Raw genomic sequence first — 461,373 nt, forward strand, 5'->3', positions numbered from 1 at the left:
TCACTTAATAAGTTAATGCCATACGAAGGATTATCTTTTATAAATTTATCCTTTGTTAAATTAAAAGTTTTCTCTGGAATGAATTTTGTTTCTCTTTTTATTGATTTATCAATAATTAATCTTGCTTTACTAGTCGACATTATGTAAAATCTCCACTATTTGAAATATTTTATTTAATCTTTCTTTATCGCTCTTGCATGTTGAAAGAGAACATAATATTAAATTTATGATTGGGTTAATCAACACCAATAAAGATTCATCTTTGATACCTTTCTTGAATCCATAAAAGTCTTTGTTAACATGAAGTATTAGTAACTGAACCCCATCTAAAATAGAACTTTCAACCTTAAAAATTCTTAAATTATCATTATCAAATTCAGTGTTATTAATATTATAAGTTAGGTTGTATAAAGTATTAGCAGTCTCTAATTCTCTAACAGAAAACGAACTAATAGTTCTCTCGTCATCATTATCCGGGTCAATCATAGTTAATTCTTTTGGAATAACATCAAATTTTTCTAGTGTTTTATTTTTATTAACAATTTCTGAAAATCTTTCAATTTCTTGTTTTATTTCTTTATCACTTTTAACTTGTTCATCCTTATGAAAAATTAATTCAAGCATTTCTCTAAATATAGGTTCAAGGTTGCTTTTGAATACTGATATAATATTTTTTTCGATATCTTCTTTAACAGTGCCGTGAAAACCCATTTTATTATTATCAACTCTAAATATCTTTTTATCATCCAGTTCAATTTCACCGATAAATCTATTATTTATATAATAACTTTTATTTGATAACGCTTTGTCAAATGATAATCATGTTAGAGTATTAAGTTTTGAATTAGGACCAGCGATAATTGCTCTTCCATCTTGATAAACAGATAACCCATTATATTTTAATAATGCATCATTCTTACCAATAAATCCAAATATAAACGGAATCTTGTAATTTTTATACTCATTTTCAGCTAATGCAATTTTACACTCAAATTTAAATTCTTCTTGCTTTTCAAATTTCTCAAATATATCACCGTATGTAAGACCTACAAAACCAACATTATCTTGTAATTTATTTTCATAAGCTTTTTTTAATATGTTATATCTTTCTTTATATTCTCTTGTTGTATTTATATTTTTTCCAGGAGCATATTCATAATCATTTTTCCCAAAGCTTGATATAAATGAGTTAGGGATCATCGCTTTTGTAATGTCTATACTTTTACCATTAGACATCTCTTCATTACCTTTTTTATTAATAAAACTCAAATTAATAGACAACATTCCTTTTCTCAAGAATCTAGCATATCTACATGCTATTTGTTCTTCTAAGGCTTTTCCTGTATTTTTTTCACCTTTTCTAAACATTTTTGCATCATATCTACCCGCATGAACTGATTTTAAGTGTAATTTATCAATTTTTATAATAGTACCATTTTTATAATCAAACTTATAACCTGATTCCTTTGATATATCAATATTTTTTACATCTGTAAAATAAAAATCCTCATCTTTTAATTCATCAACATCTAGAGTTAATGAGTAGGCAAAATTATCATTTATATGCTTAGTGTATATTCTTAATCTTTTTCCAAATCAAATGGAAGCCATTTTCATCCCAACACCAAACATGTTTAAAGAATCACCTTGTTCATACTCAGACTTACCATTTTTAATTGCAATGTCTCTTTTATCATATGGTATTCCACAAGCATCATCAGCAATTATCATGTATTCATCCTTTAAATTTACTATAACGTTAACGTTAACATGCTGTTGATTATAATCAAGAGCGGATTGAATTGAATTATCGATAAATTCTGAAATCATATATATATGACTTGTTGTTTTATCAATATATCCTAGAAACTCTCTATTAGTTCTAGGTATTTTATTTTTGTTTTCATGCATTTCTTTCACTCTCCATTGTTAAGTTTACTTTATTATATATTTTTTCTATTGAATTTTTATCCTTTTTAAGTGCATTTTTTACAATATCAAATAATTCATTTATTAAACCTATTTCTTCATCTGAAATAACTTCTACTCCAAAGTTTTTCATATTATCATTCAATTCTTGAATTTTACTTAATAATTTAGTTCTATATGAAAGCGTGTACGGTCCTAAACCGACAGTTGTTAATTTATTGTTATTTTTATTCTTATTTAACTTTATTACTATGTTTTCTGGTAATGTAATATCATTTTCGTTATATGGATTTATAACATTATTATTAACAAGTTCTTTATACTTATCCTCAGTTAATACTTTAATAAATTTACCTTCTCATGATAATTGGTCATTTTTATTATCATATTCACCATATATTATTTTATTTCTGCCTTCTTTTTTTGGCAAAAAATATACTCCATCTTTTTCTTTTAAATCCATAAATCTATATTTTATCAAAGAAGCCACTTTTGTTTTTTTATTAATTCTGAATGATGCAAAATATCTATTCTCTAAAAGATCTCTTTCTTTTATTAAATCATTTCTAAAATCCATTAATGGTTGCAACCAATCGTTACCAGAATTAATAAATCCTTGTAAAGATTTATCTTGAGTAACTACAGGGCAAAGTCAGCAACCTCATCTAGAATTTCCACATCCTTTTTGAAGTTTATCATCTAATGAAGAAGGACACTCTTCAACTCCAACTGATGAATCTTCATATAATATAGATAGTTTGTTATTGTTTTTTTTAAAGTATTTTAGGTTTGATTCTCCTAAATATTTTCATATATCAAACAAACTAAAGTTTTCAATCGGTGCAAATACATAACTATTATTTGTATTATTTTTTCTTAATAGTGAGTTTTCAATTTTAGTGTTTATTAATTTTAAATCTCTACTGTTTGATTCTCCAGTTCTAACTCCTAAAACGGTTAAAACATCCTTATTATTCTGATCTAATTTATTTATATACTCATTCATTGGTTTGATTTTTAATCTATCGGTACATCATCTAAAACTTTGATTTGGTAGTGGATATCCCCTTCCAATTAAATTAACTCAAAACGACTCATTATAATCAGGTAAAACCTTATGAACAATAACAGGTAAGTTATTAAGTTTACAGAATGATTTTATAATGTCTAATGATTCATTCAACTGCTTTAATACAATTGGATTTTCAATAAGTGTATCAGAACTTACAATATGAAGATCTTTATTATAAAATTTTTTATCTATTTCCAATAATGATTCAAGTATTATTTGAACTAACACACTTGAATCTTTCCCTCCTGAAAAACCTATCATTCAAGTATAATTACTATTCTTATAGATATTTTTTATATTATTTTTTGTTTCTTTTATTTTTTTAACGTGCAAATCTAGTCTATTTTCCATATACATCCTTACTCATTTTAATAATTATACTATTGTTTTCATTATATTATTTTTAAAATATAATAAGCAATTAATACTAAATAAGGTATTTATAAATAATCTTTTGATTTATTTGCTTGGTTTTATCAAAATACAAGTATTCCATATCACAATCTATAAATATACAATTTTGTAATACCGAATTACTAAATATCATATTATCTAAGTGAGAGTTATTAAATTTTACATTTTCAAACCTACATTCGCTAAAAACTGTATCGCTTAAATCAACATCATTAAAAGTCACATTTAGAAATTTACAATTCCAAAACTCTGATTTAGAAACTTCTGAATCATTAAAAACTATATTATTAAAGTAATTTTTTTCATAATTAGTATTTCTTAAATAAGAATTATATATGTTTAAACCATCTAATCTACAACTATTGAAATTTGAATAACTAAAATCTGAATTATATATATAACTTTTGAATAGAAATACATCAATTAATTCTGTATATTTTAACATGCTATTATATATTCAACAGTTTTCAATACTCCCTTTCTTAAATATATTTAATTTATAATTTATTTGATTAAAACTTGAATTAATTATACTAAAATCATAAAAATTACAATTATCTTTTAAATCTTTATCGAATTCACAGCTATCAAAACTTGTATTTTTATATATATTTGATAAATACTTCGACTCTCTAAACTTAGTGTATTTATAAGTAACTCAATAGCAAGTATTACAACTCTCTAAATTTTTTAAAAAAGTTAGTTTATAAAAATCAGAGTTGTTAAACCTAGAATCTAATAATTGACAAAATTTAAATAATGTATTTTTAAAATTTATATAATGAAAATCTATTGAATCAAACATTATATTCAATAAATAACTATTATATATTTTGCTATGATCAATATAAACATATTCTAAACAAGAGTAGTCCAATTTTACATTATTTATAACACATCTATTAAATAAATTATCCCTTAAAATTGATTCTGAAAAGTCTGCTCTTATTAATTCTGCTAATTTTACTTTATTACTAATAAAAGTTGTTCTACTTAAATTTGTATTTAATAACATTGCTCTTGAAAAGTCACAATTGTTTACAAATGAACTACTATAGTTTGTAAAAGTTAAATCACAATTATTAAAAGATATTAATTCTAAATAATTCCTCATAAACACTGTATATTTTAGAATCGATGAGTTAAAATCGATATTTAATAAAATAGTATCAATAAAACTTGAATTAATCACAAATGAATTACACAAATTAATTTGTTTAATATTCATATTTTTAAGATACGAACTAATTATGTAACTATATTTTAACTTTTCATTTTCAAAAATACCGCCAAATAATTTTAAAAGGCATAGGTTTAATGCATTTTTATATTTTATATTGTAAATTACAATACCTTTTTTGTTTTTTATTAATAATTGATTCATATATTATTTCTCTCTAAAGTTTTATATGTTATTAGTTTACATCAATGCTTATAAATTAAAATAAGTTTAATTAATAAATTAATTAATAAATGACTATAATTTATTAAGCAATATATTTAATATTACACAATAATTAGATTTGATTATATATAATACTACTAATAGAATTTATAATTCCTCCTCATACAATTTAATTTCTGATTTAATGTTAGTAATAAATCTTTTTCTTACAACTTGACTTTTATCTCATCAATCAGTTGATAATATTCTTATAAACTTTCAACCTCTGTTTTCTAAGTACTTTTGTCTATCATAGTCGTTTTGTTTACTAAATACACTACTATGGAAAGTTAAACCATCACATTCAACTGCTAAAACATATTGTTTTTTTAAATAATCATATATTGCTAAATCAATTTTATATCCAGATGCTGGAACTTGAGTATGAAGTACATAATGATCTTTATCTAATAACTTATTTATTTCATCAAATACTTCAACTTCAAAATCACTATCAAATTGTTGGTTATAATCATCTTTATCTATATTAAATAACTTTGTTTCATTATTTAACATTATTTCTAATTCTTTTTCATATTTTGTTGGTTCTTTTAATAACTCACAATATTTTAAAAAATCCTTAAAATCAAGTACCCCTTTTTTATCGGAGTTAATGATTGAAGAATTAATTGATTTAATAACATACATCTTTTCTTTTGCTCTTGAAATTGCAACATTTAACCTTTTTTCACCATTAACTTGTGCTAAAGGACCAAAATAATTTTTAAATACATTTGTTTTATCATATGAAAATCCAACTGAGAATATTATTATATCCCTTTCATCTCCTTGGACATTTTCAATACTCTTAACAAATAACTCTTCACCACTTTCTTTTTGATATAGATTAATATATAAGTCTGCATTAACTGCACTTTCTTTTTCTAATAAATCTAATATAAATGATTGTTGTTCAGAGTTAAATGTAATAATACCGATTGATTTATCTTTAATTTTATCATTGCTTAATATAAATCTAACTAATTCTAATACAGTATTAGCTTCTTCAATATTAATTCTGTTTTCTCTTATTCCATTTACTTCAATTAACTCTATTGGTCACTTTACATATTTTACTTGTTTACTAACAATTAATTTATTTTCATAGTATTTTGCATTAGAAAAATCAATTAATTCTTTATTTTTGCTTCTATAGTGATATTGAAGCATTGAAGTCTTAAATCTACCTTTAGCAAAATCTAATAAACTCTCAAACTTCATTGCTTCTTTAACTTCATAATTAACTTGGTTAATAATATCTTCTTCTATCTCTAAAGATTCTTCTAATATATCACTTTTCATCTTAAAGAAACTTGTTGGAGCGAGTTGCTTATCATCTCCTGATATTACATATTTTTTAGCACGATATAAAATAGGAATACATTTCTCTGTAAATATTTGACTAGCTTCATCAAATATAGCATAGTCAAAATTACTTCTTTTTAAAGGAAGGATTTTACTATCAGAAATAATTTCAGGAGAACCAATTATAACAGGAAAGAATAGTCTTAATAATGGTAAATAATTTTTAAATAGTGTTGATATTCTCATATGAGTTTTTGTATTAGCGATTTTTCTTCCTAAATCATTAAATAAAGTTTTATAACTTTTTTCCAGATTATTTACATCATCTTTATAATTACCTAACTTTACTTTTTTTACTATATATGAGAAATAATTATATATAATAATTTTCTTATTATTATTAATTTTATCTTTTGACAAATTACTTATTTTGTTGAACCAATCATCAGACATGAATAAAAATAAATCTGCAAATTCATTTTTAAAACTACTACAATATGAAGCAATTAAAACATTATTAGTCAGATTACTTATTATATTGTTTGAATTAAATATACCTTTAATAAACTTTAACATTGTAATTACTTCGTTATTTGAATAAGTTGAAGTGAATTTATTAATAAATGATATAAGTTCTAAATATTGCTCTGATTTAATGAATAATTTATATTTTCTTCTATTAAATATATTAATTTTTGTTTTATTTTTATGTTTTTTAATAAAGTTATATAATAACTGTGATAACAAATTATTTTTATATATCTCATTTATTAATTCTTCATTATATAATTGCACTTCTAATAACTTGTGTAAAAAGTTTAATTCTTCAACTAAGTAATTTTTTTTAATCAATAAATCACTAACATTTATAAATAAGTTTAAATTATTGTATCTTATTATTTCAACATCTATTTTATTAATGTTACTTAGGTACTTTAAATAAGATAAATACAACTTACCCATTTCACCTTTAAATAATTCTTTATATTTTTTTACATTATCATAATATTTATCTAATATAATTGATTCTTTATCATTTAAATTACTATTAGTATTGGTATTGTTTAAATAATCAATTACATTATTATACATCTTCTTTATTTTTTCAAAAATTATACTTGCTGAGTCGTTGTTATGAAACATTAAAGTAAAGTTATTTAGATTGTGTAATTTATCATAAACTACTTTTGATGCTACTTTCTTTTCAGTGACAAATAAAGCTGTTTTATTTTGATTTATTATGTTTGCTAATAGATTTACAATTACTTGTGATTTACCAGTACCTGGTGGACCAAATATAAATGTAGAATTTGATAATGATTTAATTACTGCATTTTTTTGAGTAAAATCAAGTGATGATACATTAACAAAATCTGATTCATTATAGTCATTATCAAAATCTTCTAATATATCGTTTGTTTCCTTAAATATATCATCTAAAAAGCTAATGTCTTCATTTTCTAAAATGTTATAAGCTGAAAGTATAGTACTTGATGCTATATCATATATACCAAACGAGCATATATTTAGACAAAAAGCTTGATTAAAGTACTTATTATTATTTTCTTGGAATAATCTTCCTGCTTCATCTCTTTTATATCCTTTAGTATTTTCAAACTCTAAATTAGAAGTATTTATGAAATTTTGTGGATCAGTTAATCTATATCCAATAATGTCAAAATAAGAAACTAATTTTTCTATTATCTGTTCTTTATCATTTAACATTAAATCTCCTAGATCTTTGAACTCTCATTGTTTTTTATTTTTTAATGCTAAAATATTAAATAAAGAATTATTTAATAATAGTTCATCTTCTATTACTACATTATATACAGAACCACCCAAATCATTAATTGCTATTTTTTTTAGTACTAAAGGCGCTCTAAAATAGTCGCTTTCATTAGTTGATGCGCAACCTTCTACAAAATATAAACCCATATATAAGACATTAATATTTTTTTCATTTGATTGGGTTTTGCTCTTTTGAATTATTTTTTTAATGTGTTTAGCATAACTCAATGTACCTTTTGAAGTTAAATTATCTTCACTAAGCTCTACATCATAAAAACTTATATAAAATGAACTATTATTTAGAGCTTCTTTTAGTGTAATTGGAGTTTTATCATTCCTATTTGATCTTAATAAACCTAATTTTTCTAACTGTTTGAAGTCAATTGTTAATGCAGATGGTAAAAAACTGTTATAAAATATACCACTGTTTTTATTACTATTTAATAATCTACTTTTAAAATTCTTTAATAATTCATTACTATTCATAAATATCCTTACTCTTAATATGATATTAACAAATATTTTTTACTCTTATATAAAAATTATTATTTATTATATATGCTATATAAAAGCTAAAATTAGCAAAGAAAACTTATACACATTTATAAGTCTTTTTAAATATGTATAATTTATAAAATATATTAAATGTTAAAGTTAAATAAAATAAGTCAAAAGTTTATAAACTATTTTTTCAATAATTCTAAAAAATTACCATTACCTTTTTTGTATTCGTTTTTTAATATTTTAAAGAAATCTTCCTTCTTACCTATAATTATAATTTTTTCTTTAGCTCTGGTAAAACCAGTATAAAGTGATCTTTTTGTAACAAAGTTATCTATTGAATTAATACCAGATAAAATATATATAACTTTATTAAATTCATTTCCTTGCATTTTATGTAAACTAATTGCAAAGGCACTAGTTAAAAAGAGTTCTTGATCTTTTTCTTTAAAGAATAACTGTTTTGTTTTAGAATACAAGGTATTAATATCACCTTGCTCTAAACTTATTACAATTTCATGCGTATATATACTATTATAATAAGGTTTTATTTCTTTAATATATCCGATTTGACCATTAAATAAGTCAAAATTAGCACCTGTTTTAATACTATATAAATTTTTTGTTATTAATATTTTCTCAAATAAACTATATATAAGGTTATCATTATAATTTTTACAAATTAATGGTTTTAATTTATTATTTAAGTTTTCGCAAGAGAATATTTTATTTTTTTTAAAAGTATTTAGATTAGATATTACTTGTACTTCTTTAGATTTTAAATCTAAAAAATTACAATTCTCATGTTCCTCAACTATTTTGTTTAATACTTCTGACTCTTCTAAATCAAAATGAAATTCTATTCCCTCAACTTCTTCATTAATTATTTTATTAAAGTATTCTTCATCTAATTCATCTTTATTAACTATAATTTTGTTTGCACAAGTAATTATATTATTTGATAGCTTATGTCTTTCATTATCTAGTAATGTCACTGTTGGAATAACTTTGCTATCTATTAAGTCTTCAAATACATTACCAATTCCTATTGGTGGTAGTTGATTTTTATCGCCAACTAATATAATTTTTGTTGTATTTAAATCAATAGCCCTTATTAAAGAGTAAAATAATCATAAATTAATCATTGAACACTCATCAATTATCAGTACGTCTATTTCTAGTTTTGATGATTCATTAAATTCGAAATTACTTAAACCTCTTGATTTTAATAATTTATAAATATTCTTTATCATTACCCCACTATTTAACTTGTCAAACTTTTGTTTGATGTTATTTGTTGCCATTGCTGATAATGAAGTCAAAGCCACTTTAAACTTTGGCCCTTCTATTTCTAATAAATCAATTATTGACTTGATTAATGTTGTTTTACCTGTTCCAGCACCACCATTAATGATTAAAATATTATTTTTTATAAAGGCTTCAAGTGCTTCTTTTTGCTTTAAGTTTAGACTATTTTTATCTGCAATATAATTAATATTTAATTCATTAATTAAACCAAGTTTTTTATTCGATTTCAAATAGTCTGAATTATTATTAATATAAATCAATTCCTTAAAAAAATTTGATAAGTTTAATTCAAATTTATAATATATATTTAAATAAAATTTTTCTTTATCAATAATAATAATATGATTGTTATCAATACAATAAGATAAAACATCTTCTTTAATACTTTCATCAATATTATCCATTAGTTTAATAAAACTTTTTCGACTTAAATACGTTATATTTTTTCTAATATTACTTGATAATATATTTAATATTAGAAATATTGCATTTAATTCTACTGGTTCAAATTGGTAGCTTATTGATCGAATTATGTCATAAAGATCATTAATAAATTCTTCTTTTTCAAAATATATATTTTCATTTTCCAAGAAATTAAATAAATTAACAATCAGTACATCTTTAATAGATTTTATTTTTTTATTTATATTAGATAAATCTTGATTGTTTTTATCCTTAAATAGAAATGTTTTAAAAACATTAAAACTTAAACCATTATTAAAAAAGAATTTTGCTACTTTTGTTGTTGTATTATTTACAAGCATAGAATCCTTAATAAATCAATCAAATATATTAAGATATGTATTAACTTTTTCATACTTTTCTATAACTTGATTTATACTTATTTCATAAAACCCTATATAATATTTCATTTCTTCATAATATGACTGAAATAAAGTTAAATCAAATTCCTTTTTAGGAAACACGTTAACAACTTTTATAATATTTTTTTGTGAATATTGATAATTATCAATTTCAATTACAACATTATCACCAATCTCAATTTTAGATCTATCGATTAAATCAAAATTATCATTACCAAGAAAAAAATGCAATGTTAATTCCTGAACTTTTAACAATATTATTTCCTTTTTGAGTTCTACTAATTCTCCTATGTTATATTTTTTATACATATTTTTTACCTTTACATATCTATTATATATTATTGTTAACTGATAAAAGTATATTTATAACACTTTTATATAGTTTAATATTTTAGTAAATTTTTTTATAATATATTAAAAGTTTGCATATGAAAATAATTATTTATTGTATACTTTAATTAATGAATTCTCATTTTATAAAAGCTATTCTAAATTTCTTCAATTGGGGTGTATTATGATTTTTACTAAAGAATTTAAAAATATAGGTCTGTCCAAAAAAATAATTAAAAGAAAAAATTATTTAGTAAAACAAAAAAATAGTAATTATGAAAATATGTTTAAAATATTAAATATTGCGAAACTTAATAAATTTAGATACATACCTAAAATAAAAGAAATAGATAATTATTATTATAGATACAAATATATAAAAGGATTTACATTATCTAAAATACAAACAATTGATATTAAAATTATATTATTAGTATTATCTATTATTATTAAACTACAATTATTATACAAAGAAAATGGTAAGGTCATTAATCATAATGATATAAGCCCATTAAATGTAGTATTTAACAAAAAAACATAGATCTATTAAAATTATTGATTGAGATAAAGCGGGTTTTGGTAATGAATATCATGACATAGCTTATGTATGTTGATTATGAATTAATTTTGGTGTGATAATAAAGAAAAAGAAAAAAGGAATTTAAGTAGACCATTTGCAAATATAATAAATGGTCTACTTAAATTCCGTTATTCTTATTTAATTATAAATAGAATTAATTCAAATTAATATTGTACTTATTTATTACCAAATTAAAATAAAAAATTATATAGTATTAACTTATTCCAAATATTAAATAGCTTCCTTAAATTTTGAATATTCTCCATCATAATTATAATAATTAGAGTGTTCAAAAATATTCTTTTAAATTTATTTTTATAAATAGATAGTATAGATATTGTTAATGGATATAAATTTTTTTCATTTAATGAATTATAATAATAATTTATATTTGCAAATTTAGTATCAATAAAAACATATTTATCACTAGTTTTTTATTTATGTTTTACTAATTCAATCCTTAGGTATATTGCAGCAAAGTACATTCTAAAAGTTTCTATTTATACATACAATTTATTCACATACATTATAAAATTAAATGTAAATAATTTTTCATTTAACAAATTATAAAAGGACATTTATTCGATAACTCAATTAATTTCTTTATATAAATAACCTCATTTTAGAATACTTTCATAAAACTTATTACTCTTATATATTTGTAATTTTTATAATTAATTATATGACTATTTTATTGTAATTATTGAATAAATTATTCAAGAACATTAAAAATTTCAAATATTGTTGAATCTAAATATCTTAGTTCTTTCATTTTTCATTTCCTATGTTGATATATTATAATATTATCCATAATCTTCTTATTTATGAATAATTTTAACAACGTAAATTGATTCAACTTTTTTTGCCATAAATTAATTCATATCATTATTGCGAATGACTCATGTGTTTATTTTCTGTTTTATAATTAGTTTTTTTTAGTGAACTTTTATATGAAAAACTTAGATTTTATTTTAGACTATTTAATTTTACTCTTCTTAATATATAATTTAAAATTAAAGATTATAAAATGATTTCCACACAATAAATTTCTAATTATTATCTAAAAACTCTAAAATATTGATTTAATATATTTAATTTAATACTTATATTAGTTTCTAATAAAAAATTAGAATCATCTTCATTAATAACTACTTTACATAAATGTATTGGTTACAACTAAATACATCATTAAAACTACATATTTTAGATTTTAGATAATTTCACTGTATAGTACTAATCTAAGTTACTTCATTTAATAAATATTATATATTATAGTTTTAATAATAAATTACACTTCTATGATTTCAATAATTTCTTGATTGATTTCTTCTTCAATAATATTATCAATATTTAGTAATTCAAAATTAATTAATGAGGCATGCATTTTTTCTTTTAACACAATTGCACAACCATAATTAATCTCTTGGTCATTTCTACTAAACAAATCACTACAAGAAACTCTTAAATAAAATTTATCAGTTTTTCTTGCGTAACCTTTAGGATTAATAAAATCTTTATTAATCAGAACCTTATTGGGGTCATACTTTTTAAAATGTTTAATTAAATCAACTTCAGTAGCATTTTTACCACTTGTTTTGGAAGTTCCTTTTGATTTAAAAATATCATCTCACCCTCCTTTTATGTTCATATTTGTTATTTTAAATTCTAGATTAATTGATGAGTATTCATCGCCTAATTTATATGAAGGAACTACAAAATAAGATAATCCTATCCCATAAGTAAAGTCTTGTTTTAATTTTTCATTCTCAAAAGTTGGTAATATAATCTCAATAAATTTATCTTCTTTTGGTTTAATTACACCCTCAACAATCAATAATATACTTTCAGTATTATTATCAAATAAAATATTTGGAATTTTATATTCTGAAATTTCAGACAATAAATTAATAATTGCTTTAACTGATTCTAAACTAAGCTTATATTCATTCATCAAATAACAACATTTTCTAGCCGTTAATGGGGCAGAAAAAGATGTGCCATCTTCCCATGTTAAATAACCTTCGCTATCAATTGTATATTGAAAGTTATTAGAACTTTCTTCATTATATATATCATTTGAGATTTCATAAGTATTGGGTTTTATAAATCTACCAAAAATTTCTTTTGAACCAGAATAACTAGTTTTTCTTAAAATACCATTTTTATCTTCAAATAGAGAACCGACAGTTATAGCAGACAATGAATCCGCTCCTGCTGATAATTCCTTTTCATTATTTCCTGCAGAAACAATAAATAGAACATTATATTTTTTTTGTAATATGTCAAAATATTGACCTAACAATGAAATACCATTTGAATCGTTTTCAGAATTTATTGATAAATTTCAAATTTTAATATCTCTTGAATTATTTTTGATAATATTATCAATTTTTTTCATAAAATAAAACATATTAATAGGATCAAGGGGTAATATACCAAATAATTTTACTTTAAATACTCCTAAATCATCCTTATATTTAGGATTAATAATGTCATGCCCTATAATTAAAGTAGAAACGGAAGTGCCATGACTGTAATTTTTTTGAAAATTAAATCCCTTAATGTTTGGAAATGGTTCTTCCACATAATCAACATAGCTTTCTCAACCATTACTAAATGAACCATATGAATCAATAACTCCAATTACACCATTTGTCTTTAATCCTTTATCAATCGAGATGCGTTTATTTATATTATTATAATTATTTGATACTTCTATTTTTAAATCTCTAGAAGCATTTGAAATTAAAAATGGATACAATTCAACTATTTTGTTTAAAGTGATTTTATCTAAGTTAATAAATTTCTCAAGTACAATTATAGATTCTTCAATTTCGACTTCTTTAATTTTTAATTTTTTTAATATATTTTCAAATGAATCTATATCAAAAAAAGTAATTATTTGGCCTTCTGTAAATGCTCTTTGATTTGTTATTTCTAACTTTAAAATCTTATAAAACTCGTTATAGTAATTAGCAAATTTTTTTAAATTATTTTGTTTGACATATTCATTAATTTTATCATTAATTTTATTTTTATAATTTTTTTCCTCAGGCATTTTATCCTTTTTATTTTTAGAGCTTATAATAATGTATTGATTTTTATAATAAATTATTTTGTTTATTAATCGTTGTGGTCACAAATCAATCAATTCATTTAAATTATTTAGTGTATTTTCAATATCTTCTCTCGAACATGAATATACAATATCAATTTGATCTATTATTTTTTTGTTTTCAAAAATATAATATGACCCAATTTGTTTGGGAGATTTATCATTATTCTTAAATATAAGCTCAATCCTATCTGTCTTAGGTAATAATCTACCAAATCTTATTTTTATCGGCATTAAGTTAAAATCACTTTCAAAGTAAGTGAATTGATTTAACACATTTTTTATCATAACTTGTAATTCAATTAGTTTATTTAAGCTTAAGTCTCATTTTAAATAATCAATACCTCCTCCAGCTGGTTTTTTTGATGGTTGATAAGGACTTTTATATCTTATTAGTTTCATCTTTTATCCTCCTTATTGTCGAATAACTTTTATTTAAAATAATGGACTTATCTTTATCCGAAAATAATTTTGAATTAATTATATCTTCTTCTGCAAAATTTAATATCTTGTATACACTATGTTCAAGATTATATCCGTTAAATAGTGAATCTGTTAATATCTCATCTATTTGAGCGTAGTTTAACTCATCTTTTTTATATGTAATTAATTTATTTATTAAATTTATTTTATGATCTATTTTTTTTTCAAGTGCTTTTTTTATTAGACTATCTTTAAATACTACAATATCGATTGTACTAAAATAAAATTTAACATTAAATCTTCTTAATGTAGCAGAATCAATCATATCGATTCTGTTTGTGATTGCAAATAAAATCGTTTCTGGTAGTAACTTATCTAGCATTAAATTAAAACTTCCTATCATTCTGTGATATTCTTTGTTCATATTTTCATCCCTTGAACCTATAACTGAATCAAATTCATCGATGATAAAAATACTATTTTTATATCTAATTATTATATCTTTAAAAAGTAAATCCATATTTTTTTGTGTTTGACCAATTAATGAAGATATTAATGACGAAGCACTTATACTATAAAGATTTCTATTGGTTAATTTTGCAATGTCTTTAACAAATGTAGTTTTACCTGTACCAGGTTTTCCATAAAATATAGCTTTTATTAATCCTAAATTTCTTAGTTTTGTTTTATCTCTGATTATATTAACAAACTTTTGAAGGTAATCATTATTTTCGTTTAATATTTGATCATTTAAAACACACTCTTCAAGGATTAATAGTTCTTGATCCATATTATTTGATGAGCTAGTAATCATTTTGTTTGAACCTAAAATATTTAAAACATACTCAGCATCATTATACCTTCCATCTGCTCTAAGTGATTTGGCGTAGTTTTTTAATTTTTTTATTGATTCATCTGATTTAATAGTTGCCAGTAAATCTATAATATCTTTAACTGATTTATCCATTTTTTACCTACCTATTGTTGATTTTATCACTTTACAATTTAAATGAGTAATATTATAATAATTATGAGTAAGATTATGCATAATTTGAGTAAGATTATGCATAATTTGAGTAAGATAATGCATAATTTGAGTAAGATAATGCATAATTTGATTAAATTTTTATAATATATAATCAATATTTTAAATATAATAAATAGTTGTTGAAATAAAATTATTTTAAAATGATATCTAAATCTAATAAACACCATTAATTTTAATATTGTAGAAAAATATTCACTATAGTAATATAATAAGTTTATAAAAATATGGAGGATATAAAAATGAATGATGAAAGTAATGATTTTAGCATAAGTTATTAGTATATCGATTGATATAAGAAAATCAAAAAGCCTTCAAAGTCAAATGAGTAGGAAACTTAGTTGACACATCAAAATTATTAAATGATTTTATTAAAAATTTATTTATTAATGTTAATAATTTTGATGAAAATTATATTAATAATAGTATACATTAAGGTGATGGTATAATCTTTATTAAAAAATTATCTCCTGATAGTAAAAATAAAGAACATAATAAAACAATTGAATTACTATTTAGTAAAAGAATTTTATTATAAATTATCGTGATCAATACAAAGATTATAATTTTAGCGCTGGATTAGGTTTTAATTCTGGCGAGTCGTGATTTCAAAAAGTTAAAGATATTTTAGGTAAAATAAATAATGTGCTTTATACTGGTAAACAGGTATCGAGATCTACAAAAGTATGCTCGTTATAACCATTTAAAAATGAAAAATATAAAAAAATGAGATTTATTGGAATTAGTAAAGAATGTTATGATCGATTAAATGATGATAATAAGAAAAAAATACTTTATTCAAATCTAACAAGTGAGATGTCGAAAATGAATAAACGTTCAATACTACTTAAGGAATTAGATTTTGTAAAAATGAACAAAGATATATTGAAAATTAATTAAACATTACCAGGTAACTATATCAACAGCTAATTCATTAATATTAATTGCACTAAATAGTTTTACTAAACTTAGTTTGATGGATAATATTATGATCATAATATGTTTATTATTAACTATAATTTTTTTTCATAGGTATTTTTCCACTAAAAATATTTAAAAGAAGAAAAGTTTTAGATACTAATAACATATTTTCAAGAAATTTTTTTACACTGAGATGAAATTAATTTGTTAGAAAATATAATTTTTTAAATAGAAATACCAATTAAAATATCAAAACATAAGCAATTTTGTATTGTCTTATCAATAATAATTGAATTTGCCTCTATATTAATTATGATTATTATATTGTTTATAAAAATAAATCCATAAGTTATCGATTTATATATTCTTATTCGTCTATTATTAGCGAGTGTTTTCATATAATTTGATTTGGCTGATAGTATATGATATGTAGCTATTATTTAATTAATTAGATATAAATTATTTTAGATGATATGATACTATTTAATAATTAAATAAATATATAAAAACTTTTGGAGTAAATGAAACTAATGAAGGGATAAGTAATATGATTTTAGCTAAAACTAGTAGTTTTTATGAATATCTGTTGATTGCACTTATAATTTTTAGTACATTATTTTTATCTCATACTATGTTTATATTTAAAAAAACTTATATAAACAGAAATATGAAATATATGAATGAATACTTTAATAAAATTATAGACTTGGATAAATTAAATACTATTAATAAATATAGTTTTAAAAAGTATTTTAATTTATCAGGTAAATTTATGATTACCGGGATAATTGTTAATGTAATATTTTCAATTATTTTGTATTTTACTTTGAACGTTGATAATATTTTAATAATATCTATATTAATTTTAATTTTAAGTTCTACTATTCTAATTTTTGTTTTTATTTACAATAATGTTTTAGTTTACATTAAGTATAAAAAAGCTAATGATTTTAGCGAAAACGATGCATTTGATTACTTTAATAACTTAAAAAATAAGTATGGAACAGAATTATCTGAAATAACTTTAAAAACAACAATTAGCATGAATAAAAATCATTTTTCAGTAGAAAAGATACAAATGAAGTTTAAGAGATTATTAAGAAAAATAAGAAAACCAGATATTTATTTGAAAGCATATAATGAATTTAAAAATTATTTATATGTAAATTATATGTGTTTAACTAGATATAGCATGATTGTTAATACCTCTAATATATTAGTAGATGAAAAACATGTTGATATAGAAAAGTATAAATTAGTATTAATAAAAAACTTCCTAAGTTATCTTTATAATAATGATTAAAGTTTTCAAAATAAAAAAGAAGCTGAATTAGTTCATCCTTTAAAAAAGATTAACTGTTTAACTTCTTTAATTCTTAATTAGCTTAATAACTATTACAAAATTATAATAACTTTTTATTAATCATAATCAATATAAAAATAAACTACACTTGGAAAAATAATACTTAATAGTTTATTTAAACTTTGTCAAGTATCTTGGATACTAATAAAAATGTCAACTTCGCATTCAAATGTTGAAACTGGTTCATTTAATTCGCTTATTATTTTATAATCTACCAAAAATATATCTGAAGAAGGTTTTGTTGATTTATCAATAGTAAGATTATAACCACTGTAATTACTTGGAATTAATTCTTTTTTCATTCATTCTTCAAGTTTTGTATTAATATCTTCTTTTTTAATATTATTAAAATCTGTTGAAAGTCTTGCAGATTGTTTTAATTTTTCTATTGATTTATTATAAAAATTATATAAATTATTTTCAACTGTTACAGGATTAGTACAAGATATTGTCATTAATGGAAGTTGAGAAGTTATAAATACACTAGCACAAATAGTAAGTAACTTCTTCATTATTTCTTTTTACTTTCTTTAATAATTGATGCAATATCTCTTGGTTTATTGATATTATTTTCTGCTAGATTATCTTCGATCAATGATGAAATATCTTTATTTTTATGTTTTTTAGTAACTTTAAGATATATTTCTTCTAATGAATCTTTTGATTTATCAAAATAATTTAGATAAACAGTTTCTCCTTCTTCAATAATAACTACCCTACTAATTACTTCTTCTAGTTCATTTATTAAATGACTAGTAATTAATATTCCAATCCCAGATTTAGCAAGTGATCTTATGATATTTAAGAACTCTAGTCTGTTTTTCACATCTAAATTTGCTGTAGGTTCATCGAGAATAATATATTCAGGGGAACTAATCAGACAATTCATTAATAAAGCTTTTTTTTGCATACCTGCACTTAGAGATTTGAAGGTCTTTTTCTTATAATCTTGCAAATCTAATGACTCACATAACTCATCAAATAGTTTTAATGCATCAGCTTTTAATACACCAGATAATTCAGCTTCTAATAAACAATAATCTCTTAAAGTTATATTTTTTGGGTATACACTTTGGTCAGGAAAGAAACTTAACTTATTAATATAACCAGTTTCATATATTGATTCATTATTGTGCAATACTTGTCCACTATTTTTCTTATACTCTTTAAAAATTGATTTAATTAATGTTGTTTTACCTGCACCATTATCTCCAACTAAACCAACTACTTCTCCAGGAGATATTATTAAATTAAAATTTTTAATTCCTTTATTATTTTTAAATAAAGTTGTAAGTTCTACTATATTAATCATTATTTATCACCACTTTTCTTGTAAATTCTAGATACGTATATTCAATAACACATTCCAATAAAACATAAAGAAGTTATTATATAAGCAATATATAATGCACTTAAATTAAAGTAACTGTCAATTGAACTATATTCTGGTTTAATATTTGGATCATCAAATTGTTCTATACTATTTGTTTGATAAACCATTGTATAAATTGGTCCTCTTAAAAAAGAACATTTTTGAACAAATGCGTCATAATAATCACCCGAACCAAAGGAATTGGCCATAATATAGAAGTTATTAAATGGATATAAATTATAAAATAATTTGTTAGTCTCATAGTTAGATTCTTGATTAAAGGCGTATGTTGGCAATATAGCTTCTGGTTCTTTTAATGAATCAATTAGTATATATAGCATTGATAAGTAATTATACGGTATTTGAATATTATTATTTAAAAATAGCCAATTTGATTCAAATTTTATTTTTTCTAAAATTTCAATTTCACTACTGTTACTGGTAAAATAATCGGTATGAAACTTAATATTATAGAAATTATAATAAAAAGCATTTTCTAATATTTTATTAGTTTTGTTTATCTCTTCATTATTAGTGTCAACTATTTTTTTTGCATTATCTAATATAAGCGATTTATTAATTCCATTTTCTCCATAAAATATATATTTATCATTTTTATTAAAATATGAATTATTTCAGTATGTGTTCATATTTATTTTTGGGTCTATCTTATTAGGGCTAAGTAATACTGAATCATTAATAAATAAATCTTTAGTAAATAAATCTTTTAAATCTTGGTTAAAATTATCATCAAAAGTAAAACTGGCCTTATTTTTATAAGAAGTGTTATTCAAATAACCTGTAATAAAATCAACTACTTTATCTTCTTTACTCAATAAATATAATTGTGGTCTTAAAATACTATCTGATAGCATTCAAGAAATAAATTTTTTTATAGCATTTTTATCTAAATAATAAATTGTTTCATCTTCATTTTCACCAACAAAATCTATTTTAAGATTGTTGTTTACAAGACTAACATAATCATTAGATAATTGTTTCGATTGATTATAGTCTTCATAAAGTTTTATTAAAAGCTTATTATTATCTTTACGTTCTTTATAATTTTCATATCTATATAATGAAGAAATGACATTAGAATCATATAAGTCAGTTGAACCAAGTGCAATAAATAATCCTGGTCCTATTACAGGATACATAAAGAATAAAACAGAGAATAATCAAGTAACTGGTAGAGTTTTTTTATAACTTTTAGTACACACAGCTAATAATAATGTAATTCATGTTATTAACAGATCAAATGGAACTAATACAAACATTCCTATAGAATATCTATTGGTTATCAATTCACTTTGAAAAATATTAGTTGTTAAAGAAGAAAAAATATAAAGAATATAAACAAGTAGTATAAAAGTAATACTTATGATTTTGTTTGCTAACAATTTTGACATAAAAATTGTTGTTGGCTTCTTACCTTTTCTTATCATTAATGATTCAATATTTGAAATGTGATCTTGTATAAAAAATTCACTTAGATTTGTAATATTATAAAATGCTATAAATATCATATTAAATAAGATTATAAATATAGAACCAATAGTAACAAACATAAATTCATCAAAACTATTAAAAACTATTAAGGAAGTTAATATATTTAATAATATAACAACCATTAGAGGTATATAAAACATTTTTCTCTTTAAAGTTCTTAATATTGAAAATTTAAAAATAACTGACATATGCTCACTTCCTTCTATTCTTCTACTCTAACTTCAGTTTTACCCAATAATAACTCTGAACTTGAAACAGCAGTTATATATACTTTTGAATTAACAATTGATTTATTATCACTTGTAAATGCATTATCACTATAACTTATTAAATAATCAGTATTTAATTCAGGTATGCTAATAGATAACCTATTAAATAGAGAAGTAATATCTAAATTGATACTTTTTTCTACTTCTGACTTTTCAATCCCGCTTTTAACATTATTTATATTAACCATATCCAGATATACCTTGGTTTGTCTTTCATTTGATATAATCTCACAAGAAACAACTGTAATTGAATAACTAGAAAGAATAATTCAGGAGAATAGCTTTAATAATTTTCTCATTATTTCATACCTCCTTCATCAGTTTTTACTTTTAAAACAATGTACTGATAAATTCCAGAAACTAATAAATTATTAATATTCTTTCAAACACCATCTAAATTAAAGAAAAGATAAATATTAAAATACATTAATTTTTCATTATTATTTGTGTAATCTTCACTGCTATATCTATCAAATTTATAAACTAATAATAAAATATTATCTTTTGGATTCATATTTACATCAAGTGAAATTTCCCAATTATATAATTTAATTTTTTTTACTGTATCATTAATTCATTCAATAACTTTTAAATCATTATTATCAGTATAAGTATTTTCATTATTAACTGATTGTACATATAAATAATTAAATGTAATATTACTATTTGTAATTGCAGGACCATATTTTAAATTATCACCAGAACAAGAAGTAGTTATACATGAACTACTAATTATTAAACTTGTTGATAATAAAGAAATAATAATTTTTTTCATGTTAGCCTCCTCTAATTGTCACTACTTTTTTTATAAATAAGTTTTATATAAGCACTATAAGCTATAACAATTAAACTTATTGATGATAATATCCAAATTAAATATGGTGTATATATATGAAAGTAAGGTTCTGGTTCTTTATATTCATTTGGTATTTTTGGGTCCAGAATTGTTTCTAAATCATTAGACTTTATTATATTGTTTCAATATAATGGTATTTGGAATGCAAACGATTTATAAATAAAAGCTTCATAGTATTTATCTTCAATACCAATATTATTTGCCATGATAAAAAAATGCATAAAAGGATTTAGATTATAATATAAAGTATTTCTTGTCTTATATTTAAGATATGAAAAAAATTTATCAGAAGTTACTGTTTTAGGTTCTTGTTGTAGATTAATCAAAAAATAAATTAAATTAGAAAAATTATAAGGAACAATAAAGTGCTTTTTAATTAATTCAATATTATTTTCTAGAATAAATTTTTTTTGTGTATTAATAATTAATGAATTAATATTTGTATAAAAATATAATTGATAATAATAATAAAATTGATTTCTTAATATTTGATCAATTGAATTAACTTCTGAAACACTACTTTCTATTAGTTTTGAAAAATCAATATTTAGTAGAGTATTTTTTATACCATTATTACCTTTATAAACTTCAAAACTATTATTATTTATAAAATAAACATTATTTAAATATTGATTTGTATTTGAAGTTGTATCAACTGGTTCAGGTGAAATAGCAATTAAATCTTTTAAGAATGGGTCGCTTTCTTGTACCTTCAATAAATCAGAAGAGAAGTCTTCGCCAAATATAACCGTTAATTTATCATCAACTTTTAACGATTCAATATATTCTTTTATAAATGTTGTTAACTTATTTTGTTTATTCTGATAATAAAAATCTAACGTTTGTCAGCTACTGCTACTAATATTTATTAAATAATTTTTAATTTGATTAATATCATTATTATTATGTTGATTATATCCACCATTTATTTGCTTAATATTAAAAAGATTTTCATTATTAAAAACATCGTTATATGCAATTATTCTGGTGGTATCATTATAATCTGCATATAACTTATTTAAAATTCTATTATTATTCTTTCTTTCCAAGTAAGTATCATACAAACCTAAATTGTCACCCATAGTAACACTTGATAATGATAAATCTCCAATATTAATAATATATAAAATCATTGGTCCAATTGTTGGATATAAACTAAATAAAGTAGCCATAATTCATGGTAGTGGTAAAGTTGATTTCATTTTCTTTGTACAAACACTTAATATTAAAGTTATTGATGTAATTAATAAATCATAAGCAATCAAAGCAAAAATACCAAATGAGTATTTATTGGTTATTGGTTCTTGAACTTTAAATGTTGTTATATTAGATAAAGTTATAAATAAAATAAATATTACAAAGCAATAAGTTATTGAACAAAGTTTATTTGATAATATTCTTGATATGAATATATTAGATGGTCTCTTACCCTTTCTTATCATTAACGATTCAATGTTTGAAATATTATCTTGAATAAAAAAATCTGTTATATTAGCTGTATTAAAAAAAGTTAAGAATAATAAATTTAAGACAATCAATACTATAGAAGACGTAGTTATGCTGTCTGCTTCTTTACTAATAATAAAAACTATAGACATTATAATAATGTTTATAGTTAGAATAATTGAAGTTAAAATAATAAATATTTTACTTTTTAATATTCTTAGTAAATAAAACTTAAACAGAAAAACTTTACTCATAGATACCCTTTCAATCAACGTTTTATAATTAGTGATTAGTTATTTTCAATATCATAAAATACAACAATGCTACCAATATATTTTGTAGAACTTTCTTTAGCAATCAACTCAGCTAAACTCTCATCATAAAAACTATCGCCAATCATTATTTCATTTGCATCAAGATTTATTCCTGGATTTGCTAAATTAATATACTTAACAATTTCTTCAAGTGTTGGTAATGAATTATTTGTTGTTATTGTTCCTAATCTATCGTTAGAAACCAACTTTTCTAGATCTTGACATTTATAATAAGTATAATTAACAACAAATTCACCAAAATATCTCATATTACTCTCGTTACATGAAATTGTTGCACTATTAGATGTAATTGATTTAATATAATAATCTCTTTCTGGTAATGAGATTTCATTATTTAATTGTGAAACTTTTGTTAATATGTCTAAAAGAGTTGGTTTATCTTCTGTGCCCTTTATTATATTTAAGTCTTTGTTTTTTACTACGTTGTTAATATTAGAGAACTTAACATACTCAAGAAATACTTGAGTTGAATATGCATATATTTCACAAGTTTTTTTTGAATCTAATGTAACTATATAATTATCTCCATAATTATTATATAAACTGAAAACAAAATCATCTAATTTTAAATTAAGACCAACATTTAATTCATTTATTCTATTAATAATATCTTCTTTAGAATCTTTTATATTATCTCCTTTTATAACCCCTAAATTTTTATTTTTCACTGCACTATCTAATAATCATTTATAAGTATAATTAAACTCTACTGTACCAGTGTAATAACTACTGTTTGTAGAAATAACTATAACAGATTTTCTATTATCAATTTTTGATTGTGTTTTATCTATATCACTATCTTTAAGTTGTATTCCTTTGTATTTATTATTTAATTTATCTAATATATCTTGAAAAGTAGCTAATTCATTCTCTCCATTAAACTCATTTAAATTTAAGCTTGCATTTGAAATATCTTTTTTACTTATATCACTATTAATTATGAACTCTAATTTTCTATCAGCGGCATTTTTATATGAAAGCTCAATAACAGCAGTTTCATCAAACGTAACATTATTAGCTACTTTTAAATTAATTGTAAACGAAGATTTGTCGTCACTACTATTATTAACATCAATACTTTCAAAGTATTTATTATCTTTTTCTTTAGTAAATAATAATTCATCTTTTATCGGTTTATTTATTGTTACATTATAATTAATAACATCATATGTTTTAACTATTATAGGATTATTAAAATTAGTAACTATTTCTGGTCTATTCTCGTTGGATAATACTATTACTTTGAAATTTGATCAATTTGATCCAATTGATAATGATATTTCATCTTCACCTGCTCTTAAACCTTCAATCGTTAATATATATTTTTTATTTCTACTATCATCCGATACATTTTCTCCAAGTTTAACATCCGATACATTTGTATAGTTGTTTCGACTATAAGCACTAAGTGATAAAAGATAAGCGTTTTTTACTTTTACTTCAACTTGTATTGTTTCATTCTCATATACTTTTTGATCACTTACAGTAGAGAATTCAATTTCATTATCTTTATCTTCAGAAATGTTTCAACCGGAATTATCACCAGATTGATATTGTACTCCACAAGAAACCATAAATAAAGAAGGTATAAATATTAAAAAAATAAATGTAAAAAATAGTAATTTACTTTTCATTATAACCTCCTTTTAATTATTATATAACTTATAATGTGAAATATAAAAAAAAATAATAAAAACAGAATCAGCTAAAATAATTAATATTATGATGTGATTATTATTTAATATAAATATAAAAGCGGGTTAAATAATATGATATTATTAGTTAACTATAAATCTATTTTTTAATGTAGGTATGATAAATTATTAATTAACTCAAGTTGTTAATTATTTTTATGTGAAAAATAGATTTTAGGTCCTAAAAATTAATATTTAACTATTTAAATTATATTAATCTAAATTTAGTATCAGCTAATAAAATTTAATTGTAGTTTAATGGGTTAAAAAAATACTTATAATAAAGGTTTTCTATAAATAAAGTATTAACTTTCTTAAATAGGAAAATAATTTATTTCATAGAAAGAACTTTTTTTATAAATATTTAGAAATTTAAGAATGTAGCAACATAATGGATATTGGGCACTTAGCAATTTATCTAGTTTTGACTAAAATATATTAAAAATATTAATGAAATTAAACTAGAATACCTCGATAAAACAATATAATATTTAAACAGTTTGTGTTTAATGATAATATATATATTTCATTTCGTACTTGTTTAGAAATATTTGAAAAATAACTCTGAAAACATTTGTATTAATAAATTTGATAAATTATAAAATTAATTTTCGTATTATTTAAATTAAAAAGAATAACTAAATTTAAGTAGACCATTTGCAAATATAATAAATGGTCTTTTATATATTAAAATTATATTTTATTTGTTGTAAATTATTGTAAAAATTTAAGAACTTCTTAAAATAATAATAAAAATTTTCCTTATTTTTAAATTTATTACCAAAAGTTTTATAAAATTTTTGTTTAATTCATCCACTTAGACTTTCGTTTGGTGCATTATGTTTAAAGCCTTTTTTAGACATAGAATGAACTATAGAATCATTTTGATTTACATAGTTAAAAATAAACTCATTAGCAAAGGTAAAACCTCTATCAAATTGTATTATCTTTTAATTTGCTTTTTCAATGGCATAGTTATTTGTTTATTTAAAAACAGATAATGCACTATTTGAATTTCACTTTTATCAAAACTATAACTAACTATAGTTCTTTTTTCTCAATCATATGATATTAAACAATTAATTCTACTCCTGTTTTTTCCATTATTTAAAAATATCTTAAAGTTTGGTCCATCCATACCGATTATATTTGGTCGACTATAATTCATTTCCACCAAGTCTTCTCTAACATAGATATTATGTTTTTTTGATTCTGATTTTTTAACACTATGTTTCTTTCTACTTGGATTATTTAATATTCATGGATGACCTGCTCTAATTTTTCTAATCATTTTTTCAGATTCTTTTATGCCTTTATTTACATAAATTCACTTACTTATTAAATTTGCGCCGCTTTCAAACTATTATTTTTTAGATTATATCTATTATTAGTTTTTTGGCTATTGTATATCTAGGACTATTAAAATTTGGTAAATCATTAAAATATAGACCATTTTTAAATATAATTATTGGGTTCTCTAAATTATTTTTTAGTTTAAACTTAGAAAATGTATTTTTATGAATTTTAAAATAACTAATTAATCTATTAGTTCCCAAGCCATGCTTTGCAATAAAATAATATATTTGACAGCATGCATAATGTTTATAAGCTTTTGTTGCCATTATCATTATCTTGTCCTTCATGCTCATCTTCAACATGTTCAACATTATAGTTGTTGTTCAAGAAGGTATGGACTTTTCCAAAATTTCTTTACTTGCCATTGCTAATATCTTTTCTTCTTTTTCGAACTTTAATTGTTTTTTTAAAAGTCTAATTTTTTCTTTTAAAACTTTATTTTCTTTTTCTTTTGTTTTTAAATCTTTAGATACAAATTCTTTTTTTAATTTTTTACTCATTATTTCAACTCCTTTGCATGTTTTAATTCTACTATCATAATGAATAAGTTTACTTTTTTTATCTCAAATTCTCATTAATTGAGAACCAACCTTAATATTCATTTCTAAAGCAATTTTATCTAAATTTTCTCCTGATCATCACCTTTTTAAGGCTTTCTTTTTTAAATCTTCACTATACTTTCTAGGCATATTTTCCTTTCTAATATAAAAACCAGTTGTATATACAACTGGTCTACTTAGCTTCCTTTTTCTTAGTTACTATAATCTTATTTTCATATTTTTTAAATATAAATCTAGGTTCACTAGAACTTTCATTTAAGTTTAATAAAATAGATTCATGTATATGAAATTCATCATTCTCTTTAAAAATAATGTTAAATCTTAATATATTCTCAACCATTCTTCTTCTTTGTCAATTATAATATAAATTCTCTTAATTATGCTTTTTTGTAAATACTTAAGTCTGCCTATATCACTTTTTTTAATAATTCTATAACCATATAAAAAACTAGCTAATTATGTCCAGTCATAATCTTTTTTTATGAAATCAATCTTACTGTTTAAATTATCAAATTTAATGTGACTACTTTTATACTCTCATTTATTAATATTGCTTAAGATTTTTAATATTATATTACTAGCTTGATCATTGGCAGAAAACTGTTGAATTACACCATCATTAATTAATTCTTGACAATGCTCTTCGCTAATAACTAATTGTTTTTCATTTTCAGGTTTTATTACATATAAATTACTTCTAAAATAATTTACAATAATATCTCCATATAAATCTTCATTTGATTAATCAATATGTAAAACATACTTCTCAAAATTTTTTATATTATAATAATCACTTGATTTACAAATAGAATACATATGTTTAATTGATTCTTCGATAAATAATATTGTTTTATGATTATCTACACAACTAATGATTACTAACTTATTTATATCTTCAAAATTTTTTATTTTACCTGATGAGTTAATTATTTTAAACAACAACAAATTACTATTTAAAAATTTATTGATACTATAACAATTTTTAAACTGACTTACATTATTAATTTTTTTTTATAAAGATTCTGCTTTGTACAAACCAACATCATGCATTTAAAAAGGTTGTATTACAATATTTTTAAACTCAACTTTATCTCCATCGATTAAAAATAAATTATAATTACTATTTAAGAACTTTGCTAATTAACCTGATAATAAACCACCCGTTCCACCAACACCAATTAAATAAATACTTTTGTTCATGTTATTTTCCTTTCAGTTTTTTCCCTGCGAAAAATTAAAATATTTCCTTATTAAAATTAATAAGTTCTGCTTTTTCACTATCTCTTTTATCATCACCATCTAATCGAATTTCTAAATCAACAATACCTTTTATTCTCGATATTATTTTTTTAGAAGTTTGATTGTCTAAACTTTTTAAATAATATTTTTCTAACTCATCAATGCTATAGATTGAAGTGATGATAGTTATAAAATTATTTTGTAGTCTTGTTGTTTCATATCTTAACTCAAATAATTTATATATGTAGGGTGCTGTTGAAAAATGTATAAATTCAGCTCCTAAATCATCAAAAATTAAAACTTCTTTACTTTTTAAAGTTTCAGATGGTGTTTGATTGATATTTTCAAAACTTCCAAATTTTCACGATAATTGATAATTAGCAATTCATTCTTGTATATTAATTATTTTTTTATTTGCTTTATTTATTTTTAAGTATAAATATTTAACAAGTTCTGTTTTACCTACTCCAAATATTCCATACAAATAAATACCTTTAATTTTCTTATTTTTTCCATTATTAATTAATTCAATATAAGGTTTAAAATTTAAATAACTTAAATCATGATCAATATTAATTTTTGTTTAATCGTATTAATTAATTTTCTTATAAGTTTTTATTTCTTTTACAAAATTTCTATAAGCTTCAGATTTTTCATTATTAAGATATTTAAAATAATTTGCTATATCTTCTCCTTTTATTAGGTTAACTTTTTTACTGCTAAAATCATATATAATCTCTTGATAATAATAATCTTGATTTGTTTTATAATTTTTAATATTTACTTCAATCCCAAATCAACCATCAAATTTACTATTCAAATAATAAGATTTATAAAATCATATTGTTCCATTCAAATTTCATGGTGATTGAATAGCAAACGCTGTTTTATTTGGATTTCAACCTTTAAACCAATGATTTAATAACCATATTTTTTTGTTCATTTTATTTTCTCTTTTCATAATTGTTTAGTTTAATAAGTTTTCAAAGAACAGTAGTTATAATCTTAGATTATAATCTTAGATTAAAAAATAATTATGTAGATAAAAGTGTATTAAAATATAAATAATTAACTAACAAAATAATTAATAATTGAATAAATTCTAGATAACAATCATAGATTATAATCATAGATTAAGTTATCTTTACTCATTTTTACATTATAAAAACAAACTAGAAACTTTAATAATTTATTTATTATGAAGTTTTTAAATTTATGTCATGACTTGATATTAAGAAAATAAAGTGGTTATATATTTATTAATGAAATATTTTATTAATCTAAAATCAATAAATTTATTTATTCGCTATTATTTCGCGATAGTTACTCACCCTCTTAATCTTTAATAACCAAAATAAAAACTGCTTTATTAATAGCAGTTTTTTATATAAATGGTTTTATTTAAATCCCCTAATTATTTCTTTCGCCCAAATTAAAAACGCCGGGTTGTTACGGCGTTAATATTTATTAAACTTAAATTTTATTATATTAGTTTATTATCTTTAATAATTTTTTTTGCGTACTTTTATTAACTTAATGGTAAAAAAATTAATGCTTCTAATGTCGAATTCTTATTATTATAGTAATAAATATATTTGGAATTAGTAGATTCAGTTTTTTGGGACTTAATTTGTAAAGTATCAAGCACAAAGGTTTTATTTAAATTGAAAGTAATATCATTATAGTATGTGGATTTGCGTTCTATATTAAATCTTTTTTTTAAAACTTCATTATCTGAAGCTTTTATTAGTATATTTGAGTAAACTTTTCTAAAATAATCAGACAATTTATCTCATATAGTAGGATGATTAATTTTAAACTTATTAGTTTCATAAATTAAATTGTTATTTTCATCTGATTTTAGGTAAAAATCTGCATCATTGGATCCGTTGAAGTTTTTTATTATATTGTCTAAATCTAAATAAAAAGTTCCAATTATGTAATTAATCTGAAGTATTTTAACAAATACATCAACTTTATTTCCATTTTCATCTATAGCAAAAGTATTATAAGTAAAAAAACTCACATTTTTTTCTCCATTACCATTGTTATTAACAAATAAGTTTGAAGGTACTATTTTCCTTGTATCTTTTTTTAAATTCATTTCATTAATGTAATCATCCAATATTAAACTATCTAATGAAGACTTGTTTAATGATATGGCACTCATTAATTCAATATCATAAGGTTTTTCTTCACTAGGCATTTGAAGTATTGAAGAATCTGTAAAGTAAGAGTTAATTTTATTAACTTCAATATTATTTTTTCACATATTATCTGAAAAACTAAATTTATATTTGTCAGAAACTAAATTCAATTTATTTTCATTTATATTATAAATTTTTAAAGTTCCTAACTGTCCTGAAACGTCCTCATTATTTCAATTTAATTTTGTAACTGGGTTTTTCTCTTCATGCATATCGCTGGGATTATCTGAACAAGATATAGTAACAAAACTTTGAAAAACCAACATAAAAGACACTACATAATATAATATTTTTTTCATTTTTCTCCTTTATTTTTAACAATTCTATTTTACCATTATTATAAATATTCTATTTTTATTATAGCATTGATTGATAAATTTCTTCGGTCAAATCATCGATGTTTGTAGATTCATTTCTAAAGCAATTTTATCTAAATTTTCTCATGACCAATACCTTTTTAAGGCTTTCTTTTTTAAATCTTCACTATACTTTCTAGGCATATTTTCCTTTCTAATATAAAAACCAGTTGTATATACAACTGGTCTACTTAGCTTCCTTTTTTCTAAAATATATTACAGTATATTAATAAAAAATTAATTAATTATACATAAAATAAAAAAACCAAGTACGGCCATGGTATAGAAATGGTCTACTTAGGTTTTTTAAACAGTGTTAATTAGTAACCTTATATTTTAATTTAATATATACAATTATTATAATTAAATTCAAAATTATAATATTGGTGAAAGTAATCTATTTTATAAAAGGTTTATATTATTATATTATGGTTAGATAATTGATTTTTTTTAACTATTTTGTAAAAATAGTTTATTAAAGAAATTGAGTTATCAAATGAGAATTTATTAAATTAAATTTTTAGGTTATTATAAGGATAAGATTTTTATTATCTTATACTCTTTAACTGAGTTTTAAACAATTTGTATTTTTTATTTTATTATGACTAATAACTATTATTATTTTATTTTTTGATAAATCATTTAAAATATCATATGCCACTTCTTTTGATTCCTTGTCAAAAGCACTATCAAATTCATCAAGTAATACCACTTCTCTGTCTTGTAAAATTACTCTAATAAATAATATTTTTTGTAACTCTCCTTTTGATAATCAAATACTTTCATTGTCAATTATAGTATCTAATTTATCATCAAGTTGCATTAACTTGTTATATAAGTTAAATCTTTTTAATAAATTGGTCAACATATCATTATTTAAAATACTTACTCCATATGTCAGGTTATCAAAAATTGATTTATCAAATAAATTTAAATTTTGACCAATATAACTAATGCTCAAGTTATTTTCGATAGTTTTAGAATCCGTTGAATTAAAATTAATTAAACCTTCATAACTCAGTTCTAATCTAGCTATACAATTTAATAAGACTGATTTACCAATACCATTTTTTCCGGTAATATAATTTATTTTGTTTTTTTCAAATGAGTAATTAATATCTTTTAGTACGCATTTCTCATCTATGATAATTGAAAAATTCATTAGACTTATTGAATTAATTAACTCATTAAATGATAATTTATTTAAAAATAGACTAAAATCATCATTATTTAATTTATATAATTTTAAATTTCTAATATTTCGGATTAGTTGCATCAAAGGCATACACATCATACCAATAGATATAAAAAAGACAGGTAAGTATATTGCAATCTTTGAACTATCTGAAGAAAATACAAAACCAATACCTATTATTAATGCACTCATTGCTAAAGGACATAAGAAAGTTAATAAGCTATTAATTAAATTATTAAATATTTCAATAATTGATATTTTTTTATTTTTATTTTTATTATTGGTTATTAATAGATCTTTTTCTCTTTGAATCGATGAGCTTATTTTTATTTCATCTATATTTACACATAGATTTACATAGTCTTTGTCAAGATTCTTAACTATTGATTTATGCTTAAATACATATTTATTCTTTAAAACTCAAATAATCAAACACAGTACTAATACAATTAAAAAGCAAGACATAACTATGAAGTATAACATAAAGTTTTTTAAACATAGCACAATTGATAAACCTACAAAAATAAAAGCAACTTGACCAAGAATTAATGGAATTTTTTTTCAATAATCTTCAACTTGACCAAGTGTATCAATTAATTTATTTTTATAATTATCTTTAGATAGTTTTCCAGTTAATTTATTATCAATATATAGTTTTTTCAAGTATATATATTTATACTCGTTTCTTTTATAAACACCTAACTTTTTTGATAATGAAAATGATAAAAATAAGAATATGAAATTAAATACCATTATAACTATTGTGATTCAAATTCAATCATTTCAATACATTTTATATTTAAATAAATATGTGTAGACACTAAAACCATCAAAATAAACATGAGGATAAAAATCTCATAGATAATATTGTGTGGCTTCATCATTCAACCCAACAGTTTTAGCTAATCTGACATAAAACTTTGAGAGTAAAAGAGAAATTATTTGTTCACTAATTAATACTTGTACAATTATTAATATTGTTGAAAAAAATATAGTTAATTGTAATAAAACTATTAAATAATTACTTTTAAAGATTTTCATATCAAATAACACCCCATGTTTTTTGTAAAAATGATATTTTATTATGTTATATACGTGAATTAAAAAAATACTTTATAAGTATTTTTTATTCTTGAGTTGTGACGTTTAGAATCATCCCACCATTATAAGACAATGATTTATCTGCTTTACCATAATTATAACTTCCTGAATATAGGACATATTGCACTACATTATCAATGGTTTTTTCTTCTACTAAAAATAAATGTTTAAAAATTGAATTTACAAATGGCTCGATTTTATCTTCAGACACTTCATCTATTTTAAATAACTTACTTATAAATGTTTTAGCGTCTACTTTATTAAAGAATAAATTTGCAAATGCATAAACTTGTTGAATAGTTTTGAAATTAAAATCATATCCTTCAAATCCTTCAGTTTTATTTTCTTTAATATAATTTTGAGCAATGGTAGCAACATATTCATAATTAAAACCTAAATAATAGTAATATTTTCCACTAATTACATCATCAACAGGTTCATCCTTATTTTCACTTGGTTTTGAATACTGTTTAATAATTTTTGATATTATAGCTTCTGACGTTTTATCTTCCTGTATTTCAGATTTTTTTAGAGTAATATCTTTACTTATACCATCTAATGAAGTAATATCTTTATCAATCTCACCAACTTCTTTACTTGATGTTCCATCTCCACATGAAATAACACTTGAAGCTGATACTGAACCAATACTAATAGCTCCTAACAATCCTAATATTTTTTTCATTATATACCTCTACTTTCCTAACAAAATTAATTTTACTATAAAATACTATGTTATAACAAAAAAGTTTATAAACTTCTTAAATAGGTACGAATAAAAAAATTTATTTAAGATTATATTTTTATGGAAAATAATCATATAAAAGTAATTATTTTAGACACAATAATAAAATAAATTGAACATAAATATATATCTTTCAATTATATTAAATAATATTAAAACAATATAAAACACTTTTGTCTGTAGAAGACATACAAAATAATAAATTAAAGAATATTAACTATAATCATAAATTATTTATTAATAAAATTATTGGTAAAAAATTAAAGTTAAAAAAGAATAAAGTGCTAAAGATTAAATTATAACTTTTAAAGATAAGTATTTTGGTTTTAGAATGTATGAATTAAAAAAAAAAAAAAAAACTAATATGAGCATCTAAAATAAAATTGACAGTAAAAAAGTACTTTTATTGTTAAAATTTTATTGAAAGGTGTTCTTTTTATATGGCAAAACAATGATCAAAACATGAAAAAATTAACATAGTTAACGAGGTAAAAAGAAGCTGGAATAATTAATACTGCAGTTAAATTTAATTTAAGCACCAGTACTATTAAGAGATGAAAACATGAAATAATAACTAAAGGAGAAAGTGCTTTAGAATGAGGTAATGGAGTTCAAGCTAAAAGTAATATTAAGAAATTCAAATCTCACGATTGGTTATTTAAAGATCCTGATGATATGAGTTTAGAAGAATTGAGAGAGGCATTAAAATTAGAGCGTGCTTTAAAAAAACGTTTGGCGAAGACTGTTGAGGAAAAGTACTTCGCCATTTTTAATACAAAAAAGTCTTTTTCATTAAAAATAGTTTGTAAATACTTAGGAGTATCAAGATATGGTTATTTAAAATGATTAAAAACAGGTAAACCTGAATACAAAAAACTATGAAACAAAAGTTGCTAACAAAATTATTTATATATAATCTTTTTAAAAAACGTTATGGCTACAATATGATTACACTCATGTTAAATAAGTATTTTAAAATAAACTTAAAACCCTGGGTTGTACACAGATATATGAAAATATTAGGCATTAAGGCGGTTAAAATGAAAAGAGTACCCGATTATGATAAATTAGGTCCATTAAGATTTGAAAATATGCTAAACAGAAATTTTAAAGCAAAAAACTTAAATGAAAAATGAGTTACAGATGTTACTTACAATAAAACAAGTTTAGGGATGGTTTATTTATCAGTCATTAAAGACTTATACAATTCAGAAATAGTAGATTGAAAACTTTCTAAAAGACCTGATAATGAACTTTGTCATATAAATTTAAAATTTTCAATCACAAAAAAGGTAAACCAAAACTTATTCATTCTGATAAAGGTTCGCCATACACAAACGAAACTTGAAAATATTTATGTGATTCTAATAATATAAAGATTTTTTATGTCGAGAAGAGGCAATTCTCATGATAACGGCACATGTGAATCGTTTTTTGTAACTTTAAAAAACGAGTGTATTTATAATTATAAAGTAAATGAGCTAAACTATTCTAATATATATAATATAATTTCTGATTATATTGAGTTTTATAATTACGTAAGACCTTCATTAAAGTATAAAAACTCCATACGAAATTCGTATGGAGAAAGTATCTTTTTAATGTCAATTTTAAATGACAAATTCATTATAAAGTATTTTTTATTCTTCAATTATAACGTTTAGAATCATCCCACCATTATAAGACAATGATTTATCTGCTTTACCATAATTAAAACTTCCTGAATATAGGACATATTGCACTACATTATCGACGGTTTTTTCCTCTACTAAAAATAAATGTTTAAAAATTGCATTTGCCAATGGCTCGATTTTATCTTCAGGTACTTCATCTAAACTATTTAACATACCTATAAATATTTTAGCATCTATTTTATTAAAAAATAAGCTTGCAAAAGTATAAACTTGTTGAATACTTTTAAATTCAAAATCATAACCATTAAAACCTTCTGTTTTATTTGATTTAATATAATCTTGGGCCATTCCACCAACTATCTTATAATCAAAACCTGCATATTGGTAATATTTTCCACTGATAATATCATCAATAGATTCTTCCTCATTATTATTTAATTTTGAATATTGTTTAGTGATTTTTGATATTATAGCTTCTGTCACTTTATTTTCCACTATTTCAGATTTTTTTAAAGTAATATCTTTACTTATACCATCTAATGAAGTAACATCTTTATCAATCTCACCAACTTCTTTACTTGATGTTCCATCTCCACATGAAATAACACTTGAAGCTGATACTGAACCAATACTAATAGCTCCTAACAATCCTAATATTTTTTTCATTATATACCTTTACTTTTCTAACATAGTTTATCTTACCATAAAATAAAATCTTTTAACTTAAAAGTTTATAAACTTTTAAATAAGTTGTTAATAATATAAATTATTTCAAAAATATAATTCAAAGATGAATAATTATATAAAAGTAATTATTTTACACATAATAATAAAATAAATTGAACATAAATATATATTTTTCAATTATATTAAATAATATTAAAACAATATAAAACACTTTTGTCTATAGAAGACATACAAAATAATAAATTAAAGAATATTAACTATAATCATAAATTATTTATTAATAAAATTATTGGTAAAAAATTAAAGTTAAAAAAGAATAAAGTGCTAAAGATTAAATTATAACTTTTAAAGATAAGTATTTTGGCATTAGAATGTATGAATAAAAAAAAAAAAAAAATAAAAATTAATTTTTATTAATCAATATGAAAGAAAATAAATAAGTAAATTTTACAATAAATAAAAACAATTAAATTGAGAAATTATTACTTTTATTTACTAATTAAACTTTAAATAATAATTAACTCAATATCCTTATCTTAAAAAATAAGATCCAACTAAAGTTAGAAAATAAAATTTATTTCTACTATTAAAATATTAGATTTTATAAATTAATCTAATTTTTATAAAATGTGTAACTGATGTAAATTATTTAAAATGATATTTAATTGATGAATTGCATTTCATTTTAAAAATATTTTTTTATATATAAATTACTCTGTATTCAAATGAACTAACTAGATCTATTTTCCCTCAATTCAATTATGTTTTAGTTTAATAAGAATTAAAATTACTTAATTTCACCCCTCTTTTTTACTAACTCAAATAACATTTCAACACCGTTAATATCATTATGATTAAAAAACTGTGAAACACCTTTATCCAAAGATTTAATTTGTTCTTTATCTTCATTAGATAGACTAAAATCAAATATAGAAATATTCTCTTTCATTCTTTCAATATTAATACTTTTTGTGATAAATGGAATATCTTTTTCATATAATCATCTTAAAACAACTTGTGCTACAGATTTGTTATGTTTGTTTGCAATTTCTTTTAATATTAAGTTATTAAATATATCATTTTTTCCCTCAGCAAATGGAGCTCATGCCATTGGTTTAACTCCATATTTCATGTTATTTTCTATTGTTTTTTCTCTTTGAAAAAATGGATTTATTTCAATTTGATTAATAGCTGGAATAAAATCACTATCATTAAATAAGCATAAATCAGCCAGTTTATCATCATAAAAATTTGATATACCAATTGATTTTATATAACCTAACTCTTTTAATTTTAAAAGTGCGGACAATGCTTCTCTATAATACCCAAAAGGTTGATGAACTAAAACTAAATCTACATAATTTGTTTTCAATTTTTTTAAAGAATTATAAAATGACTCAGTTGTTTTATTGGAACTATAATTAGTCACTCATATTTTTGTAGTTAAAAAAATTTCCTCTCTTGCAACATTTGTTTTTTCTAGTGCATTACCTATTGCTTCTTCATTGAAATAACTTTGTGCAGTATCAATTGCACGATATCCTACTTCCAATGCATTTAATACAGCTTTTTCACATAATTCTAAATCTGTTATTTGATAAGTACCAAAAGATATAAGTGGCATTTCATTACCATCATTTAATTTTATTTTTTTCATAGTTTTCCTCCTAATTACATAATTGTAATTAATTATATAATAAATCATTAGAGTTACTCTAAGTCAATATATATTAACTAAAAGTTTTATTTTATATGATATATTTTTAATAGGTGATTTTATGAATAAAAAGTATTATATAAACAATTTAGCAAAAATGTATTCTATTTCTGAACATACACTCAGATATTATGATAAAAAAAATATTTTAACTTGTTTCAAGAGAGATACTAATGGATATCGTTATATAGAAGAAAATGATCTTAGATTTATAGAACTTGTGATTTGTCTTAAAAAGACTAATTTAAGTCTAAAAAATATTCAAAGATATTTGCAACTTATAGAGCAAGGTGAAACTACAATGAAAGAGAGATTTCAAATAATAGATAAACAATTAAAATTAGCAATAAAAATGCGAAAAGATATTGATGAACAGATCAATTTTTTGAAAAATAAAATTGAAATTTTTAAAAAACTTTTAATTTAGTACAAAAATGTATTGCATTAGAGTTACTTTAATGTTTTACCATTATATTAAAGTTAAAATATTTTGACTTTAATATAAGGAGGTATCTTTGAAAAAAATTTCAAAATGAGTATTTAGTGTGGCACTAGTTTCTAATTTATCAATTGGTGCTGTCAGCTGTTCAACACCTGATATAAATAACGAAATAAACAATAACACTAACGAAAATACAAAATCAAAAACAATTGTAGTATATTTTTCTTGGTCAAATGGCACTGAGAATATGGCAAATTATATTGCTAACAAACTTGGTGTAAAAACCTTTAAAATAGAAAGAGAATTACCATACTCTTCAAATTATTCAGAATTATCAGAAGACGCAAAAAATGAAGCGGTAAATAATTTAAGACCAAAAATGAAGGAATACCCAGATTATATAAACAATTATGAATATATATTGTTAGGTTTTCCTATATGGTGGCATGTTGCACCTATGATAATTGGTTCTTTTTTGGAGCATTATAACTTAGATAATAAACATATTTTTCCATTTATTAGATCTTCTGCTTATTTAAGCGAACATTTAAATAGAGCATTAAACTATTTAAAAGATAATTCATCAAAAGATGCTATTATAGAAAAAGAAGTTTATTCAAGTAATAGAAACGATGTAGATAAATGACTTGTAAATACATATTTAGATAAACTTAAAACTACAGAATAGTTCCTTACTTTTAATTATCAATTTTAAAAGTTTTTTTTATAAAAAAATATAAAATAAATTTCTTAATTAAATTGAATTTAAAAAATGCTTTCTCCATACAAATTTTTTATGGAGTTTTTTTTATTTCGAATAGATCTATCGCAAATATAAAAACCAGTATAATCAAAATTAATAAAAAGTTATTTGAATGAAATAAATAATTTGATTTAAATTAATAAATGTACTAAATCATTATTGTACCGATAACAAATTTACATGAAACATTATTAGGTAAGTTACTCTTCTTACATATATATACTTTTTATATTTGCACCACATAAACTTTTAAAGTCTATTTATATAAAGTCTGTATTTGTAATATTAAATTATAAAAGGTTAACTTTCTTTTATTGCAAAAATAAGTTCCTATAACATAATTTATCATTAGGTCTATTATAAAGTTTTTTATTAACAGTTTTAGAATAATATTAGTTATTTTAATAAACTAATATATATTTTTTGATTTAATCTTTATAAAATTTACATCAGTAATAAATATTTGATTTATTATATGTGCATTGAATTTTATATTTTATAAATTACTATGTCTTTATGAATCTAATATATAATATTCAATGGTTCTATCTCCTAAATATTTTTAAGTTATTATTTTTCATATAAATGATTATTTAATGGTCTTAAAATATAATTATAATAATTGATCCTTACTTTTATGCTTAGTTCTTCAATTCTTTGAACATTTTAAATGACCAAATTTTGAAAAAAATAAAATATTTACAACTAATTTAAAATTGAATTTTTTTCAATAAAAAATAGTAAAGTCATTTTGTTAAGTCCTCTTTGTAAAAAGTTTATAATCCATTCTAATTTTTAGAAATTTATTAATAGTTTCTTTTGTTTTATACAATTAAATTATACAAATTAGTATTGATTATATTCTTGTTTCTATTTTAAATCTCAATTGTACTTGTGTTAACATCATATATTAATACAGAACTTGCTGTAATTACTTTTGTATTATTAATTATCATAGATTATCTTTTTTAGTCAAAGCTTGATATAAAAATAACAATAATAAATAAGAATCTATATAAAAAAAACACTTTATTAATTTTAAATTTATTTTAGGTATTGTATAAAATATTTTTATTAATAATCTGTTATGATTTAAAATTTATGTCAATATAAGACAATCTTTAATGATAATTACATTAATTATAAAGTACTGAATATAACAAATATTGAGCTACATTATCAATGATATTTTCTTATGCTAAAAATAAATTTACCAAAATATAAATTTGTTAATAGGTTTATTTTAAACCATAGACTACAAATTCTTAATTTTATATAACCTCAAGCAATTATAACAACTGCATCGTAATTAAAACCTAAATATTTTTAATATTTTCATTAATATCATCATCGATGTAATGTGGTTATCTTCGCTTAAATTTAAATACTATTAATAATTTAAAATATAGCTCCTATCCTTTTAATTTCGTAGATTTAAAGTTTTTTATATTAAAATCTTGGCTTATACCATATAATGAAGTTGTATCTTTATAACTTCAGCAAATTCTTACCTTAACTTTAAGTTTCATCTACACATAAATAACATTTGTGACTGATAAAATAATTCTAATAGGTTTTACAATCAAAATATATTCTTCATTTATGTACCTTTACTTTTCTAAGAAGATTTATTTTACTATAAAATTTATTGTTTTAACATTAGTAGATAAAATTTTACATTAATATAGATAATTGAAACTATGTCAAAGGTATAATCAACCTTGAGGAAAATATATGAAAAAATAGTTTACATATTGAAACAAATAAAATTTAAAGTAATTAAATAACTATAAAATATATAAATAATTTTAAAACATCATTCAAACCAAGGTGATCAAGAAAATATATACATCAAAATCATGAGTAATTTAGAAACATTAGCCCTGACTTTTAATTAAATAACAATGATAAAAATTATACAAAAATAAAAGAACTGAATATATAGTTAAAACTATATAAGGATAAAAATTTACTTCAGTATTTTAATTTGTGATAAAATTGTTGGAAAAATAGAGCAAATTTTCATTAAAATATATTACTAATATATCTTTAAAACTTGTATAAAAATAAAGATAGAAATTAAGTTAATATAAATTACTTAGATTTAATGAATAACGTTTTGAATATTAATTTACCTGTTATAACTAAATTAAAATATCTACACATTATTTAAAAAAACAAAATTTAGATGCTTTTTTTAGAGTTATGCTTTAAATAATAAATGAATAAAGTAGTTTATAAAAAAATAACACATTATGATTAACAAATCTGTAAAAAGCAGGTTATTTAGTAAGCAAGAAACTACATAAAATATTATAAAATATGCATTATATTAATTAAAATGTATCAGTCAATTAAATTATATTTAACTATAAACTAATAAAGACTTTTATGGTTATTCACAATCTTATGCTAGATTAAAGTTTAATAAAAATTTTTTAACTATTGAAATAAAAAACTTATATACTGCGAATAAAATAGTAATAAAAAACACCTTGGCAAGCATAAAATAATATTACAAAAGTAATTAAATAAACAAACTAAAATAATTTATTATATAAATATATATATTAAAATTTTGAAAAAAGTAAGTAATAATTAATTTTTATCCTATTAAATTTTATAAATAATATATCAAAAATTTACATTAGATTAATATATTATTTCTTAATACATATCATCAAGAGTTTTAAAAAATTTACAATCATAAATTTTGATAATAAAATTTATTTGTTAGCTTCATATTAAAAAATAAAATTTAAAATCTAAACAAATGTTATAATTACAAAAATTAAATAGCACATATTATTATTAAATTGGTAATTTTTTTATTACATAATGTGAATTAAAATCATAATTTCTAATGATGAAACTGGTATGATTGGTTTTTTTTTTTTTTTTGAACAAGAATAAATATTTGAACTACTAGAAACCAATAAACCCATTAACCCTGAAGCAAGTAATATTTTTTTAACATAATATCCTCCCCTTTGCTTTATAGTGATCTTTTATAAAAAAGTGCGTATGCTGTGTTATCGTTATTTGCATAAACGTATAATTCAAATAAATATAAACCAATCATATCTTTATTATTAAAATCGAGAGTTTCAATATTAATTGTTGATGAATCATTTTAATCAAACTCTTTAACAATTATGCGAGAATCATGATCATATCCCAAAGTTTCAAAGCTAACGTTTTCTAAATCTTTATAATTTAGAATTTTAATTTTAAGTTTAACTTTATATTTTTTAGTTTGCTTGTTATAAATCATATCTTTATCAGAAATATTATACAAATACTTATCTAGTAAAATATCTTGAACAGCTTTGTTTTTTTTTGTATTTTAATAACCTTACTTTCAGTGTTTAATTCATCTATTTTATAATTATCACTGTATTCATCACCATCATCTACTTCTATAATATCTGTTAATGTTACTTTTAGATTTTAAAAGTTTGCGCTATCTTCTAAAAAACTATATTGTACATAATAACCTTTTTGATTAGGAATTAGGTTTTTATCAAATGTATAAACTCTTTTACCAGAATTAAAATTATAGATTTTTTGCTCTATATCTTCATGATTTTTAAATAATGTATATCTTGCTATTAAATAATTTTTAAAACTTGAAATTCTTCTGCTTTACTATAAATACCTTGTTCTGTATTATAAATTATTCCATTTTCCTTACACGAAACTGGCATCATACAAGAAGTTTGTATCATAGCTATAATTGATAAAGATACTAACATTTTTTTCATAAATTAACGACCTATTTTAAACACTTTCATTCATTCTTTTTAATTATTTATTTACTTAAAATAAATATATTGATAATTTATATTAACTATACTTTAAGTATAACATATTAAAAAAACTACACATTTTTTGTGTAGACTTTATTTTTTCAAATTTTAATTATCTTGCTTTTTTGAATTAATATATACATTATATCAGAAGTTTTGAAGCATCATTTTTTTATTTCATCCATATAATTAATAATATTGTAATTCTTATGAACTTCTGTTTTTGTCATTTGATTTAAAACAAATGCATTATTGCGAATGTAATATAAATATAATTTTATTAATTCTTGGTTATTTAAACCTCTATTGATTTTTTTAAGATAATTATTTTGAGCTAGAACTAACATTTTTTTAACAATATTATTTTGAATTATATCCAAGTATTTATCTATTAATATCAAATCATATTCTTTTGCTAATTCTAAATTATTAGTAATTAGACTATCTACTTCTTCATCTTTTGTGTATATGATATTTTTTGTGTAATTATTATTAAATTTTATATATGAAATTATCAATACTATAATTGAAAATATGTATATAACTAAAATTGTTATTAAATAATAAATATAGTCACTTTCATAAAACTGGTAAATAAAAATAAATCCAATAAATGCAAATGTGTTTAACAATGCAAATATATAAAATGAGCAATATATAACTTTATTTTCCTTTTTAAAAAATACAGGTGTAATACCAAAATGTTTTTTAATATTTCAATATCTTTTTTGATATATTAAAAATGCTATTGTATAACATGAAATTCCTGAAAATAAAATAATTGTAAATGGTAATGCAATATATAACCAGAACATGATAACCTCCTAAAAATTTATTTTAATTTTTTTTTACTATACTTTCTAGGCATATTTTCCTTTCTAATATAAAAACTAGTTGTATATACAATTGGTCAACTTAGCTTACTTTTTTCTGTAACATTTATTTTTTATCCTATTAATTATTATAAATAATATATCATAAATTTTCATTAGATAAATATATTATTTATTAATACGAATCATCAAGAGTTATAAAAAATTTACAATCATAAATTTTGATAATAAAATTTATTTGTTAGCTTCATATTAAAAAATAATATTTAAAATCTAAACAAATGTTATAATTACAAAAATTCTTTACTCGTTATTTTAATAACTTTATTTTTTAAAATTTCAGTTTTTTAAAATACTTTATCTAAATTCTCTTCTAAACGATATTTTTTAAGACATAATCTTTTAAATTCTACTATAATTTTTAGACATAGTTTTATTTCTATTATAAAAAACCCTTTTTATATAGAGTCGGAGAACTTAGCCTTCTTTTCCTTATAAGAAGTAAAATTAACCTTATGGACAATATTACTATTATATTTTCATAACCTGTTATTTTAAATTTATATATAGATACCAAAAATAAATATTAAAATAATGACTATTAAATTTGTAATTATATATATTTTTTTTAAGTATGTGTAATATTTTTTATTTTAGATTGTTTAAAAAAATATTTTTGATTTATAAACCTAATTAAAAACTATATTAAATATTTTGATTTTTTAAACCACCTTTTTTTATGTAAAATCCTATATAAACAAAAGCACCAACGAAAGGAATTGCTGATATTATAAATCATTTTTTATATACTAAATTATTAGTTAAAAAACAGTTTGTATTTATCAAAAGAGAAGCACAAATAAAATAACTAATCAATAAAATAAATCCTGCCAATAATGACAATAAAAAATAATAAGTATTATATGTTATAAATCCAGTATTTATAAGATCTAGATTTAAAGTTAAAGCAAATCATATAATGTAACCTATAAATAAAAAGGTATAAATAAAAATTAAAGGTTTAATATTAATTTGCTTTTTACTAATTTTTTTAACTTGTTGGTAATCCTCTTTTTCTTGATTATTGTCAACTTTATTTAAAAGTGTTAAATATTTAATAAATAGAAATATATTTATAAATGTTAAAAATGTTAAAAATGTTAAAAACAAAGTTGCTTTAATATAATAATTTATCTGGTTTATTGAGTACATTTTCTTTCCTTTTAAAGTTGTAAAACCAAATAAAATAACATTTTGCGAAAAGTAAACTATACCTAAAATAATGAAAATAACATATAAATATACAAAGTTACCATTTCAAATACTTGTAATTATTTTATCATCTATTATGTTACTGTAATAACTTACGTAAGTGATCATAGCTAAACCTAAAATCATTAAAAAAGTTGAACATAATTTTATCATTAATTCATATTTTTTTATACTTTTATTATCATTTAACGAACCATTACTTGATTCATTTGATAAACTTTTTTTTTCCATAAAAACACCTCTTTTTTAAAACTGACAATATTATTTTAAAAAAAATTATAAATAAAATTTTTTTATTTTATAAAATGATTTTTAAAAAATAAGAAACTATGTAGATTATATATATAATTGATTTTTGTATTAGAAATTAAAATAATAAAGAAGCATAGTAAAATTTAAAACATTTAAAAAGGTATTGTTAATAGAAAATGTGAATAAAAAGGCTTTAAAAACGAATATTAAGTCTAGATCTAAATATAAGAATTTAAAATAAAAAAATAAACTTAGTCTTATTATATGTCAATAAACTCATTAATATTACAATTTTATACATTTCTTAGTATTAAAAATATAAAAACCTTTTAAAACCTATCGCTAATTAATTAAGCTTATAGGAATTAAAAGGCTTATTTTTAAAAAAATTTAAGTTCTTAATATATAAATTATAGTTTAATTTTAAAAGTTTTAATGTCATTACTATCATTAAATTTATTTATATACTTAATACCAAACTTGAGTTCATCTCCCCTAAATGGGATATTTGGAAAGTAAGCTGCCTTGATTGATGACTCTCCTACTCTATATCATTTATTATCTAAATAATAATATACTTCATAAAAATCAGACATATCATTTTTTGCTTCCCATGATAATCTAACATTAAGATAGTCGTCATTTCTTTTTATGATTGCTTCAGACTTTAATGATAATATTTCATTATTCGGTATATCTATTTTTGCTTTTGATAAATTAAACTCTCCGATATTTAATTTAAAACTTTCTTTTTTAGGGTTTATTCTTAAACCTATCTTTGCTAAAATATTTGATCTGTTAGTAGAAATTTTGTTAAGTGATATTTTATATCAACCATTTTGAAGTTTCACGATTTCATCAGGTTTAATCTCGATTACTTTCTCGTTTTTACCATCAGATGTATAAGTGTTTATAAAACTTAGATCTGCAAAACTATCTAATGTAGAATCTTGATTAGTTGTATTATCGGATGCTTTTAATATAAAACTTAAGCTATAATCATCCTTAGATAAATTTGAACCCATTATATTTCAGTCATATATTTTATTAGTAACTCAAGTAGCATCAGAAATAGAACCATCCATATTTAATTTTGATCCTAGTGCTATTGAGTTTCCTTTTTTATATACATCATAATAATCATAAAAACCATTTAAACCAGCGTTAATTGGTAAATTTTTATATATATCATTTTCTATAAATTTAATATCATAAGTATAAGTTGGTAGTAAATCAGTTAATCTTCTGTTTGTTCATAAATAATTATTTGCTTCACCTATTATTTTGCCATCATTATTTCTATCTATAAATTTAACTCCATTACCTAAAGAGAAGTTTGATTTAATTGATTTTTGCTCATCAAGATTTTCATCATTTAATGTAGTAAACTCCTGTATTATGTTTCCAATTCCAAAACTTTTAGAAATATAACCTTGATTTTTTTCAAAATCATATAGGTTGTTATATACATTATCATCGTCAGGAACTGATTTTCCAGTATCGATTCTAGGGTCAGCCATTATCATTGTTCGAATGTTACTATACCCTAAAGAACTTATTCCATTATCATTTTCAGATAAATCTCCGTTTAAACCAGAAAACATATAACTTTCATATTGATTAGCAACTTGTTGTGCATATACATATGAATTCATTCTTTGTTTATAGTCAGAAAGATCAACATTTTGGTTAGCAATTTGAAAAGCCTGGCTTCCATATTCTCCAGAACCAGAACCAGAAAATGAAGATAATGACTGGTAATTTTCTTTATCGTAATTAGAACCTTCTACATTTTCATCTTTTTTTGCATATACAAAGTTTCTTCAATCAAAACTTCCAATATAACCATAACTTAATGCAAGATCAACAAGACTATGTACTCTATTTTTATTTATATTATGTTTTTGAATATAATTAACATTGTTATTTGGAGTAACTCTAAAGTCAGTTTGTATTATATCAGCATACTCACTATTTTTTGCAAATTCTCCATCACTTGGAACTCCATTAGTTGCATTTAATGTACCACCGTCTTTATAATATAATATCTTTAAATTTTTTATGACATCATTATTGCTAGATTGAGTTTTTTCTTTATATTGTTTCACAACATCATACGCATAGTTAGCTGGTGTAACTGTTCCATTTGGTCATCCACCATTAGCTTCATCATTTAAGAATCAACCATCAAAACCGTAATTAACTGCCATATCAATTAATATGTCAACAATTTTATATGTACCATCATTATTTTTTTCAATCAAATCTTGCATATCATTTCTTGTTAAACCACCATAAGCAGAAAAGAACATTAAACCAAAAACTGGAGTACCATTTATATGACCAGCCTCTATTACATCAGCTGCTGGTGGTGATATATTACCGTGTTGTCCTCAATCAAAAATATAGTCTCTATATTGAAAATTAGAAATAGATTTTTCAAAAATATTTTTTGTTCCCATATTAGTTGCTTGAAATGAACCATTAATTCTTGAATGATCTCTTATATCACCAAAAGATATTCTTTCATCTTGACTACTAACAGCTTTTAGTGCAGTTTTTGTTCGCTTTTGTATTTTTTTTGCTGAAACACCATATTTATAATCAATATCACTTGGGTTTTTTCAATCTAATATTGTATTTGCACGTAAACCTTTTCGAGCTTTTGAAGTTACACCAAAATCAGATCAAAAATTTCCTGATGAATAAATTTTATTAATTGGAGAACCGGTTACGGCTTGTTTAGTTAATGATGCTTTTTCTTTGAAATTAGTATTTAATACATCATAATCAAAATAACTTCCAATAAATTCAGGTTTTACTTCTTGATCACTATCAATAAAATTAATGTTATTAGAATTAGTTAATTGATAGCTATTATCTACAGTTGGAACATCAATGTCATATCCTCTTGAGTCATTTGCTCAATCAAAATCTTTAAGTGATGATAGATAATTTTTAGTTGATGTTTCTCCTATATTACATGACGTAACTGTAATTGTTGTAGAGAATATTGAAATTGAAAGTAGAAAGTTTATTAATTTTTTCATTTTAGTTCTCTCCTAATAAAGTTTTGTACTTTTCAAAAGAAGTATTTGCAAAGTCATTAGACTGTTCACAAAGTCTTAATAATGGGTTACTTATTAACTTTTCTTTTTCATTAATATTAGCATTCGAATATCTTGGGTGGACATAAAAATTAAATGAGAAATAGAAACCATATCCAACTATAACACTTTCTGACTCTGGTCAAATTTCAATATAGTTAATAAACATATTGAAATTTGATGCACAGAATAACATATTTTTCATACTAGTGTCTAATAATGGAACTTTATTTTCTTCTGTTTTATCACTGTTATAAGTGGCGTTATACATTAATTGAGCATAAATTTGAACTAAAAATGTACCTGCTAATAATTGCATTATTTCACCATTACCATATAGATATTTAATATATATAAATGTTCTTCATTGTAAAAATTGATTAGACTTATTTGATTGATTAGAAATTGATATTTTTCTATTTAAAGGTTTTAAATTATTTCCTGTAGCACTTATTACCAGGTTTACATTACTTTCTTCTTCTTTTCCTTTAAAGAAAATAGCACCGTCAAGGTCAATTTGACTATTTAATAACTGAATTGTTTTCTCATTTGATAAGCTAACCTTAAAACTATATCCCAAGTTTTTTAAATACTTAAAATTATATATTTGTATAAATTCAGTTTCACCTAAAGTTGATGAAACTACTGAAGTTCCATTAACCGGTGTATCAGGATCATTAACATATGGAAATTCAAAATCAAAATAAATCATATCCTTATACTCGTCACCTTCTAAATCTAATTGTTCAAGTGGTGTATAATGTCATTCTAAGTCAAGATCATTATTTTGGTATCATTTTTCTGCTTCGGCTAAAACATCATCATTGAAAGATTTAATATACTTAGCTGTTTTTTTTGAATTTTCTAATAATAAATTTTCTCAGTTTCCTAAGAACTTAGAGTTTGTTCCAGGGTCCCTAAAACTAAATAACTTAGATAATTCATTTTGAAAATAACTTTTTGTAGAACATGATACTAAATTAAATGTCATTATAAAAATTAATATAATGGCATTAAAAAATATTAAAGTCTTTTTCATTTTTTCACCTTCACAATCACATTACTGTAATTATAATTAATTGCAGTAATAATAAATATTTGAAATGCAATGATTGGTAATATTAAATTATAATTTTTAAAAAATAAATCTACTGATAAATTTATAATGATTAAGTTAATAAAATCTAAACTTGTTTCTATATCAATATAAAAGAAATACAATAATCAAGTTAAATATTTTTGCGGTACCAAATAACCAAAACCTAAAATACTATTATAGAATTCTGAATTATTTGGGTCTATTAATTGTTCTGATCAAATTAATGTAACAGTTAAAATTAATATATTTAATATTTGAGCTGTTATACCATTTTTTAAATAATTACCAATGGTATAACCTATAATGAAATTCAAGATAAATGAAAGTAATAAAGTAAATGTAATTCCTACAACTCTTCTAAATGTTACAATAGTGCTAATTACATCCTCTTTAACTAATTCGCTATATGAAGAAGCTTTAAGTGCATTTAACATAGACCTATTTATAAAAAACAAATCTAATAAAGATGTAACTACAATAAATAATAATAAAAATATAATGTTTAAAATTATGAATATTGTTATTAATGAAATAATAATATAAGATTTCTTTAATTTAAAAATATTTAAATATTTATTAAACATTGTATTATTTCAATCAAATATTAATGAAGTGGCAAAAAATATTGAAAATATTGAAGGTAAAAATAATTTATTTAACATTATTGCTGGATTAATAATAATTTTGTCAAAATTATTATTATACAAATATGAAAATAAATAATAAATTATAGGTAATAATAACATAAATACATATAACTTAAATGATTTAAATACAGATTTAAAAGTAAATATAATTAATCTAATAAAACTATTTTTTGAAGTTAAACTATTCATTAGTTCTTTGTCCCCCAAATAAATCTATACTTAATTATCAAAATAAATATTCCAACGATTAACAAAGAAATGAGCAATGGAACCAAAATATTATTAAATGATATAAATAAATTACTAATATTATTTGTTGATAATATTTGTTGTATACCATAATTATCAATAAATTGATATGAAGTTATCATGTATATAATTCATACGCAATATTTTATAGGGTTGAAATATTCTATTATTGAAACTGAGGTAATTTTAGATGTTATATGTGGAATAATAACTACATCACTTAAAAAAACAATATATGTTAAAACACCAATGCTTACTGTTATATTAAGTATCTTGCTTCTAAAAAAATTTGTAAATACTATAAACATTAGTAATGCAACTATACTCATCAATAAAGAAGAAAATATAAAGTTAATTCAGATATATCAATCAATGTCTTTAAAAAGTAAATTATAAGAAATAGGAAACGACCTAATTGTACTTGTTATTGATACTGCTAGTATGGTTGAAGCTATAATTGAAATTAACGAAAATATTATATTAATTAATATCATCACAACTGTAAAATTAATTTGATTTAAATTTATACTTTTTATTTTTTTTAAAAAGTTTGTAGACTTCCATTCACAAATTAAAATAGATAAATAAAAAGGGACAATTAAGCAACCAATTGATAAGAATCCAAACATTTGAGGAGAATACACAACATTAAGAATTATAGTTGACCAAACTCAGTATAATAAAAAAGATATTGCACAAGGTATAAGTAATGAAACTATATATATCTTAATATCTTTAAGAATTAATTTGAGTAATAACGGAACTAGATTATATGTTTTTTTCAACTTTATCATTAGCAATTACCTCTTCAATATCTTCTCCAAAATAACTTTCTAAATAATTTTTTATACTTTTTTTAGTTCTAAAAACCTCTTTTAAAGTAATATCATCGCACAACTTACCATCTTTTAAAACAATAATTCTGTCACATAAAACTTCAATCTCATCTGGAATATGAGAAACAATTAATAATGTTTTATCAGTTTTATTTTTTATTTTTTCAAAATATTTTATTAGTTTTAGATGAACTTTTAAATCCAACCCAGTTATTAATTCATCAATAACAATAAATGTTGGATTATCAATAATTGCTATAAAACAATTTAATCTCTGTCTTTGACCTAAAGATAACTTATTAATATCTATCTTTAATATTTCAGATATTTCAAAGATATTAAAAATATCATTTACATATTCATCTTTCTTTCAATTTCTTCCTTTGAAAAATTTTATAAGATCAATTGCTCTAGTTTTTGGCGGTCAATTACCTTCTTGAAATTGAATTCCAACTACTTTAGATATTTCATCAGTATATTCAATACTACCAGAAGATTGTTTTTGAATACCACAAATAATCTCTATTAAAGTTGACTTACCTGAACCATTTGCCCCAATTATTGCAATGTTTTCACCTTTATTAATATTAAATGTAATACCATCTAAAACTGTTTTTTTACCATACTTTTTTCCAATTTCATTTAAACTAATCATTTTATTCCCCTACTATAATAGACATATTTTAATTATATATGACTATCTATGACAAATAATCTAGTAATATGTTTTATAAAATATTTTATTAAATTTATAATTATTTTAAGACTTGTTATTAATTATTTTCTTATTTTTTACTTTTCTTATTAATCCAAAATACATATAATAAATTAATTCATATATATAAAACATTAAAGATATTGAAGTATTAACTTTCATGTATAGAAATGAATTTAAGTAAAAAAATATAAAGAACATAAAGCATAAGAAAAAATATAGGTTAACTATCACTATAATTACATTAAACGTTAGTTGTATCTTACTTATATTTTTATCAATCTTATTAATAATTATTAACTTAGTTAATCAATAAATTGATCAAATTAAAAAAATAATTGATGTTATTAAACCTATAATTTCATATATATTAAAGTAATTCATTAGAATGCTAGATCTCCATAATTCATATAATATTTTTCACTTTTGTTATTAAATGTTGCAAAATTATAGCCTTTATCAATAAGTTTTTCAATTAATTCAGGTAAATATTCTTTAACAAACTCATTTGAATGCATTATCAAGATATTTTTTTTCTCTACATTATTTAAATATCTTTTAATAATTTCATCTTTACCATACTTTGTAAAATCTCAATCACCGCTTAAATAACCACCTATCAATTTATCCTGATTAAGTTTTGTTAATGCATCATCTATCCCAGAATAAAACTGTAAATATGGCATTCTAATTGGAATGGAAGCATTTATAAGTTCACTTGAAGTATTTCTTATTAATTCATTAGTTTTATTTATTTCATCAACTAATTTTTCTGATTTCATAACATACTTACTATGAGAATATGTATGATTTCCAATATATGACCCGTTTGCTAGTATCTTATCAAACAATGGTTTTATATCACTTTTATTATTTTCTATATTACCGCCAACATAAAAAAATGTACCTACAACATTATATTGAATTAATATATTTAAAATATCTGTATCATTTTCTAATGAAGGTCCATCATCAAATGTAAGCATACAAACTTTAGATTGTGATTCCAACTTATTAACAACATATTTTTTATCACTCTTTATTTGAAATAACATAAAAGAAATAAAGAATGTTATTAATATTAAACACATTGAAATATAAGGAATAATTTTGAATAACTTTTTTTTATAACTAAGTTTCATTTATACCTCTTATATCTAGTTTAAAATATTTTATCATACTTTAACAGTATTCAATAAATCAATACTTTTGTTTAGTAATTACTAAAACTACTTTATCAAGAAATATTATTTATAAAAATAAAAAAAGTTTTATTTGAATAAAACTTTTTTGTTTTTTTTGATTATGATATTGTTATTTTTTTACTGAAAATTTTAGTACTAATACTTTTTTTAATAGTTTTATTATTTGAGGTTGTTTGACTTAGATCAAATTTATAGATAAATAAATCAAATGTATTTGCTCCTTTTGTACCTTTAATTGTCACAATATGCCCACTACCAGTAAAATCACTTTTATCATAATTAGATTTAAAATTTTCTGCATCTTTAAAAATTTCATTAAATTTAGTTGTAAATGAATTGAAAGGTTCGATTGATCTTGATTGTGGTTCTGTCATATAAATCATACTTCCCTCAAAACCATCTATTTCATATGTTACATTTTCTTCTTCTGTAGGATTTTCAGTTAGTTTAGCAGTATCTTCATAACTAACTGATAGTTTTTTGTCACTTATTTGAAGTGCTTTTTTTTCATCACTATTATCATTTATTATATTAGTAATTTCAATTTCTTCAGCTGTTTGTAAATAACTGATTATATCAGAATCTGTTTTACCTTCTTTATATTCTAATTGTTTAATAACTGTTATTGAAAAACTAGTATCAACATCACCATACTTTACTTTAACTTGCGTAGTTCCAGCTTCTTTTGTATTAATTGTTAAATTAAATTCCCCTTTTTTCTCAGCATCTTTATCCATACTACTTATTACTGTTGCTATTTCATCGTTTGAGTTTTCAACACTAATAACTGAGTCTACTTTTGGATTATTTACTTTAACTTGCAATATTTTTTCAATGTTTACATCTAATTCTTGATTATCTATTCCGACTATTGTAGTCTTACTTTCTTCTTTTGAACTATTATCATTCCCACAAGAAATAACAGTTGAACTAGTAGTAACAACCATACTTATTGATGTTAAAATTCCTAATAATTTTTTCATATAATCCTCCGTGCATAAATGCAATATAATTATATAATATTAAAAAGTAAATATAAACTTTCTCATATAAGTAAAAATTGAGTTATCTTATAAAAATTATTTAATAATGGGTTTTTAATAAGCTAAAAAATAAATTAATATTTCTAAATAATTTATATTTAATAATAATATTTCTATATACTTATTAATTTTATAAACAATGTCCAATATTAATTAAATATTAATTGTTTTAGAATATATTTTTGAACAATCAGATAAAACTGAACTTTTTTCATTAATTATAGTTACTTTTGAAATAACTTTTGTTATATTAATATCAAAACTTGTATCTCCTTTATAACCAAATATTGATGTAAAATAATATGTATATACTTTTTCTTCTTCGTTCAAATCAACAATTTCTGTTCCATTTAGATCTTTTAATTCTGTAAATAAAGCCTTAAAATCATCTGAAAGATAATTTTCACCTGTATCAAAATTACTTATAAATAACACGCCTTCAATATCTAGTTTTCAAAATAGTATAAACTCATTAAAACTTTCGCTTGGAATAATATATTCTTCACCCAACTTATTATTTTTATTAACATTTAGAGTGCCACTTTCTGAAGCTATTATTATTTTTTCACTATCCTTTAATAACGAAATCAAATCACTATCATTTTTCCCTTCAACATAATTTAATTGATTTACGTCATTGGTTTTATCATCACAAGAAATTACACTTAAAGTTAGACCACCTGATACAGCAATTAAATTGAAACTTGTTAATATAGTTAAAATCTTTTTCATAAATTACCCTTTTATTCTTTCCAATTTAATTATACTAATTTATACAAAGGTTACCTATAAGTTTAATAACTTAAAAACTTTTTATTTTTCTTATTTAATAAATTAAGTTTCTTAGAAATAAAAATAGAGCTTTTATTTATTGGTTTAACAAGTAATAAAGCAAACAAAATTGAAAATAAAAATGTTAACATTGCTAATATAAATATTTGTAATTGAATATCTAAAAAACTAATATATTTTAATAAATATTTATCGTTAATTTCTTGAGCTAAATAATGATATAAATAAACATATAGCATTGAAGAACCTAAATAATTTAATAACTTATTATTAAACGGTTTTAATGAAACTACAATTATAAAAACTAATATTGAAAATATAGCGTTTAATATACCTATTTGTTTATATACAAAATCATAACTAGTATCTAGATTTATGAATACTATTAGTATTCATAATAAACTAACAATTAACAATATTAAAACAAATTGAAAGATATTAGATAACTTAAAGTGCATTTTAATAATGCCGCCAACAATATATAATAAAACCATTGCAACAATATTAGTGATTCCAAAATATTGACCATAAAAATAATTACTTGTAAATTCAAGTATCATATATAGTACCAAAACACATATTAATAAATAGTTTTTATTAAAACTATGTAATATTTTATTTAATATTGGCATTAACAAGTGAATAACTAGTAGTGCTCAAATATACCACCAATCTCTACCACCAAGCAATAAATGAATAAATGGAATTTTATCTCTTGTAAAGGAATATATAATACAAGCTAAAATAAAATTTATGATTCAAGATATTAAAATTGTAATTATGAAACTGCTGTTATTATATCTTTTAGTATCAACTTTTAAATAACCGGTTATTAGAATAAAAAATATTGTCGCACCAGTAACTCATGGGCAGAAATACTTAAAATATCAAACATCACTATATGACATATTATAAATAGGTCCTGCTTGGTGTAATAGAATAACAAATAATGACATTACAATTCTAAGAATTTCAATATTACTATTTTTCATAAACTTACCTTTATCTATATATAATATAATTTTTAATATTATTGATAATTATAATAAAAATTATAAATATTAGATATAAATAACTCAAATTTATTTAAGTTAATTTTGTTTATTGCTAAGTAAACTTATATAATAATTTATAATTAATAAGATAAGAAAGAAAGAGCTTTGTTCTATAAAATGAGGGATAATTATGTCTAATAATATGAAAAGGTATAAATACAACATACTAAGAGTATTACTTACAATATTGTTATTACCCTACATTTTAATAAAATCAAATAAGTATTTTAAGTCTTTTAAGGATTTTTGTTATACATACCCTAAGTTTGGAAGGTATGAAGGTAATAATGAATACTATAAACAAATTCCAACTGATACAAATACATTAGAATACCATTATTGAGATTTAAAAAAAATGAATATAAAAATTAACTCTTTTCAAAAAAATGAATTAGTTGAATTTAGTTTAGAAACAAAAAAAGGAACTATAAGTTGTTTAAAAGCACAAGTTAATAATTCAAATAAATGAGCAATTGGTTTACATGGATGGACTGAAGATAAATATTTAGCACTTAGACTTGTGCGTCATTATTATGAAAATGGATATAATATTTTAACTTTTGATGCTTACGCGCATGGAAAAAGTTATGGTAAATTTACTGATATAGGTTACTCTTCAATCGAAATGATTGATGAGATAATAAACTTTATTTCTAAAGAAAATGAAGTTAAATCAATTGGGTTAATTGGAAATAGTATGGGTGCTTCAACATCAGTTTTTTACTCACAAACTGGTAAGTATAAAAATAAAATTAATTGAGTGATATCAGACTGTGGATTTAGTAATATTAAATTACAATATAGATACTACATACAAAATAACCTATTCAAAAAACCTTGATGATTAATTAGCCTTGGATTTATAAAAAAATTTAGTAAAATAACAAAAACAAATCAAAATAAATATAACTTATTAAAACTTATGAAATTAAATTCTACAACACCTATTTTATTTGTTCACGGTAAAGGAGATAGTTTTATAAGTTATGAAATGAGTTTGGATTTATATAATTATAAAATAAAAAAAGAAACATCAATACTTAGTGATTTATGAACACCAGATGGGTCTAAGCATGTTTATTTGATAAGTGACTACCATAAAGAGTATTTAGAAAGAACTTTAGTGTTTTCTAAATCAAATAATTAAAGTTATTTAATAAAATTTATAATTAAAACTTCCTGTTATATATTTTGATTCTTCTTTTGCAATTAAATCAATTGATTCATAGTACGCTTTATCATTATCACCAATATTATTTTGGCTATTTTGATTATTATTAGGATCTAAATTGTATTTAATTATAAAATCAACATCATTTTTTAAGAAGTTATATTGTTTATAATTGTCAAATGCATCAATTACTCATTTATTTAAATCGTTTCTACTAAATGGGAACTGTGGTCTTTTGGTATTTTGTAATACTGATTGTGCAAACTTATTTATGTTTAAAACACTAAAATCAATATTATAAACATTGCCATTTACTAATTGAGAAGTTGCTTTTGATTTCATATCAATTTTTGCCCCTTTTATAAAGTGACCATCAACAAGATACTTAGCATCATATTCAAAGTAAACATCATTTTTTAGAAAACTCTTTATATCAGTATATTTAATTGGTCTATACCATAAAGCTAATAATTCTTCTGCTTCATCAACTGTTGTTCCAGTTGTTAAATGCGTTGGTTTTCCTTTTTCATTATATAAATGTGAATAATCTGTAATAAAACTTTTTGTCTTACCTTTAACTTTCCTATTATTTTTAGTAGCTTCAAAATAAAACTGTATGTTTGAAAATAACATTTTTGAGTCAAACACATAACCTGGTGTTGTATTACTTTTTAATGTAATATCAAAAACTAAAGTTGGTAAATCGTCAATTATTTTAAGAGTTTCAAAATATTCGACTAATCTTTCATCAAACTTCTTATATATATCATCAAGAGTGTTAACTCCACCTTGAAATTTAAAATCACTTACATCCATATTTGCAAGATCAACTGTATCATAAAGTGGATTACTTTCTTGTGTTTCATTATCATCAATAATAAAACCGCATGATACAGTAGAAATTAAAGATGATGATAGTGCAGGAACTAATAATAATATACTTAATAACTTTTTCATATATACCTCTAATATTGTATTTATTATAAACTTATTTGATTATATTTATTAATATTAGTATTAATCAATTTAAATTATATTAATATTTGTATTCATCAAACTCCGTTTCATCAACTATATATTTTTTATTACTTTTTTTAATTTCTATTATTAGGTAATTCTTAGATCATAACTCTGCTAATGTTCCTTTTTTTAAAGATAATCTAATGATATCAATTATTATAACTACTATTGTTAAATATATAAATAATGATAATATCTTAAATAAAAATAGACTAAACTGATTTTTTGATGAATAGACTATATTGAGACTTCTCATTCCTAAACTTTGTTTAGATTTAGAAAAACAATAAATTAAATATATTATATATATTCCAAAAGAGACTATAAAAAATATTATATCTATTAACTTTGACCCCAGTCTACTTCAAAAACCTGCAATTCTCATATAATATTCTCTTTAAATAACATTGCTTAGTATCTTATATTCTCATATATTGGGAACTTTAAGCAAAGTTCATTTACTTCCTTCTTTAATATTTCGATATCCACACTCTTTTTTAATGCTTTTACTATTATATTTCCAACCTTTATAAATTCTTCTTCTTTAAAACCTCTTGTTGTCATTGCAGCGGTACCTACTCTTAGACCAGATGTATTAACAGATGATTCTTGATCAAATGGTAATAATTCTTTATTACAAATTATACCAATTGATTCTAGTATTGATTCAGCTTGTTTACCTGTCAAGTTAAAAGTAGATTTAACATCGAAGTTAATTAAATGATTATCAGTACCATTTGTTAGTACAAAGAAGTTATTATCTATTAATACTTTAGCAAGAGTTTTTGCGTTTTTAATTACTTGTTTAGCATATTCTTTAAAACTAATGTCTTTAGCTTCTAATAATGCTTGTGTTTTACCTGCTATTAAGTTTTCAAGTGGTCCACCTTGTATACCAGGAAAAACAGCACTATCAACTTTCTTTGCATATTCTTTTTTACAAAGAATCATCCCTCCTCTTGCTCCTCTTAAAGTTTTATGAGTTGTTGTTGTAACAACATCAGCTACAAGACAAGGGTTTTGATGTTCTTTGGCAGCAACTAATCCAGCAATATGTGCCATATCAACCATTAGATATGCACCTACTTGGTCAGCTATTTCTCTAAATTTTTTAAAATCTATTTCTCTTGAATAAGCACTAGCACCAGCTATTATCATTTTAGGCATAAAGCTTAATGCCTTTTCTTTTATTTCATTATAATCAATATAATAATCTTTATCACTAACTCCATAGAATTCAAAATTATAAATTTCACCAGATGAGTTTAAACTAAAACCATGAGATAAATGACCACCAGCTTTTAAACCCATTGCCAATACTTTATCACCAGGTTTTAGAAATGCTTTATATGCTGCTGCATTTGCTTGACTTCCAGAATGTGGTTGAATATTAACATGTTCTGCTTCAAATATCTCTTTAGCTGTTTCAATACCAAGTTGTTCGACTTCATCAATAAAGTTGCATCCTCCATAATATCTTTTGCCAGGGTAACCTTCACAATATTTATTTGTAAATATTGAACCATTTGCGATCAACACTGCTTCTGATACATAGTTTTCACTTGCTATTAATTCAATATGATTTTGTTGTCTCTTTAATTCCCCATTAAGTGAGTCAATTAGTTTTTTATCTAGATTCATATTTCTCCTATTTAATATTAATAATTAAATATATATTATCACTATAAACATATACTATTTTTAAAAGTTTGTTATAATACTAAAAAGGTGACTATGAATAAGTTAAAGAAAACAAAAAAAATATTCATTACTTTATTAATGTTTTTTTTCATAACATATTTTTTAAGTTGCATAACTACTAAATTAGTACTCTTTAAAGAGTTTTATAACTACATATTTAACTTTAGTTTAATATTGTTTTTCTTAATTATTATCTCTTTCTTTGCATTCATTATTTCAGAGTTCTCAATAATTATAAAAAAAATGAATGATATGAGATTCGATATTGAATTTAAAAATATGAATAAAATAATGTATTTTAAAAATAATTTAAGAACTTTTATGACTTTTATTAAAATAGCACTACCAATAATTATTTTAAAAATATATTTCTTTTTTAACTCTTATAATCAAGATTATAAAGTTGAACTTTTTGCAACTATTACCTTTTTAATAGTATTGGTAGTAATATTATCTATAATTATTTTTTCATTATTAGTTAGTATGGAATGTATGATAAGAAATTATAATGTATACAATCTTGATTGATCAATATTTAATCAAAATGATATTTTATATTTTGATAGATATATTGTTTTAATAATTGATTATGATTTTAACTATTCAAACCAAGTTTTTACTGAGAATTTACTTATATTTATTAATAGAACTAAAAAAGAAATTGATATTATCACTAATATAAAACAGTCAATATTTCTAAATGTTGAAAAAAAGGCAACATGCCCACCTATCTCTCTTTAGATATTTAATTTAATAAATAATTTTAAAGGAGAAAAATAAATGAAAAAACTATTAACTTTTTTAGCATACTCAAATTTATCAATAGTTATGCTATGTCAAACAGTAGTTAGTTGTGGAACAACTACACCAAAAACAGAAGAAAACTCAAATGGAAATGAATCATCAGGGGATAAATTTGAGTTAGACAAGCAATCAATAGAAGGTAAGATTGGTGAAAAAATAAATATAAAAATAACAAATTATGATGAATTGAATAGTGATTCAATACCTTCAATATTTAAGTTTTCAGAAGAAGGTTTTGCGACAGCAGAGTTGGATTCTTCTAATAAACAAATTGTGGTAAGTTTAATTAAACAATCAACAACATTAAAGTTGAATATTTCTTCAATTAATAAAAATGAAGTAAGTATTTCAATAAAAATTAGTGCAGAAAAAATTGATTTAACAAAAGATGTCAAAGTAAGACAATTTATCGCTGGGAATAAGTTAGATGATGGTTCGATAGATACTACTCAGACAATTGGTCAAAAAGGTTATATTATAAATAATATTTCTATAATTGATAGTTTAAATAATATAAATGGATTAGCCTTGGATATCAATCAACTTAATATTATAAATGTAAGCCCAGGTGATGATGGGGTTGGAGCTATTTACAACATATCAGCTAAGGATGATGCTCCGTATACGGGAAAAGTTACAATTACTTTAAATCAAAATGTTGATCCTTTATTGTTTTTTGCTAATAAAGACCTTGGTAATATGTATATTTATAAAGGTGCTTTTAATAAAATAAATGATGTAATAAAAGACGAAAAAGATAAAAAAAGTATTGCATCAATCGCATTTGAAAACTTAGGAGCAACAAATAAAGATTTAGAATATTTAAAAAATACACTACTTCAATTTAGTGAAGGTATTACAACATACGCACAAGAATTACTAAATACCGCAGACTTAAAAGAAAGCTCGATATCTTTTAAAGTTCCTACAATGGGAAATATTTTTAAACCAAACAATACTATTAATTTAAACTTTAAATATGTAGAAGATAATAGAGCAACATTATATGACAATTTATTAAGTGAAAATAAGAAGATTAAAGTATCTAAAGATTTATTAGAAAGCAATACCACTGAAAAAGCACTCGAATTAAAAAAATTAACATACAAAAACCTAAATGAAAGTTTTAAAAATAAAGTCAATGAAACCGAATTTATAAACTATACTAAAATTAAATATGCTTCTTTAGATAATAAAGAATCTCGTAAAAAAGTGACTAAAATCGATATTCTTCCAGGGTCAAACTTAATGTATGGTCATGATGGAGGTGCATTTAACTCATACATAGAATCAGATGCTATTGCTGGAAACTTTACACATTCTGGTAAGTTATCAAATTATGAAGAAAATAAAAAGTTAGATATAAAATATACTATAGGAATGGGTTGGTTTGAAATTCCTGCTGCAATGTCAGGAGAGTTTTATCAAGGCTATGATATTTATGAAGCAGAGTAATTAAATACATATAAAAACAATTATTTATAATTGTTTTTATTTTGTTTAAAATAGTAGATAAATAATTTTATAAAAGACTTTAAACATTAATTATTTGATCAATGTTTAAACTTTATTAATAATAAGATAGTTTATATTTGATATAATAAAACAAAGGAAATTATAATAAAAATAAGTTTGTAATATCTTTGAATTATAAAACTAAGTATTTAAATTTTATAATTATAAAAGTTACATTATTACTAAATTATATTCATATATAAGTAATTACTTATATATGATACAAATGTACTTATTTTTAAAATAATTTAAAAGGAGAATAAATGAAAAAACTTTTAACTATATTAGCTTACTCAAATCTATCTATTATGATGGTGTCTCAGGCAGTGGTTAGTTGTGGAACAACTGCTAAAGAACCTGAAGAAGAGAAAAATACAAATATTGATTTATCAAAAGATGTTAAGATAAAGCAATTTATTGCAGGTAATAAGTTAGATGATGGTTCGATAGATACTACTCAGACAATTGGTCAAAAAGGTTATATTATAAATGATAAATCAATTATAGATAGTTTAAACAATATTAATGGCCTATCTCTTGATATTAATCAAGTTGATATTACTAATGCAAAACCAAGCGTTGATGACGGAGTTGGTGCCATTTATAATATAACACCAAAAGAAAATAGTTCATATACAGGGAAAGTTACTATAACTCTAAACCAAAATATTGATCCACAATTGTTTTTTGCTAATAAAGACCTTGGAAATATTTATGTTTATAAAGGTGCTTTTAATAAAATAAATGATGTAATAAAAGACGAAAAAGATAAAAAAAGTATTGCAGGAATTGCATTTGAAAACTTAGGTGCAGTTAATAAGGATTTAGAATATTTAAAAAATACACTACTTCAATTCAGTGAAGGTATTACAACTTATGCGCAAGAATTATTAAATACAGCTGATTTAAAAATTGACTCAATATCTTTTAAAGTTCCCACAATGGGTAATATTTTTAAACCAAATAGTATACTAAATTTAAAATATAATTTTACCGAAGAAAATAGAGCAACATTATATGACAATTTATTGAGTGAAAGTAAAAAAATTAAAGTTTCTAAAGGCTTATTAGAAACAAAAACAGAAGATAAGGCACTTGAATTAAAAAAAGTAACATACAATAACTTAAATGAAAGTTTTAAAAGTAGAGTAAATGAAACTGAATTCATAAACTTTACTAAAATAAAATATAATTCATTAGATAATAAAGAATCTCGTAAAAAAGTGACTAAAATTGATATTCTTCCAGGGTCAAACTTAATATATGGTCATGATGGAGGTTCATTTAACTCATACATAGAATCAGATAGTGTTGCTGAAAAGTTTACACATTCTGGTAAGTTATCAAATTATGAAAATGACAAACAATTAGATATAAAATATACTATAGGGATGGGTTGATTTGAAATCCCAGCTTCAATGTCAGGAGAATTTTATCAAGGATATGATATTTACGAAGTAGAATAAAAATTAATATAAATAAAACGCAGTTAATTTTCTGCGTTTTTTATATTAGAATTTATAAAATATATTCTTTTAAAAAATAACTGTTAGGTTTAAAAATAAAACTCTAAACAAGACTTACAGTTTTATAATATAGCTCTTTTGTAGTTCATGAAGTTTTTACTTTATTACTATCTATTGTATTTTCAATATATAAATTAGTAACATTTATATTAAATTTAGAGTCTCCTTTATTACCCTTTATTGAAAATACATATAAATTTAAGACACTTCCTTCTTTTTCTGACTCTAAACCATTCAAATTAATTGTTTCATCAAATATTTCTTTTAATTCTTTAACAAATGGATTTGTATTCTTTTGATAATCCTTTGGTAAAATTAATGCTCCATCAATAACTAGCCCATCAATTCCAAAAGGATTTATTCCTTGGTTTTCACTATCTTTGTAATCTTCATCTAATTTATTATCACTACTAATACTTAGTTTATTACTTTCTGAATTTATATATAATATTTTTGCATCTGTTAGTATAGAGATTACATCCCTATCACTTTTGCCATTATTATAACTAAGTTCTTTTATAAAACTACTATCCCCACAAGAAACAACATTACTTAATAATGAGTTAGAAGTTACAAGTAACCCAAAACTTAATAAAATACTTAATATTTTTTTCATAAACTTTCCCTTTCATATAATATTGATACTAACTTATCATAAAATTATTTATGAAATAAGTCAACTTTACAAATATTTACTACGTTGACTAATAGTTTCTAAGTAATTTAAAATAAATTAAAAATTTTTATTTCTAAAGTAAATATTAGAACTTACGCAAATGTAACTTTATTGCCTTATTAGTTTAAAAATAATATAAAAATATTAATTTTAATAGAAAAGTTTAATAACTTTATTTCATATATTAATTTAACATAATAAGCAAAAATTTTTCCCAATTATTTAAATCATTATTCTTTAAGTACTTTAACATAGAAAAAGTAGTTTTAATACTTTATAATAAATAAATTTTATTAATAAGTTTTAAGGCAAACATAATATCTTTGTATTAATATCTTATTTATTAGTTATAACAAATCAATTATTAAAGTACTTTTAAGATATTATTGTACATTTTTTTATTAAAAATAATAAAAGTATTAAATTTTGATTTTAAAATTATTTATCTCAACTTTGCAATGAATTAATTATTTTAATATCTTTTTACTCTTTACGTATGGTATTTTTTTTATAATAAATATTACAAAATAAACACAGTTAAATTAATGGTCACTATTTGAAATTATTCAAAAACTTTTTAAAACACTTAATTTATTCTTAATTTTTCTATTCTACTTTACATTTATAATTATTTAATGACTAAGGTCATTCATAAAACTATATCTCTTAAAAATAATAATTTAAAAATTCTATATTTAATGTTCTACTTTTATGAATGTATTAAATAAAAAGTGGTTCGAAAGTGAACCACATTATTACCATAATTAATTAAGATATATCTTTTTTGGTAAATACATAATAAGAATAAATCATCATTAAGAAAGAAGCAACTAATATTAATGAAACTGTATTCATAGGATTATAGTAGTTATTTGTTGAACCACTACTTATTTTGTTTTGATCTAATTTAAATGAATATGTTGTATAAGGTAAAAAAATATTTTCTTGATCCTCAAAATTAATGCTTGAAACACTTTGATTTGAGAATCATACATTATTATATGAATTACCTGAATATAGTGTATATGATGCTCAAACACCATAAAATGGATTTAAATACGAGAATAGGTCAACTTGATTTCTTAATGATTGATAATTTTTATAATTACTATCATTAACTAAGCTATAATTAGAAATATAATAAAATTTACTTGTATAATTAATAAAATAATTTTCTAAAACACTTACAACAAATGATACAGGGAAATAAAAATCATTATAAAAAAAGTTTCTAATTGAATTATCGGTTGCAATATCTGTTAAAGTTAACTTACCATATGGTTCCAATGGATCTGGGTTTACTGCCAAATTATAAATTGAATCTAAATCTGTAGTTGTAAAATCAAGTCTACTACCTTCTTCACTAATTACTTCACTTTTAAATTTATCATCTGATAATAAATGAATAAATGTAGAAAAATAATTAGGATAAGTGCTTTGAAGATCAATAGTTGAAGCAGTTAACTCATTATAAAAATTAATAAAATCATTCAATAATGGTTTCTTGTAATCATCATTAGATAAATTATTATATAGTTCTGTAATTTCATTAATATTCATAAATGAATCTTTAAGTTTAAAATTTATAGTTACATTTTTATCATTTCATAAATTGGGTGCTTTATTCATTTGCTCATTTAAAGTTAACACCTTACCTTTTAAAGTATACAACTTAGATTCACCACTATTTTTATTAATTATATTAAAAACACTATCTCATAAATTATAATATCTTTCGTTAATTGATTCTCCTTGTGAAAAATTATCTTTTAATAAAAGACGATCTTCAAAATTTGTGTAAAAATTATTAATTGTATTAGATAAAGTATTATATTTTGTTTTATTATTTTTAATTTTGTCTTGTAAATTAATGGTATCATAGACATCACTAACCCGAAAAGCTAATTTAGTAAAAGTTAAATTAAGATTTTGATAATTATTTGTAATTAGTTTTAAAGGTATATTTGCAACAAATGATAACGATAATAGTACAGTAGTAGTAATAATTGTAGCTTGAGAACCTGCAACTATTACAAAGAAAACAATGAAAAATAACAGCGAAATATTTGTTAATATATTAAATACTAAAAATGTAGTTGTTTTCCTCATAACAAAACTAGATATTTCAAAACGATTAATGAATAGACACATTATATTAAAATATAAATAAGATAAAAATATTGTAAACAATACTAGCAGGACCAATGATAATAACATTGTAAAAAAATATAAAGTTCTTGAAACAGCATTTGAAATAATGATAAAAGTTGTTTTATCTTCTTCTTTTTTTACATAGAAAAACATTACAAACCTTACTATTAACAAAAATATTAAAACAGATGAATATATTATAGCGTAAAAATCAAATAATTGATTTTTTGTTTTTTCATTAGTTATTAAATTAAATACTAGAGAAACAATAATTGAGAAAATATTTGTAACTATAAAAAATATAGTATATGATTTTTCATTAATAAGGATTTTTAAAAAAAACTTTAACAATCCAAAACATGTTATATTAAAAGATTTATTTACATTTTTTTTCTCAACTGGGGTTTTATTATGATTTTGTTTTTTTATTGAAGTTTTTTTATCTATTACCGCGGCATCATTATGACTTGTTTTTGTTATTGATGTATTTTTACCCATAATTACCTTCCCGATCTATTATTAATTTAAATATATAAAAACGCTATTTATTTAATTTAACATTATAATTTATAATAATATAATACTATATAAAATTATAAAATTCTAACGAAATTAAACTAAGAATGAAATAATCTTAGTAGTTGAATTTTTAAAAAAGTGCTTTTTTTGTCTAATAGATTAGATTTTAATATTTATAAATTATTAATAAATTAATTTAAATATTTACCGAAGGTTTTAATATTATCAAATCTTATACAATATGTTTTATAATTATTCATTTCAATCAAATACACATTCTTAATGTTGGGTCATTATTCTTCAAACTATTTTTTGTCCTTTAATAAGTTATAATTTTAGTTTAATAACATAATTAAGATTAATTAACAAAAAATGCAAATTTGTATCTGACTGAATTATTATATTTTTACTTGATTCTAATGAATAATTATATATATTCTTAAAGATTTTAATTACTAATAGAGTTTTCAATTTATTTAATTCTGTAACTAACAATAATTTAAAATCTAGGTCATATAAAATTATACAACTCATTTTTGTTTTATGCTTTGAATTATGAACCCTAATTTAAAACTGATTCCATTTATTCCAACCTTGTTTAGCGTTTTAAATGATTTTAAATTTTAACTTCTCTTAAAATGAGTTGTGTTATAGTGAGTTTTTATAATATTATTAGTATATTTATAAAGGGATATTTTAATTTTATTGGGTTTTCTTTTTTTTTATAAAAAATAATAAATAATTAAAAAACTCATTATTTATGGTTTTATAAATCTAGTAATTAATTAATATTAAATATCTGGAAAGCTATTAGTTACATTATTATAATTAATTAATTTAATTATTTGTTTACACCTTTTATTTGAAAAATAACCAAAATGTTAGAACTTCAAATTTACTTTTATATTATTGATAAGTTTAATAAAATTAATTTAGTTTTATAATTAGAATATTTTTTTTACATCGAAATAAATAATAGTTTTATTAGACTAATTCAATATTTAGCTAGATAATAAGCTTGCTTCATGCATAATAATTATATAATTTTGTTGTTATTATCATTTTCTTTTACTTCTTACTCAATCTCAATATATTCATCACTAAAGTAGTTTACAAGGAGGAATTGACCTTTCAAATAATTCTTTACTAGCTAATTTAAACTTCTTTTCTAATTATTTATATCTTAATGTATTTCTAACTTATAATTCTTCCTTTTAATTACTATCTTTCCTTTTCTTTGCCTTTAATTCATTAGAAATACATATTCTCTTTAATATTTGACTTACTTTGATATTTATATTTAAAATTATTAACTTACTGTTAATATCGAATTCTTTTAGAGCCTTTATTTTAAATAAGTAATAGTTATGACCCTACCTTAACCTATAAATCTTTTGTAATGTTTTCTCATTTTTCATACATAAATAAAGATTATTTTTTATTTGTTCATTATATCTTATTAAAGTATTTACTTAACAGCATGAAAATCTATGATTTTAACTTTGATCTATTAAGCTTACTTCTACCTAATTTCTATAATGATATACAAGACTAAAAATCAATAGATATAAACTAATAGGATTTAATAATCTAGAAATAAATTCTATCAATTTAAATATAAAATGATTTATTATAAAAAATCTTTGTTTAATATTTTATCATCTGGTCAATTAGCTAATAAATTCAAATAATTTATTAAAGCAACACATTTTTTTAGATCGTTATAACTATGATCAATAACCTTATCAAAATTCAATATATTGCTTGATTTACCGCTTGTTATTTTGTCAAAATGTTTCATTCCATCTTTACCAATTTGTTCATTACTATATTCATCACCGAACTTTTCCATAAAAGATTTTATAATATCACTAGGTTTATACTTATATGATAATACGTTAAATGTTTTTGAATCATAAAAAAAATCATATAGATCATATGTATCAATCAGTAAATATTTATTCAACTCTTTTATACTTGTGAATTTGTCAACGAAAAAATTTAAAACACTAACCTCTAGAAACTTAGACATAAATAAAAATGTATCAATTTTATAAGACTTAATATGATTTGCAATGAAAATAGCCATTTCTTCTAGTTTAAGTAATAATTCTTTCTCATTTCTTCAATCATCTTTAAACTGATATACTACTTCATTACTACTTACAAATTCTTTAATTTGTTCATTATATTCAATTACATTAAGACAGACAGTATACGGAATGTCATTAATATTTATATGTGAATAAAGCGCTTTTTTACTTTTATATAATTGGAATGCTTCAAAATCAATAACACATAATTTCTTTTCTTTAAGATTATTTATTATTTTATTGGCTATTATTTTATTAAAAGCTAAATAATAATAATCATTTTTTATAATATGCATATACAAACTCCTTTTATAAACTATACAAGTATTTTATATTCAAAATAGTATTAAAATATTTTAAATATGAAAAAAACCTTACAAATTTTAAATAATTTCATATTAATTGTAAGATTTTTTTATATAAATTTATAAATAATTTAATTTGTTTATTATAATTTAGCAAACCCATTAATTATAGTTATACTTTGTGCTATTGTGCTAGATCTATAATAATAAATTTTACCTATGGTACAATCCCCTTTTACATCAAGGAAAGCAATAAATACATATTAACTTTCATTTTCGTAATATCTTGTATTAAATATCTTTCATTGTAGATTAACAACTCTATATTAAAAACTAAGTTATTAAAGTAAAAATATTATAGAAGTCTGCTTCTTTAATTAATTTTCTAAACCAAATCTAATAGTTACAGTATAATTATCAAAACACCTTTTACGTTATAATATCATTAGTATTGTTAATCCTTTTAAAGGCAACGTTTATATTTAATTAATTTTTTGGTAATTTAAACAACCTATGAATATAAAAACATATTATCTTTTAGTTTAATTCAATACCAAGTTTAGTTATTCCGTTTTAATAATTAATACTATTTATTAAACTTAAGTCTTCACTTAAAATATAAAAAATAACTTTTAATTTTCTAAATTATGTTTTTAAAGTTACTTGTATGAATTATCTTTTGAGACAGTATATATTATTATAATTTAATCATTTGATAACACTTTATTTATACCAATACTCCTAGAACTTTTTTAACATAATATAAAATTATATAATTATTTTAGATAAATTAGTCCACATCAGTTATCATTAATAAGTCTTTTTTTATTTGAACATCATAATTATCTATTTTATTAATATATTTTTGCTCTCTTAAGATAAAATTAAAAACCAAATCAACTAAATAATTTAAGGTTTGTCATTTTTAGAATATATCCTTTATTCATCTGCTTTTAAAGATGTTTTAAAATATTTAATCTTTGTTATTTTAGTTTAATGGTTTACAAAATACTAAATTCCTATAATTAGTTGTAATACCTTTATCAATGTTTATTATATTAATTTTAAGTACTTGAATCACCATTTAAAATGTTATTCATTACGTTATTTAAATCTACTTTTTAACCCAAATCATATATAACAGCATATTATGAAAACTATCTAATTAACTATTCAACATAGTCTAAATCTTGATCTAACTTTAATTCACAAAATTAAATAAACTAGATAATACTACAATGTATCCATTAGAAAAAATAACTAGCGAGTAAATATAATATTCAAAGAAATAGTTATCAAAAAACTTAATACAAGTAATCAAATTATTTTCATTTTTTTCTAATACTATTCACTAAAATCCTTTAACTATACATTTTCAATATTATAGAAAAAATAGTATAGAAATTGATCTTAAATTCATATTTTATAATGATAAAAAAATATCTATAACAAAGATATTTATAATTATTTCTTATAGATGTTTTTTATTTCTTACTAATAATAATTAAATTATTTGCTTAGTTCTATAAAATATTCTTATGTAACTATATAACCCGTAAATGAATGCAAATACATTTAAAAATAATAATTCTAAAAATATTATAGCAAGTATTAATTTCATATTTGTTTTAGTGTTGTATTCACTACCATATATATCGATTCTACACAATATATATCAAGTATAAATGAGAGAAACTAATAATTGACACACAACAATAGTTATATATAAATACCAATACTCAAATTTTAAATTTAAACTAATATAAATTGCACTTATTATAAACAAAAGAGTAGAAAACAGTGTCACCGCTACACTTGAGTTAATTGTAAATTTGGTTTTATCTCTTTCGTTAGATTTTTTCATTTAGATCCTTTCAAGAACTATTAACTGATATGGTTCAAGTACTTTATTATTAATACTTGAATAATTATTTAATACCACTTTTCATTCATTTAGTTTTAATTTTAGTTTTATATTTTCTTTACAACTAGTTCAATTTGTTAATACTAATATTTCTCTATAATCTAACATTCTTTTATAAGCGAAGTTTTGTTCTTTAAAGAATTCTATTTTACCATCGACAAATATTGGGTCCTTGGTTCTAATATCAATTAATTTCTTATAAAAATATAATACTGATTTAGTATTATTTTTTTGTTTATCAACATTAATATTTATATAGTTTTTATTAATATGAAGGTTAATATTATCAGCTTCGGTAAAACCAGCATACTTATCAGATGATCATTGCATAACACTTCTTGCATTATCTCTAGATTTTGATCTTAGAATATTTAATAAATCATTATTATTAATTGTATTTTTAAGTTCTTCTGCATTCCCGATAGTTTCTACATCTTTAAAATCATCTAAATTATCAAAATGCATATTTGTCATACCTATTTCTTCACCTTGATATATAAAGGGAATACCTCTCATTAATGAGATAAATCCAAAAATAGATGTTGCACTTTCATAATGATAACTTTTATCATTTCCGAACCTAGAAATAGCTCTGGGTTGATCATGATTATTCATAAATAATGCAAGGTTTGAGTCATTTTCTTGAAAATATAATTGCCATTCTTTTTGCATATTTCAAAACTGTAATAAATCAGGTTTCATATATGTTCATTTATAATTATTAAAGTAATCCACTTTTAAATGAAGAAATGTAAATATACAATCAAGCTCATTATTATTGTTTTTAGCATAATTAAATGACTTTTCTTTGGTTGTTGATGATACTTCTCCAACAGTAAATATATTTTTATCTCTACAAAATACTTCATAATTTAAATACTTTAAATAATTTTCCAATTCTTCACCATCGGTATAAAATCGTCTACCATCTCCTATTTCATCATCTTTATAATCTTTTGGTTTGCTATATAAATTACATACATCTAATCTAAACCCATCAACACCCTTGTCTCTTCAAAATTTTAATATATTTATAAGTTCTTTTCTTAAAACTTCATTTTTTCAATTTAAATCTGGTTGTGATTTTTCAAATAAATGTAGATAATATTTATTTAATTTAGGAACATACTCTCAAACTGACCCGCCCATTTTACTTTTTCAATTAGTTGGTTCCTTACCGTTAACTGGGTCTTTGAAAATGTAATAATTTAAATATTTCTTATCTCCTAGTAGTGCTTTTTTAAATCAATTATGTTGATTTGAAGTGTGGTTGAATACGATGTCAATTATAATACTCAATTCTCTTTTTTTTGATTCAATAATTAGTTGTTCGAAATCATCCATATTACCAAACATATTATTTATATTATAATAATCAGAAACATCATAACCACTATCTTTAAATGGTGATTTAGTCAATGGAGAGATTCATATTCTAGTTATACCAAGTGCCTTTAAATAATCTAATTTTGAAATAATTCCTTTTATATTTCCAATACCTCTTTTACTACCAACTTCACAAAAGGTTTGTGGAAATATTTGGTAGATAAATTCATTCTTCATTTAATTACCTTTCTATTTTAATAATTCTGCTGCTTTTAGTTCAATGTTAAATTTTTTAAAGTATTTAAATTTAGAGAATAACATTGTAAGACCGAGTGAAGTACCTGCTGTTATTAACATTGATATCATAAATCATAAATAACCAGTTCCAGGTCATGTAATTACACCATTTATTTTTGACTGAACTTGTACATTTAAGATTCCTAATCAAGCACCATTACCTGAATTAGTTGAACTAACCCCTGAAATAACAGCCATTTCTAAACCTAAACCTGTTGCTATACAAGCTGCAACAAATGGATACATGTATTTTAAATTAATTCCATACATTGCCGGCTCTGTTACACCTAAGTAAGCAGATACAATTGATGGAATACCTACATCTTTAGATCTAGGATTTTTTCTATTAATTAATACCCAACCAAGCACAGCACTACCTTGGGCAATAGCTTGCGCACAAGTTCCTATAAATAAGAAATTACCACCATTTTGAATTGTATCTTGTACAAAAACTGCATTAAATAAGTGATGTATACCAGTTAATACAATTGGTGCATATATTAATCCAATTATAAATCCAAAAAAGTATTTTGCAATTGAATTAGTAAATGATCAAGAGATTCCAAAACTAATAACAGAAGCAAATATGAATCCAATTGGACCAATTATAAACATTGCTAATGTGAATGTTGGAAGTATTGTTACTAGTGGGACAAGTATTTGGCTTAATACTGCTGGTGATTTTCTTTTAATTCATTTATTAATATAAGCTCCGGTAATTCCAATAGCAAATGCTGGTATTACTTGTGCAGTATATTGAATCTTTCATGGATATTTCATAAATCCTCAATCAAAAGAACCATTCTCTAATTTACCCATTACATCTCAAATTCATTCAAATTCTTTATTATTTCCAGCCGCACTTGAAACATCATAAACATTTAATAATGGAGGGACTAATAAACATAGACCAACAACAATTCCTAAAACTTGATCTGCATCTAATTTTCTAAAGATACTTCAACATATATGCACTGGTAATCATCAAAAACACACTTGTGCTGGTATTCATAAAAAATCATCTAAACCTTGCCAAAACTTCCCTGATTTTACAATTACAAAACCATCAAAGTCTGCTTCTAATATATTTCTAAAGCCTAAAATAATACCACCAGCAACCAATACAGGTACAATTGGTATAAAAACTTCTCCTAAAAAATTTAATGCTCTTAAAAACCAGTTTCCATGTTGTTGATTAGCTATTTTTTTATTTTCTTCCTTAGAAACTGCTTCTACACCTGATATTATTACAAATTCTTTAAAGAATTTTTCAACTTGTGTTCCTATAATAATTTGAAATTGCCCAGAGGATCTAAATAAACCCTTTACACCTTTTAAATCCTCAATTTTTTCTTTTTGAACAAATGTTTCATCCTTAAGAACTAATCTTAATCTTGTTAGACAATGTGTAACTGATAATATATTTTCTTTACCACCTAAATATTCAACTAATTCATTAGATCAAGATTTAAAATCAATGTCAATTTTCTCGTCTTTTTTCTTTTTATTACTCATAGAAAATCCTTTCTATTGGAAACGTTTCCAACAATTCAATTATATACTATAAAACAAAAAAATTATACTATTTTGTATAATTTTTCCAAATTACTATCTTTTCCTAATAATTTATTTCCAATTCTATAACCGAGAGAGGCATAATCAATAATTATTGAAATGTCAAAGTTTTTAATATTCTGAGTTTTACCTAATCTAGTTATATCTGTTACTATATATTTATTTCTTATATTATTTTCTAATAAATAATTATGTACCGATAATGCAATAGTATGTGTTGCACAAACAAATATATCAGGTTTATCTTTGTTAATAATATCTTCTATTATTTCATAAACACTTTCATGATTGTTGGCTTTTAACTGATGTTTAAAAACATTATTATTATATACATTATTTATAAATGACTTTGTTCTAATTAAACCACTTGTTAAATCCTCGTCATCCAATCCAATAAAAGCAATATTTTTATTATTATATTTATTATCAATTAATGTAGCTAACTCTTTAAACATTTCTTCGTCATTAATACCTTCAAAATCAACATTATTTAATTTTCTATTATAAACAATTACTTTAGTTGTTTTAATTTTTTCAATTTGTTCATATAATTCTTTAGTAGTAAATTTAGGCAATAAAAGTATTAAACCAAAAGAGTTTCTAAATTGTAAGATTTTTAAATCTTCCTTGTAAATTTCACTAAATTCAGATGAGATAAAGACAAAAAAATTTATTTTTTCTCTTACTAAAGCGTTCTTTACTCCATTAACAATTTCCATATTAGCTTTTTCTTCACTATTAAATGGCACAATTAAATATACGTCCTTGATCGGTTTTTTCAACGTTGAAGCAGCATAATTTGGTACATATTCAACTTCATCAAGAACTTGTTTAATTTTTTGTTTTGCTTCATTAGAAATATTGTAGTTATTAAAGTATCTTGAAACTGTTCCAACACCAACACCAGCTTTTTTTGCAATACTATGATATGTAATTTTTTCTTTGCTCATATAATAATATTACTATTAGAAATAATAAAAAATTTTTTTTATTATTTTTTAATAAAATAAACTTGATTTTATCCAAGTTTATTTTGATATTTTTTTGTATATATTAATTAATTTCTTTGCCATTATAATTATTGTTTGAGTATTAAGCATTTGATCCTCTGCATGTACGAACAACAATTTAAAAGGGTGTTTAATTCCTTGTGCTTCTTGAACAATAACTTCCATATGTTCTTGTTCTGCTAATATCATTAACTCTTCAGATTTTTTAAGTAAAATTTCAGCATCTTTAAAGTTATCATTTTCAGCTTCATCAATAGCAAGAATAGCATTTGATTTGGCCTCTCCAACATTAGATATAATAGTCATACTAATCTTTTCTCAATCAATTTTATTCATTATTCAATTTTTTCCCTTCTTTTTTTATCATAATTTTCTAACCATTCCTTAGAAGGGATGGTAATATCTATTTTACTTAAGTCATCTGAAGGGTTAGCTAAATAAATTTTTACTTCTTGACTATGATTACCAACAGCAAAAGAAAATTCACAATTAGTTCCTACACCTCAATTACCATCTTTATCAAGTGCAACTATTGATATTGCACCACAACTTCCATTATATTTATTTAATGTATCATTAAACTCCTTGATAACTAATTGCGGAGCATCTTTAACACTAACACCACTTCTCATTTTTTCAACTACTTGAAATGATAAACAACCTTTAAATATGTCTTCACCAAGACCAGTAGCAGTTGCTCCACCAATATTTGAAACGCAATAAAATCCACTTCCAGCTATTGGCGAGTCTCCAACCCTACCTCTTTTCTTCATAAATAATCCACTAGTTGAAGTTCCTACAAACATATTATTATCAACATCTAGTGAAACCATTCCAACAGTATCATGACCATCATACGGAGAAAGATTTGGATTTTCCTTCATTTTTTTCAGTTTTAAATCATAATGCTGAATTGCTCTACCACTTAACATATCTTTCATTTCAAAACCGTTATCTCTTGCATATTCTTCTGCACCATTTCCGACTAGAAATGAATTAAATTTTGAGTAAGACAATTCTCTAGCTAATTTAATTGGGTTTTTAACGTTTTTTACACCAGCAATTGCCCCAACTTGATAAGTATTTCCATTCATAAAACCAGCGTCTAGTTCAACTTCACAATTTTCATTCGGAAGTCCACCATATCCCACAGATTTAAAATATGGAAAATCTTCAATATAAGAAATTGCTCTAACAAGAGCATCACCTTTTGGATCACCTTTTTTTAATAAACTAATATTATCTCTAATGGATTCATATGCCATTCTTCAAGTTCCTATAAATGCATATTTCATTTTAATCCTCAACTTTTACTACTTTCAATATCTCACCTTTATTAATTACTTTATATTCATTTATATTATTCGCTTTTGCAATTCTAGTTGTCATATCATCCATTTTTTCTTCATTTAGAGCAGTTGCAACAGTTTTACCATTAATTCTAATTTTATAACCACCATATTCAACTAAATCAACAGTTAAAACTTTATCTGCCTTTGTAATAACTTTAATATTTTCATCTAGTTTTCTTAATGATTTTTCTTGTTTTTTAACCATTTTTAATTCATGTAATATTAATACCTTTTCTTCTGTTGGTAACTTACTAATTCTTTTTCTTTCTGCTATATTAGCTTTTCGTAGTTCTTTTTTAGCAACTTTTCTTGCTAAACTCTCTTCTCTTGCGACTTTATCGTCATTTAATACTGCTTGAATAGCATCTTTTTTAACCATTCCTTGATCAATATATGATTTAACATTTAAGTTAAAATGATATTTATTTGCAATTATTACGAATGGAATATATCAAACAAAGGCTATGACCAGGCAAAACCAAGATAACACCATTGCTCGCCAATCAAGACCAGTTGACAATAAAGCACCAACTCCTGGAGGCAGTGTTCAAGGAACCATTATATATGATTTATTCACTCAACCCAATGGACCTACAAATAACCAAGCAACAAATGTTGTTAACGGCATTGCAAACATTGCTGCAACTCCATAAATAGGGTGTAGCATAATTGGTATACCAAAAGTTACAGGTTCGTTTATTGAGAATATTGCTGGCACTCCCGCCAATTTTGCAACATCCTTTTGTTCACGCACTCTACCAAATATAGCAATAGCAATTAATAAGGCACCAGTGTGTCCTCAACCTGTTGTTTGAGAATAACTTTCTAAAAATTGAATATTTACAACCCCTAATTCTCCTGCTGCATCAGCTGCATCATATCCCATACTTGCAAATGCTTGTGCGTTTTGTACAAACATTTGTAATAAGAATGGTAAGAATGCACCATTCACAACTGAAGATCCATTTAATCCAAAAAATCAAAAGAATCCTACTAAAAATTGATAAAGCATTCCAAAACCAAGTCCTACATTATTTCCAGAAATAATTGCTGTTATTGGTGCAGAAACAGCTTTATAGAATAAACCTACTAAACCATATTCTCCACCAGCTAATATTACACTTCCAGAACTGCTAGTAATATCTCAATTAGTATACTTACCAATTGATCAGGCCGCAGTATTAATCCCTGATACAATTATTAATACCATTGCAACTGGAACTAATAATGAAAAACCTGTCGCAACCATTGGTGGTACTGATTTTGGCATTCTTATTAATAACTTCTTATTGTTTGCAAAGAATTTATACAATTCAATGACCAAGAATGTTTGTATTATTGCTGCAAGCATTCCTTTTGAATCGAAGAAATAGTTAAAATATTTACCAGAACTTGTAAAAGTAGCCGCAGTTATTAAGAATAACACTAAGTTAAAGATAGCAACAAACATTGGGTCTTTTAAACCTCTTTTTTCTGCATATATATAACCTAACATCGAAGCAATCATAATTGAGAAAGTCCCCATACTATAATCGAATATAGTTTGAAAAATCTTTTCACCAATTTCACTTACTACATTTCAAGAACCATTTAATACTCAAGATTCAGCATTAGTACCTGAAGCATATTCGATTGTTACATTACCAGTCGCTTTTGCAAGTAATCCTAGTAGAGAGGTTTGTGTATTACCTCCAGCCCCAAATATAAGTATTCCTAAAAGAAAAGCTATGGACCCACCAATAATTATTGGTGTTAAGATTCCAAATGCATCACGAATGGCTGTTAAATGTTTTTGACTTGCAAACTTTGTCATTGCTGGCATTAGTTTTTCATCAAATCAATATTTGGCACCTTTCCCTTCCGGTTTAATTTTACGATTCTTACCCATTAAAAATCCCCCCTTTATTTTTTTAATAAATAACTAATCAAGCCTCTTACCATTACCCCACTAGATCTATTATCAATAACAGCTGTTCCAGCAATGTCTAAGTGAATAAAATCAGTATTAGGTAATACAAACTCTTGCAAGAACGCTGCTGCTTGTGAAGAACTACCATGTCTTGATTTTATTGGACTATTAGTAATATCTCCTAATTCAGCACCCTGAACTAACTTTCTATTTTCTCGATGAATTGGTAATAACCAAACCTCATCGCCAGTCTTATCAACAATCTCTTTAAAATTATTTGCTAGTTTATAATTATTAGTAAATAAACCGGTCATATATTTTCCTAATGTTATTGTGATTGAACCAGTTAAAGTAGCGATTGTTATTATTTCTTTACATTTATATTTATCTTGTGCATAGCTCATTGAATCAGCCAACACTAATCTTCCCTCAGCATCAGGATTATCTATTTGAACAGTTTTTCCTGAATATGATTTTATAACTTGGCTTGGTAGTATTGAATTTTTACCGAGTATGTTCTCACTTAATGGTATTACACAAACTAAATTAATTTTTGCTTTTGTATAAACTAAGTATTTAAATACCCCAACAACAATAGCTGCTCCACATTTGTCTAATCGCATCGTTCTAATTGACTCACTAGACTTTAATGCGTATCCTCCTGCATCAAAAGTTATTCCTTTTCCAATTAATGAAATATAATCATTATTTGAGTCATTATTATACTTTAGTTCTAATAGGTGAGATTCATTTTTTGAATTTGCACCTACAGCTGCAATTAAATTTAAATTATTTTTAACTATATCATCATTGTTAAGTATGCTAACAGTTACATTTTTATCTTTTAAATCTAATAAGTTTTTTGTTTTATTTATGAATCCAATTGGAGTACCATCATCATATGAATCCGTATCAGCTAAATTTTTAGATTCATAAACAACTTTTACTAAATTATTTATTTGAATAATAGTATCAATGTAATTATCAATGTCATCTGATACAAATATGATATTAATATCTGAATTTTTTTGATTTGTTTTTTTTGTATATAAGTTCCAATAATTTTTATAAATCGTTTCAATTATAAAAATTAGGGAGTCATTGTTTTTATTTCTAACATAATTGAGATCAAATTGTACTACATCTTTTTTATTTAATTTTATTGAACCGATTCTTTCATAAACTTCTGAAATATTTTCTGTGTAATTTAAAGATAGTTCATACATATTTAAATTATCAAAAAATTGTAAGGAATTCGACTCAGTTTGTTTTATTGTTATTAAATTTATATTTTTTTTATTTTGCTTATTAAACTGAATTGATATCAATGTTCTTCACTTCCTCATGTATTCTTAAAACAATTTCTTTAGCTTTCTTATCAAAATTTTTATTAAAGTTCATTTTTGCAATAGTGCCTTTAAAACCATAAATTGCTCTTGGAAACTTTAATGATTCAGAAAAGTTAACTTGTGTTTTATTATTTTTAATTTTTTTAACTTCAAACCTTGTTCAATACTCAATATCATCAATTATTGTTTTTATTTCATATACTTCAAACATTTTCAGTTCAGTAATTGTAAACTTATTTCGGCTAACTTTTGACTTAAATATATCTCCTACATTAATATCCTTTATATTTCTTCAATTACCACTTTTAAAAGTACTAAATGATAATTTAATGATTCCATAAAAGCACCTATCAAATGGATATGATATGTTAAATATGTTTTTTTTAGTGTAATAACTTTTAATATTATCTATTACACCTAAATTTGAATTACCTTTAATAAAAGTATCTTTATCTTTCTTTTTAAATATTGAAAACATTACTTAATTTTATCCTTAATGGCGTTAATAACTGCTTCACCATTCATTGTTCCATATGCTTTCATATCTATTACTTCAACCGGAGTTTCTTTTGATTCTTTTAAAAATCTATTTAGTTCATAGCGAACTTGTGGACCTAAAAGAACATAGTCAACTTCATTAACTTTAGATATAGCAGTAGAAACAGGTTGTGCCCAGATTTCATAATCTAATCCTTGTTTTTTTGCAGCTTCTTTCATTTTTTGCACCATCATTGAAGTACTCAGTCCTGCGGCACATGCTAATAAAACTTTTTTACTCATACTTTATTTTTCTCCTATTTTAATTATTATTTGATGTATTATCTTCTTGTGAGGTAAATATATGACTATAAAATTATTAATTATTTTTATATGTATTTTATTAATATTACCTTTTTTTATTTGAACCTTAGTAAAATTTATTAAATACATTAAAGGTTATCAAATTTGATTTAAAAATTTAATAAAATATAGCTTTATAACATCTTACTTATTTGCGATAATTTTGCTAATAATATTAGTATGCATAACTTAACAAAAATAATACACACTAATATTTTCTAATACTATTAACTGAATTATTTTTCATAATTAGGTTTTTTTTTCATTTTTTGAAATAAATTTAATTTAAAATATATAATTTTAATATTGATAAACTTTCATTTTAATTCTATTGTTACATAAATTAATTTAGTACAGTTTAATTTAAAATTTTATATAAATTAGAGCCAATATAACCATATATAATTTATTAACTTAGAGAATTAACTTATCAACAACTTATAATTAAGTTATTAATTAATAACAATTATTTTTTTGAATGTAATAGTATTTTTTAAAATCCATATTATCAAATAAATCATTATGTTAATAATTATGCATTGTTATTAACAATAGGACTTAAATTAATTATTGAAATGTCTTGCATGTGTTTATAAAAACCTTTATAGTCAGATACCCTACATAACCTTATTAAAGTTGATTGCGGCAACCTTGTTGTTGTAATTTTTTTTATACTTATATTATTATTACTTTATAAACAACTAATAATATAAGTGTCAATTTTTATTATTAACATTTAGTACATTATTCTTTGATTTAATTTTTAAAAGATTTTTTTGGTAATTAATAATACATCCGTTTGGTTAAACTAAACTAATAATTTAACTCTATAATTTATTATACATTTAAATAATAATTAATTTAAGCTGAAAAAAGTTAAAGTTAAATAATTATCACAATTTCTAACTATAGTTAGTTTGTTATATTTGTATAAATAACAAGCTACTATAACACAAGTATAATTTAATGAGTTGTGGTCTTATAAAAAAAACTAATTTATGCATAACTAAACAGACAGAATGAAAGTGGTTAGATAACTATTAAATAAATTAAATAATATTAAAACTTTTGAAAGCTATTTGTATGATTTTTAGGATATACCTATATAAAACTTGATTATATAGAAATTTTTCTCCTAGTGCTTTTATTCATAAAAACAATTGTACAACAAAAAGTAAAAAATAATAATGTACTTATTAATAATTTGTTAACTTTATAGGGATAATTATTTTAACTACAGAATGTTTTTAAAAAGGTATTGTATTAGGAAAATAAAAACTAAAATTTAGTTAATTAAATTTAAAATAAAAGTTTTGCCTATGCACCATTTTACACACATATTTATATTAAGGAATGTGGTAAAACTTTGGTGTTATTTTAGAGTCCTGAGCATAAAATAATTAATTAATAAAATATTTTAAAATGCATATAACAATTTCGTAGGCAAATATGCTAATAATTTTAATCTCTGGTATATGTATAACAAAAGTTTATCAAATATATTAAAAATTTTTATTAAATTCAAGATTAAATGAAATGAAAAAAAGTATAATGTATTTAGAACTAAAATAAATAGAGATTTCAAAGGAAAATAATAGATTTTAATTCATTGTAATTTATTTTTTATTCTTTAAATTTTAAACTATAACAACTTCATTAATAAAAGAAAAAAATTCAATGCGTGTACTTTTTGCACACTACAAAAATATGACCATATATAATTAAAAGAAAAACATTGAAAGAATCAAAGAACACAGTAATATTTTCCAATACTAATTAAATAATATAATGTACTGTTTTCAATCATATCAATTCCGATTAATTATCTGTTAAAAAAATTGCAGAAATGATAATTTTTTTAATATAGATGAATAAAAATTGTTAGTTATGGTTATACATGAGTATTGAAAAGAAATTCATACTTTTTAGATATGAATATTATTTTTAAAACCTAAAACAAAGCATGTATTATAAAAAAATATGATAACAAATATATTATTTGATGTTAATGATATTTTTAACATTATTGAAATTGAGGGTAGTAGTATTTATGAAATAATTTACTATTAAAAGAGAAAACATATTAATTCGCATCCTACAAAAATATATTAAGCACAAAAATATATTAATTAATATTTATTGAAATATAAAAGAAAAATATAATAAGTTGATATTGAATTCTTGTATTTAGTTATATATTATTTACAATTTACAAACATATTTTTATTATATAAGTAACAGAATATTAATAAATATTTATACAATTTTTTATTAATAATCTATTTTAGATTAATAATTATTAAAATGAAAGAAGTATTAAATATTTATATTCCTTAGTTTAATAAGTATCTATAAAAAAATAAAAATAGAAAGACATAATCTTTCTATTAAAAATATATATTAAATTATTTTTCTTCACCTGGTGCAAATATTAAACTTGCATCAACTTCTGTTGCATTTGTGAACTGTTTAGCAGGATTTGTAGCATCCTTTTCTTTTGCATCAATTAATTCAATCGCTTTATCAATGGCTGCTTCAACAATTTTTTTGTATTCTTGTTTTACAGTTATGTATATATGATTTCTTGAAGTGCTTGATCAAGCAGCGACATCTTTTGCAACATCGTTTGAACCATCAAAACCAGCAATAAATCCAGCATCCTTTTCATCTACTTTACTAGTGAATCAAGATTTATATGATTCTGATAAGTCAATTGCTTTTTTCATCCCTAATGCCATTGGATCGTTTCCTGCCCAAATCACATGCGCTTTTGAAGCTGAGTATTCGCCAGCTCATTCATTTGTTAGGACGTCACCAGCAGCATCTCCTGTATTTTCATTACCCTTCGCAATACTTCCTTGATTATATGAACCAGTATTTTTTCTATTTACGATTTCAATTCAATCTTCATTGTTTAAAACAAATCCTTTAAATCTTTTACGTTCAGCATCATTATCTTGATTAGATCACATCGCATAGACTTTAACTTTATTTTTTTTATTAGATTCACTTGGTAATTCACCATATATTTTTTTATAAATTGCTTGAAACATTTTTTGACTTGCTTTTTCTTGCTCTGACACAAATGCAGCAGCACCCCTATCTGATATAGTACTTTCATATTCTGTATCTATATTTATTACAGGTATATCTTCATCTAAAGCAGGTTTAATTGCCTTGTTATTTTTTACATTTGCTGGATTTATTATTATTGCTTTATCACCTTTTGTCATAGATGACTGAACATTTGTTTGGTCTGTAGCACCACTAACATCAGCTTTAGAATCGTATGTATTTAATTGATATCCTTTTTCATTGGCATAACTTTTCCCTGCGTTCATCATATTTTGAAAATAATCATTATTGAAATTTGATATTAATAGTCCTATTGAGTTCTTATTGTCACCACAAGAAACTACTGATGAAGCAGATGTTGCAAATAAACTTACACCTGCTAATACTGCTAATAATTTTTTCATATTTTTTCCTCCATTAAATTGTTTTAAGCAAAGTATATTGCTTAATTATTCAAGTTTTTATTTTATTTGTAATTTTATATTCTGTATTTGATAAAACTGCGACCATTATTATCAATCCTTTTAAAATTGATTGAATATCACTAGATAACCCAATTAAGTTCAAAGCATTTTTTAGTACACTTAATGTAAATCAACCTAATACTGTTAAGAATATTCCTCCTTTACCACCTGTTAATAATGTACCTCCCAAAACTACACAAGCAATAGCATCTAGTTCTCATGCATTACCAGCAGACGGACTAGCTGTTTGTATCCTTGAAGCATAAATTACAGATCCAATACCTATACATAGACCTCCAAAAACATAAACAGATGTTAGTATGGTTTTAGATTTTATTCCTGAAAGTTGAGCACTTCTATAATTTCCACCAATTGCATAAACATGTCTTCCATAAACAGTTAATCTTAAAATTACAAATGAAAGTGCTGCTAGTAAAAACATTATTCAAACTACTGCACTTAAACCTAGAAACTTTGTTTGAATTATACTGGTTAATGTTGAATTATCAAATGATTGAGATGTATTTTCAAGTAAAAATTGCGTTGCACCACGTCATACCATCATTAATATAAGTGTTATTATAAATGATGGAAATTTAAGTACACTTACAAACAAACCTGAAATTAAACCTGAAAATCCACAAAACATTATCACCGCTAATAAAGAAATTCAGATATTAGTCCCACCTAAAATAAGCTTTGCGGCTAATGCTGTTGCAAAAGCCATTGTAGAACCAATGGACAAATCAATACCACCAGTAAGAATTATTACAGTTACTCCTAATGCCATACAACCAATATCAGCATTTAAATAAAGTATATTTTTTCAGTTATTAGGGGTAAAAAATCCGGGTTCAATAATACCTACAACAACTGCAAACGCCATTATTATAAATACCAATTTAATGGCATTTAAACCACCAAGAGTTTTATTAATAGCTTTTTTCTTATTTATAAAGCTAAATGCAAATTTAGTATTTATTTTTCATGAGAATCTTTTTGAAAACTTCGTTTCTACAATTGCATTTGTTTTATCAATAACTAAATCTCTTTTTTCGATACATATATTTTTTTTATCTTGATATTCTAATGGTCCTACTGTTTTATTCTCTAAATCAATCTCAAGTTTTTTTAATTTTGTAGAATATTTATCATTTTCAAATTTATTTACCTTATCTTGATAATATTTTTTATCTAACTCCTGTATTTTTATTTTGTTTTTATCAATATCATCAAGCAAAGACTTAGTCTTTTTATATATTAAATCTAACTGTTTTTGTTTTTTCTCATTATAAATAGTTATTGATTTCTTGTTACTTATAGATCTTTTAGAGATTAACTTATCCCACTTATTTTTTTTCCTATTAATTTTATTATTAAGAGAGTTTATTTTCAAGCTCGTAGATTTAAACTTACCACTCTCTATTTCTTTTATATTTTTTTCATACTCAGTTTTTGTGATATCCAAATTCTTGAATTTATATTCATTTAAATTTAGATAATCTTGTTTCTTATTATTAATACTTGATATTTTATTTTGTAATTTACTAATTACACTATCTCTATAAGAAGATATCAAATATACATAATCAAGTTTTTTTTCACATTTTTTTTGGAAATGTTTTTCAATAGCAATCTCTTCTGAAACTTTTTTTATATCAACATGATTTAAAACTATTTCTTGGCTATCTTTGAATATTATTTTTTTCATACTATCAACTTTCTATATTGAATACTTCATTATTTCATCAGGACTTAAACTATCACCATTAATAATATTTGTGATTTTTCCACTTTTCATTACCATTACCCTGTTACATAAACCTATAACTTCAGGTAAATCACTCGAAATTACTATTACACCTATTCCATTTCTTTTAGCTTCATATATCAAATCATATATCTCTCTTCTACTACCAACATCTACACCTCTTGTAGGCTCATCAAAAATCATTATTTTTGGTTCGGCTGCAAATGCTTTTGCTAATAGTACTTTTTGTTGATTACCTCCACTCATTGTTCCTACGAATGTTTCTGGACTTAATGTTTTAATTGACATTTTTTTTATATAGTTTCTTGCTAACTTTTTTTCTTTACTAAAATCAATAAATCCAAACCTTGATATTTTATCAAGTGAAGATAATGAAATATTTTTTCTTATTGACTCATTTAATAATAAACCATCATTTTTCCTATCTTCAGTTACATAATAAATGCCTTTTTTTATTGAACTACCGACACTTTTTAAATAAACTTGTTTATTATTTAATAAAACTTTGCCTGTTGTTATTGGATAAAATCCTATTAGTGATTTAAATAATTCTGTTCTTTGAGCACCCACTAAACCTGAGAAACCTAAAATCTCATTTTTATATAATTTAAAATTTATATTTTTAACAAAAGAGTTTGATAATTCCTCGACTTCTAAAATAATTTCTTTGTTATCTATATGATCTTTTAGAGGATATTTTTCATTAATTTCTCTTCCTACCATCTTACTAATTATTTCATCTTCATTTAGTTCATTTACTGTATACTCTCCAATAAAATTTCCATCTCTTATAATTGTTATAAAATCGCAGATAATAGGAATTTCCTCTAACTTATGAGAAATATAGCAAATTGCAATATCTTCTTTTTTAAGTTTTTGAATTACTTCAAACAGTACTTCAGCTTCTGACTTACTCAATGATGAAGTAGGTTCATCAAAGATAATCAACTTACTTTTTCTTAAAATAGCTTTGGCAATTTCAACCATCTGTTGTTCTGCAATAGTTAAACTGTTCATCATACTACCTAAATCTATTTCTAATCTTAGTAATTTAAATATCTCTTTAACTTTTTTTCTCTGTTTAGAGTAATTTATAAAACCTAAACAACTAATCTCATGACCAGCGTATATATTATCTAAAACATTCATATCATTAAAACAAGCAATCTCTTGATGTATTATTGATATACCAATACGTTCAGCTTCTTTAACATTCTTAAAGTTATTTAGTGTCTTATTATTTCAAATCAACTCACCTGAACTTTTTTGTATTACACCACTTAATACGTTCATTAAGGTAGATTTTCCAGCACCATTTTCTCCAAGTATTCCCATTACTTTTCCATTAAAAGCTCTTAAATAAACACCCTTTAATGCATTAACATTACCAAAGTTTTTTTTGATATTTTTTAGTATCAACAATGGCTGATTTTTAATTTGATTATTAAATATATTTTCCATATTACATTTATAACTACTATTAAAATATAGTTATATTAATAGTATCCTCCTCTCACCTTAATATTGCCTTTTTTATTTATTTAAGTAAAATAACAATATAACAGTTTTTAATTAATTTTTTAACAATAAACTGTTGTATTAAAAGATTCGAAAGGAAAAATAACATTTTTTTGAAAAAGTATTATTAAATTAATGTTATATTATGGTATTTTATTAAATGAATAAAGAAAGATTAAATATAATATGAAATTTTTTATTAACCAAAAATACTCACACATCAAGATCTATACTAAAGTTTGCAAAAATCAACAATATAAATGAAATGACATTTAGAAGAGATTTACATTTACTTGAAAAAAATAATTTAATAAAATTAAGTTATGGATACCTAGAGGTTATATCAACTTCGAAAAATCCAATAGAAAGTATAAAAAAAATCGATATTAAAAATATAGATTTAAAGGAAAAAGTAGCATTAGATGCTATCAACTATATTGATATTGATGATTGTATTTTTGTTGGGGCAGGTAGTACGTGCGAAATATTTACAACTAAAATTAATAAAAGCATAAATACTTTTGTCACAAACGGAATTAATATACTATGTAAGGCTTCGAAAAATAGTTTCATAAAAAACTCTGTTATGGTCGGTGGTAAGTTACTAGAATCATCAGATATAATATGCGGATCTACATCAATAAAACAAATAGAAAATTTTAGATTCGACAAAACATTTATAACAGCACAAAGTATTGATGATAAAGGAAACGTTTATATAAATAATTATCATGAGTATGAATTTATAATTATGTTAATAAAAAACTCAAAAAAGTGTTTTTTGCTAGTAGATTCAAGTAAACTAAATCATAGCGGATTAATAAAAGTTGGTCAATTAGATTCATTTGAGAAAGTTATTGTTTATTAAAATAATTTTGAATTATACATATTATCTTAAGATTGATTTAATTAATTAATAAAATAATTAAAAATATTTAAATTAGAACTATATTATAACGAAAGAAACTAATAACTCATATTTTAAAAAGATTTTTCTGTTTGTCAAAATTATATTTAAAATTTGTAAATTATTAATAGTTAATTATAATAGCTTATAAGTTTTAATATTGTAAATAAAATACCATAAGTTTTAAAGAACTTTTTCTTAATTAAACAATTTAAGCTTTTGTATGATCAAAAAAATTATAGAAGTTTGCTAGTTTGTCTCTCGTTTCACAACTGTTATATCTAAATTATAATTATTAAACTCTTTTAAAAGAATACTCATTAATAATATTGTAAGTATTTATGAAAGAATTGTTTATATTAGATTTATTATTTTCTAATTTAAAACAACCCACAGGTAATAAAACTAATTATACTTTGACTGAATTTTAGACTAAGTATAGTTATTTTGTTTTTATAATTAATATTATTATTTACGGAACTTAAGTTAGAACTGAATTTATAACAAAGATTAACAATTCTTTAAAGTCTTTTTAAATTTATTTGTTCTGTATAACCATTTAAAGCAGTGTATGTTATTTTAATTTCATCTCTCAGTAGCACTTTATTTAGATCGATACTGATCTAATTTTTTTAAACATAATATAATCACTATTTAGATAATAAAAATAAAACAAGAAATAAAAAGCGTAAAATGAAGAAAAAATTGAATATGATCATTTGAAAAATTAGTATATATTAAAGTTAATTCCAAAAAAAAATAAATCTTAGTAATATGCTAAAAAAAACTTGTCACCCCAAAATATTAATATACTTTATTAATTTATATAATTACCATTCTATTAGCTACTATAATATTTTAAATAATTAATTATAGTCAAAAATAATATACTTTTTTTATATGCAAAAGATAGTTTTTTATATAATAAAAAATTTATACACAATTGGAGATCTAAAATTTATTAGAGATTTTGAACCAACAACTGTATATAGAACATATTCTTTAATGTAAGACTTTAGAATTAATACGGTTCTTTTATTATCTAATAATATAATTGGTGATAAATACAAATTTCATAAAAAGATTATATATAAAACTAATTTTATTAATAAAATTAGTTTTAATAAAGATAAATAAATAATACTTAACTTTTTATTAAATAAGTGTATTAAAGATAAAAAAACTTTATGTCTCTATAAGCATAAAGTTTTTTAATTTAATTTAATTCATACTTAGTAATTGCTTGACAAATATCAAAACTATTACCACTAACTCGATAATAATACCCTTTAAAATTTTTGATATTACCACTAATAGTTACATTGGTATCTAAGTAGATTGTTTTTGTACTAATTGAACTAGTAACCATGTAATTACTTGATACTTTATTATATGTAAAGTATAAAATATTAGAATCTCTATTATATTTAGAGAAGTTTATTTGATAATTAGTTTGTAAACAATAATATTTACTTGAACTATTTTTTATAGCATCTTCTTTAGTAGAAAGAATTAGATTTTCATGTTCATCAATATCAATATAATTTATATCAATACTATATTTAAGATCTAATTGACTACCACTTTTAATTAATACATCTTTATCTAAATCATATTTAAAGATTGTTCACTCTTGTTCTTTAGCGCTATTAACTGTTAATATATATACTTGTCTATTTTTAATTACATATTTTATTTTTTTATCACCCACTGGATAGTTAATATTATTAATGATAGTTTTACTATTATTTGTATCATTTAAATCTTGATATACTAAATCTGAACTTGATGTTGTATATACTAAATCATTATTAACAATATTAAAATCTACGATATATGATTTAAGACTTATTGTTGATAACTTTCCATTAGCAATCTTAAATAATTTTTTATCAATTTTAGAAAAATAATATATTTTATTGTCAAAGCATTTTACATTTACTATATCTAAAGGTTCTTGAGGTAAATCATATGATTTTAAGCTTATTAAACCACTTTCATAACTTATATTTGCTACATGTACTTTTCAATCATTTGTAGTTATTAAGATATTATTATCATTTATTCTGAATACATCTTTAATTGTGCGAACCTGTAAATTATTACTAAAGTCAATTACTTTTGCTGGTTGTACTGTATTTATATAAATTTCTAATGATGAGAATTGATTATTACTATTTTTAAATATTGTTAAATACTCTAATTTATTTGCTGATAATTGTAGTAATTTATAAAGATTTTTGCTTTTATCAAAGTTATAAGTATCATAGTTTTTACTTGATTGAATATTATCTTTAGCTAGTGAAAACTTAAATAGTTTAGTTCCAACAAAATAATCCATATTACGATAAGTATGTTGACCATAAATATAATTAAGAGTAACTGTCATTTGTTTATTATTTATAATATCCGAGTAACTTTCTTTATAATCAACTTCATCTTCTTTAATTTCAGTATTTAAATAAAATGATAATGTATCAGCAATAAATTCATTATCTATTTGACTATTCACAATTAATTTATTATTAGCTAGTACTCCTAAATAATTATCAATATTTAAATCATCAATCTTGATTGCTCCATATACTTTACCTGTATAGCTGTTATAAAATGGATTGAATATTGGGTTTGATGTTTGACTTGATGAAATTAAAAATGTTCTATTACTATCATCAAATGAAATGTCAATATTAGATTCAATAACATCCTTACTTACTTTAGTTTTATTATTTATTTCATTAATTAGTTTTTTTCTTCATTGTTCTTTGTTATCATTTGGGTTTCCATTTGTATTAGTTACAAACTTAATATCAATTGTTGAAAGATTAAATTTATCTTTATCTTTATTATTAAGAGTGAAAGTTCCTTCAAACCCATCACCATATTTAATTGATCTACTATTATTATCAACTAAAAATCCATCTCTTTTAATATCATATTTTTTATAGACATCTTTAAAACTATCTTTGTTAGAATAATAATCATATACTTCAGAACTTGTTAATTCTCCATATGTATTATTAATTTCATCATCTAATAAAATATCAATTCTTTTTTCTAAGTCAAAGCTCAGTTGTATGACACCTTTTACATCAAGAAGATAATAATTAAATCAATTAGTATCGTTATCTTTAAATGATTTATCAAAATTTAATGTTACTTTATCTCTATATTTATATTCTTGATTATTAGAGAACTGAATATTAAACCCATCTTCTTTAATTAAATTTGATATTCCAATATCGTCGATTAATTTATTATACAAAGGTGCATCATTTTGACTTAAGTCTAATTTTCCTAAATTTTTATTTGCTTCTTGATATTTAATATTTGATTCAATTTTAGTATCACAATTAAATGTTAAATCTAAATCACTATCACCGAACTTTAGAACGAATGAATCATTATCATTAGAAATACTCAAAATACTTACTGAATATGATGTTATTTGATTATGACTGGCAATATGATTTATAAAATGATTAATATAACCACGACTTACATTATATAAATAGATTTTTTTATCTACATAATTTTTAAATATATCATATAATTTTAAATCTTCAGGTTTAATTACTTTATCATCACCATTTGGTTCAGTTGGAGTTTCTGGTTCAATTGGAGTTTCTGGTTCAATTGGAGTTTCTGGGTCTGTTGGAGTTTCTGGGTCTGTTGGAGTTTCTGGGTCTGTTGGTTTGGTTGGTTCATTTGTAGACACACTTTGGCCATTGTTTGTACAAGATATAACCATAATCACTGGTGTAATTAACATTATAAACATAATAAAATAACTATAAAATTTTTTCATAATCTTTTTCCCCTACATATAAATAATTATTTTCAACAAATTACTAATATTATAAAGTAATAGTAATATAAAAATAGATTTAATTAGAAAGTTAAAATATTTTTAAAATTATAAAAAAAATCTACTAATAATTAGTAGATAATTTTTACTTATATTTTGTGTTAAGTAATGATACTCCAACGACATGTCCAATCAATCCAATTAATATTAGTGCTGCTGAAGCAATAAAGTTAGTACCTAGTTTTCATTTTTCTGTTGAGTTTGTTGGTAAAGTTTTATTTAAATCATTATTTATCATACCCATACCTGATAGAAAAATAACTGCCATTAAAGCAATCAGTACTGTAAATGCCAAATCTAATATTAATTGAATTTTATTACTTAATAAGTCATCTTTTTTAAAACTTAATGAATACAATACAATATTGTATAAAAAGTATGCTAAAGCAAAGATGAATGCAATAACTGATATTATCACTAAATTCTTTGATAACCCATTAATTGAATTATTAGATTTGTCAAATAAATCACTAATTCCTCCAAATCCAGTAGTAACTGAATTGTTATCTAAGTTACTAGCATCATCTTTCCCTCAACCTTTAAAAACTCGAGTAATAGTTTCTTTACCATCAGTTATAACACTACTTGTACCAATAGCTAATGCTGAAACTATAATAAATATTAAAACAACTGCTGAATAAACTGTTCTAATTAAATATTTCTTATTTAAACTCATAATTTCCATTCCTTCTAGTAAAGCTAAACTTTACGTATAGAAATTATACACATATAAATTTTTATATTATAAATACTAAAATGGTTTTTAATATTAAAAATATTTTACTCTTATAAGTTATTATTAGTTTATTAAATCACCACAATAATATAACTAAGTTGTTAAATTAGATACTTTAATTGCACTATTTAAATACAAAAAATTCTTTTTATATTAAAATATTACCTTAGTTATTAAATTTATAGTTGATTTTTCAAATTATTATTAATGAATTTAGTTGTTGACCCAAGAATTAAAAAACCTAATAATAATATTAGGTTAATGATATTAATTTACTCTATTGCTAAACTCTTTAACATATTTAATGTGCAAATCTATTTTTTTATTTAGGTATTGGTCTTTATAATTTTTTATAATATCATTTTTTTGTTTTTTGAATAACTTATTGATTTCTTTTTTATCTGAACTATTGTAAACAGTAATTTGTGTTAACTCTTTTAATTTATTAGCTTTATTTGTTTTTATATCTAAAAAATATTTTTTTGTATTTGGTTTTTCACTTACTGTATGATTTTTATCATTAACTTTTATTTCATTAAACGCTGTTTTAGCAACTAATAATTTGTTTTTTAATTCAAGTTCTTTGTCAGCAAGTTTTTTATATAATTTATCTCTATTTTTAGCATCATTATTTTTTTTGTCAATCTTGATTTCATTTTTTATTTCTAAGAATAATTCATTATAATCACTTTTTGTTTTTTCAGTATACATTACATATGCTTCTTTTAAAGAACCGATTGTACCTTTTTCAGATAATAATCAGAACCCATATAAGAAACCGGTTAATAAAGTACCACAAGCAATTGCTATTAGGAATATTACTGTTTGTTGTCCGTAAGGAACTGCACCAAGTATTGCTACAATTGGTCCACCATGACCTGCGTTATCTTGGATTCTAAATGAACCAGCTATTCCACCAGCTAATGCTCCACCAAGTACATTACAAGTAATAGCTCTCTTTGGGTCTCTTATTGCAAATGGAATTGCACCTTCTGATATACCAATCATACCCATTATGAAGGCACTTGCTCCCATTGATCTTTCTTGCTCATCAAAGAATCTTCTAAATAATAATGATGTTAATCCCATTCCAAGTGGTGCTACAGGTATTCCTGCTGCTAATGCTCCCATTGGTTCTGCAATAGGATGCTCAGAGTTTGATAGTAAAGCAACGCAAGTAACAAAGGCAATTTTATTAATTGGTCCTCCCATATCAAATGCTGCCATTGTTCCAAGTATAACACCAAGCCCTAAACCAAGCCCTAAACCTATTGTTTCAGAACTATATGCTTTTGAAATAGCGTTTGAGAATTGTTCCATTACTCATCCAATTGGTCCACCAATTACATAAATGAATAATACAGATATTCCAACACCTCCGACAATTGGTATGAAGAATATTGGCATAGCCGCTTTTAATGATTTAGGTACTTTTCAAGTATTTACTCATCTTGTGAAGTAACCTATTAAAAGTCCAGCAACAATTGCTCCAATAAATCCCATTGGAGTTCTAACATCAGGCATACCAGGTAATGGCATAAAGAATGATGAATTATTTCCAATATACCCACCTACTAATGCAGGTGCTATTGCAGCTCTACCACCAATTGAGTTTGCTATAAAAGCTGCTAATATTGGTATCATTAATGCAAATGCTGCTGATCCAATTTTATCCATTACTGCTAATGGGTTTCATGGATATGCATCATTTGGTCCTGATGTTCCAGCCGATGGACCTCATATTGCTTTTGCAATACCTAATGAAGCTGCTAAACATATACCACCCAAAATAATTATTGGAATCATATAACTTATACCTGCTAGGATATGTTTAATTACTCCTTGATTTTGTTTATAAACACCATTTTTATTACTAAATTCTCCACTTGCTTCATTATAGATTTTCGCATTTGCTAATGCTTCATCTAAAAGTTTTAACGGATCTTTAACTGCTTTTGCTATTTTTGATTCAAATAGTTTTTTACCAGCAAATCTTGATTTATCAACGTTTGTATCTGTAGCAATAATTACTAAATCAGCTTCTTCAATTTCTTTTGGGGTAAGTTTTGTACCAATACCTTTAGAACCTTGAGTTTCAACTCTAATTTTGTGTCCTTCATTTGTATATTTTTCTAATAATCTTTCTTCTGCAATATATGTATGGGCTACACCTACAACACAGGCTGTTACTGCTACAATATTTAATTTATGTTTATTTTTTTTAATTACTTTTTTAGCACCCAATCCTTCATAACCTTTAACTAGAACTTTTTTTAATTCATTCGGATCTTTTGCAATAATAAAATCCTTTTTAAAGTCTTCTTTTGTTAGTTTAGTTGCAATTGAACTTAATAAATTTAAATGCTCTTCATTTGCGTTATCTGGAATAATTAATGAAATTATATAACTAGTTGGTTTACCATCTAATGAATCTCATTCAATACCTATTTTGTTTTTTACAATTATAACAGAAGGTTCCTTAATATTTTTAATTTTTGCATGTGGAATTGCAAATCCATCTTCAAAACCAGTTGAAGCCTCTTTTTCTCTACTCAAGAAAGACTCGAATAAAATTTTAGAATCATCAGTTATTTTGTTCTCGAGTGCTTTTTTTGAAATAAAATTTAATAAATCAACTTTATTAATAAATTCAGTTTCAAGAAAAACATATGTATTTTTTATGTTCATATTTTATACCTCCCATTTAGAATATTAACACTTTTTCTAAATAATGAAATAAATATGGAAATATTTTTAAAAATAGTTTTTTCAATAAAATGAAATAAAAATACTAGAGTAAAAAAAAGCAGACCACATTTAAATGTAATCCGCAACTCTAGTTTTTCAACTAATTTTATTTTTGTGTTATACGTAAGTATAACAATTTAATCATACATAACTTACTTTTGATTTTCAATAAGTTTAGCACTTCTTTAAGTTTTATCTTGTTAAAATATTTTATTAGTTTTTCAAAGTTTTCAACAAAAAAATTCGCTAAATCCATGTGATCCTTTATTTTATTATTTATATCTAGTGTAATGTTATAAAGACTATTTAACACATCGCTATTACTTGGGATATTTTTATTCTTATTTTCATCAAATAAATTTGGTAAAAAGCTTTTTAGACATAAATATTTTGATGATTGAACTATTTTTATTTTTGGACCGAAAAAACCTTCATATTTCTTAATATACTTTTACTTTCTTCATCCATTTCAATTAAAAAATTCATTGGTAGATGTTGCTTTATTAATTATGGAACGCAACTAAATAAATCATACCTTCCATTTAAACTAACTAAATAATAATCATTTAGAATCAATGGTTTAAAGATGTTGTATGTACTTTGTCCTTCAACACAAATTATCTTTTTATATTGTTTATATAACTTGTGAAGCTTAATATTATATACCTTCTTCATTATAATTTCATTCATGCTATATTTTTAATTCATAACCTTCTATTCCTTAATAAAAAACACATTTGTTATTTTTATTTTTCTTAATAAAGAAATAATTTTCAGCATTTGACAGTACAAGGTTTTGTGTTTTAAAATAATTTTACAGTTTATCATTAACTAATGATTTAAAAAATTCTACTAATTGGTATCTTAACATTGGGTATAAATAATTACCAGGTTCATCTAATAATATTACTTAATTATAATTATTTGTTTTTATTATCTTCTAAAAACAAAAACAACTTAAGAAACACAATAAAACCAGCAGATTTATATTCATCAACATTGATACCAATTGAATTTTTCACACTTCTATCTCTTAAGTTAATAATAATTCGACTTTTCTCTTTTGATATGTCTAATTCCGTGTTATCAATATTATTATTAAAAATTTTATTGACACTAGAATAAAATTGCTTAAACTTCTTATGTATAAAATCAAGTTTCGTGTTTAGTAAGTTTCTTGCAAGTTCTTTATCGTACCAATCCATTTTCTCAAAGTCTAATATTTAAATTTCTAAAATATTAGTAATTTTAAGGAACATTTTTTGATAGAACTAAGTTTATTGTTTTAATATCATCATATTTTATTTCAGCTAATTTACAATTTTTATAATCAGACATTATATGCAAGTTAATATAATCATTTTCAATTCCAACAAAACTATTTAGAACTTCATAATCACTACAGTATATGAACTTTCTTAAATTAAAACTAATAACTTTTTAATAAATAATCTTTTTGAATATTAGACTTAATTGAATTAAATAACCTTAATATTTCAGGTGATAATAAGAAATCTATAAAGTTCTTTTAAATATACTTTTTTCAACTTTATCTGATTTATAACTCAATAAATTATTAGTTATTGTTTCATAGCGATTAAATATATCATAATTATTCAAAAATTAATTTTATTATTAACATCCCTCTAATATAATTTTTATGATCTATTTCACCATCATAAAAATAAGGTACTATAATCTATTGATTATCCTTATCTTTAAAATTAATAATATCTTTTTTCTAAAAAAACTCTTTTAAACCAGTTATTAATCTATTTATATAGTTAATTTTCTAATAAAATCTTCTCATCAGAATTTTTATTATTATTTAATAAATTAAAATATAATTCATACAATATAATTGCAATGTATTTTATATAAAAATTTGTTACCCTAATCTCACAATCAATAAGTAACAATGATTTATAATTATATAAATCTACGATACAATCAAATTTGTTAGAAAAATTTATTTCTAATTTTTCATAATTTTTATAATTAAATTATCATATATGGCATTTAAAAATGTTGATTTACCATTTCATTTGGCCCCATTATAACAATTAAGTTACTTGAAAAATCAATTATCTAATCTTTTTCAAAGTTTGCTAATTCTTTTATTTTTATAACAAAATTCATTATCTTTTTATTAATATAAACATTAATTATTACTTAATTATCTATATTATATACTTTAATAATTAATTAAAGTTCATTCAAATTAGTATTTTATTCAAAAAGATTAATAATTTCAATAATATAACTCTTATTAATGATATTTTTTAAATTTTCATAATTATTACAAAAATAATCGGTTATTGATTTTCTACAATTTTTATCTACCTGACATGAGTTATATAAATTTGAAATATTAATAATAATTTGTTCTTCTTCATCATTAATATTATTAATGTTAAATCCATTTAATAAATATTTAATTAACTCCTCTACTTTATTTAAGTATTTAAACTTACATAACTTAACATAACTTAATTTATTTACATATTTATCAAAATAAAATTTGTCTTCTTGATTTTCTTTATACAAATAATAAATATCTAAGTTAAATTTTTTTAGCTCCAACGATGTATTGATCAAATCATATCTGCCATTTAAAAAAGTTACGTAATAATGATTAGGTAGTAACTTTTGTAATATTTTGCAATAATTTACACCTTCTAATAAAATGATTTTTTTATATTTTGAATCCAACTTATCTTTATTCAATTTATAGAAATTATTCAATTTATAGTCATAAGAATAATTAAGATTATTTAAATATTTTCTATCTTTATGTATTACATTCTTTCCAAACTTGTTTTTTTTAATATAATAATAATTATTTGTAATTATAAAATTCGTACTAGACGTAGCAAATAATATTTTTAAATTATTGTTCGCAACACTATTGATATACTTAATTAAATTAATTTGTAAGTTTTTGTCTAGCGATGAGCATATATTATCAATTAATATTATTGGTTTTAGATTTTCTTTTTTTATAAATTCTAAAATAATATATACATTAAAAAACTCTAATATTGAAGAAGATAAAATAAAATTTCTTTCTTTATATTCATCATTAAAGTATTTAAAACCAATACTAAGAATCCCATCAAAATCATCAAATACCAATCTTACATTTTTTAAATACTCGTATTCATTATCATTATTAAATCCATCTAATAATATGTTTATGAAACTATCAAAAAACAGTCTTAATTTATTTATTACTTTGTTTTTAGATTCATTATTATCATTATTAAAATTTAGGGACTCATAAAAAAGTTTCTCATTAATATCTATGGCTCTTAAGAACATAAACTCAAAATTATCTTTGCTTCCTTCTGATATTGATTTATGACTAATAAGGCTTCATTCTCTAACAATAAATCTGTTTAAATTTAATATAACTTTGTTATTTATTGTAGATGTAATTAACTTTTCTTGTGTAGTTGAAAATGTATCTATATTTAATTTTTCAACTTTGTTATCTATAAACTTGATTAATTCTTTAGGTGAAATATTTTTCCTTAATGTTCTAAATAATTCTAATACTTCCGTCCTTTGTATAAATTCATTAAAAGACTTTCCATAATATTTAATAAAAACTGAGCTATCTATACTAATATTTTTTTTATTATTATATTTACTAATTAAATAGTCATTAATTCATATGCTATTATTTAAGTAATCTAAATAGTTTAAATAATTATTTTGATACATTCTCTCAATATCTAAATGAAAATTATTATCTATATCATTAGTTATAACTTTATTAATTAAAATATAAAATAAATTATGAAAACCTTTAATCTTTATTAAATAAAATCTATTGTTTAAACTATCCATATACAAAAAACCTTCCTTGTATAAAGATTTAAAGTAATTAATAAATAATAAAAACTGATCATTAACTAGTTTTATTAAATCAATATTTGATACCCTACTTTTCTTAAATGCATTTAAGTATTCGTTTTCACTAGTAACTATGTAATAAAACTCTAATAAATATCTTAATGTTAATTTAATGTAAAAGTCAGATAACTTTTTAGCATCTTTTTCATCTTCGATTTGAAATTTATAAACTTCATTATTTTTAATACTACCTTCAATTTCAATTTCTTTGTTACTAATTTGATTTATATAACAAAACTCAATTTTATTTAATAGCGTTGTCTTTCCTGATCCACTTGGTCCTAATATAATATTAAGATTATCCTTAAAATTTATTATTTGGTTTTTTTTAAATCCTTCTACACTATTTATTTTTATTTTCATAACTACTCCTTCTAGTGTTTTCTTAATATTATATTAAATATCATTTATTTGAAATTAACTTTATTAAGTTTAAAAAAAATTTTTTTGAACTAATATTAGTAAACAAAGTATACTTTAAAACTCAATTCATAATGTAAAATTTTTTTCATAATTAATTTAGAAACGGAAAATTTACTAATTTAGTTTAACAAGGTTTATAATTTTTCTTGGAGTTGACATATATAAATTTGGTTAATTGTTAACCCAATTAAAGTAGGAGGTACTTTATGGCAAAAGAATATTCAATTAATGTCTATTCTGAAATAGGAAATCTTAGAACTGTCTTGTTACATAGACCGGGAAATGAGTTAGAAAACTTATCACCTGATTTATTAGAAAGATTATTATTTGATGACACACCTGACTTAATCGTCGCACAACAAGAACACGATGTATTTGCGGAGGAGTTAACTAAAAACGGAGTTGAAGTTTTATATATTGAGAAACTAGTAGAAGAAGTTATTACTGGGTCTCCAAAACTGAGAACTTCTTTGATTAATACATTTTTATTAGAATCAGATTGTAAAACTGAGTATTTAGAAATAATAAGAAAGTACTTTGAGAAAATGAATAATAAAGAACTGGTAGATAAAATGATTGCTGGTATCACAAAACATGAAGTTGATATTAACGATGATGATAATTACCCATTAGTAATTGATCCCTTACCAAATATTTTATTTCAAAGAGACCCGTTTGCATCAATAGGAAATGGAGCAACAATAAATCACATGTTTACTACTACAAGAAGAAGAGAAACTTTATTTATTGATATGGTTTTAAAAAATCATCCAAGATTTGTTAACAAGGTAAATTTTTGATATGAAAGAAATGAAAATAATAATATTGAGGGCGGAGATATTCTTGTATTAAATAAAAATACTTTAATAATTGGTGCATCACAAAGAACTAACATGGAAGCCATAAAAAGTATTGCAGAAAGAATTATAAAAGATGATTCAATATCATATAAAAAAGTTATAGCATTGGAACTAAAAACAAAAAACAGAGCATTTATGCATTTGGATACAGTCTTTACAAATGTTGATTATGATAAATTTATTGCTCACCCACTTATATTTGAAAATATGGATGAATTCAAAATATTTGAGTTTAGCGATGAAGGTATGAAAAAAATTGAAAAAAGACTTGAAGAATATCTAAGTGAGCAAGTAGGTAAAAAAGTACAATTTATAAAATGTGGTGGTGATGACCCAATTGCTCAAGCAAGAGAACAATGGAATGACGGAACTAATGTTTTAACAATTAAACCAGGTGAAGTTATCGCTTATTCAAGAAATCATATCACTGTTAATAAATTAAAAGAAGCAGGAGTAAAAGTTCATGAAATTGCTTCATCTGAATTATCAAGAGGACGTGGTGGACCAAGATGTATGTCAATGCCAATATGAAGAGAAGATATTTAGAAAAAATGTTAGGAGAAAAATAATGGCAATTAATTTAAAAGGACGTAATTTTTTAAAACTCTTAGATTTTTCACAAAGAGAAATATATTATTTATTAGATCTTTCAAAACAATTAAAAGAAGCGAAATATACAGGAACAGAAAGAAAACAACTTGAGGGTAAAACAGTTGCCCTAATATTTCAAAAAGACTCAACTAGAACAAGATGTGCTTTTGAAGTAGGAGCTGCCGATTTAGGTATGAACTCAGTTTATCTTGGTCCAAGTGGAAGTCAATTTGGTAAAAAAGAATCAGTTGAAGATAGCGCTAAAGTTTTAGGAAGAATGTTTGATGGAATACAATTTCGTGGTTTTAAACAATCAGATGTAGAAAATTTAGCCAAATACTCTGGAGTTCCTGTGTGAAATGGTTTAACAGATGAATGACACCCTACTCAAATGTTAGCAGATATAATGACAATACAAGAGGCAAAAGGTATTAAAAAAGTTCAAGGAATAAAACTTGTTTACTTTGGAGATTGTAGATTTAATATGGCAAACAGTTATATGGTTGTTTGCGCAAAATTAGGTATGAATTTTATAGGATGTGCCCCTAAAAACTTATGACCAAATGATGATTTATTAAAACAATGTAAAGAAATTGCTAAATTAAATGGTGGATCAATTGAAATGACAATCGATCATACTTTAGCTGCTTATGATGCGGATGTAATTGCAACAGACGTGTGGGTATCAATGGGTGAAGATTCAAAAATGTGAGGGTCTAGAATTAAAGAATTAAAGAACTATCAAGTAAATATGGAGAAAATTAAGCAAGCTAAAGATGATGTTATTTTCTTGCATTGTTTACCAAGTTTTCATGATGATAAAACTGAAGTAGCACAAGAAGTTATAAAAAATTTTGGTGGTAATGGTGAATTAGAAGTAACCGATGAAGTATTCAACTCAAAATACTCATATGTTTTTGAAGAAGCGGAAAATCGTCTCCATACTATTAAAGCGGTAATGTTAGCAACAATCCGAGGATAATACTAATTAGATAAAGGAGAAAATAATGGATGATAAAAAAATAAAAAAAAAGTTTAAGTTTAGATTACCAACTGCTTTTACAATCCTATTAATTATTACATTATTAGTTATAATAATTTCTTGAATACCTGGCACTACAAGTGATTGAATTGATGATGACGGAACCCTACACAAGGGAGGTCCCGCTGGAATATTTGACCTTTTTATTGCTCCGATGCACGGTTTTAGTAATAAAGTAGATGTAATTATATTTATATTAGTACTAGGAGGATTTCTAGGAATAATAATCGAATCAAAAGCTTTAGATGCAGGAATTGGTAGGTTAGTAAAAAAAATGAAGGGTCATGAAATATGAATAATACCAATAATAATGATATTGTTTTCAATTGGTGGAACAGTATATGGTATGGGAGAAGAGACAATTGCCTTATATCCAGTAATAATACCTGTATTATTAGCAGCGGGTTTTGATACAATAACCGCTATTTTAACTATATTATTTGGAGCTGGTATTGGAGTTGTAGGTTCAACTTTAAACCCATTTGTTATACAAATTGCAGTTGATAATGCACACATTGATGGATTAGGATCTTCAACAGGAATCATTTGAAGATTTATTTCTTGATTTCTTTTAACTAGTGGAGGAGTTGCGTTTGTAATTTGATATGCAACTAGAGTAAGAAAAGACCCATCTAAATCTCCTATTTTTAGTAATAAGAATATACTTGAAAAAATGTTCTCTATATCGCAAGACCTACCTGCTTATACTAAAAAAAGAAAAGTTATTATTACAATATTCTCATTAACTTTCATTATTATGATATTTTCTTTAATTGCGTGAAGCCAATTTGGGGTATCAATATTCGAAAAAATGACCAAATCAGTAAGTGAGAATGCGCCATATATTGCAAGATTTTATGAATCAATTGGTAATTGATATTTCTTAGAAATATCAGCATTATTTTTTATAGCATCGATTATTATAGGCTTTATTGATTGAAAAGGAGAAGAAAATCTTGTTAATAGCTTTATCAGAGGTTCTGCAGATATACTTTCTGTTTGTATTGTAATTGCCTTTGCTGCTGGTATTGGATTTATAATGAGTGAAACAGGAATGCAACATTCTCTGGTAAATGGTTTATCAAAACCTTTATCAGGATTAGGTAAAACAGGATTTATTATATTAGTATTTATATTCTTCCTGTTAATTTCCATAGTTTTACCATCAACTTCTGGATTTGCAACAGCTGTTTTTCCTATCTTAGGTCCGGTTGCTAATGGTGTAACAATTGGATTAACATCAGGGACTATTACAGCATTCTCATTTGCAAATGGAATTATAAACCTAATTTCTCCAACTAGTGCTATATTAATGGCGGCTTTATCAATATCTAAAGTATCTTATGATAAATTTATAAAAGCAAGTTGACCATTGATAACAGGACTATTATTTACATCTGTATTATTACTTGCTATTGGGACATTATTACCAATCGCTAATAATAGCCCATGATTTTAAAAGAGGTAAAGGTATGAAAAGAATTGTAGTAGCTCTTGGGGGTAATGCACTTGGAAATACTCCTGAAGAACAAGAAGAGATTGTCAAAAAAACTGCTATATCAATGGTTGATATAATTGAACAAGGTTATGAACTTGTTATTGCACATGGTAATGGACCGCAAGTTGGAATGATAAATAATGCATTTGAAGAGGCACATAAAATTAATAATAACATTCCAATCATGCCTTTTCCTGAATGTGGTGCGATGTCACAGTCATATATTGGTTTTCATTTACAAAATGCAATAAAAAATGAGCTTAATAAGAGAAACATAAATAAAAACATTGTTACAATTGTAACTCAAGTAGAAGTAGACAAAAATGATAATGCATTTCTAAATCCAACTAAACCAATTGGACCATTTTATACTGAATTAGAAGCAACAAAATTATCAAAAGAAAATGGTTTTATTATAAAAGAGGATTCAGGAAGAGGATGAAGAAGAGTTATCGCTTCTCCAACACCAATTAACATTATTGAAAAAGATGTTGTAAAAGAACTTATTGAGCTAAATAATATTATAATCACAGTTGGTGGTGGTGGAATTCCAGTAATTAATTTTGAAAATAAGTTAAAAAAAGTATCAGCAGTCATTGATAAAGATTTTGCTAGTGCTAAATTAGCTTTAGATATAGACGCTGATTGTTTACTGATATTAACAGCAGTACCACAAGTTGCAATTAACTTTGGTAAAAGTAATCAAAAAAACTTATCAAGTATGATGATAAGTCAAGCTGAAAAATATATTGAAGAAGGCCAATTTGCACCTGGTAGCATGTTGCCAAAAGTAAAGGCGGCTATAAATTTTGCAAAAAATAATAAGATTTCTATAATAGCAGATCTTAATAATGTATTAGGAGCGTTAAATGGCGACTCAGGCACAAAAATTTATTAAATGTCTTATTCAAAAAAATTCCTAAATCGTTAGGAATTTTTATTTTTAAAATCTTTATAATATCTTTTGCAAACTTTTATAAATTGTATAAAAGTCATTTCCCAGAATTACTATATAATCTTTAAATCTTATATAACCACAGCTTTTAGAGTATTTACTAATTTCATTCTTATTAGGATATCAAAAGTTATTTTTTTTGATTTTAATTTTAAATTGGTTATCATCGTCATTAGATAAATAAATTATATTTGATAATAAAATGGAGTAAAATAATTTCTTAGCTTGTGTATTTAGAATGTTCAATTTAGTAATTAAATTTTTAAATAAGCTATCAATTATATTATTATAATCGAAATTATTATCAAGTAACTCTGAGTACTTAATTTCATAAACTTCTTTTATATCTTTTACTTTTGTTATAATGTCAAATGATAAAAGTACATCTATATATTGTCTAATAGCCGATTTTGAATAACCACTAGTTTGTAATTTTTTTGTCGGTGTAACATCAAAACTTCCATTTCTTAAATAAAATTTATTCTGATTAAATATTTTATTTACTTGTATATATTTTTCCCTTTTATCTTTTGAGATTAATTGTAATTTAAAACAAAAATTTTCAACAATGCCAACAACATCAGTTTTAATCTTTCAGTAACTAAATCCTTCAAGGTTTTCAAATAAATCAATTATTTCTTGAATTGTATTAGATGTTATAGATTTCATTTACTATTATTGAAGCTATTTTAGAACTTCTTTCATCTATGTCATCAAATGTAAATTGATCTATTGTTAATAAGTTAGCATTATTATATCCATATGGAACCTTTGCAAGTCTTGAATCAGTATCTTTATAACTTTTTTGTTTTACTTGGAAAGAGCTGTTTTTAATTTCTGAGTTATTTGGTAAGTCCAATAGGAGTAAATTACCAATTTTATCTAATCTTTCTTTGTATTTATCCTCTAAAACTTTATTTCAAGGTTTACCACCAGATAACATATTTTTTCAATCGCTTGATAAAGTTTGAGGGACAATATGTTCTAAAGAAGTCTTCCCGAAGGAAATATTTTGATTAGCCTTTGTCCTTGAATTCATTCAGAACTGTTCTAATCTAGACAAAAATACATTAGCAAGTGGTACATTTTGTACTTTTTGGTTTTTAAATGAATTTATAATTTCTTCTTTTGTTGGTAAAGTTAGTTCCTGTGATAATGAATAATCTTCATTTAACTTATCGAACTTAGCATCTCCTGAGAATCAATTCTTTATTAAAAGTGGTAAGTTTTTTTTAAATTCATTTGAATGTTCAAATGTTTTTAAGTATTTAATAAGTTTGATGAATGTAGATTCTTTGAAAGATTGCCCTGTACCTCTAGTTTGAACTAATAAAGAAGATCATTTTTCAATTTCAAATAAACAATCTCTTAAGAACTCCTTATTATATAAAGAAATTCTTCTATCGTCTGGATTTCAGGTTTTATCAGAATAAATATCTACTAAATAAAATATTAATAGTGAAAAATCTTTATGAGATAAGTTCTTTAATATATCACCAAATTCATAAAACTCATTTGATGAAGATTCATAAAGATTACCAATCCTTACTACTTTAAATACATGAAAATATCTACCTAAATCAGAACAAAGAGCTAAATATCCCTTTTCACTTAGGTTACTATCTTTATAAAATCTTTTAAAATTCTTTAATAAGCTTTTTTTATTTTTTTGTATTTTAAATTTAATTAAATCTTTATTATCGTTTATTGCATCAAGATAAGTTATTAAGTTAAATAAAAATTCTTCATATTTTTTATTATCTTCATCTAGTGATTTTTTTACTCCGTTTTTTAATATAGGCATTTTAAAATACTTAGTTAATTCTGGAACCAACTCATTAGATTTAATTTTAAACACTTTCTCATCAATACTATTAAATATATAATTTTTTATCATATCAAAAGTATCTAAGTCTTTACCTTTGGAGTTTAAGTTTTCAAAAATTTCCATCTCATTATTATTTTCATTATTGTCAAAAACAATAAAAGATATAATAAATTTATTATAATAATACTCATAAATCTTTTCGAGATTTTCAATGCTTAAGTTTTTTAAACTATTATAAAAATAATAATAATTATCTAATATTTGATTCTTACTTAATTTATGTCTTAACTCTTCTTCAAATTCATTTCTATTACTATAGCCTCTAAGAATTAAATTTATGCTATCTGTTGCATTTCTTTTATCTGAAGCAAAGTTTCTGTACTTTTCGTTAATTCTTTTGGGTGAATAAATTCCATTTTCTTTATAGTTAAATAAATATTCAAGTTCATCCGGAATGCTAAACATATAATCATAATCTTCAGGATCTGCACTTTTCATAATATCATAAATAGCTTTAAATAAAATTAGTGAAGTAGTTACTCTTTGTTGACCATCAATAAGTTTTATATCTAGTTTACTATTATCAATTAACGAAACTTCATATTTACAAGCTATTGTACCAAAATAAATTAGTTCATTAGATTCTGATTTATCAATTACTTGATCTAAAAGTTCTGAACATTCTTCAGGTGTTCATCTATAATCTCTTTGGTATGGTGGTATTGTAAATAACTTATTTTTATCCAATACTAATTTGCCAATTGGAGTTTTGTAAATGTTTATTTGTGGGTCATCAAAAAACTTTTCTTCTTCATCTCTTATATTTTTATGACTTGATTTTACAAAATAAATATTTTCATCAAATGTTTTAACTTCAATATCTTTTCCATCTATTTCTATTACAAAGTAATTAATAATAGATTTAAGATTTTTCAAAATTGTTACACATTGTAAAAATGACGGTTTACTTTGTTCAACATTTATATCATCTTTTGGGGCATGGAACCTTGAGTTTCTTTCAAACATTATATAATCTAAGAAATTTAGTATTCTACCTTCAATTTTTTTTTGTTTTCGATCCATAAACATTGACCTTAGCATATTCTTCATTTCACCAAGTTTTCTTAACTCTTTTAAACTTAACAACTCTTTTAGATACTCTTCTAAAAATGTATATGACTCAATTAATACACCATTATAGTCTTCATCAACAATCAATAGGTCTTCAAGAGTACTCATTCTTTCTATAATTCACTTGTATTCATAATAGTCTTCTAAAAATTTAAAATTATTACTTATCATTATTTTCTCCTTCATTATTTATTTCTAAATCATATATTTTTTTAAAAATTGATATCAATACATTAACTGTTATTGAATTACCAGATTGCCTATATAAAACTGCCTGTTTAATATTATTGGCTTGTGCCTTCTCAAAATCACTTTCATCAAACCCCATTAATAGATAAGTTTCTCTTGGGGTAAGAAAACGGTACTTAGATTTTTTGTTAATATTTGATAAGGAAGACCCTCTTAAATCTATTATTCCAGCATTAGGATGTCTATCCTGTTTTGTTGTGATTGTGCGACAACTCTTCAAATATAGACCTTCACTTGTACTATTATAAAATCCTATATTATTTTTTATAAATATTGGATAGTTTCATATTTCTTGAGTATACAAAACAGGGTTTTCTTCAAACATTTTTACACGACTAGGAGTGTTATTTGGTGTCGCGAATATTGCTTCGTTCTCATACTTCTTTTTTGAATAATCAACTTTCAATACTTCTTCTAAGGTATGTATATTTTTTATAATGTCATTAAAATTATCAATTTTGTTAGATTCTATGATTCTTTTTTTTTCTGTTCAAGTATCACTAAAATTATTAATGCTTTTTAGACAACTAATAGCATAAACTCTTTCTCTTTTTTGTGGAATTCCATGATCATAAGAATTTAATAAATAAGTTTGAGTATTGTAACCTATAGATTTTAAAAAATTTATTCATTCAATATAGTCTGTTTTGTGTTTGCTTGAAATCATATTTTTAACATTTTCTAAAAGTAGGTACTTAGGTAGTTTATTTATAATTTTAAGTTCTTTAAGAATTCTTTCAATCTCCCATAAAAGTCCACTTCTTGTTCCGCTTCCTTTTTTCATTCCATTACAAGAACCATGAAAGCTTCCCGCAACAGATAAATCTTGGCATGGAAAGGAATAAGTTAATATATCGATGTCACCAACATTTTTTACTAACTCTTCTCCTTTTAGTTCCAAAATACTACCTTGATTGTTAGAATTTCTATAAGATGTGTACAATAGTTGTTTAATTTCTAATGGCAAGTTAAGTATAAAGGAACTTTTAACAGGTGTTTTACCATCATTTGAATGAGTAAAATTTAATAAGTATTCATCTAAATCTGATTCATTTATATCCTTTGCACCATTATTGTTATTGTTATGAATAGCATTGTAGCTAATATTTGACCATATATCTCATTCGCTTGTTCCTACAACTTTAAAAAAATTATTAAACTTCTTATTAAGTATTGACAGTGCCTTATTTTGAGCACCAATTCCTGCAAATGCTTCAAATACCTTTAATTTTTTCATAAAAAAAATTACCTCTTAAAGTAATTTTAGTTTTTTTTTTTTTTTTGCAAGAGCTCTAGTACATATTGTTTAAATAATTAATTATAATCATTGTTTTTAATTATTTTATTTACGAACTTAAAATTATTATTATCAATACCATATAAATCAAATAAATTTCGAATTAATATAAGCATTTCATTAGGAGTGTAATTTCTATTATAATAAACTTTAGTATCGTGAATTTCATTAAATCTTTTTATTTTACTCTTGTCAAACGATATATCAACCGTTCCATTATTTTTGAATGAATAATTTTGTAAAGCAAGTGAAATCATTTTTTCAGAATTTTCCTTAAATAATTCTTCTAATGTAAGTTTTAACATTTCTGACCAGTTTTTAGTATAAAATCTATTACCATTTAATTCAAAATAAGAGATATTTGTTCCATTTACATCCTCAAAGTCTTCTAATGTTTGCTCTGGTTGATTAAGCGAATCGTAAATGATTTTAATTCTTGGTTCTTTGTTACAAAAGATATTAATAAAATTTTCTCATAAAAAATTACTTCTATTAATTATTGCATCTTCATTTCAGCATTCGCTTTCGAAAATAAGCTTATTAATATGATTAAACCTACTAGACTTTTCTATAAGTATTGATTTTTTTCTTTTAAAACTATAGTCTTTCAAATTAGAGTTATAACCAGTTAATGATAAATTACCTATAGTATGTAAGAACTGACTGTGTATTAATGAATAATCAGGTCCTAAATATTGTTTTCACTCAGATGAAAGATTTTGTGGCATAATGTGCTCAATAGTAATATTTTCATCATATATAATTTTTTCCTTAGAATTAAAGTGTTCAATTTCATATAAAATATACTTGCATAATTGTCTATTTGAGTACATATTACTAATTTGAAAAGATTTCTTTACATCGATATCACCTGGATATCTATCTGTTGATTTAATTTGAATAAAATAAGATCATATCGCATCATAATAATTTTTTTTGTTTTCAATTTTATCAAATATTTTTACATATAAATCTACAAACAATTTATTTAGATTCTTAGCAACTTTATCAACGATTAATCTTCTAAGTATGTAGTTTCTAATCAATAACAAACAATCATACAAAGTGTCTTGGTCTATTAAATCAATATAGTAGTCATTTAATATATTAATTATAAATGGAAAGCAAGTTCTTTGTTTAAAAACTAGTAAATCCCTTATAACTTTATTAATTTTAGAATTAGGGAATGGCACAACTTGCAATAAAATTGCATATAACTTTGATACTTTCTTAAGGTCTTTGAGCACCTCCTCGTTTGGTATATCATTTACTGTTAAAAACTTTTTAAATTCGCTATAAACTTTTGAATCAGGTATTGATTTATTAGTCTTATACATAATATAATGATGAATGAAGCTATTTAAGTTTTTATTATCAAATAATTTTTCCAATTCATATCAATAATTTTCATATAATTCTTCACTATAATTTGTCATAAGTAGATAGTTTCTAATCAAATCAGATGTTGAAAGCTCAACCCCTGTTGAGTTAATTCTTTCAAAAATTAATTGAGGATTATCGTCTATATTAATTTGAACTCTAACAAATATTAGTTTGGAAATAAGTTTTGAAAATTCATCTATCTTAAATTTTTCTTCTTCGATTAGCTTACTAAATTTATTTTTAAAAAATATATAATTTGAAAAAATTCTTGAGCCAATTTTTATTTTATCAAAGTCATCATTCAATAAATATTTAAAAGTTATATCGTCCTCTTTATTCAATTTTATTTTTTTTGTCTTCTTGTCTTCCATATATAAATATGAACGCAAAGACTCTGAATCATTATGATTAGTGCATAAATCATGTAATGCTTTAATTAAAATGAATATAGTTGTAATTCTCTGTTGACCATCAATGATTATATTTTGACTACTTCTGGTTAAATCATTATTAATTCTTTGTAATATAATAATACCTATAAAGTGTTTATATTCATTATTTGTTAATAACAAATCGCTAAATAATTGTTCACATTCCTTTGTAGTTCATGAGTAATTTCTTTGAAAAACAGGAATAATGTATAATTCATTTAACTCTTTTAACTCTTTTTCTATAAATGTATTTGTTGCTTCTATCATTTTAATTTTATCCTTACATACATTATACAGATAAATAAATTCTAATGCTATAAACTCATAAAAGTTGTCTTAATAAAAGTTATTTAAATTTATAAAGTAAAGTATAATAATCATTAGATAATTAATAATAAGACCAATATAAAAAGAATTTTAATAAGTATTAAACTATTTTATTTTTAATTTTAATTTGACACAATTTTGTTTTGTTAATGATATTAAAAGAATCCTCAATTGATTTAGATAACTTTTCAATGATCGAAACTACAAGTGCATTACCCATACAAAAATATCTCATTCTTTCTGTTTTTATACATTCAGTTCAATTATCATCAAATCCATTTATTCTTTCAGCTTCCAAAGGTGTTATAAATCGGTAAAATTCTCCTTTTTTAATGATATGTGTTGATCTATTTAATGTGCCCTCACTAGTTATTAAAGTTCTAGCTGGTTTTTCAACGCTATCAAACAATGACATACTTCCCTCGGTGTAGTTATATACCTCACCATTTGGTTTATATCTTAAAATTTTTTTACCTGATTTTAAATACTTCATCTTACCTAATTGGTATTCATTAAGATAATATTTTAAATCTACTTTATTTTCTAATATTGTCTTTAAAATACCAAGTTTATTATTACATATTGGCTTAAAATCGTAGCAAAATACTCTACCATTATAGCAAAAACCTTTATTTAAAAATTTTTTAATTTGATAATTATGTGTTATGTCAACCTCATTTGTAAATGAGTTCAAATCAATAAATAGATTAGTTTTTTCATCTTGTAAAGATGGAAACTCTTTATCAAAAAACCCGTTATTAATTCTACTTGTATCTTCATTTATTTTTATATTGTTATCAAAAAATAATCTATTCTTCGCAAATATAAAGACCCTTTTACGTCTTTGAACCATTCCATAATCAGCCGCATTAATTACTTGTCACTCAACATCATATCCTAACTTATCAAAGTTTTTCAACATAATAGCAAAATCTCTACCTCTTTGTTTTGAAGGGGATTTTAATAATCTGTCTACATTTTCTAATAAAACCATTTTTGGTTGTTTATTTTCAAGTATTCAACTTATTTCTCACCAAAGCACACCTTTTTTGCCCTCTATTCCTTTAGCATTAGTTGAAGCTACGGAATAATCTTGACACGGAAATCCACCAACTAATAAATCATGGTTAAATGGTATATCGTATTTACAATCTTTTATATCTAAGTTAACTGCATTTTCTGAACCAAAATTATGAACATAACAATCAAAAGCGTGCTGAACCTTTTTATTAGGTTCTCATTGGTTTGCAAAAACAAAATCAAATAGTTTATCATTATATCTAGTCATTCCAAGCCTAAAACCACCAACACCAGCAAATAATTCTACTACACTAATTTTGTTCATATGCAACCTCTTCTTAAAATACTTTATAATAATATCATATAGGAGTATTTAGATTGAGTAATTATATAAAAAAGGATCTTGAATATATATATAAAATAGGACAAGAAGTTATAGGTAAAACATTCTATGAAATTTTTGGTGACCAATGCTTTAAATTCAACAATAAAGGTGGTATCGGTAACATAGTACAATCATTACTTTATAATGTGCCTATAAACTCAAGAAGTGAATCTGATTTTATCGAAGAAGGTGTAGAACTTAAAGTTATTCCATTTAAAGAGATAAAATCAAATATTTTAGTACCTAAAGAAAGAATGGTTTTAAATCTTATTAATTATGAGAAAGTGGTTAAAGAAAGTAGTTTTGAAACAAGTAGTTTTTTAAATAAAAATAAGGTAATCCAAGTAATAATATATTTACATGAGTATGAAAAAAAATGATATGACTTTAAAATTATTAACTCTTTCATGATTGATATAACAAAGCAAAAAGAAATTGAAACAATAAAAAAAGATTGATTAACAATCATAAATTATATAAAAGACGGGAAAGCCGATCAACTAAGTGAAAGGTTGACACAAATATTAGGTGCTTGTACAAAGGGAAAAAATAAAGAGTCAAAAGTAAAACAACCATTCTCTAATATTAAAGCTATGAGTAGAGCATTCTCATTTAAATCTTCTTTTATAAAATATAAAGTAAATGAAATAAAGAAAAATAGTATTAAGTACTTTAATGAAATTTTTATAGATAATTTAAGAGAAAAAAATTATACTATTAATTACGAGTCAATCATAGGAAATATTAAAAAGCTAATTGGAGTAGATTTAATTAAATTTACACAGGATTCCAAAATAAAAAATTGGAGAAATTTAGCCATTAAAAAATACATAAGCTTTACATATCCAAATTTATTAAAAGATTGTGAAACTTGTAATATCAAAATAATTGTGAAAAAACTAAAATACAACGGTACAATTCAAGAAGAAATTGGCACAAACTATATGCTAGATATAAACGAAATGGTTGAAGAAAAATTTATAGATAGTACATTTTACCAGGAAGTAGTCTTAAAAAAATTTATTATAATTGGCATTGATTGCAATAATATTGTATCAAAAGTTTTTTCTTTTAAGTTTGATGAAAGTAATATTAAAAATGCATTAAAAGTCTATAACGACACTAAGAATAAAATTATAGTTGCATTAAATAAAGAAAATAAAGAAATGCTAAGAATTAATTTTGTAAAAAAAAGCGATAACTTAACATTGCATATTAGACCAAAGGCTATTAATGCAAAAGATACTTATAAAAATGGTAAATATAAATTAGAAAACCAACCCAAGCAATGTTTTTGAATTAACAAGGAAGAGTTGATAGAAGTTTAAGCTTGACTAATTAAATAAATATACTATTATTACTTTCATTATCTTGGTAATCTTAATTAAGGTCAAGGAAAATTTATTTATCTAATGCAGAAATGCAGTTTATTAAATTAATTAAAATGAATAACAATTTTATAATCCTAAATACGTATTAACCTAGCGGTAACTATATTTGCTACTTTATATACTAATGTTTCAATTTCTATTGTTTAGTAATATTAATAATTAACAAAACTATAAATCTTAAATATTACATTAACAATTTCCTATACATAAATATTTATGATTAATAAAATTAAAGTTTCGACAAGTCTTTTTTTTTCTTTTTATATGACAAAACAATGATCAAAACATGAAAAAATTAACATAGTTAATGAGGTAAAAGAAGCTGGAATAATTAATACTGCAGTGAAATTTAATTTAAGCACCAGTACTATTAAGAGATGAAAACATTAAATAGGAACTAAAGGCGAAGGTGCTTTATAATGAGATAATGGAGTTCAAGCTAAAAGTAATATTAAGAAATTCAAATCTCACAATTGGTTATTTAAAGATTTTGATGATATGAGTTTAGAAGAATTGAGAGAAGCATTAAAATTAGAGCGCGCTTTAAAAAATCATTTGACGAAGACTGTTAAGGAAAAGTGCTTTGCCATTTTTAATACAAAAAAGTCTTTTTCATTAAAATAGTTTGTAAATACTTAGGAGTATGAAGATATGGTTATTTAAAATGATTAAAAACATGTAAACCTAAATACAAAAACTATGATACAAAAATTGCTAACAAGATTATTTATATATATAATCTTTTTAAAAAAAGTTATGGCTGCAATATGATTACACTCATGTTAAATAAGTATTTTAAAATAAACTTAAAACCTTTGGTTGTATACAGATATATGAAAATATTAGGCATTAAGGCGATTAAAAAGAAAAGAGTACCCGATTATGATAAATCAGGTCCATTAAGATTTGAAAATATTCTAAACAGAAATTTTAAAGCAAAAAACTTAAGTGAAAAATGAGTTACAGATGTTACTTACATTAAAACAAGTTCAGGGATGGTTTATTTATCAGTCATTAAAGACTTATACAATTCAGAAATAGTAGATTGAAAACTTTCTAAAAGACCTGATAATGAACTTTGTCATACAAATTTAAAATCTGCAATCACAAAAAAAGGTAAACCAAAACTTATTCATTCTGATCAAGGTTCGCCATACACAAACGAAACTTGAAAATATTTATGTGATTCTAATAATATAAAGATTTCTATGTCGAGAAGAGGCAAGTCTCCTGATAACGGCGCATGTGAATCGTTTTTTGGAACTTTAAAAAACGAGTGTATTTATACTTATAAAGTAAATGAACTAAACTATTCTAATATATATAATATAATTTCAGATTATATTGAGTTTTATAATTACGTAAGACCTTCATTAAAGTATAAAAAATCTCCATACGAATTTCGTATGGAGAAAGTATCTTTTTAATGTCAATTTTAATTGACAAATTCATATTAATAAGGTTTTTTTAGTGCAATTAAAAATTGTTACTAATCAAATTATATTATTGAACTTCTATTTTTACAGTTAATTTATAATCTGTTGAATTAGTACAAGTAATATTCTCTCCTGAGACTCCAATAGTTTGCTTTATAAACATTACTTCCAAAGTACTAGAATCTTTTGTTCCTCTTACAGTCATAATATAAGATGACATTGTTGAATCGTTTACATTTACTGTAGGTTGCATATCTTTCACCTCTGTGAAAATTTCCTCAACTTTAATTTGATATTCATTTTTTTCAACCAAGTTAATAAAAGATGTATTTTGAGTTCCCTCAAAATTATTATCAACATTACTAACTCCTGCTTTTCCTTTAGTATCTGGATAATCTATTACCAACTTACTATTATTAACTTGTAATGGTTTTTTGTCAGATCCAAGATTAGTAGAATTATCTGTTAATAAAGTTATCACATCAACATCTCCCTTACCTTGATTGTATGTTAATGTTTTTATATCATTTGAATCACCACAAGACACAACATTTGTTGATATCATTGTACTTGTAGAAACCAAACCTAATGAACCTAATAAAACTATCATTTTTTTAAACATTTATAACCTCCCCTAGTATTAACTAGTAAATAAATACTAACATAGCCTAGACAAAAAAATGATGTTCACTTTTAATTTATATAACTTAAAAATCTTTTTAAATAAATAAAATAATATATTATTACTAAGTAATAAAAAACACCATAAGTGGTGTTTTAATTATTTTTTTGTGTTTCAACCAAAACTAAAGTATCCTGACACTAATAATAATGTTGAATATAGAAACGCTGTAACACAAGGTATTCATAAATTGAATCCGAAACTAATTATTCTCCCAGGTCTCTCAGGATTTTCAAAGGCTCAACTAACTTCCTGAGAAGAGGCTGATATTAGTCCGACTCAAACACTATGTTTATGCGGAACAAAATAACTCATGTATGTTAGTGGTTTTGAAAGAGATAGTAAATCAATTGGTAAAAAACAATCTGAAAATACTATACTAAATAATACAAATATCAAAGTTATACTTTGAGATAATGCTATACTGTTTATTAAACCACTTATAATTACACCAATTGATACGGAAATTGAAATACATAAGAATAGTGAATATAACATACCAACTCAATCATTAAATTCTAGTAAACCTAATAGAGAAAAGAACGTTCCATTAGAAGGCTTAAAATAAATTAGTGATATTATACTCATTACAGTAACTGAAATAAGAAATGACGCAATTCCTAGTAAGAAATTAAATATATACAATGAGACAAAGAAATTAATTCTAGAAATTCCTGCACTATGAATTCTTTTTAAGAATACTGAGTTCTTTCATTCAGATACGGTAGTATTAACCAAGAAAATTATTGCAAATGATGGTATAACCATATATTTAAATAGCTCAGGAGGTTTAAAATCACCTTTGTAGGCATTAGTATATCAAGAATAAATCATAAGGAATGCAATTGGAATTAAAATTACATAGACATATGTTCTAAAGTTTTTTAAGATAGATAAAGAAATAATAATAAAGTTATTTCTAAAATTACTTACACTTTTAGTAAAATAATTTTTTATTTGTTCTTTGCTAATTTCTTTATTCTTTTTTAGATTATTTTTCATGTAGTTCACCCTTATAATATTTGATTAACATATTTCTAACTGAACCAAATGTTTTAACAACTTCCTCAAGTTTTTTATCTAAAAATATCTTTCCTTGATCAATTATCATTACTCTATCACATAATGTTTCTACTTCTTCAGGAATATGTGAAATAATAACTAGTGTTTTCTTTTCTTTTTTTAGTTCTTTAAAAAAATCACTTAATCGTAATTGCATTTTTAAATCAAGGCCAGTAATCATTTCATCAAGGAATATATAATCTGGATTATTAATAATTGCTAATAGTGCATTTAATCTTTGTTTTTGACCACCGCTTAGTTGATTTAAATCTTTAGTCATAATTTTATCTAATTCAAATATTTTAATTAAATCATTTGTTCTATCATCAAATTTTTTAGATCAATTTTTTTTAAAATACTTAATTAACAGTTTTGATGTCATACCTTTTGGTCAAACCCCTTCTTGGAATTGGATACCAACATTTTTATAAACATCTTTTTCGCCATTTAATAAAACTTCACCAGATGTAGCTTTTATTTGACCAACAATTATTTCAATAAGTGTTGACTTACCAGCACCATTAGAACCTAAAATCCCTACAGCTTCCCCAGCTTTTACAACAAAACTAATATTATCTAAAACAACATTTTTACCAAACTTCTTGGTAATGTTTTTTATTTCTAACAAGGTTACCCAACTTTCTAAATATTAATGCTTATTCATTTAACTTCATTGTTTAAATTATTTACAATTTTAACATAAAGTTTTGAAGTATCTCAATTTAAATTTTTTATATAATAATCATTTTTATTAGATTCTGATATACGATACATTTTATCATTATCTTCTGCATAAATTTCATAATATGAATATAGATCATTATCTTCAAAAATATTATTAAAGTTTAAACGATATCCTTTAAATCCACTTTCTCTTTTAATGTCAAGTTCTGAAGAAACTGAATCAATATTATAATTATTTGATTTTGTTTTAAAAGATGAATCAACAACTTTCATTTGTCCAACTTTTAAAGTTCCTTTACCACCATTAAATTGCAATCCAATTTTAGAAATTGCACTATCACTGTTAATTGTAGCACTTACTTTATATCAACCATTATCTAATTCAGTTACTTTTGAATTTACACTTTTACCATTTGAATTATCTGAAGTATCATCATAAATTATTTTTAACTTGTCTTTATTTACATTTCCTGTTGGTTTAACAATCATTTCAACGGTTTTATTTTTTTTACTTTGATAATTTGTACCCATTATTCATCAATTATAAGAACCTGTATCTAAATTAAAATCCTGAATTTCACCCTTATTATTAAAACCATTCCCTAAACTAATTGAGTTTCCTTTTAAATATGGATTGTAATAATCATAATAACCAGAAACTTTATCAGATGTTAATTGTTCAGTTGATGAAGTTCCAACTTTATCAATTTTTCATTTATATGTTGGTTGAACATCTCCAATGTTTGAATTTGATCATGGATAATTATCAATAGATTTAACTTTTCCATTTTCATCTAATGAGTTAAACATTTTACCATTTCCTGTTGAAAAATTTGTAAAGAATACGTCATTAAAATCATTTAATACTGTGTTTTCTTGGATAATATTCCCAACACCATAGCTATAATCTTTTACAACACTTTTATCACTTGTATAAGTGATAACACCTTTGTCTTCTTCTGTTATTGATCTATTATGACCGGTATACATCATATCATCATAATAATTAGAAGCAACTAATTTATAAATATCTTTATATTCTTCGCTTACTCCCTCTAATTTATCTGATAATTGACTTGCTATATCTGCTGAAACATGAGATGCAAAAATTGATATATTATTTTTGTGTTTATCTTTTGTTGTATCATCACTATATTCCATTGTATAAACATCTTGCCCATCATTACCAGTACCACTAACTATAGGTTCATCATTGGTTGGAGTGTATGCCAATAACTTAGTATCATATCTACCTAAGTTATCTTCATCATAATAAATTTTGTTATTAACTCATCCACCCGCATTATACATATTAAAAACTTTTAGTGGATCTTTTTTACCTTTAGTTTTTTCCATATATTCTTCTGAATGAGGAGCAAATTGACCAAAGTCAGTTAAATAATAATCAGAGTTTTCATATAGAGCTGCTGATTCATCATTAGTAGGTTCATTAGTTTTATCATTTCAAAGTAAAGTTCCATTATTTTTATATGTATATAATAATAAGTTTCTTATGTAAGGATCATTTGAATTTTTTACAACATTATTTCATTGTTGCATAATTTCAATAACAGTTTTGTAACTTAAAATTGTTCCTTCAGGTAATGAACCGTTAGGTTCATTATTTCAAAATCAGCCATCAAATTGATAATCCTTAGCCATATTTACTAATTTATTAACTAATAAATAATTTCCATTACTATCTTTTTTAAGAAAATCTCTTAATGTTTCTACTTTTAAACCATGATAACCATCTAAAAAAATATTACCTAATATTTTAGTTCCATTTAGATGAGCTTTTTGGACTTCATTAGCAGCTGGTGGAAGTATTATCCCTTCGTCAATTGCTCCACCTCAAGAAACTGTTACATCATTATATTGATAATTATTAATTGATCGTTCAAATGATTTATTGTATCCAACAATTTGATTTCCCATAGAAGTACTTGGGATAATTGTTGACATATTCATTTCTAATAAATCAGGATCTTGAGAACTAACTCATTTTTCAGCTGTTTTTGTTGTTTTTTGTAATGGAATTCTAGATACATTATATTTTGCATCTTTATCAGAATTAATGTCTCAGTCTAAAATACTATTTGTTTCTTTAAAGTAATCTTTTTTTTCAACAAGCTCCATATCTTTTTTATAGTTACCATTTGGTAAAAAATGTGAGTTCAATGGAACTCCTGTAGTAGTTTGTTTTAATACATCTTTCTCAGTTTTAAATCCTGTACTAAAGTTACTATAATCAATATAGCTCCTTGAGTTTTGTTTATCTAAGTTTAATTCTTTTTCTACACTAGTTGGTATACTCTGAGAAGTTGAATTTTGATAACCTTTAAAATAAGGTTCTTCACTTGACCAATCATAATCATTAACATCTGATAGATCAGTCCCTAGTAGTTTTGATGAATTACCACATGACACTATCAAAGATAATGTTGGTGTAGTTAAAACTACTGCGCTTAATATAGTTAAAAGTTTTTTCATTTTATTCCCCTTTGTTTAGATTGATACAAGTCTATTATATTCCTAATAAACTAATATATCAACCTTAATAAACTCATAAGTAACTTTAAACAATAGTTAGTTAAACTAAATCAAATTATAAAACATTTTATAAAATATAAAAGTATTTTATAAATAAAAAATACTTTTATATAAATAATATATAAGTATTTATAATAATTTTTTTATTGTTGTCGATATTAATATTGAATATAATATTAAATTTTATATTTGCAATCATTTGTATCAATATATTCTTTTAAATTTTCAAAAGATATTTCTACCATATTTTTAACCGCTTCATCAGTGTAACTACCAAGGTGAGGCGTAAAAAGTACTCTTGGTTTAAGATTATATAACTTTTGGTATATATCGATCGGAAGATCCCTTTCGTGTAATTTAAAGAAAATCTGCGCTTCATTTTCAAGAGTATCAAGTGCAACCTGTTTTATTTTATTATTTTCTAAATATTCTAAAAGATCTTCATAATTAATTAATTCGCCTCTTGCAGCATTAACAATAATTGTTTGTTTTTTTATTTTTTTAAATAAGTTTTTGTTAATAAACTTATCGTTTTGCCCTTTTATATATGGACAATGAATTGAAATAACATCACATTCTTCAAATATTTTATCTAAAGATTTATAATCTAATAGATCGTTTAAATCATTTCTTGGATATATATCATAACCAAAAACTCTGGCACCCATACCTTTTCACGCTTTAGCACACTCTACTCCAATTCTTCCTGTACCAATAATACCAATAGTTGAATTTCTAACTTCTTTAGAAAACATTTTATCATCAACTCTAAAATCTTTTTGATTCATCTTATCGAACATATATAATATATTCCTAAACAATGCTAAACCAGTTGCAAAAGCTAATTCACTTACTGCATTTGGAGAATAAAAAGGAACATAACCCATTTTAAAACCTAATTTTTTTGCATATTCAACATCGATATGATTAGTTCCAACAGTTCTTGTTAATAAATACTCTATATTATAACTTTTTAGAACATCTAAATTCCTTTGGTCTGTAACACAATTTGCTCTTAATAATATTGCATTATGTTCTTTTGCTAAACTAACATTATCATAATTTAATAAATCTTTAACTAAAGTTAACTCATAATTAAATGACTCATTAACTTTATTAAATATTTCTACTTCAACATTTCTAACTCCATAACATATTATTTTCATATTATCCTCCATTAGTAAACATTGGTAATGCACCAACTGCTGTAATAACAATAATTCATAGTGGTAATGTAACAATTGATAATAAGGTTGATAAAGTAGTTAGATTACTTGCAATATTAGGGGCTTTATCATATGAAATTGAATAAGCGACAACAACATTTGCTGGTGGAGCTGCTGTCATAATAACCATAGCAGTTAAACTTACAATATTAAATTTAAAGCTTCCTGTATAGTGTCCAATACTTGCAACACCAACTATTAATAACATAATAATTACTGGTGCGACTATTACTTTCAAAAATGATGCATATCATAAAGTCTTATCCTTAAACGCTTCTCTTAAATTTCCTTTATTCATTGTCATACCAATAGCTAGTCAAGCAAGCGGAGTACAAATTGCTTGCAATGTAGTTAATATTTTATTTACTGGTGGAAATAATAAATCAATTCTTAATGGTGAAAAATATTTACTTCCGTAATTAACTACATTAATACCCGGTATGAGTTGAGTTATTCAAATTATAAATCCTATTATTGTTGCTATTAATATTGGGTTTACAAAAATATTTTTAAGAGTTTTTTTCCTAATATTTCTAGACTCTATTTTTTCTTCTACTGTTAACTCATTCTTATCTTTTTTAACTGTTTTTGTAAGTGGTTTTTTGCTCATAATAATAAATGCAAGTGAGTATAAAAATACTCTATAAGGTATATTAAATATATTTGCTGTATTTGTACTATTTTCATAAATCGCTTGCACAATTGGTATTCCAAAAAATGTTGTTGACGCTAGTGCAATGCACATTGCTAAAGTATCTTGAACATCTTTTTCATACTTTAAAAAATAAAGCTTTGAAGTAAAAATCATAATTGTATAAAAAGCAAACCCAACCAATAAAACAACAAGTTCTGTTTTAACTTTTTCTAAATCTGCATCTGATAAGAATCCTTTTAATGCCAAAGCCGGTAAACCAACTACCATTACAATTTTTATCATTACTTTTTCTCATTCTTGTTTAAATACTTTTTTGTTAGCAAGTATGTAACCCAATATAATTACTGCAATGGTTGCAATAATGGCAGATCACATACCTCAAGACTTAAGTACATCAATCAATGCACTTGAGATTGTTGTTAACATAAATACCTCATTTCTCTATTATTTTACACAATATTATTAAAAATAACTAATATGTTGATATCTGATTTTTGTTAAAAAAAACTATTCTCATAGTTTTTTTCCATTACTTAATGAAACTTCATTAAATCATTTGCCAGATTCTTTAATTCTTCTATCACCACTACCTTTTCCAAAGTCGTCAATATCAACATATATTAGTCCATATCTTTTTGACATCTCTTTAGATGACATACTTACTAAATCAATAGCAGTTCAAGTTGTATAACCAATGCAATCGACACCATCAACGTGAATTGCTAATAACATATTTTTGAGATGTTCTTTTAAATAACTTATTCTATAGTCATCGTTTAATATATTATTGTCAAGGTCTCATTTCTCATCAACACCAATCCCATTTTCAACAATCATAAGAGGTTTTTTATATTTGAAAAATAAATCATTCATTACAATTCTTAAACCAACAGGATCAATTTGCCATCCCCAAGCAGTCTCTTTTAAATACTTATTTTTTAAACCGTGTTTTACTCCATAATTCATTTTTGATTCCTTATCAAAAGCATTTACAGAAGAAGCATAATATGAAAAAGTTAGATAATCGACAGTATATTTTTTTAAGATTTCTTTGTCCTCATTTGTAATATCTAAGTCTATATTCATATCTCTAAAGTAATTAAGGATATAATTTGGATATTCTCCATTAGCTATTACATCATAGAAGTATCAATTATGTATTTGCGTGAACTTTAAGTTAGCAAGTGAATCTACTGGATTTGATGTACTTGGATAAGTTTGAGAAGCCGCATTCATTGAACCTAGTTTATTATTAGGGTTAATTTCCTTAGCAAGCTTAACTGTCAATGCTTGTGCTATAAATTGGTTATGAACTGCTGTATAAAGTTTTTCTAATCTTTTTGGATCTTTTTCATCCATTAAAAAACCAGCCCCAGTAAAACCAGCATGTGTTGTTAAGTTTATTTCATTAAAACCTATTCAATAATCTGTAAATTCATCAAACTCTCTTAAAACAACTTCTGCATAATGTACGAACTTTTCAATTGATTTTTTATTTAAAAATCCATTAAATTCTTCTAGCAATCAAATTGGATAATCATAATGACATAGCGTTATTACTAATCTAATGTTATTTTTTTTAGCGCAATTAAATATTTTTTTATAATGCTCAATTGCTACATAATTAACAACACCATCACTTTTAGGAATTATTCTACTTCATGCTATTGAAGTTCTAAATGTATTTAAACCAACTGATTTAAAATACTCTAAATCTTCCTCATATCTATTATAGAAATCTATGCCTCATCTAAAAGGAAATATTTTACCACTACTATTTTTAGCTTCTTCATATTGTTGTTTAGTCATCTCTAATCAATTTACATTTGAGTCTTTACGATTAAGTTTTGGGTTATAAGGTTTATAATCCGCAATACACATTGATTTTCCATCTTGCAAATATGCACCTTCATATTGACTAGCCGCTGCTGCTCCACCTAACATAAAGTTATTTGGGAATTTATATTTTTTCATTATTTATCTCCTTTTATCATTAAACTAGTTAAATCTTTTTTTTCTTTTTTATTAAGACCAAATACTTTAATATCTTCATATCCATATGAAATGTCAACTGTGTGAATAGCATTTCAGTATCCACCTTTAAAATTATTTATATATTTAGTTCTATAATCTTTTTCAAGGTTTGTTAAAAAATTATCGACAGATTTTTCTAGACTTTTAGTTTTAGTATTATAAGAATTTATTACATAACTATTTTCATTAACCAAATCAGTTTTTAATAAACTAAGTTTTAGTTTTTCACTATCTAAAGAATAATTATTATAGATATTTACATACTGATCTTTTTTAGTTTTTGCAAACTCATTCGTTTTATTCTCTAATTGTTTAATTTTCTTATATAATTTTTTCTTTGCATTCTCTTCTTTTTGTTCAACTTTTAATATCTTACTCTCAATATTTGTTAGTTTTTGTAAGTATTTTTCATAGTCTAAAAATTCTTTTTTACTATTTAAAAACTCTTTATTTAAAGTTTCTAATTTTTCTTTATTATCTACTTTTACTTGTGGAAAATATTTAATTAAGAAACTTCTTAACTTAGAAGATATTTTTTTTGAATACTTATATTCATTGAGTCTTTCTTTATAAAGAAATATTGTTAATAATATTCCAGCTATTAAACTAACTAATGAACCAATCAAAAATCATAATTGATCAATTCCATTTAGACCCATTGGATATAAAATACCATCTCCAACTAATCTCTGTAACCTTACTCCAAGTGTTCCCATTACAACGCCACCAACAGCCCCTGCTGCACAACCAATAATAAATGGTCTGCCCTTAGGAATGTTAACTCCATATAAAATGGTTTCTGTTATTCCAAATGCTGCACTTGGTAACGTTCCAATAATTATAGTTTTAAGGTTTTTATTTTTTGTCATTATCAATACACCAATTGCAGCCCCTATTTGTCCTCAAACAGCTGCTTGACCTCCTGGTAGAATCAAGCTTGAACCAGTTTGTGCAATTAAAGGCGCTTGTAAAGTAACATATACTGCAACATGTATTCCACAAAATACTAATGGTTGTATTATGAATGCAAATATTCCTACGCCAATACCTAAAGGTCAATTTTCAATAAATCCAATTAACTTTGCCATACCAATTTCAACCAATGATAACATTGGACCTAATAGAAATAAAGTTGGAGTTATTGTTAATATAATAACCAAAGGATATCTAAAAACTACATCAACTGTTGAAGGCATTCAAGTTTTTATTCATTTATCTATATAAACTGAAATGAATCCTACAAATATAAACGGTAGTATTGAACCTTCATAAGATCGTATTATGATAGGATAATCTCCAATATTAAACATATACCAACCAGAAACTTTATAAGTACTATCTTGTATATATGTACCAAATTTATATAACTCTGGATCAGAAACACCCGTTTGATAATAAAATCTTGATACAAGCAATAATCCTAGTAAAGCTCCTAATAAGATATTTCCTCCAAAATATTTAACTGTATTCATACAAAAGAATATACCTACTAACAAAATACCAGTTTTACTCATGATTTTCATAATTGCTGATAACATATTCATATTTGCAGAGTCTTCTACTAGTCCTAAAGAAGCAAACAATGCATATACAGCAGATAATATCCCAGATGCTAGGATTATAGGTACGTTTGGTGCCATTATTCCTGTTATAATACCTAGAAATATTTTTGACAAAGAAGGTCTTAATTTTTCACTATTAATTTCTGGTGTGCCACTTTGTTTTGCTCTTAAATTTAATATTTCATCTTTTACTTTGTAACATTCACCACCAATAATGATTTGTAGTTCAAATCCATTTCAAACAACACCTTTTACTAATTTATTTTTTTCAATTGATTTAATATTAACTAATTCTTTATCTATAATTGATAATCTAAGTCTTGTCATACAATTATAAGCATCTTTATAATTACCTTGACCTCCAATATCTTTTATAAACTGTTCTGCAGCTAATAAATACTTTGATTTAAATTCAGCTATATTACTTTCTTTATCTTTTACAATATCTTTAATTTCATAATTTATTTCAAATAAGCATTCTCCCTTTTTTACATCACCAATAGTAATGTTTTCTATACTATATTCATAATCACCACTAACTGTAATCGGTGTAGCAATACTGATATTCTCATTTTTAATATAATCAATATCAACCTTAACTATTAAACTATTTTTATTTATTTCTTCTTTTTCCTTAGCAACTATGCTAAAGGGTTTACCCTTTAACTTAACAGTATCTAATCCAATATGCATTAATATACTATTTTCAAATTCTTTATCTTTAAAGAAATAAGCATGTTTTGTTTCAAAAATTTGTAATAAGGTTCCTTCTTGCATAACAGAAAAGAAATCACTACTTTTTGGATAAAATACAATTCCATCTCCAAGTAACTTTTCTGAAAATACACCATCCTTAAGGTCTTGCAGTGAAGTAGCGCTACCATCACAAGGTGCAAAAATTTTTATTTTCATATTAGTTCCTCCTTACTTCTTTATTTAAATATTATCCAGATGTAAATACAATATAAAAAAAGTATTATCATAATGATAATACTAATTAGTTTTACATATAAATTCTATTGATTTTAAGAACAATTCTGGGCCATAGTTAAAACCAAGCTTATTTTTAATTTGTTTAATATATCTTGGTTCTATCGTTCACCATTTGATTAAACATATGAAATATATAATACTATAATTTTCTAATGATGATTTTAAAAAATTATTTAATATTTTGAAATTATCATATAAAGAATCAAAAGAATTTTCTTTAATAAATAATGATAATGAAATATATAAGTTTTTTCTTAATTTCTTGATAAAATGTTTAGTTTCTTCATTCTCATATCATTGTTTTCTTAAATCATATAATTCATACATTATACCTTTGAACAAAGTTTCTGAACTAAAATATCCAAAAGTGTCTCTATTTACTTCTACATAATTATTTAATAAATAATTATGTAGATTATTTTCTAAGTTAGTTAATAGTTTTTTTTCTTTATCAACAAATATAATGAACAAAGAATTTAAAGTATTATCATCTAAATTATCTTTAATAATCTTTAGTTCTTCTAATGTAAAACCCATTTGTTTTAAAAATTTAATTTTATATAATTCAGATAATTCTAAGTCATCCATTTCCAATTTATTATTAATTATTTCTTTACTTAATAAGTTTTTCTCAATATAATTTTTTATTTGCCTTAAGGAACTATTAGTTTTATGTCTTATAAACTTACTATCATATTTCATTTTATCATCATAATTCCTTTAACTGTTTTAGAATATCAAATTATCAATATATTCTCTAATGTTATGTAATGCATTATTTTGCATTTTTTCTCTAGCTATCCTAATATCATCAACTCTTTTAATTATACTTGATTCATTTTCTTTTATTCTTTCAAAACTATCTTCAAATATTTTTAATAGTTTTGGTAGTTGTACTTCTTTTCATTGGTTATATTCTTTAATTTTTTCATCATAGTTTGTTATTGATCTTTGATTTTCAAATTTATTTTCGATCTTAATGATTGATCTTATTATTTGTCCAATAAAAATGAAACTATCAGCATCACATAAATAAATATTTTGATTAATATCTGATTTTTTAAAAGGTATTCCAGGATACTTTTTATTAAATGAAGTTGCTACAATGATTCCATATTTAGAACCTTGTTTAGCCATATCTTCTATTAGTTTTTTTTCTCAAGCATTACTTCATTCAGCATTTTTAACTTCATAAACTATTTTTCCAATAACTTTAGTATCTAAAAAGACTTCTTGTAGGTAATCAGCTTTTTTGTCTTGTGAGGTAATTTTAGTTACTCTATCATCCTCGAATACTTTTAATAACTCCCCATATACATCATGTTCAAAATTTTCACCTTTTGTTTTATTTTGAATTACCTTATTAGTTGCATTTGCAACTTCCAAATCTTTAATTTGGTTTAAGTATGTTTTTATTTTATCTTCATATTCAACTATAACTTGTTCATTTTTTACTAATAATTGTTTCTCTTTTTCTGATAATAAATTTTCTAAATTAGCTTTATTATTACTTATTTCTATGTTTTGTTTATTAATAAGTTCATTTAGTTTATCTAACTCTAATTGTTTAGCTTTATTAAACTCATTTTCTTTTTCGGCAATAACCTTATTTAATTCTAACTTATTACTTTCTATTACATTATTTAATTTAGCTATTGATTCTCTTAATGCATCAATTTCTTTTTGTTTTTCTTGATATATTTCATTTTCTTTTTGAGCTATTATTGATTCTAAATTAGCTTTATTATTACTTATTTCTATGTTTTGTTTATTAATAAGATCATTTAATTGTTTAATTTCTATTTGTTTTGAAATATTAAATTGATTTTCTTTTTCAGCCAAAAGTTTTTCTGATTCAATTTTGTTTTTTTCAACAGTGATATTTAAATTTATTATCGCTTCTTTTAATGCATCAATTTCTTTTTGTTTAATTTTGCTTATCTCAGTTTCTTTTTCTGATAATAATCTTGTAAGCTCTGATTCATTTTTATTCAATTGTAATATTTGTTTATTTATAACATCTTTTAATTTATCAAGTTCTTCTTGCTTTAATTTATTAAATTCATTTTCTTTTAATGCTAATTGTTTTTCTAATTTTTCATTAAAACTTTTTTCAAAATCTGATGTTAGTTCTTTTTTTAATATCTTTATATATGAATCTTTATGTTGGTCAAATATAGTCTTTAATTTAGATAATATTTGTTCTTTATTCTTAAAATCTTGTTCAGTTATATGGTGACCACACTCAGGGCACTCAAAAATAAAACCTTCCATTTAATCCTCCTAATCGGGTTAAATAAAATACAAGTAAGTTATTAAAATAGAGTAATTTACTAAATCAATAATCTTTATATAAATTATATAACCTAATTAGATATTAACACTTATTGTATATTAAAAATAAAATAGTTGTAATATATCTTACTTACTTTTTTTTGAGTCTAATTTTTCTTGTTCTTTACCTTTTCTATTCTTTGCCTTTAATATGTTTAAAATAATGTAAATAATTATTATTAAACTGGCAAGCATAGCACACGAGTTTGCTATGTATAGTTGCATACTATTAGTTAATAAACCATATACAAATCATAATAATGCGTTCAAAAATGTTAATAAAAACATAATTAATGATAAAGACTTTGTGTTTCTAGTTTTAATTACTTTTACTACTTGTGGTAACAACATAGTAAAACTAGTTGTAAAACCAAATCAACCTATTATTTCAATTGCTAATTCCATTGATACACCTTTTCGTTACTTTTATTATACATTAAAATTCATTCAAAATTCATTTAAATTACTTTTTTTGGATTAACTGGTACTTTTACATAATATATATTATGTGTATAATAAATATATGAAGAAAAATGATTTATCTTTAAAACAATTAATCACTGCAAAAGAAATCATTATTCCAGGTTTTTTAATTTTTATTGTATTCAACCTTTTAATCTTCTTATTAGATAATATCTATTTAAGTAAATTAACTACGTATTTAGATTTAATAATATTAATATCATCTTTTGTTATAGCAATTAGAAAAATTAATTTTAAAGAAAGAAAAATTAATTTATTAATAATAAATTTATTAATATTTACAATAATTGTTTTTACAATTTCATTAATCATTGGTATAAAAATTAAAAATATAATCAATTTATCTAATCAATTTAAAGTAACTGAATTAAAAAATTATATTAAAAATAATAAATTATATTTTAAATCAATAAAAAATAACTTTATTCTAAATAATTTTGCACTATCAGTTATTTTTTTAATATTTAATTTTTTTGCCCTTTATATAAATTCTTATAAAATAATTGTTACTTGGCTACATAAAATTTATTTAATAAATTTATTTATATTGAATATAATATGAAAAAAACTTATATTATTACTAACATTATTTTTATTTTCAACAGAAAATATATGTAAAAAAACAATAACAGTAATTTATAAAACTTTATTTAAGACATATAAAATATTATTTAAAAATAAAGTTGCATTTAATCTAATTAGATTAAATACTTATAATAAATGAAGTGTCACTCCATAATTTTTTTATTATACAAATAATAAAAAAATAGGAGGAAAAATAAATGAAAAAATTAATTAAAATTTTAGTATCTTTAACATTTTTAAGTACACCAGTAACTACAGTTGTAAGTTGTGGAAATAAAAATAATGGTCAAGATGAACCAATTAAAGATCTAACAGATTTACAAAATCAGATGAAGTCTGGTGCTGAGATGATGTCTAAACTAATAATTGCTAGTAAGCATGAAAATTTAAACTATAACCTTAATGAAATACTATCAATGTATTTAACACCAACCCCTACTGCATTAAAAATGCCAGTTACGTATAAATATAATGACAATGATATAAACTTTTCTACATCTTTAAATAAATACAAATCTTTATTAGCACCATCACTTGAAAAAATTAATAATGATAACTATTCAGGAGTTTTCGCAAGTTATGTAATGGGTATGTATGATGATAATTTTTATACAAACATTGCACAAAAAGGTAATTTTGAAGATTCATTTAACACAACTGGTGGAACAGGTTTTAATAAATCAAGTGATAATGAACTTGGAATATTAGCTGGTTTTAATAAAAATTATAAATTATCATCAGATGAGAATAGAAGAAATCTAGCCTGAGGAATTCAAGATACTGGTGCATTAACAAATTACTTATTAGATAAAGGTTATGATGGAGCATTCCCTGGTGACACAAACGGTACTTCAAGTCCAAAAAGTGCTTCAAGCGATTCTAAGGGTGGAACAAACGGTTCTGGTTATTTATACTATAATTCAATAGTTTCTAATGGTAAAGGCGCTTACAATGCAAATAAAATCAAAAATAATAAAGTTATAAGTAAACTTCCAGAAGACTTAAACTATAAATCAAGAAATACAAAAGATAGTGAAGATAAATATTCTTCAGAAGTAAATGGTATGAAGTTTAATAAAATTGGATCATTATTATCCAATACAGCTGGTGAGCAAAACATAAATGGGTATATTAATAATATTTCAAGTTTAAAAAGTAGTATAACTGAATCTGACTTTGGTTCTGAGTCATTATTAAATTTTATAAACTTTATGACACCAATTTTAACTAAAAAAGCAAATCAAACCGAATTGATTATGCAATATGTTGCTTATGGATTGATCTATAATGCCATGGATGTAATTAATGGCATACAAAAAAATAGCGATATGAAAGACTATTTGATTAGTAAAGGTTTTGATCAAAATATTTTTGATAAATTAATCAATGTAAGAAAACCCTTAAATGATGCTTTAGATTTGCTTAGTCCCGACACTAATAAAATTTCTATTACAAGTATTTATAACAATAATGATGATGATACAAACAAAGATCAATTAGATAATTTACAAAATGTATCTAGTTTTTTAAAACAACTACAAGTTGTTCAAAATAAATTAAACACCGATGAGGAAAAACTAGAATTTACTAATAAAGTTTTCTTAGATAAAAATAATACTTTTTATAATTCATACAAAATTATTATTGATGGATTAAGTTTCTTTAGTTTTTCAATTAATGGTATGGGATTAGACGCTTGAAAAAATGTTATTGGCAAAAATGGAGATGGTGGAGTTAATTTATTAAGTTTAATAAGCAATGTATATAATAAATTAGCAAATAATGATACAAAAGAATTATTATCTACTTTAAAAAATCAATATAAAGATATTGGTCTTGCTGATTTATCAAGAACTCAAAAATTGAAGTTAATTAAGTCTCTTGGTTATGACTCAACAAATAAAAAATATACTGAAGATTCTTATATGTATAATGCTTACAATTTAATAACAAACCAAAGCATTGACGGTGTTAAAGAACTAGATAATTTATTTTCTGTGTTAAAAGATGCTGTTAATGGTGCAATGAAAGAAGTTCATGAAAACGCACTTCAATATATTTATGATGAAAAATATTGAAAAACATCAAATGTAAAAGTCACATCAACAGATCCATCAGAATTAAATGCAAAAATGGAATTCACACTTGAATATAATGGAGTTGGTGATGCTGACTCAAATGCAGATCAACAAACTAAAAAAGTTGATGTACCAGAGAATTTTAATCCTTATCAGACAATATTAAAATATCAAGAAAGTTATTTAAGTAATGATGACTTAAAAAGTAAAGTAGATACTACAAAAACTTCAGGAGAAGTTCTTGGTAAGAAACAATACAACCTAACTGATGATGATTTAATAAAATATGATGGTAAAGGTGAAAATTATAAGACTGTTAACCATAAATATAACTTAGTATGACAAAATATAAGTAACGATGTTAACAATCCACACTGGGTAGTGGTTGATATTAAATCATACAATAATGAAAATAAAGAATTTTATAACTTATACTAAAAAACAAAAACCTTTTATTACTTTAAAGTAATAAAAGGTTTTTTTATATAAAGATTCACACTACCAAAAGTTTTTAAGAAATAAATACAAATTTATTAAAAATCTAGATTTGGTGTTTCACTATCAATTTTAGAATCAGTGACAAATGCTCCATCAGTTATTGGAGTAACACTATCATCAATTTTATCAGCTTCTTTTCCACACAATATTAGGATACCCCCTACTAAACAAGAAGTAAATAAACCTAATACTCCAGCAAGTATTCTTATTTTTAGTCTTCCTGATAATAATATTGAGCATAAAATAATATTTAATACACATAAAACTAATGCGATTGGTAATACTACACTTAGAAATTTTAACGAAAAAACTACAGCATTATATTCATCTTGATCATAATAGTAGGTATTATTATTTTTTAGACTTTCTAATCTCCCATTTAATGCGATTAAGCTAATTAAATTTGATATTGATACAAGTGCCCCAATACTACTTAATACAATAGTTACGATAGCCCCAGATTTACATAATCCATTTAATTTTTTCATATTAATTCAATCCTCTTTTCAATAATATTATATAATTATTTTACAAAAATAATTTAATAAACACAATCTACATATTGAATAGATCTACTTAATAAATAAAAATCTCTTGTTATTTTTATTACCGCTTTATCTTTAAAGTCTTGATAACTTTTTATACTTGAAAAGTCAATCACTCCTAATGGTGAGTCCATAATATATGAACTTGTAGATTCATGAAATACATAAAAATTTTTTTTAATGCCAAATTCTTTAAAATACTTACTTATTTTAATTTTTGTTAATCTATCAATTAATTTTGGTGTTAAAAACATTGGTGCTCTTATATCATTATCTTTAATATTAATATCATACTTATCATTAAATGTAATAGACTCTGTTTGGTAATTAATATCGTGCTTAGTTCCAGGAATTATTTTAATATTATTATATGCTGAGTCAAATTTTTCATTTTTTAAATAAAACTCCCCTATTGTTGTGTAATAAGTAGTGGAACTTTTGCCGTTACTTATAATTGTTAAATATGGATTATTTGTAAAAAATAATGCTCTTTTTCCTTTGAATTTAAAAACAAGATTATTTACGGAATTCATTTTCTTATTAAATCTAGTTTCATAAAAATTTTCTAGGTTTTTATAATATTCAATTATATGATTATTAACCTTAAATTCTATATCAGTAACAGTAGTGGCTAAATATGAATCTTCGAATAGTTCAACATATATTCGTGACAACTTATCTTCTGATAAATAATATTTGGCTACTTTTTCATAATATTTAAAAATGCCCCTTTTTGATGAACAGATATTTATAAATAGTAAAAACATTACTATTGTTGAAACACCCATAGCAAAAGTTATGAAAATAACCATTTTAAATGCTGTTTCACCAAATAAGAAACCTGAAAGGAAACTTAAAATTGATAATACAATTGTTGAAATAAATAATCCTAATGATGTATAACCAAATTTTGCTTTATATTTGGCAAGTTTCTTAAGTTTAATCATACAATTTATGAAGTTTACATCATTCTTATATTCTCTATCAATTAGTTTTTCTAAATTTTCTCTTGTCATATAAACCTCTTATATAAAATATTATATAAACTTTAATTATTTTAACAACACTTTTATAACTATAAAAAAAGAATATTTTAATCCATAAAGATTTTAAAAAATATTCTTTAAATTTTAATTATTACTTAAACTAATATTACTAGTTTCATCTGAATTATCATCAATTTTTTCTGTTTTAAAATTATATTTTCCACATAACATAACTATTCCACCTACAGCATATCCAAAAATGATACCAAAAATAGCAGGGATTAAATGTGATTTTAATTTACCATTCAAAACGAAAGTAGTTAAGATAATTGTTGGTATTAAAAACAATACTGTTAAAACATTATATACAATAGTAAAAATAATAACAATTTTATAAACTCATTCTACTTCTTTTGTCTTGACAGTCGGAATCGATGAGTTTAAATTCATTATATTAAATACTAAAAGGAATAAATTAAAAATAATAGCAAGTGATGAAAATACTATATTTAATATACAACCAATTCTACAATTTTTATCAGGAATCATAAATACCATCTTTCTTCTTAATAAGGGTATTTTAGCATATTATTAGTATAAAAGAATTGAAATTAATTTAATAATCTAATATCTATCAAGTACAATTAATATCATCATTATCATAATCTGCATTTAATGCAAAATTAACAACACATGTTTTAGCCGTATTATCAAAACTTTTTATAGTAATTTGATTTATATCTATATCTTTATTAGTTTTAACAAACTCTTTAAGAAATAAATCCTTATCAATATTACCTGCATAACTTGATAACGATGATATTTTTTTAATCAACTTATTTGATTCTTTTTGTTTTTTTATATTTATTAATGCACTACCTTCGATTCAATATCCATCAATGCTATTTTCTTTTCCAGATATTACATTTAAATTAAGTTTAGCACTTTGATCATTTACAATAGTATATTTGATATCACAAACACTCGCTAAACCATTAGGGCTCATTTGAATTCCAAAAGTTTCTAATTTATCATTAACAGCATTCATAAAAGTTAATAAGTCTAATAAATTATTTCCATAATTAATATTCTTACCCATAAGGTAGTTTAAATTAAACATGTTAGGTCTTAAGAATTTTCCAATATCAACTCCCTCAAATATTTTTTCTATTATTTTTAAGTTAATATTGGTTATTCTTTTTTTATAATTATAATTAACTACTAATGTACCATTAAACCTACTATTCTCTTTAGCTACTAAAGTAGCTGTTACTAATAAACTTTCCTTTTCATTGTTTATTAAATCAACATCAGTATCAAATAAATATAAATTAGTATTAAACTTATTTATAAAATATATTAACTCCTTTAGTGTTGGAACTGTGCCAGTTCCTACTATATCTCCTAAATCTTTTTGATTCACTTCTGATAAATTTTTAATTTTGTAAGAAGAACAAGAAGTTACCAATAAAGGTGGTATAGTAAATACATTAATACTTGTCAGTAATATAGCTAATTTTTTCATAATTCCTTCTTTTATATATATTATTAATTTTATATATATATTATTCCTTTATATCTAAATAATACATTATAATTAGATTTAATAGGAAAAAAATAAATGAAGGCATTATTAATTGGATCAATATTGTATGAGATGAATTTTAAGGTAGATTATATACCAAGTAGTGGTGGTCAGGTTAGAACTGATAATTATAATAATTACATCGGAGGGTGCGCTTTTAATGTTGCGTTAACATTAAAAAACAATAGTGTTGAGTTTGATCTATTTACTCCAGTTGGAGTTGGCGAGTATGCTGAGAAAATTAACAAAGAAATTAATAAACTCGGTTTAAAATCCATCATAAATGTAAGTGATGGTGATAATGGATTTTGTATAACATTAGTGGAACCAAATGGTGAAAGAACATTTGTAACTAAATCTGGTATCGAAAATACAATTAAGCAAAGTTGATTTAATACAATAATTTCAGAAGAATATAGTTATATATATTTTGATGGTTATAAATTATTATCTGATGATTCGAAATACTTAATAGATTTTTTAGAAGCAAATAATAAAAAACAAATATTTTTTAATGCGACACCAATTTTTAATAAAATAACTAAAAACTATTTAGAAAGATTTAAACTTATTAAACCTATTATTCATATGAATAGAAAAGAAGCAATTGATTATTGTAATACAGATGATTTGGAGAAATGTATTGAATTAATTAAAGAAATAAATAATAATGATATAATAATTACCTTAGGAAAAAATGGATGTTTATTTTATAACTACAAAGAAAGTAAAATTAACTATTATAAAAGTTATGAAAATAATAATTTTACTGATACTACTGGTGCCGGAGATACACACCTTGGAACTGTTATGGCATTAAGTATGAAAAATTCTTCATTAGATAATTTATTTAATATGGCTAATAAAGCTTGTTTAGAATATCTAAAAAATAAATAAGGAGTTAATATGAATAAAATATTAATAATTGGTACAGGACATATGGGTGAGGCTATACTATGTTCACTATCAAAGAATATAAACCGAGAGTTATTTCAAATACATATATTAAATAGAAATTTAAATAAATCTAAAATTCTTGCTGAAAAATATGATTGTAACTTTATTAAAGGCCTAAACGAAATTAATAAACATAATTTCAGTATTATTTTTTTAGGTTTTAAACCAAGTGATGCTGATTTAATATTAAATAATATTAATTTAGAAAATGAAGAAAATAAAATAATTGTATCAATGTTAAATGCATATAGTATTAATAAAATAAAAGAACATTTTACTAAAGATATTAATATACTTAGAATTATGCCAAATATGAATGCTAAAAATAACTGTTCAACAACAGGTTATGCATACTATGGTAATAACAAAAAACTAATAGACATATCAATTAGTCTATTAAATCTATTTGGAACCACTTACAAATTAGAAGAATCTCAGTTTTCAAGTTTTGTTTCTTTAACTGGATCTGCACCTGCATTTATTTATGAATTTATTAAAGCATTTAAAGAATTCGCGCTAGATAATAATTATAAGGAAGAGGTATCTAATGAATTTATTTTAAAAACTATTGTGGCATCTGCTACTGAAGCTTTATCAGGAAATAAAAACTTAGATGATTTGATTAAGCAAATAATCGTTCCAGGAGGCCCGACTCAAGCTGGTCATGATAAATTATTAAATAATAGATTTAAAGATATTTTAATTAGTTGTTTTGAAAGCACAAAAGAAAAGGCATAAATCAAAAAAAATCCTACACATCTTTATAGTGTAGGATTATTTCTTTTAAAATAGTTTTTTTTATACATTAAATTACTAATTAGAATTTTCAATTAACAATAAGATACCTGCAACCAAACCTAATGTTCCACAAAAAAGTATACAGCAGATTCCTAATGATATTGAATCTTTTTTTTCTGTTATTCTAGATTTTGTGGCAATTGTCATTGGTATCATTCATGCTAATGGTATTATAAAAAAACCTAAAAATACTGTACTTATAATCATTAGTTTATAAGCAACATTGTTCATTTCATTTTTATTTGTATTACTCATAATTACTCCTTTTTACAAATATTATTGTACTATTTTTGATTTAAAAAAATTAGATAGTTTTTTATCTGTACAATAAATATATGTTCCTTTTAAACCTCTTGTTAAAAGTACTTTATAGGCATTTTTAATTAAGGTATCTGCAGTTTCTTCAGCCTTAATTTTATCTTCTTTTCACATTTTTTTTAAACCCAGTAATGATTTATCAGATTTTGCTCTAGCAAAAAAATTTGATTTTACAATGTTATCATAATATAAATCATCACCAATAATTACTCCACAATATTCTAACTCTAGACCTTGACACGTGTGAATACATCCTACTTGATTAATAGAATCGGGGTTTATAATCCAATAATTATCATTTTTAAAATTTCATTGCTTTTTAAAATTATCAATAACTATATCATATTTTGTATTATCTTTTTGTGAATTTCACTCTCAACAATAACCAGCGACACATCTTGCGTTATTTTTAGTATTCTTTTTAACTATTGCATCAAACATATCTTGAGGGTCATCAAAAACTTTAAAATCATATCTACTTAGAAAACTATTATCTAAAGATATTTTATCATCATATAAAATGTTATTAATAAAATCAATATACTCATCAGCACCTGATGTTCTAAATTGGCTTTTAAGTTCATCAAGTTGATATATATTATTAATACTTATTCCTTCTTCTAATGCAAACTTTTTTATATTCTCAATACTTCCAATATCTTTTGTGGTTACCGCTTGTCTCTCGTCAACAAAAAAAACTGAAACTAATGACTCGCAAATTATTTCTTTTATTTGGTTATTATAACCATCAGTTATTTTAGAGTATTGAGATTTAAGAATTAGACGGTGGGCTTCATCAACAATGCAAGCATCATAATTATTTTTTTTAAGAGATGTAAATATACCTGTTCCTTTAAAAAGGTTTGTCAGTCTTGCAGTAGCAAATTTATCAATATTTTTATTATCTGATATTTTCTTTGTATATACATTTCTTAAATTTAAATTTTTTGAAACAAAAATTGAATTATAGCCATATTGTAAACATTTTGACAACAATCTCAAAGCAATTAAGGTTTTACCAGTTCCAGGACCACCGGGTATAATCACTACTCTTTTTCTATTATCGCTATAAGATTTTCTTATATAAGAGATTAATGTTTCAAAAACAATTTTTTGATCATCAATTAAGGCAAAATCATCGTTACCATCAATTATTTCCTTAACAAAGTTTTGTATTGACTTACCAGGTTTAATTTTACCATTATCAATTTTTTCAATTAAATTACAATTATCACCTACTAAAATTAATTCTTTTATATAATTTCTTAATTTTATAGTATCTTTTTTAAAAAATAATGGAGCAAGTTCGATAAACTTTGAATAACCTTCTCATAAAATATCTGGGTATTTATCAATATCATAATTATGCAAATAAGCACATGTATTTATTTTTATTTGGTCACTAGATGTGTAAACAACCTCTGAAAAATCCTTTAATAAAAGACCATAACTAAAAGCTTGATATGAAGGATGTGTTGTGTTTCTTTCTCTTTTATTTATGAAAGTATTTACTATCATATCTTGATTTTCTACTTTTGTACACTTTTCTCACTGTTTAAGTTCAATAATAAGCATAACCTCTTCTGAAAAAGAATTCCTTCCAGTTATTATAAAATCAATTCTTTTAGAAGTATTGGGTAAATTATATTCAAGCGCAATGCCAATGTCATCGCTAATTTGATTATCAGATAAAACCATATACATATCTTTCAATGAATTATTTCAACTGTAAATTTCATTACTTGCCGTAGTTCTATTCATTAATGATTTAATTTTTTTATTTAATATATTTGATATCTCTCCGCTTAGTACATCACTTAAAAAATTCTTTTTATTAGCCTTATAAATTATCATAATATTATCAACTTTCTTAATAAATAATACTATCAATTGACATAATTATCAAAAAAATGACATATTTATGTCATCTGAATCTATCTTTTTTTATTATTTATTATTTGTAATGTTATTATATTGTGAATTATTGTAACTCTTATTTACATTATTATTATTGTAGTTGTTTACATATAAACTCATATTAAAACTAATGCCTTAAATAATATTAAAATAAAGTTATTAAAATCTAAATGATAATGAAATTGGTGATAGATAAACAGATATAAACTAAAATGTATCGCAACTGAATCTAGATAATATTTCAAGTTGATTAACAAAACTCGTTTTAACTCATATAAATATTATTATTAATATGAATATTGAATAAATATAGCATTATCAACAAACTTTAAAATTAGTTTTATTGCTTTTGTAATCTTATGTGAACAGCTTTTTTATATACTTTAGTGTTTTGAGTTTTAAACACCTTAATAGAACCTTCATAGTATGATGAAAGATCTACTCTATACACAAACAATGTATACACAGAGTCATTTTTGAATCCTTTTAAACTAATAATGTATGTATACCCGGTATAATTTTCAGAATCAACATTATATTTTAATTGTCTTAGTTCTGCAAATATATTAATTAATTTATTAGAGAATGCATTTTCATCTACTTCAATACTAGATAATATTTGATTACCTTCAAAACCTTGATAGATAAATTTACCCATCTCATTATTTTCAATATAGTTTTCAACATCTAGGTAATCTTTTGATAGTTTTCCATCTTTAGTTATACTTAAAGGCAACTCAAAACTATTATCAACAAAATTTTCAGATAGTACAACATCGTTACTAGTTAGATAATTAGTAACTTCAAATTCACCATCAGAATTATTATAAGTAAGGTCTGGCAAATAAGTTAAATAAGACTGACAAGAAGAAACGTATGATGTAATTATTGTAGGAAATAAAAACGACATGAAAGAACTTATTAGTAAAAGTATTTTTTTCAAAATTAACCCCCTATAATATATATAGATATATTATATAATTTTTTAATATCAAATACTCTTAACATAGCAAATATATTATAACATATAATACTGGCTAATTTTATTTAATTATAATTCTAATTTGATTTTTAGTAATTAAAAAACTCTTTTATAGTAAGAAAATATACTTTAAAAAATAACAATTTTTGATAACATTAGTAAAATAAGGTGGAAATATGAAGAAAATAATTACAATTTTAGCAAATTTGGTTTTAATTACAAATGTATCAATCTCAGTAGTATCATGTGACGGATTTAATCAACCATCAAACAATAATGGTGATGGAAATACTAATGGTGATGGAAATACTAATGGTGATGGAAATACTAATGGTGATAATGATACAAAAGTTGTTCTTGACAAAATTGAAAATTTTTATGTATTAGGTGATAGTTTAAGTGATGCTGGTGGTTATAAAAATATTGCACAATCAATAATCGACAATAAAAATGGCCAAGATAAATTTACATATGATTTTAGCGGAAGTTTTAAATCAGCATATTTTGACAATAAATATCCTTCTTTTAGTAATGGGTTACCAGCTGTTGAATGGATTAATCAATATCTAGGATTAGGTAGTCCAATGAGACCTGCTGGAAAATTAATGAATGACGACAGTTCTGAAAAAGGTCATAATTATGCTGTTGGTGGTGGTAGAGCTTCTAGCGACATTACTCTATCATATGGTTCATCAGGAATAAGAAGTGTTCCTATGAAAGCTGATTTATTATCACAATCAGAAGCTTTAATTAGCCAACATAAATTAACAAATAAAGATTTAGTATTCTTTGAAATTGGAGGAAATGATTTCTTAGATGCGGTATCATATTATTTTACTGATAAATCTAAAATGAAAAAGGTATTAGATGATTTCTCTAACAATCTTAATAAAGTTTTTGTTAATCTAACTAATACAGGTGCTAACATCCTATTTATGAACTCCCCTGATATGAGATACATACCAACAATCAAGGGTGGTGAACTTGATAAAAATGGTAATATTACTGACATGTCAAAAATTGCGCCAATGGTTTCAGAAACTATTCATAAGGATATAGATAATTTATTTTATAATGAAGGTTTAAAACTATATAAAAGTTTTAAATCAAAATATAGCAAATCAGTATTTATGTATGACTTGTATAATAATTTTAATTCAATAATTAAGGATTATAGCAGTTTATACAAAAGTACATTTGATAAAGACTTGAACACATTTAATAATTATGGATATGATACAACAACAGAGCAGAATAATGGTAAATCATTAATACAAGAAAATAAACCAGTTAATGGACATGAAGATGATGATATTGATTCATACTTTTTTATAGATCAAGTACATCCAACAAGATATGTACATCAATATGTAGGTAAACTTCTTTACAATTACATTGACGACTATATGCTTGGCGGAAAACACAATTTAGACTTAAAAATAGATAAATTATAAAAATACCTTTAGGTATTTTTTTATTTAATATTTAAAAAATAAATAATTATACTTATAAATTTTATTAGTATTTTATAATTTATATTCATAATATAAACTACTATATTTTATATATAATAATTTTAAATGGAGAGAATAATAATGACCAAAGAAGAGATTATAACAATTATTAAAAAGGAAAATGTAAGATTTATTAAACTACAATTTACAGATATGCTTGGAATGTTAAAAAGCGTAGAAATACCAGTTACAAATATTGATAAGGCATTAAATAATGAAGTGATATTTGATGGTTCATCTGTTAAAGGATTTGCAAAAATCGAAGATACTGATATGTATCTATACCCAGATCTAAATACTTGATTAATATTAGAGTTAGAAACAACAAATGATTATAAAGTTGGAAGACTTTTGTGTGATGTTTATACTTCAAACAAAGAACATTTTGAATGTGATCCAAGAAGTATACTAAAAAATAGTATTAAAAAAATGAGAGAGCTAAAAATAGGTTATAACTTTAATGTTGGTCTTGAACCTGAGTTCTTTTTATTTAAAATGGATGATGATAATAATCCAATATTAGAACATACTGATAACAGTCAATACTTTGATACACCTTCATTAGATCATTCATATCATGTTAGAAGAGAAATTATGCTCGAACTACAAAAATTAAACTTTAAAATGGAGGTTTCACATCATGAAGTATCTAACTCACAACATGAAGTAAATTTTGAATTCTCCGATGCACTTGATACTTGTGATAAATTACAGACATTTAAAGTATTGGTAAAAAGTATTGGTAAAAAACACAATATGTATGCAACCTTTATGCCAAAACCAATTAAAGGTATAAATGGTAATGGTATGCATGTAAACTGTTCAATATCTGATGATAAAAATAATAACTTATTTTATGATGATAAATCTACTAATAAACTTAGTGAGTTAGCAATTTATTTTATCAATGGAGTATTAAAAAATGCAAAAGAAATATCATTATTAACTAACCCTACCATAAATTCTTTTAAAAGACTTGTCCCAGGGTTTGAGGCTCCTTGTTATATTGCTTGAAGTGATGCAAATAGATCAACAATGATTAGAATACCTACTGCAAATAAAAAAGCTAAAAGGGCTGAGGTTAGGTCTGTAGATTCAAGTTGTAATCCATACTTAGCTATTAGTGCTATATTAATGGCTGGTATAGATGGTATAATAAATAAAGTTAAAAGTTATAAACCATTAAAACTTAATATTTTTAAACTTTCAAAAGAAGAAAGAGAAAGACTAGGAGTTGACAACTTACCAGTTGACCTTAATGAAGCACTGACCTATTTTAAAAATTCTCCATTTATAAAAAGTTTTATAGGAGAGAATTTATTTAATGAATATATTAATTACAACCAAAAGGAATGAGATGACTATAAAACAGAAGTTACTAATTGAGAATTAAAAAAATATTTATTAAATTACTAAATAAAAAAATTGCTTATGCAATTTTTTTTTATTTTAATTACTTTGGAGTTTTGAGATTTGTTTTGCGTTTTGAAATCAATACTGCTGTAACACCTATTATAATAGAGATACCAACTGCAACACCAAGTACAATGAAAATTATTTTATTGCCATCAAAATCATTTTCATAAGTATTACCATCGAATCCAAATACTTTACCCTTATATAGAGGTTTGCTACCTTCTGCAATTGGGTATTGATTAATTAGAGAGTTATAAGCAGAATTCATACTTTTGTATATATTATTGTTTTCTCCTAAAAAAGAATCAACAGCATGACCCATTTCATGGTTAAGTGTTGTAAATATGTTAGCAGAAGATCATCAATTATTTACATACTCTTGTTTTGCAGAATCAATTCCATTTTTTGTATCAAGATTAAATGCTTCTCCGTTATATACAATATATGAAAAATAAACACCTAGCGCATCTTCGTTTGAACTTTCTAAGTTTCCTGCCATACTTGTGTAACCCATTACACCAGTATTTTTACCAGATTGATCAACAATATCTGTATCAGGAGAAAATATAATTGATATTATATTATAAGTAAATGCTTCTTTATTTGTTTCGTTTAAACTATACAGATTTGTAATTGATAAAGTTGCATTAATAAGATCTAAAAATTGTTTTTTAAACTTTTCTTTTCTTGAATCACTTCAACTATAATAATTAGCCATATCATTAATAGAATCTTCTAAAAAGATATTAGCACCTTTTTTAGTTGTTTTACTTGAAGTATGTTCTAGAAAATAACTGTTCATATCACTAAAATCTTGAAACTTTTTTTCATTTGAACTAATTAAATTATTATAATTAGTTATTGATTCGTTTGATGCCTTAGTATATGTATCATTCATAAAAACTGTCAGTTTAGCAAAGTCATCGCTATTTATTGAATTATAATAAAATTTTAAAGATTCTGAACTAGTTATATAACTATTACCATAATTAAAAGACAAGTTACCATTATTAACTGATGATAAATATGCTAAATAAAGTGCATTTGATGCGTATGGATATCTTGTATTTTCTTTGTTGTTTGAAAACCCAACTTGATCATCAGTGTCATAATTAAGATCAGTTGCTTTCATTTCTTTTGTTTGTTTATTAGTTTCATATATAAGAGCTTTACTTGTATCTTTTTCAAAATCTTCGTCTATTACTTTCATCATTTTGTCATTATTAATATAACCACTTATTGTATTTTTTAACACAGGATAAATATTTAAAAAATAATAATTAACTAATTCTCAAGACTTATTTTTAGCTTCATCATTTGTAGAAGTTCATTTTGTATATGACTCTGCAAAGAACTCTTGATATGATGTCATACCATAAATTGATATTGTAATTAATGATGACATTAAAGACATATAATAATATTCTTGTGATAAATTTTGATTACCCTTAAGCTTATTTCATAATACATTTGCTTCATCATTTTTTGTAATATCAGAATGTTTATATAAGAAATATTGTAATGACAATCCTCCTCACAAGTATGAGTTTAAATCATATTTGCTATTTGTTAATTGATTGAGTGAATCTTTATAAGTATACAAATTTTGAAACTCATTTTTATATTGAGTACTTTTTAAGTTTCAAGTAAATATATTTACTATTAATATAATAAACATTGTAAATGTTGCTAATAATTTTTTCATATTTCCCCACTTTTCTTATTTATAATTATATTATAAAAGTTATATTAAGTGTGTAAAATTTAATTAAAAAGAATTTTATATTAGAATGATAAATGATTTTATAACAAACAATCAACAGGAAAAAATAGTACTAATTTTATTTACTGATGTGTAATATAATGAAACAAATAAGTTTATATATAATGAAACAAATAAATTTTAATTAATTTGACACTTATTAAATAAATACAACTTTATTAAAACTTGTTCTTATAAACTTAATAAATAAAAAAAATGATGATTCTAAATAAAAATAATACACTTAATACAAATTATTAAACTTTGTATGTATAATTATTTAACTATAAAATGTTTTTTTAAAAAAAATAAATATATTAACTTGAGTTGTTAATAATTGTTCAATTATTTATATAATAAAATTTAATACGTTTATTTGGAATTTAAACAATTATATTTGAAGTTAATGATTGTTTTATGATTGTAATAACTTAAGATATATAAATGATTCCTTAACCATAATTGTTGTTTATAAACTCATTAGTATTCTAGACTATAAAAATTATTGAAACTATTTTATAATTTATGAAGTTAATTTAATTTAGTTTGGGTCTAATACAAATGAAACTCTTAAAAATTGTAAATATATTTTTTCCATGATAAATAAAAAAATTTAATAATTGGTTATTTTATTTTAATAATTAACGTAACACCCTATGATTTAGTAAAATTTAATACACAATAAAGTTTTTTATATTTATTATTTTAAGTAATTTTACAAAATTAGAATATAAAGTTGGTTATTAGGTTTAAAATATTTTATTAAGTTAATTAGTTTATTTATCAATTTGTTCGAAAAATTTTTTTAGCTCAATAACATTATTTTTATCAAATAATTGGTTTTCTTCGATTAAACTTACTAATGTTTTCTTATTTGATAAAGTAAAAAAATTGTTATTACTAGATAAAAAATTAAAAGTAGCTTTTTTTAAATCATATGAGAATATAGCAGCAACGCCCAGGACATTTAAGTTTTCATTTTTTAATAAGTTGCATACTTTTATTACACTTCCACCAGTAGAAATCAAATCTTCAACAACAACTACATTTTGGTTATCAAAATATCTTCCTTCAATTCGTGATCTTCTTCCATGATCTTTTGGTTCTGGCCTTACATAAATCATTGGTAGATTCATTTTTTGTGCGATCATTGATGCTCAACTTATTCCAGATGTTGCGACCCCTGCAACTAAATTAACACTTGGGTAATTTAATCTTATATTATCAATAAAGTAATTAACAATAATATTTCTATTTTCAACATAACTTATCAAGACTCTGTTGTCACAATATATAGGACTTATTATTCCACTTGCCCATTCAAATTTGTTATTAAAATTTAATTCAATAGCTTTTGTTTCTAAAAGAATTGATGCTACTTTTATTTCTTTATTCATTGTTTCATTCCTTATTCATTTCTACATATTTAAAATACGGATTTTTAGAATTAGTTATTTCTCTTCCAACAACAATATAATCACTTAAATTAATAACAGCATCTTTAATTGTTGCTACTCTTTTCTGATCATTTGCCATATTAGTAATTCTAATGCCTGGTGTTAGAGTTAATAATTTTTTACTAACTTCATCTTTTATTATTCTAGATTCTCATACTGAACAAACAACTCCATCTAAATTTGCATTATAAGTTAATGAAGCTAAATCTTTTATTGAAGTAATTAAATCTTTATTAATTTTTAATTCCTTTGTTAGTACTTGTTCATCTATTGAAGTTAAATATGTGACTGCAAATAACTTAGTTATTGATTTTGTATCTTTTTTTGCTTTAACAATGCTTTTTAGCATTTCCAAACCCCCAGATGCATGAACACTAATGATATCAGGTTCCATATCTAATAAATTTTTTGCTGCTTTATAGGTAGTGTTTGGTATATCGTGTATTTTTAAATCAATAAACAGTTGATGTTTTCTTTTCTTTAAATACTTAATTATTTTATTTTGGTATTTAAAATATAATTCCATTCCTACTTTTAAAAATAGTTTTTCTCTTTTAAAACCTTTTAGAAAGTTCTTAACTTCCTTCAAACTTGAAAAATCAAGAGCTATTATAATTTTGTTTTTCATATTATAACTCACTCGTTCTAAAACTTTGAAATTCCAACACTTCTAAAATTGCATTAACTGTTTCAAGCGATGTGAATAATGGTATTTGAGACTCAGTAGCAGTTCTTCTAATAATTAAATCGTCTTTACTATACTTTTTTTGTTTTTTACTTTTTGTATTCACAACAATGTTAAGTTCATTATTTTTTAATAGGTCTATAATATTATTATTTTTTAATGCTTCTTCAATTTTGGAAACTTCAATGCAGTTTAAATTATTTTCTCTAAAAGTTCTTGAAGTACCTTTTGTTGCGTATATTTTAAAACCTAACTCTTTAAACCTTTTTGCAAGTTTAAGCGCACGCTCTTTTTGTTCTCCTATAGTAAATAATATTTTTCCATTCTTAGGTATTATTTGATGAGATGCAATAAACGCTTTGTATAAAGCTTTATAATAATTATTATCTCAACCCATAGCCTCACCAGTTGATTTCATTTCAGGTCCTAAATCAGTGTCCACTTGTTTTAATTTTATAAATGAAAAGACAGGCGCTTTAACATAAATATTATTTTTTGGTTCAATAAATTCTTTATAATTATTAAGATCTTTTAATTTTATATCAAACATTACTTGTGTTGATAAACCAACGAGATTTATATCAGTTATTTTACTTAAAAAAGGTACAGTTCTACTCGACCTTGGATTTACTTCAATAATATAAAGTTCTTCATCTTTGACAATAAACTGAATATTAATAATTCCTTTTATTTTTAAATTTAAAGCGATACTTTTTGAGGTTTCAATTATTTTATTTGTCATTTCTTTAGTTAAATGTTGTGGTGGATAAACTGCCATTGAATCACCAGAATGGACTCCAGATTTTTCAATATGTTCTATAATTCCTGGAATTAAAACACTCTCAGTATCAGAGATTAGATCCACTTCATATTCATCACCATATATATACCTATCAATTAATAAAGAACTATCTTTACTATCTTTTAATGCGTTATCAATATATAATTCAAGTTCTTCCTGACCGTTTATTATTTGCATTGATTTTCCTCCAAGTACATAACTTGGTCTTAACAAAACTGGATAACCAATTTGATTAGCAATTTTTATTGATTCTTCTTTAGTTTTTGAAGTTTTTCCTAATGGTTGTTTAATGTTCAACATAGTTAAAAGTTTTTCAAATCTATCTCTATCCTCTGCTTCTTCAATTTTATCAACAGATGTACCCAATATTTTTACTCCTCTCTCTGCTAATTTCCTTGCTAAATTTATTGCTGTTTGACCACCAAATTGCACTATTACTCCATAAGGTTTCTCATAATCAACAATGTTCATTACATCTTCTATAGTTAGTGGATCAAAAAATAATTTATCTGAAATAGAAAAATCTGTTGATACTGTTTCTGGGTTAGAGTTAATTACTATTGCTTTATAACCTAATTTTTTAATCTCCTGTATTGATTTTACAGTCGCATAATCAAATTCTATGCCCTGACCAATTCTAATTGGACCTGATCCTAAAACTAATACTGATTTTTCATTAAAAGGAGTGCTCTCATTTTCAAATTCATATGTTGAATAAAAATATGGAGTTTTAGAATAGAACTCTCCTGCACAAGTGTCAATCATTTTAAATATAGGTAATATATTATATTTCATTCTTAACTTATATATTTCTAAGTCTGTTTTATCTCATAAATTAGCTACTTTAATGTCACTGAAACCCACAATTTTAGCATTCTTCAATAAATTAATATTCATTTTATTTTTTTTAACTTCATTTTCAAGATTTATTATTTTTTTTAATTTATTTAAAAAAAATAGATCAATTTTACTAATTGCATTTATTTTTTCTATGCCAATGTTTTTCCTTATAGCTTCCGCTATAATAAAGACTCTGTTATGTGTTGGATATTTTATTTCTTGTAGTAACTCGTTTTCTGTTAATTTTTCGTATTCTTTCGAGTCAATATGATACTTATCAATTTCTAATGATCTAATTGCTTTTAAAAATGACTCTTCTAAACATCTACCAATAGCCATTACCTCTCCAGTTGATTTCATTTGAGTAGTTAAATTAAAATCTGCATTTATAAATTTATCAAAAGGTCACCTTGGAATCTTTGTTACTATATAGTCTAATACAGGTTCAAAAAATGCCATTGTATTTTTAGTAACAGGATTAATAATTTCATCTAATGTGAAGCCAACAGCAATTTTGGCAGAGATTTTAGCAATTGGATAACCTGTTGCTTTGCTAGCTAATGACGAAGACCTGCTAACTCTTGGGTTAACTTCAATTACATAATATTGTAACGAGTTTGGGTCGAGTGCAAATTGTATATTGCACCCCCCTTCTATTTTTAATGCTCTAATTATTTTTAATGATGAGTCTCTTAACATTTGATTTTCTATGTCTGACAAAGTCTGACAAGGAGCAAAAACTATTGAATCACCCGTATGAACACCTACTGGGTCAAAATTTTCCATGTTGCAAACAATTATTGTGTTATCATTTGAATCTCTAATAACTTCATACTCAATTTCTTTATACCCAGCAATACTTTGTTCTAATAAACATTTACTAAGATGGGATTCTTTTATACCTTGTGAAACTATTTTAATTAGTTGATCTCTTGTTTCACAAATTCCACCACCACTACCTCCAAGTGTAAATGCAGGTCTTACAATTAACGGAAAACCAATTTTCTCAGAAAAAGATAAAGCTTCATTTACATCATATACAATAGTACTTGCTGGTATAGGTTCTTTTAACTCTTTCATTAAGTTTTTAAATAATTCTCTATCCTCTGCATTTTCAATCGCTTCAATACTTGTTCCTAATAATTTAATATTTAGTTCATTAAGAATATTATTTTTAGCAAGATCAATAACTAAATTTAGTGCGGTTTGCCCTCCCATAGTTGGGATAATTGCATCTGGTTCTTCTTTTCTTAATATTTTTTCTACAAATTCAACAGTTAATGGTTCGATATAAATTTTATCAGCAATTCCTTTTTCTGTCATAATTGTAGCTGGATTGGAGTTAATTAATATAACGTAGTAACCTTCTTCTTTTAATGACATACATGCCTGAGTTCCAGCATAATCAAATTCTGCTGCTTGGCCAATTACAATTGGACCAGAACCTAGTATAACTACTTTTTTAATTTCATTATTTTTTGGCATTATTAATTTCCTTTCCTTCTTGTATTAATTTAATGAAATAATCAAATAGATAATAATTATCACTTGTACCTGGACAAGAATCAGGATGAAATTGTACCGAGAATGACTTATTATCGATATATTTAATTCCCTCAATTGAATTATCATTAAGACTTTTATGAGTAATTGTAATTTTATGTTTAGAAATATTTATAGACTCTTCATCAACCATATAGCCATGGTTTTGAGAGGTTATGTAACATTTGTTTGTTTCTAAATCTTTAACAGGATGATTAATACCTCTATGACCAAATAACATTTTCTTTGTTTTCATTCCATTTGCTAATGCTAGTAATTGATGACCTAAACAAATTCCAAACATAGGATACTTGCCTTGCAGTTTTTGAATTACTTTTATTTGATCTTGTAGATTTGTTGGGTCACCAGGACCATTACTCAACAATATTCCATCTGGATTTAAATCTACTATTTCTTGATAAGTTGTATTAAATGGAACTACAAATATACCACAACCTCTTTTAAGTAACTCCTTAGTAATTGATATTTTTAATCCATAATCAATTAAGACAATCTTAAATTTATTTCCAGGAATATAATATTTATTTTTTGTAGAAACTTCTTTTACATGTGTAGTCTTACACTTAAACTCTTTTAGTTTATTTTTAAATTCATCAATTAATTTTTCTTCACACACAATCGCTGCAATTAAGGAACCATTATTTCTTAATTTGTTAGTTAGCATTCTAGTATCAATATTTGAAATACCTGTAATTTTTTTTCCTTTTAAAAAATTAGGAAGTGATAATTCATTCCTAAAATTAGATCCTTCTGTTGACACCTCTTTGACAATAACACCTGAACAACTTGGAAAAATACTTTCATTATCTTCACTATTAGTACCATAGTTTCCTACTAGAGGATAAGTGAAAACTAATATTTGACCATTAAAACTTTGATCAGTTATTGATTCTTGATATCCAGTCATTGCAGTAGTAAATACTAATTCATTTATTACTGATTCGTTATCGCCAAATGCTAAACCTTCTAAAACTGTCCCATCCGATAATATTAATCATCTCTTCATTTTATTTTTCCTTCTACTATTGTATAAATATTTTTTCCATATACCTCTTCTCCTAAAAATGGAGTATTCTTAGATTTAGATTCTATTGTTTTTTCTTTTATTACATAAGAATTGTTTAAATCTCAAATTACTATGTTAGCTTTATGTTTTTCTTTTAAATTAGGAGCTTTCATCCTGAATATTTCATTTGGATTTGTATACATTAATTCAACAAGTCTATTAAGGCTTATAATATTATTCATAACTAGTTTTGTGTATAGAATACTGAAACTAAATTCTATACCTATCATTCCAAAACTCGATTCTTTAAAGTCAATAAATTTTTCACTTTTTTTATGAGGTGCATGATCAGTTGCAATACAATCTATTGTCCCATCTTGTAATCCTTTTACTAAAATACTTTGATCTTTTTTTGTTCTTATTGGCGGGTTTATCTTATATAATCCAGAATTTTCTTTAAAATCATTTATACTCATTAATAAATGATTAGGTGTAACTTCACAAGTAATGTTAAGCTTCTTTTTATACTTTTTAATAAGTTTTAATGATTTACCTGTTGTTAGATGTCCGACATGATATCTACAATTATTATTTTTTAAAAGTTTAATATCTCTTTTTAGTTGTAAGTATTCTGACTTATAACTAAAATCTTTAATTAAGTACTTTTTAGAAAATTTAGATTTATGTATCATTCCATCTAACTTTATTTTTTCAGTTTCTAAATGAACAGAAATTAGTAAATCATGTTTTTTAATTTCCCTTAAAATACTTCTCATAGTTTCTGTATTTTGAATACCATGACCATCATTTGAAAAGTATTTTGCACCACTTTTTTTTAGCATTTCAAAATCTACTAACTCATTTGTATTTAAATTTTTAGTAGCAGCGCACATTTGTAAAACATTTATTTCTGATTTTTCTTTTACTAATTTAACTATACTTTCATAACTTTCTACACTATCTGGTACTGGTGATAAATTTGCCATTGAGCAAATTGTGGTTACACCACCTTTTAACGCAGCCTTGCTTACAGTAGTTAGATCTTCTTTATATTCATAACCAGGCTCTCTTGTGTGTACATGTACATCAATTAGTCCTGGAGTTATAAAGTAATTAGAAGCATCAATGACTTCATAATTTTCATCTTCTTTAATAAATTTAGATATTTTTTTAATATACTTATCAACAATTAAAATATCATTAGTAACTAGCTTATCATTTTTATAAAATTGTGCATTTTTAATTAGTAACATTAAAACCTCTCTTTAAACAACTCATATAAAATTGCTATTCTCATATATAATCCATTTTTCATTTGTGCTAACAATTTTGACTTACTAGACTCTATTAAACAAGATTCTATCTCTACATTTCTATTTACTGGACAAGGGTGCATTATAATAGAATTCTTTTTTAGCTTTTTATATCGTGTATTATTTAATCCATACTTAATTAAGTAATTATCCGATTTATCAAATTTTTCAATATGTCTTTCATTTTGAACTCTTAATAACATCATTACATCCACTTCATTAATTAAATCATCTATTTTTTTATACTCTCCATAATCCTTATAATAGTCTTCATACCATATCAATGGTCCTGAAAAATAGATCTTAGCACCAAGTCTTTTTAATATTTTCATATTAGAATGTGCTACCCTAGAGTGTTTTAAGTCACCACATATTGCTACCTTAATATCTTTAAATGTTTTAAAATTTTCATATATTGTCATTAAATCTAATAATGATTGAGTTGGATGTTCTCCTACTCCATCTCCTGCATTTATTAGCTTAGTTCTGAGATTTTTAGAATTAAGTATTTTATTGTAGTATTCTTTTTCTGGATGTCTAATAATAAAAGCTTCAACATTTAAACAATCTAATGAAAGCACTGTATCATATAAAGTCTCACCTTTTTGTATAGAACTTCTACTTACTTCTAAATTAATTGAATTAAATCCTAACATTTTTTGAGCAATTTCAAAACTCTTGTGAGTTCGCGTACTATTTTCAAAAAAAATATTTGCAATAAATGTTTCTCTTTTTAACTTAGGTATTTCATTATTTAACTTAAAATTTAAAGCCTTCTTGATTAAATACATTATTTCTTCATTACTTAAACTTTCAATAGTTAACAAATTATTGAATTTTATCATAATTCCTCCATAAAAAAAGAGCATTAACTATTAATAATCAAAACACAATCCTCATCATCTACTTCAGTTAAATTAACCTTAATTTTTTCATTTATAGATGTTGGGATGTTTTTTCCTACAAAGTCTGCTCTTATTGGTAATTCTCTGTGACCTCTATCAACTAGCACGGCCAACATAATTCTGCTAGGTCTATAAAAATCTAAAATACAATCCATCGCTGCTCGAACTGTTCTACCTGTATACATAACGTCATCAATTAGTATGATGTCTTTATTTTCTAGATTATAATTTATTTTAAACGATGAATTATTTGATTTTTGGATGTCATCTCTATAATTAGTTATATCAACTTCAACTACATCAACTTTTATTTCTTCAATTTCCTCAATTTTTTTTGCTATTCTCAATGCTAAAAAATAGCCTCTAGTCTTTATTCCTGCTAGAACAAGGTTATTAATACTTTTATTTTTTTCAAGTATTTCGTGGCAAATTCTAGTTATTGTTCTTGATAAAGCTATATTATCAAATAGTAATTTAGATGACATATTTACTCCTTTTAGTGAAAGTTACCCCATATAAAAAGCCTATCTTTATTAAGATAGGCAAGCAAATAATGTCTAATAAAGTTATGGACATTACTTATTTGCCTCACTGGACAAATTTAAAGTATTCTTTCATATTCATTATATACTTTTTAATTTAGTTTTTAATTATTTTTTAAATATTTTAGCTTCAATATTTTCAATATTTAATTTATGAACACAATAAGTTATCCCTTCATCATTAAGTGTCTTTTTATTTAGTTTTATAAAGTTATTATTATCCATAAAATGCTCAGAATCTTTATTTTCAATATCGTGTTTTGCATATAAATCCAATGATTTAATCTTACTTCATCAAGACTTTAGCATTGCACTTAATGCTTCTGAACAATAACCATTTTTTTGATACTTTTTATTTATAACTCAACCAAAATTATTGTAGTCTAATGAATCTAATCTTATGTCAATAGTACCAATTAGTTTATTATTAGAATTTAAATATATCCCGTACTTTCCAATAGGGTCTTTTAAGAAATACTCTTTAATTGCATTAATGGTATCATTTATATTTTTATGCCTATCAAAAGTTAGAAATTTTACAACACTTTCGTCACTGCAGTATTCATACATGTCATCAGCGCTCTCTAATGACACATTTTTTAAGTATATTCTTTCCGCTGTAATAATATTTAAATTATTTTTTTCCATTTTTAACCTCTATAAAGATTATAAATTATTTTGTCTTTTTAAAAGACAAAATATTTACTCCCAACTCTATTTAATTTTGGTCATTTAATAAATAATATATATGAAAGGAGTCTTAATATGGATGAAATTATAAAAGAGTTAAATAAAAAAGAGTCTAAGAATAAATTTCAGTTATTCTTTAAAAATAATTTTAATAAAAGAATAGCAATGAGACGTATCCAAAAATTTGGTGGTTGATTAAGTTCAATGATTATGCCAATTATAGGATTAATGATTGCTTGAGGATTACTAACTGCCTTCTTTTTTAGCGGTGGTTGAGTGCCTGTTGAAATTATAGATAAATATATATCACAAAATGTAATTATATATTTAATTCCAACATTAATTGGTTTTAATGCTGGTAGAATCGTGCATAAAGATCGTGGAGGGTTTATTGCATCATTTGTTGTTTTTGCAATAATAGTTGGTAATCAATATAACCCAGGATTCCAAGAAGGAGCAACCTCTTCACCACAATTCTTATCTGCAATGATTGCAGGGCCATTAGCTGCTGCAATATTAAAAGGTATAGATAAATTACTGGATGGAAGAATAAAACAAGGATTTGAAATGTTAGTGAATAACTTTGTTATGGGGTTCCTAGCATTCGGGCTAGGAGTTGGTGCCTTTTATGGTATGCCATATGTTTTTAATTCAATTACTTGAGCATTAGCAGAAGTTGTAAGATTTTTAGTTAATAATAAATTAATTTTCTTAACTGCTTTAATAGTAGAACCAGCAAAAGTATTTTTCTTAAATAATGCAATTAACCATGGTGTATTTACACCATTATCACAAGGTGCACCTAAATCAATTTTATATTTATTAGAAGCTAATCCAGGTCCTGGATTAGGTGCCTTAATTACATTTATGATCTTTGATAAAAAACAAAGAGGAAATGCTGCGGGAGCATCAATAATACATTTCTTTGGTGGTATACATGAGGTTTATTTCCCATTCATACTTATGAGAATTGAAATGATAATTGCATTAATAGCAGGTGGTTTAGTTGGTGACGCTATATTCCAATCATTTGATGCAGGATTAATTTCACCAGCATCACCTGGATCAATTGTAGCTATATCTATTTTCATAAATTCAAGTGGTTTAGACTATGCTGGAGTATTTCTTGGTATATTAGGTTCTACTGGAACTTCATTACTAGTAGGTGTATTAATTCATTTAATAATGAGAAAAAAATATAAAAAATCAGAAGTTAATTATGAAGATGCTGCAAAAAAAATGCAAGATATTAAAGGTAAAGAAAGTAAATATGTTAGCGTTAACAAAAGTGCTAAAGTAGATTTATCTAATATAAAAACAATTATATTTGCATGTGAAGCTGGAATGGGTTCTAGCGCAATGGGTGCTTCAGTACTTAGAAAAAAATTAAAAGATGCAAACATAGACATTAAAGTTGTTAACTATCCAGTAAAAGAGCTTCCTGATAATGCAGAATTTGTTATTACACAAGTGCAATTGTCAGATTATGCTAAACAGAAAGCTCCAAACGCAATTCATAAAAGCATTACAAACTTCTTGGATAAATCATTTTATGATAAGATAATTTTAGAATTTAAAGAGAAGTTAGAGACAAATAATGAAGAAAGAAAGACAACTTAGACTGTTACAAACTTTAATTAATTATAAAAATATTGATAAGAATGTATTAATCAATCAATTTAGTATGAGTAACAAAACTCTACAAAGAGATATAATTGATATAAACAATTTCTTGAAGTTAAAAGGAAAGTTTTATATTACAGAGGATGAAAAAGAAATTTGTTTTAATGGGCTTACTGAAGATATATTAAATAAATTACAAATTGACGATACATTTTTATTAAAAGAAGAAAGACTTTTGTACATTTATTTAATCCTAGTTAAAGATACAGCTACAACAAAATTGCAACTAATGGATGATCTAGATGTATCAATTAACGTTTTAGAAGATGATATTAAAGACTTATCTCTAATATTAAAAACATATTCTCAAAGTCTTTCATTAACTAAACAAGGTATAAAGTTATCAAAAATTTCAAAAGAAATTGAAATAAGTATTGCAGTAGACATAACAATAAAATATTTATTATTTAAAAAAGTTTATTCCATTTTAAAATTAAATAAAATAGAAAAACTTTTTTCTAATTACATATATAAATCATTAAAATCAAGATATAAAATAAATGTCTATAATAAAATATTTTATTGACTTATAGAATTTACTTCAAATCAAATTAATATCTCAGTATTGAATGTAATTATTCTAGCTATTAAGATAACTTACTGATTGAATCATCCAAATAATAATGAGATCTTAAAAAAAATAGATAGTATTGAATATTACAATGAATTTGTTTTGCTGATCAAAAATATCTACTCAAACAATACATTGGATTTAAATTATATAAATCAACTAATTCCAAATAAAGAAAAGGAAACAATTAGTTTATTTATTAAGGATATTAAAAAGGATGTAAGTAACTTATTTAATAATAATTTAAAACTAAGCGATGATATAGTTGAAAGAATTAGAAATCATATAACTTCAAATTTATTTATTGAAAATATTGATGATTACATTATTGTCGAATATAAAAGAAATTTAGACAATTATAAAACTACATATAATGAACTTTGAAATGTTATAGAAATAAATATTTTAAAATATTTTAATAACAAAAAAAATAAAAACTTATTAAAGTATGAAGTTTTTATACATATATTAGTATGATTTGACTCTTACTTATACAATAACAACTTAAGTATTTTGACAATATGTATTGGTGGCATGGGGCAAAGTGCAATGATTAAAAATCATTTGAACTCACTTTACAGAAATGCAGTTATTGAAAATATTTCATATGCTATGGTTGATAAAGACAAATTATCAAGTTATGACTTGGTTATATCTTCAATTGATTTAAGTGAACAAAATATTAAAAACATATTAATAATGCCTATAATTATGTTATTAAGTAAAAAAAATGATGTACATAAAATAATAAGTGAAAAAATATATAAAAAACTGATAGGTGAAAAAATGGGAAATCAAATATTAAAAAAAGAAAATATTAAAATAAATCAATCTGCTAAAAATAAAGTAGAGGCAATTAAACAATGTGGAGAGTTATTAAAAGAACTTGGTTATATTGAAGAATCTTATATTGAATCAATGATTGAAAGAGAAAAAAAGTTCTCTGTTTATATTGGAAATTATTTAGCTATACCACATGGAATGAATGAAACAGGAGTAATTAAAGATGGTATTGTAGTTATTCATTACAATGAACCAATTGATTATGATGGTTCACCAGTAAACTTTTTTATTGGAATAGCTGCAAAATCAAATAATCACGTAGATATACTTGCAAATATAGCAGAGAAGATGATGGAATTAGATTTTGTAGAAGAGTTAATAGCTAAACCATCTAAAGATAGAATACTAGAGGAGTTTAATTTCTAAATGAAAATATTACATTACGGAGCAGGAAATATTGGGAGAGGTTTTATTGCACCAATACTTTTCGATAGCAATAAAGTTACTGAATTTTATTTTGCTGATACTAATCAAGAATTAATTAATAAACTAAATAATGAATCCAGCTATGAAGTTATTGAATTAAGTGAAGTTAATAAGTCAAAAATAGTAAATGGCTATAAAGCCATTTTAGTTAGTGAAATAAAAGAGAAAATAAATTTAAGTGATATTGATATTATTACAACATCAATTGGATCAAATAATCTTAAATACATTAAAGAAGATATAATAAACTTTATAAAAGAGAAAGAAAAAGATAATAAAACTTTAATTATCATGTGTTGTGAAAACGGAGAAAAAGTTTCTTCTTCATTTGAAAAAGATATTTCCAAAGAATATTTATTTAATAAGGAAATGATTAAGTTTGTTGATGTTATGGTTGATAGAATCGTTCCTAATGATACATCAAACGAGTTAAATATTAAAGTAGAACCATACTTCTCATGAGTAGCAGATGAAAATAACTGACCAAAGCAAGTTGAAAAACTTAGCACTATAAATTACACAAAAAATATAGATGCAGAAATCTGTAAAAAAGTTTGAATGCTTAATGGTAGTCATGCAGCACTTGCTTGGAAAGAATGAAAAAGAAATAAATTTTCAAAGAAAATTATTAACGTAGCACTAAATGATAGTAATGATAAGACATTATTAGACTTTTTAAAAAATTATTTATTAGAAATGTCACAAATAGTTGAAGTAGCATTTAATTATAATAGAAAAGAATTAGATAAATTTATTGAGTCTGTAATAAGTAGATTTACAAATATTTATATTAAAGACGATTTTGAAAGAGTTGCAAGAAATACTATTAAAAAACTACAATTAGATGAAAGAATACTTAAGCCATACTTGATATCAGTGAAAAATAACCTTGATTGTAAGAATATTAAGGAAACAATATTAAATGGAATAACTTATAATAATGAGAAGGATGATGATGGTTTGATTATAAGTAACCTATTAAAAAATAATTCAAGTAATGATTTGATCCTAAAAACATTAATTAAAGGGATTAGTGATGATATTATAAACGCAATAAACAACTAATACTAAATAAAAATAGAATTAGAAAACCTTAGATTATAAGGTTTTCTTTATTTTTAAATAATACAATTTTACTTGAAGATAATATTGCTAAAAGAATATAAAAAAACAGTCTTAATTGCTAAACTTAACATATAATTTAAAATTATACGGTTTACTTAAGACTGTTTATATAGAAAATAAATTGATTTTAATAATCATTTTTTAGCAAGTCAAATAGTGTTTTAAGCATAATAGCTTTTCCTCTACCATTTTCTTGGGCTGTTGCAGCAATATCTAGATGAAGATATGGTTTTTCTTCAGCAAATAAATCTAGGAAAGCAGCAGCTGTTGCAGAACCAGCACCTGCATTTGGTTGCCCAGTATTTGTTAAATCAGCTATTGGTGTTGATTTCATTATTTCTAAATGTTCTCAAATCATCGGTAGTCGTCATACAAGTTCAGACTGATTATATGCAGCTTTTTCAATTAACTGTCATAATCTATCATACTTTGTAAATACACCAGTATGTCATTTACCAAGTGAGAAACGCATAGCACCTGTTAGTGTCGCAATATCAAAAACTTTATCTACACCAAGGTTTCTTACAGCATATGAAATACCATCTGCTAAAACTAGTCTACCCTCTGCATCTGTATTATCAATTTGTACAGTTACTCCATTATAAGATTTAACTATTGATTCAGTTAATGTACCATGACCACCAATTCTATTATCAGTTAACATTGCAACTGAAACAACATTTGTTTTAGCTCCACTTTTTGCTAGAGCAAGCACTGTTGATGATACTATTGCTGCACCAGACATATCAAATTTCATTCCAGTTAAAAATTGTGAACCTTTTAAGTTATATCCACCTGAATCAAATGTAATACCTTTACCAATCAAACCTATTTTTTCTTTTGAACTATCTCCACAATATTCTAAAATAACAACTCTTGGTTCAATTTCTGAAGCCTTATTAACAGCTAGTAATAACCCTAATCCAAGTTTTTCTATTTCTTGTTTATTAAAAACAGTACATTTAATATTACCAACTTCAGCAGCTTTTTTTTGAATTAAATCTGCGATTAATGGTGCGGTCCCTTCATTTGGAGGTAAGTCTTGTAGATCTCTTGCAAAGTTTACAAACTCCATTTTAGTAACTGATTCAGTAAATATAGACTCTAATTCTTTATTACTTATTGATTCAATATTATAAAGCACTTCTTTTTGTACATCGTTATTTAATTTTCTAGAGATTTTTTTATGATCATTAAATAATATACTATCAAAAATTACTCTTGCAGCTCTCTCCTTTTTATCTTCGTAAAACCCTAAAAATGAATCTAAATCAATATTAATGTCATATTTATTGTTAATTACAAAATTTGATATATAACTACTTAGTTTTCTTAAACACTTACAAGTATTATCTCCTTTTATACATCCAACATACATATACAAAGTTTTATCTTCAGAAATTAAAGTGACGTAACCATTCTTTTTAATTACTAATTTGTTTTTTGAGTCTGTAATAAGTTTCAATGTTAAGCTATGTTTTTCTTTATTAAAAGTCATCATAAATTATCCTTCTTTCTTAATCAAGTTGATTATAATTAATTATTTTTAATTATTTTAATATTTTTTTCATTAGTATTTTTGGAATTACTATTTTTATTAATAGGATTTTTAGCCATACTTATTTTCTTATTTATTTTTCAAATTATTAATATGTATATAATATTTACAGAAATAAATAAGATGTGAACTACAATAAAAAGTAGAAAAATTGAAAAAAATGTAAATAAGACATTCCCAAATACATCATTGAAGTTTCCTCCATTATCAAAATCAAATGTCTTATTAGATACTGGCGCATATGGGTAAACAATTTCAAAAGGTATTGATGAGAATCTATCATCATTTAAGAAAATAAATACTCTAAACATTAAATAAATGGTATATACTCAGGGATAAATTAAATATCCTGCAAAATAACTTCTAAAGTACTTTTTCAAAGTAATATCACTTAAATCTATATTCATAAACATATATGTAATAGTTGAAATAGGAACTACTACGTGCATAAATACAGAATAAATTCAATCAATAACTCTTGTATCATAGCCATTTTTTAAAGTTGCAGGAAATAAAACACATACATAAGTTATAAAAGTTACAGTTATATAACTTGTAACAAATAATAAAAGTGTTTTATTCTTACAAAATCTTATTTGATTATCATAAAAAATTACTCTAACTAAAAAATAAGCACCAACAATACCATTACTTTGAAAAGTAAAAAAACTTGTAAATTGCCCTTGAAATATAACAGGTGAAAATGGATAATCAACATTTCTAAGTCAATGTTGATTAATCATATGTTCTGCATAAACAAAAACCAACATACCTAATATTGTAGTGCACATCGTTAATTCTCAATAAAAAGTTTTGCTCTTTCACTTAGATCTTTTCATAAATACCATCTTTCTTAACTAAATAAATGATACCGATATAGTTTTAGGTTTAACCCCAATAGTTTGTTTAATCAATTCATTTATAGAATGAATTATTTTTCTTTCATCAATACTCACAGTTTCTCTATTTTCAACTTTGATTTTAATGTTTATAAACATACTATTTTCTTGTTCTCAAAGAACTACTACTTCTAAATTTAAAGATGAATCTATATTACTTTTTATATCTTTATCAATAATTTTAGTTATAATTTGGTCTTCTACTTGAATTTCACCAGATGAGTTTTTTTCTAATGTTATATACATATTATTACCTTTCTAGTTAGCTCTTCCGTAATATTTACCATCGTTTGTATTTACTACAACTTTTTCCCCTTCTTTAATAAATAAAGGCACAGTTATTTCTAATCCAGTTTCTAAGACAGCTTTTTTTTGCGCACCACTTGTTGTATCACCCTTTACAGCTGGTTCTACTTCAGTAACGATTAACTCCATTTTTTCAGGGATTGTAATACCTAATATTTCACCATCATATTCAGTTAACTTTACCATTGTACCATCTGTTAAAAACTTTAATTCTCATTCAAGTTTTGTATTAGATATTTCAACTTGGTCATATGTTTCAGTGTCCATCAACATACAAATATTTCCATCATTGTATAAATATTGCATGTCTTTTTTTTCGATAAGTGCTTTATCAACTTTATCTCCACCAGTAAAGGTTAAATCAACTCTTGAGCCAGTTCTTAAATTTTTTACTTTTAAAGAAACCTTTCCTTGTTGTCTTCCTGTTTTAGAAAAAGCATTTTCTAGAACTACAAAAATATTTCCATCATATAAAAATGTATTTCCAGGTCTTAAATCATTAACTAACATATTATTCTCCTTGTAACCATAATATATTTATTATATATAACTTTTCACTTTATTTAAATACCATAAATGGTTTAAAAAACGCATTTTCTTGTTTATAATAAATTGATGCCGGTAGCATTTTTTTTCCTTCTCTTTGGAGTTCCTCAATACGTATAAAACTTGTTTTAGTGGCCACAATAATACCGCTTTTATCAATAGCAGCTATTTCTCCAGGCATGAAAATTTTCATAGGAATAATTATAATATCATTTACACCTATTAATGAAGTTTTTTTAATTTTAATCCTTTCATTTTCTAAATATGTAAAGGCAATTGGTGACGGAGATAAAGCTCTAACGAAATTGTGTACTCTATTAGAATCTTGATTTCAATTAATTCTTTCTTCCTCATTTGTAAGATTATAAGCAAACGTTACTTCTGAATCGTCTTGCTTAAATGGTTTAATTTGGTTATTAAAAATTTTATCTATGTCTCTTAAAACCATTTTATAAGCAAGTTCCCCTAAATTTCTGAAAACTATTTCATTATCATCATTTAAGTTAATTAGTATTGAATCTTGAGTGTAAACATCTCCTGCGTCCATTTTTTTTACCATTTGCATTAAAGAAATACCAGTTTCCTTATCCCCATTCATTATTGAATATTGAACTGGACTTCCCCCTCTGTATTTAGGCAAAAGACTAGCATGCACATTTATACAATTCTTAAATAAACATAGTATTGAGTTTGGTATAAATTGTCCATAAGCACAAGTTACTAGAAAGTCTGCATTTAATTCTTTAATATCATCTATTATATCTTTGATTAAATTTGGTTGATATATTTTATAATTTTTAGATTCTGCATATAATTTAATCGGAGATTTTATTAATGTTTTTTTTCTGTTTAAAGCCTTATCTGGTTGAGTTATTATTGCACAAATTTCATAACCTAACTCTTCAAGTGCTTGCAATGGTTTCAATGAAATGATCGGTGTGCCACAATATATTATTTTTTTCATGTTAGTACCCCATTTTCATAAATGCAATAAGTTTTTACAAGTTCTTTAATTGCTTGTAATAATGCAACCATCGCCAGTGTATCACGATCGCAATATTTCAACATATCTGGTCTTATTATTTTTTCATATTCATCTTGTGAGATTATATTATCTAAATATTGTCTAAATATTTTACTAGCTCTATCACCTTTATTAATAATTAAATCTTTATATGATAAATCAGGAACCAAAACAGGTTGGGTTTTTTTAATAGAATACGAACCTTTAAAATCAGGGTGGTATATTAATCAGTTGTTTTCTTTCATTTTAAAGAACTCCATTAAATCAATGGTATTACAATAAATATACTTAAGAGGATAAGCAACTTCAGGAAACATCATTATTGCATTTTTTAGAACTGTTTTTTCAAAAGACTTATTATAGGCAACATATACCCCAGGTCCATACTCAAAACAATCCTTTATAAAATTGTTTAAGAATTCTATTCTGGGATCTTCTTGTTTATCTGCAATAAAATTTTTATGTTTAATGTTTTTCATTGTTTTAAAATCAAAATCTTCAGATAAAATTGTATGTATTGAATATTGGAATGGAATTTGTTGATAAGATCAAGAACGGTCGTATTTTGGAATTGCTCATTTAGAAGTTTCAAAATCATACATATAAACAGGAGTTTTTGTATACTCATTTAGTAATTTTTCAATATCTTTTAATTTATTTCTGTTAACTATATAATTTGAAAATTTCTTGTCATTTTTAACATAATCCTTAATCACTGTAATTAATCTTGCTTGATCTTCTTTAAAAACTGGTTTTTCGTTTATATAATAATATTCATCAAGTGGATTATCAATTCTATTTATATCAACTTCTTCATAAAATTCATTATATAAAATAGCGGCATTTTTTTTAAATCTTGAAAAATCATAAATTGTATATTGATTTACATCATAATAATTAACAACGTGATGACAAACTTCAGAACTAGTTCTACAAGTAAGTTTTTTATAATTAAATTTCGGTTTATAATGGATGTCGTTTAATAAGAAGGTTTCATTTTTAAAATCTCTTTCCATTCCTTCAAATATTTTATCCATTTCTAATAAATAATCTACACCTAGAAAGGCTTTTATCAAATCGGAAAATAACGGACAAGATTTTGACTGTTCAAGATAATTAACTATTTTAAATAATTCATTATACTCAATGTCAGATTCGTATTTATTATGTTTAATAAAATAATTATTTAAATTAGGTTTTATATCTTTTTCATAATTAGGGCAGTTGTCTTTATATTGTTCAAAAATATCTGTTACCACTTGCTTATAGTCGGTTGATAAACCTTTTATATACTCTGGGTTTATTAAACCAATAAATATGTCGTCAACAAAGTAACCATTTTTTTCTAATAAATATTTTTGATATAAAACATCATAAAAATGTTCTAGTTTTGAATTAGTTGAAGCTTTAAACTCAACAATGTCGAAGCGATTTTTTCCTTTATTAATCAAAACATCACATTTTGTATAAAGCTTTTCCCCAAACTTAAATGCAGGTTTAAAGATATAGAGAAAATTATCATTAGTTAATAGTTCTTTTGTTTTTTCTACATTATTTTCAAAACTAAAATCACTTAAATCAAAAAAACTTTTATTACTATTGTTTTTTTGATTATATTCAACTAACAATGCCTTATAGTATTCAAATGCAGCTATTAGAACTTGTTGTCCATCTTCGACAGTTTCATTACTTGGTACTAGACTTTCAATTCCAATCTCTTTATCATATTCTTCAATTAAACTTAGAATTTCATTATTAGGAGTCAATTCTTTATCTTTAAAAAATTTATTATATACGTCTAAAAATGAGAATTTTGTTGTGTCAACATCTTCATCTAATTCTTCATAACTAACATAGTGAATAACTATATTTTCATTTTTAATAAATTCTTTTGTTTTTCACAAATTTTCTTTTGAACTAAATATCCAGGCAATTTTAGGACATACACTTAAATACGTCTTAAAACTTTCTTTATCTATTTTAATACTCATAATATCACCCGTTTTACTTATTGATAAGTAGAACTTATTTCTATATATTGATAATATAATAAATTTAGTTTAATAAGAATATTTCCAAATAAAAATTCTCCATATAACATGGAGAATATTATTAGCAACAAATTATGCTATATTTATTTGTTACGTTTTGGAACAAACTTAACTGTAGTTTGTTTTAATGCCTTATCAATTTGAATTTGAGCGTTAACATTATTTTTTTGTTTTTCTTTTTCTAATTTTAGATTTTGAATCTCATTTTTCATTTGATTCTTTTGTTCGATTAATCTTAATCTTTCTTCGTCTCTTAAAACTTTACGTTCTTCTTTGGTTAATTTAACTTTTTTTTCTGCAATTGCAATTCTTTTTCTTGTATCTTCAAGATCAAGTTCTTTGTTAACTTGTCAAGTTGTTGTATAATTCTTTTTGCCTTCTTTTGTAGTTATACCTTCAACCTCAAATGATCTAGTAGACATAAGGTTATTAGTCTTTGCTTCAAAAATATTAACAACAACATCAAAAACGTCTCTATATTTATATTCAGCACCTTTTCTGGCATATACTTTTTCATATTCTAATTTTACATTCTTAAGATTTTGACTTTTAGATAAATAATTCTTTATTTCTTCTCTTACTATCTTTTTACGTTTCTTTTGTTCAACTTTTTGTGCCTTCTTACTTGTAATTGAAGAAACAATAATAAATATTAAAACAATAACAATAACTACACCAATAATGGCTGGCGTCATTAATTCGCTCATAATATCTCTCCTTGATATATATTAATTTTATATTATTTTATTAAAAAACGCTATCTATTATTCCACCACCAAGACAAATATTATCAATATATAATACAGCTTGCTGTCCTTCTGTGATTGCTCTTAAAGGTTTTGTAAAAACTACCGATAAATCATTATTTTTTAATAGAGTTACATCAACCAACACATCTTCTTGCCTATATCTAAATTTAGAGTTACATTCAAATCTATTGTTAATAAGTACATTTTCTTTATTGATTATCCAATTAAAATCCTTAATAGTGCAACCATTAGAGTATAAATACTTTTCTTCACTCAAACAAGATACATATAAAATCTTATTATCTATATCTTTTTTTGCAACATAGTAAGGTTCTTTGTTTCCACCCAAATTAAGTCCTTTTCTTTGACCTATTGTATAATACATTACACCAATATGTTCCCCTAAAACTCTATTTGTTTCAATGTCAATAATTTTACCTGGTTGGTTGGGAATATAATTTTGTAAAAACTTAGTAAAGTTTCTTTCTCCTATGAAACAAATACCTGTTGAGTCTTTTTTATTTGCAACAACTAATTCTAGCTTACTTGCAATTTTTCTTACATCTGGTTTTTTATATTCATATAAAGGAAACAGAGTTTTTGATAGTTGGTACTGGTTTAACTCTGAAAGGAAGTAACTTTGATCTTTATTTAAATCCTTTGCTTTTATTAAATTATATTCCTTGTTTATATCATTATAAACTACACCAGCATAATGACCCATTGCTATATAATCAGCTCCAAGAATATCTATCGCATGCCTTAAAAATAAGTCAAACTTTATAAATTTATTACATAATATATCAGGATTTGGGGTTCTACCCTTTTTATATTCAAAAATAAAATACTCAAATACTTTATCTCAATACTCTTTTATAAAATCAATACGATGAATTTTAATTTTTAATTTTTCAGCTACTAATTTAGCATCATTATAATCAACTTCCTGAGGGCATATTTGACTAGAATGGTTATTTCCTAATACGTCATTATTAATATTGCTATCTCAGTTTCTCATAAAAAGTCCTTCAACTTCATAACCTTGATCAATTAATAACTTTGCAGCAACTGATGAGTCTACACCACCACTAAGCCCAACTATAACTTTCTTTTTAATAATTTTCACCTTTTACTTTTTTTAATCCTTTTTTTACATTTTTTTTCTCTTTTTTTGTGAGTTTTACTATATTTTTAATATATTTAGGATCATCTAATAAACTTTCAAAATCACTAAACTCAATTATTTCTTTATCAGTATCTTCATTTTTAATTTTTTTTGCTTTTTGAAGTATATTACTTAACAATTGTGTAGTATCAGCTGATTTTCTTTCGAAGAGTTCTTTAACTTGTTCTTTAAGTTCTTGTTTATTATTATAATTATTTAACACTTTATTAAAATCATCTAGAGTATCACTTAATGATTTATCATATTCATCAGCTACATTTATCCTATTATTTTCTTTTTCAAGTTTTAGTTTTAATTTTTTTTCTTTTCTAGATTCTTTATCTAAAATCTCTTCTTGCTTTATGTTTCTATTTTCATCAACGATATGGCTGTCATTTTTATCGACTGAATGATATTTATTATCATTATCTATTATTTTATTATTGGATTCTTCATTATTAATAACTTCTTGTGAATCTATATTGTTAGATAAATTATTATCTTTTTGGTTTTCTTCTATTTTTGCATAATTATCTTCGTTTACGACTTCTTGTTTGTTAATAATTTCTTGTGAATCTATATTGTTAGATAAATTATTATCTTCTAAGTTTTCTTCTTTTTTTGCAAAATCATCTTCGTTAACAACTTCTTCTTTATTACCGCTTTCCTTGTTATTAACAATATCGTCTTGACTTATTTTATCGTAAAATTTACCAAAACTTTTCTGTAGTTCAACAAAAAACTCTTGGTCGTCTTTTGTCATATTTTCTGAATAAATTGGTGCAACAGTTTTTTTATATTCTTGATATGAAGTTTTATTATTTTTATAATCCTTACTGTGTAAATATTGTTTAAATCTAGATTTTTTAAAATCTGAACGTAGTTTTGTTTTCATTTTAGAAAAGTTATTTTTTATCTCATCCATATCAATGTTTGTAGTATTTCTTTGATCATTATCAACTTTAATATTTTTAAAATCTTCTATAGTTAAATCTTTTAGTTTTTCTAATGAAGTTGTTTTATCAATAACTGTTTCATTGTCTTTGTTTGCATTATTTTTTTCTATGATGTTATTATCTAAATTTGTGTTTGAAATAGCAATACTATCAAAATAACTTTGGTCTTTATTTGTAACTTCTGTTTCAGAGTCTACAAGTCTATAATTTTTAAAATTATCTTTTAATTTTAAATTTACATTTAATTTATCAAGCAACCTATCTTTGTCCATTTGTTCTTGCTCATAAGCTGCTCTTCTTAAATCAATAATCTCTTGTCTAATTCTTGAAGGTTTTTGTTCAATTGTTCTATCAAGTACACTAAAACTTTCGTATCTTGGTTTTTGTAAATCAAATTTACTAAAGGTGATTGTTTTTTCAATAGGTCTAAAAAAATTAGAGTTAGGATTTTGAATAAGTGATATTTTATTATTTTTATTCAATTCGCTTAATTGATCTACATCTATTGTTTTATCAAAATCAATTGTTAAAGATACATTACTATCATCTTCAAATCAGAATTTATCATCTTCATCATCTTCTAGAACGCCATTATAACCTTCTCTGCGAATTTTTAAGACTTTTATTTTGTCAGACATGTTATCACCTACTTTATGTTATCTTTTTTTGTGTCACTTAAATGTCAATGAAGTTAAAATAAATAATAAAACTATTATCAATATTGCTCCAAGCAATGGTTGCCACGTACTTGTGAATACATGATAATTTGCATCACCATTATCATTTCAATTACCAGTATTAAATCCAGCATGATTTCAATCACCTTTTGAAAATTGCGAAAATAATAATAATGCAACAGGATATTTTAAGGGAATAAAATAAGTAAATATTCTTACACCATTTACTGATTCAAATAATCTTGGGTCAAGCATAATTCCCGAAAAGAATATACATATAAAGTAAATTATCATAGCAGTACCTTCTGTTGCACCACTATCACTAAAATTACCTCCAATTAATGTTGCTAACCCAATGGTCATTAAGGCGATTAAGCTTATTGCTAAAATAAAATATCCCCAATTCATATTCTTGTATAATTCTATAACATCACTTGTACCAATTGCCAATCCCGCTATTATTTCAACAACAACTCCTGACCACCCTATCAAAAAATAAAATAATCATAGACAAAATACAAAGTTTTTCTTGCTAATACCTGTTGTATCAATTCTTTTTAAGAGTATAGAATTCTTTCACTCAACAATTGAAGTTGATAGTGAAGTTAAAATTGTTAAACAAGGTAATGCTAAATAACCTAATATAGCACTTCCTCTATTACTACTATTTTCTTTTGAAAACAAAAAGTAAAAAAGAGTTGTAAAGAATATTGGAATAATATATGTAAAAAGTGGTCCACGAACATTCTTAAAAAAAGACTTAGCAATCAATTTAAATAACTGTGTAAATATTAATGTATTTTGTTTTAGATTAAATTTAAGATTTGGGTTTTCTAAATTTTGTGTTTGTTTATTTTTCATTTAAATCACCTTTGTAAAACTTTTCCATTAAATTTCTAACACTTCCAAAATCTTTTTTTACATTTTCTATACTTTTATCAAGTAATACTTTTTTATTATCAATTATTATAACCCTGCTACATAGTGTTTCTACTTCTTCTGGATGATGAGAAACAATTAATAATGTTTGTTTTTTTTGAATTTTTTGCTTAAAAAATTCTAGAATCTTAAATTGTAGTTCCATATCTAATCCAGTAGTTAATTCATCTAATATAATTATTTTTGGATCATTTATGATGGAAAGCAGTGCATTAAAACGTTGTTTTTGACCACCACTTAGTCTATTCAAAGGTGTTTTAAAAAATGATTTTATTTCAAATGTATCATCAAGAACGTCAAATTTCTTTCTAGAGAAGTTTGGAAATACTGTTATATAAAATTCAATAATATCTGCTGCACATAAACCTGACGGTCAATTTCCATCTTGAAACTGAATACCTATTTCTTGTTTAATGTTTCTGTCAATATTTATCTTAATATCCCCTTTTGTAGGTTTATTAATTTTTGCAATCATTTCAACTAAAGTAGTTTTACCTGCGCCATTTTTACCCAAAAATGCAACAGATTCCCCTTCATTAATATCTATAGATATATCTTCTAATATAACTTTATTTCTATAACTTTTAGTTAGATTTTTTATTTCTATAAGCTTCATATTTCACCTTTTAGTAAATTACATAATATAATTTTAACACTTTTAAAAATGTATTATTACATTTATGTAATAACAATAATAAAAAATCAAAAGATTTTCTTTTGATTTTCTACTCTTTTAAATTATTTTCTACTTTAAATTTTGTTTCTTTATCAAGTAACTCAAATGCATCTTTTTCTGATGATGATAAATTGTCAGGAATAACTATATTAATTTCTAATAAAAGATTACCACGTTGAGAAGTTTTGACTCCTTTATAAAGCCCTAAACCTTTAACTTGAATAATATCATTATTTTTTATTCCTTTGGTAATTTTTACAGTTTTTTCACCATCAAGAGTGTCTATTTTAATTTCTTTACACAATAAAGCATCAATGTAGCTTAGATCAAATTTATATTTTATATCATAATCATCTATGATTTGTAGTTTTTTTGATGACTTTAGATCAATATTTATATATATATTACCTTTTGTTTTTGATGCCGAAGAGTAGTTTCCGATACCCCTCATAACAATTTGCTGACCAACGGTTAGACCTTTTGGAATCGGTATTTTAATAGTTCTGTTTTTAACATAACATCCATCACCCTTACAATCTTTGCAAGGATTTTTAATTATTTTTCCTTCACCCTTACATTTAGGACATGCTTGTTGTGTTTGAAACTTTGCAATACCCATATCTTGAACGACCGTAACAACACCTTGCCCTTTGCAGGTATCACAAGTTGAAATATCTGATTTAGAGAGTGCCCCTACACCTTTACAAGATTCACATTCGCAAACTAAGTCTAAATTAACTTCTTTATCAACACCAAATAGTAACTCTTTAATACTTAAATTTATTTCTAAAATAATATCTTTTGCTCTAGATGATCTAGAATTTGAACTTCTTGAACCAGAAGAGAATCCTGAACTATTACCTCCAAAAAAACTTGAAAATATGTCAGAGAAGAAGTCATTGCCACTTCCTCCACCCATATTTGAAAAGAAATCATTGAAACCAGAACCAAATCCGCTGAAAGAAGAACCAAATCCGCTTAAACCGTCATGTCCAAATTGATCATAAGCTTTACGTTTTTTGTTATCTAATAATACCTCAGCAGCTTCTGTAGCTTCCTTAAATTTTTCTTCTGCATTATCTTCTTTTGAAATATCAGGGTGATATTTTTTAGCAAGCTTACGATAAGCTCTCTTTATTTCGTCTTCAGAAGCGTTTTTATCTACTCCTAGAACTTCATAATAATCACGTTTTTTTGCCATTCTGAACCCCTTATCTATTAACAAAAAACAACATCGAAGTTGTTCTTTGAACTATTTTTTCTCTTCTTCTTCTTTAGAATCTTTATTCTCATCAACTTTTGCTTGCGCTTGTTGTGCCATCAAGTCTGATGCAGCTTTCATTGCTTGTTCTAAATCAGACATTTTTTTATCTAAAGCTTCGTAATCTTCTTTAGTAATTAACTCTCTAATTTCTTTAGCAAGTTCTTCTGATTGTTTTTTTTGTTCTTCGCTAACTTGATCGCTAGCTTCTGATAATGAAGATTCAATTATATTTAAATAACTTTCTGCTTTATTCTTTAATTCAATATTTTTACGTTTTTTCTCATCAGCTTCGTGGTTTTCTTCAGCTTCTTTAACCATACGTTTTATTTCATCTTCACTTAAACTTCCAGAATTTGAAATTGTAATAGTTTTTTCTTCATTTGTATCTTTATCTTTTGCTGTTACTGAAACAATTCCGTTAACGTCAATTTTAAAGGTAACTTCTATTTGAGGAACTCCTTTTGGAGCAGGTTTAATTCCAGTTAATTGGAATTGACCTAATGATTTATTATCTGAAGCCATTGGTCTTTCACCTTGTAAAACATTTATATCAACGGCTGGTTGATTATCAGCAGCTGTTGAGAATACTTGTGATTTTTCTGTTGGTATTGTTGTGTTTCTTGTAATTAAAGGTGTCATAACTCCACCCATTGTTTCAATACCTAAAGTTAATGGAGTAACATCAAGTAATAATACATCAGTTACATCACCAGCAAGAACTCCACCTTGAATTGCTGCTCCCATAGCAACAACTTCATCTGGGTTAATAGTTCTATTTGGTTCTTTACCTAATAAAGATTTAACTAAATTTTGAACTGCAGGTATTCTTGTTGAACCACCAACTAATAAAACTTGATTAATATCAGTTGCTTTTAACTTAGCTTCTGCTAAAGCATCTAATACAGGTTTTTTAGTTCTTTCCACTAAATCTTTAGTCATTTTTTCAAACTCTGCTCTTGATAATTTTGTTGAAAAGTTAACTGGGCCACTTTCATTCATTGCTATAAATGGTAAGTTTATTTCAGTTTCAACTTGACTAGATAAATTAATTTTTGCTTTTTCAGCTTCATCTTTGAATCTTTGTAATGCCATTTTATCTTTTGATAAATCAATATTAGCTTCTTTTTTAATTTTATCTGCTATTCAATCCATGATTTTTTTATCAAAGTCATCTCCACCAAGCATATTGTCTCCTGATGTTGATAATACATCATATGTTCCATCTGCTAATTCAAGTAATGAAACGTCAAATGTCCCTCCACCTAGGTCATAAACTAAAACTTTCATTTCTTTATCTTTTTTATCAATACCGTATGCTAATGCTGCAGCAGTAGGTTCGTTAATAATTCTTTCAACATCTAGACCAGCGATTTTACCTGCGTCTTTTGTTGCTTTACGTTGTGCATCATTAAAGTATGCTGGAACAGTTATAACAGCTTTAGTTATTTTTGTTCCTAATTTTTCTTCAGCATATTTTTTTAAGTATCTAAGTATTTCAGCTGATATTTGTTCAGGTGTATAATCTTTGTTTTCTAATTTAGTTTTTTTATTAGTCCCCATATCTCTCTTAATTGAGATTGCAGTATTTGGATTTGTAACTGCTTGTCTTTTTGCAGCTCCACCAACTATAATATCACTATTTTTAAATGCAACAACTGATGGTGTAGTTCTTTGACCTTCAGGGTTTTCTAAAACCATTGGTTGTCCACCTTCCATAATTGCAACACAAGAATTGGTTGTACCTAAATCTATTCCTATAATTTTTTCTTTTGCCATATTTATATCCTCCTAATTTAATTTCTATTTTGCTACTTTTACATTTGCATGCTTAATTACTCTGTCATGCAATTTATATCCATTTGAGATTACATTAGTAATTTTCCCGCTACTATATTTATCAGTTTCAATTTGTTCAATAGCTGAGTGAATTTCTGGGTTAAAGTCGTCTCCTTCTTTAACTTCTATAATTGATACTCCTGAGTTGCTTAATGCTTGATCAATTTGATTAATAATCATTTCAAAACCCATTAAATAATTTTTAATCTCAGGATTTTCTGGAGATGAACTTATAACACTTCTAAACATATCAATAGCTGGTAGAATATTTGATGCTAACTTTTCTCCACCATATTTTTTTATTACAAGATATTCATTTTGGAAACGTTTGACAGTATTTTGATTATCTGCAATAGCCATTAGTTTATCTTCTTCAAGTTTTTGATTCTTCTCGATTAGTTCTACAAAGCTAAGCTCCAACTTCTCAATATCTGATAATTCTTGATTATTTTGATTTTCTTCATCTTTATTATCTTTCGATTTTTTACTTAAATTTTTGTTATCTTTGCTTTGCTCAACTTCTTCAACTTGTTTATTTGATTGTTGAGGTTGAGGCTTTAGTTGATCAAGTTCCTTTTTTAACTTATTAATAAGTTCAAATATGTCCTTGTTACTTTTAATATCCATATTTACTCCTCTCCTAAAAATTTCGTTTCTATTTTTTTCCTTATTCAATCTAAAAGATCCGAAACTTTATCATATTCAATTCTTTTAGGTCCAACCAAAGCAAGTGATGCTTTATTTCCAAAATTTGTTGTAAAATCAGTTTTTACAACAGCTATATCATCATTTTCAATACCTGTCTCAAATCCAATTGCTACAGAAGTTTTTGAACCTTTCTTACTTTGTGAATTGAATCAAGCAAAAGGTGAAGCTGTTTCTATGAACTCTATTATACTTTTGATTTTTTTAGGATCATTAAATTCAGGATTTTCTAATAAATATTTAACACCACTTGTTTTAGATTTATTAGACTCAGTATGAATCAATGCACCAACTAATGTTTGAAGTATAAATTCATATTTTTTTACTTGTTTTTTTAATATTGGAATAATGATTTGCGATTTTGTTTCAATTTCTGATATTTTTGAGTTTACCAATCTTTCGTTAAACAAATCTATTGAAATCATTAAATCGTTTAATGCTACATTATCAAGATTTATTGTTTTATTTTGTATATTACCATTCGATAATACAAATAACACTGCGGCTTTATTTTTAGTTAACTGAATTAATTCAACTTTTGATAATGTTACTTCATCTACTTCATTAGAAGTTACAACAATTGTAGCTAACTTAGTCATTTCACTTATTAAAACTGATGTTTTATCTAGTATTTCATCAACAGTAATATCTCTCTTGGCAAATATTAATTCTATTTTAGTTTTAATATCATCATAATTATTTACCTTCATTAAGTTATCCACATAATACCGATAACCTTTTGTAGAGGGAACTCTTCCTGAAGAAGTGTGAGCCTTTTCAATATAGCCTTGCTCTTCTAAAAGTACTGATTCATTCCTAATAGTCGCCGGTGAAACTTCAATTTCGATTACTTCATGAATTCTTTTTGAACCTACCGGAAATGCAGTTTTAATATACTCCTCAATAATAGCCTTTAAAATTTGATCTTGACGTTTACTTAGCATCATAATCCTCCATTAAAAACACACAATCATAGTTTACCAATAGCACTCTAAATATTCAAGTGCTAATTTAATTTATTTGATGAAGTTATTATAAATTTGCCATTTTGGACGTCAACAACATAATTTCTTTTTGGTTCAATTTCTTCTGAAACAATTGCTCTTGCAATTAAAGTTTCCAAGTTTTTTTCAATATATCTTTTTATAGGTCTTGCACCGTATTCTTTGTTATAACCTTCTTCTAGTATTTTATCAATTGTAGCATCAGTGAAATTTAGTAAGTAGTCATTATTAATCAATACTCTTTCTTTTAACTCATTTAATGTTTTAGTAATAATTTCTTTAATAATTTCTTTTGATAATGGGTTAAAAGTAATTACATTATCAATTCTATTAACAAATTCTGGTCTAAAGTAATTTTTTAATTCCTTATCAATTACTTCTTGGTCAATCATTTCTATTGGCGTACTCATTAAATATTCTGAAGCTATATTTGAAGTCATAATTATAATTGTATTTTTGAAATCAACAGTTTTACCAAGAGAATCAGTTATTCTTCCATCATCTAATATTTGTAAGAACACATTGAATACATCTGGGTGTGCTTTTTCTACTTCATCAAATAATACTATTGAATATGGTGATCTACGAACAGCTTCTGTTAATCTTCCACCTTCTTCATAACCAACATAACCTGGTGGTGACCCTATAAGTTTTGATACAGATTGTTTTTCCATATATTCTGACATATCAAACCTAATCATTTTCTTCTCACTACCAAATAATGTTTTAGCTAATGATCTTGCTACCTCTGTTTTACCAACTCCTGTTGGACCTAAAAATAAGAAACTACCAATTGGTTTGCTTGGGTCTTTTATACCACTTCTGCTTCTTAGTATTGAATCAGCAATTAATTCAATTACATGACTTTGACCTTTTACCATTTTTTTTAAATTACTTCCTAAATGCAGTAGTTTTTGTTTTTCACTTTCTATCAAGTTTTCTATTTTAATTCCTGTTCATTTAGAAATTATTTTTGCAATTTCATCTTCGGAAACTTCTTCAGAAATAAGTTTTTCTTTTTTTCCATCAAGTGATGTATTCAGTTGTTTTTGTAGCGCCGGTAGTAATGAATATTGAATTTCTCCAGCTCTTTCAAACTTACCTTCTGATTGTGCAGTTTCAAGTTCTAACTTAAGCTGATCAATTGTAGATCTATACTTATTAATATTTGCTAAAACTTTCTTTTCACTTTCTCATTTAGTATTTAACTTTTCTTGTTCTTGTTTTAATGATTCAAGTTCCTTTTGACATTGTTCTAATCTTTCAATTGATTTATCATCTGTTTCTTTAGACAATGCTGCTTTTTCAATTTCTAATTGCATTATTTTTCTGTTTAATTGATATAACTCAGTTGGGACTGATGCGATTTCAGTCTTTATTGTTGCACTTGCTTCGTCTACTAAATCGATTGCTTTATCAGGTAAGAATCTATCTGAAATATAACGATCACTTAAAACAGCTGCAGCAATTAATGCATTATCATGAATTCTAACTCCATGATAAGTTTCAAATCTTTCTTTTAATCCTCTTAGAATTGAAATGGTTTCATCAATAGTAGGTTCTGATACATATACCTTTTGAAATCTTCTTTCAAGTGCGGCATCCTTTTCAATATATTCTCTATATTCTTTTAATGTAGTTGCACCAATTACTTTTATCCCGCCTCTTGCTAATGAAGGTTTTAGTAGGTTTGATACATCCATTCCACCACCATTACCAGTTTTACCAGCACCAACAATCAAATGTAATTCATCAATAAATAATATTACTTCTCCATTTTCTTTTTGAATTGCATTAACGATACCTTTTATTCTGGCTTCATAATCTCCCAAAAAACTTGCACCAGCCATTACACTTCCCATGTCCAATTCAAGTATTTTTTTATTTCTTAAATTACTCGGTACCTCACCTTTATTAATTCTATGAGCAAGTCCTTCTGCAATAGCTGTTTTACCAACTCCTGGTTCACCAATTAATACAGGGTTATTTTTTGTTTTTCTACTTAGTATTCTGATGACTCTCATTATTTCATCATCCCTACCAATAATGGGATCAATTTTTCCCTCTTTTGCGTCCTGTGTTAAGTTCCTAGTATATTTATTTAATATTTCTGGATCATTCATAGGATCTGGTCTTTGATTAAAATCCATTCTTATACCTCCCTTTTTTTTAGCACTCTCTATACTCAACTGCTAAACAATAATATATTACTAATATTTTTAGCAAAGTCAATATTAAAGTGCTAAAAAATAAAACTTTTTTTGTATATTTATAAAAAATGCTAATATTAAATTATGTTAAAAATGAAACATCTATTTAAAAGTATGAATGACTTCCACTATTGTTCTCTAAATTAAATTTTTAGAGGAGGAAGAAATGAATAGAAATAATCGAAATGCTATAGTGTTTAAGATAACTATCGCTGCTTTATTATCTGCTTTTGTTACAATTGTTAATCTAATTTTTTATATGATTCCAGGCCTTGATTTCACTTTTCTATTAATAGCTATTTTTTGTATTGTCTTAAAAACGGAAATAAGTTTTTTAATTTCAATAACAACTTCATTTATATCTTTTCTTTATAAGAACCCCATATTTGATGGAATAAGTTATCTACTTACAATTATGACAATATTTGGTGTTTTTACTGCTTTACGCAAGGTTTTTATCAAGCAACGATGACTTATTTTTGTTTCCTTAATACTTATAAGTACTTTATATGATACATATATCTTAATTTTATGAATTTTAGCTACTAATTATCAACAAGGACTTGCAATATACCTAACAAAAGTTATTGAAATACACGTTATATTTGTTTTATATACTATTGCACCATTATTAATGTTTAAAAAAATAGAAAATATACTTTATAAACTATCTAGTAAGTGAGAGTTTATAATGAATAAAAATTATATTGAATATATTGAGAACATGGAGAAAAATAAAATGAACAAATTTAGTGATAATAAAAAGAATTATAACTTTCAAGTTATATCATTAATTTTATCAATGAATGTTATGTTATGTTACTTTAGTTTTATACCATTAGCAATATCAACAGTCTATAATTATAAACTTATTAGTATAATAATTATTATTCCAATATTAATGCTGTTAATGACGCCTATTTGAATGAAATTAAAGAAGAAAGTAAGTAACAAAGTTGTACTTACTCATAATTGTACAGGTCTTATTATTGCAATAACTTTTACTTTTTTAGGTTTTATTTTAACAAAATATGTATTAGCATTAACATTCTTAGTTCTAGGGTTATTATTATTTGGTATCTTTATTGCAGGTTTTATACCAATAAATTTAGAAATGATTAAAAGTTATAATATTAGAAATAAAAGACCAAATAATATTAATAAAATATTGGCATTAACATCATTTATCCTTATACCTGTTCCCTTCTTGATTTATAACTTTAGTAAACCAATTTATAACTTGACTTTCTTTATAATAGTTATTTTAGTGATTCTTTCTATAATGATTTTAAATAAAAATATAATGAGTGAAGGAAATGTATTAAATGTTAATAAGGATGATTTCAAAGTAGCGTTAAAAAATAAGAAATTTATTACAAGTATATTTACACAAAATCTTTTCATTGGTATTGATAAATTTTTTGAGTATGGATTAATATTTCTGTTTCTAATATACTTTGATCAAAATAGTATTAGCATATCATTACTTCAAAAGAACTTATATATTTATATAATGATCGGATTTTTATTTAAGTATATGGGTAGAGCCGTTGGTTATTTAATAAGAATTAAAGATAATTATAATATTAAAATAAATTTCTTATCCAGTTTATTATATGTATTATCATTCACTATGATACTAGCCTTTTTCATAACATCAAATTTTAAGAATTTTAATAATAAAGATCTTTTATATAAAACATTAATTATTGTTTCACAATTTATAATAGGATTTGCTTATATATTAATAAAAAGAACTCAGTCAAGTTATTATAAAAAAATAATTAATAATGAGCATATAAACGGTGCATTTATTCTTGATCACGTTATCGGGAATGTCTTATTCTCATTATTAATAAGTATAGTGTTCTTAATGTTCTTCTTATTAATTAATGTTAATATAATAAATTTCATTATAATGTTTAGTATTTTGGTTTCACTTACATTTATTGTATTATTAACTAATATTTTTATATTAAAAAACAACACTAAGTTAGTTCAAAACTAATTTAGTGTTGTTTTCATTTATAAATAATATAAACATTTGAAAATATATATTTATACATAATTTTATAAAAGCTTTTTCATAACCACAATAATTTATCAGTAATTCTGATTGTATAACAAAATATTTTATTGGAAGGTAATCAAATGATCTTAATTTATCAAAATCAATTTTATGTACTTGGTTTTTATTAAAAATTAAAATTTTTATTTCCTCTAATATTTTTTTTTGGTTTTTATTTATGTTAATAGAATTATATTGTAGTGTATCATAACTCATTAACAAAATAAAAAGTTTGTAATTATATTTAGAATTATCATAACTATAATATTTTACTTTTTCTTTTTTATTTAACTTCAATCATACATTTGGGTTATATCTTAGTTGAGTTAGTAATAAACATTTAATAATTTGCAACTTAAACTCAATCGCTTTTAATCTTCTATACTTATTAATTTTTATTAAATTTTTAAAATCATTACATGTGCTTATAAAATATCTGTCTGTAATATTATATTTCCTTATGAAAGATACTAAATACTTTGTACTAAACCTTGCTAACGATAGGTTTAAACAATTATGAAAATTATATTCAATCTTAGATATTGATGTATCAAAAAGTAAACTTAATACTTCAATACTTATTTTCGGGTTAATCACACTTTCTAAACTGTTATAGTCCTTAGTAATAGGTTTATAATTATTTTTCATTTTAATTACCCCTATTATTAAATCGACATTTTTTATAATAAAGATACTAATATTTCATTTAATATATTTAAACCACGTTCTGTACATTTTAAATGATTATCTTTTACTTCTAAAAAGTTTTTATTAATATTCTCATTAATTTTTTCTTCATATGCTTTATATGCATATTTATTAATTTCAATTTCTAAGTTTATTCCACCTATTAAGCGTAAACCCATCATTAATACTTGAAAATAAAAGTCATTTTCACTTACTAATTCGTACTTTTTTTTGTAGCTAAGAAAGTTACCCTCATTACAAGTTAAATAATACTTATTATCAATTATTTCAAAACCACTTGCACCAACACCAACTCCAGCAAATAAATCAGAATTCCAATACGATATATTATGTAACGATTTCTTTTCATCTTTTAATGAGTAGTTAGATATTTCATATCTCACATACCCTAACTTTTTTAATCCTTTGTTAACTAGAATATCAAAATCTTCATCTTTTGAAGGTTTCTTATATTTTAACTTGCCCCATATTGATTTTTCTTTCATGATTAGTGAATATCAAGATATGTGATCTGGTTTTAATTCCTTTATATAGTTTAAATCAGTTTCTATATTCTTTGCTTCTTGATCAAATAAGTTATACATTAAATCTATACTTACGTTATCAAAGCCAACTTGCCTGATTAATTTGTATGCATCAATGGCTTCTTTATTGTCGTGAATTCTACCAACTTTCTTAAGCAACGAGTTATCAAAAGTTTGTATTCCCATACTTAGTCTATTTATATTATTATTTTTATATATTAATAATTTCTCTTTTGTTACAGATTCAGGATTTAATTCGATTGTATATTCTATAGTACATTTATTAACATACTTATTTAATATCTCACACATTCTTATTGTTTGCTTTTCATCCAAACAACTTGGAGTCCCACCACCAATGTAAATAGTTTGTAGATGATTTAATCTATCTCCATATGCCAACAACTCTTTTTCTAGATTATCTAAATAATCATATATTACTTTTTCATTTTTTGTTGGCTTTTTTACTTTTACAAAATCACAGTAAAAACAAATATGTTCACAAAAAGGAATGTGAACATATAAACTATTAATATTTTTGTTTATTGATTGAATTTTCAAGGTTTTAATGATTGTCCCCTTTTTCTTCTAATAATTAATCATGGGATAAGTATTAGGAATAATAATAAAAGCATAACAACACAGAATATAATAATACATATTTTATTAGCTCTTTTTTTAATATTCTTAATTTCTTGTTCTGGTATTATTTCATACCCATAATAAGAAATAATATTATTTTTTCTGTTTCTTGTAGTAATAATATTAAAAACATGTACTAATAACGCTACTAATAGAATAATTATATTAACAGTTATTTCAGACTGTAAAGTCTTCAATGTTCCAATATCTCAGAACAATATATAAGCAGTTTTACCTGCTTGTGATTGTAATGAATAAAGGATTCCAAGTATTATTGAGCCAAATATGTAAGTAGAAAAACAAATTCAGTTAATATAAATTGCTCTTGATATTAATGCTTTATAGTTTCTAGTTATAAAATATGGAATTGATTCATTGCCCATTATTAAATCTCGTTCATATTTTCTTACATTTGAAAATAATAAAGTAAAATCAGTTAAACTAACACCAAAAAATCCTACTGATATTATTAATAATAAAATTGAGAAGAAAGGATACATAACCTTTTCTTTTTGAACACCAATAAACTTAGATATGTTTTCATCTGTTTTATAATAAATCGCAAGCATAAGTGATGTAATAATAATACCAATTGAACCAACCATAAATAGTATAAATACTCTAAGTTTTTCACTTCTAATTTCTCTACCAATTTCTTTTGGAATTATACTAGCTTCTTTAAGTCTTTTCTTATAACTATTATCTTTCTTGTAAGAATTATAATTGTTAGCACTTGCATTAGCATAATTATAATTCTGGTTATAACTATAATTATTTCCATTATTATAAAATTGATTACCATTTGAAAACTCTTCATAACCAGAATGCATTCTATTATTATAATAAGAGTTAGGATCTAAATACATTTCTCTAATAGCCTGATCATTATAAGATTGTTGATTTGGATAATTATTAAATGATTTAAAGTATTTATCATTACGTATTTCGTTTTGATTTACGTAGTTTTGATTTACGTAGTTTTGATTATAATGATTTTGATTTAGTGGTTCATTATTTCTATTATACAAATTATTTTCATAGTTGAAAATATCATGGTTTTGATTGTTATATTGCACACCATAATTATTAAATTGATGTTCTTGGTGATTATAGTTTCCTGCACCTTGACCATAACCTTGATTGAAATAATTATTAGGTTGATAACCTCCATTAGAATAGTTACTTTGAGGTTCTAAATTATTAAATTCTTGTATATTATTATATCTTGGTTTTATACTGTTAATTAGATTTTGTTGATAAGACTGAATATCGACCTGTTGTGGTGGTTGATATTGATTGTTATATTGAGGTTGCTGATATTGATTATACTGTTGTTGATTATATATCGGTAGTGGTTGGTTTGTATTATACTGATTTGATGGTAATTGATTATAATTTGGGGCCTGCATGTTTTGATTAGGCGCAACAAAATTACCAGCAACAGGAATGTTTTGCTGATTATTTTGATTATTTGGTTTAAAAAAATCAAATACTTTGCCCATAAAAATGCCCTCTTTTTTTATAAGACTTATTTTGCTTTAGAATAAGATTTTCTAGATTTCTTTATTTTTGCAATTTCCATTTCAAAATCATTTCTTTGAGTTTCAAATTTTTCCAGTCTCTTAAATTCATCTACACTAACTTCTTCTTTTTCATAAATATATTTACGTTTCTTCTTCAGTAGTATAAATAAATAAGACCCTAGACAAATTGCTCCAATTAAAACAAAAACTACTAGAACAACTCATAAAGGTAGTGTAAAATCAAGCACTTTAAATGAGAAATCAAGCAAGTTTGTCATAATATCACCTATAATTAGCCCTAATTGCAAAATAGCTTACAATTATTTATATAATACCATATTTTTAGAGTTTTTTATAAAAAAATATGCTTTAATTAATACTATAAGTTGTATTGAGGTATGAAGAATGAGTAATTTTAAAGAAAATAAAAAAATTGATCAATTAACAGACATAGAGTATCAAGTAACAATGAAAAACTCTACAGAACCACCCTTTGATAATAAATATTGAAATGAATATAGAAAAGGTATTTATGTTGACATACTTACAGGTGAACCACTGTTTTTTTCAAGTGATAAATATGATTCAGGATGCGGTTGACCAAGTTTTACAAAACCTATTGAAAAAAAATTAATTAAAGAAAAAGCGGATTTTTCTCATAATATGCACAGAGTAGAAGTAAGAACTAAAAATAGCGACATTCATCTGGGACATGTCTTTACAGATGGACCATTAGAAGAAGGTGGTTTAAGATATTGTATAAACTCGGCTTCACTAGAATTTATACCGTTAGAAGAAATGGAAGAAAAAGGTTATAGTGATTACACACTTATGATTAAGTAAATGTAATTTATTAAATACTTATTATCTAAATATATAACTATATAGAAAATATTTAAATGGATATAAATTATAAAAAAAATGACTATATGATAAGTGTTAAGTTACTTTTTATTATTTGTTATAACAGATGTAATAGTATATGCATTTTTTAAAATAAATGAATGAATTAAAAGGTAAAAATATAAGTAGTATTAATAACGCAAATATTAAATTATAATAGTAACTTTTTCAACTATTTATAATTTAATGTAGGAATAATAAGTTAATAAAACTCACTTATATTTAAATTATTAATTGATATTAAAAGGGCTTACAACATTACTCAGTTGTTATCTATTTTTACAATAAAAAACATCTTGTCAATTTGAAAGATGTTTTTTATTGTAGATTAACTAATATACCTATTGTTGGTTCTTAAATCATTCTCTTGTAGTTTTTACTTTATTAACTAACTCTTCGACAGAGTTAAATCCAAGGTTTAATAATCTTTCTTCAAGTTGATTAACAATCTTATAACACACTAATGGATCTCACATATTTGCGCTTGCAATACCAACAGCAGTTGCTCCTGCCATCAACATTTCAATAACGTCATCAACATTGCAAACTCCTCCAACTCCAATAATTGGTATGTCAACTTCATTTGAAACTTGATAGACTAGTTTAATAGCTAAAGGTCTTATAAATGAACCACTAACTCCTCCAAACTTATTTGATAACACTGGTTCCATGGTTTTGATATTTATCTTCATTCCACTAATACCATTTATCATTGTCAAAGCATCAGCTCCTGCTGCCTTACAAACTTTTGCAGTTTCAATAATGTCAGGTTCAGTTGGTGATAATTTAATATAAATAGGTTTGGTTGTAACCTTTTTTACACTTATAATAAGTTCTTTTAAATATTCATAGTTAGAAGTCATTACTATACTATCTTTTTTTACATTTGGACAAGATACATTTAATTCAATAGCATTAATAACTTCTTTATTATTTAACATAGTAACCATCTCTACATACTCTTCAATTGAATTACCTGCAATACTAGAGATTACAGGAACATTCATCATTTCTAAAAACTCCATCTTAGTTTTAATAAACTTTTTAATTCCAATATTCTTCAAACCTACTGCATTGATGTATCCCCCTTCAAGTGAAGCGAATCTTGGTGTAGGATTCCCTTCTTTAGGTAAAAAAGTAACTGTTTTAGTTGTTATCGCTCCAAGTGTTGAAAGATCATATACACTATTTAAATATTCACCATGTATTAAAGGTCCAGAAGCTATTATTATTGGGTTTTTTAATTTAATCCCTGGTATTTTAATTGAAAGTTTGCTCATTCTTATTCTCCTTCTTTAAAAGATTACTAAATTAAAAGCCTATCAAATTTGATAGGCAAAATAATGTCATTCTAAAAAAGGGACATTACTTTTTTGCCTCACAGGACAAATTTAAAGTATTCTTTCCTTAATATTATATACAAAGAAATAAAAAAAATCACCGGGAAGTGATTTTAAATATATATTTACTAGATATATTTTAATAAATTTGTAAATATTTTTTAAGTAGGTTTATGACTAATTGCTGGATTGTATTGTTAATATTAATATACTATTAATACTTCTTTCTTTCTTTATTAATAAACTAACCTAGTTTATTAATAAATTTATTATATAAAATATAAATATAAATACAACACTTATAAAATGTTTTAGTAAATTAAAAATATTTTATTAGTTTCAACTTGCTACAAGAGCATCAATAATGTCATTTTTCCATTCATCTATGTCAATATCATTTGTAAAGAAATCTATAAACTGATCTCTAAAATTAATGATTAAATTAGCTGAAAAATCAGATTCTTCTATACCTAACTCTTTTAATTTATTTACAATTACTTCTGGGTATTCTGGATTAAATGAGATTGATTGAACACAATCCTCAGCAAAAAACTCTGCATCACCTTCTTCTTGAAGCGATCCTACTAGGTTAGAATAAATTTCTTCGCCTACCAATGTATTACTTTTAACTTCATTAGAAATTTCTTCTAATGATTTTCCCGCTTCTATTGATGTATCATATACTTTTTCAATTTCTTCTCCAAATATTAAAATTGCAAAGTATGAACTCATTCCTGCAACTAGTTCTTCAAACATTTTATCAGCTATTTCATCAGGTAAATCATCAATAAAACTACTAATTTCTTTTGCTTGTGATTCTGTCATTTTTAATTCTCCTTAACTTTTATAATTATCTAATAAAAAATTAAATTATACACAATTTATTTAAATATATTATTTTTTAAAATATCCTTTATGGTTTGTGGTTTTTTAGCCAAATTTCTCTTATGCTCAGATATTTTATGTAAGAAATCAATTCTTTCCTTTACATTATTATCAACTTTTAAACCACTTAGATAATCATCGATTAAGTCGTAACTAAAACCTATTTCAGACTCATCTGTTTGGTTTTCTCATAAACTAGCAGTTGGTTCTCTATTTATTATGCTATCTGGAATGTTTAATAATTTAGCAGCTAATCTTACATCTCTTTTTAATAAATATAATAGCGGAACTAAATCAACTCCACCATCACCAAACTTTGTAAAATAGCCAATATGTCACTCACAAGCATTATCAGTACCTAAAACTAATGAGTTTTTTGATTGTGCTATTGAGTACAAAGTAGTCATTCTAAGTCTCGCCTTTGAGTTTGCTAATGCAAGTTTTGAAATGCCTTCAACATTGTTATTTAGTTCGTTTTTCAAGCAACTAAAAGTTTCTAAAAGATTAACTTCCAAACAATTTTTTATTGATAAACTTTCAAGTAAATCATTTTTGCATTTTAAATCGAGTTCACTTGACTCACAAGGCATTCAAACAACCGAGTAATTATTTGGAAATGCTTTTATAGCTAGCGCTGCAACTACAGCTGAGTCAATACCTCCACTAATACCGACAACTACACCTTTTTGATTCGCTTTGATAACTTCTTCTTTTATTCAACCTACTAAATAATCTAAATATTCTTTTAATTCTCTTTCTTTCATATTAATCCATCCATTCTAGTTCAATATCAAATATTTTAACTAGATCTCCTTTTTTAGCTCCTTTTTCTCTTAACAAATCATACACTCCTAGTTTTTTTAATTTTTCATTAAATAATAGTAAATTATCATATGTTGATATTGGAGTTTTTAGATATATTTTTTTAACATCCTCACCTTTAATGATTCATTTATTATCTGAAAATTTTTGTATTTCTAAGTCTTTTAATTGACCTTCAAATGTATAAAGTTTAAATTCATTAGTTTTTTTAATTCCAATAAACTTATCTTTTCCTAATAAATCATTTTCCTCTAGTGTGTCACCGATTAAAATTAGCAAGTTTTCAATATTTTCTTTTTTTAATCCTGAGGTTTGGATTATAACTTTATCTTTATACTTTTCCTTAAAATACATTAAATTTATTTCAGCTTCTTCAATATCAATTTTATTTGCAATTATTATTTCATGCCTTTTTTCAAGATCGAGATTATATGTTATTAACTCATTACGAATTAATTGATAGTTCTTAATAACATCATCTGTACCATAATTTCCTGACATATCTATTATATGACAAATTATTTTACATCTTTCGATATGTCTTAGGAAATCAAACCCCAATCCTTTTCCTTGACTTGCACCTTCAATTAATCCAGGCAAATCCGCAACTACAAAAGTTCTATTTTTTTTATCAATACATAGCCCTAATTGTGGATTTAGTGTAGTAAATGGATAATCAGCAATTGTTGGTTTTGAGTTAGAAATTGCTCTAAGCATAGTTGATTTTCCTGCGTTAGGTAAACCAACAAAACCTACATCTGCAAGTACTTTTAATTCAGCTTTAATATTTATGTTATCTCCAAGATCACCAGCTTCAAAGTTGGTTGGTGCTCTATTTCGTGAGTTTGCAAATCTTGCATTACCTCTTCCGCCTTTACCACCTTTTGCTATTATTTCTTTTTGATTATGTTCAATAAAGTCTGCAAGTAATTCATTATTATCAGAGTTATAAATCACTGTTCCAACAGGTACCTTTATAATGCAATCTTTACCATTTTTACCATGCATATTTTTTATATCACCTTTATGGCCATCATCTGCATAGTAAAATTTTTGTAACTTTAAATCAAGTAGCGATGTTTTTCCTTCATCAGCGATGAAAATAATATCTCCACCATCTCCACCATCTCCGCCATTAGGTCCGCCATTTGGTACATATAGTTCTTTCCTAAAAGAAACTGCACCATCTCCACCTTTTCCGGCTTTAATATTAAAATACGCTAAGTCTACAAATTTCATATATAACCACTACTTTTCATCTATTTCTATTTTTGGTACTGAGATTTCACCGTTTAATAATTGGATGTAACATTCAGAACATAAAAATGTTGGTTTACCAATTGTTGCATTATAATCATCTAATTCTTGTCATGCATCTATTGGTTCTTTTAATAAATTATCTAATTCTAAGTCACTTATATCTGGTTTACTATCGTGTATTTCTTTTACAACATTTCCTAATAGTTTAGGACTATTTTTTGAAACATATGAAATGTCATCAATACCACATAATGAACAACCAATACCAAAAACTTCTATCATCAAGTTATTAAAGTCACTATATTCAATAAAATCAGTTTCATTAAAATTATTTTCTTTTATCATAACTATTAAATCATATCATTTAATTCATTTAAAATTAACATAACATTATTATGATCAAAAATTAATGAATTGATAATTAATGGATCAGGGTTTAAACCCATTGAATTATAGGTTTTTAAAATAAGGGCAACAGTCATATCATTTAAGTTGAAATTAGATAATGAGAATCCCGGAAATTTTAAATAATAATATGAGTTTAAAATACTTAAAGAAATATTGAATAGTGAAGGATCATAATGATATAAGATACTTTCTAAATTATTTTCAATACTTTTTAAAAGTGTTTGTGTTTCTTGTACATTAAATTTAGTAGGATTAATTGTAAATCTATTACCATTTTTATAAACAATAAAATCATGATCAATTTTTTGTTCAATTAATATCATTAATAAAAAAGATTTATTTTCATCACTATTTTTTATATTAACTAAATAATCAGAAATATCGTCTATTATTTTCCTTGCGTTTAATTCTCTAAGAAAATCAAAAGCAACTAAATGAGATTGTTGATCAGCTACATTTTTAATAACATTAACAACTCTCTCTAAACTTCAAGAAATAAGTTTTCTTTCATTCATTTTTACATGTTCTTGAATATAATTATTTCAGTGTCTTAAATATTTTTCAAACTTTTCTGGAATATATGGTGCTAATAACTCTTCATTAATTATTTTTAATGCTGCATCAAAATTATTGTTATCTATTAATGTACTTAATTTTTTACTAACCTCTTCATAATAATTTGACATCGCCACTCCTTATTCATTTTAAATTTAAAAATATATCTTAAATCTATTGTATCATTTAATTTTTGGTTAATATTATAGTAATTATAAGGATTATTTATCATAAAAAAAACTCATATAGAGTTTTTTGTTAAATTAATTATTCACTTTTGGTTTCTACTTCTTTTGGTTTATCATTTCCTGGTTTTGCATTAGTTGATGGTTTTGCAGCAGTTGATGGTGCTGATTTTGTTGACTTAGTTGAAGTAGGTTTTGTTGCTGCTAATCTTGCAGATTTTTTTACAAACTCAGTTTTTTCAGCATTCTTCTTATCTTTTGATACAATAATTTCTTTAATCCTTGCTGCCTTACCTGATAATTTTCTAATGTAGTATATTCTTGCTCTACGAACACGACCTCTTTTTAGTACATCGATTGAGTCAATTATTGGTGAATGAACTGGGAAAGTTCTTTCAACAAAAACACCGTTAGAGTTTTTTCTTACGCAAACTGAAAAAGTAATTCCACTACCTTGTGTTTTAATTACAACACCTTCAAATGCTTGAATACGATACTTATCCCCTTCTTTTATTTTTACACTTACTCTAATAGTATCCCCTGATGTAAATCTTGGTAAATTATTATTTAATTGCTCATCAACTATTGATTTAGTTGTTTTGGTTAACATATTCATATTATTCTTCTCCTTTCAAACTTTTAAGTTCTTTTAAATATTTTATATCATCTATTGTCAAACTATCATAATTAATTAAATCCGGCCTTTTTAAATAAGTATTTTTTAACTTTTCTTGTTTACGGTACTTTTCAACATTACCATGATGGCCACTTAGTAAAATATCTGGCACTTTTTTATCCCTAAAATTATATGGTTTTGTATAAACGGGATAATCAAGTAAGTTATCTTCAAAACTATCATTTTTATGTGATTCTTCATTAATAACACCTTTTAAAAGTCTTACAACTGAATCAACAAGTATTAATGCTGGTAATTCTCCGCCAGTTAGAACATAATCACCAATTGATAATTCTAAATCAATATAATCCATTACTCTTTGATCAAAACCTTCATAATGGCCACAAATAATAATAATATGTTCATAAGAAGTGCTAAAGTTTTTAGAAATATCTTGTTTTAAGGTTTTACCTTGTGGTGACATTAACACAACAATACTTTTGTCTTGTCGACAACTCTCAATTGCTCTAACTATTGGTTCAACCATTAGAACCATCCCACTACCACCACCATATTGATAATCATCAATTTGTTGGTTATTTAAAGTAGAAAAATCTCTCAAATTCAATACTTCAATTTCAACCAGTTTTTTATCAATAGCTCTTTTAACTATTGATTCTGATATACTTGTTTTTATCAAGCATGGAAATAATGTTATTATTGTAAACTTCATTAAACCCTCAAACTATCTATATTAATGGCCTTGATAAGTTGCTCATCATCATTAATAAATTCAACATATTTATCAACTAATGGTATTCACACTATTGTATCAATATAATTAATCTTTACTAATCAGTATACGCCATTATCAATTACATCTAATACAGAGTAATTAATATCATTAAATTTCACTGAATAATCATTATAGTTAATTGTATTTATAAATAGCTTCTTATCTTTGTTAATAAATACTTCTTTTTTTACTAAATTACAAGCTTCATTTATTGAATTAATACTAGTAAATTTAATAATACAATTAGTATTTTTAAAGTAAACATTCTCAATCTTATATGGTAAGAAACTAACCCTATCTTTTATGAAAAATGTTTCATTAATTAATGACTTATCATAATCATATTTATCAGATAGACTAAATTTAATACTACCTTTTATTCCATGAGTTGAAACAATTTCCCCAACTTTTATTAATTTATTTTCCATAATTTTCGAACACTTCAATATCTATAACAATTTCTTTTTTAAACTTAGAAATTCTCGAATTAAGAATTGGTAATATATGATTTAAAATCCCTGTATTAGAATTGTTGACAAATAATGAAACAGAAGCGTCAAATGTTACTAATACAAATTGTATACTTTCATTGTCTTCAAATTTAAAATCTAAAAAGTATTTACAATCTTTTGGAACTAAATCAGATAATAATTCCTTTAATGACTCGAGTAATTCAATACTATTCATTACTTAGTTTCTTTAACTTTTGTTGTAGTTTTTTTTGGTTTATCATCTGTTGTTTTTCCAGCTGCTGGTTTTTTAGCAGTTGATGCTTTTGAAGCAGTTGATGCTTTTGAAGCAGTTGATGCTTTTGAAGCAACTGGTTTTTTAGTTGCTGATTTTTTAGTTACTGGGTTTTTTTCTTTAGATGATTGATTACTCAATTTAAAATCATGTAATTCTTTCATTAAACCATTTTTTGACAATATATTTCTAACTGTATCAGTAGGTTGAGCACCATCCTTCAACCATTTTAAAGCGATATCATGTTGAAGTTTAACTTCTCCATTAAGTGGGTTATATGTACCCACTAACTCTATGTATTCTCCATCACGTTTTACACGTGAATCTGAAGCTACTATTCTATAAAAAGCAGCTCTTTTTTTTCCGGCTCTTTTTAATCTTAATTTAACCATAAATTCCTCCTTTTATCTAAACCTCTATAATAATATATAAATAAATATAAAGAGTCAAGTAGTTTTACTTGACTCTTTATATAAAAAAAAAAAAAAAACGCTTGATGCGTTTATGATTCAAATTTGGCGCCCACGAGAAGATTCGAACTTCTGACCCTACGCTTAGAAGGCGCATGCTCTATCCTACTGAGCTACGTGGGCAACAACAAAATAATAATAACAAAAAAAATAAAAATATTCTATATTAATTCTATTTTTATAAAAATTGAATTCATTGCTAAATATTAAAACTCTTAAAAATGTATTTAAAGAAATAATAATTTTAGTTATTGTTTTTTACATATTAACTTTTTATAAATATTACTATTTTTAATAAACTATTAAGATTATTAAGTGTTTTGCAGCTTAAGTTTAAATATTAAATTTTTTTATCTCTTTTAATAATATTATTTTTCTCAGTTTTTAAGTTTTGTTGGTAACTCTAAATAAGGTATAAACTCTTTTCTAATTTCTTCATTTTGTTCACTTTCATAATAATCCAACATTTTTGTAAACTTAACATAAAGAGCTTTAATATTATCATATGTCTGGAAAGTATGATCAAGCGGATGAGGACCATAAATAATAATTACCATTTTAAATAATTCGAATAAATCATAACCCATTATTTTTGCTGTTTTTGGTTCAACCCCTAATAGTATATTAATGACTCTACCTATTTTTAATAAAGTATTTTCGTTTTTATAATCAGATAATGAATTTTGTTGTTTGTTAATTGTTTCTACAATTTCTTCTTCGCTTAATAGAAAGTCATGCTCAGTAATGTTTTCCATACTTATCTTTTGTTTAAATTTATTTTCTTTTATTTCTTCAAAAATATTTAATACATTAACAAATAATTTTTTCTTAAAAGCGATTTTGTTATCTATTACCTGGGGTATGTATTCATGCGCTAATAACAATGATCTTAGTTTTGAAAATGTATATTTTGTAATTTCTAAACATTCCATTAAAGTGTTCTCATTAAAATCTATGAATCTTTCACCTTTAGATTTAGCATACGGAATTAATAACTCACCATTAATATGCTGACTATTGAAAGGCGATAAAACTTTATTATTTGAGTTTCTTAAATGTAGTTTCAATTTTTTATTTTTATCAATTTCTTTATCTGAACTTAAAAATAATGGAAGATATGATTCAATTAAATTGTACAAATCTTCTCCATCATCAAGCATTGTAACTGCAGTTATCTCCTCTTTCATCAGGATTGTTGTAAGTTTTGTTAATTGTAATAATGCTTTGTATCTTTCTCTTGTATTAAAGGCTTCTCATTTTGTTGAAGAAAAATTACTTAAAAAAATGGTTCATTCCTCATCATTTTGAATTAACTCATAGGTTTCAGTTAAGTATTCTAACTCTTTTGGTTTTCAATCCCTACCAGAACGATACTTCCTTAATAACACATCTTTTTGATAACATTTAAAAACTCTTTGGTAAAGGCCTTTTATATCATAATTTTTTATTAGATTTAGTGTAAAAATAAAAGGATAAGGTAAGCTTGTTTTAAAAGAATTATCATCAGAAACATGATTTATATCATATTCAAAAATTGATAAAGATTCTCTTATAAATGATTTATAGGTATCTTTTCATTCATCGTATTTCTTAAAACAGTATTCATTAACATATGGTATTAATAGGTTTGAAATAACTTGTTTAGCTAAATCGATTGTTTCTTCAGTTTTAAATACTAATTTTTTTGGTTTTTCTTTAACATAACGGTACTTTATTTTATATAACATATCAAAATTGTTAATTATATAGTTTGTTAAAGTATTATGTTCTGAAATTTCAATTTCATTACTTATTAAATTTTTATACAAAAAATATTGAACTATTCCAGTAAATGTAATTGGATACAAAAATGTTATTAGTTCTTTTTGAGTTGTTATGTAGTATTTTAATTCTGCATTTTCTTCTGCAACCTTATGAAGGCCATATCAGAAGATGCTTTGTTTATATAAATCTTTCATGTTTCCTCTTAATTAAACTTATTTAATTTTATAAAATGTTGCAAATCATTAATAGCTCTATTTGAGTATAGTTCTTTTTTAATCTCTTTTTTTATTTTTTTATCAATATGTAGGTTTTCTACAATTCCTCAATTAGCTTTCATAGGTTGAAAATCATCAACGTTTGTATTTATTATATAACTTTGCAATGAACCCATTACAGTTGTTTTAGGAAAAGATACCATTTTCTTTTCGCTTAGTAATTGATAAACATTTAAAGCTGCTATTAGTCCTGATGAAGTTGATTCAACATATCCTTCCACGCCTGTAATTTGACCCACAAAAAATATATTTTGATTACTTTTCAATTGATTATACTCATTAAGCAAAATTGGAGAATTTATAAAGTTATTTTTATGCATAACACCGTATCTTATGAATTCAGCATTTTCTAAACCAGGTATTAATCTAAATATTCTTTTTTGTTCATTAAATTTTAAATTTGTTTGAAAACCAACTAAATTATATAATGAATCTTTAGCATTATCTTGTCTTAATTGAACAATCGCATAATTTTTTGAACCATCTTTATTACTAATTCCAGCCGGCTTTAAAGGTCCATACAATAATGTTTTAAAGCCTCTTTTAGCCATTGCTTCAACAGGCATACAACCTTCAAAAAACTTTAAGTTAGTTTCATCATCTAAATGTAAATCTATTGTTTCTGCTTTTATAAGTTCATTGTAAAATAATTCATACTGTTCCTTATTCATTGGACAATTTATATAATCTTTTGTTTCACCTTTATCATATCTATTCTTCTTAAAACAAATATTCATATTAATTGATTCCAACTTTATAATTGGAGCTACCGCATCAAAAAAATAAAAATATTCTTTTCCTATTATATTAGTAATCTCTTGTTGCAATAATGGACTTGTTAAAGGACCACTAGCTATTATGTTTATACATTCTCTATCAATGCTTACAACTTCTTTTTTGATTACGTTTATATTTGGGTGGTTTTTAATTTTTTTAGTTATTGTTTTAGAAAATGATTCTCTATCTACAGTTAAACTTTGACCACCTGGTATTGCACATTCATTAGCAGATTGAATAATTAATGAATTGAATAGTTCTAACTCTCTTTTCAAGGTACCTACCGCATTTTTTAAATCATTTGATCTTAGAGAATTTGAACAAACTAATTCTGCAAAATAATCTAAATTTTGCACAGGATTCTTTTTAACACTTTTCATTTCATAAAGATTTACATTAATTCCTCTATTCGCTAGTTGCCAAGCAGCCTCGCACCCTGATAAACCTGCACCTATAATATTAACTGTTTTTTTCATTTTTTAATTATAACAAATTGCCTTCTTAATTAAAAAAATAAAAGCAAAAACTTTTATTTTAATCCATTAACCCTGCTTCGTATAGATTTTTAAAATGTCCCGGAACTTCTTTTAACTCATCAAAAGTTCCAGTTTGAACAATACCTTGGTCTCGCCCTAAAACAATTATTTGATCTACATTTTTAATTGTGCTTAAACGGTGGGCTATTGTAACAGTTGTTCTGCCCTTCATCAATGCTTCTAATTTGCTTTGAATCTCTTTTTCTATAATATTATCTAATGCACTTGTTGCTTCATCAAGAACCAATAATTGTGGGTCTTTTAAAAACATTCTCGCTATGACAAGTCTTTGTTTTTGTCCACCACTTAAAATAAATCCTCTTTCTCCAAGTATTGTGTCATAACCATCAGGTCAAGATGAAACAATGCTATCTAATTCAGCTTTTTTTGCAGCTTCCTTAATTTCTTCATCGGTTGCATCAAATTTACCATACCTAATATTGTCTGATACTGTTCCAAATAGTATTTGAGGTTCTTGTTCTACATATCCAACATGTTGTAAATAACTTGATAAATGAGCATCTTTAAGATTAACACTATTGTTAATCAACACTTCACCTTTATAAGGATCATAAAATCTTAGTAATAATTTAGCAATAGTAGATTTACCTGCACCAGTTTCACCAACAAAGGCATAACTCTTACCCTTTTTAAAAGTGTAACTAAAATTTGGTAATACTACTTTATTTGGTTTTTCTGGATATCTAAACTCAATATTATTAAATATGATATCTCCATCAATAGAATCAATATATATTCCTTCACCTTCGTTGTAATGAGGGTCTATTTTAGCCTTAGCCTTCATAATAGCATCAATTCGCGCTGCAGACGTCGACGCTTGAACCATTCCTGCATTTACTCTTGCTAACTGCATTAGAGGCCCTACCATTGTTCCTACACCACTTATAAATGATGATAATATAACTGATAATTGTGGACCATCTCCGTTATATAGTAAAGCAGCAGCAATTACTATTACCATTTGTATTGAACTAATTCCTGCAACCATAACAGTAATAACAATTGATTGTAATTTTATTAAACTTTTTGATTTTTTAAAATAATCTTTATGTAAGTACTTAAATCTTTCTGTTTCATAAGATTCTGTACCTGAAGCTTTAATAAGATTAATGGTACCAATTCTATCGGTAACATCACCATTAATTGAAGTAATTGAATCCCTTGTTTTAAACATTAATTTTTTTACAATACCAAAAGTTGAAAACATTACTGTCATTATAATAAACATAGTAACTATTACAACAATTGTAAGTTTTACATCAATTGTAAGCATTGTAATTAATGAACCGAAAAAAGTAAATGTAGCAGATAAAAGTGTTACTGGAATAATTTGACCTTGTTCACCAACAATCTGTGTATCAGATACAATTTTCGTTAATATTTCACCAATTTTTTTGTCTGAGTAATAACTCATATCTTGTTTTACTAAATTTTCTAAAGCTTGATTTCTAAGATTAATTTCAATATTTTTACCTAACAAACCAGTTAAGTAATTTGATAAAAAAGTGAATAAAGCTAATAGTGCAAAAATTCCTACTTGTAAATATATTCAATCTTGTCATCCAAAATCAATACCAAAGAATGAAGAGTAAAACCAATAATTTCCATTTCCTAGATCCTTAGCTTGGACTAATATATTGTTTCCAGATTTACTTAACATATCATTTAATTGATCTATTGGAGGATAATTTCCATCTTTAAACATACTTGGTGCCATTAAAATTGACATAATATTTTGAATAATTTTTGGACCAACAATAGTAGTAACAGATGATAATAATGTTAGAAAAACTATAAAGAAGGCAAAAATAGGTCTTTTTTTAAGGTATTTAAATATAATTCCAAAAAATGTTTTTGCTTTTTTACGTTTTTTCTTAGTAAAAGTAGGAGAACTTGTTTCTTTGTTAATTTCCTTCATTTCTAATCACCACTTTAATTATAGTACATATATTTATGAAAATAAAAAAAAGAGAGATAATCTATCTCTCAATTAAAATTTTATATATCATTTGTGTGTCGGGAATAAAATGATTAATTTAATTTTATTAGGTATTAACCTTACAAGTGTCATATCTCTATGACAAATTAATTATACAATAAATTAATTTTATTTCTACACTTATTTAAAATTTTTTAAAATTTTTGTACCCATATCTATAAAAGTATTTGTAATGGCGCTTGATAACTCTATTTCAGGTATAGATAATACTTCTTTACCCTCATTTATAAAATGATTAAATAAATTAATATACTTTTGAGTATTAATGCAATCTAAGAACAATACAAACTTAGATAATGACGCCTGTAAATGATTTGTCTTTGCATCATTTGATTCATGGTCATTTTTGTAAGTATAACTCAAAAATAATGTTTTACTAAAATTATCTTCAAAATCAAGATCATTATCGACAAAATAATTATATATACTACCATTTATTGCATAAATATATTTATTATTTACATCTAAATTTTCAATGGTTACTTTTTTTATATAATTATCATCATTTGAAAGAATAATTGTGTAGTCATTTTCTTTTGATTCATTCAATATACAGTTAATACTATTGATATTTTTTTTATCTAATTTATCATTGGAATAAATTGATAATGTTTTGTTAAAGTTTGATAATAATTGTATATTTCCAACATAATATAATACAAATGGTGGTTTGAAGGTATTTTTTAACTCTGTTGGGTAAATTGGATTTAACAAAGTTATGAATTTGCACCTTATTTTATCTTGAATATTTCTTAATTCATTGATATCGATTTTCTCTTTTTGTTCAAGAGCATCGAAAATCTTATCTCAATCACCATTATATTTTAAAGAAAAGTATAGTAGCACATTTTCCATTAATTAAATTGAAAGATTTTATGAGCTACAAAATCGTTCCCAAAACTTTTATTTTCAGGGTTAGAATATGATATCAATTTACCTTCAACCCCAATAGTTAACTTATCATAATAATCAAACTCATCACCTAAAACATTATTCCAGATTTTTACATTTATAAAATCTTCCTTACATTTAGAGTTTTTATTTGTTGTTATTCTTGGTACTTTTATAATAAGTTTATATAATTTTTTTTCGCCATCTTTAGAGTTATATACCAATTCGGGGTTACCTTCAAGTTGGCCTAATATAGTTACATTGTTCATTATTAACCTCCCACTTAATAAATCGACACGTTTATGAAAAAAGTAATAAAAAATAAAAAATCGATTAATATCGATTTATTTTATATCTAAAAAATCTTTTATATTTTTAATTAATGCATCACATTTTGACTTTGCTCTATCATAATTAACATCTACACAAACAAAATATATCTTAATTTTAGGTTCAGTACCACTTGGTCGTATTGCTAACCAACTTTTCTCATTAAAATAAAACTTTAATAAGTTTTGGCCCGGCATATTATACAAGCCGCTTAAATAATCTTCAACATATGAAACTTCCAAATCACCAAACTTTTCGATATTTTCAAGTCTTAGTTTTTTCATTATTGGTTCTACTTTTGATTTAATTTCATTTATACTAAAATTTAAGTTAATAGTATGAGTGTAGTAGTATCCATACTTATCATATAAGTCATTTAAAACATCTATTAAGGATTTATTAAATTTTGTTTTATAATATCAAGCAGCTTCTGTTAACATTGTTGCAGCTTGTATGCCATCTTTATCTCTAGTTGAAGAATCAATGACATAACCATAACTCTCTTCATATGCAAATACAAAGTTTAAACCTCTTTCTGGTTCTTTTAAAATTTCAGAACCCATTCACTTGAAACCTGTTAATGTTTTTATAATATTAGAAACACCATATGTTTCATTTGCGATTCTATCTCCTAAATCACTTGTAACAAAACTTGAGTAAAGAGCAGGGTTATTAGGCATTGTATTGTTCAATTTCATTTGACTTAATTTCCATTCAATTAATAGCGGTCCTGTTTGATTACCATCAATTCTAATTCAATCTCCATTATTATTTACAGCAACACCAATTCTATCAGCATCAGGGTCTTGCATAATGATCAAGCTGGCGTCTTTATGTTTTTTTGCATATTTAAATGGTATTTCTCATGCTTTATCAAACTCTGGGTTTGGATTCCCAACATTTTTAAATGTGCTATCTTCAAATGAGTGTTCTTCAACTTCAATTACTTGATATCCATAACTTCTAAGCAACTTAGGACTAAACTCTGTCCCTGTTCCATTAACAGCAGAATAAATAATTTTGAAATTATTTCTATCTTGATTCTTATAAAATTGTAAATTATTAATCATCTCACAGTAATCATTAATAACATCATGTTTTACAACTTCTAAAAAATCATTATCTGCTTTATATTTTCAACTCAATATATCTTCAATATCATTAATATAATTAGATATTATTAAAGTATCAGAATCAATTAGTTGACAACCATTTTCATCATATATTTTATAACCATTGTACTCAGCAGGATTATGACTTGCTGTAATTACAATACCACCAATAGCATTTAGTTTTCTAGTAGCAAACGATACTACTGGAGTTGGTTTCATATCATTATTTTCAAATAAATAAGCTTTTATAGAAAAACTAGTCAATATTTCAGCGGCTAATTGAGAAAACTCTTTTGAGAACTTCCTATTGTCATGACCAATGACAACACCACGTGCAAGATCATTTGGATAATTTTTTATTAAATATCTTGCATAACCAATTGTAACTTCTTTTATTGTAAATTCATTAAAATGTCCTGGTCCAGCACCTATTATCCCTCTTACTCCTGCTGTACCAAATTCCAATTTATTGTTAAAAGCAACTTCTAATTCAGAATCACTATAGTTTTCTAATTCTTTTTTTAAGTTTTCATTTACATTCTTTGAATTAATTCATAACTGATATAAATTATTCTGTTTGTTAAAACTCATTTTCTTCTCCTTGACTTGAATTACAGGTCTATATGATAATCTATGAATATCTAATATCCCATATTCTCTTAAAGCATTCATATGTTCTTTTGTACAGTAACCTTTATTCTTAATAAAATTATATCTAGGATATAATAAATGATAATCATTCATTATTCTATCTCTATAAACTTTAGCAACAATGCTTGCGCAAGAAATAGACAAACTTATATTATCACCTTTTATAATTTTTAAAAATTTATAATTATCAATTTCTAAATCTTCACCGTCAATTAAACATAAATCTGGCTTAGTAGATAAATTTAAAATAGTATCAATCATCCCATTTTTACTAGTATTCTTTGGATTTAATTTATCTACAACCTTTTCATTATACTCACAAATTGAATAACTTACACAATTTTCTAGAATTTCTTCATATAAACTTTCTCTTTGTTTTTCTGTTAATAATTTAGAATCTCTAATTAAAGCATTATTATATCCATCCTTTAATATAACAGAAGCAACAACAATTGGACCAGCCATTGCGCCCCTTCCGACTTCATCGCTACCAGATATATATTTTACTTTATAGTTTAATCTAATTTTATTATCATATTCAAATCTTGGATTTATTATCATTCAACTGTTAAATCACTTTCAGTAACTTTATCAATATCAATATCATCAAGTGTTAATGAATTAACTTCTACAACTTCTATTGGTTTTTCAAAAGAAACTGCACCCAACTTACAACCAATTACATCGTTTATAAAATTATCTATTGCACGGTCAACATCATAAATATCATCTATAATTAAAAAGTTATATTTCATTGCAATTTGCTCAAAGATTTTATAAGTATCTTCATAATTAATTGGTCTTAAAGCTGTATTTTTTATGTTGTATTTACTTTCTATTAGATATGGGTATGAATTATAAATATATCTCATTATTTTTGTAGCAAATCTCTCTTTAGGAATTAAATCTAATTTTATAGAATTAATAGCTGCACAATTACAAGCAACAGTTTCATTCTCAAACTTAGATGGTAATATTCCAGGAGTATCAATAACTGTAATATTATTGGTTAAATTAAATCTTTGTAATCCTCTTGTAAGACCTGGTTTATTACCAACTTTTGCTGTTTTTCCTTTAGCTAATTTTGTAATAACAGTAGATTTACCAACATTAGGTATCCCTACAACAAGAACATTTAATTGAGGGTTTTCAACCCCCTTATTTTTCTGTTTTATTTGAATGTCAATTGTTGCTTCGTTAATCTTTTTAATGATATCTTTTGAAATGTCCATAGTTTTATTTTTTATGAAATAAGTTCAAGTATTTGTATTTTTAAAATAATCACTTCATTGAGAAGTGACTGTTTTGTCTGCAATATCACACTTTGTAAATACCATTAATTTATTTTTTTTTGCTAATAATTTTTTTAATAATGGATTTTGAGATGAATAAGGAGCCCTTACATCAACTATTTCAATTACTAAATCAATAATTGGTAGAGTCGCTTCAATTTCCTTAATTGTTTTATTCATATGACCAGGAAATCAATTAAAACTTGCTTTCTGTTTTACCATTTTTTTTATACCTCTATTTATGATACTTTTGGTTTTTAATGATCTTGAAACTCCTATATATCTGTTCTAATAAAATTATTCTAACTAATTGATGTGGGAATGTAATCTTACCAAAACTTATTTGGTTTTTAAACTTACTTTTAAATGATTCACTATATCCATCACTAGGTCCAATAATAAAACATATATTACCACTATTAGTATCTATACAGTTGTTTATAATTTTTGAAAACTTTGTTGAGTCTATTTGAGTAGAGTTAATTTCTAATAAATAAGTATCATAATTCTTAAACTTATTTAATCGTTCATTAATATTATATTCATTTTTTGCCATATATTCTTTAGGATTTCCATAATTTATTTCTTTTATTTCGATTAATTCGATGTTTATAAACTTATTTATTTTATTAATGTAGAACTCGTTTAAATCCCTATATTCATTACTAACTTTGTTAAAACATACTATTTTGATTGACATTTTTTTCTCCTTTTAGACTTAAAGTATAAAAAATAACTCCATAATGTGGTAAAATAATTAAAATGATTTTGGGGGAAGCAAAACAATGGCAGCAGAAAAAAAACACTTTCAATCAATTCTTGACTATAGACCTCAATTTGAAAATATAATTGATGCATTAGTTCCAGATATTCAATTTTCTTATTCAGCTATAATGAATAATACCACAATACAAACATATTTTAATATGTTATCAATGGAATACTATGGTTATGAGTATTATCAGATTTTAAGATTAAATAAACTTGAATTTAAGCTTAATGATAGAACACTAAATCTTACTATATTAGAAATGGTTTACAATATTATTTTGCAAATTATAGATAGAAAATGAAGATATTCAGAATATATAGCATATGACATGTACATTCTACCACTAAGAATTAGAAAATATATTAGTGCAATGAATTATAGGTTTATTGAAACTGAAACTTCTCAACAGAAACCTATTTTTAAACTTGTTAGCCAAGAAACTAGGGTTATCATAGAAGAAATTGTAGATCAATTCCAGGATGATAGATTATCAAATATAATTGGTCAGTTTAGAGGTTGTGCACCTCATGAAATAGAACAAAAGTTAATATTATTTAAAAACTTATTAGCATTTATTTATGAGGGTAAAACAATAGTTAACCAAAGATTTGGATTAGAATTTTCAGAACAATTTTATGTTGATGTTTCTGCACTTGAAGTAATTAAATCAGACCAAATGACACCTAAGGATAAGAAATTTGTATCACGTAAAATAGATGAAATGTTTAATATTTCAATCTTAATAATTTTACTTATGTCAGATTCAATGAAATCAGGAATTTGGAAAAAAGTTATTGAAAAAGAAAAACGTAGAATTGAAATGGAAATTACAAGAAAAGCAATTGATGATGCTAACAGAAGACTTCAAGCAATTACTCAAAAAGAAGAAGAATTGAGAAAATTGGAATCAAAAAAATAAAATCATACTTAGTATGATTTTTTTTATATAGCTTGTTTTGTTGAACTTAATACAATTTCTTTCAAGCTAATTTCTTGTGGTAATTCATAAGCGTAAATAATAATGCTAGAAACTTGTTTTGGAGTAAGTCCGTTATTTATTTTTTCTTTAACCTTTAGATAATCATTTAGTACTTCTTTATTGCTAGTGTTGTCCAATAAATTTGTATCTACAATAGCCGGTGCTATTGTTAATAACCTTACATTAAATGGCGCTAACTCTCTTCTTGATTGCTCTGAAATAGCATGAACAGCAAACTTTGTTCCATTGTAAACAGCTCTATTTTCACCTGTTCATCTACCAGCTACCGAACTAATATTAATAATAGTACCTGTTTTTCTTTCTTTCATATCATTAATAACTATATTCATACCATTTAAAACACCTTTTATATTAATATCTATCATATCGTGTTGTGTTTTTAAGTCTAAATTATAAATTTTATCTAGCGGCATAATACCTGCGTTATTAATAAGTAAATCCACCTTTAAATTAAAATATTTTTCTGCTTCATCTACTTGTAGCTTAAAATTTTCATAGTCTGTAACATCTAATTGTTTACATATTGCATTTTCAAGATTTAGGTTTACTAATAAATCAACTCTTCTAGCTAATAAGAGTAATTTATACCCTCTTTCATTAAAATCAATTGCTAATTGTTTTCCAATACCACTAGATGCACCAGTTATTACTATTAACTTTTCCATACATTCACCTCAAATATATTTTATTCTTATTGTTACTAAATAAAAAAAATATTGTAATAACAATATTTTATCTAAATTTATTAAATCCACCACCGAAATTTGGAAGTTTACCAGCCTTTAATGATTTCGCCATTTCTAGTACTTGTTTCTTACCTTTATCAAATTGATTTAGCAAATCATTATATTCTTTTTCTGTTCTACCAGACCCTTTTATAATCCTTTGCTTTCTAGTCATCGCTTTTAAAACTCTTGGTTCTCTTCTCTCTTTTAAAGTCATAGAGCTCATTAAAATATTTGCTACCCTAAGTCTTTCTTGTGCTTGAGTAATTTGTTGTTCTGATACTTTACCATTCATACCAGGAACCATTTTCATGATTCCTCCTAAATTTCCCATTTTTGCAACTTGTTCAAGTTGATTTCTCAAATCTTCTAAATCAAACTGCCCAGCAAACATTCTTTTCATAGTTTTTTCCATTGTTCTTTGGTCAACAACGGAAGCCGCTTTTTCAAATAATGTATCAACATCACCCATTCCAAGAATTCTATCAGCCATTCTTTTAGGATGAAATTCAGCAAGAGCTCCAATACCTTCACCCTCACCAATAAATTTAATTGGTAATTTAGTAATATGACTAATTGAAAGAGTTGCACCCCCACGTGCATCTCCATCTAACTTAGTTACAATTACACCTGTTAGTTTAAGTAATTTATCAAATTCATTTGTAACATTAATAATATCTTGACCTGTCATCCCATCAACGGTAAGAATTATTTCAGATGGAGAGACTTCTTTTCTAATGTTGTTTAATTCTTTCATCAATTCTTTATCTATTTGAAGTCTACCAGCTGTATCTAAAATTATTACATCTACACCATTTTTTTCAGCATAATCTAATGCTTGTTTAGCTGTCTTAACAGGATCTTGTTTGCCTTTTTCAAAGATTTCTAAATCATTTTGTTGTCCTAATTCAACAAGTTGATCAATAGCACCTGGTCTATAAATATCAAGTGCCACTAATAGAGTTTTTTTGTTATGTTTTTTTGTTATTAAATGAGCAAGTTTACCAGCTGTTGTTGTCTTTCCAGCTCCTTGAAGACCAACCATCATTATTACTGAAGGTTTTTTGTTAATTTCAATTGGCTTATTAACTTTTCCTAATATTTCTACTAATTCATCATGAACAAGTTTAACCATTTGTTGGTCAGCTCTTACACCTTGTTCAATGTATTGTCCAAGTGCTTTTTGTTCAATATTTTTTATTAAAGTTTTTACTACATCAATATTAACATCGGCTTCTAAAAATGCAAGTCTAATTTCTCTTAGTACTTCTTTAATATTTTCTTCATTTAAAGTCGTTTTTTTTAAATTTTTTTCAATCGACTTTTTCATTCTATTTGCTAAAAAATCTCCAAAACCCATAATTTTCTCCTACTTCTAAAATTATAACATAGTAATATTTCTTAAATTTTTAGTGATTCACGTTTTTCTCTTATTATTGTTAAAGTAATTTCCCCCGGAGTTTTATTTATTTTATTAATTTTCTCTCTAAGCTGAATAATAAGTTTTTTCAAACTATAATCATCTATTATATTAGGGTTTACTATAACTCTAATTTGTCTACCAGATTGAAGTACATATACTTTAGATACCCCCTGCTCTTCAAGACAAACCTGCTCAAGTTCTTCCATTCTAATAAAATAATCTTTAGCATCATTGTTTCTTGCACCTGGTCTTGCTGCACTAATTCCATCAGCAATAGCAACTATTTCTGCATAAATTGTTTCTTTTTCACAGTCACCGTGATGTGAATGAACTGCATTTACAATAACATGATCAATATTATGTTTTTTTAATATTTCTACACCAACACTTACATGAGTTCCTTCTTCTTCAAAATCCACTGCTTTACCTATATCATGAAGTAACCCTGCAATTAATGCTGTTTCTTTATTTAATTCTAATTTTGAAGCTATTTCTTTTGAAATTCTTCCAACTTCAATAGAATGTTGTAAGGCATTTTGCCCATAACTTTGTCTATACTTTAATTTACCCAATAGATGTATTATCTCACTAGGAATTTTATTAACAATTTTTAAATCAACCGCAACCTTAAATCCAATCTCTTCAAACGTTTTTTCCAACTTTTCTGATTGAATAATAATTTGTTCTTCAATTGAAGCAGGTTGAATTCTCCCAGTTTTAACTAGTTGGCTCAAAACTTGAAAAGCAATTTCCCTTCTAATCGGATTAAATGAAGAAATAATAATTCTATTTGGAGTATCATCAACAATTATATCTACTCCACAATACATCTGAAAAGTTTTTATATTTCTTCCTTCTTTACCAATAATTTTACCTTTTCATGAGTCGTCATCTAAATCAAAAATAGTAGTGTTTTTATCAGTAGTTACTTCAATATTACATTTTTGCATAGCATCAATTAACATTCTTGAAGCAACCTCCTTGGACTTGAATTTTAACATATCTTCTTTTTCTTTTATCTTTTCTGAAAGTTCATTAAAATAATTGCTTTCAATGAAATTAAGAAGTTCTTGTTTAGCTTGTTCAGCTGTAAAATTACTCGCTTTTTCAAGAAGTGCTATTGCTTTTTTTTCCTTTAATAATAAGTCATTTTTTATATTATTAATATTTATTTTCTCTTCTAAGATATATTGCTTATTAATATTTATATCGTTAATCTTAATAATAACTTCTTCTCTTTGTAAATCTAATTCCTGCTCTTTAAGAAGGATTTCATTATTCCTTCTTTGAATGCTGTTTTTTGCCTCAAAGTTACTTTGAGCAATCTCTTTTTTTGCTTCCGCTATTATCTTAAATTTTAGTTCATTTGCTTCGTCTTTTGCTTTTTGCATAACATATTTACGGCGACGAGAATTTAATACTACTATTAGCGCTATTGATATAGCAATAACAACTAGGAATAATATTATAATTACCATAATATATGATTCGTCTCTAATAATTTCATTTGCTTCTAGCATTGTATTCTCCAATCCTATAAAGCGTGGATATTGCAATAATAATTACAACATATTGATTTTACATTAATTTACTTAGAAGATAAACTTTTTATTTAGTAAATAACAAAAACACCTGGAAAAGGTGTTTTTGTTATTTACTTAAATTATGTTTAATATTATAGTTTCATAGCATCATTAAGTTTTAAATATATTTCATTATATTTTTCAGGGTTTTTCTTAAATCATTCTCTAACAGCATCTTTACCTTGACCTATTTTCTCGTCATTATATGAGTATCAAACACCAGACTTATTAATTACATTATAAAGTGTTGCCATTTCAATTATTTCTAACTCTTGGTCAATACCTTTATTATAATTAATGACAATTTGACAAGTTTTGAATGGTGGTGCAACTTTATTTTTAACAATTTTTACTTTTATTTTATTTGCACTAGCTTCTCCATTAGTAGAAATTACTTCACCTTTTCTAACTTCAATCCGAACTGAAGAGTAGAATCTTAAAGCTCTTCCACCAGTTGTTATTTCAGGACTTCCAAATATAACCCCTACTTTTTCCCTCAACTGATTTATAAATATAACTATTGTATTAGTTTTTGATATAATTCCATTTAACTTCCTTAGAGCCTTAGACATTAACCTTGCTTGTAAACCAATTTGTTGATCAGACATTTCACCATCTAGTTCAGCCTTAGGAACAAGGGCAGCAACAGAATCAACAACAACAACATCAATAGTGTTTGACTTAACAAGCATTTCTAAGATATCTAATGCTTGTTCACCTGTATCAGGTTGAGCAACAATTAAATTGTTAATATCAACACCTATATTTTTAGCATACTTAGGATCAAGCGCATGTTCAGCATCAATAAATGCTGCACGACCACTACTTTTTTGTGCTTCTGCAATTACATGTAATGACAATGTAGTTTTCCCACTAGATTCTGGACCGAATATTTCAATTATTCTTCCTTTAGGCAATCCACCAATACCAATAGCTCTATCTAGTAAAAAACTTCCTGTAGATATTGAGTCATGTTCAAGACTAACATTATCACCAAGTTTCATAATTGAACCCTTACCAAAAGTTTTTTCAATTTCTTTTAAAACGTTTTTGAATGCTGGGTCATCATATGGATTTTTTGACATATTTAATACAACCTCTTTTTCGTTATTTTCTAATATTTCTTTTATCATATAACCTCCATTTATATATGTCGGTAAAAAAATAAAAATAATTAACTTATTTTAAATAAATTAAAAAATCATTAATTACTTTATTTATTGCTAATAGTTTATATTTTTTTCTTGACATATTATCTGTTATACAAAACTTAGTTATATAATTTTTATCTTTATATCTAAAACCAATATATGATAATCCCTTAAGACTCTCATCCACACTTGTGGGAGGGGCATAACCAGTGAAACCGAAAACGATATCGCTTTTTAATAAAACTTGCGTCTTAATTAACATTTGATTCAATGTCTGTTCTGAAACTGCACTATACTTTTTAATTATTTTTTCATCAATACCTAGAACTTCAATTTTAAAATTATCTGAATAACAACAAAACCCACCCTTAAAATATTTACTTGAGTTTTTATAATTTGTAATTAAACTTGAGAACATACCACCAGTAAATGACTCACATGATGACGTTGTTAAGTTGTTTTTTTTCAGTAATTTTATTAAACTTCTCATAAAAAATCCTTAAAAATAATAGTGAGAATAACTTATCATAACCCACGTTCTGTAACAAATTAATGCATCAACTATCTATCTATCACAAAGTGATTCAGAAATTAATTCATTTCTTAATTTCTAATTCCTCTACCAAAATTTGAGTTTCTTGCTTGTGGAGTTTACCCGTTCCATTTCACTATTTCTAGCTAGTCGTCCCTGTGGCACTTTATAAAACTAATCATAGGACGAATCCCTTAGACTTGTTTAAGTCATTACCTTAAAAGGTATCTAGAGTTATTTTTTCCTCTAGCACAATCACTACATCCATCTCAGGATGTGCAAGCGTGGAGTTTCCTCTATATTCTTTTTCAAATACAGCAGTTGATTCAAAATTATTCTCAATAATTATATTAACACCATATACAACAAAAGAAAATATTTTTCTACTTATTGTTCTATAAAGCTGGGTCGTATTTAAATTTTTTTTCTAATTTATTGGTTTTACGTTTACTTATACTATTTGATTTTTCAGTTTTTGCACTTAGCATTCCGAAGAAAGACCCTATTGTTATTAAAAAGCCGCTTAAACCACAAAATGTAAATAATAAACCTGTTATTAAATTTCACAAACCATCGATTGATGGTGATAAAGTAATAAAATAAGGTATTGCTGAAGCGAATAGAAGTAATCCACCAAAAACAATTCCTATAAAATATCCAATTCTTTGTTTAAAAGAAGTTCTAAAATTTATAAATACTAAATGCAATATTACTATAATTATGATTGATATAACAATTACAAATAAAACTCCTCCAAATATTTCAAAATATTTTAATGTTTCATCAGCTAACGAAGCTAATCATTCACCTATATATTGAATATTTCTCAGACTACTTACAACAATTCTCCTAATACTCACCATAAAAACAGATAGACACATCAAAGGAACTGATGATGAGATTAAAAAAAATGATCCTATTCAAGATAATGTTTTACCAAATTTTAACATTTTAACTTCTCCATTTATATTAATATTTATTTATTATAATTTTCTTTTTCAAGATTAGATAATCTTTTTATAATAGAAGAGTTGTTAACTCCAGATCTAGTTAATTTTTCTAATTGTTCTTCTGTATTTCTCAGTAGAGAAACTTTTTCTTCTAATTCTTTAATAAGTTTCATGTTTTTTTGCTCTAATTCTTTAATCTTAGCAGAAAATCTTGGCTCCACTTCCTCAAAATATTTATAATCTTCTAAAACCATATCCAAAAATGAGTCAACTTCTTCTACTTTGTACCCTTTATATTCAACTTCAAAATCTTTTTCTAATATATCTGTTTTTGATAACTTTAAATAACCCTTATTTTTCATATATTTACCCTTTTTTTAATTATAACAATAATATAAGAAAAATTATTAATAATTTATCCTTACTTATTTTTTATAAAATAAAAAACGATTTGTAAAATCGTTTATTAAAAAGTTATTTCTTTAAAATTAATATATATTATAAAATTCTTTATTTTCATTATTGTATGATTTAATATCAACCACTACCCAGTGCGGATTGTTAACATCGTTACTTATATTTTGTCATACTAAGTTATATTTATGGTTAACAGTCTTATAATTTTCACCTTTACCATCATATTTTATTAAATCATCATCAGTTAGGTTGTATTGTTTCTTACCAAGAACTTCTCCTGAAATTTTTGTAGTATCTACTTTACTTTTTAAGTCATCATTACTTAAATAACCTTCTTGATATTTTAATATTGTCTGATAAGGATTAAAATTCTCTGGTACATCAACTTTTTTAGTTTGTTGATCTGCATTTGAGTCTGCATCACCAACTCCATTATATTCAAGTGTGAATTCCATTTTTGCATTTAATTCTGATGGATCTGTTGATGTGATTTTTACATTTGATGTTTTTCAATATTTTTCATCATAAATATATTGAAGTGCGTTTTCATGAACTTCTTTCATTGCACCATTAACAGCATCTTTTAAAACAGAAAATAAATTATCTAGTTCCTTAACACCGTCAATGCTTTGGTTTGTTATTAAATTGTAAGCATTATACATATAAGAATCTTCAGTATATTTTTTATTTGTTGAGTCATAACCAAGAGCCTTAATTAACTTCAATTTTTGAGTTCTTGATAAATCAGCAAGACCAATATCATTATATTGATTTTTTAAAGTAGATAATAATTCTTTTGTATCATTATTTGCTAATTTATTATATACGTTGCTTATTAAACTTAATAAATTAACTCCACCATCTCCATTTTTGCCAATAACATTTTTTCAAGCGTCTAATCCCATACCATTAATTGAAAAACCAAAGAAACTTACTCCATCAATAATAATTTTGTATGAATTATAAAAAGTATTATTTTTATCTAAGAAAACTTTATTAGTAAATTCTAGTTTTTCCTCATCGGTGCCTAATTTATTTTGAACAACTTGTAGTTGTTTTAAAAAACTTGATACATTTTGTAAATTATCTAATTGATCATCGTTTGTATCATCATCATTATTGTTATAAATACTTGTAATAGAAATTTTATTTGGGTCAGGACTAAGTAAATCAAATATGCTATTTAGGGGTTTTCTTACATTGATTAATTTATCAAAAATATTTTGATCAAAACCTTTGCTAATCAAATAGTCTTTCATATCGCTACTTTTTTGTATGCCATTAATTACATCCATGGCATTATAGATCAATCCATAAGCAACATATTGCATAATCAATTCGGTTTGATTTGCTTTTTTAGTTAAAATTGGTGTCATAAAGTTTATAAAATTTAATAATGACTCAGAACCAAAGTCAGATTCAGTTATACTACTTTTTAAACTTGAAATATTATTAATATACCCATTTATGTTTTGCTCACCAGCTGTATTGGATAATAATGATCCAATTTTATTAAATTTCATACCATTTACTTCTGAAGAATATTTATCTTCACTATCTTTTGAATTTCTTGATTTATAGTTTAAGTCCTCCGGAAGTTTACTTTCAACTTTATTATTTTTTATTTTATTTGCATTGTAAGCGCCTTTACCATTAGAAACTATTGAATTATAGTATAGATAACCCGATCCATTTGTTCCACCTTTAGAATCGTTTGAAGCACTTTTTGGACTTGAAGTACCGTTTGTGTCACCAGGGAATGCTCCATCATAACCTTTATCTAATAAGTAATTTGTTAATGCACCAGTATCTTGAATTCCTCAAGATAAGTTTCTTCTATTTTCATCTTTTGATAATGCTAAATTTTTATCAAATCCGGCTAATATCCCAAGTTCATTATCACTTGATTTATTAAAACCTGTTCCTCCAGTTGTGTTAAAAGAATCTTGAAAACTTCCTTTTCTAATAAAGTTAGTATAAAAATCGTCCTCATACATTCCCATAACATAACTTGCAAAAACACCTGAGTAATTATCATTATTAATTCTTTCTAACGATGGTGCTAACAATGATTTATATTTATTTAAAGAAGTAGAAAAATTTATATCTTCATTGTTATATTTGTATGTAACAGGCATTTTTAATGCTGTTGGTGTTGGTGATAAATACATTGATAGAATTTCATTAAGGTTATAATTCAAATTTTCGTGTTTACTTGCAAGTATTAATTTTGAAATCATTTCAGCTCCTGATTTCATTTGATTTTGTAAATCAGTTAAATTGGTGCTAGGTTTGTCTACATCATTTCCATTATTTCCATTGTCGCCATTATTTCCATTGTCCCCATTATTTCCATTGTCGCCATTATTTCCATTGTCTCCATTATTTACACCGTCATCATTCTTTCCACAACTTACCACAGTTGTAACTGGTGTACTAAAAAAAGTCAAAGACCCTAGAATCTTAATTAGTTTTTTCATTTTTTTCTCCTTTTCAATCTAAACTTTCATTAAAATTAAAAATTATGGAGAAACACTTCATTTATTATAAGTATTTAATTTAATGATACGAAACAATATATTGTTTTTAAATAGAAACACAAAAACTTTTAGAATACAGTTATATACTAATTCTACTTTTTTCTTGAATGTAATATTTTTGTAGAAAAAAAATCCAATTAAAAGTAAGAATAATTTTTTCAACACTAAATTAATTATATATTTGTTAATTAGATATATTTTTTGGACTAAAATTAAAATTACTTTATAAGAGTTAATGTAAATAGCAAGGAAATTAAAAACTAAAAATATTATTGATAATATAAAGTTGCTCATAATAAAGTTATTACTTATGGATTTAGAATTATATTTATCTTTATCAAGTAAATTTTTAATCTCTAATAATTTATGATCTGTTTTCATATTTATAATATTTTTTACTTTCAAACCTATAATTAATGCTATTGTCGAAATTATAATTATAATTATTAATAAATTTATTACTATTAAATTTATGTTTCTTTCCTTATAATTAAATTTTTTAATAATTACGCAAAAAGATAGTAATAAGATAGCAAAATCAAAGTAAGCAGTTAATTTACTTAATAAAAGATTATCTAATATAAAAATTAAAACATTAAAAATTATTAATAAAACAAAACAAGATATAATAATATCTTTACAATTTACTAACTTTTTTAAATTTAGATTATCTTTTTTCATACAATAATTATACACTCACAGTTTTATTTTGGAAGATTTGCGTAACTCAAAGAGTTGATAAACAATAATATAAATGTATTATTAATGGTCATTATTGAACATAAAAAGTTTTTTAAATATTTAAAAATAATACATAACTTATATTTAGATTTTCTAAAAAAACTAAACAAGATATATTAAGTTACATTAATAAATTAAAATAAATAACTTAACCTATTTTAATTTATGATTACTAACATATTCATTATAATTAGGCTTATCACTATTAATTTCTTTTAAAAAACCAGGATTAGCCACTGTATTATCAAAATAATATTTTGAAATTGTGCCATCTTTTGTAAATCTAAACTCATATGAAGCATTTTCATGTAAATAATCAGCTTCCTTTGCAAACTCAGCATTTACATTAATTTCACCATCCTGTTTATCACTATTTGTATTACTTAATACTTTACCAGTTAAATAAGTTTCATCACAAGATGCTGTATTTTCGTTAGATTTAGAAGTAGGAAATATGTGATCTCCTCCTCATTCTCTATAATCAATATTATCTCCATTTGTTCCCGAAACATAGCAAAAGTTTGGGTTAATTTTATCAACAAAATTTTTTCCTAATGAGTTTTTACTACCATGATGAGCAACTTGATATATATTTACATTTGTAAATTGTAAAACCTTATTATTTACTAAACGATCACCTAAACCTTGTTCTGCATCACCTGGTAATAATATTGATTTATTGTTTACTTTAAAGTATATAATTGATGAAGCATTATTTTCATCTTTAAAAGAAAGTTTTTTCATATAATCAGCTTCAGAATAACTTCAGTTGTAAAAATCAATACTTAAAAAGCTATATTTATCTGAGAAATTTCATAAATTTGTATTATTACTTACATATATTATTTCATTATCATATGTAGATTTACTCTTATCTGTAACAAACCTACTTTTTAATTTTTCACCATTAAATGGTAAAACAATATTTGCTACATCGAAATTTTTAGTTACTGTATCTAAGTTGCCGTAATGGTCACTATGATTGTGACTTATAAATATAGCTTCTATACTTTCTACACCAGTTCATTTCATAAAGTTTGTTGCAAATTCATTACCTTTATGTTTTAAACCCTTTCACTCTGCATCTTTACTTAGACCAATTCCGGCGTCAAATAATATTGCCTTTGAACCTACCTTGAGATAAGAAAATAAACCATTACCAATTGATAAACTATAATAAGATATTTGATTATCTTCAACTTCATTATTACTATATGGTTGTGTATTTGAATTACAAGATGTTATGGTTGAGCAAGATAAGGAAACCAAAGAAATTGAACTAAATAATAAAATTATTTTTTTCATACTATCCTTTATCCCCTCTATCTCTTGAAATACCTTTTATAATCAACTTGTTGGCAAAAATAAAAACTATTATCATTGGCATTATTGATACAACAGCACCAGCCATTTTTAAATTCTGTGGATCTCTTGCAAAGTGTTCTAAAATATCGCCCTGTTCTCCACCTTGGATAGACATTAAATTTCATAACAACATTGGTAATGTTACTCATTCAGAGTTTGACCCCAATACCATTGTTGGTCATAATACTGCATTTCACGATGATATTAATGATATTATAAATGATGTTATTATTGTTGATCTTACCGATGGTAATGCAACTTTTCAAAAATACTTAAATGTTGAAAGTCCATCAACTTTAGCAGCTGATTTAACACTTTTTCCAACACTCGAAAATGCATTAGCCATTAAATATATTGTAAATACATTTGAAATGAACGGCACTACCAATGATCAGAATGTATTTTTTAATCCTAATTGAACAATATAAATGTATTGTCCAATCAACATGGCTTCACCAGGAACCATTACAGTAGCAAACATAACTATTAATATTATACCTTGCGGTTTAGTTTTTCAGTTAGCTAAACCAAACCCTGCTATTATTGATATAAGTAATTGTAATATTGTAGTAGTAAAACTTATTAAAATTGAATTTATAAAAAACCTTTGCATTGTTACTTTAAACATTGAACTACTTCCACCAACATATTCAAATAACTTTCTATAAGCTTCCCAAGTATAAGAGCTTGGGAAGAAACTTGTTGGTGCTAGTGGGTCAAACTCATCCAATCCTCTAACTGAAGTTAGTATCATTCAATAAAATGGAAAAATTATAATTATAGCCATCACAAATAAGAATGTACCTTGGATAATTTTTCTTAATACTTTTTTTCAGAAAGTTTCACCAGCCATTGTATTCGTAAATATAATTTGTTTTTGTAATAACTTATTATATTTATAATTAATAAATTTATTTTTTCTTTTATAAAAAATATTTAAAAACTTAAAGAAAATAATAATAAAGAATATATTAAATGGATTAAATGTTATTTTTCTAGCTAAATGATTTGCTTCACTATTTATTTTATCTATTTCTAAAGTTTTATTATACTTTTGTTCCTCCTTTGATAACTTAATATTTTTATCAATAGTAAAGTTTTTATTTATACACCTAATTTTTATTCTTCTATAAGCATTAACTTCTTTAAAACTAGAGAAACTATTATTTTTATCAATACTTATTACTTCATTTCAATAATCATTTCTTTCTTGTTCTAACTTTATTTTTTCAACATTTTTTTCTTTTTTCATTTCTTCAATTTTATTCTTATAAGCTAAAGAAATAATCTTAAATTTACTTTGTATAATGGGTTTTTTCATTTTATCTCCTACTTATATTTTTTTGTTAGAAGTTTAGAAACTTGTCTATTAGCAATAGTAATTATTAATATTATTGCCATCAATACAAGTGATGCTGCTCCACCTTTACCATATGATTGTTGTGTACTTGATGGATTAACTTTACTAAAAATATAAAATACAACAGTTTGAGCATTTGCAGCAACAGAAGCTTCATAAGAACCAAATAAACCTAATGGAAAAACTTTAAAAGAACCAATTATTCCAGTTGTTATCATATAGACTATCATTGGAACTGCCCTTGGTATTGAAACTCTTCAAAACTGCTTTCACCTAGGCATCCCGTCAACACTTGCAGCTTGATAATAACGAGGATCAATTCTTAGAAAAGTTGCAGTAAACATAATTATTTGAAATGGCATAGTTCTTCATATTCCAAATATCATTACAAGAAAAATACCATTTTTTTTAGAAGTTCAGTCAACCGATTCTAGACCAAAACTATTTAATATGGTATTAGCTAGTCCATATTTTTCAGGTAAAAATATATATGCAAAAGACATTGATATTGCCATTGTGGAAGTAACATAAGGTAAAAAGAATAAAGATTGTAAGAAAGAAAACATTTTCTTATTCAATACATTTGATAATACTTTTGCTGTTGTAAGTGTAATTATTAATGTTGTTGGTATAACAACTATTGAATATAAAAGTGAATTTCTTAGCGATATTATAAAATTTGGGTCATCAAATATATTTTTAAAATTTGATAAAGTTGCTTGAAAATCTAATAACGGCCTTCTAGCACCATTAAACCCATTTCTAAAAACTATAAAAATTGCATAGTAAGAAAATACTGCTAAAAAAACTAACGCTGGTGTTATCCAAATTAATTGATATAGAAAATCGGTCTTCTTTGACTCCATATTCTTTGTCGTTTTATTTTTTCTTTTAAAAATACTTCTTTTATTATTTTCAGTAATGGTAACTGGGTTTTTTGTTTCAAATAATTCCTGTACATTTAATGCCATACTAAATTACCTCTAATAATTTTCTATCATCATCTTTTGAAAATATATATAAATGATTTCTTAGAAAACTAATCTTTAACTTTTGGTTATACTCCAACTTAGTAAGTAATCTTGAATCGAACACTACACTAATTACATCATCACCAAATTTAAGTTTTACGTAATTTGTTTTACCTAATAATTCGTATGAGATTATTTCAGTTTCATACTCTTCATCATTTAAAAAATCATTAGTAGATGTGTCTTGTGAAATTCTGATATGCTCTGGTCTTATACCAATAATCACATCCCTATTTCTCATTCTTGAAATACTATTCATTTTTTTACCATTAATTAAAATTTCACCTCTATCATTAATTCTATTTTCCATAAAATTCATCGACGGAGTTCCTATAAAATTAGCTACAAAAAGATTTGAAGGTTTTTCATAAATGTTTACTGGAATATCTCCTTGTTGTAAATTACCTTTAGACATTACATAAATCTTATCCGAAATACTTAATGCTTCTTCTTGGTCGTGAGTTACAAAGACTGTAGTTATACCAGTTTCCATTTGAAACTTTTTAATTCATTCTCTGGTTGATACTCTCAACTTTGCATCAAGGTTACTTAATGGTTCATCCAATAAAAGAATCTTAGGTTTTTTTACTATACTTCTAGCAATTGCGACACGTTGTTGTTGACCACCAGAGAGTTCAGCAGGTTTTTTAAATAACTGACTCTGGATTTCAACTCTTTCAGATACTTCTTCAACAGCTTTTCTTACTTCTTTTTTAAATGTTGTAAGCTGAGTTTCTTGTTGTAATTGAAGTATTTCTTCTGTAGAAAATGCTAACTCTTCTTTTGTATTCACAATAATATCAATAATATTATCAATTGCACCTTTAGCTATGTTAAGTTTAATTTTGCTGTTAATTTCATTAACAAGTTCAACTTTAAACTCTTCACACTTTAAATCAAATTCTTTTTGCTTTAATAAATACTCTTCATCACTAAGTATGAAATGAAATGTTTCACCTTTTTGTTTTGCATTCGTTTTAGCTAAACTAATTTCGCTCTCTATAGACTTCATGTGTGATTTTAGTGCTTTTTTAAACAATACAATATTTGAATTAATAAAGGCTTTAATATCGAAATTTATACCTTTTATTATCATTTTAATAATTTCATTAACTTGCTTATAATATTCATTATTTTTATCAAGTTTTAATAATTCTTCGTTGAAATCATTAAAAATATTGACGAAAATATTTTTATATTCTTGCCAATATATAAGTTTAACTTTGTCTAATAAATAAGAAAATTGTTTATTTTTGAACACTTCAAAATTATCATTATACAAATTATCTATAAAACCATTAATGTATACAGAAGACTTAGTGATTAATCAATCTTCAATACTTGACAAAGCATTTCTTATTTCTTTAATGTCTATTTTAATTTTTGATGTTACAGTATTAATTTTTACAAAAATATTTTTATTATGTTTTGCAACTTTAAGTATTTTTGATTTTAAATTAATATCATTATTGATCTTTTTAACATTATTTTTAAAAGACTTACTTTGGTATAAAGGAAAAGCAATGTTTTGAAATACAGTTAAATGTGGATATAAAGCATAATTTTGGAAAACTAATCCAATATTTCTACTTTGAGTAGATTTATGAGTTACATCAATACCATCAAATAATATTTGACCAGAAGTTATTTGGATTAATCCTGCTATAGCATTTAAAGTAGTTGATTTTCCACATCCTGAAGGACCCAATAAAGAAACAAGTTCTCCAGTTTTAATATCCATACTAAGGTTGTTTACAGCAACAAAATTACCATAGTCAATTGTTACATTTCTAAGTTTTATACTCATTAAGTTTATTCTCCTAAAAGTTTATCTGCATCTTCAATAATATCTTGAACTATTTTTAAATTTTGTGCTATTGCTCCTGCGGCTTGTGCATGACCACCACCACCATATTTAACAGCTAATTGATTTACTATTGTTCCAGAACTTCTAAACTCAACACGGTATTGTTTATCACTTCTTTCACTAAAAGTAATTCACATTTTAATTTCTTTAAACCCTGCTAATGTATTAGCATACTTGTTCATCATTTCAGCTGATAAACCGTGTTTATTCATTTCACTTATTGGTACTATTATTGTTGCTAAACCATTTTTTGTTAACTTAAAGTTACTATAAATATAATTAATGAATGTTAACTCACTTAATTTTTTAGTATTTAAATTTTTGTACATTTCTTCCAAATCAAAACCTGTACTTAATAGTCGACTAGCTACATCAAATGTTCTTGGCGTAACACCTCTGTACATGAATCTCCCAGAATCAGTGACTATTCCATTAAAAATCGCTCTTGCTGCCATTGTAGGTATTCTTCACTTTAATTGCATAGCCATGTAACCTACCATTTCACTTGCAGAAGTATATGATGTATCAACTCACATTATTTCACCATAAGGTGTTACATTTGGATGATGGTCTATTTTTATTATTTTTTTTGCTAAGCTAAATCTTTGATCATCAATTCTTTCTACATTCCCACAATCTGTTACTATAACCAATGCATCTTTAAAAACTTCGTCTTCAACTTTATCAAAAGAACCAATATAATTTAAATATTCCATCGATTCTCCAATTGCGTAACACTTTTTATCCTTAAAATTTTCTTCAATTAAACCTTTTAGTCCTAATTGACTACCATAAGCATCTCCATCGGGATTTATATGTCTTTGGATTATAATTGTATTAAATTCTTTTATTTGCTTTTCGATATCTTTAAGTATTTCCATATATGATTAATCTTCTTTTCTATCAAGTAATTTTACTTGTGATAACACGCTAGGTAATTGCATTCTTTCTGTTACTTTACCATTTGGATCATAATCGGTTATAACTGATTTGAATGCATAATTAGCTCTCGTTTTTAAGTTAGTTGAGTCATTTCCTCAAAAATTATCAGTCAAACTATTATTTTTTCAGAAAATATCTTTACCTTTATCATCCATCATTTGATTTTGTATTACACTAGTTAAAACATTACTTCTTACACCATTACCTATTGGTGAACCTTCTACTGTAAAAAAGTAATTGTTTGAGCCATCATTAATCATATCAATATATTGTTTTAACATTGGATTTGATCTGTTTGTTTTATTGCCATCATCATTTAGAGGTTGTTCTTCACCTTTAATTCATTTTAAATAATTAGAATCCTCTAAATAATTCTCTTCATTTGATGGTAAATAACCAGTAAATATACCGAAGTATGCTTGTTTTTCAGGAGACATTAAGTACTCTAAAAACTTATTTGCAACTTCTTGTTTTTCATTTGAAGAAGACTTAAAACCTGCAATTCCAGGACCTTGTTGAATTGTATATGATTGACCATTTTCAGTTGGCGTTCCCATAACAAGAACATCTTTAAAATCAACTTTTAATTCATCTACAACATTGTTAGATGATTTATAATAAAATGATCCAGCTGTTGAACCTGATGCTAAAAGCATTGTTCCAGCAGCAAAATAATCTGATGAGTATTTTTTCTTTCCTGTTAATGAAGGAACATATAATAATTCAGTATCTTTCGAATCTGTTGTTGAGCCTCTTAGTGAATCATCATTTTTATCTTGTTCGTCTTTTAGTTGTTGTAAAAATTTCATTTCTCCTTCAAGACCTTTTAGACCTCGACTTTTATTAACATAGAAATTATTGTCATAGTAGTTATATAAAAAATCTTGATTGTCTGAAAGTGTTTTAATTGAGTCTGTTTTAATACTTTCTGCATATTCTGAATATATCTTATTAGCAAGTGAATCAATTCCTAATCCATATATTTTAGAACCATCTTTTAAAATATCAGTATTTACTAAATGATAAGTGTGATCTAACTTATACATATATCCTGAGATTTTTGCTAAATTCTCATTTTTAAGTAAAATCGCTTTTATATCATTAGCTTCATCTGCTTTTGCAATACTTTCAAAAATTTTACTTAAATCATCTCCGATATTTAGATTATTTGTTGAAATTTCAGAAATATCTTTATATAAATCAGATGGATCTATATTTTCTCAAAATTTTCCGCTTAAAGTGTTATTATTTACTGCTAATATTGTAATTTCTTTTAACAATCTTAGATTTACTGCTGAGAAATCAAATGATTTTGACATTGGTAGAACTAATTGTCTTTGTTCATTTCCAACTGTTAATTTACCTTCGCTCATAAAAGAGTTAAGTTTAGGTTTAAATGTGCTAGGAACAATACTCCCCATATCTAATACTTCCTCAGGTGCGCTTGCTAGGTATTTTAAAACATTATCGGTATATGTTACATATAAATCAGGTAAAGCTTCCCCTGATGCAAGTGCACTTGATATTGCACCTGCAGTTGGTGTTTCAAATGTAACTTTTATTAATGAATCCTTATTAGCTTCATTAAAATCATCAACTATTTTTTTATATTGTTTTTGAATATTTGCATTAGTACCTGCAGATGCGTCAAACATAAAAACAACATCTCTTACATCGTTTATAGAATTATTACATGATACTACATAAGAAGTAGCGCTTGCACTAATTCCTATAATTGTTAAGATACTTACTAGTTTTTTCATTTATATAGTTTCTCCATATTTCTTAAAGATATACTTGAAAATAATCAAACGTACTGTGTAATAACTTTTAAGGAACTTTAATTATAACTTATAGAAAAGACATAGGTGTCTTGTAGAAACGTTAACCCATTATGTTAACTTATACAAGTTTGCTTACTTTCAAGTTTATTTTATATCACTCTCATATATATTTAATTTTTTTTTTAAAATAATTAATTAAAATAAAAAAAGAGCTTATAATGCTCTTATAATATCTATACTTATTTTATTTAAGCTACTTGGTAATACTTGTATGTTGCCTTTATATTTTCTAATGTTAAATATACATCTTCTTTTGTCTTATTATCAGCAAACTTTAGCATTGTAAATGTTGAACCGTCAGGGAATTTAAACTCAGCGCTTGTTCTATCGACGTATAAAGCAATATTTGCTTCATCTTTTATAGAACTTAAACTCGCTTTAAAAACTCTTGTTTTCTCAAATTCTTCTTCTCCATAATATAAATTTCCATCCATAGTTCGTTTCACGCTGATAAGATTTTTTTCAAAATCAAGTTCTGCTTTTATACTATAACTATTATCACCTAACGATAAAGTAACTTTTTCTTTTGTGTTTGATAAATTACTTAGTGAGATATCTAATTTATAATATTTTCCAGACATTTTTGTGTCTTCAATAATTTTCGTATTTGAGACATAATTTCCTTCAATAGTATGGTATATACTATCAAATCCTAAATAATTTGATTGAAATTCATAATTTGGCACTTCTTTTGTACCTATATTTAATAATTTGATTTCTCTTGCTAGGGTCATATTCCCAATTCTACCATCATTAGGTATTGAAAAATTATAACTTCAATTACTTAATCAGGCAGACGATATTAGACTATCTAAATTAGTATTTGAACTACTTTTTGTCATAAACTTTGCAGCATAATAATCTGGACCAAAATCTAAACGCTTATATTTTTGGTTTTCATCTGGTGAAAATACATAGGTTTCACTATCAAGATCACCAGTTATATAGTAAGTTCCTGTTGATAAATCATCTTTATTATCACCTCAACCACCATTACCACCATAAATAGCAACCCACTTCTTTTTGTCAGTTTCGTTTGTTATGTTCATTTGGAATAAGTTTGGGCATTCTAACATTGGATGGTCCGCTTTAAAACTTCCAGTTTTTTTATAACCTTCAGTTGGATTGTCAGAAACATAAACTCCAAACTCATATTCTTCTGCAATATACATTATAAATTTATTATCTTTTTTAAAGAAATATGGGTCTCTAAAATTTTCGTTAGTATTTTTATGAGGATTTCATAATACAGGTTCTTCTTTAACAGGACTGAATGTATACCCACCATCAATTGAATAGAACATCATTATATTTTGACCAGCATCACTATACGAAGTTGTTATTGCAATAATAGCTTCTTCTCCATAACCAAATGAGTTGTCAACATCTTCAAAAAATGTTCCTGATGCTTGGTCTCCATACTTAGTTGTGTATTTAGGAACAGCTGGTCCTTCATAGTTTCAATGAATTCAATCAACTGTTGTAACATGATATCAAACAGATCCAAATTTTCCATGGTTTTCACCCGAGGCATCAAAAATACCGTCTGCATTTTGTAAAAAATATACATGTCATTTACCATTACGATAAAAACCACCTTGTATATCATTCATCATACCTGTAGTTGGATTTTGTACATGAAATCTATTAGAGAATCTTTGTTTATCAATTCCAGGCAATTCAAAATTTCTAAATTGACTGTTTCCACAAGAAACTATACTAGATGTCAAACTAGTGCTTAAAAATAAAGCTAACCCTAAATTCATTAATTTTTTCATTTTATTCCTTATTCTTTTTTAAATTGATAATATTTGTAGTCAAATTCAATATTTTTAGATAAGTTTAAAAGTAATTTTTCTGGTGAAACTCCGTCAGGAAATTTAACCATCGAGATTATTGACCCATCTGGAAGAACTGCTTCAATTGTTGATTTATCAACTATTAATGATAAACTTGAATCATTTTTGTCATTTAGATTTGTAACATAACTTCTATCTTGGATAAAACCTTTATTATTGACTAAAGTTACATCTTTTGTGTATCTTTTAGTTGATATTTTATTTTTTTCAAAATCTAGTTTTATTATATTTTTATATGTTTCATCACTAGACTCTAATTCAATAACAGCATTTGATTTTTTAGTATTTTTAAAGTTTAAGTCTAATTTATAACTTCCGCCTCTTATTTTTGAATTTATAATATTGTTTTGATTCCCAGATGCAGTTAATTCTTGATTGTCTAATCCGATGAAACTTTGACTCATACCATACTCGCCATCTTTGTTTTTTGTAAGTTTAATTTTTCTTGCAAGTGACATATTGCCTCAATAACCAGTGTTTGGAACCACCCTATTATAATCTCAACTACTCATTCAACCAGTACCTATTAAATGATCTCCAATTGGTAAGCTTTGATCTTGAGTATCTTCAAAAAACTTTGCAGCATAGAAATCTGCACCGAAATCTAATCTTTTAGGAGCTTGCTCTTCTTGAAAGACAAAATTATCATCTAAATGACCAACACTATAATATGTACCAGTACCTAAATTATCAATAAAATCAGGCTGACCATTGTCATTATTTCCATTTCCACCATAAATAACGACATACTTTTTTTCTTTTTCATTACCATTAACGTTTAATTCAAATATATTTGCACATTCTACCATTGCGTGTTTGGCTTTATATTCTCCTTTTTTTTCATAACCTTCAAGTGGGTTATCAGAGACATAAACTCCAAATCCATCAAGTTCGGACACATATAGAATAAATTTACCATTTTTTTTAAAGAAATGTGGGTCTCTAAAGTCTGGATAAGTACCCAATTCTTTTCCATTTTCAAGTATCGGATTACCTTTATTTAATTCTTTAAAATTATATCCAAAGTCATTATCATTACCATTTCCATCACCTGGTGTTGAGTAATAAGCCATTATATTTTGACCTTTTTCTCCTCCATATGCAGTTGAAATAGCTACTTTACCACCAGCTACTTTACCAAAATCTTTATCCTTATCAACATATAAAGTACCACCAGCTGCATCTCCTCAACCTTTTGAATTTCATTTATGTACTGCTATTCCCTTATATTCTCAATTAATGAAATCTTTGGTTTGCATATGGTATCATTCAGTACCGTTCTTACCTATTTGCTCGCCACTACTATCATATTCTGCTTCACTATTGTATAAATAGTATAAATGCCAATATGTACCATCAAAAAAAGCACCCTGCATATCATTTAACATACCTTTTTTATCTGGAGCATCTACATGAAAATAATTTTCATACTTATTTTCTTTACTAGGCGCATTTCAATTTTCCCCATCTATGATTGGTAATTGACTATTTACTTCAAAACTTTTATTTATTTCATCTTTATTACAAGATATAGACATTAAAGAAGAACTAGCACTAATGGATAGAACTCCTAATAAACTTAATAATTTTCTCATATTTTATTCCCTTTAAAATCTTTTACAAAAACATTATATAATAATATTTATAATTGTTCAATAATTATAATACATTAAGGGTACACAATTTATAAAATATGATTCGTTCTTAATTTACACTTAAATAAACGATAAATAACTATTAATTTGTTTAATATTTTATATATCAATTCTTCTAAACTTATAGTAAGCTATATACAATAATATAAAAGTAACTATTAAATATAAATATATAAATAGATCTGGTTTAATAAATTTATCATAATTATTTTTATATAAAAAGTCACTTGTATCAGTTTGTAATGTGTATTGAACATAAGGTAAAAATATATTATCCTGTGCGTCAAAAACAATGCTTGGAATATCATAATTGGTTAGTGAAAATCAAATATCATTTGCAGAATTACCTGAAAAATAAGTATAAGAACTTCACAAACTATAAAAAGGACTTATCATTGAAAACCAATTAAAAAAATTTCTTGAACTTATATATTTAGTATAGTTTTCATTATTTTTTAACAATTTTTTTTCTAATATATTTTTATAAGTATTTGTATCACTTAAAAAATATTTCTCTACTAATCTAGTTGCAAAGAAAACAGGATTTGAAAGAACTTCATTTATAAATTGTTTTAAACTTCCATCCTCTTCAGAATCATAAAATACTACATCATTAATCTTTGTACCGTTTGGATAAAAATTATAATTGTAAGTAGAGTTTCAATATTCTTCTTTAAGATTTATTTTATCACTATAACCTGATGAACTTTTAGGAACAATAAAACTATTGTTTAAATCGATTAAAGAAAAGTTTTGATATAGTAAATATAATGATTTTTGATAATTAACAATACTTGATATTATTTGATTTGAAAAATCATATATATCCTTGATAATAAGTGCTTTAGTATTATCCTTAGCATTGTTATATAAACTAAGTAACTCATTTTGGTTTATATATCTTTTATTTATAACTAATTGAATAGAGTATCTATTGATCGGTTCTGATGAGTTTGCATCAGACCTTCATGCGTATGGAATTTCACTATTATTAGTGTTTTTTAATTTTAGATTATTAAAAGCATAATTAAATTGCCCATAACTATTAGGATCATTCTTATCAACTATCACTCCAAGCTCTTCTCATAGATTTAACCTACTTGATTTAAGTGGATCAGTTGTAAAATCATCATCATATAATAAACCATTATTATTTAGGTAAAAGTTATTAATATAACTTGATAAATACTTATACTTAATATTTCCTTTATTAATACGATTTTGTAGATCAAATGCCTCATATACTTGTGGTACATTGTACTCTTGTCCACCATCAAACGACAAAGTCTTTACTTCTTCTGATGTTTTTAAATATCTCAGAGGTAGATTTGCAACAAATGTAAATGCTAGTAGCAATGTTAATATTGTCATTGCTGCCTGACTTTTTACTATAATAAATAAAAACACAACAAAATCACAAAGTATTGTTAATATAGTTGAAGCAAATCATATAAATGTAGAAGTTTTTTGTAAAATAATATTATCACTTAAATTATTATGATTTATTAATATATTAAACAAATTAAATATAATAAAGCTGAAAAGTACTTGAAATAAAATTAATATTAAATTCACAAAAAATATAGTTATAAAAAACTTTAATCTTGACATTGTATTAGAAACGATAATAAACAAGGTTTTATCTTCAGATTTTCTTATGAATAAATAATAACAAACTCTGATAACTTGTAAGAACATAATTACACCTATAAAAAATAATGTATAAAAATCGAATAGAATTGATATATCTGAATTAGATGTAAGAAATGAACTATACAATGCAAAAATAAAACTAAAAAAAAATGTACTAATATTAAAATAAATAAAGGTTTTATCAAAACAAAGATTTAAAAAAATAAATTTTATAAATCTTATAATTGAAATATTTCCTTTATTATTATTAACTACTTTCCATTTATTTTCAAAATTTTTTTTCATATGTTAATTATATCACATTTTATCTATCTTTTAATGATAGGTTTACTAAAACAATTTAATAAAAAAAAGATTAATTTTAATCTTTTAATAATAATATTGTCCAACGACATTTAATCTATAATAATATTTTGGAACATCTTCAGCTTTTTGGTTAGGATAAATGTTTTTATCAATTACATAACTTAAGTTTATAAAATTAAACTTAAGGTTTCCATAAAAATAATCTTCTCAATTAGTAAATGGACTCGGATACTTTAAATAAAATCCTCTGTAAGAATAATCTTTTGGAGCATATTCTAAATTCATATAATTAAATCCCTGAAAATCTCACTCATAGTTCTCTTGAGCACCTGCAGTTTTCATATAATTTAAATATTCAACTTGACTATCATTTCTTAAAGACAGGTTGTTTAGCATTTTTTTAGCATTCACAGCAGCAGAATTATCACGAACATTTAGATCAAATGTATCTCATAAATTTTTATTTATGCTAAGACCTTTTTTTGTTGAGTCACCAGAGAAAGTTGTTAAAGAAAGACCTTTTGTACCAAAGTTTGGTTGTTTACCTATACCTTGTGCTCTCTCATTAATTGTATCTTCTTTAAAATCAAAAATAGCTTTCATTGCTTTAACACCATCTCTAGAATTGTAATAAACATAAGCAAATAAATTACTTTTATCAAAAAAATCCTGACTTAAAGTTTCTTTAGCCAAATTACTAAATGAACTTTCACTTTTTTCAGTAACTTTAAAACTTGTTAGAACATCAAACTGAGGTAATTGTTGAGAAAAATCACTATTTAGAGTTATTGTTAAATTTTTTATATTCAAAAAACCTAATTTTATATTATTATAAAGGTTTGAATTATTTTGAAGGTCTTTTAATTCAAAACCTCCATCTTTTAAATTACTTATTGTTTCAACTTCTTTATCATATAAATATTTTAGGTTAGAAGTTATTGAATCTTTAGAAATATCATATATATATTTATTAATTGTTGACCCACTAACATCACCAATAGTCCCAGTATCTTGTTCTAATATATTATTTTCTCTAAAGAAATAATCATATAGTTCTTGAGAAGAAAAGTTCTTTCCTTCTATTTTTTTGTTATCATCAGATTTTCAAACTACAGGGTTCTTATCTTTTGTACCCATTGATTCTAAATAAGCTTTTTCAGAACCTAATTTATTAACACTATAGTAATTATTAAATAATCCTTCATCAATATTTTTTAATTCAACTTTAAAAGTTTTGTTATCCATATAATCATTTATACCATTTATAATTAATCCTATAGCTGAGTTTTTATTAATATAATTCTTTAACAAACCACTATATGTAGACTCATCTATATATCCAGTATATCTTCTTGAGTCATTATCAAATAATTTTGCAGAACTTATTGCAAATGCATCTTTAAAATTTGATGTATCTAATAAACTATCATACTTTAATGACTTAGATAATTTTTCAACATAGGAACCTAAATCAGCGTTAGTAGTTAATCCGTATAAAAATCTTTGATTAAATGAAAGTTTATTTTTTTTGTTTGTTGAGTCTTTGTAATATAAATCAAAATTGTAATCAAATAGAACATTTGCAGCTTTTATTTCACCTGATGTGAATGCAATTGCCACAGAATTATAATTTATATTTAGAGTAAATAAATCTGTATCATTACCTGTCAAACTATATACTTTATAGACTTCTTTTTTATAAACTTTCATTACATCTTCAGTTATTTTACTAAAATTTATTAACTTACGTACGTCTTCAATTAATTGTACTTTTTCAACGTCTGATAAAACTACTGTATCAGTTAATGATTTTCCATCATAATTTTTTAATTTATCATACTTTAAAAACTCATTACTTAATGTTGATTGTAGATTATCATTTAATTTATCTAACTGATATAAGTTATTTACAGCTAATTGAAGGTTTTTATTAATTGCATCGTTTACTTCTTCTTTTAATAAATCAAGTAATACAGTACTAGCACCATTATTCCCAGAGTTATTATCACTTCCATTACCATCTACATTACCATTATTCGCACTATTTACATTATCATTTGAACCACATGAAACCAATGTTGAAGAGAATGCTAATGGAGTTATAGAAAACAAAATTTTTAATATTTTTTTCATTTTTTCTCCTAAATCTTTTTTTTTTTTTTTTTATATTATACTTTATATTATAATACAAAAATAATATTCTTAAATGTTAAATTATTTTATCATATATTGTTAGTTTGATGATTGACATAGTATATATTTCAATCATTTTTTTAAGTTCTTCAATTTTTACAAATTCGTTATAAGCGTGCATTGTTGATTCTTCTATATTAAATTCAGCTCCGAAAGCAATTATATTAGGCATTGACTTTGCAAAAGTTCCACCACCAATAGCAATTGGCTCAGATTTTAAATCTCCTGTAACTTGTTGATAAACAGACATTATTTTTTTTACAACCTCACTATCTTTTTCAAAATAAATGCTATTTTCAACTGAACTAACAATTAATTCCATATCAAATTTTTTAATAAAGTTATTTAACTTGTCATTTACATCTCTTCTAGGATCATATGTACAAGGTATTCTAATGTTTAAAGTAAATCTATAATCATCATTAGTAACTTTAATAATTCCATTACAAGTTGTTATTACACCTGTTTCATCAACGATATTGCCAAAAACTTTTAGCATACTGAAATCTAAATGAACATATTCACTAACAAATTGAACCAATGGATGCACTATACCAACTTCATTCATTGCTTTTAGCAGTCAAGTAGAAGCTGCGACACCTTTTTCTGGTAAACTACCGTGTGAAGCAATACCCTTAACAAATAATTTATTATCATCAATGTAAGTTGATATACTGTTTTTATCTAAGAAACATTTAATTTCATGTATCTTATCACCTTTATATGAAACTAAATCATTAACAGCATTATATACTTCTCCACCTTCTATTTCAAAATTACATTTATAATTACCTATTAAATCTACGTCGCTAATTCACTTTTCTGCATATACAACTGGAAAGTGTCCATCAGGTACATAACCAAAATCACACAATCTTTCCTTTCCAACATATGATTCCATACATTCTCAAGTTGTTTCTTCTGAAGTACCAAATATAAGCCTTATTGTATAATCGGGTTGAAAATTATTATCTATAAGATATTTGAGTGAAAATATATTCATCATTGTTGGCCCTTTATCATCAAAAGTTCCACGGCCATACAATTTACCATCTTTAATAATCGGTTCAAATGGAGGATTATTTCATTCAGACAAGTTTCCAGGTGGTACTACATCTAAATGACAAATAATTCCAAATAATTTATCACCATTACCATAATCAGCATAACCATATTTATAATCATTAGCAATAAATGTTTTCATACCAAAACTCTTACATAGTTTTATACAATGATCTAATACATTTCTTATATCTTGATCAACAGGAGATCCCTTTAATATATTTTTCCTATACGATGGCATTGCTACAATTTTTTTTGTTTCTTCAATTGCTGCATCAAAATATTCAGTTAATAATAATTCCTTATTAATCTCCATACGTACCTCCACGTATATTATAACTTATAATAATACTCTTTAATTAAAATGTCTTCTAATTAATTTTTATATAACGTTTATAATTCTTAGTTAACTAAAACTTTTGATACATAATTTAAAGAATATGCTTCATTTGCTAACTCATCTGCTAAATCATTCATTTCATCATTACTATGACCTTTAACTCATTTAAAATTTATCTTCATTGACTTCTGACTATCTCTCATAAAATTATAATAAGCTTTAGTTTCTTTATTCTTGGCTTTTCAATTACCATTTACTCAATAATGGATACCTTCATAATCATGCACTATTAAGATACTTTTCAATTTATTTTCTAAAGCAAATTTTATGGCTTTGATAGCACCCATAATTTCACCTGATACATTTCGATACTTTAATCAACTAGCATCATTAAATTTTTCCTTAAATTTAAGTAATTTATTATCATATTGGATTACAACACCATACGTAAAAAACTTCTCTTTCTCCTTATAACTACCATCAATATAAGCGATTGCATCATATTCAATATTAGACTTCATTTCATTATAATCATCAGACATACTTAAATTATATTCTAATCATTTTAACGCTTCTTTATTGTCATCAAACTTTTTATATACTGACCCTTTATAACCTTCAATTTGAAGTTTACAATCAATTCAAGAATCAAAAACTCCTATTTTATAACCTTTTGCAACTGCATAATAGAATTTTTTTTTCATAGGAGTTCTCCTCTATTCTATTTATAGTATATAAAAATCATTAGTTTTTTTAAAATATTTATAATAAATAATTAATCAAGATCTGATAATACGATATCAAAAGTAAGGTCATCTCTAGTTTTAGTAACAAGTGATGGGTCTAATTTACTTGCAACTCTATATTGAACATTTGTAAAAATAAGCTTCATACTTGTATATCTTGAAAAATCTTCTATCTGAATTGTATTATTTATTTTTATCCAGTCATCATTATCTTTTAAAGCAATTTGAAACTTTGCGCTTAATAATTCAAAATCATTTTGTTCTAATAACTTATTATCTGATACTAGCGAAGAAATAATTTTGTCTTTTAACAATGAAATAATTGGTTTAATTGGAATAGCCGGAACAACCCCTGCTATCATTTTGTTTATCATTGGTAACGCTTTCTCTTTAATTGTACCAGCTAAAGCAGATGCATACTGTCCTAAACCTGATTGAAGTTCTTTAATACTGTTTAATAAACCAACTACATTAATATCAATAAGATCATCAGTACTAATATCTTTTACAATATTTTCTTCATTCATATCAAACAATCCACCATCACGGTCCTTATATATCGCTTGTAATACCCTGTTCACTATTTCTGATGGTGTTACTTTAACGTACTTTAATACTTTACTTAAATAATCATCATTGAATATTGTTAACTTATCGGTACCTAATGCTTTTATAATAATGTCTTTAACAAAACTAGGTGAAATATCTAAATCATTAATATCATAAACAACTTTTATTGTTATTCTAAGATGAGATTTTTCATCTCTTCTCTCTTTATCAAAACCTATCAATAAATCATAAAACATCATATCGATATTTGAAGTTGCGGATCCTAAACTTATACTGTCTCCATCAAAGTTAGCATTATAAATCTTTGATAAAACTTCGTTATCATTTTTTTCTTCAGTAAAAAACTTTAATAAACTATACAAAAGATTATGACTACTATGAAAATAAGAAATGCTATTTTCTACAAAGATTTGGTTTATTACTGATACAACATATGGTGAAATATTTTTTAATACATCTAGAATTGTTATTCTATTTTTACCACCATCATCTTCGATTTTTATTGTAATCATATCACTGTTAAATTTACTTATATCTATTCCCAATACATCTAGAAGATTCACATTTAAAATTTCAGATATTTTTACTTTTATTGGTGCCTCTCCTATTGGAAGTTCAATTTCATCTGGAACACCAAATTCCTTTAATAAATCTCCTAATTTTTTAAATATAAAATTAAAAGATTGTTCAAACTTATTATTAAAATCATTATAAACACTTGAATTATAAGTAGTAAGTTTATTAAGATCCATATTTCCAATACCTTTAATAGTGTCAACAATTTCTGTTAGTGATTTAGAAATACCAGTTGAACTAAGAGTATTTAATAAATCAAGTATATTTAATATTGTTCCTAAAGTAACATTAATTGTCATTCCACTAAAACTGGTACTAATCAGTGATAAATCTAATTTTTTTGCATTATTATTGACGATATTTGTACTACTATTATTACTTAAATTGTTAATTATTTTACTATAAGCATCAAATATAGAAGATGTAAAACTAAACTCCTGTTTAGCTTGAAGGTTATCCAAATAATATAAGCTTAATTTTATTGTACCTTTCGACTGCTCTATATCTTTCAAAGTAACTAAATCTTGTCCTCTTTGAAGGTCTTTTAAAATAGGTAACTCATATTTATCACCTTTATCTAATTTAATTTTAAAATCATCATTTTTAAAGTTTAATTTTTCTTCAACTTTTGTTATCATTTCTTGCAATATAACATCTTTATTACTATCATTAATTTCTTCATTGGTAGTAAAAGTTTCCAAAGCAACTAAATCAAAATCATTAAGTTTCTTCTTAATATTTTCTGGTAAATATGCACCTTTATTTGAATCATCTGAGTCATCAAATAAATCTTGAATTTTACTGCTTGAAGAGCATGAAACTATTGTTCCTAATGGAACTACAGAAATTGCTATTGCTGATAAAATTGAAATAATTCTTTTCATGACTTTTTCCTTCTTTAAGTGAATTATAATACATATACACGTAAAAATATTTTTATTATTGATCGCCAAGTACTTCTGATGGATTTATTTTAGACAACGCTTTCTGCGCAACGTAAATAGAGAATAAGTAAATAGCAAAAATTACTGAGAAAACTATTAATGGTGATTGATAATTAAACAAGTATGGTATAACACTTGATGAATTGGTTGATAAATAATTAAATAAATATTTCAAGACCCCTCAACAAGTTCCAAATCCTATAAAGACGCTTAATAAAATTGGGGTAAAATAGATCATAAAAACCTGTCCCACTAAGTATCTATTAGTATACCCAAGTGTTTTTAATGTTGCAATAAACTTGGAATTCTCATTTATTATGTATACAGAACTTATAAATATGATTATAAAAGACATTGAAAATACTATAACGGTAATTATAATTATTAAACCATTTAATAATTCAGTAACGTTATTTAGAAAGTCTTTTTGTATTTCGACATCTTGGTTATTTAAAATATTATTTTTTATGAAACCATCATTAAAGATATATGATTTAGAATTAGGGTCAATTTCTGTTTTTCCATACAATCCAATAGTGCTATAGTCTCCAAACTCTTGTGTTTTAGAACTACTAAATGTATTATCGTTAATTATATTATTTTTTTTATATTTATAATTAAATGTTGGATATTCATTTTGAAAAATAGTGTATAAAATAGATGAAAATTTCTTATAACCATTAGTATCATGATAATCATCACTTAATTTTATGAATGTTTCTATAAAGTCATCGAATGGATTTTTAGCATTACTATTATATTTTGGATTATCACTTAATCATCCTTGAACTATTTGATTAAAGAAGTCAATAAATGATTCTCATTGTTCAACTGTAAAATCCCCAAATAATTCTTGATTAAAGAAACTTTTTAAGTAGTTTTTATTTGATCATTCAGAAATAAAGTAATTATTAAAGAAATATTTTTGCACTTCATCATATCCTAAAACTCTGTTTGCATTTTCATTAGAAACTCAAGCCTTTGGTTCACCATAACTCCCTTGAACTCCAACTACAACAAAATTTTGATTTGTTTCAGTTTTTTCAACAGATATCTTAGAGTTTCATGAAGCTTGTTGAATTTTTGATGGGTCGTTAATATTACTTATATTACTTACTGCAAAATCAAATTTATCTTTTTCTAAGCACTCTTTAGAAGATTCTATACATACATAGGCAATGTTATTAGATAAATCACTTCCATTTGATCAACCAATATTGTCCTTTGCAATAGAGTAATAATTTTTTTTATACTCAGAGAAAAACTTGTTTGTATTACTTGAATCTGAACTAAAAGTATTTAATCCAGTTTTTACTTGATCAAGTCCGATAGTTTTTTTTAAATTACTCATTTCACCATCACCTGAGTTTATTTGTTTGTAACCAACAAGTTCACTTTTACTAACTTTAATACCATACAAACTATTACCAATATCTAGATTCAACTTTTTCGCCAATGAATTATTAATTACGATAGGAATGGCATTTCCAAAACTAGGGTTAATTTTTTTGAATAAGTTACTTTTAACATTATCTCCATTTGCATCATTCATATCTAATGCAGTTGAGTCAGGATTTAAACCATATATTTTTAGATTGTAAGTTTTATTATTTAAAGAATAAGTACCATTTAACATTGTTCCAGTTTCTTCATTTTCTTTATTATATGGGATTAAGTTAAATGAGAAATTATAATCTTCATTTTTATTAAGAGCATTCTTTATATTATCTTGCACTTCTGAAGGTTCATTAGAATAAAAAGATTGGAATATACTATCACCTAATTTATTTGCATAGTTTATTCAAAATCAGATTAAAATAAAAGTGTTTAATTTTTTTAAAGTAGAACTATCTAAATCCTCTGTTATCAAGGATCTAATTTCTTGATCATCATAATATAATTTGTTTTCTTTAAAAGACTCATTAAAATCTTTATAACTATTCTCAACACTTAACGCTAAATCTTCATTATTTACCATTAAAGAAAAAGGATTTGGATTCTTTACATTATAGACTGAATTAGTGCTATTAAAAATTAAAGTTTTGAAATCTATTTTCTTAATATTGTCTAAATTTAATTCGTATTTTTCATTATAATAATTATTTTTATTTGATAGTTGTAGGTTTGTATTATATTTAGAATAAAATAATTGTAATTCATTAAAGATCTTTTTTAAATTACTTAATGTATCTCCACTATTCACACCACCACTATAATCTATATAATACTGTTCAATCTTAGTTAATAAATTATAATAATCCGGTCATCGATTTAATATATTTAACGCAGCTTGATAACCACTTGAACTCTTAATACTTGTTTCATTATTTGTAAATACTGATATATCCATCTTATTAAGCAACTTTAAATAATCAATTGAATAGTTTTTTCAATCAGAATAACCAAGTTTAGCAATTTCTTGTAATAGTTTTTGTGGGTTTTTTACATTTTGATCGACAACTGGTACATTATATGAGTAAAAATTTCTACTAATATCTCCTGTAATTAAGTCATTAATTATAGTGTTAGAATCATAGTCAAGATTTCCATTACTGTTTTTAGAAACAGGACTTGAGGTATAGTAACTGGTTTGATTACCTAACGCTTCACTATAATCATTTATAACCTTATTATTTTCATTATAATTATAATCATTAATCTTATTGGGGTTATAAGTTTTTAAAAATGTATATGGATTATTTGATACTGGTTGATTATATTCGATAATGTTTTTATAATCTAAACCACTAAATGCTTCCTGTTTATTTTGTGCGATCACAAACGGAACAATAGATAAGAAGGATAATAAAATTGAGGATATGAATATGACCGTTGATGTTGCCATTACTTTCTTAAACGAACTTGAAAACAAAGCTGAGTGAAGTTTTTTATTAAACTTTGAATATGTATATAATGCCTTATAAGCATATAAAAATCTTGAATGTGGTTTTGAAGTAACACCAAATAATAAACTTGACGCATCTCTTCTTAAATACTTTAAAGTATTAATTTGACAAATTAAATAAATTAAAATAATAAAAATAAACATAATTGGAAATACATAAAATTGAATGAATGACATATTCCCAATATTAACATTTAAATAATTTGTCGCAATTTTCAGCACATAATTTTGCGTAAATATTACTGCAATATATGAAGTAAAAACTGCTAAAAATACTATTAAAGTTGGTAAGATTCAAAAGAAATTAGTAAGTTTTGATTTACTACATCCCATAGCTTTAAATGTACCTATTTTTTTTTCTGAATCTTTTAATTCTCTCTTTATAAATTGAGTAACAATAAAGATTATTATAGCAACAATTAAAAAAACAAAAAAGTAAGAAACAAATTTGAAAATAAATAAGATATTGTTATATATACTAATTCTATTAAAGTACTTATAAGTCGAATCATTGATAGCATATAAGACTTTCTTTGATTTTTGAGATATGTTACCAAATCTTAAATACTCATTATTTAATGATTGAATTAACTGTTCGCTATAATTATTAATATCAAAAAATTTACATGAGAAAGAGACTTCTCTATCTGATTCAGAAGCAGCTTTTAGGATTGAGTCATTTGGGTTATAACTGTATAAAGACATAGTTTTAGAAATATCAACCCTAGATAAACCAAAGACTTTTGGTGAAACATAAGCATTTACTTCAGTATTTATATTCGGTATTGGATTTTCTCGATTTTTGTAACTATACATAAAATCAATAGAAGTTCCAAAACCAACTACTTGAAACCAACTTTGATCAGAGTATTTTGATTGATCAATCCCATTTATTGGGTCATTAATATCATTATTTTTTTTTCCAAATGTTAAATCATCTTGATCATTTTTTACAATAAAACTTTTTCCATAATTATCTGAATTAAATCTTACAATATCATTTAATTCAATGTTATTTTTTTTTGCAAAATTGTACTGTAAAACAACTTGTTTTGAAGCCTCGTTAACATTTTCACTAAAAACTTGATTGTTTTTATAAATACTTTCATAAAGAACTAACTTATCAACACTATTGTTTTCATTTACTACTTCTTCAAAATCATCATTAATAGTTGATGATATTAAACCAGTTTTTGTTATAACTCTTGTAGTTAAATCTTTATTATTTAGAGAAACAGTATTGAATAATCTTGATTCTGTTCTTGATCAATCAAAGTAATTATTACCATTAATTACATTATTGTTTTCATCATAAAACTTACCTTTTCTAGATAACGTATTAATTAAATATTGCTGATATAAATCATTATTAGAATAATCTAATATTTTTTCACCACCAATTAATTCTTTTTGATTAAATGATATTTTATCATTTTGATCTACATCAACTATGAAATCTCTTAAATTAGATTTAGCAGATAGATTATTTAAATTGCTATCCACTCTATCATAAAATAAACTTAGTATGAAGCACAATGATGAAGCTATGACAACTAGTAAATATATAAAGAAGATGGAAGCAAAGCTTTTAGACATTTGTTTAACACCAGATTTGATAATTAAACTGTTTAAGCTCTTTTTTCTTAATTTTTTTGTTTTTTTGTTTTTAAAACCAAGTTCCGATTCTTCAGACTCTATTTGATCACTTTGTTCATCTATAGAATTATCATTATTTTTAAAAAAACTTATACTACTATCAAAATTTAAATCATTATCAGCCTTTTTTGTTTTTTTCTTTATCATTTAATTTCACCAATTCTATTTACTTTCAACCGATATACCATATATTGTAAATTTATACCAAGTATCGAAAGAATCACACGTACTTCAATCACTCATAGAATTTGAAACGGTGAAACTAAATATCAATGATTGATTATCTCCATCTACACTATTTTTTCTAACATTTACTTCAAATCTTGAAGTAATTCCAAGTGTATCAGATTTATTACACATTCCTCAAGATCTTGTTCTAAAACCAACTCTTTGATTATTAAACTTACCACCTGTATCAATTTCGCCCGTTCAAGGATTACCATTACTTGACAAACTATTAATAGTACTTATTGGAATATCTAATATTGAGCTTGTGCTACCCCCAATTGATGTCCCTGTATTTTCAACACTTCCTGTTGATGCAAGTTTGCTAAGAGTAATTTTAGCAAACAATCTTAAATATGAGTTACTTTTATAATAATATAATGTTGAAATTGATAAAGGGACTATGTAATTAAAGTTAAATTTTTGTTCTCCTCCTGAATCATTTATATAATGAGTTCCAAATGTACTACTATCCTGTATGTGTGATTTTGTAATTACTTCTGTTGATGAGTTTCTAACAGCATTAGCCACTGTGGATATATCTGTTTTAGTACCTCGATTATTAAAATCTGTTTTAAAGCTAACATTTACACTATCATAAAATTTTAATGAATCTTCTTTAGCTTTTATTTCAACTGAGTCATAAGTTAAACTATTGACATATACGTTATTTAAATCAAGTGATGTTGATATTCTATCAATTACTTCTTGTTTATTTGTTCAGTAAAAACTTCCTAGATTTTTATTTTTAATTACATCACTTACATTTTTCCTTTTGACTCCATAATTTAAATTTACGCTTCCTTCATAACCACTTATTGTTAGATTATATGATGATGCTACTCTTTGTTGTGATGATGTAAAATTTTCATAATTTATATTGCTTACTATAAAACGATTATTATCATTTATTTCATCTAACAAGAAATTACTTTTTTTAGTATTTTCAACGATTTGGGTATTAGGATTGTATTTGTTATATTCTTCTATATCACCAAGTTTGTTTGTCTGAATTATTCCACTAAGTGTTTTACAATCATAATTTACAGATATTTCTTGTGATAATTTTATGTTATTTTTTAATTTAAATTTAGCAGATTTTAAATGATATTCTGTAACTTCTAATGCTTCATCTTTGTTATCTGAAAGGTAACTTTTTAATAAAGGGTTCATTTCAACTACTTTGTTTACAATTTCAGTTTTATTAATATTGTTTAAATAACCCAATGAACTTGTATCAATTAAACAGTTTAAGTTATCAATTTTAAATGATAAATCAGAGTAATTGACCTCAAGGTCATTTGTATTAAGTAGTAATGTTGCAGAATTATAACTACTATTATCACTTTTTACAGAAAAACTATTTTTAAACTTTTCAATAATTGCAATATTTTGATTTTTTTGGTTTGCAGTAATAACCTTATTAACAATATCCTCATGTTTTATAGTACTAACATCCCCAATGTTCTTTACTAGTATTAATGAGTCAAGATTACTAATTTTATAATTAATTGTTATTTTATTATTATCACTTCTCCCAGTAGGTTTTCCGCCAGAATTAAATACTAAATAAGAGCTTTTTAGGTCGTTATATTCTATGCTGAATATTGATGGTAGGTCAACATTTAGAAACTTCTTATTCATAGATTTAAATTTATCAAAAATGGAGCTATCATCCAGTTTGTTTATGTTACCAATGTCTATATTATCAATTAATTTATCTAAGTTTTTTAAAGTATAGGTTACATCTACAAAACCTACAAAACCTTCTAAAGTAATTCTTGCATTTGATAGAAAAACGCTTTTTATATATATATCTTCAGTATTTAAACTAAATATTTTATCATTTGAATTGTTCATTTTTAAGAATTGATCTGCTATATCTGCTGTAATTTCACTTTTACCAGATAGATTAATTATTCCTAAATTTTTAGTTACCTCTCCGTTTTCGTCCATAGTATTAAGGTCATTAAAACCTTGGTTTGATTTAGAAATATCACCATTTGAATTATTTATATTATTATTTGGAGCTTGATTTACGTGACTATTATTAAAAGATAATATAATAAAGAATAAAGGTACTACAAGTACTGTTAAACAAAACATGCTTATAGAAGTAAATGTTAATAATTTTTTCATAAAGTCCTCCATTAACTATTAATATACTACTAATATAACTAATAAACCACATTTATATAATTACTAAAATTATTTTTGTATTTATAAAATAAATATTATCTTTAAATAAATTTAATAAATAGCATTTTTCTAATGTTTTTATTTTTATTTCTGAATAATAAACACATTAATAAAAGAAAAGTTTGACTTAAACAAAAAATATGTGTAATATATAATAACTTAATAAAGGGATAAAAATGAAGAAACTAATTAAATCAATACTTACAATAATTTTTTTTATTATAAATTTAAATTACTTTAACTTATACGTGATAAATAGACACGATTTAGTAAATAAAAATTATACAATAGATAACAAAAAAATGGATGTATCTAATAAAGTTGAAATAATGTGAGGAGGAATCTCTTTACAATATTTTATTTTTAAACACTCTAATATTACAACCAACCAATATATTATTTCGCTTGCAAATGGAATAATTGATACATTAAATAATGATAAAGATGAATATAAAAAGCAAATAAATGTATTTTATATGTATTTAATATCAAACTTATTAAACTTATCCATTTATGGAATTTCAAGTTATAAAGAATTTTTTGCAGAATCATATTCCCGTTGACAAACTACGAATGATAATATGAAAAATAAGAGCTGGGAAATACTTAATTACTATTTTTCAAATATTTATAACAAGCTTAAAAACAGCTTTACAGGAACTATAACTAATACAGAATGAACAAATATTAAGAATGAAATAGATCATGATTTTGAAAATGATGAGTCAAAAAAATTAATTTATAACACAAACCTAAATAAAAAATCAAATGATTTAGATTCTAATAAATTAATGTATAAAAGCGATAAATTTGGGATGAGAGACTTTGAGGGATACAAGAAAAACGATTTGTCATATGGTCCTAACGTTTTATATTCAGCATATAATGTTTGAAATCATATTGTTGGTGGAAAAAATATAATTGCATTAAGTGATTTTACGTATTCACCTAGAAAATTTAGTGAAATTAATCTTCAACAATTAGCAAATATATATAATTTATACTCATTTGATTTTGATAAATTGGGAAATCTTAATAACGATATATATACAAAAGCTTCACAAAAGTCTATCGAATCATTTAATAGATTAAAAAATGATGAAAAGCAATTTAACAGTTTTAATGATTTAAATGAATATTTTAAATATAAATCAAAAATTAATGATAAAAATTATTCTAATATTGACATTAAAAATACTTTAGACGCAATGAAGGATTATTATAAATGAGATGATAGTAAACTACTTATATTAAAACAACACGTTTTAGATCTATTTAATGTAGCATCTAAAATTTCAACTTATAAAAACAAACCATATATTTTAAATTATTTGATTGGATTTATAATTTCATGAGATTATCCCTTGAAAGGTTTGCCAAATGGTGTAATGGCATATACAGCCAATAACATAACAACTGTTTCTAATAGTAAATCAACTTATTACTCATATCTTGTATTTACTGGTAAATCATTAACTCAATATAAAGAAGAAAAAGATAATAATGAATACTCTCGCACATGATGAAGCAGTCCCAATATTTACGCTACATTAGATCATGAAATGGGTCACGTATTAGATGGTTATCTTAGTCAAAATGAAATTGCAACAATTAATTTAGAAACTAATTATTCTAGTATAGTAGATAATAATTATATTAAGGAACTATATTTAGGTAATATATTTGGCATCGATAATTATAAAACTGAAACAGAGACTGAAACTAATACTCCTAATAATGACGTTGAAAACATTGAAAGTGGTAATTCAAATATTTATATTTTTTTGGCAGGTAGTATTTTTATATTAATTACATTAATTTCATTTATTCTATTAATTTATAAGAAGAAAAAGAGAAAAAAATAAGGAAAAATGATCTACTTTTATATAAAAAAAACTAAATAGTCTTATTAACTATATAGTTTTTTTTATATAAAATTTTAAAGATGATATAGACAATTTAAATATCATTTTTATTATTTAATAATTTACTAATATATTCTATAAGATATTATCTTAAACTGTGTATTTGAAAATTATTTCACCATATACAGCAAAGTCTTTATCAAATTTTTCTTGTCCAGATTTAACACTAACTTTAATTGTTTTCTGAGTTTTGTCAATAATTACATCAAATATTGTATCAAACTTATTGATAAAATCTTTTGAAGATAATTTTCCTTTATTAAGAATATAATACTCAGTCTCAACTTTTTCTTGATTGTCAAATATAAATGACATATTTCCCTCTTGGTCATACAAATATTCATCTTCTCAATAACTTTTAAACTGATTTTTGGTATCAGTAATAGAATTAAATATCTCAGTATATAAAGTATTATCTATATTTTCCGATGTTATTTTAATTGTGGGTTGGAATGTTGAGTCATCATTTTTTGACATTTTAGATAAATCTCATTTTGTGTAACTATTCACTTCTTCTTTAAATGTATATTTAACTTTAATATCATTTGAAGCGTAATCAGAATTAATTACAGTATTAATAGTTGCTTCAGTATCAGCATATGATGTAACCTCAAATTGTTTTTTTAAGTTGTCATCTATTATACTGTTCTTATTATAAAATGCATTTAATATTGCTATTTTAGTCATATAATCATCATTTTTATTACTGATTTCTATATCCCCTAATTCAGTAACTTTTACAATTTCATTAACAGGTTTTTGTGTTTTTATTTTTATAATTGCTTCACCTTTTATATGAATGCCAGCAATATTATTTTCTTTACCATTTTTAGCTGTTATTTTAATATGATCAACTTGATTAGACTCATTTGGGTTCTCAAATACATTATCTTCACTATCTAAAAAAACTATATTTGCAACATCTAAAATTTGCTCATACGATATAGTAGTTCCAAGCATTTTGGCCATGTCTAATAAAGGTACTACAAATCTTTTAATTGACGACATAATATCTTCAGATTTATAACTCGGCACCATTAAATAACCAACATTGTAAGTATTAGGTCTTGCAACAGCACCTAATCCTGTATTGTTTATTACATCTTCTAATATTGATACATTAAAACTTAATCTGAAATTAAATTTAACTTCTACACTTCCTTTATAATTTTTTGAACTACTACTAGCCTCTAATTTAGCACTATTATTGGTTGGATCACCAACTAAAACCACATCACTTTTAGTAAGTGTTCAACCTTCATTTTTATTATTTATAGCATTAATTAAATCATCAATTGTAATTTTAGTTGCTAAATCAGCCGAACCATTTACATCTCCTAAATCTTTTACTTGTAAATCATTTAAATCACGCTTAGCAGCTGTATCATCTTTTTCCTCGCTTGCGTTATTTCCACATGAAATAACCATAGCACTACTTGATGTTGATAACCCTAAAATAGTTAATAAACTTAATAATTTTTTCATAAATTCTCCTTCTATTTTTAAATACAATAAAAAATTAAAATAGTATTAATATTAATAATGGGGGCATGGTTCCTTTCTTTTTAATTTTAAGTTTATCACTAAAAAATAGAAAAACTTTAATTAACTTTTCAAAATTGTATAATTGAATTGAAACAAGTAAGCTGTTTTGGAATATAATATTTAGTTTACTATAATCATCAAAACTCTCTAAATTAGAAAAATTTAGTAGTTCATAATAAATATTATTAGGTATATTATATTCTAACAGTTTAATTTTTTTATAATTACATAAAAAAACAAGCGAAATAAATAAAGAGAATATAATCATATTTAAAATTAGAAATAGAGATACCAATACTATGATTGAAGTAAATAAATCAAAATTATTTATTTTGTTACATCAATTAAAAATTTCACAAACCCTAATCAATATTAGAGGTACTAATACTAACATATAGCTTCTTAAGAACCTAAGATTTTCTTTAACTAAAAAATTTATAGATATATTCTTAAAATTTTTTAATTTATATTTATTAATTATATTTACTATTAATGAAAATTTAAATGCTAAATATGAAGATAATACAACAACAGCAATAATAAAAATAAAATTATTAAAATGCTCAAGTATATAAATAATCTTAAGCACATTTATTTTTAATTGAAATAATGCATTTATTAAATAAATAAATGCAAATATTGTCACTATTGTAATAATTATTTTACTTCAGTTTCTTTTCATAAAATTCCTTTTTTTGATTATAACCTTTTATAAAATTAAATCAAATTATAAATGGATTTTAAATAATAAATAGTTAGTAAAATAAATAACTTTATCAAAAAAGTAAATAATATGAAATCATTACCTTGCAAGAACTATAAAAAACAAAATGGTAATTTTAGAACGAAAAATACAAATAATTTAGTTCATATTATTTTTAAAGTTGATATAAATTACCGAACTAAAAAAATAAATGCTCTTTAAATATATTAATATAATAAAAAACAATATCATAAGATATTGTTTGTCTATTTATGGTTGTCATTAAAGGTTATTTTTTCTTATTTCTCCATTACTACTATTGTAACTTTTCCATTATAGTTATTTATACCATTTATAATAATAATTAATTTATCTTCAACTTGAGTTGAATCTTGTGTTAATCTATAATCTCTATCTCTAGTTAAGTTGTATTTAGATTTTAGTAAATTAATTATTTGATCTTGTCCTGAGCTTAAATAATTAGTATAATAAACTCCGTTTTCAAAGGGATATTGATCAATATCTATAATTTTTTCTATAGATGTTGTTTTTTTGCTTTTTGAGGTGAAGTGTAAGTTAACCTCCCCTTTATAACCTTGAGTACCTTTTATTATTACTTCATCATCTCATATCATTTTAATAATAAAGTCTTTTTTGGTTATACCAGTAAATGGATTTAACTCTTTTAATTTCATATAAATATCATCAACTGTTATATCTTCATAATATTTATTAATATTACCTAAATTAAATACTGATAAATCATCTTTTAATTCCATTGATTTTGCATTAATTACTGTATATGTTAGTTTAACTTTTCCTTTTTCGAAACGTTTCTCAGTAGAATCAATAATTGACTGAAATTTATTGTTAGAATCTAAATCATCTGTAAATAATATATCTGTTTCATCAATATTAATACCTGGGTTAGCACTTGTTATTGCCGATGCAAGTTGTTTTAGATTTGGATAAGCTGTTTCATTATTTAAATTAATTACTCCTAAGTTTGTAACTTTTATTTTATCTTTTAAGTAAGGATAAATCTCTTGATTTATTAAATTATAAGTTACTGAAGCTTCTCCGTAATATTTTTCACAACTCTCTTTAGCTTTAAAATAAGCACTTGTATAAGTTGGATTAGGGACAAGTTCATATTCATCTGCATTTAAACCTAACTTTAAGGAATTATTAAGTTGTTTAATAATATCTTGTATATTTGGTAGTTTTTTCTCGTAATTTAAATCTATTAATCCAATACTTGAATTAGTTGAAATAAGATCAGCAAGGTTTTGTTTTTTGTAGTTTTTTAATTTATATTTGTACAAGACATGTTTAGAACCTTTGAATTTTTCTGAAGTTTGATCATTACTTATTATATAAACACTTGTATCACTTTGACTATTTTTTTCAATTTCTACGTCACTTGTTTTAATAGCATCAATTCCAGATAGATTGTTTATAATATTTATTCTGTCCACTAACTCAGTTAATGATGGAGCATATTCATTACCTTGTAAGTCAAATGTACCAAGATCTGATAAACTTGCGTATAATTTTAAAGATACTCCAATTAATGTATATTTCAATTCAGCATCACCTGTAAATACTTTACCGGTTCCACGTATTATAGCACCATTATTTGTGACACTTACAATTTCAAAGTCACTTAAAGATAAGTATTGTTTAGCTTCAATATTTTCATTAGTATCTTGAATTGCTTTTAATAAGTCTGATTTTTCTGGATACAATTTATTTCCTAATAAATCAATTTTACCAATACTTCCATTTTTGACAACAGTAGTTAATGGTGTTGTGTGTGTTGTTAATTTATATTTCAGATAAACTTCGCCTGTGTAATTACTATTATCAGGTGCAAATATTGTACACCCAGTATCAGTTTTATCTTTAAAAGCTACTTCATTTGAGGCAAAACTTCTTGGTATTGTATCTTTATTTAAATCATATATTTTTTTTCTTAAATCATCATCTGATGGTTTATCCATATTATATTCAATATAGAAAATTGTTAAATCAGTAACAAGTATTACATCTTTTAATTCAACTTTTTTAGCATTTTTTATAGTATAGGTTACGACAATTGAACCTGTTAAGTTTTTTGCAAAGTCAAACGCTTTTAGTGTTGCACTATTAAAAGTTCTATTTAATACTTCTAAATCATTAATATAATCTTTAACATCTTGATACCAACTTTTTCCTACTTGTTTCTCAATAAATCTATTTTTAATATCCATTTCATCTGGGTATGAGTTAGATCCATTTAAATCAAAGATTCCAAGATCAATTGTTTCACCAATTGTAGAAATATCGAAAACTTCTCTATTCATGACTTGAAAATTGATTGTAATCTCAGATCCACTAATTAAGTATCTACATTTATCATTGACCTTAAATGTAGCTGAAGCAACAACTTTTGTATCTTCACTCGGTTTTGAATTGTTAATTTCTCCTGGGACATATTGTCTATCATTTTCATCTATAAAAAAAGATGGACTCTTGTCAGGTTGTTTTAAAAAGTTTTTAACAATATATGTTTGTGAGTTATCACCTGATATGAATGATTCAGCAATTTGATCTCAACTAGGTGTTCTACCTTTACCTTGCATATCAATGTTAGCAGTTTGAAAGTCTTTGTTTAGTGAATAACCTTTTGAAACAAAGTTATCTGTAATGTTATACTTTTTAACATTTTTTAATGAGTATTCAAAAGCCATTTCACCATAAAATAATTTTGATGAATTATCATTTACTTTTAAACGTATATTAGTTTCAACGTTGTCAGTGCCTTTAATTATATTGTTAAAAGAAGTTACATCAATATCTTGCTCTGTAATAAATGGTTTATCACTATTGCTTTTGTTAATAGCCTCTAATAATTGATTTAAACTAGGTTTGCAATCTAAGTAATTTAAATCAATCTCTCCAATCTTTTTTTTGTATGTGGCAAGATTTATTTTGTTACTTTTATCTTTAATTACAGGATTGTAAATAACATCTCTGTTTCCAGTAAAATAAATCGATGTATCTTTAGCTTTTAGGTTAATGGTTAGACTTTGATTGCCATTATTCTTTTTAGGTTCCTTATAAGAATACTCAAAATTATCGTTAATAATTTCATTAATATCATTTGCATCTAACAAAGTTTTAAAAAAATCCATATTTTCTTTAATTTGTGTTAGTGAATTAACACTATACTCTACTGAAGGAGGTGTTTTAATATCACCATCCATTAAGTTAACATCTCCAATATTATTAACCTCAATATTAGTTAAGTTAATCTTTTGAGGATTTGTTATATTAAATTCGATTTCTGACTCACCAGAATATTTATTTAGATTAGCAGCTTTAATTTTAATTTCTTTTGTTGAGTTAAATATATTATCTAATGATTTATTATTATCTTCAATAATAATATCACCATCTTGAAGATCTATATTATTTGTATTATTTATATAACTTAATATTGTTTGGTTATCTGGTTTAATCATTTTAAAGTCAAGATCGACAGCACCCAATTGTTTTTTACTTATATAATCATTTAGATCTATTTTCCCTTCTGATGAGTTTAATGATCCAAATACAACAAAGCAACTTACTACAGTTATAGAAACAGTAGAAAACTCAAATGTAGTAAGCGCTATTAATAACTTTTTCATATAATGTTAAACCTCCTAGATAATCAAAATTGTTAAAATATTATTTTTTATGTTACTGAATATATTAAATAAGTTAATAATATGGATAAAACGAACTTAAGAAATATTAATATAATTGACACTAAATTGAGTTCTTATTGTTTGGCCATAACATTCAACACCTTTGCTAATATTAAAATAATTAGTAGCATACATATAAAAATCACCGTTACTTAAAAATTTTATATCATATTTGACTATACCATCAACTGTTCTATACCCAGTAGAACCACTTGGACAAGTGTTAAATCACCCACCATCACGATTTCTAATTGGATAATTATTAAATGTTGTTTGAATACTTCCGGAAATACCACCATCAATAACTTGACTTAGTGGTATGTTTAATTCACCTGATTTATCAAATTCATGTAATTTATTTGAATCAAATTTAAGATCTCCATATTCGTCACTAGCAAGTTTAGTGGTTAAATATTCATAACCTACTTTTAAATACTTATTATTAACATTAGTAAATGAGTCTCTTTTTATTCCTAAATTATATTTAGTACCTAATGACATCTCAAGTTTTGCAATGTTTGAAGTACCCTGATTTTCTCCGAGGTGAATTGCTAAATAAGCTCTATTTCCAATTGAACCATTTCCATTATAACCATAGTCACTATCATTATTATCTAAAACTTTTGCAGAAATTCCTGATGTTCTACTTAGGTTTGTGCCAAATGATATTGATACTTCGCCATAGTATGTTAGAGAACTATTTTTAGCACTTACTGAGAAATTGTCGTATTTCGTAACATTTATTTTATTAAGTTCGTTTAAATCAATATTATTATTTTTTTGTTTAAATATATTTATTATGTCATTTGAATTATTTCAATTTATATCATTACCTAATGACTTGTTATATACCTCGTTATTTAGATCAGTTTTTAGTATTGAACCTTCAATTTTTTCTAATCCATTATAATTTCTTATACTTAAATTAAATGAAACTTCACCAAGTTGATTATTTGATGTATTTTTAGCATTAATATTTTGAATTATTAAATCATTTTTATTTAGTTCTTTTAAGTAAGGATTTGTATTAACTAATGAGTTTCTAATTAACTCAACTGCATTATCTTGGTTATAATGAGTAAGTTTTGAAGAAAGTGAATTACTTTCAAGTAATACTGAAATATTATTAGCTTTATGTAAGAAAGTATAATCTTTGTATATTGATGTACCCTTTTTGCTCAATCTTATTAGTGAGTTATTTAAGTTTACCTTTAGAACTTCAATACCCAGGCGATTACTCTTATTATAATCTTTTAATATTTTATTATTATCTAGTAAGTTATTTATTATGTCAGCTTTTTTAAAAGACCCTATTTCACCAAGACTAGTATTATTAATCGCATATGAAAAGTCATCAATTCTATAGTTTATATTTATTTTTGTTACCTGATCAAATGAATTAGTAGACATTATTATACAACCATTATAACTAAAACTATCTTTTACAATAGATATAATTGATTTATCTAGATTTAGAATTGGATTTATTTCATAAATATCGTTTAATATTTCGGTGCTATTATATGGGTTTTTTACGTTTTTTTGAATAACAGTATTTGTTACAATTGTTCTTAGGTTTTGAGGACTAATTGCAAATTTACTACTAGAGTTTAAAATTTTTGAGTAAACACTAAATTCATTTATTGAATTAAATTCATATGTTAAATTTGATTTATCAAATAATGAAAAATCTGTGTTTTTATTTTCTATAGCTTGAACAACATTATTAATATCATAACTTGTTTGTATACCCAAATCATTATTATCAAATAAACTAGATAGACCACTAGTAGTAAAATTTACATTAATGTATCCAATATAATCATCAATAGTTAATGTTGCTGAATTCTCATTAAATACTTTGACGTTTACTTTTTTATCTGAGAATATTTTATTAGCATTTTTGAAACTATTAATAATTGATAATGTTTTTAATGATTTAAGACTTCCAATGCTTTTATTCAAGTTTTTAATATCATCTAAATACTTAAGTCCACTTTCTTTTTGGTTATTACTAGTATTTTTATCTTGGTTTAATTCTACAGAATTAACCTCGCTATTTTTAATAAAGGGTACTACAGAAAATGATAACCCTAATATTGTCGCACTGACTAAAAATAAATTTCTTTTCATCTCTAACTCCTTTATACTTAGCATACACTTATTAAGTAATTGTTGTCATTTTTATATAAAGTTAAAAATCATTTTATTTCTATGAATTTTTTTATAAAAGACTTATTAACTAATTAATCATTAAAATTTCTTATTGATTTTAATTATGTTTTTAATATGAAAGTTTATTATTATTTATCATTTATAAAATCTAAGTTTTTATATATAAAGTAACTTTATATTTTTACATCATTAATTTACTTACTTTATTTTTATTCATTTCTAGAAATAAAAAATCTCATAATTGTGTAAAAAATACATTTATGAGATTAAATATTTATATTGTGATAGTATAAGAGATTATAATTAAAAATTATTATTGTATGCTACTAATTTTATTAGAATAAATAATGGGTATAATAATAATTTTATATATTTCTATATACTTTAATTAAAATTAAACTTAATTATATTTTGATGAAATAAAAAACTAGTGAATAATTCACTAGTAAATATAATTTTTTAATAAAAACAATAATTTATTTTTTAAAGTAGTTTAATCCAAGAACTTCTAATGCAGCTAGTGTAACAAAGTTATATGGTTTATTGAAGTGAGGCAAGAAGAACATGTCAACAAGCGGCAATTCATCAATAGTCATATTTTTTTGAATAGCTAAAGATAGCATGTGTATTATTTCAGTGTGATTAGCTTCTGAACCAACTTGTGCTCCTATTAAAACTCTCGTTTTTTTATTTCATAACAGTTTTAATCAAACTTGTTTTGTTGTACTCATAAATTCAGGTCTATCATTATCAGTAAATAATATTGAATCAAAATCCATCCCTAATTTTCTTGCAAAGTTTTCTGAAACTCCTGTTGAAGCCATACTAAATCCGAAAACAGATATAGCATTAGCACCTGTGAATCCCATTTGAGGAGCTGTATTTTTTGTTGCAATGTTGATTGCTGCTAATATTCCTGATCTAACTGCGGTTGTAGCTAATGCAATTTGAGTATTTTTTCCTTGTGTTAAATTCATTACCTCAGCACAATCTCCAATTGCATAAATACTTTCATTAGAAGATTGCATAAATTGGTTTGTCTTAACGATTCCTCTGTTATCAAGTTCAACAACACCTTGTAAAAGCTTTGTTTGTGCTTTAATTCCTACAGATAAAACTGCATAATCGACATCAACTATGTTTTTATCTGTTTTAATTTGTTTTAATTTACCATTCTCACCAATAAACTCAACAACTTTTTGTCCTAATAAACTATTTACTTTGGCATCATCCATTCTTTTTTGAACATGATTAGATAATTCTGCATCAAAATAATTAGGCATAATAGCATCTTCAACATCAATTAATGTTACATTTTTTTTGCTTTCAACGAATGCATCTACTAACTCTACACCAATATACCCAGCACCTATTACAGCAACGTTTTTAATTTTAGCATCTTCATTTGCTGCTTTAATTTTTTGTGCATGGTAATAATTTTTACAAATTTGAACACCATCTAATTCAATTCCTGGAATTGGTGGAAGAACTGGTCAAGACCCAGTAGCTACAATTAACATATCATAGTTATCTTCAAATTCTTTATTTGTCCCTAAATCTTTAATAATAATTTTTTTAGATTCTGCATCTAAACCAATTCATTCATGATTCTTGTGAACTTTAATTCCTTCACTTTGTAATATTTCTGGAGATGCATAGAATAATTTATTTGGTTCTTTAACTTCTCCTCTAACTCATAATGCAATACCACAACCTAAAAATGAGATTACATCACTCTTTTCATAAGCAACAACTTCTATATCTTTATTTAATCTTTTTAATGTTCTAGCAGCTACTGTACCTGCATGGTTTATTCCTACTATAATTACTTTCATAATTACCTCCATTTAAAATTATTTCCAAATAAATATTTTATATCAAAATTTTTTATTCTATATTAATATTACTACTAATAAAGCAAATGTTAAATTAAATTTTAATATAATTATTTAATTAAATTTTAAATGTTTTTTCGAACCAACTTGCATAACTTCATTTTTCAAAATAAGTATTTTGACCACTTCCGGAAGGTAAAACACCACTATATGAATCATAGTTAACTGCCCAAGTCATTAAACCTCTAATATTAATATTATCTTCTTTTAATAAATTATATACTTCTTCAATAGCTTCTTTATAAGCCGAACCCTTTCCTGCAGGTTCATTTGTTGAAGCTCCAATAACGAATTTATCAGCATCTATTTTATAAAAATTATTATAATTACTATTTGTAAAAGTGATGTATTTTGTTAATAAATAATAAAATTTTCCTCTATTTAAATAATCATCATTTTGAATAATAGAACCTGTATTAATATTAAATTTTTTTGCTTCATCAGATTCTACATATGGACCTCATGCTCATCCATTATACATTTGTGGGTTTATTCAATCATAGTATCCTTCAAGTTGTTTAAAAAAAGGAACATAGCTTCTACCACTTGTTTCAGTAGCATTTTTTATGTAAGGCATTTCTGGAGCCATAGTTATGAAGAAATCTTTATTATTACTTGACCACTCATTCTTTATTTCAATTAACACATCTGCTGTAACATTCTGACTTTCCCTATCAGATAAACATTCACCTTCTCAATCAATATCAATACCATCAAAACCATATTCGTTTATAACATTTAGAATAGTTGATTTAAGTTCGGATTTTTGATTAACTCTAAACTTCATCTCAGAACCAGTTTGACCACCCATCGAGAGTAAAACTTTTCTATTTTCAGAATGTAATTTTTTAATACCATCTTTGACTTCAGTTGGATTACTTGGATTATATGAAGGCATCATATAGGCACTACTTGAATATAGAAACGATACATTAACAACGTTATAATTTATGTCTATATCACTAAGTTTTATATTTGTTTGATACTGTCCACCTCAATCATATCAATAACCAACTAATATTTTGTTTGTTTTTCAATTATCATTTGGTTCTGTTGGTTGTTCAGGTTCTGTTGGTTGTTCGGGTTCTGTTGGTTGTTCGGGTTCTGTTGGTTGTTCGGGTTCTGTTGGTTGTTCAGGTTCTGTTGGTTGTTCAGGTTCTGTTGGTTGTTCGGGATTTGTTGGTTGTTCAACGCCAGTTATATTACATGATATTGTTGAAGTTGTTAATGATAAAACAAGTGTTGATGACAACAAATAACTTAATATTTTTTTCATTTTTAACCTTCCTTATTATGATTCTCATCTAAGTTTTCAAGACGCTATGGAAATATAGGTTGCCAATAAGGCAATTGATACAGCTATAAAAATACCTATTTTATAATCAAATATAAATTTACCCGATCAAGCATTATTAAAGGGTTCTAAACAATATTTAAATATATTAATATATGTCGCATATTTTAATATATCACTAGACATAATGAAATCTATTGGCATAAATGTCCCTCCTAAAAAAGCAATTGGGATATATATTACATTAGATATTGCGATATATACTGTTGTTGACTTAAATATACTAGCTAACATTAAACCTAGAGATATTGAAGAAATTAATATTATCAATAAGAAAGGAATTGCTTCTAAAGCTTGATAGGGTGTTGAAATATTATTTCATCCAAATTCTTGACCAAACATTATTCCTGATCACAGTATTGTTCATAAAAATCCAATTAGCATAAACAAAACACCCATAGATACAACTGATAAAATAAAGAAAAAAGGTTTTATGTTTGTTGCACCAATTCTTTTCATTAATACACTATTTTTAAAATCGAGAATCGTTTGAGGAATTATAAATATACCCGTAGAAACAATTTGCATTGCCGAAAGAGAACCAACCAAACTATGTAATAAGGTATAATCTTTAGATCCAGGTTCAATTATTTGCCCTTTGAAAGCGAAACCTTCTAAAAACAGTAAAATTATCGGGAATACAAACATAAAAAATGGTGTAGCAAATCCTTTGTAATAATATTTTAACAATAATACTATTAAAGGTAAATTTTTTCCCTTATTGTTAGCTTTATTTATAATCTTATCAAATCTATTTTTATTATTTTTAGCCCTACTTTCATCAATGTTTTTAGCTTCTTTTTTTAAATCTTCTGATTTCTCTTCTTTAAATTTTTTCCAAGTATAATTATGTACAGAACCATATTCTTTAACAATTTCTGTTACTAATCCACTATCTCTGATTTCACCATTATGAATATAAATATACTTATTGCATAATTCTTCAATCTCACTCATCATATGGGTAACTAAAACTAAAGATTTATTTTTACTGACAACATTTTCTTTAATATAATTAAATATTTCACTTCTAACTTCAATATCTAGACCTGTTGAAATTTCATCTAATATAACTAAATCAGGGTTGTGAATTAAACTTAATAAAATATTAACTCTTTGTTGTTGACCTCCACTTAGGTTAACAAGGAACTTATTTTTAAAACTTTCAATTTGATATGTTCTTAATATTTTAGTTAATTCAGACTCAGTCATTTCTATATTAAAAGTTTGTAAATAGTATTTTATCATGTCAAAAACTGTTATTCCAATTGGATAATGAGAGTCTTGAAATTGTAATCCAATTACCATATTTTCTTGTCTAAAAACTTCTCCACTAGTTGGTTTTCTAATGTTTCCGATAATCTCACTTAAAGTAGACTTTCCGCCACCATTCGCACCAATCACACCAATTCTGTCACCATAATTAATTTCTAAGTTAATATTATTTAATGCGACTCTTGTTTTATATTTTTTACTAACATTAGTAAGTTTTATTAAAGGTTTTGTTTCGTCAACATGCATAACATCGTTTTTTTCATTAGCCATTTATATATTACTCCATTCTGATATATAAACATTTTAACAAAATAAATAACCAAGTTTTTATACTTTAATTTTTTCTTTAAATAAATTTACATATCTTTCATGTAGACTGATTTTAGAATGATATAATTCCTTTTTAAACTCATTACTTATTACTTTTTTTTCTTTACTTATTAAGATTTTATCTTTTAGCTTCATATTTTTAACATTATTTTTTACCGATATAAGTTGTTGTTTTCTTCAATTTTTTAGGCTAGATATATAGGTTTTATAATAAATTTTATTATTTATAGTATCCTTTTTATCATCGATATATAATTCTTTATAATACTTCTTTCCAACTTTTGTTTTTGCTTTATACTCTACTCTCAAAATTCTGATTTTATTATAAATGTCATCTAATTTATCCTTATCAATATCTTTTTGTAAGAACTTTGCTGAACTTTTTAAATCATCTATTTTCTTTGTGTATGCAATCCTTGTATTAATTGTAAAGGTATAATAAGTTTCTTTTAAAGAACCTATTGTTCCTTTTGAATTTATTAATAATAAACTATATATAATAACATTAATAGATACACCAATTAATATTGACAAAAAAAATAGTATAGTCTCTCTGCCATATAATACAAAACCTAAAACAGCAACGATAGGACCACCATGAGATACATTATTATGTATTTTAGAAAGTCCTACTATTCCACCAGTTATTATTCCACCACATACATTTGCAAATACCGCTCTTTTAGGATCTTTTATCGTTAATGGGATAGCACCTTCTGAAATACCAATAATCCCCATTATTATTGCACTAACTCCTGCAGATCTTTGTTCGTCATCAAAATACCTTCTAAGCACTAGTGTAGTTATACCAATACTTATAGGTGCTATAGGTAGACTTGCTCCAATAATTGCCATAGGCTCTGATATTTGTTCATTTAATAAACTTACACCTGTTAAAAAAGTTATTTTATTTATTGGTCCACCAATATCAAAACAAATCATTCCCCCGAGTATCATCCCAAGAATGATCGAAGTAACAATATTGATACTTTGAACATTATATAAACTATATATGAAACTCATAAACTTATGCATAATCCAACCAATTGGACTTCCAATTAAGTAAACAAATATTATTGTTATTCCAAATACTCCAAAAATAGGAATAAAAAATAATCCTAATATATTCTTTAATTTGTTTCCAACCCTTCAACTATTAACTCATTTTGTAAAATTACCAACTAAAAAACCAGATAAAATAGCCCCAATAAAACCAAGTGGTGTAAGTATTGTGGGAATTCCGGGTAACACAAAAAAAGTGTTTACATCGTTTCCTATATAACCTCCCACTAAAGCGGGTGCAATAGCATAATTTCCTCCAATTGACTTTGCAATGAAAGCTGCTAGTACTGGTACCATAAGCATAAATGATGTTGATCCAATATGTTTCATAATAACTAGAGGATTGTTTGGATACTCAATATTATTTGGTCCTCCTACATCAGAGTTTGGTCCTCAAATAATTTTAGCAATAAACAACGATAGTGCTGAGCATAGTCCACCGATAATAATTATTGGTATTAAGTAATTCATACCATAGCTAATATGATTAACTAACCCATAACTTTTATCTTCCTTATTTAAAGTTGTTATAAAATTAATATCCTCAAAATATACTTTTGATTTTAATACACCTTGGTTTAATACATTTAATGGGTCCTTTATAACTTCTATTACATTAGTCTGGTATACTTTTTTTCCTATAAATCTAGTTTTATCAATGTTTGTTTCAGCACCAATTAAAACTATATCAGCCTCGTAAATCTCTTTTGTCGTTAACTCATTTTTAATTGTTTTATAACCTTGTACTTCAACCCTAATTTGATGCCCTTCTAAAGTTAATTTATTTATCAACTTCTCTTCAGCGATATATGAATGTGCCAATCCAAGTTTACAAGAAGTTATAGCTACTATATTTAATGGTTTGCACTTTGTTACAGTGTTACAATTTAATATTGATAAAGGTTTTTTAGATATTAAAAGGTTTTCAATTTCGAAGGTTAAACCAATAGTTTTAATAATATCTCTAAATTCTTTATTTTTTAGTTTTTTTAATAATTCATCAAATATTATATTAGAAATAAAATTTTCTTTTATAGGATGTAAAACAAAGATAAAAAAATTCTTAGTTTTTTCAAATTTATCCGTTTTTATAAGTCTATTATTTTTAACACATATTATAAATGTGTCTTTTATCTCAGGTATAGCGCATTTTTTTAAAATAAAATTATCTTTTGAATATGCAATAATAGAATCATCATAAACACTTTTAAAATTTATATAGTCATTTCTCTCTTTTAAACCAACAGAAGTGTATAACTTTTGACTAATAAAAATAAATAAGTTTTCTATAGACTTAAAATCTTTATTAACATAAATTAAAACATTTTCTTTATTAATTATCATTTTTTCCTCCTAAATAATTATAATATTTATTATCTGGTACCTAATAAACGAAAGAAATTTGAAACTTGTTTTAATAAATAAAATAAATTTTTAAATGTAATAAGACTCTCAATTAAAAGTTTTTTAAGTCGATATTTAATAGGAGGTTAATATGATTTTAAAAAATAAAGGTATGTTTTTAGAAGTGTTAATAAATAACTCTATAAAAAAGATTAATCAAGATAACTTAGCGTTTATTTTGAAAATGCCAATTGATTCAAATATAATTTCCTATGACTCTAATATAATTAAATCAAGTCTTAAAATTAATAACTTTTGTGATTATGTAGGTATTTTTAATGGTATATATATTGAATTTGAGGCTAAAGAGACAGAAAAAAAATACTTTCCTTTACAAAATATTAAACCCAATCAGGTAAAGAAACTAAATAAAATTAACGAACATAAAGGAATCTCGTTTGTATTAATTTATTTTCATATTTTTAATGAAATCTTTTTAATGCCTTCTATTCACATTAAGGAGTTTAAAGTAAAAAAAATACCATACGAGTATTTTTGTAGTAATTATCAAAAAATTAACTTTGAAAATGGCTTTATAGATTTAATAAGTATAATTAATCATTTAATCAGTTATACATAGTTATTTTTACTGATGAATTTTTAGCCTTACTGTCAAGTAACTTAAATAGTTCATCTAATGTTTCTACATTAGAACTATCTATTATGCTTGCAATTTTTGCAATTGATAAACCAGACGTTGAATATTCTTCTAATTTAGTTATATCAGTGTCTTTTAGTTTATAATTAAGTTTATTTTCAATTATCTTATAGTTTTCTTTATTCTTTGTTTTAGTATATTCATCTTCAATTTTTACAAGTAGTTTATTAAATAAGGGTGATAAGTCTAAAATTGTTTTCTTAGACTTAATAACAATTTTTATATTACTATTTTTTAATAAGTTAGATATTTCTTGTTCAATTTTATCACTAGTTAATGTCATGTAATTTGATAATTGTATTGGTGTGAAGTTTTTTTGCTCTTCTGTAGAAAGTTCCATTATTAGCAACAATATAGAAAGTTGGTTTTCATTTATACCTACTTTTTTGTAGTTTAATATTAGAAGAGTTTTTTTATTAATTAATCCATCTTTAAATAATTTATTCATTTTTCATAAAAAAAATTAAAAGTTACCTAAGCAACCTTTAATATTGTAAAACTATTTAGCAACTGCATCTTTCAATTGTTTAGCTGCTTTAAACTTAGCAACAGTTGTAGCTGCTATTTTAATTTTTTCACCAGTTGCTGGATTAACACCTTCACGAGCTGCTCTATCACTTGTTAAGAATTTACCAAATCCTGCGATTTGTACTTCCTCTTTACTTGTTAAAGCTTTTGTTATCTCATCAAATACATAACTAACCATTTTTTCTGCATCTGCTTTAGAAGTGCTAAAATTCACTGATAATTTTTCTGATAATTCTTTTTTTGTCATAGTAATTCTACCCCTTATTGTATCTATACTACCGTAGCAAACTTAAAGAAACTGTTAATAAGATTACTAGGGTTAAGATTATTGTATAGTATTTTATACATTATTTCAAACAATGGTGTATCAATTTTATACTTTTCCATTAACTTAAATGCTACTTTTGCAGAGGCTACCCCTTCTACTGTTTTTTTATGATATTTTAAGGCAGTCGCAGCACTATTGTTTTCAGCGATTGCCATTCCTAAAGAAAAATTTCTTGATTTAAAAGAAGAGCAAGTTAGGATCAAATCTCCTAAAGTTGCAAAATTCATAAATGTAGTCATTTCTGCTCCAAACACTTTAGCGAACTTATATATTTCTGCATTTCCAATAGTTATAAGCGAAGCTCTGGCATTATCAGAAGCACTATATCCTTGTAATATACCACTAGCAATAGCAATAACATTTTTTAATGCCGCTGAGACTTCACAACCAGCAATATCAGTAGTGCTTTTAACTATGAAATATTCATTACTAAATAAATTAGCTATGAAATCTGCAAATACTTTATCTTTACTACATGACATTATGCAAGTAGGTTTTCTTAAAATAACTTCAATAGCAACAGAAGGTCCATACAAAGCACCAAAATTTTTCATTACATTTTTATTTTCTAATTTTTTAATAATTTTATTACTTAATAGATCTAAATTCTCCTCATCAAGACCTTTAGCAATATTTATAATAGACATCTTACGCTTGCCATATTTTAATATATTATCTAATGCACTATCTAATGCAAATGTAGGTACACTTAAGATTACAACTTCTGCTTTTTCAATTGCAACAGGAAAGTCGTTGGTTGCTTTAATATTTTCATTAATAATTAGATCTCTAAAAAATGCTGAATTTATATGGTTATCATTTATATCATTCACTTGACTATTTTCAATACCGTGCATAATTACATTATGTCCGTTATCAGTTAATACATTAGCTAATACTGTACCATAAGCACCTGTACCAATAATGGTAATATTTTTACTTGATTGCATTTAATTTCTCCTATCTCTAAAAATTATTTTAATTGGAACTCCGGAAAAATCAAAATGTTGCCTAATTTGATTTTCCAAAAACCTTTTATATGAAAAATGAGCATATGATGGATCATTTACAAATAATACAAATGTTGGTATATATGCCTCTACCTGGGATGAATAATATATTCTTAATCTTCCTCCATTGTGACTTGGGGACGGGTTAATTAACTGTGCCTTATTAAATATTTCATTTAGGACACTAGTTTTAATTCTTTTTTTAAGGTTTTGATTAACATTTTCAATTATGTCAAAAACTTTATTAACTCTTATTTTTTCCGTAGCTGAAATAAACAAAATTTTAGCATAACTTAGATATTTAAAATAAGATCTTATTTCCTCTTCTTTTTTATTCATTGAATTAGAATCTTTTTTTTGAACTAAGTCTCATTTATTTGCAATTATAATAATAGGTTTGCTCTCCTGGAATGCAAAACCACCAATGTTAGAATCATGATCAGTAATTGGAAGACTAATATCAAGCATTAATAATACAACGTCAGATTTATTTATACTTGTAATTGATCTTATGTAACTATACTTTTCTAAATTTTCATAAATTTTACCTTTTTTTCTTAACCCAGCAGTATCTATAATAAGAAACTTTTTATTATTTACTAATATTGAACTATCAACTGCATCTATTGTTGTACCAGGTATATCTGAAACAATCATTCTTTTTTCACCTAATAATGAATTTACAAAGCTTGACTTACCGACATTAGGCTTACCTACCACAGATACTTTTATGCTCTCGTCTTCTTTAATATCATCAGAGTTAGGAAGGTTTTGAGTTATCCTATCAAGTAAATCACCAACTCCGATACCATGAGTTGATGAAACTAAAACTGGCTCACCAAGTCCTAATGACAAATATTCATAAGAGTTATTAAAATCATCTTTCTTATCATATTTATTAATTACTAAAATAATAGGTTTGTTAGTTTTATAAAGTATTTTAAGAACAGCATTGTCTTCAGGGCATATTCCATCTTTATAATTTAAGACAAATAAAATAAGATCCGCTTCTTTAATTGCAATTTCAGCTTGCATTTTTATTTCCTTTGCAAACTTTGTATCTTGTAGTGTAATACCTCCAGTATCAATTAATATAAATGGTACCGTTAATCACTCAGCATCACCATATAATCTATCTCTTGTAACACCTGGAACATCTTCAACAATTGATTTTTTCTCTTTTATTATTCTATTAAAAAGTGTAGATTTGCCAACGTTAGGTCTACCAACAATTGCTACTATTCCTTTTTTTTTCATAAATGAACCTCTTTATTCTATCGATTTAACTTTTTCTATAACTTTTTCAACAGCTTCATTTATTGTTAAAAAACTTGTATCAAATACTCAAGCGCTGTCAGCAACTTTTAAAGCACCGATAGATCTATTTTTATCATTTTCATCTCTTTTATAAATACTATTGTAAATTTCTTCATAGTTATTTGGAATAATATTGTTTTGGTTGTTTTGTTCAAACCTTCTTTTAGCTCTTGCCTCAATTGAGCAATCAAAATATATCTTTAAATCAGCATTTGGTAAAACAACTGTTGTAATATCTCTTCCAACCATTATAATACTTTTATTAAATGCTATTTTTCTTTGACTATTAACCATAAATTCTCTTACTTTAATATTATTTGCTACATACTTAATGTTTTTAACCACATCGTACGAAGTTAATAACTTATCATAATTTTCACCATTAATTATTGGTTCACTTGAATCATTTAATTCAAAATTAAAGCTATGCAATAAACCTTCCATTATGTCAGAGTTTTTAAAATCAATATTATTTTTTAGACAAAACAATGTAAATGCCCTATACATTAGACCAGTATCAAAGAAAGTAATATTTAACTTTTCTGATACTAATTTCATAATTGTACTTTTACCACTACCTGCAGTACCATCTACTGCTACTCTAATCATTTTCTTCATTAATACCTCTAAAAATCTATAAATATAGGAATAACTATTGACAATATCATTACAAAAAAAACCAAAAGTATTAAAGGCAATACTCATTTAATTTTTGTACTCTTTATTTTAGGATTATACGCTTTTAAAAGTTTATTTTGGTATACTTCAACTTTACCTTGCACTTCTACAAGCATTGTATTTGTAGATCTTTTATCCTGTGATCTCATTTGATGAACGGTTGTCATTGAAATATTATTTGGTAACTGTGTTTTATTTAGTTGCTTATTTTTCAATTTTTCAATGCTTCTTTGAAAAATTTGTTGATTTCTTCCAATGTTTTCATAATACAACTTATACTTTTCATTTCTTAATATAATTTTTTGTTCATCTTTGTTTTTATTAAGAGGCACTTCACTTTTTGATATATTATTATCATTTATTTTTTTTAATTCAGCTATTTCTCTTTTTAAGTCATATTTTATTTCATCAGATATAAAATTAGATGTTTTATCTTTATCTAAATAAGGTTTTTCAAACTGATGTTTTTTATCAAAATAATCCAGTTTTTCTTTAAAAAAATTAAGGTCAATTTCTTTTAATCTTTCAAAAGTAGAATTTATTATTGATTTATCGTTTTGTAGCTGTTTATTATAAATAATATCTTTTTTTACTTTATCGTGCAACTCCTTGTTGCGCGTCATTCTTGACTGATTTGCCATTAAACACCTCTATGCTCTTATTATTATAAATTAAATGACTTAATAATTAAAATTATTGTAATATATTACTATATTAAAGGAGAAATATTATGAAAAAAACTTGAATAGATAAAGATTTATGTATTGGTTGTATGGCTTGCGTTGAAATAGATGAAAGCGAAACTCTTTTCATGGATGAAGATGGTCTGGCAGAGGCAAAAGAAAATAATCTTGAATTAAAAGAGTGCCAAATGGTTTGTCCTACAAGCGCAGTCAAAATAAAAGAATAGATAAAATATATAATTTTGCTTATAAACGAACATAATGATTTAAAATATCATTTTACATCATTTTTATTAATTAAATATTATTTTAATCATGAAATAATAGAATTTTTAATGTGGTCTTTTTTAAAAGACTTTTTTTAATTCTCCACTTTACTTAATTACCTTACAATGTTCTTATAAAGATTTATTATAATAATAAAAATATAAAACCACTTTTTTAATTATTTTAATCTTGTTCAAATATAATTATAATTAAAAAAACCAGTAATTTTATTACTGGTATAATTAGATTTTCTATTTTTTATATATTTAGTTAGCACGATACAAATTAAATAAAATAATGAATTTATTTTCTTAGAATATTAGAAAGTGCTTTCATTTCTAAATTTTTGTTCTTTTAGCATGTCATATACTTCACTTTCAAATTTTCGAGTTCCATTTATAACTGCCATCAGTGGGTTTTCTGCAATTTTACATGGTAATTGTAATGTGTCTGCAAAATACTTATCGATTCCTTTTATTAAAGCTGTCCCTCCACATAATACGATACCATTTCTAAATATATCTCCAGCTAATTCTGGTGGTGTTTCTTCTAAAACTTGTACTACTAAATCAATGATTTTTGATAAAGGAATTTTCAATACCTCTCTCATCTCTTGTGGTGTGACTTCAATTTCTCTTGGTAAACCTGAAACTACATCACGTCCATATAGCTTTATTGATCTTTCGTCAGGGTATTTTGATAAAGAACCGATTTTAATTTTTGCTTGTTCAGCTGATTTAATTCCTATTTCAAGACCATACTGAGCCTTTACAAATTTTAATACTTCTTCATTTAATAAATTACCTGCTATTTTTATAGATTTTGAAAGAACGATTTCACCAGCTGATAACACAGCAGCATCCGAAGTTCCTCCGCCCATATCAACTACTAAGTGTCCTGAAGGTGCATCGACTCTTACACCACCACCGATTGCAGCCATTTTAACTTCCTCTTCTACAAAAACATCCGCTGCTCCTAAATTAAGTGCAATTTTTTTCAATGCGCTTTTTTCAAGTTCAGTCACAACAGATGGGCATGCCATTAATATAACTGAGTTTTTTAAATACTTTTCAATTCTTAATTTTTTAAAAATATAGTTTAACTGTGCCTGTGTTGCTTTTGCATCAGTTATAACCCCATTGACCATCGGTCTAATTATTCTAAGGTTTTTATTTGCTTTACCTATCATTTTATAGGCTTCGTTTCCAACAGCTACAATTCTATTTTCTGGAATTTTATATGCAACAATTGAAGGTTCATTATAAATAACACCTTGTCCAGAGATATAAACTAATGTATAAGCTGTTCCTAAATCTAAAGAAACATAAATTGGTTTTTTACTTGCCATGTTTTTCCTCGCTCTTATAATATACAAATAGATTTTATCAAATAAAAGCAAGAATTATTTAAATATATGGTTAATTTTTTTCATTTGTGGTTCTAAAACACCAAATAGTGAATAACAAATTGTAAATCTAGCAACTTCTATACCTAAAATTATAAATGTGTAAACTCATAACTTATTTGAGAAAACTCCTCAATCAACATGATCGTGGTCATGATCTTCTGTTTCATGAAATTTTTGTATTATACTAAATAAATTATTTTCTTCATGATGATGTTCTTCTAATGTACTTGAGTTTAAATATATTACCAATACATTAATCATTGTAAATATAACAACCACAACAGGTATAAATGCAACAATTGGCATTCATCTTTTAAATATATCTTTTTTATTATTTGGGTCTTTGTGAGTATATGAATTTTTAAATATGAAATAATAAAATAATCACAATACCCATATTACCAAGAAGTATCCAAATGAATCAACCATAGTTGAAAGTGGGTTGTGAATTGCACCTCCACCGTGAATAAGCATATGTATTCATGGAACTATAAATCCAATCAAACTACTAAATACTGGCCCTAAACTACCTATTGATAAGGTAATTACTAATATATCTAAAAACCTTGTTGGTAAAATAACCCCATCGATTGGGATAATTAGGTGTTCAATGTACATATCTAATGAAGTAGCAGCAATTGCTATAGCTAATATCATACCTGATAAAGTTAGTCTAAAAGTTAAATTTCGCTTTGATGTATAAATACTTGTTTTTCAGTTAAAATCTTCCTCTTTAACATCATCGTGATTTCCAAACATATCAAAATGATGTTCATCATGATAATGATCTTTTTTATTGTCTTTATCATTATGTTCTGAAACAATGTGTTCAGAATTATCTTTATTATCTTTTGAATTATTATTTTCCATTAATATTTCCTCCTAGAAAATATTATAAACTAAATTATAAAAATTATAAATATTAATTATAAAAATTATAATTTAGGTACAATTTTTTCTAATACCTCTTGAATAGAAACATAAATTATAAAATTAATACTATATTTTAATAAATTAAAACCAAATATTATAGAACCATATAAAGGCCAGTTTAAATTTAAGCTCTCCAAAAATTTACTTGCAGACTCATAATAACCAAGAAAATAAATATACATTGGTAATAGAAACAAGAAATTTAATACCACGTTTATTAATCCTACTGAAATAATAGTAATTATAATGGATAGACTTGGTAATAGATATTTATAAACTTTTTTATCAAACTTTATTATTCTTGTAAAAATATGATGAAAGCAAATATATAATCATAAAGCTAATAAATCTGAAATATTCAAACTGATAAGTCCAACAAAATCTATATCTAATCACCCAAATCTTAATCAAGTACCAATAAAAACAATTAACGAAGCATAGAATGAGTTAATTAATCTTCAACATAGTATATAAGTTATAAAACTTAACTCAATTTTAAGAAATCCTAAAAAAGCAATTTTTGTAAATATTAAAAAACATATAAATGATAAAATAACATTTATCGCTAATAAAAGCGATAAATGCGTAATTTTTTTTGTTGAAAGCTTAAAGTACTCAAGTCTCATTGACTTTAACTTTTTTATTTTTAAGTCTAAATCCTCATCACTTAGGTTATCAAATAAGTTATTTTTTTTATTCCCATTTTTCATAAATAACCCTCTTTTCTATAATAATAATATAAAATAAATTTGTATTAAAGGAGCAAAAAATGAAAAAAAATATTATTAATGTAATTATTGAAAATCCTAAAGGAAGTACAAATAAATTTGAATATGATGTTCTAACAAAAAGCATTACATTAGATAGAGTGCTTTATGGTGCTAATTTCTACCCTGGTGAATATGGATTTATAGATGAAACACTTGATTGAGATGGTGACCCACTTGATGTTATATCACTTGCAACATACCCTACTTTTCCAGGGGTTCAAGTAAGAGTAAGAATCTTAGGTTCAATTAGGATGATTGACAACGGAGAAATTGATACTAAACTGTTTGGTGTATTTAATGATGATCCAAGATTCAATGGATATGAAACACTAAAAGATGTTCCACAACATTTGAAAGACGAAATAGAAAATTTCTTTCTTCAATATAAGGCATTACAAAATAAAGAAGTTAAGATCAATGGTTGAGGAGATATTGATGAAGCGTTAAAAGAGGTAGAAGAATGTAAAGAAAGATATTTAGAATACAAGGATAGATATCTTCAACCAGGTGGAAGAGAAGAAATTTTAAAAGAATGAAAAGAAAAAGGTCTTGGTCAAGGTTAAAAAAACATTTATTAGGTTACAAGTGTAACTAAATAAATGTTTTTTTTATAAAAATGTAAATGGTCCTAAAAACTTCATATTTGATGTTTTACTATTAAACCTAAATATTTTAAGGTTTATTCTTTGAATATTGTTCGAATATACTCTTGCTGCAGAAATATCATGTTTATAACTTGTGCAATATTGATCAACAAACGCTATAATTTCTATTTCAAACTTTGCCTCTAGTATACTTTTTAATCTATTTACATAAAATATATTAATTAATAATACTAAAAATGAAGTGATACAGATTATCTGAATAATTGGATATGATATTAAAAAGTTCATAATTGGATTAGCAATTAGATCAACTGGGTTTGTAAATATAAAATAGTTTATTAAATATAACAAGAAACTAAGAAATACAAATAAATAATATATAATAGAAAGAAATAATGGCATAATTACCGAGATAAAGTTAAACTTCTTTATATACTTATCTTTCTGATATAATTTTACATTGTATCAAATACTTGCAATAATATAATCAAGTTCATAACCAACACTTGGCATAAATCATTTTGGTATTTGTATAGTTTTTTGTCTTTTATTTAACATTTGATAAATTCTTTGATAACTATCTTTATTTGCATATTCAATATTTAAATCTGTTGCTTTTAAATAGGTTTTTAAATTCTGAATGATTTCTTCAATTTTACTTGTAGATATATTAGAATCTGGTGAATTAATTTCCATTATTTGATATCTCGAGTATAGAAAAGTATAAATTAATTTCAAAGAAAAAATACAAATTAAAGATGAGACTATTGCAACTAATAAAATTTTGTCTAAATCTGTCAAAATAATACCTCTTTTTCTAACGCTTATACTTATCAAACAAAAACTTAATATCTGGTTTTAAACCATTTACTTTATTAACATCATAAATTGAGTTAAAGTTTCTCACAATTCCATGAGATGCCATAAATGCATTTACAAAAAACTTACCTTTTTTGTATGTAATTGGTTTCAAGCTTCCACCAGCTGTTAAACCAGCTGCAAAGAATCTTGTTCTGTCATCGCTAACAAGATCTCTATCATTTAGTATAGTGCTTGTATCTATTTTATGTTTTGACATTCAAGCTTTTTCTTTAAGCATTCTTGAATCTGTCTCTTTTTCATTTCTTCATATTTCATTATAATGAACTAACTTACATTGCATTCTGCAACCTGATGCGATTGCAAGCGATGCCATAAGACATCCTTCAGGTGCACCGCCAATTCCATATACAAAATCAGCTTCACCATTAACAACATCAATTGCTGCTAATACATCTCCATCTTTTATTAATCTTACAATAACACCCATATTGCTTAAACTCTTTATTATTTCATCATGACGCGGTTTATCTAATACTATACATTTTAAATCTTTTCTCATTTCCTGTTCTTGCATTTTTAAAACATTTTCTAATATGCCTTCTTCTAGATTAACTAAATCATTATATTTATCTTTTACAAACAACTTTTCCATATACATTTCAGGCATTTGTAGCATTGTGTTTTCTTTGGAAATAGCAATTGTTGATATGCTTCCAGCAAAGTTAAATGCAGCAGGATTTGTACCTTCTATTGGATCAACTGAGACATCATAAAAAGGACAATCAACATTTGAGATATCACCTAGTAATTGGTTAACATACAACATTGGTGCATTATCTAACTCACCTTCACCGTTCACAATTTTTAATTTAAATCCTTTTTCATTTTTTAACATTACTTCAAAGGCTTCTACGGCAGCTAAATCAACTAAATTCTTGTCTTTACTTCCTATATATTTATAAGACGCTATTGCAGCCACTTCTACTGTTCTAAGTAAAATAATATCCTTATTCAAAATTTTTCCCCCTATGACCAAACTTATTATAACAATAAAAAACTAGCATAGTTTTTTATTGTTAGTATAAAAATTTTACATACAAAAAAACTATATAATATATTTATTGAAAGGAAATATTAATATGAAAGATAAAAAAAGAATTCAAGATAATTTTTTTAATGCAATGAATCAGGATTGAGTAGAAAAAACTGAATTACCTAGTGGATATCCATCTTGAGGTAGTTTTGAAATACTTAGAAAAAAATCAATTGATGACATTAGAGATTTAATCTTGGAATTAAAAAATAAAGATAAGAATTCTCTTAATGTAGAACAGAAGAAAATAGTAGCCTTATTTAATAATTATTTAAATTGAGAAGAAAGAAACAAACAAGGACTAAAACCTATAATGGGGATGATTGAATTCATTGATACCCTTAAAGATAAAAAAGAATTCACAAATTTTATAATAGATTTTTATCAAAAGTTTCAAACTAGTTTTTTATTTGGTTTTGGAATGGATTCAGATTTTAAAGATAGTAATCTAAGAGCATTGTTTATTTCTACAATGAGTTTAGGAATGTCAGATAGGGACTTTTATGAAGAAAGTCACCCTAGACACACAGAAATAAAAGAAGCATATAAGAAATACGTTAATGATCTTGTGTTAGAGTCTAAAATTAAATTTAAATCAAATAATTTATTTGATTTAATATACTCTTTTGAAGATAAATTAGCAAAATCGATGCTTAAAAAAGAAGAGTTAAGATCTCCCGAAAATATTTATAACGTTGTTACTTTAGAAGACTTGAAATCATATTGTAAATTTATAGACTGAAAGGATTACTTTGATAAAACAGGTTATTCAAAAGCAAGCATTATTATTTTAACTCAACCTAAATACATTAAAAAACTTTCAGATATATTAGAATCTATTAATTTAGAAGATTTAAAAGATATTATGAAGTTTGACTTATTGAGTGCTTATAGTGGATTAACATCTGAAAATTTCTATAAAATAGCATTTAATTTCAGTTCTGTATTCTCGGGTGTAAAAGAAATGAAACCTGAGATTGAAAGAGCTGTAGAGTTTACAAATGGTAAATTAGGGGAAATGCTTGGTAAAGAATATGTAAAAAAACATTTTTCTGAAGAAGCAAAAAAAGACGTTTATGATATGGTAAAAAAACTTATAAATGTGTATGAAAAAAGAATTAATGATTTAGATTGAATGAGTGAAACAACAAAAATAAAAGCTGTAGAGAAATTAAAAGGTTTCACAATCAAAATTGGTTATCCAGATAAGTTTGAAACTTATGAAGAAGTAGAAATAAGAGATTATAACGAAGGTGGAAGTTTATATGAAAATATAAATAATATCGTAAAGTATCTGATAAAAAAAGAATTGAACGAAATTAACATGCCAGTTGATAAAAATAAATGATATATGTATCCACAAACAGTAAATGCTTATTACAATCCAAGCTCAAATGAAATTTGTTTCCCAGCAGCAATACTTCAATCACCATTTTATGACATCAATGAACCACGAGCTAAAAATTTAGGTGGTATAGGTGCTGTAATAGGTCATGAAGTAAGTCATGGTTTTGATGACGAAGGAAGTAAATTTGATAAAGACGGTAACTTTAACAACTGATGAACACCAGATGACTATAAAGAATATAACAAAAGAACACAAGCCCTTGTTGAACAATATAATCAATATGATGTTAATGGTTCACACGTAAATGGTAAATTAACTTTAGGAGAAAATATTGGTGATCTAAGTGGGGTAGCAGCTGCTTTAGATATTTGTAAAGAAGAATGTCCAGGAGACATTAAACTCTTTTTTGAGAACTATGCAATTATTTGAAGAAGAAAATCTACAGATGAATTAAAAAATACTAGATTACTTATTGATCCTCACTCTCCTGAGGAGTTTAGATGTAACGGGGTACTTGTAAATATAAATGAATTCCATGAAATATTTGGAACACAACCAGGTGATGGTATGTACAAAGAAGAGAAAGATAGAATTAAAGTATGATAAAAAAAATGAAGTTTAACTTCATTTTTTTTAAGCATTTTCAACATTATGATATACATTTTGAACATCTTCTAATTCATTTAATTTATCAACAAGTTTATTAAATTTTTCAAGTATTTCAATATCATCAATTGTTATATATTCATTAGCTATCATTGTAGTTTCAGCAATTTTGTATTCCTTAATATTAAGTTTATCTAATGCTTTTTTTACTGAATTAAACGAATTTAGTGGTGCATTAACTATTATCATCCCATCTTCTTCAACTACATCATTAACTTCACAATCTTCATTTATTAAAGATTCAAGAATAAATTCAATGTTGTGTTCATTAAAACCAAAAATGCTTGAAGAAGTAAATGAATGTGACACTGAACCACTTGTTGCAATTTTACCACCATTTTTATTAAACACTTCTCTAATATCTGCAATTGCTCTATTTACATTATTTGTTAAAGAATCGACAATTATCATTGAATTACCTGGTCCATATCCTTCATATCTATTTGATAAATAATTATCTGTTGAATTACCCTCAGCTTTTTTTATTGCACGTTGTATTACATCAGCTGGTACTTGTTTAGATTTCGCTTTATCTACCGCACTCCTTAATGCTAGGTTAGATTCGATATCCTTAGACCCATTTTTTGCCGCCATATAAATTTCCTTTGAACATCTACCATATAAAGCAGACTTCATTGCTGCAGTCTTTTCCATACTTTGTTTTCTTACTTCGTGTGCTCTTCCCATTTTACTCCTTAATTAGCTTTATTTTGCTTTACCGATTTATAAATACCATAAAACTTTTTAATTTCATGCGCTTTTAAAACTCTATATTGACCTACTTCTAATTCATCAAGTGTTAAAAACTCAATTCTGGTTCTTTTTAACTTTTTCAAATATATATCAGCTGCTATTAACATTTTTTTTACATGGTGTTTTCTTCCCTCTGTAATTGTTAGTTCAACAACAGATTCATCATATTCCTTATCATAATCACATAATCTTGCCTCGATAGCCTTAGTTTTGTAATTATCATCAATTATTACACCTTTAACCAACTGGGTTACTTGATCTTTATGAACCTTACCTTTACACAATGCCTGATACGTTTTTTGGAACTCGTATCTAGGGTGCATTACAAAGTTTGCAAATTCTCCATCATTAGTCATAATAATCGCACCACTAACATCATAATCTAGTCTACCCACTGGATATACACGTGCTTTAACATTTTTAAAAAAATCTGCGACTGTTTTCCTGTTTTCTTTATCAACCATAGTTGTTAAAACTAATCTTGGTTTATTAAATAAGTAATAATGTTTTTCGCTAATAATTGATACAGGTCTATCATTAATTGTAATATTGACATTTGTATCAAATTTACTACCCAACTCATTTACAATTTTACCATTAACTTTAACTTGGTTGTTTGTAATTAATTCTTCTGCTTTTCTTCTTGAGCAATAACCCCTTGAAGCTATAATTTTTTGTAATCTATCTTGTATCATTATATCCCCTATTGAATATTTCTTTTTCTGAGTTATTATTATCTCTTAATTTTGGTAATTCTTCAAGACTATTTAAACTAAAATACTTTAAAAATTCGGTGGTAACTTTGTACATCATCGGTTTACCAACATCATTAGATTTACCAGCTTCACATATTAGATTCCTTAACCTTAACTTATAAAATATATGATCACAATTTACTCCCCTAATATTTTCCACCTCCGCTTTAGTAGTGGGACCTTTATATGCAATTATCGATAGAACTTCGATGCTTGCAGATGATAATTTAGCTTCTGTTTTTAAATTTGCTAGTTTTAAATAATAATCTGAATTTACTTTTTTTGTAGTCATTCTAAACTTGTCTTTAGCAAACTTTTGTATCTCTAAACCTGACTCCTCATCTTTTTTATATTTCTCAATTAAGTGCTTTATAAGATTTTCACTAACATTATTGGTTATATCTAGGAATTCTGAAATATCATCTAGTGAAATTCCCTCATCACCATTAATGAAAAGTAAGCCTTCAATTAATGACACTTGTTTACTTTTATCCATTATTACTCCTTTATATTAATACTTCAATACTTATTTTTTCACCTGTTTGTGATAATGTGATTAAGTGTTTAGATGCTAAGTCTAAAATAGACAAGAAAGTCGCAACTAACATTTTTAAACTAAATTCTTTTATATGAATCAATTCTTCTAAATCAATTGATTTAATTTTATTATCCTCAAAATACTCTAAAATATCTTTTGATAATTCTTCTGGAGATATCTCTGTTGTTGTTAGTGTGTTTACTTCAAAATTTTTAAACTTGTTTTTTTCAATTGCTTTTAAAAATATTTTAGAAAAACTATCAATATTAATGTTATTTTTTGCTAATGGTAATTCATCATCATCTATTTTAGTAACTTTAATAATTGATTTTTTCTTGCTAAATGATTTTAAATATTCTTCCTGTTTACTTTTGAAAAACCCAGTAACTTCTTTAATTTTATGGTATTCTATTAGCCTATTAATCAAATCTTCTCTTTCTGAATCTTCTATATTTTCATCAAACTCATTATTTTCTTTAGGAATTAATATCTTCGACTTTAATTCAATTAAATATGCAGCCATAACTAAGTATTCACTTGCGACTTCTATATTTAATACTTTTAAACCCCTAATATAATCAATATACTGATTAGAAAGTGTTAATAAATTAACCTCAAGTATGTTTAGTTCTTTTTCTTTTATCATATGTAATAATAGGTCCAAAGGACCATTAAAATTATCTAATTCAATTAAAGTTCATTTTTCCATAATTACCTTTTAGCTATTTCTTAATTTATCAAGAGTTTTACTCAAATTTTCATCATTTTTTAAATGTTTATCTAACGCAAGTACGATTCTACCTATAATAATAAACAATAAATTTATTGATAAAGATATATTGTAATTAAAATTAGGGTCTGCAAAATCATGTTCTAATAAATTTCTTAACCTTCTAATAAAATGTCATGCTCTTGAGTATGTAATAAGATCAATTACATTTGTTAATTTTTCAAAGTCCTCTGGACTGTTTGATAAAAAAGAAATATCTTTTAGAAAGTCATTAAAAAATTTTAAAGACGTATCTGGGTTTTGTTTAGTTTTTTCTAAATATTTACATTTTAGGTGATTTGCAATATATGTAAGTTTATCAAAAATTGTGTATAAGTATTTAAAAGTTTCATTTTGTTGGTGGAATTCATCAGTGGTAATTCCATATAAAGTATTAAAATTCATCAGTGATTCCATTTTATATGTTTTTTTTATGAAATATCTAACAATGCTCCTTATTTCAACGAATACTTTATGATTAAATACACCATCTTCAGAAAATATTAAAAGTTCAAGTGCATTTTTTGAGTATTTTATATAATTTGAAACATCTTCAACTGTTAAATCAATATTAGTTTCATTTTTAAAATTTATATCTAAATACCTTGAACTATTTTCACAATATTTAACCAACTTCTCAATTATAGCCTCGTTCATGAAAAATGTTTCATCAATGTAATTTTGAATAATATCTGAATATGCCTTTAGTTCAGATAATCCTTTATACTCTTTATTTTTAATTAACTTGCAAATATGTGCAACATCCCTAAGAGTTATTTTATTAGCCACTATGTTCACCCCTATAAAGTAATTATACATAAAAAAAGAGATTACTAAAAATATATTGATATGCACTTACTTTTTTATATATAATATTTATTGAATAATTGATTGGAAGTTAAATATGATTAACAGAAAAAATACAAGAAAAGTTATTGTTGGCAATGTTGAGATCGGAGGAAATAAGGAAGTTGTTATTCAGTCAATGACAACAACCAAAACCCATGATGTTGAGGAAACTCTAAAACAAATAAAGGTTTTACATAAAGAAGGTTGTCAAATTGTTAGAGTAGCTGTACTGGGTATTGATGATGCGAATGCATTAAACGAACTAGTTAAGTTATCACCAATACCAATAGTTGCAGATATTCATTTTAATTATAAATTTGCATTATTGGCAGCCGATGCTGGATGTGCAAAGATAAGAATTAACCCAGGGAATATTGGAAATAGAGAGAATACTGTTGCTGTTGTAGAAAAATGTAAAGAAAAGAAAATACCAATTAGAATTGGTATTAATTCTGGAAGTTTGCCAAAGAATATGGTATTAAAATATGGCTGAACACCAAAAGCTATGATTGAATCATTGAGAACTCATATAGAAATTTTGGAAGAACTTGGTTTTTATGACATAATATACTCTCTAAAAGCTACTGACCCTCTCATGGCAATAGAGGCCTATGAAATGGCAAGCGAAATTTGAAACTATCCTTCACATTTAGGAATAACAGAAGCTGGAAGTCTATTGAATGGAACTATTAAATCAAGTTTTGGTCTAGGTTATCTTTTATATAGAGGAATTGGTAGTACTATAAGAATTAGTCTTAGCGAGGACCCAGTAGAAGAAATAAAAGTAGCTAAAAGACTTTTAAACTCAATGGGTCTGTACGAAAATATGGTTGAAGTAATTGCTTGTCCAACATGTGGTAGACTTGAGTTTGAACTTAACAAGGTTGTTAAAGAAGTTGAAACTTATGTAGAAGAATTACGCTTTCCACTAAAGATAGCCATACTTGGTTGTGTAGTCAATGGGCCAGGAGAATCAGCACAAGCAGACATTGGAATTGCAGGAGGAAACAAAGGTGGAATTATCTTTAAAAAAGGTGTTATCTTTAAAAGTGTAAAACAAGAAGAATTACTACCAGAGTTAAAATTATTAATAATGGAATACTATAATGAATGACTAAATAAAAAAAATAACGAGCTTTAAATAGCTCGTTTTTAGTCAAACTTAATTGAAAATTTATGAATCTTATTTTTACCAGGTTCTAATATAATTACTTGTTTTTTTTCGCTAATTTCACTATGATTTTGATTTGCATAGTCCGGCATTCCAAATCAAGGTTCAACACAAACATACTTTGCATTTTCATTAATTGACCAAAATAAAAAAATAGGATATTTTGGATAATGTATTTTGTATGAAATGTTTGACCTTCTTATTGATACACTATTCGATTTCGAAAAAGCAAGATACGGTTTTGAGTTACTAAAATCTAATTCTCCGTAACTAAATGATTTTATTTTTTTTGTATCGCTTTCTTCAAACATTAACCCATCACTAAATTCATATATAAATTCTTCTTCTTTATTAAGAGTAATTGTATCACCTTTATCAAAAATAAAAGCTGGATGATGACCAAAACTATAATACATTTTTTTTAAATCTATATTTTTTATATTTATATCTAGATAAACTTTTTTCTTTGTAAGTCTAATCTTTATAGTTATTTTATATTTAAAAGGGAATAATTTATTAGGTTTGTCAAAAACTGACTCTAATAAACAAGAACTCTCTTTTTTTTGAATTATTTTTCAATTCTTTATATCATTAAAAAATCCGTGTCTAATAATATCAAGTTCTTTACCTTCGTATGTTAACTTAGATTTTAAATTACCACACACAGGAAACATAATAGGTCAAGTTTTTTTTCAATCTCCATCCTTTTGATATAATACTTCATTATTTTTATACTTTATACTTTGAATCTCAAATGGATTAATTTGAAAATCTAAAGAAAGTTCTTTATTTATTAGCTTATTCATCTTTATAACCTTTCATTATAATTTCTTATACTTCTATTTTTGTTTTAGCTTTTTCTAATATTCTTTTCTTTAATAAGTTTTTTAAATTTCTTGTAGCATTCCTATAACTTGTATAATCAGCAAACATCGAATTATTTCTAAAGTAAAATATTAATATACAAATTAATATTAACATACAAGAAAAAGACATAATTAGTGTCGTTGCCACGTCAAATTCTTTTAATAAAGTTGAATTTACAACAAGCAAGGTTTCTAAATCACTTATTTTGTTTACATTATGAAATACACCCTTGTTATAAAACCCAACTATTTTTTCTGTTGATTCAATAAGAAATTTTGCACCGAAAAATGAAGTTCCAAAAAAACCTGTAACTGGGTTTTTGGGTGATCTATAGTTTCACATTATACACAAAGAAAATAATGAGAATAAAATTTGATTCATTAGTATTCCGGTAAAAATATTTGTGAATGTATATACATAAGGATTCGTGGTAAAAGCTAAAATAGTATACATACCAAATATAAGAAATAATGATGTAAATATTAAATACTTTTGCCCTAAATATTTTAGAACAAATTTATAGATAAAGTAAGAAACAATTATAGATGGCACTGTATAAAGGAAGTTAAAAGCTCGCAAAAAAGAAAATACTTGATTGTAATCTAATTGGTAATCCCTAAGGTTGAGTCCTATAAACAACTTTACAATCATTGAATTATTTAATGAGCTTGTAATAGATAATAAAAAAACAATCAAATAAATCATAAAAAAATTAAGATTATTTTTTTTCGGTAATAGATCTATAACCTCTTTATCAAATACACCTGCAAGATTCCTAGACTCTTTGATAAATAATGATGTAAAAATAAATAAACATAAAATAATAAACATTGAAATTCCTAAAATTGAATAATTAAATGTTTTTCCAATTACTATTGTATTTAATTCTTCCAAATATAAACCAAGTGTAGTGCCAAATGTAATAAAACTAAATACAATTCAAGTAGCAGGCAAAACATAAATTCTGTAATAATACTGTTCATTATAAAATAAAAAATAAATAGTTGATGAAGCAATGCAAATAGATAACATAAATGACATAAATATAAAGTAATAGATATTAGTTTTTTCTCCTACTATAGTTAGAATAAGGACCATTGTAAAAATTATTGCATATGATACCTTGAGTCATGATGTTCTATTTCTAATAATACCAGTGATAAAAGTTGCAAATGGTTTTAGAAATATCAAGAATAATGAAGTCCCAAAAATTATAAGAAATATAAACTCTGATTTTTCTACTTCAAGTGTTGTTGGTAATGTATTAAAGGTTTTATTTGAAAGATATCCAACTATCATTCAAAAGAAAATGATACTTGTTAGGAATAATACTTGCCTTTTTTTTATTTTTTCTTTTAAAACAATAAAAATAAGCGTAAATATACACATAGCAAATAATATTGGTAACATTATTATTAAATCTCAATTTTTCATTGTAACCTCAACTACAATATATTCTATTACAAATTAAAATTATATTTTAAAAAAACAAAAAGTTTAGTGGGATACTTTTTTTGCACTGTTTGAATTACTGCTCATTCGTCTAGGATTTGTATCATCATATTTTTTAAATTTAGTTTTTATTTTTTTAATGTCATTATGCACTTTTATTAAATAAGTGCTAGTTTCTGCGTTAAACTCTTGAATTGAATCAATAATTTTAAGTTTGCTTTCTAACATATAATTTTGATAAGCAACTTTTTTATATTGAATTTTCATTCCATACACTAAATATGATAATAAATAAACTAAAAATACTAAAAATAATAACGGGCAAAGAGTAACTAATAAGTAGTCTGCTATTATTAAACCATCAAATGTAAATAGCTTAAAATAACTCATTGAAATTATTGAACTTTCTAAATATAAATACACAAATTTTACAATTAAAATTACAACAGGACTAATTATAGTAAATACAAAAAGTAATATTAGTCAAATAGACATAATATTAAATTTTTTATATATACTAGACTCCTTTAAAACAGCTCTATTAAAGTTGCTACCAAGTCCGTATATTGTATTAGTTTCATTAATATCTTTCTTATTAAGTTCGTCTAAGATATTTTCTTGCTTAATTAGCATGGCATTTAGTTTGTGTGTATCTAAACTCCCTGTTTCAGTTTTATCATCAACTAAATTTTTTAAATTGGGATCAGTATATTTTAATGTATTAACGCTTGCTCCACTGTTTATTTCGTTATTTTCTTCATCTATCTTATTATTTAACAAAGATTTATCTATGGTTATATAGTTTTCATCTTCGCCTTGATTTTGCTTCTTGCTATCATTTATAATTTGTTCTAAATCACTTAAATTATAGTCACCATGCAAAACAAAACTATGATTATTATCATTATTAGATACTAATTTATTATAATTTTGATTATTGGTGATTGTATCAATTTTGTTGGTTTCACCTAAACTTTGATTATTGTAATCGATTTGTTCTTTATCAATATTTAATACCTTATCGTTATAGTTATTATTTTCTTTTTCATTCTGAATAAAGTTATTTTTAGCAAAACTTTCTAAATTATCTCTATTAGTACTTTGAGAATCAATTGAATTATCATATCCCCTTATACTTTCTTCGTTAACTTGATTTCTATAATATTCACTAGTTTTGAGGCTAGAAAATGTTTGATCGACTAAGTTATTAGAGCTAATAATGCTTTGAGTTTCATCAAATGGTTTTCTTCTAGGTTTAAATAATGGTTGTGTCTTTTCTTTTAAAAAGCTTTCTACAATTTTATTTCCATTTAAATTATAATTTTCTAGTTCTTTGTTTTTTAAATATCTATCTTCTTTCATGCCATTAAGACCTTGAGAATTAATATCATCAATAGAAATTGTGTTTTCCATTGAGAGATCAAACAAATCCTCATCGGTATTTCTATACGATTTAAAATCAAACAATGAGTCAATATACTCAGTATCACCTTGTGATGGGTTATTATTATTCTTGTTTACTACAATTGATTTAACCATTTTAGAGTCAACAGTAATAACTTCTTGAGTAATTAAATCTTTTAGACGTAAAAAAGTTAATTGTCTATCAGTTAATTGCTTATCAATCACTTCAACAATTAAATAATTCTTTTTATTATAATTTACAATTACCCCTTGTTTAAAACCCATTTTAACCTCTTTATATAAGTATATAACATAGGTGTGCTAATTTTATAAATTTAGGAAATATTATAATAAATAAAAAAATATTTTTACAAATATTTTATACAGTCATTAAATCTTTTTCTTTTTGTTTAGCAACTTCATCTAATGATGAAATAAATTTATCTGTCAACTTTTGAACTTGATTTTCAAAATCATTTTTTAAATCTTCTGAGATAGAGCTATCTTTTTTTGCTTTATCAATTGAGTCTCTTCTTATATTTCTAACTCTTACTTTAAAAGTTTCCAATTCTTTATTCATTTTTTTTACTAAATCTCTTCTTATTTCTTCAGTTAATGCAGGAATATTAATTCTAATTAAATCTGCTTCTACTAATGGATTTAACCCTAAATCAGCTTTGTTGATTCCTGCAGCAACGTTATTAACTTGACTTCTATCATAGGGTTTCACCACTAACTGTTGTGGTTCTGGTGCTGATATTTGTGATGTTTGATTTATTGGTGTTGGGTTACCATAAAAATCTACCATAACTCCATTTAATAAGTTTGCATTTGCACGTCCAGTTCTAATCTTACTAATGTATGATTTGAAGCTATCTACAACTTCGTTCATTTCTTTACTTGATTTATCTAAAAATTCTTTATTCATTTTATTCTCCTTTATTTAATCACTGTACATTCTATATTACCGTGAGCTATTTTTATAATATTATCTTTACCTTTTATATCAAATACAACTATTTCAAGCTGCCCATCTCTTGATAATGTTGCTGCAGTGGAATCCATTACTTGTAAATTTTTTGTTACTAAATCATCGTGAGTTAATGACTTATAAAAATATGCATCATTATGGCTATTAGGATCTTTGTCATAGACACCTTTTGTTCCATATTTTGCCATTAGTAAAGCATCAGCTTTTATTTCTATCGCTCGAATTGAAGCACCTGTATCAGTTGTAAAATAACTATAACCAGTTCCACCTGCAAATAAAACAACATATCCCTCTTGAAGTTTTTCTCTTGCATTTCTATAGTTATAAGAACTTGTTACAGTTTTTATTTCTAAAGACGAGTATACTTTTACTTTATCAAAATTTAATTTTCTTAATGTAGCCTCAAATGCAAGTGCATTCATTATTGTTGCTAACATTCCCATGTAATCTGCTTCAATTCTATATAATTCAAGCGTTCCTGCTAATTTTCCTCTTCAGATATTGCCACCACCAATTACTACTCCAATTTGTAGTCCTTCCTTAGTAAGTGTAATAATTTGTTTTGCTAAATCTTCTAGTTTATCTTTATCATAAATATCATTTTTACCTTTTAATGCTTCACCTGAAATTTTTAATAATACTCTTTTATACTTTAATGCCATATCTACCTCGCTAGAAACATTATAACAAATTTTACTATAATGAAATTATAATTATTCATCTGATGTTATAGTTGTAAAATATTTAACTCTTATAAAGTCTAGCGAAGTACAAATTGATGGTAACAAAATAATAATGGTAACAAAATCGACAACTGTTGCAAAACTATTATATATAAAAGAGTAAGCAACTGTACTATTTCATCTAAATTCATATGTAATTTCTTCTATTGGTCTTTCAACTGGATTTAATCAAAATATAATTCCGCTTATTACTCTTGAAAAGTACAATATGATTATTGGTATAATAATAAAATTAAATCAACTGAAAGCTCTAACCACCTTATTACTTTTTTTTACACTTGGTTTAAAAAAGCAAGATGTTGCAATTAAAGTTGCTGGTAATCAGTAATCAAAAAAGAATTGAAAAAAAGTAAGTTTAACAGTACCTGGGTTAACTAGTGTCACAAAAGCACACATCATACACAAGATTAGACTTTTTGTGAATGAAAGTAAATAACAACCAAAAAAGAGAACTAAATATTTAATAGATATTTGAATAAAAAATGGAAATGGTGGTATGAAACCAGTTGTAATAATATCAATTATAATGAATAATGCTAATAAAATTGAAATTGTGGATATATCCATTATTGATATTCTTGGTTTCGTTCAATATACCTTATTAAACTTGATTCTTTGTAAAAAATATATAAATACTTCAAAATTAAGTGCGACTAAAGAACCAAATAAATTAATTTTAGTATCATTATTGTTATAAATGTAATTTAATAATGAATTAATTATTAAAATTAGGTATATAGTTATTAGTAAAAAAAATATTAATATTATAGTAAACCTCTTGGTTCAATCCATACTTTCTTGATACACAGTGTTATTTTCATAAATATCAATTTTAGCATCTAATAAATTTATTACTAAAAAAATTATTCCAACTAATAATAAACTAAATCTTAAAGTACTAAAAATAGTAGTAAATCAGAAAAGTTTATTAGTTTTTACATTCAATTTATTTTCCATGATTATATTATATAACTAATAAAAACAAAAAAATGCAATAGCATTTTTTATTTTTATTATTCTTGTTCTTTTGAACTAGTTTCCAAATTTTCCTCAGATTCGGGGTCTGGTTCTTTTTCTTTTTCTTTTTCTAATAAGTCTTTTTTTGTTTGATCCTTTATACCTTTATTAGTTTGTTTTTTATCAAGTGTTTTTTGATATACAGCTTCTCTACTTTTCGCTTCTAACTCTGCAGAGTATTCTTTTTGATCAATATTTTCAATTTTTAAATTAGTTTCTTTTTCAATTTCTTGTATAATAAAAGCTCCTGTTAATGTATTTTTGTTATACTTAATTCTTCTATTTTTTCTTGTCCCTTCTAAGAAGTTGATGTACAAGTAATTTGAATTAGTATCTAATACAATTTTTGTAATACTAGAGTAGTTAATTTTTTCTGATAGTGTAACAATTTTTTCCCCATCAAATACAACCCAAATATATTGGCTATAACAAAAAATAACAAAATAGAACAACGCTGTAGATATGAAAGCTAAAACTAAGAAAGCTATTACGATAATACTATCTGTATTAGCATCTATTATGTCAGCCTTTATAAATACAAGAGATATTATTGAACATATAAGACCAAATACAATAACTAAATGAATTAATGAGAAAGACAGTTTACTTAAAAACTTTGATTTATTTTTAGTCTTTAGATAAAAAATAAAGTAATAGTACATTAATAATGTAGGTATACATATTATTAATAGACATAGGGCTGACATTATTAGCATTTGGTTACTATTTTTAAAATCCGCAAGAATATTTATCATATTAATTTCCTTTCAATTGAGCTGCTACTTCAGCAGCAAAATCAGATACAACTTTTTCAATTCCTTCTCCAACTTCAAATCTAAACATATTTAGTACTTTTGATTTATTGTTTTTTAAAAAATTACCTACTGTTTGTTTTTCGTCAATAACATATGATTGTTCTAGCAATGTTATCTCTGCTAATTTTTTGTTTAGTTTACCATTTAAAATATTTTGAGCAACATTTTCTGGTTTACCTGTTACATCAGTAGTTTCTTTTATTATGTGCATTTCGGCATCTTTGAAATCCTGTGGGACTTCTGAGTTTTCAACATATTTAGGTGACATAGCAGCAACATGCATACAGATGTTATATGCATCATCTTGAGAAATTGGTCCTTCAAAATTAATTAGTACAGAGATTCTTTTATTTGAGTGATTATACACCGCCAAATTTGAACCTTCAACACACCCTAATCTTCTTAAAGATATTTTTTCTCCAATTGTAGCCGTAGCTTCAATACAAGCTTCATTTATTGTTAGACCATTTTTTAATCTTAAATTCAATGCATCTTCTAATGTGTTTACATTTGAATTTAATATAGTATTAGAAATTTCTTCTATCAATGACATGAATTTTTCATTTTTTGATACAAAGTCAGTTTCTGAGTTAACTTCAATTATGATTGCTCTTTTACCATTTGAAACAGCTAACGAAACTCCTTCTGCAGCAACTCTATCTGCTTTTTTTGCTGCTTTTGCTAATCCATTTTCTCTCAGTCAAACGACAGCTTCATCAATATCGCCATTTGTAGCTTCTAATGCTTTTTTACAATCCATCATTCCAGCTGATGTCATTTCTCTTAACTTCTTGATTAAATCAGTTGTAACAGCCATTATTTACTCTCCTTAGTTTCTTCATTTACAGCTTCAGTAGAAGTTGTAGTTTTAGTTGTTTCACTATTTTCAGTAACACTTGTACGTTCATTATTTGAATTATGCCTTGGTCTTGAATCATAATTACTATTTTTATTATAATAATTATTTTCTCTTGGTTTATCTTCTTTCTTCTGAGCTACAAACTTCAATGAAGTTGGAGTTAATTTAATACCAGCAGCATCAGCATAAACTTCTGCAATATAATTAGTTATTATATTAACTGACTCTTGTAAATCATCGTTTGCAGGAATTACATAATCAACCATATCTGGATCAACATTTGTATCACATAATGCAATAACAGGTATTCTAAGTTTTCTTGCTTCTTTTACTGCAATTTCATCAGTTTTAGGATCAACAACAAACATAGCAGATGGTAACTTGTGCATTTGTTTGATTCCACCTAGTAAATTTTCAAGTTTTATTTTTTCTTTTTTAATTAAAATTTGTTCTTTTTTAGGTCTTAAGTTAATTTTTCCAGTTTTTTCTTCATTTTCAATATCTCATAAAGCCTTAATTCTTAGTGAGATTGTTTTCAGGTTTGTAAGTGTTCCACCTAATCATCTTGAGTTAATATAAAAATTTCCACTTCTGATAGCAGATTCCTTAATAGCTTGTTTAGCAGTTCTTTTAGTACCTACAAAAATTATTTTTTCTTTTTTTATCGCTAGTTGTGTAACTAATTTTTTTACATCTTCTAATCTTCATATTGTTTGTTGTAAATCAATAATATGATTTTTATTTTTTGAATTATATATATACGGTTTCATCTTTGGATTTCATCTTTTTGTTTGATGTCCATATTGTGCACCAGCGTCTCATAATTGTTCTCTAGTTAAATCTTTTATCATAATCTTTCCTTTTCTATAATTTGTTATACTTCCAATAAGTTCAAAATTTATCCACCTTTATTAAATTAAGGCACGAGGATAAAAAATTCCCAATTGTGTTTGCATACCCATTTAAAAATAATATACAACATATATAGTATAACACTATATTTTAATGTGTTTTCGAAAAATTAAATTCTAAATTAGTTTACAAAAATAAAAAAATAAACAATCAAATTGTTTATTTATGGGGTGCAAATGGATCAACTACAGGCTCTGTTTCTGGAGAAACTCTTTTGCCCGCTTCTTTATCCAATATATAATGGTCATTATTAGAAAGTTTCAATCCATCTATAATATCTTTAGTTTCTGATATTTCTTCATAAAAATCAATTAGAAATCAATCATAAAACTTGGCTGTTATATAGTCGCTATGTTCTGATGCTTTTTTATAAAGGTCTTCAGTTAATTTTGCAAAATATTCTCTATGTTTTTTATAAATTTCTAAAATTTGAATAATTGAGTCACAACTATTTTTTTCTATCTTAAAAGGGCTTATGACGAACTCTTGATCTCTATTTAATAAATATGACATAATTCTTCTTTGGTGTAAAAACTCATCTTGAGCCTGAACTTGAAAGAAGTGAGCAAATCCATTATACCCAAGTCTCATACACTCTTTACTTAAATCAAAGCAACAATATTGCATTTTTGCATGTTCTACAATATATAGTTCTAAATCATTTTTAATTTCTTGTTTCATTTCTTACCTCCTACTTGTAATATAATATCTTAGTACTTTATACTTGATAAGTCAATAAATTCTAGTTTTTTTCTCTAAATGAACTAATAATATCAAATGCATTATTTATTTCTGCCATTTTTTTCTTTGCATTATCTGATTTATTTTTATCTGGGTGATAAACTTTCGCAAGCTTTAAATATGTTTTTTTTATTAGAGAAAAATCATCCGTTGGTTTTACTCCTAAAATTTTGTATGCCTTACTCAACTCTTCTTGTTCATTTTTTAATTCTTGTTTATAATATTGTTTCTTAAAATTCTCCTCAAAACTTGACTTATAGTTAGTATCTACATTCTTATACTTTCTATAATCAAAATCTTTTTTTACCTCTTCTATAAGTATCTTAAGGGACTCACAAAAATCAACGAATAATTTATCGGTATGAACATCAATATCTTTGAATAGTGGATCACAAATATCATATTTTTTATAATTATCAATTAATAAAGGTAATAATTTCATGATAAAAAAACTGATATAAATATCGTAGCTTTTATTACAAAAATTCTTATAAATATTGATAAACTCATCGTCTGAAATTTTAATTTTATAATCAAAACAAACTACTTCTAAAAAGGAGAACAAGTTATATTCACAATTAGTTCAGTATTTATAAAATGCTTCTTGTTTTTTTAATAAATCACTTATTATATAACTATTCTTAATATATCTTTTAGTATTACTAAATTTACTTTTAAATGGAAAAAAATCAATTTTTTCTGAGATTTTTAATCTATCTAGTTTTATTATTCTTTCTGAGTTATTTTTTCAGGTTTTTTTATATACTTTTAGTTTTTTTTGTAGGTTTTGTTTTTTGTAATTTATAAAAATAAACAAAATCGCTAATATAATCAGGATTGTTATAACTATATAAATTACTGTCATAATAAATTTCCCCCTAAATGAAAAAAATACCTTTAAGGTATTCTTATTTCGGCATTACACTAACTTTAGTTCTGTTTTTGCCAAATCTTTGGTACTTAACTACTCCTGATACTAGTGCAAATAATGTATCATCTCCACCTCTACCTACATTTATACCTGGGTGAATTTTTGTTCCTCTTTGTCTAAAAATAATTGAACCGGCATTTGCAAATTGACCATCTGATTTTTTTGCACCTAAACGCTTTGATTCTGAATCTCTACCATTCCTTGTTGATCCAACACCTTTTTTTGAAGCGAAGAACTGTAAACCTAATAAAAACTTCATATTACTCACCTACCTTTTTTAAACTAAAATACTTTGGGTACTGAACGGCAACTGTTTCAAGCTGTATAAATATAAAACTTATCAACAATTGGATTTCACTACAATTATTTATTATATTAACACTTATTCTATTGTTATCTACAATTAATTCCAAATCATCTTTATATAATATATCAAAACCATTTAATGAACCAGAAACAATTGATGTTACTGCAGAACAAACAAGATCTTTATTGTATTTATCAAAGTTTGCATGTCCCTTTACATAAAAGCTTTGAAATAAATTATTTTTTATTACAAATTCTGACTTAATCATTTTATTTTTCGTCTTTTTTAGTTGTTGGTTTTTTTGCAGCAGTTGCAGGTTTTGCAGCAGTTTTTGGTTTTGCAGCAGTTTTTGGTTTTGCAGCAGTTGCAGGTTTTGCAGCAGTTGCAGGTTTTGCAGCAGTTGCAGGTTTTGCAGCAGTTGCAGGTTTTGCAGCAGTTGCAGGTTTTGCAGCAGTTGCAGGTTTTGCAACAGTTGTTGGTTTTGCAACAGTTGTTGGTTCTGCAACAGTTGTTGGTTTTTTTGTAACTGCTTCTAGAGACGAAACTTCTTTTTTGATGGTCGATTTCGGTTTAGAAGTTAAAACACCATTTAATGATAATTCATCAATTTTAACTTTTGTATATGGTTGTCTATGACCATAAATTTTATTAACATTTTTCTTTGGGTGATACCTAACAACTCTAAGTTTTTTTTCTTTACCTTGTTTAACGATAGTACCTGAAACAATAGCACCTTTTATAAATGGGTTACCTACTACTGAATCTATCATCAAAACTTCATTAAATAAAACTTGTTGTCCTTCCTCTAAATTCAACTTTTCAACATATATTTCGTCTCCTTGTTGAACTTTAATTTGCTTACCACCTGTTTTAATAATTGCAAACATTATATTTACCTCCGAATAGACTCGCCTTGTATGTGAATATAACTATTTCTTAAAACATACAAAAGAGCGGTTGAAACTTCAACCTAAATAATTTTACATTATTTTTTTGTTATTTTTAATAGTTTTTATATAAAATAAAAAATTAGATAAAAATCTAATTTAAACAATTGAACCTCAGTTTCAACTATGCTCTTTGTTTTTTGCTTCATTCAATTTAGTTCTATCAATTGATAAACTAGTGTTACCTATTTTCATGTCCAATTTATCAACATTATCAATTGATTTTCCAGCCAGAACCGCTGTTGTTATAGCACCAATAGTATCAGTTATAATTCCACCTTGCGCCTTCAAAATACTTGCAATACCTTCAAAAAAGGCTCCAGTGATACCAGCACCTGCTATTACACATCTTTTTTGTTCAATACTTAGTCTTTCTATATTATCACCCCTAATAATAAATCGACATATTTATTTTTTATATACTAAACTTGATACTTTATTTTTATTAATTTTATATTTTTTACTAATTATTTTAATAATTTCTTTATTAGTGATATTTTTATTGGTTAAAACACAAATTTCCTTTTCAATATTTTCCATATTAATTTCAAATAATAAGTTATCTTTATTTACATTAATTAATATACAAAACTCCCCTTTTTTTATAAAATTTTCCGAGTTAACATAATCTTTTACCTCTTCTAAATTACCATAAATAAATTGTTCGTTTATTTTAGTTATTTCTCTTCCAATGACAATGTTTGTATCACTACTTAAAAATAATGATAAGGAGTTAATTCTATCTACAATTCTATGAACAGACTCATAAAAACAAATAACTCCATCAAATGTATTTACAACATTAATTATTTCTTCATTATTATTCTTATTTTTTAAAAAGCCTAAAAATATATTATCATTCGCTAAAAAACCACTTACTATTAATGAATGTATATACGCCGGGCCAGCATTTACAGCAGTAATGTTTATATTTAAGTTATTTTCAACTATTTTATTAATTAAATATTTACCTGGATCTGATATACAAGGTACTCCTGCGTCGCTTATTATAGATATTGTTTTATATAATTGAATATCCTCTTCGAATTTATTATATACTTCAAGTTCATTATACTTATGTAATGAGCGTAGATTAGTTGTTATGTTATAATGGTTCAATAAATTAACACTCACTCTTTTGTCTTCACAAAATATTACATCAGACTTTTTTAAAATCTCTATTGCTCTAAAGGATATATCTTTTAAATTCCCAATTGGAGTACCAATTAAATAAACAGTTTTTAAGTTATTTTTGAATGTATTTTGAACTCTTAGCATTATTTCTCCTAAATAAAAAAACCTTATTTAAGGTTTCTATTATTTTATATCTTTTATTAAAATTTTATATGGTTCTTGTAACTCTCTAACTTCACAAATATCATTAACATTTTTACCTAGCATTGCTTTTGCAATTGGAGACTCATTTGAAACCTTTAATTCAAATGGATCTGCCTCGATAACCCCAACTATTTTGATTGTCATTTCTTTTTTTGTTTTTTGATTTACAAATGTAACTGTACTACCAACTTTAATTTCTTTATTCTTTGAGTTTGATTTTTCGATGATTTTTGCTTTGGAAAGCATAGTTTCAATTTCTTTTATCCTTGCTTCAACTTCTGCTTGTCTATTTCTTGCAGCATCATAATCAGCATTTTCAGAAAGATCACCTTGTGCTCTTGCTTCAACAAGTTCTTCAATTACCTGAGGTCTAGTAACATTAATAAGATTTGCAAGCTCTTTTTCTAATTCTTCTCTACCTTCTGAGGTTAAAATTATATCTTTATCAGTCATTTTGAACTCCTTTTACTAACTATGTAATTATACATTTAAAAAATTAATTTTTTTTGTTTTTTATGAAGTTTAATAAGTTCTTACAAGTAGTTTTATTATTTACAACTTTAAGTAAATCTTTTTCACTTAGATCATAGAAATCTTGTCTATTAGAATATCTCTCATTTATTTTACTAATTAATTTTGGCCCAACCCCAGCGACATCCATTAACTCATCTTTTATTGTACCTTTCAACTTTCTATTTCTAAAACCACTTATTGCAAATCTATGAACTCTATCTTGAATTTTTTCAAGAAATAAGAATACTTCGCTTGTTTTATCAATATATATCTCTTCTTTATTATAATTAAATATATACTCAGTCTTATGCTTTTGATTTTTAACTAAACCAATAACAGGTATATGAATATCTAATAAATCTAGTTGTGAATTAGCAGCATTAACTTGAATTTTTCCACCATCCATAATTATTAAATCCGGTAAATTTTCAGGTTTATTAAGATCCTTTTGATATCTTCTATAAACCATGTTTTGCATTCTATGATAATCATCTTGATTATCTATGTTTATATTAAACTTTCTAAAATCATTAAAGCTTGGCAAACCATTTTTAAAGACAACCATTGCACCAGTTACATATTCATCTAAAATATTGGCAACATCAAACATCTCAATATGATAAGGGAATCTCGGTAAATTCAAAAGTGATTGTAGGGAATTTAAAAGTTCTTCATATATAATTGATTTCTGACTTTTATATTTAATTTTCTCTATTAGAAATTCTTTAGCGTTTTCTTTTGCTAATCCAAGTAAATTATTACTTATTTCATCATATTTTTTTGATATTTTTGTTCCAAAAAATAAAGATAAGCCTCCTAATACAAAGTTTGATGGAAGTATTATTAAATCAGGAATCATATTTTTTTGATACACTTGCATAACAAAACTCTCAAAAAGTTCTTGAACATTATCTACATCACTCTCAAATACCATACTATCTTTGGATATTAATTTTCCACTTCTATAAAAAAGGACTGCAAATGATATATAATTTTCTTCAAAATAATATCCATATATATCTTTATTAAAGGCCTCTCCAAAGTCAACATATTGATCTTCTGTTGTAAAACCTAGATTATTTATAATTTCCTTGATTCTTTGTGCTTCTTCAAATTGTAAATTATCTGATGCTTTTATCATTTTATCCTTTAGTATTTTTTTAAACTCTTCTCCTCCTTGATAAAACACTTTTTTAACATTATTGATTTGATTTACATAATAATTAGGGTCGACTTCTTTGAAACATGCACCAGAACATTGCTCAATAAAAAAATTTATACAAGGTTTTCCTAGATTACCCTTACACCTTCTAAGGGGGTATATTCTCTCTAGAGTTCTTAAAATATTTCTAGCACTTGAACCATCTGGCAATGGACCAAACGATATTTTATTTTTTGCATCATAATTTCTAGTAAAAATATATGTGGGATCTTTTTCATCAGTTATTGCTATGTACGGGTACTTCTTATCATCATTTAGTATTACATTAAACCTTGGTTTATACTTCTTAATTAAGTTTTGTTCAAGTATTAATGCTTCTTTTTCATTAGCAGTTATTATCGTTTCTAAATCTCTAACTTCCCTTACTAGTTTTGTAGTCTTAAAGTTATGCGCCTTGTTAAAATAACTAGATACTCTTTTTTTTAAATTCTTTGCTTTACCAACATATATAACTTTTTTATTCTCGTTAAAATAAATATAACAACCTGGCTTATCTGGTATACTTTTTATTTTATCAATCATAAAACACCTCCCTTTATCAAAAATAAATCAGACTGATCTGATTTATTAATACATATCTTCGTTTTTAATAAAAACCTCTCTTGGTTTAGCTCCATTTTGTGGACCAATTATTCCACTCATTTCAAGTTCATCGATTATTTTTGCTGCTCTGTTGTACCCAATACTGAAACGTCTTTGTAGTAAACTTGTTGAAGCTTTTTGTTCTCTAACTACAAAATCTTTGATTTCATTAAACATTGGATCTTTTTGCATTGATTGAGTATTATTTAATGTACTATAATCTTCTTCTAATGTCAAGAATTCCTCGTCAAACATTTGTTGTTGTTGTAATTTACAATGAGAAACTAAATTCTCTATTTCTTTGTCACTTATAAAAGCACCTTGTGCTCTTGTTAATAAATTACTTCCAGGCGCCATGTATAAAAGATCACCTTTACCTATTAACTTTTCAGCTCCCATTGAGTCAAGAATTGTCCTTGAGTCTATTGAAGAAGCAACAGAAAAAGCAATTCTAGTTGGAATGTTGGATTTAATAACTCCTGTTAAAACATCTGTTGATGGTCTTTGTGTAGCTACTATTAGATGAATTCCTGCAGCCCTTGCCATTTGAGTTAGTCTCATTATTGAGTCTTCTACATCTTTTTTATTAGCAGTCATCATTAAATCTGCAAGTTCATCAATAATTATTACATAATAAGGTAGCTTATTTTCAACTTTATATTGTTTAGAATTATATCCCTCAATATTCTTAGTACCGGCACTTGTAAATAAAGCATATCTTCTGTCCATTTCACTAATTACTTTTTTAAGTGCATTATTAGCTAATGTCATATCACTAATTACTGGTGCTAGTAAATGTGGAATTGATGAGTATATTGACAACTCAACTTTTTTAGGGTCAATCATTAAGAACTTTACTTCATGTGGTTTTGCCCTCATTAAGAAAGAACAAATAATTCCATTAATCATAACAGATTTTCCACTACCAGTTGAACCAGCAACAAGTAGGTGAGGCATCTTATCTAACTCTCCAAATAATAACTCACCCATAACGGTTTTACCAATTGCGAATAATAATTTAGAGTTTACTTTTTGTATTGGTGCCTTTTCAATTACGCTTCTCAATCCAACAACCATATTTTTATCATTAGGGACCTCTAAACCAACTGCAGGTTTACCTTGAATTGGTGCTTCGATTCTTAAGCTTTGACTTGCAAGAGCAAGTTTTAAATCATTTTCTAAATTGGTAATTGAATTTACTTTTGTACCAGCAGAAGGTTGAACTTCATACTTTGTAACGCTTGGCCCAATATTAATATTAGATACTTTAGCATTAACACCAAATTGTGTAAAGACACGTTCTATTAACTTTGCTTTTTTGTTTGCATAATCTCTTAATATTTCATACTCTTTTTGGTTTTGATTATCAGGTTTCATCAAATCAATAGATGGTAATTTATACATTTCATTTACGTATAATTTTTTAGCTGCTAATTTACGTTTATCAATTTCGACTTGTTTCGCATTTGTGTTTGTATGATTAAAACTATTTTGTCCATTTATTATAGACCTTGCAAAAACATCTTGGATTGGTGAAGTGTAATTATTGTATTTATCGTATTGTTTTTGATTATTTTTTTCTTCTATAGCATCATTAATAAATTGATCTAATGTTATTTGTCCACTTTGATCTAAGTGTTCATTTTTATCTTTAGACTTGTTATACTTTCTTAGCTCTGCGGCTATTTCTATAGTTTGTCCATTACCTCCATAAGGAGTTATTCTAGATTCTAAATTGAACATTCTTCTTGCTTCTTCATTTGTTTTACTATTCCTATTATTTGTAATCTGATTTTCACCTACAATTGGAACAAAATTATTATTTATTGGTATTTCTTGATAGTGGTTAACTTTTTGTTCATAAATATTATTATTAAAACTTTGATTATTACTTAAATTATTAATTTCGTCTAAATTATAATCGTTAACTGGATTATGCCCTCTATTAGATTCATAATAATTTCCTTGATTATAATTGTTGTTTTGATTAGAATAGTCATAATTATTATTTAGTTCAGAGAAATCTCCTTTATAAAAGTTTTCAGCTGTTTGATCATAAATATTTCTTTTTTTCTTTTTATTAAAACTCGGAAGTTCAATAGTAATATCAGATTCCTTAATTGAAGATAAAATTTGTCTTTCATCAAATGTTTCATTATCATCAACATTTATTAATGTAAAGATATTTTTTATACTTCTTTTCTTTTTTGTTCTAGATTTATCATTACTATTTAAAACATATTTATCTCTTAATGATAATATTCTTAACCTACTTGTTTTTCTTTTATGTTTGGGTTTAAAAATATAAAACGGGTCTCCTGTGAAAATTCATAAGGAGTTAATAGTCATAAATATTATAGCTATTATTAATCCACCATAAATTGTTAAATAAGATGATATTCCACATAAAATAGTTCCAATAATTCCTCCACCAGCTCAAATGGTAAAGTAACTGTTAGGATCAGAGATAATAAAATTATGTGCTGTATTTCATAAAGAATTTGAGTATCAATTATTTGTATATGACTTAATTGAATCTACTAAAATCGACTTTGTTCAAAAATGTTCAACTACAAATTGTGAAGATTTTGTTGCATAAGCAACTATAAACAATATCGAACTTATAAGTCAGCATAATACTACAAATGTTAAAAAAACCATAGCTAAGAATCTTTTCTTTGCTTTAAATTTAATTCCAAAGTATATTGAAAAGGCAATTATAAATATAAGCAAATACAAAAAGTATTTGAACCAGCCAAATGGATAAGTAAAAATTACATCATCTAAAAACTGACCAACAATTGTTATTCTACCAACTGAAAAGATATTTAGAAAAAATAAGAGCAGAGCACTTATTATCCACGAAACTGAGTCAGTTCTTCTTTTCTTTTTGTGAACAGTAAAAGCGGTTGTTCTATCTGAGTTATTATTTTCATTATTGTTAAAGTTGTCCATTAATTCACCCATATTGCCCTTTTTAATATTTTATTACAAATTCTAAGTAAATACTTATCATTTAATAAATATTAACTTATTTATGTATTATTATATTTTTGTCTTACTTTAGGTTCATAATTAGAATTTGTTAATTCATTTACAATTACAAGTACTATTGGTTGTTTGCCAGTTTCTTGTCTAAGAATAGATCTTACCTTTGAAACTATATCCTTTTTTATTTGGTTTAAGTCAAATGAGTCTGGTTTAATTTTTCATTCTTCTCTTGCTTTATTAAGAATATCAACTATCTGTTTTTGCATTAGTTTAAATATTGGGTTATCGTCAACAATATAAACAACACCTCTCATTTGAATATCAATTAATGAGCAAAGTTCCTTAGTCTTATCATTTAAATTTGCACCAATAATTACAGCACCATCAGTAGCTAACTGCTTACGCTCATTTAAGACAATAGCGCCAATATCTCCTGCACCAATTCCATCTACAAAGATATCTGCATTTTTAATTTTTTGATTTGAAATAACTAACTTACCATCATGATTGATCTTTAAAACTTGCCCATTTTTTATCAATGCAATATTTTCTGGTATCACTCCTGCTTCAATTGCTGCTTGTTCTGCTGATAAAAAGTCTTTGTGTAAACCTTTAACTGGAATGAATGACTTCGGTTTCATTATCCTTGTCATAAGTTTTATATCTTCATAACTAGCTCTCATTGTCCATATGTTTCTATCAGATAGAGAAATAAGTTTAGCATTAGTTCTGGCTAACTCATCTAGGATTTCTGCGTGTCTTTTTTCAACACCAGATGAAGGTGGTGTTGCTAAAATAATTGTGTCGTTTTCTGTAAATTCTACTGTGTCATCATTTCCTGCTGCTATTTTTGCTAATCTTGAATAAAGTAAATCACCTGCACCAGTTATTAACAATATTCCATCTGTTGATTTCATAAATTCATCAGTTGTAATAATATTTTCTTCATAGAATTTTAAACTTTCTTGTATAGTTTTTGACTCTAGTACTTTCGCTATTGTTTTCCCGTATATTGCAATTTTTCTATCATTTTGTTTTGCTTGATTGATTATTTCAAATAATTTAAAAACATCTTCTTCAAATAAACCAAGTATTAATCGTTTCTTCTTATCCTTCATTGGACCAGTAATGAATTTTTCAATTCTATGATTTGGTACTGTATAACCATTTCTTGACGCAAATTCTGAATCACTTATTAATGATAAAACCCCTTTTTTTGATATTTGTGTTAAATGATTCATATCAGTAGAGAAATACGATTGCTCTGTACCGTCCATAATATAGTCACCAGCATAAACTATACTTCCTACTTTTGTGTGAATTGCAAAACCAAAAGACTCCGGAAACATTGAAGTAGTTCTAAAAACTTCTACACTTACATCTTTATCAAACTTTAAAACATCTTTATCTTTTATTATCTTAAAATTATTTTCCCTATTTTTGATTCTATATTTAAGATTTCTATATTTTAAAACAATTGTAGTTAATTCATTACAATAAACCGGAACATCAATATCTCTTAAAATATAACTAATAGACCCAGCGTTACTTGAACTTGGATTTGAAATAAATATACCTTTTATTTTCTTAACATTCTCTTTTAAAAAATCAAAGTTTGGTATAACAACATCGATACCTAATACACTTCTTTCAGGAAATTTCATACCTGAATCAAAAATAAATAATTGTTCCCCAACACTAACTATAAATAGGTTTTTACCTCTTTCATCTTGACCACCTAAGGCCATAAATTTAATTTCTTCCATTTTATCTCCTATCTAAATAAATAATTTATTATATTCTAAAATTTTATTTTTAAACAATATTAATAAATTATTAATAATTACAAAAATATTTAAAAAGCCCAATTTATATTTATTATACACTTTAAAAAATATAATATTAATACATAAGGAGCAAAAAATGATTTCACCAGAAGACTATAACAGAGTAAAAGATAAAGTTATAACAATTGATGTAAGAACAAAAAATGAATTTGAAATGCTACCTCATTTTGATTGAGCTATTAACATTGAATTTAGTGAATTCATAAGTAACTATGAACACTATTTAAGATTATATAATCCTGACAACAAATTAATAGTAACTGTTTGTAACGCCGGTAATAGAAGTGGACAAACATCACAATTTCTTAAAGAAAAAGGTATAGACGCACTTACATTACAAGGCGGTATTTATAATTATAAAAGAAAGTTTAAATAATTTCATCAGAAAGTTGATTATTGAGCTTTTTATAAAAAAGTTTTATATTAAAGCCCTTTATCTCAAGAATAATGAATTCATCGCTTAGCGTGTATTTAAACTTAAAATATTTTAACTTATTTTTATTTACTAAACTTGTTGATAGTAAATAAATTTTATTTTCATCTACTTTTTTTATGTTTTGAATACCACCTAAACACTTTAATATATTTTTGTAAGTAAACGCATTCTCATTATTTTCAAGTTTATATTTTTCATATTTTAAAACATTATATTTACGCAAGTTTAAATAAATAATTAATATAATTAAAAAAATTAAAAAAATTATTGAAAACAAAGTTAACAAAATAACAAGCATTAAGAGCGCCCTTCTTTATCTTTTATAAAAATATCTCTTAATATTTCTATATCATTTTTTAAACCTTCTTGTAAACAAGAGATAACTTTGATAGTAACATTAGAAAGTCTTATATTAATAGTTTTATCAATAACTTTATGTCCATTAGTGTCAATTATCATTAAATCATCAGATGTACTTTCTAATTTTAAACTTAATTCAAAATTTTTGTCTAAAATTATAGGAGAATTTAAAGTACGAAATTTATTTGTACTTACAGGTATTAGTTCTTGTAATTGATAAATACCACTATTTCTTGGCAATATAACAGCTCCACCCGCTGATTTCATATAACCTGTACTACCATTAGAAGTTGATACAACAACACCAGTACCATGAAATCTTTCTAAAAAGTTGTTATTCACAAATATTTCAATATATATAGGTTTTTTTTCGTTTATTATTTTAAGTTCATTCACAACAAGTAGATTTTTATTATCATTATTAACCTCAAGCATTTCAAAACACTGAGAATGGTAATTATTTTTCTCAATTAATTCTAATATCAAATCTAGTTCGTTTATTCTATTTTTATTAGTATAAAAACCAATTCCTCCTAATTTAAAGGGGACAAAACTTACTTTATCTATAATACTTTTATACTTTGATACCGCTTTTAAAAAGGTACCATCACCTCCAAAAATAAATACAAAATCTGGTCTATCGTCACTTTTTTTCCAACCTCTATCGTTTAATTTCTTTTCAAAACTTTTTATTTTATCTTCAGTTTCTTTATAGTCGTTATTAATTAAGTTATATAATTGCATATTTATTTCCTTTATTATTTTATTTTACTCACTTTTAATTTAAAAATAAATGACTGTATAATATAAAATATAATTTGAGGAGAAATATAATGAAAAGTAAAAAAAGAATGGTTTCCGGCATTACAGCTACAGGAACGGTAACATTAGGAAATTATATTGGAGCTATTAAGAATTTTGTAAAATTACAGGAAGAATTCGAAATGTATATATTTGTTGCAAACCTTCACGCCATTACCACCCCAATCGATAAACTAAAGCTCAGGGAAAATATTAAGAGTATGGCAGCCTTATATTTTGCATGTGGTCTTGACCCTAATAAAGTAAATGTATTTATACAAAGTGAAGTACTTGAACATACTCAACTATCATGAATCTTAACTTGTAATAGTACTATTGGAGAACTTAATAGAATGACACAATTTAAGGATAAGTCGCAAAAACAAAAAAATAAAAATCGTACTGATTACATACCAACAGGATTATTAACTTACCCTTTATTAATGGCAGCTGATATATTATTATATGAACCAGATTATGTACCTGTAGGTAAAGATCAAAAACAACATATAGAATTAACTAGAAATTTAGCAGAAAGAATGAATAATAAATATGGAAACTTATTTAAAATTCCTGAGGAATATATACCAGAGGTTGGATCAAAAATAATGGATTTACAAAATCCAACAAATAAAATGTCAAAATCTTCAGAAAATCCAAAATCATACATTTCTTTACTTGATGATATAAAAATTGTAGAAAAAAAAATAAAATCTGCGGTAACTGATTCAGAAAACTTAATTAAATATGACCCCATTAATAAACCAGGAGTAAGTAACTTGATTGTTATTTATTCATCTCTTGCAAATAAATCAATTAAAGAAGTAGAATTATTTTTTTCAAACAAAGATTATGGTTTCTTAAAAAATGAAGTCATTAAAGTAGTAAGTATTTTATTAAAGGAAATACAAGATAAGTATTATAACTTAATTAATTCAAATGATATTGAAACCTGATTAGAGAAAAGTGCAAATAACGCTAGATATCTTGCTAGAAAAAAAATGAGTAAAGTTATGGATAAGATAGGTTTAAATTATAAATAAATTATTTATTATAAAAACTTTCGTCATACATTCATCTTAGGGATTTTATTTTAAGCAATAATTTTGAACAATTTTGTTTTGGTCTAATTTCTTTGCAATTATTATGGATAGCAACAAAGTTATTTTTATCAAGACTAAAATTCTTTAAATCTATTATTTCTATATTTCAAGGTAAATCTCCTTTCATTAGATTATCCTTTAACATATGAAATTTACAAATAAAACACAGTCTATACTCATTTTCTGGTTTATTATCTAATTTTGGTGCATTATTTCAGGCTGCATCGAAATCTTCTAAATTGAATTCAATTATTCCTTTTTCATCAATTTTAGCCATATTTTTATCCTCCTCTTTTATAATAAACAAAAAATATCTTTAATTACACATATTGTATTTAAAGATATTTTATTATTTTATTATTTTTTAGCTTCTAATGCTTTTTTTGATGTTTCTACTAACATTTCAAATTGCTTAGGTTCATGAATTGCTAATTCTGATAACATTTTTCTATTAACTTCAATCCCTGATACTTTAAGACCATTCATAAATTTTGAATAACTCAATCCAAGTGGTCTAACTGCAGCATTAATACGGATTATTCATAATTTTCTAAAATCTCTTTTTCTTAGTTTACGACCAACAAAAGCATACGCCATAGAACGAACTACTTGTTCATGAGCTTTTTTGTAATGTGACTTTTTAGTTCCATAATAACCTTTTGCTCTTTTGATTCAACGCTTTCTTCTTGCTCTTGTAACTTTACCAAATTTTATTCTTGCCATAAATATACTCCTTTATTAATTTTGTAATAATCCATCTAATCTTTTTAGATCACTATCTGATATAAATGTTCCTTTTTTTAAATGACGTTTTTGTTTTGTAGACTTGTTTTGAGCAAGGTGAGATCTATAAGCTTTTGCTCTCTTTAATTTCCCTGCTCCATTTTTTTTAACTCTTTTTGCTAAAGCGCTTTTTGTTTTCATTTTTGGCATATGTATTACTCCTTTTTGTAAATATTAAGGTTTCTTAGGCACAATAAACATATCTAAGAATCTAGTGTTAAGTTTTGCTTCCTTTTCGACTTTTGCAATATCTTCTACTTTTGCAAAGAATTTCTTTAGAGTCTCTTTCCCTAATTCTTGATAAGTGATTTCTCTACCTTTAAATTTAAGCGAAACTTTTACTCTGTCTCCTTCTAAAAGGAACTCTCTAGCTTTTCTCGCCTTAGTATCAAGGTCATGTTCACCAATACCAACTGTTAGACGTATTTCCTTGTTTTCAACTTTTACTTGATTTTTTTTATTCTCTTTTTGTTTTCTTTTTTGCTCGTATTTATATTTACCGAAATCAAGTATTTTAGCTATTGCAGTAGAACTATCTTGAATACCAACTTGTAATAAATCAAGTCCTTGGTCTTCAGCCATTTTTAAAGCTTCAAACTTATTTAAAGGTCCTATTTTTTGACCATCTTGATCAATTATTAGGATTTGTCTTGCTCTTATGTCTTTGTTTACAAAGTCACTTTTATTGCTTTTTATTTCTGCCATTTAACCTCCAAAAAATAAAAAATGTGCCTTAAAAAACTAGAAGCACATTAAACTATTATTTTACGTATAAAAAATATAGTTATACCATTTCCTATCAGTTATGGTGAGCATGTGCGCTACTTTTTTAACATTATTATTATAATATTTTTAACAAGAATGTAAAGTAAAATAGTTATTTTTTTAAACTTTTACTATTTTTATATCTTTATTTTTAAAAAACTAAAGCAATAAGATTCATAAATAAATAACTACCCAAAAATATAAAAAAGATTCTATTAAATCACAATTTATTAATATAAAAACAACCAATAAATAAGGGTAATTAGTTTTACAAAAAGATAATTAAAATAATGGTAATTGAAATGAATGCACATTGGGAATACTATTATCAATACGAAAAGCTATTAATATGAAAATACTAACATTTCTTCCATTATATATTTATGAATTAAAATAATTAATCAATAAACATGTTATTAATATTTAGATAGAAATACTTAGATAAATAGATGGTATTTTATTTGAAGATAAATATTCATTTTCTTATTAAAGTTACATAATAATATTTTTCTTTATTATAGTAAACGTAACAAAAAAATATTTCTATATACAATAATATTTATTTTAGGATTTTAATAGTTTTAATATAATAAGATTTAATTTAATCTCTTATTATATTTAATTCAGGGTCTAATATTATTGATGGTTTATTATTAAGCGTTCCAACCCAAAAAATTTCATTTATATTTTTTTCTTCTTTAAAAGCTAATAATTCATCATAATTTGATAAAAATTTTCTTCCTGAAATATTGACACTAGTTGATATTATAGGACCAACTTTATCAATAATTAATTTAAGGTCTCTTCTTTTGGGTATCCTAAAACCAATCATTTCTTCATTTTTTGTTTTTAATAAAAGAGTTGTCGGCCTATTTGACGATTTTAAAATTGATATTTGCTTCAAATTAACCTCTACACCTAAATCTCTGATTTGGGAAACTTTGGAAATAAGCACAATTAATTTCTTAGACTCATTACTACTTTTGATTCTATTAATTTTTGTAACATTATTTAAGTTGTATTTTAAACTTAATCCATAAATAGTATCTGTCGGTAATATTATTGGAAGATCTTTTTCTAAATAACCAATTGCATACTTTATTTGATCGCTGTTAAGTATATTATTTCCTGTTTTCATATTCATCAACAATTTTATTAACAAACTCTTCAAGACTTATTTCTATTAATTGTTCACTCTTGTAAGTTCTATAAGTGATTGAGTTGTTGTCAAGTTCTTTTTGACCAATAACTACTATGTATGGTGTTTTTTTTGTTATTGCATTACGAATTTTATTATTCAATCTGTCATCTTTATCAGAAATAAAACATCTTATTTTTTTAGAGTGTAAAATTTCTTCTACCTTTTTACAATACTCAATATATTTATCTGAAACTGGTATTAAAGATATTTGTGTAGGACTACATCATAATGGTAAAACACCCATGGTTTGTTCTAATAAAATAGCAACAAATCTTTCATATGTACCAATTAACCCTCTATGAATCATTATTGGTTTTTCAGCCTTACCATCACTATTAATATATTCTAATTTAAACTTCTCAGGAAGTAGAAAATCTAATTGTATTGTTGAAACAGTTATTTCATGACCTAGGGCAGTTTCGACTTGTATGTCTAATTTAGGTCCATAAAAAGCAGCTTCACCAATCATTTTCTTATAATCAAGTTTCAATTCATTCAACATATCTTCCATTTGTTTCTCTGCATTGTTTCACATTTCATCATTATCATAATAGTTAACTTTATCTTCTTTATCTCTCATTGATAATGATAAATATTTAATTTTTATATCAAACTTTTCTAATACTTCTACAATTAATTTATAACAGTTTATAAATTCATCTTTTAGATGTTCTGGCATAACAAAGATATGAGAGTCTGTTAATTCCATTGCTCTAACTCTTTCAAGGCCTGTTAAAGAACCAGAAAATTCATATCTATGTTGAATTGCATGTTCTGCAAATCTTAATGGTAAGTCCCTATAACTTCTTATTTTTGATTTATAAATTGAAACATGATGTGGACAATTCATAGGTCTTAAAACTAGCGTTTCATTATCAGGCATATTGATTGGTGCAAACATATTTTCGCGGTAGTGGTTTCAATGACCAGATGTTTCATATAAATTTTTTGAACCCAAAACTGGTGATTCTATTTGTACAAACCTATACTCAAATTCTTTTTCCATAAGAAATTTTTTAATTTCTTGTTTTAAAATTGCGCCGTTTGGTAACCAAAATGGTAATCCTAATCCAATTAATGGGTCAATATTAAATATTTCTAAGTTTTCATTAATATATCTGTGGTCTCTTAATCTTCTTTCTTCAATAGCTTTAACTACTTTTGCAAGCATTTTTTTATCATTAGCAACAACAAAATCTATTTTTTGTAACATTAATTCAGAAGCATCATTGTTGAAATATTCACCAGAGAGATTTAATATTTCTAAAGTTCTTATATTATATTTATCTAATATGATTGGGAATCTAACAATAAATATATTACCACCAACTTCAACAGATGGATAACTAACAACATCATAATTAAGTTTTTGTTTTAGCAAATTAAATTTATAATAGTTACTATATTCTTTTGCATAGTTAAATTGTATATCCTTTTTAGTAACTAATTCTATAAATGCTTTTTTTATATTCTCTAACTCTTCTTTTTTCACTCTATTATCTGAGTTAAAAACAATACTACAAGTTTCATCATTTATATCATTTCTTTGTATTGATATTTCAACATTACTAAAACAGTTTGTTACACTAGCTTCCATAAAAAGTTTTGATAAATAATTTATTGATTTTTTAATTAGATTTTCATTTATTTCAACTAATTCTAAATTACAACTTTTTACAATTATAGCCTCATTTGGTAATATTTGATCATTAATTTTTACTACATATTTGTTGTGATCTATTTTGTTTTTTTCTAATAAATCGCTAATTTTAATTGGGGAGTCAATTTTAAACTCTTTAGATCCAATATTTATTTCCATAAATTCTCCTTCTATAAATATTCTTTGTTTTCAAAATATGGTCTTAATACTTCTGGCAATTTTAATTTTCCATCCTCATAATAGTTTTCAAGAATTGCTGCAAATAATCTATCAATAGCAAGCCCTGAACCATTTAATGTATGAACGAACATAGTGTTATCATCTTCCTTATACCTTGTATTCATTCTTCTTGCTTGGAAATCGAGACAATTAGAACATGAAGATATTTCTCTAAACTTTTCCTGGGCTGGAAATCAAACCTCTAAGTCATAAGTTTTTGTAGAGCTAAACCCAATGTCTCCTGAACATAATTTTATTACTCTATGTCTTAAATTAAATAACTTTAGTATATCTGACGCATTTTGCATCATTTCTTCTAACTCTTTAAATGAAGTTTCTGGTTTTACAATTTTTACCATTTCAACCTTATTAAATTGATGCATTCTAATTAAGCCCTTTGTATCTTTACCAGCGCTTCCAGCTTCTTTCCTAAAGCATAAACTATTTGTTGTTAAATAAATAGGCAACATTTTGCTATCAATAACCTCGTTATTATAAATATTTGTTAAAGGTACTTCTCCTGTTGGAATTAAGTATTGTTCCCCTGTTTTAAAAGCATCTTCTTCAAACTTTGGTAATTGTCCAGTTCCATACATTAAGTTTGGGTTAACAATTACAGGAACAGATAACTCTTTAAACCCATTTTTTATATGAAAATCTAACAAAACTCACCCTAATGCTCTAATTAACTTTGCCCCATTTTCTTTATAAACAACAAATCTTGAACCCGAGAACTTTGCTCCTAATTTAAAGTCAACTAAGTTAAGCTTTTCAGCAATATCCCAATGATCTATATTTTTTGTTTTTCATAAACTAGGTTCTCAACTAAATAATTCAACATTATCATCTTCGTCATTTCCATCGGGTGTGCTATTGTCTAATAAGTTTGGTAAAGAATTTAATATTTTATCCATACTTTCTTTAATTTGTTTTAACTTTTCAACATTACACTCTAGTTTCTCGTTAATTGACTTAACTTTTTGTTTTGTCTTTTCTTTTTCATCTTTATCTAATTCGGAAAAACTATTTGAAAGTTTATTTCTTTCAAATCTAAGATCATCAACAATTTTTTGTAAAGACTTTCTTTGAGTATTTAATTCTATAACTTCATCAATTTGAGTCTTGTAACTTTCATTCCTTCTTGAAAGGTTTTTTTTGACCTCTTCCTTATTTTCTTCAATATACTTTAAGTCTATCATTTATATTCTCCTTTAAATCTAAATAACAAAAAGTTTCACGTTAATGTATTTCCAATATAATTTTTGTACTCATCAAACAAAATCATATAACTCCTTTTATGCAATTATTCCCTAGTTTAAGATATTATATAATTATTATACATTAGAATTCAAAGTACAATTTAATTCTATAAAAGATAAAAAACACATATTATGTGTTTAATTATATCTAAATTTATCAATATCCTTTAAATTTGGATTTTCTTTAAGTTGGGAATACTTAATTGAGTTAACTTTACAGTATTCTTTTATCGCGTTTTTCTTATTATCAATATCTTTTTTTTTGACATCACCAATATTATTATCGAAGTTGTATATTAAGTTTCTTAATTCTTGCTCTTGCCTAAATAAATCTAATATAATACGGTGTTTCGCTTTTTTTTGTTTAGTGGTATAAATATTTTCTGGTAACTTTGTCTCATTAGGAAAATAGTTAATATCAATGTGTTTACACCCAATGTGATGATATCCTTTGGAAATTGCCTCACTCATGGTAATGAAATTTTTGTCATACTTTTCTAAAGATATGATCTTATTTTCGAATGGTGCGCACAATTCACAACAATCCAATTCCTCTTTAACATATACTAATGCTTTATCTCTTAATGCTTGTTTACTTCCGAATCAATTAAAGACACCATATAATGGTTTCTGACCATTATTTTTAATCACTAATTCCTTTTGCGATTCGTCAATATCTATATCTATATCAAGTTCACGGTTACCATTTAAGTCCTTGGGTTTGTTTACTATGTCTCTCTTACTTTTTCTTCATTTTCTAATTTTTTTTCAAGGTATAACAAAATATAAAATAACTGCAATAAATAATAATATGAGAATAATTCAATATGGTAGATTCATTAATAGTTATTATTATTTAATTTTAAATAATAATCCTTTGCTTCATATAAATTAATGTTTTGCTCCTTGTTACAATTAGTACACAAACCAATAGTATATTCATTCTTATCAAAATTTATCGCTTCTCTAAATACAAACTTTTTGAAATCTCAACATTTTTTACAAAAAGTAAAAATATAATTTATATCTGTATCAAATATAAAACTCATTATTGTTACACCTCCAAAAAAAATTAAAATGGTTTCCCATTTTAATATTTAAGTTATTTTTTTACACCGTTTAATTGCTCTTTAAGAGCGTTTGCTACATGCTCAACATCAGGTCCAATAACTATTTGTAAACCTTCTGTACCTAGTCTTTTTAATCCGAACGCTCCTGCTGATTTAACTTTCGCATCATCGACATTAGCATTGTTTTTTAATATTAGTCTTAATCTTGTTGCACAATTATCTATTGAAACTATATTATCTGCTCCTAAAGCTTCAAGTATTACACTTGCTTTAGTTTGGTATTTATCACCACTTTTATTTAATGTTTTAGTATCAGATAATTTTGCTACAATTGAATTTGAATCAATTAACTCACGACCAGGAGTTTGTATTTTAAGCAACTTAATTAGGAAGTAAAATACAATGAAGTATATAAATCCAGCAGCAGTCGCTAATAGCAATAATCACAATGGGTTTGATAATATTAAGCTATCATTGTGTTTTGCCAATCCTCATGATTGTGCAAATGATATTGCATAATCAATGAATCCGGCACTAAATCCAAACCCTACTTGAATTTTCATAGCTGTTGTTATTGCTACAAAAACACCTGTTAAACCGGCATGTGCTGCAAGAAGTGCTGGAGCAATAAAAACAAATGAGAATTCAATTGGTTCTGTTATACCTGTTAGGAATGAAACACCTGCAACACCACCTAAGAATCCCGCAACTTCTTTTCTCTTATCTTTATTAGCAGCCATAATCATAGCTACAGCTGCCATTGGTAATCCACCCATCATAATTGGGAAGAATCCTGATTGAAACAACCCTGATGTAGAAACTCCTTTTTGGAATGCATTAATATCTCCATTAACTAATTGACCTAATAATGGATTTCCATTATTACCATTAGCTATTTCTCCTGTTCAAGGTTTTATAATATCTCCTGTAAGTGGCATTTGGAATCAGAAGAATGTATTTAGAATTTGGTGTAGGCCAAATGGAAGTAATAATCTATTTAAAATTCCGTACACCATTGTCCCTGGTATTGCTACTGCAGGGTTTGAAGGGTTTGCAACAGCTGTTCCAAACTTAATCAATCCTAACTGAATTCATGGTCATACAATTGAGAAAAGGAATGCTAATGGTATTGATGCTGCAATAGCAACCATTGGTACAAATCTTCTTCCCCCAAAAAATGATAAAGCCATAGGAAGTTTAATATCTTTCAATCTATTGTAAAAGAATGCAGAAAAACAACCGGCTACAATCCCTCCCAAAACTCCTATGTTTAATACATATGTTGCACCATTAACAACTTTTTGCTCACTATCACCAAAAGTCGGTACATAAATTAAATTTGAATATCAGTGAGATTCTGTTACCAATCTTCCATCCTTGACTACTTGTTCAACAGCTTCAAACTGATTAACACCACCATAAATCATTTCTGGTAGTGTGTGTTCAGATGTAAGTGCAGCTATAGCCAAATAAAAAATTACCGCTACTAAGGCAACTTCTCCTCTATGATCTTTGGCTAACCCAAAAGCACAACCTATTGCGAACAATAATGGTAGGTTATCAAACGGTATACTACCAGGTTTCTGAATAATCATAGAAATTCATCAACCAACACTATGTTCAGGTGCCAATTCCATTCCTAGTGCACCAAATCTATTTAGGATAGCTGCAAATGGTAGTACTGCAATTGGAAACTGCAAAGTTTTACCTAATTCTTGCAATAAAGTCAGAAATTTACTTCACGCCTTAGGACCATTAGGATCTTTAACTTTAGTCTTAACTTTTTTACCACTGGAAGTGGCATTAACTTTAATTTCTGCCATGTAATTACCTTTCTATGAGCAAAAATAAGCTCTTTACATATTATAACAAAAATATTATTATATTTTATTAAGCTAATGGAAAAAATTTTTATTTTAATAGTTGTTCGACTGAAATTGGAATAAATATGACAAACATTATATAGCCTGTTAGTGCTAATATTATAATTCCATAATATTGTCAAAATCTAAATATTTTATATTTCCCAGGTGTTAAATCAAAAGACTCTTTTTGAATTTTTTTTAACTTACGAAACCTTAGAAAAAAAACTGTTGATAGTATACCTACTAATAACCCTGCAATGCCAAAACCAAATAAAATCCAAGATGTATTGTTTGAAAGTGTTGCTAACATCGTGATTCTCCTTACGTACAAATCAATTATATTATTTAATTAGAGATAGTTCATATAATTTTTTGAATCTACCATCCTTAGAAATCAACTCTTTAAAAGTACCAACATCATTAATACCTTTTTCATCAAGAACTATTATTTGATCAAATTCTTTAATTGTACTTAATCTATGTGCTATTGAAATTGTAGTTCTACCTCTCATTAGACTATCCAATTCTTTTTTTATTTCTTTTTCTACTATATTATCTAATGCACTTGTTGCTTCGTCTAATATTAAAATTTCTGGATTTTTGAGAATCATTCTAGCAATTACTAGGCGCTGTTTTTGTCCACCACTAAAAATGAATCCGCGTTCACCAAGTACAGTATTATATCCATCTGGTAAAGTTAATACAAATGAGTGAAGTTTGGCTTTTTTTGAAGCTTCAATTGCTTCGAGTTTAGTTCTACCAAAGTTAGCATATAATAAATTATCCATTATAGTTCCATAAAGTATTTGTGGGTCTTGTTCAACATAACCTACTCTTGCTAAATAATCTGCTTTTTTTAAATCCTTGATATTAATACCATCTAGCAAAATTTCTCCTTGAGGTACGTCGTAGTATCTAAGTAATAATCTTGCTATAGTTGATTTTCCTACTCCACTTTGTCCAACAATTGCATACCTTTTCCCTTTTTCAAACAAATAACTAAAACTTTGTAATATAACTTTATTGGGTTCATCCGGGTATCAAAATCTTACATTTTTAAATTCTATTTTCTTAACTTGCTCAATAACTTCTCCATCAACTCTAAATTCTATTAAACTTTTAGCATTATATATATAATTTAATCTCATAACACAGTTAGAAAGTCTTGTCATACCTCTCATTGCAGTTGGTAGTATCAAAAGACCATATAACATGTTATAACAAGCAGTTGAAAATGATACGATCAAAATTGATAAACTGCTTGGGTCTAAGTCATTATGAATTCAAACAACAAGAAGAATTGCGATAATTGGCATAAACCATGAGAAAACACCGACAAAAACATTTAAAATTGTCTGAAAAATAACTGATATTTTTGCTTTTTTTTCATATACCTTATGTAAATCTTTCGCTCTTGAAACTTCGTAATTTTCAGTACCAGTTGATTTTATAACTCTTACACTGATTAGACGGTCTGTTATATCAGCATCTATTTTTTGTCTTACATCAAATGCGATTATAATTGCTCTACGATAATAAATAAATAAAACTCAGATCACTATTGTCATAATAATAAAATATCCAAATATTATTGAAGCTAATTCAACATCAATTGTAAACAACAAAGTAGTCATGGTAATTAAACTAGATACGGCATATACTAAATTTATTAGAAACTCATTAAAAGCATCTCCTGCATTACTACTATCATTAATAACTCTTGACATAGTTAAACCAATTTGATTTTTTGAATAATAATTCATATCTATTTCTACTAGGTGTTGTAATGCCTTTAATCTTAAATATATTTCTGTTTTTCTTGCAAATAAACTTGCAAAGAAGTTTGTAAAAAATTCAAGAAATATATAAAGTATATATCAACAAATACCAAAAACCGCTCAATTCCAATAATTAAAATCTCAAACTAAAAACTTAATAGTTGTATCATTTTCTAGTGTAGTTATTAGTTTATTGATAATTATCGCTAATGAAGTGAAGACTATTGAATCAATAATTATAAAAAATAATGCACAAAAAAATACTAATGGATGTGCTTTTATGCATTCACCCATTAATTTAATAGATGCAAAGAACTTTTTTTTACTAAATGCTTTATCACTTACAAACTTTTTTTTCATAATATCACCTATGCTAATTAAAAAAGACCATAAATGGTCTTAATATATTTAATTAATATACTACTTTTTTACTTTTTTACAAGTATTAATTTTGCTTAATTCTTTTTTCTTCTTTTTTTAATTCAATCTTATCTTTATTTAGTTTTGTCAACATAAGAATTTTTTCGTACTTTTCAAGCTTTAATTTCATAAATAATAAAGTTGTATATTTTTTATTTATTGTGTGTAAAATTCCAGCCATTAAAAAACTTCCACCAAGTCAATTACCTAATAAAGTTGGGATTGTACTTAAACAAAAGAATATTAAAACATGTATAAATTCTGGAGTAAGGGTTTGATTTGTTGATGCTCAGTCTTGAGTAAATATGCACTCCAACAACATCATTCACATGAAGAATGAATTAGCTGGTCCATGCTGAAATCCACCAATAGCAAAATATAAAATAGGGTAAACTAATAATAATATAGCCGAGGTTGGACTTTTAGTTGCGCTTGTTAATGGTAATGTAGCAGAAACTGCTAAATTACACAATATACCTGAGAAAAAACTATAAATAAAAGTTATTGCACAAGTCCCTCACATTAATGTTCCCATTAATTGATCGGCTACACCATATAATTTATGTGCCCCTGTTTCGTAAATTTTTTGAGCTATACTTCCTTCAGCTGTATTATGAAACCCTCCAGCTGCAACATATAGTAAAGCAAATAGCAAAGTACCTAAGAAATTTCCAACTAGAACAGAAACAATTGCCTTAATATATTCTCTAAAAGTTAAACAACCTTTTAACATAGGTATAGTTGCTAGAGAGTGGCTTGTGAAAAGAGCTCCTCCTAAAAATGTTATAAGAATAATACATCCAGGAAATATTATTCCAAGAACTAATGATTCTAGGTTTGAAGGTAAGCCTTGCATTACAGTCAGGCATGCAATATACCCAAAACCAATAATAACACCACTCATTAGTCCTAATAAAATTTGTTTAATAATTGTGTATTGAATTTTTTTTATAGATGCCTTAAAACCACCAAGTGTTCCACATAGCATAAATGAATGTTCACCATCTAATAAAGTGTAATCGTGTTTTTTTAACTCATTTATTTCTATTTCAAGATTGCTTATTTTATCCGACATAAATATTCCATTTCTAGTTTAATATAGTAAATTAATTTACTTCTATTTCCTTAATATTTTCATTTCTTACAAACAAGAACTTAGTTCCTTTTTGAGCTCCTCAATTTTTTGCTAATTCAATAATTTCATTTTCATTTTCTATAAATTCATTTAAATTATTTACTTTGTTCATAAATATTGAGTGTCATGAACCAAAACTAGTTCATAATTTCTCGTTATCACAAACACCAAGTATTGTTACATTTGGTCTAAATTTTGAGATTGTTTTTAACAATTCTCCAGTACGAGAAGCAACTACTGCAAATTCATACTGACCTGATATAGTGCTATTTGCTAATTGATTTGCAATATCCGCTCTTTTACCACTAGTTGACTTTTGAGCATTTTGTAGTTGTTTTTCATAATATAGTTTTGAATAAAATTCCATTTCAGCTCTTTTATTAATTGTAGCCATTGTTTCAACAGTTATGAATGGGAAATCTCCATTAGCAGATTCTCCACTTAACATAGTTGCATCGGCTCCTAGTTCTGTTGCATAATAAACGTCAGTTACTTCTGCTCTTGTTGGTTGAGGATTATCAGTCATTGATTCTAGCATTTGTGTTGCAACAATAACTATTTTTCCTTTTTCTCTACATTTTCTAATAATCTGTTTTTCTCAATACGGAACATCATAATAAGGAATTTCAAGACCTAGATCTCCTCTAGCTACCATTATTCCATCAGATGCCTCTATTATTGAATCGATGTTGTCACAACCAACTTGTGATTCAATTTTTGAGATAATTTGAACATTAGTTGCATCATTTTCTTTTAATATATTTCTAATTTCATTTACATTGTCAGCTGAGTTGACAAAACTAGCTGCAATATAATCTATTCCCTGTTCAATACCAAATTTAATATCGTTATAATCTTTTTCAGCTAGGAATGGCAATGTAAATTCAATTCCAGGTAAGTTAACTCTTTTATTAGTTTTAACAACGTGTGTGTTAAAAGCTTTACAAGTTACTTTGAATTTTTCAACTTTAACTACGTGCATTGTTAGTTTTCCATCATCAACTAATACAGTATCGCCCGCTTTAAGATCTTGACTCATATCATATGACATTTGTAATTCTTCAGCTGAACATTCTCTTGTTGAGAATTCACTTGGATCAGTATAGATAGTAACAGTTGAATTTGCTTTTATTACTTGTTTACCATCTTTCATTTTTCCAATTCTAATTTCTGGACCTTTTGTATCTAATAAGATTGAGATTGGTTTATTAATTTCTTTTCTTAATTCTTTTACTCATTTAATTCTTTCCCCGTGTTCTTGAAAATCTGCATGAGAAAAGTTTAAACGAATTGTATTCATTCCTCTATCAAATAATTCCTTAATTGCTTCTTTAGAATGAACACTTGGACCAAGAGTTGTAATAATTTTGGTACGTTTGATTTTATTTTCTATTTTTTTCATCTTATCCTCCTATGATAATTTACAAAAAAAAAGTGCAATTTCATAATAGAAAAAGCCTTATTTTTTAATTATTTATTTAAAAATCACTTAAATGATACATATTAAAAGTGGTTTTGCACTAATATTATATCTAAAAATTGAAATTATTTACACAATATTTTAAAAATATGTTGAAGTAAAATTTTAGATGTAATTCAATCTTTGATTTGATTTAAATAAATACTAAACTAATTAATTAACGAAATATAAAGTTCTAAAAAAACCAAAATATTCTATAATACCTTGTGTATTTTTTTATTATAAAAGTAATGTTACAAGTTAAGAATGTAAAAATCTAAGTAGACTATTTTTTTAAAAGATGGTTTATTTGACTAGCTAAATTACATTTTATTATTTTTAAATTATTAGTAAATTGATTAGAACAATTATAGAAAGTTTTGATAATATTTTCTTTAAATAAACGATTCAAACTTTATGTAGTGGAATTGTGTAAAACCTTTTTAGACATTAAATAAATTATACTTTTATTTATATTAACAAAGTAATGAACTAATCCACTAGAAAATACAAATTCTCTGTCTATTGAAATATTTTATCCCTGTTTGTTTTTAATGAATGTTTCAAAAATATTCTATTAATATATTGTTTTTTAATTATATACAACGAGTAATATAGAATAAAAAAACTCCATACTAATTTTGTATGGAGAAAGTATTTTTTGAATGTCAATTTTAATTGACAAATTCAATTATTAGTAGTTTTTTATATAAGTAGAATTATTTAGTTCCATTCATTATTCATATTTATCGTAAATTAGAATTTGCAAACTTTAATTTCTTCAGATCTAACGACAAGGAATTCTTCTCCTTTTTTAACTCCTCAGAATCTTGCAATTTCATTAATTTCTTCTTGGTTTGATCAACATTTATCAATATCATTTACTTTGTTCATAAATATTGAATGTCAAGCACCAAATGCATTTAATAATTTATCTTCTTGACAAACACCAAGTATTGTTACATTAGGTCTAAATTTTGAGATTGTTTTTAACAATTCTCCAGTACGAGATAATATAACAGCAAATTCATACTTACCATTTCTTGTAATATTTGCTAACTCATCAGCGATTTCTGCTCTTTTACCACTTGAAGTAGATCTTGCAACTTCTAATGCTCTGTCATAGTATATTTTTCCATAATAACTTAACTCTGCTCTTTTGTTAATTGTAGCCATAGTTTTTGTAGTTATAAATGGATATATACCAGTTGCTGACTCACCACTTAGCATTGTAGCATCTGCTCCTAGTTCTGTTGCATAATAAACGTCAGTTACTTCAGCTCTAGTTGGTTGAGGATTATCAGTCATTGATTCAAGCATTTGTGTTGCAACTATTGCAATTTTTCCTGCTTTACGACATTTTCTTATTATTTGTTTTTCTCAATATGGAACTTCATAATAAGGTATTTCAAGCCCTAAATCCCCTCTGGCAATCATAATACCATCAGATGCTTCAACAATAGAATCTATATTAAAAATCCCTATTTTAGACTCAATTTTTGAAATTATTTGTATATGTGCTGCATTTTTTTCTTTTAAAATTTCTCTTATTTGATTTACGTTATCAGCTGTGTTAACGAAACTTGCTGCAATATAATCAATATTACGATCAATACCAAATTTAATATCAGCTATATCTTTTTCACTTAAGAATGGTAATGAGAAATCAACTCCAGGTAAGTTAATTCTTTTATTAGTTTTTACTATATGTGAGTTGAATGCTCTACATAAAACAACTCCAGGTTCAACATTTAAAACATTTAATGTAAGTTTTCCATCATCAACTAATACAGTATCACCAGGTTTTAAATCAACACTCATATCATAAGACACAGTCATTTCTGTTCCCTTACACTCTCTGTCAGAATATTCTTTTGGTGTAGTGTATATTCTTACATCTGATCCAGCCTTAATTTCTTGTGCTCCGTCAATCATTTTACCAACTCTTATTTCCGGTCCTTTTGTATCTAATAAGATTGAGATTGGTTTTTGTATTTCTTCTCTTAATTCTAAACAAGCCTTAATTTTTTGTTCATGTTCTTCATACTTACCATGTGAGAAATTTAACCTCACAACATTCATACCTGATTCAAATAATTTTCTAATTTCATCTTTACCATTTGTACTTGGTCCAATAGTAGTAATAATTTTTGTACGTTTTATTTTTTTATCAATTTTATTTGGTTCATAAAATTCTAATTTATTCATTTCTATATATCCACCTTCTGCTAAATAGCTTTGTTTATTTCTCTAATTTTAGTATATTCTTCAGTTTTATCAACTCTTGGCATATTTAATGTCGATTCAATATCTCTTGCTACTAATTTATTTTCAGACATTCCAATATACAGTCCGCCCTTACCTTCAACTAATTTATCTACTGCAAAGATACCTGAATTTACAGCTAAATATCTATCCATAGCAGTTGGGGTTCCACCTCTTTGGACATGTCCAAGAACAGTTGCTCGTGTGACATATCCTGAAGCTTTTTCGATTTTACTTGCTAATGAATGAACATCTGTATATATTTTTTCAGCGACTGCTACAATTACACTTCTTTTTTTCTCCTTTGCTAAAATTTCAACTTGTTTCACAATTTCTTCTTCTGATAAGAAACTTTCTTTTGTTGAAAACACTTCTGCACCAGTTGCTATTGCACCGTACAACGTTAAATCACCACATCCATTACCCATAATTTCAACAACACTACATCTATTATGAGATTGCATTGTATCTCTAATTGAATCAATTGATCTAACAACAGTATTTAGAGCTGTATCAAAACCAACTGTATAGTCAGATGACACAATGTCATTGTCAATTGTTCCAGGTATTCCAATACAATTAATACCCATTTTTGTAAGCTTTTCAGCACCTTGGTAACTTCCATCACCACCAATTACAACAAGTGCTTCTATTCCTCTTTTTTTAAGATTTTCTACTGCTACTTTTCGTATTTCTTCTTCTTTAAATTCTGGGAATCTTGCGGAACCTATTACTGTTCCACCTTTTGAAATAATATTATCAGCAAAAATAGCATCAACTTCTTCTATTCAATCGTTATACAATCCTTTATAACCATCTCTGACAACAAAAGGTTTTATTGATTTAGAAATTGCCGCTTTTACAACTGATGAAATAACTGCATTCATACCAGGTGCGTCTCCACCTGATGTTAAAACACCTATCTTTTTTATCATTGTTTACCTCCAACTCTATATTATTAATAATAAACCTTATAATAAATAAATACAAAAATTGTTAAAATATGTAAAAGATAAATTAAATAAAATCTATTTAAAATCAAAGAAGTCATCTCATATTACTAAATAATAAATTAATATTCTTCTTACCTTATGTAAAAATCTTTTTCTTGCTTTTTTAATATCATCAGATAAATATATAGTAAAAACGCTTAAATATTGTTTTCATAATTCCTTATATGTGTTTAATATTAATTCATTAGCTTTTTCAATTTCTGTTCTTTGGTCTGACACTAGATAGTCGGAAGTTAATAAAAAAATATTGTGTTTACTCTCCAAGTTATAGTCTAAAAACAATAATCTTGTATTATTTTTTTCAAACTTTACATGTTCAAATAAATTTTCAAGCGTATCAAATTGTTTTATTAAAAAGTGGTCTAATAATTTCTTAAACCTTTGTAGTGACTCAATAATTGATTCAAACATTCTTACAAATGCTGGAATAATAAGTAAATGAATTGATATTATTCCAATCTCACTAACCATAGTATTGTGTTTAAATGATGCTAATATTTCAAATATAAAAATGATTACTGAAACAAAACTTAAAATTATATTCACAATTATAAACTTTATGGAGCTTAACTCGACTATTCTCTTATTTTTAAATATACTATGCAACTTTTCTCACTCTATATCAATCACTTTTATATCTCTATAATAGTACTCAGTTGAGAATCAACCTATAAAAGTAAATATTAATAATAAATACCCTGAGAAACCTAAATTAATATAATGCATAATTATATTCTTTAATATCGTTTCGTTAACAATTACAGAAATTATTAACAAAAAAAACAGAACAATGTTTGCGATAAAGTTATAAAATGATAATCTCTTTATAACAAACATTTTTTTTAAAGAGCTCATGTTTTTATTAATTTTATCAATATCTATTTTTTTCATAATTACCACTCTCAATCATTTAGTTTATCAGTGTCACAAATAGCGATATAAGGTAGATTTCTAAACCTCTCTTGGTAATCTAATCCATATCCTATCAAAAATTCATCTCCAAACTCAAACCCATTTCAGTCAGGTTTTATATTGGTTTTTAATTTGTTTGGTTTAGATGCTAAAGTAATGACTTTTACTTCTTTTGCACCTTTTTTTTCAAGGTAATCTTTCATGAAATTTAATGTAATTCCGGTATCAATAATATCTTCAACAATTAAAACATCTGCGTCCTTTATATCTGTATTAATGTTATGTAATATCTTTGGTTCGTGTATATTTGTTAAAGTACCTCCATATGATGAAACAATCATAAAATCAATTACACATTGAAAGTCAAACTTTTTTATTAAACTTGCCATAAAAGGTATACACCCTTTTAATAAACCAATTATGACTACGGTATTATCTTTAACTTTTTTATTTTTATAATATGAATTAACTTCATTTGCTAATGAATCAATTTTACTATCTATTTCAACTTTATCAACTAATACTTTTTTTACTAATGGGTGTCTATCCATTTGCTACCTCCAAAAACTATTATATTACTTCTTCAATTGATTTAAGTAAGAATCAAGAATAAATTTTGCTGCAATTTGATCCTTATTAAGCTTCTTATGTTTTATGCTCATATTAGAGTCGCTCATTATATTATTTGCTATTCTAGTTGTTAATCTTTCATCAACTTTAACTATTACTTTATCTTCATCTATATTAAATTGTTTAACAAGTAAATAAATAAAGTCATCTACCATATCAACTCTATGTCCTTTAGTACCATTCATATTCAGTGGATAACCAACAATTATTTTTTCAAAATTATTCTTATTAAAAATTAATAATAAATCACTAACTGCTTTTTCAAAATCATATTCTTCAAATCTAATTGTTTTAAAAGGTGTTGCAAAATAACCTTCACTAACTGCAATTCCTACAGTCTTTGATCCTATATCTAATCCAATATACTTAAACATTTCTTGGTCTCATTTTTTTCCTGAATCAATGAACAACATCCTTAGAATAATAAAAGAATACAAACAATAATACACCAGAAAAATATACGTCAGTAGCAAAATGTTTTAACATTGTTATTCTTGAAATACCAACCAATAGAGATATAATACTGAATACTACTATAAGTATTATTTTAATCATTTTTGTTTTTTTATTTGGAATGTATAGAAAGAATAGAAAAATAAATAATAACCCAGCTGATAATACATGCCCACTTACAAAACTTGAACCCCTTGTTTTATTAAAATTTGGTTCAAACGCATAATAAAAAGTTTGATTATTAAAAAGCACATCGTCTGGTCTATTTCTACCAAATATAACCTTAATAAGCTGTAAACTTATTTGAGAAAAGAATATTACAAAAAAAGCGTATCCAGTTTTTGAAGAAATATTAGTCAATCAATATAAATCTTTATGAAGCTTTTTTTTGAAAATATATATATTTATTCCTAAGTATGTAGAAAAGAAAATAATAATTGAAATCATACTTGATAATAATTTTGTAAGTAAATATTTATTACCTTTAATGTAAGCGAATGAATCATTATAGTAATAAAATAACAAGTTTACTAAAATGAATACTATTTGAAATATTATATATATTAACCTTTTATTCTTTTTAGTTTTTATCAAGCCAGAAGATATGGTTAATATGAATATTAGAAGCATAAAGTAAATGGGTACAAAAGTTATACCAAAACCAAACTCATCAAAAAAAACTGAAAACGGATTTTCTGCCATTGAAATTGGAATCAATTGAGAAATCTTATAATCAAATATTATAAGTGGGATTGAAACAAGAAATAAGGTTATCATAATTATTAAAAATAAATAGTGCTTATTTATTTTTTTGTCATTTTTAATTGCCATTGAATTTCACCATAAATATATTATATATAAATAAAAAACTTTTACTTATTTATTAGTAAAAGTTCATTAGTAATATAAATTAATTATTTTAAGTTATAGAATGATTTATATCCATCATAGATTGCTGCATCACCTAATTCATCTTCAATTTCTAATAATCTATTGTATTTTGCAATTCTATCAGATCTTGACATTGAACCAGTTTTAATTTGTCCTGTATTTAACGCAACTGCTAAGTCAGCAATTGTAGTATCTTCAGTTTCACCTGATCTATGTGAAGTAACAGCAGTTCATCCAGCTTTTTGAGCCATTTGAATTGTTTCGATTGTTTCTGTTAATGTACCAATTTGGTTTACTTTAATTAGTACAGAGTTAGCAGCTTTTTTCTCAATACCTTCTGCAGTAATTTTTGGGTTTGTAACAAATAAGTCATCACCTACTATTTGAATTTTACTTCCCATTACTTTAACTTGTTCTTGGAATCCTTCTCAGTCTGATTCTGCTAATCCATCTTCAATAGAAATAATTGGATAGTTTTCTACTAACTTATCTAAGAAGTTAATCATTTCTTTAGTTGTAAAAGCATATTCTTTTCCTGTTAATGCTTCAATTTTTTTGAAGTGATATTTACCATCAATGTATAATTCTGAGTTTGCACAATCCATTGCAATCATGATTCCATTTTTTCCAGTTTCATAACCAGCAATTTTAATTGCTTCAACTAATAAGTCCAATGCTACTTCCACTGGTGATTTTGCTTTGAAATTTTCTAAAGTATGTTCTTTGTATGCTCATTCAAAGTTAGGTGCAAATCCACCTTCATCTCCAACAGCAGTAATATCATTTTTATCGTGTAATAATTTTTTTAATGCTTGGAAAGTTTCTGAAGCTCATCTTAAAGCTTCTTTAAATGTAGGTGCTCCTACTGGCATAATCATAAATTCTTGGAAGTCAATTGCACTATCTGCATGTGCTCCACCATTAATAACGTTTAACATTGGAACTGGTAATCTTCTTGCATTAACTCCACCAATGTATCTGTATAAAGGAATTTCTAATTCACTAGCTGCCGCTTTAGCAACTGCTAGTGATACACCTAAAATTGCATTTGCTCCTAGGTTTTTTTTGAAATCATCCCCATCAAGTTTACACATAAATAAATCTATTTCAACTTGGTTAGTTACTTCCATACCAATAACTTTAGGTGCTATTTTATCATTTACATTCGCAACTGCTTTTAGAACACCTTTACCATTGTATCTTTTCTTGTCTCCATCTCTTAACTCTAATGCTTCTCTTGAACCTGTTGATGCTCCTGAAGGAACTTTAGCAGATCCAAATCCCCCAAATTCTGTTGTTACATCTACTTGAACAGTTGGGAAACCTCTTGAATCAAGTACTTCGTATGCTTTTATATTAACTATTTTTGACATATAAACTTTCTCCTTACATAACTAATAATAACTCTATTTAAAAACATTTAATAAAAATAATCTACTTTTTAGTAGATTATTTTTCAATATTATTTATAAAGTGGGAAAAAAATCTAAAAAAAACAAGCATTTACTTGTTGGTTAATATTAATGTGGATCATTTCTGTGTTGTTTTCTTTCATTTTCAGTTAATCATTTTTTTCTAAGTCTTATATCATTAGGAGTGACCTCTACTAATTCATCTCACTCAATAAACTCAATAGCTTCTTCTAATGTAAATTTTTTAGGTGGGGTTAATTTAACAGAATCATCACTACCACTAGCTCTAGTATTTGTTAATTTTTTTCCAGTAGTTGGATTAACATTTAGATCGTTATTTCTTGAATGTAACCCAATTATCATTCCGTCATAAACTTCTACTTGAGGTCCGACAAATAATATACCTCTTTCTTCTAAATTGTTTAATGCATATGGTAAAGTTACACCATTGGCCATTGAAACTAACACACCATTGAGTCTTCCTTCAATTTTTCCTTTATATTCTTCATAACCAATAATTGATTTAACGAATACACCTTCACCCCTTGTATCATTAACAAATTCAGTTTTAAAACCAATTAGACCTCTTGTGGGTACTTTGTAAGTAACTTTATCTCTTAACCCATCTGAATGCATATCTAACATAACGCCTTTTCTAAGATTAAGTTTATTTATTACAGTACCTGAAAATTCAGTTGGTACATCAACAACAACTTTTTCAACAGGTTCAAGTTTATTTCCTTTTTCATCAACTTTGAATATAACTTCTGGTCTTGATATACCAACTTCAAAACCTTCTCTTCTCATTGTTTCAATTAATACAGAAAGGTGAAGTTCTCCTCTTCCTAAAACCTTAAATCCATCAGCGTTAGAATCACTTAGAGTTTCAACTTTTAGACCAACATTAACTTCAAGTTCTTTGTCTAGTCTTTCTTTAATATTTCTTGTAGTTAAAAACTTGCCGACTTTTCCTGCAAATGGTGAAGTATTAACCAAAAAGTTCATACTCATTGTTGGTTGTTCAATAATTATTGGTGGTAATGGAATAACATTCTCAGTATCACAAATTGTATCCCCAATTGTTAAATCCGAAATACCAGATACAACAACTATTTCACCCGCTTGCGCTTCTTTTACCGCTACACGTTTTAAACCTTGATACACAAATAAACCTGATATTTTAGCTTTAATAGTGCTTTTATCATTTTTAGATACAATTACTTGTTGGTTTTCTTTTAAAGTACCTTTAAATAATCTACCAATTCCAAGCCTTCCAATAAATGAATCATAAGCTAGTGAAGATATTTGCAATTGAGTGGGTTCATTAACATACTCAATTGGGTAACATCCAACTTGTTTTACTATAGTTTCAAATAAAGGTTCAAGGTTTGTGCTTTTTTCTTCAATTGAGTATTGCGCAATCCCTTCTCTAGCAATTCCAAATAATGTTGGAAACTCTAATTGATGGTTGTTAGCATCTAATTCCATAAATAATTCTAAAACTTCATCAACTACTTCTAATGCTCTTTGATCTTTTTTATCAATTTTATTAATTAATAAAATTGGGTTTATACCAAGTTCAAGCGCCTTTGAAAGCACAAACCTTGTTTGTGGCATTGGTCCTTCTGATGAATCAACAAGCAAGATAACTGTATCAACAGTTTTCATAATACGTTCAACTTCACTCGAAAAATCAGCATGACCTGGGGTATCAACTATATTAATCTTATAATCTTTATACTCTATTGAACAGTTTTTAGAGTAGATAGTAATTCCTCTTTCTCTTTCTTGATCATCACTATCCATAACTTGTTCTTTGACTTCTTCATTTACTCTAAAAACTCCTGCTTGACTTAAAAAGGCATCTACAAGTGTTGATTTTCCCGCATCAACGTGAGCAATAACAGCAATATTAATAATTTTTTTATTCATAAACTTCTCCTAAATTTTCTTATCTAATTTTTCAAGGTTCTATAAAAAATATCCTCTGGTAAATCAGAAACCAATTTTGTTTCATTAACTCTAAGCTCCTCTTCCATTATTAAAGGTTTTTCATGCATTATAACTTTTTTTGTTAACTTTTCTTCTTGTTGAATTATTAACTCTCTAAATAATAAACTAAAATAGAATTTAGTTGAATAGTAAATCGCAAAGTTATACAAAATAACTTCATTATCTGATTCAAACTCAGAATTTCCATCATCATTTTCTTCCAATATATCTAATAAATCACTAATTAAATCATTTAGTCTATAAAATTCGTCAATCATTATATGGAATTGAACATTTTCTTTAAGTTGTCTTAAAGCAGAACCTATTTCATCAATAATAACTTCATATTTTTTAAGAATCCTAATCTTATTAAAAGCTTCTTCGAAACCTTTTAGCAATGAAATTGCAAACTCTTTAAATGCAAAATCATAAACTTGTAACTGATCCATTGTTTGGATTTTCGAATCTACAAAAAATTTAAATGTTGCATCATACATACTTTGATAATCATAAAAACAATCGCACATTGCCATTAAACGAAGTAGGCAACTTAAACTATCTCTATTTACAATTTTATCTTCTTGAATTTCATTCTTTTCAAATGAAATTTCTATAAAGTCTCTAAATGAATCTAAATCTTTTTTTTCAAACCACTCATTCTGAATATCATTTAAGTACTTGTTTTCTTTACCAAATAATGAGAACAAAATTAAAATTTCTCTATTAATTATTTCATATGGTAGAAAACTATAATTATCATAATCTCTTAACACAATAACTCCTTATTTTAAACTATTTAAATAGTCTACATAGCAAATATTAATAGCTAACAATGCTCATATGTTTATAATCATATCATCTTCAAACTCTTCATCTTTTGAAATTATTTCTTTAATAAAATTAGACCCATAATTAATAGTATCAAGCGAATCTTTGTTTATCATTTCAATATCTCTTCATAAGTCTTTATTTAAATATTCTTCATAAAACTTATCTCTTTTTATACGTTTCTTTTTAAAGATGTTTATTATCTCATTATTTAATGAGTCCTTTTTACCAAACTTTGAATTTTTTAATAATAAAACACAATCCTTAAGACTTGAGATCTCGTTATTTTCTATTAAAATAAATAAAACTGTTTGTAAATATCTATATTTTAATTCATCCAATAGAAATAACAACTCTTTGAAAATATTTATTAAAATTAAATTATCATTTAAACCGTCATTTAACTGCATAATATTAGATGCACTATCTGCACATAATAGTATTTTTGAACATTGAATACTGTAATTAATATAATAATCGTTAAAAAATTTAAAAAAAAGATTCCTATTTTGAGTATAAATTGATGAAACCCTTACGATTTCTTCACTGAATTTTGCTAAGGATTCAATTATATATTTTTCTTTTTTTGCAAAGTTTTTTAAAAACTTTTTAGCCGTATTAACTAGTTCTACTCATTCATTATTTTGCATAATATAGCCTCTTATTAAACTTCATATTTATCGAAGTATTGTTCAATTATGGTTTTAAATACGTTTATTTTCTTCATTTCAATTGCTGCGTATGGTTCTTGATTAACATCAGGATGAAATTGTTTTGCAAACTTTCTATATACTCTTTTAAACTCTTCTGGTTTAGCAAACTTTGTTAATCCAAAATAAGAGAATGCATCATGAACTTCATCATTAAAGACAATTGTTTTTGTCTTTTCAAAAAAGTCGTCAAAGTTTTCTGGTTCCTCATCAAAGAAACTTGATTTAAATCTTGCACTACTTGTGTGTGTTCCATAATTGCTTTGGAACATATATGTTTCAATTACAATATCAACGGCTTGATCTAACATCTTAGATCAATGGTATGTATTTTCATCACCCAAATCAATGATTTCTTCAATTAGTAAGTGATTTTTATAAGCATCTAATTTTCTATCATTTACAATTCTTGATGCTTTTTCAACCATACCGTCTAATATATCTATTGATGTTCTTTGCATAATTTCAAATATTTTTTTCAAAGGTTCATCATCAATGTTTTTATTTGAAAAAGTATAATTAAAGACCTTCCAAAACTTTATTGTTGTATAAAAAGTAAACTTTGTTAAACCCATAATTATAACCATTGATGAATATGAATCAAATTTTTTTGAAAGATATTCATAAAATGATGAGAAATAACTTACGGCAGGGTATGAATAAAATTGTTCTTCTATATTAAACCTTCCAAAACTTCAGGTATAAGGTTTAAGATTATCAGGAATTTTTTGGACACTTATTGCATTTTTTAATTCCTTATTAAAAAAATCTATCTGGTCTAATAAATTATCAGTGCTTCAGTAACTTGCATTCATCATTGATCTTTCTCAATTAATAATGCTTGAAACACCGTCTGAATAATCAAACACTGAGTTGCTTTTATTAAATTCTTTTTTTAGTTTTTTAAACTCTTTTTTTCAACCCATTTTTAAACTCCAATAATTTAATTATACTTTATAATGTTCCCACTTTTAATATATCACTCATATTTTTATAATTTGGTAATATATGTTCTACGTAATTTCAAAAACTTTTTGAATGATTTTTATGAACTAAATGAGCAAGTTCATGAACAGCGACATACTCTAATGCCTCGATTGGATAATGAATAAGTCTAATATTTAATACTATTTTTGACTTTTCAGGAAAACAAACACCTCATTTACTCTTAATTTCTTTTACTGTAAGGTTTTTAAAATCTAATCCCATTATATCTTTTCATTTATTAATTATTTTTAAAAAATAATTAAAATGAGTAATCGATAACTTCTTATACATCTTTTTTATTGTTTCTTGTTCGTTTTCATAAACTTTAAATACATACTCAGGACTATTAATCGATGGATTTTCTAGGAAAAATGCTTTTTTAATTTGTCCAAATATTTTTATATACCCTTCTTCAGATATATTAAACATTGAGCCCTGATTACTCATTACTTTTAATATTTTACTAATATTTTTGTATATTAAGCCTTCGATTTCTCAATCCTCTGCTTGAATTGGAGCTGATACTAATATTTTTTTATCTACAACTTTTAATCTAATGTACCTCTGAGATTTAAAGGTTAGAAAATACTCTATTATTTTTCCTTTATAACTAAGTTTTTTTATGATGTTTAAGTTTTTTTGCATCTTTCTTATCCTGCTTCTTTTTCTTAACTTCTAATATATAATTTAGTCTTTTTTGTGCAACTAACTTTTTTTGTTCAATATTTAATTCTTTTAACTTTGGTTTTATTTCATCTCTGCTTACCTCACCAAAATTTACCCTACCTTCAAGGACATGATTCATTAAAGAATAATTGTTTTGCTCATTAAAACTTTCATCTCAATAAATAATTTTTAATCTCCTTGCTAGGTCAGCCTCAAAAATAGTGAAAATACCAAAAATCATTATTATTATATAAATTGATTGTAGAATTATTAGTCAAGTGTTTTTGTAACTATAACTTTTTTTTAATGCAGTATAATATCAAGCAATTACATTATTTTCATCAATTGAAGAAGAACTTCCTACTTCTGGGTAATTGCCAAATAAAGGAATTGTATAATTGATAACATAAATTATTCCACCAAATAATAATGGTCAAAATAATAAATTAAAAGCTAAGATAGCTCTTTTTTTTCAGGTATTCTTAGTTAAAAAAGGAAAGGCTATACCAAAAACAAAACTTATGATTAAAACAAAAATAGCAATTAATGCATAAACTCAAAGAGAAATGTTTACAGTTTCTTGATTATAAATGTTTCCTTTTTTAAAAGTGATTAAAGAAAGAGTGTAGATAAATAAGTATCTTAGTCCTTGGTCATATATTAAGGCTAAAACAAAAATTACAGGTGCAGAGAATGCAAAGAGTAACATTATTATTCTTGATGTAACAATTATTGTATTAATAATTACATTTGTTGCACTATACTTTCTGTATTTTAATTTATTAATTATTTCTTTTGACTTTTTTAGTTTTTTAGGTTTTACAGTTTTTAATTTATCCATAAGTACTCCTTAAATAACATTTTACATTATAAAAAAAAGAAACTAAACTATTTAATATAGTTTAGTTTTAGTGTTTATTCTCATCATTATCAGCTCTTCTTGACATATATTTAAATGTTTGCTTAATTGAGCTTTTTTCTGCTGTTCTAATATCTTCATATTCATTCATTTCGTCGAACGACAATGGATCATTAAAATCAATTTCTGTCTCTTCATTTTCTTGAGATACTTTACTTTTTTTTACTGAAATTGGTATTATCTTATTTTGTTCTTCTTCATTTATTTTAAATTCATCTATTTTGATTCCGCTTAATTCACCAGTTTTTTCAATTTCTTTGATTGCATCTTCATAAGGTTTGTTTAATCCACTTCTCATACTATTAATTTTATTAATTATTGTGCTTGGGTCAATTGATTCTCCGAATACATAATTTTTCTGAGCTTCTTGCCCCATTTCATTAATAAATTGTTGTTGAGTGTTTTCAACAACTTGATTTACAGATATATTAGCAATTCTTTCAGTTACAACAAGATTTATTATATTTATTGTTTGACTCAATACAATTAGGCAAAACGAACCAAATATAATTATATTTCTTTGTCATAATAAATAATTAAGATCTCATATTTGGTTTATACCAATTGTAAATACGGAAATAACCCCAATTACAATATTAATGATAGTAAAAGTTTTTTTTGCTTTATTACTTAAAAAAGATGATAAAAAAGTTGTAAATAAATAAAGTAGTCCTAGTATTACATATACAAATTTTACATACCAATACAATGATTTAGAAGTAACAAAATCAAACTGTACTCCACTATTTCCATTAGGCATTAAAAAAGGCATTAAAAGTAATAAACTAAGTGAAATTCAAATTCCTAATAATAAATTAGTTATTTCCGTTTTTTTCATGTTCCTACCTACCTAAGTATATTTTACACTATTTCTACCAACTATTAAAGGTAATAAACACATACAATTATAAGATTAGTCATCTATTTTCAAAACTGCAATAAAGGCTTCTTGAGGTACTTCAACAGAACCTATTGCCTTCATTCTTTTTTTTCCTTCTTTTTGTTTCTCAAGTAGCTTTTTCTTACGTGAAATATCTCCACCATAACATTTTGCAAGAACATTTTTTCTCATAGCTTTAATAGTTTCACGAGCTATTACTTTACTCCCAATTGCGGCTTGAATGGGTACTTCAAAATTTTGTCTTGGGATGATTTCTTTTAGTTTTTCAACTAAATTTTTTCCTCTATTATAAGCAAAATCTTTATGTACGATTGTTGATAAAGCATCAACTATTTCGCTATTTAATAAAACATCCATTTTTACAAGTTTAGATTGCTTATAACCTAATAAATCATAGTCAAATGATGCATAACCTTTTGATATTGACTTAAGTTTATTAAAAAAATCAAATACTATTTCGTTTAAAGGCATTTCATAAATTAATGTTCTTCTATTATCATCAACATATACAATATCTAAATAATTTCCTCTTTTATCCTGGCATAATCCCATTAAATCTCCTAAATATTGATCAGGAGTCATAATAGTTACCTTGACATAGGGTTCTTCTATTATCTTAACTTTTTGTGGTTCTGGTAAAAGCGCTGGATTATCTATTTCAATAATTGAATCGTCAGTTAATGTTATTTTATAAATAACAGAAGGAGCTGTTGCTATTAAAGTTAGATCATATTCTCTTTCAAGTCTTTCTTGAATTACATCCATATGTAATAAACCTAAAAAGCCACATCTAAATCCGAAACCAAGCGATTGAGAACTTTCTTGTTCATAAACAAGACTTGAATCACTTAAAGTTACTTTCTCTAATGCATCTTTTAAATCTTTATATTTAGAACTATCAACTGGGTAAATTCCGCAATAAACCATGGGATTTAATTTTTTATATCCAGGTAATGGCTCCTTAGCACCATTTTCACTAGTTGTAATAGTATCACCAACATGAACATCCTTAACGGTTTTAATTGATGCAGCTAATCAACCCACCTCTCCTGCTTCTAATGAGTTTTTTTTAACTTCATATGGATTTTTAATCCCTACTTCAGTAACTTCATAAATAGCATTTGATTGCATCATTCTAATAGATTGACCAACTTTAACCGTTCCTGAAAATATACGTATAGAAACCATAACACCTCTATACTTATCGTAATATGAATCAAAAATAAGTGCTCTTAATTCTTCATTATCATTTGCATTTCTTGGTGACGGGATATGCTTTACTATTGCTTCTAAAACATCTTCAATATTTTTTCCTGTTTTTGCACTAATCATTGGTGCTTCACTACAATCAATACCAATTACTTTTTCAATTTCGTCTTTAACTCTATCTGGATCTGCTGCTGGTAAATCTATTTTATTAATTATAGGTATTATTTCTAAGTTATTATCAATTGCTAAATAAACATTAGCCAATGTTTGTGCCTCTATTCCTTGACTTGCATCAACTACCAACAATGCGCCTTCACATGCTGCTAAACTTCTTGAAACCTCATATGTAAAGTCAACGTGACCAGGTGTATCAATTAAGTGTAAATAATATTCTTGATTATCTTTTGCTTTATACTTTAACTGAACAGAGTTTAACTTAATAGTTATTCCTCTTTCTCTTTCAATATCCATTGAATCAAGTAATTGTTCTTGCATATCCCTTTTCTGAACACTACCAGTTAGTTCTAATAACCTATCTGCTAAAGTAGATTTTCCGTGATCAATATGGGCAATTATACTGAAGTTTCTAATTTTATTTTTATCCATTTATTGTATATTCCTTTATTTTCGATTTTTTCATAACTCTTTTACAAATTCATGATTAAATATATTATCATTCTCTTTTAATCTTCTTTTTAGTTCATCAATACTTGCTCATACCTTTTCGACTATTTCTCTTGAGTAATTTCAATTAATTCTATTTCTATTAAACTCTTTTAAGTCTAAAATTTTATAACTAAAGTCATTAAAAACTTTTAGGTCTAAATCATAATCAATATATTTTACTGTGTTATCTTCAACTAAAATGGGAGAAGCAATATTACAATAATACTGTATCCCCTTATCTTTAAACATACATATTATATTAAATCATTCATTAGGAAAGAAGAATCAAAGTGCAGGCTCTGATGTTTTTCATTTTCTTCCATTAAACTCAGTAATTATTACATCCTCATTAATAGCAATAAGTACATCTTCTGAGGATTGGGGTGAGATTTTAATATTTTCTCAGGATCTATATAAATTACCATTATGTTTATAAGCGTGGACAGTTGTTAACTTTTGCTTATTAGAATCCACAAATAATTACCTCAATTCCATATTTCATTACTTTCTTATTATATAACACATTAAGTTTTCCCCCCACTTTTAAGACAAAAACTCTATTTATTGTATAATATATTAAATGCAGAATAAAGATAATTTATATCACATTGAGGATATAGAATTTAATATAGATAACTTTGTTGAAAAAAGTAAGATTATTAAGGAAAAATTTAAGCTATATAATAAATATATGGAATTCTGTCCTTTTGATACACAGTATTTAATAATGCAGCTTTTAAAGTATGAAGCAAGGAACTCAAATTTAATTGAAGGTATATACACTAGTGACATTGATTTATTAACTAGCGAAGACCCATCAAGTAAAAAGATTACTAATTATTTAAGCAGTCTAAAAGAAGCTATTAATGATTATCAAAAAAATAAAATTTATACATTAGATTCATTCTTAAAAATGCATAAAAACTTGTTTAAGAATATAATATCTACAGACGCAATTAATGCAACCCCTGGATTATTAAGAGTAAGAAATGCTCAAATTGCAAATCATAATCCTCCAAAACCAATTTATATAGAAGAATATATGAAGCAGTTAATTAATTGATTGAATGAGGATTCGAAATGAGATAAATATCCTAATGAATTAAAATGTCCAATAAAAGTTGCAATTGCTCATGCATACTTTGAAAAAATACATCCTTTTTCTGACGGAAATGGAAGAGTTGGAAGAATATTAATTAATCTAATATTCAACTCTTTTAACTTATCAAATAATTCGTATTTCTTTATTTCTAAATCCATATTGGAAAACCAGTTTGAATATTATATGCAGCTTGAAAAGCTAGATAATAACAAGGATTATAATAATTGGATACTATTTTTTTTAGACCTAATAATTGAACAACTTGATACAAATATTAAAGTTATTAAAAATAGTTTGCAACTACTTATAAAAATTAAAAATGACTTACTACTTGAAGATAGTAATTTAATGAGAAATCTTAAAAATAAGATATTAAAATTTATTTCAAGATACCCAATCTTTACAATTACAAAGCTAAAAAGTTATATTTTTGATAACAATAGTGAAGTCAGTGATAAAGAATTCCAAAAAGCATTCGAAGATATAAAAGATAAATATAATATTAAGAAAATTAAAGATACTTCATTTTATGAATTTATAGATGTTGTAAAAATAATAGTTTAATTAAACTAGTTTGCTCTTTTGAAACTTATAGACATTGTTTAAGATAATATTTTCAGAAAATACTTTTGTACACCTTTTTAAGATTTTATTTTTTACTCCAACTAATATATAGTTTTTATTTTTTACTTTTAGTGCTTTAAATAAGCTTTTTATTGCAAACTTTTGTAAACTAATTGTTTTAACTTTTAAATCTTCTTTATTCTTATACTTTTTTTCTGAAAGACTATTTTTCCAAAACTCAGTTTTTAGTGGTCCAGGACAAATCGTCACTACCCTTACTTTTGATTTTGATTTTTTAAGTTCTGTGTTAATTGACTGACCAAGACTTAATACATATGATTTTGTAGCGTAGTAAGTAGAATAAAAAGGACCACCTGGAGAGAAAGAAGCCATACTTGCAATATTAATTATTCTTCCATAATCTTTTCTATTAAAAAGATTTAAGAATAACTTAGTAAGAATTTGTAATGATTTTATATTAAGATCAATCATATTTAATTCTTTATCTAGGTTTGCATCTTTAAACTCACCATATAAACCATAACCTGCATTATTGATAATTACAGAAATATCATAATTTTTAATTTTTTCAAAGAACTTATATACTTCATCAACAATGCTTAGATCGTAATTGAATAACATAAGTTGTTTATCTTTTAGTTTAAAGGTATCCTTTAATTTATTTAAGTTATCTGTATTTCTTGATACACAAATTATATTATAATTAGCCTCTAATAATTCTTTAACATATGCAAAGCCTAAACCTTTACTTGCTCCAGTTACAACAATATACCCATTATTATCTAATCATTTTATTTTATTTAATTTCATTAGTACGCCCTTGCAAAATATGTATGAAGTTTTGCTTGACTATTACAATTAAAACAAACTTCATTATTCTTTGTATTAAAATCCTTGATACATCTTGATACAGTTGAAGATTTCTTTTTTATATCATCTTCACAACTAATTTCTCCGCAAAATGGAACTTCTACAAAACCAGGAGTATCTTGAATTATTTTTTTATACTCGTCAAATGTATTAGCACTAAACTGTTTTGATTCAAAGTTTTCTCAAGCTCTTAACCTAAGATTTTTATCATATTCATCTAACAATTCTTTTATTTTCGAAACTACTTCATTAAACATAACCTTTGTCTTGTTATTTGAAATTCTATCAGATATAACTACGTGCCCCTCTGCTAAATCCCTTGGTCCTACTTCAATACGTAAGGGGGTTCCTTCCACTTCTGACTCTGCCATTTTATATCCAAATGACTTATCAGAAATATCTATTGTAGTTCTATAGATATTCTTTAAACTATTTAAAAGTTCATTACCTTTTTTGACAACTTCTTCTGAATTGTTTACAGTTATAATAGTTATTTGTTTTGGGGCAATCTTGCTAGGTATAATAAGACCATTATCATCACCATGAGTCATTATTAATGCTCCAATAAGTCTAGTAGACACTCCTCAACTTGTAGAGTAGGCAAACTCTTCTTTTTGATTGCTATTTTGAAATTTAATATTAAAAGCTTTTGAAAAATTATTATCGAAATAATGACTTGTGCCACTCTGAAGAGCTTGTCCATCATACATTATTGATTCCATTGTATAAGTTTCTTTCGCACCCGCAAATTTTTCATGGTCTGTTTTTTGACCTGTTAGTACTGGGATTAATAAAACATCTTGTACAAATTTCTTATAAATTTCTAAAATATCTAGTGTAAGTTTTTTGGCTTCGCTTGGTGTAGAGTGAAAGGTATGTCCCTCTTGTCACAAAAATTCACTACTTCTTAAAAATGGTCTCGTAGTTTTTTCTCATCTTAAAACACTAACTCATTGATTATACTTAATTGGTAAATCTCTATAAGATTTAATTTCATTAACTAAAAAATCCGCAACTAAAACCTCACTAGTTGGTCTTATGTATAATTTTTCGGAAAGTTCCTTATCTCCAACCATTGTCACTGTAGCAAGTTCGGGAGCAAATCCCTCAACATGTTCTTTCTCTTTTTTGAATAGAGATTCTGGTATTAAAAGTGGAAAATAAACATTTTGTACTCCTAACGTTTTAAACTCTTTATCCAAATAATTTTGCATAGATTCTCATAATGCAAAACCATTTGGTTTTAAAATCATTGTACCTTTAACTTGACCATATTCCATTAACTTGGCATTTTTTACAACATCTGTATATCATTTTGCAAAGTCAACATCTCTTGCAGTGATTTTTTCTAGCTTTTGTGCCATTATTTTTTTTCCTTTTTCTCTATGTTTCCTGATTCCCCGTAGAATACGTCTATATCAATATCATTCGAATCCACATATGTTTTTATACGCTTTAGATTTGCTTTATCTTTAATCATTATATATTCTATTGCTTCAACTGGAATAGTTTCGTAAACATAAACCACCTTTTTTGTAGCATCATAAGCTCAATCGTTTTTTGTTAATTTTGCTAGCTTATGTGGATCAATTCCTATAACAGATATCTTTTCTACATCCACTTTGGAGTTAGTTGCTCATTTTCAGAAATGAGCTCTTGTAGAAGTATCAAACTCTAAACCAATCGATTCTTTATGTTCTAAATAAGTTCAAACAATATATTCTTCATCTTTTTCTAACGATTTCTCTTTTAATAATTGAATACCATTTTCAAGAATTATTAGTAAATTATTTACATCTGTATAGAAGAAAAATGTTTCTATTTTTTTATTTTTAATTGTTTCTAAAATCTTTTTTTGTTCTGATTTTGATCCAAACATTTTTTTAAATATACCTTTTTTAGGTTTATTTTCAGATAAATCAATATTTAATTTTTCTTTATTTTTAGCCATAATTACCACCTATTTACATACAAGTTATATTTTAACAAAAAAAAGCAAACTATAAAAAGTTTGCAATATATTTCTTAAATGGCGGATTGAGAGAGACTCGAACTCTCGCGCCAGTTGCCCGGCCTAACACCTTAGCAGGGTGCCCTCTTCACCAACTTGAGTATCAATCCATACAAAAAAATTATAGCAAAATAATACATTGTTTTATAATGTTTTTAAATTTAATTATTTATACCTATTTATAATAAGTGATTATGCACAAGTATAATTTTACTTGGAGGTAATCATATGAAAGGAATTAGTTTAGACATAATGAATCAAATGAAATTAAACGTAATTTGTGACTTATCAAATAAAGTAAATGATATTAACACCAACGTCAGACACTTGGTTGATCTAAAAGACATATATGTCGTAAACTTGAGGAGTATAAAACTATTGGACCTAAGGCTTTTATTCATAAAACAATGGTAAAACAACAAAAAATAAAATAAGTCAAAGTACTAAAGATTAAATTATAAAACTTTTTAAAGAAAAGTATTTTGACTTTATCATGTTTGATTACTGAGAAAAATATTGAAAAAAAAGTGTGTTATTCAACATTAAGAAATATAATAAAGAAAATAACGAAATCATTTTTACAATGCACAAAAAGAAAAAAAGAGTAATCAAATTAAGAAATAGGTACTTAAATTTAATGAATGATATTCCAAATAAAAAAATACCCCTTATACCTATCTTGAAACACACACATCAATCTCAAAAAAGAGAACAAAACTTTATTGGTGTTGTTTTGAAGCCAATGCCTCAAACCATGAGTGAGTAAAGGGTTTTTAAACACATTTGCACATTGTAATTGATAAATCTACCAAAAAAATATAGCAGGTTATTTTAGTGAGCAGGAAACTACAGAGAGTTATTATCAAATATATAAAGAAGCTTTTATTAAATATAATATTCCAGTGAAAAATGTAACAAATAATAGAAATGTATTTAGCTCTAAAATAAATAGAGACTCTGAAGGCTATTCAGAGTTCGTACTCAATTGCAGTTTATTTTTCATTCTTTAAAAATTGCAATAAAACCAACTTCAATGCCACAAGAAAAAGCTTTGGTTAAACGTACTTTTGGCACACTTCAAAAAAGATGACCACAAATAATTAGAATAAAAAACATTAAAGCAAATTAAGAGCTGAATGTATATCTTCCAATACTAATTCAAGAATATAATGAATAATTTTTAACTCCTATTAATTATTCTAAATAAGTTATTTGAAAATTCAGAAAATCCTAACATTATTTTCTCATATAGATCAACAAGAATTGTTAATAATGGTTCAAGCATAAATTTTGTTAATAAAAAATGATTTGTATGTTTTGGGTTTGAATCATTATATTTAAAACCGAGAACAAAAGTAATTATTATTAAAACACAAGATGATAAATAATATTCTTCAATTGGAAATGATGTTTATAACCTTATTGACACTGAAAACCTTAGAATCCCTGAGAATAAATTTACTATTGATAAAGAAGATTATACTAAGATGCAACTTCCAAAAATGGAGAGCCCATCAAAATATAGTAATTGATACTTTTTCAGTAACAAAAAAAATACAAGAAGTGTATATTAAATTCTTGTATTTAGTTACATAATCGCTTACAATTTAAACATATTGATTACTATAGTTATCGTTCGATAAAGTAATAGACTATCCAATATATTTTACTCATTAATACTTAAAGAATCTTTCTTCTTATTCTTTATATTTTGTTAGCATATGTTTTATTAACAAAAGTACAGTTAATTATAAGCCGGCCAACTTAGCCTCGATTTATACATTTAATTATTCAATTTTTTTTAAATATAATGTCTTTTTTATCCAAATAAAACTAAAGAAGTCCCTAATTTTAAGAAATTTATTATTTTTTGTCTTTTGCTACTAATGATTTATTTATTAATAATTTTGATACATATTTATTTCATTTCGAAAATTAATCATTTAAATAATGATATTGATTGCCAATATTAACTATAATAATCAAATAACCTTCTCTAATAAAATAATTAATTACTCTTCTTAGAGAAGGTTATTTAAAAATATTAAATTATCTACACACAACAAATAGAACACGGACAACAGCAACATGCTCCACCTGGGATTAAATCGTAACTAAATACAGATGCACTGTATGCAGTTTTATTAGTCATCATTTTAATATTTTCCATCAACATATAAATCATCTCTTTTCATTTATGAATATTTATATATAAAATTTTTATTTACAATTAATTTATATATTATTGTCATTTAAATAATTTAATTGATAGAAATAAAAATACTAATAAATATATTAAGGTGATAATGTAAGTGTATCAAATTTCATTTGTACTTATTCCATTTGATAAATAAGTAAGTAAAAGAACTCCACTACCTGTTGGTATAAAAATTTGTATTCATTTATATCAATCAGGAAATAGATAGGTTGGAATTGATGCACCTGATAAAAATATCATTATATAAAATACAAAAATAGTTATAAATGTATTTGTGCTTGATGTCTTACTTATATTAGCTAAACAAATAGCTATAAAAAAATTTATTATAAAGATTACAAGAGGTACAATTATTAAAAATAGAAAATTTATAAAACTCAAACTCAAACCAAAACCAAAATATGCTATTATAAACATTAATAAAAAATCACATATAAATACTATGTAGTTTCATAATCCTAAACCTATCATGTATTTGAAAATACTTATATTAGTTATTGATATTTGTTTAAGTCTTTTTTCTAATCTATCTCTACAAAGAGTTATTGATATTGTTGAGATTGTAAATGTTGTTGCAACTAAAATAATTAATCCTGGAAAAACAAAATTTATGACTTTTATGTTTGATTCTCCTATTGAATATTTACCTCAAACAAAACCATCTATAAGTATTCACATTATAGGAAAAAAAATTCCGAAGAATATAGTTCAAGGGTTTTTTATAAATTTGAAAAATTCTAACCTAAATATTGCTATCATTATTAATTATCTCCTCTTTAATTAAATCTATTAATTTGTTTTTATTATTTAAAATATCAATATCTTTTTCAATAACTCCATCTTTTAAAAATAAAACTCTATCACATAAAGAACTTACTTCTTCAATATCATGAGAGACTAAAATTAATGTACACTTTTTTTCATTTATATATTTTTGAACTAACTCTACAATTTTATTTCTTCAAATATAATCAAGAGACGTCGTTAATTCATCCAACAATAATAATGATGGCTCATTAATTAATGTTATTAAAAATTTAAACTTTTGTTTTTGCCCTCCTGATAGTTTAGAAAACTTATACTTGGCTACTTTATCTAGTTCAAAATCCTTTAATAAATGATATAAATCTTTTTTTACTCCAAAAGCATAAGAATAAAATTTAATTAATTGATATAAATTTAATTCACTGTCAAAGGAACCATCTTGAAAAGTTGCATTTCTTTTTATTTTTTCGTTTTTATATTTAATAGTGCCAGAAGAAGGTTTTATGACTTTTAATATTAATTCCCCAAGAGTTGTTTTACCACTTCCGTTAAGACCCATTATTGCAATACGTTCCCCTTCTTTTATTTTAAGATCTATAGATTTTAAAATAGTTTTTTTACCATACTTTTTGGACATATCTGATACTTTTATCAATTTTAATCAACCTTTCTAGTTTAGAATTTAAAAATATTGTAAAACAAGCTGTTAATATTGTAGTTATGGTTTCAAGAAAAACATTTTTTGTAATTAAAAATCCGACCATATATAAGATAAAATTTAATAAATTATTTAATGTTGTTTCCTTAATTTTGAAAATACATAATTACTTATAATTGAAGTAGTCATATAAATTATAAAAGATATTTTAATAACTACTCATAATCTTAAATTTGTATTTAGTATTAAAATTATTGGTAATAATCCTATAAAACATAAAATATAATTTACGTGAATAAATGTTTTAAATCACATAAACCAAGAGATAAACTTGTTGAAACAAGTTGACTTTTCTCAATCATTTCACCCACTTCAATAATTACATATAAGCATCCATTATCACCATTTCTGATTTATTAATATATGATTTATAAATATAGAAAATAAATATGCTAAAATTATTTAAGTCTATATTGTCCGTTGATGCTAATTTACTTATATCGTAATTTTTATTATGCTATAACATCTTAATAGAGTGGCTATGCGGATAATATTTATAAAAACCTTTTTTTAAAGATTTTACATTATTTATATAAATATAAATATATATAGGGTATAAACCACCACCAGAACCATAATTCCAATTATTTTTTTACTAAATGATCATAAAAGTAAGTTTGATAATACATTATTACTCTTAGTGCAACCCTTAGCAAAATCTCTTGATGACTTTCTTAATTCCAATACAATTCCCAAATTCATTTTTAACTTGGTTGGCATTGGTAGTTTTATTACATTATCCAAATTTTCTTCTAAATATTTAATTTTATACTATTCATTGCAAATTCTTTCAAATAGTTTTTAACACTATTCACAAAATTAGTTTCTTCATTATTTGATCTTGCATTTAACAAAAAATAATTAATTAATTGCCCTGAATCATTTCCATAAAAATAGTCTTGCTCGTATCATAAACACTTTTAACAAGGGCTGTTTGAATGATTAGATATAAATAAATACTTTTGATTAAAAAAAATGCTTTTTTGATTTCTTCTTTATCCTTAAATTACTCCCTTCTTGTTTTGATAACAGTAGTTATCAAAATTATTATACACCTAAAGGTTTATAAAGTACCTTTAGAAGTTAAAAACCTCTTTCCTTATAATTTTATAATCTTATTTAGATTAATTTTAAATTATGTCCGGAAAAAGGTTGTACTACACATCAATAATAATTAAATTCTATCTTTTTTCTATTAAATCAATTATTTACAAAGTCACCTAAAAAAATATCAACAGTTAGTTTTAGTTATTAACCATTAAATACAATTTTTATTAACTAATTATTATTACAAAATCATATCTAATTAAACAATGATAAAACTTTATTTTGCAATACTATGACTTACTTTTTTTATTTTGGTTTAATTTAAAAGTTTATTAATTAATAAATTATTTAAATCTTTAAAACTCACTTTACTTTAAATACATTATAGGTTCAATAACTTGACTCTCGTTTTCTCAAATAAATATTTTTTCTTATAAATTAATTAACTTAATTCAATTACATTAACCTATATTTTAATTACAATAAATTGGTAGTTATAATATTTCACTTTCTCATTCTTTTACCTTAATAATTTGAATACTTAACAAAAATTTTATTAATACTTTCTTCTTAAATCGTTTAAAGTACCGAATAAATTATCTTATGGGTTTTATTCTATTCAAACTTTAGCAGATTTTTATATTCAATAACTTTTTTGATAAACTCTTGAAAGAATGTGTGTACTTATAAATAAAACATATTTTTTTAATTTGTGTAGTATGATTTTATTATATTAATTTATTTAGTTAGTTTCCAAGTTTATTACTCTTTTTTTTATAACATTATTTTCAATAAATTTATGCATGCAAATATAATTTTTAAATAGGAATATAGTACAAATGGTCTCTAATTAATTATAATTATATATTTTTAATGATTCTTATATTAGGGTGTATCTACTTTTAATCTAATTTATCTGCTGTATTTTTAGATTTCAATTGATAAACTTATTATAGTAACCAGTTTTATTTTCTTACTTATAATTATGTTAATTGCAAATAAGTTACATAAAAGCAAACTGTTGATTCGATATTTTAACACTTTCTCTCCATGGTTAATTGCTCTTATTATTTAAATAAAGTGCTTTATATAAAGTGGGTTTAATTGTTCGATATCTTCAATAAGTTTAAACTTATCTTTTAATTTTATATAATTATTTAAATAATCAATATTTTCATAGTCTTTGACTATTTTAAAGTCCTTTAAATCTTTGGCAAAGTCATTAAGATCTTCAGTATTAACAATTTGATCAATAATTATATTATTCGCATTTTCGTAAACTCCAATATAGATTTTGCCACCTTTAGCATCAATAACGCTAATACACTTATTTAAACCGGCTTGATATGCTAATGATGATAATATAAAAACATTAACCTTGTTGTTGATTGTTTTTATAGTTTTAGAAAAAGTAACCCCCAACCTAACACCAGTGTAACTTCCAGGTCCATTAATAATATAAAAAGAATTAATTTCATCTAACTTATATTTATTTTTGTTTAATAATAATGATACTTCTTCAACTAAAATATCACTAATTCTTAATTGATTATCTAAAAATAATGAATCAATTATCATATTATCTTTCTCTAGGATAAGAATAAGTTTAGTATTTGTTGTATCAATAAATAAATTCATTTTACTTTCCTTCTATAATTTTAAACTTTCTAGTTTCTTCATCGATGTATTCAATTTTTATTTTAATTAAATTAAAATAATCTGAATAATTAATTTTGAAGTTTTCAGGTCATTCTATTACATTAAAAGAATCAAGCATTTCTTCTAAAAACATATCATAATCACTAGTATTACTTAAACGATATGCATCAATGTGGTTAATTTTAACTTCATTAACTTGATATTGATTCATTAAAGTAAATGTTGGTGAAGTAACTAATTCTTTTACTCCTAAAGATTCTAACAATTTTTTTGTGAAAGTTGTTTTACCAGCACCCAAACCTCCATACAATAATATTGTTGTGTTTATTTTAAAGTACTTACTAATTTCTTCAACAACTTGATTTAATTCATCTTTTGTAACTATTACTTCTTTAAATTTGTCATTAGTATTATCAATCATATATATATGATATAATGAAATTGCTTATTTTGAGAGGTATTATGATAAAAGACTTATTAATTGTAGGGTGTGGTCCTGGAGGACTTTATGCATGAAAAATAGCACAAAAGTATGAACTTTCAGGCGATATAGTAGAGGCTAAGGATTCTTATGGTGGTCAAGTATCAAATTTATACCCATCAAAAGAAATACATAATTTACCAGCTATATTATCTATAACTGGTAAAGAAGCAATGGATGCAATGTTTGAATCTATTGATAAAACAAAAAATAATATTAAGTCGCACTTTAAGACAAATGTTAAAAATATTAAAATAGTTAACAATAAGGAATTAGGAATAGATTTATTTGAAGTTACATTATCAAATGACAAAACTTTTTTTTATAAAACCATACTTTTCACAGAAGGTTTAGGCTCATACTTACCAATAAAGTTATTTGAAAAGGACTATAAAAATGTTTTTTACAAAATTGACGATATAAATTATTATAAAGATAAAAATGTTTTGGTTTTTGGTGGTGGTGATTCTGCTATTGATGCAGCAAATCAACTAATAGGTACAGCAAAAAGTATTAAGATTATTCACAGAAGAAATGAATTTAGAGGTTTAAAAGCAAATCTAAGAGATTCAATAAATAAAGGGGTTGAAATTATAACTCCGTATACTTATGAAAATATAATTGAAGAAGATGATAATTCGATTAAAAAAATCATATTAAAAAATGTAGAAGATGATCGAAAATTGGAAGTAGAATTAGATTTTGCAATAATATTCTATGGTTCAAGTAATCAAAGTTTTGACTTTAAAAACATAAAAATTAATAAAGATGATAAAAATAAAATTATTGTTGATAGTAAAATGCAATCTTCTATAAAAAACATATTTGCAGCTGGAGATTGTTGTGTGCATGAAAGTAAAATTAAAAACCTGGTGGCCACAGTCTATGAAGCTTTAACAGCTATTATAAATATTGATAAAGTAATTAATGCGAAAGATGAAGTGCATAGAGGATGATAAAAATAATCTATAATACTAATTTTAAATAGTATTATAGATTATTTTTTATTTATTAAAATCAAAAACTACTCTTGTATGTAATTTATTTTCATCCATTAATTTAAAGTATTTTTCAAATTCATTTATAGAAACAACTTCAAAATCCGGTACTACCTTTTTTTGGTATAGCGCATCTAAAGCTTCTATTAAATCTTCTCTTGTACCAACTAAAGATCCATAAACCATCTTTTGGCCTAATGTAATATCGATAATATTTGTATTTATACTTCCATTTGGTAACCCTATTGAACAAAGTTTACCCAACTTACCTAGATTTCTATAAGCTAAATCAAATTGGTCAAGTGTAGAACTTGTAACCATCGCTAAATCTAAGCCTTTACCATTTGTAAACTCTTTAATAACTTTATCTACATCTTCTTTTTTTCAATTAATGATCAAATCTGCGCCTTTAGATTTTGCAATATCAAGACTCTTCTCATTAGAACCCACTGCTATTACCTTTAATCCAAAAACATTTTTTGCATACTCAATAGCAATATTACCGAGTCCACCAATACCAAATATAGCAACATAATCACCTTTAATTGGTTTAGCTAACTTTAACCCTTTATAAACAGTAACTCCTGCACAAGTAATTATACAAGCAGATGCTAAATCAGTATCTTTTGGTACTTTTATACTAAATTCTGCTTTCTCCACTGTATAATCTTGCATTGTTCCGTATCCTCTAGAACTTGTAAATACTACTTCATCACAAAATACTTCTTCGCCACGTAAACAATATTTACATTCTTGACAAGCTCCTCTGAGACCTGCTGGACCTACTACGAAATCTCCTACGTTTAAATTTTTAACACTTGTACCAACTCTAACAACTTCTGCTATTGATTCGTGACCAACGCTAGTTTCTCTTACTTCTCCTCATTCACCATTGACAGCACTTAAATCACTATGACACAAACTACAATATAGCGTTTTTACTAAAACCTCATCTTCACTAATATTGGTTGGTACCTCTACATTTTTTAGTTCCACTAATTTATTTTTATCTTTGCTTCCAAATATTGCTCTCATAATACTACTCCTTCTTATGATAATAGTAATACATTAAACTAGGGTTAATGCAACAATATCTATAAAAAAATACTAATTTAATGAACAACTAAAATAAAATTGACAGTAAAAAAGTACTTCTATTGTTAAAATTTTATTGAAAGGTGTTCTTTTTATATGGCAAAATAATGATTGAAACATGAAAAAATTAACATAGTTAATGAGGTAAAATAAGCTGGAATAATTAATACTGCAGTGAAATTTAATTTAAGCACCAGTACTATTAAGAGATGAAAACATGAAATAGGAACTAAAGGCGAAGGTGCTTTAGAATGAGGTAATGGAGTTCAAGCTAAAATAATATTAAGAAATTTAAATCTCACGATTGGTTATTTAAAGATCCTGATGATATGAGTTTAGAAGAATTGATAGAAGCATTAAAATTAGAGCGCGCTTTAAAAAAAGCATTTGGCGAGGACTGTTAAGGAAAAGTACTTCGCCATTTTTAATACAAAAAAGTCTTTTTCATTAAAATAGTTTGTAAATACTTAGGAGTATGAAGATATGGTTATTTAAAATGATTAAAAACATGTAAACCTAAATACAAAAACTATGATACAAAATTGCTAACAAGATTATTTATATATATAATCTTTTTAAAAAACGTTATGGCTGCAATATAATTACACTCATGTTAAATAAGTATTTTAAAATAAACTTAAAACCTTGGGTTGTATACAGATATATGAAAATATTAGGCATTTAGGCGATTAAAAGAAAAGAGTGCCCGATTATGATAAATCAGGTCCATTAAGATTTGAAAATATTCTAAACAGAAATTTTAAAGCAAAAAACTTAAAGGAAAAATAAGTTACAAATTTTACTTAAATTAAAAAAGTTCAGAGATGGTTTATTTATCAGTCATTAAAGACTTATACAATTCAGAATTAGTAGATTGAAAACTTTCTAAAATACCTGATAATGAACTTTGTCATACAAACTTAAAATCTGCAATCACAAAGAAAGGTAAACCAAAACTTATTCATTCTGATCAAGGTTCGCCATACACAAACGAAACTTGAAAATATTTATGTGATTCTAATAATATAAAGATTTCTATGTTGAGAAGAGGCAATTCTCCTTATAACGGCACATGTGAATCGTTTTTTGGAACTTTAAAAAACGAGTGTATTTATACTTATAAAGTAAATGAGCTAAAATATTCTAATATATATAATATAATTTCTGATTATATTGAGTTTTATAATTACGTAAGACCTCATTAAAGTATAAAAAAACTCCATACGAAATTCATATGGAGAGAGTATCTTTTAAATGTCAATTTTAATTGACAAATTAATTAAAGTGCTTTTTTTTATTTTTCAATTAATGATTTTTGTGTCATTTCTGATGGTTTATCAACACCAAGTATTTCACAAATCGTTGGTGATACATCTGCTATTGCGGCATCATTTTTTCTTAATTTTAAATTTTTGTCTGTTATTATAATTGGAACTGGTTGACTTGTATGTTTTTTGTTTGGACCACCTTCTTTATCAATCATAACTTCTGCATTTCCGTGATCAGCAGTTATTATCATTGTGTAGTTATTTTCTTTTGCTGCTTCGTAAACTCTTTTTAATTGCTCATCAAGTGTTTTTACACCTTTAATAGTCGCCAGTAGATCCCCTGTGTGACCAACCATGTCACAGTTAGCATAGTTTAAAACAATTAGATCAAATTTATTTTCTGCAATTCTTTTGACTAATCTGTCTGTAATTTCAACAGCTGACATTTCAGGTTTTAAATCATATGTAGCAACTTTTGGTGATGCAATTAAATCAATACTTGCATTTTGCAAAGTAATTTCTTCAGGTTTTGCAAGACCATTTTTAAAGTAATCTTTTCCACCATCAAAGAAGAAAGTTACGTGAGCAATTTTTTCAGTTTCTGCGATTCTTAATTGCTTATAACCTTTGTTACTTAATCATTCACCTAGCCCATTAACTACTTCAATTGGTTTAAAAGCCACGTGTTTTGAAGAAACGCTTTCTGCATATTCCATCATAGATAAGAAATAAATTTTATCTCCAAGGAATGTTAATCCATTAAATGCAGGATCACTTCAAGAAGCATAATTTTTATTAGTAAATGTACTTGCCATCTGAATCGCTCTATCAGGTCTAAAGTTTGTGAATATTACAGAGTCATTTTCTTTAACATAACCATTAGGACAAGAAGAGTTATATGCAGGTAATATACCTTCATCATCTTTTCCGTTTTCATATTGTTCATTAATGTACTTATAAGGATCTTCAAATGATGAAGAATATTTTCTATCAACTAATGATTTATAAGCATCAGCTGTTCTTTCCATTCTTTTGTCCCTGTCCATTGAAAAATATCTACCTGATATTGAACCTATTTGTCCTACTCCGTATTTTTTTATCAATTTATAAAGTTCATCAAGATACTCTAATGCTACTTTGGGTTTTGTATCCCTACCATCTGTAAATAAATGTAAATATATTTCTTTTAATCCAGACTTAGCGGCAGCCTCGAATGCTGCAAACATATGTTTCATATGAGAGTGAACTCCACCGTCTGAAAATAACCCCATTATATGTAAAGCACTATTATTGTTTTTTACATTATCAATAGCACCTATTATTTCCTTATTTGATTCAAATAAATCATCTTTAATTGCTTTATTTATTAATGATAATGATTCATATTTAATTCTTCCTGCACCAAGATGGATATGCCCCACTTCTGAGTTTCCCATTTGGCCTTCTGGTAATCCTACTCACTCCCCACTTGCATGCGCCTCAATTCAAGGATAATCTTTTTTAAGTTGTTCTACAAAGTTCATATTAGCTTTCAATACTGCATTGCCTTCATCATTTCCCGCAATACCCCAACCATCTAATATTGCTAATATAACCGGATTTTTAGTTATCATATTTATTTCTCCTATTTTTAGTTTAATACATATTTTTTAAGTTCTATACCAACAAAACCTTCTAAATTAGAGTAATGTGAAACAACTTTAGCATTATTTTTTGCATTATCACAAGCATTTGTTGGAGATATGCTTAATCCTGCATAACCTAACATTGCAACATCATTTTCTCCATCACCCATTGCTATAATTTCTTCTGGTTTTATTTTTAAGTGATTAGCAATATATTCTAACGCTAATCTTTTATTTACACCTTTTCGAGTAATTTCTCCAGCAAGTGATTGCTCAGATCAAGCTATTTCAAGACCTATCTCTTCTACTTGTTTTTTAAATTTAGAATTTGCATTGAATACGAGTATTTTATAACAATCATACATTTGACATTCATCATTATAAATTAATGCTGGCTTTTCAAAAAGAACTGATTCTAGTTTTATATCTTCAAATTCTTCCGCTGATTTTGTTACATAGCATAAATCATCTTCTATTGTATATGCACATAATACGCAATCCTTATTTTCAGACAATTTTAATAATTCAAATACTGCTTTTGCTTTTATTTTATCCAATGGGAATGAAATTAACTCTTCTTTTTTTATTAAATCATAAATTAACGCTCCATTAAAACCAATTCCTAATGAATGATATTTATTAAATCCAAAAATATCTAATCTATTAAATTTTGCTTTAATGGGTCTCCCTGTTGCAAAAACAACATTTATTTTATTTTCTATCACATCTTTTATTGGTTGAATATTTGAATCAACAAATGCACCTAGAAATTCACATGTTGTACCATCTAAATCTAGAACTACAAGTTTAAATTTGTTCATTTTATTTTCCTCTTATTTTAATAAACCTAAGTATGAGTCAACTTGTAATGAAGCACCTCCAACTAATGCTCCATCAATATCTGGTTGGCTTAGTATTTCTTTTATATTTTCAGGTTTAACACTTCCACCATATTGGATCAATATTACATCACTTACACTTTCATCATAAAGATCTTTTATCATCATTCTTATTTCTTTACAAATATCTTGTGCAATTTCAGGAGTTGCAACTTTCCCTGTTCCTATTGCTCAAATTGGTTCGTATGCAATAACAACCTTTTTAGCATCTTCTTTAGATACGTTTTTGAATGCTTCTGTTATTTGTTTTTTTACTCATTCCTTTGTTTTACCACTTTCATAAGTTTCTAATGACTCACCACAACACAAAATTGGTGTTAAGTTTTCTTTTAATAATGCAAGATTTTTTTTATTAATCATTTCATCATTCTCACAAAAAATATCTCTTCTTTCAGAGTGTCCAATCACAACGTGGTCTACACCAATATTTTTAAGCATTTTAATTGATATTTCTCCTGTAAATGCACCCTCTGCTTCAAAAAAACAATTTTGTGCACTAATGATTAATTTTTTTGCTACTTTTTTAACGTCACTTAACATCACAGATGGAACGGCAATTCCTGCAGTTAAATTATCGCCAATATTTAGTTTTGATTCTACTTCTTTTACAAACTCTACAGCTTCACTGTTTGTTTTAAACATTTTTCAATTTCCGATAATAATATTTTTTCTCATGTGTTTGCTCCTATTTGCTATACCTAATCATTTTAACATTATTAATATAAAACCTAAATAATTATTATACGTATTAGTAATAAAAAAACCTGTAAGTATATACAGGTTATTGTTATTATAATAAACTAGCTGCATCTTCATCCACAATGACGGTTACATCATTATGATTGTTTAAAATAGTGCATGGTCAGTCTAATGATGGTTTTAAATTAAACAAATTTTTTATTGCTTCTGCTTTTTGTTTACCAAATGCTAATAAAACAATTTTTCTCGCATTCATAATTGATTTAAGACCCATTGAAATTGCTTTTTTTGGTACATCATTTTTATTGTCAAAAAATCTAGCGTTTGCTTCAATAGTTTCGCTTGTTAAATCAACAATAGAGGTTACCGAATCAAAACTAGTCCCTGGCTCATTAAAACCAATGTGACCATTTGTTCCAATTCCTAGTACTTGTAAATCAATTCCGCCTTTTGAACTAATTAAATCATCATATTTTGATGCTTCTTCGTTTGTTTTAGTGTGTCCATCAGGAACAAAAGTGTTATCTTTATTAATATTTATATGATTAAAAAGTTCTTCATTCATAAAATATCTATATGATTTTTTATGCTCAGGACCTAAACCAATGTATTCATCAAGGTTAAAAGTTGTAACATTACTTCAATCTATGCTTTCGTCGTTTGATTTTTTTATTAAATATTTATATGTACTAATAGGGGTGCTACCTGTTGCTAATCCTAAAACAGGTTTTGAAGTTGATTTAATTAAATCTAATAAAATATCACCAGCAACTATTCCGCCTTCTTCTTCTGACTTTACAATAATTTTATTCATCTTTTTTTCTCCTTCGTTAATTAAACTTCTTATTCATTATATTATTAAAATCAAAATAATCATAGAGATTATTAATTTTAGTTATATCCAAGTTTAAAGAAGGTATTAATCTTTGCAATATCACATATGTTAAAACTTTATTCTTTCCCCTTATTAAATAATCTTCCTTTTCTGTTTTTAGAATAGTACCGTAATATTCTATATTTACAGTCTTTATTGTTTCATAATTTATTATGTGTTTTACATCTTGATTTTCATCAGTAACATATATTCTATAATTTGAGAAGTAAAAATCAAAGTCCCCAATAAATGAAAAATTAGTTTTATCATAATCTGTTTTAAATATTTTGTGTAAAGTAACATTAGATTGTAATAATGATATTTTTTCTCTACGTTCAAGATTAAACTTTACTGGAAACTCTTTCATAGGTCTTCAAGAAGTAAAAACTAATTCTTCTATATCAATTATAAACTTTTCTTCATTAGCATTTATTTCTAGGTCAAGTTTTCTAATATTTTTCTTAAGTGAGTTTATGAACTTTTCTGTAATAGAGAAGTTTTTATTAATTCATCTCCACAATACTCAGTGTTTAAAATAAACAAACTCTTTTTTTTCCTTAATTCTTTTTTCGATCATTAAAATATAAAACTTTGGTTTTCTATTCAGATTATATTCATCAAAATATTTAAGTCATTTTGATCTTTTTAAATAGAAGTTTAATTCTAATGTTGTTCTAAAAAACATAATTCTCCTTAATGTTAGTTATATTATAGATTATTTGAGTCCTACTACTAAATCATTTACTAAATCAATTCGCTTTGAGTTTGGTTCTTTATTTAAACCTGGCATACTCATAACTTTGTTGGTGTACACTACTATAAATCTAGCGCCAGTATTAACTTCTAGGTCTTTTACTTCCATTGTATAGAAATCAGATTTTAAATCATTTCCATCAATTGTGGAGAATGACTTAACCATACATATAGGATAATCTTTATACTTTGAGTTTTTCAAATTATTTATTTTTGCACTTGCAGTTTCTGATATCTTGAAGTTTTCTAAATAGTAAAAGTTTTTTATTACTTTTTCAATCTTTAAATCAATAGGATCATTATTATTTATAAGTTTCTTAAATGTAAATTCCATATTAGCAACTTCATTAACTTTTTCTGCTAACTTCTTAGCTCCTGACGCACCTTTCTCATAAGCTTCATTTACTTCATAAAAATAATTTTTTCTTGATAATCAATCTTTTAATTCTTTAAGTTGATTATCATTATCACCATCTATAACATTAATTGCAACTACTAAGTTTAGGTTATACGATGTAATATGTTTTAAATGTTGTTCTAGATGTTTAAAATCATTTTCAAAATCTTTATGTAGATTAAGCGCTCTTAGTGTTATAACCAAAACTACGCAACTTGGAATTAGGTCATTATAATAATTTATAACATTCATAAACTTTTCGAATCCTAAATCACTCCCAAAACCTGATTCAACAACACAATAATCACCGAGAGTTAGTCCTAGATTTGTAGATATTATAGAGTTAGTTCCTGTTGCAATATTGGCGAATGGTCCACAATGTATAAATGAAGGAGTTCCATATTTTGTTAAAACTAGATTAGGTTTCATTGCTTCTTTAAGAATCACCATTAATGTGCCAACAATTGCTAAATCTTTTACAAATACTTCTTTACCATCAAAAGTATATCCCACTAAAGCTTCATTTAATCTATTTCTTAAATCTTTTTCATTAGTTGACAAACTAAGAATTGTCATTATATTACTTGCAGCGGTGATTGTAAATTGTTCTTTCCTCTTAATCGTTTTATTTATTGATATTTCAATTTCTCGTAAAGCTCTATCATTTAAATCTAGACATCTTTTTCAAACCACTTTACTTGGATCGATATTTAATTTTGATTTTCAATATATTTCAGAGTCAATTGTTGCTGATATTAAATTATTCGCAGTTGTTATAGCATGAATATCTCCGGTAAAATGTAAATTAATATCTTCAACAGGTAATACTTCACTTTCTCCTCCACCAGTAGCAGTACCTTTTCTACCAAAGACAGGGCCCATTGAAGGTTCTCGTAAAGCCAAAATAGTTTTTTTGCCTATCAAATTTAATCCATCAGATAAGCCTATTGCCGTTGTTGTTTTGCCTTCGCCAGCTGGTGTAGGATTAATTGATGTCATAAGTATCAATTTTCCTTTTTTATTAACTTTAATATTACTTGCATTGACTTTTGCAATATTCTTCCCATACAAGTTATAATCAGATTCTTTTAAATTAAAACTTTGTAAAACTTCCATTATTTTTTCCATTATAATCACCTTTGTAATCTATAGAAAGGAATTAATTTATGAGTGCTAAGATAATAGACGGAAAGTTGCTATCTCAAAAATTAAATTCACATCTTAAAATTAGTATAGCCCAAAATAAAGGTGTTAGGGCACCAAAATTAACTATTTTACAAATAGGTAACAATCCTGCTAGTAATAAATATATAAAAAACAAACTAAACTCTTGTAAAAGTGTTGGGATTGATGCAGAGGTCTTAAAATTTGATAATAATATAAAAGTAAATGAGTTAGAAAAAACTATTTTAAGTCTTAATAAAGATAAAAATGTTGATGGCATTCTTGTGCAATTACCTCTCCCAAGTCACATTGATGAAAAATTTATTAATAATTTGATTGATGTTACAAAAGATGCTGACGGATTTAATCCACAAACACTTGGTAATGTCCTACTAGATAACACACAAATTTATCCAGCAACGCCTAATGGAATTGTAAAACTATTAGAATCAGAAAACATTAATTTAGTCGGATCTAATGTAACCATAGTTGGAAGAAGCAATATTGTTGGTAAACCTCTTGCAACAATGCTAATAAATAGAGAAGCAACTGTGACCATATGTAACAAAAAAACAAAAAATTTAGCTAAGGTTTGTAAAAGAGCCGACATATTAATTAGTGCAGCTGGTAGTTCAAAACTTATAACTAGAAAATTTGTGCATAAAAATATGACTGTGATTGATGTAGGCGCTAACTTTGTTAATGGTATATATTGTGGTGATGTTGACTTTGAAAAAGTCTCTAAAATTGTTAAATACATAACTCCTGTTCCTGGTGGAGTCGGCCCAATGACAATTGCTTGTTTGATAGAGAATGTATACAAACTATATAAAAATTACTATCATAAAAATAACTCTAAATAGTTTTAAATAAGTCTTCCATCGGGAGTCTTTTTTTATTTTTTAAAAAGTTAGTATTCTGTTCTTCTAATCTTTTTCCAATTGCACAAACTAGTGCAATAGTCTCATTCTTTGAATTATATACTTTATGCTTATTAAATACATCATTTACTTTATCAGTTAGAAATCCTTCGATAGGACATGAGTCTAAATCTAATTCTTTTATAACTGGCATAATGCATCCTAATGTAATATAGCATTGTCTAATAGCTCACTCCTCGTATCTGATTTTTCGATCATCAACAACTATTTTTAAACCATTTGTAACTCTTTCTATTCTATTATCATTACCATCTGCAAGTCATCTTATTTGATTCTTTATATAATAATTTCTTAAATAATCTTCTTTATTTACTGTTCATACTAATAATCCACTCGAACTAGTTATTGAATCTTGATTCCAGCAAATTGGAGAAAGTTCTTCTCTAATATCAATATTACTTACGTAATAGACCTTGAAAGGCTGTAAATTAAATGATGTTGGTGACATTCTAATGGTTTCAAAAATTTTAATAATATCTTTACTGCTAATTTTAAAATTTTTATTAAAGTTTTTTATTGATCTTCGCTCTATAATAAGTTCTAATACTTTACTCATATTTCTAATTAAGTTTGAAAATAAACTTACCTTTCTCATCATCAAATATTTTGCCATCACCGTTTATTGATAGTCTGTTTTTGTATATTTGTATTTCAATTTCACTATATGGCTTTTCAAAATAATCATTATCTTTATAATAATCACTGACCTTTATTACTCTCTGGTTTTTGCTTCCTATCAATCTTCTTTTATAATCTAGTTGTTTAAAAATAAATGGGCCGTCAATAATTATGTCCATGTAACTTATTATGCTTTTATAATCTATTAGTAACTTTTCATATAAATAACCAGTAAAACAAATTACAGTTAAGTTGTTTTCTTTACATCACTTGGATAGCTCTTCAATTCCGTCTGGTTGCATAAATGGTTCTCCACCAAGTAGCGTTATACCCTCAATATTATATTTATTTTTTGCATATAAAATTCTTTCTATAAGAATATCAACAGATACAAATATCTTTTTTTCAAAAGGTAAAAGTTCTTGATTTGAGCAATTTTTACAATTTATATTACATCCTTGTAATCAAATGACAAATCTATTACCCGGTCCTTCAATCTCACTACATAAAAGAAATTTTGCTATATTTAAACTAGCCAACTAAATTAAACTCCAAATGGTTATCCAATATTATTGCCTGAATTTTTGACCCCGGTTTTAGTATTGTTAAATTCTTAAAAATATATTCAGACAGTCTATCTACAAGATTAGTTTCTATTGAGTTCAATACATCTCTTCCACCTCTTCTATCATCAGCGTTTTTTAATAGGATATTTAATATATCTTTATTATTTAAATCAATACTAAAATCACAACCATACTTCTCATAAATAGCAGCTTTTAAAGGTTGTAGTTTTTGTTTTACGATTTTACCTTTTAATTCTATGTCTCTTATGAAATTAAAAGGTATAATATTATTTCCAAATCTACCAAGTAGTTCCGGTCTGTTTAATTCGTATGTAAAGTGATCTTGTACTTTTTTAATAAACTGATTATGAACTTCTTGAGGTTCTAAGTCTGGCATTACTTCAGAAGCACCAATATTCGAAGTAAATATTATAAAAGTTTCACTAAAACTAATTGTTTGACCCGTGTTATCTGTCAATCTACCGTCTTCTAATATTTGTAAAAATTTATCAAATATTTTTGGACTTGCTTTTTCAATTTCATCAAATAAAAGTACTGAGAAAGGTTTCTCTTTTATAGCATTGGTTAACTGTCCACCACCTTCGAATCCTACATATCCAGGAGGTGCTCCAATAAGTTTTTGATCAGAGTTTTCTTGTCCATACTCAGACATATCAAATCTAATTAAATTTGACTCATCATTAAATAAAAATTTTGTAATAGCTTTTGCTAACTCTGTTTTTCCTGTTCCAGTTGGACCGACAAAGAATAAAGTACCTTTTGGTTTACTTCTTTTTGATGAATAGGTAATACCACTTAGACCTGTGAATGCTTTATAAATAACTTTTGCAACCTTATTTACAGCTTCATTTTGCCCTATAACTTTATCTAATAGTTCTTTTTTTATATTCAACATTTTTTCATAGCTTAGTTCTTCTCAAGGTGAAGTCTTTTCACCAAAGCTATAAATATTAAACAGCTTGTTAAACTCCAATGAAACTTCAAAGTTGCAAGAAAATTTAACAAAATGTGAAAGTTCTATTATTGTTCAACCTTCTGTTGCATCGATAATATTCTCAAACTCTGTTGAAATATCAGTTACTCTTATTAAACTTTTAACAATTGTCAAAAACCTTTTTCTTTCGTCTCTACTTGGTTTAGGCAAAGTTATAATTGATATTTCTGGATTATCTAAATATAAACTTGGAGGTAACTGATTAATTTTTTTAGTGATAAAAATTACACAACTACTTAATTCATCTACCTTAGATAATTTAAAGTTAGTTTCTTTCAAAGATTTACTAAACTCCGTTAAAGCCTTTCTATCATCAACTTCGAGAGTTTGATCACTAAAAACAAAATCAGAGTAGTCTATAATAAATCCAATCTTTTTTTCATCTTCTCTATTCAAATTTTTGCAAAGAATATTAAAAAAATCAGTAGGTTTTTTTAAGTGAAGTTCATCTTCATTTTTTTCTCCTGATTCACCAAAAAGTTCTTGATAATCATCTACCACGCCATTACCACTTGACTCATTACTCATTAATAAGCTTTGTAATTTTTTACCTTTTATACCAATATTTTGATCATAAATATATTTATCACTTAAATTTTTTGCATCAAATATTTTGAATATACATTCTTGAATAGAAATATAACTATTATCAAACTCAAATATATCGTCGACATTACCTTCTAAGATAATGGCTTTTTTAATTCCTACTAAGTTTTTTAACTGTGTTAATTGTTTTTGAGTACTCATATTTTACCTACTTTTCTTTTTTATCTTGTTTTTGTTTAACTTTCAATTTAGCTTCTTTAATAAAATTAGGTTCTCTATAGACTTTTTTATATTCATCACTATGTAATATATTATACTCTCTTAACTTTTTCAAAAATGCTTTAGCATCTTCATCATGTTCGTGTTCTTCAAAACCTTCTCAATTATAAATCAAACTACCATCAAACTTAACAGCAAAATCAGCTGTCTTACCATCTTTATTTGTGGCATGTATAACTACTATGTTTTTTTCTTTTATTTTTCTTATATCATTTTCATTAACTATATATCCTATATCAGTAACAGCTTTTATTATTTTAGTAATGTTATCTCTTCTAATACTTTCATTTTCTGCTCGTTTTAAAAAGTTTTTATAAAATCTTAACAAAGTATCTCTTGAGTTAGATTTTTCAAGTACATTTTTCATTTCTTCTTTTAAGATATTAATTGTCTCAATATCATTCTTGTATATTTCTATTGCTGATGAAATAATTTCTTTTTCGATTACTTTACTATAATCATTTTCTTGAACCATAGATTTTTTTAATAAACTTATAACTTCTTCGTTGTTTAAATTAATTAAAACTTCTTTTTTATCTTCAAAGAAGTTTTTGATAAACAATTTATCTGTATCTTGTTCATAAGAAATCATAAGTTTATGTTCAAGTTCTTTAAGATTGTTCAGTTTATTAATATTTAAAGACTGAAAAATCATATCTTGTTCTTTTGATACAATATCTCTTTTTAAGGAGAATGCTTCTAACTTCAGTTCGGCAAGTAAATCTCTTGTTCCTTCTGCATATTTTTGAATTTCGTTGTATGTCTCAATAGCTATATGTGTATCTTTATTCATCTCACGGTCAATAGTATTTTTTTTAAAATCTTCTTTTTGCTTAACTAATTTATCTATCAGCGATAAAATTTTATCTTCATAAAATTTTGAATTATCAATTCTCTTACAATTTGCTAATAAATTTTTTATATAAACTATTAAAGATTCAATTTCTGTTGCAATAAAGCTAAAATGTTTTTCACAATTAAGTAGAATTTCTTCTGCGGTCATGCTCATACTAAACTTCTCCTAACTCTTTTCTTATTTCTGAAAGAATACTTGGTTTATAATCAAATTTTGTACCAAATATTATTTTAAGTGCTTTTTTTAATTTACTCTCATTGTTAATTATGAGTTGTTGTGTTTCTAAACTTTCTTTATCCTTTAATTTCAACAAGAAAAATTTTATCTCTACTGGAGTTGACTCATCTCACGTTTTCAAATGATCATTTAATTTTTTTTCCAACTTGCCAATATAATTAGCAGCTATATAAAATATTTTATACTTTATTTGATTCTTGTCTAATGTACTAAAATAACTAACTTGATAATTAAACATATCTTTATAAAATTCTTTTAGTATCTCTGCAAATACTTCTAAATAATCTATATACTTTTTATTTATTACTAAATAATTATTTAAAATATTATAAAAATTATCTATAAATTCATAATAAATGTCTTCTGCAAGTGCAAAATTTTCCTTATACAAATATTTAATCATTGTTGCGATCATATTAAGAGTTCTAGAATGACTAATGTAGGATTCAGAATTTTTGTACTTATTTTCATCAAAGTTATTTTCCCTTAAATTATTTTTAAAATAATTTAATAATATATTTAAACAATCATTTATATTTAACTCTCAACCATCAATACCTTTTGTGAACAAATAATCAATTAGTTTATATGTTAGATTTATATCTAATTTCATTTCTATAGATTCAATTATCTTTAAAATACTTGTTTTACTATTAATATCAATTTTACTTATAAGAGATAATTTTTTATCATCGTCGTGCTTACTTAAACAAATAGCAAGCGCTTTAGGAGTTATATCTTTTACAATTCTTTGAAGTTCAATGTTTTTTGATTTCTTAATATAACTTTTAAAACTATTAAAATCATCAACTAAATTATTTGACTCAGATATAAATTTTATTATACTGTTTTTAGCCTTATCAATTAATCCAAATCTATCTAGCAACTTAAAATATAACTCAGATATTAAATAATCTTGACTGATTAAGTTGTTATAAAATATATTTTCCAACTCTATAAAGTAATTTTCTAACACATTGTGAATATTAAGTTCTTTAACCTTTGCAAGATATGTTACAGGAAAACTAGTTTCTAATTTATCTAAATATATTTTTGAAACTAAAAAAGATTTAATTTTATCCTCGTTACTTAAATAAGTAAAAGTTGTTTCTTTTAAAAAATCACTATTTAGTGCTCCAACATAATAAAATATTTTATTATTTTTGCGAATAACATCGTTACTATTTCTTTTTGAATTGTAAAAAATTATGTATTCCATGTTTTTAAATAAATCGTTGTTTTTTAATAAATCTTCATGCGATAGAATATGTTGATCATTAACAAGAAGTAAATTTCAATTTGAGTTTACGTTTATGTTTGATAATAAATCAACTTCTTTATAAAAATTATTTTTGTTATTAATATCATTTAACATAAATACATTATCTAAACTTTGATTGTATTGTTTTAGAATTGTTTTTATAAATTCATACTTTAATTCTTTATCACTATTAAACATTATTTCAAGATCATTATTATTTACTCTTATTTTAAATGAACCATCTGTATAAAACTCAACAGAAGACTCACACGCAATATTTTCTTTCTTTATTAATTTTTCTATATTTCCAAAGCTACTAATATCTTGTTGCTCCATTGTTAATATATCTAAAACATTTGGGTTATTACCGATGACATCATTATTATTTTTTATAAAACTTATTACAGTTTCATATATTTTTTCTTTACTAAAGAAAGATTTATTTATCAGGTTTTGTTTTAACTTGTAACTCAGTTTAACTTTTGGTAACTTTCTAACTCAGTTTATTTCTTTAGTAAGTTCTGGTTCTTTAGTTATTGGGTCAAAAAAATACTTAATATCATACAACTTATTGCTATTTGATATCACGAAAGACTCACTATTAAAGCTTTTTCTAATATCATCTTTGATAATAAAATTATTTATAGATAAACTAATGTTAGATTCCCCTACAGATAAAGTTAATTCTTTAAACTTTATTATTTGAAAAGAGATTAAGTCTCTTAGTGCTTTTTCAAATAATATTTGATTTTTAATGTTGAAATCTACTTCTAAAATTTCTTTTAAAGTCTTTCTATCATCTTTATACTCAAGTAAAATGGAAAGAATTAAAAATTCTACAAAAGTTGGTTTTCTAGTTTCGGAAAACTTTATTTTTATAGCTAAGAAAAATTTCTCGTATAATATCTCAACTCTATCAAAAATCATACTTTAATCTCCTATTACGTCTTTTGACTTAAAAAAACAATTTCTATAGTCAAGTAAATTTATTATATCCGTATATACTTCTTGGCTATTTGTAACATCTGGATTTGCTATAGTTGGTATTTTAACCATTACATCTTTAACCATTCTTTCTGCACCAACTATAATTAGCAACTCTCTAGCCCTTGAGAATGCAACGTTAATTCTTTCATATTTTTTTAAAAACTCTCTACCTTTAGTTACTGAAATTTTTTCAGCGTTTCTTACAAGGTTTACAATTACATAATCGGCTTCTTTACCTTGAAAATCATCAACTGTGTTTATTACGAGATCAAAATTTTTGAATAGACTTTTTTTTATTATTCTATTTAATTTATTTACTTGTAATGAATAAAAACTAATAACGGCAATAGACGGTTTTTTTAACTTATTTTGTTTTTCTAAACTCTTATCAATCTTTTTTAATAGACTTTTAGTAATTTCAATTTCTAACTCATTAAATAGACTAGTAGAATATTCTTCGCTTTGTTCGTAGAATATATTGTTATTAATATCATAAGATGAATCTATTCAATAAACAGAACTCCTTGAATCAATAATAGAGTTTTCAAATGCATTTTTTATTACTAAATCATGCTTTTTAATTTCACTTACACCTTCATCGACATTAAGATTATTTTCGTAGAATTTATTTACTACCTCCATTATTTGTTTGTGACTTCTGTATTGAGTTCTTAACATTGTAGTTATAGAATTATTATTTGCACTAATTAACTTTTTAAAAATGGATTCATTTAATAGATTATTTAAATCTATGTAACTATAATCTTTGTTAAAATATTTATTAACTTCATCAACATGACTTGATTTAAGTTTTAAAATTGGAGGTAACTGTCTATAATCTCCAACAAGAATTAAACTTTTACCGTAAACTAGTGGCATTAATATTTCTAATAGTGTTGCTTTTGACGCTTCATCTATTATAACAACATCAACATCAAGTGTTTTAACATTTATTTCTTCTAGTCCAATTTTTTTTGCTGTTTGATCTTTTTTATATCTAAAGATATTTGAAGATGTAAGAGTCATTGCATAAATATTTATTAAGCTATTTATAATTGTTTGTGTATACTTTTTACCTTCGACATACATTTGTGATGTAAATTTATTGGTTGGTAAATCTTTATCAAAATTATCATCTATTAAATAATTTTCTTTTAAATAATTAATAATACTTTTGTACAAGCTAGAATTATTTTCAAATCTATTCTTACTATCTAATAAGTTTTTTTCTATTTTATCCAACTCAGCTTTAATAACTAAGTCTAAGTCTATATCAGTTACACCTAAGTTAAGATTAAACTTTTTATTCACAAACTTAATTAAATCTCGTAAGTCTTTTGTATTTGTATTTAATGAGTCATTAATTTTATTTATTTTAACTAAAACTTTATTTTTTTCAATCTCTAATAACTCACTATCTTTATTTATTTGTTCTTGGTTTTTATATGTTTCCATATTTGCTTGAAGTCTTATTTTTTCAATTTTAAGTTCATCTATTATATTGTCATATAATGTTATTAATTCCTTAAATACTAAATCATTATTTACTATTTGGAAAAGACCATTTAATCTACTTTCTTCATTTTTAAGCAACTCTACTTCAAATGTTTTCTTATAACTTTGTATTAAGATTTTTGATTGTTTAATACTTTTAAAAAGTTCGCTCTTTTCAAATACTTCTTTATTTATCAAAGTTAAAAGATTGTAGTAGTTATTATCATTAAGACTATAATCAATATCTGTATACTTAAGAATAAAATTTTTAAGTTCTAACTTAAAATGCTTATCAAAAAATGAAACTAGGTTCTCAGAAAAAGAAACAACACTATCAAAACTTTTTTCCTCTAATGAGTATATTAAGTTCTCAATAGTAAATAAATCTTCTTTCAGAGTATTGATAAGTTTTTTATAATCAAGAGTCGTTAGGTTAATCTCTTTAATCTTATCATTAATAACACTTAGCTCTTTTTTTAGTTCTCTTATTTCTTTATTGTCTTTATGAAAACTTTTTTCTAAAATTATAAGACTCTCTAATTTTTGTTTTATAAAACTAAACTCTTTAAGAGATGAATTGCTATTATTTATATCATCAAACATTTTTTTGGCAATTGATCTATAATAGTTATACACAACTCTTTCAGGAGAAAAATTATTAGCAGCTGATGATTTAGTATTTAATTGATTAACTAATCTAACTCTGTTAATGTTTGGATCGATTGGCAATCTATCTACAACATTTTTAATAGCTTCATGATTTTGACTAGATAATAATATTTTTTTTTCTTCTTTAGAAAGTTGGTATATAATTTCACAAATAACTTGTGTTTTACCTGTTCCTGGCGGACCTTGTAAAATAAAAACATCTTTTGTATTTACAGCTTTGCAAACAGCATCTTTTTGTTCTTTATTTAACTTAAAATAGAAATCTTTATCATCAATAACCTCTTCATCACTACTTTCTGATAGTGATATTAACTTTGTATTAAATAAATAGTTAATTAAATAAGGATTCTTTGTATTACCATCAGATATTCTTTTTAAAACTTGTCTTGATCTTTCAATCAAAACATCATCTCCAAATCCTAAATATGATATATATCCTGAGTTCAAATAATCTATATTGTTTTTTATATTAAAAAAATCTAATTCTACTTCTTGACTTAATTCATAACTCATTTTATAAACTTTATAATCATCCATTTCTGTAGGATACTTAGAAATGTATTTATTAAATATCAATTCTCCACCAAGAACTATATCTTTATTAAGCTTTCAATAGTTTTTAAGAGATACTTCTTCTTGGGATATTCCTATCATCAATTGTAGTGGTACAATTCGGTTTTGATCACTTTGATTTATTAAATCAAAATCAAATAACGTTTCAATATTTTCCAAAAGATTATGTGTATTCAAAATATTTTCATTATAGGATAATGGCAAAACATACAAATCTTGTGTTTTTTTTAATTTATTAATCTTATTAATATTATCTGATAATACATCAAAGGTAACAACTTTGGTTTGGTCAAAATTAATATTAAGCGATGATAAAACACTTACTGCTTCTTGTTTTAAAAATATAAAACTTTTTGTCTTATAATTGTTAAGGACAAAGTCTTGCAAATCATTTGTATATAAAATTTTGTCTATTTTAATAACATTATTTGTTACTGCGCCAAGAAAAGGCAACGAATTTTTTCTCTGAAGTTTTAATAAATCTTCACAAAAATCTAAATAATTTAATCACTTGTATTTCTCTTCTTCAAATGTTGATAAAAGTTTTCCAATGCTTAGTAATGTACTTGAATTTAATATATTTCTTCTTAATACTTCATCAACTGGCACTTGATTTTTGTGTCTAAGTACAAAAATTGTTGTTTCATCAATTGTAGTTTCAAATTCTTGTGCTATAGGTTTTAATCTAGTGATAAATATTGAGGCAACAGTTAATGTAGCATCTTTTGGATCTATATTTACAAAAAACCCTAGATAAGTTCCTTTCTTAAAAAAAGATTGATTATGTGTATCAAGCTCAAGTCTTATTATTCCATCATACGTTTCCTTTAATGAGTCTTTTTTTGATATAACTCTGGTTTTATTGTCTATTAAACAAATAAAACTTTTTTTTACCAGTGATTGCTTCAAGAAGTTTAAAAACTCATTGTATGTATTTACACCACTTATTTCTAACTGTACCACTATGTTATCTAGTCCTAATAAATTATCTTTGAATTTCACATTCTGCATAAATGAGAAATCAAATATTAATTCTTTATTTTCTTCATTTTTTATTATACTTGGCACATTTGACACATCCAATCATGTAAAGTTATTTTAATTATAACAAATTAAACTTGATTACAAAGTATTATGACAAGCATTTAAAATCAAATAAAAAAGTACTTCTCAGTACTTTTTATTATTTAATAACAAAATTAACTATTTTATTTGGTACAACAATCTCTTTTATAATTTCTTTGCCTTCCAAATAACTTGAAATTAGTTGTTTGGCACTTTCTTTTACTAAATCAGGATTTGTGTCTATTTCTAATTCTATAGTGCCTCTTAATTTTCCATTTACTTGAATTGCAATAGTTGCCACATTAACAACTAACTTAGTTTTGTCGAAAACGGGCCATTTAGCATTATAAATACTTGCTTTATTTCCTATTTTTTCTCATAATTCTTCAGCTATATGAGGGCAAAACAATGAAAACATTACTAAGAAGTCTTCTATATATTTTCTAAATATTTTTTGTCCCTCTTTATAAACTGCATTTACAAATACCATTAATTGAGATATAGCAGTATTAAACTTGCAATCTTCAATCATATTTGTCACCTTCATTACAACATCATTAAATACAAAGTCTAAACTTGAGTTGTTATCATTTACAAGTTCATAATTATCAATCATTCTATACACTCTGTCAATTCATTTTCTTGCTCCATCTAAACCTTTGTAACTTCAAGGTAGAGATGCTTCTAGTGGACCCATAAATAGCTCATAAAGTCTTAATGTATCCGCCCCATGCGATTCGATTATTTCATCAGGATTAATTACATTCCCTTTTGATTTACTCATTTTTTCACCATTATCTGCTAAAATCATTCCTTGATTTATTAATCTTTGAAATGGTTCAGGCACAGGAACAACTCCAATATCAAATAATACTTGATGTCAAAATCTTGCATATAATAAATGAAGCACAGCGTGTTCTTGACCACCAATATATAAATCTACTGGTAATCATTTTTTGAATAAGTTCATTGCTTCTTCGCTTGTTATATCAATTAAGTTATTAGGTGTCTTAGTAAGTATATAAGCTAAATAATATCAACAAGAACCTGCTCATTGAGGCATAGTATTTGTTTCTCTTTTCACTTTATTACCTTTGTACATTGTGTTTACCCAACTATCAATGTTAGCAAGAGGAGATTCTCCTGAGTTTGAAGGTTTAATGTAATCAGTCTTAGGTAATTCTAATGGTAGATCATTTTCATCAATTAATGATATATTACCATCACTAGTAAAAATAATGGGAAATGGCTCTCCATAAAATCTTTGTCGTGAGAATAACCAATCTCTTAATTTGTAATTTATTTTATGCTCAGCCTTATTTAATTCAATTAATTTATCTGCAACTATTTTAATGGCTTCAGATTTATTTTTAACACTAATTAATAATTCAGAATTAATGTATTCACTTTCACCAACAAATGCTTTTGATATATCTTTTGATTTTAATACAAATTTTATAGGTAATTCATACTTTTGTGCAAACTTTCAATCCCTACCATCGTGAGCAGGAACAGCCATAACTGCACCAGTACCATAATCATTTAAAACATAATCAGATATTCAAACAGGAATTTTTTCATTGGTTATTGGATTTAATACATAAGAACCAGTAAATAAACCAGACTTTTCTTTTGAATCGTCTTGTCTATCAATATCAGTTTTCTTACTTGCTTCTTGTATATAATTCTCAATACTATTTTTATATTCGTCTTTTGCTAGTTTAAATACAAGTTTATTTTCTGGTGCCAATACTAGGTAAGTAACTCCATAAATAGTATCTGGTCTTGTTGTAAATACAGGTATCTCTAATTCTTTATCTAAAACATCAAACTTAATTATTAGACCTTCTGATTTTCCAATTCAGTTTTTTTGTAATTCCTTAACTGAGTTTGGTCAATCTAGTCCTTCTAGTCCTTCTAATAATCTATCTGCATAATGAGTTATTTTAAGCACTCACTGCTTCATCGGTTTTTTTACAACTTCAAATCCACCAATATCTGATACCATTTTACCATCAACATTTATTACTTCTTCATTTGCTAATACAGTTCCTAAACCTTCACATCAATTTACATTTGCTTCACGCACTTCTGCTAAGTTTTTTTTATACAACTGTTGGAATATTCATTGTGTAATTTTATAATAGTTAGGATTACTTGTGTTCACTTCTTTATTATAATCAAAGCTAAAACCTAGTTTTTTTAATTGTTCTCTAAATACTATTATATTTTTTTCAGTAAACTCCCTTGGGTCATTTCCAGTTTTTAAAGCGTATTGCTCAGCTGGCAGACCAAATGCATCTCAACCTATTGGGTGTAAAACATCATAACCTTGTGCTTTTCTCATCCTTGCAAAAACATCTGTAGCTGTATATCCTTTTGGGTGTCCTACATGTAAACCAGCCCCGCTAGGATAAGGAAACATATCTAAAATATAAGCTTTTTTTTCATTTACATCGGTAGTTTTAAAAGTATTTTTTTCGTCTCAGAATTTTTGTCATTTCTTTTCAATTAATTTATGTGAGTATTCCATTTTTACCTTTCTAATTTAGAATATAAAATATTATATTTCTATTATACATTCTTTAAATAAATTATCTTTCATATTATAATCGTAATTTATAAAAGAAAAACTAGTTATACACTAGTTTGAATTTATAATCATTCTTTGAACAACTTTATGTAACCTATTTTTACAGTCTGAGCCATACAAATGTATAGTAATACAAAACCAATTCCAATTGGCATAAACTCAAGTGGTGGCGTAGCCATTTTAACTGTTGCATTAATTGGTGTGTATGGAATAATTATTGCCATTGAACACACAAATAATGTTGAAACATTAACTTGCCACGCTGCTCTTGATTGTATAAATGGTATTTTTTCAGTTCTATACATTTGCATTACAGCTGTTTGGGTCATTAAACCAACAAGAAATCAACTCGCGTTAAACATTTCTTTTGAGTTTTCGAAAAGAAGATTATCCGAATTTGAAATACCGGGAATTACTCCAACTTTTGATTGGAATGCATACAATAAAACAATAAATGTTGATATATCAAATATTGAGCTTACTGGTCCATTAATTAAAGCAAACCATATCATATTTTTGGTTGTAAATGGCCTTGGTTTTTCTAAAAACTTCTTATCAACTTTATCGAATATGAAAGCAAACATTACAATATCATAAAGAAGATTTTGTAATAATAAATGCAATGGTTGCATTGGTTCAACAGTAGTTAAAAATAACGCAACCAAGACACTTAATACGTTACCAAAGTTAGAAGCTATCGTTACTTTTATATATTTTAGAATATTTGCTAAACTATATCTTCCTTCCGTAACAGCTGAGTCAATTGCCATTAACGACTCACCCATTATGATCATATCAGCGGCTTCTTGTGCAATATTCGATGCATCACTAAATGATATCGCTATATCTGATTCTCTAAGTACTGGAGCATCATTAATTCCATCACCCATAAAACCAACAACATGACCTTGTTTTTTTAAAGTTTCAATAATAGTTGTTTTATGAAGCGGACTTAATTTTACAAATACATTAGCTTCTTTTACTGCCTTGTGTAAGTTCTCTTCACTCATCTCTTCAATTTGTTTACCGGTATATAGTTTTGTAATACTAAAATCAACGTTTTTACAAATTGATCTTGTTATAACTTCGCTATCTCCGGTTAAGACTTTGGTTGTTATTCCTTTAATTTCTAATTTTTTTATAATTTCTTTTGATGTTTTCTTTGGTTCATCATAGAAAGTAGCATAACCATAAAATACTAAGTCATCTTCAATGTCTTCGTCTTCTAAAACGTTATGCGCAATTCCAATAACTCTAAATCCATCAGAGTTTAATTCATGACTTTTTGAGATGATTTTCTCTTTGTGTTCTTTTGTTATTTCCTTAATTTCTCCATTTATTGAAATTCTGTTACAAACTTTTAAGATTTCTTCAACTGCACCCTTAGTAAAGATTTCTTTTTGTTCATCTTTTGTTAAAATTACAGATAATATTTTTCTTTTAAAATCAAAAGGAACTTCTCATTCTTTTTGATAACCATCCAGAGACGGTTTTTTAATCTTTTTACTTAATAATACTGCTTGATCAATCGGGTTTTGAAACCCAGATTGAAAATAACTATTTAAATATAAGATTTTTTCTATATTTTCCTCAGATTTTTGATTTGTAAATGTCAAAGTTTTGTCGAGTGATATCTCACCACTTGTAATTGTTCCTGTTTTATCAGTACAAAGTATATCAATTGCACCAATATTTTGAACTGCATTTAAATTTTTTACAATTACATTATTTTTTTTAATTTTAGAATAGCCTCTTGAAAGGTTAGAGGTTACTATTATTGGGAGCATCTCAGGGGTTAACCCAACTGCTACTGCTACTGCAAATAATGTTGCATTAAATCATTTATTATCAATTTCACCTGGTCTTAGTGCGTAAACCGCAAAGACAATTGGAGTTACTGCTAGCATAAATGCTATTAAAAATAGAATTACTTTTTTAATACCTTTTTCAAATGAGCTTTTTGGTCTTTTTTCTTTAACTTTTTTATCAATTAATGAGAAGTATGTATTCTCACCTGTTGCAACAACTATTCCTAATCCACTACCAGAAACCACCTCTGTACCAGTATAACAAATATTTTCGTACTCCAAATAGTCGTTTTTCTCTAGTGAATGCTTATCTTTTTTTTGAACAGGGAATGATTCACCTGTCAACGAAGATTGGTTTAAGTATAGATTATTTGATCAAACAATTCTTGTATCAGCAGGAACAAGGTCTCCATTTGAAAAGTATACTAAATCTCCATAAACTATTTCATCGTTTTCTACGAGTTCTGCTTCTTTGATTAGTTTGATAGAGTTTGCATTATCTATTGATTTAAAGTTAAAATTTACTCCTCTAATAATTTTTGATTGTTGTCTACTTTCTATTAGCATTTTTTTTATGACTAAGTGTGATCTAATCTCTTGTACAAAATATATAGTACCACTTAGTAAAATCATAAATAAAACTAGTAACGCTCCAATTAAATCAAAGCGATCACCATCTTCACTTAAATATGAGTAGAAACTAAATGCATCAATTATTATTAGAATAATATTAAATGGACTTAAAAATGATTTAGTAAAAGTTAAGAATACGTTTAATCTTTTTTCTTTAAGTTTGTTTGAACCGTATTTTAATCTATTTTCTTCTACTTTATCATCAGTTAATCCAAACTGAGTTGAGTCAATTTTTTTAAGTAATTCTAAATGATCTAATTTAACATAATTTGAGAGAGTTTGTTCTTTTTTTACTTTTTTTATTATTTTCATAATCTCTCCAATCTATATTAAATTTTCAATTGATTATTTTTATAGGTTAAATAACCAAAAATATTCCTACTGGAATGTAAATCAGAATTATCGAGCGGAACTATCATTGATTATCACCTCTTTACCAAGTTAGATTATATAATATAACACCTAGAAATAAAACATTTTTTATAATAGATACAAAAAAACTTTTAAAAAATGTTTTATTTTTTAAAAGCTGTTTTATCTCTGTTTTTATATCTTTTAACAAAGTAAGGAACTGAAATAGCTAATATTATGATTATAAAAACTATTGATAAAAATGTTATAAATAAGTATATTGCCAATAAAATATTTTTTGTCACTGACTGAGCAACTTCACCAGAATGTTCATTCCATCCAATAATCTTACCTTTATAAAGTACGGAATTATTCATTTTAAAAGAAGTTTCTGGGTATGATTGAATTAAATAGTTCGCTCCTTCTTTGGTTCTTCCTAAATATGAATCAAGTACTTTCCCGAACTCTTTATTAAAATTAACATAAGGACTTGGATTACTTTCTTTTCCTATTTTATAATTTGTTGAGTATGCTTCTGCATTATTACTATCAATATAATTTATTGCAAAAATTAAGTAACAATAACCAGCTGATTCATAAATTCCATTAAATCTACTTTTAATAAAAGAATAACCTGTATAAGATTCAACATCACTTTCTTGCTCACCACTTAATAATAATTTTTCATCTGGTGTAAATATCATCCCAATAATAGCATATGAAAAATCATCTATATTATTACTAAGGAATGTAAGTTTATAACATATATTAAAAATATTTAGAATGGTATTTTTTAAATTTTCTAACCTTTCCTCTGATCATTTATATACTTTCGCTAATTCCTTCATTACAATACTCAAAGTAATATTAGCTCCGGGATTCTTTCTCCTATTATGGGTTATATCTGAATAATATTTATCTAATTCATCAAAATTTTTAAACTTTATATTCTGTGATAAGAAAATTTGAAATTTACTTATGGATTCATCTGATGCTTTTATATAATTAGAATTATTTCATGTTTTTAATTTTTCATACTTTACTAAACAATCATCCATTTTTCCATTGCAATAATTTGAAATAACTATTTTATCAGCAAGACTTTTCATGCTAGTAATCTTATTATTTATCCTTAAATCACCATTACTTAAGGCAAACTTGTATGAGCTAATCAATAAGTTTTGTGCATAAGGAAGATAACTTGAATCACTATTTGCAATTCCAAAATTCTCACTATCATAAAATAAATCTCTTGAAGTTAATAAATTTTGATTTTCTAAAGAATTAAATGTAAATGAATATATAAGGCACTTTGAATTAGAATCAAAGTCACGATCAATTATTTCTTTAGTCTTATCAAAACTATCTTGACCTGCTAATTTTATTTTTAAATTAGTATATAAATTAGTGAAGAAATAATTTAAAAGTTCTCAAGTTAAGTTTTCTTTAACTGTCTTATAGTTAAGTCATTTGCTAAATGCCTGTGAGAAAAAATCTTGGTACGAAGTCATTCCATTTAATGATACCAATATTGTATTTGAAGATAAACTCATCAAATAATATAACTCTTGTTCTGAAGTAAGATTTAAACTTTTTTTTAAAGTACCTGTATATTCATCAAATGTTGTATGTTTATACAAAAAATATTGTAATGCTTTTCCAGCTCATAAAAAATCATTTGATAAAATAGTTGTTTTTTTGGAACTTCTATTTTCCTTTAAATTAGATGTTATGGTATCAGGAAAATTATTAACAAAGTTTTTGTTTTCGGAGTTTATTGAGTATGAAGCATTCAAAAAAGTTGTAAATACTAATGTATTAAATCCAAATAATATTGTAATTTTTTTAAATATATTCTTCATTTTTGCCTCTTTAACCATTTTTATTTTACTTCATTTTAGTTATTTTCCGATATCTCTTCTATAATAAAAACTTCTAAAATCAAGTTTGTCAATACTCTTATATAAATTATCTATACATGTTTTTTTATTTTCATGACTTTCTAAAATAAAAACTAACCTTCCACCATTACTTTGGAATTCTTTTTTCTCATGATTATATTTTGTACCCATATGGTAAACATTTTCTATATTATAAATCAACTTATTAGTAAATGGTACACCTTTTTCAAAGTTTTTTGGGTAACCTTTACTTGCTATTGTTACTCCAATGAAATACTTTTTATGTCATTCTAAAGTAGGTTCCTCCTTATTTAAAATTTTTAGTATAACCTCAATAATATCGTTTTTCATCGCAGGCATAAGAACTTCTGTTTCTGGGTCACCAAAACGGCTATTAAATTCAATTACCTTTATTTCATTATTTCTAGTTAATATTAACCCAGCGTATAATACACCTTTATATATTATCCCTTCATTTTTAAGGGCTTTAATAGTTTTACTTATAATATTTTTATTACTTATTGATAAAATTTTTTGGTTGATATATTCGACAGGTGTATAACAACCCATACCGCCTGTATTATCTCCTAAATCATTATCAAATATTTTTTTATAATCCTTAGCTGGTTGTAGGGAAACATAAACATCTTCGTTAACAAGAGCTAATAAACTAAACTCTCTTCCATCTAAAAACTCTTCAATAACTACACCGCATTTTTTATTATTAAAGATATTTTTATCAAATATGTCTTTAATAATTTCTTCTCCTTCACTTTGTGTTTTTACAATAAACACTCCCTTACCACTAGCCAAACCATCATTCTTTATTACAATTGGGTATATATTTAAACTCTTAATATAATCAAGAGCATCTTCTTTTTTTCTTGTAGCAAAATAATCAGCTGTTGGGATGTTATACTTTTTAAACAGATTTTTTGCAAATATTTTTGAAGATTCTATTTTGGAAGCTTTCATTGTAGGTCCAAATATTTTTAAATTATTTTTTTCAAATAAGTCTACAACTCCATTTGATAGAAACAATTCATCACCAACAATTGTAAGCCCAATATTTTGGGTTTTAGCAAAGGTTAAGATTTTTTCATTATCTAAGTAATCAAAATCTTCATAAACATTGGCACAATCACTAATTCCATAATTTCCAGGTATTACAAATATATCATTACAAAGCTGAGACGTTCTACACTTTCTAGCAAGAGCATGCTCTCTTCCACCTTTTCCAAGAATTAATATATTTATCTTCATACTAATGTTTAAAGTGTCTGATATTAGTAAATATCATCGCTATTCCTTTCTTATTAGCTAAATCAATTGACTCCTTGTCTTTAATTGAACCACCTGGTTGAATTATTATTTTTACATTATATCTTGATGCTAGTTCAACAACATCATTAAAAGGCAAGAAAGCATCACTTGATAATATTGAACCATCCGCTTTTTTTCCAGCATGTTCTAAAGCTATTTTAGCTGACCCTATTCTATTCATCTGACCAGGTCCAATTCCAATGGTTTGATAGTTTTTTGTTAAAGCTATCCCGTTTGATTTAACATGTTTTACTATTATGTATGCAAATCATGCTTCCTCTAACTCTAAATCTGATAGTTTATTTTTAGTAACAACTTTTCAATCTTTTATATTATGTTTATATGAATCTTTATTTTGTATTAGAAGACCTTGATCCACTGAATGATATTCAAATTTGTTAATTTTTAGATTATCTGTTTTAAAATCAAGTTTTACTAATCTCAGATTTTTCTTTTGGGATAGTAACTCAAGAGCATCTTCATCGAAATCCTGAGCAATTATTATTTCTAAAAAAATGTCTTTCATAATTTTTGCTACATCTTTATTAATAACTTGATTAGTAGCCACTATTCCTCCAAATATTGATTTAGAGTCACTGTCCAAAACCTTTAGTCATAAATCCTTGACATTTCCTTTGATCGCTACTCCACATGGATTTAGATGTTTTATACCTACCATACAATTATAATTATTTAAGTCCTTGACTATTCCAATAGCGGCATTAGCATCTAAGATATTATTATATGAAAGTTGTTTGCCATTAAGTAGTGTACCATTATTTATTGATATTTCCTTATGAAATATATCTGTATACCAATACGCTTTTTGATGTGGATTTTCACCATATCTTAGCTCTTCTTTTTTTAATACAGAAATAGTAAGTACCTCTGGCATATAATTATTATCCAACTTGGTAAGCATATAATTATTTATCAGTGAATCATAACTAGAAGTATGAGCAAATGCTTTTTGAGATAAAGTTAATTTAAATCTATTATCTACTTGATTAGACTTTAGTTTTTCAATAACAAGCATATAATCATTAATATCACATATAGTTAAAACATCTTTATAGTTTTTTGCTGCGGCCCTTAATAAACTTACACCACCAATATCAATATTCTCTACAATATCTTCATGTAAACTACTATCATTTTGTATTGTTTTTAGAAATGGATATAGGTCAATAGCAACTATGTCAATAGATTTTATATTATGTTCCTTAATTTGATTAGAATGAGACTTGTTGCTTCTAATAGATAATATTCCACCATATATTAGAGGATGTAAAGTTTTTACTCTACCATCTAATATTTCCGGAAAACCAGTTATACTTTCAACCATTACTGCTTCAATCTTGTTTTCTACCAAATATTTATAAGTACCTCCAGTGCTAATTATTTTATAATCTAAACTTGTAAGTTCTCTCGCAAATTCGATTAAATTTGTTTTATCAGACACTGATATTAGCGCATACTTCATTATTCTTCATCTCCTCTAATTATTTTATTTATAACTTTTCAATAATATTTATGCTCTTGCTTTTGTATTCTAAATTGTAATTTCTCTGGAGTATCATTCTTATATACCCTAACTTGTTTTTGAAATATTATTTTTCCTGAGTCAACATCTTGGTTAACATGATGGATTGTAAAACCTGATAAATAAGTACCGTATGACAATGTTTCTTCTATTGCGTTTTTACCTTTAAAACTTGGTAAAAGTGATGGGTGAATATTAAATATTCTATTTCTATATCTTTCAAGTAAAACTGATGATATCAGCATCATATATCCGGCTAGAAAAATATATTTAATTTTTTCCTCTTCAAGCACTTTTAATATCTCTTCCTCATAAGAAACTTTACTAGAATAATTTTTCAATATAAAAGTATAATTCTTAATTTTGTTTTGATTTGCAATTTTAATTGCATTTATATTTTCTTTGTTGGCAACTAAAATTATTTTCCTTACCAACAATTTATTATTTTTATAGGCATCTACTATTGATTGAAAGTTACTACCATTACCAGAAGCGAATATCGCTATATTAATCATTATTAATAACAATCCTTTCTTCCTGATAATTTATAATTTCTCCTATTGTAAATGCCTTGTAACTTTTGTAATTATTTATAAGTTTTAGCAACCTGGCTTCATCTTGATCTTTGACTATAACAACAAAACCTACACCCATGTTAAATACATTAAACATTTCATAGTCATTTATAGAAGAAATTGATTGCATAATATTAAAAATTGGAGGCACTTCTATTTTATTTTTGTTTATCCTTGCACATAAATTCTTTGGAATAACTCTAGGAATGTTTTCAATAATACCGCCTCCGGTTATGTTTGCCATTGCAGATACTTTTATTCCACTATTAATTATTTCATTAATTATATCAGCATAAATTTTTGTTGGTTTTAATAATTCTGTTATTAAATCACAATCTAGTTCCTCAAATTTATGATCAAATTTATAATTATTATCTTTAAAAAATATTTTTCTAACTAAAGAATAGCCATTTGAATGAACCCCTGAAGATTGAATTGCAATTATTTTATCTTTTACCTTAACATTATTAAAGTCTATTATTTTTTCTTTTTCTACACAACCGGTTATGAATCCAGCTAAATCATAATGATTTTTTATATACATATCTTTCATCTCAGCTGTTTCGCCACCAAGTAAAGAACAATCACTTTCTAAACAGCCTTGTACAATACCAATTATTATGTCCTCAATTTTGTCTACATCAATTTTGTCAATTGCAATGTAGTCGAGAAAGTATAAAGGTTTTGCTCCTAAAGTTAAAATATCATTTACACACATTGCAACTAGATCAATTCCTATTGATTTATGATTATTAGCTTCTATTGCTAGTAACAATTTAGTGCCCACACCATCAGTGCCTGAAACTAATATTGGCTTTTTGTAATTCAATTCAGATAAATCATATGAGCAACCAAAACTTCCAATGCTACTTATGAACTTTGTATCCAATTTATCACTAACTATTTTTTTTATACGATTCACTACTTCATAACCTTTGTGTATGTCAACTCCTGATTTTTTATAGTTTTGACTCATAATTACTCCCCTTTATTTAAATCATAAATATCAGCAGGGTATTCACCTGTAAAAATATCAAAGCATCCTTGATTAGGAGCAAATAATTTCTTAAGATTATCAATGCTTAGAAAACTTAAACTATCACACCCAATATATTCAATCATTTGATTAATAGTCATATTTGCTGCAATTAGTTCTTTGTATGTTGAAATATCAATTCCATAATAACTTGGGTACTTAATTGGTGGGGAAGCTACTCTGACGTGAACTTCCTTAGCACCATTATTTTTTAATAATTTTACAATGTACTTACTTGTAGTACCCCTTACAATTGAGTCATCAATCAAAATTACTCTCTTATCTTTTACAACATCTTTAATTACAGAAAGTTTATTCCTAACACCAATCTCTCTTAGTTCTTTTGTTGGCTGAATAAATGTTCTTCCTGAATATTTATTCTTTATTAATCCAATGTCAAAAGGTAATTTAGATTGTTTGGAATAACCCAAAGCAGATGAAGTTGAAGAGTCTGGAACCCCAATAACTATATCACCCGGATAATTATTCTCCTGTGCTGCTAATAATTTTCCTGATTCAACTCTAAAATTATGTACATTTATATTATTAATATTGCTACTTGGATGAGAAAAATAAATATACTCCATTGAACAAACGTTATTAAAATTATTTTTTGAAAAATAGAAGCTTTCTAATCCTTTGTTGCTAATTTTAACGATTTCACCCGGATTAACATCTCTAATATAAGTTGCGCCAGTAACATCAAAAGCATAAGTCTCAGATGCAACAACATAACCATTATTAAATTTACCAATTGAAAGTGGTCTCAAACCATTTCTATCGCGTATGGCATATAACTCATCTTCAAATAAAAGTAAAAAAGCAAATGCTCCACTTATTACATTTAGTGAACTCTTTATTTTATCAAGTCTTTGAGTCTCTTTACTTTTTGTATAAAGATGTGCCAATATTTCTGAGTCACTTGTTGCTTGAAATATACTTCCTTCTGATTCCATCTTATCTTTTATGATATGAGCATTTGTTAAGTTACCATTATGGACTAAACCAAACTTATCATCTTTTATATTGAAATAAAATGGCTGAACGTTACATTCAATAGAGCCACCGGTCGTTGAATATAAAACATGACCTATTGAGTTTTTTGCTTTTCAATTTTTAAAGTCCGTACTTTTAAACTTTTCAGAAACTAACCCCATCCCTTTTTTTAATATAAAGTTCTCTAATTTATCATAACCTAATATTCCACAACCCTCTTGTCCTCTGTGTTGCAAGGCATGAAGACCATAATAGTTTATTAAGGGTGCATTTTCAATGTTAAAGCAACCAAAAACACCACATTTTTCTTTTATTACATCCCCCATATTAAATACTTATGCTTTCTAATTTATCTAATATTATTTTATATATGTAAGTAATATCATCTAAATCTTCTCTAAAACAGTCCTTATCTAGTTTTCTTTTATTTTCATCTCAAAACCTGCAAGTATCAGGGCTTATTTCATCGCCTAAACAAATATTATTCTCATCATCAATACCCATCTCAATTTTAAAGTCAACAACTGTTATGCTTACTTTTTTAAATAATGTGCATAGTAATTGATTAATTTCTAATGCTACTTTTTTAATTTCTGCTAACTGTGTTGAATTGGTTAAACCAAGAGTAACACAGTGGTCATCATTTATTAAAGGATCTCCATAGTCATCATTTTTATAACATATTTCAAATATTGGTTTATTGAAAATAGTTCCTTCTTTAATTCCAATTTTCTTTGTAATACTTCCTGAAGCTATATTTCTTATTATTATTTCAATATCAAACATTTTTAACTTTTTTACCAAAATATTTTGTTCATCTAAAACTCTTAGCAGATGGGTTTTTATACCATTCTTTTCTAAATAATGAAATATGATATTTGAAATTTTTGCGGTAAGTATGCCCTTAGAATCGTAGCTTGCTTTTTTTAAACTATTAAAAGCTGTAACATCATTTTTAAAATACATTTTTAACTCATTACTTTTTTCTGTTGCATAACATATTTTTGATTTACCTTCGTATAATTTATCCATAATTATTTTTCCCTTTCTTTATTTCTTAAAAAATATTTAACAGCACTCATAAATATATCCTGCTTTTTATTTCCATAGATATTTTTACAAATATCTTTACCGTATCTTTCACTATGTCCCATTTTACCGAGTACTAATCCACATTTTGATATAATACCTTCTATATTGTAATAAGACCCATTTGGGTTATTTGACTCATCAATATATTCAAAAGCTACCTGATTATTAGAAATAAGTTTTTTATATTCTTTATGATTAATAACAAATCTTCCTTCTCCATGTGAAATGGGAATGTTTATTACATCTCCTATTGTTAATTCTTGTGTTCAAGGTGAGCTATTATTTGTAACTTTGCATTTTACATATTTAGATATGTGTCTATTTATATTGTTTCTTATTAAAGATGGATCATCTTCACTTAATTCTTTTGCTTCGCTGTGCATCAATATTCCAGATTTAAGTAAAGCTTGAAAACCATTACAAATACCAAGTATAAGTTTCTTCTCTTCTAAGAAATCTTTTATTGCATCTTTTACATTTTTATTTTTTAGTACATTTGCAATGTACTTTCCGCTACCATCTGGTTCATCTCCAGAACTAAATCCACCAGGTATAACTAAGATATGTGCACTCTTAATTTTTTTAACAAGTTCTTCAATTGAATAACATATACTTTCAGTATTTAGATTATTAAATATAAATTCTTCATAAATTATATTTTCTTCTTTAAAAGCATTTTTAATATCATATTCACAATTAGTTCCAGGAAAAATTAGAGAAATAACTTTTACCTCCTTAACTAAATATGGGAAGTAAACTTTATTTTTATAAGTATTATCTTTTACTTCTGGTAGTGGGTATGACTCGTCTCCTTCATAATATATTTTTTTTATTGGACCTATATAATTCTCAAACGACTTTTTTTTATCAATATTAGTTTCATTAATTATAAAACCATTAGAAACTTCACCTAATAATACTATGTTATTATCATTTATCTCTTCTTTTGACTCAAATAATATTGAGCCATAAAGGGGTTTAAAAATATTTATGTTAGTATTAATATTAAAACCTAGGTCATTTCCAAATGCCATTTTAGCTAGTGCTTCAGCAATACCTCCTTGCTGAATTGCAAATGCAGACTCTACTTTTTCATATTTAACTAATTTATTAAATGAAATAAATATTTTTTTTAGTTGTTTAAAGTCTGGGAAGTTATTATCCATTTTATGAATATATAAATAAATTTTATTACCTATCTTTTTAAAATCAGTTGATACAATTTTATTTGTATATCCTGTTGTTAATGCAAAACTTACTAAAGTAGGTGGAACATTAAGATTTTGGTATGTTCCACTCATACTATCTTTACCACCAATTGCAGGCACACCTAGTTCTTTTTGTACAACTAGTGCACCAAGTACTGCTAAAAGAGGTTTACCTCATTTATAGTTATCATCTTCTAGTTTTTCAAAATACTCTTGTAAAGTTAGTTTAATATTTTTGTACAATCCTCCACATGCAATAATTTTTGTTATACTCTCAACTATACTTAACATAGAACCGACAAATATATTCTTCTCACAAATATAAGGATTAAATCCGTAACCCATTATAGTACATACATTATTATTTATTTTTAAGGGAATTTTATTACAACTAACTTGTACTTCTGATAGCTGGTGTTCTCCACCATGCGGCGCTAATACTGTTGTAGTCCCTATTGTTGAGTCAAACATTTCAATCATTGGTTTTTGCGACATCACATTTAAATTTTTCAAATTTGAAATAAAATTATGCTCTAGGTTTTCAAAACTATTATTATTTTGTGAGTCTCAATCTTCTAAGATGCTTTTAGATATTTTTATGCTGATGTGATTTCTTACTCCACCAGTATCAATAAAATCTCTATCAATATCAACAACTTTTTTCTTTTTATTATAAACAATAAATTTTTTTTCTTTTATAACTTCTCCAATTTTAACTGCCAGTAGATTATTCCTGAAGGCTTTTTCAATAAAAAAACTTGTATTCCTATTACTTAAAACAACAACCATTCGCTCCTGAGATTCTGATATTAATATTTCCTTACTAGTTAGACCAGAATTTTTTAGAGGTACTCTATCAAGATAAATTTTTATTCCTTCAGACAACTCTCCAACTCCTACTCCTATTCCTCCAGCTCCTAAATCATTTGCTTTTTTTATTATTTTTGAAACTGCTGGATCTGTAAAAAATTTTTGAAGTTTCCTTTCTTCAACAGGATTTCCTTTTTGGACTTCACTATAAGAATTCTTTTGTGAACTTTCGTTTTGTTTTTTTGAAGATCCCGTTGCTCCTCCAATACCATCTTTACCAGTCAACCCTCCAACTAATACTATTACATCTCCAGGCTGTGGTTTTTTTCTAACAAGATTTTTGATTTTGCTAACTCCAACAACTGCACCTATTTCTAACCTTTTAGCTTTATAACCTTCATGATATATTTCTTTCACTAATGTTGTTGGTATTCCAATCTGATTACCATAACTGGAGAAACCATCTGCTGCTATACGTGATATTTTTGATTGAGGAAGTTTGTTTGGTAATGTGTTCTCTATATCTTCTAATATATTTCCAGAACCTGTTACTCTTATTCCTTGGTAAACATAAGATCTTCCAGATAATGGGTCTCTTATTGCACCACCAAGACAAGTGGCAGCTCCTCCAAATGGTTCGATTTCTGTTGGATGATTGTGTGTTTCATTTTTAAATTGTATTACACACTTATTTTTTTTACCTAAATCAACATAAATAGAGGCAGCATTAATTTCATCTGATATCTCTAAATCTTCAACATTATTATTTTGAATTAAATGTTTTATGTAACTTGTTGCAATACTCATTAATGAAAATTCTGATCTCGTTTTTATAGAATTATAATAGTCAATTGCCTTAACCACTTTATCTTTATAAAAATTATTTACATCGGTATCAAAAGAGATATTATCTATTATTGTTTCAAATGTCTTATGTCGACAATGATCACTTCAATATGTATCAAGTAAATATAACTCAGTATCTGTTAGACTTCTATTTACAACATTGTTATAGTGATTAACTAAAAATAGGAAGTCTCTAAGATTCATAGCTAGATTTAGTTCAGAGTATAACTTGGATAAATTTTTTTGATCTAGATTTATGTCAATTGTTCTTTCTTCTTGACTTTGCACTTCTTCTAATCAATTATTATTATTTAAATTAAATTCATATGACTCAACAGGGTTAATTAATAACTTTTTAATTTTATAAATAGTTTCATCATTTAGGGAATTATTAAATACATAAAGTTTAAATGTTTTTATTTTGATCTTTTTAAATAGTAAAACATTTGCACATTCAGATGCACTTTCTTCTCTTGGATTAAATTGACTATCAAAAGTTTTGACTACAAGGTGCTTTTTGTTAACTAAGTTCAATTCTAAATATGTATTATCAATGTTTGGTTCAGATAATATATTGTTAATAATTTCTTTTAGTTCAACTTCATTCACATCGTATATATCATATACATTAAAAACTTTACAAGTAATATCATTAATTTTTAAACTTTGTTTTAACTCCTGAGTTAAGTTCTTTGATTCAGTATCATAATCTTCTTTTTTACATATAAAAACTCTATTAAACATTTTCTTCCTCCAAAAATTTTTTGATCTCATTGAATTTTTTTATCAGATTTTTTTTATTATTATCCGATATATTTATATGTCCCATTTTTCTTTTTTGGAGTGGTTCCTTTTTTTTATAATCATATCTATATACGTTATTTAATATAAAACTCGTATTTATTTCATTACCTAATAAGTTATACATGATTGTCTTTTTTAATAATTTTGGTTTAATTATTTTTCTACTTGTTATAGCAAGTATATGGTTTCTGAACTGACTTACATTACAACCATCTAATGAGTAATGACCTGTGTTGTGAACCCTGGGTGCCATCTCATTAAAATATAGTTCTTTATTTTTTACAAAAAACTCAAATGCTACGGTGCCAATTATATTTTCTTTTATTAGAATTTTTTTTATTATTTTTTTTAATTTACTATTTATTAAGTTTTTTTTAGCTAGTACTAATGATTTTTTTAATATACCATTCTCATGATAATTTATTGGAGTTGGAAAAAAGTATATTTGTTTTAGTGTACTTCTTGTAACTAACACACTAGTTTCATAATCGAAATTGAAAAACTCTTCAAGTAAATAAGAAACGTTATATTTAATTTTTAAATAATCTTCTTTGGATTTTATTATATATTGTCCCTTACCATCATAGCCACCTGAGTTAACTTTTAGTATGAATGGGTAGTCTATTTTTTTATAAAATATAAGATCCTTTATTTGATCTTGGGAATTGATTGGATAAAATAATAATGTTTTAAGTCCATAATCTTTAGCAAAAACCTTCTCCTTAAATCTATTTTTTGAAACCTTTAAAAAATCTATTCCAGGTTTTATTTTAGATTTAAATTCATTAAGAACGCCATCATCAATATTCTCAAACTCATATGTTATAACATCTACTAAACTTGACAGCTTTCTTAATGCTTCCTTGTCATTATAATCATAATTTAATATAACTACACCAAGGTCCGAGCAACTATTATCTATTTTTGGCTCTAAAACAATAAATTCTGTGTCTGGTGAAGAAAGTATTAACATCCTTGCTAGTTGACCACCACCAATTATTCCCACTCTCATACTATATAACCTCAATATCTAATACTTTTTGAGTTTGCTCATTTATATATTTATTCAAGTTTTTAGATATTTTATCGTTATATAAAGATAAAATTCGGGCCGCATATAGTGCTGCATTTTTAGCCCCGCTTTCTCCAATTGCCATTGTAGCAACAGGAACGCCACCGGGCATCTGTACAATAGATAATAATGAATCAATTCCATTTAATGAACTGGATTTTACAGGTATACCTATAACAGGTAAACATGTTAAACTTGCGACCATACCAGGTAAATGTGCGCTTCCACCAGCAGCGGCAATAACTAAATCAAACTTATCAGCAGCTGTCTTTGCGTAATTAAAAAGTAAATCAGGTGTTCTATGGGCTGAAACAACTTTTATATCAAAAGTAATTTCTAGCAAGTTTAGTATTTCAATACATGGTTCAAGTGTTTTTTTATCACTTATAGAACCCATTATTATACTTACTTTATTCTTCATTTGTACCTTTCTAAATAAAAAAAGACCCCTATATAAAAGGAGTCTACAACAAAAAAGGCACTGCTATATGACTCATTTTATAGTAAAATAATTTTCGGTTATTTGTAGAAACGTCCGTCCATATTACGAACATATATAAAATGATATTACAAAATTATTATAACATAACAAAAATTTGAGATTCAGCATAAAAAAAATATAAGATTAATCTTATATTTTTAAGCTAGTTTTAATTAAAAGATATTTATATATTTTTCCTTATAAACATCCAAAAAAATAGTAAAATATCCATTAGTTATGAGTGTACTTTTACTAGCATATAAATATAATATATCAAAAAAATATAAAAATATTTTTATTATATACAAATTAATTGTAATTAACAACTTTTACAAGTGCAAGTCCCTTTGCCTCAGCTTTATAAGGTAATTTAATTTTTTTTAAGTCTAAAACATCTTTAATATTATCTAGATTTATTTTTCCTAAACCTACTGCAATGACAGCGCCCATTATCATTCTGATTTGGTATCTAATAAAGCCCTTTGCTTTAAAATAAATATATATATTATTCTTTTTTTTAATAAAACTAATTTTTTGAATTGTTCTTACAGTATTTATAATCTTAGATTCTTCTATTGTTAATCCAGAGAAGTTTATAAAGTTGTGTTTACCTACGAAAAATGATAGTGCTTTTTTCATAATCCTATAAGAAAGTTGCTTTGGAATATAAACATAAAATCTATTTTTTAATATATTTAAGTTATCATTTGAAATTGAGTACTTATATATTTTATATTTACAGTTTCTTACTCTATATTCCTTATTAATTTTTGACATACTAACTATTTTTATTCCAATAGGTAATGTTTTATTCAATGCTAATAAAAAACCTGAGATATTTGGTGAGAAGCTAAGTTCTACTCAAACTTTTTGATCAAAAGCATGAACACCAGCATCTGTTTTTGATGCACCAACCAATCTAAGTTCTGAGTTTGGAGCTACTTTTAAAAATGCTTTTTCAAGTTCACCTTGTATTGTGCTTTTATTTTTCTGTTTTGCTCAACCTGAAAAATCTGTACCATCATATGCAATTGTTAGTAAAAAATAATACACTTATCTTTTTAAACCCAAAATAAAATCTATTCTTGGTATTTGTATTTCATGTAATACATTGATATATGGATAGCAAAACATTAAAACTGCTACACCCATAACAATTAAGAATATTAATAAATCTATAAATCTAAATTTGACTTGTCTATATCTAGTTCTTTTAGCATGCGGATCATAACCTCTTGAATCCATTGCATATGCAAGATCTTCTGCCTTTTGAAATGCAGAAACTAATAAAGGAATTATTAGTGATGTCATAGCCTTAGCTTTATCTTTAAACTTACCATTTTTAAAATCAATTCCTCTAGACGATTGGGCCTTCATTATTCTTCCAGCCTCATCAATTAGTGTTGGAATCATTCTTAGAGCAATAGAAATTATAATTGAGAAAATATATACTGGTATTTTTATTAATTTTAATGGTCATAGCAAGTCTTCAATTGCCAGTGTTAATTCTAATGGTTGAGTGGTACCTGTTAAAATAGTTGTTAATGTAATCATTAAAAATATTCTTATAGTCATATATATTGCAGAGTAAGCAGCTTTCTCTGAAAAATATAAAACTTTTCATTTGAAAATATAACCAAAATCTTGTGTTAAATATAATCCATCAGCACTTTCTTTAAGAAACTCTGGTTTAAGCATAAATATATTTATTAATACTAATACAATAAATATAAATGTAATAGGAAAGAAAAGTTTAAGTAACATTTTAAAGCTAAGTTTACTGATAAAATACATAAGAAAAATAAGACTACCTACTAATACAAAACCTGTAAAACCAATTGGAAAAAATACAACAATAATTAGCGAAACTATCATAAGAAGTTTCATTCTTGGGTCCATCTTATGAATTACAGAGTTATAAGACATGTACCTACCAAAAACCATTCTCATACTTTTACCTCCTATTTTTTGCTTTCTTTAATAAATTTTACAAGTTCATTTATAGTTCTAAACTTTTTATCTGTGATATCTAAACCTTTATCCTTAAGTTTATGTGCTAGTTTATAAAGTTTTGGTGGTTCGATTTCAATTTTATGTAATAAATCTGAGTTTGAGAATATTTCAAATGGTGTTCCAACTGAGATTACTTTTCCTTTATGCATTACAATAACTTCATCTGCAATTTGTAATACGTGGTCCATATTGTGTGTGACAATTATAATTCTTTTGTTTTTCTCTTTATTTAAATTATAAAAAAGTCTCATGAAATCCTCTTCACCTTGTGGATCAAGACCACCAGTAGGTTCGTCAAGCACAAGTGTATTTCCATCCATAGCAATAATACCTGCTATAGCAACTCTTCGTTTTTGACCACCACTTAAATCAAAAGGACTTCTTTTTGCATATTCTTCTGGTAGATCAACCAGTTTTAATAGACTAGGAACTTTTTTTATTGAATCTACCTTATCCGCTCCTAGGTTAATTGGTCCAAAAGCAATATCTTTTTCAATAGTATCTTGAAATAATTGATACTCAGGGAATTGAAATACTAATCCAATTTCTCTTCTAAGCTCTTTAACAAGTTTAATTTTTTTTGTCCTTGCAATAATAGGGAAGTTTCCTACCATTGTTCTACCAGTTTCAGAAATAATAAGACCATTTGTTAATTGTATTAATGTTGATTTACCACTACCAGTCATTCCGATAACCGCTGTAATTTTACCCTTTTTAATTTTTAAATTTGCACTATCAAGAGCTTTAAATTCAAAGGGTGTACCCCAACCATAAGAATAAGATACATTTTCAAAAATTATTTCTCCGCTAAAATCGTACTTTGTTAACTTAGCTTTTGTTACAAGGTTTTTTAGTTTTTTATTTGTAACATCTTTGGAATCTTTATTTTCTAAGTATCATTTTTTTGCATCAGATATTCTATTCTTTATATTTTTTTTATCTTCTTTAATAAAATTTTTATATTCCTTATTATACTTTAATATATTTGGTTTATCTTCTTTTATTGACTTTTTAGTTCTATTATGTAGTGTTTTTCTTTCTTTTTCATCTTCTTTATGTTTTTCATTTAAAAGTTTTAAATGATTCTTATAGCTTGCTTTATCATTTTTTAAACTTTTTTTCTCAATATTGTTTTCTAAATTTGACATATTTTTTCCACCAGTTCATCTAAGTTTTCACTACCAGAAACTTCAATACCTACATTTTGCAAAGCTTCTTCAACTTGGGCAACAAAAGGTATATCTAAATGTATAGATCTTAAGAAATTTTTATCTGATAATATTTCTTTTGGACTACCAAATCTTACCAATTTACCTTTATTCATAACCATAACTTTGTCAGCGTTTAGTATTTCATCCATATCATGAGTTATCGAGAATATAGTTTTCTCTCTTGTATTTTTTAACTCAACCATTATTTGTTTAACTTCACTCTTACCTTTTGGATCTAACATACTTGTCGCTTCATCAAATATTAATATATTTGGTGAAAGTGCTAATGCAGATGCTATTGCTACCCTTTGTTTTTGACCACCACTTAACATCAAAGGCTCGTGGTCTAAAAAATTTTCCATGTTTACTTTTTTAGCAGCGTTTATAATAATTTCATTCATTTTTGATGGTGCTACTCTTCTGTTTTCTAGCCCAAATGCAATATCATCTCTAACTGTCGAACCAATAAATTGGTTATCTGGATTTTGAAAAACAATACCTAAAAACTTCCTTATAATATTTATGTTACCTTTTGTTACTTTATTTCCGTAAACCTCAATACTACCTTGAGTAGGTTCTAAAACACCAATAATTATTTTGGATAGAGTAGACTTTCCACTTCCATTATGTCCAATTATTGCAACATAATTACCATGTTCAATTTTAACTGATACTCCATCAACTGCAAAAGGATGATTTTCTCTGTATTTAAATTTTATATCATTTAATTTTAAAGCAGTGTTATTAATGATGTTTAGTTCACCACCAAATCCACGTTCCTTAACAGTTTCTTTGTAGCCTTTATATAATAATTTTGCTTTTTTATATTGGTTTAAAATTGTATTGTAATTTTCTTCTTGTTTTGATGTCTTCGATAGATTTAACTTTGCTGTTTTTAAATTATCATAAAATCTTTCATCTTTACATCCTTCTAAATATCTTTTTTTAGCATTCTTATATTGGTTAACATATTCATTAACAAAATCTTTCTCTACTTCTCTTTTTGAGAATTTACTCTTTGCAATAACTAATTTTTTTCCAGCTCTAGTTAAATTATCATTAAGATCATTTAGCTTAAGTTTGAAATCATTTAAATCAGAATCATTTAGAAACTTATAATCAGACATAATAATCTCCTTATACTTTAAACATTATAGCAAAAATTTATTTATAAAAAATATAAATTATGTATCAATATTTTTAATATTATATAATATTTCCCTAAATATTACTATTAATTATAATTATAAGATTTAGGTAAAAAAAACCAATACTATTTGTATTGGTAATTATTTATTATTAAAAATTATACTAACTCAATAATACACATAGGAGCATTATCTCCACGTCTATTATCTAGTTTTAAAATTCTTGTGTACCCACCATTTCGTGTTTTGAACTTCTTGGCAAGTTTAGTAAATAACTTTTGTAAAGCATCTTCTTTTTCATTTACATCAATATGTCTCAATCAAGCAGCAGCTTGTCTTCTTGAATGAATATCACCCTTTTTAGCAAGTGTTACCATATTATCAAAATGTCTTCTTAATTCTTTTGCTCTTGCTTCTGTTATTTCCAATTTTTCATGAATTATAAGTTCTGTTGTTAAGTTTCTTAATAAAGCTATTTTTCAAGCAGTATTTTTACCTTGTTTTTGAATATATGACATAATTTACTCCCTCCTAGTCTTGTCTGAATGTAAGGCCTAATTGAACAACCTTATCTTTAATTTCCTTAAGTGATTTTCTTCCTAAGTTTCTTATTTCCTGGATGTCATCTTCACTTTTTGAAACTAAATCACGTAATGTATTAATATTTGCTCTTTTTAAGCAATTTAAACTTCTTTGTGTGAAATCTAAATCTTCTACAATTTTATCCAATTCTTTTTCGTCTTCTTCGCTAGTAGCACCAATAACTTTAATATCATTGATTTCTTCATTTAGATTTACAAAGAACTCTAAATGTTCAACTAGTATTTTTGCAGCTGTAGCAACAGCATCAGCAACTGATAACGTTCCATTTGTTTCAACCTTCATTACTAACTTTTCTAAATCAACTGATTTACCAATTTTAGTTGTTTCTACTTCATAAGCAACGTTTAGGATTGGTGAGTAATTTGAGTCAATAGTAATAGCATCAGCTAATAACATTTTTTCTTTTTTGTTATCTTTGAATGTTCTATAACCTCTAGAGTTTTTTGCAAACATAATTAAATTAATGCTTCCACCATCAGCTATTGTACAGATTTTTAAATCTTTGTTAACAACTTCCACACCAGTAGGAGTCTCTATATCTCCTGCTGTTAATTCTCCAACAGTTGAAGATTTAAGTTTTATTTCTACAACTTCATCATCTTCAAAAATATTTGAATCTATTCTAATTGCTAGTTTTTTAATATTTAATATAATTCTACTTACGTTTTCAACAATACCTTCTATTGAAGTAAATTCATGAGCCGCTTTATCTAACTTTATTGCATAAACTGCTGCTCCTGGTGTTGAAGAAAGTAAAGTTCTTCTTAAAGCATTACCTAAGGTAATACCAAAACCCCTTTCAAGAGGTTCTACTTGAAATTCCCCATAATTCTTACTTTTTTCTTCTTTTATTAATTTAAATTCTGGTCTTGAAAATTGTTTCATTGATTATCCTCTTGGTCTCTTTGGGGGACGTACACCATTATGGGGTATTGGTGTTGTGTCTTTTATTGAAGTTATTTCTAGTCCAATTCCTTGCAAGCTTCTAACAGCCGCATCTCTTCCTGGACCCGGTCCTTTTACTTCTACAGAAATAGTCTTTACCCCATTATCTATAGCACCTTTACCTGCTGCTTCTGCTATTAACTGAGCAGCATAAGGAGTTGACTTTTTGCTTCCTTTGAATCCAAGTGCCCCAGCACTTGATCATGCAATAACATTACCTTTTTCATCAGATATTGTAACAATTGTATTATTAAATGTTGAGTGGATGTGAGCAATACCCTTAGCAATATTTTTTTTGACTTTTTTCTTTGTTGTATTTTGCTTAACTTTTGCCATAGTTTATACTCCTTTTCTATTTTTTCTTGTTAGCCACAGTTTTACGTGGACCTTTTCTTGTACGGGCATTTTGTTTAGTAGATTGACCTCTAACTGGTAAACCTTTTCTATGTCTTAACCCTCTATAACATCCAATTTCCATTAATCTTTTAATGTTTAAAGCAACTTCTCTACGTAAATCACCTTCTGTTTTAAACTTTGTGATTTCTTGAGATATTAATTTAATATTTTGCTCAGACAAGTCTTTTACTCTTGTGTCTTCACTTATTTTTGCAATTTCTAAAACTTTCTGTGAAGTTGTTAATCCGATTCCATAAATATATGTAAGTGCAATAACAACTCTTTTTTCATTTGGAATTTCTACACCGTTTATACGAGCCATTACTTGTTTCCTTTCTAAAATTAATTTCTATTAATTACTTGATTAACCTTGGCGTTGTTTATGTTTAGGCTGTTCACAAATAACCATTACACGGCTTTTACGTTTTATAATACGACACTTGTCGCATATTTTTTTTACAGATGATCTAACTTTCATCTATTTGGACCTCCCATTTCAATTGTTTAAGTCATTCTTACTTCGAGTTTTTAAATCTATAAGTAATTCTTCCACGTGTATGATCGTAAGGTGAAATTGCTACAGTTACTTTGTCACCTGGTAAAATGCGGATGTAATTCATACGGATTTTACCAGACACGTGGGCATCAATAACTATTTCATTATCTAATTTCACCTTAAAAGTAGCGTTTGGTAATACTTCTAAAACGATTCCATCTACTTCTAAATAATCTTCTTTTGCCATTTAAAACTATCTCCTTTTATTTAATTAAAGTTAATATTTCTGGATCGCCTTCTGTTACTAAAATAGTATGCTCAAAATGAGCTGACATACTACCATCTTTTGATAACACTGTTCATTTGTCACCATCTACGACTGTTTTGTCCGTTCCAACTTGAACCATTGGTTCAATACATATTGTCATACCTGGAACTAATCTCATTCCAGTATTTTTTATACCAACATTTGGTATAAAAGGATCTTCATGCATCTCTAACCCAATCCCATGTCCCGAATAACTAGTTGGCAAATGAAAACCATTTTCTTCTATAAAATTTTGAACAGTAGAAGATATAGTTCCGATGCGTACACCGGCTCTTACCTGTTCAATTGCCAAGTAAAGTGACCTTTCAGTCAATTCGACTAATTTTTTGTGTAACTCATTTGATGATGTTCCGCAAATGATAGTAAAAGCACTATCACTATTGTAGCCTTTATAAATGCAACCAGCATCAATAGACACAATGTCACCATCTTTTAAAACTCTATTTTTTGGTATTCCATGTATTAATTGCTCATTTATTGATACACAAATATGTGCAGGATACTCGTAATAACCTTTAAAATTACTTTGACATCCTTTTTCAGTTATGAACTCAATAAAATCTTTATCTAAATCAAGGCAATTCACACCAGGTTTTATCATTTTTTTCAATCTCAATAAAGCTTCTGCTAATACCTGACCAGCGTATTTCATTTTTTCAATTTGTTCGCTATTTTTTATAGTTATTGACATTAAATACCTAGAGCTTCACTTATTATTGCAAACAACTCTTCTGGTCTTTTATTATTAGCATTTATTTTTATTAATCTGTCCTTATAAAATTCAATCAAAGGTTTTGTTTGAGTGTTATAAGTTAATAACCTTTGGTTAACTTTATCTAAAGTATCATCTTCTCTTACGATTAAATTAGTACTGTCAAAATCACATATATTTTCTACTAAGGGTCTTCTTGTAATTTTATGATAACTTCTTTTGCAAGTAGGACAAACTAAACGATTAACAATTCTGTCAAGCAAGACAGAATTGTCAATGTCTAAATATATAACATGACTTAGACTTTTATCGTACGTTCTTAACATAATATCAAGTTCAATGGCTTGATCAATGGTTCTTGGGTAACCATCAAATATAAGATTATCAGATTCACTTTTTAAAAAAACCTGTACCATTTTATTTGTTACATCATCAGGAACTAAATAACCTTGATTTATGTATGACTTTGCCAATAATCCTAACTCTGTTTCACCACTAATGTTTTTTCTAAATAGATCACCAGTAGATAGATGTATAAAAGCTTTCTTATCACAAAGTAGTTCTGATTGAGTACCTTTTCCGCTACCTGGAGCACCTAACATTAATATATTCATTTAATAAACCTCTTTATTATCATATGTGTGAATTATGCTCGTCCACTGTTTTAGTAAATTTATCATCTTTTTTATCTAAGAATGATTGTTGAATTAATCTACCTTTTAATTGTTGAACTGTTTGAATTGCAACTGATATAACTATTATTAAACCAGTACCACCAATTGCTAAACTACTTGGCAGACTGATTAACTTAGATATAATATATGGTAATATGGCGATTCAAGCTAAGAATATTGAACCAAGTATACTTAGCCTATTAACAGTACCTTGAATGAATTTTTCTGTATCTTTACCGGGTTTAATACCTGGTATAAATGTACCTGACTTCTTGAAGTTCTCGGCAATTTTTTCAGGATTAATTTGAACTTGAGCATACAAGAATGTAAATAATATTGTTAACACTCCATATATAGCAATTCCTCATCACGTACCAAAAGAAAGATAAGACTGCGTGAATAGAACAAAGCCATTTTGAGGATTATTTGCACCAATTATTTGTGCTACAGTCATTGGTGTGGATATAATTGCGGATGCGAATATAACTGGTATAACACCGGCATTATTAATTTTTAATGGTAGGTGTGGCGTATGCTCCTTAGTATCAACTAATCCAGAACCAGTTTGTTGAATTGGAATTTTTCTTTCCGCTTCGTTCATCAATACAACTATAAATATAACTAATAAGAATGCTACAACATAAATTATAAACTTAAGAATTCCATCAAATAAAATTGTTGCATCTTCATTTCCTTTTACTCAAAATTGGAATGTTGATTTAAAGTTGTTTGGCATTTGAGCAACTATACCTGCAAAAATTATTATTGATATACCATTACCAATTCCTTTAATAGTTATTTGATCAGCAATTCATAACATTAAGAAAGTACCACCAAGCATAACCATTGGAATTAATAAATAATAAAATCATGATGGTCCTGTACCAAGTTCATTTGTACTTCATTTAGCACTTATTAAACCCTGACTTGATAATGTAAAAATTGTTGCTGTAGATTGCATAACTGCAAATGGTATTGTAAGCACTTTTGTTAATCTATCTAATTTTCTTCTTCCTCTTTCCCCAGATTTATTTCATCTAGTTAAAACAGGGATAACATCAGTTGAAAGTAGTTGGACAATAATTGATGCAGTTATATATGGCGAAACACCAAGTGCAATTATCGAGAATTGACCAATTGAACCTCCCCCTAAAGTTGAAAGTAGTTGAAAAAACTCTTGATTCCCAATACTATTTTGAAAATCAGAACTTAAACTAACACCTGGAACTGTTAATAAAGTCCCAGCTCTAATTATAACTAAAACCAATAAAGTAAAAACGATTCGTTTAATTAGGTCTTTGTTACGAATAAAGAAATTACCCTTAGCGAACTCGTTTTTATTTTTTAATGATTTGGTTCTTTTTTTAACTTTTGCTTTAGTTTTGTTAGCTTTTAATGCCACCTAAATCACCTCTACTGTGCCTCCGGCACTTTTAATTGCCTCTTCGGCACTTTTTGACACTTTATTTACTTTTAAAACGATACCTTTAGATATTTTACCATTACCTAGTACTTTAACTAAAGTTTTTTCATTTTTTATTACTTTTTTTTCAAGCAATGTTTTGTGATTAACTTCTTTAAGACCTAACTGTTCTAGTAAATCTAAATTAATAATTTTGTATTCTTTTCTATTTAAACTAGTAAAACCAACTTTGGGTATTCTTCTAAATAAAGGAGTTTGTCCCCCTTCAAAACCTGGTCTTACACCACCACCTGAACGTGAATTTTGACCTTTGTGACCTCTTGTTGATGTTTTACCTTTTCCAGAAGCATTACCTCTACCAACACGAGTGGCTTTTTGTTTGCTTCCCTCTGTATATTTTAATTCATGTAATTTCATAAAATATCTCCTTTAATTAGTTAGTTTTACTAACTATTTGTTTTTTATCATCAACTTGTTTACCACGTAGTCTTGCAATTTGTTCTGGTGTTTGCATTAATTTTAAACCTTCTAATGTAGCGCGAATCATATTAATTGGTGAGTTTGATCCTAGTGATTTTGTATAAATGTCTGAAATTCCTGCTAATTCAACAACTGCACGAACAGGTCCACCAGCAATAACACCAGTACCCTTTCTAGCAGGTTTAATCATAATTTTACCTGCTCCGAAATGACCAATTGTATCATGAGGAACTGTTGAGTCTGATAATGGTACTCTGATTAGTGATTTTTTAGCTTCTTTAATAGCTTTTTTAATTGCATCAGGTACTTCATTTGCTTTACCAGTTCCTAAACCAACTCTACCTTTTTTATCTCCAATTACAACAACTGCCGCAAATCTAAATCTTCTACCACCCTTTGTAACTTTTGTTACACGGTTAATAGTAACAACTCTTTCTTCAAAAGGATTGTCTTCTTTTCTAAATTTGTTGTCTCTTTTAAATCTGTCTCCGCCTTGTCTTGGGTTTCTTTTAAAATCCCCACCTTGTTGAGTTCTTGGATTAGCGTCTTTTTTAAATTCTTGGTTTTGTGCAGTCTTAGTTTCAACTTCGACTTTTTTTTCTTCTGCCATTTTTACAATCTCCTCTTTTAGAATTTCATACCATTTTCTTTTGCAGAATCCGCAAAAGCTTTTACTTTACCATGGAATAAATACCCACCACGATCGAACACTACACTACTAATTTTTTTAGACTTAGCTTTTTCAGCAATGTCTTTACCAACAGCTTTTGCTGCTTCTAGATTACAACCATTTTTTAAACCTAACTTCATTGAAGATGAAGCTACAAGTGTAATACCTTTTGAATCATCGATAATTTGAGCATAGAAGAATGTATTAGATTTGAAAACATTTAATCTAGGTTTTTCACTTGTACCAGCAACTTTTTTTCTTACTCTGAAGTGTCTTCTTTTTCTTGCTTCTGCTTTTGTGTATTTCATAAAAATCTCCTTAAAGCTGGTTATTATTTACCAGCAGCTTTACCTTGTTTTCTAATAATTTTTTCTTCTCTATATTTTACACCTTTACCTTTATAAGGTTCAGGTCTTCTATATGCTCTAATATCAGCTGCTACTTGACCAACTAATTGTTTGTTTATACCAGCAATTTTAATTTCAGTTGGTTTTGGAATTTCAACTGTTATTCCTTCTGGAATAATATATTCTACTGGGTGTGAAAACCCTAATGATAAATTAATTTTATTTCCTGCAAGAGCTGCACGATAACCAACCCCTACAATATCAAGTTCTTTTAAGAATCCCTTGTGTGTACCAACTAACATACCTTCAAGAAGTGAATTAGTAGTACCATGTAATTGTTTTGTATGCTTAATTTCGTTTACTCTGACTGTTGTTATTTTTTGGTCTTCAACAGTAATTTTTATTAGTGGGCTGAATGATTGTTTTAATTCACCTTTTGGCCCTTTTATAGTTACAACATTATCTTGATCGACGTTTACTTCAACTCCTGCAGGGATTGGTAATACTCTATTTCCTATACGTGACATAAAATATCCCCTTTCCTATCAAATAAATGCAAGCACTTCTCCACCAATGTTTTGTAGGCGCGCTTCTTTATCTGTCATAATACCCTTTGAAGTTGAAACAACAGCAATACCAAGTCCGTTTAAGACGTGAGGTATTTTATGTGCATTTGAATATACTCTAAGTCCTGGTTTTGAGATTCTTTTTAACCCTTTAATAACTCTAATTTTCCCTTTGTATTTTAAAGTAATTGTAATACCTTTTTTAAAATCATCTGCAACTGTAAAGTCTTCAATGAATCCTTCTTGCTTTAAGATATTTGCAATTTCTAATTTCACTCTACTTCCTGGAATAAAGACTTCTTTATGAAAACGTTGGTTTGCATTTCTTATTCTAGTAAGCATATCTGCTATTACATCTGTAGTCATATCTTATAATTTTCCTTTCACTATCATGATGCTTTTTTAACACCAGGGATTTGTCCATCATATGCAAAGTTTCTAAAACATACTCTACATAGATTAAATTTTCTCAAAACAGAATGTGGTCTACCGCAGTGTCCACAACGTGTATACTCTCTAACTTTGAACTTTTGAACTTTAGCTTGTTTAGCTTTTAATGATTTTTTTGCCATATTATAACTCCCTCACTACTTAGCGAAAGGCATTCCTAATTTTTGAATTAGAGTAAATGCATCTTCCTTATTTTTTGCTGTTGTAACTAATGTTATATCCATACCACGAACTTTGCTTACTTTATCGTAATCAATTTCTGGGAATATAATTTGTTCTTTTACACCAAATGTATAATTCCCTTGCTTATCAAAACTTGACTTCGGAACACCTCTAAAGTCCCTTACACGAGGTAAAGCAACATTAATAAGTTTTTGTAAAAACTCATACATCCTTTTTCCTCTTAAAGTGACTTTAGCTCCAATCGGCATACCCTCACGAAGTTTAAATGCTGCTAAAGACTTTTTAGCCTTTGTTACTAATGGTTTTTGTCCAGTTATTAATGATAATTCTTGAACAGCTGTATCAAGTCTCTTTGTATCTTGAACAGCATCTCCGACTCCCATATTAATAACTATTTTACTTACTTTCGGAACTTCCATTAATGATTTATATTGTTTTTCCTTAAATAACTCAGGAACAATCTTTTCTTTATATAAAACTTCTAAGCTATTTCTATTTTCAGTTTTTGCCATTTGATTATCCCCCTTCTATTTAATTTCTACTCCAGATCTCTTAGCAACTCTTACTTTTTTTCCGTCAGTTATTTTGTAACCGACTCTTGTAGTGTTTCCCTTGCTTTTTGGATCTATTAATGCTACGTTTGATATGTTTACTGGAACTGCAATTTCTTTAATTCCACCTTCTTGGTCTGTTTCAGAAGGTTTAACATGTTTTACTCCATTAACACCTTCAACATAAACCTTTGTTTTATCTTTTGATATTTTTTTTATTGGTCCTGTTTTACCCTTATGACTTCCTGAGATAACTTTTACAACGTCACCTTTTAATATTTTTGATTTATTCATAAAAGAACCTCCTATAATACTTCTGGCGCAAGTGATGCGATTTTGTTAAATCCTGCATCCTTTACTTCTCTTGCGATTGGACCAAAAATACGTGTACCTCTTGGGTTTTTATCATCTTTTATTATAACTGCGGCATTTTCTGAGAACTTAATGTATGTACCATCACTTCTTCTCATACCCCTAACAGTTCTAACTATTACAGCTTTTACTACTTGACCTTTTTTAACAGCACCACCTGGTGTTGCTGCTTTTACAGTTGCTACAACAATATCTCCAATATTTGTGAATTTTCTAACACTACCACCTAAATTACGTATTACTAATATTTCTTTAGCTCCTGAGTTGTCTGCGACTTTTAATCTTGATTCATTTTGTATCATAATCTACCTCTTAATTAAATAATTGCTTTTTCAACAACTCTTACCAACCTAAAGTTTTTAGTTTTACTTAATGGTCTTGTTTCCATTATTTCAACTCTATCTCCTAGATGGGCTTGTTGATTTTCATCATGAGCTTTATATTTTTTTGAATACTTAACACGTTTTTTATATATAGGGTGGTTTTTATAAGTTTCAACTAGCACAGTAATAGTTTTGTTCATTTTATCCGAAACAACTTTACCTACGTAAGTTTTTCTAATATTTCTTTCCATAACTAGTTTTCTCCTTTTTTAGACGTTGTTTTTTTTGCAGTTGTTGGTTTATCTGCTGTAGTTTTAACTGTTTTTTTTGCAGCTAATTTTTTGTTAGCTTCTTCAATTTGTTTTTTTGCTTCTTGCGCGTTTGAACCAAATGTATAAGTTTTAGCATTTTTTGGTTTTGCTGAAAGTTTTAAATCAATACCTTCAACATTTTCCGCTTGTACAGTTCCAACTTTTATTGATTTTGTTTTAACATCTTTTAAAGCTGCTTTTCCTTTACCTGTACCCTTAGCTTCAGAAGTATCAATTTGATGTAATTCAATTTCTTCTTCTACAGTTTTTGTTTTAGCTGAAGCTTTACCAGTTTTTTTGGCCGCTTCTTTATTTAGAGCAACTTCAACATTTTCCGCTTTTACAGTAGTTTCTTTTTTAGCGGCAGGTTTTGATTCTGCTTTTACAGTAGTTTCTTTTTTAGCAGCTGGTTTTTTGGTAACTGGTTTTGATTCTGCTTTTACAGTAGTTTCTTTTTTAGCAGCTGGTTTTTTGGTAACTGGTTTTGATTCTGAATCGTCAACGGCTGCATTCATTGCAGCAAGTATTGCGTCCTCAGAAACTTGATTACTATTTTCATTTCCACTTTGTTCTTGCTGTAATTTTTCTAACATTTCACGTTGTTTTTTACGTACTTCTTTACCTGCTTTTTCAGCATTTTCAACAGCTTTTGTATAATCTGGTTTAATAACTATTTGATCAACTTTCTCACCGGATTTTCTTCTCTCAACTAATAGAAGTTCAATCCTTGCTATATCTTTTCTTAAAGCTTTAATTTTGTGAGTTTGTTCTAGACTACCAATTGCAGCTTGAAATTTAAGTGCAAATAATTCAGCACGACGATCTTCACCTAATTTAATTAAATCTTCAACTTTTTTTGTTCTTAATTCCATTACGAAATCTGTGCTTTTTGACATTATTCATCACCTCTTTTTACAATTTTGCAAGTAACAGGAAGTTTATGCATAGCCAATCTTAATGCCTCACGCGCAACTTCTTCTGAAACACCCGCAACTTCAAACATAAATTGACCAGTCTTAACTATTGCTACTCACTCTTCTGGTGAACCTTTACCTGAACCCATACGTACTTCTAAAGGTTTTTTAGTTTTAGCCATATGTGGGAATATTCTAATTCAAACTTTACCGAAACGTTTCATATAACGAGTCATAGCAATACGTGCTGACTCTATTTGTCTTGAAGTAATTCATGCTCCATCTAGTGACATTAAACCATATTCTCCAAAGACAATAGTTTTTCCACCTTTTGCTTTACCTTCGTAACTAACTCTATGAGGTCTACGGTATTTAACTCTTTTAGGCATTAACATAACTTTTTAACCTCCCTTTGAAACTTTCTTAAATGTTCTATTTTCTTCGATAACTTTTGAATCTCTATTACTTTGCATTCCTTTACCAAGAATTTCTCCATGGTTAATTCAAACTTTTACACCAATTTGCCCATATGTAGTTCTTGCCTCATATAGTGCATAATCAATATCACTTCTTAAAGTTGATAATGGTACAGAACCTTCAAGATAACCTTCAGTTCTTGCCATTTCCACCCCACCAAGTCTTCCTGAAACGGCAGTCTTGATTCCTTTTGCTCCCGCTTTTAGAGCTTTTCTAATTGCTAATTTTTGTACAGTCCTAAAACTTGCACGATTTGTTATTTGATCTCCAATAAATTGAGCAACAAGTCTTGCATCAATATCTGGATTTTTTATTTCTATAACTTTTACTTTCACAACAGCTTTTTTGTCGTGAATTGTTTTTTTAACTACTAAAACAATATTTTCAACATTTTTACCTTCTTGACCTAAAACAATTGCTGGGCGAGCTGAACGGATAACTAGAGTAATTTCTTTTTTTGTTCTTTCAATTTCAATCTTTGAAACTGCAGCGTTTTTTAATTTTTTAAGAACAGCACTTCTTATTTTGATGTCTTGGTGTAATCATTTAACATATTCTTTTTTTTCTGCATATCAACGATTATCTCAACTTCTAATAATTCCAATTCTTAAAACATTAGGAGATACTTTTTGTCCCATACTTCTAATTCCCTTCTAGTTCTCATCACTAACTACTATAGTTATGTGACTTGTTCTTTTTAAAATTTCATAAGCTCTACCGTGTGCTCTTGGTCTAAATCTTTTTAATGTTGGTCCTTCGTTAACAAATATTGTTTTAACAAATAACCTATCTGCTTCCATACCGTTATTATTAACAGCATTTGCTACTGCAGAATTTAATAATTTTAATACTGGTTCTGATGATCTTTTATCTTGATTTTGAAGAATAGCGATTGCGTTTGCAATTTTTTTATTTCTGATAGAGTCTGCTACTAGTCTAACTTTTCTTGGTGATATTCTAATCATCGTTAATTTTGCTTTTGCTTCCATGTTGAACTCCTCTTAATGATTATTTTTTCTTTTTCTTGTCATCACCATGTCCACCAAACTTACGTGTTGGTGCAAATTCTCCTAATTTATGACCTACCATATCTTCTGTTACATAAACTGTGATAAATTCTTTTCCGTTGTGAACGCTGAATGTGTGACCTACAAAACTTGGGAAAATAGTTGAACGACGTGATCAAGTTTTAATAGTTTCTTTTTTACCGGTCATCACTTCTACTTTTTTTAATAAGTAACTATCAGCGAATGGACCTTTTTTTAATGATCTAGACATATACTATTCCCTCCTATTTGCTTTCTTTACGTCTTCTAATTATTAATTTTGTTGACGCTTTTTTACTATCACGTGTTTTTACACCCAATGCTTTTTTACCTCAAGGAGTTAAAGGAGCTTTTCTACCAATTGGCGCTTTACCTTCCCCTCCCCCATGTGGGTGATCATTTGGGTTCATAACAGAACCACGTACTGTTGGTCTAATTCCTCTTCAACGGTTTCTTCCAGCTTTACCTCAGTTAACTAAGTTATATTCTTCATTTCCTACTTCACCAATTGTGGCGAAACATTCAGCTAACACTTTTCTAACTTCACCTGAACCTAGTTTTAATGTTACGTATTTTCCGTTTTCATCTTTACCAAGTATTTGAACTTTACTTCCAGCACTTCTTGCAATTTGTCCACCTTTACCAGGTTTTAATTCAACGTTATGAACCAATGTTCCTTCAGGTATATTTTTAAGTGGAGCTGCATTACCTAACTTTATATCTGCATTAATTGATGAAATAATTTCTTGTCCTACTTTCATCCCTTTAGCATATAATACATATCTTTTTTCACCATCAATGTAACTAACAAGACAAATGAATGTGTTTCTGTTAGGATCATATTCAATTGTCTTAATTTTTCCTACAATATCAAGTTTGTTTCTTTTAAAATCAATTATACGATACTTTCTTTTGTGCCCTCCACCTTTATGGCGAGTAGTAATGTGACCCTGGTTATTTCTTCCTGCCTTTTCATTAAGTTTTGAAAGTAATGAACTTTCAGGCTTTGAAGTTGTAAGGATACTATAATCTAAGCTTGTCATATTTCTACGACCGTTAGTCGTTGGCTTATACTTTTTGATTGGCATAATTATCCTCCTTTTATCGCCGAATCTTTAATAAAATAACTTCTATTATTCTTCGTTTAATATATCTAATTTTTCTCCATCTTTTAAAACAATTATTGCTTTTTTATATGAAGCAGTCTTACCAGCATATTTACCCATTCTTTTATCTTTTCCATCATAATTCATGGTTCTTACTGTTTCAACTTTAACATTGAATATTTCTTCAAATGTTTTTTTAATTTGAGTTTTGTTTGCTCTTTTATCAACTACAAATGTATATGAGTTATTTGAATGACCAATGTATGTTTTTTCTGTTAACAAAGGTTTTTTAATTACTTCTGTTAAGTGCATTATGCATACACCTCCTCAATTTTGTTTACAGCTTCTTCTGTAACCAACAACTTAGTTGCATTTAATAAATCAAACAAGTTCATTTTTTGAAAATCTAATGTTTTTACGCCTTGTAGGTTCCCAGCAGATCTAACAACTACATCTTCGTGTTCTCTTGTAACAATTAATGTTTTTTCGTTCACTGCTTTTAAATTTGTCATTACTTCTATCATTCCTTTAGTTGAAGGTTTCTCGAAGCTAAATTTATCTAGAATAATTAAGTTATTTTCTTTTGCTTTAATACTTAGAGCACTTTTAATAGCTAATCTTCTAATTTTTTTATTAACTGCTTTTTTATAGTTAACATTTGGTGATGGACCAAATACTATTCCCCCACCTCTTCATTGAGGTGCTCTAATTGAACCTTGACGGGCACGTCCTGTACCTTTTTGTCTTCAAGGTTTTCTTCCTCCACCACTTACTTCTGCTCTTGTTTTAGTTTTTTTAGTACCTTGTCTTAATGCTGCTTGTTGTGAGATCAATGTGTCATATAAGGCTTGATTGTGAGGTTCAATAGCTCAAACACTATCATTTAAGTTAATGTCTTTTACTGAAGCACCTTTAATATCTAATACTTTTGCTTTCATAATAACTTACTCCTTTATTAGGCAATAACTTCGTCAGCTTCTTTTTTTGGTGAACTATTAGATGATTGTCTATTTAGTAACACTGAAGCCTCTGCTGCTTTTTTACCTTTTGCATTTTCTCTTATCACAACAAAACTTTTTCTTGGCCCTGGTACTGAACCTTTAACTAAAACAACATTTTTATCTGTATCAATTTTTATTATTTCTAAATTTTGGATTGTAACTTGCTCGTGTCCTAAATGTCCAGCCATTTTTTTAGATTTGAATATTCTATTAATAATAGCTCCCATAGACCCAATCCCACGGTGATAACCTGATCCGTGTCCCATTGGTCCTCTTGCATAGTTATGTCTTTTGATAGCACCCGCAAATCCTTTACCTTTAGATATACCTGTAACGTCCACAAACTGACCTGAAGTAAATAAATCTTCTATCTTTACTTGTGAACCAATTTCATATCCGTCCATATCTCGAATTTCTTTAACGAAGCGCTTAGGTTCTGAGTTAATTTTTTTAAATTGACCCATGTCTGGTTTGTTTAATAAGTTAGCTCTCTTTTTAACACATGCTAGCTTAAGTGCTTTATACCCATCTTTTTCGACTGTTTTAGCTTGTAAAACAACATTTGGTTCTACTTCAATAACAGTTACAGGGATTAACTTACCACTTTCGCTAAAAATTTGTGTCATTTCTAACTTACGTCCTAAGATTCCTTTCATGTTGATATTTCCTCCTGAATTTTTATCATGTATACCTTGTTATGCCTATAGTTTTATTTCTATATTTACACCTGTTGGTAATTGCACTCTTGTTAATGAGTCCATAGTTTTTGGTGTAGGTTCAACAATTTCTAGTATTCTTTTATGTGTTCTCATTTCAAATTGTTCTCTACTATCTTTGTATTTGTGAGTAGCTCTTAAAATTGTAATGATTTGTTTTTCTGTTGGTAAAGGTATTGGACCACGAACTTGTGCTCCAGTTGATTCTGCAACCTCAATAATTTTTGCAATTGATTGATCAATAATTGCGTGATCATACCCTTTTAACTTAATTTTAATTTTCTGTTGGGCCATTTTTCCTCCTAAGTATCTAACAACTTTTCTCAGTGTGTTGTCTATTTTGAACACAAAATATACATGCTTTTTGATTATTACATATTAAATGTACCAATTCAAGTATTTTATACAAAAAAATAAGTTTTTGAGCTTGAAAATAAAAAACCTTCTATTATAAGAAGGTCTCTCTAAAATAAGTTTTTAATTAGCTGCCCCAGTTAACGAAGCTAATTTAACTCTAAATAATGATTTAATAATAATCAAGTATGCAGTTGAAAAAATTGCGACTGAGACAAAGAATATAGATACATAAACATATCATTCAATCATTAATGGTATTGCTATTTCAAGTGATAGTAACATTTTAGGGACTAATCCAAGTAATAGACCCATAGTTGTACCTATAGCTAATAATGAGAAGATGAACGTTAGAGGCAAGAATATTCAAATAATAATTGAATTTATTTCTTTTATAGAATAACCTTGAACCCTCATATAATTCATGAAGCTTTTGTACTTACCGACAAATAAATCTGTAATTACATAGATAATTATTATTCCCACTATCATAGAAATGGTAATAAATACAACAGATATGCTTGCAACCGAGGTAATAAGATTTGATGTTGCTAATTTTTTGAGAGAAATATAGTCAGTGAATCCAATGGCATCACTCATATATTTATTAGCATTATTGGTTGTATTATTTCAGTTTTTAAATTTAACTATTGCTCTATCGTACTTATCAGTAGGTTCTGGATTAGAGCTCATTTTTGCATTACTTCAGATATTTACACTCTTATTATCATTAAATTTAACAGATGAGTCATATTTTCTAAATCCTATAATTTTATTCAATTTAACTTGGTCCATATATATTTTTGGACTATCGTAAACTTTTTCTACCTTTACAATATTACCTTGAAATGACTTTTGTACTAAGTTGGTTTTGAATAATCCTTTTTCAAGAGCAATGTTTCATCAACTATTAGTTCCTGAAATAAGATCCGAGATGTTTATGTCTTGTGGTTTACCATTCTCATAATGTCTAATATCAAAAGGATTAAATTTAAACTCACCAGATGATGGTTTTAATTCATTACCTGAGACTTCTTTATAATCATTATTTGTATCATTTAATAAGGTTTGATTTAGTATACTTACATCTTTTATTTTTAGTGATATTTTATTAATATCTTTATACTGTTTATATTCACCATTTTCAAGATAATATAACGTATTTGTAGGCTTATTCGAGTCTTCTACAGGGTAAGAGGCAAAATGACCTAAATCCAATTCATTTACATCTATGTCTTCACCGTCATATTGTCACACAAAGTTATTATCATCTGCAACTTCATTATTATTATTAACATAACCAAGGTTTTGGACATCGAACTTAAGATTAATTTTATCTCCTACGTTATAACCTTTAAGTTTCAATGTTTCATTGATTGATACATTAATATCATCGTTATTTGTGTATAAAACACTTCTATCAGTTAGATTAATATTTTTTACTTTGGTATACTCGTTTAATCCATATATTTTCAAATCATTGTGTTTTTCATCGGTTGCTTTAATATTTGTATATATCTCATCTTCATTTTGATTATACGAAATAATATTAAAGTTAAAACTAAAGTTTAAAAATGAGTTTACATCATTTTCTCAACGTTGTTTTATTGTTGTTGGAATGATGTTATTTGTCATTGATTTTACACATTCATCATATTCAGCACCTTCAATTGGTGGTTGATTAAATAATGAAGGCAATATACTACAAGCAATATTTTTAATTTGCGTACTTGGTCCTTTGTTATTTTTACTTACCTGTAATGAAGTGTCAATTATTTGTTTCATGTTCCCAGTGGATAATAAATAACCGTTTAGACCAAGAGCCTTATATTTAATAATGCTCTCAAAAAAGTTACTGTAGTCACTTGCATTTTTGCTTCATCCTTCGTTACTAAATAAATTTAAATACTTTCCATCTGTATTTTTCATATATGAAGAAAATAATGAGTTTTCATTGTTGAATTTGGCATTGTCACCATTAGTTTCACGCCAGTTATACTTAGTAAATGGATTATTTGTAACAATATCAGTATATGAATAATCATTATTGTAATTAATTGCATTATAGTACTCTTTCGACATTGTTGATAAAGCATTAGGAATAGAAGCGGAGATGGTTAAAATCATCGTACTTACAAATATTACAAATGAAAATATAATGAGGTCTTTTAATGATAGTGCAATTAATGATCCTCTAATTTTATTAGTAAATTTAGTAAACGATAACTTGTTAAAGAACTTAGTAAGTGATAAATTAGGTTTATTACCTTTACTTGGTTGCATTAAGATAAGTGGATTTTTCTTAACAGTTCTATAAGAAATAAATCATATTAAGAATATAGCTAAAATTGCAAATATTAATCATTCTACTAATAAAAACTTTCAATCAATAATAGTAACTATAGGAATGTTAAAATATATTCCAAATATATTTAGTAAAGGTTTTTCTAAGGCAATACTTAACCCTCATCCAATAGGAACCATTATTATTATTGGTAAGCTTAAATATAAAATAAAGTTGATAATAATTTTTGTTTTTCTAACACCTAAAGCTTTAAGATTTCCTATTTGACCTCTTTGTGAAGTTAAAAACTTTTTAGTTAAATTATAAGTAATAAATAAAATTACTGATAATAAAATGACACAGAATATAAACGAGATTAATAGAAATACTTTTGATGCTTGTCCAAAGAATCCACTTCTCATATTAAATACTTTTGTATCTTTGAATGCTTTTGGGTTCAATCTAGTTAATAAGCTATAATCATAATCTGAATTTAAACCACTATTTGTAGAAGAGAAGTTGTTGATTTGTTGTGATACTTCTTTAAGATTAATAACATTATCAGCAGCATATAATCTAAATAAATTAATATCATATTCCATTGATTTATTATCACCATTATGTTTTAAATATGCTTTTGAAACGTCTTGAAATTTATTATTACTAATTTTGCTATCTTCATCAGATTCTGATGAGTTAAAAAAATCTTTGAATAATTGAGTATTTATATAAAAAATCGCGTCATTAACTTGGTTTGCTAAAATATCTTCATCATAAATTGTTGGATATATATTTAATGCATCTACTCCGACAGCATCTAATTTTAATTTTGATTGTGCAGCAGAATCCTCACCAGCGTTAAACGATCCTTGTGGAATAACACTATATTCCTTACCAAGTTGTAAACTATTGTTTTTATAATAACCATAGGTAGTCATAAAAGATCTTTTAGTAAAATAACTTTCTGACTTATCATTACCTTCATAAACTGTATATAAATTATCATTATTAAATTTATAACCGTGTTGTTTAGTATTATCATCAGTATAATCTGTAAATGCAGATATAAATCTATATTTACCTTTTGAATCTCACATAACAACTTCATTGGTATAAGTAATATTAAAATTAGTTAGATCTGATAGGATATCATAATACGAATTAAATAAATCTTTAGCTCTTAGGAAAGTATTTTTGTCTAAGAAATATTGGGTTGGACTATTACCAGTTTTAAATAAAGCCTCAGATTCATAATTTTTTAATAAATAACTACCATAATTTTTAATATTATTAGAATCTCATAATTTATTAGAAATTGAATTATAATTATTATTTATCGAAGTAGATTCATCATCGATAATAAAATATTTATAAACACCTTCAGAACTTTTATATAAATTTCCTATTCTGCCTTTATATCCATTTTTTTTAAAATCTTCAATAGAATTATAACCTTGTTCACTACTATTATTAGAATAATTAACAAATTGATTTACTTTATCTGCTAATTTTTCATCATTTAAGTTATCTTTAATTATATTGTTAAGTAAGAAATTTTTTATTGAAGCTGTGAAAGAGGAATTATTCAAATAAAACATGTAGTTATAAATGTCTAAAGCAGCTTTTTTTTGACTTGCATTCAACACTTCATCTTTAAAATCATTATTTTTTTTATATACTTGTCCAATCATTGAACTTTGAAATGCTTTTGATTTTTCATTAAATCTATAAAATCTACCAAATGCCTTTGATTTTACTATATCAATTTTTTTATCTTCTGTATAGTTAAAGACAGACTCACTTGATAATGGGGTATAACTATAAGTTTTAACATTATCATCTTTTTTATATCCTTCTGTATCACCAAAACCAAAGTTTAGTAATAGATTATCACTAGAATCATCTTGAAAATAATAAATATAAGAGCTATAACTTGATTTTCCATCTTTATTAACAGTACCACTAAAATTGAAGCTTAATAATACTGAGTCTTCTCCTCCAATAGTTATTGTTGGAAAGCTTATTTTATCATAAGATACATAATCATTGCTAAATGCAAATAAGGGAGAAATTGTTTGAGTGTCGTTTGAACTATATGAACTTGATGTATATTTATAACTATAATCATAACCTTGGAAATTCTTAGATACATTATTATTTGTACGAACCAAGTTTGAAGAAACAACTCCAAAGGCAGATGTAAAAATTACACCAATACTTATTAAAGTTAGATAAATTATAAACTGTAGTCAATCTTTAAACAGTTGCTTTATACCATTTTTAAATAAAAGCATAGGCACTTCCTTTTTCTTAATATACATTTTTAATGCAATACAATTATAATTAATATGAGAAGAAAAATCTACATATTAAAACAAATATATAGTATTATTTTTAATTAAAAATAGATTTAAAACAAAAGTTTTTTTATAAATATTAATAAAAAATACAACCTTAGTTGTATTAAGAAATAATTTTCCCTTGTGCTAATAAGTTATTTCCTCCACCTTTTAATGTATGGGTTTTGACTGATTTAAAAATATTAATTGCACTATATTTTTCTGTTAGTGTTTTAGAAACCGAAACATAATATGTCATTTTAGCAACATTCACGATATGAATAACTAAATTTTCATATTTATTTTGTAATATGTCCATTAGAGTTTTAGTTTCATAATCATCTAGGTCATTTACTTCAAGTATTATTTCGTTGTACCCATCTTTGCTTATTGGTGATACTTCTTTGTATTTGCTCACCTTTTCTTCAACGCTAATATCTCTAAATTTCTTTTGTAAATCTCTGAATTCTTCTTTAATATCATTTATTAAAATTTTAAGATCTTCAATATTATACTTGTTGATTACAAACTCATTAAAACTATTAATAAGACTATCTATTTTATTTATGCTTAGTTTTTCTTTAATTTGTTCTAGTTTGTTAGTAATATTTAATATTTCAACTTTATAAGTATCATATAGTTTATTTAAGTAATTATTAATTGCTGAGTGACTTGTTAGAGCACTATATCTATATAAACCACTACCTTTAGAATCGACATTAGTTATTAATAAATCCTCTATTTCTTTTGTTGAATTAACATGTGTTCCACCACATAATTCACACGAGAAAGTACCGAACTTTATAACCCTGACAATTTCATCATACTTTTCAGTGAATAATGCAAGTGCATTATACTTATCAAGAGCCTCTTTTAAACTACAATAAATAGTTTCTCTTGGTAAATCATTTTTTATTTCTCTTTCAACAACTTGATGTATTTGCTTTAATTCTTCTCTAGTTGGAGGTCTTTTATATGAAATATCAATTCTAAAACCTTCTTCATCGTTATAACTTCCATTTTGAATAGCTTCTCTACCTAGTACTTCTTGAATAGAAGCCTGTAATATATGTGTCCCTGAGTGATTTTTTAAAGTAAAATATCTTTTATCTTTATCAATTATTGCGTGAAATTTTTGTCCAACTCTTACTTTGTTTGTAAAAATAATCTTATGAATATTTTGTTTATTTGGGCCTTGTTGTACATCAATGACCTTGTACGAGTTATTATATTCATCAATTACATACCCATTATCAGCTGCTTGACCTCCTTTTTCAGCATAAAAAGGGGTTTTATTAAAAATAGCATATACCGTTTGATTTTCTACTTCATCAAGTGGTTTATCATCTCAAAACATATAATTTAAGACTACATCACATTCTTCTAAATCATATCCGACAAATTCTGAAGTTACATTTAGAGAAGTAAGGATTGGAGATTGCTTATTTCAAACTTTATCATTTTTTCTAGCACTCCTTGAAAGTTCTTTTACATTTTCAAGCAACTCATAATACTTTTCTAATTCAACAGTTACATTATATTCATTAGCTAACTCTGAAGTTAATTCTATTGGAAAACCATATGACTCAAATAAAAGTAGTGCATCTGCAGCACTTACAAATTTTTTGTTTTTTATAATTGATTCTAATAAATCAAAACCTTTGTTTAGTGTTTTTAAGAACTTTTGTTCTTCATCTATGATAACTTCTTTTACTAGACTTTCTTTTTCTACAATATATGGATAAAAATAACTCATACTATCAATAACTTTATCTACTAATTTATACAAGAAGGCTTCATTTATACCAAGTTTTCTTCCGTATACAGAACTTCTTCTTATTAATCTACGGATAATGTAACCTCTATCTTTGTTACTTGGGAATACACCATCACTAACTGCAAAAACAACAGCCCTAATATGGTCTGCAATTACCTTAAATGCAGTGTTTATTTTTTGCTGATTTAACTTAATATTTTGATAATCTTCATATACATAATTATGTTTATTTGAACACAATACTTCTAATTCTTTAATTGTAGGTAAGAATAAATCTGTTTCAAAATTTGTGGGTGTATTTTGGAAAATAGATGCTAGTCTTTCTAAACCTGCACCTGTATCAATATTTTTTCTTGGTAAATCATTGTAATTATTATTACCATCATTATTATATTGAGAAAAAACAATATTTCAGATTTCAATGTATCTATCATTTTCTAAATCTTCTTTTAGTAATTTTGTCCCTAACTTATCTTTATCTCAATATTCCCCTCTGTCAAAAAAAATTTCAGTATTTGGTCCACAAGGGCCTTGTCCAACATCTCAGAAGTTTGTATCGCGACTTCCTTTGAATATATGGTCAGGCTTAACTTTAATTATATTTGATCATATATCAAATGCCTCTTGATCATCTTCATATACAGTAATATACAAAAGTTCCTTATCGATTCCAAATCATTTATCAGAAGTTAATAATTCTCACGCAAATGAAATTGCTTCCTTTTTGAAATAATCTCCAATAGAAAAGTTACCCAGCATTTCAAACATTGTTTGATGACGCGCTGTAATACCAACATTTTCTATGTCATTAGTACGTATAGATTTTTGTGAATTAGTTAATCTTGGAGATGGCGGAACTAACCTTCCGTCAAAATAAGGTTTTAGTGTTGCGACTCCAGAATTTATCCATAATAAACTTGGATCATTAATAGGTACCAAGCTAACTGGTTCTAAAAAATGATGTTCTTTTTTTTTAAAAAATTTAATTCAAGTATCTCTTATTTCATTAGTTGATAATTTTTTCATAGTTCTCCCTTATATTGAACACTTACAATGAACAGCAAGTGTTATGCCACTAAACTTATTTTTATTAAAAAATTCATTGTTATAAAATTTTATATTTCACGCCTCATTAGAAGAGTCACATGAATAATGTTTATTATAATTAATTGTTTCGTTACATACTATACATATTCTATGTATATCAAACTTATCCTCAGTCGCACCACATTGACACTCTAGTGCATTGCTTCAAGCATTTTCTGCTATTTTATCAAGTTCTATCTTATCCAAAATAAATTCTCCTTTATAACAATTCATGTAATAAATTTAATAATCTATCCACTTCATTAACTAATGGTAAATATACATTATCATCTTCAAAATCTACTCCAACTTGTTTTAAGGCATCTAAAGGATCTAAGGACCCTCCTAATTTAAGAAAACTTATAATATTTTCTTTTTTATTATTCTTAAAATCTTCATATAACTTGAAACTTGCGACTATATCTATTGCATATTTATAAACATAATATGGTGAGTAAAAGAAGTGTGATATTTGAGACCAAAAGAATGTTTTTCTTTCTTTGTTATCAAATAAATCATACCCATACTCATTTTCAATGTCTTTATAAATTGACTCTAATTTTGATGCACTAAGTGGTTCACCATTGGCTATCATTGTATGAGCAGTATGTTCAAACTTAGCAAACTGTATTTGTCTGTAGAAAGTAGAGACTATATCAAATACCCTTTGTTGAATTAATGATATTTTTTCATTATTATCCTTAGTTTTATTTATCATAAATTCAAATAGAATATGTTCGTTAAATATTGATGCCACTTCAGCTAAAATTATTGGATAGTTATTTAAGGGGTATGGTTGAGCCTTTGTTGAAAATATTGTATGTACTGAGTGACCGATTTCGTGAGCTAATGTATTTAGAGATGAAAACTGATTATCTCAATTCATTAAAATTATTGGGTCTAACTTATAATCACCTGATGAATAAGCACCACTAACTTTATTAACGTCCTCATAATAATCTATCATATTATCCTTAAATGCTACATCTAAATTATTTTTATATTCATCTCCTAGTAACGATAATGCTTCTTTAACTATATTTATACCTTCTTGGACAGAATATTTAGTAGCATCAACATTTGTAAGTTTTAATTCTTTATCTGTTGAGAACATTTCTTTTAAGCCATGTGTCTGTTTAACAAGGTTAAAATATTTTTTTAATGTAGCGATATGAGTTTTACCTGCTTTTAATAACTTTGTATAAATCGATTCAGAAACTTTATCAGACTCTAAATGCATATTAATCGCCGAACTATAATTTCTTAATATATAATCTTCTTTATCTTTGGTTAAAATACTTTCATAAATTTTTGCGTAGGTATGTTTATTTTTTGCATACTTTTCAAAGTATTTATTTACATAATCCTGACGAAATTGTTGATCTTTAATAGGGTCTGAATTCTGCATAACATCTCTAAATGTTGATGTATTTAAAATATATTCTTTCTCTTGATAAAGTATTTTTTCTTCACTAACATCTGCATATGTCAAAGTTTCATATATATCAATATAATTCGATCTACTTTGTTCAATTTTAGATATAAGTTCTTCTTGTTCCTTTTTTAGATGATGTTTTTTACTTTCAAATAAATCTTTATAACCTTTAACGTATCTTTGTAAGTTATTATTTTCTAAAGTTGTTAGAACATTATTCTCATCCAAAGATAAAATTTCGGGTACTACAAAACTTGTCATAACGTCAACTTCTTGTGATATGTTTGAATATATAGTACTTAATTCTTGCAATGATTCATCAGTCTTGTCCAAGTCTGAAAGGTGAAGATACCTGGTAAGTTTTGCATCAATTTCGTCCATACCTTCTTCAACGCTAATTAACTTTAATAAGTTATTTTCTTGTCCAAGTTTCCCTTGTAGTTTATAAATTTCTTTAGATAATTCTAATAATTTTTTAGAATCTTCTTTCCATTCTCCAATATTTTTATATATATTAGTAAAATCTCATTTGTATTTTATACTTGCGTTATTTCTTTTCATATCATTATTATAAAAGAATACTTCTAGATTTATAAGAAAATATTATTATAACTTTATAAAGCTTTTAATTTTTTGATTGGGTATAACTTTTCATAAACTTGATTATAAATAATATCGGTTGTTTTACTTTCTTTAAAATATTTAGTAACTACACTTGAAAGAAATAGTGTAAATTCTTTTTCTCTTACGACCCCTCTTATAGAAAAAATATAAGAACTAGTTATATGTATAGTTTCAGTGTCTTCTTCGATATATACATAATCATCTAACCCAGTGAATATTTGTCTTGCAGCAATAGATATTGGATTTGCCCCATTTTCTATTTTTTCATCTAGAAATTTTAGGTATGTTCCATTTAATTTGTTAGCTTTTATTCCGGCTTCATTAACTTCCTGAGTGTCTTCGTAAGTTTTAGCAAGTCGTGACGTAGTCATTTTAACTGGTTCATTATACAAAGGAACTAACGCTAGTACGTTACTTGTTATTAATTCACGAACATCTTTGGTAGTTTTGCCACTTCTTAAGTTAAAAACTTTAGTACAACCAACAACATTAGATGTAGTGGTTAATAATGAAGTTGAAAGCAATGTTAATGACAGAAATTTTAGAATCTTTTTCATATTAATCCTCATATTTATAATTAAAATTATTATACAAATTAATTAAGTTTTTATTAATATTATTTAAGGAATATAAAAAAAACTTCATACTCTTGAAGATGAAGTTTCTTTAACTACTATTTTAAAAGTTCAAACATTGTTTTTAACATTGGAGCTCTTCCTCTATGTTCGTGGTCTGCTGTTGCTGCAATATCAAGGTGTAAATACTCCTTACCTTCTGAGAATGATTCTAAGAAAGCTGCGGCTGTTGATGAACCTGCTTCTCTTCCTGGTTCAGAGTTTGTAATATCAGCTATTTTTGAGCATTTCATTGCTTCAAGATGATCACAAATTAAAGGTTGTCTTCAAATTGGTTCCATTGACTCCGTTGACGCTTTGTAAAAATCATCATAAAAACTATCCGACTTACTAAATGCACCAGTAAACCATTTACCTAAAGCAATTACTATTGCACCAGTTAAAGTTGCAACTGTAATAACTCTTTCGGCCTTTTGATTTCTTACTGCATATGTTATACCATCAGCTAAAACCAATCTTCCTTCTGCATCCGTATTATTTATTTCAACAGTCATTCCATTCATTGAAGCAACAACTGATTCTGTTAATGTTGCATTCCCACCAATTCTGTTATCTGTAAACATTCCAACTGCAACTACATTACATTTAGCTTTTCTTTTAGCTAAAGCCATTACTGTTGATAAAGTAATTGCGGCTCCAGACATATCAAATTTCATATCATCTAAATAGTTAGAAGGTTTTAAATTATAACCCCCTGAATCAAATGTTATACCTTTACCAACTAAGGCAATTTTTTTAGCGCTTGGGTCTCCATTGTATTCCAAGACAACAACTCTAGGGTCTACATAAGAACCTTTATTTACAGCTAGTAATAAGCCCATTTTCATTTCTTCAATTTGTTTTTTATCAAAGATTGTTATTTTAACATTCCCTAACTCATTTGCCTTTGCTTCAATTCTTTTTGCAAGTTCAACAGAAGTACCAACGTTTGGTGGTAAATCTTGTAAATCACGCGCAAAGTTCATATACTCTAGTTTAATTGAAGATTCTTCATATAAATCTTTGAATTTTGAATCAAATACAAAATTATAGTTCTTACATTTACATTCTTCTTTTTTCATTGAGAACTGTTTGTGTGTTTCAAATAATGTTGTTTCTACGACAGCTTTGAAAGCTTTATTTGCGTCTTTAAATAGACTAACGAATGAGTTTACATCAATATTAATATCATATTTATTAGTTTTAAAAAATGGTATCAAAACCTTAACAAGGTTTTTTAAACAACAATCATCCTTCAAAAACATATAAATTGTTTTTTCACTTTCAATTAAAGTACTTACTCCATGTTCTTTTATAACAAGACTATTTAAGTTGTACTTTGAATTAACCGCTTTTAATGTTAATTCTAAATTTTTATCATTTATTGTTATCATAAATTTTCTCCTTCTTTATATTCTATTATAAAGTAATTCTTTGTTATGACTTATATTAATTACTTCTTTACATAATTTATTTCTACATTTTATATATATACTAAGTCTGAATTTAGCTTTTTGTAAATTATTTAATCTTGAGTACATATTACCGTGATTATTACTACACTTTGCTCTTTTTGATACTAATTTTGTGTTCATGTTGTATCTTTTTGATCTTAGTATATAAATATAATAAGTCTCTAAAAATAATCTTTTACTTTGGTCCTTTTCCAAACTTAAAATTAGAAATTTAATATTACTTTCTGTTGCTCCAAGTTTACTCATTATACGGTATTTTTTTTTATTTGAGTTAAGACCTTGAATATGTTGTTTAAACCTTTTGAATAAATCTATCGACTCACCAACATAGCTAAATATAATACTATTATCAATTTCACAATACATTAAATACACACCAGAAAGGATTACTCTTTGTTTTTTTATACAACTAATGTCTATCTTAATTTTTGTATCCTTAAAATAATTTACTAGTTTATTCATATAAATATCTTCAATTAATTTATAATCGTTTATTATTTTTGTTTTAATATCATAAACTATTTTAAATTTTTCAGTTGGTTGCATAAGTTTCCTCTTATATTAATGTGTATTTATAAAAATTATATATCTTTAAATAACTTTTGGTATCTTTACTTTAATAATTAATTTTAAATTAAAAAAACTTTACGAATAAAGTTTTTTAATTATATTATTATTTTTCAATACCAGTTACAGTACCAGCACCAATTGTTCTTCCACCTTCTCTAATTGAGAATTTTGTTCCTTGTTCAACAGCAATTGGTTTAATTAACTCAATTGTTAGTTCAACGTTATCACCAGGCATAACCATGTCTGTTCCTTGTGGTAAGTGAACTTCTCCAGTAACGTCTGTTGTACGGAAATAGAATTGTGGTCTATATTTATTAAAGAATGGTTTGTGACGTCCACCTTCTTCTTGTGTCAATGCATATACTGATGCTAATAATCTTGTGTGTGGATTAATAGTTCCTGGTTTTGCAAGAACTTGTCCACGTTCAATATTACTTCTATCAACACCTCTTAAAAGAGCTCCAACGTTATCTCCAGCTTCAGCATAGTCAAGTAATTTTCTAAACATTTCTAGTCCAGTAACAACTACTTTTTTTCTTTCTTCAACTAAACCAACAATTTCAACTTCATCGTTAGTTTTGATAACTCCTCTTTCAACTCTACCAGTTGCAACAGTTCCACGTCCTGTAATTGTGAATACGTCTTCAACAGGCATTAAGAAAGTTTTTTCTTTATCACGAGTTGGTGTTGGGATGTATTCATCAACTGAGTTCATTAGTTCTTCAACTTTTTCAACTCATTTTGCATCACCATTTAAAGCTCCTAAGGCAGAACCATAAATAACTGGTGCTCCATCTCCATCAAAATCATATTGACTTAATAACTCTCTAACTTCCATTTCAACAAGTTCGATCAATTCTTGATCATCAACCATGTCACATTTATTTAAAAACACAACGATTGCTGGTACTCCAACTTGTCTTGATAGTAAGATATGTTCTCTTGTTTGAGGCATTGGTCCATCAGTTGCAGCAACAACTAAGATAGCTCCATCCATTTGTGCAGCTCCTGTAATCATGTTTTTAACATAATCGGCATGACCTGGACAGTCCACGTGAGCGTAGTGTCTTTTATCTGTTTTATATTCAACGTGTGATGTATTAATTGTAATACCACGTTCTCTTTCTTCTGGTGCGTTGTCTATATTTGCATAGTCTTTAAACTCAGCTCCACCTTTTGCTGCTAATACTTTAGTAATTGCAGCAGTTAAAGTAGTTTTACCGTGGTCAACGTGACCTATTGTCCCAATATTAACGTGAGGTAAACTACGGTCGAATGCTTCTTTTGCCATAATCTTAATTCCTTTCAAAAAATTTTATAAAATGTCATAAATTATTTTAATTGATTTTATATAAATTACAATAGTTTTTATTTTAAGTTAATTTTTATTTTTGAGATTTTTTAACAATCTCTTCTGCAATACTTTTTGGTGCTTCATTATAATGACTAAATATCATTGTATAGTTTCCACGCCCTTGAGTAAATGATCTTAGTTCAGTTGCATAACCAAACATTTCTGATAAAGGCACTTTTGCTTTAACAGTTTGAGCATTTCCTCTTTGTTCTGATCCTTCAATAAGACCACGTTTTGATGATATGTTACCCATAACATCCCCATAATATTCATCTGGAACAGTTACTTCAACTGACATTATTGGTTCTAATAATACAGGATTTACTTTTTTTGCTGCTTCTTTTAAAGCTAGTGATGCAGCAATTTTATAAGCCATTTCACTTGAGTCAACGTCATGGTATGAACCATCAACGATTGTTGCTTTGACATCTATCATTGGGAAACCTGCAATAACACCATTTTGTAATGCATTTTCTAACCCTACTCTTGCAGCGTTGATATATTCTTTTGATATTTTACCACCAACAATTTTGTCAACTCATTCAAACCCTTTATCATGATTAGGTTCAAATTCAATAACAACGTGACCATACTGTCCACGACCACCTGATTGTTTAACATATTTACCTTCTACTTTTGCTGATTGTTTAATAGTTTCTCTATAAGAAACTTGTGGTGCACCAACATTAGTTTCGACTTTGAACTCTCTTTTAAGTCTATCAACGATAATGTCTAGGTGTAATTCACCCATTCCAGCAATAATAGTTTGACCTGTTTCTTCATCAGTGAATGTTCTAAAAGTAGGATCTTCTTCTGATAATTTATTTAAAGAAATTCCTAATTTTTCTTGATCAGCTTTTGTTTTTGGTTCAAGAGCTAAGTGAATAACCGGTTCTGGGAATACCATTGATTCTAATATAATTGGATTTTTTTCATCAGATAATGTATCACCAGTTGTTGTATCTTTTAATCCAACAGCAGCCGCAATATCTCCGGCATATACTTCTTCAATTTCTTCTCTATTATTTGCGTGCATTCTTAATAATCGACCAACACGTTCTTTTTTGTCTTTTGTTGCATTAAGAACATAACTTCCTTTATTCAATATACCTGAGTAAACTCTAAAGAAAGTAAGTTTACCAACAAATGGATCTGTCATTATTTTAAATGCTAACGCAGAGAAAGGTTCTTCATCAGTTGAATGTCTTTCTGATTCACTACCATCTTGTAGAATACCTTTAATTGAAGGTACATCTAAAGGTGATGGTAGGTAATCTACAACGGCATCTAGTAATAACTTTACACCTTTGTTTTTAAATGCAGACCCGGCTAATACTGGGAAGAATTCAGCTGATATAACCCCTTTACGAATTGCACCTTTTAATTCAGGGATAGTAATTTCTCCCCCATCAAGGAATTTCATCATTAATTCTTCATCATATTCAACTGCTGCTTCAATTAATTGTGCTCTTAGCTCTTCTGCTTGTTCTTTTAAATCGCTTGGTATTTCAATAGGTTTAGCTATTTCTTCGGCTGCACCATCAAAATGTCAAGCCTTCATTTCAACCAAATCAATAATTCCGTCAAACTGATCTTCAGCACCTATTGGTAATTGAATTGGTGATGCTTTCGCACCCAGTCTATCACCAATAGTTTTAACAGAGTACATAAAGTCTGCACCTGTTTTATCCATTTTGTTTACAAATACTACTCTTGGAACTCTATATGTAGTTGCTTGACGTCAAACTGTTTCAGTTTGTGGTTCAACTCCACTTTGCCCATCAAGAACAGCAACTGCTCCATCTAGTACTCTTAAGGATCTTTCAACTTCAACTGTGAAGTCAACGTGACCTGGAGTATCAATAATATTGAATCTATGGTCGGCTCAAAATGCAGTTGTTGCAGCAGAAGTAATTGTAATACCACGTTCTTGTTCTTGTGCCATTCAGTCCATTTGTGATTCTCCTTCATGAGTTTCACCTATTTTATGAATTTTACCAGTGTGGAATAAAATACGTTCTGTTGTTGTAGTTTTACCTGCATCAATGTGAGCCATAATACCAAAGTTTCTTGTTTTATCTAAACTATAATCTCTTGGCATAATTGCACCCCCTTAAAATTATCAACGATAGTGTGCAAAAGCCTTATTTGCCTCTGCCATTTTGTGAGTATCTTCACGTTTTTTAACTGAACCACCAACACCGTTTGATGCATCAATTATTTCGTTTGCTAATCTTTCAATCATTTCTTTTTCATTTCTTAATCTTGAGTAATTAATTAGCCATCTTAATGCAAGAGTAACTTTTCTCTCATTTGAAACTTCGATTGGAACTTGATAGTTAGCCCCACCAATACGTCTAACTTTTAATTCTAAGTGAGGTTTAATATTTTCTATTGCTTTATTAAAAACTTCTATAGGACTTACCTGAGTTTTTTCTTTTATTATATCGAATGCTTTATATAAGATATGTTGAGCTGTTCCTCTTTTTCCATCTAACATAATTTTATTAACTGCTTTAGTTACTAATTTAGAATTATAAATTGGATCAGGTAGTACATCTCTTTTTTCCGCTTGATGTTTACGCATTGTTTTTCTCCTTTCTAATTATTATTTTTTTTCTTTAGGTCTTTTAGCACCATATAAAGAACGACTTTGCATTCTTTTATTAACACCAGTTGTATCTAATGTTCCCCTAATTATATGGTAACGAACTCCGGGTAAATCCTTAACCCTACCACCACGTATCAATACAACACTATGTTCTTGTAAGTTATGTCCTTCTCCTGGTATATAAGCAGTAACTTCCATACCGTTTGTAAGTCTAACCCTTGCGTATTTTCTTAACGCAGAGTTAGGTTTTTTAGGAGTCATTGTAGCAACCCTTGTACAAACTCCTCTTTTTTGAGGAGAAGATACTTTAGTTACTTTTTTTAATAAAGTATTAACTCCTCTATTTAATGCAGGCGCTTTAGTTTTTCAAGTTTTTGCTTTTCTTGGTTTTCGAACTAATTGGTTTATTGTAGCCATAAATTTTCCTCCTTTCCACAATACCGAGTGTTTTGTTCTTACACAAAGGTAATTATATACTTAATTTTAATAAATATCATACTTTTTTTAAAATTCTCCAATAATATTTAGTAATAAATTAATTTTAAATATATGGAAAAAATATTAGCAGTACTTGGCCTACGAAAATTATTACATCATCATCAAGTTTAGTTATAGTATGTGGTAAAACTGATGATACTAATTTAAATATAAAATTTTACTTCAAATTATAAAACAGCTGAGTCAGCAAAAGGTGCTTATGATACATTTAAGTGGGATAATACTCCTAAGGATAGTCCAAAATTAATAGTAAATTTTAAATTACCTGGAGGCGTTAGTGGAAATTAATTTTAATAAAGACCAGTATACAAAAAAATCACTAGCAACGGTAACCAAGAAATCCTTAAAGAACTTAGAAAAGTAAAGGGGAAATTTGAAAATAAGACTGACTTAAAAGATGTAGGAGAAAATATGCAAGAAGCATTTAACAATTATTATGTTACAAATCAATTTATGGTTGATATGAAAGAAAAGTTTATTGATGCTGCTTCTAATAGTAATGGAGTTATTGAAATATCAAGTGCGTATAAAGAAAAAAAACACTGAGTATAACAATCTATCATCATATATCCAAGATTGAATGATTAAGGCAGTAGATACTTCAATTCCTGAGAATACATATATTTCAGAAATGATTTACATACTAAAATAGGTTGGAAGATTCATATTTTTCTAACAATTAATAAGAATAACAACGGTTATAGTGATGATGATACAGATAAATCAAATTAAATTGGTCTAACGTAAAAAAATAAGTGCTAATGTAACACAAGAAGAAGTTGATGCTGAAATTAAGAAATTAGTAGAATGGATAAAGTTAAGGATACAATAGCATTAGGGGTTTACAAACTTAAGTTATTTGTCCAACAACTAGTTTTAACTAATGGGAAAGATTGGTTATTAGATGTAGTTACAGGATTATTAACAGGATTTTCAAAGTTTGCTTTAGATAAGATTCCTGTGCTTAATACATTATTTAAAGTGCCGGGTTCACAATGAATAACTAATAAGTTAGTTATAATACCTTTAAGTGCAAAATTAGCAACTTATTGTTAATTTAATAATTGAATTAGCAGATAGCAATAAAATTAGTAGTGAACTTTTAAATCGTATAAATCTTCGATTATTATCAAAGTATAAGATTAGCTATAATAATAAAAACGCTAACATATGTCAGCGTTTTTTTATTAGTCTTTATTACATTTTTCATTTAACATTGTATTTGTTGTTTTAAGTTTTTAGTAGATTAGATATTATATTACACTTATTCTAAAAAATACAATCATTTTATATGTAGATGTTACGTAAGGTATTTATAAAAGGACTTATTCATTTAGTAAAACTTAGTTAAATAAATTTATATTTGGTAACATATTAATAAATGTTGTTTCGTTCATTAATCCTTCATTTAAAGGGTAAGTTAGTACAAGTTCAAGAATTAACACTAGTAGATAATATGTCTCGATATAATCTAAAAATAGGGTTACTCTACTATTATTAAATTCATCTTCTTTAATACTAGTTATTTTGTTATTCAATTTCTTATAGTTATCTATAAAAGAGAATATATTATCTATAAGCATAGAGAATGCCAGCATAGAGTCTTGTTCAATAACAGTATTAAGTCATAAGTTAAAATTCTTAAATACCTCTTGTGAATCCTTCTCCATCATTAATTCATTATATTTAAATGTAAGATCACTAAACTTTACACCAATAGCTTGAACAGCAGTTGAAATCATAACATCAACACCTTTTTTGGTTTTAATAGTATTTTTCTCAAGACCCTCTTTTTTTAAATTTGTATTTATTGATAAAATTACTACCATTGCATTCTTAATTATAGATAATATGTAATTAATAATAATTATTTCATTTTCGTTATTAATAGGTTTTCATTCTTTTATTGAACTATTTACGCATTCTCCAAATCTTTCCACTTCTTTTATAGAGTTAATAGCAGGAAAATCTTCAAAAAAATCTAACACTACTTTTGGTACTTCAAAACTATTACGAATATTTTCTTTTAAGTTTTTGTAAAACACATCCACTCGATTTATAATAATTTTTTCATGATTTAATGGCTTTATATTATTTTTCATGGTGTATTCTCATTTCTATGTATATATTATATTTAAATATTAATTGTTTGTTTAAATAATTAAAATAAAAAGTTTAACTCATTATTTATATTAATTTATTAGGGTATAAAGCTATTATTAAAAAATTAATTTTACTATTTATAATATAATATTTTAAAGAGGTGTTAATTTTGTGAGGAGAAAGTAATACAAGATATTTTATTGATTGAGCTGATGCTTGCCAAAGTGAATCAATTAGAAAAAGATCTATTAATTCAACAGGTGGATACAATTATAAAGAAAACCTTAGTTCAGATGTATCCAGAAAAGCTATGGTTGATATACTAAGTCTAATAAAAAATAATAGAACTTTAAGTGTGCAGCATTTTTTTAATATTGCACCTCCAACTTATGTGTCAAATCCAACAACAAAGTATTTACTGCTACAATTATATTTTGAAGATTGCATAAAGTTAAAAGGAGAGGTTGATAATTCAACATATAAAGAAAAAAACTATACAATGTTATTTTCAAAGGAATTAAGTTCAAAACAACCACAAACAAATATAAATAATTCTGTTAAACGTGGGCATTCAAATATAGAAAGTATGATTGATAATAATTGAGCTGCAACAGGTAGAAAACTTGACTTCGAAAAAAAACAAAAAGAGAGTAAACGAGAATTTAACATAAATTTAAAAAACCCAAACACAGTTACTACTAATAAACCTGCAGTAAAACCTATAATTCAAACCCAAAAAGAAAAACAACCAGAAGAAGTTAAACCAATAATACCAACTAATATTTTTGAAAAACCAAATATAAAAGTTGAAGAAACAGTGAAAAGTATTAAATACATAAATATACCAAAACCAGAAGTTAAAGAAGAAGTTAAATTAAACAACGTTACTCTGAATCTTACAGAAAGACCAAAACAAATTGAACCAGAAATTATAATTGATAATAAAAAGTTCGCTGGACTTAATTCTTATGAGTTATACTTTATATATAATTTTTTGAAAGATACAATAAACAGAAATATAGAAGCAACATCAAGTATTAAAAACTTTAGTAAAATTGTTTTGACAAGAGCAGATATGGAGTTTTTAAAAGAAGGTAATGGCGTAAGCTTAGTTATAAAAATACTAGTAGTTATATCAAGTTTATTATTAATTGGCTTATTTTTTCTAGGTATAGTTTTTAAAAATAAACAAAAAAGTAAAGCAAGAAAAGATTACTTGAAACAAATTAAAGAAAGTTCTTATAAAAGAATCAATGAAGATTTAAACTATAAATATCCAAATATAATTACAAAATTATATTAAAAAACGCCTATCATAAATGGCGTATTTTTTTTATAAATCTTGCTCTTTTTTTGTACTTTTTAGAGATTTAATATGATTTTTCGCAGTTTTTAAATTATTTTTTTCATTTTTTAATGCAAATTTTGCTTGCTTGATTGCTTCTTTACAACCTTTAATCTTTGTCTCTATCTCAGTTTTCTTTTCTACTAACTTACTTTTTTTTTCTTTAAATTCTTCTTTAGTCATTTTCTACTCCTATCTAAGCAATTATAAAAAAAATAAAAGTTAAAAACTTTTAATTTAATAATAATACAATATTATTTTAACATATTTCAAAAATGTTTTTATTGGTTTCTTTTTTTGTTATAGTTATATTTTTTTAAAAAATCGTCAACACTTTTTTTACTATTGTTTGATTCTTTTTTTTCTAACTCTTCATAAATTAAATTTAGTTTTTTTACTACTGTATCAATTTCATCGCTTATTACATCTCTTCCTGATTTAAGTGATAAATTTTTAAGCAACTCTTCTATATTATTAATTCTTTCTTCAATTTTATCAATTTTTTCAAATGTTGTTTTATCATAAACAGACTTATCCATTTCTTTTTTTGATAGTTGGGTATCTAGGTCTAAAATGTTTTTTAAATCTTCTTCAAGAGCTATATCTCTAAATTCTTTTGATTCATCTATTAAAACATTATCTTGATTATATTCAATTATAGTTTCTTTTTCTTCATTATAAAGATTTTTAAATTTATTTATAAATGTATCTTCATTAATAAAATCATGATTTTTAAAATCATTATTAATTATTTTATCGTCCAGACTTTGAGAACTTGTTAGCTCCTTATTCAATGGAACAGTTGTAGAATCATTTTCTACAGTATTTTGTTCATAGATATTTATTTGATTATTATTTATAGGTCTCACAAACGTTCCTAAAGGAGTATAATCAGATTTCTTCACAACGTCTTTTTGTTTTGTTTCACTTATGGTTATTTTTTCTTCAAGATTAAAATCTTCAAAAATACTTTTTAGTTTTGTTTCTACTAAACTTTCTGATTCTTCTAATGAATTAACATCCATATTAATGGCTCTATCCATTCTTTCTTTAATAAAAGCTTCACCTAAAGCATTTGTACTAGGTGCTGATGAGTCAATTCTAGTTTCAGGTCTAACAAAAGTTTCTATACTTTTATTTTTTTTATCTAGTATATCTTCTTTACTAAACTGATTGTAATTATTTTGTTCTTCAAGATCAAAATCTTTAAAAATTATACTAAGATTAGTTTCATCATTGATGTTGGTATGATAATTGTTTAGATACTTTAAATCCATATTAATGGCTCTATCCATTCTTTCTTTAATAAAATCTTCACCTAAAGCATTTGTACTAGGTGATGATAAATCAAGTCTAGTTTGTGGTCTAACAAAATTGTTTTCAGTAATAGTATTATTTGCAGCTAATGTTGGTGTTACTAATGTTCGATCAATTATAGTTTGTGGTCTAACAAAAGTTTCTAAATTATTATTTATATCTTCTGAAATTGATTCTTCATTACCAAATTGTTTATAGTTATTTTGTTCTTCAATAGAAAAATCTTTAAATATATTATCAAGGATTGTTTCATCACTACTATCTGATTGTTTTAAAGAGTCAATATCCATATTAATTGCTCTATCCATTCTTTCTTTAATAAAAGTTTCACCTAAAGCATTTGTACTAGGTGCTGATGAGTCAATTCTAGTTTCAGGTCTAACAAAAGTGCTTTTATTTTCTGCTTCCTTAGATGAATCATCAGTATTTTTTTCGCTGTCAACTAAGTCTAAGTTTATATCTATAATATTTGTTTGTTTTTCATTTATAAAATCATTTTCTAATTTTTCGTTATCATCAAATGATTTCAGAGATTCATTTTTCTTATATTCCACACTTAAATCAGTTAAAATACCGTGACTATCAAAATCCAGATCATCTAAAATATCAGTTTTTTGATTTAGATCATCATTAATATTTAGCTCAGATAAATCCATTGTAATAGCTCTTGAAAGTTTTTCACTTACATAATTTTCTTCATTATTATTTTTTGCTATTAGTTTCTCACCATAATTTGGGTAGATACTCTCAAACTCCTCAAGTTCTTCTGTTGAAAATGTTTCTATATTAAGAGCCTTTTCATCACTTTTTTCTTGTTCATGATATTCCTTATACACATCTTCAATTGAATGATCAAAATCATCAGATTCTATATCATTTGCTATCATTATCTTTTCTTCTAATAAATTTAGTTTAAATTCAGTTTGTTGCAAATATTCAATAAACTTATCTTCAGATATATTAAGTTTTTTAGCTAGGTCATTAATTTTTTTGGCTTTAGAGTTAAAATAATTTATCAGTTTTGTTTTTACATTTTCATTAACTTCTTTTTCATCAAAAAGTATTGTTTCTCTTAATTTTAATAGAGAATCTTTTTGTTTGTTTCATCTCTCTATTTTACGTTTTAATTTAGTTTCATTTTTCATAATTTCTTCAGGCAACGTAATTTTATCAATGTTTTTTACTAGACCAGTTTTGTTTTTTTCTTGGTTTAATTTTTTCTTTTTTAAAATCACGTTGCCATTTTGCTTTCCCTCTTTAGCTACCTCTCTTTCAAATTTTTTCTCCTCTTTATTTATTGAAATTAGGTTTCGTTCTTCTGCATAGTTATTTAATGCATCACTATCGAACAATACAAATTCTAAAATTAATAATCCTAAAAATATTGATGCTGCCATTATTAATAAAATAGTTTGACTCATTAATAGGGCCATTACAAGTAAAACTAATAAATAACTCTTTACCATTGGTTTCGAAATTTTTTGTTTTTTCTTTAACCTTACCAATTCTACAATTGATATTGCTATTAACGTAATTGCAATAAACATTAATAACCCTAATGTGATAAATGCCCCTATTTCTTTATGAGACATATTATTTAAATTAACCATGAATTTATTATCATTACCAAAAACACTTGAGAATTGGTTTTTTGATAAAAATTCATAAATCTTCATTAGCACTGCAACATTAGCTATCAATGTTAAGACTAACGAAAGAACCAAGTACGCTATTAGTACGAGTGATGATACAATTACAACTGATCAAGCACTTACTATTAAAAATGCAAACATGTTTACCTCCTATTTATATTATTTCAATTACTACCATCTATTGAAAACAAATTATTTCCTCTAGATTGTTCTCTTTCAATCTGTAATTTATCTTCAATATTTATTTGCGATACATTATTGAAATCATTTTGATGTTTCCATAGATTAAATTCTTCATCAGTTTCATTATTTTTATTTGTCTGATTGTTATTAGCCAATATTTCGGTCCTAAATATAGGACCTTCCATTTTCTCTCTAGCTGTTTTCTCTTCGATTTTATTTATTTTGTCGATTTCACTTTGTCTTTTTTCTAATACTCTCGAGACTTCTATTCTCATTTTCTTAGAATTTAATAAGTCATTTCTTAAGTCCGCTTTGTTAGGCTGTGTGTAACTAATTTCTTCTTCAAAATTATTTTGATTTGTATAGTTACTATTTGGATAAATATGATTATTATCATGATTAATCAAGTTATTCAAGTTACTTTGATTAAAACTATTAAAGTTTTCATTATTGTTTGAATAACTTGGGATTTGCGAACTTATATTTGAATTATCTTTATAATTATTTGTTATATCTTTGTTAATAACCGTGCTACTACATTGAAGCGGTTCAACAGGTAAATCAGTTGTATCTTTCTTCTTAATTACAGGTTTATCACTAAATTTAACTAATACATCAACATAATTGAAAATATATTCATTATAGAATTCATTATAGAATTCTTTATCTAATACAAATGTTAAATTTAAATTTGGAATTCTAGTAATTATTTTATTAAAGAATTCAATAAAGGATTTTTTCAATGTTCCTTCCACAGGTATCAAGTTTTCTACAAAAATAGAAATTATACCATTAAAATTATAGGCTTCGAATAAATTTGCAAACTCAGAACATATTAAATCTATTGGGTCATTAACAATAAATACATCGTCCAATATTTCTTCAATATCATCATCAATATTAACTTTACCCCAACTAGTTCCTTTGAACATTAGATCCACACGTTCCCATAGTTCTCTTCTGTCTTCTATATCAATTTGAATTGGTAACTTAGAAATAAATTGTTTTAAAAAGAATCTATAAGGTCTTTTATATTTTGATATTTCTGAAATATCTATAAAAACTTTGTAAGAGCTATTTAAGTCTTCTTTTATAAATCTAACTATTTTTATACTCTCTGGTTTATCAACTGTAATCATTATTAATTTATTAGCAAGATCAGTTTTATTGAAAGACTCTTTATATTTATTTATATCTAATATATTATAGGAGTCTTCAATAATTTTATTTTCAGAAACCTCTTTTTTCTTAGTTTCCTGAAGTTTAGTATCATTGATATCATTTTGATAAAATGGTTTTATAGTTCCCATTGTTTCAGTTACACTATTAATATTTTGATTTTTACTATTTATGTTTAGGAAATCATTGTTGTATTCCCTAATACTATTATTTTCTTTTTCTTTAAGATTTTCTGAAATCGAATTATTTTGACTAAATGGTGGAAAGTTTATACTTTCATTGTTTTTTACTAAGTTTTCACTTGGTTTTAGCCTTTGGTCATTACTATAGTGTCTTTGTTTAATTTGTTCTACTTTCTGATTATCAATACTATTATCTAAACTCATATTAATAGAAGGAAAGGGAGGCACAGACACTTTGTTACTATCATCTATCATAGTTTTGATAAATGACGGCATAATAGCTTTGTTTTCTACAAAACCCATTTGTGCACCTAATCTCATGTATTTTTCTTTTTCTTTTTCTTTTTCTTTTTCTTTTTTGTTTTCTGCTTCTTTTTGATTTTTCATTCTCTCAAAAGGATTAATATACATAGATTCAACCTCCTTTATTACAAGGTAAATTATACCACATTTTTTGCAAAAAGTGAAATAAACTCTTGTAATTTATATATGAGTTTGCTATTATATATAGTCATTTTTAGATTCATTTTGGCTTTCTTTATAGTTTTTTAGTAACTTTGTACCAATAATTATGTATGAAGTTATAAATAAACTAAACGTAATTATTCCATGTGATACATATTTAATACCATATAAGAAGAAGTCTTTTACGGTTCCATCACTATTTAAGAATGCACTTCCATAAATTTGATATAAATAATTATTAGATTTAATTATTTCGCTTTGATCATTACTTTTTCAAAAGTTATATATATTATTTAACTCATGCATAGAAAAAAAGTTTACGCCAATTAAAAGTATCACTTCTATGAATAGAATTATAAATTGTATCATTAAAAACTTATAATTAATTGCATCCTTTTTTATATATAAAACACTTAAAACACAAATTGTGGCAATCATAAAACCTGAAATTATGATGGGTAAGCTTTTAATTGCAAACTGAGAAGTATTGTCAAACAAATCTTTTTTATTTAATAATTCTAAACCAATAAAAGTTCAGCTTAACATTGAGTTTAAAGAGCTGTTTGTCAATGATATTGCAACAACATAAATAAAATGTGGTATGAAAACAGCAAGTGCTGATAATAAAATTCAAAATGAGATATTTTTTTTGTTATTTAATGTAAGCTTACTTAATGCTGATGATAGTTTTTCTTGTCCAAAATCTTTTTTTACATAATTTATTTTTTGTTTTCTTATTTCAAGTTTATTGCTAAAAAAAGAGAAATAAATAATTGTAATTATTACTTTTATTAAGCACAATCATCATGTCATTGTATCAGTGGTCCAACCATATATAAGTCTATTTGAGTAATTTTTTTTAAATATACTAACTATCTTTTCTAAACTATTGTTATCAGTATAAATATCAGTATTAGCTACAAATGCATACATTTGATAAAATCTTGAATAATTATATTCTCCAACTGAGAAAACGATGAAACATATAACTAAAAGAAGTGCAATAATAAAAATTATCAAATGTTTTAATTTTATAGATATTTTTTTATTCAAAATCCTAGGTATAAAAAAAATAATTAGTATTATAAACATATATAGTGCAATACTAAATCATACTAAAGTAATAATAGTATTGTATTTTGGAAGGTCATAGCTTTGAAAATAATCTTGCAATGTATCATAGTATATTCTATACTGATTAAAAGAGTCGTTTATAATTAAAATACTGATAAACAAAAAGCTAGGAATTAATAATAATATAAAAATAAAAGCCATTTTAAATATACTAGCTTTTTTTACTTTGTTACTGATTTCCAACTTTATATCCATATTAAACCTTCTTTAGTATGAAATATCTTCAAATATTTGAATAATCTTTTTTAAACTCTATAATATATTTTACTCCATTTAGACAAAATATTTCTTCAAGCTTTTTCTTTTGGTTATAACCAAACTCTACGTAAATAATAAGGTTTTTATTAATTTTAAAAAGACCATCTAAATTTTCAAGAAGCTTTTTATAAAAATATAAACCATTTTCTTTTGCGAATAAAGCTTTTTTTGGTTCGTTTTTATGTACTTTTTTATCTAGCAAAATATCTTTTTTACCAATATAGGGGGGGTTAATTGTTATAATATCAGGTTTAATATTATTTTTATATATGAATTTTAGATAGTTTGAATTAAATACTTTTGCATCAACATTTAGATAACAAAGATTTTTATTTGCTACTTTAAGTGCTTTTTTAGAAATATCAGATAAATACAAATTACAATCTTTGTATTCTTTCTTTATAGAAATTCCAATACATCCACTTCCGCAACAAACGTCGACTACATTTTTATTTAACAAGTTTAGTTTTAAAACTTCTTCAACTATTAACTCAGTTTCCTTTCTTGGCACTAATGTATTTTTATTTACATAAAAGTAGTTTTTAAAAAAAAATCTTTTGCCGATTATGTAGTCAATGGTTTTACCTTTTTTTAAACCTTTATTAATTTTTTTAAAAAGTTTATACTCTTGTTTTTCAACGTTCTCGTCATCAAAAAAAAATTCCTTTTGAAGAACTTCCTTAATGATATATTTTTGTAAAATACTGTCATTAATATTTAATACCTTGTCTTTTATATCTTTAATTTTCATCATTTAAGTGTTGTGCAATTAATTCTTTTTGGTTATTTTTAATTAGTCCATCTATTATTTCATCTAAATTACCTTCCATTACGTAATCTAATTTACTTAATGTTAAATTAATTCTGTGATCTGTTATTCTATTTTGAGGATAATTATAAGTTCTTATTTTTTCACTTCTTGCACCTGTTCCAACAGCTTGCTTACGTTGACTTGCCTCTTGTTCTTGTTTTTTTTCAAGTTCAGCTTCATAAACACGTGCTCTAAGCATAGTCATTGCCTTATCTTTATTATCGTGTTGGCTTCTACCATCTTGTGACGAAGCAACAATTCCGGTCGGAACATGAGTAATTCTAACAGCTGAATCTGTTGTATTAATATGTTGACCACCAGCCCCTGATGCTCTATAAGTATCAATTCTTAAATCTGCTAATTTTATATCTATTTCTAACTCCGAAATTTCAGGTAAAACAGCAACTGTAGCAGTAGAAGTTTGAATTCTACCTTTTGATTCTGTTTTAGGAATTCTTTGCACCCTATGACTTCCAGATTCATATTTCATTTTAGAGTAAACATTATTACCTTTTAACATAAAAGAAATTTGACTAAAACCACCAGCAGTAGACTCACTTTCTTCAAGTACTTCTATTTTTCAGTTATTTTTTTCTGCGTACCTTGTGTACAATCTAAACAAATCACCTGCAAAAATATTTGCTTCGTCACCACCTGCTGCGCCACGGATTTCAAAAACAACATTTTTATCATCGTTTGGGTCTTTTGGTAATAACAGCAATTCTATTTCTTTTTCAACTAATTCAAGCTTATTTTCTAAATCTTGGATTTCAGATTTAGCTAGTTGTTTCATCTCATTATCTTTTTCATTTTTTAAAATATAACTAGCTTCATCATAATCATTTTTAATTTTTTTATACTCTATATATCTATCAAAAATATCTTGTAGACTTGATCTTTCTTTATTTAATTCTGTTAATAATTTAATGTCATTCATTGAATTTTCGTCTTGTAATTTTAGGTCAATAGAGTTAACTCTTTTTTCAATTGCATTCAGTGCTTCAATTGTTTTAATATTCATTTTTATCTCCTACTTTGGCTCTTCAAAACAATGCCTACATCTTGATTCATACTTCTCGTTAGCTGCAATATCGATTAATGGGCTGTTTGCAGATGCTGGAACTCCATTTATTATTCTTTGTGTTCTAGTTCCATTTCCACCACATTTGCTACAAATAGATGTTAATTTATCAACATACTCGGCTGTTACTAATAATTTATCTACATTTTTGAATGGATTATTTTTAAAATCTTTATCTAAACCGCTAGCTACAATAATCACACCATTACTAGCAAATTCTTCTAATAATATAACTATATCATCATCCAGAAATTGTACCTCATCAATACCTAACACATCAATTTTTTTAGTGGTGTTTCTTTCATTAAATATTTTTTTTAATTCAGTACTGCTTGATACTGGTATTGCTTCAATATTCATTCTGGAATGGGAAAATATTTCTTTTTCCCCATATCTATCATCAATTGATGGTTTAAAAACAATTATATTTTGGTTTGCATATTGATATCTTCTTAACCTTTTTATAAACTCTTCTGTTTTACCAGCAAACATGCAACCAGTAATTAATTCAATTCAACCTTTTTTGTTATTTAGGTTTAATATATTTCCCATTTAAACTCCCTCTAAAATTAGTTTTTCAAGTTTCTTATTTAACACTTTGATATATTTTTTGCTGTCCAAGACAAAGCCAGAAGCTAATATATGACCTCCTCCTTGAAATTCTTGAGCTACTTTATTAATATTATACTTTTTACTCCGAATAGACACCTTTATTTTTTTAGAATCTTTAGCTTTATATGCTATATATCAAATGTCTATTTCTTTTATATTAGTAAAAATAAACAAAGATGATTTTATTTCATGTTCATTTAGTTTTTTATTTTTGAAATGTTTTCTTTTTAGTATTAAAAAAGCAATTTTTTTGTTTTTACTAAACTTTATTTTATTAAAGCATTTACTATTCCATTTTGCTTGTTCATAACTTCTTTGGTATAAATTGGTATAAATTTCTGTAATATCTATACCTTTTTGAGTTAATATCATAGCTGCCTGAAAAGATTTATGATTTGTGTTTTTATACAAAAATCTTGATGAATCAGTAATTAAACCATAAAATAAATAGTATGCAGCTTTTTTGCTAATAATTAATTCATTTTCGTCCGCTCATAAAGTAATTACTTGAGTGCAAGATATTGCAGTTGTGTCTACAAGTTTATTACTTGTATAATTATCAACTTCTAAATGATGATCTATTTTGTATATGTTATTTATTAAATTTATACTATCAAAATCAATTCTATCATAATTTGCAACATCGACAGTGATTAATAATGCCTTTGAAATTATTTCTTCATTTAGTAAATTGCTATCTATTTCTATCTGATTTTTCTCAATGTCTCATCCAACAACAAGTACTTTTTTATTTTTGAAATTATCTTGAATGATATGTTTTAGTCCGTGGGCAGAACCATGGGCATCTCAATCGGGATTCTTGTGTTTAGCAATTAATATATAATTATTTTCATTAATAATTTTCAATAATGTATCCATTAAATACCTTCCTAAACTATTTCAAATATTGCTTCCTCAGTAATATATATACTTATTTTTTGATTTTCTTTAAGTTCTTCTCTTGAGTAAAAATACATTTTTATGGACTTATCGTGTGAAATAAAGTATTTTATATTTTCATCTGTAAATAAATTATTATCTTTTACATACCCTTTCAGTTCAAATAAATTATTTTTATTTTCTCTTTTCTTACAACTTATTTTTGTGGGGTCTAATAGTATGTATCCTTCTTTTTTAAACTTTATAGAACTAGTTTTAACTTTATTATTCAAGATAATCACTCTATCTTTCTCAACTCTATAAGGGATTTTGTTTTCATTATAAAAAATTTCTGATGCATAAGTACTTCAGTTTTTTCTAATAAATTCAGAAAATGATAGGTCATTAATCTTTGCATTATTTATCAAATAAAACTTATCTTGTAGGTTTGCTACATTTTGAATTTTATTATCTATAAATATAAAGTTATACTTTTTATCAAGTTCGTGTAAGTTTTCTAAAACATGAAATAATTCTTTAATCTCTGATAATGTTAACTTTTCTAAAACTTTATAAAATACTATATTATGTTTTCCTAAGAAAATAGATCTTAATACTTGAAATCAGATATTTATAACTTTATTTCATTTAATTGTAAATAAATCTAACTTAATGCCGAGTTCGTCAACTAACTTATTAATATACTCACGTGATTGAACTGACATACTTTTAATTTTATTTTTAAGTTCCTTTAATTTTTCTTTATATAATGAATCTTTTTTCAATTTAATTTCTTTTGCTAAAACTAATTTGTGATAACTATGGACAACTTCTACAATTTTACCCCTTAAAGTTGTAGATTCATCAGATAATCCCTCAAAGAACATTTTTTCTTGTTTTATAATAAACTCTGATCTATGAGCAAGCGAAGCTTTTCTTCAAATAAAATAAGTATCTAAGTCTTTAACTTTTTTAGTAATTTTTCCTACTTTTATTAATTCGAAGTTTATTTGTTTTTCCAAGTTTTTTAAAGTATTTAAGTTAGATAATATTTTATATCTAATAAAGTTGATTTTCACATCAATAATTTTTAACTGCTTTCTTACAACATAATTTACCTGATGAAAGTTAAGGTGTTTAGAAAGTTTTTTAATTGACTTATCTTTAGATTTTTTTGAAAGATACTCACATTTGCATAATGAAGTTAACTCAATGAAGTTGTAAACCTTGTCTCATAAACTCTGAAGAAAAGTCTCAAGTAGCTCATAGTTCATTGTTTTTTCTTTCAAATAAAAATAATCTCTTGCAATAATTTTTATATGTTCATCTAATTTATCATTTTTTTCATTTAAGTTTTTATTATTAAATTCAACAGCTTGATTTAAAAAATCTTTTAGTCATTGTTCTTCAATATCAATAGAACTGTCAATAAATGTTAATATCATTTTTTCTAACTTGATTCTCATTGTTTGATCTTCTTTAACATTATTTGTTGTTAGAAAAGACAAGTAGTTATATTTGTTATTAATGTACTTTATTTTAGCCTTATTAAAAAATTCTTTATTTAATAATAAAGATGTTGAAAGTCAAAATTTTTCAGGTCATTTCCTGAAATATCTGTTCATACCTATTAAAGATACACGTTGCTTTGTTCAATCTTTATTAACTTTATCGAAACCATCAATTTTAAATGAACCGGACTTAACTAAATATTTACCATAAAGTATATTTTTAAAGTTTTTTAATTCTTCATTCTTATTACCAATAATACTAGTCATAAAATTTTTTGTTTCAAAATTTACTTCTATTGGTGTAACTTTTTTATTTGTAAAAGTTGTTTTTTCAATTTTATAACTCATAATACCACCTTAATAAACATATTATAATATGACTTCAGAGACTCAAAAATAAAAAAGTATAATTACTAATGTCATTATACTTTTTTAATTATATACTATTTTTTTTCCTTTAATTTTTTAGCATTCTCTGCTTTTTGTGATTCAGAAGCTTTTTTCATTTCTGCTTGAACCGCTTCTTTTTTTGCAAACTTTTCCTTGAATTTCTCTACACGACCTTCTGCATTTGCAAATGATTGTTTTCCTGTGTAGAAAGGATGACAATTAGAACAAGTATCTACTCTTACTTCTGAACCTTTTGTAGAACCTGATAGAAATTCGTTACTACATGAAGTACAAATAAATTTTGCTTCTTGATAATTTGGATGTATTCCTTGTTTTGGCATTTTTTCACCGTCCTTTAAAATATAGATACAAAATTAATATTATCATATATTTTAAATAATGATATACTAATTAATTTTTTTCTTATTTAGCTTTACCTTGGCAACCGAACCATTTTGTTAATTCCATAAAAGTTTCTTTAATTGCGTTTGCACCAGGTGCTAATAATTTTCTTGGGTCAAATCCTTTTTTATTATCATCTAAATCTTTACCCTCTAGAATATATTTTCTTGTTGCATCTCTAAATGATAATTGTAATTCAGTATTAACATTAATTTTAGATATACCTAACTTAATTGCTTTCTCAACTTGATCTTGAGGTATACCTGAACCACCATGTAAGACCATTGGTAATTTACATGCACTTTGTAGTGCTTCTAATGTTTCAAAAGATAATGATTTTCATCATTCAGGATATTTACCATGTATATTACCAATACCAGCTGCTAGCATTGATATACCAAATTTTGACATTTCTGCTGCTTGTAATGGATCACCTAACTCACCTTCACCAACAACACCATCTTCTTCACCACCAATTGAACCGATTTCTGCTTCTACTGAAACTTCATGTGCATTAGCAAATTCCATTAACTCTTTAACTTTTGCAACATTTTCTTCGTATGGTAAGTGAGAACCATCAAACATAACTGATGAATACCCAGCTTCTATACATTTTTTTGCCATTTCTACTGATTGACCGTGATCTAAATGTAAAGCAACTGGAACAGTAATATTTAATTCTTCAAGTAGACCATTAACCATCCCTACAATTGTTTTTAGACCTCCCATATATTTAATTGCCCCTTCTGAAGTCGCAATAATAATAGGTGTTTTTGATTCTTGAGCAGCCTCTAATAGAGATTTTGTTCATTCTAGGTTATTAATATTAAAGTGCCCAATTGCATATTTGTTTTCATGAGCATCCTTAACCATTTTAGTTGCATTAACTAATTTACTACTATAAAATTTTGACATTTATATTTTCCTCCTACAAAAGATTATACAACTATATTTATATACTATTAAACTATTGTTTATTTTCAATTATTGAACTTAAGAATCCTTTAAATAAAGGATTAGGTTTATTTGGTCTACTAGTAAATTCAGGATGGTATTGACAAGCAACAAAGTATTTGTTATTTGGTATTTCAATTATTTCAACAAGATCCTTTTCTTCGTATATACCAGAAAAAACCATTCCTGCTTCCTCAAACATTTTTTTGTAATTATTATTAAATTCGTATCTATGTCTATGACGCTCTATTACATAATCTTCACCATACAACTTAAATACTTTGGTATTTTTTAACAACTTTGTTTTATAAGCACCTAGTCTTAGGGTTCCACCAATTTTCTTGGTATTTTTACCTTCTAAAATATCAATAATAGGATTTCTGGTATTTGGGTTTATTTCAGTTGAGCTAGCATCTTTTAAATTTAATACGTTTCTTGCGAACTCAACACAAGCAATTTGCATTCCCAAACAAATTCCTAGAAATGGAATGTCTTTTTCTCTTGCATATTTGGCTGCAAGAATTTTACCTTCAATACCTTCTTCACCAAAACCTCCAGGAACTAATATACCTTTTGCATTAACTAATTGTTCTTCAATATTTAAGTTACTTAATTTTCTTGCATTTATTCATCTTATTTTTATTTTATGCTTTAAATCATAACCAGCAATTTTTAATGATTCAATTACCGACAAGTATGCGTCACTTAGCTCCACATACTTACCAACTATACAAACTTCTAATTCTTCTGTTGACGAGTCAATATTTTTAACAAAATTTTCTCATTCTGTGATATCTGTTTTATTTATTTTGAGGTTTAGTTGTTTAGCAACTATTTTATGCATATTTGATTTCATTATTGTTAATGGAACTTTATAAATTGAATCACTATCACTACATTCAATCACATTTTCTTTAGGAACATTGCAAAATGAAGATATTTTATCTCTTAATCGATCTTCAAAACTAAACTCACTTCTAGCAACTATAATATCTGGTTGTAAACCAAGACTTAACATTTCCTTAACTGAGTGTTGTATTGGTTTGGTTTTAAACTCTCCTGAGATTTTTAAATAAGGCAATAAAGCTATATGAATGAATAAAACGTTCTCCTTAGACTTTTCCATTCTAATCTGTCTGATAGCTTCTAAAAATGGTTGAGATTCTATATCTCCAACAGTACCGCCGATTTCACTAATTATTACATCATAATCATTGTTTTTTTCAATTTCGTATATTTTGCTTTTAATTAGGTTTGTTATGTGTGGAATTACTTGTACTGTTTTACCTTTATATCCACCTTGTCTTTCAATTTCAAGAGCATCAGCATATATTCTACCAGCAGAATATGAAGACCCTTTGGTTAGATTTACGTCAATAAATCTTTCATAATGACCTAAATCAAGGTCAGTTTCACCACCATCAAAAGTAACAAATACTTCTCCATGTTCAATTGGATTCATTGTTCCGGGATCTATATTTAAATATGGGTCAAACTTCTGCATAAATACTTTTAGCCCACTATTTTTTAAAAGTACACCTAATGAACTTCCTGTTATTCCTTTTCCTAAACCAGAAACTACTCCACCTGTTATAAAGATATGCTTGCTCATATATTTCTCTCCTCAAAAAAATAATAATAGAATATTTCTACTATTATTTAAATAATTAAAACTAAATTTTTAAATTAATCATCATCGCCATAATCGTCTTCATCAAAATCGTCTTCATCAAAATCGTCTGTATCTAATGAAATATCGTCTGTATCAATGTCATTATCTAATCGAAGTTTTGCCTTTTTGACATGCTCACCAGTGTCATCATCATCATAAATAGATGAGTTCATTACATCTAAATCATCAAACTCTTCAGTAGTCTCGAATTTATCAACATATTCATATTGTTTTTTTACGTCTTCAAATTTTAAATAATCTCTTAAAGCTCATTTCCCATCAGAAGTTAATGCAAAACGATTGTCAAGAACTAAGTCACTGTATAATTCAGCTATGATTTCATTCTTTCTTTCATTATTTGCTTCAATTTCTCTTGATATTGCATTTCAGATGTCTTCAAATGACATATTATCCTTAACTGATGTTAAATACTTATAAGCTAACTCAATTGGTGATGTTTTATGCATAACATACCCTCCATATTTTTTATTCTACATTATTACTTAATAAAAATATAAAACTTTTTTCCTATATTTTTCGAATTTTTATTCAAAATTTGTGATATTTCTTCAATATTTTTTAGTCCATTAGAATGTTCGATATAAATTGGTTTTTCTAGTCCTTTTTGACTTGCTCCATAAATACAGAAGGGTTTTTCTTCAATTGTTCCAAAATAATATTTTGGGTCCAGATTGGAAGAGTTTTTATATTCTTCAAACTCTTGCTCAGTTAACTTTGACGATACTCTAACAAAGTTTCTATTAATTATCCTTAAGGCTAAATCCTTTAAAATTTCGTCTTCTTCTTCGCTAGACATTTTGATATACTCGAGAATTGTATAATCATCTAATCTTGTGTATTCATCAACATTCAAATCTCTAAATTCTAGGATTGGTTTTAAAACTTCTATATAATAATTATTTTTAAAAACATAGGATTCTTTATATAAGTCTCTTAACCTTAAGAATCATTTTTCTAATGTAAAATCAAAGGCCTTAGATATTTTATGATTGTAAACCTGTGTAAACATATGATATCTTCCTAATAGAAAGTGTTCAATTGCATTTACTGTTTTTTCAGGAAATACAATATTACCTTCGTTAGTTGTTGCATGTCTAATTATTCATTGTAAATCTAACTTTGAATAATTTACACCCGCTCCTAATGAGTCTCTTAATAAATAATCAATTCTATCTGCATCAATTTGACTTGATACAAGCATATTAAATACATTGACTGGATGATTACCTTCAATTATTGAGGCAACCTCCATAGGATCAATATTAGCTTTTCTAAGCACATTAGTAATCTCATTATCGTTTAATATGATTTTTACTGAGTATTTTTCATGATTAATACTAATTACTTTTTCAAAGCTATGTGAAAATGGACCATGACCAATATCGTGTAATAGTGATGCCGCCTTAACAACAGGGAAATCTTTTTTATTTAGACCTTGTGTTAAGTTTTCATTTTCTAGAAACTTGCATACAACATGATAAGTGCCAATTGAGTGTGAAAACCTTGTATGTGAAGCGCTTGGAAAAACGTACTGGCCACCACCTAGTTGAACAATTCTTCTTAATCTTTGAAATGCCTTAGTTTCAATTAATTCAATTATAAAATCTTCTTTAATATTAATTTCACCATGAACATTATCTCTAATAAATTTATTCATATTAACCTACATATCTAAAATATATTTTATATTATTTATTACTTTTTCTTTACCAAATAAGTTTATTACTTTTGCTAATTCTGGCCCATGTTCACTTAGAGTTGAAGAGACTCTAATTGGCATATATAGATTCATACCCTTAATATCTAACTCTTTTCCTAATGACGTAATAATTGACTTAATGCTAATTTCATCAAAAGTATTCAGAGTCTCAATTCTATCTTTAAATGCTATTACTACATCTTTTCAATTATCGATTGAACTTAAAATATCTAATCGTACATCTTTGTTATCTTCAAAAAATAAATTTAAGTGGTCATTAATTTGAATCCCAAATTCCACTTCTTTTTTATACAACATTAATACATTATACAATCAATCTCTAGAAACTTTAGATATATCAAATCTATTATTATCAATAAAGTTTATTATGAACTTAAGATAATCTTCATCACTCATTTTTTTTATTCATTGGCTATTAATTCATTTTAGTTTGACAAAATCAAACATACTTGGTGATTTAGAGAACCTATTATCGTCAAATATATTAACAAGCTCTTTTTTTGAAAATAATTCTCTCTCTTCCTTAGGACTTCAACCTAACAATGAAACAAAATTAAATATTGCTTCTGGTAAATAACCTTGTCTACGATACTCAGAAATAAAAAACATTTCATTTCCACTTCTTTTAGATAGTTTTTTCTTATTTTCATCTACTATCAAAGTTAAATGACCAAATATTGGAGATTCTCAATTCATAACTTCATAAATCATTAACTGTCTTGGAGTGTTTGATATATGTTCTTCTCCTCTTAGTACGTGTGAAATTTCCATATCTTTATCATCAACTACTACTGCAAAGTTATATGTAGCAACACCATTTGATTTAAGAATTACAAAATCACCAATATCTTTTGAGCTAAATATTACTTCTCCTCTAATAATATCGTTAATTTTAAATTCTTTATTATCGGGCACTTTAAATCTAACATTATATTCTTTATTGCAATCTTTTAAGTTTTCTCGATCATTTCAACATTTTCGATCATACTTAGGTGCTAAAATATTTTGATCAAGTTGTGTTTGTCTGCTTTCTTCTAGTTCTTCTTTTGTACAAAAGCATTTATAAGCATAATTTTTCTCGATCAATTGATTTGCAATTTCAATATATCTTTCAAGTTTTCTTGATTGCATATATTCACCATAATTTGGATTTGGTTTTAAAAATGACTCATCTGCAATAATTCCCAATCAGTCCATATTATCAAACTGTGATTCAATGGCTCCATCAACATTTCTGTCAAAATCGGTATCTTCAATTCTAACAATAAAATCTCCTTTATAGTGTTTTGCAAATAAATAATTCATTAATGCAGTTCTCGTGTTACCTATGTGTAAAAACCCTGTTGGAGATGGTGCATATCTTAATCTAACTTTTTTCATTTTAATAATTCTCCTCTTTTTTTATTAATACATTAGAATAACAAGTAACTAAATTTGGATGATTACCTTCAGTAGTTGTAGCTTTAATAGCAATTACTTCTTTGCTTAAACCTAGCATCATTGCAACATTATCTTTAATTATATCCTTATACTTAGTTAAATTTGGTTTATCTAACTCAATTAATATATCGATATTTACTATTTTAAATTGCTTTGAGATTAAAATAGCATTTACATCTTTAATCATGCAACTAGATTTAAATTTTTTTTCTTTATTTTTCTTATTATAATAAGTTCCAATGTCTTCCATTCCTAAAGCTCCGTATATTGACTCAGCTAAGGCGTGAAATAAAACATCACCATCACTATATGCATCAGGACTTCTATCACATTCAATGTTTATACCACCGATTGATATACCATTTCCTTTAACTAAATTATGCTTGTCTTTTGAAAAACCGATTCTATACATATTACCTCAACTTAACTCTATATATTATAAATAAAAAAATAGAATAATATCTATTTAATTAATTGTTTAAGGTTTCAAGTTGATCTCCAAGTATGTTTAAAAGAGTATTCACATTTTTTTGTTTTTTTCCTGAAATTAATAATATGTTTTTGTTACTATATCTTTTAGAAAATTTTAATAAGTTATATTGAGCAGATTCTAAATCTATCTTATTAGCGACTATAATTTCAGGTTTTTTATCTAGCATTAAGTTATACGATTTTAATTCCTTTCGGATAAGCTCATAATTTTTAATAACGTCTTCTTGACCATAATTTCCACTCATATCAATTACATGACAAATTATTCTACATTTTTCAATGTATTTTAAGAATTCAACTCCTAAACCTTTACCTAAATTAGCACCTTCTATAAGTCCAGGTAGGTCAGCAACTACAAAGCTTCTATTATAACTATCTTTACAAATTCCTAAATGTGGTTTAATCGTAGTAAAAGGGTAATCTGCTATTTCGGGTTTTGAGTTTGAAATAACATTTAACAATGTTGATTTGCCAGCATTTGGTAATCCTACAAAACCAACATCTGCAAGAACTTTTATTTCGATTGAGATATTCATACTCTCGCCTATTTCTCCTTTTTCACACTTATTGGGGTTATCTCTTCATTCTTTTGCAAACTTACCGTTTCCTCTTCCTCCTTTTCCTCCTTTTGCAATTAATATAGTTTGATTATCCTTAGTAAACTCAACCAATTTTTGCTTTTTTTCATTATAAATTGTTGAGCCAACTGGAATAAATAATATAAGATCATGCCCATTTCTTCCATTACATAATTTAGCTCCGCCTTTGATACCATCTTGAGCTTTATAAAATTTATTATATTTAAGATCCATTAATGAATTGATATTTTTTTTTGAAGTGAAATATATATTACCTCCGTTACCTCCATTACCACCGTTAGGTTTTCCCTTGGCAAAGGGGTCAAATGATACAAAACCATCTCCACCATTTCCTGCTGATACATTAAATTCTGCGAAATCTAAAAATCTCAAATTATACCTCCTTGAGTTTGATAATATTTATTATTGTTAAATATTTATAATTTAAAAGGGTATAACTATCTAAAAGTCATATACCCAAAAGAGTTATTAAATATTACCATTATAAAATACCTCCTTTAGGTGTTTATTTAATTATAATCTTTTAAAGATAGAACTGTCGTTTTTTTTAAAATTTTTAATGATGTGAATATCAAAAAATAATTATAAAAATATTTCTGAAATTCCAATAAATTTTCCTAAAAGATAAATTACTATATTTTCAATATCTTTACATTTTTGAAGTTTACATTAAAATATAATCTAATTTATCTATAATAAATTTATTATTCAATTAGAGTCTTTTAATTTTTAATTTTTTTATTCCACTCTTTATGGTTTTATTTGTAGTGTACAAGAAGTTCTTTAAATAATGGGTTTTTTTGGAAATGTAGTTGTCATTATTTCAGTTTTTGTATAATGAAAACTAAACTGCAATTAAGTATAAAGCCCAATATAGTCTTCAGTGACTCCGATAAATTTATAGATAAATATAATACTATTGCCTGTTGAATTTTTCGTTAGAATAGCTTATATAACAAATATTCATTATATATTTGATAATAACTTTCTGGTGTTTATTTCTATAAGTATTACTATGTTTAAACCAATTTCTTACATAACATTATTTCTAAGTAAGATAAACATATAACAAAATTATTTTTTATTTATTTATAACATAATAATTTATTAATAATAAAAATTTTTATGTATATTAAAATTTTTTTACACATTTTGAATTTATTTTATATAATCTAATTAGTGTGGGTAATCACACTGCATTTAATTAAATTAATATATAGGTACTAAACTTTAGAAAGGTAAAAAAATGAACGGATTAGCAAAAGGTGGAATTATAACATCTTTCATTGGGGCAGGATTTTCATGTATATTTGGTTTATTGTTTATTCTTGCAGGAACTATCTCATTTGGATTTAGTAGTATTGGGGGTTTAAGTTCTGGAATATTTATTATAATCGGTGTGCTAAGTTTAATATTGCCAATTGTAATTATAGTAACAGGAGCTATGGCATTATCAAAAGGAAGTAACCAAGCAAGAATTGCTTGTGGTATAATAGCATTAGTAAGTATACTATTTTCTTGAGCTGCATACTTTATACCCTTCCTATTATTCTTAATTGGTGGTATATTAACTTTATGCGGTAAAAAAAATTAATATCGACTTATAGCCTTAATGGCTATTTTTATTTACTAATTACTCCTAATTTTTTAAAAATATATCAGCATAAGTCATCAACTTAATAGAGGTTTTATTCTTAAATAGATTTCTTTCAATAACTTAATAAAGTTTAAATTGATGAAAAATATTCTTTTTCAAAATAAAAAATGATTAGTTAGTAATATTTAAAATATCACAAAACATATTGTATAAATAAAAGCTTGTATAAATAAATAATATGATTTACATAATTATAAATATTTAAATAATGAAAGTAAAAACGCTAACTAATGTCAGCGTTAGAATATATAATTTAAATGCTTAGTTTTTTATTTATAAATAACAAATATTATTTTTATTTGTAGGATTCTTTATATAACTAAGTAATGTTAATAAAATTTTTACGAATTTTTTTTACTACTTATTTTACTTGTTTTAAAAGCTTTTTTTATTTTATCTAAGTAAACATAAATATTAAAAGAAAGCAACATAACACAAGAAGATATTAATAAAATAATATTAATAATAAAATTGGTTCCAAACTTAAATTTTTTATGAAGAGACTCTTTTTCCGAATCATTAGATAATGTGTAAAAATCATCTCTAATAGCAACTAAAGATAAAATAAATACTATCATAATTATTAATATGAAAACATAATAAATTATATCAATAACCAGATTTATATTATTCATTGAACTGTCTTTAACTTTAAATGATAATAAAATTATATTAATTAAAATATATACAGGATAAATTATTGATAATGATAGCAATGATATCGAAATTGGAAATGCAAGTCTTGAAATTTTACCAAAAAATAATTTATTCTGAAATACACTATAAAGCGAATCAACGCTTGGACTATTGTTATTTCATCCCTTATAGATTCACTGATTATCATTATTCTCTATAAAAAAGCTACCTCCCAAAACAAATATCGATAAACAAACTATTATGAGAATTAATAAAGATATTGTTAATCTTAAATATTGCTTTTTCAAAATAAAAAAACCCTTTCAATTAAATTACACACTGATTATAACAAAATAACTTATAATATGTTTTTATTTATTGAACTTAAAATAACAAACATCTCCATCTTGGACAATGTAATTTTTACCTTCTAACCTAATCTTGCCTTTATTTTTAATTTCTTGTTCTGAGCCCAACTCAATAATGTCTTCAATCCTGTAAATATCTGCTTTTATAAAACCTTTTTCAAAGTCTGTATGAATTATTCCTGCACATTGAGGTGCTGTATAACCAGATTTAAATTGTCAAGCTCTAGCCTCTTGTGGACCAGCAGTAAAGTATGTTTTTAAACTTAATGTTTTGTAAGATGCTAATGTTAATTGATCAAGTCCTGAACTTTTAATTCCATAATCCATTAAGAAGTCTTGTTTTTCATCATCATTAAGTTCACTTAAGTCCTCTTCGACTTTTGCACACACTTTGACAAATTCAAAACCTTTTTGTACAGCTAGACTTTTTACATTTTTTACATACTCATTATCTTCTAATATGTATTCTTCAGATACATTAGCAACATAAATAAATTTTTTTAATGTTAACAAACCTAAGGTTTTTAGATAAACTAATTCTTCGTCGTCGTACTCAAGACTATTCAATAACAAACCATCGCTTAGTGCTTGTGCTAATTTTGACAATATATTATATTCAAAAATTATCAATGCATCTTTTGATGTTTTGTACTTTGGTTCTATCTTTGAAAGTCTTTTTTTGACAACTGATTCATCAGCTAAAATAAGTTCTAACTCAATGATCTCAATATCTCTTATTGGATCAATAGTTCCTTCTACATGAGTGATATCTTTTGAGTCAAAACATCTTACAACTTCGCAGATTGCATCTGTCTCTCTAATATTTGCCAAGAAGGCGTTACCTAACCCTTCTCCTTTACTTGCTCCTGCAATTAAACCAGCTATATCAACAAACTCAATTGTAGTAAAAATAGTTTTTTTTGATTCAAATATTTTAGCTAACTTTATAAGTCTTTCATCCTTAACTTCAACAACACCTACATTAGGTTCAATTGTTGCAAATGGATAATTTGCTGCTTCTACTTTTGAATTTGTAATTGCATTAAACAAAGTTGATTTACCTACATTTGGCAATCCTACTATACCTACTTTTAAACTCATATTTCTTTCCCTATTGTTATTCTTCTATAAAACCAAGTATTTCAAGTATTCTGTTTAAATCATCAATGCTTGTATATTTTATTGATAACTTCGATGAATCTATAGTAACTTTAGTGCCCAGTTTTCTCATTAATTTATTTTCTAAATTTTTAATATTAGGATTTGTTATTTTCTTTTCTTTCACCACATCAGTATTTTTGTTTTTAACTAATTGTTCTACTTCTCTTACTGTTATATCGTCTTTTATAATTCTATTATAAACATAGTCTAGAAAATCTTTATCACTTAGTATTGTTAGTAATGGTTTTGCATGTCCCATTGTCAACTTCTTTTCAAGTAATGAGTTTTGAACATAATCAGGTAAATTTAATAGTCTCATAATATTGGCTACGTGAGATCTTGATTTACCAACTCTACTAGCTATTTCTTCTTGTTTAAGTTTTGAATTAACTGATAATTTTTTATAAGCAATAGCTTCTTCAATTTCTAATAAATCTACTCTTTGAATATTTTCAATAATAGCAAACTCTTCCATTTGTATTTTTGTAAGGTTAATTTTTACTACCGGAACTTCTGTTAGTCCAGCTTCTTTTGCAGCTCTGAACCTTCTTTCACCAGCAACAATTTCGTTATTAGAATTAATTATAATCGGTTGGATAATACCATGTATTTTTATTGAGTTTGATAACTCAGATATTTCTTCTTTTTCAAATACTTTTCTTGGTTGAAAAGGATTTGGTTTTAATGATTTTATATCTACAAAATCCTTAGCTTGATCAGCAAGAGCTTTATTGTTTTCTAATTTTCCTACAACATCTGAGACAGACTCACCAAATATGTCATCTAACCCTTTAAAGTTATATCTTTTCTTAGTTGCCATTTTCTCTAAGCACCTCTTTTACAAATTCTAAATATGCTATTGATCCTAAACCATTTTTATCATACTCAAAAATAGATTTTCCTTCGATTGATGATTCTGATATTTTTATATTTCTTGGAATAACCGCCTTATATACTTTAGGACCAAATGTTTTCATAATTTCTTCAAGTACATCATGTGCTAATTTAGTTCTTGAATCAAACATTGTTACAAGCACGCCCTCAATTGTTAATGTTGGGTTAAGTGTCTCTTTAACTTTTTTAATTGTTCTTAACAACTGTGCAACTCCATGCATTGCATAATGTTCTGCTTGAATAGGTATTAATACAGTATCGGATGATGCTAAACCATTTCTATTAATTAAACCAAGACTTGGAGGACAATCAATAATAATAAAATCATAATCACTTCTTAGTGAGTCAATTTGTTCTTTTAAAATATTTTGGTTACTATGTTTTTGTTCTAAAAGTATTAAGTCAACAGCGGCTACATCTATTGAACTTGGTGCTAAATCAATATTAGGTTTTATATTTTTTACTATAACTTCCCTTATTTGTTTTTCTCCAATAAATACATGGTACATACTTAAAGAGTTACTATCTATTTCATAACCAACTCCTGTAGTTGCATTAAATTGAGGATCAGTGTCAATTAAAAGAACTTTTTTCCCTTCAAACGCCAAACCACAAGCTAAATTAACTGATGTTGTAGTTTTACCAACACCACCTTTTTGGTTTGAAATTGATATTACTTTTGCCATTATATTTATCCTCCACTATTTCTTATTATATAATTTTTATTCGCCTAATGGTCTTTTTTTTATCTTATTATAACTTCTTGGATATTCAATTGGTGTACATCTTACTTTTTTGTAAAATAAATTTGCTCTTAAACCTAAACCATCTTCTTCAACAACTTGAGAAGTTTCAAGTTTTAGTCCAATGAGACTTTCTTGGGAGTTAAGATTTTTAATTTCTTCCAAATAATTTTTTCCTTTTAGAGCTATGAAATAACCATTTATTTTTAATGCTTGCACTCCTATTTCTAACAAAATATTCAATTGAGCAACTGCTCTAGACGTAACAATATCAAATGTTTCTTTATTACCAATGCTATAACTTTCAGACCTATCATTAACGATAGTTATATTTTTTAATTCAAGTTTTTTAATTACTTCTTTTAAGAAAATTACTTTTTTGTTATTTGATTCAAGAAGAGTTATTTTAAGGTTTGGATAAAATATTTTTAGTACAACTCCTGGAAAACCTGCGCCTGTACCTATGTCTAAGACTGATTGGTTATCAAGTTTAAAGTTGATCGAAAAAATAAGGGAGTCGTAAAAATGTTTCCTAATTATTTGCTCATCTTCTAAAATTGCAGTAAGGTTGAACTTTTCATTTCATTTTTTTAAAAGTTCAATATAAATATCTAACTTATCAATAATTGAACTATCGATACCTTTATAAACTTTTTTTAATATTTCGTATCTCATTTTTTTTACCTTTTTTCTTAACGTAGTTAGTAAGTGCAATTTGCTTATTATATTTATGTCAGTTCTTTGGATTTAATCTTAAATAGAAATCATTTTCTTCAATATTATTTTTAGATAAGATTATTTCATTTATAAACCAAATTAATCCTATTAATAATGAAAATAATATTAATAACGCAGGGTCTTCATAGCTCTTATTTATGAACTTATTTATAAGAAAGTCATAATATGCATATCCTAACACAATAAATAGCATAACCGAACTAATAATTCCTATTATAAAACTTCCTCTAATACTATCTACCCTAACTTTTTTTGTTTTTTTATTTATTAATACAAAAATCATAACAAGTAAATAAGAAGTAAACGCAAATATTACAGTACTATTTGAAGAATAATTTGAAATATAAAATGCACTAAGTTCACTTTCTCTGTTCCCTGTTAATGCCAATGAAGAAGAAACAAATACAACAAATATAATAGAAGTTATTGTAAATCCTAAATAACCTCCTTTTTTGAATGCATTTGACTTAAAATTTATAGCAATAAGTTTTTCATCTATTGCAGAATTAATAGTTCTTGGCATTAAAGTCGAATAACCATTTAGTATTGTTAACATTGTTATTGCAATAATTATTTTAAACAATAAAACAAAATATATATTACCTCTAAATATTTCATCAAAGAGATTAAAAATATTCCCGTCTTCTCTTGAAATAAATATTGAAACAGTTACTACAATATAAAATACAGTTACCGCTAAAATTGCGGACAGCATTGCTGGTGCAACTACTTTTTTATTTTCACAATCTTTTCTTAAAGTTGCAGCATAAACAAAACCATCAAACGCAAAAAGAACTGGCATCGAGGTCGCAAGTAATGTAGTTGGTTTTCATGAGCTATAATGTTTTTCTACTGGATTAAAACTATTGTTTTTGTTAGGCCCATCAATTGCAAAGACGCTAAAACTACCAACAATTGCTACAAACAATGGTATAAACTTAACAAAAGTTAAAAAGGTTTGAATAAACTTTGAAGGTGTATAAGTGTAAATATTTAGTAACTGAAAAAATATTAATAACAACATTGATAAAATTATTTTAGTAACAGTAAATTTTACCAACCCTCACTTACTTGAAATACTAAAAAAGTCATCAACAGATTCAAATATTATTTCAATTGAAAATAAAGAAGCTAAACTTAATAGCACTGGCATATACATACAAATATATAAAATGGAAAATAAACTTGCACATCTATTATTAATAAATTTTTTTGCTCAGCTTTGTACTGTTGAGTGGTCTTCATTTCCTTCAGCAGCTGATGATGCTTCAATAAATGTAATCATCATTAATGTGCACATTACACCAATGAAAACCCAAACGAAAATAGCAATATAGGGGTTTTGTCCAGCTTCTCCTAATACACCCCCAGGTTCATTACTATTTTTTAGGTAAATTCCATTACCTATTACAAGTCCAAAAACCATTGAAAAAATAGTTAAGAACTCAAACACTTTGTTCTTTACCTTGTTCTTCTTATTTACATTAATCATTCTATTCCCAACTTTTTATTTATTTCATTTATTTATTTTCTTTAAGTGAAATGCCAACATCTGAATATCTGAAGGATTTACTCCAGTTATTCTAGAGGCTTGCCCTAACGAAGTAGGTCTTACCTTGGATAGCTTATGTCTTGCTTCAATAGCTAAATTATCAACTAAATTATAATCTAAATTTAAAGGAATTAATTTTTTTTCTAACTTGATTAGTTTTTGAATATCCTCGTCTTCTTTCTTAATGTAACCCTCAAATCTAATGCTAATTAAAATATTTTGCAACTGAGCATTGGTTAAATTTTGCAGTTCAGGAATATAGTCCTTTAAAATATCAATTTCAACTTTTGGTTGTTTTAATATTTCGTATGCGCTTAGGCCTTGAGTCAAAGTTGCTTGGTTAAGTTTATTAAGTTTTATAGCTAACTCACTTTTTGGAGTGAATCTTGTAACTTTTAAAAACTCAATTGTAGATTCAATTTCATTTTTATATTTATTAAATTGATTTCATTCATTATCATCAACTAAACCAATTTTATAACCATATACTTTTAATCTTAGTTCTGCATTATCATTTCTTAATAGCAATCTATTCTCAGCTCTACTAGTTAGAAGTCTATAAGGTTCATTTACACCTTTATTAACTAAGTCGTCAATCATAACGCCAATATATGACTCACTTCTCTTTAAAATAAAAGGTTCTTTCCCATCGATTTTTAAGACTGCATTAATCCCTGCTATCAAACCTTGGCCAGCCGCTTCTTCGTATCCACTTGTACCATTTATTTGCCCAGCAAAAAAAAGATTCTCTACCTCTTTTAATTCCAATGTCAATTTCAATTGCTGTGGGTCTATGCAATCATATTCAATTGCATATGCTCATTTATCAACAACTACATTTTCAAACCCAGGCAAACTTCTTAGCATTTTATCTTGTACATCAATTGGCATTGAGGTCGAAAAACCTTGTACATAAAATGTGTCAAGAGATAAAGATTCTGGTTCTAAAAATATTTGATGTCTTGGTTTATCTGAAAACCTTACTATTTTGTCTTCAAAGCTTGGACAATATCTAGGTCCTATTGATTGGATTTCTCCAGAGTACATTGCTGACTTATTGAGGTTTTCCACAATAATTTTTTTGGTTTCCTCAGTTGAGTGAATTAAATAACATACTTCTTGTTTATCAAAAGGAATTATATTTTTAGTTTTAGATGAGAAGAATAATTCCATATTAGTTCCTGGCTCAACTTTTGCAAATGATAAATCTATTGAGTCTTTTTTTACCCTTGGGGGAGTTCCTGTTTTAAATCTAAATGTTTTAATGTTTAATTCTGAAAATGTACTTGATAAACCTTTTGTTGTTTTTTCATTACTTGGACCTGACTCAAAGTTATCGCTTCCTTGGAATATTTTACTAGAAAGATATGTACCAGTAGTTAAAACTAAAGCTTTACAAAAAATTTTTGTGTTATCCTCTAAAACAACTCCTTTAATAGTTTTATCTTCAACAATTAGATTTAAAACCGCTCCAACAACTAACTGTAAATTTTCTTGTTTCTTTATAACATTGCGCATATATTCTGAATATTTTATTTTATCAGATTGTGCTCTCAGCGCTCAAATTCCTGGTCCACGTGAGGAGTTTAATAGTTTAATTTGCAGAGCAGTTGCATCAGCCGCTTTTCCCATTTCACCACCTAATGCATCAATTTCTCTTACAACAATACCTTTTGCAGGACCACCAATAGATGGGTTACATGGCATAGTTGCTATTTTATCATCATATAAATTAATAAGGATAGTTTTTTTGTTTAACCTTGCAGAAGCTAAGGCTGCTTCAACACCAGCGTGTCCTGCTCCAACAACAATAATATCAACTTCCATATATTCACCTACGTTCTAAATTCTTTTAAATATTATTTCTCTATCTGATATTTTATTAACTTTATAGTCATTATTTTCAAATGACTTAAAATTAATTAAGTCTATATCAACACCAACTTGTTCGAACATTTTTTTTGTACTTTCAACAAGAATAGGTTTTAATAAATAAATTAATATTAATATATTTCTATGTAAAAGGGAAATTACTTTTTTCAATTCTTCTATTTTATTATTTTTTTGAAGATCTCATGGTTTAACATCTTCAATATACTTATTACACTCTTGTCCTAGTTTTAATGCTACATCAATTGCTTCTGAAACATTATAAAGATCCATGTGCTTTTTAAAATTATATATTGCTTGATCACCCTTTTTGTATAGCTTCTCATTACTCATGTCAACCATGGGTACTAAACCATCAAAATATTTAATTATCATATTTGATGTTCTTGATATTAAATTTCCAACATTATTAGCTAAGTTTGTATTAAATGATTCTATAAATAATTCATCAGTAAAATTGCCATCTTTATATGTCGGTAGATTATAAGAAATATAAAATCTTAATGCATCACTTGAGTATTTTTTTATAACGCTAATTGGATCTATCACATTATTTAATGATTTACTCATTTTATCATTCTTACTTAATATCCAACCGTGTGATAATATTTTGTTTGGCATTCTTAAATCTAATGACTTTAAAATTATTGGTCAATAAATTGAGTGAAATCTTGTAATTTCTTTACCTATAATTTGTAGGATTTCAGTATTTTCTGACCAGAAATCATTCATAAGGTTCGTGCTGTTATTTTTATAACCTAATGCACTAATATAATTACTTAATGCATCGATTCAAACATATATAACATGCTTTGGATCTTCTAAAACTTGAACTCCTCATGAAAAGTTTATTCTAGTTACTGATAAATCTTCTAACTCATTATTAATAAAGTTATTTAACATTTCTTTTTTTCTATTTTCTGGTTCTAAAAAATCTTTTTTAAATAAATCAATTAAAAATTTTTTGAATTGTGAAACTCTTAACATATAAGATTCTTCTTCAAACATAACAAATTCTTTTTTACATACTGAATGAAATTTATTATCGATTATTTGCTCACTTGTAAGAAACTCTTCACAACTGATACAATATTCACCCTTATACTTTGAAGGATAAATTAAATCTTTCTCTAATAAAACAGAAAATATGTTTTGAACTGATTCAATATGATCAACATCAGTTGTTCTAATAAACTTTGAGTAATCAATATTTAAAAGCTTTCACAAATATTTAAAATTGGCAACTATATTGTCGACATATTCTTTGGGCTCTAAGTTATTTTCTTTTGCTTTTAATTCAATTTTTTGACCATGTTCGTCTGAACCTGTTAAAAAAAACGTATTGAACCCATCTTCTTTTTTATATCTACAAATAACATCGGCTAAGGTAGTTGTATAAGAATGTCCAATATGTAAATTTCCACTAGGATAATATATAGGGGTAGTAACATAAAAGTTTTTCTTCTTCATAATTATTCTTTAATTTCCAAACTGTAAATAGCTTTTAATCCCCTATAACTCTCGTTATAAGTTAATCCATAACCCACTATAAATAAGTTATCAATTTTAAACAATGATTCATACTCCAATTTAACATTTCTATCTTTGTTATCTTTTTCAATTAAGTTTAGTATTTTAATTGATAAGGGTTGTTCTTTATTAACATAATCGAATAACCTATTTAATGTATTTCCATTATTTAAGATATCATTTACAATTAATACATTTTTACCTTTTAAGGAAGTAGTTAATCCTAGATCTATTTTTGATTCTTGTAAATTACAATTCTCTAACTCCTTTGTTGGTGTAACAACAAATTGAATAGTTACATCAATTGGAAGTTCTCTAATCAAATCTGCAATAAATATGAATGAGTTTCTAACATCAGCTACAATAGTTAGTTGTTGGTTTTCATATAACTTCCCATAACTTTGAGCCGCATTAATTATCGCGGATTTAATTTCATCTTCTGTAATCATCGTAATTAATTTTTGGTTTTCCATACTATTTAACCACCCTTTCAAAGACACGATTAACATGCCTTAAGAAGTATTTCAAATCAAATAGACTTTCGAACTCATCTAAATTGGTAATATATTTAGTGACACCATTATCTAATAAAACAGATTTAAAATCTTTATTTGTACGTTGACATTCTAAAGTACATTGCTGTATGAAGTCGTATACTTCTTCTCTAGAAAAATTATACTTGATTAAAATGTATGTTAATACCCTTTGGCTATAAAAAATATTATTTTGGCTTGAAATATGTTCTAACATCTTATCTTTATTAATAACAAGATTATTAATTGTATTTGTAGTTCTTCTTAATGCGTATACAAGAATATTATAAATATCAGGAAACATTAATCTCTCATTTGAACTATGAGAAATATCTCTCTCATGTCATAGTACATTATTTTCAAGTGCCATTGACACAAAACTTCTTATGTATCTAGATAATCCTGTAATATTTTCTGAACTTATTGGGTTTTTTTTATGCGGCATTGAACTTGAACCTTTTTGGCCGATACCAAATCCTTCGCATATTTCTTGTACTTCACTTCTTTGGAATAATCTTATTTCAGTTGTAATTTTTTCAAGTGTTGAAGCAATATTTGCAAATACTAAAATTAAGTTTGAATGTCTATCTCTTTGAGTTACTTGAGTAGAAATATTATCTAATCCTAACTCAAACTCCTTAGCTACAAACTCTTCCACTTCTGGTTCAATATTTGCATAATTTCCCATAGACCCTGAAATTTTTGCTACTTCTAATTGTAATTTTGCTAAATCAAATCTACTTATTTGTCTTTTTAATTCATCGAATCATAATAAAAATTTTAATCCTAATGATGTAGGTTCTCCATACATACCATGAGATCTCCCCATTATAAGAGTTTCTTTATTTTCAAGTGCTTTACTTTTTAATTTATCTAGTAGGTTAAAAAGTTCCTTTTCAACAATAAGATTTGAGTTTTTTATAAGAATATTCTGTGAAGTATCAACTACATCAGTTGAAGTTAAACCAAGATGAATTCATTTCTTCTCATTTCCTAAATATTCTGAAATCATTCTTGTAAATGCTACTACGTCATGTTTTGTTTCTTTTTCAATTTCTAGCATTCTTTCGATGTTAATTTCATTTAAGTCCATAATTTTTTTTAAATCAGTGTCTGGGACTACTCCTAGTTTATTTAAAGCTTTGACAACAGCTTTTTCAACTTTAAGTCAAGTTTGAAGCTTATTTTCTTCATCTCAAATTTTTTCTATTTCTTTAATAAGATATCTATCGATCATTAATTTCTCTCCTAAAAAAAGTCTTCATACAATATTGTTTGATTTCTATCAGGACCTACTGAGAAACCTTCAACTTTAATCTCGCATATTTTTTCAATTAACTTAATATAGTTTTTTGCCTCATCAGGAAGATCTATAAATGATTTAACTTTGGTTATATCTTCTTTTCACCCTGGTGTAGAAATATATACTGGTCTACAATCTCACAGATCACCAGCGTTTGCTGGCATGTTACTTGTTTTTAAACCATTTATTTCATAGCTTACACATATATTTAAATCATCAATACCAGTTAGTACATCCAATAATGTAATAAAGATTGAGTCAAGACCAGATGTTCTTATTGCATGCTTTAATGCAACTGCATCAAATCAACCTATTCTTCTAGGTCTACCGGTGTTTGAACCAAATTCATTACCAACTATACGTATTTTATCTCCGATTTCATTTAATAATTCACTTGGAAATGGTCCTTCTCCTACTCTTGTACAATACGCTTTGACAATACCTAATGATTTTTCTATCAACTTATGACCAATTCCAGTACCAATTGATGCGTTATTAGCTGAAGTATTTGAGCTTGTAACATAAGGATATGTTCCGTGATCAATGTCTAACATAGCACCTTGAGCACCTTCAAATAGCACGTTTTTGCCTGCTTTAATGGCATTTTCAACAAATATATCACAATCAGTTATTCTATGTTTAAGCTTTAAATAATAGTTTTGTAAATCTTCACATAACTCATCAAAATTTATATCTAATTCAACATTAAACATATTTTTTAGAAATTTTTTATTGTAGTTAAAAATTACCTTAAACTCTTCTTTAAATCTTGGTCTAGGTATATCACAAATTCTAACGCCCATTCTTGATATTTTGTCATTATAAGCAGGCCCAATACCTTTCTTGGTGGTACCTATCTTAAGAGCTTCTCTCTCTTCTTCTAAAGCCTTGTCAATTTCAATGTGATAAGGCATTAAGACATGTGCTTTATTAGATATTAATAAATTTCCGTGTTCACTACTGTGTTTTTCGATTATTTCAATCTCTTCTATTAAATTTTTTAGATTAATCACACAGCCATTACCGATGACATTTGTTGTTTTTTTATTAAAAATTCCTGATGGTACTAATGTTACCTTATGTTTTTCACCATTGAAGTTAATTACATGTCCAGCATTGTCACCACCAGCAAATCTTACTACTAAATCTGCTTTTTGACCAAAATAATCAGTCATCTTACCTTTACCTTCATCACCTCATTGTGCACCAACTATTACAAGTGAGTTATATTTGCTCATAATTTCTCCTTAGTTAAATTTATTCATTATTTTATTAATATCTGTTTCTGATATAAAATCTTCGATAACAATTTCTCTTAATTTAAAGTTATTTATTATTAAATTTATTTCCTCATCTTTTAACTTCATTAATACTCAATCAATTATTTTTATATTGTTGATTGGTTTTCCAACACCAACTTTTATTCTTTTAAATTCTTCAGAACCTAGGTGAGAAATAATGTTTTTTAAACCATTATGCCCTCCTGAACTACCTTTATTTTTGAACCTAAATACCGCAACATCTAAATCTTTATCATCATGAATAACTAATATATCTTTTTTATCTATCTTAAAAAAACTCATTGTTTTATTTAGAGCTTCTCCAGAAAGATTCATATAAGTAAGGGGTTTTAAAAAAATGACTTTAACATTATTAATTTTAGTTATAAATATTTCTGCATTAAACTTGATAGTTTTTTTTTCAAACCCATATTTTTGAAGTAAATAATCAACAATTAAAAAACCAGCATTGTGTCTTGTTTTATAGTAACTATTTCCAGGGTTACCAAGTCCTACTATTAGTTTTTGTTTCATTATTGATGTTTTTTAACATAATCTTTTACTTTTAATGCAATTTTTTCCTGTTCTTCTTCATAAACTTTAGTTAAAGGGTTTTTTTCATAAGAACTTTTTATCATTGCAGACATAAGTTTTGCTACTGAAATAATTTTAAGACCCTCGAATATCTTTTCTTTGGGTAAATCAATTGTATTTGTTACAACAACTTGTTTAACAATTTTCTCTTTTACTGCTCTTTCTAAGTTGTCAACAGCTTTACCATTAAAAAGACCATGACAAGCAATTAAGTAAATATCTTTAGCACCTTGGTCTTTCAAAGCTTTAGCAGCATTAATAATTGTTCCGCCAGTATCAATCATATCGTCAATAACAAAACAAGTTTTGTTGACAACATCTCCTAAAATGAATTCCACCTCTGCTTTGTTTGGTTCAGGTCTTCTCTTTGCGATTACAGCAATACCATTAGTTATATTTCCTGTATACTTCGCAACACCATGAACTCTTGTTAAACCACCATGGTCAGGTGAAACAAGTATACAATCTTTAGGATCTAAATTATTTTTAATAATGTCATTAATTATTTCTGATGCTACAGCTTGAGCTGTTGAAAAGTTGTCGATAGGCACATTAAAAAAACCCATAATTTGTGTTGAGTGTAAATCCACCGCTATGACTCTATTAACACCTGATTTTTCAATTAGGTTTGCCACTAGTCTAGCTGTTATAGGTTGTCTTCCTGCCGCCTTTCTATCTTGTCTTGCATAACCGAAATATGGAATTACCACATTGATTTTTGCAGCACTCGCTCTTTTAAAAGCATCAACAGCAATTAGTAGTTCCATTAAATTTTCATTTACTGGTTGATTGGTAGATTGAACAATATAAATTTCTTGTCCTCTAACAGATTCCATTGATTGAACTAGAATTTCACCGTCCATAAATCTCGAGATTTTTGTCTGAGACTCCTTTATATTTAATAATTCACATATTTCATTTACTAATGGTTTATTTGATGATAACCCAAATATTTTAAAATTATTATTTTCCATATTATGTTCTCCATATTAATAATAACAAATTATAATTATCTTTTTATAAAACCAATGAATTTAATTAGATTAAAGATAACTTATTTTACTAACAGAGATTGTATACAATTCTATAATTGTTTAATCAATCTGTTTATTTTAAAGATTTAAGAAACATAGTCTTAAGTCATTTATTAAATATAAATATTAATTTTTATACTAATAGGTATGTTGATGTTATATTGAAAAAACAAATTGGTTGGACCTTATGTAAGTTAAGATAAAGAAAGATTTAAATAAAACATTATTAACAAGAATTAATAAAATTTTTTGTTTACTAAAATACTAAAAGTCAGGCAGAAAGTTAAAACTGTGCACAATAATAAACGTTATTTTAAAGATTAATTTTAGAGTTAATCTTATTTTAAGTAGTAAAATTTTACCCTTAAATAAGTTACATGCAGATTTGTTAGTTCTAGCTATTTAAAATAACCATAGATTAAAGTACTAGTGAACTTTGATTACAAATTGATAAGACTAAAAATTGTATAATACTTAAAAATTCTTGCTGGAAACTCTATAATTATGAGTTATTAAATGGATTATACAATTCAACAAATGGCAAACTAGTGATAAATCATAACAATTAAAGTACCCTCGCTTATAAAATTGACTATTTCACGTTAGTAATGCTAATCAATATTTGCAAATATTATATGTTATTCTAGACATAAAAATGAGTTTAGTTTATGCGACAAAAAATAATATTATGACTCGTAAATTGAATTGGGAATAAGAGTATAATTTATTTATATAAATTATGTGCTCTGTTTTTTATTTTTACAACCTATATTAAGCACAACTTTAGAATTAAAATAATTTATTTCTTTGTTTTTATAAGGACTACCTTAATTGTAAATAATAGTATTAACGGTATCACTTTTTTAACTGTGTAAATAATACTTTTATAATAATTAATCAAAATGCCTTAGGCTACCATAATTTAAGTTGTATCAATAAACTATTTTTGATTTAAAGTATTTTTTGTATTTCCTTTAATAATAGATCTTCATATATGTAAACTTCTCATTGCTTCAAACTTTCATTAAAACTTTATTTACAATCTTCTCTTGTTATTGTATTGACATATATTTATAGAAATTAAAAAGAACACCTATTAATAAAATCTTAACAATGTAATTACTTTTTCATTGTTAATTTTATTTTAGATGTTCGATAAAATTGTTTTTTTTTATTGATTTAAAATTAATATGTTTTACCTAAGCATTACATTTTCAGTTTCATTGCTATATGATTCACGCCATCTTCAACAAATATATCATTAAATTCTATAAAACCAAACTTTGTATAAAAATCCTTAACATTGTAAACAGCGTTTATATAAACTATTTCTTGTTTTAAAACATCTTTGCTAAATTCTTTTAGCTTTTCTAACACTACAGCTCCTATTTTTTGTGATCGATATTCTTTTTCAACTGCAATTCTACCTCAATATAATTTATCATTTTTCAAGATAACCCTAGCACAGCAAACCAACTCATTGTTGTGAGTTGCAATAAAATGATAACCCTTATCATCATAATCATCTATATCGTTGTTCCTAATAGAACCTCTTTCGGTAATAAAAACTTTTTCTCTTAATTTTATTGCCTTTTTAAAAACTTCATTATTAGTACCAAAATCTTGTTCAAATTGTAATCCCATTTTAAACTCCTATCTTATATATAATAACACTTGTTATTTAAAGAAGTTTAAAACTAATAGTTTAATTAAATTTTTCTATTAATATAAGATAATAAAATAATTACTATGTAAAATAACTAAATTATATTGAATACAATCTAGAACAAGTTACTTATTCTATATAAATAAGATTTAAAAAGTGTATACTTATAATCATATTTGTGTTGAAAAAAATATAAATTAAATGTTATAGATTTGATTTACCTAGATTTTGGAGCAATTTTAATAAATAGTTTTTTGTTTAGAAATTTAGTTCGCTCTCATTATCAATATATCATTGAGCTAAATCATCTAGTATTTTTTTTAAACTTAATCCAAGTGGTGTTAATGAATAAATCACTACCAAAGGAAAAGTATTATTAGATCATCTTTTAACTATATTATGATTTTCAAGATGTTTTAAACTTTCTGATAAAACTTTTTTTGTAACACCATTTATACTTTTTTTAAGTTCACCAAATCTTTTTTCACCGCCCAATAAATCTCTAACAATAAAAATTGTTCATTTATTCTTAAGTACTTTTAAACATCTTTCAACTGGACATTTATTCATAAAATAACCTTACTAAGTTACTTTAAAGTAACTACTATTCTTTTTAAACTTATATTTATATTATAATATTGAAAGGAGAAGTAATATGGGTTTAGATAAAAGTAACGCTGTTAAAGTTACCAATGGTGACTTTAACACTATTAGTAACTTATTAAATGAAGGAAAAACTGTTTTAGCTGCATTAGAACTTGGACCAAAAGTTCAAGAGTCTCTAAAAAAAGGTAAAATGAGTGATGATTTTGCATTAATTGAATTAAAAGAAAAAAAAGAACATGCTGGTACATGCGCTTGTGGCAAAGATGCAAATGTTTTAGTTTATCTATGAAGATAATTTCTTTTAATTTTAAAAATAATAATTTATTTGAACATCTAAATAAAATCCACATTAAAAGTATTTTAATACTAGGATTTTATTAATGGGTGTTCTTTTTTTATGAGAACAATGCTTAAAAGTGAGCAAGTCAAGATAAATTTAAGAATCTAAAAAAATAAAATACCTGCTATTGAGATAAAATACAACTTTTAAACAAGTAAATCAAAAGATGAAAATCAAATTAAAAACTAATGTAATATACTCATAAATGGTTTAATGGGATACAACAAAAGGAGTTAGTAAAAACTTTAAATATGAAAATGAGTTTTTAAAAACACCATTATAACAAATGAAGAATTTAGATTATCTATGAAAAATAGCGGTCTAAAAATAGAATTATGTGAAGACAATTATGTAAAAATAATTCTTCATTATAAATATTTAACATATCTACTTTAGCTTTAATCTATCTATATATATGTGTTTC

General features: G+C 25.2%; 391 protein-coding genes, 2 tRNA genes, 1 other RNA gene, 3 pseudogenes, 1 riboswitch and 1 other annotated feature (1 of these 399 only partly in view). Of the genes and pseudogenes, 49 read left to right on the forward strand and 348 right to left on the reverse strand.

The annotated features are described in order from the left end of the window. From SCORR_RS03105 to SCORR_RS03130, 6 genes are all read right to left on the reverse strand, one after another. On the reverse strand, window positions 1–140 hold the beginning of the coding sequence (locus SCORR_RS03105; RefSeq protein WP_094049036.1) for a Z1 domain-containing protein. It extends 1,285 nt beyond the left edge of the window; only the first 140 of its 1,425 coding nucleotides appear in the window; its start codon is at window positions 138–140; the stop codon falls past the left edge of the window. Beyond that, entirely contained in the window at window positions 130–1,911 is a 1,782-nt protein-coding gene (locus tag SCORR_RS03110; RefSeq protein WP_094049038.1) for an ATP-binding protein, read from the reverse strand. Before SCORR_RS03110 ends, SCORR_RS03105 begins: the two co-directional genes overlap by 11 nt. After that, complete coding sequence (gene dndC / locus SCORR_RS03115) at window positions 1,892–3,352, reverse strand: DNA phosphorothioation system sulfurtransferase DndC (RefSeq protein ID WP_094049040.1); 1,461 nt, start codon at window positions 3,350–3,352, stop codon at window positions 1,892–1,894. The genes SCORR_RS03110 and dndC overlap by 20 nt, the downstream gene beginning before the upstream one ends. Window positions 3,353–3,428: 76 nt before the next feature. Next, entirely contained in the window at window positions 3,429–4,799 is a 1,371-nt protein-coding gene (locus SCORR_RS03120) for a pentapeptide repeat-containing protein (protein WP_094049042.1), read from the reverse strand. A gap of 168 nt (window positions 4,800–4,967) precedes the next feature. Further along, on the reverse strand, window positions 4,968–8,441 hold the full coding sequence (locus tag SCORR_RS03125) for a PDDEXK-like endonuclease domain-containing protein (protein WP_094049044.1): 3,474 nt from the start codon (window positions 8,439–8,441) through the stop codon (window positions 4,968–4,970). A gap of 197 nt (window positions 8,442–8,638) precedes the next feature. Continuing rightward, a complete protein-coding gene (locus tag SCORR_RS03130; RefSeq protein ID WP_094049046.1) occupies window positions 8,639–10,897 on the reverse strand; it encodes an ATP-dependent DNA helicase in 2,259 nt (752 codons plus the stop codon). A gap of 205 nt (window positions 10,898–11,102) precedes the next feature. On the opposite strand from SCORR_RS03130, the gene SCORR_RS03135 reads away from it, so the two are divergent. Beyond that, window positions 11,103–11,459, forward strand: coding sequence for a hypothetical protein (locus tag SCORR_RS03135; RefSeq protein ID WP_094049048.1), 357 nt, complete (start codon window positions 11,103–11,105; stop codon window positions 11,457–11,459). Window positions 11,460–12,786: 1,327 nt separating this feature from the next. Here SCORR_RS03135 and SCORR_RS03140 read toward each other — a convergent pair. Further along, complete coding sequence (locus SCORR_RS03140) at window positions 12,787–15,015, reverse strand: S8 family serine peptidase (RefSeq protein ID WP_094049050.1); 2,229 nt, start codon at window positions 15,013–15,015, stop codon at window positions 12,787–12,789. Then, complete coding sequence (locus SCORR_RS03145; protein ID WP_094049052.1) at window positions 14,996–16,003, reverse strand: AAA family ATPase; 1,008 nt, start codon at window positions 16,001–16,003, stop codon at window positions 14,996–14,998. Before SCORR_RS03145 ends, SCORR_RS03140 begins: the two co-directional genes overlap by 20 nt. 804 nt (window positions 16,004–16,807) lie before the next feature. Here SCORR_RS03145 and SCORR_RS05425 point away from each other — a divergent pair. After that, a complete protein-coding gene (locus SCORR_RS05425; RefSeq protein WP_157705374.1) occupies window positions 16,808–16,981 on the forward strand; it encodes a hypothetical protein in 174 nt (57 codons plus the stop codon). 568 nt (window positions 16,982–17,549) lie between these two features. Next, window positions 17,550–18,305: a hypothetical protein gene (locus tag SCORR_RS03150; RefSeq protein ID WP_094049054.1), complete on the forward strand. Its 756-nt coding sequence runs from the start codon at window positions 17,550–17,552 to the stop codon at window positions 18,303–18,305. A gap of 116 nt (window positions 18,306–18,421) precedes the next feature. Here SCORR_RS03150 and SCORR_RS03155 read toward each other — a convergent pair whose 3' ends face one another. The 17 genes from SCORR_RS03155 to SCORR_RS03230 all read right to left on the reverse strand — a co-directional run bounded on the left by SCORR_RS03155 (window position 18,422) and on the right by SCORR_RS03230 (window position 34,548). After that, complete coding sequence (locus SCORR_RS03155; protein ID WP_094049056.1) at window positions 18,422–18,877, reverse strand: hypothetical protein; 456 nt, start codon at window positions 18,875–18,877, stop codon at window positions 18,422–18,424. After that, window positions 18,877–19,677: an ABC transporter ATP-binding protein gene (locus tag SCORR_RS03160; RefSeq protein WP_094049058.1), complete on the reverse strand. Its 801-nt coding sequence runs from the start codon at window positions 19,675–19,677 to the stop codon at window positions 18,877–18,879. The genes SCORR_RS03155 and SCORR_RS03160 overlap by 1 nt, the downstream gene beginning before the upstream one ends. Next, window positions 19,677–21,437: a hypothetical protein gene (locus SCORR_RS03165; RefSeq protein WP_094049060.1), complete on the reverse strand. Its 1,761-nt coding sequence runs from the start codon at window positions 21,435–21,437 to the stop codon at window positions 19,677–19,679. The genes SCORR_RS03160 and SCORR_RS03165 overlap by 1 nt, the downstream gene beginning before the upstream one ends. 14 nt (window positions 21,438–21,451) lie before the next feature. Further along, window positions 21,452–21,817, reverse strand: a complete 366-nt coding sequence (locus SCORR_RS03170) for a hypothetical protein (RefSeq protein WP_094049062.1) — start codon at window positions 21,815–21,817, stop codon at window positions 21,452–21,454. Continuing rightward, window positions 21,817–22,293, reverse strand: a complete 477-nt coding sequence (locus tag SCORR_RS03175; protein WP_094049063.1) for a hypothetical protein — start codon at window positions 22,291–22,293, stop codon at window positions 21,817–21,819. Before SCORR_RS03175 ends, SCORR_RS03170 begins: the two co-directional genes overlap by 1 nt. 11 nt (window positions 22,294–22,304) lie before the next feature. After that, a complete protein-coding gene (locus SCORR_RS03180) occupies window positions 22,305–24,074 on the reverse strand; it encodes a hypothetical protein (protein WP_094049065.1) in 1,770 nt (589 codons plus the stop codon). Between the two features lie 35 nt (window positions 24,075–24,109). Further along, the gene (locus SCORR_RS03185) at window positions 24,110–25,789 is read right to left on the reverse strand and encodes a hypothetical protein (RefSeq protein ID WP_094049067.1); all 1,680 of its coding nucleotides are present in this window, start codon (window positions 25,787–25,789) and stop codon (window positions 24,110–24,112) included. Window positions 25,790–26,792: 1,003 nt separating this feature from the next. Next, the gene (locus SCORR_RS03195; protein WP_094049072.1) at window positions 26,793–27,140 is read right to left on the reverse strand and encodes a hypothetical protein; all 348 of its coding nucleotides are present in this window, start codon (window positions 27,138–27,140) and stop codon (window positions 26,793–26,795) included. 79 nt (window positions 27,141–27,219) lie between these two features. Further along, window positions 27,220–27,894 carry a hypothetical protein gene (locus tag SCORR_RS03200; protein WP_094049074.1) on the reverse strand — a complete coding sequence of 225 codons (675 nt, stop codon included), beginning with the start codon at window positions 27,892–27,894 and terminating at the stop codon, window positions 27,220–27,222. A 43-nt stretch (window positions 27,895–27,937) separates the two neighbouring features. Continuing rightward, on the reverse strand, window positions 27,938–28,105 hold the full coding sequence (locus tag SCORR_RS05430; RefSeq protein WP_157705376.1) for a hypothetical protein: 168 nt from the start codon (window positions 28,103–28,105) through the stop codon (window positions 27,938–27,940). Window positions 28,106–28,506: 401 nt separating this feature from the next. Continuing rightward, window positions 28,507–28,707, reverse strand: a complete 201-nt coding sequence (locus SCORR_RS03205; protein WP_094049076.1) for a hypothetical protein — start codon at window positions 28,705–28,707, stop codon at window positions 28,507–28,509. A gap of 292 nt (window positions 28,708–28,999) precedes the next feature. Further along, a complete protein-coding gene (locus SCORR_RS03210; protein WP_094049078.1) occupies window positions 29,000–29,488 on the reverse strand; it encodes a hypothetical protein in 489 nt (162 codons plus the stop codon). 108 nt (window positions 29,489–29,596) lie between these two features. Continuing rightward, complete coding sequence (locus SCORR_RS03215) at window positions 29,597–29,947, reverse strand: hypothetical protein (RefSeq protein WP_094049080.1); 351 nt, start codon at window positions 29,945–29,947, stop codon at window positions 29,597–29,599. A 585-nt stretch (window positions 29,948–30,532) separates the two neighbouring features. Further along, window positions 30,533–31,510 carry a hypothetical protein gene (locus tag SCORR_RS03220; protein ID WP_094049082.1) on the reverse strand — a complete coding sequence of 326 codons (978 nt, stop codon included), beginning with the start codon at window positions 31,508–31,510 and terminating at the stop codon, window positions 30,533–30,535. Between the two features lie 24 nt (window positions 31,511–31,534). Next, window positions 31,535–31,711 carry a hypothetical protein gene (locus SCORR_RS05435; protein ID WP_157705378.1) on the reverse strand — a complete coding sequence of 59 codons (177 nt, stop codon included), beginning with the start codon at window positions 31,709–31,711 and terminating at the stop codon, window positions 31,535–31,537. 418 nt (window positions 31,712–32,129) lie between these two features. Further along, window positions 32,130–33,803: an ATP-binding cassette domain-containing protein gene (locus SCORR_RS03225; RefSeq protein WP_094049084.1), complete on the reverse strand. Its 1,674-nt coding sequence runs from the start codon at window positions 33,801–33,803 to the stop codon at window positions 32,130–32,132. An 85-nt stretch (window positions 33,804–33,888) separates the two neighbouring features. Then, on the reverse strand, window positions 33,889–34,548 hold the full coding sequence (locus SCORR_RS03230; RefSeq protein ID WP_069116315.1) for a hypothetical protein: 660 nt from the start codon (window positions 34,546–34,548) through the stop codon (window positions 33,889–33,891). 735 nt (window positions 34,549–35,283) lie between these two features. Here SCORR_RS03230 and SCORR_RS03235 point away from each other — a divergent pair. From SCORR_RS03235 to SCORR_RS03245, 3 genes are all read left to right on the forward strand, one after another. Beyond that, the gene (locus SCORR_RS03235) at window positions 35,284–35,505 is read left to right on the forward strand and encodes a hypothetical protein (protein WP_094049086.1); all 222 of its coding nucleotides are present in this window, start codon (window positions 35,284–35,286) and stop codon (window positions 35,503–35,505) included. Between the two features lie 113 nt (window positions 35,506–35,618). Next, window positions 35,619–35,984: a DDE-type integrase/transposase/recombinase gene (locus tag SCORR_RS03240; RefSeq protein ID WP_211279173.1), complete on the forward strand. Its 366-nt coding sequence runs from the start codon at window positions 35,619–35,621 to the stop codon at window positions 35,982–35,984. Window positions 35,985–35,993: 9 nt separating this feature from the next. Further along, window positions 35,994–36,272 (forward strand): integrase core domain-containing protein, encoded by a 279-nt coding sequence (locus tag SCORR_RS03245; RefSeq protein WP_094049090.1) that lies wholly within the window; start codon window positions 35,994–35,996, stop codon window positions 36,270–36,272. On the opposite strand, the gene SCORR_RS03250 is transcribed toward SCORR_RS03245, so the two are convergent. Together SCORR_RS03250 and SCORR_RS03255 are read right to left on the reverse strand one after the other, a co-directional pair. Beyond that, window positions 36,249–36,908 carry a hypothetical protein gene (locus SCORR_RS03250; protein WP_094049093.1) on the reverse strand — a complete coding sequence of 220 codons (660 nt, stop codon included), beginning with the start codon at window positions 36,906–36,908 and terminating at the stop codon, window positions 36,249–36,251. The genes SCORR_RS03245 and SCORR_RS03250 overlap by 24 nt on opposite strands. Before the next feature lie 808 nt (window positions 36,909–37,716). Next, window positions 37,717–38,586 (reverse strand): aldo/keto reductase, encoded by an 870-nt coding sequence (locus tag SCORR_RS03255; RefSeq protein WP_094049094.1) that lies wholly within the window; start codon window positions 38,584–38,586, stop codon window positions 37,717–37,719. 121 nt (window positions 38,587–38,707) lie between these two features. Between SCORR_RS03255 and SCORR_RS03260 the strand changes: the two genes are divergently transcribed. Together SCORR_RS03260 and SCORR_RS03265 are read left to right on the forward strand one after the other, a co-directional pair. Continuing rightward, window positions 38,708–39,073, forward strand: a complete 366-nt coding sequence (locus tag SCORR_RS03260) for a MerR family transcriptional regulator (protein ID WP_094049096.1) — start codon at window positions 38,708–38,710, stop codon at window positions 39,071–39,073. 88 nt (window positions 39,074–39,161) lie between these two features. After that, on the forward strand, window positions 39,162–39,776 hold the full coding sequence (locus tag SCORR_RS03265; protein WP_094049098.1) for a flavodoxin: 615 nt from the start codon (window positions 39,162–39,164) through the stop codon (window positions 39,774–39,776). A gap of 3,686 nt (window positions 39,777–43,462) precedes the next feature. Here the strand turns inward: SCORR_RS03265 and SCORR_RS05440 are convergent. The 12 genes from SCORR_RS05440 to SCORR_RS03325 all read right to left on the reverse strand — a co-directional run bounded on the left by SCORR_RS05440 (window position 43,463) and on the right by SCORR_RS03325 (window position 56,702). Next, window positions 43,463–43,615, reverse strand: a complete 153-nt coding sequence (locus SCORR_RS05440) for a hypothetical protein (protein WP_157705382.1) — start codon at window positions 43,613–43,615, stop codon at window positions 43,463–43,465. 116 nt (window positions 43,616–43,731) lie between these two features. Continuing rightward, window positions 43,732–44,475, reverse strand: coding sequence for a hypothetical protein (locus SCORR_RS03270; RefSeq protein ID WP_094049100.1), 744 nt, complete (start codon window positions 44,473–44,475; stop codon window positions 43,732–43,734). A gap of 723 nt (window positions 44,476–45,198) precedes the next feature. After that, entirely contained in the window at window positions 45,199–45,996 is a 798-nt protein-coding gene (locus SCORR_RS03275; RefSeq protein WP_094049102.1) for a hypothetical protein, read from the reverse strand. Between the two features lie 431 nt (window positions 45,997–46,427). Further along, window positions 46,428–49,067, reverse strand: a complete 2,640-nt coding sequence (locus SCORR_RS03280; RefSeq protein ID WP_094049104.1) for an endo-beta-N-acetylglucosaminidase — start codon at window positions 49,065–49,067, stop codon at window positions 46,428–46,430. Window position 49,068: 1 nt separating this feature from the next. After that, window positions 49,069–50,163, reverse strand: coding sequence for a hypothetical protein (locus SCORR_RS03285; protein WP_094049106.1), 1,095 nt, complete (start codon window positions 50,161–50,163; stop codon window positions 49,069–49,071). Next, window positions 50,148–51,059 carry a hypothetical protein gene (locus tag SCORR_RS03290; protein WP_094049108.1) on the reverse strand — a complete coding sequence of 304 codons (912 nt, stop codon included), beginning with the start codon at window positions 51,057–51,059 and terminating at the stop codon, window positions 50,148–50,150. Before SCORR_RS03290 ends, SCORR_RS03285 begins: the two co-directional genes overlap by 16 nt. After that, on the reverse strand, window positions 51,059–51,913 hold the full coding sequence (locus tag SCORR_RS03295; protein WP_094049110.1) for a hypothetical protein: 855 nt from the start codon (window positions 51,911–51,913) through the stop codon (window positions 51,059–51,061). The genes SCORR_RS03290 and SCORR_RS03295 overlap by 1 nt, the downstream gene beginning before the upstream one ends. Then, a complete protein-coding gene (locus SCORR_RS03300; RefSeq protein ID WP_094049112.1) occupies window positions 51,888–52,610 on the reverse strand; it encodes an ATP-binding cassette domain-containing protein in 723 nt (240 codons plus the stop codon). Before SCORR_RS03300 ends, SCORR_RS03295 begins: the two co-directional genes overlap by 26 nt. Before the next feature lie 443 nt (window positions 52,611–53,053). After that, a complete protein-coding gene (locus SCORR_RS03310; protein ID WP_094049116.1) occupies window positions 53,054–53,812 on the reverse strand; it encodes a polysaccharide deacetylase family protein in 759 nt (252 codons plus the stop codon). A 161-nt stretch (window positions 53,813–53,973) separates the two neighbouring features. Further along, window positions 53,974–54,858 carry a lipoprotein gene (locus tag SCORR_RS03315; RefSeq protein ID WP_094049118.1) on the reverse strand — a complete coding sequence of 295 codons (885 nt, stop codon included), beginning with the start codon at window positions 54,856–54,858 and terminating at the stop codon, window positions 53,974–53,976. A 213-nt stretch (window positions 54,859–55,071) separates the two neighbouring features. Continuing rightward, on the reverse strand, window positions 55,072–55,650 hold the full coding sequence (locus tag SCORR_RS03320) for a hypothetical protein (protein ID WP_094049120.1): 579 nt from the start codon (window positions 55,648–55,650) through the stop codon (window positions 55,072–55,074). Window positions 55,651–55,712: 62 nt separating this feature from the next. Further along, complete coding sequence (locus SCORR_RS03325; protein WP_094049122.1) at window positions 55,713–56,702, reverse strand: acyltransferase family protein; 990 nt, start codon at window positions 56,700–56,702, stop codon at window positions 55,713–55,715. 193 nt (window positions 56,703–56,895) lie between these two features. Here SCORR_RS03325 and SCORR_RS03330 point away from each other — a divergent pair, with 193 nt between their 5' ends. Continuing rightward, the gene (locus SCORR_RS03330; RefSeq protein WP_094049124.1) at window positions 56,896–57,912 is read left to right on the forward strand and encodes an alpha/beta hydrolase; all 1,017 of its coding nucleotides are present in this window, start codon (window positions 56,896–56,898) and stop codon (window positions 57,910–57,912) included. A 6-nt stretch (window positions 57,913–57,918) separates the two neighbouring features. Here the strand turns inward: SCORR_RS03330 and SCORR_RS03335 are convergent, their stop codons facing one another. The 3 genes from SCORR_RS03335 to glyA form a co-directional block, all read right to left on the reverse strand. Then, the gene (locus tag SCORR_RS03335) at window positions 57,919–58,893 is read right to left on the reverse strand and encodes a hypothetical protein (protein WP_094049126.1); all 975 of its coding nucleotides are present in this window, start codon (window positions 58,891–58,893) and stop codon (window positions 57,919–57,921) included. 79 nt (window positions 58,894–58,972) lie between these two features. After that, on the reverse strand, window positions 58,973–59,341 hold the full coding sequence (locus SCORR_RS03340) for an RDD family protein (RefSeq protein WP_094049128.1): 369 nt from the start codon (window positions 59,339–59,341) through the stop codon (window positions 58,973–58,975). A 26-nt stretch (window positions 59,342–59,367) separates the two neighbouring features. Then, window positions 59,368–60,597 carry a serine hydroxymethyltransferase gene (gene glyA / locus SCORR_RS03345; RefSeq protein WP_094049129.1) on the reverse strand — a complete coding sequence of 410 codons (1,230 nt, stop codon included), beginning with the start codon at window positions 60,595–60,597 and terminating at the stop codon, window positions 59,368–59,370. Window positions 60,598–60,690: 93 nt separating this feature from the next. Between glyA and SCORR_RS03350 the strand changes: the two genes are divergently transcribed. From SCORR_RS03350 to SCORR_RS03360, 3 genes are all read left to right on the forward strand, one after another. Beyond that, entirely contained in the window at window positions 60,691–61,398 is a 708-nt protein-coding gene (locus SCORR_RS03350; protein ID WP_094049131.1) for a hypothetical protein, read from the forward strand. Between the two features lie 39 nt (window positions 61,399–61,437). Beyond that, window positions 61,438–62,916 carry a hypothetical protein gene (locus SCORR_RS03355; protein WP_094049133.1) on the forward strand — a complete coding sequence of 493 codons (1,479 nt, stop codon included), beginning with the start codon at window positions 61,438–61,440 and terminating at the stop codon, window positions 62,914–62,916. A gap of 323 nt (window positions 62,917–63,239) precedes the next feature. After that, window positions 63,240–64,442, forward strand: a complete 1,203-nt coding sequence (locus SCORR_RS03360) for a hypothetical protein (protein WP_094049135.1) — start codon at window positions 63,240–63,242, stop codon at window positions 64,440–64,442. A 103-nt stretch (window positions 64,443–64,545) separates the two neighbouring features. Here the strand turns inward: SCORR_RS03360 and SCORR_RS03365 are convergent, their stop codons facing one another. The 16 genes from SCORR_RS03365 to SCORR_RS03450 all read right to left on the reverse strand — a co-directional run bounded on the left by SCORR_RS03365 (window position 64,546) and on the right by SCORR_RS03450 (window position 88,599). Further along, a complete protein-coding gene (locus SCORR_RS03365) occupies window positions 64,546–65,118 on the reverse strand; it encodes a hypothetical protein (RefSeq protein WP_094049137.1) in 573 nt (190 codons plus the stop codon). An 828-nt stretch (window positions 65,119–65,946) separates the two neighbouring features. Then, window positions 65,947–67,827: a hypothetical protein gene (locus tag SCORR_RS03370; protein WP_094049139.1), complete on the reverse strand. Its 1,881-nt coding sequence runs from the start codon at window positions 67,825–67,827 to the stop codon at window positions 65,947–65,949. Window positions 67,828–69,478: 1,651 nt separating this feature from the next. Then, window positions 69,479–70,237 (reverse strand): hypothetical protein, encoded by a 759-nt coding sequence (locus SCORR_RS03380; protein ID WP_094049144.1) that lies wholly within the window; start codon window positions 70,235–70,237, stop codon window positions 69,479–69,481. Between the two features lie 1,513 nt (window positions 70,238–71,750). After that, window positions 71,751–72,110, reverse strand: coding sequence for a hypothetical protein (locus SCORR_RS03385; RefSeq protein ID WP_094049146.1), 360 nt, complete (start codon window positions 72,108–72,110; stop codon window positions 71,751–71,753). Next, window positions 72,111–73,733 (reverse strand): alpha,alpha-phosphotrehalase, encoded by a 1,623-nt coding sequence (locus SCORR_RS03390; protein WP_094049148.1) that lies wholly within the window; start codon window positions 73,731–73,733, stop codon window positions 72,111–72,113. It lies immediately after the preceding gene. Between the two features lie 12 nt (window positions 73,734–73,745). Next, entirely contained in the window at window positions 73,746–75,308 is a 1,563-nt protein-coding gene (locus tag SCORR_RS03395) for a PTS transporter subunit EIIC (RefSeq protein ID WP_094049150.1), read from the reverse strand. Between the two features lie 62 nt (window positions 75,309–75,370). Further along, a complete protein-coding gene (locus SCORR_RS03400) occupies window positions 75,371–76,318 on the reverse strand; it encodes a LacI family DNA-binding transcriptional regulator (protein ID WP_094049152.1) in 948 nt (315 codons plus the stop codon). A 78-nt stretch (window positions 76,319–76,396) separates the two neighbouring features. After that, window positions 76,397–76,714, reverse strand: coding sequence for a PTS sugar transporter subunit IIA (locus SCORR_RS03405; RefSeq protein ID WP_094049154.1), 318 nt, complete (start codon window positions 76,712–76,714; stop codon window positions 76,397–76,399). Next, on the reverse strand, window positions 76,714–77,673 hold the full coding sequence (locus SCORR_RS03410; protein WP_094049156.1) for a glycosylasparaginase: 960 nt from the start codon (window positions 77,671–77,673) through the stop codon (window positions 76,714–76,716). The genes SCORR_RS03405 and SCORR_RS03410 overlap by 1 nt, the downstream gene beginning before the upstream one ends. A 1-nt stretch (window position 77,674) precedes the next feature. Beyond that, window positions 77,675–79,618: a PTS sugar transporter subunit IIC gene (locus SCORR_RS03415; RefSeq protein ID WP_094049158.1), complete on the reverse strand. Its 1,944-nt coding sequence runs from the start codon at window positions 79,616–79,618 to the stop codon at window positions 77,675–77,677. A gap of 14 nt (window positions 79,619–79,632) precedes the next feature. Continuing rightward, on the reverse strand, window positions 79,633–80,985 hold the full coding sequence (locus SCORR_RS03420) for a M17 family metallopeptidase (RefSeq protein ID WP_094049160.1): 1,353 nt from the start codon (window positions 80,983–80,985) through the stop codon (window positions 79,633–79,635). Further along, complete coding sequence (locus tag SCORR_RS03425; protein WP_094049162.1) at window positions 80,948–81,466, reverse strand: DUF3284 domain-containing protein; 519 nt, start codon at window positions 81,464–81,466, stop codon at window positions 80,948–80,950. The genes SCORR_RS03420 and SCORR_RS03425 overlap by 38 nt, the downstream gene beginning before the upstream one ends. Beyond that, window positions 81,466–81,768 carry a PTS sugar transporter subunit IIB gene (locus tag SCORR_RS03430; protein ID WP_094049164.1) on the reverse strand — a complete coding sequence of 101 codons (303 nt, stop codon included), beginning with the start codon at window positions 81,766–81,768 and terminating at the stop codon, window positions 81,466–81,468. Before SCORR_RS03430 ends, SCORR_RS03425 begins: the two co-directional genes overlap by 1 nt. A gap of 2,465 nt (window positions 81,769–84,233) precedes the next feature. Further along, window positions 84,234–85,307, reverse strand: coding sequence for a sugar ABC transporter substrate-binding protein (locus tag SCORR_RS03440; protein WP_094049168.1), 1,074 nt, complete (start codon window positions 85,305–85,307; stop codon window positions 84,234–84,236). 13 nt (window positions 85,308–85,320) lie between these two features. Continuing rightward, the gene (locus SCORR_RS03445) at window positions 85,321–87,078 is read right to left on the reverse strand and encodes an ABC transporter permease (protein WP_094049170.1); all 1,758 of its coding nucleotides are present in this window, start codon (window positions 87,076–87,078) and stop codon (window positions 85,321–85,323) included. Between the two features lie 12 nt (window positions 87,079–87,090). Next, a complete protein-coding gene (locus SCORR_RS03450) occupies window positions 87,091–88,599 on the reverse strand; it encodes a sugar ABC transporter ATP-binding protein (protein WP_094049173.1) in 1,509 nt (502 codons plus the stop codon). 217 nt (window positions 88,600–88,816) lie between these two features. Between SCORR_RS03450 and SCORR_RS03455 the strand changes: the two genes are divergently transcribed. Beyond that, the gene (locus SCORR_RS03455) at window positions 88,817–89,524 is read left to right on the forward strand and encodes a DeoR/GlpR family DNA-binding transcription regulator (protein WP_094049175.1); all 708 of its coding nucleotides are present in this window, start codon (window positions 88,817–88,819) and stop codon (window positions 89,522–89,524) included. Window positions 89,525–90,779: 1,255 nt separating this feature from the next. On the opposite strand, the gene SCORR_RS03460 is transcribed toward SCORR_RS03455, so the two are convergent. From SCORR_RS03460 to SCORR_RS03485, 6 genes are all read right to left on the reverse strand, one after another. Then, window positions 90,780–93,371, reverse strand: coding sequence for a hypothetical protein (locus tag SCORR_RS03460; RefSeq protein ID WP_094049177.1), 2,592 nt, complete (start codon window positions 93,369–93,371; stop codon window positions 90,780–90,782). Between the two features lie 145 nt (window positions 93,372–93,516). After that, the gene (locus tag SCORR_RS03465) at window positions 93,517–94,107 is read right to left on the reverse strand and encodes a hypothetical protein (protein WP_094049179.1); all 591 of its coding nucleotides are present in this window, start codon (window positions 94,105–94,107) and stop codon (window positions 93,517–93,519) included. A gap of 327 nt (window positions 94,108–94,434) precedes the next feature. Beyond that, the gene (locus tag SCORR_RS03470) at window positions 94,435–96,855 is read right to left on the reverse strand and encodes a PTS fructose transporter subunit IIABC (protein ID WP_094049181.1); all 2,421 of its coding nucleotides are present in this window, start codon (window positions 96,853–96,855) and stop codon (window positions 94,435–94,437) included. A gap of 567 nt (window positions 96,856–97,422) precedes the next feature. Beyond that, the gene (locus SCORR_RS03475; RefSeq protein WP_157705384.1) at window positions 97,423–97,590 is read right to left on the reverse strand and encodes a hypothetical protein; all 168 of its coding nucleotides are present in this window, start codon (window positions 97,588–97,590) and stop codon (window positions 97,423–97,425) included. A 245-nt stretch (window positions 97,591–97,835) separates the two neighbouring features. Beyond that, window positions 97,836–98,120 carry a hypothetical protein gene (locus SCORR_RS03480; protein WP_094049185.1) on the reverse strand — a complete coding sequence of 95 codons (285 nt, stop codon included), beginning with the start codon at window positions 98,118–98,120 and terminating at the stop codon, window positions 97,836–97,838. 1,024 nt (window positions 98,121–99,144) lie between these two features. Then, window positions 99,145–101,196 (reverse strand): ATP-binding protein, encoded by a 2,052-nt coding sequence (locus tag SCORR_RS03485; RefSeq protein ID WP_094049187.1) that lies wholly within the window; start codon window positions 101,194–101,196, stop codon window positions 99,145–99,147. A 266-nt stretch (window positions 101,197–101,462) separates the two neighbouring features. On the opposite strand from SCORR_RS03485, the gene SCORR_RS03490 reads away from it, so the two are divergent. The 4 genes from SCORR_RS03490 to arcC are packed head-to-tail and all read left to right on the forward strand — an operon-like array spanning window position 101,463 to window position 106,145. Next, complete coding sequence (locus SCORR_RS03490) at window positions 101,463–102,662, forward strand: arginine deiminase (protein WP_094049189.1); 1,200 nt, start codon at window positions 101,463–101,465, stop codon at window positions 102,660–102,662. Between the two features lie 22 nt (window positions 102,663–102,684). After that, entirely contained in the window at window positions 102,685–103,689 is a 1,005-nt protein-coding gene (gene argF, locus SCORR_RS03495; protein ID WP_094049191.1) for an ornithine carbamoyltransferase, read from the forward strand. A gap of 25 nt (window positions 103,690–103,714) precedes the next feature. Continuing rightward, complete coding sequence (locus SCORR_RS03500) at window positions 103,715–105,208, forward strand: YfcC family protein (protein ID WP_094049193.1); 1,494 nt, start codon at window positions 103,715–103,717, stop codon at window positions 105,206–105,208. 13 nt (window positions 105,209–105,221) lie between these two features. Next, window positions 105,222–106,145 carry a carbamate kinase gene (arcC, locus tag SCORR_RS03505; protein WP_094049195.1) on the forward strand — a complete coding sequence of 308 codons (924 nt, stop codon included), beginning with the start codon at window positions 105,222–105,224 and terminating at the stop codon, window positions 106,143–106,145. Window positions 106,146–106,199: 54 nt separating this feature from the next. Here arcC and SCORR_RS03510 read toward each other — a convergent pair whose 3' ends face one another. From SCORR_RS03510 to dcm (SCORR_RS03530), 5 genes are all read right to left on the reverse strand, one after another. Then, entirely contained in the window at window positions 106,200–106,871 is a 672-nt protein-coding gene (locus tag SCORR_RS03510; RefSeq protein WP_094049197.1) for a hypothetical protein, read from the reverse strand. Then, window positions 106,852–109,332: a GmrSD restriction endonuclease domain-containing protein gene (locus tag SCORR_RS03515; protein WP_169709045.1), complete on the reverse strand. Its 2,481-nt coding sequence runs from the start codon at window positions 109,330–109,332 to the stop codon at window positions 106,852–106,854. Before SCORR_RS03515 ends, SCORR_RS03510 begins: the two co-directional genes overlap by 20 nt. Then, window positions 109,322–110,647 (reverse strand): DNA (cytosine-5-)-methyltransferase, encoded by a 1,326-nt coding sequence (gene dcm, locus SCORR_RS03520; RefSeq protein WP_094049202.1) that lies wholly within the window; start codon window positions 110,645–110,647, stop codon window positions 109,322–109,324. Before dcm (SCORR_RS03520) ends, SCORR_RS03515 begins: the two co-directional genes overlap by 11 nt. A gap of 77 nt (window positions 110,648–110,724) precedes the next feature. Next, the gene (locus tag SCORR_RS03525; protein ID WP_094049204.1) at window positions 110,725–112,788 is read right to left on the reverse strand and encodes a DUF262 domain-containing protein; all 2,064 of its coding nucleotides are present in this window, start codon (window positions 112,786–112,788) and stop codon (window positions 110,725–110,727) included. A gap of 160 nt (window positions 112,789–112,948) precedes the next feature. Then, window positions 112,949–114,193, reverse strand: coding sequence for a DNA (cytosine-5-)-methyltransferase (gene dcm / locus SCORR_RS03530; protein ID WP_094049206.1), 1,245 nt, complete (start codon window positions 114,191–114,193; stop codon window positions 112,949–112,951). Window positions 114,194–114,246: 53 nt separating this feature from the next. On the opposite strand from dcm (SCORR_RS03530), the gene SCORR_RS03535 reads away from it, so the two are divergent. Both SCORR_RS03535 and SCORR_RS03540 read left to right on the forward strand, forming a co-directional pair. Further along, the gene (locus tag SCORR_RS03535) at window positions 114,247–115,581 is read left to right on the forward strand and encodes a MutH/Sau3AI family endonuclease (RefSeq protein ID WP_157705386.1); all 1,335 of its coding nucleotides are present in this window, start codon (window positions 114,247–114,249) and stop codon (window positions 115,579–115,581) included. Between the two features lie 731 nt (window positions 115,582–116,312). Then, a complete protein-coding gene (locus tag SCORR_RS03540; RefSeq protein WP_281251265.1) occupies window positions 116,313–117,071 on the forward strand; it encodes an IS3 family transposase in 759 nt (252 codons plus the stop codon). A 76-nt stretch (window positions 117,072–117,147) separates the two neighbouring features. Here the strand turns inward: SCORR_RS03540 and SCORR_RS03545 are convergent, their stop codons facing one another. The 11 genes from SCORR_RS03545 to SCORR_RS03595 form a co-directional block, all read right to left on the reverse strand. Next, window positions 117,148–117,702 carry a hypothetical protein gene (locus tag SCORR_RS03545; protein ID WP_094049212.1) on the reverse strand — a complete coding sequence of 185 codons (555 nt, stop codon included), beginning with the start codon at window positions 117,700–117,702 and terminating at the stop codon, window positions 117,148–117,150. 159 nt (window positions 117,703–117,861) lie between these two features. Next, window positions 117,862–118,764: a hypothetical protein gene (locus tag SCORR_RS03550; RefSeq protein ID WP_094049214.1), complete on the reverse strand. Its 903-nt coding sequence runs from the start codon at window positions 118,762–118,764 to the stop codon at window positions 117,862–117,864. Further along, complete coding sequence (locus SCORR_RS03555) at window positions 118,754–119,452, reverse strand: ABC transporter ATP-binding protein (protein WP_245831774.1); 699 nt, start codon at window positions 119,450–119,452, stop codon at window positions 118,754–118,756. The genes SCORR_RS03550 and SCORR_RS03555 overlap by 11 nt, the downstream gene beginning before the upstream one ends. Before the next feature lie 14 nt (window positions 119,453–119,466). Continuing rightward, window positions 119,467–122,001, reverse strand: a complete 2,535-nt coding sequence (locus SCORR_RS03560; RefSeq protein ID WP_094049216.1) for an endo-beta-N-acetylglucosaminidase — start codon at window positions 121,999–122,001, stop codon at window positions 119,467–119,469. A 236-nt stretch (window positions 122,002–122,237) separates the two neighbouring features. Continuing rightward, window positions 122,238–123,227 carry an NAD(P)-dependent oxidoreductase gene (locus tag SCORR_RS03565; protein ID WP_245831776.1) on the reverse strand — a complete coding sequence of 330 codons (990 nt, stop codon included), beginning with the start codon at window positions 123,225–123,227 and terminating at the stop codon, window positions 122,238–122,240. Between the two features lies 1 nt (window position 123,228). Beyond that, entirely contained in the window at window positions 123,229–124,368 is a 1,140-nt protein-coding gene (locus SCORR_RS03570; RefSeq protein WP_094049220.1) for an AEC family transporter, read from the reverse strand. A gap of 81 nt (window positions 124,369–124,449) precedes the next feature. Continuing rightward, window positions 124,450–125,916 (reverse strand): glycoside hydrolase family 1 protein, encoded by a 1,467-nt coding sequence (locus SCORR_RS03575; RefSeq protein ID WP_094049222.1) that lies wholly within the window; start codon window positions 125,914–125,916, stop codon window positions 124,450–124,452. Then, window positions 125,916–128,450 (reverse strand): PTS glucose transporter subunit IIA, encoded by a 2,535-nt coding sequence (locus tag SCORR_RS03580; RefSeq protein ID WP_094049224.1) that lies wholly within the window; start codon window positions 128,448–128,450, stop codon window positions 125,916–125,918. The genes SCORR_RS03575 and SCORR_RS03580 overlap by 1 nt, the downstream gene beginning before the upstream one ends. Before the next feature lie 81 nt (window positions 128,451–128,531). After that, a complete protein-coding gene (locus SCORR_RS03585; protein ID WP_094049226.1) occupies window positions 128,532–129,233 on the reverse strand; it encodes a MerR family transcriptional regulator in 702 nt (233 codons plus the stop codon). 27 nt (window positions 129,234–129,260) lie between these two features. Further along, on the reverse strand, window positions 129,261–130,805 hold the full coding sequence (locus SCORR_RS03590) for a DUF2130 domain-containing protein (protein WP_094049228.1): 1,545 nt from the start codon (window positions 130,803–130,805) through the stop codon (window positions 129,261–129,263). Window positions 130,806–130,952: 147 nt separating this feature from the next. Next, the gene (locus SCORR_RS03595) at window positions 130,953–131,270 is read right to left on the reverse strand and encodes a SemiSWEET family sugar transporter (RefSeq protein ID WP_094049230.1); all 318 of its coding nucleotides are present in this window, start codon (window positions 131,268–131,270) and stop codon (window positions 130,953–130,955) included. 118 nt (window positions 131,271–131,388) lie between these two features. Between SCORR_RS03595 and SCORR_RS03600 the strand changes: the two genes are divergently transcribed. Next, window positions 131,389–132,087, forward strand: coding sequence for a hypothetical protein (locus SCORR_RS03600; protein ID WP_094049232.1), 699 nt, complete (start codon window positions 131,389–131,391; stop codon window positions 132,085–132,087). Window positions 132,088–132,130: 43 nt separating this feature from the next. Then, window positions 132,131–134,449: a Vmc-like lipoprotein signal peptide domain-containing protein gene (locus SCORR_RS03605; RefSeq protein WP_094049234.1), complete on the forward strand. Its 2,319-nt coding sequence runs from the start codon at window positions 132,131–132,133 to the stop codon at window positions 134,447–134,449. Window positions 134,450–134,544: 95 nt separating this feature from the next. On the opposite strand, the gene SCORR_RS03610 is transcribed toward SCORR_RS03605, so the two are convergent. From SCORR_RS03610 to SCORR_RS03625, 4 genes are all read right to left on the reverse strand, one after another. Then, window positions 134,545–134,997 (reverse strand): hypothetical protein, encoded by a 453-nt coding sequence (locus SCORR_RS03610; RefSeq protein ID WP_094049236.1) that lies wholly within the window; start codon window positions 134,995–134,997, stop codon window positions 134,545–134,547. A 53-nt stretch (window positions 134,998–135,050) separates the two neighbouring features. Continuing rightward, a complete protein-coding gene (locus SCORR_RS03615; protein ID WP_094049238.1) occupies window positions 135,051–136,070 on the reverse strand; it encodes a hypothetical protein in 1,020 nt (339 codons plus the stop codon). A 114-nt stretch (window positions 136,071–136,184) separates the two neighbouring features. Further along, window positions 136,185–136,589: a hypothetical protein gene (locus tag SCORR_RS03620; RefSeq protein ID WP_094049240.1), complete on the reverse strand. Its 405-nt coding sequence runs from the start codon at window positions 136,587–136,589 to the stop codon at window positions 136,185–136,187. An 82-nt stretch (window positions 136,590–136,671) separates the two neighbouring features. Next, on the reverse strand, window positions 136,672–137,565 hold the full coding sequence (locus SCORR_RS03625) for a hypothetical protein (RefSeq protein WP_094049243.1): 894 nt from the start codon (window positions 137,563–137,565) through the stop codon (window positions 136,672–136,674). Between the two features lie 96 nt (window positions 137,566–137,661). Here SCORR_RS03625 and SCORR_RS03630 point away from each other — a divergent pair, with 96 nt between their 5' ends. Both SCORR_RS03630 and SCORR_RS03635 read left to right on the forward strand, forming a co-directional pair. Further along, a complete protein-coding gene (locus SCORR_RS03630; RefSeq protein WP_094049245.1) occupies window positions 137,662–138,522 on the forward strand; it encodes a PfkB family carbohydrate kinase in 861 nt (286 codons plus the stop codon). A 9-nt stretch (window positions 138,523–138,531) separates the two neighbouring features. Next, entirely contained in the window at window positions 138,532–139,320 is a 789-nt protein-coding gene (locus SCORR_RS03635) for a pyrroline-5-carboxylate reductase family protein (protein WP_094049247.1), read from the forward strand. Window positions 139,321–139,395: 75 nt separating this feature from the next. Here the strand turns inward: SCORR_RS03635 and SCORR_RS03640 are convergent, their stop codons facing one another. The 3 genes from SCORR_RS03640 to SCORR_RS03650 all read right to left on the reverse strand — a co-directional run bounded on the left by SCORR_RS03640 (window position 139,396) and on the right by SCORR_RS03650 (window position 142,558). Beyond that, window positions 139,396–139,635 (reverse strand): hypothetical protein, encoded by a 240-nt coding sequence (locus SCORR_RS03640; protein WP_094049249.1) that lies wholly within the window; start codon window positions 139,633–139,635, stop codon window positions 139,396–139,398. Window positions 139,636–139,656: 21 nt separating this feature from the next. Further along, window positions 139,657–141,552 (reverse strand): DUF2075 domain-containing protein, encoded by a 1,896-nt coding sequence (locus tag SCORR_RS03645; protein ID WP_094049251.1) that lies wholly within the window; start codon window positions 141,550–141,552, stop codon window positions 139,657–139,659. A 403-nt stretch (window positions 141,553–141,955) separates the two neighbouring features. Next, complete coding sequence (locus SCORR_RS03650; RefSeq protein WP_094049253.1) at window positions 141,956–142,558, reverse strand: hypothetical protein; 603 nt, start codon at window positions 142,556–142,558, stop codon at window positions 141,956–141,958. Window positions 142,559–142,773: 215 nt separating this feature from the next. Between SCORR_RS03650 and SCORR_RS03655 the strand changes: the two genes are divergently transcribed. Further along, window positions 142,774–144,051 (forward strand): SGNH/GDSL hydrolase family protein, encoded by a 1,278-nt coding sequence (locus SCORR_RS03655; RefSeq protein ID WP_094049255.1) that lies wholly within the window; start codon window positions 142,774–142,776, stop codon window positions 144,049–144,051. A gap of 141 nt (window positions 144,052–144,192) precedes the next feature. After that, complete coding sequence (locus tag SCORR_RS03660) at window positions 144,193–145,527, forward strand: glutamine synthetase family protein (protein ID WP_211279174.1); 1,335 nt, start codon at window positions 144,193–144,195, stop codon at window positions 145,525–145,527. A gap of 37 nt (window positions 145,528–145,564) precedes the next feature. Here the strand turns inward: SCORR_RS03660 and SCORR_RS03665 are convergent, their stop codons facing one another. The 9 genes from SCORR_RS03665 to SCORR_RS03705 form a co-directional block, all read right to left on the reverse strand. Further along, the gene (locus SCORR_RS03665) at window positions 145,565–147,232 is read right to left on the reverse strand and encodes a hypothetical protein (RefSeq protein WP_094049259.1); all 1,668 of its coding nucleotides are present in this window, start codon (window positions 147,230–147,232) and stop codon (window positions 145,565–145,567) included. Window positions 147,233–148,065: 833 nt separating this feature from the next. Beyond that, window positions 148,066–148,686, reverse strand: a complete 621-nt coding sequence (gene pyrE, locus SCORR_RS03670; RefSeq protein WP_094049261.1) for an orotate phosphoribosyltransferase — start codon at window positions 148,684–148,686, stop codon at window positions 148,066–148,068. Beyond that, window positions 148,679–149,374: an orotidine-5'-phosphate decarboxylase gene (pyrF, locus tag SCORR_RS03675; protein WP_094049263.1), complete on the reverse strand. Its 696-nt coding sequence runs from the start codon at window positions 149,372–149,374 to the stop codon at window positions 148,679–148,681. Before pyrF ends, pyrE begins: the two co-directional genes overlap by 8 nt. A gap of 1 nt (window position 149,375) precedes the next feature. Beyond that, complete coding sequence (gene carB / locus SCORR_RS03680) at window positions 149,376–152,558, reverse strand: carbamoyl-phosphate synthase large subunit (RefSeq protein WP_094049265.1); 3,183 nt, start codon at window positions 152,556–152,558, stop codon at window positions 149,376–149,378. Then, window positions 152,545–153,642, reverse strand: coding sequence for a carbamoyl phosphate synthase small subunit (locus tag SCORR_RS03685; protein ID WP_094049267.1), 1,098 nt, complete (start codon window positions 153,640–153,642; stop codon window positions 152,545–152,547). The genes carB and SCORR_RS03685 overlap by 14 nt, the downstream gene beginning before the upstream one ends. Continuing rightward, on the reverse strand, window positions 153,627–154,895 hold the full coding sequence (locus SCORR_RS03690) for a dihydroorotase (protein WP_094049269.1): 1,269 nt from the start codon (window positions 154,893–154,895) through the stop codon (window positions 153,627–153,629). Before SCORR_RS03690 ends, SCORR_RS03685 begins: the two co-directional genes overlap by 16 nt. Beyond that, entirely contained in the window at window positions 154,895–155,800 is a 906-nt protein-coding gene (locus SCORR_RS03695; protein WP_211279175.1) for an aspartate carbamoyltransferase catalytic subunit, read from the reverse strand. Before SCORR_RS03695 ends, SCORR_RS03690 begins: the two co-directional genes overlap by 1 nt. A 23-nt stretch (window positions 155,801–155,823) precedes the next feature. Continuing rightward, complete coding sequence (pyrR, locus tag SCORR_RS03700; RefSeq protein ID WP_094049274.1) at window positions 155,824–156,345, reverse strand: bifunctional pyr operon transcriptional regulator/uracil phosphoribosyltransferase PyrR; 522 nt, start codon at window positions 156,343–156,345, stop codon at window positions 155,824–155,826. A gap of 165 nt (window positions 156,346–156,510) precedes the next feature. Further along, window positions 156,511–157,050: a GNAT family N-acetyltransferase gene (locus SCORR_RS03705; RefSeq protein ID WP_094049276.1), complete on the reverse strand. Its 540-nt coding sequence runs from the start codon at window positions 157,048–157,050 to the stop codon at window positions 156,511–156,513. A gap of 117 nt (window positions 157,051–157,167) precedes the next feature. Here SCORR_RS03705 and SCORR_RS03710 point away from each other — a divergent pair, with 117 nt between their 5' ends. Genes SCORR_RS03710 through SCORR_RS03720 form a run of 3 tightly spaced genes read left to right on the forward strand, consistent with a single transcriptional unit; the run spans window position 157,168 to window position 161,680 of the window. After that, a complete protein-coding gene (locus tag SCORR_RS03710; protein ID WP_094049278.1) occupies window positions 157,168–158,712 on the forward strand; it encodes a PTS transporter subunit EIIC in 1,545 nt (514 codons plus the stop codon). Beyond that, window positions 158,690–160,555: a PTS sugar transporter subunit IIA gene (locus SCORR_RS03715; protein ID WP_094049280.1), complete on the forward strand. Its 1,866-nt coding sequence runs from the start codon at window positions 158,690–158,692 to the stop codon at window positions 160,553–160,555. The genes SCORR_RS03710 and SCORR_RS03715 overlap by 23 nt, the downstream gene beginning before the upstream one ends. Next, the gene (locus tag SCORR_RS03720) at window positions 160,556–161,680 is read left to right on the forward strand and encodes a mannitol dehydrogenase family protein (RefSeq protein ID WP_094049282.1); all 1,125 of its coding nucleotides are present in this window, start codon (window positions 160,556–160,558) and stop codon (window positions 161,678–161,680) included. It begins immediately after the preceding gene. Between the two features lie 187 nt (window positions 161,681–161,867). Here SCORR_RS03720 and SCORR_RS03725 read toward each other — a convergent pair whose 3' ends face one another. From SCORR_RS03725 to SCORR_RS03800, 16 genes are all read right to left on the reverse strand, one after another. Next, entirely contained in the window at window positions 161,868–163,241 is a 1,374-nt protein-coding gene (locus tag SCORR_RS03725) for a M17 family metallopeptidase (RefSeq protein ID WP_094049284.1), read from the reverse strand. Window positions 163,242–163,276: 35 nt separating this feature from the next. Further along, complete coding sequence (locus tag SCORR_RS03730) at window positions 163,277–164,137, reverse strand: hypothetical protein (protein WP_094049286.1); 861 nt, start codon at window positions 164,135–164,137, stop codon at window positions 163,277–163,279. Between the two features lie 18 nt (window positions 164,138–164,155). Continuing rightward, a complete protein-coding gene (locus SCORR_RS03735; protein ID WP_094049288.1) occupies window positions 164,156–164,443 on the reverse strand; it encodes an MMB_0454 family protein in 288 nt (95 codons plus the stop codon). A 12-nt stretch (window positions 164,444–164,455) separates the two neighbouring features. After that, the gene (gene efp / locus SCORR_RS03740) at window positions 164,456–165,013 is read right to left on the reverse strand and encodes an elongation factor P (RefSeq protein ID WP_094049290.1); all 558 of its coding nucleotides are present in this window, start codon (window positions 165,011–165,013) and stop codon (window positions 164,456–164,458) included. Window positions 165,014–165,062: 49 nt separating this feature from the next. Next, window positions 165,063–166,013: a methionyl-tRNA formyltransferase gene (fmt, locus tag SCORR_RS03745; RefSeq protein ID WP_094049292.1), complete on the reverse strand. Its 951-nt coding sequence runs from the start codon at window positions 166,011–166,013 to the stop codon at window positions 165,063–165,065. Continuing rightward, complete coding sequence (locus SCORR_RS03750; protein ID WP_094049294.1) at window positions 166,001–168,064, reverse strand: DUF2779 domain-containing protein; 2,064 nt, start codon at window positions 168,062–168,064, stop codon at window positions 166,001–166,003. Before SCORR_RS03750 ends, fmt begins: the two co-directional genes overlap by 13 nt. A gap of 143 nt (window positions 168,065–168,207) precedes the next feature. Then, the gene (locus tag SCORR_RS03755; protein ID WP_094049296.1) at window positions 168,208–168,831 is read right to left on the reverse strand and encodes a hypothetical protein; all 624 of its coding nucleotides are present in this window, start codon (window positions 168,829–168,831) and stop codon (window positions 168,208–168,210) included. 40 nt (window positions 168,832–168,871) lie between these two features. Beyond that, window positions 168,872–169,990, reverse strand: coding sequence for a tRNA 2-thiouridine(34) synthase MnmA (gene mnmA / locus SCORR_RS03760; protein WP_094049893.1), 1,119 nt, complete (start codon window positions 169,988–169,990; stop codon window positions 168,872–168,874). Then, entirely contained in the window at window positions 169,986–171,632 is a 1,647-nt protein-coding gene (locus SCORR_RS03765; protein ID WP_094049298.1) for a hypothetical protein, read from the reverse strand. The genes mnmA and SCORR_RS03765 overlap by 5 nt, the downstream gene beginning before the upstream one ends. 18 nt (window positions 171,633–171,650) lie before the next feature. Continuing rightward, the gene (locus SCORR_RS03770) at window positions 171,651–172,532 is read right to left on the reverse strand and encodes an ABC transporter permease (RefSeq protein WP_094049300.1); all 882 of its coding nucleotides are present in this window, start codon (window positions 172,530–172,532) and stop codon (window positions 171,651–171,653) included. Further along, window positions 172,522–173,226 (reverse strand): ABC transporter ATP-binding protein, encoded by a 705-nt coding sequence (locus SCORR_RS03775; protein WP_094049302.1) that lies wholly within the window; start codon window positions 173,224–173,226, stop codon window positions 172,522–172,524. Before SCORR_RS03775 ends, SCORR_RS03770 begins: the two co-directional genes overlap by 11 nt. A 109-nt stretch (window positions 173,227–173,335) precedes the next feature. Beyond that, window positions 173,336–174,487 (reverse strand): DnaJ C-terminal domain-containing protein, encoded by a 1,152-nt coding sequence (locus SCORR_RS03780; protein WP_094049304.1) that lies wholly within the window; start codon window positions 174,485–174,487, stop codon window positions 173,336–173,338. Between the two features lie 51 nt (window positions 174,488–174,538). Further along, a complete protein-coding gene (dnaK, locus tag SCORR_RS03785) occupies window positions 174,539–176,326 on the reverse strand; it encodes a molecular chaperone DnaK (protein ID WP_094049306.1) in 1,788 nt (595 codons plus the stop codon). Window positions 176,327–176,350: 24 nt separating this feature from the next. After that, entirely contained in the window at window positions 176,351–177,013 is a 663-nt protein-coding gene (locus SCORR_RS03790) for a nucleotide exchange factor GrpE (RefSeq protein WP_094049308.1), read from the reverse strand. Window positions 177,014–177,015: 2 nt separating this feature from the next. Next, window positions 177,016–178,038 carry a heat-inducible transcriptional repressor HrcA gene (hrcA, locus tag SCORR_RS03795; RefSeq protein ID WP_094049310.1) on the reverse strand — a complete coding sequence of 341 codons (1,023 nt, stop codon included), beginning with the start codon at window positions 178,036–178,038 and terminating at the stop codon, window positions 177,016–177,018. Between the two features lie 59 nt (window positions 178,039–178,097). Next, window positions 178,098–180,245 (reverse strand): ATP-dependent Clp protease ATP-binding subunit, encoded by a 2,148-nt coding sequence (locus SCORR_RS03800; RefSeq protein ID WP_094049312.1) that lies wholly within the window; start codon window positions 180,243–180,245, stop codon window positions 178,098–178,100. Window positions 180,246–180,471: 226 nt separating this feature from the next. Here SCORR_RS03800 and SCORR_RS03805 point away from each other — a divergent pair, with 226 nt between their 5' ends. Then, entirely contained in the window at window positions 180,472–182,313 is a 1,842-nt protein-coding gene (locus tag SCORR_RS03805; RefSeq protein WP_094049314.1) for a hypothetical protein, read from the forward strand. On the opposite strand, the gene SCORR_RS03810 is transcribed toward SCORR_RS03805, so the two are convergent. From SCORR_RS03810 to SCORR_RS03825, 4 genes are read right to left on the reverse strand one after another with little or no spacing between them, the layout of a single operon-like run. Further along, window positions 182,299–183,021: a hypothetical protein gene (locus SCORR_RS03810; RefSeq protein ID WP_157705390.1), complete on the reverse strand. Its 723-nt coding sequence runs from the start codon at window positions 183,019–183,021 to the stop codon at window positions 182,299–182,301. The genes SCORR_RS03805 and SCORR_RS03810 overlap by 15 nt on opposite strands. 32 nt (window positions 183,022–183,053) lie before the next feature. Beyond that, window positions 183,054–184,166, reverse strand: a complete 1,113-nt coding sequence (hemW, locus tag SCORR_RS03815) for a radical SAM family heme chaperone HemW (RefSeq protein ID WP_245831779.1) — start codon at window positions 184,164–184,166, stop codon at window positions 183,054–183,056. Further along, window positions 184,148–185,749, reverse strand: coding sequence for an MSC_0882 family membrane protein (locus SCORR_RS03820; protein WP_094049318.1), 1,602 nt, complete (start codon window positions 185,747–185,749; stop codon window positions 184,148–184,150). Before SCORR_RS03820 ends, hemW begins: the two co-directional genes overlap by 19 nt. 26 nt (window positions 185,750–185,775) lie before the next feature. Next, entirely contained in the window at window positions 185,776–186,048 is a 273-nt protein-coding gene (locus tag SCORR_RS03825) for a TIGR04561 family membrane protein (protein WP_094049320.1), read from the reverse strand. A gap of 127 nt (window positions 186,049–186,175) precedes the next feature. Here SCORR_RS03825 and msrB point away from each other — a divergent pair, with 127 nt between their 5' ends. Continuing rightward, on the forward strand, window positions 186,176–186,613 hold the full coding sequence (gene msrB, locus SCORR_RS03830) for a peptide-methionine (R)-S-oxide reductase MsrB (protein WP_094049322.1): 438 nt from the start codon (window positions 186,176–186,178) through the stop codon (window positions 186,611–186,613). 401 nt (window positions 186,614–187,014) lie between these two features. On the opposite strand, the gene SCORR_RS03835 is transcribed toward msrB, so the two are convergent. From SCORR_RS03835 to SCORR_RS03935, 20 genes and pseudogenes are all read right to left on the reverse strand, one after another. Next, the gene (locus tag SCORR_RS03835; RefSeq protein WP_094049324.1) at window positions 187,015–187,953 is read right to left on the reverse strand and encodes a dihydroorotate dehydrogenase; all 939 of its coding nucleotides are present in this window, start codon (window positions 187,951–187,953) and stop codon (window positions 187,015–187,017) included. Window positions 187,954–188,346: 393 nt separating this feature from the next. Further along, complete coding sequence (locus SCORR_RS03840) at window positions 188,347–188,838, reverse strand: hypothetical protein (protein ID WP_094049326.1); 492 nt, start codon at window positions 188,836–188,838, stop codon at window positions 188,347–188,349. A 56-nt stretch (window positions 188,839–188,894) separates the two neighbouring features. Further along, window positions 188,895–189,662 carry an NAD(+) synthase gene (gene nadE, locus SCORR_RS03845; protein ID WP_094049328.1) on the reverse strand — a complete coding sequence of 256 codons (768 nt, stop codon included), beginning with the start codon at window positions 189,660–189,662 and terminating at the stop codon, window positions 188,895–188,897. 1 nt (window position 189,663) lies between these two features. Next, entirely contained in the window at window positions 189,664–190,959 is a 1,296-nt protein-coding gene (obgE, locus tag SCORR_RS03850; protein ID WP_094049330.1) for a GTPase ObgE, read from the reverse strand. A 9-nt stretch (window positions 190,960–190,968) separates the two neighbouring features. Further along, window positions 190,969–191,325 carry a hypothetical protein gene (locus tag SCORR_RS03855; RefSeq protein ID WP_094049332.1) on the reverse strand — a complete coding sequence of 119 codons (357 nt, stop codon included), beginning with the start codon at window positions 191,323–191,325 and terminating at the stop codon, window positions 190,969–190,971. Window positions 191,326–191,330: 5 nt separating this feature from the next. Continuing rightward, window positions 191,331–192,074, reverse strand: coding sequence for a DUF3196 family protein (locus SCORR_RS03860; RefSeq protein WP_094049334.1), 744 nt, complete (start codon window positions 192,072–192,074; stop codon window positions 191,331–191,333). A 301-nt stretch (window positions 192,075–192,375) separates the two neighbouring features. After that, window positions 192,376–192,744 (reverse strand): annotated as a pseudogene (gene rplS / locus SCORR_RS05535) (50S ribosomal protein L19); the annotation flags it as partial. 1 nt (window position 192,745) lies between these two features. Next, window positions 192,746–193,477, reverse strand: coding sequence for a tRNA (guanosine(37)-N1)-methyltransferase TrmD (gene trmD, locus SCORR_RS03870; RefSeq protein ID WP_094049338.1), 732 nt, complete (start codon window positions 193,475–193,477; stop codon window positions 192,746–192,748). Beyond that, window positions 193,477–193,968 carry a ribosome maturation factor RimM gene (locus tag SCORR_RS03875; RefSeq protein WP_094049340.1) on the reverse strand — a complete coding sequence of 164 codons (492 nt, stop codon included), beginning with the start codon at window positions 193,966–193,968 and terminating at the stop codon, window positions 193,477–193,479. Before SCORR_RS03875 ends, trmD begins: the two co-directional genes overlap by 1 nt. Next, complete coding sequence (locus tag SCORR_RS03880) at window positions 193,958–194,227, reverse strand: hypothetical protein (protein WP_094049341.1); 270 nt, start codon at window positions 194,225–194,227, stop codon at window positions 193,958–193,960. Before SCORR_RS03880 ends, SCORR_RS03875 begins: the two co-directional genes overlap by 11 nt. Next, window positions 194,227–194,676: a 30S ribosomal protein S16 gene (rpsP, locus tag SCORR_RS05600; RefSeq protein WP_094049343.1), complete on the reverse strand. Its 450-nt coding sequence runs from the start codon at window positions 194,674–194,676 to the stop codon at window positions 194,227–194,229. The genes SCORR_RS03880 and rpsP overlap by 1 nt, the downstream gene beginning before the upstream one ends. Before the next feature lie 124 nt (window positions 194,677–194,800). After that, window positions 194,801–194,877 (reverse strand) — tRNA-Arg (locus SCORR_RS03890). A gap of 245 nt (window positions 194,878–195,122) precedes the next feature. Then, window positions 195,123–196,712 carry a hypothetical protein gene (locus tag SCORR_RS03895; protein WP_094049345.1) on the reverse strand — a complete coding sequence of 530 codons (1,590 nt, stop codon included), beginning with the start codon at window positions 196,710–196,712 and terminating at the stop codon, window positions 195,123–195,125. 8 nt (window positions 196,713–196,720) lie between these two features. Further along, the gene (trmFO, locus tag SCORR_RS03900; RefSeq protein WP_094049347.1) at window positions 196,721–198,046 is read right to left on the reverse strand and encodes a methylenetetrahydrofolate--tRNA-(uracil(54)-C(5))-methyltransferase (FADH(2)-oxidizing) TrmFO; all 1,326 of its coding nucleotides are present in this window, start codon (window positions 198,044–198,046) and stop codon (window positions 196,721–196,723) included. Between the two features lie 58 nt (window positions 198,047–198,104). Continuing rightward, on the reverse strand, window positions 198,105–200,045 hold the full coding sequence (locus tag SCORR_RS03905; protein WP_094049349.1) for an ABC transporter ATP-binding protein: 1,941 nt from the start codon (window positions 200,043–200,045) through the stop codon (window positions 198,105–198,107). A gap of 201 nt (window positions 200,046–200,246) precedes the next feature. Beyond that, window positions 200,247–200,972: a DNA-processing protein DprA gene (locus tag SCORR_RS03910; RefSeq protein ID WP_157705392.1), complete on the reverse strand. Its 726-nt coding sequence runs from the start codon at window positions 200,970–200,972 to the stop codon at window positions 200,247–200,249. A gap of 8 nt (window positions 200,973–200,980) precedes the next feature. After that, window positions 200,981–201,286: a single-stranded DNA-binding protein gene (locus SCORR_RS03915; RefSeq protein ID WP_094049353.1), complete on the reverse strand. Its 306-nt coding sequence runs from the start codon at window positions 201,284–201,286 to the stop codon at window positions 200,981–200,983. Between the two features lie 75 nt (window positions 201,287–201,361). Next, on the reverse strand, window positions 201,362–203,671 hold the full coding sequence (rnhB, locus tag SCORR_RS03920) for a ribonuclease HII (protein WP_245831781.1): 2,310 nt from the start codon (window positions 203,669–203,671) through the stop codon (window positions 201,362–201,364). Next, on the reverse strand, window positions 203,665–204,624 hold the full coding sequence (gene ylqF, locus SCORR_RS03930) for a ribosome biogenesis GTPase YlqF (protein ID WP_094049355.1): 960 nt from the start codon (window positions 204,622–204,624) through the stop codon (window positions 203,665–203,667). The genes rnhB and ylqF overlap by 7 nt, the downstream gene beginning before the upstream one ends. Before the next feature lie 13 nt (window positions 204,625–204,637). Next, window positions 204,638–205,102 (reverse strand): 23S rRNA (pseudouridine(1915)-N(3))-methyltransferase RlmH, encoded by a 465-nt coding sequence (locus SCORR_RS03935; RefSeq protein WP_094049357.1) that lies wholly within the window; start codon window positions 205,100–205,102, stop codon window positions 204,638–204,640. Window positions 205,103–205,187: 85 nt separating this feature from the next. On the opposite strand from SCORR_RS03935, the gene SCORR_RS03940 reads away from it, so the two are divergent. Next, window positions 205,188–206,093 (forward strand): hypothetical protein, encoded by a 906-nt coding sequence (locus SCORR_RS03940; RefSeq protein WP_094049359.1) that lies wholly within the window; start codon window positions 205,188–205,190, stop codon window positions 206,091–206,093. Window positions 206,094–206,116: 23 nt separating this feature from the next. On the opposite strand, the gene SCORR_RS03945 is transcribed toward SCORR_RS03940, so the two are convergent. The 25 genes from SCORR_RS03945 to SCORR_RS04065 form a co-directional block, all read right to left on the reverse strand. Beyond that, entirely contained in the window at window positions 206,117–206,839 is a 723-nt protein-coding gene (locus SCORR_RS03945; RefSeq protein ID WP_094049900.1) for an SDR family oxidoreductase, read from the reverse strand. Window positions 206,840–206,906: 67 nt separating this feature from the next. Beyond that, window positions 206,907–208,259, reverse strand: a complete 1,353-nt coding sequence (gene ffh / locus SCORR_RS03950) for a signal recognition particle protein (RefSeq protein ID WP_094049361.1) — start codon at window positions 208,257–208,259, stop codon at window positions 206,907–206,909. A gap of 41 nt (window positions 208,260–208,300) precedes the next feature. Beyond that, complete coding sequence (locus SCORR_RS03955; protein ID WP_094049363.1) at window positions 208,301–209,842, reverse strand: Rnase Y domain-containing protein; 1,542 nt, start codon at window positions 209,840–209,842, stop codon at window positions 208,301–208,303. Window positions 209,843–209,997: 155 nt separating this feature from the next. Continuing rightward, a complete protein-coding gene (gene recA / locus SCORR_RS03960; RefSeq protein WP_094049365.1) occupies window positions 209,998–211,038 on the reverse strand; it encodes a recombinase RecA in 1,041 nt (346 codons plus the stop codon). A gap of 46 nt (window positions 211,039–211,084) precedes the next feature. Next, window positions 211,085–211,546, reverse strand: coding sequence for a CinA family protein (locus tag SCORR_RS03965; RefSeq protein ID WP_094049367.1), 462 nt, complete (start codon window positions 211,544–211,546; stop codon window positions 211,085–211,087). A 33-nt stretch (window positions 211,547–211,579) separates the two neighbouring features. Continuing rightward, window positions 211,580–211,921, reverse strand: an RNA gene (gene rnpB, locus SCORR_RS03970) — RNase P RNA component class B. A 62-nt stretch (window positions 211,922–211,983) separates the two neighbouring features. Beyond that, window positions 211,984–212,538: a hypothetical protein gene (locus tag SCORR_RS03975; RefSeq protein WP_094049369.1), complete on the reverse strand. Its 555-nt coding sequence runs from the start codon at window positions 212,536–212,538 to the stop codon at window positions 211,984–211,986. Between the two features lie 26 nt (window positions 212,539–212,564). After that, complete coding sequence (locus SCORR_RS03980) at window positions 212,565–212,900, reverse strand: DivIVA domain-containing protein (protein WP_094049371.1); 336 nt, start codon at window positions 212,898–212,900, stop codon at window positions 212,565–212,567. A 126-nt stretch (window positions 212,901–213,026) separates the two neighbouring features. Further along, window positions 213,027–215,435 (reverse strand): Vmc-like lipoprotein signal peptide domain-containing protein, encoded by a 2,409-nt coding sequence (locus SCORR_RS03985; protein ID WP_094049373.1) that lies wholly within the window; start codon window positions 215,433–215,435, stop codon window positions 213,027–213,029. A 42-nt stretch (window positions 215,436–215,477) separates the two neighbouring features. Then, window positions 215,478–216,176: a hypothetical protein gene (locus tag SCORR_RS03990; protein ID WP_094049375.1), complete on the reverse strand. Its 699-nt coding sequence runs from the start codon at window positions 216,174–216,176 to the stop codon at window positions 215,478–215,480. 213 nt (window positions 216,177–216,389) lie between these two features. Next, a complete protein-coding gene (locus SCORR_RS03995) occupies window positions 216,390–217,541 on the reverse strand; it encodes a ComEC/Rec2 family competence protein (protein WP_094049377.1) in 1,152 nt (383 codons plus the stop codon). Window position 217,542: 1 nt separating this feature from the next. Then, entirely contained in the window at window positions 217,543–218,922 is a 1,380-nt protein-coding gene (locus SCORR_RS04000) for a carbohydrate ABC transporter permease (protein WP_094049379.1), read from the reverse strand. Window positions 218,923–218,930: 8 nt separating this feature from the next. After that, window positions 218,931–219,932: a carbohydrate ABC transporter permease gene (locus SCORR_RS04005; RefSeq protein WP_094049381.1), complete on the reverse strand. Its 1,002-nt coding sequence runs from the start codon at window positions 219,930–219,932 to the stop codon at window positions 218,931–218,933. A gap of 1 nt (window position 219,933) precedes the next feature. Then, on the reverse strand, window positions 219,934–221,799 hold the full coding sequence (locus tag SCORR_RS04010; RefSeq protein ID WP_094049383.1) for an ATP-binding cassette domain-containing protein: 1,866 nt from the start codon (window positions 221,797–221,799) through the stop codon (window positions 219,934–219,936). A 5-nt stretch (window positions 221,800–221,804) separates the two neighbouring features. Further along, window positions 221,805–222,740: a DHH family phosphoesterase gene (locus tag SCORR_RS04015; protein WP_094049385.1), complete on the reverse strand. Its 936-nt coding sequence runs from the start codon at window positions 222,738–222,740 to the stop codon at window positions 221,805–221,807. Window positions 222,741–222,746: 6 nt separating this feature from the next. Further along, window positions 222,747–224,564: an extracellular solute-binding protein gene (locus SCORR_RS04020; RefSeq protein WP_094049387.1), complete on the reverse strand. Its 1,818-nt coding sequence runs from the start codon at window positions 224,562–224,564 to the stop codon at window positions 222,747–222,749. Window positions 224,565–224,833: 269 nt separating this feature from the next. Continuing rightward, window positions 224,834–226,423 carry a glycoside hydrolase family 32 protein gene (locus SCORR_RS04025; RefSeq protein ID WP_094049389.1) on the reverse strand — a complete coding sequence of 530 codons (1,590 nt, stop codon included), beginning with the start codon at window positions 226,421–226,423 and terminating at the stop codon, window positions 224,834–224,836. 8 nt (window positions 226,424–226,431) lie between these two features. Next, window positions 226,432–228,099: a glycoside hydrolase family 32 protein gene (locus tag SCORR_RS04030; protein ID WP_094049391.1), complete on the reverse strand. Its 1,668-nt coding sequence runs from the start codon at window positions 228,097–228,099 to the stop codon at window positions 226,432–226,434. 159 nt (window positions 228,100–228,258) lie between these two features. Further along, a complete protein-coding gene (locus tag SCORR_RS04035) occupies window positions 228,259–230,097 on the reverse strand; it encodes a hypothetical protein (RefSeq protein WP_094049393.1) in 1,839 nt (612 codons plus the stop codon). 84 nt (window positions 230,098–230,181) lie between these two features. Continuing rightward, complete coding sequence (locus SCORR_RS04040) at window positions 230,182–232,251, reverse strand: hypothetical protein (RefSeq protein ID WP_094049395.1); 2,070 nt, start codon at window positions 232,249–232,251, stop codon at window positions 230,182–230,184. Window positions 232,252–232,327: 76 nt separating this feature from the next. Continuing rightward, window positions 232,328–233,689, reverse strand: a complete 1,362-nt coding sequence (locus tag SCORR_RS04045; protein WP_094049397.1) for a Sapep family Mn(2+)-dependent dipeptidase — start codon at window positions 233,687–233,689, stop codon at window positions 232,328–232,330. Between the two features lie 86 nt (window positions 233,690–233,775). Beyond that, the gene (locus tag SCORR_RS04050; protein WP_094049399.1) at window positions 233,776–234,417 is read right to left on the reverse strand and encodes a ribonuclease H1 domain-containing protein; all 642 of its coding nucleotides are present in this window, start codon (window positions 234,415–234,417) and stop codon (window positions 233,776–233,778) included. Between the two features lie 71 nt (window positions 234,418–234,488). Further along, window positions 234,489–236,489 carry a hypothetical protein gene (locus tag SCORR_RS04055; protein ID WP_094049401.1) on the reverse strand — a complete coding sequence of 667 codons (2,001 nt, stop codon included), beginning with the start codon at window positions 236,487–236,489 and terminating at the stop codon, window positions 234,489–234,491. A 55-nt stretch (window positions 236,490–236,544) separates the two neighbouring features. Next, window positions 236,545–241,257: an ABC transporter permease gene (locus SCORR_RS04060; RefSeq protein ID WP_094049403.1), complete on the reverse strand. Its 4,713-nt coding sequence runs from the start codon at window positions 241,255–241,257 to the stop codon at window positions 236,545–236,547. Window positions 241,258–241,272: 15 nt separating this feature from the next. Beyond that, the gene (locus tag SCORR_RS04065) at window positions 241,273–243,474 is read right to left on the reverse strand and encodes a hypothetical protein (RefSeq protein WP_094049405.1); all 2,202 of its coding nucleotides are present in this window, start codon (window positions 243,472–243,474) and stop codon (window positions 241,273–241,275) included. 236 nt (window positions 243,475–243,710) lie between these two features. Between SCORR_RS04065 and SCORR_RS04070 the strand changes: the two genes are divergently transcribed. After that, a complete protein-coding gene (locus SCORR_RS04070) occupies window positions 243,711–245,399 on the forward strand; it encodes a hypothetical protein (RefSeq protein WP_094049407.1) in 1,689 nt (562 codons plus the stop codon). 150 nt (window positions 245,400–245,549) lie between these two features. On the opposite strand, the gene SCORR_RS04075 is transcribed toward SCORR_RS04070, so the two are convergent. The 8 genes from SCORR_RS04075 to SCORR_RS04110 form a co-directional block, all read right to left on the reverse strand. Further along, complete coding sequence (locus SCORR_RS04075) at window positions 245,550–246,944, reverse strand: hypothetical protein (protein WP_094049409.1); 1,395 nt, start codon at window positions 246,942–246,944, stop codon at window positions 245,550–245,552. Window positions 246,945–246,978: 34 nt separating this feature from the next. Then, entirely contained in the window at window positions 246,979–247,686 is a 708-nt protein-coding gene (locus tag SCORR_RS04080) for a hypothetical protein (protein WP_094049411.1), read from the reverse strand. A 320-nt stretch (window positions 247,687–248,006) separates the two neighbouring features. Beyond that, the gene (locus SCORR_RS04085) at window positions 248,007–251,381 is read right to left on the reverse strand and encodes a hypothetical protein (protein ID WP_094049413.1); all 3,375 of its coding nucleotides are present in this window, start codon (window positions 251,379–251,381) and stop codon (window positions 248,007–248,009) included. Between the two features lie 96 nt (window positions 251,382–251,477). Continuing rightward, a complete protein-coding gene (locus SCORR_RS04090; protein ID WP_094049416.1) occupies window positions 251,478–253,574 on the reverse strand; it encodes a hypothetical protein in 2,097 nt (698 codons plus the stop codon). Between the two features lie 518 nt (window positions 253,575–254,092). After that, a complete protein-coding gene (locus tag SCORR_RS04095) occupies window positions 254,093–255,451 on the reverse strand; it encodes an FAD-dependent oxidoreductase (protein WP_094049418.1) in 1,359 nt (452 codons plus the stop codon). Between the two features lie 118 nt (window positions 255,452–255,569). Beyond that, a complete protein-coding gene (locus tag SCORR_RS05485) occupies window positions 255,570–256,787 on the reverse strand; it encodes a glycosyl hydrolase family 18 protein (protein ID WP_094049420.1) in 1,218 nt (405 codons plus the stop codon). A 15-nt stretch (window positions 256,788–256,802) separates the two neighbouring features. Continuing rightward, complete coding sequence (locus tag SCORR_RS04105) at window positions 256,803–258,410, reverse strand: ABC transporter ATP-binding protein/permease (RefSeq protein WP_094049422.1); 1,608 nt, start codon at window positions 258,408–258,410, stop codon at window positions 256,803–256,805. A 57-nt stretch (window positions 258,411–258,467) separates the two neighbouring features. Then, complete coding sequence (locus tag SCORR_RS04110) at window positions 258,468–260,876, reverse strand: PTS fructose transporter subunit IIC (RefSeq protein WP_094049424.1); 2,409 nt, start codon at window positions 260,874–260,876, stop codon at window positions 258,468–258,470. A gap of 151 nt (window positions 260,877–261,027) precedes the next feature. Between SCORR_RS04110 and SCORR_RS04115 the strand changes: the two genes are divergently transcribed. After that, window positions 261,028–261,516 (forward strand): Holliday junction resolvase RecU, encoded by a 489-nt coding sequence (locus SCORR_RS04115; protein ID WP_094049426.1) that lies wholly within the window; start codon window positions 261,028–261,030, stop codon window positions 261,514–261,516. Here SCORR_RS04115 and SCORR_RS04120 read toward each other — a convergent pair. From SCORR_RS04120 to SCORR_RS04145, 6 genes are read right to left on the reverse strand one after another with little or no spacing between them, the layout of a single operon-like run. After that, the gene (locus SCORR_RS04120; RefSeq protein ID WP_094049428.1) at window positions 261,491–262,042 is read right to left on the reverse strand and encodes a DnaD family protein; all 552 of its coding nucleotides are present in this window, start codon (window positions 262,040–262,042) and stop codon (window positions 261,491–261,493) included. The two genes, SCORR_RS04115 and SCORR_RS04120, sit on opposite strands and share 26 nt — an antisense overlap. Before the next feature lie 51 nt (window positions 262,043–262,093). Continuing rightward, on the reverse strand, window positions 262,094–262,369 hold the full coding sequence (locus SCORR_RS04125) for an HU family DNA-binding protein (RefSeq protein ID WP_094049430.1): 276 nt from the start codon (window positions 262,367–262,369) through the stop codon (window positions 262,094–262,096). A 23-nt stretch (window positions 262,370–262,392) separates the two neighbouring features. Beyond that, on the reverse strand, window positions 262,393–263,400 hold the full coding sequence (locus SCORR_RS04130) for an NAD(P)H-dependent glycerol-3-phosphate dehydrogenase (RefSeq protein WP_094049432.1): 1,008 nt from the start codon (window positions 263,398–263,400) through the stop codon (window positions 262,393–262,395). Then, complete coding sequence (der, locus tag SCORR_RS04135; RefSeq protein ID WP_094049434.1) at window positions 263,401–264,717, reverse strand: ribosome biogenesis GTPase Der; 1,317 nt, start codon at window positions 264,715–264,717, stop codon at window positions 263,401–263,403. A 12-nt stretch (window positions 264,718–264,729) separates the two neighbouring features. Continuing rightward, complete coding sequence (gene cmk, locus SCORR_RS04140) at window positions 264,730–265,395, reverse strand: (d)CMP kinase (protein ID WP_094049436.1); 666 nt, start codon at window positions 265,393–265,395, stop codon at window positions 264,730–264,732. An 8-nt stretch (window positions 265,396–265,403) separates the two neighbouring features. Further along, a complete protein-coding gene (locus tag SCORR_RS04145) occupies window positions 265,404–266,096 on the reverse strand; it encodes a hypothetical protein (RefSeq protein WP_094049438.1) in 693 nt (230 codons plus the stop codon). An 89-nt stretch (window positions 266,097–266,185) separates the two neighbouring features. On the opposite strand from SCORR_RS04145, the gene SCORR_RS04150 reads away from it, so the two are divergent. Then, window positions 266,186–266,365 (forward strand): ferredoxin, encoded by a 180-nt coding sequence (locus tag SCORR_RS04150; RefSeq protein ID WP_094049440.1) that lies wholly within the window; start codon window positions 266,186–266,188, stop codon window positions 266,363–266,365. A 359-nt stretch (window positions 266,366–266,724) separates the two neighbouring features. Here the strand turns inward: SCORR_RS04150 and SCORR_RS04155 are convergent, their stop codons facing one another. From SCORR_RS04155 to SCORR_RS04165, 3 genes are all read right to left on the reverse strand, one after another. Further along, window positions 266,725–267,753: a rod shape-determining protein gene (locus SCORR_RS04155; protein WP_094049442.1), complete on the reverse strand. Its 1,029-nt coding sequence runs from the start codon at window positions 267,751–267,753 to the stop codon at window positions 266,725–266,727. 54 nt (window positions 267,754–267,807) lie between these two features. Continuing rightward, window positions 267,808–268,683 (reverse strand): ECF transporter S component, encoded by an 876-nt coding sequence (locus SCORR_RS04160; RefSeq protein WP_094049444.1) that lies wholly within the window; start codon window positions 268,681–268,683, stop codon window positions 267,808–267,810. 65 nt (window positions 268,684–268,748) lie between these two features. Then, the gene (locus tag SCORR_RS04165) at window positions 268,749–269,456 is read right to left on the reverse strand and encodes a hypothetical protein (protein WP_094049446.1); all 708 of its coding nucleotides are present in this window, start codon (window positions 269,454–269,456) and stop codon (window positions 268,749–268,751) included. A gap of 59 nt (window positions 269,457–269,515) precedes the next feature. On the opposite strand from SCORR_RS04165, the gene SCORR_RS04170 reads away from it, so the two are divergent. Next, complete coding sequence (locus tag SCORR_RS04170; protein ID WP_094049448.1) at window positions 269,516–270,079, forward strand: inorganic diphosphatase; 564 nt, start codon at window positions 269,516–269,518, stop codon at window positions 270,077–270,079. Between the two features lie 45 nt (window positions 270,080–270,124). On the opposite strand, the gene SCORR_RS04175 is transcribed toward SCORR_RS04170, so the two are convergent. Both SCORR_RS04175 and SCORR_RS04180 read right to left on the reverse strand, forming a co-directional pair. Next, window positions 270,125–270,922, reverse strand: coding sequence for a hypothetical protein (locus SCORR_RS04175; RefSeq protein ID WP_094049450.1), 798 nt, complete (start codon window positions 270,920–270,922; stop codon window positions 270,125–270,127). Window positions 270,923–270,938: 16 nt separating this feature from the next. Further along, window positions 270,939–271,958, reverse strand: coding sequence for a fructose-bisphosphatase class II (locus SCORR_RS04180; RefSeq protein ID WP_157705394.1), 1,020 nt, complete (start codon window positions 271,956–271,958; stop codon window positions 270,939–270,941). 124 nt (window positions 271,959–272,082) lie between these two features. Here SCORR_RS04180 and SCORR_RS04185 point away from each other — a divergent pair, with 124 nt between their 5' ends. Continuing rightward, a complete protein-coding gene (locus tag SCORR_RS04185; RefSeq protein WP_094049454.1) occupies window positions 272,083–273,990 on the forward strand; it encodes a M13 family metallopeptidase in 1,908 nt (635 codons plus the stop codon). A 27-nt stretch (window positions 273,991–274,017) separates the two neighbouring features. Here the strand turns inward: SCORR_RS04185 and SCORR_RS04190 are convergent, their stop codons facing one another. Genes SCORR_RS04190 through SCORR_RS04210 form a run of 5 tightly spaced genes read right to left on the reverse strand, consistent with a single transcriptional unit; the run spans window position 274,018 to window position 277,654 of the window. Further along, window positions 274,018–274,737 (reverse strand): YebC/PmpR family DNA-binding transcriptional regulator, encoded by a 720-nt coding sequence (locus SCORR_RS04190; RefSeq protein WP_094049456.1) that lies wholly within the window; start codon window positions 274,735–274,737, stop codon window positions 274,018–274,020. 8 nt (window positions 274,738–274,745) lie between these two features. Then, window positions 274,746–275,498, reverse strand: coding sequence for a pseudouridine synthase (locus SCORR_RS04195; RefSeq protein ID WP_094049458.1), 753 nt, complete (start codon window positions 275,496–275,498; stop codon window positions 274,746–274,748). Continuing rightward, window positions 275,485–276,054: an SMC-Scp complex subunit ScpB gene (scpB, locus tag SCORR_RS04200; RefSeq protein WP_094049460.1), complete on the reverse strand. Its 570-nt coding sequence runs from the start codon at window positions 276,052–276,054 to the stop codon at window positions 275,485–275,487. The genes SCORR_RS04195 and scpB overlap by 14 nt, the downstream gene beginning before the upstream one ends. A gap of 10 nt (window positions 276,055–276,064) precedes the next feature. After that, window positions 276,065–276,805 carry a segregation and condensation protein A gene (locus SCORR_RS04205; RefSeq protein ID WP_094049462.1) on the reverse strand — a complete coding sequence of 247 codons (741 nt, stop codon included), beginning with the start codon at window positions 276,803–276,805 and terminating at the stop codon, window positions 276,065–276,067. A gap of 9 nt (window positions 276,806–276,814) precedes the next feature. Continuing rightward, the gene (locus SCORR_RS04210) at window positions 276,815–277,654 is read right to left on the reverse strand and encodes a hypothetical protein (protein WP_094049464.1); all 840 of its coding nucleotides are present in this window, start codon (window positions 277,652–277,654) and stop codon (window positions 276,815–276,817) included. Between the two features lie 115 nt (window positions 277,655–277,769). On the opposite strand from SCORR_RS04210, the gene ispG reads away from it, so the two are divergent. Further along, on the forward strand, window positions 277,770–278,855 hold the full coding sequence (gene ispG / locus SCORR_RS04215) for a flavodoxin-dependent (E)-4-hydroxy-3-methylbut-2-enyl-diphosphate synthase (protein WP_094049466.1): 1,086 nt from the start codon (window positions 277,770–277,772) through the stop codon (window positions 278,853–278,855). An 11-nt stretch (window positions 278,856–278,866) separates the two neighbouring features. Here the strand turns inward: ispG and SCORR_RS04220 are convergent, their stop codons facing one another. The 20 genes and pseudogenes from SCORR_RS04220 to SCORR_RS04315 all read right to left on the reverse strand — a co-directional run bounded on the left by SCORR_RS04220 (window position 278,867) and on the right by SCORR_RS04315 (window position 299,283). Then, a complete protein-coding gene (locus tag SCORR_RS04220; protein WP_094049468.1) occupies window positions 278,867–279,691 on the reverse strand; it encodes an aldose epimerase family protein in 825 nt (274 codons plus the stop codon). 25 nt (window positions 279,692–279,716) lie between these two features. Beyond that, window positions 279,717–281,186 (reverse strand): MFS cation transporter, encoded by a 1,470-nt coding sequence (locus tag SCORR_RS04225; RefSeq protein ID WP_094049470.1) that lies wholly within the window; start codon window positions 281,184–281,186, stop codon window positions 279,717–279,719. Window positions 281,187–281,249: 63 nt separating this feature from the next. Next, window positions 281,250–282,893, reverse strand: a complete 1,644-nt coding sequence (locus SCORR_RS04230) for a hypothetical protein (protein WP_094049472.1) — start codon at window positions 282,891–282,893, stop codon at window positions 281,250–281,252. A 94-nt stretch (window positions 282,894–282,987) separates the two neighbouring features. Further along, window positions 282,988–283,536, reverse strand: coding sequence for a ribosome recycling factor (gene frr, locus SCORR_RS04235; RefSeq protein WP_094049473.1), 549 nt, complete (start codon window positions 283,534–283,536; stop codon window positions 282,988–282,990). Between the two features lie 11 nt (window positions 283,537–283,547). Then, complete coding sequence (gene pyrH, locus SCORR_RS04240; protein ID WP_094049475.1) at window positions 283,548–284,261, reverse strand: UMP kinase; 714 nt, start codon at window positions 284,259–284,261, stop codon at window positions 283,548–283,550. Between the two features lie 51 nt (window positions 284,262–284,312). Next, window positions 284,313–285,299 carry an energy-coupled thiamine transporter ThiT gene (locus SCORR_RS04245; protein ID WP_094049477.1) on the reverse strand — a complete coding sequence of 329 codons (987 nt, stop codon included), beginning with the start codon at window positions 285,297–285,299 and terminating at the stop codon, window positions 284,313–284,315. A gap of 56 nt (window positions 285,300–285,355) precedes the next feature. Continuing rightward, complete coding sequence (locus SCORR_RS04250; protein ID WP_094049479.1) at window positions 285,356–286,114, reverse strand: hypothetical protein; 759 nt, start codon at window positions 286,112–286,114, stop codon at window positions 285,356–285,358. A 1-nt stretch (window position 286,115) separates the two neighbouring features. Further along, window positions 286,116–286,991 (reverse strand): translation elongation factor Ts, encoded by an 876-nt coding sequence (gene tsf, locus SCORR_RS04255; protein ID WP_094049481.1) that lies wholly within the window; start codon window positions 286,989–286,991, stop codon window positions 286,116–286,118. Then, a complete protein-coding gene (gene rpsB / locus SCORR_RS04260) occupies window positions 286,991–287,884 on the reverse strand; it encodes a 30S ribosomal protein S2 (RefSeq protein ID WP_094049483.1) in 894 nt (297 codons plus the stop codon). The genes tsf and rpsB overlap by 1 nt, the downstream gene beginning before the upstream one ends. Before the next feature lie 220 nt (window positions 287,885–288,104). After that, a complete protein-coding gene (locus tag SCORR_RS04265; protein WP_094049485.1) occupies window positions 288,105–288,626 on the reverse strand; it encodes a ferritin-like domain-containing protein in 522 nt (173 codons plus the stop codon). 61 nt (window positions 288,627–288,687) lie between these two features. Continuing rightward, window positions 288,688–289,551 (reverse strand): J domain-containing protein, encoded by an 864-nt coding sequence (locus SCORR_RS04270; protein ID WP_094049487.1) that lies wholly within the window; start codon window positions 289,549–289,551, stop codon window positions 288,688–288,690. A gap of 43 nt (window positions 289,552–289,594) precedes the next feature. Beyond that, entirely contained in the window at window positions 289,595–289,876 is a 282-nt protein-coding gene (rpmA, locus tag SCORR_RS04275; RefSeq protein WP_094049489.1) for a 50S ribosomal protein L27, read from the reverse strand. A 1-nt stretch (window position 289,877) separates the two neighbouring features. Further along, window positions 289,878–290,192 (reverse strand): ribosomal-processing cysteine protease Prp, encoded by a 315-nt coding sequence (locus SCORR_RS04280; protein WP_094049491.1) that lies wholly within the window; start codon window positions 290,190–290,192, stop codon window positions 289,878–289,880. A gap of 325 nt (window positions 290,193–290,517) precedes the next feature. After that, a pseudogene (gene rplU, locus SCORR_RS05545) lies at window positions 290,518–290,811 on the reverse strand (50S ribosomal protein L21); the annotation flags it as partial. Window positions 290,812–290,818: 7 nt separating this feature from the next. Continuing rightward, window positions 290,819–290,893: a sequence feature (ribosomal protein L21 leader region), on the reverse strand. A 77-nt stretch (window positions 290,894–290,970) separates the two neighbouring features. Next, window positions 290,971–291,162, reverse strand: coding sequence for a hypothetical protein (locus tag SCORR_RS04290; RefSeq protein WP_094049495.1), 192 nt, complete (start codon window positions 291,160–291,162; stop codon window positions 290,971–290,973). 117 nt (window positions 291,163–291,279) lie between these two features. Next, the gene (rsmI, locus tag SCORR_RS04295; protein ID WP_094049497.1) at window positions 291,280–292,149 is read right to left on the reverse strand and encodes a 16S rRNA (cytidine(1402)-2'-O)-methyltransferase; all 870 of its coding nucleotides are present in this window, start codon (window positions 292,147–292,149) and stop codon (window positions 291,280–291,282) included. A 39-nt stretch (window positions 292,150–292,188) separates the two neighbouring features. Then, window positions 292,189–292,662, reverse strand: coding sequence for a transcription elongation factor GreA (greA, locus tag SCORR_RS04300; protein ID WP_094049499.1), 474 nt, complete (start codon window positions 292,660–292,662; stop codon window positions 292,189–292,191). Window positions 292,663–292,705: 43 nt separating this feature from the next. After that, a complete protein-coding gene (uvrC, locus tag SCORR_RS04305) occupies window positions 292,706–294,466 on the reverse strand; it encodes an excinuclease ABC subunit UvrC (protein ID WP_094049501.1) in 1,761 nt (586 codons plus the stop codon). Between the two features lie 45 nt (window positions 294,467–294,511). Next, window positions 294,512–297,493 carry a DNA translocase FtsK gene (locus tag SCORR_RS05490; RefSeq protein WP_211279176.1) on the reverse strand — a complete coding sequence of 994 codons (2,982 nt, stop codon included), beginning with the start codon at window positions 297,491–297,493 and terminating at the stop codon, window positions 294,512–294,514. 68 nt (window positions 297,494–297,561) lie between these two features. Then, the gene (locus SCORR_RS04315; RefSeq protein ID WP_094049503.1) at window positions 297,562–299,283 is read right to left on the reverse strand and encodes a ribonuclease J; all 1,722 of its coding nucleotides are present in this window, start codon (window positions 299,281–299,283) and stop codon (window positions 297,562–297,564) included. A 157-nt stretch (window positions 299,284–299,440) separates the two neighbouring features. Here SCORR_RS04315 and SCORR_RS04320 point away from each other — a divergent pair, with 157 nt between their 5' ends. After that, window positions 299,441–299,740, forward strand: coding sequence for a rhodanese-like domain-containing protein (locus SCORR_RS04320; RefSeq protein WP_094049505.1), 300 nt, complete (start codon window positions 299,441–299,443; stop codon window positions 299,738–299,740). Here the strand turns inward: SCORR_RS04320 and SCORR_RS05495 are convergent. Both SCORR_RS05495 and SCORR_RS04330 read right to left on the reverse strand, forming a co-directional pair. Beyond that, entirely contained in the window at window positions 299,733–300,098 is a 366-nt protein-coding gene (locus SCORR_RS05495; protein ID WP_094049507.1) for a hypothetical protein, read from the reverse strand. The genes SCORR_RS04320 and SCORR_RS05495 overlap by 8 nt on opposite strands. Then, entirely contained in the window at window positions 300,098–300,904 is an 807-nt protein-coding gene (locus SCORR_RS04330) for an NAD(+)/NADH kinase (RefSeq protein ID WP_094049509.1), read from the reverse strand. The genes SCORR_RS05495 and SCORR_RS04330 overlap by 1 nt, the downstream gene beginning before the upstream one ends. 89 nt (window positions 300,905–300,993) lie before the next feature. Between SCORR_RS04330 and trpS the strand changes: the two genes are divergently transcribed. Then, entirely contained in the window at window positions 300,994–302,004 is a 1,011-nt protein-coding gene (trpS, locus tag SCORR_RS04335) for a tryptophan--tRNA ligase (protein WP_094049511.1), read from the forward strand. Between the two features lies 1 nt (window position 302,005). Here the strand turns inward: trpS and SCORR_RS04340 are convergent, their stop codons facing one another. From SCORR_RS04340 to SCORR_RS04485, 30 genes are all read right to left on the reverse strand, one after another. After that, complete coding sequence (locus SCORR_RS04340) at window positions 302,006–302,341, reverse strand: hypothetical protein (RefSeq protein WP_094049513.1); 336 nt, start codon at window positions 302,339–302,341, stop codon at window positions 302,006–302,008. Between the two features lie 80 nt (window positions 302,342–302,421). Next, entirely contained in the window at window positions 302,422–302,787 is a 366-nt protein-coding gene (rplT, locus tag SCORR_RS04345; protein ID WP_094049515.1) for a 50S ribosomal protein L20, read from the reverse strand. A 15-nt stretch (window positions 302,788–302,802) separates the two neighbouring features. Then, window positions 302,803–302,997, reverse strand: coding sequence for a 50S ribosomal protein L35 (rpmI, locus tag SCORR_RS04350; RefSeq protein WP_094049517.1), 195 nt, complete (start codon window positions 302,995–302,997; stop codon window positions 302,803–302,805). Between the two features lie 24 nt (window positions 302,998–303,021). Continuing rightward, on the reverse strand, window positions 303,022–303,552 hold the full coding sequence (infC, locus tag SCORR_RS04355; RefSeq protein WP_094049519.1) for a translation initiation factor IF-3: 531 nt from the start codon (window positions 303,550–303,552) through the stop codon (window positions 303,022–303,024). 661 nt (window positions 303,553–304,213) lie between these two features. Beyond that, entirely contained in the window at window positions 304,214–304,750 is a 537-nt protein-coding gene (locus tag SCORR_RS04360; RefSeq protein ID WP_157705396.1) for an L-threonylcarbamoyladenylate synthase, read from the reverse strand. Next, window positions 304,734–306,632: a threonine--tRNA ligase gene (gene thrS / locus SCORR_RS04365; protein WP_094049523.1), complete on the reverse strand. Its 1,899-nt coding sequence runs from the start codon at window positions 306,630–306,632 to the stop codon at window positions 304,734–304,736. Before thrS ends, SCORR_RS04360 begins: the two co-directional genes overlap by 17 nt. 11 nt (window positions 306,633–306,643) lie before the next feature. Next, window positions 306,644–307,891: a serine--tRNA ligase gene (gene serS / locus SCORR_RS04370; protein WP_094049525.1), complete on the reverse strand. Its 1,248-nt coding sequence runs from the start codon at window positions 307,889–307,891 to the stop codon at window positions 306,644–306,646. A gap of 198 nt (window positions 307,892–308,089) precedes the next feature. Continuing rightward, on the reverse strand, window positions 308,090–308,791 hold the full coding sequence (locus tag SCORR_RS04375) for a hypothetical protein (RefSeq protein WP_094049527.1): 702 nt from the start codon (window positions 308,789–308,791) through the stop codon (window positions 308,090–308,092). Further along, window positions 308,791–309,000 (reverse strand): hypothetical protein, encoded by a 210-nt coding sequence (locus tag SCORR_RS04380; RefSeq protein ID WP_094049529.1) that lies wholly within the window; start codon window positions 308,998–309,000, stop codon window positions 308,791–308,793. Before SCORR_RS04380 ends, SCORR_RS04375 begins: the two co-directional genes overlap by 1 nt. 53 nt (window positions 309,001–309,053) lie before the next feature. Continuing rightward, window positions 309,054–310,844 (reverse strand): PTS transporter subunit EIIC, encoded by a 1,791-nt coding sequence (locus SCORR_RS04385; RefSeq protein ID WP_094049531.1) that lies wholly within the window; start codon window positions 310,842–310,844, stop codon window positions 309,054–309,056. Window positions 310,845–310,932: 88 nt separating this feature from the next. Beyond that, window positions 310,933–311,196, reverse strand: coding sequence for a hypothetical protein (locus SCORR_RS04390; RefSeq protein ID WP_094049533.1), 264 nt, complete (start codon window positions 311,194–311,196; stop codon window positions 310,933–310,935). 31 nt (window positions 311,197–311,227) lie between these two features. Continuing rightward, window positions 311,228–313,024 carry an ABC transporter ATP-binding protein gene (locus SCORR_RS04395; RefSeq protein WP_094049535.1) on the reverse strand — a complete coding sequence of 599 codons (1,797 nt, stop codon included), beginning with the start codon at window positions 313,022–313,024 and terminating at the stop codon, window positions 311,228–311,230. An 85-nt stretch (window positions 313,025–313,109) separates the two neighbouring features. After that, the gene (locus SCORR_RS04400) at window positions 313,110–314,159 is read right to left on the reverse strand and encodes a formate/nitrite transporter family protein (RefSeq protein WP_094049537.1); all 1,050 of its coding nucleotides are present in this window, start codon (window positions 314,157–314,159) and stop codon (window positions 313,110–313,112) included. A gap of 31 nt (window positions 314,160–314,190) precedes the next feature. Beyond that, the gene (gene pyk, locus SCORR_RS04405) at window positions 314,191–315,621 is read right to left on the reverse strand and encodes a pyruvate kinase (RefSeq protein ID WP_094049539.1); all 1,431 of its coding nucleotides are present in this window, start codon (window positions 315,619–315,621) and stop codon (window positions 314,191–314,193) included. Window positions 315,622–316,434: 813 nt separating this feature from the next. Beyond that, window positions 316,435–317,886: a pyruvate kinase gene (gene pyk / locus SCORR_RS04410; protein WP_094049541.1), complete on the reverse strand. Its 1,452-nt coding sequence runs from the start codon at window positions 317,884–317,886 to the stop codon at window positions 316,435–316,437. Window positions 317,887–317,906: 20 nt separating this feature from the next. Beyond that, entirely contained in the window at window positions 317,907–318,878 is a 972-nt protein-coding gene (gene pfkA / locus SCORR_RS04415) for a 6-phosphofructokinase (protein WP_094049543.1), read from the reverse strand. 93 nt (window positions 318,879–318,971) lie between these two features. Further along, entirely contained in the window at window positions 318,972–319,847 is an 876-nt protein-coding gene (locus tag SCORR_RS04420; protein WP_094049545.1) for a hypothetical protein, read from the reverse strand. A gap of 2 nt (window positions 319,848–319,849) precedes the next feature. Beyond that, window positions 319,850–320,419 (reverse strand): hypoxanthine phosphoribosyltransferase, encoded by a 570-nt coding sequence (gene hpt, locus SCORR_RS04425; RefSeq protein WP_094049547.1) that lies wholly within the window; start codon window positions 320,417–320,419, stop codon window positions 319,850–319,852. A gap of 24 nt (window positions 320,420–320,443) precedes the next feature. Further along, window positions 320,444–320,872: a Holliday junction resolvase RuvX gene (gene ruvX, locus SCORR_RS04430; RefSeq protein ID WP_094049549.1), complete on the reverse strand. Its 429-nt coding sequence runs from the start codon at window positions 320,870–320,872 to the stop codon at window positions 320,444–320,446. Then, a complete protein-coding gene (locus SCORR_RS04435) occupies window positions 320,865–321,782 on the reverse strand; it encodes a phosphatase PAP2 family protein (RefSeq protein ID WP_094049551.1) in 918 nt (305 codons plus the stop codon). Before SCORR_RS04435 ends, ruvX begins: the two co-directional genes overlap by 8 nt. Window positions 321,783–321,865: 83 nt before the next feature. Beyond that, complete coding sequence (gene eno, locus SCORR_RS04440; protein WP_094049553.1) at window positions 321,866–323,215, reverse strand: phosphopyruvate hydratase; 1,350 nt, start codon at window positions 323,213–323,215, stop codon at window positions 321,866–321,868. 147 nt (window positions 323,216–323,362) lie between these two features. After that, a complete protein-coding gene (typA, locus tag SCORR_RS04445; RefSeq protein WP_094049555.1) occupies window positions 323,363–325,186 on the reverse strand; it encodes a translational GTPase TypA in 1,824 nt (607 codons plus the stop codon). A 23-nt stretch (window positions 325,187–325,209) separates the two neighbouring features. After that, a complete protein-coding gene (locus tag SCORR_RS04450; RefSeq protein ID WP_094049556.1) occupies window positions 325,210–326,019 on the reverse strand; it encodes a hypothetical protein in 810 nt (269 codons plus the stop codon). Between the two features lie 9 nt (window positions 326,020–326,028). Further along, a complete protein-coding gene (locus tag SCORR_RS04455) occupies window positions 326,029–326,724 on the reverse strand; it encodes a hypothetical protein (RefSeq protein ID WP_094049558.1) in 696 nt (231 codons plus the stop codon). A gap of 14 nt (window positions 326,725–326,738) precedes the next feature. Beyond that, window positions 326,739–327,710 (reverse strand): DnaJ domain-containing protein, encoded by a 972-nt coding sequence (locus SCORR_RS05500; protein ID WP_094049560.1) that lies wholly within the window; start codon window positions 327,708–327,710, stop codon window positions 326,739–326,741. Between the two features lie 28 nt (window positions 327,711–327,738). Continuing rightward, window positions 327,739–328,416 (reverse strand): M48 family metallopeptidase, encoded by a 678-nt coding sequence (locus SCORR_RS04465; RefSeq protein WP_094049562.1) that lies wholly within the window; start codon window positions 328,414–328,416, stop codon window positions 327,739–327,741. Further along, window positions 328,382–329,278 carry a hypothetical protein gene (locus tag SCORR_RS04470; RefSeq protein ID WP_094049564.1) on the reverse strand — a complete coding sequence of 299 codons (897 nt, stop codon included), beginning with the start codon at window positions 329,276–329,278 and terminating at the stop codon, window positions 328,382–328,384. Before SCORR_RS04470 ends, SCORR_RS04465 begins: the two co-directional genes overlap by 35 nt. 67 nt (window positions 329,279–329,345) lie before the next feature. Continuing rightward, complete coding sequence (locus tag SCORR_RS04475) at window positions 329,346–330,194, reverse strand: hypothetical protein (protein ID WP_094049566.1); 849 nt, start codon at window positions 330,192–330,194, stop codon at window positions 329,346–329,348. Window positions 330,195–330,269: 75 nt separating this feature from the next. Then, window positions 330,270–332,072, reverse strand: a complete 1,803-nt coding sequence (lepA, locus tag SCORR_RS04480; protein ID WP_094049568.1) for a translation elongation factor 4 — start codon at window positions 332,070–332,072, stop codon at window positions 330,270–330,272. Window positions 332,073–332,087: 15 nt separating this feature from the next. Next, window positions 332,088–332,606, reverse strand: a complete 519-nt coding sequence (locus SCORR_RS04485; RefSeq protein WP_094049570.1) for a DUF402 domain-containing protein — start codon at window positions 332,604–332,606, stop codon at window positions 332,088–332,090. Between the two features lie 106 nt (window positions 332,607–332,712). Between SCORR_RS04485 and SCORR_RS04490 the strand changes: the two genes are divergently transcribed. After that, window positions 332,713–333,798 carry a Fic family protein gene (locus tag SCORR_RS04490; protein ID WP_094049572.1) on the forward strand — a complete coding sequence of 362 codons (1,086 nt, stop codon included), beginning with the start codon at window positions 332,713–332,715 and terminating at the stop codon, window positions 333,796–333,798. Here SCORR_RS04490 and SCORR_RS04495 read toward each other — a convergent pair whose 3' ends face one another. The 4 genes from SCORR_RS04495 to SCORR_RS04510 form a co-directional block, all read right to left on the reverse strand. Further along, on the reverse strand, window positions 333,799–334,629 hold the full coding sequence (locus SCORR_RS04495; protein ID WP_094049574.1) for an SDR family NAD(P)-dependent oxidoreductase: 831 nt from the start codon (window positions 334,627–334,629) through the stop codon (window positions 333,799–333,801). Beyond that, a complete protein-coding gene (gene proS / locus SCORR_RS04500; RefSeq protein ID WP_094049576.1) occupies window positions 334,629–336,053 on the reverse strand; it encodes a proline--tRNA ligase in 1,425 nt (474 codons plus the stop codon). Before proS ends, SCORR_RS04495 begins: the two co-directional genes overlap by 1 nt. Beyond that, a complete protein-coding gene (locus SCORR_RS04505) occupies window positions 336,053–336,640 on the reverse strand; it encodes a hypothetical protein (protein WP_094049578.1) in 588 nt (195 codons plus the stop codon). The genes proS and SCORR_RS04505 overlap by 1 nt, the downstream gene beginning before the upstream one ends. A gap of 79 nt (window positions 336,641–336,719) precedes the next feature. After that, window positions 336,720–336,810: transfer RNA gene (locus tag SCORR_RS04510), tRNA-Ser, on the reverse strand. A 383-nt stretch (window positions 336,811–337,193) separates the two neighbouring features. Between SCORR_RS04510 and SCORR_RS04520 the strand changes: the two genes are divergently transcribed. After that, a complete protein-coding gene (locus tag SCORR_RS04520) occupies window positions 337,194–337,466 on the forward strand; it encodes a hypothetical protein (protein WP_094049582.1) in 273 nt (90 codons plus the stop codon). A 1,476-nt stretch (window positions 337,467–338,942) separates the two neighbouring features. Here the strand turns inward: SCORR_RS04520 and SCORR_RS04525 are convergent. The 5 genes from SCORR_RS04525 to tsaE form a co-directional block, all read right to left on the reverse strand. Continuing rightward, window positions 338,943–339,677, reverse strand: coding sequence for an ABC transporter permease (locus tag SCORR_RS04525; protein WP_094049584.1), 735 nt, complete (start codon window positions 339,675–339,677; stop codon window positions 338,943–338,945). Continuing rightward, complete coding sequence (locus SCORR_RS04530) at window positions 339,661–340,338, reverse strand: ATP-binding cassette domain-containing protein (protein ID WP_094049586.1); 678 nt, start codon at window positions 340,336–340,338, stop codon at window positions 339,661–339,663. Before SCORR_RS04530 ends, SCORR_RS04525 begins: the two co-directional genes overlap by 17 nt. A gap of 591 nt (window positions 340,339–340,929) precedes the next feature. Then, window positions 340,930–341,145 carry a hypothetical protein gene (locus SCORR_RS04535; protein WP_094049588.1) on the reverse strand — a complete coding sequence of 72 codons (216 nt, stop codon included), beginning with the start codon at window positions 341,143–341,145 and terminating at the stop codon, window positions 340,930–340,932. Window positions 341,146–342,519: 1,374 nt separating this feature from the next. Further along, entirely contained in the window at window positions 342,520–343,086 is a 567-nt protein-coding gene (gene tsaB, locus SCORR_RS04540; protein ID WP_094049590.1) for a tRNA (adenosine(37)-N6)-threonylcarbamoyltransferase complex dimerization subunit type 1 TsaB, read from the reverse strand. Window position 343,087: 1 nt separating this feature from the next. Next, window positions 343,088–343,528, reverse strand: a complete 441-nt coding sequence (tsaE, locus tag SCORR_RS04545; protein WP_094049592.1) for a tRNA (adenosine(37)-N6)-threonylcarbamoyltransferase complex ATPase subunit type 1 TsaE — start codon at window positions 343,526–343,528, stop codon at window positions 343,088–343,090. A gap of 41 nt (window positions 343,529–343,569) precedes the next feature. On the opposite strand from tsaE, the gene SCORR_RS04550 reads away from it, so the two are divergent. Continuing rightward, window positions 343,570–344,547 carry an NAD(P)/FAD-dependent oxidoreductase gene (locus SCORR_RS04550; RefSeq protein ID WP_157705398.1) on the forward strand — a complete coding sequence of 326 codons (978 nt, stop codon included), beginning with the start codon at window positions 343,570–343,572 and terminating at the stop codon, window positions 344,545–344,547. A 45-nt stretch (window positions 344,548–344,592) separates the two neighbouring features. Here the strand turns inward: SCORR_RS04550 and SCORR_RS04555 are convergent, their stop codons facing one another. After that, window positions 344,593–345,621 (reverse strand): zinc-binding dehydrogenase, encoded by a 1,029-nt coding sequence (locus SCORR_RS04555; RefSeq protein WP_094049596.1) that lies wholly within the window; start codon window positions 345,619–345,621, stop codon window positions 344,593–344,595. Window positions 345,622–346,505: 884 nt separating this feature from the next. Between SCORR_RS04555 and SCORR_RS04560 the strand changes: the two genes are divergently transcribed. Next, the gene (locus tag SCORR_RS04560) at window positions 346,506–346,886 is read left to right on the forward strand and encodes a DDE-type integrase/transposase/recombinase (protein ID WP_094049598.1); all 381 of its coding nucleotides are present in this window, start codon (window positions 346,506–346,508) and stop codon (window positions 346,884–346,886) included. Window positions 346,887–346,975: 89 nt separating this feature from the next. Here SCORR_RS04560 and gpmI read toward each other — a convergent pair whose 3' ends face one another. The 6 genes from gpmI to SCORR_RS04590 form a co-directional block, all read right to left on the reverse strand. Next, window positions 346,976–348,562 carry a 2,3-bisphosphoglycerate-independent phosphoglycerate mutase gene (gpmI, locus tag SCORR_RS04565; protein WP_094049600.1) on the reverse strand — a complete coding sequence of 529 codons (1,587 nt, stop codon included), beginning with the start codon at window positions 348,560–348,562 and terminating at the stop codon, window positions 346,976–346,978. A gap of 17 nt (window positions 348,563–348,579) precedes the next feature. Then, on the reverse strand, window positions 348,580–349,395 hold the full coding sequence (locus SCORR_RS04570; RefSeq protein WP_094049602.1) for an HAD-IIB family hydrolase: 816 nt from the start codon (window positions 349,393–349,395) through the stop codon (window positions 348,580–348,582). A 12-nt stretch (window positions 349,396–349,407) separates the two neighbouring features. Beyond that, window positions 349,408–350,148, reverse strand: coding sequence for a triose-phosphate isomerase (tpiA, locus tag SCORR_RS04575; RefSeq protein WP_094049904.1), 741 nt, complete (start codon window positions 350,146–350,148; stop codon window positions 349,408–349,410). A gap of 115 nt (window positions 350,149–350,263) precedes the next feature. Continuing rightward, on the reverse strand, window positions 350,264–350,986 hold the full coding sequence (gene nagB, locus SCORR_RS04580; RefSeq protein WP_094049604.1) for a glucosamine-6-phosphate deaminase: 723 nt from the start codon (window positions 350,984–350,986) through the stop codon (window positions 350,264–350,266). Between the two features lie 16 nt (window positions 350,987–351,002). Next, window positions 351,003–351,731 (reverse strand): hypothetical protein, encoded by a 729-nt coding sequence (locus SCORR_RS04585; RefSeq protein WP_094049606.1) that lies wholly within the window; start codon window positions 351,729–351,731, stop codon window positions 351,003–351,005. 30 nt (window positions 351,732–351,761) lie between these two features. Next, window positions 351,762–353,324 carry a formate--tetrahydrofolate ligase gene (locus SCORR_RS04590; protein WP_094049607.1) on the reverse strand — a complete coding sequence of 521 codons (1,563 nt, stop codon included), beginning with the start codon at window positions 353,322–353,324 and terminating at the stop codon, window positions 351,762–351,764. 38 nt (window positions 353,325–353,362) lie between these two features. Between SCORR_RS04590 and SCORR_RS04595 the strand changes: the two genes are divergently transcribed. Continuing rightward, on the forward strand, window positions 353,363–354,223 hold the full coding sequence (locus SCORR_RS04595) for a bifunctional 5,10-methylenetetrahydrofolate dehydrogenase/5,10-methenyltetrahydrofolate cyclohydrolase (protein WP_094049609.1): 861 nt from the start codon (window positions 353,363–353,365) through the stop codon (window positions 354,221–354,223). On the opposite strand, the gene SCORR_RS04600 is transcribed toward SCORR_RS04595, so the two are convergent. The 62 genes and pseudogenes from SCORR_RS04600 to rpsL form a co-directional block, all read right to left on the reverse strand. After that, window positions 354,216–354,899 carry a nitroreductase family protein gene (locus SCORR_RS04600; protein ID WP_169709046.1) on the reverse strand — a complete coding sequence of 228 codons (684 nt, stop codon included), beginning with the start codon at window positions 354,897–354,899 and terminating at the stop codon, window positions 354,216–354,218. The genes SCORR_RS04595 and SCORR_RS04600 overlap by 8 nt on opposite strands. Then, entirely contained in the window at window positions 354,862–355,458 is a 597-nt protein-coding gene (locus tag SCORR_RS04605; protein ID WP_094049613.1) for a 4Fe-4S single cluster domain-containing protein, read from the reverse strand. The genes SCORR_RS04600 and SCORR_RS04605 overlap by 38 nt, the downstream gene beginning before the upstream one ends. Further along, window positions 355,451–357,247: an AAA family ATPase gene (locus SCORR_RS04610; RefSeq protein ID WP_094049615.1), complete on the reverse strand. Its 1,797-nt coding sequence runs from the start codon at window positions 357,245–357,247 to the stop codon at window positions 355,451–355,453. The genes SCORR_RS04605 and SCORR_RS04610 overlap by 8 nt, the downstream gene beginning before the upstream one ends. Window positions 357,248–357,254: 7 nt before the next feature. Further along, entirely contained in the window at window positions 357,255–358,334 is a 1,080-nt protein-coding gene (locus SCORR_RS04615) for a hypothetical protein (RefSeq protein ID WP_094049617.1), read from the reverse strand. A 1-nt stretch (window position 358,335) separates the two neighbouring features. After that, window positions 358,336–360,606 carry a hypothetical protein gene (locus SCORR_RS04620; protein ID WP_094049619.1) on the reverse strand — a complete coding sequence of 757 codons (2,271 nt, stop codon included), beginning with the start codon at window positions 360,604–360,606 and terminating at the stop codon, window positions 358,336–358,338. A 3-nt stretch (window positions 360,607–360,609) separates the two neighbouring features. After that, on the reverse strand, window positions 360,610–364,470 hold the full coding sequence (locus SCORR_RS04625; RefSeq protein ID WP_094049621.1) for an AAA domain-containing protein: 3,861 nt from the start codon (window positions 364,468–364,470) through the stop codon (window positions 360,610–360,612). 115 nt (window positions 364,471–364,585) lie between these two features. Then, on the reverse strand, window positions 364,586–367,000 hold the full coding sequence (gene leuS, locus SCORR_RS04630) for a leucine--tRNA ligase (protein ID WP_094049623.1): 2,415 nt from the start codon (window positions 366,998–367,000) through the stop codon (window positions 364,586–364,588). 122 nt (window positions 367,001–367,122) lie between these two features. Further along, window positions 367,123–369,813 carry a magnesium-translocating P-type ATPase gene (mgtA, locus tag SCORR_RS04635; RefSeq protein ID WP_094049624.1) on the reverse strand — a complete coding sequence of 897 codons (2,691 nt, stop codon included), beginning with the start codon at window positions 369,811–369,813 and terminating at the stop codon, window positions 367,123–367,125. Window positions 369,814–370,016: 203 nt separating this feature from the next. Next, window positions 370,017–371,714, reverse strand: a complete 1,698-nt coding sequence (locus SCORR_RS04640; protein WP_094049625.1) for a hypothetical protein — start codon at window positions 371,712–371,714, stop codon at window positions 370,017–370,019. A 39-nt stretch (window positions 371,715–371,753) separates the two neighbouring features. Then, the gene (purD, locus tag SCORR_RS04645; protein ID WP_094049626.1) at window positions 371,754–373,016 is read right to left on the reverse strand and encodes a phosphoribosylamine--glycine ligase; all 1,263 of its coding nucleotides are present in this window, start codon (window positions 373,014–373,016) and stop codon (window positions 371,754–371,756) included. A gap of 1 nt (window position 373,017) precedes the next feature. Then, on the reverse strand, window positions 373,018–374,559 hold the full coding sequence (gene purH / locus SCORR_RS04650) for a bifunctional phosphoribosylaminoimidazolecarboxamide formyltransferase/IMP cyclohydrolase (RefSeq protein ID WP_094049627.1): 1,542 nt from the start codon (window positions 374,557–374,559) through the stop codon (window positions 373,018–373,020). Next, on the reverse strand, window positions 374,559–375,134 hold the full coding sequence (purN, locus tag SCORR_RS04655; protein WP_157705402.1) for a phosphoribosylglycinamide formyltransferase: 576 nt from the start codon (window positions 375,132–375,134) through the stop codon (window positions 374,559–374,561). The genes purH and purN overlap by 1 nt, the downstream gene beginning before the upstream one ends. Next, window positions 375,127–376,170: a phosphoribosylformylglycinamidine cyclo-ligase gene (gene purM / locus SCORR_RS04660; protein ID WP_094049629.1), complete on the reverse strand. Its 1,044-nt coding sequence runs from the start codon at window positions 376,168–376,170 to the stop codon at window positions 375,127–375,129. Before purM ends, purN begins: the two co-directional genes overlap by 8 nt. A gap of 2 nt (window positions 376,171–376,172) precedes the next feature. Then, complete coding sequence (gene purF / locus SCORR_RS04665; RefSeq protein WP_094049630.1) at window positions 376,173–377,552, reverse strand: amidophosphoribosyltransferase; 1,380 nt, start codon at window positions 377,550–377,552, stop codon at window positions 376,173–376,175. A 1-nt stretch (window position 377,553) separates the two neighbouring features. Next, window positions 377,554–378,258, reverse strand: coding sequence for a phosphoribosylaminoimidazolesuccinocarboxamide synthase (gene purC, locus SCORR_RS04670; RefSeq protein WP_094049631.1), 705 nt, complete (start codon window positions 378,256–378,258; stop codon window positions 377,554–377,556). A gap of 2 nt (window positions 378,259–378,260) precedes the next feature. Continuing rightward, a complete protein-coding gene (locus SCORR_RS04675; RefSeq protein WP_169709047.1) occupies window positions 378,261–381,926 on the reverse strand; it encodes a phosphoribosylformylglycinamidine synthase in 3,666 nt (1,221 codons plus the stop codon). Continuing rightward, on the reverse strand, window positions 381,919–382,998 hold the full coding sequence (locus tag SCORR_RS04680) for an ATP-grasp domain-containing protein (RefSeq protein WP_094049633.1): 1,080 nt from the start codon (window positions 382,996–382,998) through the stop codon (window positions 381,919–381,921). Before SCORR_RS04680 ends, SCORR_RS04675 begins: the two co-directional genes overlap by 8 nt. 1 nt (window position 382,999) lies before the next feature. Then, complete coding sequence (gene purE, locus SCORR_RS04685) at window positions 383,000–383,479, reverse strand: 5-(carboxyamino)imidazole ribonucleotide mutase (RefSeq protein ID WP_094049634.1); 480 nt, start codon at window positions 383,477–383,479, stop codon at window positions 383,000–383,002. A gap of 60 nt (window positions 383,480–383,539) precedes the next feature. Continuing rightward, window positions 383,540–383,638: riboswitch (purine riboswitch) on the reverse strand. Between the two features lie 210 nt (window positions 383,639–383,848). Continuing rightward, window positions 383,849–384,592, reverse strand: coding sequence for a tRNA pseudouridine(38-40) synthase TruA (gene truA / locus SCORR_RS04690; protein WP_094049636.1), 744 nt, complete (start codon window positions 384,590–384,592; stop codon window positions 383,849–383,851). Continuing rightward, complete coding sequence (locus SCORR_RS04695) at window positions 384,593–385,489, reverse strand: energy-coupling factor transporter transmembrane component T family protein (RefSeq protein WP_094049638.1); 897 nt, start codon at window positions 385,487–385,489, stop codon at window positions 384,593–384,595. Between the two features lie 11 nt (window positions 385,490–385,500). After that, the gene (locus tag SCORR_RS04700; RefSeq protein ID WP_342746548.1) at window positions 385,501–386,379 is read right to left on the reverse strand and encodes an energy-coupling factor transporter ATPase; all 879 of its coding nucleotides are present in this window, start codon (window positions 386,377–386,379) and stop codon (window positions 385,501–385,503) included. A gap of 308 nt (window positions 386,380–386,687) precedes the next feature. Then, a complete protein-coding gene (locus SCORR_RS04705; protein WP_094049641.1) occupies window positions 386,688–387,890 on the reverse strand; it encodes an energy-coupling factor transporter ATPase in 1,203 nt (400 codons plus the stop codon). Between the two features lie 179 nt (window positions 387,891–388,069). Continuing rightward, window positions 388,070–388,429: a 50S ribosomal protein L17 gene (gene rplQ, locus SCORR_RS04710; RefSeq protein WP_094049643.1), complete on the reverse strand. Its 360-nt coding sequence runs from the start codon at window positions 388,427–388,429 to the stop codon at window positions 388,070–388,072. Window positions 388,430–388,442: 13 nt separating this feature from the next. Next, the gene (locus tag SCORR_RS04715) at window positions 388,443–389,399 is read right to left on the reverse strand and encodes a DNA-directed RNA polymerase subunit alpha (protein WP_094049645.1); all 957 of its coding nucleotides are present in this window, start codon (window positions 389,397–389,399) and stop codon (window positions 388,443–388,445) included. 3 nt (window positions 389,400–389,402) lie between these two features. Then, window positions 389,403–389,795, reverse strand: coding sequence for a 30S ribosomal protein S11 (gene rpsK / locus SCORR_RS04720; RefSeq protein WP_094049647.1), 393 nt, complete (start codon window positions 389,793–389,795; stop codon window positions 389,403–389,405). Between the two features lie 16 nt (window positions 389,796–389,811). Further along, a complete protein-coding gene (gene rpsM / locus SCORR_RS04725) occupies window positions 389,812–390,177 on the reverse strand; it encodes a 30S ribosomal protein S13 (protein ID WP_094049649.1) in 366 nt (121 codons plus the stop codon). A 42-nt stretch (window positions 390,178–390,219) separates the two neighbouring features. Further along, window positions 390,220–390,333: a 50S ribosomal protein L36 gene (gene rpmJ / locus SCORR_RS04730; protein ID WP_094049651.1), complete on the reverse strand. Its 114-nt coding sequence runs from the start codon at window positions 390,331–390,333 to the stop codon at window positions 390,220–390,222. Window positions 390,334–390,370: 37 nt separating this feature from the next. Beyond that, window positions 390,371–390,598: a translation initiation factor IF-1 gene (gene infA / locus SCORR_RS04735; protein WP_094049653.1), complete on the reverse strand. Its 228-nt coding sequence runs from the start codon at window positions 390,596–390,598 to the stop codon at window positions 390,371–390,373. A gap of 16 nt (window positions 390,599–390,614) precedes the next feature. Next, window positions 390,615–391,370, reverse strand: coding sequence for a type I methionyl aminopeptidase (gene map, locus SCORR_RS04740; protein ID WP_094049655.1), 756 nt, complete (start codon window positions 391,368–391,370; stop codon window positions 390,615–390,617). After that, on the reverse strand, window positions 391,370–392,005 hold the full coding sequence (locus tag SCORR_RS04745) for an adenylate kinase family protein (RefSeq protein WP_094049657.1): 636 nt from the start codon (window positions 392,003–392,005) through the stop codon (window positions 391,370–391,372). The genes map and SCORR_RS04745 overlap by 1 nt, the downstream gene beginning before the upstream one ends. Window positions 392,006–392,021: 16 nt before the next feature. Continuing rightward, window positions 392,022–393,467, reverse strand: coding sequence for a preprotein translocase subunit SecY (secY, locus tag SCORR_RS04750; RefSeq protein ID WP_169709048.1), 1,446 nt, complete (start codon window positions 393,465–393,467; stop codon window positions 392,022–392,024). Next, window positions 393,468–393,905 (reverse strand): 50S ribosomal protein L15, encoded by a 438-nt coding sequence (rplO, locus tag SCORR_RS04755; protein WP_094049659.1) that lies wholly within the window; start codon window positions 393,903–393,905, stop codon window positions 393,468–393,470. Window positions 393,906–393,921: 16 nt separating this feature from the next. Further along, the gene (rpsE, locus tag SCORR_RS04760; protein WP_094049661.1) at window positions 393,922–394,578 is read right to left on the reverse strand and encodes a 30S ribosomal protein S5; all 657 of its coding nucleotides are present in this window, start codon (window positions 394,576–394,578) and stop codon (window positions 393,922–393,924) included. Window positions 394,579–394,595: 17 nt separating this feature from the next. Next, complete coding sequence (gene rplR / locus SCORR_RS04765; RefSeq protein WP_094049663.1) at window positions 394,596–394,946, reverse strand: 50S ribosomal protein L18; 351 nt, start codon at window positions 394,944–394,946, stop codon at window positions 394,596–394,598. 23 nt (window positions 394,947–394,969) lie between these two features. Continuing rightward, window positions 394,970–395,512 carry a 50S ribosomal protein L6 gene (gene rplF / locus SCORR_RS04770; RefSeq protein WP_094049665.1) on the reverse strand — a complete coding sequence of 181 codons (543 nt, stop codon included), beginning with the start codon at window positions 395,510–395,512 and terminating at the stop codon, window positions 394,970–394,972. A gap of 15 nt (window positions 395,513–395,527) precedes the next feature. Beyond that, window positions 395,528–395,917, reverse strand: coding sequence for a 30S ribosomal protein S8 (gene rpsH / locus SCORR_RS04775; protein WP_094049667.1), 390 nt, complete (start codon window positions 395,915–395,917; stop codon window positions 395,528–395,530). A 20-nt stretch (window positions 395,918–395,937) separates the two neighbouring features. Then, complete coding sequence (locus SCORR_RS04780; RefSeq protein ID WP_094049669.1) at window positions 395,938–396,123, reverse strand: type Z 30S ribosomal protein S14; 186 nt, start codon at window positions 396,121–396,123, stop codon at window positions 395,938–395,940. A 15-nt stretch (window positions 396,124–396,138) separates the two neighbouring features. Beyond that, window positions 396,139–396,696: a 50S ribosomal protein L5 gene (rplE, locus tag SCORR_RS04785; protein ID WP_094049671.1), complete on the reverse strand. Its 558-nt coding sequence runs from the start codon at window positions 396,694–396,696 to the stop codon at window positions 396,139–396,141. A 15-nt stretch (window positions 396,697–396,711) separates the two neighbouring features. Continuing rightward, window positions 396,712–397,029 carry a 50S ribosomal protein L24 gene (rplX, locus tag SCORR_RS04790; RefSeq protein ID WP_094049673.1) on the reverse strand — a complete coding sequence of 106 codons (318 nt, stop codon included), beginning with the start codon at window positions 397,027–397,029 and terminating at the stop codon, window positions 396,712–396,714. Window positions 397,030–397,040: 11 nt separating this feature from the next. Beyond that, the gene (gene rplN, locus SCORR_RS04795) at window positions 397,041–397,409 is read right to left on the reverse strand and encodes a 50S ribosomal protein L14 (RefSeq protein WP_094049675.1); all 369 of its coding nucleotides are present in this window, start codon (window positions 397,407–397,409) and stop codon (window positions 397,041–397,043) included. A gap of 14 nt (window positions 397,410–397,423) precedes the next feature. After that, a complete protein-coding gene (gene rpsQ / locus SCORR_RS04800; RefSeq protein ID WP_094049677.1) occupies window positions 397,424–397,681 on the reverse strand; it encodes a 30S ribosomal protein S17 in 258 nt (85 codons plus the stop codon). Window positions 397,682–398,187: 506 nt separating this feature from the next. Continuing rightward, window positions 398,188–398,637 (reverse strand): annotated as a pseudogene (rpmC, locus tag SCORR_RS05605) (50S ribosomal protein L29); the annotation flags it as partial. After that, window positions 398,637–399,050, reverse strand: a complete 414-nt coding sequence (gene rplP, locus SCORR_RS04810; protein ID WP_094049681.1) for a 50S ribosomal protein L16 — start codon at window positions 399,048–399,050, stop codon at window positions 398,637–398,639. The pseudogene rpmC and the gene rplP, both read right to left, overlap by 1 nt. A 6-nt stretch (window positions 399,051–399,056) precedes the next feature. Continuing rightward, window positions 399,057–399,770 (reverse strand): 30S ribosomal protein S3, encoded by a 714-nt coding sequence (rpsC, locus tag SCORR_RS04815; RefSeq protein WP_094049683.1) that lies wholly within the window; start codon window positions 399,768–399,770, stop codon window positions 399,057–399,059. Between the two features lie 15 nt (window positions 399,771–399,785). After that, window positions 399,786–400,121, reverse strand: a complete 336-nt coding sequence (rplV, locus tag SCORR_RS04820; protein ID WP_094049685.1) for a 50S ribosomal protein L22 — start codon at window positions 400,119–400,121, stop codon at window positions 399,786–399,788. A gap of 19 nt (window positions 400,122–400,140) precedes the next feature. Next, window positions 400,141–400,410, reverse strand: coding sequence for a 30S ribosomal protein S19 (gene rpsS, locus SCORR_RS04825; RefSeq protein ID WP_094049687.1), 270 nt, complete (start codon window positions 400,408–400,410; stop codon window positions 400,141–400,143). A gap of 13 nt (window positions 400,411–400,423) precedes the next feature. Next, entirely contained in the window at window positions 400,424–401,266 is an 843-nt protein-coding gene (gene rplB, locus SCORR_RS04830; RefSeq protein WP_094049691.1) for a 50S ribosomal protein L2, read from the reverse strand. 45 nt (window positions 401,267–401,311) lie between these two features. After that, window positions 401,312–401,596 (reverse strand): 50S ribosomal protein L23, encoded by a 285-nt coding sequence (rplW, locus tag SCORR_RS04835; RefSeq protein WP_094049696.1) that lies wholly within the window; start codon window positions 401,594–401,596, stop codon window positions 401,312–401,314. Further along, window positions 401,596–402,222, reverse strand: coding sequence for a 50S ribosomal protein L4 (gene rplD, locus SCORR_RS04840; RefSeq protein ID WP_094049698.1), 627 nt, complete (start codon window positions 402,220–402,222; stop codon window positions 401,596–401,598). The genes rplW and rplD overlap by 1 nt, the downstream gene beginning before the upstream one ends. 17 nt (window positions 402,223–402,239) lie before the next feature. Next, complete coding sequence (rplC, locus tag SCORR_RS04845) at window positions 402,240–402,941, reverse strand: 50S ribosomal protein L3 (protein ID WP_094049700.1); 702 nt, start codon at window positions 402,939–402,941, stop codon at window positions 402,240–402,242. A gap of 45 nt (window positions 402,942–402,986) precedes the next feature. Next, complete coding sequence (gene rpsJ, locus SCORR_RS04850; protein ID WP_094049702.1) at window positions 402,987–403,295, reverse strand: 30S ribosomal protein S10; 309 nt, start codon at window positions 403,293–403,295, stop codon at window positions 402,987–402,989. Between the two features lie 183 nt (window positions 403,296–403,478). Beyond that, complete coding sequence (locus tag SCORR_RS04855; protein ID WP_094049704.1) at window positions 403,479–407,933, reverse strand: ABC transporter permease; 4,455 nt, start codon at window positions 407,931–407,933, stop codon at window positions 403,479–403,481. A gap of 169 nt (window positions 407,934–408,102) precedes the next feature. Next, window positions 408,103–410,781 (reverse strand): alanine--tRNA ligase, encoded by a 2,679-nt coding sequence (alaS, locus tag SCORR_RS04860; protein WP_094049706.1) that lies wholly within the window; start codon window positions 410,779–410,781, stop codon window positions 408,103–408,105. Window positions 410,782–410,790: 9 nt separating this feature from the next. Further along, window positions 410,791–411,048 (reverse strand): hypothetical protein, encoded by a 258-nt coding sequence (locus tag SCORR_RS04865; RefSeq protein ID WP_157705403.1) that lies wholly within the window; start codon window positions 411,046–411,048, stop codon window positions 410,791–410,793. A gap of 13 nt (window positions 411,049–411,061) precedes the next feature. Beyond that, window positions 411,062–412,837 (reverse strand): oligoendopeptidase F, encoded by a 1,776-nt coding sequence (pepF, locus tag SCORR_RS04870; protein WP_094049710.1) that lies wholly within the window; start codon window positions 412,835–412,837, stop codon window positions 411,062–411,064. 53 nt (window positions 412,838–412,890) lie between these two features. Next, window positions 412,891–413,457 carry a hypothetical protein gene (locus SCORR_RS04875; protein WP_094049712.1) on the reverse strand — a complete coding sequence of 189 codons (567 nt, stop codon included), beginning with the start codon at window positions 413,455–413,457 and terminating at the stop codon, window positions 412,891–412,893. A gap of 116 nt (window positions 413,458–413,573) precedes the next feature. Further along, window positions 413,574–414,908, reverse strand: a complete 1,335-nt coding sequence (locus SCORR_RS04880) for a M17 family metallopeptidase (RefSeq protein ID WP_094049714.1) — start codon at window positions 414,906–414,908, stop codon at window positions 413,574–413,576. A gap of 15 nt (window positions 414,909–414,923) precedes the next feature. Beyond that, complete coding sequence (locus SCORR_RS04885) at window positions 414,924–415,535, reverse strand: GIY-YIG nuclease family protein (RefSeq protein ID WP_094049716.1); 612 nt, start codon at window positions 415,533–415,535, stop codon at window positions 414,924–414,926. Window positions 415,536–415,662: 127 nt separating this feature from the next. Then, window positions 415,663–416,850 (reverse strand): elongation factor Tu, encoded by a 1,188-nt coding sequence (gene tuf, locus SCORR_RS04890; protein WP_094049719.1) that lies wholly within the window; start codon window positions 416,848–416,850, stop codon window positions 415,663–415,665. Window positions 416,851–416,944: 94 nt separating this feature from the next. Beyond that, window positions 416,945–419,014: an elongation factor G gene (gene fusA / locus SCORR_RS04895; protein ID WP_094049721.1), complete on the reverse strand. Its 2,070-nt coding sequence runs from the start codon at window positions 419,012–419,014 to the stop codon at window positions 416,945–416,947. A gap of 18 nt (window positions 419,015–419,032) precedes the next feature. Then, a complete protein-coding gene (rpsG, locus tag SCORR_RS04900; protein ID WP_094049723.1) occupies window positions 419,033–419,500 on the reverse strand; it encodes a 30S ribosomal protein S7 in 468 nt (155 codons plus the stop codon). Between the two features lie 21 nt (window positions 419,501–419,521). Beyond that, window positions 419,522–419,941, reverse strand: a complete 420-nt coding sequence (rpsL, locus tag SCORR_RS04905) for a 30S ribosomal protein S12 (RefSeq protein ID WP_094049725.1) — start codon at window positions 419,939–419,941, stop codon at window positions 419,522–419,524. A 492-nt stretch (window positions 419,942–420,433) separates the two neighbouring features. Between rpsL and SCORR_RS05450 the strand changes: the two genes are divergently transcribed. Beyond that, entirely contained in the window at window positions 420,434–420,574 is a 141-nt protein-coding gene (locus SCORR_RS05450; protein ID WP_157705405.1) for a hypothetical protein, read from the forward strand. Window positions 420,575–420,829: 255 nt separating this feature from the next. Beyond that, window positions 420,830–421,078 carry a hypothetical protein gene (locus tag SCORR_RS04910; protein WP_094049727.1) on the forward strand — a complete coding sequence of 83 codons (249 nt, stop codon included), beginning with the start codon at window positions 420,830–420,832 and terminating at the stop codon, window positions 421,076–421,078. A 287-nt stretch (window positions 421,079–421,365) separates the two neighbouring features. On the opposite strand, the gene SCORR_RS04915 is transcribed toward SCORR_RS04910, so the two are convergent. Beyond that, window positions 421,366–422,124 (reverse strand): hypothetical protein, encoded by a 759-nt coding sequence (locus SCORR_RS04915; protein WP_094049729.1) that lies wholly within the window; start codon window positions 422,122–422,124, stop codon window positions 421,366–421,368. A gap of 170 nt (window positions 422,125–422,294) precedes the next feature. On the opposite strand from SCORR_RS04915, the gene SCORR_RS04920 reads away from it, so the two are divergent. Next, window positions 422,295–423,428, forward strand: coding sequence for a hypothetical protein (locus tag SCORR_RS04920; protein ID WP_094049731.1), 1,134 nt, complete (start codon window positions 422,295–422,297; stop codon window positions 423,426–423,428). 30 nt (window positions 423,429–423,458) lie between these two features. On the opposite strand, the gene SCORR_RS04925 is transcribed toward SCORR_RS04920, so the two are convergent. The 17 genes from SCORR_RS04925 to obgE (SCORR_RS05005) form a co-directional block, all read right to left on the reverse strand. Continuing rightward, entirely contained in the window at window positions 423,459–423,653 is a 195-nt protein-coding gene (locus SCORR_RS04925) for a hypothetical protein (protein WP_094049733.1), read from the reverse strand. Between the two features lie 98 nt (window positions 423,654–423,751). Further along, window positions 423,752–426,580 (reverse strand): hypothetical protein, encoded by a 2,829-nt coding sequence (locus tag SCORR_RS04930; protein ID WP_094049735.1) that lies wholly within the window; start codon window positions 426,578–426,580, stop codon window positions 423,752–423,754. Between the two features lie 2 nt (window positions 426,581–426,582). After that, window positions 426,583–428,394, reverse strand: coding sequence for a hypothetical protein (locus SCORR_RS04935; protein WP_094049737.1), 1,812 nt, complete (start codon window positions 428,392–428,394; stop codon window positions 426,583–426,585). A 90-nt stretch (window positions 428,395–428,484) separates the two neighbouring features. Continuing rightward, on the reverse strand, window positions 428,485–429,777 hold the full coding sequence (locus SCORR_RS04940; protein ID WP_094049739.1) for a hypothetical protein: 1,293 nt from the start codon (window positions 429,775–429,777) through the stop codon (window positions 428,485–428,487). A gap of 1 nt (window position 429,778) precedes the next feature. Continuing rightward, a complete protein-coding gene (gene prmC / locus SCORR_RS04945) occupies window positions 429,779–430,594 on the reverse strand; it encodes a peptide chain release factor N(5)-glutamine methyltransferase (RefSeq protein ID WP_094049742.1) in 816 nt (271 codons plus the stop codon). Beyond that, on the reverse strand, window positions 430,581–431,672 hold the full coding sequence (gene prfA, locus SCORR_RS04950; RefSeq protein WP_094049746.1) for a peptide chain release factor 1: 1,092 nt from the start codon (window positions 431,670–431,672) through the stop codon (window positions 430,581–430,583). Before prfA ends, prmC begins: the two co-directional genes overlap by 14 nt. A gap of 9 nt (window positions 431,673–431,681) precedes the next feature. Beyond that, on the reverse strand, window positions 431,682–432,284 hold the full coding sequence (locus tag SCORR_RS04955; RefSeq protein ID WP_094049748.1) for a thymidine kinase: 603 nt from the start codon (window positions 432,282–432,284) through the stop codon (window positions 431,682–431,684). Beyond that, the gene (locus SCORR_RS04960) at window positions 432,285–433,223 is read right to left on the reverse strand and encodes a DHH family phosphoesterase (protein ID WP_094049752.1); all 939 of its coding nucleotides are present in this window, start codon (window positions 433,221–433,223) and stop codon (window positions 432,285–432,287) included. 11 nt (window positions 433,224–433,234) lie between these two features. Continuing rightward, the gene (locus tag SCORR_RS04965) at window positions 433,235–435,082 is read right to left on the reverse strand and encodes a hypothetical protein (protein ID WP_094049754.1); all 1,848 of its coding nucleotides are present in this window, start codon (window positions 435,080–435,082) and stop codon (window positions 433,235–433,237) included. A gap of 95 nt (window positions 435,083–435,177) precedes the next feature. Next, window positions 435,178–435,465: a 50S ribosomal protein L31 gene (rpmE, locus tag SCORR_RS04970; protein ID WP_094049756.1), complete on the reverse strand. Its 288-nt coding sequence runs from the start codon at window positions 435,463–435,465 to the stop codon at window positions 435,178–435,180. Between the two features lie 82 nt (window positions 435,466–435,547). Then, window positions 435,548–436,441 (reverse strand): class II fructose-1,6-bisphosphate aldolase, encoded by an 894-nt coding sequence (fba, locus tag SCORR_RS04975; protein ID WP_094049760.1) that lies wholly within the window; start codon window positions 436,439–436,441, stop codon window positions 435,548–435,550. A 52-nt stretch (window positions 436,442–436,493) separates the two neighbouring features. After that, window positions 436,494–438,092, reverse strand: coding sequence for a CTP synthase (pyrG, locus tag SCORR_RS04980; RefSeq protein ID WP_094049763.1), 1,599 nt, complete (start codon window positions 438,090–438,092; stop codon window positions 436,494–436,496). 74 nt (window positions 438,093–438,166) lie between these two features. Beyond that, a complete protein-coding gene (rpoE, locus tag SCORR_RS04985; RefSeq protein WP_094049765.1) occupies window positions 438,167–438,619 on the reverse strand; it encodes a DNA-directed RNA polymerase subunit delta in 453 nt (150 codons plus the stop codon). Between the two features lie 32 nt (window positions 438,620–438,651). Beyond that, window positions 438,652–439,830, reverse strand: a complete 1,179-nt coding sequence (locus SCORR_RS04990) for an HD domain-containing protein (RefSeq protein WP_094049767.1) — start codon at window positions 439,828–439,830, stop codon at window positions 438,652–438,654. A gap of 6 nt (window positions 439,831–439,836) precedes the next feature. Beyond that, the gene (gene gltX / locus SCORR_RS04995; protein WP_094049769.1) at window positions 439,837–441,273 is read right to left on the reverse strand and encodes a glutamate--tRNA ligase; all 1,437 of its coding nucleotides are present in this window, start codon (window positions 441,271–441,273) and stop codon (window positions 439,837–439,839) included. Window position 441,274: 1 nt separating this feature from the next. Then, entirely contained in the window at window positions 441,275–441,745 is a 471-nt protein-coding gene (gene ispF, locus SCORR_RS05000) for a 2-C-methyl-D-erythritol 2,4-cyclodiphosphate synthase (protein ID WP_094049771.1), read from the reverse strand. 58 nt (window positions 441,746–441,803) lie between these two features. Beyond that, the gene (gene obgE, locus SCORR_RS05005; RefSeq protein WP_094049774.1) at window positions 441,804–442,796 is read right to left on the reverse strand and encodes a GTPase ObgE; all 993 of its coding nucleotides are present in this window, start codon (window positions 442,794–442,796) and stop codon (window positions 441,804–441,806) included. A gap of 874 nt (window positions 442,797–443,670) precedes the next feature. On the opposite strand from obgE (SCORR_RS05005), the gene SCORR_RS05010 reads away from it, so the two are divergent. Continuing rightward, the gene (locus tag SCORR_RS05010; RefSeq protein WP_094049776.1) at window positions 443,671–444,018 is read left to right on the forward strand and encodes a hypothetical protein; all 348 of its coding nucleotides are present in this window, start codon (window positions 443,671–443,673) and stop codon (window positions 444,016–444,018) included. 404 nt (window positions 444,019–444,422) lie between these two features. Here the strand turns inward: SCORR_RS05010 and SCORR_RS05015 are convergent, their stop codons facing one another. The 15 genes from SCORR_RS05015 to SCORR_RS05085 form a co-directional block, all read right to left on the reverse strand. After that, window positions 444,423–445,025 (reverse strand): hypothetical protein, encoded by a 603-nt coding sequence (locus SCORR_RS05015; RefSeq protein ID WP_094049778.1) that lies wholly within the window; start codon window positions 445,023–445,025, stop codon window positions 444,423–444,425. 63 nt (window positions 445,026–445,088) lie between these two features. After that, window positions 445,089–446,186 carry a redox-regulated ATPase YchF gene (gene ychF / locus SCORR_RS05020; protein WP_094049781.1) on the reverse strand — a complete coding sequence of 366 codons (1,098 nt, stop codon included), beginning with the start codon at window positions 446,184–446,186 and terminating at the stop codon, window positions 445,089–445,091. Between the two features lie 16 nt (window positions 446,187–446,202). Continuing rightward, window positions 446,203–447,066, reverse strand: a complete 864-nt coding sequence (locus SCORR_RS05025) for a ParB/RepB/Spo0J family partition protein (protein WP_094049783.1) — start codon at window positions 447,064–447,066, stop codon at window positions 446,203–446,205. After that, entirely contained in the window at window positions 447,056–447,826 is a 771-nt protein-coding gene (locus tag SCORR_RS05030) for a ParA family protein (protein WP_094049787.1), read from the reverse strand. The genes SCORR_RS05025 and SCORR_RS05030 overlap by 11 nt, the downstream gene beginning before the upstream one ends. A gap of 36 nt (window positions 447,827–447,862) precedes the next feature. Further along, a complete protein-coding gene (gene rsmG, locus SCORR_RS05035) occupies window positions 447,863–448,558 on the reverse strand; it encodes a 16S rRNA (guanine(527)-N(7))-methyltransferase RsmG (RefSeq protein WP_094049789.1) in 696 nt (231 codons plus the stop codon). Then, entirely contained in the window at window positions 448,527–450,113 is a 1,587-nt protein-coding gene (locus tag SCORR_RS05040) for an APC family permease (RefSeq protein ID WP_094049792.1), read from the reverse strand. Before SCORR_RS05040 ends, rsmG begins: the two co-directional genes overlap by 32 nt. 15 nt (window positions 450,114–450,128) lie before the next feature. Beyond that, window positions 450,129–452,000, reverse strand: coding sequence for a tRNA uridine-5-carboxymethylaminomethyl(34) synthesis enzyme MnmG (mnmG, locus tag SCORR_RS05045; protein ID WP_094049794.1), 1,872 nt, complete (start codon window positions 451,998–452,000; stop codon window positions 450,129–450,131). Window positions 452,001–452,015: 15 nt separating this feature from the next. Then, complete coding sequence (metG, locus tag SCORR_RS05050) at window positions 452,016–453,533, reverse strand: methionine--tRNA ligase (RefSeq protein WP_094049796.1); 1,518 nt, start codon at window positions 453,531–453,533, stop codon at window positions 452,016–452,018. Window positions 453,534–453,535: 2 nt separating this feature from the next. Next, window positions 453,536–454,066 (reverse strand): phosphoribosyltransferase, encoded by a 531-nt coding sequence (locus SCORR_RS05055; RefSeq protein WP_157705407.1) that lies wholly within the window; start codon window positions 454,064–454,066, stop codon window positions 453,536–453,538. Between the two features lies 1 nt (window position 454,067). Then, on the reverse strand, window positions 454,068–455,363 hold the full coding sequence (gene purB, locus SCORR_RS05060) for an adenylosuccinate lyase (protein WP_094049800.1): 1,296 nt from the start codon (window positions 455,361–455,363) through the stop codon (window positions 454,068–454,070). Between the two features lie 11 nt (window positions 455,364–455,374). Then, window positions 455,375–456,670, reverse strand: coding sequence for an adenylosuccinate synthase (locus tag SCORR_RS05065; protein WP_169709055.1), 1,296 nt, complete (start codon window positions 456,668–456,670; stop codon window positions 455,375–455,377). A 6-nt stretch (window positions 456,671–456,676) separates the two neighbouring features. Then, complete coding sequence (gene pth / locus SCORR_RS05070) at window positions 456,677–457,243, reverse strand: aminoacyl-tRNA hydrolase (RefSeq protein WP_094049804.1); 567 nt, start codon at window positions 457,241–457,243, stop codon at window positions 456,677–456,679. After that, a complete protein-coding gene (locus SCORR_RS05075; RefSeq protein ID WP_094049806.1) occupies window positions 457,243–458,277 on the reverse strand; it encodes a ribose-phosphate diphosphokinase in 1,035 nt (344 codons plus the stop codon). Before SCORR_RS05075 ends, pth begins: the two co-directional genes overlap by 1 nt. 1,266 nt (window positions 458,278–459,543) lie before the next feature. Beyond that, window positions 459,544–459,981, reverse strand: coding sequence for a GNAT family N-acetyltransferase (locus SCORR_RS05080; protein WP_094049809.1), 438 nt, complete (start codon window positions 459,979–459,981; stop codon window positions 459,544–459,546). Between the two features lie 280 nt (window positions 459,982–460,261). After that, a complete protein-coding gene (locus SCORR_RS05085; RefSeq protein WP_094049811.1) occupies window positions 460,262–460,573 on the reverse strand; it encodes a winged helix-turn-helix transcriptional regulator in 312 nt (103 codons plus the stop codon). 85 nt (window positions 460,574–460,658) lie between these two features. Between SCORR_RS05085 and SCORR_RS05090 the strand changes: the two genes are divergently transcribed. After that, a complete protein-coding gene (locus SCORR_RS05090; RefSeq protein WP_094049813.1) occupies window positions 460,659–460,904 on the forward strand; it encodes a hypothetical protein in 246 nt (81 codons plus the stop codon). The last annotated feature ends 469 nt before the right edge of the window (window positions 460,905–461,373 follow it).

This window comes from Spiroplasma corruscae (genome assembly GCF_002237575.1).
Taxonomy (GTDB): Bacteria; Bacillota_I; Bacilli_A; order Mycoplasmatales; family Mycoplasmataceae; genus Spiroplasma_A; species Spiroplasma_A corruscae.